The 460011-nt window shown below is 70.5% G+C and carries 424 protein-coding genes, 1 tRNA gene, 5 pseudogenes and 2 riboswitches (2 of these 432 running past the window's edge); of the genes and pseudogenes, 229 read left to right on the top strand and 201 right to left on the bottom strand.

Annotated elements, in window-relative coordinates; genetic code table 11:
• Window positions 1-493: the 5' portion of an ImmA/IrrE family metallo-endopeptidase gene (locus ND450_RS18615; protein ID WP_089919210.1), read on the bottom strand. 20 nt of this gene lie to the left of the window's left edge; the window shows 493 of its 513 coding nt (coding positions 1-493); the start codon lies at window positions 491-493; its stop codon lies off the left edge, out of view.
• A gap of 3 nt (window positions 494-496) precedes the next feature.
• Window positions 497-934, bottom strand: a complete 438-nt coding sequence (locus ND450_RS18610; RefSeq protein WP_089919208.1) for a helix-turn-helix domain-containing protein — start codon at window positions 932-934, stop codon at window positions 497-499.
• A gap of 146 nt (window positions 935-1080) precedes the next feature.
• Between ND450_RS18610 and ND450_RS18605 the strand changes: the two genes are divergently transcribed.
• Window positions 1081-1479, top strand: coding sequence for a hypothetical protein (locus tag ND450_RS18605; RefSeq protein ID WP_253327334.1), 399 nt, complete (start codon window positions 1081-1083; stop codon window positions 1477-1479).
• Here the strand turns inward: ND450_RS18605 and ND450_RS18600 are convergent.
• Window positions 1466-2707 (bottom strand): ThuA domain-containing protein, encoded by a 1242-nt coding sequence (locus ND450_RS18600; protein ID WP_253327333.1) that lies wholly within the window; start codon window positions 2705-2707, stop codon window positions 1466-1468. The two genes, ND450_RS18605 and ND450_RS18600, sit on opposite strands and share 14 nt — an antisense overlap.
• 83 nt (window positions 2708-2790) lie before the next feature.
• The gene (locus ND450_RS18595) at window positions 2791-3645 is read right to left on the bottom strand and encodes a lytic polysaccharide monooxygenase (RefSeq protein ID WP_253327332.1); all 855 of its coding nucleotides are present in this window, start codon (window positions 3643-3645) and stop codon (window positions 2791-2793) included.
• A gap of 67 nt (window positions 3646-3712) precedes the next feature.
• Between ND450_RS18595 and ilvA the strand changes: the two genes are divergently transcribed.
• A complete protein-coding gene (ilvA, locus tag ND450_RS18590; protein ID WP_089919204.1) occupies window positions 3713-4948 on the top strand; it encodes a threonine ammonia-lyase IlvA in 1236 nt (411 codons plus the stop codon).
• On the opposite strand, the gene ND450_RS18585 is transcribed toward ilvA, so the two are convergent.
• From ND450_RS18585 to ND450_RS18575, 3 genes are all read right to left on the bottom strand, one after another.
• The gene (locus tag ND450_RS18585; RefSeq protein WP_253327331.1) at window positions 4945-6180 is read right to left on the bottom strand and encodes a hypothetical protein; all 1236 of its coding nucleotides are present in this window, start codon (window positions 6178-6180) and stop codon (window positions 4945-4947) included. The genes ilvA and ND450_RS18585 overlap by 4 nt on opposite strands.
• 92 nt (window positions 6181-6272) lie before the next feature.
• A complete protein-coding gene (locus ND450_RS18580; protein WP_253327330.1) occupies window positions 6273-6917 on the bottom strand; it encodes a DUF4360 domain-containing protein in 645 nt (214 codons plus the stop codon).
• Window positions 6918-6979: 62 nt separating this feature from the next.
• Window positions 6980-7603 (bottom strand): DUF4360 domain-containing protein, encoded by a 624-nt coding sequence (locus tag ND450_RS18575; protein ID WP_253327329.1) that lies wholly within the window; start codon window positions 7601-7603, stop codon window positions 6980-6982.
• 295 nt (window positions 7604-7898) lie between these two features.
• Between ND450_RS18575 and ND450_RS18570 the strand changes: the two genes are divergently transcribed.
• Entirely contained in the window at window positions 7899-8144 is a 246-nt protein-coding gene (locus tag ND450_RS18570; RefSeq protein ID WP_089919660.1) for a mycoredoxin, read from the top strand.
• A gap of 104 nt (window positions 8145-8248) precedes the next feature.
• Window positions 8249-9217 (top strand): IS481 family transposase, encoded by a 969-nt coding sequence (locus tag ND450_RS18565; protein WP_253320933.1) that lies wholly within the window; start codon window positions 8249-8251, stop codon window positions 9215-9217.
• A gap of 10 nt (window positions 9218-9227) precedes the next feature.
• On the opposite strand, the gene ND450_RS18560 is transcribed toward ND450_RS18565, so the two are convergent.
• The 4 genes from ND450_RS18560 to ND450_RS18545 form a co-directional block, all read right to left on the bottom strand.
• On the bottom strand, window positions 9228-9710 hold the full coding sequence (locus tag ND450_RS18560; RefSeq protein ID WP_253327328.1) for a DinB family protein: 483 nt from the start codon (window positions 9708-9710) through the stop codon (window positions 9228-9230).
• A gap of 200 nt (window positions 9711-9910) precedes the next feature.
• Window positions 9911-10933: a glycoside hydrolase family 19 protein gene (locus ND450_RS18555; RefSeq protein ID WP_253327327.1), complete on the bottom strand. Its 1023-nt coding sequence runs from the start codon at window positions 10931-10933 to the stop codon at window positions 9911-9913.
• 153 nt (window positions 10934-11086) lie between these two features.
• A complete protein-coding gene (locus ND450_RS18550; protein ID WP_253327326.1) occupies window positions 11087-11776 on the bottom strand; it encodes a chitinase in 690 nt (229 codons plus the stop codon).
• Between the two features lie 119 nt (window positions 11777-11895).
• Window positions 11896-12279, bottom strand: coding sequence for a VOC family protein (locus ND450_RS18545; RefSeq protein WP_253327325.1), 384 nt, complete (start codon window positions 12277-12279; stop codon window positions 11896-11898).
• Window positions 12280-12419: 140 nt separating this feature from the next.
• Here ND450_RS18545 and ND450_RS18540 point away from each other — a divergent pair, with 140 nt between their 5' ends.
• Window positions 12420-15614 (top strand): GH92 family glycosyl hydrolase, encoded by a 3195-nt coding sequence (locus ND450_RS18540; protein WP_253327324.1) that lies wholly within the window; start codon window positions 12420-12422, stop codon window positions 15612-15614.
• Window positions 15615-15834: 220 nt separating this feature from the next.
• The gene (locus ND450_RS18535; RefSeq protein WP_253327323.1) at window positions 15835-16242 is read left to right on the top strand and encodes a hypothetical protein; all 408 of its coding nucleotides are present in this window, start codon (window positions 15835-15837) and stop codon (window positions 16240-16242) included.
• Here ND450_RS18535 and ND450_RS18530 read toward each other — a convergent pair.
• Window positions 16237-17145 carry an RluA family pseudouridine synthase gene (locus ND450_RS18530; RefSeq protein ID WP_253327322.1) on the bottom strand — a complete coding sequence of 303 codons (909 nt, stop codon included), beginning with the start codon at window positions 17143-17145 and terminating at the stop codon, window positions 16237-16239. The two genes, ND450_RS18535 and ND450_RS18530, sit on opposite strands and share 6 nt — an antisense overlap.
• Before the next feature lie 93 nt (window positions 17146-17238).
• Here ND450_RS18530 and ND450_RS18525 point away from each other — a divergent pair, with 93 nt between their 5' ends.
• On the top strand, window positions 17239-18102 hold the full coding sequence (locus tag ND450_RS18525) for a DMT family transporter (RefSeq protein WP_253327321.1): 864 nt from the start codon (window positions 17239-17241) through the stop codon (window positions 18100-18102).
• Here the strand turns inward: ND450_RS18525 and ND450_RS18520 are convergent.
• Complete coding sequence (locus tag ND450_RS18520; protein ID WP_256557534.1) at window positions 18005-18892, bottom strand: LysR family transcriptional regulator; 888 nt, start codon at window positions 18890-18892, stop codon at window positions 18005-18007. The two genes, ND450_RS18525 and ND450_RS18520, sit on opposite strands and share 98 nt — an antisense overlap.
• A gap of 80 nt (window positions 18893-18972) precedes the next feature.
• Here ND450_RS18520 and ND450_RS18515 point away from each other — a divergent pair, with 80 nt between their 5' ends.
• Window positions 18973-19575: a hypothetical protein gene (locus ND450_RS18515; RefSeq protein ID WP_089919179.1), complete on the top strand. Its 603-nt coding sequence runs from the start codon at window positions 18973-18975 to the stop codon at window positions 19573-19575.
• Complete coding sequence (locus tag ND450_RS18510; RefSeq protein ID WP_253327319.1) at window positions 19572-20243, top strand: fibronectin type III domain-containing protein; 672 nt, start codon at window positions 19572-19574, stop codon at window positions 20241-20243. The genes ND450_RS18515 and ND450_RS18510 overlap by 4 nt, the downstream gene beginning before the upstream one ends.
• A 179-nt stretch (window positions 20244-20422) precedes the next feature.
• On the opposite strand, the gene ND450_RS18505 is transcribed toward ND450_RS18510, so the two are convergent.
• Entirely contained in the window at window positions 20423-21067 is a 645-nt protein-coding gene (locus ND450_RS18505; RefSeq protein WP_253327318.1) for a hypothetical protein, read from the bottom strand.
• Window positions 21068-21254: 187 nt separating this feature from the next.
• On the opposite strand from ND450_RS18505, the gene ND450_RS18500 reads away from it, so the two are divergent.
• The 4 genes from ND450_RS18500 to ND450_RS18485 are packed head-to-tail and all read left to right on the top strand — an operon-like array spanning window position 21255 to window position 27686.
• Window positions 21255-23414: a hypothetical protein gene (locus ND450_RS18500; protein ID WP_253327317.1), complete on the top strand. Its 2160-nt coding sequence runs from the start codon at window positions 21255-21257 to the stop codon at window positions 23412-23414.
• A complete protein-coding gene (locus tag ND450_RS18495) occupies window positions 23411-24376 on the top strand; it encodes a MoxR family ATPase (protein ID WP_253327316.1) in 966 nt (321 codons plus the stop codon). The genes ND450_RS18500 and ND450_RS18495 overlap by 4 nt, the downstream gene beginning before the upstream one ends.
• Complete coding sequence (locus ND450_RS18490; protein ID WP_253327315.1) at window positions 24373-25479, top strand: DUF58 domain-containing protein; 1107 nt, start codon at window positions 24373-24375, stop codon at window positions 25477-25479. Before ND450_RS18495 ends, ND450_RS18490 begins: the two co-directional genes overlap by 4 nt.
• On the top strand, window positions 25476-27686 hold the full coding sequence (locus ND450_RS18485) for a transglutaminase domain-containing protein (protein ID WP_253327314.1): 2211 nt from the start codon (window positions 25476-25478) through the stop codon (window positions 27684-27686). Before ND450_RS18490 ends, ND450_RS18485 begins: the two co-directional genes overlap by 4 nt.
• Before the next feature lie 4 nt (window positions 27687-27690).
• On the opposite strand, the gene ND450_RS18480 is transcribed toward ND450_RS18485, so the two are convergent.
• The 3 genes from ND450_RS18480 to ND450_RS18470 form a co-directional block, all read right to left on the bottom strand.
• Window positions 27691-28182 (bottom strand): hypothetical protein, encoded by a 492-nt coding sequence (locus ND450_RS18480; protein ID WP_253327313.1) that lies wholly within the window; start codon window positions 28180-28182, stop codon window positions 27691-27693.
• A gap of 291 nt (window positions 28183-28473) precedes the next feature.
• Window positions 28474-30081, bottom strand: coding sequence for a serine/threonine-protein kinase (locus ND450_RS18475; RefSeq protein WP_253327312.1), 1608 nt, complete (start codon window positions 30079-30081; stop codon window positions 28474-28476).
• Window positions 30082-30151: 70 nt separating this feature from the next.
• Entirely contained in the window at window positions 30152-30745 is a 594-nt protein-coding gene (locus ND450_RS18470) for a DUF4230 domain-containing protein (protein WP_253327311.1), read from the bottom strand.
• A 128-nt stretch (window positions 30746-30873) separates the two neighbouring features.
• Between ND450_RS18470 and ND450_RS18465 the strand changes: the two genes are divergently transcribed.
• The 3 genes from ND450_RS18465 to ND450_RS18455 are packed head-to-tail and all read left to right on the top strand — an operon-like array spanning window position 30874 to window position 32663.
• Entirely contained in the window at window positions 30874-31779 is a 906-nt protein-coding gene (locus ND450_RS18465) for a proteasome assembly chaperone family protein (RefSeq protein ID WP_245786640.1), read from the top strand.
• A 9-nt stretch (window positions 31780-31788) separates the two neighbouring features.
• On the top strand, window positions 31789-32148 hold the full coding sequence (locus ND450_RS18460; protein WP_253327310.1) for an MmcQ/YjbR family DNA-binding protein: 360 nt from the start codon (window positions 31789-31791) through the stop codon (window positions 32146-32148).
• Window positions 32148-32663, top strand: a complete 516-nt coding sequence (locus ND450_RS18455) for a YciI family protein (protein ID WP_253327951.1) — start codon at window positions 32148-32150, stop codon at window positions 32661-32663. The genes ND450_RS18460 and ND450_RS18455 overlap by 1 nt, the downstream gene beginning before the upstream one ends.
• On the opposite strand, the gene ND450_RS18450 is transcribed toward ND450_RS18455, so the two are convergent.
• From ND450_RS18450 to ND450_RS18425, 6 genes are read right to left on the bottom strand one after another with little or no spacing between them, the layout of a single operon-like run.
• Window positions 32660-33853, bottom strand: a complete 1194-nt coding sequence (locus ND450_RS18450) for an MFS transporter (protein WP_253327309.1) — start codon at window positions 33851-33853, stop codon at window positions 32660-32662. The two genes, ND450_RS18455 and ND450_RS18450, sit on opposite strands and share 4 nt — an antisense overlap.
• The gene (locus tag ND450_RS18445; protein WP_253327308.1) at window positions 33850-34278 is read right to left on the bottom strand and encodes a MarR family winged helix-turn-helix transcriptional regulator; all 429 of its coding nucleotides are present in this window, start codon (window positions 34276-34278) and stop codon (window positions 33850-33852) included. The genes ND450_RS18450 and ND450_RS18445 overlap by 4 nt, the downstream gene beginning before the upstream one ends.
• Before the next feature lie 38 nt (window positions 34279-34316).
• On the bottom strand, window positions 34317-34772 hold the full coding sequence (locus ND450_RS18440; protein ID WP_253327307.1) for a dihydrofolate reductase: 456 nt from the start codon (window positions 34770-34772) through the stop codon (window positions 34317-34319).
• On the bottom strand, window positions 34769-35566 hold the full coding sequence (locus ND450_RS18435; protein WP_253327306.1) for a thymidylate synthase: 798 nt from the start codon (window positions 35564-35566) through the stop codon (window positions 34769-34771). The genes ND450_RS18440 and ND450_RS18435 overlap by 4 nt, the downstream gene beginning before the upstream one ends.
• Window positions 35567-35592: 26 nt before the next feature.
• Window positions 35593-36684: an acyl-CoA dehydrogenase family protein gene (locus ND450_RS18430; protein WP_253327305.1), complete on the bottom strand. Its 1092-nt coding sequence runs from the start codon at window positions 36682-36684 to the stop codon at window positions 35593-35595.
• Window positions 36685-36706: 22 nt separating this feature from the next.
• Window positions 36707-37144 (bottom strand): MarR family winged helix-turn-helix transcriptional regulator, encoded by a 438-nt coding sequence (locus ND450_RS18425; protein WP_089926123.1) that lies wholly within the window; start codon window positions 37142-37144, stop codon window positions 36707-36709.
• Window positions 37145-37227: 83 nt separating this feature from the next.
• Here ND450_RS18425 and ND450_RS18420 point away from each other — a divergent pair, with 83 nt between their 5' ends.
• Both ND450_RS18420 and ND450_RS18415 read left to right on the top strand, forming a co-directional pair.
• A complete protein-coding gene (locus ND450_RS18420; protein ID WP_253327304.1) occupies window positions 37228-37992 on the top strand; it encodes an SDR family NAD(P)-dependent oxidoreductase in 765 nt (254 codons plus the stop codon).
• A 51-nt stretch (window positions 37993-38043) separates the two neighbouring features.
• Window positions 38044-38829, top strand: coding sequence for an aldo/keto reductase (locus tag ND450_RS18415; RefSeq protein ID WP_089926427.1), 786 nt, complete (start codon window positions 38044-38046; stop codon window positions 38827-38829).
• A 110-nt stretch (window positions 38830-38939) separates the two neighbouring features.
• On the opposite strand, the gene ND450_RS18410 is transcribed toward ND450_RS18415, so the two are convergent.
• From ND450_RS18410 to ND450_RS18400, 3 genes are read right to left on the bottom strand one after another with little or no spacing between them, the layout of a single operon-like run.
• On the bottom strand, window positions 38940-40268 hold the full coding sequence (locus ND450_RS18410; RefSeq protein WP_253327303.1) for an ABC transporter permease: 1329 nt from the start codon (window positions 40266-40268) through the stop codon (window positions 38940-38942).
• Complete coding sequence (locus tag ND450_RS18405; protein WP_089926131.1) at window positions 40268-40978, bottom strand: ABC transporter ATP-binding protein; 711 nt, start codon at window positions 40976-40978, stop codon at window positions 40268-40270. Before ND450_RS18405 ends, ND450_RS18410 begins: the two co-directional genes overlap by 1 nt.
• Window positions 40978-41970 carry an efflux RND transporter periplasmic adaptor subunit gene (locus ND450_RS18400; protein ID WP_253327302.1) on the bottom strand — a complete coding sequence of 331 codons (993 nt, stop codon included), beginning with the start codon at window positions 41968-41970 and terminating at the stop codon, window positions 40978-40980. The genes ND450_RS18405 and ND450_RS18400 overlap by 1 nt, the downstream gene beginning before the upstream one ends.
• A gap of 140 nt (window positions 41971-42110) precedes the next feature.
• On the opposite strand from ND450_RS18400, the gene ND450_RS18395 reads away from it, so the two are divergent.
• The 5 genes from ND450_RS18395 (at window position 42111) to ND450_RS18375 (ending at window position 44648) form a co-directional block, all read left to right on the top strand.
• Complete coding sequence (locus ND450_RS18395) at window positions 42111-42905, top strand: SDR family oxidoreductase (RefSeq protein ID WP_253327301.1); 795 nt, start codon at window positions 42111-42113, stop codon at window positions 42903-42905.
• A gap of 16 nt (window positions 42906-42921) precedes the next feature.
• Entirely contained in the window at window positions 42922-43113 is a 192-nt protein-coding gene (locus ND450_RS18390) for a DUF2795 domain-containing protein (protein ID WP_253327300.1), read from the top strand.
• Complete coding sequence (locus tag ND450_RS18385) at window positions 43110-43586, top strand: DUF1360 domain-containing protein (protein WP_253327299.1); 477 nt, start codon at window positions 43110-43112, stop codon at window positions 43584-43586. Before ND450_RS18390 ends, ND450_RS18385 begins: the two co-directional genes overlap by 4 nt.
• Before the next feature lie 161 nt (window positions 43587-43747).
• Window positions 43748-44443: a HemK2/MTQ2 family protein methyltransferase gene (locus ND450_RS18380; protein WP_253327298.1), complete on the top strand. Its 696-nt coding sequence runs from the start codon at window positions 43748-43750 to the stop codon at window positions 44441-44443.
• Window positions 44433-44648, top strand: coding sequence for a CDGSH iron-sulfur domain-containing protein (locus ND450_RS18375; RefSeq protein ID WP_253327297.1), 216 nt, complete (start codon window positions 44433-44435; stop codon window positions 44646-44648). Before ND450_RS18380 ends, ND450_RS18375 begins: the two co-directional genes overlap by 11 nt.
• On the opposite strand, the gene ND450_RS18370 is transcribed toward ND450_RS18375, so the two are convergent.
• The 3 genes from ND450_RS18370 to ND450_RS18360 form a co-directional block, all read right to left on the bottom strand.
• Window positions 44597-47473 (bottom strand): LuxR family transcriptional regulator, encoded by a 2877-nt coding sequence (locus ND450_RS18370; RefSeq protein ID WP_253327296.1) that lies wholly within the window; start codon window positions 47471-47473, stop codon window positions 44597-44599. The two genes, ND450_RS18375 and ND450_RS18370, sit on opposite strands and share 52 nt — an antisense overlap.
• Window positions 47474-47542: 69 nt before the next feature.
• A complete protein-coding gene (locus ND450_RS18365; protein WP_253327295.1) occupies window positions 47543-47731 on the bottom strand; it encodes a hypothetical protein in 189 nt (62 codons plus the stop codon).
• Window positions 47728-50337 carry a type 2 lanthipeptide synthetase LanM family protein gene (locus ND450_RS18360; RefSeq protein WP_253327294.1) on the bottom strand — a complete coding sequence of 870 codons (2610 nt, stop codon included), beginning with the start codon at window positions 50335-50337 and terminating at the stop codon, window positions 47728-47730. Before ND450_RS18360 ends, ND450_RS18365 begins: the two co-directional genes overlap by 4 nt.
• A 196-nt stretch (window positions 50338-50533) precedes the next feature.
• Between ND450_RS18360 and ND450_RS18355 the strand changes: the two genes are divergently transcribed.
• Window positions 50534-51892, top strand: coding sequence for a helix-turn-helix domain-containing protein (locus tag ND450_RS18355; RefSeq protein WP_253327293.1), 1359 nt, complete (start codon window positions 50534-50536; stop codon window positions 51890-51892).
• Window positions 51893-51900: 8 nt separating this feature from the next.
• On the opposite strand, the gene ND450_RS18350 is transcribed toward ND450_RS18355, so the two are convergent.
• Window positions 51901-52482 (bottom strand): superoxide dismutase family protein, encoded by a 582-nt coding sequence (locus ND450_RS18350; protein WP_253327292.1) that lies wholly within the window; start codon window positions 52480-52482, stop codon window positions 51901-51903.
• A 13-nt stretch (window positions 52483-52495) separates the two neighbouring features.
• Window positions 52496-54883, bottom strand: coding sequence for a hypothetical protein (locus ND450_RS18345; protein ID WP_253327291.1), 2388 nt, complete (start codon window positions 54881-54883; stop codon window positions 52496-52498).
• A gap of 119 nt (window positions 54884-55002) precedes the next feature.
• Between ND450_RS18345 and ND450_RS18340 the strand changes: the two genes are divergently transcribed.
• Window positions 55003-56880, top strand: coding sequence for a S41 family peptidase (locus ND450_RS18340; protein WP_253327290.1), 1878 nt, complete (start codon window positions 55003-55005; stop codon window positions 56878-56880).
• A 54-nt stretch (window positions 56881-56934) separates the two neighbouring features.
• On the opposite strand, the gene ND450_RS18335 is transcribed toward ND450_RS18340, so the two are convergent.
• Window positions 56935-57507 (bottom strand): hypothetical protein, encoded by a 573-nt coding sequence (locus tag ND450_RS18335; protein WP_253327289.1) that lies wholly within the window; start codon window positions 57505-57507, stop codon window positions 56935-56937.
• A 74-nt stretch (window positions 57508-57581) separates the two neighbouring features.
• Complete coding sequence (locus tag ND450_RS18330) at window positions 57582-58508, bottom strand: LuxR C-terminal-related transcriptional regulator (RefSeq protein WP_143091907.1); 927 nt, start codon at window positions 58506-58508, stop codon at window positions 57582-57584.
• Between the two features lie 191 nt (window positions 58509-58699).
• Here ND450_RS18330 and ND450_RS18325 point away from each other — a divergent pair, with 191 nt between their 5' ends.
• Both ND450_RS18325 and ND450_RS18320 read left to right on the top strand, forming a co-directional pair.
• Window positions 58700-60487, top strand: coding sequence for a S8 family serine peptidase (locus tag ND450_RS18325; protein ID WP_253327950.1), 1788 nt, complete (start codon window positions 58700-58702; stop codon window positions 60485-60487).
• A 295-nt stretch (window positions 60488-60782) separates the two neighbouring features.
• A complete protein-coding gene (locus ND450_RS18320; RefSeq protein ID WP_253327288.1) occupies window positions 60783-61532 on the top strand; it encodes a PIG-L family deacetylase in 750 nt (249 codons plus the stop codon).
• Between the two features lie 53 nt (window positions 61533-61585).
• Here ND450_RS18320 and ND450_RS18315 read toward each other — a convergent pair whose 3' ends face one another.
• The 4 genes from ND450_RS18315 to ND450_RS18300 all read right to left on the bottom strand — a co-directional run bounded on the left by ND450_RS18315 (window position 61586) and on the right by ND450_RS18300 (window position 67560).
• The gene (locus ND450_RS18315; RefSeq protein ID WP_143091908.1) at window positions 61586-62185 is read right to left on the bottom strand and encodes an LPXTG cell wall anchor domain-containing protein; all 600 of its coding nucleotides are present in this window, start codon (window positions 62183-62185) and stop codon (window positions 61586-61588) included.
• Between the two features lie 131 nt (window positions 62186-62316).
• Window positions 62317-65187 (bottom strand): bifunctional RecB family nuclease/DEAD/DEAH box helicase, encoded by a 2871-nt coding sequence (locus ND450_RS18310; protein ID WP_253327287.1) that lies wholly within the window; start codon window positions 65185-65187, stop codon window positions 62317-62319.
• A 205-nt stretch (window positions 65188-65392) separates the two neighbouring features.
• On the bottom strand, window positions 65393-66019 hold the full coding sequence (locus ND450_RS18305) for a Ku protein (protein WP_253327286.1): 627 nt from the start codon (window positions 66017-66019) through the stop codon (window positions 65393-65395).
• Between the two features lie 155 nt (window positions 66020-66174).
• Window positions 66175-67560, bottom strand: a complete 1386-nt coding sequence (locus ND450_RS18300; protein WP_253327285.1) for an SDR family oxidoreductase — start codon at window positions 67558-67560, stop codon at window positions 66175-66177.
• Window positions 67561-67596: 36 nt separating this feature from the next.
• Here ND450_RS18300 and ND450_RS18295 point away from each other — a divergent pair, with 36 nt between their 5' ends.
• The 3 genes from ND450_RS18295 to ND450_RS18285 are packed head-to-tail and all read left to right on the top strand — an operon-like array spanning window position 67597 to window position 69962.
• A complete protein-coding gene (locus tag ND450_RS18295) occupies window positions 67597-68292 on the top strand; it encodes an HAD family hydrolase (RefSeq protein ID WP_253327284.1) in 696 nt (231 codons plus the stop codon).
• 54 nt (window positions 68293-68346) lie between these two features.
• Window positions 68347-69549, top strand: coding sequence for a DUF4231 domain-containing protein (locus ND450_RS18290; protein WP_253327283.1), 1203 nt, complete (start codon window positions 68347-68349; stop codon window positions 69547-69549).
• The gene (locus ND450_RS18285) at window positions 69546-69962 is read left to right on the top strand and encodes an SLATT domain-containing protein (protein ID WP_089926193.1); all 417 of its coding nucleotides are present in this window, start codon (window positions 69546-69548) and stop codon (window positions 69960-69962) included. The genes ND450_RS18290 and ND450_RS18285 overlap by 4 nt, the downstream gene beginning before the upstream one ends.
• Before the next feature lie 282 nt (window positions 69963-70244).
• Here ND450_RS18285 and ND450_RS18280 read toward each other — a convergent pair whose 3' ends face one another.
• The gene (locus ND450_RS18280; protein WP_253327282.1) at window positions 70245-70928 is read right to left on the bottom strand and encodes a DUF2306 domain-containing protein; all 684 of its coding nucleotides are present in this window, start codon (window positions 70926-70928) and stop codon (window positions 70245-70247) included.
• 90 nt (window positions 70929-71018) lie between these two features.
• Between ND450_RS18280 and ND450_RS18275 the strand changes: the two genes are divergently transcribed.
• The 11 genes from ND450_RS18275 (at window position 71019) to ND450_RS18225 (ending at window position 85427) form a co-directional block, all read left to right on the top strand.
• Complete coding sequence (locus tag ND450_RS18275) at window positions 71019-71234, top strand: RNA-binding S4 domain-containing protein (RefSeq protein WP_089926200.1); 216 nt, start codon at window positions 71019-71021, stop codon at window positions 71232-71234.
• Window positions 71235-71611: 377 nt separating this feature from the next.
• Complete coding sequence (locus ND450_RS18270) at window positions 71612-73105, top strand: sugar transferase (protein ID WP_253327281.1); 1494 nt, start codon at window positions 71612-71614, stop codon at window positions 73103-73105.
• A gap of 14 nt (window positions 73106-73119) precedes the next feature.
• The gene (locus tag ND450_RS18265) at window positions 73120-74145 is read left to right on the top strand and encodes a Gfo/Idh/MocA family protein (protein ID WP_245786643.1); all 1026 of its coding nucleotides are present in this window, start codon (window positions 73120-73122) and stop codon (window positions 74143-74145) included.
• Window positions 74142-75125 carry an NAD-dependent epimerase/dehydratase family protein gene (locus tag ND450_RS18260; RefSeq protein WP_253327280.1) on the top strand — a complete coding sequence of 328 codons (984 nt, stop codon included), beginning with the start codon at window positions 74142-74144 and terminating at the stop codon, window positions 75123-75125. Before ND450_RS18265 ends, ND450_RS18260 begins: the two co-directional genes overlap by 4 nt.
• Before the next feature lie 488 nt (window positions 75126-75613).
• Window positions 75614-76732 carry a DegT/DnrJ/EryC1/StrS aminotransferase family protein gene (locus ND450_RS18255; protein WP_253327279.1) on the top strand — a complete coding sequence of 373 codons (1119 nt, stop codon included), beginning with the start codon at window positions 75614-75616 and terminating at the stop codon, window positions 76730-76732.
• Entirely contained in the window at window positions 76729-77379 is a 651-nt protein-coding gene (locus tag ND450_RS18250; RefSeq protein ID WP_253327278.1) for a NeuD/PglB/VioB family sugar acetyltransferase, read from the top strand. The genes ND450_RS18255 and ND450_RS18250 overlap by 4 nt, the downstream gene beginning before the upstream one ends.
• Before the next feature lie 43 nt (window positions 77380-77422).
• Window positions 77423-78529, top strand: a complete 1107-nt coding sequence (locus ND450_RS18245; RefSeq protein WP_253327277.1) for a DegT/DnrJ/EryC1/StrS aminotransferase family protein — start codon at window positions 77423-77425, stop codon at window positions 78527-78529.
• Entirely contained in the window at window positions 78522-79073 is a 552-nt protein-coding gene (locus ND450_RS18240; protein ID WP_253327276.1) for an acyltransferase, read from the top strand. Before ND450_RS18245 ends, ND450_RS18240 begins: the two co-directional genes overlap by 8 nt.
• Before the next feature lie 217 nt (window positions 79074-79290).
• A complete protein-coding gene (locus ND450_RS18235; protein WP_253327275.1) occupies window positions 79291-83322 on the top strand; it encodes a DUF4082 domain-containing protein in 4032 nt (1343 codons plus the stop codon).
• 16 nt (window positions 83323-83338) lie between these two features.
• Complete coding sequence (locus tag ND450_RS18230; RefSeq protein WP_089926219.1) at window positions 83339-84385, top strand: glycosyltransferase family 2 protein; 1047 nt, start codon at window positions 83339-83341, stop codon at window positions 84383-84385.
• Entirely contained in the window at window positions 84372-85427 is a 1056-nt protein-coding gene (locus tag ND450_RS18225) for an acyltransferase (protein ID WP_253327274.1), read from the top strand. The genes ND450_RS18230 and ND450_RS18225 overlap by 14 nt, the downstream gene beginning before the upstream one ends.
• Here the strand turns inward: ND450_RS18225 and ND450_RS18220 are convergent.
• The 4 genes from ND450_RS18220 to ND450_RS18205 are packed head-to-tail and all read right to left on the bottom strand — an operon-like array spanning window position 85409 to window position 89716.
• Window positions 85409-86191: a glycosyltransferase family A protein gene (locus ND450_RS18220; RefSeq protein ID WP_253327273.1), complete on the bottom strand. Its 783-nt coding sequence runs from the start codon at window positions 86189-86191 to the stop codon at window positions 85409-85411. The genes ND450_RS18225 and ND450_RS18220 overlap by 19 nt on opposite strands.
• 2 nt (window positions 86192-86193) lie before the next feature.
• Window positions 86194-87609, bottom strand: a complete 1416-nt coding sequence (locus tag ND450_RS18215; protein WP_253327272.1) for a lipopolysaccharide biosynthesis protein — start codon at window positions 87607-87609, stop codon at window positions 86194-86196.
• Window positions 87606-88967: an O-antigen ligase gene (locus tag ND450_RS18210; protein WP_253327271.1), complete on the bottom strand. Its 1362-nt coding sequence runs from the start codon at window positions 88965-88967 to the stop codon at window positions 87606-87608. The genes ND450_RS18215 and ND450_RS18210 overlap by 4 nt, the downstream gene beginning before the upstream one ends.
• Window positions 88964-89716, bottom strand: a complete 753-nt coding sequence (locus ND450_RS18205; RefSeq protein WP_253327270.1) for a hypothetical protein — start codon at window positions 89714-89716, stop codon at window positions 88964-88966. The genes ND450_RS18210 and ND450_RS18205 overlap by 4 nt, the downstream gene beginning before the upstream one ends.
• Before the next feature lie 355 nt (window positions 89717-90071).
• On the opposite strand from ND450_RS18205, the gene ND450_RS18200 reads away from it, so the two are divergent.
• Complete coding sequence (locus ND450_RS18200; RefSeq protein ID WP_253327269.1) at window positions 90072-91217, top strand: right-handed parallel beta-helix repeat-containing protein; 1146 nt, start codon at window positions 90072-90074, stop codon at window positions 91215-91217.
• 94 nt (window positions 91218-91311) lie between these two features.
• Here ND450_RS18200 and ND450_RS18195 read toward each other — a convergent pair whose 3' ends face one another.
• The 4 genes from ND450_RS18195 to ND450_RS18180 are packed head-to-tail and all read right to left on the bottom strand — an operon-like array spanning window position 91312 to window position 97366.
• Window positions 91312-92256, bottom strand: coding sequence for a hypothetical protein (locus tag ND450_RS18195; RefSeq protein WP_253327268.1), 945 nt, complete (start codon window positions 92254-92256; stop codon window positions 91312-91314).
• On the bottom strand, window positions 92253-93458 hold the full coding sequence (locus ND450_RS18190; protein ID WP_371927773.1) for an MFS transporter: 1206 nt from the start codon (window positions 93456-93458) through the stop codon (window positions 92253-92255). The genes ND450_RS18195 and ND450_RS18190 overlap by 4 nt, the downstream gene beginning before the upstream one ends.
• Before the next feature lie 54 nt (window positions 93459-93512).
• Window positions 93513-95336: an asparagine synthase (glutamine-hydrolyzing) gene (gene asnB / locus ND450_RS18185; RefSeq protein ID WP_253327266.1), complete on the bottom strand. Its 1824-nt coding sequence runs from the start codon at window positions 95334-95336 to the stop codon at window positions 93513-93515.
• Window positions 95337-95338: 2 nt separating this feature from the next.
• Complete coding sequence (locus ND450_RS18180; protein WP_253327265.1) at window positions 95339-97366, bottom strand: glycosyltransferase; 2028 nt, start codon at window positions 97364-97366, stop codon at window positions 95339-95341.
• 128 nt (window positions 97367-97494) lie between these two features.
• On the opposite strand from ND450_RS18180, the gene ND450_RS18175 reads away from it, so the two are divergent.
• Together ND450_RS18175 and ND450_RS18170 are read left to right on the top strand one after the other, a co-directional pair.
• Entirely contained in the window at window positions 97495-98826 is a 1332-nt protein-coding gene (locus ND450_RS18175) for a glycosyltransferase family 4 protein (protein WP_253327264.1), read from the top strand.
• Window positions 98826-100121 (top strand): UDP-glucose/GDP-mannose dehydrogenase family protein, encoded by a 1296-nt coding sequence (locus ND450_RS18170; protein WP_253327263.1) that lies wholly within the window; start codon window positions 98826-98828, stop codon window positions 100119-100121. Before ND450_RS18175 ends, ND450_RS18170 begins: the two co-directional genes overlap by 1 nt.
• Window positions 100122-100211: 90 nt before the next feature.
• Here the strand turns inward: ND450_RS18170 and ND450_RS18165 are convergent, their stop codons facing one another.
• Window positions 100212-100940: a PIG-L deacetylase family protein gene (locus ND450_RS18165; RefSeq protein ID WP_253327262.1), complete on the bottom strand. Its 729-nt coding sequence runs from the start codon at window positions 100938-100940 to the stop codon at window positions 100212-100214.
• A gap of 35 nt (window positions 100941-100975) precedes the next feature.
• On the opposite strand from ND450_RS18165, the gene ND450_RS18160 reads away from it, so the two are divergent.
• The gene (locus tag ND450_RS18160; RefSeq protein ID WP_253327261.1) at window positions 100976-101431 is read left to right on the top strand and encodes a DUF4231 domain-containing protein; all 456 of its coding nucleotides are present in this window, start codon (window positions 100976-100978) and stop codon (window positions 101429-101431) included.
• Window positions 101432-101793: 362 nt separating this feature from the next.
• Here the strand turns inward: ND450_RS18160 and ND450_RS18155 are convergent, their stop codons facing one another.
• Together ND450_RS18155 and ND450_RS18150 are read right to left on the bottom strand one after the other, a co-directional pair.
• The gene (locus tag ND450_RS18155; protein WP_253327260.1) at window positions 101794-102561 is read right to left on the bottom strand and encodes an enoyl-CoA hydratase/isomerase family protein; all 768 of its coding nucleotides are present in this window, start codon (window positions 102559-102561) and stop codon (window positions 101794-101796) included.
• Between the two features lie 7 nt (window positions 102562-102568).
• The gene (locus ND450_RS18150; RefSeq protein ID WP_253327259.1) at window positions 102569-103525 is read right to left on the bottom strand and encodes a magnesium transporter CorA family protein; all 957 of its coding nucleotides are present in this window, start codon (window positions 103523-103525) and stop codon (window positions 102569-102571) included.
• 69 nt (window positions 103526-103594) lie between these two features.
• On the opposite strand from ND450_RS18150, the gene ND450_RS18145 reads away from it, so the two are divergent.
• Window positions 103595-104920 (top strand): serine/threonine-protein kinase, encoded by a 1326-nt coding sequence (locus ND450_RS18145; protein WP_245786647.1) that lies wholly within the window; start codon window positions 103595-103597, stop codon window positions 104918-104920.
• Here ND450_RS18145 and ND450_RS18140 read toward each other — a convergent pair.
• Both ND450_RS18140 and ND450_RS18135 read right to left on the bottom strand, forming a co-directional pair.
• Entirely contained in the window at window positions 104905-105771 is an 867-nt protein-coding gene (locus ND450_RS18140) for a hypothetical protein (RefSeq protein ID WP_253327258.1), read from the bottom strand. The two genes, ND450_RS18145 and ND450_RS18140, sit on opposite strands and share 16 nt — an antisense overlap.
• On the bottom strand, window positions 105764-106255 hold the full coding sequence (locus tag ND450_RS18135; RefSeq protein ID WP_089926266.1) for an RNA polymerase sigma factor: 492 nt from the start codon (window positions 106253-106255) through the stop codon (window positions 105764-105766). The genes ND450_RS18140 and ND450_RS18135 overlap by 8 nt, the downstream gene beginning before the upstream one ends.
• A 78-nt stretch (window positions 106256-106333) precedes the next feature.
• Here ND450_RS18135 and ND450_RS18130 point away from each other — a divergent pair, with 78 nt between their 5' ends.
• Window positions 106334-106759: a GNAT family N-acetyltransferase gene (locus ND450_RS18130; RefSeq protein ID WP_253327257.1), complete on the top strand. Its 426-nt coding sequence runs from the start codon at window positions 106334-106336 to the stop codon at window positions 106757-106759.
• 34 nt (window positions 106760-106793) lie between these two features.
• Window positions 106794-108086 (top strand): beta-propeller fold lactonase family protein, encoded by a 1293-nt coding sequence (locus ND450_RS18125; RefSeq protein WP_253327256.1) that lies wholly within the window; start codon window positions 106794-106796, stop codon window positions 108084-108086.
• Between the two features lie 10 nt (window positions 108087-108096).
• On the opposite strand, the gene ND450_RS18120 is transcribed toward ND450_RS18125, so the two are convergent.
• Window positions 108097-108285 carry an MbtH family protein gene (locus tag ND450_RS18120; RefSeq protein WP_253327255.1) on the bottom strand — a complete coding sequence of 63 codons (189 nt, stop codon included), beginning with the start codon at window positions 108283-108285 and terminating at the stop codon, window positions 108097-108099.
• A 112-nt stretch (window positions 108286-108397) separates the two neighbouring features.
• Between ND450_RS18120 and idi the strand changes: the two genes are divergently transcribed.
• On the top strand, window positions 108398-108973 hold the full coding sequence (gene idi / locus ND450_RS18115; protein ID WP_253327949.1) for an isopentenyl-diphosphate Delta-isomerase: 576 nt from the start codon (window positions 108398-108400) through the stop codon (window positions 108971-108973).
• Window positions 108974-109077: 104 nt separating this feature from the next.
• On the opposite strand, the gene ND450_RS18110 is transcribed toward idi, so the two are convergent.
• The 3 genes from ND450_RS18110 to ND450_RS18100 form a co-directional block, all read right to left on the bottom strand.
• On the bottom strand, window positions 109078-110064 hold the full coding sequence (locus ND450_RS18110; RefSeq protein WP_253327948.1) for a ribonucleotide-diphosphate reductase subunit beta: 987 nt from the start codon (window positions 110062-110064) through the stop codon (window positions 109078-109080).
• A gap of 53 nt (window positions 110065-110117) precedes the next feature.
• Entirely contained in the window at window positions 110118-112472 is a 2355-nt protein-coding gene (locus tag ND450_RS18105; RefSeq protein WP_253327254.1) for a ribonucleoside-diphosphate reductase subunit alpha, read from the bottom strand.
• A gap of 105 nt (window positions 112473-112577) precedes the next feature.
• A riboswitch (cobalamin riboswitch) is annotated at window positions 112578-112790 on the bottom strand.
• A 197-nt stretch (window positions 112791-112987) separates the two neighbouring features.
• Window positions 112988-113536, bottom strand: a complete 549-nt coding sequence (locus ND450_RS18100; RefSeq protein WP_253327947.1) for a LysE/ArgO family amino acid transporter — start codon at window positions 113534-113536, stop codon at window positions 112988-112990.
• Window positions 113537-113635: 99 nt separating this feature from the next.
• Here ND450_RS18100 and ND450_RS18095 point away from each other — a divergent pair, with 99 nt between their 5' ends.
• The 7 genes from ND450_RS18095 (at window position 113636) to ND450_RS18070 (ending at window position 117267) form a co-directional block, all read left to right on the top strand.
• On the top strand, window positions 113636-114493 hold the full coding sequence (locus ND450_RS18095) for a LysR family transcriptional regulator ArgP (protein WP_253327946.1): 858 nt from the start codon (window positions 113636-113638) through the stop codon (window positions 114491-114493).
• A 17-nt stretch (window positions 114494-114510) separates the two neighbouring features.
• A complete protein-coding gene (locus ND450_RS18090) occupies window positions 114511-115251 on the top strand; it encodes an SDR family NAD(P)-dependent oxidoreductase (RefSeq protein ID WP_253327253.1) in 741 nt (246 codons plus the stop codon).
• Window positions 115252-115309: 58 nt separating this feature from the next.
• Complete coding sequence (locus tag ND450_RS18085; RefSeq protein ID WP_253327252.1) at window positions 115310-116017, top strand: DUF998 domain-containing protein; 708 nt, start codon at window positions 115310-115312, stop codon at window positions 116015-116017.
• A complete protein-coding gene (locus tag ND450_RS18080; RefSeq protein ID WP_253327251.1) occupies window positions 115942-116352 on the top strand; it encodes a YbjN domain-containing protein in 411 nt (136 codons plus the stop codon). The genes ND450_RS18085 and ND450_RS18080 overlap by 76 nt, the downstream gene beginning before the upstream one ends.
• A complete protein-coding gene (locus ND450_RS18075) occupies window positions 116352-116771 on the top strand; it encodes a TIGR03086 family metal-binding protein (protein ID WP_371927728.1) in 420 nt (139 codons plus the stop codon). The genes ND450_RS18080 and ND450_RS18075 overlap by 1 nt, the downstream gene beginning before the upstream one ends.
• Window positions 116772-116774: 3 nt before the next feature.
• The gene (locus tag ND450_RS46070; RefSeq protein WP_371927727.1) at window positions 116775-116912 is read left to right on the top strand and encodes a hypothetical protein; all 138 of its coding nucleotides are present in this window, start codon (window positions 116775-116777) and stop codon (window positions 116910-116912) included.
• A gap of 88 nt (window positions 116913-117000) precedes the next feature.
• Window positions 117001-117267, top strand: a complete 267-nt coding sequence (locus ND450_RS18070; RefSeq protein ID WP_253327250.1) for a hypothetical protein — start codon at window positions 117001-117003, stop codon at window positions 117265-117267.
• On the opposite strand, the gene ND450_RS18065 is transcribed toward ND450_RS18070, so the two are convergent.
• From ND450_RS18065 to ND450_RS18050, 4 genes are read right to left on the bottom strand one after another with little or no spacing between them, the layout of a single operon-like run.
• A complete protein-coding gene (locus ND450_RS18065) occupies window positions 117260-117958 on the bottom strand; it encodes a class I SAM-dependent methyltransferase (RefSeq protein WP_253327249.1) in 699 nt (232 codons plus the stop codon). The genes ND450_RS18070 and ND450_RS18065 overlap by 8 nt on opposite strands.
• Window positions 117951-118619, bottom strand: coding sequence for an NAD-dependent protein deacetylase of SIR2 family (locus tag ND450_RS18060; RefSeq protein ID WP_253327248.1), 669 nt, complete (start codon window positions 118617-118619; stop codon window positions 117951-117953). Before ND450_RS18060 ends, ND450_RS18065 begins: the two co-directional genes overlap by 8 nt.
• Window positions 118619-120232, bottom strand: coding sequence for a hypothetical protein (locus ND450_RS18055; protein WP_253327247.1), 1614 nt, complete (start codon window positions 120230-120232; stop codon window positions 118619-118621). Before ND450_RS18055 ends, ND450_RS18060 begins: the two co-directional genes overlap by 1 nt.
• On the bottom strand, window positions 120229-121290 hold the full coding sequence (locus tag ND450_RS18050; protein ID WP_253327246.1) for an ATP-binding protein: 1062 nt from the start codon (window positions 121288-121290) through the stop codon (window positions 120229-120231). Before ND450_RS18050 ends, ND450_RS18055 begins: the two co-directional genes overlap by 4 nt.
• Window positions 121291-121440: 150 nt before the next feature.
• On the opposite strand from ND450_RS18050, the gene ND450_RS18045 reads away from it, so the two are divergent.
• The gene (locus tag ND450_RS18045; RefSeq protein WP_253327245.1) at window positions 121441-123129 is read left to right on the top strand and encodes a cellulase family glycosylhydrolase; all 1689 of its coding nucleotides are present in this window, start codon (window positions 121441-121443) and stop codon (window positions 123127-123129) included.
• 41 nt (window positions 123130-123170) lie between these two features.
• On the opposite strand, the gene ND450_RS18040 is transcribed toward ND450_RS18045, so the two are convergent.
• From ND450_RS18040 to ND450_RS18030, 3 genes are all read right to left on the bottom strand, one after another.
• Window positions 123171-124649: a glutamate--cysteine ligase gene (locus tag ND450_RS18040; RefSeq protein ID WP_253327244.1), complete on the bottom strand. Its 1479-nt coding sequence runs from the start codon at window positions 124647-124649 to the stop codon at window positions 123171-123173.
• 124 nt (window positions 124650-124773) lie between these two features.
• Window positions 124774-125415: a 4'-phosphopantetheinyl transferase gene (locus ND450_RS18035; RefSeq protein ID WP_253327243.1), complete on the bottom strand. Its 642-nt coding sequence runs from the start codon at window positions 125413-125415 to the stop codon at window positions 124774-124776.
• 3 nt (window positions 125416-125418) lie between these two features.
• A complete protein-coding gene (locus ND450_RS18030) occupies window positions 125419-126237 on the bottom strand; it encodes a metallophosphoesterase (RefSeq protein ID WP_253327242.1) in 819 nt (272 codons plus the stop codon).
• A 746-nt stretch (window positions 126238-126983) separates the two neighbouring features.
• Here ND450_RS18030 and ND450_RS18025 point away from each other — a divergent pair.
• A pseudogene (locus tag ND450_RS18025) lies at window positions 126984-127391 on the top strand (transposase); the annotation flags it as partial.
• Window positions 127392-127869: 478 nt separating this feature from the next.
• On the opposite strand, the gene ND450_RS18020 reads toward ND450_RS18025, so the two are convergent.
• The 5 genes from ND450_RS18020 to ND450_RS18000 all read right to left on the bottom strand — a co-directional run bounded on the left by ND450_RS18020 (window position 127870) and on the right by ND450_RS18000 (window position 132622).
• On the bottom strand, window positions 127870-129045 hold the full coding sequence (locus tag ND450_RS18020; protein WP_253327241.1) for a sensor histidine kinase: 1176 nt from the start codon (window positions 129043-129045) through the stop codon (window positions 127870-127872).
• A 14-nt stretch (window positions 129046-129059) separates the two neighbouring features.
• Window positions 129060-130799, bottom strand: a complete 1740-nt coding sequence (locus ND450_RS18015) for a cation acetate symporter (RefSeq protein ID WP_253327240.1) — start codon at window positions 130797-130799, stop codon at window positions 129060-129062.
• Window positions 130796-131197 (bottom strand): hypothetical protein, encoded by a 402-nt coding sequence (locus ND450_RS18010; protein WP_089926327.1) that lies wholly within the window; start codon window positions 131195-131197, stop codon window positions 130796-130798. The genes ND450_RS18015 and ND450_RS18010 overlap by 4 nt, the downstream gene beginning before the upstream one ends.
• The gene (locus ND450_RS18005; protein ID WP_253327239.1) at window positions 131194-132090 is read right to left on the bottom strand and encodes a LytTR family DNA-binding domain-containing protein; all 897 of its coding nucleotides are present in this window, start codon (window positions 132088-132090) and stop codon (window positions 131194-131196) included. The genes ND450_RS18010 and ND450_RS18005 overlap by 4 nt, the downstream gene beginning before the upstream one ends.
• Before the next feature lie 244 nt (window positions 132091-132334).
• A complete protein-coding gene (locus ND450_RS18000; protein WP_089926332.1) occupies window positions 132335-132622 on the bottom strand; it encodes a hypothetical protein in 288 nt (95 codons plus the stop codon).
• Window positions 132623-132953: 331 nt separating this feature from the next.
• Here ND450_RS18000 and ND450_RS17995 point away from each other — a divergent pair, with 331 nt between their 5' ends.
• Window positions 132954-138041: an NACHT domain-containing NTPase gene (locus ND450_RS17995; RefSeq protein ID WP_253327238.1), complete on the top strand. Its 5088-nt coding sequence runs from the start codon at window positions 132954-132956 to the stop codon at window positions 138039-138041.
• Here ND450_RS17995 and ND450_RS17990 read toward each other — a convergent pair.
• Complete coding sequence (locus ND450_RS17990) at window positions 138019-140505, bottom strand: RNA helicase (RefSeq protein WP_089926335.1); 2487 nt, start codon at window positions 140503-140505, stop codon at window positions 138019-138021. The two genes, ND450_RS17995 and ND450_RS17990, sit on opposite strands and share 23 nt — an antisense overlap.
• Before the next feature lie 10 nt (window positions 140506-140515).
• Entirely contained in the window at window positions 140516-141865 is a 1350-nt protein-coding gene (locus tag ND450_RS17985; protein ID WP_253327237.1) for a glutamine synthetase family protein, read from the bottom strand.
• A gap of 303 nt (window positions 141866-142168) precedes the next feature.
• On the opposite strand from ND450_RS17985, the gene ND450_RS17980 reads away from it, so the two are divergent.
• Window positions 142169-142744, top strand: coding sequence for a MarR family winged helix-turn-helix transcriptional regulator (locus ND450_RS17980; RefSeq protein WP_030474059.1), 576 nt, complete (start codon window positions 142169-142171; stop codon window positions 142742-142744).
• Between the two features lie 176 nt (window positions 142745-142920).
• Here ND450_RS17980 and ND450_RS17975 read toward each other — a convergent pair whose 3' ends face one another.
• Both ND450_RS17975 and ND450_RS17970 read right to left on the bottom strand, forming a co-directional pair.
• Window positions 142921-144270, bottom strand: coding sequence for an aminotransferase class V-fold PLP-dependent enzyme (locus ND450_RS17975; protein WP_253327236.1), 1350 nt, complete (start codon window positions 144268-144270; stop codon window positions 142921-142923).
• A gap of 51 nt (window positions 144271-144321) precedes the next feature.
• Window positions 144322-146448, bottom strand: a complete 2127-nt coding sequence (locus tag ND450_RS17970; RefSeq protein ID WP_253327235.1) for a glycoside hydrolase family 95-like protein — start codon at window positions 146446-146448, stop codon at window positions 144322-144324.
• 269 nt (window positions 146449-146717) lie between these two features.
• On the opposite strand from ND450_RS17970, the gene ND450_RS17965 reads away from it, so the two are divergent.
• The 4 genes and pseudogenes from ND450_RS17965 (at window position 146718) to ND450_RS17950 (ending at window position 149097) form a co-directional block, all read left to right on the top strand.
• A complete protein-coding gene (locus ND450_RS17965) occupies window positions 146718-147404 on the top strand; it encodes an energy-coupling factor ABC transporter permease (protein ID WP_253327234.1) in 687 nt (228 codons plus the stop codon).
• Window positions 147401-147685, top strand: a complete 285-nt coding sequence (locus ND450_RS17960; RefSeq protein ID WP_089926346.1) for a PDGLE domain-containing protein — start codon at window positions 147401-147403, stop codon at window positions 147683-147685. The genes ND450_RS17965 and ND450_RS17960 overlap by 4 nt, the downstream gene beginning before the upstream one ends.
• Window positions 147682-148320, top strand: a pseudogene (cbiQ, locus tag ND450_RS17955) (cobalt ECF transporter T component CbiQ); the annotation flags it as partial. The gene ND450_RS17960 and the pseudogene cbiQ, both read left to right, overlap by 4 nt.
• The gene (locus tag ND450_RS17950; RefSeq protein ID WP_253327945.1) at window positions 148309-149097 is read left to right on the top strand and encodes an energy-coupling factor ABC transporter ATP-binding protein; all 789 of its coding nucleotides are present in this window, start codon (window positions 148309-148311) and stop codon (window positions 149095-149097) included. The pseudogene cbiQ and the gene ND450_RS17950, both read left to right, overlap by 12 nt.
• Here ND450_RS17950 and ND450_RS17945 read toward each other — a convergent pair.
• Window positions 149082-149591, bottom strand: coding sequence for a TetR/AcrR family transcriptional regulator (locus tag ND450_RS17945; protein WP_245786654.1), 510 nt, complete (start codon window positions 149589-149591; stop codon window positions 149082-149084). The genes ND450_RS17950 and ND450_RS17945 overlap by 16 nt on opposite strands.
• Window positions 149592-149666: 75 nt before the next feature.
• Between ND450_RS17945 and ND450_RS17940 the strand changes: the two genes are divergently transcribed.
• Window positions 149667-150083, top strand: a complete 417-nt coding sequence (locus ND450_RS17940) for a nuclear transport factor 2 family protein (protein WP_253327233.1) — start codon at window positions 149667-149669, stop codon at window positions 150081-150083.
• Window positions 150083-150979 (top strand): phosphotransferase, encoded by an 897-nt coding sequence (locus ND450_RS17935; RefSeq protein WP_253327232.1) that lies wholly within the window; start codon window positions 150083-150085, stop codon window positions 150977-150979. The genes ND450_RS17940 and ND450_RS17935 overlap by 1 nt, the downstream gene beginning before the upstream one ends.
• A 45-nt stretch (window positions 150980-151024) precedes the next feature.
• Here ND450_RS17935 and ND450_RS17930 read toward each other — a convergent pair whose 3' ends face one another.
• Complete coding sequence (locus tag ND450_RS17930; RefSeq protein ID WP_253327231.1) at window positions 151025-151609, bottom strand: hypothetical protein; 585 nt, start codon at window positions 151607-151609, stop codon at window positions 151025-151027.
• Window positions 151610-151729: 120 nt separating this feature from the next.
• Between ND450_RS17930 and ND450_RS17925 the strand changes: the two genes are divergently transcribed.
• Window positions 151730-154435 (top strand): BTAD domain-containing putative transcriptional regulator, encoded by a 2706-nt coding sequence (locus ND450_RS17925; RefSeq protein WP_253327230.1) that lies wholly within the window; start codon window positions 151730-151732, stop codon window positions 154433-154435.
• Between the two features lie 2 nt (window positions 154436-154437).
• Here ND450_RS17925 and ND450_RS17920 read toward each other — a convergent pair whose 3' ends face one another.
• The gene (locus ND450_RS17920) at window positions 154438-155181 is read right to left on the bottom strand and encodes an RDD family protein (protein ID WP_253327229.1); all 744 of its coding nucleotides are present in this window, start codon (window positions 155179-155181) and stop codon (window positions 154438-154440) included.
• A gap of 19 nt (window positions 155182-155200) precedes the next feature.
• On the opposite strand from ND450_RS17920, the gene ND450_RS17915 reads away from it, so the two are divergent.
• The gene (locus ND450_RS17915; protein WP_253327228.1) at window positions 155201-156208 is read left to right on the top strand and encodes a stage II sporulation protein M; all 1008 of its coding nucleotides are present in this window, start codon (window positions 155201-155203) and stop codon (window positions 156206-156208) included.
• Here ND450_RS17915 and ND450_RS17910 read toward each other — a convergent pair.
• From ND450_RS17910 to ND450_RS17885, 6 genes are all read right to left on the bottom strand, one after another.
• Window positions 156205-157494 carry a DUF58 domain-containing protein gene (locus tag ND450_RS17910; RefSeq protein WP_253327227.1) on the bottom strand — a complete coding sequence of 430 codons (1290 nt, stop codon included), beginning with the start codon at window positions 157492-157494 and terminating at the stop codon, window positions 156205-156207. The two genes, ND450_RS17915 and ND450_RS17910, sit on opposite strands and share 4 nt — an antisense overlap.
• Window position 157495: 1 nt before the next feature.
• Window positions 157496-158458, bottom strand: coding sequence for a MoxR family ATPase (locus ND450_RS17905; RefSeq protein ID WP_253327226.1), 963 nt, complete (start codon window positions 158456-158458; stop codon window positions 157496-157498).
• Entirely contained in the window at window positions 158455-159486 is a 1032-nt protein-coding gene (locus ND450_RS17900) for a DUF4350 domain-containing protein (RefSeq protein ID WP_253327225.1), read from the bottom strand. The genes ND450_RS17905 and ND450_RS17900 overlap by 4 nt, the downstream gene beginning before the upstream one ends.
• Complete coding sequence (locus ND450_RS17895; RefSeq protein ID WP_253327224.1) at window positions 159483-160082, bottom strand: DUF4129 domain-containing protein; 600 nt, start codon at window positions 160080-160082, stop codon at window positions 159483-159485. The genes ND450_RS17900 and ND450_RS17895 overlap by 4 nt, the downstream gene beginning before the upstream one ends.
• Window positions 160069-161079: a YciC family protein gene (locus ND450_RS17890; RefSeq protein WP_253327223.1), complete on the bottom strand. Its 1011-nt coding sequence runs from the start codon at window positions 161077-161079 to the stop codon at window positions 160069-160071. The genes ND450_RS17895 and ND450_RS17890 overlap by 14 nt, the downstream gene beginning before the upstream one ends.
• Window positions 161080-161149: 70 nt before the next feature.
• The gene (locus tag ND450_RS17885) at window positions 161150-161728 is read right to left on the bottom strand and encodes a uridine kinase (RefSeq protein ID WP_245786655.1); all 579 of its coding nucleotides are present in this window, start codon (window positions 161726-161728) and stop codon (window positions 161150-161152) included.
• Window positions 161729-161765: 37 nt separating this feature from the next.
• On the opposite strand from ND450_RS17885, the gene ND450_RS17880 reads away from it, so the two are divergent.
• Entirely contained in the window at window positions 161766-163115 is a 1350-nt protein-coding gene (locus tag ND450_RS17880; RefSeq protein ID WP_253327222.1) for a replication-associated recombination protein A, read from the top strand.
• On the opposite strand, the gene ND450_RS17875 is transcribed toward ND450_RS17880, so the two are convergent.
• Window positions 163116-163523: a MarR family winged helix-turn-helix transcriptional regulator gene (locus ND450_RS17875; protein WP_253327221.1), complete on the bottom strand. Its 408-nt coding sequence runs from the start codon at window positions 163521-163523 to the stop codon at window positions 163116-163118.
• A 102-nt stretch (window positions 163524-163625) separates the two neighbouring features.
• On the opposite strand from ND450_RS17875, the gene ND450_RS17870 reads away from it, so the two are divergent.
• Together ND450_RS17870 and ND450_RS17865 are read left to right on the top strand one after the other, a co-directional pair.
• Window positions 163626-164534 carry an alpha/beta hydrolase gene (locus ND450_RS17870; protein ID WP_253327220.1) on the top strand — a complete coding sequence of 303 codons (909 nt, stop codon included), beginning with the start codon at window positions 163626-163628 and terminating at the stop codon, window positions 164532-164534.
• A gap of 20 nt (window positions 164535-164554) precedes the next feature.
• On the top strand, window positions 164555-165190 hold the full coding sequence (locus ND450_RS17865) for a maleylpyruvate isomerase N-terminal domain-containing protein (protein WP_253327219.1): 636 nt from the start codon (window positions 164555-164557) through the stop codon (window positions 165188-165190).
• 198 nt (window positions 165191-165388) lie between these two features.
• Here ND450_RS17865 and ND450_RS17860 read toward each other — a convergent pair whose 3' ends face one another.
• Window positions 165389-165967: a GNAT family N-acetyltransferase gene (locus ND450_RS17860; protein WP_253327218.1), complete on the bottom strand. Its 579-nt coding sequence runs from the start codon at window positions 165965-165967 to the stop codon at window positions 165389-165391.
• 134 nt (window positions 165968-166101) lie between these two features.
• On the opposite strand from ND450_RS17860, the gene ND450_RS17855 reads away from it, so the two are divergent.
• From ND450_RS17855 to ND450_RS17820, 8 genes are all read left to right on the top strand, one after another.
• Window positions 166102-166593: a DinB family protein gene (locus ND450_RS17855; protein ID WP_253327217.1), complete on the top strand. Its 492-nt coding sequence runs from the start codon at window positions 166102-166104 to the stop codon at window positions 166591-166593.
• Between the two features lie 93 nt (window positions 166594-166686).
• Window positions 166687-167079, top strand: coding sequence for a DUF948 domain-containing protein (locus ND450_RS17850; protein ID WP_089926401.1), 393 nt, complete (start codon window positions 166687-166689; stop codon window positions 167077-167079).
• Complete coding sequence (locus tag ND450_RS17845) at window positions 167076-167345, top strand: hypothetical protein (RefSeq protein ID WP_089926404.1); 270 nt, start codon at window positions 167076-167078, stop codon at window positions 167343-167345. Before ND450_RS17850 ends, ND450_RS17845 begins: the two co-directional genes overlap by 4 nt.
• A 58-nt stretch (window positions 167346-167403) precedes the next feature.
• Window positions 167404-170073 (top strand): alanine--tRNA ligase, encoded by a 2670-nt coding sequence (alaS, locus tag ND450_RS17840; protein ID WP_253327216.1) that lies wholly within the window; start codon window positions 167404-167406, stop codon window positions 170071-170073.
• Window positions 170060-170548, top strand: a complete 489-nt coding sequence (gene ruvX, locus ND450_RS17835; protein ID WP_253327215.1) for a Holliday junction resolvase RuvX — start codon at window positions 170060-170062, stop codon at window positions 170546-170548. Before alaS ends, ruvX begins: the two co-directional genes overlap by 14 nt.
• Window positions 170545-171777 (top strand): endolytic transglycosylase MltG, encoded by a 1233-nt coding sequence (gene mltG, locus ND450_RS17830; protein WP_253327214.1) that lies wholly within the window; start codon window positions 170545-170547, stop codon window positions 171775-171777. Before ruvX ends, mltG begins: the two co-directional genes overlap by 4 nt.
• On the top strand, window positions 171777-172592 hold the full coding sequence (locus tag ND450_RS17825) for a shikimate dehydrogenase (protein ID WP_253327213.1): 816 nt from the start codon (window positions 171777-171779) through the stop codon (window positions 172590-172592). Before mltG ends, ND450_RS17825 begins: the two co-directional genes overlap by 1 nt.
• 231 nt (window positions 172593-172823) lie before the next feature.
• Complete coding sequence (locus tag ND450_RS17820) at window positions 172824-173321, top strand: hypothetical protein (protein ID WP_253327212.1); 498 nt, start codon at window positions 172824-172826, stop codon at window positions 173319-173321.
• Between the two features lie 81 nt (window positions 173322-173402).
• Here the strand turns inward: ND450_RS17820 and ND450_RS17815 are convergent, their stop codons facing one another.
• From ND450_RS17815 to ND450_RS17800, 4 genes are all read right to left on the bottom strand, one after another.
• On the bottom strand, window positions 173403-174296 hold the full coding sequence (locus tag ND450_RS17815) for an IS982 family transposase (protein WP_253323008.1): 894 nt from the start codon (window positions 174294-174296) through the stop codon (window positions 173403-173405).
• A 62-nt stretch (window positions 174297-174358) separates the two neighbouring features.
• The gene (locus ND450_RS17810) at window positions 174359-174661 is read right to left on the bottom strand and encodes a hypothetical protein (protein ID WP_253327211.1); all 303 of its coding nucleotides are present in this window, start codon (window positions 174659-174661) and stop codon (window positions 174359-174361) included.
• A gap of 83 nt (window positions 174662-174744) precedes the next feature.
• Window positions 174745-176097 carry an ATP-binding protein gene (locus tag ND450_RS17805; protein WP_253327210.1) on the bottom strand — a complete coding sequence of 451 codons (1353 nt, stop codon included), beginning with the start codon at window positions 176095-176097 and terminating at the stop codon, window positions 174745-174747.
• A complete protein-coding gene (locus ND450_RS17800) occupies window positions 176094-176768 on the bottom strand; it encodes a response regulator transcription factor (RefSeq protein ID WP_253327209.1) in 675 nt (224 codons plus the stop codon). The genes ND450_RS17805 and ND450_RS17800 overlap by 4 nt, the downstream gene beginning before the upstream one ends.
• 57 nt (window positions 176769-176825) lie before the next feature.
• Here ND450_RS17800 and ND450_RS17795 point away from each other — a divergent pair.
• Window positions 176826-177362, top strand: a pseudogene (locus ND450_RS17795) (phosphatase PAP2 family protein); the annotation flags it as partial.
• 198 nt (window positions 177363-177560) lie between these two features.
• On the opposite strand, the gene ND450_RS17790 reads toward ND450_RS17795, so the two are convergent.
• From ND450_RS17790 to ND450_RS17780, 3 genes are read right to left on the bottom strand one after another with little or no spacing between them, the layout of a single operon-like run.
• The gene (locus tag ND450_RS17790; protein ID WP_159460507.1) at window positions 177561-177827 is read right to left on the bottom strand and encodes an HPr family phosphocarrier protein; all 267 of its coding nucleotides are present in this window, start codon (window positions 177825-177827) and stop codon (window positions 177561-177563) included.
• Between the two features lie 30 nt (window positions 177828-177857).
• Window positions 177858-179138 (bottom strand): PTS transporter subunit EIIC, encoded by a 1281-nt coding sequence (locus ND450_RS17785; protein WP_253327208.1) that lies wholly within the window; start codon window positions 179136-179138, stop codon window positions 177858-177860.
• The gene (locus tag ND450_RS17780) at window positions 179135-179890 is read right to left on the bottom strand and encodes a GntR family transcriptional regulator (protein ID WP_253327207.1); all 756 of its coding nucleotides are present in this window, start codon (window positions 179888-179890) and stop codon (window positions 179135-179137) included. Before ND450_RS17780 ends, ND450_RS17785 begins: the two co-directional genes overlap by 4 nt.
• A 111-nt stretch (window positions 179891-180001) precedes the next feature.
• Between ND450_RS17780 and ND450_RS17775 the strand changes: the two genes are divergently transcribed.
• The 7 genes and pseudogenes from ND450_RS17775 (at window position 180002) to aroQ (ending at window position 184499) form a co-directional block, all read left to right on the top strand.
• Window positions 180002-180238 carry a glucose PTS transporter subunit EIIB gene (locus ND450_RS17775; RefSeq protein WP_253327206.1) on the top strand — a complete coding sequence of 79 codons (237 nt, stop codon included), beginning with the start codon at window positions 180002-180004 and terminating at the stop codon, window positions 180236-180238.
• Window positions 180235-180690 (top strand): PTS glucose transporter subunit IIA, encoded by a 456-nt coding sequence (locus tag ND450_RS17770; protein WP_089912387.1) that lies wholly within the window; start codon window positions 180235-180237, stop codon window positions 180688-180690. Before ND450_RS17775 ends, ND450_RS17770 begins: the two co-directional genes overlap by 4 nt.
• Window positions 180691-180799: 109 nt before the next feature.
• Entirely contained in the window at window positions 180800-181252 is a 453-nt protein-coding gene (locus tag ND450_RS17765) for a prepilin peptidase (protein WP_253327205.1), read from the top strand.
• A 13-nt stretch (window positions 181253-181265) separates the two neighbouring features.
• Window positions 181266-182465, top strand: a complete 1200-nt coding sequence (gene aroC, locus ND450_RS17760) for a chorismate synthase (protein WP_253327204.1) — start codon at window positions 181266-181268, stop codon at window positions 182463-182465.
• A pseudogene (locus ND450_RS17755) lies at window positions 182462-182987 on the top strand (shikimate kinase); the annotation flags it as partial. The gene aroC and the pseudogene ND450_RS17755, both read left to right, overlap by 4 nt.
• A gap of 28 nt (window positions 182988-183015) precedes the next feature.
• Window positions 183016-184074, top strand: coding sequence for a 3-dehydroquinate synthase (gene aroB, locus ND450_RS17750; protein WP_371927772.1), 1059 nt, complete (start codon window positions 183016-183018; stop codon window positions 184072-184074).
• Window positions 184071-184499: a type II 3-dehydroquinate dehydratase gene (gene aroQ, locus ND450_RS17745; RefSeq protein WP_089912376.1), complete on the top strand. Its 429-nt coding sequence runs from the start codon at window positions 184071-184073 to the stop codon at window positions 184497-184499. The genes aroB and aroQ overlap by 4 nt, the downstream gene beginning before the upstream one ends.
• A 184-nt stretch (window positions 184500-184683) precedes the next feature.
• Here aroQ and ND450_RS17740 read toward each other — a convergent pair whose 3' ends face one another.
• Window positions 184684-185619, bottom strand: coding sequence for a hypothetical protein (locus ND450_RS17740; RefSeq protein ID WP_253327201.1), 936 nt, complete (start codon window positions 185617-185619; stop codon window positions 184684-184686).
• Window positions 185620-185688: 69 nt separating this feature from the next.
• Between ND450_RS17740 and ND450_RS17735 the strand changes: the two genes are divergently transcribed.
• Together ND450_RS17735 and ND450_RS17730 are read left to right on the top strand one after the other, a co-directional pair.
• Window positions 185689-186066 (top strand): VOC family protein, encoded by a 378-nt coding sequence (locus tag ND450_RS17735; RefSeq protein WP_253327200.1) that lies wholly within the window; start codon window positions 185689-185691, stop codon window positions 186064-186066.
• 19 nt (window positions 186067-186085) lie between these two features.
• Window positions 186086-186694 carry a hypothetical protein gene (locus tag ND450_RS17730; RefSeq protein WP_253327199.1) on the top strand — a complete coding sequence of 203 codons (609 nt, stop codon included), beginning with the start codon at window positions 186086-186088 and terminating at the stop codon, window positions 186692-186694.
• Here ND450_RS17730 and ND450_RS17725 read toward each other — a convergent pair.
• Window positions 186678-187088: a B-4DMT family transporter gene (locus ND450_RS17725; protein ID WP_253327198.1), complete on the bottom strand. Its 411-nt coding sequence runs from the start codon at window positions 187086-187088 to the stop codon at window positions 186678-186680. The two genes, ND450_RS17730 and ND450_RS17725, sit on opposite strands and share 17 nt — an antisense overlap.
• A 35-nt stretch (window positions 187089-187123) precedes the next feature.
• On the opposite strand from ND450_RS17725, the gene ND450_RS17720 reads away from it, so the two are divergent.
• The 3 genes from ND450_RS17720 to nusB are packed head-to-tail and all read left to right on the top strand — an operon-like array spanning window position 187124 to window position 189217.
• On the top strand, window positions 187124-188200 hold the full coding sequence (locus tag ND450_RS17720) for a Xaa-Pro peptidase family protein (protein WP_253327197.1): 1077 nt from the start codon (window positions 187124-187126) through the stop codon (window positions 188198-188200).
• Window positions 188201-188231: 31 nt separating this feature from the next.
• On the top strand, window positions 188232-188798 hold the full coding sequence (gene efp / locus ND450_RS17715; protein ID WP_253327196.1) for an elongation factor P: 567 nt from the start codon (window positions 188232-188234) through the stop codon (window positions 188796-188798).
• Entirely contained in the window at window positions 188798-189217 is a 420-nt protein-coding gene (gene nusB, locus ND450_RS17710) for a transcription antitermination factor NusB (RefSeq protein ID WP_253327195.1), read from the top strand. Before efp ends, nusB begins: the two co-directional genes overlap by 1 nt.
• Before the next feature lie 45 nt (window positions 189218-189262).
• On the opposite strand, the gene ND450_RS17705 is transcribed toward nusB, so the two are convergent.
• Together ND450_RS17705 and ND450_RS17700 are read right to left on the bottom strand one after the other, a co-directional pair.
• On the bottom strand, window positions 189263-189892 hold the full coding sequence (locus tag ND450_RS17705) for an HD domain-containing protein (RefSeq protein ID WP_253327194.1): 630 nt from the start codon (window positions 189890-189892) through the stop codon (window positions 189263-189265).
• Window positions 189893-189904: 12 nt separating this feature from the next.
• A complete protein-coding gene (locus ND450_RS17700; protein ID WP_253327193.1) occupies window positions 189905-190606 on the bottom strand; it encodes an SDR family oxidoreductase in 702 nt (233 codons plus the stop codon).
• An 88-nt stretch (window positions 190607-190694) separates the two neighbouring features.
• Here ND450_RS17700 and ND450_RS17695 point away from each other — a divergent pair, with 88 nt between their 5' ends.
• Entirely contained in the window at window positions 190695-191504 is an 810-nt protein-coding gene (locus tag ND450_RS17695; protein WP_256557532.1) for a sigma-70 family RNA polymerase sigma factor, read from the top strand.
• A 108-nt stretch (window positions 191505-191612) separates the two neighbouring features.
• On the opposite strand, the gene ND450_RS17690 is transcribed toward ND450_RS17695, so the two are convergent.
• Complete coding sequence (locus ND450_RS17690; RefSeq protein ID WP_030471611.1) at window positions 191613-192101, bottom strand: transcriptional regulator; 489 nt, start codon at window positions 192099-192101, stop codon at window positions 191613-191615.
• A 257-nt stretch (window positions 192102-192358) separates the two neighbouring features.
• Between ND450_RS17690 and pyrR the strand changes: the two genes are divergently transcribed.
• The 13 genes from pyrR (at window position 192359) to ND450_RS17625 (ending at window position 208198) form a co-directional block, all read left to right on the top strand.
• Window positions 192359-192931 carry a bifunctional pyr operon transcriptional regulator/uracil phosphoribosyltransferase PyrR gene (pyrR, locus tag ND450_RS17685; protein ID WP_089912344.1) on the top strand — a complete coding sequence of 191 codons (573 nt, stop codon included), beginning with the start codon at window positions 192359-192361 and terminating at the stop codon, window positions 192929-192931.
• Window positions 192928-193860, top strand: a complete 933-nt coding sequence (locus tag ND450_RS17680; protein WP_253327192.1) for an aspartate carbamoyltransferase catalytic subunit — start codon at window positions 192928-192930, stop codon at window positions 193858-193860. The genes pyrR and ND450_RS17680 overlap by 4 nt, the downstream gene beginning before the upstream one ends.
• Window positions 193857-195137, top strand: a complete 1281-nt coding sequence (locus ND450_RS17675; RefSeq protein ID WP_253327191.1) for a dihydroorotase — start codon at window positions 193857-193859, stop codon at window positions 195135-195137. The genes ND450_RS17680 and ND450_RS17675 overlap by 4 nt, the downstream gene beginning before the upstream one ends.
• Complete coding sequence (locus ND450_RS17670) at window positions 195134-195622, top strand: transporter (protein ID WP_253327190.1); 489 nt, start codon at window positions 195134-195136, stop codon at window positions 195620-195622. The genes ND450_RS17675 and ND450_RS17670 overlap by 4 nt, the downstream gene beginning before the upstream one ends.
• Window positions 195619-196731: a glutamine-hydrolyzing carbamoyl-phosphate synthase small subunit gene (gene carA / locus ND450_RS17665; protein WP_371927726.1), complete on the top strand. Its 1113-nt coding sequence runs from the start codon at window positions 195619-195621 to the stop codon at window positions 196729-196731. The genes ND450_RS17670 and carA overlap by 4 nt, the downstream gene beginning before the upstream one ends.
• Complete coding sequence (carB, locus tag ND450_RS17660) at window positions 196731-200033, top strand: carbamoyl-phosphate synthase large subunit (protein WP_253327189.1); 3303 nt, start codon at window positions 196731-196733, stop codon at window positions 200031-200033. Before carA ends, carB begins: the two co-directional genes overlap by 1 nt.
• A complete protein-coding gene (gene pyrF, locus ND450_RS17655) occupies window positions 200030-200842 on the top strand; it encodes an orotidine-5'-phosphate decarboxylase (RefSeq protein WP_253327188.1) in 813 nt (270 codons plus the stop codon). Before carB ends, pyrF begins: the two co-directional genes overlap by 4 nt.
• Before the next feature lie 296 nt (window positions 200843-201138).
• The gene (gene mihF / locus ND450_RS17650) at window positions 201139-201456 is read left to right on the top strand and encodes an integration host factor, actinobacterial type (RefSeq protein ID WP_030471603.1); all 318 of its coding nucleotides are present in this window, start codon (window positions 201139-201141) and stop codon (window positions 201454-201456) included.
• Complete coding sequence (gene gmk, locus ND450_RS17645; protein WP_253327187.1) at window positions 201453-202049, top strand: guanylate kinase; 597 nt, start codon at window positions 201453-201455, stop codon at window positions 202047-202049. The genes mihF and gmk overlap by 4 nt, the downstream gene beginning before the upstream one ends.
• Window positions 202050-202051: 2 nt before the next feature.
• The gene (rpoZ, locus tag ND450_RS17640; RefSeq protein WP_045313812.1) at window positions 202052-202330 is read left to right on the top strand and encodes a DNA-directed RNA polymerase subunit omega; all 279 of its coding nucleotides are present in this window, start codon (window positions 202052-202054) and stop codon (window positions 202328-202330) included.
• 402 nt (window positions 202331-202732) lie between these two features.
• Window positions 202733-203986, top strand: a complete 1254-nt coding sequence (gene coaBC / locus ND450_RS17635) for a bifunctional phosphopantothenoylcysteine decarboxylase/phosphopantothenate--cysteine ligase CoaBC (protein WP_253327186.1) — start codon at window positions 202733-202735, stop codon at window positions 203984-203986.
• Window positions 203987-204022: 36 nt separating this feature from the next.
• Window positions 204023-205225, top strand: coding sequence for a methionine adenosyltransferase (gene metK, locus ND450_RS17630; protein WP_177229638.1), 1203 nt, complete (start codon window positions 204023-204025; stop codon window positions 205223-205225).
• 84 nt (window positions 205226-205309) lie between these two features.
• Complete coding sequence (locus ND450_RS17625) at window positions 205310-208198, top strand: BTAD domain-containing putative transcriptional regulator (RefSeq protein ID WP_253327185.1); 2889 nt, start codon at window positions 205310-205312, stop codon at window positions 208196-208198.
• Here the strand turns inward: ND450_RS17625 and ND450_RS17620 are convergent.
• Entirely contained in the window at window positions 208185-208673 is a 489-nt protein-coding gene (locus tag ND450_RS17620; RefSeq protein ID WP_253327184.1) for a calcium-binding protein, read from the bottom strand. The genes ND450_RS17625 and ND450_RS17620 overlap by 14 nt on opposite strands.
• Before the next feature lie 141 nt (window positions 208674-208814).
• On the opposite strand from ND450_RS17620, the gene ND450_RS17615 reads away from it, so the two are divergent.
• Genes ND450_RS17615 through ND450_RS17605 form a run of 3 tightly spaced genes read left to right on the top strand, consistent with a single transcriptional unit; the run spans window position 208815 to window position 214344 of the window.
• Window positions 208815-210761, top strand: coding sequence for a phosphocholine-specific phospholipase C (locus ND450_RS17615; RefSeq protein WP_256557530.1), 1947 nt, complete (start codon window positions 208815-208817; stop codon window positions 210759-210761).
• Between the two features lie 10 nt (window positions 210762-210771).
• Window positions 210772-211974 (top strand): hypothetical protein, encoded by a 1203-nt coding sequence (locus ND450_RS17610; RefSeq protein ID WP_253327182.1) that lies wholly within the window; start codon window positions 210772-210774, stop codon window positions 211972-211974.
• Window positions 211975-212004: 30 nt separating this feature from the next.
• Window positions 212005-214344 carry a primosome assembly protein PriA gene (locus tag ND450_RS17605; RefSeq protein ID WP_253327181.1) on the top strand — a complete coding sequence of 780 codons (2340 nt, stop codon included), beginning with the start codon at window positions 212005-212007 and terminating at the stop codon, window positions 214342-214344.
• Here ND450_RS17605 and ND450_RS17600 read toward each other — a convergent pair whose 3' ends face one another.
• Entirely contained in the window at window positions 214345-214812 is a 468-nt protein-coding gene (locus tag ND450_RS17600) for a hypothetical protein (protein ID WP_253327180.1), read from the bottom strand.
• Between the two features lie 65 nt (window positions 214813-214877).
• Here ND450_RS17600 and ggt point away from each other — a divergent pair, with 65 nt between their 5' ends.
• Together ggt and ND450_RS17590 are read left to right on the top strand one after the other, a co-directional pair.
• Window positions 214878-216647, top strand: a complete 1770-nt coding sequence (gene ggt, locus ND450_RS17595) for a gamma-glutamyltransferase (RefSeq protein WP_253327179.1) — start codon at window positions 214878-214880, stop codon at window positions 216645-216647.
• Window positions 216648-216827: 180 nt separating this feature from the next.
• Window positions 216828-217037 carry a hypothetical protein gene (locus tag ND450_RS17590; RefSeq protein WP_253327178.1) on the top strand — a complete coding sequence of 70 codons (210 nt, stop codon included), beginning with the start codon at window positions 216828-216830 and terminating at the stop codon, window positions 217035-217037.
• Window positions 217038-217080: 43 nt separating this feature from the next.
• On the opposite strand, the gene ND450_RS17585 is transcribed toward ND450_RS17590, so the two are convergent.
• Window positions 217081-217599 (bottom strand): DinB family protein, encoded by a 519-nt coding sequence (locus ND450_RS17585; RefSeq protein WP_253327177.1) that lies wholly within the window; start codon window positions 217597-217599, stop codon window positions 217081-217083.
• A gap of 205 nt (window positions 217600-217804) precedes the next feature.
• On the opposite strand from ND450_RS17585, the gene ND450_RS17580 reads away from it, so the two are divergent.
• The 13 genes from ND450_RS17580 (at window position 217805) to ND450_RS17520 (ending at window position 226826) form a co-directional block, all read left to right on the top strand.
• Entirely contained in the window at window positions 217805-217954 is a 150-nt protein-coding gene (locus ND450_RS17580; protein WP_177229637.1) for a hypothetical protein, read from the top strand.
• A 46-nt stretch (window positions 217955-218000) separates the two neighbouring features.
• On the top strand, window positions 218001-218549 hold the full coding sequence (gene def, locus ND450_RS17575) for a peptide deformylase (protein WP_089912292.1): 549 nt from the start codon (window positions 218001-218003) through the stop codon (window positions 218547-218549).
• A gap of 2 nt (window positions 218550-218551) precedes the next feature.
• Window positions 218552-219478, top strand: a complete 927-nt coding sequence (fmt, locus tag ND450_RS17570; protein WP_253327176.1) for a methionyl-tRNA formyltransferase — start codon at window positions 218552-218554, stop codon at window positions 219476-219478.
• 143 nt (window positions 219479-219621) lie between these two features.
• Window positions 219622-219786, top strand: coding sequence for a hypothetical protein (locus tag ND450_RS17565; RefSeq protein WP_253327175.1), 165 nt, complete (start codon window positions 219622-219624; stop codon window positions 219784-219786).
• Window positions 219783-221234, top strand: a complete 1452-nt coding sequence (locus ND450_RS17560; protein WP_089912283.1) for an RsmB/NOP family class I SAM-dependent RNA methyltransferase — start codon at window positions 219783-219785, stop codon at window positions 221232-221234. The genes ND450_RS17565 and ND450_RS17560 overlap by 4 nt, the downstream gene beginning before the upstream one ends.
• Before the next feature lie 113 nt (window positions 221235-221347).
• Window positions 221348-221824, top strand: a complete 477-nt coding sequence (locus tag ND450_RS17555; protein WP_253327174.1) for a shikimate kinase — start codon at window positions 221348-221350, stop codon at window positions 221822-221824.
• A 10-nt stretch (window positions 221825-221834) separates the two neighbouring features.
• The gene (locus ND450_RS17550; protein WP_253327173.1) at window positions 221835-222332 is read left to right on the top strand and encodes a flavoprotein; all 498 of its coding nucleotides are present in this window, start codon (window positions 221835-221837) and stop codon (window positions 222330-222332) included.
• 26 nt (window positions 222333-222358) lie between these two features.
• Window positions 222359-223009, top strand: coding sequence for a ribulose-phosphate 3-epimerase (rpe, locus tag ND450_RS17545; RefSeq protein ID WP_253327943.1), 651 nt, complete (start codon window positions 222359-222361; stop codon window positions 223007-223009).
• Window positions 223010-223023: 14 nt separating this feature from the next.
• A complete protein-coding gene (gene ribD, locus ND450_RS17540; protein ID WP_253327942.1) occupies window positions 223024-224007 on the top strand; it encodes a bifunctional diaminohydroxyphosphoribosylaminopyrimidine deaminase/5-amino-6-(5-phosphoribosylamino)uracil reductase RibD in 984 nt (327 codons plus the stop codon).
• Window positions 224008-224015: 8 nt separating this feature from the next.
• Window positions 224016-224636, top strand: coding sequence for a riboflavin synthase (locus tag ND450_RS17535; RefSeq protein ID WP_253327172.1), 621 nt, complete (start codon window positions 224016-224018; stop codon window positions 224634-224636).
• Entirely contained in the window at window positions 224633-225895 is a 1263-nt protein-coding gene (locus ND450_RS17530; RefSeq protein ID WP_253327171.1) for a bifunctional 3,4-dihydroxy-2-butanone-4-phosphate synthase/GTP cyclohydrolase II, read from the top strand. Before ND450_RS17535 ends, ND450_RS17530 begins: the two co-directional genes overlap by 4 nt.
• Complete coding sequence (ribH, locus tag ND450_RS17525) at window positions 225892-226389, top strand: 6,7-dimethyl-8-ribityllumazine synthase (RefSeq protein WP_089912266.1); 498 nt, start codon at window positions 225892-225894, stop codon at window positions 226387-226389. The genes ND450_RS17530 and ribH overlap by 4 nt, the downstream gene beginning before the upstream one ends.
• Window positions 226386-226826, top strand: a complete 441-nt coding sequence (locus ND450_RS17520; protein ID WP_371927725.1) for a PH domain-containing protein — start codon at window positions 226386-226388, stop codon at window positions 226824-226826. Before ribH ends, ND450_RS17520 begins: the two co-directional genes overlap by 4 nt.
• Here the strand turns inward: ND450_RS17520 and ND450_RS17515 are convergent.
• A complete protein-coding gene (locus tag ND450_RS17515; protein ID WP_253327170.1) occupies window positions 226823-227248 on the bottom strand; it encodes a DUF1761 domain-containing protein in 426 nt (141 codons plus the stop codon). The genes ND450_RS17520 and ND450_RS17515 overlap by 4 nt on opposite strands.
• Before the next feature lie 120 nt (window positions 227249-227368).
• Window positions 227369-230185 (bottom strand): aconitate hydratase, encoded by a 2817-nt coding sequence (locus tag ND450_RS17510; protein ID WP_305885223.1) that lies wholly within the window; start codon window positions 230183-230185, stop codon window positions 227369-227371.
• Between the two features lie 203 nt (window positions 230186-230388).
• Here ND450_RS17510 and ND450_RS17505 point away from each other — a divergent pair, with 203 nt between their 5' ends.
• The 3 genes from ND450_RS17505 to ND450_RS17495 are packed head-to-tail and all read left to right on the top strand — an operon-like array spanning window position 230389 to window position 234448.
• The gene (locus ND450_RS17505) at window positions 230389-231099 is read left to right on the top strand and encodes an ATP-binding cassette domain-containing protein (RefSeq protein WP_253327168.1); all 711 of its coding nucleotides are present in this window, start codon (window positions 230389-230391) and stop codon (window positions 231097-231099) included.
• On the top strand, window positions 231096-231728 hold the full coding sequence (locus ND450_RS17500; RefSeq protein ID WP_253327167.1) for a hypothetical protein: 633 nt from the start codon (window positions 231096-231098) through the stop codon (window positions 231726-231728). The genes ND450_RS17505 and ND450_RS17500 overlap by 4 nt, the downstream gene beginning before the upstream one ends.
• Window positions 231728-234448 carry a BTAD domain-containing putative transcriptional regulator gene (locus ND450_RS17495; protein WP_253327166.1) on the top strand — a complete coding sequence of 907 codons (2721 nt, stop codon included), beginning with the start codon at window positions 231728-231730 and terminating at the stop codon, window positions 234446-234448. The genes ND450_RS17500 and ND450_RS17495 overlap by 1 nt, the downstream gene beginning before the upstream one ends.
• Here the strand turns inward: ND450_RS17495 and ND450_RS17490 are convergent.
• The 3 genes from ND450_RS17490 to ND450_RS17480 form a co-directional block, all read right to left on the bottom strand.
• On the bottom strand, window positions 234368-235669 hold the full coding sequence (locus ND450_RS17490) for an FAD-dependent monooxygenase (RefSeq protein ID WP_253327165.1): 1302 nt from the start codon (window positions 235667-235669) through the stop codon (window positions 234368-234370). The genes ND450_RS17495 and ND450_RS17490 overlap by 81 nt on opposite strands.
• Window positions 235670-235753: 84 nt before the next feature.
• Entirely contained in the window at window positions 235754-237271 is a 1518-nt protein-coding gene (locus ND450_RS17485) for a proline-rich domain-containing protein (RefSeq protein ID WP_253327164.1), read from the bottom strand.
• Window positions 237268-237720: a hypothetical protein gene (locus ND450_RS17480; RefSeq protein ID WP_253327163.1), complete on the bottom strand. Its 453-nt coding sequence runs from the start codon at window positions 237718-237720 to the stop codon at window positions 237268-237270. Before ND450_RS17480 ends, ND450_RS17485 begins: the two co-directional genes overlap by 4 nt.
• Window positions 237721-237737: 17 nt before the next feature.
• Between ND450_RS17480 and ND450_RS17475 the strand changes: the two genes are divergently transcribed.
• Together ND450_RS17475 and ND450_RS17470 are read left to right on the top strand one after the other, a co-directional pair.
• Complete coding sequence (locus ND450_RS17475; protein WP_253327162.1) at window positions 237738-238547, top strand: Sir2 family NAD-dependent protein deacetylase; 810 nt, start codon at window positions 237738-237740, stop codon at window positions 238545-238547.
• Window positions 238548-238556: 9 nt separating this feature from the next.
• Window positions 238557-240071, top strand: coding sequence for a class I adenylate-forming enzyme family protein (locus ND450_RS17470; RefSeq protein WP_253327161.1), 1515 nt, complete (start codon window positions 238557-238559; stop codon window positions 240069-240071).
• On the opposite strand, the gene ND450_RS17465 is transcribed toward ND450_RS17470, so the two are convergent.
• Window positions 240064-240633 (bottom strand): TetR/AcrR family transcriptional regulator, encoded by a 570-nt coding sequence (locus ND450_RS17465; protein WP_253327160.1) that lies wholly within the window; start codon window positions 240631-240633, stop codon window positions 240064-240066. The two genes, ND450_RS17470 and ND450_RS17465, sit on opposite strands and share 8 nt — an antisense overlap.
• A gap of 85 nt (window positions 240634-240718) precedes the next feature.
• On the opposite strand from ND450_RS17465, the gene ND450_RS17460 reads away from it, so the two are divergent.
• Entirely contained in the window at window positions 240719-241180 is a 462-nt protein-coding gene (locus ND450_RS17460; RefSeq protein ID WP_253327159.1) for a cupin domain-containing protein, read from the top strand.
• A gap of 162 nt (window positions 241181-241342) precedes the next feature.
• The gene (locus ND450_RS17455; protein ID WP_253327158.1) at window positions 241343-242656 is read left to right on the top strand and encodes an NlpC/P60 family protein; all 1314 of its coding nucleotides are present in this window, start codon (window positions 241343-241345) and stop codon (window positions 242654-242656) included.
• On the opposite strand, the pseudogene ND450_RS46065 reads toward ND450_RS17455, so the two are convergent.
• Window positions 242628-243087, bottom strand: a pseudogene (locus ND450_RS46065) (GNAT family N-acetyltransferase). The gene ND450_RS17455 and the pseudogene ND450_RS46065 overlap by 29 nt on opposite strands.
• A gap of 61 nt (window positions 243088-243148) precedes the next feature.
• Between ND450_RS46065 and ND450_RS17445 the strand changes: the two are divergent.
• The 3 genes from ND450_RS17445 to ND450_RS17435 are packed head-to-tail and all read left to right on the top strand — an operon-like array spanning window position 243149 to window position 244727.
• Window positions 243149-243703: a TetR/AcrR family transcriptional regulator gene (locus ND450_RS17445; RefSeq protein WP_253327156.1), complete on the top strand. Its 555-nt coding sequence runs from the start codon at window positions 243149-243151 to the stop codon at window positions 243701-243703.
• Complete coding sequence (locus ND450_RS17440) at window positions 243700-244341, top strand: NAD(P)H-binding protein (protein ID WP_253327155.1); 642 nt, start codon at window positions 243700-243702, stop codon at window positions 244339-244341. Before ND450_RS17445 ends, ND450_RS17440 begins: the two co-directional genes overlap by 4 nt.
• Window positions 244338-244727, top strand: a complete 390-nt coding sequence (locus ND450_RS17435; RefSeq protein WP_253327154.1) for a hypothetical protein — start codon at window positions 244338-244340, stop codon at window positions 244725-244727. The genes ND450_RS17440 and ND450_RS17435 overlap by 4 nt, the downstream gene beginning before the upstream one ends.
• On the opposite strand, the gene ND450_RS17430 is transcribed toward ND450_RS17435, so the two are convergent.
• The 3 genes from ND450_RS17430 to ND450_RS17420 all read right to left on the bottom strand — a co-directional run bounded on the left by ND450_RS17430 (window position 244714) and on the right by ND450_RS17420 (window position 246793).
• Complete coding sequence (locus ND450_RS17430) at window positions 244714-245271, bottom strand: cysteine hydrolase family protein (RefSeq protein ID WP_253327153.1); 558 nt, start codon at window positions 245269-245271, stop codon at window positions 244714-244716. The two genes, ND450_RS17435 and ND450_RS17430, sit on opposite strands and share 14 nt — an antisense overlap.
• Window positions 245272-245345: 74 nt before the next feature.
• On the bottom strand, window positions 245346-246248 hold the full coding sequence (locus tag ND450_RS17425; RefSeq protein WP_253327152.1) for a GlxA family transcriptional regulator: 903 nt from the start codon (window positions 246246-246248) through the stop codon (window positions 245346-245348).
• Window positions 246245-246793: a cysteine hydrolase family protein gene (locus ND450_RS17420; protein ID WP_253327151.1), complete on the bottom strand. Its 549-nt coding sequence runs from the start codon at window positions 246791-246793 to the stop codon at window positions 246245-246247. Before ND450_RS17420 ends, ND450_RS17425 begins: the two co-directional genes overlap by 4 nt.
• 90 nt (window positions 246794-246883) lie before the next feature.
• Here ND450_RS17420 and ND450_RS17415 point away from each other — a divergent pair, with 90 nt between their 5' ends.
• Window positions 246884-247777 carry a hypothetical protein gene (locus ND450_RS17415; RefSeq protein ID WP_253327150.1) on the top strand — a complete coding sequence of 298 codons (894 nt, stop codon included), beginning with the start codon at window positions 246884-246886 and terminating at the stop codon, window positions 247775-247777.
• Here the strand turns inward: ND450_RS17415 and ND450_RS17410 are convergent.
• Complete coding sequence (locus ND450_RS17410) at window positions 247774-248115, bottom strand: DUF2203 domain-containing protein (protein WP_253327149.1); 342 nt, start codon at window positions 248113-248115, stop codon at window positions 247774-247776. The genes ND450_RS17415 and ND450_RS17410 overlap by 4 nt on opposite strands.
• A 26-nt stretch (window positions 248116-248141) precedes the next feature.
• Here ND450_RS17410 and ND450_RS17405 point away from each other — a divergent pair, with 26 nt between their 5' ends.
• A complete protein-coding gene (locus ND450_RS17405; RefSeq protein ID WP_371927724.1) occupies window positions 248142-249014 on the top strand; it encodes an oxidoreductase in 873 nt (290 codons plus the stop codon).
• On the opposite strand, the gene ND450_RS17400 is transcribed toward ND450_RS17405, so the two are convergent.
• On the bottom strand, window positions 249001-249744 hold the full coding sequence (locus ND450_RS17400) for an ABC transporter permease (protein WP_253327148.1): 744 nt from the start codon (window positions 249742-249744) through the stop codon (window positions 249001-249003). The genes ND450_RS17405 and ND450_RS17400 overlap by 14 nt on opposite strands.
• The gene (locus ND450_RS17395; protein ID WP_253327147.1) at window positions 249741-250649 is read right to left on the bottom strand and encodes an ATP-binding cassette domain-containing protein; all 909 of its coding nucleotides are present in this window, start codon (window positions 250647-250649) and stop codon (window positions 249741-249743) included. Before ND450_RS17395 ends, ND450_RS17400 begins: the two co-directional genes overlap by 4 nt.
• Before the next feature lie 79 nt (window positions 250650-250728).
• On the opposite strand from ND450_RS17395, the gene ND450_RS17390 reads away from it, so the two are divergent.
• From ND450_RS17390 to ND450_RS17370, 5 genes are all read left to right on the top strand, one after another.
• Window positions 250729-251412 carry a TetR/AcrR family transcriptional regulator gene (locus ND450_RS17390; protein ID WP_253327146.1) on the top strand — a complete coding sequence of 228 codons (684 nt, stop codon included), beginning with the start codon at window positions 250729-250731 and terminating at the stop codon, window positions 251410-251412.
• Entirely contained in the window at window positions 251409-251939 is a 531-nt protein-coding gene (locus tag ND450_RS17385) for a molybdenum cofactor guanylyltransferase (protein WP_253327145.1), read from the top strand. Before ND450_RS17390 ends, ND450_RS17385 begins: the two co-directional genes overlap by 4 nt.
• A 62-nt stretch (window positions 251940-252001) precedes the next feature.
• Window positions 252002-253051 carry a MoxR family ATPase gene (locus ND450_RS17380; RefSeq protein WP_089912206.1) on the top strand — a complete coding sequence of 350 codons (1050 nt, stop codon included), beginning with the start codon at window positions 252002-252004 and terminating at the stop codon, window positions 253049-253051.
• A 59-nt stretch (window positions 253052-253110) separates the two neighbouring features.
• A complete protein-coding gene (locus ND450_RS17375; protein WP_253327940.1) occupies window positions 253111-253992 on the top strand; it encodes a DUF58 domain-containing protein in 882 nt (293 codons plus the stop codon).
• Window positions 253989-254954, top strand: coding sequence for a VWA domain-containing protein (locus tag ND450_RS17370; protein WP_089912200.1), 966 nt, complete (start codon window positions 253989-253991; stop codon window positions 254952-254954). Before ND450_RS17375 ends, ND450_RS17370 begins: the two co-directional genes overlap by 4 nt.
• On the opposite strand, the gene ND450_RS17365 is transcribed toward ND450_RS17370, so the two are convergent.
• Window positions 254939-255472: a dihydrofolate reductase family protein gene (locus ND450_RS17365; RefSeq protein WP_253327144.1), complete on the bottom strand. Its 534-nt coding sequence runs from the start codon at window positions 255470-255472 to the stop codon at window positions 254939-254941. The two genes, ND450_RS17370 and ND450_RS17365, sit on opposite strands and share 16 nt — an antisense overlap.
• 38 nt (window positions 255473-255510) lie before the next feature.
• On the opposite strand from ND450_RS17365, the gene ND450_RS17360 reads away from it, so the two are divergent.
• Entirely contained in the window at window positions 255511-256716 is a 1206-nt protein-coding gene (locus ND450_RS17360; protein WP_253327143.1) for a transposase, read from the top strand.
• A gap of 13 nt (window positions 256717-256729) precedes the next feature.
• On the opposite strand, the gene ND450_RS17355 is transcribed toward ND450_RS17360, so the two are convergent.
• From ND450_RS17355 to ND450_RS17345, 3 genes are read right to left on the bottom strand one after another with little or no spacing between them, the layout of a single operon-like run.
• Entirely contained in the window at window positions 256730-257593 is an 864-nt protein-coding gene (locus tag ND450_RS17355) for a TAXI family TRAP transporter solute-binding subunit (RefSeq protein WP_253327142.1), read from the bottom strand.
• Complete coding sequence (locus ND450_RS17350; RefSeq protein WP_253327141.1) at window positions 257590-258894, bottom strand: HAMP domain-containing sensor histidine kinase; 1305 nt, start codon at window positions 258892-258894, stop codon at window positions 257590-257592. The genes ND450_RS17355 and ND450_RS17350 overlap by 4 nt, the downstream gene beginning before the upstream one ends.
• The gene (locus ND450_RS17345; RefSeq protein WP_253327140.1) at window positions 258895-259554 is read right to left on the bottom strand and encodes a response regulator transcription factor; all 660 of its coding nucleotides are present in this window, start codon (window positions 259552-259554) and stop codon (window positions 258895-258897) included.
• Between the two features lie 116 nt (window positions 259555-259670).
• Here ND450_RS17345 and ND450_RS17340 point away from each other — a divergent pair, with 116 nt between their 5' ends.
• Window positions 259671-260963: an MFS transporter gene (locus ND450_RS17340; protein WP_253327139.1), complete on the top strand. Its 1293-nt coding sequence runs from the start codon at window positions 259671-259673 to the stop codon at window positions 260961-260963.
• Here ND450_RS17340 and ND450_RS17335 read toward each other — a convergent pair.
• A complete protein-coding gene (locus ND450_RS17335; RefSeq protein WP_253327138.1) occupies window positions 260943-263522 on the bottom strand; it encodes an FAD-binding and (Fe-S)-binding domain-containing protein in 2580 nt (859 codons plus the stop codon). The two genes, ND450_RS17340 and ND450_RS17335, sit on opposite strands and share 21 nt — an antisense overlap.
• A 108-nt stretch (window positions 263523-263630) precedes the next feature.
• Here ND450_RS17335 and fabG point away from each other — a divergent pair, with 108 nt between their 5' ends.
• The 3 genes from fabG to ND450_RS17320 are packed head-to-tail and all read left to right on the top strand — an operon-like array spanning window position 263631 to window position 266215.
• Window positions 263631-264335, top strand: a complete 705-nt coding sequence (gene fabG, locus ND450_RS17330; RefSeq protein WP_089912179.1) for a beta-ketoacyl-ACP reductase — start codon at window positions 263631-263633, stop codon at window positions 264333-264335.
• Between the two features lie 34 nt (window positions 264336-264369).
• The gene (gene fabI, locus ND450_RS17325; RefSeq protein WP_089912176.1) at window positions 264370-265137 is read left to right on the top strand and encodes an enoyl-ACP reductase FabI; all 768 of its coding nucleotides are present in this window, start codon (window positions 264370-264372) and stop codon (window positions 265135-265137) included.
• Between the two features lie 52 nt (window positions 265138-265189).
• Entirely contained in the window at window positions 265190-266215 is a 1026-nt protein-coding gene (locus tag ND450_RS17320; protein ID WP_253327137.1) for a ferrochelatase, read from the top strand.
• 1 nt (window position 266216) lies between these two features.
• On the opposite strand, the gene ND450_RS17315 is transcribed toward ND450_RS17320, so the two are convergent.
• Window positions 266217-266699, bottom strand: a complete 483-nt coding sequence (locus ND450_RS17315) for a MarR family winged helix-turn-helix transcriptional regulator (RefSeq protein WP_253327136.1) — start codon at window positions 266697-266699, stop codon at window positions 266217-266219.
• Window positions 266700-266798: 99 nt separating this feature from the next.
• On the opposite strand from ND450_RS17315, the gene ND450_RS17310 reads away from it, so the two are divergent.
• Together ND450_RS17310 and ND450_RS17305 are read left to right on the top strand one after the other, a co-directional pair.
• Window positions 266799-267362, top strand: a complete 564-nt coding sequence (locus ND450_RS17310) for an NADPH-dependent FMN reductase (protein WP_253327135.1) — start codon at window positions 266799-266801, stop codon at window positions 267360-267362.
• 1 nt (window position 267363) lies between these two features.
• Window positions 267364-268194: a catechol 1,2-dioxygenase gene (locus ND450_RS17305; protein WP_253327134.1), complete on the top strand. Its 831-nt coding sequence runs from the start codon at window positions 267364-267366 to the stop codon at window positions 268192-268194.
• On the opposite strand, the gene ND450_RS17300 is transcribed toward ND450_RS17305, so the two are convergent.
• From ND450_RS17300 to ND450_RS17285, 4 genes are all read right to left on the bottom strand, one after another.
• On the bottom strand, window positions 268182-269507 hold the full coding sequence (locus ND450_RS17300; protein ID WP_253327133.1) for an extracellular solute-binding protein: 1326 nt from the start codon (window positions 269505-269507) through the stop codon (window positions 268182-268184). The genes ND450_RS17305 and ND450_RS17300 overlap by 13 nt on opposite strands.
• Window positions 269504-271306 carry a VWA domain-containing protein gene (locus ND450_RS17295; protein WP_253327132.1) on the bottom strand — a complete coding sequence of 601 codons (1803 nt, stop codon included), beginning with the start codon at window positions 271304-271306 and terminating at the stop codon, window positions 269504-269506. Before ND450_RS17295 ends, ND450_RS17300 begins: the two co-directional genes overlap by 4 nt.
• A gap of 100 nt (window positions 271307-271406) precedes the next feature.
• Window positions 271407-272204 carry a hypothetical protein gene (locus ND450_RS17290; protein WP_089912166.1) on the bottom strand — a complete coding sequence of 266 codons (798 nt, stop codon included), beginning with the start codon at window positions 272202-272204 and terminating at the stop codon, window positions 271407-271409.
• 60 nt (window positions 272205-272264) lie between these two features.
• Entirely contained in the window at window positions 272265-272690 is a 426-nt protein-coding gene (locus tag ND450_RS17285) for a YcxB family protein (protein ID WP_089912163.1), read from the bottom strand.
• 206 nt (window positions 272691-272896) lie between these two features.
• Between ND450_RS17285 and ND450_RS17280 the strand changes: the two genes are divergently transcribed.
• Together ND450_RS17280 and ND450_RS17275 are read left to right on the top strand one after the other, a co-directional pair.
• Entirely contained in the window at window positions 272897-274237 is a 1341-nt protein-coding gene (locus tag ND450_RS17280) for a sigma 54-interacting transcriptional regulator (protein WP_253327939.1), read from the top strand.
• Window positions 274234-276162: a VWA domain-containing protein gene (locus ND450_RS17275; protein WP_253327131.1), complete on the top strand. Its 1929-nt coding sequence runs from the start codon at window positions 274234-274236 to the stop codon at window positions 276160-276162. The genes ND450_RS17280 and ND450_RS17275 overlap by 4 nt, the downstream gene beginning before the upstream one ends.
• A 10-nt stretch (window positions 276163-276172) precedes the next feature.
• Here the strand turns inward: ND450_RS17275 and ND450_RS17270 are convergent, their stop codons facing one another.
• Window positions 276173-276709, bottom strand: coding sequence for a DUF4240 domain-containing protein (locus ND450_RS17270; protein WP_253327130.1), 537 nt, complete (start codon window positions 276707-276709; stop codon window positions 276173-276175).
• Window positions 276710-276783: 74 nt separating this feature from the next.
• Here ND450_RS17270 and ND450_RS17265 point away from each other — a divergent pair, with 74 nt between their 5' ends.
• Window positions 276784-277596: a hypothetical protein gene (locus tag ND450_RS17265; protein WP_253327129.1), complete on the top strand. Its 813-nt coding sequence runs from the start codon at window positions 276784-276786 to the stop codon at window positions 277594-277596.
• Window positions 277597-277650: 54 nt separating this feature from the next.
• On the opposite strand, the gene ctaD is transcribed toward ND450_RS17265, so the two are convergent.
• The 5 genes from ctaD to ND450_RS17240 form a co-directional block, all read right to left on the bottom strand.
• On the bottom strand, window positions 277651-279417 hold the full coding sequence (gene ctaD, locus ND450_RS17260) for a cytochrome c oxidase subunit I (protein ID WP_253327128.1): 1767 nt from the start codon (window positions 279415-279417) through the stop codon (window positions 277651-277653).
• Between the two features lie 38 nt (window positions 279418-279455).
• Window positions 279456-280781 carry a triacylglycerol lipase gene (locus ND450_RS17255; protein ID WP_253327127.1) on the bottom strand — a complete coding sequence of 442 codons (1326 nt, stop codon included), beginning with the start codon at window positions 280779-280781 and terminating at the stop codon, window positions 279456-279458.
• Window positions 280782-284678: an ATP-binding protein gene (locus tag ND450_RS17250; protein ID WP_253327126.1), complete on the bottom strand. Its 3897-nt coding sequence runs from the start codon at window positions 284676-284678 to the stop codon at window positions 280782-280784.
• A gap of 132 nt (window positions 284679-284810) precedes the next feature.
• Window positions 284811-285638, bottom strand: coding sequence for a slipin family protein (locus ND450_RS17245; protein ID WP_253327125.1), 828 nt, complete (start codon window positions 285636-285638; stop codon window positions 284811-284813).
• Window positions 285639-285703: 65 nt separating this feature from the next.
• Complete coding sequence (locus ND450_RS17240) at window positions 285704-289858, bottom strand: glycoside hydrolase family 2 TIM barrel-domain containing protein (protein WP_253327124.1); 4155 nt, start codon at window positions 289856-289858, stop codon at window positions 285704-285706.
• A 236-nt stretch (window positions 289859-290094) separates the two neighbouring features.
• Here ND450_RS17240 and mshC point away from each other — a divergent pair, with 236 nt between their 5' ends.
• Both mshC and ND450_RS17230 read left to right on the top strand, forming a co-directional pair.
• Window positions 290095-291333 (top strand): cysteine--1-D-myo-inosityl 2-amino-2-deoxy-alpha-D-glucopyranoside ligase, encoded by a 1239-nt coding sequence (gene mshC, locus ND450_RS17235; RefSeq protein ID WP_253327123.1) that lies wholly within the window; start codon window positions 290095-290097, stop codon window positions 291331-291333.
• A 54-nt stretch (window positions 291334-291387) separates the two neighbouring features.
• Window positions 291388-291837, top strand: coding sequence for a hypothetical protein (locus ND450_RS17230; protein WP_253327122.1), 450 nt, complete (start codon window positions 291388-291390; stop codon window positions 291835-291837).
• A 58-nt stretch (window positions 291838-291895) separates the two neighbouring features.
• Here the strand turns inward: ND450_RS17230 and ND450_RS17225 are convergent, their stop codons facing one another.
• Window positions 291896-293695: a S8 family serine peptidase gene (locus ND450_RS17225; RefSeq protein WP_253327121.1), complete on the bottom strand. Its 1800-nt coding sequence runs from the start codon at window positions 293693-293695 to the stop codon at window positions 291896-291898.
• Between the two features lie 414 nt (window positions 293696-294109).
• Between ND450_RS17225 and ND450_RS17220 the strand changes: the two genes are divergently transcribed.
• The gene (locus ND450_RS17220) at window positions 294110-295210 is read left to right on the top strand and encodes a S1 family peptidase (RefSeq protein WP_253327120.1); all 1101 of its coding nucleotides are present in this window, start codon (window positions 294110-294112) and stop codon (window positions 295208-295210) included.
• On the opposite strand, the gene ND450_RS17215 is transcribed toward ND450_RS17220, so the two are convergent.
• Window positions 295197-295436: a hypothetical protein gene (locus tag ND450_RS17215; protein ID WP_253327119.1), complete on the bottom strand. Its 240-nt coding sequence runs from the start codon at window positions 295434-295436 to the stop codon at window positions 295197-295199. The genes ND450_RS17220 and ND450_RS17215 overlap by 14 nt on opposite strands.
• Window positions 295437-295556: 120 nt before the next feature.
• On the bottom strand, window positions 295557-296054 hold the full coding sequence (locus ND450_RS17210; RefSeq protein WP_253327118.1) for a GbsR/MarR family transcriptional regulator: 498 nt from the start codon (window positions 296052-296054) through the stop codon (window positions 295557-295559).
• A gap of 82 nt (window positions 296055-296136) precedes the next feature.
• On the opposite strand from ND450_RS17210, the gene ND450_RS17205 reads away from it, so the two are divergent.
• Window positions 296137-297024 carry an ABC transporter ATP-binding protein gene (locus ND450_RS17205; protein WP_253327117.1) on the top strand — a complete coding sequence of 296 codons (888 nt, stop codon included), beginning with the start codon at window positions 296137-296139 and terminating at the stop codon, window positions 297022-297024.
• Window positions 297021-298604, top strand: coding sequence for an ABC transporter permease (locus tag ND450_RS17200; protein WP_253327116.1), 1584 nt, complete (start codon window positions 297021-297023; stop codon window positions 298602-298604). Before ND450_RS17205 ends, ND450_RS17200 begins: the two co-directional genes overlap by 4 nt.
• Here ND450_RS17200 and ND450_RS17195 read toward each other — a convergent pair.
• The 3 genes from ND450_RS17195 to ND450_RS17185 all read right to left on the bottom strand — a co-directional run bounded on the left by ND450_RS17195 (window position 298534) and on the right by ND450_RS17185 (window position 301013).
• A complete protein-coding gene (locus ND450_RS17195; RefSeq protein ID WP_253327115.1) occupies window positions 298534-299694 on the bottom strand; it encodes an MFS transporter in 1161 nt (386 codons plus the stop codon). The two genes, ND450_RS17200 and ND450_RS17195, sit on opposite strands and share 71 nt — an antisense overlap.
• Window positions 299695-299767: 73 nt before the next feature.
• Window positions 299768-299974: a hypothetical protein gene (locus tag ND450_RS17190; RefSeq protein ID WP_253327114.1), complete on the bottom strand. Its 207-nt coding sequence runs from the start codon at window positions 299972-299974 to the stop codon at window positions 299768-299770.
• Between the two features lie 139 nt (window positions 299975-300113).
• Complete coding sequence (locus ND450_RS17185; protein ID WP_089912103.1) at window positions 300114-301013, bottom strand: PAC2 family protein; 900 nt, start codon at window positions 301011-301013, stop codon at window positions 300114-300116.
• Between the two features lie 213 nt (window positions 301014-301226).
• Between ND450_RS17185 and ND450_RS17180 the strand changes: the two genes are divergently transcribed.
• Window positions 301227-301883: an HAD family phosphatase gene (locus tag ND450_RS17180; RefSeq protein WP_253327113.1), complete on the top strand. Its 657-nt coding sequence runs from the start codon at window positions 301227-301229 to the stop codon at window positions 301881-301883.
• Here the strand turns inward: ND450_RS17180 and ND450_RS17175 are convergent.
• From ND450_RS17175 to ND450_RS17165, 3 genes are all read right to left on the bottom strand, one after another.
• On the bottom strand, window positions 301880-302629 hold the full coding sequence (locus ND450_RS17175) for a CbtA family protein (protein ID WP_253327112.1): 750 nt from the start codon (window positions 302627-302629) through the stop codon (window positions 301880-301882). The genes ND450_RS17180 and ND450_RS17175 overlap by 4 nt on opposite strands.
• Before the next feature lie 22 nt (window positions 302630-302651).
• Window positions 302652-302840, bottom strand: coding sequence for a CbtB-domain containing protein (locus ND450_RS17170; RefSeq protein ID WP_177229632.1), 189 nt, complete (start codon window positions 302838-302840; stop codon window positions 302652-302654).
• 53 nt (window positions 302841-302893) lie between these two features.
• A riboswitch (cobalamin riboswitch) is annotated at window positions 302894-303026 on the bottom strand.
• Window positions 303027-303096: 70 nt separating this feature from the next.
• A complete protein-coding gene (locus tag ND450_RS17165) occupies window positions 303097-303747 on the bottom strand; it encodes a (2Fe-2S)-binding protein (RefSeq protein WP_253327111.1) in 651 nt (216 codons plus the stop codon).
• A gap of 108 nt (window positions 303748-303855) precedes the next feature.
• Here ND450_RS17165 and ND450_RS17160 point away from each other — a divergent pair, with 108 nt between their 5' ends.
• The 3 genes from ND450_RS17160 to ND450_RS17150 are packed head-to-tail and all read left to right on the top strand — an operon-like array spanning window position 303856 to window position 305304.
• Window positions 303856-304119: a phosphoribosyl-ATP diphosphatase gene (locus ND450_RS17160; protein WP_089912086.1), complete on the top strand. Its 264-nt coding sequence runs from the start codon at window positions 303856-303858 to the stop codon at window positions 304117-304119.
• Window positions 304120-304135: 16 nt separating this feature from the next.
• The gene (gene hisG / locus ND450_RS17155) at window positions 304136-304996 is read left to right on the top strand and encodes an ATP phosphoribosyltransferase (protein WP_253327110.1); all 861 of its coding nucleotides are present in this window, start codon (window positions 304136-304138) and stop codon (window positions 304994-304996) included.
• The gene (locus ND450_RS17150) at window positions 304993-305304 is read left to right on the top strand and encodes an antibiotic biosynthesis monooxygenase (RefSeq protein WP_253327109.1); all 312 of its coding nucleotides are present in this window, start codon (window positions 304993-304995) and stop codon (window positions 305302-305304) included. Before hisG ends, ND450_RS17150 begins: the two co-directional genes overlap by 4 nt.
• On the opposite strand, the gene ND450_RS17145 is transcribed toward ND450_RS17150, so the two are convergent.
• From ND450_RS17145 to ND450_RS17135, 3 genes are all read right to left on the bottom strand, one after another.
• The gene (locus ND450_RS17145) at window positions 305238-305879 is read right to left on the bottom strand and encodes a phosphoribosyltransferase (protein WP_253327108.1); all 642 of its coding nucleotides are present in this window, start codon (window positions 305877-305879) and stop codon (window positions 305238-305240) included. The genes ND450_RS17150 and ND450_RS17145 overlap by 67 nt on opposite strands.
• 62 nt (window positions 305880-305941) lie before the next feature.
• Window positions 305942-306715, bottom strand: coding sequence for a thioesterase family protein (locus tag ND450_RS17140; RefSeq protein ID WP_371927771.1), 774 nt, complete (start codon window positions 306713-306715; stop codon window positions 305942-305944).
• The gene (locus tag ND450_RS17135; RefSeq protein WP_089912067.1) at window positions 306712-307587 is read right to left on the bottom strand and encodes a PD-(D/E)XK nuclease family protein; all 876 of its coding nucleotides are present in this window, start codon (window positions 307585-307587) and stop codon (window positions 306712-306714) included. Before ND450_RS17135 ends, ND450_RS17140 begins: the two co-directional genes overlap by 4 nt.
• Window positions 307588-307967: 380 nt before the next feature.
• Between ND450_RS17135 and ND450_RS17125 the strand changes: the two genes are divergently transcribed.
• Together ND450_RS17125 and ND450_RS17120 are read left to right on the top strand one after the other, a co-directional pair.
• Entirely contained in the window at window positions 307968-309086 is a 1119-nt protein-coding gene (locus ND450_RS17125; RefSeq protein WP_253327106.1) for a site-2 protease family protein, read from the top strand.
• 15 nt (window positions 309087-309101) lie between these two features.
• On the top strand, window positions 309102-309926 hold the full coding sequence (locus tag ND450_RS17120; protein ID WP_218159576.1) for a tRNA (adenine-N1)-methyltransferase: 825 nt from the start codon (window positions 309102-309104) through the stop codon (window positions 309924-309926).
• A gap of 470 nt (window positions 309927-310396) precedes the next feature.
• Here the strand turns inward: ND450_RS17120 and ND450_RS17115 are convergent, their stop codons facing one another.
• Together ND450_RS17115 and ND450_RS17110 are read right to left on the bottom strand one after the other, a co-directional pair.
• Entirely contained in the window at window positions 310397-311257 is an 861-nt protein-coding gene (locus ND450_RS17115) for a hypothetical protein (RefSeq protein ID WP_253327105.1), read from the bottom strand.
• A 39-nt stretch (window positions 311258-311296) separates the two neighbouring features.
• Window positions 311297-312151 (bottom strand): hypothetical protein, encoded by an 855-nt coding sequence (locus ND450_RS17110; RefSeq protein WP_253327104.1) that lies wholly within the window; start codon window positions 312149-312151, stop codon window positions 311297-311299.
• Between the two features lie 713 nt (window positions 312152-312864).
• On the opposite strand from ND450_RS17110, the gene arc reads away from it, so the two are divergent.
• Window positions 312865-314661 carry a proteasome ATPase gene (gene arc, locus ND450_RS17105; RefSeq protein ID WP_089912058.1) on the top strand — a complete coding sequence of 599 codons (1797 nt, stop codon included), beginning with the start codon at window positions 312865-312867 and terminating at the stop codon, window positions 314659-314661.
• A 254-nt stretch (window positions 314662-314915) separates the two neighbouring features.
• On the opposite strand, the gene ND450_RS17100 is transcribed toward arc, so the two are convergent.
• Together ND450_RS17100 and ND450_RS17095 are read right to left on the bottom strand one after the other, a co-directional pair.
• Window positions 314916-315545, bottom strand: a complete 630-nt coding sequence (locus tag ND450_RS17100; protein WP_253327103.1) for a response regulator transcription factor — start codon at window positions 315543-315545, stop codon at window positions 314916-314918.
• Window positions 315542-316609 carry a sensor histidine kinase gene (locus ND450_RS17095; protein ID WP_253327102.1) on the bottom strand — a complete coding sequence of 356 codons (1068 nt, stop codon included), beginning with the start codon at window positions 316607-316609 and terminating at the stop codon, window positions 315542-315544. Before ND450_RS17095 ends, ND450_RS17100 begins: the two co-directional genes overlap by 4 nt.
• A 111-nt stretch (window positions 316610-316720) precedes the next feature.
• On the opposite strand from ND450_RS17095, the gene ND450_RS17090 reads away from it, so the two are divergent.
• From ND450_RS17090 to ND450_RS17070, 5 genes are all read left to right on the top strand, one after another.
• Window positions 316721-317422 carry an ABC transporter ATP-binding protein gene (locus ND450_RS17090; protein WP_371927723.1) on the top strand — a complete coding sequence of 234 codons (702 nt, stop codon included), beginning with the start codon at window positions 316721-316723 and terminating at the stop codon, window positions 317420-317422.
• On the top strand, window positions 317419-318174 hold the full coding sequence (locus tag ND450_RS17085) for an ABC transporter permease (RefSeq protein WP_253327101.1): 756 nt from the start codon (window positions 317419-317421) through the stop codon (window positions 318172-318174). The genes ND450_RS17090 and ND450_RS17085 overlap by 4 nt, the downstream gene beginning before the upstream one ends.
• 98 nt (window positions 318175-318272) lie before the next feature.
• Window positions 318273-319328, top strand: coding sequence for a glycoside hydrolase family 5 protein (locus ND450_RS17080; protein ID WP_253327100.1), 1056 nt, complete (start codon window positions 318273-318275; stop codon window positions 319326-319328).
• A 74-nt stretch (window positions 319329-319402) separates the two neighbouring features.
• On the top strand, window positions 319403-320281 hold the full coding sequence (locus ND450_RS17075; protein ID WP_253327099.1) for an aldo/keto reductase: 879 nt from the start codon (window positions 319403-319405) through the stop codon (window positions 320279-320281).
• 15 nt (window positions 320282-320296) lie between these two features.
• Entirely contained in the window at window positions 320297-320632 is a 336-nt protein-coding gene (locus ND450_RS17070) for an antibiotic biosynthesis monooxygenase (protein WP_253327098.1), read from the top strand.
• Here ND450_RS17070 and ND450_RS17065 read toward each other — a convergent pair.
• Entirely contained in the window at window positions 320619-321107 is a 489-nt protein-coding gene (locus ND450_RS17065) for an NUDIX hydrolase (protein ID WP_253327097.1), read from the bottom strand. The two genes, ND450_RS17070 and ND450_RS17065, sit on opposite strands and share 14 nt — an antisense overlap.
• 107 nt (window positions 321108-321214) lie before the next feature.
• Here ND450_RS17065 and ND450_RS17060 point away from each other — a divergent pair, with 107 nt between their 5' ends.
• The 5 genes from ND450_RS17060 (at window position 321215) to prcA (ending at window position 327151) form a co-directional block, all read left to right on the top strand.
• The gene (locus ND450_RS17060; RefSeq protein WP_253327096.1) at window positions 321215-323605 is read left to right on the top strand and encodes an FtsX-like permease family protein; all 2391 of its coding nucleotides are present in this window, start codon (window positions 321215-321217) and stop codon (window positions 323603-323605) included.
• A gap of 72 nt (window positions 323606-323677) precedes the next feature.
• Window positions 323678-325171 (top strand): depupylase/deamidase Dop, encoded by a 1494-nt coding sequence (gene dop, locus ND450_RS17055; RefSeq protein WP_089912029.1) that lies wholly within the window; start codon window positions 323678-323680, stop codon window positions 325169-325171.
• A 79-nt stretch (window positions 325172-325250) separates the two neighbouring features.
• Window positions 325251-325445 carry a ubiquitin-like protein Pup gene (locus tag ND450_RS17050; RefSeq protein WP_030471529.1) on the top strand — a complete coding sequence of 65 codons (195 nt, stop codon included), beginning with the start codon at window positions 325251-325253 and terminating at the stop codon, window positions 325443-325445.
• A 49-nt stretch (window positions 325446-325494) separates the two neighbouring features.
• On the top strand, window positions 325495-326343 hold the full coding sequence (prcB, locus tag ND450_RS17045; RefSeq protein ID WP_253327095.1) for a proteasome subunit beta: 849 nt from the start codon (window positions 325495-325497) through the stop codon (window positions 326341-326343).
• A gap of 34 nt (window positions 326344-326377) precedes the next feature.
• Entirely contained in the window at window positions 326378-327151 is a 774-nt protein-coding gene (prcA, locus tag ND450_RS17040) for a proteasome subunit alpha (protein WP_089912023.1), read from the top strand.
• A gap of 335 nt (window positions 327152-327486) precedes the next feature.
• Here the strand turns inward: prcA and ND450_RS17035 are convergent, their stop codons facing one another.
• From ND450_RS17035 to ND450_RS17025, 3 genes are read right to left on the bottom strand one after another with little or no spacing between them, the layout of a single operon-like run.
• The gene (locus tag ND450_RS17035; RefSeq protein WP_253327094.1) at window positions 327487-328122 is read right to left on the bottom strand and encodes an alpha/beta fold hydrolase; all 636 of its coding nucleotides are present in this window, start codon (window positions 328120-328122) and stop codon (window positions 327487-327489) included.
• 45 nt (window positions 328123-328167) lie between these two features.
• The gene (locus ND450_RS17030; protein WP_253327093.1) at window positions 328168-328317 is read right to left on the bottom strand and encodes a hypothetical protein; all 150 of its coding nucleotides are present in this window, start codon (window positions 328315-328317) and stop codon (window positions 328168-328170) included.
• A complete protein-coding gene (locus ND450_RS17025) occupies window positions 328314-328859 on the bottom strand; it encodes a PadR family transcriptional regulator (RefSeq protein ID WP_253327092.1) in 546 nt (181 codons plus the stop codon). The genes ND450_RS17030 and ND450_RS17025 overlap by 4 nt, the downstream gene beginning before the upstream one ends.
• A gap of 149 nt (window positions 328860-329008) precedes the next feature.
• Between ND450_RS17025 and ND450_RS17020 the strand changes: the two genes are divergently transcribed.
• Window positions 329009-329602 carry a GNAT family N-acetyltransferase gene (locus tag ND450_RS17020; RefSeq protein WP_253327091.1) on the top strand — a complete coding sequence of 198 codons (594 nt, stop codon included), beginning with the start codon at window positions 329009-329011 and terminating at the stop codon, window positions 329600-329602.
• Here the strand turns inward: ND450_RS17020 and ND450_RS17015 are convergent.
• Window positions 329592-330200: a maleylpyruvate isomerase family mycothiol-dependent enzyme gene (locus ND450_RS17015; RefSeq protein ID WP_253327090.1), complete on the bottom strand. Its 609-nt coding sequence runs from the start codon at window positions 330198-330200 to the stop codon at window positions 329592-329594. The two genes, ND450_RS17020 and ND450_RS17015, sit on opposite strands and share 11 nt — an antisense overlap.
• Before the next feature lie 79 nt (window positions 330201-330279).
• On the opposite strand from ND450_RS17015, the gene ND450_RS17010 reads away from it, so the two are divergent.
• Both ND450_RS17010 and ND450_RS17005 read left to right on the top strand, forming a co-directional pair.
• Window positions 330280-330699, top strand: a complete 420-nt coding sequence (locus tag ND450_RS17010) for a MarR family winged helix-turn-helix transcriptional regulator (protein WP_253327089.1) — start codon at window positions 330280-330282, stop codon at window positions 330697-330699.
• An 80-nt stretch (window positions 330700-330779) separates the two neighbouring features.
• Complete coding sequence (locus ND450_RS17005) at window positions 330780-331532, top strand: aminoglycoside phosphotransferase family protein (RefSeq protein ID WP_253327088.1); 753 nt, start codon at window positions 330780-330782, stop codon at window positions 331530-331532.
• Here the strand turns inward: ND450_RS17005 and ND450_RS17000 are convergent.
• The 4 genes from ND450_RS17000 to ND450_RS16985 all read right to left on the bottom strand — a co-directional run bounded on the left by ND450_RS17000 (window position 331529) and on the right by ND450_RS16985 (window position 336771).
• On the bottom strand, window positions 331529-333049 hold the full coding sequence (locus ND450_RS17000) for a glycerol-3-phosphate dehydrogenase/oxidase (RefSeq protein WP_253327087.1): 1521 nt from the start codon (window positions 333047-333049) through the stop codon (window positions 331529-331531). The genes ND450_RS17005 and ND450_RS17000 overlap by 4 nt on opposite strands.
• The gene (glpK, locus tag ND450_RS16995; RefSeq protein ID WP_253327086.1) at window positions 333042-334511 is read right to left on the bottom strand and encodes a glycerol kinase GlpK; all 1470 of its coding nucleotides are present in this window, start codon (window positions 334509-334511) and stop codon (window positions 333042-333044) included. Before glpK ends, ND450_RS17000 begins: the two co-directional genes overlap by 8 nt.
• A 52-nt stretch (window positions 334512-334563) precedes the next feature.
• On the bottom strand, window positions 334564-335319 hold the full coding sequence (locus ND450_RS16990; protein WP_253327085.1) for an IclR family transcriptional regulator: 756 nt from the start codon (window positions 335317-335319) through the stop codon (window positions 334564-334566).
• Between the two features lie 87 nt (window positions 335320-335406).
• A complete protein-coding gene (locus ND450_RS16985) occupies window positions 335407-336771 on the bottom strand; it encodes a bifunctional phosphatase PAP2/diacylglycerol kinase family protein (protein WP_371927770.1) in 1365 nt (454 codons plus the stop codon).
• A gap of 116 nt (window positions 336772-336887) precedes the next feature.
• Here ND450_RS16985 and pafA point away from each other — a divergent pair, with 116 nt between their 5' ends.
• From pafA to ND450_RS16915, 14 genes are all read left to right on the top strand, one after another.
• Window positions 336888-338246: a Pup--protein ligase gene (gene pafA, locus ND450_RS16980; protein WP_253327083.1), complete on the top strand. Its 1359-nt coding sequence runs from the start codon at window positions 336888-336890 to the stop codon at window positions 338244-338246.
• Window positions 338247-338508: 262 nt separating this feature from the next.
• Window positions 338509-339504: an oxidoreductase gene (locus ND450_RS16975; RefSeq protein WP_253327082.1), complete on the top strand. Its 996-nt coding sequence runs from the start codon at window positions 338509-338511 to the stop codon at window positions 339502-339504.
• Entirely contained in the window at window positions 339504-340142 is a 639-nt protein-coding gene (locus ND450_RS16970; RefSeq protein WP_253327081.1) for a uridine kinase, read from the top strand. The genes ND450_RS16975 and ND450_RS16970 overlap by 1 nt, the downstream gene beginning before the upstream one ends.
• A gap of 64 nt (window positions 340143-340206) precedes the next feature.
• Window positions 340207-341052 carry an alpha/beta fold hydrolase gene (locus tag ND450_RS16965; protein ID WP_253327080.1) on the top strand — a complete coding sequence of 282 codons (846 nt, stop codon included), beginning with the start codon at window positions 340207-340209 and terminating at the stop codon, window positions 341050-341052.
• 61 nt (window positions 341053-341113) lie between these two features.
• A complete protein-coding gene (locus ND450_RS16960) occupies window positions 341114-342079 on the top strand; it encodes a YafY family protein (RefSeq protein WP_253327079.1) in 966 nt (321 codons plus the stop codon).
• Window positions 342076-343056, top strand: a complete 981-nt coding sequence (locus ND450_RS16955) for a YafY family protein (RefSeq protein ID WP_253327078.1) — start codon at window positions 342076-342078, stop codon at window positions 343054-343056. The genes ND450_RS16960 and ND450_RS16955 overlap by 4 nt, the downstream gene beginning before the upstream one ends.
• 9 nt (window positions 343057-343065) lie before the next feature.
• Window positions 343066-343338 (top strand): bacteriophage holin, encoded by a 273-nt coding sequence (locus tag ND450_RS16950; RefSeq protein ID WP_177229630.1) that lies wholly within the window; start codon window positions 343066-343068, stop codon window positions 343336-343338.
• Complete coding sequence (gene tatA, locus ND450_RS16945) at window positions 343331-343624, top strand: Sec-independent protein translocase subunit TatA (protein ID WP_089911979.1); 294 nt, start codon at window positions 343331-343333, stop codon at window positions 343622-343624. Before ND450_RS16950 ends, tatA begins: the two co-directional genes overlap by 8 nt.
• Before the next feature lie 113 nt (window positions 343625-343737).
• Entirely contained in the window at window positions 343738-344646 is a 909-nt protein-coding gene (tatC, locus tag ND450_RS16940) for a twin-arginine translocase subunit TatC (RefSeq protein WP_253327938.1), read from the top strand.
• The gene (locus ND450_RS16935; RefSeq protein ID WP_371927722.1) at window positions 344643-345503 is read left to right on the top strand and encodes a diacylglycerol kinase family protein; all 861 of its coding nucleotides are present in this window, start codon (window positions 344643-344645) and stop codon (window positions 345501-345503) included. The genes tatC and ND450_RS16935 overlap by 4 nt, the downstream gene beginning before the upstream one ends.
• A gap of 45 nt (window positions 345504-345548) precedes the next feature.
• The gene (gene htpG / locus ND450_RS16930) at window positions 345549-347390 is read left to right on the top strand and encodes a molecular chaperone HtpG (protein ID WP_253327077.1); all 1842 of its coding nucleotides are present in this window, start codon (window positions 345549-345551) and stop codon (window positions 347388-347390) included.
• Window positions 347391-347579: 189 nt separating this feature from the next.
• Window positions 347580-350321, top strand: a complete 2742-nt coding sequence (locus ND450_RS16925; protein ID WP_253327076.1) for an RNA helicase — start codon at window positions 347580-347582, stop codon at window positions 350319-350321.
• Window positions 350322-350417: 96 nt separating this feature from the next.
• Window positions 350418-351125: a DUF4333 domain-containing protein gene (locus ND450_RS16920; protein WP_253327075.1), complete on the top strand. Its 708-nt coding sequence runs from the start codon at window positions 350418-350420 to the stop codon at window positions 351123-351125.
• A gap of 202 nt (window positions 351126-351327) precedes the next feature.
• Window positions 351328-352497, top strand: a complete 1170-nt coding sequence (locus ND450_RS16915; RefSeq protein WP_253327074.1) for a GNAT family N-acetyltransferase — start codon at window positions 351328-351330, stop codon at window positions 352495-352497.
• Here ND450_RS16915 and ND450_RS16910 read toward each other — a convergent pair.
• The gene (locus ND450_RS16910; protein WP_253327073.1) at window positions 352494-353438 is read right to left on the bottom strand and encodes a 5'-3' exonuclease; all 945 of its coding nucleotides are present in this window, start codon (window positions 353436-353438) and stop codon (window positions 352494-352496) included. The genes ND450_RS16915 and ND450_RS16910 overlap by 4 nt on opposite strands.
• Window positions 353439-353542: 104 nt before the next feature.
• Between ND450_RS16910 and ND450_RS16905 the strand changes: the two genes are divergently transcribed.
• Window positions 353543-354664: a Xaa-Pro peptidase family protein gene (locus tag ND450_RS16905; protein ID WP_089911945.1), complete on the top strand. Its 1122-nt coding sequence runs from the start codon at window positions 353543-353545 to the stop codon at window positions 354662-354664.
• Window positions 354661-355107 (top strand): Lrp/AsnC family transcriptional regulator, encoded by a 447-nt coding sequence (locus ND450_RS16900; protein ID WP_253327072.1) that lies wholly within the window; start codon window positions 354661-354663, stop codon window positions 355105-355107. Before ND450_RS16905 ends, ND450_RS16900 begins: the two co-directional genes overlap by 4 nt.
• A 54-nt stretch (window positions 355108-355161) precedes the next feature.
• On the opposite strand, the gene ND450_RS16895 is transcribed toward ND450_RS16900, so the two are convergent.
• From ND450_RS16895 to ND450_RS16850, 10 genes are all read right to left on the bottom strand, one after another.
• Entirely contained in the window at window positions 355162-355779 is a 618-nt protein-coding gene (locus tag ND450_RS16895; protein WP_253327071.1) for an ATP-binding cassette domain-containing protein, read from the bottom strand.
• The gene (locus ND450_RS16890) at window positions 355755-356315 is read right to left on the bottom strand and encodes an ABC transporter ATP-binding protein (protein ID WP_253327070.1); all 561 of its coding nucleotides are present in this window, start codon (window positions 356313-356315) and stop codon (window positions 355755-355757) included. Before ND450_RS16890 ends, ND450_RS16895 begins: the two co-directional genes overlap by 25 nt.
• A gap of 35 nt (window positions 356316-356350) precedes the next feature.
• Entirely contained in the window at window positions 356351-358735 is a 2385-nt protein-coding gene (locus ND450_RS16885; RefSeq protein WP_253327069.1) for an ABC transporter permease, read from the bottom strand.
• Window positions 358736-358833: 98 nt separating this feature from the next.
• Window positions 358834-359472: a VOC family protein gene (locus ND450_RS16880; protein ID WP_253327068.1), complete on the bottom strand. Its 639-nt coding sequence runs from the start codon at window positions 359470-359472 to the stop codon at window positions 358834-358836.
• 34 nt (window positions 359473-359506) lie between these two features.
• The gene (locus tag ND450_RS16875) at window positions 359507-360499 is read right to left on the bottom strand and encodes a proline racemase family protein (protein WP_253327067.1); all 993 of its coding nucleotides are present in this window, start codon (window positions 360497-360499) and stop codon (window positions 359507-359509) included.
• The gene (locus ND450_RS16870) at window positions 360496-361389 is read right to left on the bottom strand and encodes a dihydrodipicolinate synthase family protein (protein WP_253327066.1); all 894 of its coding nucleotides are present in this window, start codon (window positions 361387-361389) and stop codon (window positions 360496-360498) included. The genes ND450_RS16875 and ND450_RS16870 overlap by 4 nt, the downstream gene beginning before the upstream one ends.
• The gene (locus tag ND450_RS16865) at window positions 361386-362621 is read right to left on the bottom strand and encodes an FAD/NAD(P)-binding oxidoreductase (RefSeq protein WP_256557526.1); all 1236 of its coding nucleotides are present in this window, start codon (window positions 362619-362621) and stop codon (window positions 361386-361388) included. Before ND450_RS16865 ends, ND450_RS16870 begins: the two co-directional genes overlap by 4 nt.
• Entirely contained in the window at window positions 362618-362800 is a 183-nt protein-coding gene (locus tag ND450_RS46060; RefSeq protein WP_371927721.1) for a 2Fe-2S iron-sulfur cluster-binding protein, read from the bottom strand. Before ND450_RS46060 ends, ND450_RS16865 begins: the two co-directional genes overlap by 4 nt.
• Window positions 362797-363876 (bottom strand): FAD-binding oxidoreductase, encoded by a 1080-nt coding sequence (locus tag ND450_RS16855; RefSeq protein ID WP_253327065.1) that lies wholly within the window; start codon window positions 363874-363876, stop codon window positions 362797-362799. The genes ND450_RS46060 and ND450_RS16855 overlap by 4 nt, the downstream gene beginning before the upstream one ends.
• A 27-nt stretch (window positions 363877-363903) precedes the next feature.
• Entirely contained in the window at window positions 363904-364449 is a 546-nt protein-coding gene (locus ND450_RS16850) for a helix-turn-helix domain-containing protein (RefSeq protein ID WP_253327064.1), read from the bottom strand.
• Between the two features lie 30 nt (window positions 364450-364479).
• Between ND450_RS16850 and ND450_RS16845 the strand changes: the two genes are divergently transcribed.
• The 3 genes from ND450_RS16845 to ND450_RS16835 are packed head-to-tail and all read left to right on the top strand — an operon-like array spanning window position 364480 to window position 366589.
• On the top strand, window positions 364480-364866 hold the full coding sequence (locus tag ND450_RS16845; RefSeq protein WP_253327063.1) for a hypothetical protein: 387 nt from the start codon (window positions 364480-364482) through the stop codon (window positions 364864-364866).
• Between the two features lie 19 nt (window positions 364867-364885).
• Complete coding sequence (locus tag ND450_RS16840; protein WP_253327062.1) at window positions 364886-365701, top strand: ankyrin repeat domain-containing protein; 816 nt, start codon at window positions 364886-364888, stop codon at window positions 365699-365701.
• A gap of 57 nt (window positions 365702-365758) precedes the next feature.
• Window positions 365759-366589, top strand: coding sequence for an oxygenase MpaB family protein (locus ND450_RS16835; RefSeq protein WP_253327061.1), 831 nt, complete (start codon window positions 365759-365761; stop codon window positions 366587-366589).
• Here the strand turns inward: ND450_RS16835 and ND450_RS16830 are convergent.
• The gene (locus ND450_RS16830; RefSeq protein ID WP_253327060.1) at window positions 366579-367343 is read right to left on the bottom strand and encodes an alpha/beta fold hydrolase; all 765 of its coding nucleotides are present in this window, start codon (window positions 367341-367343) and stop codon (window positions 366579-366581) included. The genes ND450_RS16835 and ND450_RS16830 overlap by 11 nt on opposite strands.
• Window positions 367344-367441: 98 nt before the next feature.
• On the opposite strand from ND450_RS16830, the gene ND450_RS16825 reads away from it, so the two are divergent.
• Window positions 367442-368935: a chitinase gene (locus ND450_RS16825; protein WP_253327059.1), complete on the top strand. Its 1494-nt coding sequence runs from the start codon at window positions 367442-367444 to the stop codon at window positions 368933-368935.
• Between the two features lie 40 nt (window positions 368936-368975).
• Here the strand turns inward: ND450_RS16825 and ND450_RS16820 are convergent, their stop codons facing one another.
• Window positions 368976-369617 carry a transcriptional regulator gene (locus ND450_RS16820; protein WP_253327058.1) on the bottom strand — a complete coding sequence of 214 codons (642 nt, stop codon included), beginning with the start codon at window positions 369615-369617 and terminating at the stop codon, window positions 368976-368978.
• Window positions 369618-369686: 69 nt separating this feature from the next.
• Between ND450_RS16820 and ND450_RS16815 the strand changes: the two genes are divergently transcribed.
• Window positions 369687-370013, top strand: coding sequence for a DUF6204 family protein (locus tag ND450_RS16815; RefSeq protein ID WP_253327057.1), 327 nt, complete (start codon window positions 369687-369689; stop codon window positions 370011-370013).
• Between the two features lie 176 nt (window positions 370014-370189).
• Here the strand turns inward: ND450_RS16815 and ND450_RS16810 are convergent, their stop codons facing one another.
• On the bottom strand, window positions 370190-372319 hold the full coding sequence (locus ND450_RS16810) for an RICIN domain-containing protein (RefSeq protein ID WP_253327056.1): 2130 nt from the start codon (window positions 372317-372319) through the stop codon (window positions 370190-370192).
• Window positions 372320-372414: 95 nt separating this feature from the next.
• Here ND450_RS16810 and ND450_RS16805 point away from each other — a divergent pair, with 95 nt between their 5' ends.
• Complete coding sequence (locus tag ND450_RS16805) at window positions 372415-372921, top strand: winged helix-turn-helix domain-containing protein (RefSeq protein ID WP_253327055.1); 507 nt, start codon at window positions 372415-372417, stop codon at window positions 372919-372921.
• On the top strand, window positions 372914-373483 hold the full coding sequence (locus ND450_RS16800; protein WP_253327054.1) for an SRPBCC domain-containing protein: 570 nt from the start codon (window positions 372914-372916) through the stop codon (window positions 373481-373483). The genes ND450_RS16805 and ND450_RS16800 overlap by 8 nt, the downstream gene beginning before the upstream one ends.
• Here the strand turns inward: ND450_RS16800 and ND450_RS16795 are convergent.
• Window positions 373456-374658 carry a D-arabinono-1,4-lactone oxidase gene (locus ND450_RS16795; RefSeq protein ID WP_089911894.1) on the bottom strand — a complete coding sequence of 401 codons (1203 nt, stop codon included), beginning with the start codon at window positions 374656-374658 and terminating at the stop codon, window positions 373456-373458. The two genes, ND450_RS16800 and ND450_RS16795, sit on opposite strands and share 28 nt — an antisense overlap.
• Before the next feature lie 138 nt (window positions 374659-374796).
• On the opposite strand from ND450_RS16795, the gene ND450_RS16790 reads away from it, so the two are divergent.
• Entirely contained in the window at window positions 374797-375732 is a 936-nt protein-coding gene (locus ND450_RS16790) for a methyltransferase (RefSeq protein ID WP_253327053.1), read from the top strand.
• On the opposite strand, the gene ND450_RS16785 is transcribed toward ND450_RS16790, so the two are convergent.
• Window positions 375722-376504 (bottom strand): siderophore-interacting protein, encoded by a 783-nt coding sequence (locus tag ND450_RS16785; RefSeq protein WP_253327052.1) that lies wholly within the window; start codon window positions 376502-376504, stop codon window positions 375722-375724. The genes ND450_RS16790 and ND450_RS16785 overlap by 11 nt on opposite strands.
• Window positions 376501-378759: an excinuclease ABC subunit UvrA gene (locus ND450_RS16780; protein ID WP_253327051.1), complete on the bottom strand. Its 2259-nt coding sequence runs from the start codon at window positions 378757-378759 to the stop codon at window positions 376501-376503. The genes ND450_RS16785 and ND450_RS16780 overlap by 4 nt, the downstream gene beginning before the upstream one ends.
• 94 nt (window positions 378760-378853) lie before the next feature.
• Here ND450_RS16780 and ND450_RS16775 point away from each other — a divergent pair, with 94 nt between their 5' ends.
• The 3 genes from ND450_RS16775 to ND450_RS16765 all read left to right on the top strand — a co-directional run bounded on the left by ND450_RS16775 (window position 378854) and on the right by ND450_RS16765 (window position 381965).
• On the top strand, window positions 378854-379627 hold the full coding sequence (locus ND450_RS16775; protein ID WP_253327050.1) for a TetR/AcrR family transcriptional regulator: 774 nt from the start codon (window positions 378854-378856) through the stop codon (window positions 379625-379627).
• Window positions 379628-379673: 46 nt separating this feature from the next.
• Window positions 379674-380036, top strand: a complete 363-nt coding sequence (locus ND450_RS16770; protein WP_253327049.1) for a hypothetical protein — start codon at window positions 379674-379676, stop codon at window positions 380034-380036.
• Window positions 380037-380417: 381 nt separating this feature from the next.
• Window positions 380418-381965 (top strand): PQQ-binding-like beta-propeller repeat protein, encoded by a 1548-nt coding sequence (locus ND450_RS16765; RefSeq protein ID WP_253327048.1) that lies wholly within the window; start codon window positions 380418-380420, stop codon window positions 381963-381965.
• Here ND450_RS16765 and ND450_RS16760 read toward each other — a convergent pair.
• Window positions 381948-384551, bottom strand: coding sequence for a BTAD domain-containing putative transcriptional regulator (locus tag ND450_RS16760; RefSeq protein ID WP_253327047.1), 2604 nt, complete (start codon window positions 384549-384551; stop codon window positions 381948-381950). The two genes, ND450_RS16765 and ND450_RS16760, sit on opposite strands and share 18 nt — an antisense overlap.
• Window positions 384552-384582: 31 nt before the next feature.
• Window positions 384583-385659 carry an epoxide hydrolase family protein gene (locus ND450_RS16755; protein ID WP_253327046.1) on the bottom strand — a complete coding sequence of 359 codons (1077 nt, stop codon included), beginning with the start codon at window positions 385657-385659 and terminating at the stop codon, window positions 384583-384585.
• Window positions 385660-385702: 43 nt separating this feature from the next.
• Here ND450_RS16755 and ND450_RS16750 point away from each other — a divergent pair, with 43 nt between their 5' ends.
• A complete protein-coding gene (locus ND450_RS16750; protein ID WP_089911871.1) occupies window positions 385703-386641 on the top strand; it encodes a YafY family protein in 939 nt (312 codons plus the stop codon).
• Window positions 386642-386840: 199 nt separating this feature from the next.
• The gene (locus tag ND450_RS16745; RefSeq protein WP_253327045.1) at window positions 386841-387356 is read left to right on the top strand and encodes a PP2C family serine/threonine-protein phosphatase; all 516 of its coding nucleotides are present in this window, start codon (window positions 386841-386843) and stop codon (window positions 387354-387356) included.
• Here ND450_RS16745 and ND450_RS16740 read toward each other — a convergent pair.
• Entirely contained in the window at window positions 387349-388116 is a 768-nt protein-coding gene (locus ND450_RS16740; RefSeq protein ID WP_371927720.1) for a Ku protein, read from the bottom strand. The two genes, ND450_RS16745 and ND450_RS16740, sit on opposite strands and share 8 nt — an antisense overlap.
• A gap of 95 nt (window positions 388117-388211) precedes the next feature.
• Here ND450_RS16740 and ND450_RS16735 point away from each other — a divergent pair, with 95 nt between their 5' ends.
• A complete protein-coding gene (locus ND450_RS16735; protein WP_253327044.1) occupies window positions 388212-388703 on the top strand; it encodes a metallophosphoesterase family protein in 492 nt (163 codons plus the stop codon).
• On the opposite strand, the gene ND450_RS16730 is transcribed toward ND450_RS16735, so the two are convergent.
• The 4 genes from ND450_RS16730 to ND450_RS16715 all read right to left on the bottom strand — a co-directional run bounded on the left by ND450_RS16730 (window position 388625) and on the right by ND450_RS16715 (window position 395591).
• Entirely contained in the window at window positions 388625-389386 is a 762-nt protein-coding gene (locus tag ND450_RS16730) for an esterase/lipase family protein (RefSeq protein WP_371927719.1), read from the bottom strand. The two genes, ND450_RS16735 and ND450_RS16730, sit on opposite strands and share 79 nt — an antisense overlap.
• Window positions 389387-389463: 77 nt before the next feature.
• Window positions 389464-392334, bottom strand: coding sequence for a discoidin domain-containing protein (locus tag ND450_RS16725; protein ID WP_253327042.1), 2871 nt, complete (start codon window positions 392332-392334; stop codon window positions 389464-389466).
• A complete protein-coding gene (locus ND450_RS16720; RefSeq protein ID WP_253327041.1) occupies window positions 392328-394877 on the bottom strand; it encodes a glycoside hydrolase family 97 catalytic domain-containing protein in 2550 nt (849 codons plus the stop codon). Before ND450_RS16720 ends, ND450_RS16725 begins: the two co-directional genes overlap by 7 nt.
• A gap of 99 nt (window positions 394878-394976) precedes the next feature.
• Entirely contained in the window at window positions 394977-395591 is a 615-nt protein-coding gene (locus ND450_RS16715; RefSeq protein WP_253327040.1) for a hypothetical protein, read from the bottom strand.
• Between the two features lie 19 nt (window positions 395592-395610).
• Between ND450_RS16715 and ND450_RS16710 the strand changes: the two genes are divergently transcribed.
• Complete coding sequence (locus ND450_RS16710; protein WP_253327039.1) at window positions 395611-395769, top strand: hypothetical protein; 159 nt, start codon at window positions 395611-395613, stop codon at window positions 395767-395769.
• A 47-nt stretch (window positions 395770-395816) separates the two neighbouring features.
• Here ND450_RS16710 and ND450_RS16705 read toward each other — a convergent pair whose 3' ends face one another.
• Complete coding sequence (locus tag ND450_RS16705; RefSeq protein ID WP_253327038.1) at window positions 395817-396491, bottom strand: response regulator transcription factor; 675 nt, start codon at window positions 396489-396491, stop codon at window positions 395817-395819.
• Window positions 396492-397661, bottom strand: coding sequence for a sensor histidine kinase (locus ND450_RS16700; protein WP_253327037.1), 1170 nt, complete (start codon window positions 397659-397661; stop codon window positions 396492-396494).
• 196 nt (window positions 397662-397857) lie between these two features.
• On the opposite strand from ND450_RS16700, the gene ND450_RS16695 reads away from it, so the two are divergent.
• From ND450_RS16695 to ND450_RS16670, 6 genes are all read left to right on the top strand, one after another.
• Entirely contained in the window at window positions 397858-399300 is a 1443-nt protein-coding gene (locus tag ND450_RS16695; RefSeq protein ID WP_253327036.1) for an alpha/beta hydrolase, read from the top strand.
• A complete protein-coding gene (locus tag ND450_RS16690) occupies window positions 399297-399944 on the top strand; it encodes a hypothetical protein (RefSeq protein WP_371927718.1) in 648 nt (215 codons plus the stop codon). The genes ND450_RS16695 and ND450_RS16690 overlap by 4 nt, the downstream gene beginning before the upstream one ends.
• Window positions 399945-400071: 127 nt before the next feature.
• Window positions 400072-401520 (top strand): MFS transporter, encoded by a 1449-nt coding sequence (locus ND450_RS16685; RefSeq protein ID WP_371927769.1) that lies wholly within the window; start codon window positions 400072-400074, stop codon window positions 401518-401520.
• A 3-nt stretch (window positions 401521-401523) separates the two neighbouring features.
• The gene (locus tag ND450_RS16680) at window positions 401524-402108 is read left to right on the top strand and encodes a TetR/AcrR family transcriptional regulator (RefSeq protein ID WP_253327034.1); all 585 of its coding nucleotides are present in this window, start codon (window positions 401524-401526) and stop codon (window positions 402106-402108) included.
• 107 nt (window positions 402109-402215) lie between these two features.
• Window positions 402216-403136 carry an ArsR family transcriptional regulator gene (locus ND450_RS16675; RefSeq protein ID WP_253327033.1) on the top strand — a complete coding sequence of 307 codons (921 nt, stop codon included), beginning with the start codon at window positions 402216-402218 and terminating at the stop codon, window positions 403134-403136.
• 10 nt (window positions 403137-403146) lie between these two features.
• Complete coding sequence (locus tag ND450_RS16670; RefSeq protein WP_253327032.1) at window positions 403147-404454, top strand: hypothetical protein; 1308 nt, start codon at window positions 403147-403149, stop codon at window positions 404452-404454.
• Between the two features lie 66 nt (window positions 404455-404520).
• Here the strand turns inward: ND450_RS16670 and ND450_RS16665 are convergent, their stop codons facing one another.
• The 8 genes from ND450_RS16665 to ND450_RS16625 all read right to left on the bottom strand — a co-directional run bounded on the left by ND450_RS16665 (window position 404521) and on the right by ND450_RS16625 (window position 423422).
• Window positions 404521-406326 (bottom strand): hypothetical protein, encoded by a 1806-nt coding sequence (locus tag ND450_RS16665; protein ID WP_253327031.1) that lies wholly within the window; start codon window positions 406324-406326, stop codon window positions 404521-404523.
• Window positions 406323-407429 (bottom strand): VWA domain-containing protein, encoded by a 1107-nt coding sequence (locus tag ND450_RS16660; protein ID WP_253327030.1) that lies wholly within the window; start codon window positions 407427-407429, stop codon window positions 406323-406325. Before ND450_RS16660 ends, ND450_RS16665 begins: the two co-directional genes overlap by 4 nt.
• Complete coding sequence (locus ND450_RS16655; RefSeq protein ID WP_253327029.1) at window positions 407426-409630, bottom strand: DUF5682 family protein; 2205 nt, start codon at window positions 409628-409630, stop codon at window positions 407426-407428. The genes ND450_RS16660 and ND450_RS16655 overlap by 4 nt, the downstream gene beginning before the upstream one ends.
• Window positions 409630-410700, bottom strand: a complete 1071-nt coding sequence (locus ND450_RS45865) for an AAA family ATPase (protein WP_305885222.1) — start codon at window positions 410698-410700, stop codon at window positions 409630-409632. Before ND450_RS45865 ends, ND450_RS16655 begins: the two co-directional genes overlap by 1 nt.
• Window positions 410697-414371: a DUF4132 domain-containing protein gene (locus ND450_RS16645; protein ID WP_253327028.1), complete on the bottom strand. Its 3675-nt coding sequence runs from the start codon at window positions 414369-414371 to the stop codon at window positions 410697-410699. Before ND450_RS16645 ends, ND450_RS45865 begins: the two co-directional genes overlap by 4 nt.
• An 82-nt stretch (window positions 414372-414453) precedes the next feature.
• A complete protein-coding gene (locus ND450_RS45735; protein ID WP_256557523.1) occupies window positions 414454-418191 on the bottom strand; it encodes a DUF4132 domain-containing protein in 3738 nt (1245 codons plus the stop codon).
• A gap of 73 nt (window positions 418192-418264) precedes the next feature.
• Entirely contained in the window at window positions 418265-421792 is a 3528-nt protein-coding gene (locus tag ND450_RS16630; RefSeq protein ID WP_253327027.1) for a DUF4132 domain-containing protein, read from the bottom strand.
• Window positions 421793-421880: 88 nt separating this feature from the next.
• Window positions 421881-423422, bottom strand: a complete 1542-nt coding sequence (locus ND450_RS16625) for a glycoside hydrolase family 13 protein (protein ID WP_253327933.1) — start codon at window positions 423420-423422, stop codon at window positions 421881-421883.
• Window positions 423423-423724: 302 nt separating this feature from the next.
• On the opposite strand from ND450_RS16625, the gene ND450_RS16620 reads away from it, so the two are divergent.
• Window positions 423725-423797 (top strand) — tRNA-Gln (locus ND450_RS16620).
• 108 nt (window positions 423798-423905) lie between these two features.
• Here ND450_RS16620 and ND450_RS16615 read toward each other — a convergent pair.
• The gene (locus tag ND450_RS16615) at window positions 423906-424637 is read right to left on the bottom strand and encodes an inositol monophosphatase family protein (protein WP_253327026.1); all 732 of its coding nucleotides are present in this window, start codon (window positions 424635-424637) and stop codon (window positions 423906-423908) included.
• 58 nt (window positions 424638-424695) lie between these two features.
• On the opposite strand from ND450_RS16615, the gene ND450_RS16610 reads away from it, so the two are divergent.
• Together ND450_RS16610 and ND450_RS16605 are read left to right on the top strand one after the other, a co-directional pair.
• Window positions 424696-425670, top strand: a complete 975-nt coding sequence (locus tag ND450_RS16610) for a DUF5937 family protein (protein ID WP_253327025.1) — start codon at window positions 424696-424698, stop codon at window positions 425668-425670.
• Window positions 425667-426407, top strand: a complete 741-nt coding sequence (locus ND450_RS16605; RefSeq protein WP_253327024.1) for a DUF1684 domain-containing protein — start codon at window positions 425667-425669, stop codon at window positions 426405-426407. The genes ND450_RS16610 and ND450_RS16605 overlap by 4 nt, the downstream gene beginning before the upstream one ends.
• Window positions 426408-426440: 33 nt before the next feature.
• On the opposite strand, the gene ND450_RS16600 is transcribed toward ND450_RS16605, so the two are convergent.
• The 3 genes from ND450_RS16600 to ND450_RS16590 form a co-directional block, all read right to left on the bottom strand.
• Window positions 426441-427139 carry an aminoglycoside 3'-phosphotransferase gene (locus ND450_RS16600; RefSeq protein WP_253327023.1) on the bottom strand — a complete coding sequence of 233 codons (699 nt, stop codon included), beginning with the start codon at window positions 427137-427139 and terminating at the stop codon, window positions 426441-426443.
• Window positions 427136-428017: a hypothetical protein gene (locus ND450_RS16595; protein ID WP_253327022.1), complete on the bottom strand. Its 882-nt coding sequence runs from the start codon at window positions 428015-428017 to the stop codon at window positions 427136-427138. Before ND450_RS16595 ends, ND450_RS16600 begins: the two co-directional genes overlap by 4 nt.
• A gap of 148 nt (window positions 428018-428165) precedes the next feature.
• Complete coding sequence (locus ND450_RS16590; protein WP_253327021.1) at window positions 428166-429182, bottom strand: LacI family DNA-binding transcriptional regulator; 1017 nt, start codon at window positions 429180-429182, stop codon at window positions 428166-428168.
• Between the two features lie 200 nt (window positions 429183-429382).
• Here ND450_RS16590 and ND450_RS16585 point away from each other — a divergent pair, with 200 nt between their 5' ends.
• Complete coding sequence (locus tag ND450_RS16585) at window positions 429383-432055, top strand: BTAD domain-containing putative transcriptional regulator (protein ID WP_253327020.1); 2673 nt, start codon at window positions 429383-429385, stop codon at window positions 432053-432055.
• On the opposite strand, the gene ND450_RS16580 is transcribed toward ND450_RS16585, so the two are convergent.
• The gene (locus ND450_RS16580; protein ID WP_253327019.1) at window positions 432041-432514 is read right to left on the bottom strand and encodes a hypothetical protein; all 474 of its coding nucleotides are present in this window, start codon (window positions 432512-432514) and stop codon (window positions 432041-432043) included. The two genes, ND450_RS16585 and ND450_RS16580, sit on opposite strands and share 15 nt — an antisense overlap.
• Before the next feature lie 47 nt (window positions 432515-432561).
• Entirely contained in the window at window positions 432562-434037 is a 1476-nt protein-coding gene (locus ND450_RS16575) for a sigma-70 family RNA polymerase sigma factor (RefSeq protein ID WP_253327018.1), read from the bottom strand.
• A 379-nt stretch (window positions 434038-434416) separates the two neighbouring features.
• Here ND450_RS16575 and ND450_RS16570 point away from each other — a divergent pair, with 379 nt between their 5' ends.
• Window positions 434417-434713, top strand: a complete 297-nt coding sequence (locus ND450_RS16570; protein ID WP_253327017.1) for a YiaA/YiaB family inner membrane protein — start codon at window positions 434417-434419, stop codon at window positions 434711-434713.
• 3 nt (window positions 434714-434716) lie between these two features.
• Here ND450_RS16570 and ND450_RS16565 read toward each other — a convergent pair whose 3' ends face one another.
• A complete protein-coding gene (locus ND450_RS16565) occupies window positions 434717-435931 on the bottom strand; it encodes a sensor histidine kinase KdpD (RefSeq protein ID WP_253327016.1) in 1215 nt (404 codons plus the stop codon).
• Window positions 435928-436614 carry a response regulator transcription factor gene (locus ND450_RS16560; protein WP_089911785.1) on the bottom strand — a complete coding sequence of 229 codons (687 nt, stop codon included), beginning with the start codon at window positions 436612-436614 and terminating at the stop codon, window positions 435928-435930. The genes ND450_RS16565 and ND450_RS16560 overlap by 4 nt, the downstream gene beginning before the upstream one ends.
• A gap of 133 nt (window positions 436615-436747) precedes the next feature.
• On the opposite strand from ND450_RS16560, the gene ND450_RS16555 reads away from it, so the two are divergent.
• From ND450_RS16555 to ND450_RS16540, 4 genes are read left to right on the top strand one after another with little or no spacing between them, the layout of a single operon-like run.
• Window positions 436748-437944: an ABC transporter ATP-binding protein gene (locus ND450_RS16555; protein WP_253327015.1), complete on the top strand. Its 1197-nt coding sequence runs from the start codon at window positions 436748-436750 to the stop codon at window positions 437942-437944.
• Window positions 437945-437954: 10 nt separating this feature from the next.
• Entirely contained in the window at window positions 437955-439235 is a 1281-nt protein-coding gene (locus tag ND450_RS16550) for an ABC transporter substrate-binding protein (protein WP_253327014.1), read from the top strand.
• A 29-nt stretch (window positions 439236-439264) separates the two neighbouring features.
• Window positions 439265-440542, top strand: a complete 1278-nt coding sequence (locus ND450_RS16545; protein WP_253327013.1) for an ABC transporter permease subunit — start codon at window positions 439265-439267, stop codon at window positions 440540-440542.
• Window positions 440539-441444, top strand: a complete 906-nt coding sequence (locus tag ND450_RS16540; protein WP_253327012.1) for a carbohydrate ABC transporter permease — start codon at window positions 440539-440541, stop codon at window positions 441442-441444. The genes ND450_RS16545 and ND450_RS16540 overlap by 4 nt, the downstream gene beginning before the upstream one ends.
• Here the strand turns inward: ND450_RS16540 and ND450_RS16535 are convergent.
• From ND450_RS16535 to ND450_RS16510, 6 genes are all read right to left on the bottom strand, one after another.
• Entirely contained in the window at window positions 441434-442189 is a 756-nt protein-coding gene (locus ND450_RS16535) for a DinB family protein (protein ID WP_253327011.1), read from the bottom strand. The two genes, ND450_RS16540 and ND450_RS16535, sit on opposite strands and share 11 nt — an antisense overlap.
• On the bottom strand, window positions 442186-443601 hold the full coding sequence (gene mycP / locus ND450_RS16530; protein WP_253327010.1) for a type VII secretion-associated serine protease mycosin: 1416 nt from the start codon (window positions 443599-443601) through the stop codon (window positions 442186-442188). Before mycP ends, ND450_RS16535 begins: the two co-directional genes overlap by 4 nt.
• 92 nt (window positions 443602-443693) lie before the next feature.
• Window positions 443694-444653, bottom strand: coding sequence for a PfkB family carbohydrate kinase (locus ND450_RS16525; RefSeq protein WP_253327009.1), 960 nt, complete (start codon window positions 444651-444653; stop codon window positions 443694-443696).
• The gene (locus ND450_RS16520) at window positions 444646-446022 is read right to left on the bottom strand and encodes a cytosine permease (RefSeq protein ID WP_253327008.1); all 1377 of its coding nucleotides are present in this window, start codon (window positions 446020-446022) and stop codon (window positions 444646-444648) included. The genes ND450_RS16525 and ND450_RS16520 overlap by 8 nt, the downstream gene beginning before the upstream one ends.
• A 38-nt stretch (window positions 446023-446060) precedes the next feature.
• Window positions 446061-447056, bottom strand: a complete 996-nt coding sequence (locus ND450_RS16515) for an ADP-ribosylglycohydrolase family protein (protein WP_253327007.1) — start codon at window positions 447054-447056, stop codon at window positions 446061-446063.
• Window positions 447057-447060: 4 nt separating this feature from the next.
• Complete coding sequence (locus ND450_RS16510; RefSeq protein ID WP_253327006.1) at window positions 447061-447795, bottom strand: GntR family transcriptional regulator; 735 nt, start codon at window positions 447793-447795, stop codon at window positions 447061-447063.
• Window positions 447796-447936: 141 nt separating this feature from the next.
• Here ND450_RS16510 and ND450_RS16505 point away from each other — a divergent pair, with 141 nt between their 5' ends.
• The gene (locus tag ND450_RS16505) at window positions 447937-450072 is read left to right on the top strand and encodes a bifunctional diguanylate cyclase/phosphodiesterase (protein ID WP_253327005.1); all 2136 of its coding nucleotides are present in this window, start codon (window positions 447937-447939) and stop codon (window positions 450070-450072) included.
• Between the two features lie 9 nt (window positions 450073-450081).
• Here ND450_RS16505 and ND450_RS16500 read toward each other — a convergent pair whose 3' ends face one another.
• On the bottom strand, window positions 450082-451077 hold the full coding sequence (locus ND450_RS16500; protein ID WP_253327004.1) for an ABC transporter substrate-binding protein: 996 nt from the start codon (window positions 451075-451077) through the stop codon (window positions 450082-450084).
• Between the two features lie 306 nt (window positions 451078-451383).
• Between ND450_RS16500 and ND450_RS16495 the strand changes: the two genes are divergently transcribed.
• Genes ND450_RS16495 through ND450_RS16470 form a run of 6 tightly spaced genes read left to right on the top strand, consistent with a single transcriptional unit; the run spans window position 451384 to window position 459072 of the window.
• Complete coding sequence (locus ND450_RS16495) at window positions 451384-453198, top strand: LamG-like jellyroll fold domain-containing protein (RefSeq protein WP_253327003.1); 1815 nt, start codon at window positions 451384-451386, stop codon at window positions 453196-453198.
• Window positions 453199-453247: 49 nt separating this feature from the next.
• Window positions 453248-453826 (top strand): TetR/AcrR family transcriptional regulator, encoded by a 579-nt coding sequence (locus ND450_RS16490; protein WP_253327002.1) that lies wholly within the window; start codon window positions 453248-453250, stop codon window positions 453824-453826.
• Between the two features lie 10 nt (window positions 453827-453836).
• Window positions 453837-456065 (top strand): molybdopterin-dependent oxidoreductase, encoded by a 2229-nt coding sequence (locus ND450_RS16485; protein ID WP_253327001.1) that lies wholly within the window; start codon window positions 453837-453839, stop codon window positions 456063-456065.
• Between the two features lie 16 nt (window positions 456066-456081).
• A complete protein-coding gene (locus ND450_RS16480) occupies window positions 456082-456810 on the top strand; it encodes a GntR family transcriptional regulator (RefSeq protein ID WP_253327000.1) in 729 nt (242 codons plus the stop codon).
• A gap of 58 nt (window positions 456811-456868) precedes the next feature.
• Window positions 456869-458308 carry an NCS1 family nucleobase:cation symporter-1 gene (locus tag ND450_RS16475; RefSeq protein WP_253326999.1) on the top strand — a complete coding sequence of 480 codons (1440 nt, stop codon included), beginning with the start codon at window positions 456869-456871 and terminating at the stop codon, window positions 458306-458308.
• Window positions 458305-459072, top strand: coding sequence for an aspartate/glutamate racemase family protein (locus tag ND450_RS16470; protein WP_253326998.1), 768 nt, complete (start codon window positions 458305-458307; stop codon window positions 459070-459072). The genes ND450_RS16475 and ND450_RS16470 overlap by 4 nt, the downstream gene beginning before the upstream one ends.
• 899 nt (window positions 459073-459971) lie before the next feature.
• On the opposite strand, the gene ND450_RS16465 is transcribed toward ND450_RS16470, so the two are convergent.
• On the bottom strand, window positions 459972-460011 hold the final stretch of the coding sequence (locus ND450_RS16465; RefSeq protein WP_253326997.1) for a dsDNA nuclease domain-containing protein. It continues 4202 nt past the right edge of the window; 40 of the gene's 4242 nt are visible here — the last part of the coding sequence; the start codon falls outside the window, past its right edge; its stop codon occupies window positions 459972-459974.

The raw sequence follows: 460011 nt of genomic DNA, 5'->3' as shown, positions 1-460011 counted from the left end.
CCGCGAGTGACGAGGACATGCGGCGCGCGGGGCCCTCCGAGGCCCGTGGCGCGACCTTGTCGAGCACCGACGCCCACTCGAGGATGATCGTCGCGACCGTCTCGGCCTCGCGCTCGTGCTCCGAGTCGTAGGAGGTGCGCCGCAGCGCCCGCCGCACCGCGTCCGGCTCGAGGTCCGGGTACAGGCCCGTGAGCAGGCCGTCGTCCTGCTCGTCGCTCGTGTGACCGGCCAGCAGGTGGCCGAGCTCGTGCAGGATGATGTGGTTCTGGTGCGCCTTCGACGTCTCCTGCTGGTACAGGATGTAGTCGGCCTTCGCGGTCGCGATCCACACGCCGTACGGGCCGGGCACCGGGATCGGGTGCGCGATCAGCCGGATCGGCTTGCCGCGCTGGTCACCGACCCGGCGGCAGAGCTCCGAGACGTCGAGCGGCGGCTGGATGTCCAGCTCGTTCAGCAGGCGGCGGCACCGCTTGCGCAAATCTCGTTCGGCCACGAGTCATCCTTCACCGCGCTCGGCCTGTTCCTGTCGGTAGACCACGTCGAGCAGTTCCATGACCAGGCGGCGGCGGTCCGGTGACAGCTCCCCCGCGCGCATCGCCATGAGCTGCGCGTCGCTGCCCGCGGCGATCTCGTTGAGGCGCGACTGCTCGTCCTGCAACGATTTCAGCTGCTCGTCGACGCGGTCGGTGACCTCGTCGTCGAAGAAGTAGCTCACGGGCACACCGAAGAAGCCTGCCAGGGCCTGCAGGTGCTTGAACGTCGGGTTGTCCTTTTTGCCCTTGCGCAGCTGCCAGATGTAGCTCTGGGAGATCGTCACGCCGGTCTCGGCGATCGCCGCGGCGACCTGTTCGTTGCTGAACTCGTGGCCGGAACGGGACGTGTACCTGGCGAAGAGGTGGTTGAGCCTGTCCGCCAGGGAGCGTTCCCCCGCCATCGCCTGATCCCCCCGGTTGCGCGGTGAGCGTCTCCACTCGTGGAAAGGGCCGAGCGGGTGAGTGGATTTTCACCAGTTGAAAGCCCTCCACTGGCCAACATAGACTCACGCCGTGCCTGTCTCAACTTCGCGGAGGACATCCGGACATGGCGCTTGCTGAACGACAGGACTCGTTCCACCGGTCGGTGATCGACGTCGTCTACAAGACCATGGACCAGCTCGCGCGGTCGGAATCGCCTCACGAGGCCTTCGAACTGCGCGAACAGCTCCGCGACGCCCTGCCGTGGTGGCGGGGGCTGCTGCGGATGCACGAGCCGGACGAGCGGCACCGGTGCAAGTCGTGCCGCACCTGGTACGGGCAGCACCGGGCGTGGCCCTGCCCGGTGTGGCGGGACGCGGTGCAGGCGTTGCACCAGCTCAACGACATGTACGGGTTCCTGGGCGCGCCGCACCAGAGCGAGCCGGTCCCGGGGGAGCGGGTGGTCGTGAGCGGTTCCGGCCGTCTGACCGGAACCGCTCGCGAACGCCCGGCTAACCGATCTTGAAACTCTGTGCCGCCGACCCGTTGCACGTCGCCTGGACCAGTTGCACGCCGTCGGAGTTCCCGGCGGGGGCGCTGAGGCACTTGCCCGAGTGCCGGGCGGTCAGCGTCGAGTAGCCGTCGGCGCCGGTCGTGACCCGCCACTGCTGGTTGGTGCCGCCGCCGAAGTCCCACAGGTGGATGCCGGCGTTGTCCGCGTTCGACACGTTGCTCACGTCGAGCACCTTGAGCGGGTCGTTGCGGTACTCGACGCGCGAGTAGCCGTCGGTGGTCGCCACCGCGCGGAAGTTCTGCGCCGTGGTGCCGTTGCACGTGTACTGCTGGATGACGGTGCCGTTGCTCACGCCCGCCGCGGCGGCGTCGACGCACTTGCCGTTGCCGCGGTTGACGACCGTCTTCCACTCACCCTGCGGCGGCGGGGTGCCGCCCCCGCCCAGCCACAGCAGGCTGTCGATGAGGAAGTTGTTCTGCGTCTGGCTCGCGAACGTGGACGACAGCGGCTTGTTGGCCGCGTAGTCCATGGCGTTGTGCCCGAAGTTCGCGTAGATCATCTTGTAGTTCTTGTTGGTCCACATGATCGGGTAGTAGCCGCTGCGCCACTGCTGGTTCGGGTCGGTGCCGAGCGGGAAGCTCGACGGGTCGACGCTCGCCAGGACCTGGACGTTCGGGTTCTGCCGCAGGTCGCGGTCCCAGCTGTACCACTCGCTGACCGCCGAGGTGAACTTCTCCGGCAGGCGCAGCGTCGAGGGGTGGGTGCGGGTCTCGACCTTCAGCACCGCGGTGGTCGGGCCCCACGTGTTGCTGACGAAGTTCCCCTTGGCCAGGAACGTGTTGTGGTACCACGACCACTCGTTCGCGTTCTGCGTGAACGCGCTGACGTGGAAGCCGAAGAACCCGCCCCCGGCCTCGACGTAGCGTTGGAACCCGGCGCGTGCGGCCGACCCGGTGGGCGCGTCGTCGAGGAACACCACGACCTGCGCCTGCGCCGGGGTCAGGTTGTTGAGCCGGTTCCAGTCCGTCGTGGACTCGTAGGTGAAGCCGTTCTCCTGGCCCGCGCGGGTCAGCCAGGGGTTCGCCTCCTTGACGAACGCGATGTGCGCCGCGTCCCAGGTGCCGTTGTAGAAGGCGAGCACCTTGAACGGCGCCGCTTGTGCCGTGACGGGTGCCGAGAAGGAGACCGGGACGAGGGTGGCGACGAGCAATGCCAGTGACGCCAACAGTTTTCGTGCCATCGGGTACACACCTTCGTGTAGCAGGGGTTGCGCGCCCGAAGATCACGATAGAGGTGGTATAGACCTGTTGGGGACCGGTACGTTCACAGAATTCTTCTGCGCCACAACAGGAACCCGCCGAGCACGGCGAGACCGCCCAGGGCCGCGACCACGGCTGCCATGCCGAACCTCGTCGCGTCGGAAGGAGGTTGTTCGGCACTCGACGCAACGGGAACCGGCCGGGGAACGCTCGACTTCGGCGCGGACGGCTTGGTGGAGGGCGTCGTGGTCGGGAGTGCGGTCGGTGGCGCGGTCTTCACCGGCGGTGCGGCGACGGGGGCGGGCTGGGCCTGCGGTGCGGGTTTCACGGCCGCCGCGATCTCGACGTCGGTGCACGAGTAGTAGGTGTCGGGCGTGTCCGTGTTCTGCCAGACCGTGTAGATCAGGTGGCGTCCGGTCCGGTCCTGCGGCAGCTGCACCTTGAACTGGTAGGAGCCGTTGACGAGCGGGGGCGACGGCACGCTCAGGAACTGGTCCAGGTCCGCCCACCGCAACGGCCTGTCCGGCGTGTAGCCGTCCCGCGTCACGTAGAACCGGAACGAGCCCTGGTGCGGGATCGTGGCCTTGTAGGTGAAGGCGGTGCTCTTGAGCTTCGTCACCGGCCAGGCGGCCGACGGCAGGTCCAGCCCGGCGTACGCCGGGAGTCCCGCGCTGCACAGCCTGCCGTCCGGGACCTTCGCGGCGTCCTGGCCGCGCACGTTCGCCAGCCGGATGTTGTCCCACTCCTTGGACGGCAACCCCGCCGCGATGGCGCCGCGGCAGGGCGAGGATGATGCTGTGGGTTGACCTGGCGAGCAGAGGAAAGCCCTGCTCGCGGGGTCAGTGGGCGCTCCGTGGGCGTGCGCGTGACCCGCGGACAGCACCATGAGCAGCGTCAGCACGCCCAGCAGACGGAACACGGCACCGCCCCCTTCCTTCTAGGGGTACGCGTGCCAGACCCGAGTCGTTCACGGAAGATGTACTGACATGTCCTTCGCTGATGAGGTGTCCGCCGCCGCAGCCCGGCTCGGCGGAGTCGCACGCACCACGCCGCTCGAGGTGAACCAGCGGTTGTCCGAGCGGACCGGCGCCCGCGTGTGGTTCAAGCGCGAGGACCTCCAGGTCGGCCGCTCCTACAAGCTGCGGGGCGCGTTCAACCTGCTCTGCCAGACCGAGTTCGCGTTCGGCGGCGCCGTCTGCGCGTCGGCGGGCAACCACGGCCAGGGCGTCGCCTACGCGTGCCGCCGCCTGGGCATCGAGGGCCGTGTGCACGTGCCGCGGACCACCCCGCGCCAGAAGCGCGACCGCATCTCCGCGCTCGGCCAGGGCATGGTCCAGCTGGTCGTCGACGGCGACACCTACGACGACGCGGCCGCCCTCGCGAAGGAGTACGCGGAGGCCACGGGCGCCACGCTCGTCCCGGCCTTCGACGACGCCCGCACGGTCGCGGGCCAGGGCACCGTGGGCCTCGAGATCGTGCAGCAGCTCGGCGGCGCCCCCGACGTGGTCGTCGTGCCCGTGGGCGGCGGCGGCCTGCTCTCCGGCGTCGGCACGTGGTTCAAGGAGCGCTTCCCACGCACCCGCATCATCGGCGTGGAGCCCGCGGGAGCGGCGAGCATGATCGCCGCGCTCCAGGCGGGCGGCCCGGTCACCCTGCCCGAGGTGGACTCGTTCGTCGACGGCGCCGCCGTCCGCCGTGCGGGCGAGGTCACGTTCCCGCTGGTGCGTGACAGCGGCGCGGAGCTGCTGACCGTGGCCGAGGGTGCGGTGTGCACGGAGATGCTGGAGCTGTACCAGATCGACGGCATCATCGCGGAGCCCGCCGGCGCCCTGGCCTCGGCCGCGCTGCTGGAGGAGATCTCCGTCGCCCCCGACTCGACCGTGGTGTGCCTGTTGTCCGGTGGCAACAACGACGTGTCCCGCTACGCCGAGATCGTCGAACGCTCGATGGTCCACCGCGGGTTGAAGCACTGGTTCCTGGTGGAGTTCCCGCAGGAGCCAGGCGCGCTGCGGCGGTTCCTCGACGACGTGCTGGGCAAGGACGACGACATCGTGCGGTTCGAGTACGTCAAGCGGGACAACCGGGAGACCGGGGCCGCGCTGGTGTGCATCGAGCTGGGGCGGCGCGAGGACTACGACCTGCTGTGGGGACGGATGAAGGAGTCGCCGCTGCGGATCCAGCCGGTGGAGCCGGGGTCCACGGCGTACCGGTTCCTGATCTAGGCGGTGTCGAGGCGGTGCAGCACCGCGCCGGTCGCGACGTCGATGATCTCGACCAGGTGGGGTGAGCGCTGCACCGCCACCCACGGCAGTCCGTGGTGGAAGAGGACCGGGCCGTCGAACTCGACGACGGTGTGCACGGTGTCCCGCGTCCGGGCTCGGACGACGGCGCCTTCGCGGGTGAGCAGCACCGGTCCGCCACCGGCCTTCGTCAGGTGCACCGCCTCCTCCTCGGGCGGTACGGGGATGAGCGTGTCCTCCCAGTCCGTGCCCGTCACCTCCCAGGCCGTGCCGCGGTCCCACGCGTAGCTGCTGCTCGTCCCGCGCAATCCGATCCCGGCGCCGTCGAGCTTGGTGTGGAAGGGAAATCTGTCGGGCTGGTGGAGTTTCGAGTTCGATGGTTCCAGCAGCACGTGCCCCGGTGACCAGCGCAGGTACCACCACTCGCCGGCGCGGCGGAAGTAGACGCCGACGTCCCAGAACTCAACGCAGTGCAGGTAGAGCGGCGACAGGTCGTGCTCGGCCACCTCGAAGTCGACCGGGGTGCGCAGTTTGACCAGGTGGGTGTCGCCGTCGCCGGTGACGTGCACGAAGAGCTCGCCGTCGACCTTGACCAGCGTGATCAGGGCGTCCAGGTGCGACTCGGACACGTAGGTGGCAGCCAGCACCGGGCCGGGCAGCCGGAACCAGGCGGTCGGGAGACCCAGCCGCCACAGCACGATCTCGTCCGGCGCGTTCCCGCGCGCGAGCAGGGACGGTCCGGCGGCGGGGAAGACGGGGGAGTTCAGCGCCGCCCCGCGTGCCCCGGCGTCCAGCAGTCGGCGGCACTCCTCTTCGGACGGAGGGTCGAACTCGAACCGCGCCTCGCCGACCGTGATGCGGACGGGTCCGTCCTGGCCGCCGACCACGGTCGCGGTGCGCTCGCGGGGCATCGTCTCGTCGTTGAGGAAGGTGAGGGCGGGAGGCGACTCCTCCCGGGACACCAGCCAGCCGTGGTCGGGCAGGTACCCGAAGGGGTTCGTGACCGGCACTGGGTGGACGGTTCCGCCCACCCGTTCCAGCGCGACGAGCACGGCCAGCCGCATCAGGTCCACCCGTGCCGACGAGTCCGGCCGGTCGTCGAGGAACACCGGGATGTGCGGGTAGCGCGGCTTCGGCACCACCGCGGCTATCGCGTCCACGGCCGCGTGGAACGCCGGTCCTTGGTCGACTCCGGACAGCGCGTGCAGCTTCATCGTCCCCCCAGACGGTCGTCAGGGGACGATCTTCCCAGAACGGGGGCGTGCCGGGCACCCCGTTCGCGGGATGCCCGGCACCTGGCGCGGTACTACGGCCTCGGGGGAGGGCAGACCTTCCAGGCGAAGTGGTACGTCGTCTCGATGGACCCGTCGGTCGAGTCCATCGCGATGAAGCTCGTGAGCTTCTTGTCCGACGTGCCCGCGGAGACCCGCAGCTCCGTGTTGATGTTGAAGTTCCGCTTCTCACCGCACGGGTGGTAGACGATGGCGGCCACGTCGGTCGTGTCCGTCGCCTGCCAGTCGTCGCTGAACGGGCCCTTGTAGTTGTGCTGCTTGTACTCCGTCTGCGACATGCCCTGGAAGTAGTAGTTCGCCTTCTCCAGGGCGGTGGCGCCGCGCTCCAGGTGCGCGAAGCCGCGGTAGTCGGTCGAGGAGATGCCGTAGGTGAAGCCGGACGGCACGTTGACGCGCAGGTTCAGCTGGCAGTTCTTGCGGAAGTCGGTGGGCAGGGCCTGGGGGCCGACCTGCGCCATGAACTCGCTGTAGGTGACGGTGAACGCCTTGTTGTCCGGGCTGACGGCGACGGCGGCCGTTCCCGCCCGGCAGCCGGAGCCGTTGATCGTCACGACGTCGATGGTGATGTGGTCCGGCGGAGGCGTGTCGCCGGGGGCGCCGCCGGGCGGGAAGACGATCGTCGACATCGCGAGCGCGGCCGCGGCCAGTGTGTTCAGCATGGGGCACCTTTCCGTCGGGGGTGTTCAACGAAATGAACGGGCGGCGGTGATCGGTGCCTTTCTCAGCAGCGCTTCCAGGAGAACTGGTACTTCGTGCTCACGCTGCTGTCGGTGGAATCCATCGTCATGAAGCTGTTCGCCTTCGACGCGGTTCCGGCGTTCACGCGGAGTTCGGTGTTGATGTTCAGGTGACGGACTTCTCCGCAGGGCGCGTAGACGATTTCCGCGACCTGCGCGCGGTCGGTCGCCTGCCAGTTGTCGCTCTTCGGGCCGGTGAACGTGTGGCTGCGGCTCGCGCCCTGCGACATGCCCTGGAAGTAGTAGTTGCCCTTCTCGGTGCCGGTGGCACCCTGCTGGAGGTTCGCGAACCCGCGGTAGTCGGCCTGGGCGATGCCGAACGTGAAGCCCTGCGGGTAGCTCACCCTGATGTTGAGCTGGCAGTTCTTGCGGAAGTCGGTGGGCGCCGAGCCCTGGCCGGCCTGCGCGAGGTACTGGCTGTAGGTCACCGTGAACGCCGTGCGGTCGTCCGCGGCCGCGACCGCCGCGGTCCCGGCGGGACAACCGGACCCGTTGACGGTGACGACGTCGATCGTCACGAAGTCGGGGACGTCGGGTGCTGCGTGGGCGGCCGGCGCGGTGAGCACCGCGGACAGCGCGAGGGCAGCAGCCGCCACTGTTTTGAGCATGGCCGGCCTTTCTCATCGGTACTGCGGTAGCGGCGGCGGATTTCAGACGATATCCGAAACCGTGCGTGGTGGCGGGCCTCCGATTGGGTGACTGAATTAGTAGGTGGTGAAAAGGGGAATGCGCGACGAAGTGCACGGCCGAAATCTTCGGGCGTGCGCGAACCATGCTCACCCGTGGTGGGAGGAATTGACCTGACGATTGTCTGACGATCGGGTCCGGCGCCGCGGGAAGAAGCGGGCGGCGCACGGCGTTGACCACGGTGACACCGTCCGACCCCGACGAGGAGTGCGCCTGATGGCTCCCGACCAGCTGACCGTCTACTCGACCTCGTGGTGCGGCTACTGCCGCATCCTGAAGAGCTCGCTCGACCGCGAAGGCATCGAGTACGTCGAGATCAACATCGAGGAGACGCCGGGTGCGGCCGACTTCGTGATGAGCGTGAACGGTGGCAACCGCACGGTGCCGACCGTCCACTTCCCGAACGGCGCGGCGCTCACCAACCCGTCGCTGGCGCAGGTGAAGGAACAGCTCGCGGCCTAGATGTACTTGGCCAACACGTTGGTGACGGTGTGTTGGCTTGATCATGGGTGAGGCCTCCGGTGCGGTGGTGATTGCGAAGTCAGTCACCACAGCCGGAGGCCTCGATGGCACACGCTAACGCCCGCCTGACTGTGCACGGACGCCTGGTCCTGGTTTCCAGGGTCGCCGCGGGCAGACCGGTCGCCCACGTGGCCAAAGAGCTCGGTGTGTCACGGCAGTGCGCGCACCGCTGGGTCCGCCGATTCCGTGACGAAGGCGCCGCCGGCCTGGCCGATCGGTCCAGCCGACCGCATCACATACCGTCGCGGACATCGGCTCGAACGGAGCAGCAGATCGTGACGGCACGCAGCGAGCTGCGGTGCGGACCGGCCCGGATCAGCGCCCGCACCGGCGTACCCGCTCGCACTGTGTCGCGGGTACTGGCCCGGTATGGCGTGCCGAGGCTGGCCGAGTGCGATCCGCTGACCGGGCAACGCATCCGCGCCAGCCGACACACCACCCGCCGCTACGAACACCCGCAGCCAGGTGACCTGATCCACCTCGACGTCAAAAAGATCGGCAAGATCCCGCCCGGAGGCGGCTGGCGCGCTCACGGCCGCGGCCTGCGTCCCGGCTCCCGCCGCGGCCTGGGCTACGACTACGTCCACGCCGCCATCGACGACCACTCCCGGCTCGCCTACGCCGAAGTCCTCGCCGACGAACGCGGCACCACCTGCGCCGGGTTCCTGCTCCGCGCCACAGCCTGGTTCGCCGAGCAAGGCATCCCACGTGTTCACCGAGTCCTGACCGATAACGCCAAGAACTATCTGATCTCCCGCGACTTCGCCGCCGCGATCGCGGCGATCGGCGCCCGCCACAAGACCATCAAGCCACATTGCCCCTGGCAGAACGGCAAAGTCGAGCGCCTCAACCGCACCCTGCAAACCGAGTGGGCCTACCGCGAAATCTTCCTGGACAACGACGCCCGCACCGCAGCGCTGGCGCCCTGGCTCAACCACTACAACACTGAACGCGGTCACCACGCACTCAACGGGCACCCACCCATCAGCCGCGTTCAGTCACCAACCTCATGACCAAGTACACCTAGAGCAGCGCCGTGGTCGACTGACCGTCGAGTGCTTCCCGGATGATGTCGGCGTGACCCGCGTGCTGCGCGGTCTCCCGCATCAGGTGCAGCACGATCCGCCGGACCGACATGGGCCGCGGGTCGGGATCCCAGGGAGCGCTGGGCAGCGGGACGAGCTTGTGCAACGAGGCGGTGCGCACGGCCTGATCGGTCGCGCGCGCCGCCTCGTCGTATGCGGTGAGCAGCGCCTCGAAGTCGTTGCCCGTCCAGACGTACTGGCTCTCGTCCAGCATTCCGGGCGGGGGCAGGGGCTGCTCGGTGATGATGTGCGTCCAGCCGCGCTCACCTTGGACGAGGTGGTTGAGCAACCCGCCCGAGGTGAGCTCGCTGACCGTCGTGCGCTTCACCGCGTCTGCCGCGGTGAGACCCCGCACCGTGATGCGGAAGGTCCCGCGCTGGTCGTTCAGTTCGTGCAGCAGTTCTTCGAGCTCTTCGGTCATGGGGTGAAGCCAGGACCGAAGTAGGACAGCTCGGGTCCTGGTGGTGTGGCGCAGGAGGTTGCCGGGGGGATTCGCGGTCAGACGGGTGGATCGTGGTGCCGCCCCCACGTCCTCGTACTGGTGGTACGGGGGCGTGGGGGCGGTGCCGCGAGGCGCCCTGCTGAGCGTGGATCACCTCGCCGACCTCCTGGGGCGCGCCACTAGCAGGACAGGTTTCCGCCCGGCGTCACACCGATGACCCCGGTGATCCGCTGGTAGTTCGAGACGCGGCTCTGGACCTGCGCCGGGTTGCGGCCGTCGCACTCCAGGGAACCGTTGATGCTGCGGATCGTCTGGCCGAATCCGGCGCTGTTGACCATCGCGTCGTGCGCGGTCATCGAGCCGGGGCCGCGCTGCGTCATCCAGTACCAGATCGCCGTCCGCCACGCGGTCGTGGAGTTCTGCGCCACCTGGTACGGGTTCTGCAGCAGGTTGAGGCCGAGGTAGTCGCCCGCGGCCTTGTAGTTGAAGTTCCACGACAGCTGGATCGGACCGCGGCCGTAGTAGGCGTAGGTGCCGGCCGGGCAGCCGTAGGGCTGGCTCTCGTCGCAGAGGTCGTTGTTCTTGTTGATCTCTTCGATGTAGACGAAGTTGCCGGTCTCGTGCGCGGTGTTCGCGAGGAACGCCGCGACTTCCTGCTTCTTCACCGTGTCGCTGCCGGACGTGCCGAACGCGGGGATGGTGCGTGCCGCGTCGACGAAGCCCTGGTAGGTGTAGAAGCTGTTGCGACCGGAGAACAAGCTGTTGAACTGGGACTCGCTGATGGGGAAGCCGGTGCCGGGGTTGCCGCCACCGCCGCAGTTGTGCGGCTCCCAGAACCACGTGGAGATCGTCGGGTCGTAACCGGGGTTGTCGTGCTCGGCGATGTAGTAGGAACCGTTGTAGCGCACGATGTTGCCGGTGTAGTACTGCCGTCCCGCGACCCAGTCGGTGGCGCTGGTGCAGGTGCCGCCGCCGCCACCTCCACCACCGTCGCAGCCCGTCGGTTCCCAGTACCAGGTGGAGACCGTCGGGCTGTAGCCCGGGTTGTCGTGCTCAGCGACGTAGTAGTTGCCTTCGAATCTCACGATCGACCCGGCGGTGTACCACTGTCCCTGAACCCAGTCCGTGAAGGTGCAGGCCTGCGCGGACACTTCAGCTTGCGAGGACGCGGTCGGTGCGATGACGGCCAGAGAAGCCGCCATCACACCCGCCGCGAGAGACGCCAAGATGCGTTTTTTCAGCAAGGTCACCCACTCCTGGAGTCTTGTTGCGTCCGAGGAATCAAGGATGTGAACAGTGCTGAGATTGGCATCAGTGGTCCAGACCAGTCAAGGGTCTAGACCTGTTCTGCTCCGTCAGCAGTACAGGTTCGAACCCTGTGCCACCTTGATGATCCCGGTGAACTGCTGGTACTTCGAGACGCGGCTCTGCACCGTGCCGGGGTTGCGGCCGTCGCACTCGAGGGATCCGTTGATGCTGCGGATCGTCTGGCCGAAGCCGCGCGAGTTGACCATCGCGTTGTGCGGCGTCATCGTGCCGGGGCCGCTCTGCGTCATCCAGTACCAGATCGCCGTCTTCCACGACGTCGTCGCGTTCGTGGCCACCTGGTCCGGGTTGCTCAGCAGGTTGAGGCCGAGGTAGTCGCCCGCGGCCTTGTAGTTGAAGTTCCACGACAACTGGATCGGGCCGCGGCCGTAGTAGGCCCTGGTGCCCGCGGGACAGCCGTAGGACTGGCTTTCGTCGCAGTAGTCGCCGCTCTGGTTGATTTCCCGGATGTGGACGAGTCCGCCGGTCTCGTGGGAGACGTTGGCGAGGAACGCCGCGAGCTCCTGCTTTTTCACCGTGTCGCTGCCCTGGTTCGCGAAGGAACCGAACGAGTTCATCGCGTTCTTCAGGCCGCTGTAGGTGTAGAAGCCGTTGCGGGACGGGAACATCTGGTTGAACTGCGCTTCGGTGACGATGAACGGCGCCGCCGTCGCCGGCTGAGCGAGCGTGAAGACGCCGATCAGCGCGACGATCAGGGCGGCGGCGCGTGTTCCGAACATGGGGACCAACTCCTCGGAGCATCTGCGCGCCCACTGTGTGTTACCGCTCTCACGGTGGCAGGCAGGATGCTCCGAGCACAAGAGGTGGTCTATACCTTTTAGATACGTGAACCGGTTCGTCAGGCTCCGGAGCCGTACGGGCGAGTGATGATCTCGAGGTTGTGGCCGTCGGGGTCCTGCCAGTAGACGCCGCGCCCGCCGTCGTTGCGGTTGATCTCGCCGGGCCTGCTGTGGAACGGGTCGGCCCAGTACTCGATCCGCTGCTCCTGGATGCGGCCGAAGATCTGGTCGAACTCGTCCTCGGTCACCAGGAACGCGTAGTGCTGCTCGGCGATCGGGCCGGAGACGGTCACGTAGTCGAGGGAGACGCCGTTCGCGACCTCCACGACGAGGAACGGGCCGAAGCGCACCGGCTCCGGCAGGCCGAGCAGGCCGGTGAGAAAGCGCGCGGAGCGCTCCTGGTCGGTCGAGTGGACGATGGTGTGGTTGAGCTGAACGGGCATGACACCTGCTTACCGCAGGAGGCTGGACGCGTGCTGGGGTCAGGTGGCCGCTGACAAAATGCGACAGGAATCAGCAACATCGCGCATCGCCCACGTCCGACGGGTGTCGATACGGCGACCGGCAGGCAATACTGCCCTTCATGCGGACACTGGTTGTAGTCGGGCTGTTACTAGGGTTAACAGTCCCTGCGCAAGCGGCTCAGGCGGACGAGGACCCCTCGTCCCTGGTGAACCCCTTCGTGGGGACGCAGAACTTCGGCAACACCTTCCCCGGCGCCTCGGTGCCGTTCGGGATGGTGCAGGTCAGCCCTGACACGGGTGGTCAGGGCGGATACGACTACAAGGCCACCTCCCTCTACGGCTTCTCGCAGACCCACCTGTCGGGCGTCGGGTGCGGCGTCATGGGCGAGCTGCCCGTCATGCCGACCGTCGGGGCCGTCGACAACGTTGACATCAACGGGTACAAGTCCGACTTCAGCCATTCGGACGAAGCCGCGCAGCCCGGCTACTACCGCGTCGGACTGTCCCGGTACGGGGTGAACGCCGAGCTGACGGCCACGCAGCGGACCGGCTGGCAGCGCTACACGTTCCCCTCGACGGGTGCGGCGAACGTCCTGTTCAACACCGGCCGCTCCAACCAGACCGTGCTCGACTCCGAGATCCACGTCGTCGGCGACCGGACCATCGAGGGCCGGGTGCGCAACGGCCGGTTCTGCGCGGGCAAGGACGAGCACACCGTGTACTTCACGGCCTCGTTCGACCGCCCGTTCGCGTCCTTCGGCGCGTGGCGCGGGAACACGCCCACGCCGGGTGTCCGTGACGCGGCCGGGACGGGCGGGAACGGCGCGTGGGTCACGTTCGACGCCTCCGCGGACCGGGACGTCGTGCTGAAGCTCGGCCTGTCGTACACGGGGATCGAGGGCGCGCGGAAGAACCTCGCGGCGGAGGCTCCTTCCTACGACTTCGACGGTGTCGTCGCGGGCGCGAAGGACGTCTGGAAGAAGCAGCTGGACGCCGTGAGGGTGTCTGGTGGGCCGCGTGATCGCCAGGTCGCGTTCTACACCGCGCTCTACCACTCGGTGCTGCACCCGAACCTCGCCGGTGACGTCGACGGCAAGTACACGGGCTTCGACGGGAAGGTGCGCACGGCGTCGGGTTACACGCCGTACCAGAACTTCTCGCTGTGGGACACCTACAGACCGCAGAACCAGCTCCTGCAGATCCTGGAGCCGAAGGTCGCCCGTGACGTCGCACTGTCCGTCGTGGCCAGCGGACGCGATGGCGGATGGTTGCCGCGCTGGGCGCTGGCGTCGTCCGAGACCAACATCATGACCGGTGACCCGGTCACCCCGTTCCTCGTCGAGGCCTGGTCCAAGGGACTGTTGAAGGGCTACGAGGAGGAGACGTACACCCTGTTGCGCGCCAACGCCACCTCGCTGCCTCCCGCCGAGTCGCCGTACAACGGCCGGTCCGGTGTGCAGTACTACAACGACCGCGGCTACATCCCGTCCGGCCTGGAGCTCGGCGAGGACTGCGCGCACAAGGGCGGTGACAACGACTGCGTGCACCCGGCGTCCGCGACCCTCGAGTACTCGGCCGCCGACGCCTCGCTCGCACTGATGGCCGAGGGCCTCGGCAAGAAGGCGGACGCGCGCCTGTTCTCCGACCGCGGCCAGTGGTACCGCAACCTGTGGGACTCCTCGATCGGCCAGTTCCGCCCGCGCACCACCGCCGGCACGTGGCTGTCGCCGTACAACCCGGTGGACGCCTCGCACCAGTTCCACGAGGGCGGCGCCTACCAGTACCAGTGGCTCGTGCCGCAGGACCCGGCCGGCCTGGTGTCGCTGATGGGCGGCAGGCGGGAGACGGAGAAGCGGCTCGACTCGTTCTTCGTCTACGACAAGCTGCTCGCCGACCCGGCCGGCACCGCGAAGCGCGACTGGATCACCGAGCCGTACGACTACTACGGCAAGCCGACCTACAACCCGAACAACGAACCCGACCTGCTCGCGCCGTACATGTACCTCTGGGCGGGCACGCCGTCGAAGACCGCGACGGTCGTGCGGGCGGCGATGACGTTGTTCACCACCGGTCCCGACGGCATGACGGGCAACGACGACCTGGGCACCATGTCCGCCTGGTACGTCTTCTCGTCGCTGGGCATCTACCCGACCTTCAACGGCGCGGACTTCCTCGCGCTGTCCTCGCCGCAGTTCGAGTCCGCGATCGTCCGAATCGGACAGCACGGCTCGCAGGGCGGAACGCTCACCGTCTCGGCGCGCGGTGTGTCCGACACCAACCGGTACATCAAGAGCGTGTCGTTCGGCGGCCGTGACGTCCGCAAGACCTGGCTGTCTTGGTCGTCGTTGCAGCGCGGCGGCAAGCTGACCCACGAGGTCTCGTCCAAGCCGTCGTCGTGGGGCACCGGGCGCGGGGACGAGCCGCCGTCGCTGAACAAGGGCAACGAGGACTCGCGCCGCGCGCTGTCGGCGTCGCTGCGCAACTCCGAGATCGTCGTGCCGACCGGGGACACCGCGACGTCGCTGACGCTGCAGCTGGACGTGCTGGCGCAGTCGCCGGGCGCCACCACGGTGCGTCCCGTCGTCACGGCTCCCTCGGGCTGGAAGGTGAGCGGTGCCAAGCCGTTCGCGATCGTGTCGCGGTCCCTGCCGACGCAGAAGACGGTACCGCTGACGCTCACGCTGCCCGCCGGGATCGCCGCCGGGTCGTACGAGGTCTCGGTGCAGGTCGAGTCGGTGGCGCTGAAGGCCGTCGTCGAGGTCAAACCGGCCGCGCTGTGCGCGTTCTCGACCTGCTCGGTGGACCTGGCGCCGGAGCTGAACCACGACGGCACCGCGACGGTCGCCGAGTCGGCGTCCGGCAACTTCGACGGCGGCGGCTGGAGCTACGACGCGGCCCTGCTGCCCGCCAAGGGACCCGTGACGTGGGGCGGCATCACCTACCAGGCGCCCGATCCCACGGGCACGGCGCCGAACTTCGTCGAGGCGCGCGGGCAGGGGCTCCTGCTCCCCGGCGGCCAGCACTCCTGGCTGCACGTCGTCGGTGCGTCGCACAACGGACCGGTGACGGCGGCCTTCACCGTCTGGTACACCGACGGCACCTCGGCCGAGGTCGCCGCCACGGTGCCGGACTGGGCCGGTGGCGGCTCGGCCGTGCTGGAGATGCCGCACCGCATCAAGGCGGGCCAGGGCGTGGACGGGCCGCCGGTCCGGCTGTTCGGCCAGTCGCTGCGGCTCGACGCCACCAAGACGGTCCGTTCGGTGACGTTGCCGGACGACCCGCGGGTGGAGCTGTACGCGATGACGCTCGCGTGAGGCGATCGGGGGTGCCCGTGCGCGGGCACCCCCGATGCTGGAGGCGTGGAGCGCCTCAGCAGCGGTGTGCGGTCGCGGGTGTGGGCGGACGGCGACCGGATCGTCGAGCAGGTGGTCGGGGACCCGGCGGCGTTCGAGCGCGAGATCACCGCGCTGGAGCTCGCCGAGCAACCGGTGTGGTGCCGCGGATCCTGGGCGGGGCCCTCGCCGGCGGTCGATCGTGAAACGGACGGCCGGGGTCGTCTACCTGCGCATAGGCTTCCCGACCTGCGCGACCGTCTCCGAGACGCCCCGCGAGCTGCGCGAAGCGGCCGAACGGGCCTGCTTCGAGGAACGCGGCTTCACGGCTCCGCTCGAAGACGCGTGCGTCCGCTGGTTCGTGCATGGCGACGCGCTGGTGCAGCGCGCGGAACGGGACGGCACCGACCACCTCGCCAGGGTCGTCGGCGAGGACTGGTTCTGGTACAGCACGACGGCACGTGGCCGGCTGGTGTTCCGGGCGCGCGTGGTGGCGACGTTCACCGAGACCCACCCGGACACGAGCGCGCTGGCCCGGCGGTTGCTCGACCGGATGAACCAGGTCTGGGAGCCGCAGCCGATCGACACCCGCCGCACCCACGTCTCATGACCAGGCGGAGAGTTCCAGCCTCGACGTGAACGACCTCTCGACCCCCGACACCGGGTCCACGAAGGACAGGTCGCGGGCCAGCAGCTGCAGCGGTGACGAGAAGTCGTCCAGCGGGCGTTCGTGCAGCACCGGGTAGAAGTCGTCGTTCACGATCGGCACCCCGAGCCCGGACATGTGCAGCCGCAGCTGGTGCGTGCGCCCTGTCAACGGCTTCAGCCGGTAGCGCCCCAGCCCGTCGCGATGCTCCACAAGGGACACGTGGGTCTCGGCGTTGGGCTCGCCCTCCACCTCGAACGCGGTGATGATGCCGCGCTCCTTGACGATCCGCGACCGCACCACGCGCGGCAGCTCCAGCGCCGGGTCGTACGGCGCGATCGCCTCGTACTCCTTGCGCACCACCCGGTCGCGGAACATCGTCTGGTACTTGCCGCGCAGCTCGCGGCGCACGACGAACAGCACCAGACCGGCCGTGACGCGGTCCAGGCGGTGCGCGGGGGAGAGGTCGGGCAGACCCAGCGAGTCGCGGAGCCTCACCAGCGCCGTCTGCATGATGTGCTGCCCGCGCGGGATCGTCGCGAGGAAGTGCGGCTTGTCGGCGACCACGATGTCGTCGTCCTGGTGCACGACCCCGACCTCGAACGGCACCGGCACCTCGACCGGCAGGTCGCGGTGGAACCAGATGTAGGAGTCGGGCACGAACGGCGAGTCGAGGCCCAACGGCCCGGAGACACCCCAGATCCGTTCCTCCGCCAGCATCTCGTCGATCCGTGCGGCGGCCACGCGCGGCAGTCGTTCGACCAGGTGGTCGCGCAACGACGACCAGGCGCCCTCGGAGGGTAGCTTGAGCCGCGCCGCGTCCAGGCCGGCGCGCTGCGGAAGAGGGGAGGAGGGTTTGCGTCTCATCGCACCGGTCAGTCTAAATCGTCGGGAAAACCGAACGACATCGCTCAGAAACATTCGCTGTACTGAACGGAGGACAGGACGAAGACTGGCGGCATGTCGGTCTTCCTCGTCCTCGGCTCGGTCATCTCACTGCAGTTCGGCGCGGCGTTCGCGAACCAGCTCTTCGGCCAGATCGGCGCGCCCGGCGCCACGGCGCTGAGGCTGGGCATCGCGGCGTTGATGCTGGCTGTGGTCGTGCGGCCGAAGTTCCGGCAGGAGACGCTCGTGCTCGGGATGACCATGGCCGGCATGAACGGCACGTTCTACCTCGCGCTCGACCGGATCCCGCTCGGCGTGGCCGTGACGATCGAGTTCCTCGGGCCGCTCGGCCTCGCGGCCGTGCTGAGCAGGAGGCCGCGGGACTTCGTGTGGGTCGGTCTGGCGCTCGTCGGCGTGGTCGTCCTGGGCGTGCGGGAGTACACCGGCGCGAGGCTCGACCTGGTCGGGGTGCTGCTCGCCTTGATCGCGGCCGCGTTCTGGGCCTGTTACGTGCTCGCGGGGCGGAAGGTCGCGACGGCCGGGCTCGGCACCGGTGGGCTGGCGGGCGCGAGCCTGATCGCGGCGGCGCTCACGTTGCCGTACGGGCTGTCGACGGCCGGCGCCGCGTTGTTCGAGCCCAGGATGCTGCTGCTCGGCACGCTGGTGGCGCTGCTCGCGTCCGCGATCCCGTACACCCTGGAGATCCGCGCCCTGAAGACCTTGCAGCCCAGCACGTTCGGCGTCGTGCTCGCGCTCGAACCCGCCGCGGCCGCGCTCGCCGGGGCGTTGCTGCTCGGCCAGCACCTGAGCCCGATCTCGCTGCTCGGCATGGCCCTGGTGATCACGGCCGGGGTCGGAGCGGCGCTACGGAAAGCGCCAGCGCCTCGCGAAACGCCCGCACGGCCGGATGCTGACCTCGTCCTGCCCGTGCCGCAGTGAACAGCAGCCGGGACTTCGGTTCCGGCAGCTCGTGCAGGTCGACGGTGATCTCGCGGTCGTACCAGACCAGGTCCGGCAGCAACGCGACCGCGAGACCCCGTTCCACGAACCGCAGCTTCACCAGCACGTCGGTCGAGGAGAAGCGCACGTCCGGCTCGAAACCGTTGTGGCGGCACCAGTTCACGTTGAAGATCCGCTGCGGGAAGCCTTCCGTCTCCATGATCCACGGGTAGGAGCCGATCTCGTCCACCGGCAGTCCACGCGGGACGGCCAGCCGGATCGGGTCCCGGGTCAGTTCCCGGTACTCCAGCCCGCTGAACCGCGCCTCCGGCTGGTCCGGCCACTCCTCCACGAAGACGAGGTCGAAGTCCCTGGCGTTCAACGCGGAAAGCGCTTCCGCCGGGTCGAGCACCTGGAACTCGATCCGCAGCGACGGGTGCTCGTCCCTCATGCGCGCGAACGTCGCCGGGATCAGCGCGAGCGCCGCGGTCTGGAACGTCGCCACCCGCAGCGTGCCGGTGATCTCGTGCAGCGAGGCGGCGACCTCGGACTCGGCCTGGTCGAGCCGGGTGAGGACCTCCTCGGTGTGCCGCACCAGGATCTCGGCCTGCGGGGTGAGCTTCACGCGCCGGCCGACCGGTTCCAGCAGGGGTACGCCGACCTCCGTCTCCAGCAACGACAGCTGTTGCGACACCGACGACGGGCTGTAGTTCAGCGCCTGCGCCACGGCGGCGAGGGTTCCCCTTCGGGAAAGTTCGCGAAGCAAACGCAGACGGTGGAGGTCGAACATCCGATCATTATCGGCTACGCTCCCGCTACCGCCCCCTGAGAAAACGTGCTGCCCTCAGCACGCTTTGAGGAGGTATCGGTATGTCCAAACGACTCCGCATCGCCGCGGGGATCGCGCTGGCAACCGGTCTGCTCGTGTCGGTCGCCCCGGCACAGGCCCAGGTCGAAACCGGTCCGTGGACCAGCTACTCACCGTCGTTCACCGTCCAGGAACGCGGCTGCGGCACGGTCAGCAACCTGACGTTCCAGCTCACCTGCTCCACCGCGAGCGGTGACCAGCGTGCCGAGCGGCGTTACGCCACTTACACCGGCGGCACGCGCCAGTTCGAGGGGAGCTTCCGGATCACGAGTCTCGGCGGCACCCGCGTCAGTCTCAAGCAGACGTTCCGGGAGGCCCCCAGCGCGGGACCGTTCTGGATGCTCGCCGTGGAGCGCGGCGGCCGTCTCTACGCCGTGCACGGGGGCGACACCATCGCCACCGGCGCGACCGTGGGCACCACCGTGCGCGTGAACACCGTGCACAACACGGCCACCGAACACCGCACGTACATCAACGGCTCGCGTGCGCACACCTACGCGAGTTCGGGTACGAGCTTCTACGACAAGTTCGGCGCGTATCGGACGTCCAGCGGCCAGGGCCCGGCCACTGTCGTGTGGAGCAACATCAAGTTCTGGCGCAAGTGATCGGGCGATTCGCCCTGGTGGGACTGCTGTTCCTGGCTGCCTGCGGCCAGGAACAGCGGGACCCCGTGCTGACGTCCGAGCTGACCTCGCCCGTCGACGTGACGCTGCACTGGCGTCCGGAGGCGGGGTCGGCCGGGCAGGTCGTCGAGTACGCGAACGCGGCGGACGGCGAGTACACGATCCTGGAGTTCGCCGGCCCGGCGAAGGACACCTTCCGGCACCCGGACCTGATCCCGGAAACCCGGTTCTACTACCGGGTCCGGCCGTTCACGGGCACCGCGTCGGCCGCGGTGGACGTCGCGCTGCCCCCTGGCGACGACGTGCCGGAGATCGAGGGGCCCGACTGGACCGCGCCGGTGAAGGCCGGCGGCGGGAAGACATCGGTGGCCTCACCCGAGGCGGCGGCGTCGGGTCTGCGGGCCGAGGTGAAGCACGCCAACGGCATCCTGTTCACCTGGCAGGACAGGGCGTCGGACGAGGACGGGTACCTCATCGAGGTGCGGCCCGCGGGCGCGGCGGACTACCGGGTCGCCGTGCAGCTCGACCCGGACACCACGGCGTACGGGGTGATCACACTCCCAGACGAGAAAACCGCGACCTATCGGGTGCGGGCGTTCCGGTTCGGCGCGCCGTCGAACCTGACGCACCAGACGACGGGAAAGGTCTGAGCGCCTGTCTCGCGCACCACGCGCTCGCGGCGAAAAGCATCGCCGCGAGCGCGTAGGGCCATGTCGTGCGTTCGGTGATCGCCAGCAGGACGTTGGTCGCGGACAGGAGTCCGAAAACGCCGCTGAGCAGCCACCAGGTGAGGTTGTCGTCGTGCGTGCGGGCCGTCATGGCGGCCGGGTTACCCGTTATCGAGCTCCCTCACACCTTCTTCTTCCTCTTTTTTCTCGCCGCGGCGGCGCATGAACCCGAACCCGGGGATGCCGAGGATCGCCTGGCGCATGTCGCTCGTGACCTCGAGCAGCTGGTGGACCTCCGGGCCGACCTTGTCCAGGGTCGCGAGGATCGGCAGGATGTCGCTGGTCAGGTGCTCCGTGAGCACCGGCAGCTCGTCGACCAGCTTGATCGCGGCCTCGACCTCGTGCGGCGACAGCTCGTCCACGAACCGCTTCGCGAGCGGCTGGGCCTGCTTCGCGATCGGTTCGTAGATGCCGATCAGCTCGTTGGCCGTGTCCGCGGTGTGGCCGGCCGTCGTGACCACCAGGCCCGCCCGTTCGGCGACGTCGCTCGCGCTCGCCGTGATCGCGCGGACCTCGACGACCGCCTTCTCGGCGTCCGACACGACGTTCGCCGTGCGGTCGACCAGTTCGTCGGCCCTGCGCACGACGCCGTCGACGGCGTCGATCGTGCCGTTCACCTTGCGGACGAGCTGCTCGACCTCGCCGATCAGGTCCAGCACGCGGCTCGGGACGGCCGCGACGGCCGCTGTCGTGTCGAGCGCGGTGTTGAGCGCCTGCTTGGCAAGTCCCATGCCGGGGATCTCCATGCGTCCACTCTGCCTTACGCGTTGGTCGGTTCGGGGTAACGCCATTCGGTTTTCAAAACTGTCAGACCTCCGGATTACCGTTTTCGATGTCTGCCAGTCGGTGGACCGGACGAACCGGGAACCGTGCGCCGTCCGAAGTTGTCAGAGCCGGGGGCTAGCATCCCCGGCGGGCGAGGGAGGGCGCGTTATGTCTTGGTGGCACCGGATCAGACGCATTGTCTCCGGTGGAGGGCGGGAGTCGGCGAGTTTCGTCGCGGCACTGCTGGGGGTGCTGGTGCTCGCGGGCGCCGCGCTCGGGCAGGGCATCTCCCGGACGTCGGTCGCGGTGTCGGACGGGCTCACCTGGCTCGGTGACGACCAGCGCGGCGAGGTCGTGCAGGTCAACCCGGTGTCGGGCAAGCCGCAGACGCGCCTGCAGATCAGCGGGCCCGACTCGCAGCTCGAGATCGCGCAGGAGGACGGCCGGCTGATCGTCCTCAACCGGCGCACCGGCGAGATCACCGTCATCGACCTGGCCACCCTGCTCGCGTCCGGCCGTCGCCAGGCGCCGCCCGGAGCCACGAGCAAGGTGCTGGTGGCGAACGGCCTGGTGTTCGTCGTCGACCGCGCCTCCGGCACCGTGCACACCGCGGACCCGTTGACGCTGGCCGACATCGGGCAGCCGTGGCAGGCGGGCCAGCCGCTCGCCGACGCCGTCGTGGACGAGCGGGGCGTGCTGTGGCTCGTGGACCACGGCGGCACGTTGAGGTCGCTCGACTGGTCCGACGACCAGGAGAAGTTCGAGGAGCGCTCGCAGCGGCAGGTCACCGGAGCCGGGCCGCGCACCGTCCTCGTGCCGCACGACCAGGGCGTCACGCTGATCGGTCTCGACGGCGGCGTCGTGGTGCGCGACGGCACGGGTGAGGACGTCGACTCGCTGACGGACCGCTCGGACGCCGAGGTGATCGCCGCGCAGACGTCGCCGCTCGGCCTGGTCCCCGCCTCCGTGCCGTCGTCCTCCGTCGTGGTGCTCGTCGTCGGCCGTGAGGTGCTGCGCGTCGACGTGGGCGCGATGGGCTGCCCGAATCCCGGCCGTCCCGCGGTGTTCCGCGACAAGGTCTACGTGCCCTGCAAGGGATCCGGCAAGGTCATCGTCCTCGACCGCGGCGGCAACCGCGGTGGCGACGACGTGCGCACGTCCGGCGGGGCCGACCCCGAGCTCGTGTTCGACGACGGCCGGCTGTTCGTGAACGTGCCGGGCTCGTCGACGGGCGTGCTGATCGACCCGGACGGCGCGACCCGCACGCTGACGATCCGCAGCCCCGAGCTCCCGGTGAAGGACCCGGACCGCTCGCCGCCGCCGTCCGTGCCGCCGCCTCCGCCGCCGAACCCGAACGAGCCGGTGAAGCCGCCGCGCAACCCGGGCAACGGCAACGGGAACAACAACCCGACGACGGAGACCTCGTCCCCGCCGACCACGTCCTCCGTGCCGCCGTCCACCGGTGGTGGCGCCGCTCCCGGCGCGCCCGCGGGGGTGAGCGTGCGGGAGAAGTCGCGTAGCTCGTCGGCGCTCGTCGTGACGGTGAGCTGGAACGCGGCCACGTCCGCCGAGCCGATCGTGGGCTACACGGTGTCGGGCTCCGGCTCGTTCTCCGGCGGTTCGGTGTCGGCGCAGACCGCAGGGACGTCGGCCGACCTGACGGTGCCGTGCACGGGATCGACGTTCTGCTCGGGCGGCCGCCTCGACGTGACGGTGCGCGGGTCGACGGCGACGACGGCCGGTGCCGCGGGCATGGCCGCGTTCACGGTGTCCGCGCCGAACACCCCGCCGCCTCCGCCTCCCGTGACGACCACGACGACGACCCCTCCGCCTCCGCCGCCACCCCCGCCCGTCACGACCACGACGACGACCCCTCCGCCGCCACCGCCTCCGCCGTCGCTGCCGACCGCGGGTGCCGCGGTGATCACCGGTGTCTCCGGCGGGCGGCAGCTGCCGAGGCGCACGGTGAGCATGGCGCCGCCCGCGGACTGGGCGAGCCACAACGGGCGCTGCGAGGTCGTGAACAGGACGCAGGGCTACTCGGTCGGCATCGCCTGCAACGCCACCACGGCGCAGATCGACGTGGAGGAGGGCAGCAACTCGATCGTCGTGCGCGCCTACGCCGCGTCCGGCGCCGGGCAGGTCGACTCGGCGGCCCGCAGCGTGATCTACACGAGTGACGGCTGCCTGCCGAACAAGCCGACCTGCATCCCCCAGCAGATCCCCGCCGGCGCGGGGACCGCGCCGATGGGCGCGGGCGGCCTGGGTCTGCTCGCGGTCGCGTTCCTGCTGCGCATCGGTGTTCGTCGTGGAGATGAGGAAAAGTGATCGACACCGGTGAGGTCTCCGCCTTCCGCGACCTGCACACCCGCCTGGGCGACGCGGTCGAGAGCGCGGTGCGCGGCAAGCGCGACGTGATCGACCTCGTGCTCGTGGCGATGTTCGCGGGCGGCCACGTGCTGCTGGAGGACGTGCCCGGCACGGGCAAGACGACGCTGGCGCGTGCCGTCGCGGGCGCGCTCGGCGGGGTGTCGCGGCGCGTGCAGTTCACGCCCGACCTGCTGCCGTCCGACGTCACGGGGACGTCGGTCTACGACCCGCAGACGGGCCAGATCCGGTTCCGGCCGGGCCCGGTGTTCGCGAACATCGTGCTGGCGGACGAGATCAACCGCGCGGCGGCCAAGACGCAGTCGGCGTTGCTGGAGGTCATGGAGGAGCGGACCGTCACGATCGACGGCATCGGGCACTCGGTGCCCGACCCGTTCCTCGTGGTGGCCACGCAGAACCCGATCGACCTCGACGGCACGTACCGGCTGCCCGAGGCGCAGCTCGACAGGTTCATGCTGCGCACGTCCATCGGCTACCCGTCGGTGGAGGACGAGCTGGACGTGCTGCGTCCGGGCAGCGGCGCGGGCCGGATCGCCGACGTGCGCACGGTGTCGTCGCCGCGCGAGGTCAGCTCGTTCAGCGGCCGCCTGGCGCTGCTGCACGTCGCCGACCCGATCCTGCAGTACATCTCGGCGCTGGGCACGGGCACGCGTTCCGACGAACGGCTGCGCCTGGGCACCTCGACCCGTGGCCTGCGCACGCTCGTGCGCTGCGCACAGGTGTACGCGGCGTCGAAGGGCCGGCATTTCGTGGTGCCGCAGGACGTCCAGGACATCGCCGACCCGGTGCTGGCCCACCGCCTCGTGCTGACGCGGGAGAGCGTCCTGTCGGGCGTGACGACGTCCGAGGTGCTGGCCGACGTGCTCTCGCGCGTGCCGGTGCCCAAGCCCGCGGCGCAATGAGACTCACCGTGCGCGGCACCGGCGTGGCGGTGCTGGGCCTGCTGATGCTCGGCGTCGGCCTGTGGTGGCGCTACGCGGGCATGGCGGCGTTCGGCCTGGCGCTGACCGCACTGGTCGTCGCCTCGATCGTCTCGGTGCTGGTGGCGTCACCGCTGTCCGTGTCCCGCACGGTCCGCCCGCGCACCGTGCCGCGCCTGGCGCGCTGCAACGGCCGCCTGGAACTCTCGTCCACGGGCCGCTGGCCCGTGGTGCTGGACGCCGTCGACATGGTGGCGGGCGCGCCCATGGCGGTCGACGTGCCACTGCTGGCACCGGCCGCGGTGGAGTCCGTCGACTACGCCATCCCGACCGAACGCCGGGGCGTGTTCGACGTGGGCCCGCTGACGTTGCGCCGCAAGGGCCTGGCGGGCCTCGCCCAGGCCCGCACCGTGCTGGGCGAGGTCGTCCAGGTGCGCGTGGTACCGCGAGTGCTCCCGGTCCGCGGCCTCCCGTCCGGAGCCCGCCGGGGCCAGGTGGGCGCCGACGAACGGGTGGAGCGGGGCGGCACGGACCTGGTGGGCCTGCGCGAGTACGTGCCGGGCGACGACCTGCGCCGCCTGCACTGGGCGACGTCGGCCCGCACCGGCACCCTGATGATCCGCGAGGACGCCGACCCGGCCCGCCCGCACCTGGCCGTGCTGCTGGACGACAGCGCCACCTCGTACGGGGACCCCCAAAGCTTCGAGGAGGCCGTGGAAGTGGCGGCGTCCCTCATCACCTCCGCCCTGGAGCAGGGCCACCCGGTGCGGCTGCTGACGTCGTCCGGCGGCACCGACATCGAGGAGCAGCAGGACTCGGCCCCGATCCTCGCGGCCCTGGCCGACCTCGAACTGCAGGACGTGGCCGGCCGCCCGACGGTGCCGGTGCGCGACCTCGACGTGGTGGCCGTGGTGAGCGGCACGACCGTGCCGGCGCTGGTGCTGGAGGCGGGCCGCGCGGCGTTCGGCACCGTGCTGGTGGTGGACGAGAAGCGGCCGGTGAGCGCGGCGGGCACCGTGCTGGTGCTGAGCGGTGAGCGGGCCGAGGACCTGATCGACTCGTGGAACGCGGTGGTGGCGCGATGAGCCGCGCGGACGGCGGGAACGGCACCGCGGGCCCGGCCGATGGCCGCGGCTCGGCTGGCGGTGCGGCGAACGCACCCACCGGCGAATCTGGCGCGGCGAACAGGCCTGCTGCCAGCCCCCACCGCCCGAGCGGCAGCGCGTCCCGCCGCGCACCCGGCAACACCGCGCCCGATCGCACGAGCGGTACCCGCTCCGTCACCGACTCCCTCCTCAAGTACGGCTGGGTCACCGCCCTCCTCCTCGTCGCCTCCCTCCAGCTGGCCCAGGCCTGGGACGGCGCCACCCTCTACTTCGGACTGGCCGCCCTCACCGGCTTCCTGGCCCTGCTGCTGAAGAAGCTCGTCCCGGCCGGCCTGGCCGCGCTCGGCGTCATGGTCGTCGCGATGGCCGGCGGCTTCTTCCTGGCCCGTGGCGCCTCCCCGAACCGCGACCCCGCCTGGGTGCTGCTCGACACCGTGCCGAGGCTGCTCACGGCGGCGCGCCCCGCACCCGCCACGCCCGAACTGCTCGTCCCCGGCCTGTTGCTGATCATCGGCATCTCCACGGGCGCGGTCCTGTCGGTGGCCCGGCGCGGCACGGCCCTGTTCGTGCCGGCGCTCGGGGCGGCGGTCCTGTACGTGTCGGCGGCGCTGCTCACCACGGGCCGCGCCGACCGGTACGGGCTGGTCGCGCTGACGCTGGTGGTGATCCTCGCGCTGGGCTGGCTGGTCCTCGACCGGCGCGGTCCCGTACTGCCGCCCGCGGTGCTCGCGACGGCCTTGGCGGCGCTGACGTTGCTCGCGTTCGTGCTGCCCACCAACGGGTTCGAGCCCCGCAAGCTCGTCACGCCGCCGGTGACCGACATCGCCATCTCGAACCCGCTGCCGCAGCTCGCCTCGTGGGCGGCGCAGGGGGAGGCGGAGCTGTTCCGGGTGCGCGGGCCCGAGGTGCCCCTGCGGCTGGTGACGCTGAGCCGGTACTCGGGAGCGTCGTGGGAGGCGGCCTCCACGTACGGGCCGCTCGGCGTGGTGGACGCGCCGGACCTGCCCACGGGCGGGAAGTTCCAGGACGCCAGTGTGGACCTGCGGATCACCGGGTTGCAGGGGGAGTGGCTGCCGGGGGTCGGGAGGCCGCAGGCGGTGTCGTTGAGCAACGCCATGGTGGATCCGGACACCGGGTCGCTGGTGGTGGCCGAGGGACTGAGGACCGGGCTGAGCTACACCGTCCGGGGTGTTCTCGAGACGCCGTCGGACACCGATCTCGTCGAGGCGCAGGTGCCGACGACGGCGACGAAGTACACGGCGTTGCCGCGGTTGCCGTTCACGTTGTCGGAGTACGCGCGGCAGGCGACGCAGAACGCGCGCACGCCGTACGAGAAGGCCGTTGCGCTGGAACAGGTCGTGCGGCTCAACCGCAGGCCGGACGCCGAGGCGCCGGTCGGGTCGTCGTACGCGCGGCTGGAGACGTTCCTGTTCGGGTCGCCCGGCGAGTCGGGTGCGGGAGCGGGGACGGCGGAGCAGTTCGCGTCGGCGTACGCGGTGCTCGCGCGGGCCGTCGGGTTGCCGACGCGGGTGGTCGTCGGGTTCCAGCCGGTGCCCGAGGAGAACGGCGAGCGGATCGTGCGGGCCGCGGACGCCACCGCGTGGCCCGAGGTGTACTTCAGCGGGTTCGGCTGGGTGGCGTTCGATCCCGTGTCGGGCAACGGAAGCGGGCCGAGCGCCGCGTCGAAGCGCGAGGTGCTGAACCGGCTCGCGTCGACCACCGCGAAGCCGACACCGACCTCGCTCGCGTCGGTGCCTCCGCTGGTGCAGCCGACGGCGGTCGACCCCGATGCTGTCGCCGCGCCCGAGGCCGCGAAGTCCTTCCCCTTCTGGGTGTTCACGCCGGTGCTGCTGCTCGTCGCGCTCTACGTGGCGCGCACGTCACGGCGTGTGAGGCTCCGGGCGGCGGGTCCGGTCGGGGCGTGGAACGAGGTGCTCGACTCGTTGCAGCTCGCAGGCCTCAAGCCGAAACCGAGCCGCACCGTGCCGGACGTCGCGCGCGAATGGGGCGAAGCGGGCGCACGGCTCGCGGTCGCGGTCGACCAGGCGGCGTTCGCGCCACGGCCCGTCCACGACGAGAACAGCTGGCGGCTCGCCCGGCAGGTGAAGAAAGCGGTGCGGCGCAAGGCTTCCTGGTGGCGCAGGATCGTGTGGCCGGTCGACCCGAGGCCGTTGTTCCGCCGCTGACGGATCAGCGGACCACCTGGGCCGGGATGCAGTTCTTGCCCGTGACCTTGAGCAGCGCCTCGCACAGCGAGGGAGCGATGTCCGACTGGAACGGCCCGAGCCACACGAACTGCGTGAACCTCGTGTCGTTGGGCACGATCGCGGAGCAGACGTCGTCGCGTCTGCTCAGGAACGCGGTCTGTCCGCGCAGCGCCGGGTTCACGCTCTCACGGTGCTGCACCCACATCGTCTCGTAGTCCAGCAACGTCTTGACGTCCTCCGCCCGCATCGCACCCTCCAGCGAGTGCAGCACGAGGACGGACGAGCCCGGATCGCACGGCATGTCCGAGTATTCGAGCTGAACGGGCTCAGCGGAGGGCGTGGGTGCGGCGCCGGTGTTCTCCGGGGACTCCGGCCGCAGTTCGCCGCCGATCAGCACGCCGATCCCGATGCCGATGACGAGTGGAATCGCCGCCAGCGCCACGACTGTGCGGCGCTTCCCTCCACGGGCGAACATCGGTGGGCCGGCATAACGAGCGCTTTGCACCGGGGGACCGTACGCCAATGCGTGCGGACGCAACAACACTGACCCGAAACGACCAGTCCGCGTGCCGGGAGCCCGTTCGCCGGGAGGCGGAACGCGACCTAGTGGTGTGGCGCAGAAGGTTGCCGGGGGAATTCGCGGTCAGACGGGTGGATCGTGGTGCCGCCCCCACGTCCTCGTACTGGTGGTACGGGGGCGTGGGGGCGGTGCCGCGAGGCGCCCTGCTGGGCGTGGATTACCTCGCCGACCTTCTGGGACGCGCCACTAGTTCTTGTTGGCGCACACCTTCGCGGAACCGCCGCGCTCGCCACCGGTGCCGATCGCCGCGATCTGGAAGCACCGGCGGTCGCCGCCACCGTCCTCGATGACGTACTTGGTGCCACCGCCGGTGACCGTGACCACCGCGTACGGTTTCTCGCCGGTCACGTCGACCACCACGAACTGCGCCTGCCCGTCGCTCGGGTCGGTCCACTCCAGCTCGATCGCCCTGCCCTTGTACTCGGCGCGCTTGAGCACCGGGACGAAGCGAGGATCGCTGTTCGGCGAAGGACCGGCGTCGGCCGAGTCGGACGTCGGCACGGGCGGTGCCGTTGTCGTCACAGGAGGTTGGGCCTGCCGGCCGTCGCCGCCGCGGTTGAGGAAGATGCCCGCGGCGAGCCCGCCCGTCACGGCGATCACGGCCAGCAACGCGAGCACCGCGCCGCGTTTGCTCTTGCGGACCGGCCCGGTCATCGGCTCAGCGGGAGGCAGGTCCACCGTCGGCAGCACGGCGACCGGGTGCGGCCGGGGCGGGGGCGGCGGCGGGACGAAGTCGTGGTGGCGGTAGGTGAGGTCCTCGAGGCGGCCCTGCCACGAGTCGTCGGGCTCGGCCTCCGGTTCGGGCTCGGGTTCCGGTTCCGGCCTGAACCCGCGCGGGCCGAAGCCCGGCGCCTCGGTCGGGCCCTCCGGGTAGAACTCCGGGCGCTCGCCCAGCATCGACGTCGCGTCGGGGTCCACAGAGGACAGTGCGGTGCCGGAGTTCGCGGCCATCAGCGCGTCCCGCAGCTCCAGCGCGGAGCCGAACCGCTCGGCGCGGTCCTTGCGCAGGCAGCGGTGGATCACCGCGACGAGCCACGCCGGCACGTCGAACCGGGTGAGCGCCCGCGGTTCGCCGGAGCTGACCCGGCCGACGTAGGACAGCAGCGTGTCCTCGTCCGGGTTGTCCGAGGCGAACGGGGGTTTGCCCTCCAGCAAGGTGAACAGCGTCGAGCCGAGCGACCAGATGTCGTCGGCGAACGACGGAGTGGCGCCCTCGATCATCTGCGGGGCGGCGTGCCGGTAGCTGACCATCTGCAGCGACGCGGAATGGCCCGCGTCGGCGCCGCGCGCGATGCCGAAATCGGCCAGCACGTACGAAGTCGGGAGGACCAGGACGTTCTGCGGCTTCACGTCCCGGTGCAGGATGCCCTGGCCGTGCGCGAACGCCAGCGCGTCCGCGACCGCGATGCCCGCGGCCACCACGTCCTGCACGGGCAACGGGCCCATGGCGCGCAACCTGTCGTGCAGCGAGCCCCGCTCGTAGAACTCCATGACGATGCTCGGGCGGCCGTCGGGCAGCGTGCCGGTGTCGAGCACCGTGACGATGTGGGGGTGCTGGCGGCCCAGTTCGACGGTGATCGCGAGCTCGCGGCGGAAGCGCGCCACCGTGGCCGGGTCCGTCACCTGGAGCACCTTGACCGCGACGTCACGGCCCAGGCCGTCCTGGCGGGCGCGGTAGATCGTGCCCTCGCCGCCCTGCGCGATCACGCGGAAGGCGCTGTAGCCGGGCAACGCGATCTCGGGCGCCTGCGCAGCGCCCTGCGCGGGTGCCCAGGCCATCAGATCGTCTTCCACCAACGGATCCTATCCCGGAGCGATGGGGTCACCGCTCGACGTTCGGAAGGATCGGGAGGAAGGGTTCGGCTCAGTCGCCCACGACTTTCACCTGGAATCCCAGCGCCTGCAGCATTCCGGTGAGCATCACTCGTGTGTTGTCCTCGGCGCGCTTGAGCAGTTCGGACTGCTTCGCGGCCTCCGCGAGCTTGGCCTCCGCCGCGACGTAGAACTTCTGCTGGTCGGGAGGGCCTGCCAGCGCCTGGAGGTCGTTGATCAGGCCGCGTTCCTGGCTGAAGACGTACGACCTGTCGTGGTGCAGGTTCGGCTTGTCCAGCTGGGGCTTCGGCACGCGCAGCTCGACGGTCTTGCCGTCCGGGGACACCACCAGGCCGTCGTCGGCGAGCGTCCCGAAGTCGACGAAGGCGTTGACCGACCCGGCCGCGACGAACAGCGTCCGCTCGCCCGCCAGGGCCGCCGGCACCCACTTCACGTCGTCCTCGATGTCGAGCACGACCTGGAACTCGCCCGCCGCGGCGTGGTACTGGCTCAGGTCCCGCACGGACTTGAGCATCGCGGGCTGGCTGCGGTCGATCGATTCACCGCCGAAGGGCCTGAATTGGCCGAAGACGAACACCGCCGCGCCGAGGAGAATGACGACGGCCGCGACCACAGTTCCACGCATCACCCAGCGCCTGTCCACCGCGTGGGAGTACCCGTGAGGTGATGCGCGCACACGGTCCGTATGGGCTAATCGACCCGTGCGGAATCAGTTCCGTGTCCTCGTGGTTGGCTTGGACGAGACGAGAGCTAGTGATCAGGAGGCGCGCGGTGGACCCGGAGAACCTGTACGAGGTGGACTCGGAGGTGCCGGACCTGACGGGTGCGGTGCTGCTGCACCACTTCGAGGGCTTCATGGACGCCGGCGCCGCGGGCCGCCTGCTCTCCGAACACCTGCTGGAGACGCTCGAGAGCCGTGTCGTGGCGCGGTTCGACATCGACGGCCTGATCGACTACCGCTCGCGCCGCCCGCTGATGACCTACGCGACCGACCACTGGGAGGACTACGCCGCTCCCGAACTGGTCGTGCACCTGCTCTGGGACAGCGCCGGGCACCCGTTCCTGCTGCTCACCGGCCCGGAGCCGGACCGCGGCTGGGAGGCGTTCATCCAGGCCGTGCGTTCGCTGATCGACCGCTGGGGCGTGCGTCTGACCGTGGGCTTCCACGGCATCCCGATGGGCGTGCCGCACACACGGCCGTTGAACGTCATCGGCCACGCCACGCGCCCCGAGCTGGTGAGCGAGTACCAGCCGTTCTTCAACCGCGTGCAGGTGCCGGGCAACGTGTCGGGCCTGCTCGAGTTCCGCCTGGGCCAGGCGGGCCACGACGCGATGGGCTTCGCCGCCCAGGTGCCGCACTACCTGGCGCAGTCCCAGTACCCGACGGCCGCCGTGACGCTGCTGGACGCCGTCGCCCGCGCCTCGGGCCTCGCCCTGCCCATCGGCTCGCTCGTCGAGGCCGCCCAGGCCGCCGACGCCGAGATCCACCGCCAGGTCGCGGAGTCGGACGAGGTCGCGCAGGTCGTCGAAGCGCTCGAGCGGCAGTACGACGCGTTCATCCAGACTGTCGGCACCACCGACATCCCCAGCGCGGACGAACTGGGCGCCGAGTTCGAACGGTTCCTCGCCGAGCAGCAGCGTCCGCCGGACCACCTGTAGGAGCTCGTGATGGCCACCTGGGACGACGTGCACCGGATCGCCACCTCCATGCCCGACGTCACGGAGCGGGTCCGGGAGGGCGTCGTCGACTGGCGGGTGAAGGACAAGCTGTTCGTCTGGGAACGGCCGCTGCGCAAGGTCGACCTCAAGGCGCTGGGCGCGGCGGCTCCTTCCGGACCGATCCTGGCCGCACGGGTGCCCGACCTGGGGGCCAAGGAGGCCCTGCTGGCCTCCGACCACTCCGTGTACTTCACGACGCCGCACTTCAACGGGTATCCGGCGATCCTGGTGCGGCTGGAGCACATCGAGGTGGGGGAGTTGGAGGAGCTGATCGTGGAGGCGTGGCACGCGCGGGCGCGGCGGCGCTGATGGAGTTCTTCACCTACCACCGGGACCGTCCCGGTTCGATGCCGTTGCGCCGCGCCATGCTCGAGGAGCACTGGTCCTACATGGACCGCTTCGAGCTGATCGCCCGCGGTCCGACGTTCGCGGGCGGCGTGCTCACCGGCAGCGTGCACGTCGTCGACGTACCGGACGCGGCGGCCGCGCGGGCGTTCGCGTTCGACGAACCCGTCTACCAGGCCGGTGGCTACCGGGACGTGCTGGTGCGCAGGTGGCGCAACGTGCTCGGGCGGACGATGTGGGACTTCACCGGCGGCAGGGCGGGGCACCTGGTGCTCGGGTTCTCCTCCGGCGAGCCCGCCGACCTCGTGCCCGCCCGGCCGGACGAGCTGATCGCGTACGGGCCGTTGCTGTCCGACGACGGCAGCGCCTGGCTGGGGACGGCGGCGCTGGTCGCGGCGGCCGACCCGGCGGCGGTGCTGACCGCGGATCGGTACGACGCCGTCGAGGTGCACGAGTGGGAGTTCGGCGGGCGCCGCTAGCGGGCCCGGGTCGCCTTCAGCGAGCGGTCGAACACGTTGACGAGCAGGAACGCGAGGCTCGTGACGACGAGGAAGACCGCCAGCTCGTGCAGGCCGCGGGTGTCGACGGTGTCACCGAACACGAGTCCCAGCACGACGGCCGACACGATGGCGCCGAGGTAGCCGAACGTGCGCAGCAGGCCCGCCGACGCGCCGACGGAGGCGGGATCGGCCTGCCGGTACACGGCGTTCTGCAGCGCCAGGCTGGTGAGGCCCTGGGGAACGCCGCTCAGCACCGTCACCGCCAGGAGCATCCACAGCGGACTCGACGTGCCCAGCGCGAGCAGCAGCGCGCAGACCACCAGCTGGCCGCTCGCCGCGACGATCAGCTTGCCGCGCAACGCTTCGCTGCGTCCGGTGAGCGCCGACACGGCGACGCCGACGCCGAACACCGGCAGGACGACCAGGCCCGCCTGGCCCGCGGTGAACCCGCGTTCCGCCTGCAGCCACTGGGTGAAGCCGAAGATGAAGCTGTACGACACGAGGTACGAGAGCACCGCGCGGACGTAGGTGATCACCAGGGGCCTGTTGAGGCCGCTGAGGTCGAACAACGGCCTGCGCTCGCGCATCTGCGGCTGTGAGCGGGGGAAGTAGCGCCACCCCAGCGCGAACGCGGCCAGGGCGAGCGGCACGTTGATCGCGAGCGTCGTGCGCCAGCCGCCGAAGTCGACCAGCAGGCCGCCGAGCGGCGGGCCGAGCACGGAGACGGTCTGGGTGGAGATCGCGAGGATCGTGAGGACGCCGCCGGGGCTGTCGTCGCCCGTGCGGTCGGCCTCGTCGCGCAGCAGGCGCATCGCCGCGGGGTAGCCGGCGCACGTGCCGAGGCCGAGCAATACGCGCGCCACGACGAGCACGGCCAGGTTCGGTGCGAAGGTGCCGAGCACACCGGCGATCCCGACGAGCGCGGTCGCCGGGAGGAACAGCCTGCGCGGCCCGTAGGTGTCGATCAGGCGGCCCGCCACGGGTTGCCCGATCGCGGTGGCCACGTACAGCGAGGTGATCAGCCACGCCGTCGCCGAGGGCGGTTCGCCGAACGACACCCCGATCGGCACCAGCGCGACCGACAGGATCGTCGTGTTGACCGGGTTCAGCACCGCCCCGGCGACCAGAGGTGTGATCAGGCGGCGGTCGAATCCGGTGGTGGCCGTCATTCGTCCACCACGCGCTCCAGCAACGTGAGCGCCTCGGCGATCACCTGCCGCTCGGACTCGGTGAACCGCTGCGCGATCAGCTCGGTCAGCCGCTCGTTGCGGGCCGCCCGCGCCCCCTGGGCGGCCGCACGGCCCTCGTCGGTGAGCGTGATCAGCTGACGCCGGCCGTCGCTCGGGTCCGCCGCGCGCCGGATGAGGCCCTGCTCGTGCAGCGAGATCAGGGTCTTGGCCATGGACTGCGGCTTCACGCGTTCGGCGCCCGCGAGCTGACTCGCGGTCGACGGCTCGTCCATCAGCAACAGCCTGGCCAGCGCGGACGCCTGCGGTGCGCTCAGCTCGTCGACCGACGACTCGTCCTGCAGCCTGCGGCGCAGCCGTCCGACGAGCACGCGCAGCCGTTGGAGGAGGGAGGCGGGGTCGGTCATGATAGACAGCCTAGGCTGAACAGCCTGGGCTGTCGATTTCAGTACGTGACGAACCGGTAGTGCAGGCCGCCGCTCGACTTCAGCCACTCCCCGGTGCCGACCGGCTCGCGGTCGATCGCCGGCGCGTACGTGTCGCCTTCGAACGGTTCGCGGATCTCGGTCACCTCGATCCTGTCGGCGAACGGCAGCGCCGCCGCGTACACCGCCGACCCGCCGATCACCCACACGTCCCCGGTGACGTCGGCCAGGGCCTTCTCGAGCGAGGAGAACGTCTCCACGCCCTCCTGCGGCGCGCGCGACAGCACGAGGTTGCGCCGGCCGGGCAACGGGCGGAAGCGCGGCGGCAGCGACTCCCAGGTGCGGCGTCCCATGAGGACGGCCGCGCCCGAGGTGATCTCCCGGAAGCGCTTCATGTCCTCGGGGAGGTGCCACGGGATGGCGTTGTCGCGGCCGATCACGCCGTTCGCGGCCTGCGCCCAGATCAGGCCGATCACACCGCCACCGGCGCCTTGATGCCGGGGTGCGGGTCGTAGCCCTCGATCGTGAAGTCCTCGTAGGCGTAGTCGAACAGGGAGGCGGCGGGAGCCATCTTCAGCTCGGGGAACTCGCGCGCGTCACGGCTGAGCTGCAGCTCGACCTGCTCGACGTGGTTGTCGTAGATGTGGCAGTCGCCGCCGGTCCAGATGAAGTCGCCGACGCCGAGACCGGTCTGCGCGGCGATCATGTGCGTCAGCAGCGCGTAGGAGGCGATGTTGAACGGCACGCCGAGGAACAGGTCCGCGCTGCGCTGGTAGAGCTGGCACGAGAGCTTGCCGTCGGCGACGTAGAACTGGAAGAAGGCGTGGCACGGCGGCAGCGCCATGTTCGCGATCTCGCCGACGTTCCACGCGGAGACGATGATCCGACGTGAGTCGGGGTTCGTCTTCAGCGTCTTCAGCACCTCGGCGATCTGGTCGACGTGCCCGCCGTCCGGGGTGGGCCACGAGCGCCACTGCACGCCGTAGACCGGGCCGAGTTCGCCCTCGGGGGAGGCCCACTCGTCCCAGATGGACACACCGTGGTCCTGCAACCACTTCACGTTGCTGTCGCCGCGCAGGAACCACAGCAGCTCGTACGCGATCGACTTGAAGTGGACCTTCTTCGTCGTGATCAGCGGGAAGCCGGCGGCGAGCGGGTAGCGCAGCTGGTGGCCGAAGATCGACCGCGTGCCGGTGCCGGTGCGGTCCTCCTTGCGCACGCCTTCTTTCAGGACGTGGCGGAGCAGGTCTTCGTACTGCGTGTCGGGCATGCCCCGCACACTACCCAGCTCCCGGATCAGAACCTCGACATGTCCGGGGCGAGTCCCAGCCGGAGCATCGAGTACGTCTCCAGCATCCGCCGCGACACGACGGTGTGCTGCGCGGCCACGTGCGCGTCCCGCAGGCAGCGCTGCAACGCCGACGACTCGAACACCGAGCTGCCGCCGCCCGCCGCGAACGCCTTCTGAGTCACGTCTGTCGCCTCGCCCGAGGCGAACGAGCAGGCCAGCCGCAGCCGTGCCTTCGCCGGGTCCGGGGTCGGCTCGCCGTTCACGGCGTGGTCCCAGGCCGTGCTCAACGCCTCGTGCAGGAACGCCGCCGCGGACGACAGCCGCGCCTCCGCCAGCGCGAGCTCGATCTGCACGCCGGTCTGCTCGGCGAGCCGGGACGTCGCGTACTGGGGCACCTTCTCGACGGCCAGCGCCTCGATCTCGTCGATCGCGCGGCGCGCCACGCCGAGGCACACGGACGCCACGCCGACGGCCAGGAAGCTGAAGTAGGGGAACACCGTGATCGGGCCCTCGATGCCGGGTGGGGTGCCGATCGGCCACACCGCGCGGCGGGCGGGCAGGAAGGCGTCCGAGACGGAGAACTCATGCGAGCTGGTGGCGCGCAGGCCTGCGGCGTGCCACGTGTCGTGGATCGTCACGTCCTCACGCGGATACACGGCCAGACGCGGGCCCACGGGCGTGATGGTGCCGCCTATGACCCACGAGCAGTACGCGACGGCGCTGCCCCAGCCCCAGCGCCCGGTGGCGCGGTAGCCGCCGTCGGCCTCCACGGCCTTGCCCAGCGGTGCGGCGGTGCCCGCGATCAACGCGCGCGGGTCGCCGAAGACCTCGTCGGCGGCGTCGGTGGGCAGGTACCAGGCCAGTGACGACGAGGAGGTGGTCGTCATCGCGGTCCAGCCGGTCGAGGCGTCCGCGCGCGCCAGTTCCTGCAGCTCGCGGCTCCACTCGGGCAGGCCGAGCTCGGCGCCGCCGTAGCGCTTCGGGGCGATCATGCGGTGCACGCCGTGGTCGACGAGCGCGGTCAGCACCGGTTCGGTGAGGGCGCGCTGCTGCTCGGCCAGCGGTGCCTCGGCGCGGATCAGGGCGTGGAGATCCATGTGCGCGATCTTGCTGGAACGGTCAGAGCTTGGCGAGCGCCTCAACGAGTGGCTTCAGCTCCGGGACGTCCCCGGCCTCGGCGAGCGACTCGGACAGCACCTCGTCGTGCGTGGGGCGGGCGAGCGCGAGCAGCTCGTGGCCCTTCTCGGTGACCTCGGTGTAGATGCCGCGCCGGTCGGTCGGGCAGAGGTAGCGCGCGAGCAGCCCGCGGTCCTCCAGGCGCGTGACCAGGCGCGTCGTGGCCGACTGGCTGAGGACCACGGCGTTGGAGAGCTGGTTCATCCGAAGGTGGAAGCCGTCCTGGCGGTTGAGGACGTCCAGAACGGTGTACTCGCTGACGGAAAGCTCGTGGGCCTTCTGCAGCGCTCGCTCCAGACGGTCCTCGATGCGCGCGTGCAACGCCGCGAGCGTGCGCCAGCCCTGTGCGCGCGCCTGGACGGCGTCGTCGTCCAGTGACATAGGTCAACCCTTCTCGAATAGACAGCGTGTGCAACTATTGCGTACGCTTGTAATCGTCTTCAACAAGTCTACCGGGGAGAGACATGGATCTGTCGGGACGCACGGCACTTGTGACGGGCTCCACCGCCGGCATCGGCTTCGCCACGGCGGAAGCGCTGCTCGAGGCGGGTGCCGCCGTCGTGATCACCGGCCGCACCGAGGAGCGCGTGGCCGAGGCGGTCGGCAAGCTCAGCGGCGGCGGTGACGTGCGCGGAGTCGCGACGGACCTCGCGACCGCCGAGGGAGCCGCCTCGCTGGTCGACCAGGTGCCGGACGTCGACGTGCTCGTCAACAACCTCGGCATCTACGGCGCGAAGCCGGTCTTCGAGGTCGACGACGCCGAGTGGCAGCGCTACTTCGACACCAACATCATGTCCGGCGTCCGGCTCGCCCGGCACTACACGCCCCGCATGGTCGGGCGCGGCTGGGGCCGGGTGATCTTCGTGAGCAGCGAGTCGTCCGTCTTCACGCCGACCGAGATGGTCCATTACGGCATGACGAAGACCGCCCAGCTGGCGTTGTCGCGCGGCATGGCGCAGGAGGTCAAGGGCACCGGCGTGACCGTGAACTCGGTGCTGCCCGGCCCGACCCTGACGCCCGGCGTCGAGGAGTTCATCCGCGACCGCGTCGGTGAGGGCGGCGAGGCCGAGTTCGTCCGCACCGAACGCCCCACGCTGCTGCTGGGCCGCCTGATCCGTCCCCACGAGGTCGCGAACCTCATCACCTACGTCGCGTCGGACCTGTCGTCCGCGACGACCGGAGCCGCGTTGCGCGTCGACGGCGGCACCGCACCGACGCTGATCCCGTAACGACCGTAAGGATTTCTCTTGAACACCGTGAAGCTCAACAACGGCGTTGTCATGCCCCAGCTCGGTTTCGGCGTCTGGCAGGTGCCCGACGCGGAGGCCACCCCGGCCGTCGCGGAGGCGCTGAAGGCCGGCTACCGCAGCATCGACACCGCCGCCGCCTACGGCAACGAGGCGGGCACCGGCGCGGCGATCGCGCAGTCCGGCGTGGCCCGTGACGAGGTCTTCGTCACCACCAAGCTGTGGAACGACGACCACGGCCACGACAACACGCTGCGCGCGTTCGACGCGTCGATGTCCAAGCTGGGCCTCGACGTGCTCGACCTGTACCTGATCCACTGGCCGACCCCGGCGCGCGACAACTACGTCGACACGTGGAAGGCGTTCGTGGAGCTGCAGAAGGAGGGCCGCGTCCGTGCGATCGGCGTCTCCAACTTCCAGCCCGCGCACCTCCAGCGGCTGATCGACGAGACCGGCGTGACGCCCGCGGTCAACCAGATCGAGCTGCACCCGTACTTCCAGCAGGCCGACCTGCGCGCGTTCCACGCCGAGCACGGCATCGTCACCGAGGCGTGGTCGCCGCTCGGCCAGGGCGGCGAGCTGCTCACCGACCCGGTGGTGCAGAAGATCGCGCTCGCGCACGGCAAGTCCGCGGCCCAGGTCGTGCTGCGCTGGCACCTGCAGCTCGGCAACGTCGTGATCCCGAAGTCCGTGACGCCGTCGCGGATCCGGGAGAACATCGACGTGTTCGACTTCGAGCTGCCGGACGCCGAGGTGGAGGCTCTGTCCACTCTGGACCGTGGCGGGCGCATCGGGCCGAACCCGGACGAGCTCAACTAGTCCCTCGGAGAACGCGAAACCCCGGCCCGCAGCACAGCGGTCCGGGGCTTCGCCGGCGACGAGCCGACAGCGCTGTGGCCGCCGAACCCCCGGTTCGGCGGCCACGGCACTCAGGCTCGCATGACTGTGGCGATCGGGATCCGCGCCGCCCGGATGGCCGGGATGAGACCACCCAGCACACCCGCGATCAACCCGGCGATCACGCCCGCGACCCCCGCCTCCCACGGGAAGGCGGTGCCCTGCAACGACGGGAAGCGGCTGCCGAACATCATCAGCGCCACCTGCAGCCCGGCCGCGCCCGCGCCGATCGCCAGCGCCGCCGTCAGCAGGCCCGTGAGCAGGGTCTCGGCGAGCACGATGCCGGCGAGCAGCATGCGGGACATGCCGACCGCACGGCGCAGGGCGAACTCCTCGACCCGTTCGCCGACCGTCGCGAGGCCGACGTTCAGGATTCCCGCGACGCCGATCAGCAGCACCAGGAACGCCATGCCGAGGAAGATCAGCCGCATGATGCGCAGCTCGGACTCCATGCGCTCCTTGGACTTCACGACCTGGAAGTGCATCTGGTCCTGCGGGATGCCGACGCCCGCGAGCTTCGCCTTCAGCAGCTGCTGGAGCTCGTCGGAGCCCGGCTGCAGGTAGAGCTCGAGGTTCGTGCCGCCGCCGCGCATCCGGTCGATCTCGGAGGTCTCGGCGGCCGCGGGCATCCACGTGCGCAGCTCGTCGAGGCGCATGTAGATGCGAGGCTGGAGGTAGCCGTCCTGCACGACGCCCGTGATCTGCGGCGACACGTGGTGGGTGGCGCCGTCGATCATCATCTCGCCGGGGACGCGGTACTGCCGCAGGCCCTTGGCGGCCTCCTCGTTCAGCACGATCCTCGGCGCGAGCGAGGGCGCGGTGTCGAACTCGAGCCAGCTGCCGGAGACCGGGCGGAACGGCTTGAACGGGCGGATGTCGCCGGTCAGCGCGACCATGCTGACCTCGATCGCCTGGCCGTCCGGCTTCTTCTCCTGCGCCTTCTGCTCGGTGCAGGTGCCGTTCGCGTCGCAGTAGACCTGCGGGCCGGAGTAGTCGCCGCCGCGGCCCGCGTACTCGAACGGCATGCCGCCCTCGTTGATCGGGCGCACGCCGGGCTCACCGATGATCGCCTTCGAGCCGATCATCGCGACCGCGTCCGTGCGGCCCTTCATCATGGCCTCGACGATGCCCGGCGCGCCCTTCTCACCGGGGACGTAGCCCGTGACCGTGCCGTCCTTGCCCGACTGGAGCTCGACGTCGGTGAGCATCGCGCGTTCGGCGATCTCGGCGCCCGCCTGCACGGCGACGACGGCGAGGACGCCGAGGAACAGCGACACCATCGAGAGGAACGTGCGCAGTTTTCGGGCGCGGATGCCCTGTCCGCCGATGACGAGGGCGGACCGGAACTTGCCGGAAAGCATCAGTTGAACCGCCCGTCGCGCAGCTCCAGCACGCGGCCCATCTTGCGCGCGTGGTCGTGGTCGTGCGTGACCAGCACGAGGCCGCAGCCCTGCCTGGTCGTGTTGAGCAGCACCTCGACGACGAGGTTGCCGGTCTCCGTGTCTAGCGCGCCCGTGGGCTCGTCCGCGAGGATGATCCGCGGCTGCCGCACGAGGGCGCGGGCGATGGCGACGCGTTGCTGCTCACCGCCGGAAAGCCTGGTGGGCTTGGACTTCGCGAGGTGCGCGATGCCGACCTGCTCCAGCGCGTCCATCACCTGTTGCCTGCGCTTGCGCCGCGCCGACCAGCCCTGGCCGTTGACGAGCGCCATCGCGACGTTCTGCGCCGCGGTGAGGTGCTTGAGCAGGAAGAAGCGCTGGAACACGAACCCGAACTCCGCGCTGCGCAACGCCGCCGCCCTGCGCTCGGGGAGCTTCGTGATGTCGTCGCCGTGCAGGAGGTACTGGCCCTCGTCGGCGCGGTCGAAGAGCCCGATCAGCGACAGCAGCGTCGACTTGCCGGAGCCGGAGCGGCCGAGGATCGCCACGCTCTGTCCCGCGTGGACGGTGAAGTCCACACCGGACAGGATCGTGCGCGGTTCCCCTTGCCCCTTCAGGACTTTCGTGATGCCGTTGAGCTGCAGCAGCGGCGCCTGCACCTGCACCGTCGGCTGGTCGAAGGTCTGGGTCATCACGGACCCGTCGGCTTCTGCTGCTGGCCGCCGCCCTGCTGCTGCCCCTCCGGCAGGTTGGGGCCGGGCACCGCGAGCTCCTCGTCGCCGGTGAGGCCCGACTTGACCTCGACGACCTTGCCGTCGGTCAGGCCCAGCACCACGTCGGTGGTGCGGCGCGAACCGTCGGGCTGGATGACGTCGACCTTGCCCTTGCCCTGCTGGCCCGCGACCGCCTCGACCGGGACGACCAGCGCCTGCGCCGCCTTGCCGGTGGTGACCTCGATCGACGCGGTGGCGCCGTTGATCATCTGCACGTCCGGGGGCGCGCTGCACACGATGCGCAGGCCCGTCGAGGAGCTCGGCTGCTGCTGTTGTTGCTGCTGGGGTTGCTGCTGCGGCTGGTCCTTCTTCTCGCCGTCCTTGTTGTCCTGCGTGACCGGCGGCTTCTCCGGGATCGTGCCCTGCGGCAGCGCGGCGATCGTGCCGAGCACCGTGCACGGGAACGGACCGGGACCGTTCTTGATCTGCGCCGTCACGTCGGTCAGCGCGCCGCTGATCTTGTACGCCTGCTGCCCGTCGATGTCGCCGACGAGCGCGTAGCCGACGTGCTTGGCCGACGCGATCGGCATGCCCGCCGTCACCGTCGCCTTGTCGTCGACGAGCCTGCCGCTGAACGTGGACCCCGCGGGCGCCTCGACGTAGTTCGGCGTCTGGTCCTTCCACACGGTCGCGACCCGGATGGGCTTGGTCGGCGTGCCGTTCGGCGCGGGCACGTCGAAGTACCGCACCTGGCCCGCGACCGGCGCGACGAGCCCGAACGTCGGGTTCATCTCGACCTTGCCCGCGATGCTGAGCTTGGTGGTCAGGTCCTGCCTGGTCGGCTTGACCTTGGTCATCGTCGTGCCGCGTGGCGCCAGCTCCGGGTTGGCCTGATCCGGACCTGACGGACTGCACGCAGCCACGCCCACCGTGACCAGCGCGCACAGCGGCGCGAGAAGAATTTTGCGCACGAATGTCCCCCATGTCGTTTCGACCAACCTACCGATAAGGACACCTGATGGGTCGCCGAGGTTGCATCGGTCTTTCGGCCGATGCGCATCGACCTGGTGGCCACGGGTATCCGGGGCGTCGACCCGGAGGGAGAACACCTGTGAATGCGCTTGCCGTGGTGACCGGTGCGTCCAGTGGAATAGGGTACGAACTCGCGAAAGTCCTCGCGGACAACGCCTTCGACGTCGTGGTCGTCGCGGAGGACGAACGGATCGACGACGCGGCCGCGCAACTGCGGTTGCGCAGCGGCGGGGTGCACGTGGAACCCGTGCGGGCGGACCTGCGCGGCTACGAGGGCGTGGAGTCCGTCGTGGCGCGCGTCCGTGCGATGGGGCGCCCGGTCGACGTGCTCGCGGTGAACGCGGGCGTGGGGGTCGGCGGCGACTTCGTGCGCGACACGTCGGTCGACGACAACCTGGAGATCGTGGACCTGAACGTCCGCTCGGCCGTGCACCTCTCGCACCGCCTGATCGGCGACATGGTGGACCGCAAGGAGGGCAAGGTGCTCTTCACGTCGTCCGTCGCCGCCACCGCGCCGGGCCCGTTCCACGCGGTCTACGCGGCCTCCAAGGCGTTCCTCGCGTCGTTCGCGCAGGGCCTGCGGGAAGAGCTGCGCGACACCGGGGTCAGCGTGACCACGCTGATGCCCGGCCCGACCGACACGGAGTTCTTCGACCGCGCCGGCATGCAGGACACCAAGGTCGCCACGGGCGACAAGGACGACCCCGCGCAGGTCGCCCAGCAGGGTTTCGACGCGCTGATGAAGGGCGACGACCACGTGGTCGCGGGATCGCTGAAGAACAAGGTGCAGGCGATCGCGGGCAAGGTCGCGCCGGACCCCGTCAAGGCGAAGATGACGCGGTCGATGACGGAACCGGGTTCGGCGGAGTCCTGACGGGTATTCGCGCCCCATGAGCGATCAGAACCCCATCGAGGTCCAGAAGTACCTGTCCGGTGTCGACTACCCGGTGACCAGGCGGCAACTGGTCGAGAAGGCCCGGGAGAACGGCGCGTCCGACGACATCGTGTCGGCGCTGGAGAAGCTGCCCGACCGCGAGTACAACGGTCCGAACGCCGTCAGTGCGGAGGTTTCGAAGGCGTGAGGAAGATCTGGAAGGCGTACGGCGAGGGCAGGCCGCTCCCAGGCTACCTGCTCGCCATCGGCAGCTACGCGGCCCTTGCCGGCGCCGTCTCGGTGGCAGGACGCCTCACGGGTGTCCGGTTGCCCGAACGGTTCTCGCTCGCGGACACCGCACTCGTGTCCGTGGCGACGCACAAAGCGAGCCGCCTGCTCACCAAGGAGGCGGTGACCAGCCCGATCAGGGCGCCGTTCACCCGGTACGAGGAACCGGCGGGGCACGCGGAGCTCAAGGAGTCCGTGCGCTCGGACCACCCGGCGCAGCACGCGATCGGCGAGCTGCTGACGTGCCCGTTCTGCGCCGGTGTGTGGATCGCCAGCGGCCTCTCCGCCGGGCTGGTGTTCGCGCCGCGGCTCACGCGGTTCGTGTCGACCGCGCTGACGGCCGTCGCCGCGTCGGACGTGCTGAACCTGGTGTACGACAAGCTGAAGTCATGACCCCCCGGCGGCCGCGCCTGCCGCGCCGGTAGGCCTGCGCGCGCAGGCCGCCGTCCGCACTCCACAGGGCGGAAGACGGTCGTCAGCACATCCTCGTGTACCCGTCGAAAACCCCTGAAAACACGGTGTTTCAAGGTCTTTTGGCGGGGGATTCCAACGCCGTGAGGCTGCTCAGAGCACCAGGCGTGTACACGCCCCAGCACGACACTGCGCTTCTGGTCGAAGCGCTGCACGCGGCGGCGATCGCGCCCGGTGGCCGTGTGCTCGACATCGGGACCGGCACGGGTGCGCTCGCCATCGCGGCGATCCGCGCCGGCGCCGCCGAGGTGACCGGGGTCGACGTCTCGAGGCGTGCCGTGTGGACGGCGCGCGTCAACGCCGCCCTGCAGAGGGTGCCGTTGCGGGTCCGGCTGGGCAACGCGCTCGACGTCGTGGCAGACGAGAGCTTCGACCTGGTGCTCTCGAACCCGCCGTACGTGCCCGCCGCGAGCACCTGTGCCGCCAAGGGACCGGCCAGGGCGTGGGACGCGGGGATCGACGGCCGCCAGCTGCTGGACCCGTTGTGCGCCAGGATCCACGACCTGCTGGTGCCCGGTGGCGTGCTGCTGATGGTCCATTCAGCACTGTGCGGAGTGGACACGACGCTGCAACGCCTGCGCGACTGCGGCCTGAAGGCGGCGGTCGTGCAACGGCGCTGGGTGCCGTTCGGCCCGGTCATGAACGGCCGGATCGGCTTCCTGGAACAGCACGGCCTGATCGAGCCGGGCCAGCGGCACGAGGAACTGGTGGTGATCCGAGGTGACCGGCCAGAACGCCCGCAGGGTGACGGTGGTGCCGAACGGGCCGATGCTCGTTGAGGGGCCCGTCGAGCTCGTCACCGACGACGGCGTGACGCACACGAGTGACCGGTTCGTGGTCGCGGTGTGCGCGTGCCGGCGCAGCAAACGCTTTCCCTTCTGCGACACCAGCCACCGCAAACGCGTGCGCGACGACCCGCCGGACGGAGCGGGTCAGCCGCCGAACTCCGCCGCGAAGGCGGAGAGCGACTCGCGGTCGGGCTGACCGGTCTTCGCGATGAGCGAGGCGACGTGCTTCTCCACCGTGCGCGGGGAGATGTGCAGACGCGTGCCGATCGCCTTGTTGCCCATGCGGTCGGCCAGCAGCACGAACACCTCGAACTCGCGCACCGTCACGCCCTGCCCGCGCAGCTGGCGCGGCACCTGGTCGGTACCGCTGCGCCGCTGCTGAACGGGAGCGCCCGCCTGCCGCAGCAGGCCCCGGCACGCCGACGCCACCGCCGGGATCGTGCGCTGGTGGAAGTACTCCTCGGCGGAGCGCAGCCACGCCACCGGGTCGCCCCACGACGCCGCGTCCCCGGCGACCAGCCGCAGACCGAGGTGGCGTGCCAGCGGGTACGGCTCCGCGGCCTCCTGCGCGCGCTGGAACGCCTGCAGGGCCTCGTCCCCGCGCCCGTCGCGGCCGAGCAGGACGGCATGCGCCAGCTCGGTGAACTGCCGGTTCCACCGCATGCCCGAGGCGGACGACGTGGTGAGCGCGCGGTGGTCCGCCCACCCGAAGCGGCCGTCGAGCACGCCGAGCAGCACCCGCATGCCGTGCGTGCCGGACAGGTGGAACGTGGTGGGGTTCTGCGACTCCAGGGCGAGCGCGCGGTCGAGCTCCGTCATCGCCAGGGTGCGGTTCTCCTCCAGCAACGCGCAGAACGCGCGGGCCAGCCCGAAGCACAGCGGGTACTCCTGCGCCCCGTTCTTCGCGACCGCCTCGAACTCCGTGATGGCGTCGTCGGTCGCGGCCCGGTTGCCCTGGTGCGCGGCCAGCGTCGCCTTGCTCATCAACAGGTACCGGGTCAGCGAGTGGAACCGCAGGCGCGTGGTGGTCTGCAGACACCGCTCGATCTGTTCGGCCGCCACGGCGTAGTCACCGGTCAGCACGGACTGCAGCGCGAGGATCGCGTCGACGTTGTGCGCCACCGCGATCGCGCCCGCCCGGGACGCCTCGGCGTGCGTGCGGTCGAGGGAGGTGGTGTCGCCGTGCTGCAACCAGTCGTTGCCCGCCAGGCGGACCAGCGCGTAGACGTGCTGGATCGGCATGTGGTGCGTGTCCGCGAGCGCGAGGGCCTTGCCGAAGCACGCGTTGGCCTCGTTGATGTCGTGCTCGCGCGCGATGATGCCGAGCAGCTGCCACGCCTCGCACGCCTCCACCGGCAGCTGCGCCCGGTCCGCCGCCTGGGCGGCGCGCCGGGCGAGGCCCTCCGCCGACGAGATCCGGTCGGGGCTCGGGATGTTCAGCGTCAGGTGGGCCAGGTTGACGTCGAGCGACGCGGTCAGCGCGTCGGGTGCGTCCGGTCCGAGCAACGTCCGCGCGATCCGCACCTGCTCGACGCCCTCGGTGAACCACCCCGCGGTGAAGGCGACGCGGGACAGTCGCGAGTGGAGCTTCGCGCGGCGTGGTCCGTCCAGGGCCTGGAGATCCGCGACGTCGAGCGCGAAGGCGCGTTCGAACTCGCCCGTCTCGGCGAGCGCGGGCAGCAGCGTGTCGAGGACGTCGGCGCGCAGGCCGGCCTCCCCGGTGAGCAGGCCCTGCGCGCGGTCGAGCAGCGTGACGGCCGACTCCGCGGCGCCGCCCGCGAGCGCGCGCCTGCCCGCCTCGGCGAAGAGGAGCCCCGCCTCGGTCTCGGCTCCCGCGTCCAGGCGCAGCTTCGCGACGAGCGGGCACCAGTCGCCGGGCAGTCCCGGATGCAGGTCCTCGATCGCGTCGGCGGTGCGCGCCGACAGGTCGACGCGTTCGGCCAGGGTCAGCTGCGCGAGCAACGCGTCCGCGGTGAGCGGGTGGCGGAACGCGTACCAGTCGGGCGCGGGCTCGTCCGGTGTCACGAGCTGCGCGGCCACGCCCGCGTGCAGGTGGCTCAGGAGCTCGCGGTCGTCGACGCCGGTCACCTTCTGCACCAGGGAGAGCGGGAACCGGTGGCCCAGCACCGCCGCGATGGACAGCACCTCGCGGCCCTGCGGCCCCAGCCTGTCCGTGCGGTGCGCGACGCTGCGCACGAACGCCGCCGGCACCGGGAGCTTGAGCTCTCCCAGCACCTGCCAGCCGTGCGCCCCGGCCACCAGCAGGCCGCCGCTCACCATGCCGTGCAGCAGTTCCTCGACCACGAAGGGGTTTCCGGCGCTGTCCGTCCACAGGCGATCGACGAGCTCCGGCGGGATGCGGTCGCTCTCCAGGCAGGCGGCCGTCATCTGGCCGACCTCGTCCTGCGACAGCCGGTGCAGCTCCACCAGCGCGCCGGACCCGCGTTGCACCATCCGGCGGACGAGCTCCAGCGCGTGGCCGGGTTCGCTGCGGATCGTCGCGAGCAGCAGGACCGGCTGGTCCTCCAGGTTGTCCGCCAGGTACTCCACGACCGCAAGCGTTTCCGCGTCCGCCTCGTGCAGGTCCTCGAGCACGAGCAGCACCGGGGTCTTGCGCGCGACGGAGGCGAGGAGCCTGAGCACCGCCTCCGCCAGCACCACGACCGACTCCGTGGTCGACCGGTGGTCGTGCCACTCCGGGATCAGCGTGCCCAGCACGGGTTTGTACGGCCCGAGCGCGGAGTCGTCCGGCGGATCACCGCGGAAGAGGCCCAGCAACGCCTCCGCGATCGGGCGGAACGGCACCATCGGGCCGATCGTCGTGCCGCGTCCCTTGAGCACCCGCATGCCCTCGTCGAACGCCGCGCCCGCCGCGTACCGGGCGAGCCTCGACTTGCCGATCCCCGCCTCACCGGTGAGGAAGACGGCGCCGCCGCGGGAGTCGCGCGTGCGGGAGAGCGCCCCGGTGATTGCCGTGACTTCCTGATCACGACCGATCACCTGGGACGCTCCTGTCTGCATGTCTGGACCCTAACGGGCCCGTACCGGTCTCGAAATCGACCGGCCAGACGTATTCGAGGTGAAAGTTTCCTAGACCACGCTCACGGTCGTGTCCGTGACGAGGGGGGTGATGGCCACGAACGCGCTCGTCGCCATGGTCAGGCCCATCAACGCACGCGCCCGCGCACCCGCCAGCGTCTTCGGCGCCAGTTCCATCTCGCCGATCGCGTGCTCGGCGGCGTCGGACCGGTCGGCCGCGCTGTGCAGGGACTCGTTCATCGGGTGCACTCCTCTTCGTCAGGTGATGCTTGCAGTAGCAGGACCGAGGGGATCGGGAACCCTTGGCGCAGCAGGCCGTGACCGATTCCGGACAGGCCGGTGAGCAGGCCGGGCGACGGCACGCCGCCCGGGGTGGCGCAGCGCGCGCCCTGTTCGTCGAGCGTTCCCAGCAACAGGGCCGTGCGCCGGTTCGCGGCGCTCGGGTGGTGCGCGGCCAATGCCTCGACGACGCCCAGTTCGCCGTGGCAGAGACTCATGTCCCGCAACGGTTCCCTGGAGGCGAGCAGACCGGCCAGGCGCTCGTCGTCCCTGGCGAGCGCCACACCGGCCAGTCCCGTGCACCACCCGGTGTCGGTGGGGTCGATCGCGTCGCTCTCCAGGGACGTTCGTGCGGCCACATCTGATAACTCGTCACGAACCGTTGCCGCGTAACGCCTCAGGGCCCATCCGATTCCCGCATCGCCACGGGCGAAACCATTCGAGGAACTGATGACTCCACGCAGAGTGGACGCGTAGTGATCGGCGAGCGCGAGGGATTCGGGAGTGCCCACGGCGAGCATCGCGGCCAGTGAGCCCGCGACGCCGTCCAGGACGGTGTGCGACGAATCCTCCCTCGGCATCAGCTGAACGGCCTGCGCGAGCAGCTTCGGGTCGAGGCCGAGCAACGGCGTGAGGCGCGCGAGGCCGTAGCAGATGCCACCCAGGCCGTGGATCCCGCCGCCGACCACCGAGACGAGCTCGGGCTGCTCGGCGAAGAGGTGCAGCAGGTCGGGCAACGGCCGCAGCGCGTCCCGCGCGAAGTCGACGTAGCGCGCGGCCCCGGTGAGCGCGCCCAGCTCGGCGAGGAACAGCGCCACGCCCGTGTAGCCGTTCGACAGGCCGGCGCCGAGCGGCTGCACCGTCCAGTGCCGGTCGTCGACCAGTTCGAGCCCGAGCCAGTTGACGCGGTCCTCCCCGGTGACCGCGTGCGCGAGGATCTGGTCGGCGATCCCGCAGGCGGCGACGAGCAGCCGCGCCGGGTCGGGGTCGACCGGCGCCACGTGCCCCTGCACCGCGGCGCCGCTGTGGTGCGACACCGGGCGCGGCCGCGACGCCAGCAGGGCCGTGATCACCCACTGCTGGTCGTGCCGGTCGACCTCGCTCATCGCGAGGATCTTGCGCGTGACGGCGTGCAGCCCGGGCTCCGGCAGCATCCCCGGCAGCCGGAGCCCGGACGCGGTCCACAGGTCGGTCGACCCCGGCCGGCACGTGAACAGCGGCACGTCCCCGCGCCACAGGTCGGACACCTCGAACGGCACCAGCCGGTCGAGCAGCGGGTCGTCCACCACCAGCACGCCGAACGCCAGGTCGCGGTCGAGCGCGTCGGCCAGCACGGACGGGTGCGTCGACTCGTCGAGCAGCCGCGCGTACTGCCGCGTCGCCCGCGCCACGAACCGCACTTCCTCGTCGGCGCACTCCCGGACGAGCCGCAGCAGCTCGTCGCGGTGCGCCACGATCGCGTCGTAGCCCGCGCGGAACCCGGCGAGCAGCGAGTCCTGGTAGTCGGCGGGCTCGGCGGGCGTGCCGTCGAGCAGCGGCCGGTTGCGCGCCCCCGACGACGTCCGCGGGCGCCTGACCAGCCGCATCCTGTCGGTGCCCGGGTCGGCCCAGTCGACCGAGTTCAACGGCGACAGCACGCCGTGGTCGCCGCCGACACCGGACACGTCCGCCACCCCGTTGTCACCGAGCAGCACGTGGGGGAGCAGGGCCGTGCGGTGCACCGACCGCACCAGCGCGGCCGCGGCGGGGTCGGCGTCGTTCACGAGCGTCGGGTGGAACAGCGTCTCGACGTCCACGAGAACCGGCTGGTCACCGCACGCGATGAGGTTCTCGTAGTGCATGTCGGTGCCGTCGACCGCGTAGAGCAGCGCCAGCAGCGCGCCGAGCCGCCGGTAGAACTCGGCGACCTGCGACACGTCCGCGCACGGCTCGTGGGTGACGTGCTCGATCCACCCGTAGCCGTCGCGGGGCAGCAGCCTCGGCGACCTGAAGTCGATCCTGGTCCGCTCGGACAGCCACCGGACCTGCTCCTGGAAGCGCACGTGCAGCCCGACCGGCCGCGGCCGGTAGACGAGCTTCGCGCCGGACTCGAAGGTCAGGACCGCCACGGTCCGCCCCTGCTGGTGCGCGTCGCCCTGCCCCGTCTCGATGGAGATCAGCGCGCCGGGGTCGTGGTCGTCGAAGATCGTGCGGACGATCTGGGCGCGGTCGCGGGTGAACCGCGACGACAGCTCGTGGTGAGTGGAAACGGCCTGCTCACAGGCCTGCGCGAGCAGCCGGGCGAGCACCGGGTAGCGGTTGAAGACGCTCGAGAGGTTCAGCGTCCGCGTGAACTCGGCGAACCGCTCCTCACTGGTCGCGCTCGTCAGCGTGCCGCGCACGGTGTGCAGCTCGAGCACGAGCGTCCGCGCCGCGATCTCCACCAACCGGCGCCCGAGCTGCTCGGCGAACGCCGCGTCGAACGGCGGCGCCACCTCGGTGCGCGAGGCGTCGATCAGCGGGCGCAGGGCGTGGGCGAAAGCTGCTGTCCAGCTCTCGCCGGTGCTGGTCTCGGCCGCGGAGGTCACCGGCACAACCTCGCACGCGCGACCGCCCCGCACATGGGGATCAACCCCCCAGATTTGCGAACGCCCCCGGCCACCGCTGCTCCCGAGCCCGCCCGCGGCCCGCCCGGGCCTGCTCGCGGCCGTGAATATGGGGGTCCGCCACCCATGTCCCGCCGCCCGATCACCCCGAGACTCGAAGTCCGAGGGAGGGAACGGGATGAGGGAGTTCGGAGAACTGCTGCGCACGCACCGCATCGGCGCGGGCCTCACCCAGCAACAGCTGGCTGACTTCGCGATGGTGAGCGTGCGGGCGATCCGGGACCTGGAGTGCGGCCGCACCCGCTCGCCACGTGCGGAAACGGTGCGCCTGCTCGCCGACGGCCTGCGGCTGGACGAGGGCAGCCGCGCCGACCTGCAGCAGGCAGGGGGGCGGTCGGCCGGTCGTGCGGCGGTGGCACCACCCGCGCCGGCCGGGCCCGGTGGGCTGATCGTGGGGCGGGAGGCGGAGGCGGCGGCTTTGGCGGCGTTGCTGACGGAGGCGCCGGGCGGTGCCGGCGGGCCGGGCCAGGCCGGGGTCGGGCCGGGGCAGGTGAGGGGTGCTGCCGAGCCGGGGGAGGCGCGGCATCGAGCCGGGAGCGCTGCCGGGCTGGGGAACGCCGTGCGGCACATCGCCGCACCAGGCGGCACCGTTGCGGACGTCATCGCGCTCGGCCGCGCCGACACCCTCGGCCGCGCCGACACCCTCGGCCGGGCCGACACCCTCGGCCGGGCCGACACTGTTGGTCGGGCCGACACCCTCGGCCGGGCCGCCACCCTCCGCGGGCCGCACGCCCCGACGCGCCTCATCACCATCACCGGGGTCAGCGGCGTCGGCAAGACGAGGCTCGCCCTCGAGGTCGCGGGCGACCTCCACTTCCGGCACGGCTGGTCCGTGCTGTGGCACCCGTCGCACGCCACCCCTGCCGTCGACGACGACCAGGACACCGTCCTCGTCACCGACCACCGCCCCGACCCGCATCTGCTGGACGCGCACCCGCGGCTGCGGGTGATCGTCACGGCGCTGGCGCCGACCGGGTTGCCCGGTGAGCACGTGTTCCCGCTGGGGGCGCTGGCCGACGACGCCGCGGTGCGGCTGTTGCTCACGCACGTGCACCGGGTGCGGCCCGCGTTCAAGCCCGAGCCCGCCAACCAGGCCGCGCTCGTGGGACTCGTGCACGCGCTGGACGGGTTGCCGTCGGCGCTGGAGTTCGCCGCGGGGTGGTTCATGGTCTACTCGCCGCAACACCTGCTCGAGCGGTTGCGGTCGCACCCCCTCGACCCGACGTCGGCGCACCTGCGCGACTCGCTGCGGCGCTCGCTGTCCACAATGGATGACGAGGCCCGCGCGCTGCTCGTCAGGATGGCGGAGGGACAGGAGGCCGGGCACGGCCGTGCGCTCCAGGAACTGCGCGTGCGCGGGCTCGTCCGGCGTGCCGGAGACCGGTACGAGGTGCTGAGTCTCGTGCGCGCTGCTGTGCTGGAGCCCGTGTCAGGGCCGCACCTGCACGGAAGCGTGGCCCTGACCTGGCCGGTCTGACAGCGCGGCTAGAAGGTGGCGGTCAGGCACGCCAGGCGGTCGCCCGCGGTGCCCGCCTTGCCGTGGTCCGTGCTGGTGTGCGCGGCGTGCACGACGACGGCGTTCGCCTCGCCCTTGCGGAACTCCCACGCCACGGTGGCCTCGGCCGACGCGGCGCCCTGCGCGTCGGTGGTGAAGTCCAGCCAAATCTCGTTCTCCGCGTTGGCGTAGCGGGGGTCGACGCTCGGAGACACCGGGTCCTTCGAGTTCTGGTAGTGCGGGCCCGAGTCGGCCGGCTTCGCGCCGCACGGCTTCGTGTGCACGTGCGAGCCGTACTTCGTGTCCGGCAGGAGACCGGACACCTTCAGCTCCACGGTCGTCCGTCCATCCGCGACGGTCGAACCGGTGGAAAGACGAGCTCCCACGGGGATTCGCGCCACGTCGTAGGTGATGCCGGCGGGCTGGTCACCCGACGCGGCGGGCGCGGCCACGGTCGTCTCGGCGATCGGCTTCACGGAAGGCGAGCCGGCCGGGCCGTCGGATGCCGAGCAGGCGGCCAGTCCCGCGGTCAGGAGCACGGCGCCCGTGAGGGCCGCCACAGTCGTGCGCATGTTTCTCCTCGTGTCAACTGCGTTCCAGGTTCCCATCCTCTCCACGTCCACGATCGGGTGACTGGTTCAGATCGATCGGGACGAGCTCCGCGAACGCCTTCCGGTAGGCCGCGCACCGGTGGTAGTCGCTGTGGGTCTCCACTGTGGACGCGCCCTCCAGGGTCTCGTCCGCGCGGCGGTCGGCGGAACCGCCCGTCCAGCTCCGCACCGGGAACCCGAGGTAGTCGGTCCGGCGCCACAGGTTCACCCAGTTCGCGCCCAGCAACGACGACAGCCCGCCCTCCTGCGGCTCGCCCGGCGGCCGCCACCAGGGGTCGAGGCTGAAGAACGTGCCCGCGCGCACCTGCGGGGTGCCGAGCACCGGCGGGCCGAGCAGCTCCGGGAAGATCCGCCCGAAGTAGGGCCGCAGCTGCACGCCGTACGTCAGCAGCCGCACGCGCCCCAGATCCTCCGGCGGCAACGCGTAGATCGCCGCCACGGCGAGCACCGCGCCGAGGCTGTGCGCCGAGAGCACCACGCGGTTCTCCGGCGACCGCGCCAGCCACGAGTGGGTGTGCTCGGCGAGTTCTGGCACCGCGCGCTCCGCGTAGCAGGGCGGCGCGAACGGGTGCGCCGCGCGCGGCAGGAAGCACATCAGGTCCCACACCAGCCCGAGCGGCCGGCGGTTGGTGAGCGTGCCGGCCCCGATGAACGCCCCGACCACAGCCACTCCCACGAGACCGATGACCCAGTTGCTCCCGTTCACCACCCACGTGATGTTCGACCACCGGGCCCACGCGGGTGACGCGAAAGAGAGGTAACACGTCAGCACGAGAGCGAGCACGCTGACCGTCGACAGCACGCCGACGACGTTCTCGGCGCGGTGGGCCACGGCGGCGAGGTGCCGCGCCCGCACCACCGACGACGTGCCCTCACCGTCGAAGGGTGACGGCTTCTTCCAGCGCGCCATGAAGAATCCGGCGTGCACCAACAAGAACACCAGCAGCAGGACCGCGACACAGGCGAAGGTCGCGCCGAACCACAGGTAGAACGACGACGCCCGCAGCCCCGCGCCGACCCAGCCGCGGAACGTCAGCACCAGCACGGTCGACAACGTCACCGACGCCGTCAGCGACAACCCGAGCAGCACACCGGGTCCCGCGCCGTGCCACGCCTGCCACCCGTCGCCCTTCCGCGGCCACGCCCTCCACAGGAAGGCGGCGCCCACCAGGACAACGCCGATCCACGCCCACGAGGACCAATGCCCCGCAACCATGAACGCGGCGAACAGCACCACGAACACGAGCGGGCCCTTCTTGTCGTTGCGCCGCCACGACCACGCCGCCAGCGTCGACCCGAGCAACGCCGCGGTGACGACCGGTGGTCCCCACTGCACGAGCAGCAGCGGGCCGTCGAACGCGGGTGCGAGGACGTAGATCCCGGCCAGGTGCGCCACCAGCACGAGTGCCGCCACGACCACCAGCCAGCGCGACCACGGACCGTTCCCGACCGACTGCGGCACGTCCGGTCCGTCCGCCGCCGTCACGACCACCCGCGCGATGACGACGGCGAGCACCGCGGCAGCGGCGACGGTGACGCCGAAGAAGAACGCCCGCGGCACCTGGACGCTCGTCACCAGCGCCACCACCGAGAACCCCGCCGCGAGGTGCAGCCGGGTGAGCCGGCCGACCCGCGAGTCGCCCTGCCACATCGACGACCGGCCGAGCATCACCCCGTCATGGCGTTCCGGCGTGCTCTGCGCCGCCTCGTACCTGCTGCGGGACAACGAGGTGAGCGCCACCAGACCGAGGAGCAGCAGCACCGGCACGACGGAGGCGACGAGCACCCGGACGTGCCGCGGCGGGTCCCCGAGCACGTCGAGGAACTCGGGGAGCCGCCGGCAGTTCGCCGCGGGCAGCGAGCACTGGACCGCGTAGACGTCGATCGCGACCTCGCACACGGCGAGCACCAGCAGCAACGTGAGCCCCAGCCCGAACAGGCGCGTGCTGGCCGCGCCGCGCCCGGAGTTCCACCACACCTTCTGCGGCTTGTCCGGCGACGCGTCGACGGGCAGTTTCCGGGACCAGTAGGCGACGTTCGCGAGCCCGAACGGCAGCAGCAGCGCCCATCCGATGCGGCCCAGCAGGTTCACGGCCCTGGACGGAACCCCGCTGCCGCCGATCCCCGGACTGCTGCGCGCCATCCCGCCCCACGAGTAGGCCTCGCGCCGCACGCCGGGCGGGGCCTGACCGGGGTGTCCCTGGGGCAGCGCGGCCACCCGGTCCGGTTTCGTCTCCCAGAAGCTGCCGAGCTTGTCAGAGCCGCTGAACCGCTCGACGTCGTCCGGTGACAGGGCCAGCATCGCGTGCGGGGGCGTGTTGTTCACCCCGTGGATGCGCAGTTCGAGGACACGTGGACTCATGGCGCGCCTCCCTCTACTCCAGTTGTCGTCCCGGGAACTGCTCCAGTTAGCGGCCGAACGGGTGAAAAAGGTGTATCCAGGTGCCCTCGGAAGCCTCTACTGAGCAAGGAGGCCCCACCATGACCGCAACCGCTCACCCGAACATCGCGAACTCCGTCGGACTCGCCGAGTTCCTCGCCACCGCGGGCACGCTCACCCTGGCGCAGCGCAAGCTCATCGTCGACCAGGCGTTGATCCTGCTGGAGCAGAACTACGCGCACCTGCCTCTGAAAGTCGCCATGCACGCCGTGAACCCCGTGCAGCGGCTCAGAGTTCTCAGAGCGAGACTCGAACGGCAGACCGACGCGACGGCCGAGGCCGAGTGGCAGTTCCACCGCGAGCTGTCGAGCACCTTCCACTCGGTGCGCGACCTGCACACGAACTACCTGCTGCCCGCGCCGTTCGCGGGCAAGATCGCCTTCTTGCCGTTCCAGCTGGAGCGCTGCTTCGCGCAGGACGGCACCGAGCAGTACCTCGTCGCCCGCACGGTCGCAGGTTTCACCGGCCTGGCGGTCGGCGCCGAGGTGACGCACTGGAACGGCACGCCGATCGCCCGTGCCGTCGCGCTGAACGGCGCGGTGTTCGCGGGCAGCAACACCGCCGCGAACCTCGCCCGCGGCCTCGAGTCGCTCACGTTGCGCCCCTTGGTGATCCAGCTCCCGCCCGACGAGGACTGGGTCGTCGTCAGCCACCGCACCGAGGCGGGTGCCGCCGAGGAGGTCCGCGTCGACTGGCAGGTGACCGAGAACCTGCCGCCGATGACGGACGTGGACTCGCTGTCACCGGCCGCCGCCGCACAGGGAGTCGACCTCGACTCGGACGAGAAGGCACGCGCCAAGAAGTTGTTGCACGCGCCCAAAGTCGTGCAGGCCGAGGCGGCCGGCGGCGCGGTCGCGATGGCCGCGCAGGACGTCGCGACGACGATGCCCGGCGTGTTCCGGGCGCGTCCCGTTACCACGCCGTCCGGCACGTTCGGGCACCTGCGGATCTTCACCTTCAGCGTCGACGACCCGGAGGCGTTCCTCGCCGAGTTCGTCCGGCTCGCGAACCTGTTGCCGCAGAACGGACTCATCGTCGACGTCCGCGACAACGGCGGCGGCCACATCTTCGCCTCGGAGTTCCTGCTGCAGACGATGACGCCGAAGCGGATCGCGCCGGAACCCGTGCAGTTCCTGAGCACGCCGCTCAACCTGAGGATCTGCCGCCGCCACGCGGAGGACCCGACCGGCCAGATCGACCTCGGCCCGTGGTTCCCGTCGCTCGACAGCTCGACCGAGACGGGCCAGGCGTTCTCCTGCTCGCACACCATCACGCCGGTCGACGGCGCGAACGCCGTGGGCCAGACCTACCACGGCCCGGTCGTGCTGATCACCGACGCGCGCTGCTACTCGGCCACGGACATCTTCGCCGCGGGCTGGGCCGACCACGAGCTGGGCCCGATCCTTGGCGTGGACGACAACACCGGCGCGGGTGGCGCGAACGTGTGGACGCACGGACTGCTGGCGACCCTGCTGAAGATCCCGGCGCCGGTGGACCCGGAGTCGCCGTACCGGCCGTTGCCCAACAAGGCGAACATGCGCGTGTCGATCCGCCGCACGTTGCGCGTCGGCAAGCTGGCGGGCACGCCCGTGGAGGACCTCGGCGTGCGCCCGACGCACCAGCACAAGGTCACGCGCGCGGATCTGTTGCAGGGCAACGTGGATCTGCTCGCACGGGCGGGGGAGCTCTTGAAGGAGCTGCCGGTGCGGCGGCTCGGGGTGGCGGTCGCGGGCACGACCGTCTCACTGGACACCGTGAACCTCGACCGGGTGGACGTCTACGTCGACGGCCGCCCGGCGACCTCGCTGGACGTGACCGACGGCGCGCACACCGCGACGTTGAACGCGACCGGGCGCGAGGTGCGCGTCGAGGGGTTCGCGGACGGGCAGCTGGTGGCCGCGCGCAAGGTCGCCAGTTGATCGGGCGGGCGCTTCCGGTGACTCCATGACCGGTTGCGCCCGCACCCTCACGTGCTAGCGCGTGAACGTGTACGCGCGGTCGGAGGCCACTGCCGCGAGCTGCGCCTCCGTACCCGCCGTCCAGCTCTGCGCCCAGACGACCTCACCGTTGCGGCGGAAGTTCCACGCGATCGTGATGCCGTGCTGGTCGTTCTTGGTGAAGACCGTGACGCCACCGCGGTGGTCGCTGACCTTGCCGGTGCACCTGTCCCGCTCACACAGCTGCTGCGGCGACTCCTGGAAGAACCCCGGCGCGTTGACCTGCATGAACACCGTGTTGCTCTGGCCCTGCACGGTGAAGCCGGTCCAGTTCGTCATGTACTGCATGTCGTCGAACAGACGGCCCTCCGCCTCACCACCCCAGTTGCCGGGCGAGACGTTCTCCGCGCCGCGGAAGACCTTCGGGAAGGTCTCCTGCTGACGAGCGGTGAACCCGGCGGCCTGCACCTCCAGCTCCGCCTTGGTCTTGTGGATCGGCGTGACGTCCTTCGGCGGCCACACGACGTCCGCGGACGCCGACGCCGTACCCGTGATACCGATGAGTGCCAGGCCCGTCAGGGCGGCCGCCATCACCTTGAGCATGCGCATTTTTTAATCCCCCTGGTGAGTACTTGCTTGCTGTGGGTAAGACGCCACAAGATCACCCTGGGGTTGCATGCCGCCTAGAGCCAACCTCGGCGCATCGCTTGAACACCGGCCTGGAACCGCGTCTGCGCCCCGCACCGGTCCATCAGCTGCCGCACCCGCCGCTGCACGGTCCGCGGCGCGAGCCCCAGCTGCCGCGCGATCGACTCGTCGGTCAGCCCGGCGGCCAGCAGCCCCAGCAGGTTCGGGTCGACGTCGGCCGCGGCCGCGTAGATGCCGCCGGGGCTGAACGGGATCCCCTTGTCCCAGTACAGCTCGAACGTCGACCGCAGCACGTCGAGCAACGCGGACGGGCGGATCAGCAGCACCTTGTCGACCACGTCGCCGTTGACGACGGGGAGCACGGCCGCGTGCGTGTCGATCACCGCGAGCTTGAACGGCAGCGTCGGCGTGACACGGGCGCGTTCGCCCGCCGCGACCAGTTCGATGATCTCCGTGACCCGGCCGGGGATGTCGACGGCCGAGCGGTCGTAGACGACGCGCCACTGCACGTCCCGTTCGCGCGTCTCGTCCTCGAGCGCGACGTGCTGGCCGAGCGGCGTCACGTACGGAGGCTGGTCGAGCACGCAGACCTCGTCGCGGGCGCCGCGGAGCAGGGCGTGCCACAGCTCGCGCACGGCGTCCACACCGGACACCACCTCGACGAACGCGTTGTCCGCCAGCTCCTCGCCGCGGTTGCGCAGGTAGAGCTCCATCAGCGGGCCGACGTCCGCGCGGGCCCGGCGGTTCTGCTCCTCGCGGGCCGCGATCAACGCCTCCACGGCCAGGTCGGGTGCGACGGCCTGCCACACGTCCCCGGGCAGGTGCCGGACCAGGCCGAACTCCCGCATCCGCTCCAGCAGCGAGGCGTTGACGCCGATTTCGTCCGTCGTGCGGCTTCCGCCCGTTACCAGGAGCTCGTAAACGGCGGTGAGCTCCGGTGCGACGCCCAAGTGTCCGAACACGGCCACATTGTGCGCCATTCAGCGCAACACCCGTGTCGTGAACACGACAGTGTCGGAAATCGGACTCCGCTAGACCTGTTTTCGCAGGTGTGACCCGACTTACGGTCCCTCCACCTCCGCAGCCGGTTCAGAACCCTGACGCCCTCAACGGCACGCGAAGGCCCTGCGTGGAAGGACCTCACGTGAACAAGATGCGACGCACGAGTGTGTGCGCCGCGGCAGTTTCCGCCGCCGTGCTCAGCGTTGTCGCCCCCTCGGCGACCGCTGCCCCCGCCCAGATCCAGTCCCAGCCGGACTCGACCCAGGTGAACCGTCCCTTCGAGCGGCTGATCGTCGGCTACAAGCCCGGCACCGCCGAGGCCTCGTCCGACACCGCTGCCTCGGACGACGCCCGCAAGAAGGGCAAGTCGCTGCACCGCCGCACGGCGAGTGGCGCTGTCGTCGTCGACCTCGGCTCCAAGACCACGAACGCCGACAGCACCATCCAGGCGTTCAAGAACGACCCGAAGGTCGCCTACGTCGAGCCGGACCTGCTGATGCAGCCGTTCGCCGACCCGAACGACACCGAGTACTCCAGGCAGTGGGACCTCTTCGAGGCCACCGCGGGCATGAACGTGCCCGGCGCCTGGTCCAGCACCACCGGCGCGGGCGTCACCGTCGCCGTGATCGACACCGGGTACGTCGCGCACAGCGACCTGGCGAGCAAGGTCGTCGCGGGGTACGACTTCGTTTCCGACTCGGCGCGCGCACGGGACAACAACGGCCGTGACTCGAACCCGGCCGACGAGGGTGACTGGGTCGCCCGCGGCGAGTGCGGCACCGACGCCAACGGCAACCCGGTCCCGGCCGCCGACCAGGGCTCGTCCTGGCACGGCACGCACGTCGCCGGCACCATCGCCGCGGCCACGAACAACAGCAAGGGCATCGCGGGCATCGCCTACGACGCGAAGATCCAGCCCCTGCGCGTTCTCGCCAAGTGCGGCGGCGCCACCTCGGACATCGCCGACGCGATCACCTGGGCGTCCGGCGGCACGGTGAGCGGCGTGCCCGCGAACCAGAACGTCGCCAAGGTCATCAACATGTCCCTGGGCGGCCAGTCCTCCTGCTCCACGACGTACCAGAACGCGATCAACGGCGCCATCAACCGCGGCACCACGGTCGTCGTCGCGGCGGGCAACTCGAACATGAACGTCGCGAACTTCACCCCGGCCAACTGCAACGGCGTCATCACCGTCGCGGCCTCCTCGCGTGAAGGCAACAAGGCGTTCTACTCGAACTTCGGCACCCGCATCGACATCGCGGCCCCCGGCGGCGAGACCCGCCGAGGCACCGACACCCCCGGCACCATCACCACGCCGGAGAACGGCATCTGGTCGACGCTGAACGCCGGCGCCACCACCCCCGGCGCCGAGAACTACAAGCCCTACCAGGGCACCTCGATGGCGGCCCCGCACATCGCGGGCCTCGCGGCACTGCTCGTCGCCAAGAAGCCGTCGCTCACCCCGGCCGAGGTCAAGGACCTGATCAAGACCAACGCCCGCACCTTCCCCGGCACCTGCTCGGGCGGCTGCGGCGCGGGCCTCGCGGACGCCACCAAGACCGTGAACGCCGTCGACACCACCCCGCCGCCCTCCGGCGGCCTGGAGAACACGACCGACGTGGCCATCCCGGACCGCGGCACCGCCGTCACGTCCTCCATCAACTCCACGGTGACGGGCAACGCCTCCGCCACCACCAAGGTAGGTGTGGACATCGTCCACACCTACCGCGGCGACCTGGTGATCGACCTGGTCGCGCCGGACGGCACCGCCTACCGGCTGAAGAACTCGTCCTCTTCGGACAGTGCCGACAACGTGGTGGCGACCTACACGGTCAACGCCTCGTCCGAGGTCGCGGCGGGCACGTGGAAGCTGCGGGTCCAGGACGTGTACTCCGGTGACACCGGGTACATCAACTCCTGGAACCTGACCCTGCGATAGCTCCACGAGTTCGCCGAGGGGCGGCGCCTCCCAGCCTGTACTGGGGGAGCGCCGCCCTTTCACGTGCGGGCCCAGCGACGCAACGGCGAGGCCGGGACACCTGCTGCCAACCGCAATGCCGTAGGCGAGGCGTCACCTCCGCCTGCCTGGGAGGCGGAGGTGACGCAACCCCGATCGCGATCGTCGCGCAGCGGCGATGACCCGCCCCGGCTCGTCAGGACCCGAGCAACCAGCCGGCACAATCCCGACCCGTGCAGGCGAACAACCCCACCCGCCCACGGGTAACGTCAAAACCATGGCCACACTGGTGACGTTCCACGCCCACCCCGACGACGAGTGCATCGTGACCGGCGGCGTGATGCGCAAGGCGTTCGAAGAGGGGCACCGGGTCGTGCTCGTCGTCGCGACGCGCGGCGAGGCCGGCGAGGTCCCGGACTTCCTCGACGAGGGCGAAGAACTCTGGCAGCGCCGCGTCGTCGAGACGCACGCGGCGGCCGACCTGCTGGGCGTGGCGCGCGTGGAGTTCCTGGGGTACCGCGATTCCGGGATGATGGGCGACGAGCTCAACGACCAGCCCGGCTCGTTCTGGACCGCGGACGTCGAGGAGGCGGCCCAGAAACTCGCGGCGATCCTCATCGACGAGGACGCGAAGGTGCTCACCACCTACGACAGCTTCGGCGGCTACGGCCACCCCGACCACATCCAGACGCACCGCGTGGGCATGCGCGCCGCGGAGATCGCGGGCACGCCGGCCGTCTACCAGGCGCTGGTGCGGGAGTCGGCGTTCCGCGAGGCGTTCCGGCGCGCGAACATCGAGGAACCGCCGCCGCTCGGTGAGGGCGCGGTGCCGGAGTCGGAGATCAACGTCGGTGTCGACGTCTCGAAGTACCTCGAGGTGAAGCGGCAGGCGATGCGGGCGCACGCCTCGCAGATCCCCGAGCAGTCGTTCTTCCTGTCGCTCGACGAACCCACGTTCGCGCACGCGTTCGCCACGGAGTGGTTCATCCGCGAGGGACACGAGCCCGCGACCGCTCTGGACCTCTAGACAGCAACGGGGGCGGTCCCGGTGGACCGCCCCCGTTCCGTCGTTCAGCTAGTTCACGCGCTGCGGCGGCGACGCAGGAACAGCAGGGTGCCGGCACCGGCACCGACGAGACCCACGCCCGAGAGCAGCAGCCACATCGGCGAGGCACCGGTCGCCGCGAGGGGCGGTTCCGGGGCGCTGCCGGCGGGAGCGGCCGGGGTGGACGACGGCGGGACCTCGGAGGACGAGGGCGTCTCCGGGGACGTCACGACCGGCTTGGTCGTGGTCGTCGTGGTGGTCGTCGTGGTCGTGGTCGGCGGGGTCTTCACGCACGCCGGGGTCTCGTGCGTCTTCTCGTAGTTGTACTTCGAGCCGTCCGAAGCGGTCACCTTGATGGTGAAGGTGTGCTTGACGGTGCCGTCGGCCTCGAACTTCTTCTCGCCCCAGTTCTGGCCGAACTTCTCGTCGGCCAGGACCTTGTCACCGTCCTTGATCAGCACGGTGTTCTTGTCGCCGCCCGCGTACTGGGTCAGCTTGACCTTCAGCACAGCCTTGTCCTTGACGCACTCCGCTGACGACACCGGGGTGTGCGCGCTGGCCGGGGTAGCCAGTGCCAGCGAAGCGAGGGCTGCGGTGGCCGTCACCGCGAGCGCGCCGAGAACTCTGCTTGCCATGGAAACTCCTGCTCTGCATTGGTGCGATGGCGGATCAAACAAGTGAAATGCCAAATCACCCGACCGGGTGAACCGCGCCACGCTAACAACTCAGAGCGTTCGAAAGGTCACTGTATGGCAACGCTACGGTGTCACCACGGGTAGATCCGCATGTTTTCTGTTAGCCCGATCGTGCCCGCGACCAACCGCATCTGTTCCACGCCCCGCACGTCGGCGTCCAGCAGTCGCGGCGAGCAGATCATCACGGCGAGCACCTGGGCGCGCGACAGGGCCACGTTCAATCTGTTGCGTGACAAAAGAAAGTCCAGGCCACGCGGCAGGTCCACGGTGGACGACGACGTCATGGACATGATGACGGCCGGTGCCTCCTGGCCCTGGAAGCGGTCCACCGTGCCCACTCGGGTCTCCCCGAACCCCGCCTCGGCGAGCCTGCGGCGGATCACCCGCACCTGCAGGTTGTACGGCGCGACGACCAGAACGTCCGCATCGGTCAGTTCGCGCGTTTTGCCGTTGTCCGTCCAGGTGCGACCCACGATCGCGCTCACCGTGTCGACCACGGCGTCGGCCTCCTCGACCGACGACGTGATGTTGTGCCGGTGGTCGACCTCGCGCAGGTAGATGCCGGGCTCGATCCCGGAGATCGACCGCAGGGCGGCCGAGGAGTGCGAATGGAGCAGCCCGGCGTAGGAGAGCTCCGACACGGGACGGCACACCGCCGGGTGCATCCGGCGCGTCTCCGCCAGGAAGTAGCCGAGGTGCGGCGGGATCACGTCCGCGTCGCCCAGCAGGTGGCCCAGCGCCGAGGCGTCCGAACCGGGCGGGTGCACGCCCTGCACCACCTGCGGCAGTTGCTGGGGATCGCCCAGCAGCACGAGGTTGCGCGCCGCCGTCCCCACCGCCACGGCGTCGGCCAGCGCGAACTGGCCCGCCTCGTCGATGATCATCACGTCGAACGGCTGCGCCTTGATCACCGCGTTGGAGAAGGTCCAGGCCGTGCCGCCGACCAGGTGGCCCTGTGGGTGCTCCTCACGCCACTGCGCCAGGGCGCCGTTGCTCTTCGGCTGGTCCCACGGCAGGCCCTCCTCGGGCTTCTTCTCCTTGGGGCGCTTGGCCATCGGGATGTCGGGGTCGACGCTCGACAGCACGTTCTCCACGGCCTTGTGCGACGTCGACGTCACCGCGACCGTCTTGCCCTGGTCGATCAGGTGCCGCACGAGCTTGGTCGCGAGGTACGTCTTGCCGGCGCCGGGCGGCCCCTGCACGGCGAGCGTGCCGCCGTCGAGCTGGTCGACGGCCTTGATCACGGCCTGCACCACGTCGGGGTGCTGCGGCAGCGGTTGCGCGGGCGGCGTGCGCAGCAGCAGGTCGATGCCGGGGTTGCGGGGGAGCAGCGGCAACAGGCCGACGGCCTGCTCGGCCAGTTCCGCGACGGCCTCGTCCTTCGGCGACGCGGGCACCGGGCTGCCCGGCAGCACCGCGATCGGCATCTCGCCGTGCTCGACCGCGTTGCTCTCGGTCAGCACCAGCTCGTACGGGTTGTCGTCCGCCACGACGGCGTTGCGCGTCATGTTGCCGGGGTAGAGCAGCCGGACCTGCTCCCCGGAACCGAACGGGTGCGGCCGCTCCGGGTCGATGCGCGCGTGCACCTGCCGCTTGTGCGTCCGGACCCGCCCGGCAGGCGGCACCCAGTCGTCCGCCCGCAACGTGATCGGCACCGCGCAGTTCGAGTCGGTCTCCAGGTCGGAGATCGGCGCCAGGGCCTGCCGGAAGAAGTCGCCCCACGCCGGACTGGCCTCACGCCGGTGATACCCGACCGTCGCCGCGAACAACGCGTGCCCCTCGGCCATCAACGGCTCGGTCAGCGCCGCCATCCGGCGGGCCCGCTCGGCGGCCTTCTCCAGCGCGGCCTCGTCGCGTTCCTCGCGCACGGCCGTCTCGATCTCGCGCTCGACCTTGATGCGGTGCAACAGGTCCCGGAGACCCCGCGTCGGGACCTCGTCGTCCAGCAACGGCTTCAGCGCGGGCAGCGTGTACTCCCTTGTGGACACCCGCAACACCCGCCGCGTCAACGCCCCCAGGTCGACGCACCGCCGCACGAGCTCGTCCACTTCGGACTCCAGCGTCGCCGACCGCGCGGCCCGTCCGGCGAGGTCGTGCGGCGCGAAGTGGTAGACGGTGCCGGCCGGTGTGCGCTCGACGAACTCCGCGAACGTGCCGGACCACCCCGGAGTGCGGAACGTGTCGCCGTCGACCTCCAGGAACACGTCGTCCTCGGCGGGCTCGGGCAGGTTCGCCAGCGCCTCGGGCGCCACGACCTCGTAGGTGGTGACGCCGGTGCGCTCCTGCTGCACCTGGAGCCGCGCCTGCGCGGTCAGCGCGGTGAACGAGGCCGGCGAGAGGGTGGCAGGCCGCTCCTCGGTCTCCGCAAGCGCGTCGATGGTGTCAATGCCGACCGAAACCAGCTTCCGCCTCTGGTCGGCCCGCAACCCCGCCACCAGCGAGAGGTCCCGTGCCTGCTCACGGCCGGAAGCGCAGTGACGGGCGAACCGGCAGCCGGTGCAGGCCGCGCGCACGTCACCCCACGAGCGGGCAGGCGCGGGGGAGGGCTTCGCGAGCCGGGTCCGCAGGCGGCCGAGCAGGGGCGTGAAGTCCGCGACGCGGAACGACGTGCGCCTGCCGTCGACGATCAGGTGGGCGCGCGCGGCATCCACTGACTCGGCGGCCGCCACCAGCGACAGCACGGCCAGCGGCGTTGCCTCGGGGACCACGTCGCACGGCTCGTAGCCGTCGGGCGTGCGCACGAGCGTCTGGGCCGAGCAGTGGAAGGCGCCGTCGAAGAACACGGCGTTCTCGACCAGGTCCGCGCCGGAGCGCATCCGTTCGGCCGTCCTCGCCGCCTGCCGGTGCAGCTCGGCGGGGTCGCCACGCCGCTCGTCGCGCGCCAGGTAGCTGCGGTGTTCGCATTCGAGCAGGTCGACGAGGTCGGATGGACTGGCGAGCATGGTCGGTGATGCTAGTCAGCCCCACCGACAACGGTGGGACCTCGCCCCCGGCGGCACGGGCGCGCGACCCGCGTTCATCCCCGACTCGCGGGTCGCGCGCCCGCTCCCACCTGGAGCGGGCACCCCAGGTCCTGTATCGAAGTCTGATCCGCGACAGCCGGGCCCTCGAGCGCACCTCTCATCGAACCAGACCTCGATACAGGACCTAGACGTTCGCCTCCACGAGGTGCAGCAACGCCTCGTGGTGCGTGTTCGGGTAGTCGCGCGGCTTGAACGGACGCGTCTGCGCCCGCACCAGCGCCGCCGCCGCGGCCAGTTCGCCGGTGCGCACCTCGGTGTCGCGGTGCAGGAACGCGAAGTGCGGTTCCCGCACCTCGTCCGGCCACAGCAGCGTGTGCAGCACCAGCACGCCCTGCTGCGGTCGCAGCGCCGCCAGCGTTTCCTTGCCGCGCAGGGCGAACTTGACGATCGCGGCGGTCTTGGTGCGCTCCAGGGTCTCGCGCAGCAGCACGTAGGACCGCACCGCCAGGTCGTCCGGCTCGACGTAGTAGCTGCGGTGCAGCGCCACCGGGTCGACGTCGGTCTGCGGCGCGAACTGCTGCACGTCGATGACACCGTCCTCCGGTGAGGGGAGGTCGCCGGGGTCGATCTGCACGATCCGGCCGTCGTCGAGCTCGTAGCCGCGGCCGATGTCCTCCGGTGTGAGTCTCAGCGAGCACTCACCGCACACCTGCTGGTGGCGCACGCGGCCGCTGTCCTCGCGGTGCACCAGGTGCACCTTGCCGCGATGCTCGGTGGCCGCCGAGACCAGCCGCACCGTCATGGTCGTCATCCCGAACCGAAGTGCTCCCCGCCACACAGTTCTCATGACAAATGAGTACTCGAACAGGTGTTCAACTACGCGTAAGTGCTGGTGGAAGGCCTCGTTCGGACGCGTCCGACAGGTATCTCGGACGCGTGTATCCGACGAAAGTCACCCCAACGGCCTCACCAGGCAGAGGGCGCGTAGTCCTTCAGGAAGCAGCCGTACAGGTCCTCGCCGGCCTCGCCGCGCACGATCGGGTCGTACACCCGCGCCGCGCCGTCGACCAGGTCCAGCGGGGCGTGGAAGCCCTCCTCGGCCAGCCGCATCTTCATCGGGTGCGGCCGCTCGTCGGTGATCCACCCGGTGTCGACCGCGGTCATCAGGATGCCGTCGGCCTGCAGCATCTCCTCGGCGCTGGTGCGCGTCAACATGTTCAGCGCTGCCTTCGCCATGTTCGTGTGCGGGTGCCCGGAACCCTTGTAGGCGCGGGAGAACTGCCCCTCCATCGCCGACACGTTCACCACGTACTTGCGGCGGTACGACGACTTGGCCATCGACGCGCGCAGCCGCGAGATCAGCAGGAACGGCGCCGTCGAGTTGCAGAGCTGCACCTCGAGCAGCTCCACCGGGTCGACCTCGTCGACGTTCTGGATCCACGAGTTCGTGGCCGCGGTGTCCGGCACCAGGCCGCCCGCGTCGATGTCCTTGGAACCGGCCATCAGCGCGAGCGTCGTCACCGAGTGCGCCTCGGGCACGGCCGTGCCGGGCAGCGCCAGCTGGCCGTGGCCGCCGAACGAGATCAGCTCGGGCCGCCGGGCGTCGCCGGTCAGGGCCTCGTGCTCGGCGTGGGCCAGCGGCGCGTAGGCCCCAGGAGACCGCCGCACGGTCTGGGCGGCGTTGTTGATGAGGACGTCGAGGGGCCCGCGGGAGGCCACCTCGTCGGCCAGCGCCAGCACCTGGGCGGGGTCGCGCAGGTCGATGCCGACGATCTTGAGGCGGTCGATCCACTCGGCGGCGTCGGGCATCGAGGCGAAGCGGCGGGCCGCGTCCTTCGGGAAGCGGGTGGTGATCGTGGTGTGCGCGCCGTCACGCAGCAGGCGCAGCGCGATGTACATGCCGATCTTGGCGCGGCCGCCGGTCAGCAGCGCGTTGCGGCCGGTCAGGTCGGTGCGGGCGTCGCGCTTGCTGTGGTTGAACGCGGCGCAGTCCGGGCAGAGGTTGTGGTAGAAGGCGTCCACCTCGACGAACCTCTTGCGGCACGTGTAGCAGGAACGTGCGCGCAGCAGCGTGCCCGCCGTGGCGCCGGCGGCGTTCGACACGAGCGGGAGGCCCTGGGTCTCGTCGTCGATGCGGTCGGGCGAGCCGGTGGCCGTGAGCGCCGTCACGGCCCGGTCGTTGGCCACGATGGCGGCCTTGCGCTCGGTTTTGCGGAACTTCTTCGCGGCCTTGAAGATCTTCGCTGTGGCCCGGCGGACGCGCACGGCGTCGTCGTGTTCCGCCGGCAGGTCCTCGACCTGGGCAAGCACGCGCAGGCAGACTTCCAGCTCTGCGGGGTCGATCGAGGTCATGAGCAGGCATTTTACGGGGTTGGGGGAGGTGGCCGGATGACCGGGCCCGAACTGCTGGTGCTGTGGGACATCGACGGCACGCTGATCTCGGCGCGCGGCTTCGGCGGGCTGATGTACCGCCACGCGTTCCAGGCGGCGTTCGGCAGGGAGCTGGAGGGGCCCGTCGACCTCGGCGGGCGCACCGAGCTCGACATCATCGAGGAGACGCTGCGGCAGCACGGCATCGAGCACACCGAGGAGTCCTCGCGGCTGCTGGCCGACGCGCTGGCGAGCTCCTTCGAGACGCGGCGCGGCGAGCTGCCCGGCCACGGCGAGGTGCTGCCCGGCGCGCTCGAGGCCCTGGAGCACTTCGCGGACGACCCGCGCGTGCACCAGGGCGTGCTGACCGCGAACCTCCAGAGCGTCGCGTTGATCAAGCTGGAGGAGTTCGGTCTCGCCCACCTCGTCGACTTCGAGGTCAGCGCGTTCGGCGACGACCACGTCGACCGGGCCGAGCTCGTGACGTTCGCCCGCGAACGCGCGCGGCACATCCGCCCGTTCGCCCACCACGAGGTCGTGCTGATCGGGGACACCCCGCACGACGTCCAGGCGGCGGCGAAGGCCGGGGTGCGGCTGGTCGCCGTGGCCACCGGCAGGAGTTCGAGGCAGGACCTCCACCGGGCCGGGGCCCAGATCGTGATCGACGACCTGAGCGACCTGAAAGAGCTGACCAGGGGTGTGTGGGCGACCTGAGACGGGTCTGAACGGCTCTGGCCTACCGTCGATCACGGCGTTATGGTGCGCGGCATGCCCACAGCAGGCGGCCCGACAGTCAAACGGCTGTCCCAGCCGGACGCCGACATCAAACCCAAGGCCCTCGGACTGCCCCGGGGCCGCACGGTGATCTCGGTCTTCGGCTCCACCCAAGACATCGAGACGGATCTCGCCGCGAAGTTGTTGCCGGTGCTCAGATCCGTGGTCGTGACCGCGGCGCGCAACGGCGCCGTGTTCGTCACCGAAGGCACCGACAGAGGCGTTGTCCACTTGCTGGGCATGGCTTTGCAGGCGTGCGAGCAGCGCTGGCCCGTCGTGATCGGAGTCGCGCCGAGCAGCAAGGTGCACGACCTCACCGAGACCTCCACCAACGGTCAGGTCCCGCTGGAACCCAACCACAGCGTCGCCGTCATCGTCCCCGGTTCGGAGTGGACGGACGCGACGCCGGTGCTGTTCCGCACGATCGACGCCGTGCGCCACAAGAAGCCCGTCGTCGCCCTCGTCGTCGGAGGTGAGAACGAGAAGGAGGTCGTCGACCACCTCAGCGGCGACAACCCGTTGCTGGTGCTCGCCGGCACGGGCGGTCTCGCCGACCGCATCGCGACGGGTGACCTCACCGGCGACCTCGCGGTCCTCGTGCGCAGCGGCAAGATCTTCATCATCCACGTGGACGAAGGCGCCGGCAAAGCCGTCACCGCGCTGGAACGGTTGCTGGGCAAGGAGAAGCCCGTCAAGCCGCCGAGAATCCTGCCCAAGGTCCGCTACCGGGCACCGGAGGCGCGGCCGCTCGTCGACCCCGGCTTCGTCGTGGCCTACCCGGCGCTCGCCGACGCCATCCACGACGCGAACCAGGTCGTCGCGCCGGCGTTCCAGGAGCTCGACGCGGAAGCCGACGTCGAGCAGAACCGCTACCGGCTCATGGCCGTGCTCGCGATCGCGGGCGGCCTGACGACGACGGTGTTCGCCGCGTTGCAGACGTGGCTCAAGGACACGCCGTGGCCCGGTGTGCTCGTCGTGGCGGGCGGCGCGTTCGCCGCGGCCGTCACGATCGTGGCCCGCAAGCGGGAGTCGCTCGACAAGTACCTCACCGCCCGGTCGCGCGCGGAACGCTTGAGGGCGCTGTACTTCGCGCACCTCGCCTCCGTCGCGCCGGCCACCGAGGAAGAACGCCAGGACAAGGTGGCGGACCTGGAAGCCGCCGTCAGCAACCGCAAGCACGAGGTGGTGCGGACATGAGCGACAAGCAGCGCCAGGCCCAGTTCGTGGAAGCCTATCTGCGGCACCGCTTCCAGGACCGGCTCGACCACTTCGAACGCTCCCGCAAGCGCTTCTCGCGCGCTCGCACGTGGACGGTCGCGCTCGCCGCGGCCTTCTTCATCGCCGCCGCGGCCGCGGCCGCCGTCGGGATGGCGGACGGGCCGCGCAGGGCCATGTGGGGTTTCGCCGCAACGACTTTGGCCGCGCTGGGCACCGCGATGTCGCTCTACGAGGCGACGTTCGGGTTCCGCCGCCTGGCGCGGGAAAGTGCGACCACTTCCGTTGCGCTGCAACGGCTCGCGGTCGACGGTCCCACGCCGGACGACGTGGACGACGAACGGCTCGTCGCATTCGTGACCGAAGTGGAGTCTGTGCTCAGGTACGGCCGGTGAACCCGGGAGAACAGCAAAAATCGTTTGCAGAGCGTAAGAAAAGAAAGCGCTCCCACGGTTTACACGCTGCGTGGGTGATCGATCACGGTAAGCACAAGTCCTGGTGTTTCCGTCACCCAGTTGCCATGATGACCACATCCCCCGATGCGGAAGCAGGCACGACATGACTTGGGCGCGTCCCGCGATCGCCGAGCCCGAAACCGGCACCTTCGCCGAGGCCAAGGCTCTGGAAAAGGAGCACAGCTCGATTCAGAACAGCAAGGCGGCACGCACCGTGGCCTGTCACGCCACGGACGCGCTCGACTGCGCCGACTTGCTCGAGATGCTGGGCCTCAGCGCCACGGAGGGCAAGGTCCGGGTGTAACCCCGCGACTGGATCCACCACTCGGCCACCAGCAGGTTCACCACGAACGACAGCCAGTTCGCGGTGGCGAAGACCAGCAGCCCGTCCCCCTCGGGCAGCAGGGCACCGAGTGCGAGCCCCCAGAGGCGACCCGTGATGGCGGCGCCGGTGAGTGCGAAACCGCGGATCATCCAGATGCGGTGTTCGCCGAACCGGCGCCGCCTCGCCGTTTTCAGGCCGTGCACGGCGCTGACGAACCAGAGCACCGACAGCACCGTCAGCGGTGCCGACGACGCCAGGCCGGCCAGCGACAGCTGCGCGCACACCACCCCCAGCACGGACGACGGCAGCACCGCCGCGAAGTAGACGCGGCCCATGATCCGGTGCACCCGCGGATGGCGTGCCCTCAGGCCCGGCCAGAACTGCGAGACACCCGCCAGGACGGCGACCGTTCCGGTGAAGATGTGCGCGACGAGAAGGCCGTAGTGCACCGGTCCGTGCAACGGCGGGCGCGACTGCGCCATGTCCAGGGTCACGTACGCGCTCGCGGCGAAGATCGTTATCGCGACGCAGACGAATCCCGACACCGCCAACCAGGCGGTGTACCCCCACGAAGTTTTCATACTTCAAGCGTGTCAACGAGTTCACTCGAACGCGCTGGGGTGCGCCCCCGAGCGAGCGGTGGGGCACACCCTACTGGGATGATGTGACTCATGCGGACGGTCGAGATCTCCGAAGAGCCGATCAGGCTAGGGCAGTTCCTCAAGCTGGCTCAGCTGGCCGAGGACGGTGGGCACGCGAAGGAGCTCATCGAGGACGGAGAAGTCCACGTCAACGGCGCTGTGGAGCTGCGGCGCGGGGCGCAGCTGCGGCACGGTGACGTGGTGGTCGTCAACAGTGACGAAGTGCGCATTTCTGTTCGGCCGTAGCGCATTACTCCGTTCAGCGGTAAGTACATGCACATTCGCAGACGATCAGTCTAGGGCCTGAAGACCTTTTCTGAGTCATCACCCTCGCGGCATAAGACACTTCTATGTCCCTTTTGGACATCAAGAAACGTCTTGTGTCGCCACGGTTTCCAGGTGGTGAGACGCGCGTCACGTCCGCTATGCGGGCTTCGGGGAAACTTTTTTCCAGGGTCTGTAACGCGGATGCCGGGACGCGCGAATCACCGGTTGCGAGCTCCGGCTGCCGAGCCCGAAAGCGGCAGATCAGAGGTTCGCGCCAGATCTGAGAATCAAGGTCCTCGGGGTGACCTGCGTACGTGCACGTCCGAAATCGCCGCTGAGCCGGGGAGATCAGAACGATGAGTGAGCAGGTCCGCGCTGCCCGTGATGTCGACGGGCCGCGCTCCACGCTCAATTCGCTGTCGGAACTCAGACAGACCCACCCACCCGTAGCACGCTGGGAAAGTCGCTACCGCTACGCCGTGATCACCGCCGACGTGCTGACCATTGCCCTGGTCGTCTTCGCCGTCGGTGCCGTCATGAGCATGCGGCACACCGCCTTCGGGCCGCTTTCCCTTGCATTGCTGGACGTACTCACAGTAGTCCTCGTCGTCGGCTCACTCGCCATCAACCGCGTGTGGCAGCCGGCGGTCCTCGGCCAGGGAGCCGAGGAGTTCCGAAGACTCGGCCGGGGTTTGTTCGGTGCCGTCGTGGCGCTCGGTCTGGGAGCGCTCGCCGTCGACATCCCCGGCGCCCGCCTGTGGATCTTCGTCGTCGTCCCCGCGATCGCCCTGGTCGCCTTCCCCATGCGCTACCTCCTGCGCCGCCCGCTGCACCGCGGCCGCAGTGAAGGGCGCTTCCTGCTCTCTGTCCTCGCCGCCGGCAACCTGGACACGGTCGAGGACCTCATCCACCGCACCAAGCGCGTCGCCCACCTGGGCTGGCGCGTGGACGCGATCTGCACGATCGACGGCCGCGGCCGCGCCGGCACCGACGTCGAGGGCGTTCCCGTCGTCGGCCAGCTGCGCGAGCTCGCCGAGCACGTCCGCCGCGGTGGCTACCGCATCGTCGCCGTCACACCCGACGCCTACTGGACACCTCGCCGTCTCCAGCAGCTCGCGTGGGCGCTCGAAGGCTCCGGCGCCGAGATGGTCGTGTCGCCCGGTCTCATGGACGTCGCCGGCCCGCGACTGCACATGAGCGCCGTGCTCGGCATGCCGCTGCTGCGCGTGAGCGAGCCGGCGCTGAGCGGGTTCCGCCGCCTGGTCAAGGAGGTCGTCGACCGCGTCGGAGCGTTCGCCCTCCTGATCGCGCTGGCACCGCTCATGTTCGCCGTCGCCGCGTTCGTCATGATCGACAGCCGCGGCCCCGTCTTCTACCGCCAGAAGCGGGTCGGCAAGACCGGCGTGCCGTTCACGATCATCAAGTTCCGCACCATGGTGACCAACGCCGACGCGTTGCGCGCCCGGCTCGCTGCCGTCGACGAGGGCAACGGCGTGCTGTTCAAGATGAAGAGGGACCCGCGCATCACCAAGGTCGGCACGTTCCTGCGCCGGTACTCGATCGACGAGCTGCCCCAGCTGTTCAACGTCCTCGCGGGCAGCATGTCGCTCGTCGGTCCCCGCCCGCCGCTACCGGAGGAGACCGCCAAGTACTCCTCGGACGTGCGGCGCCGCCTGCTCGTGAAGCCCGGCCTGACCGGCCTCTGGCAGGTGAGCGGGCGCAGCGACCTCTCGTGGGAGGAGTCGGTCCGCCTCGACCTGCGCTACGTGGAGGACTGGTCGCTCGCCCTCGACCTCGTGATCATGTGGAAGACCTTCCGCGCCGTCTTCGGCGGCCAGGGGGCCTACTGATGGAGAACCAAGACGTGATTGGCCTTGCCGTCATCGGCGCCGGGTACTGGGGGCCGAACCTCGTTCGCAACGCCCAGGCCACCCCGGCGCTGCACCTGCGCCACCTCTGCGACCTCGACGTGGAGAAGGCTCGGCGCGTGCTGGGTCAGTACTCCACGGTGCGCGCCACCGCTTCCCTCGACGAGGTCCTCGCCGACCCCGAGGTGCACGCCGTCGCCATCGCCACCCCCGCCGCCACGCACCTGCCCGTCGCGCTCGCGGCGCTGGAGGCCGGCAAGCACGTCCTCGTCGAGAAGCCGCTCGCGGCCAACTTCGAGGACGGCCTCAAGCTCGTCGAGACCGCGGAACAGCGCGGCCTCACGCTGATGCTGGACCACACCTTCGCGTACACGTCGTCCGTGCAGCACCTGCGCAAGATCATCCGCGGCGGCGAGCTCGGCGACATCCAGTACATCGACTCGGTGCGCATCAACCTCGGTCTGGTGCAGCCGGACGTCGACGTGCTGTGGGACCTCGCCCCGCACGACCTGTCGATCTTCGAGGCGATCCTGCCCGACGACGTCCACCCGGTGGAGGTCGCGGCGCACGGCTCGGACCCGATCGGCGCGGGCGTCGCGTGCGTCGGCCACCTCACGGTCCGGCTGTCCAACGGCGCGATCACCCACGTGCACGTGAACTGGCTGTCGCCCACGAAGATCCGCACCATGGTCATCGGCGGCTCGCAGCGCACGGTCGTGTGGGACGACAACAACCCGGCACAGCGACTGTCCATCTACGACCGCGGCGTCGACCGTTCCGTGGAGCAGCAGAAGATCTCCTACCGCACCGGCGACATGGTCGCGCCGGCGCTGGTGGAACGCGAGGCGCTGCGCACGATGATGGCGGAGTTCGCCGCGTCCATCACCGAGAAGCGGGCGCCGCTGACCGACGGCCGCGCGGGCCTGCGCGTGCTGGCGGTGCTGGAGGCGGCGTCGGAGTCGCTGCGCTCCGGCGGGCTTTTCGTTCCCGTACAACAAGTCGAAGGCAGGGTTTCAGCATGACGGCACAGCCGATCACCGGTCAGCGCGCGCTCGTGACGGGCGGCGCTGGAACCATCGGGTCGTCGGTCGTGGACCAGCTCGTCGAGGCCGGCGCCGCCGAGGTCGTCGTGCTGGACAACTTCGTGCGCGGCCGCCGCGAGAACCTGGCCTCCGCCCTGGAGTCCGGTGTCGTCCGCGTCGTCGAGGGCGACATCAACGACAAGGCCCTCGTGGGTTCGCTCATGGAGGGCGTGGACCTCGTCTTCCACCTCGCCGCCATCCGCATCACCCAGTGCGCGGAGGAACCGCGCCTCGCGCTGGAGTGCCTGGTCGACGGCACGTTCACGGTGATCGAAGCCGCCGCGGCGGCCGGGGTGAAGAAGGTCATCGCGTCGTCGTCGGCCTCGGTCTACGGCCTCGCGGAGTCGTTCCCCACCGACGAACGCCACCACCCGTACAACAACGACACCTTCTACGGCGCCGCCAAGGCGTTCAACGAGGGCATGCTGCGCAGCTTCAAGGCCATGTACGGCCTCGACTACGTGGCGCTGCGCTACTTCAACGTGTACGGACCGCGGATGGACGTCCACGGCCTGTACACCGAGGTGCTCATCCGCTGGATGGAGCGCATCGTCGACGGCAAGTCGCCGCTCATCTTCGGCGACGGCGCCCAGACGATGGACTTCGTGCACGTGCACGACATCGCACGCGCCAACATCCTCGCGGCCAAGGCGCCGGTCACGGACGCCGTATACAACATCGCGTCCTCCAAGGAGACCTCGCTCAAGGAGCTCGCCCTCGCGCTGCTCGCCGCGATGGACTCCGACCTGCCGCTGGAGCACGGCCCCGAGCGCAAGGTGAACGGCGTGACGCGCCGGCTCGCCGACATCAGCCTCGCGGCCCGCGAGCTCGGGTGGAAGCCCGAGATCGAGATGGACGGCGGGCTGCGCGACCTGGTCGCGTGGTGGCGCGCGGAGAAGGACGCCGCGCAGACCGCCTGAACGGCTCGGGGTCCGAGGTTATGGTGCCGCGGACCTGCCCGAATCGCGACGAAGCCGCGATGACGGGACCGCTGGACCCGCCTGACCGCAGTGAAACGGCGGTGACGGCGCCGCTTGGTCGCCTGACCGCAGCGAAACCGCGGCCAAGGCGCCGCTTGACCCGCCTCGACCGCACCGAACACGCGGCCAAGGCACCGCACGAACCGCATCACCCCGAAAGCCGCGGCGGCGGCGCCGGCCGACACCCCCAGGTCCTCCGGCGCCCCGCCGCACCCTCGCGTCCCGAACAGCGGTGCCGCCGTTCGGGAACCGATCGTCCCCACCGGTGGCGCCGATCTGACGCACCGTGACGAAGTCGCGGAAGTCGTTGCGCCCGTTGGGTTTTGTTTGGGTCGATACCTCAAGACGTGTAACGACAGGCGGTTTCGGCCCGACGTCCTATTAGGAATGCCGATGGCTCACGCCTCGTGGAAAAGGGAGTTCCGTCGATGATCCCGGTGATGCGTCCGCTGATGGGCGAGGAAGAGGCCCAGGCGGCGGCGGAGGCCGTGCGTTCGGGCTGGGTCGCGCAGGGGCCTCGGGTGCGGAGCTTCGAGGAGGCGTTCGCGGCGCGGGTCGGCGCCGGGCACGGTGTCGCCGTGTCGTCGTGCACCACCGCGTTGCACCTGGCGCTGCACCTGCTGGAGATCGGGCCCGGTGACGAGGTCGTCGTGCCGTCGTTCTCGTTCATCGCGACGGCCAACGCCGTGCGGTACTGCGGTGCCACACCGGTGTTCGCCGACGTGTCCGCGGAGACGGGCAACCTGACGGCCGAGACGGTGGCCGCGGTCGTCACGCCGAAGACGCGCGCTGTCGTTCTCGTGCACCAGGGTGGTGTGCCCGCGGACGTCGAGTCGTTCGCCCCGCTCGGGTTGCCGGTCGTCGAGGACGCCGCGTGCGCCGCCGGGTCGACCTACCGCGGTGCGCCCGTGGGACAGGGCGCGAACCTGGCCGCGTGGTCGTTCCACCCGCGCAAGCTGCTCACCACCGGTGAGGGCGGGATGCTCACGACCGATGACGCCGACGTGGCGGTGCGGGCGCGGCGGCTGCGCGAGCACGGGATGAGCGTCAGTGCGGCGGACCGCCACGCGGGGGGTGGCGTCGTGCTGGAGGAGTACCTCGAGACGGCGTTCAACTACCGCATGACCGACATCCAGGCCGCGGTCGGGCTGGTGCAGCTCGGGCGGCTGGACGCGATCATCGCGCGCCGGCGCGAGCTGGCCGCGCGGTACCACGAGCTGCTCGCCGGCATCCCCGGCCTGCGCGCCGTCCGGGACCCGTCCCACGGCACGACGAACTACCAGTCGTTCTGGGTGGAGCTGTCGCAGGACTGCCCGGTGGAGCGCAACGAGGTGCTGAACCGGCTGGCGGCCAAGGGCGTGTCCGCGCGGCGCGGGATCATGGCGTCGCACCTGGAGCCCGCGTACGCCGGTCACCCGCACGCGCCGCTGCCGGTGACCGAACGGCTGACGGGCCGCACGTTGATCCTCCCGCTCTTCCACGAGCTGACCGCGGCCGAGCAGGAGCAGGTCGTCGACGCGCTCGAACTGGCGTGTGACGCGCGATGACCCCTCTGCTGCTGATCGGTGCCGGTGGCCTCGCGCGTGAGGCACTGGCCACGATCGCCGCGGTGAACGAGGTCCGTCCGCAGTGGACCGTGCTCGGCCTGCTCGACGACGCACCCGGGAAGCACGGCGCGGTGGTCGACGGCGCCGAGGTGCTCGGACCGGTCGACCTCGTCCGCGAGCACCCCGACGCGCGGGTGCTGATCTGCACGGCGAGCCCGGCGCGCCGGGACAGCAGGGTGCGCATCGCGCAACGGCTCGGGTTCGACGACGAGCGCTACGCCACGCTCGTGCACCCGCAGGCGAGCGTCGCGGCCGGCGTGGAGCTCGGTGCGGGCACGATGCTGTTCGCCTGCGCGGTGATCACCGCGCCGCAACGGGTCGGGCGGTTCGTGCTCGCCATGCCGCACGTGCTGCTGACCCACGACGACGCAGTCGCGGACGGCGTGACGCTGGCCGGCCGGGCCGCGCTGGCCGGTGCCGTGCAGGTGGGGGAGAGCGCCTACATCGGGTCGGGCGCGCTGGTGCGGGAAGGCGTGACGATCGGCGCGGGAGCTCTGGTGGGCATGGGATCGGTCGTGCTGCGGGACGTCCCGGCCGGGGAGACCTGGGCCGGTGTGCCCGCGCGAGAACTGGGGGTGAGGGTGTGAGAACGCGCCCTGAGACGAGGAAGCGAACGAGAGGGCAGTCCCTGTGAACATCCCGTTGGTCGATCTCGGCCTCCAGCGCGACCGGATCGCCGCTGAGGTCGAGGAGGGTTTCGCCAGGGTGCTGGCGAAGACCGCGTTCATCGGCGGCCCGGACGTCACGGCGTTCGAGGAGGAGTTCGCCGCGTTCACCGGCACGGCGCACTGCGTCGGCGTCGCGAACGGCACGGACGCGCTGGAGCTCGCCCTGCGCGCCGCCGGCATCCGCGAGGGCGACCACGTCGCGTTGCCCGCCAACACCTTCGTCGCCACGGCCGAGGCCGCCGTGCGCGCGGGCGCGGTACCGGTACCGGTCGACGTCGATCCGGCGCACCTGCTGCTCGACCCCGCCGAGTTCGCGAAGGTCGCGCCGCGGTGCGAGGCCGTGCTCCCCGTGCACCTGTTCGGCCAGCTGGCGCCGATGGACGAGATCCGCGCGATCGCGGCCCAGCACGGTGTGAAGATCGTCGAGGACGCCGCGCAGTGCCAGGGCGCCACGCAGAACGGCACCTCCATGGGCGGCTTCGGCGTCGCCGCGGCCACGAGCTTCTACCCCGGCAAGAACCTCGGCGCGTTCGGGGACGCGGGCGCCGTCGTCACCGACGACCCGGAGGTCGCCCGCAGGCTCCGGCTGCTCGCCAACCACGGCAGCGACAAGAAGTACTCGCACCCCGAACTGGGCTTCAACTCCCGCCTCGACACGCTGCAGGCCGTCGTGCTGCGCGCGAAGCTCAAGCAGCTCAGCGGCTGGAACACCGAACGCGCCCTCGCCGCCGACACCTACGCCGAGCTGCTCGCCGACGTCGCCGAGGTCCGGCTGCCGGGCACCGCCGCCGGCAACGAGCACGTGTGGCACCTGTACGTGGTGCGCGTGCGCAACCGAGACGCGATCTTGAAGCACCTCAACGACAACGGCGTCGGCGCGGGCATCCACTACCCGACGCCGGTGCACCGCACGGGCGCGTTCGCGAAGTACGGCCGGCCGGAGGGCTACCCGGTGGCCGAGCTCGCGGCGGACGAGATCCTGTCCCTGCCCCTGTTCCCCGGTATCACCCACGAACAGCAGGCGCGCGTCGCCGCTGTGCTGAAGGAAGCGGTGGCGGCCCATGCCTAGCGTCCACCCCCTGGGGCTCAACGAGAGCGACTCGGTCGGCGAGGGCACGCGCATCTGGGCGTGGGCCCACGTGCTGCCCGGAGCCGTCGTCGGCAGGGACTGCAACATCTGCGACCACGCGTTCGTCGAGGGCGGCGTCGTCCTGGGCGACCGCGTCACGGTCAAGAACGCCGTGCTGCTCTTCGACGGCGTCTCGGTCGGTGACGACGTGTTCCTCGGCCCCAACGTCGTCTTCACCAACGACCTGAGGCCGCGCGCGCACATCAAGAAGGGCCCGGAGGCCCTCCTGACCACGCGCGTGGAGAACGGCGTCACGCTCGGTGCCGGTACGACCGTCGTGTGTGGAACGAAGATCGGCGCGCACGCGTTCGCCGCGGCCGGCGCGGTGATCACGAAGGACGTTCCGGCGCACGCGTTCGTCGCGGGCAACCCGGCCAAGGTCCGCGGCTGGGTCTGCGAGTGCGGCGAACGGCTGGCCGAGGACCTCACCTGCGTGTGCGGCAAGGCCTACCAGAAGTCCGGTGACGGGCTCGTGTCCGCCTGAGAGGAGCTCGTCCGTCCTCCGTGGACGGGTGCACTGACGGTGAACGGCATGTGACGCCAGGAAGTTGACGGCCTCTGTGGACGGCGGTTTTCATCGCTCGCCGGTTATGTCAAGAGCACTGACAGTGAAAAGTGTTGGTATACACCAAATTTCGTAACGTTGCGAGGTGTATGGCCGAATGTAAGACAAACGGCGTAGGGCCCTATGGAGGCACGTGATGGGCAGACCGGCGCACAGGATTCGTGTAGCCAAGAAGGTCTGGGGAAGCGCCCTTGTGGGCGCGCTGGCCGCGACATTCGTCGTGGGCCTTTCGGGCAGCGCCACGGCGGGCCCTTGTGATCCACCGAACAACGCGATCGTCTGCGAGAACTCGCTGGACGGCACACCGAAGGACGAGTGGTGGATCGAGTCTCCGTACGGCGACATCGAGGGATTCGCCACGGCGACGAGCGTGCAACCGGGGGAGCAGCTCAACTTCAAGATCAAAACCCCGAGCAACAACTACAAGGTCGAGATCCTGCGACTCGGCTACTACCGCAACGGTGAGGGCGCCCGGCGCATCACCACGCTGAACCCCATCGTCTCCCTGCCCCAGAGCCAGCCCTTCTGCGCCTACGACGGCAACGTCGGCCTCGTCGACTGCGGCAACTGGGCCGTGTCGGCGCGCTGGAACGTGCCGTCCACCCAGATCCCCGGGTTCTACATCGCGAACTTCATCCGCGAGGACGGAGAGGCGGGGGCGAGCCAGTACCCGTTCGTCGTGCGCAGCGACTCGTCGACGTCGGACATCGTCGTGCAGACCTCCGACCAGACGTGGCAGGCGTACAACAAGTACGGCGACCGCCCGAACGTCAACGAGTTCAACCTCTACGAGGGCGGCTTCAGCGGCTCCTCCGACGGCCGGGCGTACAAGGTCAGCTACAACCGCCCGTACCGCAACGGCGGCACCGCGAACTTCCTCAACGCCGAGTACCCGCTGGTGCGCTGGCTCGAGAAGAACGGGTACAACGTCTCCTACCTGTCCGGTGTGGACGTCACCCGCAACCCGGCTCTGGTGCGCAACCACAAGGTGTACGTGTCGTCGGGCCACGACGAGTACGTGAACGCCGCGCAGCGCACGGGCATCGAGCAGGCCCGCGCGGCCGGCGTCAACATGATGTTCATGTCGGGCAACGAGTGGTTCTGGAAGACCCGCTTCGAGAACAGCATCGACCCTTCGCACACCCCGTACCGGACCCTGGTCTGCTACAAGGAGACGAAGGTCGTCCCGCTGCAGAAGCTCGACCCGAGCTCCGAGTGGACCGGCACGTGGCGCGACGCACGGCTGTCGCCGCCCAGTGATGGCGGCCGGCCCGAGAACGCCATCACCGGCACGCTGTTCATGGTCAACGGCTACCGCGCGGACGCCATCCAGGTCCCGGCCGCCTACGGGAAGATGCGCTTCTGGCGCGACACCCCGCTCGCGACCGCGACCACCACGACGACGCTCCCCGTCGGCACGCTCGGCTACGAGTGGAACGTCGACCCGGACAACAACTACCGGCCGCCGGGCGCGGTGCCGCTGTCCGAGACGACCGTGACGGTCGACGACGGTCAGCTGCTGCTCGACAACGGCCACTTCTACGGCGGTGGCCCGGCCACCCACAAGATGGTGCTCTACCGCGACCAGACCAGCCGCGCGCTGGTGTGGGGCGCCGGTACCGTGCAGTGGTCGTGGGGCCTCGACGGCGACCACCTCTACCCGTACGGCGCGCCGACGACCACGCCGACCAGCCAGGCGATGCAGCAGGCGACGGTGAACGTGCTGGCGGACATGAACGTCCAGCCGCAGAACCTGCGCTCGCCGCTGACCCTCGCGACCCGCAGCACCGACACGACCGGACCGGTGGTGACCGTCACCAACCCGGCGGCGAACTCCACGGTTCCGGCCGGCACGCAGCACACGATCTCCGGCACCGCGGTCGACTCGGGTGGCGGCAAGGTCGGGGCGGTCGAGATCTCCCTCGACGGCGGCACGACCTGGCGCCGCGCCAACGGCACCTCGACGTGGACCTACCCGTGGACTCCGGCGAACCTCGGACCGGCCTCCATCAAGGTCCGCGCGTCCGACGACAACGCCAACCTCGGCGCGACCACCACGGTGAACCTCACCGTCGGCGCCCAGCAGTGCCCGTGCACCGTGTTCGGCAACCAGACACCGTCCACGGTGGACAGCGGTGACACGTCGGCGATCGAGCTCGGCATGAAGATCAAGACGTCGGTCAACGCGAACGTCACCGGCGTGCGGTTCTACAAGTCGTCCGCCAACACCGGCACCCACACCGGCTCCCTCTGGAACTCCTCCGGCCAGCGCCTCGCGACCGGAACGTTCAGCGGTGAGTCCGCGAGCGGCTGGCAGACGCTGAACTTCGCGCAGCCGGTGGGCATCAGGGCCGGCCAGACCTACATCGTGTCGTACTCGACGACGACCGGTCACTACGCCTTCACCGCCGGGTACTTCAACGGCAAGGGCGCGGGCGTCGTCCCGGTCACGGCCCCGTCCGCGGAGTCGTCCGGCGGCAACGGCGTGTTCCGCTACGGCGCCGGGTTCCCCGACTCGACGTTCAACGGCGGCAACTACTGGGTCGACGCGGTCGTCACCACCGACGGCGCGGACAACAACCCGCCGACGGTGACCTCGAGCAACCCGGCGGTCAACGGCACGGGCGCGTACACCGACCAGGACGTGGCGGTGACGTTCTCCGAACCGGTCGACCCGTCGAGCGTGACGTTCACGCTGACCCAGGGCTCCACCCAGGTGCCGGGTGCGGCGAGCACCAATGACAACATCGTGCGGTTCACGCCGACGAACCTGTTGCTGCCCAACACCTCCTACACCGCGACGATCAACGCCACGGACGGCTTCGGCAACGCGCTCGCGCAGCCGCGGACGTGGAACTTCACGACCGGTGCGGGACCGGCGCCGTGCCCCTGCACGGTGTTCGGGCAGGCGGTGCCGAACAACACCGACACCAACGACCCGAGCGACGTCGAGCTGGGCATGAAGTTCACCAGCTCCACCAACGCCGTCGTCACCGGTGTCCGCTACTACAAGTCGGCCGCCAACACGGGCACGCACACCGGCTCGCTCTACGCGGCCAACGGCACGCGCCTCGCCACCGGCACGTTCGTCAACGAGACGGCGACCGGCTGGCAGACGCTGACGTTCGCCCAGGGCGTGCAGATCCAGGCCGGCAAGACCTACGTCGTGTCGTACCGCACGCCGACGGGCCACTACGCGGCCGACGGCGGGTACTTCGCGAACAAGGGTGCCGGACGCGGTGTGGTGACCGCGCCGACCTCGGCGGCCGCCGGCGGCCAGGGCGTCTTCCAGTACGGCGGCGGGTTCCCGTCGAACTCCTACAACGACACCAACTACTGGGTCGACCCGGTCGTCGTGACCGACGGCGCGGACACCTCGCCGCCGACCGTGACGAACCGCGACCCGCAGGCGAACGCGACCGACGTGCCCACCGGCAACGGTGTGACGGCCACGTTCAACGAACCGGTCGACGCCGAGTCGGTCAGCCTCACGGTCAAGGTGACCGGTGGCGCCACCGTCGCGGGCACCACGCGCGTGACGCCGGACGGCAGGTCGGTGAGCTTCGCGCCGAACGCGGACCTCGCGGGCAACACGTCCTACACGGTCACGGTCTCCGCGACGGACCTGCAGGGCAACTCGATGCCGGCACCGCACACCTGGACGTTCACGACCGGAGCGGCGGGCGCCTGCCCGTGCACCCTGTTCCGCTCGGTGGACGCCCCGGCGGTGACCGCGATCGACTCGCCGGTGGAGCTCGGCACCAGGATCACGCCGTCCGCCAACGGGTCCATCACCGGTGTCCGGTTCTACAAGTCCGTGGGCGACACGGGCACGCACACCGGCACGCTGTGGTCGTCGACGGGCCAGGTGCTCGCCACGGGCACGTTCAGCAACGAGACCGGGAGCGGCTGGCAGACGCTGACGTTCTCCAGCCCGGTCGCGGTGACCGCGGGGACCACGTACGTGGTGTCGTTCCACACCTCCGCGGGCTACTACGGCTACACGACCGGCTACTTCAACGAGAACAGGACGAGGGGCCCGCTGACCGCACCCGCCCACACCGGCTCGGCGCCCAACGGCGTCTACCGGTACGGCTCGGGCGGGGTCGTGCCGGGTGACAGTGGTGGCGGCACCAACTACTGGGTCGACGCCGTGTTCGACAACTAGGGGAGGGTGAACGGCAGTGTCTTCGGTGGATGTGGTGATCCCGTGCTACAAGTACGGCTCGGTGTTGCCCGGCGCGGTCCGCAGCGTCCTGGACCAACCAGGGGTGGACGTGCGAGTGCTGGTGATCGACGACTGTTCCCGTGACGGGAGCGCCGACGTCGCCAGGGAGCTCGCCGCGGCGGACAGCCGGGTGACCGTCTGGGAGCACGAGACCAACAAGGGTCACATCGCCACCTACAACGAAGGCCTGCTGGGCTGGGCGTCCGCGGACTACTGCGCGTTGCTGTCCGCGGACGACGCCCTCACCCCCGGTGCGCTCAAGCGGGCGGCCGACCTGATGGACGCCCACCCCTCGGTGGGCTTCGTCTACGGCCGCCCGCTGCACTGGGACGGCAGCGACCCGTACCCGCACGCGCGGACCGAGTCGCAGGGCTGGATCGTCTACGAGGGCGAGAAGTGGCTGCGCCGCCGCTTCGAGCTCGGCGACGGGTGCATCACCTCGCCTGAAGTGGTGGTGCGCACCGAACTCCAGCAGAAGATCGGCGGTTACGACCCGGCGCTGCCGCACACCGGCGACATCGAGATGTGGATGCGGTTCGCGCTGCACGCCGACGTCGGCTACCTCCGCGGGGTCGACCAGGCCTTCTACCGCGTTCACGGCAACAACATGTCGGTGAACTACTACGCTGGGTCAGGTGTACGCGACTTGCAGCAACGCCTCGCCGCCTACGAGGCCTTGCTGGACCGGGCCGACGGCAGCAGGCGTGACGTGGCGTCGATGGAGCAGCGGGTGCGGCGGGTCCTCGCCAAGGACGCGCTGCGCCGGGCCGGCCGCGCCTACGACAAGGGCCGGGTCGACGCCGAACCGGTCGAGGAGCTCGTCGAGTTCGCCCGCAAGGCGTTCGACGGCGCCGACCGGCTGCCCGAGTGGCACACCCTCCGCCTCCGCCAACGCCTCGGGGTGCGCGCCTGCAGAGCGCTCAGCCCACTGGTGCTCACCGCGGCCGCTCGCCGGCTGCGGCAGACGTACCGGCTGAGGCAGTGGAAACGTGAGGGCATCTGACACTCGTCTGCCGTCGCTGACAGGGCTGCGCTTCGTCGCGGCCCTCGCGGTGTTCGGCTTCCACCTCAACGCCTTGGGGTTGTTCAGGGGCGGACCGGCCGAGAGCGCCATGGGCCTGCTGTTCGGGCCCGGCGCAATCGGCGTCAGCTTCTTCTTCGTGCTGTCCGGGTTCGTGCTGACGTGGTCGGCACGACCGGGGCAGGCGGCGACGTCGATCTGGCGCCGCCGGGCCGCGAAGATCTACCCGAATCACGTCGTCGCCTGGTTCGTCGCACTGCTCGGCCTCGTGGTGCTCGGTGCCCACGAGGTCTCCGCCGTGTCGGTCGTGCTGGGCGCATTGTTGTTGCAGGCGTGGGTTCCGGCGGAGAGCGTGTTCTTCGCCGTGAACACCCCGGCGTGGTCGCTCTCCTGCGAGGCGGCGTTCTACCTCGCGTTCCCGTTGCTGATCCGGTGGGTCACGCGCGTCACCAGGCCCTGGTGGATCGCGGGGGCACTGGCCGCGGCGGTGGCGCTGGTCCCCGTGGCGGCGATGCTGTTCCCGCCACCGGTCGAGTACTGGTTCGTCTACGTCTTCCCGGTGACCCGGGCGCTCGAGTTCGCGCTGGGCATGGTGATGGCGCGGATCGTCATGACCGGGCAGTGGATCGGGCTCAGGCCGCTGCCGGCGTCCGCGCTGGTCCTGGTGGCCTACTTCGGCTCCGCGCACGTGCCCGGCACGTTCGGGTTCGTCGCCGTGACGGTGGTGCCGCTGGCGTTGCTGATCGCGGCGGTCGCGGTGTCCGATGTGGACGGCACGCGGTCGCCGTGGCGGTCACGGCCGATGGTGTGGCTCGGTGAGGTGTCGTTCGCTTTCTACCTCGTGCACCACTTCGTGATCCGCACGGTCGCCGAAGGGCTCGACGAGCTGGGCGTGACGGGGATTCCCGCGGTCGTCCCCGCCGCGCTCATGTTCTCGGTGTCGCTGGTGCTGGCCTGGCTGCTGTTCCGGTTCGTCGAGAAACCCGCGTTCCGGCTGCTGACCCGTCAGTCCCAGGCGGTGTAGTAGCTGTCCTCGTTGACGAGGTAGCGCACGGTGGGCTGCGGCACGTGCTCGACCACGTGCCGCTTCGCCAGGCGGTGCACGAACTCCCAGTCCTCCTTGGGCAGGGTGGACTTGGTGCGCGGCAGCCTGCTGAAGACCACGTCGGGGGAGCGGCGCACCACGAGCGAGTTCGCGTCCACGTACGGCGTGCCGTCGCGGAACGAGACCCGGTCGAACTCCCGCGTGAGCACGTCGAGCACGGTGCCGTCGGCGCGGCGGCGTTCCACGGCCGTGTAGACGACGTCCGGGCCCTTTTCGAGGCCTGCCAACGCCAGCGCGAGGTGGTCTTCGCGCCACGTGTTGTCGTCGTCGAGGAAGGCGATGTACTTCGAGTCGGTCAGCCGGATGCCGACGTTGCGGACCAGGCCGAGCACGGCGGTGTTGCGCGACAGGCTGACGGCGTGCAGCCGCGGGTCCTCCGGGAGGGCCGGCAGCCCGGCGCCGTCGTCGACCACGACGACCACCTGGTCGGTGACGGTCTGCGCGAGCGCCGAGTTCACCGCGTCGACGAGCAGTTCGGGACGCTTGTAGGTGGGGATGACGGTCGCGACGAGCGCCTTGGGCCGCGTGGGACCGAGCCGGTACACCTCGTCGTCCTCGAACCGCCTCAGCTTGCGGACGTGCCTGCCGAGCACGACGGTGTTCTTGACCTCGTGCAACGGCCACAGCCCGAACGCGTCGCGCAGCGCCTTGCGCGCGGCGGCCGAGACCTTGGTGCGGTTCATGATCAGGATCTCCCGGGGAGCATCGCGCGCATCGGGTACACGACGGGCAGGTAGACGGCCAGTGCCACGAGCCCGCCGACGGCGAGCAGGGCGAACGATCCCTCGACGAACTCGTCCACGACGAACGAGGACAGCACGATCAGCACCCCGCCGATCGCGGGCCTGCGACACGCCTTCAGCGTCGAGCCGAGCTTGAGCCCCTTGCGGCGCAGCACGATCGTGAACGCCGGGATCATGACGAGCGCGGCGACGGCGAGCAGCGCGAGCGAGGCGCCGCGGATGCCGTCGAGGTGCGTGCCGATCAGCAACGTCGGCAGCATCGCGCCCAGCCACAACGCCTGCAGACCGAGCAGCTGGCGGTTGGAGTCGAACGCGACGAGCAGGTCGTAGCCGATGAACAGGGCGACCCGCAGCAGTCCCAGGATCGCGAGGATCTGCAACGCCTGCGCCGCACCCGTCCACTTCTCGCCGTAGACGAACGCGAGCATCGGCTCGGCGTAGCACGCGAGCACCACGCACACCGGGATCGTGGCCGCCATCAGCAACCCGGCCCCGCGCGCCAGCGAGTCCTCGAGCTTCTGCCGGTCGTCGAGCAACCGGGAGAACCCGGCGAGCGACACCCGCCGCGCCGCCTCGGAGAACACCTGCAGCGGCAGGCTCGACTGGTTGAACGCCATCAGGTACAGGCCGAGCGTGACCTCGTCGGTGAGCGCGCCGATCGCGATCTTGTCGACGTTCGTCACCGACAGCACCAGCAGACTCGCCCCGGCGAGCGGCAACCCGAACGCGATCAGCTCGCGCGCGATGACCCCGTCCCAGCCCGGCTTGATCTTCACCGGGCACAGCACCAGGTAGATCGTCACCGACACGACGTTGCCCGCGATCTGTCCGACGGCGAAGCTCATCGGACCGAAACCGTTGAGGGCCATCGTGATCGTGATGGACGTGGTGACCGAGAACGCGGCGAAATCGGTGAAGAACCGGCGGGCCTGCATGAACTCGCGGTTCAGGATGGCGGCGGGAACGACCGCGATGCCGTCGAGCACCACGGCCAGGCACAGCACCCGCAGCACCCCGACCGCGGACGGGCTGCCCATCGCCTCGCAGAACGCGGGCGCCGCGAAGAACGTGATGGCGTACAAGGCGGAACTGCTCGCCACCGCGATGGTCATCGCCGTCGGCGCGAACTCGCGGACGTCCCGTTCCCACCGCACCAGGGCGAGGCTGACGCCGAGTTCGTTGAAGGCCTGGAGCAACGTCATCGCGACGAGGGCGACGGCGAACACGCCGTAGTCCGCGGGGGAGAGGATGCGCGCGAGGGCGATGCCGGAGACCAGCACGCCGAGGCGCAGGACGACGTTGTTGAGCAGGCTCCACAACGCGCCCTTGCCGACCTTGCCGCCGATGGTGGTGGTCATGGCAGAACCAGCACCCCCCTCATACTTTTCTCTTCGCGCACGGCTCGGAGCAGAGCTCCGCTGGCGCCCATGAGCAGGAAGGCGAACCCGGTCGCGACCGAGAACGCCAGCAGGTCGAACGTCGCCGCCGACACGGCCGGGACGGAGAGCGAGGCGGCGAGGGTGACGCCGAGGTCGCGGACCTTCGGGTCGTCGGAGGTGATCCGCGCCCGCATGGCCGCGTACCCCGCCGCGAGGAACAGGAAGATGAGCGCGGCGAGCCCGACCATGCCCGCCATCACCATCGTGCCGAGGTACTGGTTGTCCAGGTAGCCGTACTTGGTCGGCAGGAACGTGCCCAGGCCGCGGCCGAGCCACAGGTGTTCCGAGATCTCCTGGCCCGCGCGGGTGATGCCCCGCTCGCGGCTGTCGATCGACGGGTCGACGCCGATGTTGGTGAACAACGCGATCAGCGTGCCGACGAGGCCGGGCACCAGGAACCGCAGTGCCACCACGAAACCGGCGACCGCGACGACGGCCTTCCAGCGGCGGCCCTTCGGCAGGTGCGGGATGAGGATCAGGCCGGCGAGCGAGAGGCCGAGGATCGCCGAGCGCGACAACGACTGCGTGGCGGCGACGCCGAGGATGGCGGTGCAGAACCACCAACGCCAGTGCTTGCCGCCGTAGTCCATGGCGCGGAACGAGTAGTGCAACGCCAGCGGCACGGCCATCGCGCACACCACACCGAACTCGATGGGGTGCTCGGCGGTGCCCGCGGGACGGCGGAAACCGGCCCGGTCGAGCACGAACGAGATCTCACCGGCGAGCTTCAGGCCGGGGAACATCAGGTACTGCGTGAGGTCGAACGCCAGCACGAACTGCAGGATGCCGACGATCGCCATGAACGTGGCGCCGCTGACGAGGAACTTCAGCACGCGGTCGATGCGCGCGAGGCCGCGGACGCCGTCGCACACCGCGATGCCGACGCACACGAACGCCATCATCGTGATGAACGTCCGGTCGGTCGCCTTCAGTTCGTCGTCGGGCAGCCAGCTGTACGTCGAGTAGCCGTACGTCGCCACCTGCGAGAGCGCGAAGAGGAACATCGACGTGCGCACGGCGCTGCGGCCCTTGGCCACCCCGAGCGTGTCGACCATCTGCGCGCAGAACCACAACACGCCCATGATCAGGCCGATGAGCATCGCCGGCGTGAGCGCGAGCGGCAGGCCCTTGAAGATGAGCCGTGCCGGGATGACCGTGAGCGACAGGGCGAAGAAGCAGCCGAGCGTCGCCCCGTCGACCCTGCCGTACCTGCGCGGTCCGTTCAGTTCCTGCGGCGGGAGCACGAGCCCCCGCGACGACAGGCGCACCTGTGTCACCGCGCAGGCTTGGACCCGGTCTTGGCCGGCTCCATCCGCATGGTGGGCTCGGACCAGTTCTTCTGCTCCGCGGGCGGCGTGCCGCCCGGCGTGGCGGCCTTGGTCTTGCGCTCCTCGGCCTCGCGCTTGCGCTTGCGGGCGAGCGACCAGCTCTCGATGCCGTAGGCGCCGGTCAGCATCGCGGCCAGGCCGAGCACCAGCGCGGCACCCATGGCGCGCAGCTTGCCGCCCCGCAGCGGTTCCGCCTCGGTGGGCGGCGCGACCGGTTCGACCAGGATGAACGTGCTCGGCGGTGCCTGCAGCGCGGTCTGCCGGTCGATCAGGTCCTTGTTGATCCGCTCCAGCGCGCGCTTGACGATGTCCGACGCGCCCTCCTTGGTCGTCGACTCGGCGACGACGTGGATGAACGGCGTGCCGATCTCCGGGCCGGTGACCTCGTAGGTGGAGTCCTTGCCGTCCACGCCGAGCTCGTCCTGCACGGACGGCGCCTTCATGTTCTGGATGAGGATCGCGGCGGTGACGCCGAGGCTCATGTCGAACGCGAGGAACGGGTTGGTCAGCCCTCGCTGCTTGGCCGCCTCACTGCTGGCGCCGGAGGCGGGGGTGGTGAGAACGACGGTTCCGGACGATTCCCAGCGCAGTGGCACGGCCGCGTAGGCCGCACCCGCCAGTCCCAACGAAACGACGAAGACCGGCACCGCGACATACCAGCGTCGCAGCAGCACCAGAATCGTCTTCCACAAATCCATCCGCGTCCCAACGGAGAAGTGACCCCAACTGATTAGGAGATCGACGTCCCGCCGGTCGCTGTTACAAGATGTGATCAACCTTCGGTCCGCTGTCTGGGATGCCAGCGAGACCGGCGGCGCACGACCCTGGTGTGCCTGTGGTGCCGGGGCTAGGATGCCGCGCCGGCGGTCGCGGTGCCGCGCCATTTCGTCACCGTGCGTCGCGACGGCATTCATGATTCTTATGTCGCTCCGTTCCAATTTCCGTGATCGTGTTGAGATCTGCGCGTGACTGTGTCTAGGGTGGCCGCCGTCCGACGGGCGGTCGCACGTCCACGGGCCATGGGGGACGAATAGTCCATTTCGAAAGGAACTCATGTCCGCACGACTGATCAGGTCGGCGAGCTCGGAGAGGTCAGCCCGGTTGTCGGCACGCAGGAGGCCGTACGCCGCGTCCATCGCACTTGCTGGCGTTCTCGCGTTCACCGCCGCCTGCGGTTCCGGCAAGGACGTCGCTCTGCCGACGTCAGCGCCGACGTCGGACCCGGCCACTCCCAGTAGCAGCACGTCTGAGTCCAGCGCCGCGCCGAGCAGCAGTTCGGTGGCGCCGACGACCACCACGACCGCCCCGCCGAAGGCGACGGGCGGAACGCCCAAGCCTCCCGCGCCGCCCGTCGGGGCACCGGGGGCGGGCGCCGTTCCCGCGCCCGGCTCCGTCGGTTTCCGCGGCGACGCCGCCGCGCTGAAGGTCATCGACGGCCCCGGCAACGCCCCGGCCGGCACGCAGTGGAACGCCGGTCAGCTCCAGGTGGTCGCGAACGACCTCGTTCTCGACGGTGTTTCCGTGAAGGGTGGAATCACCTTCCAAGGCGGCGGCACGCTCACCATCCGCAATTCCATCGTCGAGGGAAACCGCTCCAGCCAGTCCGCCGTGCTCGGACTGAAAGGTCACCTCGACATTTCCGACTCGACCCTGCGCTGGAAGGCGGGCGACACCCCTGGCAACACCTGGGGCAATGGCGCGGTCCACGGCGACTCGACCATGACGCTGCGCAGGAACGACATTTCCGGCACGCCGGACGGCATCCAGAACGGCCCCGGCCGCAGCCTCATCGAGCAGAACTGGATCCACGACCTCGCCCGGATCGGGACGTACCCGAACAACACGCACAACGACGGCATCCAGAGCTACGGCGGCCCCGACCTGATCATCCGCAACAACCGGATCGACATCGAGGGCCCGGACGGCGTCGCGTACGACGGCACGCACCAGAACGGCGCGGTGTTCGTGCAGCCCGGCGGCGGTGGCGCCTCCAACCTCCAGGTGGTCGGCAACTTCCTGGCGGGCGGCGGGTACATCATGCGGCTCGAGGGCCCGATCACCGGTGCCGTGGTGACCGACAACAAGTTCGGCCCGATCACCGGCGGCTGGGGCGAGGTCCTGGTCGAGAAGAACGTCGGCATCACCGCGTGGTCGAACAACGTGGCCGACTCGGGCAAGGCGGTCAACAAGCCGAGCTAGGTGGGCGCGGCTCGCGGTGTGCGCGCCGCACCGCCGACACCAGGGGCGTGGTTCGCGACGATGCGAACCACGCCCCTGTCTCACGTTTGTCCCGTCAACGCGGCGACGGCGACGACGCGGACTCCACCAGCACGCGGGGTTCACCCGTCCCGTCCGCCGCCGAGGCGTAGATGGCGGGCGCCTGCCCCTGCGGCACCTTCGCGTACGCCAGCGTCGTCCCGTCGAGCCACGCGGCCTGGTCGTCGAGGCCGTCGGTGCCGGGCAGCCGCGTCTCCTTGCCGCTGTCCAGTTCCAGCACGAAGAGCTGCCACGCCCCGAGCGTGCCGCCGCGCTTCTTGTACGCCACGCGCTTGCCGTCCGGGGACAGCGACGGGCACTCGGCGTTGGTGCGCATCGTGCGCACCTCCTGCGTCTTGACGTCACCCTTGACGAGCCACGTCTGCGTCCCCGATCCGAGAGTGGCGTAGAACGTCCTGTCGTCGTCGGCGAACGTCATGCCCCAGTAGTTGAAGTTCTCGTGGGCACGGGCCGTGTCGTCGAAGTAGGCCGTGAAGTGCTCGAGCGACTCCACCACCGTGCCGTCGGCCAGGTTCAGGTACCCGGTGCGGGTCGAGAAGCCGCCCGGCGCCAGGTACGAGTCACCGGTCACGAACACGGTCCACGACACGACCTTGCCGGAGTCCGACACGCGGGTGCGGCTCGGCACGCCGGGCAGCCCCACGGTCTTCAGCACCGTGCCCGCCGAGTCCAGCACCGCGAGCTCGTAGGTGGGGCCGGGACCGGCCAGGCGCAGGCACGAGGTCGTGCCCGCCGCGGTGTAGAACCGCTGGCACTTCAACGATCCGGTGGTGCGCGCGCCGTCGGGGGCGAGCTCGTCGACGGTGTTGCGCCCGTCACTCTGCTCGACGAACTTCAGGCCCGCGGTGGACGCGTTGCCGGACGAGGCGGAGCTCGGCTTGTTCAGCGTCCACACCACGTACGCGACACCGAACACGACGACGGCCGCGATGGCGATGACGCCCGTGAGCCGGCGGTTCACGGCTTCACCAGCACGCGGACGGCGACGAGCGAGGCGAGCAGGGCGACGAGTCCGATGAGGACGGACGTGCCGAAGCTGAGGAACGTGAGCATGAGACCGAACCCGACGGAGGAGAGCAACCGGGCCAGCGCCTGCCCGGTCTGGATCATGGACAGCCCGGACGCGCGCAGCTCCGGATCGATCATCGTCGCGCCGTGCGCCATCAGCACGCCGTCGGTGGCGGCGTAGAACAGGCCGTGCAGCAGGAGCACCGCCACGACCAGCGGCCACCCGGTGACCGGGCCCAGCAGCAGCGCGTAGGCGCCGAGCAGCAGCACGTGGCCGAGGTAGAAGATCCGCCAGCGGCCGATCCGGTCCGAGAGCGAGCCCAGGGGTGTCGCGGCCAGCAGGAAGATCAGCGCGGTGCCGACCGGCATGAGCGTGAGCCACATCGGGCTCAGCCCGGAGACCTTCTGCAGCACCACGAACACGAACGCGTCGGACATCGTGGCGAAGCCGAGCAGTGCCGCGGCGATCGTCGTGCGGCGGACCCCGGCCGTGCGCAGCAGCCCGAGCGACCGCTTGATCGACACCTGGCGCGTGGTCTCGGTCTTCGGCGGCTGGCGCACGAAGAACGCGAGCACGATCACGCCGAGCAGCGCGAAGCAGAAGCTGATGACGAACACCGGCTCCGGGTGCGTGGTGACCCACGCGAGCACCGCGAACGTCGCAAGTGGACCGAGCAGCGCGCCGATCGTGTCCATCGTGCGGTGCACGCCGAACGCCGCGCCGAGCGAGTCGGCCGGGGTGGCGAGCGAGATCATGGCGTCACGCGGCGCGGACCGGACGCCCTTGCCCGCGCGGTCGGCCGCGAGCACGGCGCCGATGCCGAACGTGGACGCGCCCACCGCCGGGAACACGAGCTTCGTGACGGCCGAGAGGCCGTACCCGGCGAGCGCGACGGACTTGTGGCGGTTGGCCTTGTCCGACACGTACCCGCCGACGAGCCGCAGCACGGCGGTCGCACCGGTGTAGATGCCGTCGAGCAGACCGAACTGCAGGTAGCTCATCTGGAGCGTGAAGAGCAGGTACACCGGCAGGAACGCGGTGACCATCTCGGAGGAGATGTCGGTCAGCAGGCTGACCGTGCCGAGCGCGAAGACCGTGCCCGGCAGCCTCTTGCGGAAGTCGGTCCCGGCGGGGCGGGAGGAGGCGACGTACACGAGATCACCCACCTGCCTGGGAAGCGAACGCGAAATCCCTGTTCATGTGCCGTCCTACCAGCTGAGCGTTTGGTGCCACACCTCGAGCGAGAGCAGCGTCCAGATGCGGGGCTGCTCGTTGCGGTCACCGGAGGAGTGGTCGTCGAGCAGTGCGCGGACGGCCGCGCGGTCGAAGGTCCTGCCCACGAACGAGGTGGGCCCGGTCAGCAGGTCGTAGGCCATGTCGCGCAGGCCGTCGCGGAACCACGCGTCGAGCGGCACCTTGAAGCCCGACTTCGGCCGGTCGACGATGTCGGCCGGCAGGTGCTGCCGCGCCACCTCCTTCACGACCCACTTGGTCGTGCCGCCGCGCACCTTCACGCTGCTGGGCAACGAGAACGCGAGCTCGGCCACGCGGTGGTCGAGGAACGGCGGCCGCAGCTCCAGCGAGGCGGCCATCGACATGCGGTCGCCGCGTTCGAGGAGGTTGTCCGCGAGCCAGGTGTGCGAGTCGGCGTAGAGCATGCGCCGCACCGCGTCCCCGCGCCCGTTCTCGTACGGCGCGAGCACCGACCTGGTCGCGGGCCCGCCGAGCAGCGCCGCCCGCTCGGACACCGTGAAAGGCGCGAACCAGCCGCGCATCCGTTCGGCGTAGGAGGGCTCGGCGAGGGCGCGCAGGGCGATGCCCAGCCGTGCCTTGGAAGCCGGCAACGCCTTCTCCAGGCGCTTCAACGCGAACGAGGGCGCGGCCCCGGCCAGCCGGGTCGGCAGTGCGAGGCGGTACTTCGGGTAGCCGCCGAAGAGCTCGTCGCTGCCCTCACCCGACAGCACGACCTTCACGTCCCTGCGGGCCAACTCGGCGAGGCGGAACACGGCCACGTCGGCGGGTTCGGACAGCGGCGCGTCGCGGTGCCAGGAGAGCTTCGCCCAGCTGTCGCGGAAGTCGTCGGCCGTGACGATGACGTTGTGGTGCCGGCTGCCGACGAGCTTCGCCACCTTCTCGGCGTGGTGGACCTCGTCCACGCGCGGGTCGCCGAAGCCCGCGGAGAACGTGTGCAGCTCCGCGTCACCTCGTTCGCGGGCCACCAGGGCCGTGATGAGCGAGGAGTCGACCCCGCCGGACAGGTAGGCGCCGACGGGCACGTCCGCGACCAGAGCGTCGCGCACGGAGGCCGTGAGGGCCTCGTCCACGAGCCGCACGGCCTCCTCGGGCGTGACCTTGCGGATCTCCGACTCGCGCGGCAGCTCCCAGTACGGCTCCGTGCGGACCCGTCCGTCCGCGGACACGACCAGGTGGTGGCCCTGCGGCACCTTCCGGACGCCCTGGACCAGCGTGTGGGGCGCGGGGACGGACCGGTGCGCCAGGTAGTCGTGCAGCGACTCCCGGTCGACCTCGGCCGCGCCGATCGCGGGCAGCAGCGCCTTGATCTCGGACGCGAACGCGAACATCTTCGCGTCGGCGTAGTAGTACAGCGGCAGGATGCCGAGGCGGTCGCGGAAGAGGTGCGTCTCGCCCGTCCTGGCGTCGTGGATCGCGTAGGCGAACTGGCCCCGCAGCTCGGTCACCGCAGAGGGCCCGTGCTGCTCGTACAGCGCCAGGAGCACCTCGGTGTCGCCGTTCGTGCGGAACGGGTAGGTGAGCCCGGAGCGCAGCTGCCGGTAGTTCAGGATCTCGCCGTTGAACGCGATCTGCGTGGTGCCGGACGCGCCCGCCATCGGCTGTGGCGACCCGGCCAGGTCGATGATCGACAGCCGGGTGTGCGCGAAGCCGATCGGCCCGTCCGCCCAGAACCCGCTGTCGTCGGGGCCGCGGTGGTGCAGCCGCTTCGCCATCTCGGCGAGCAGTTCGCGCGAGACGGGCGTGCCGTCGAACCGTCTGATGCCTGCGATGCCGCACATGGTCAGCGGCCCCCAGAAGTGGATTCAGCGATCTGCATGAGCTCACGGGCCCGGGAGTCCCACGACGCGGTCAGCACGGCCGCACGGCGTTCGGCCGGCGTCTTCAGCCCGCCGTCCTTGAGCGTGAGCCGGATCTGGTCGATGAAGTCGGCCTCGCCCTTGGCGATCCGGATGACGTCTCCGTACCGCTCCACCTCGGGGAAGTCCGTCGAGACGACGGCCAGGCCGAGGGCGAGGTACTCCTTCATCTTGATCGGGTTCGCGTGCTTGATCCAGTCGTTGTCGAGCCACGGCATCAGCGCCACGTCGAACCCGCTGCCGTAACCGGGGATCTGGTCGTAGGACCGGAAGTCCAGCCAGTGCACGTTCGGGTACTCGGCGTAGCGCTCCATCGAGCAGGTCGCGTCACCGATCAGCACGACGGACGCGTCGGGGAACTCCTGCGCGACCTTCTCGATCAGGTCGAAGTCGACGAGGTAGTCGTCGAGGCTGCCGAAGAACCCGATGCGCGGCCCGGTGATCGACGCGATGTCCGCCGGGAGTCCGGTGCGGCGGGTGAAGTGGTCGACGTCCACTCCGTGGTCGAGGAAGTGCGCACGGTCACCGGTCAGCCTCGACTCCTCCTCCTGGAGGGCGCGGCTGACGTAGAGCACGGTGTCCGAATTGGACAGCAGCTGGTCCTCCAGCGCGGCGATGGTGCCCTGGTCCGCCTCGGGGAACGCGGAGTGCCGGTCGGAGCGGTTGAAGATCAGGCCCTTGGTCCTCATCGGCTTCACGACGTCCCACGCCGTGGGAATCGTGGCGACCACCACGGGCGTGCCCATGCGGAGGAAGAAGCAGACCGCCTTCACCTGCGTGCGCACGAGCACCGAGTTCAGCCTGCGCAGCCACGGCCTGCCGTAGAACGGCAGGGGAGCGGGCGTCATCACGTAGAAGTTCGGCGTGTCCTCGATCGGGCGGCGCACGAGCTTCGCGACGCTCATCGCCTTGCGCAGGATCCGGCGCAGGAACTGCGTGCTCTTGCCGGGCGACGGCATCCGCAGGCCGATGCTGTTGACCAGCAACACCTTGCGGTGCTTCGCGACGCGGCGCAGCAGCTGGAAGTCCGAGTGCGCCCGGTTGTGGTACCACCAGTCCTGCGCGGAGAAGCACAGGTAGCTCGGCCCCGCGGGGCTCGTCTCCTCCGGCCAGCGGCCCATCCCGAACAGCCCCTTCAACGCGGTGCGGTGCTTCGGCGACCGCGCGCGAAGCCCTTCGTTCGCGACCATCGCGAGCCACATGAACAACGCCGCGAACCGGCCGTGCAGCTCGCGGTGCAGCCGGACCTTGTTCGCGGTGAGCATCGACCACAGCCGGGCGTTCGTGGACACCTCGCCGCCGATGTGGGTGATCGTCGCCCGCGGTTCGTACCAGACCCCGCCCGCCCGCATCATGTACTCGGTCTCCTCCGAATAGAGGAAGTACCGTTCGTCCAGAAGGCCGTGCTTCTCGATGGTCTCCCTGGTCACCAGCCACGCGCAGCCCGTGGCCCAGTCTGCGGCGTGCGCGCCCTGGTAGGCCTTCACGTCGGTGACCGTCTCGCCGAGGCCGATCGAGCCGGCCCGCCCACCGCCGAGGAACGCCTCCGCGAACGCACCGGCGACACGGGGCTTGCGGCGCAGCGACAGCGACAGCGCGCCCGACTCGTCCACCAGACGCGGCACGACGATCGGCTTGCCGGCAGCGCGGAGTGCCTCCACGGCTCCGGGGTGCAACCGGATGTCGGCGTTGAGCACGAGGACGTCGTGGCCCTCGGCGGCCTTGATGCCCAGGTTCACCCCGGCGGCGTAGCCACCGTTCACCGGGCTGCGCACGACGTCCACACCGGGGCGGGTGGCGGCCGCCACCGTGCCGTCGGTGGAGGCGTTGTCGACGACGATCACCTTCACGCCGTCCGGCACCGAGTCCAGGCATCCCGCGATGACCTGTTCGCTCTGGTAGGTGACGATGACCACCGCGACAGGTGACCGCTCCACAACCACTCCTCGCATCAGGGCTCCTGCGCGCTACATCGAGCGCTTCGCAACCTCCGTTACGAGAAACGCGGAAGGTGTGGCCGTTCCGCCCACGGGACACGCGCGTGTGTAACCGTTTCGGCCTCCCGAACGAGAACCAAGGCGTGACGTCATCGCCGCACGTGTTGATCATCGTGCAGAACCTCCCCGTGCCGCTGGACCGCCGGGTGTGGCTGGAATGCCGTGCCCTGACCAACGCCGGCTACGAGGTTTCGGTGATCTGCCCCAAGGGTCCGGGTGATCCCGCCTACCAACTGCTCGACGGAGTGCACCTCTACAAGTACGCTCCGCCGCCCCAGGCCGAGGGCGCGCTGGGCTATGCGTGGGAGTTCCTGTACTGCTGGGTGCGCACGGCGTTGCTGAGCGTGAAGGTCCGCGCCCGCAGGCGTTTCCACGTCATGCAGGCTTGCAACCCGCCGGACACCTACTGGGCGCTCGCGTTGCTGTGGCGGCTCGGTGGCGTGAAGTTCGTCTTCGACCACCACGACCTCAACCCCGAGGTGTTCCTGTCCCGCTTCGGTGAGCCGAAGGGGATCGCGGGCAAGGCGCAGTACCGGATCTTGAAGTGGTTGGAGCGCCGCACCTTCCGCACGGCCAACCGGGTGACGTCGACCAACACCTCTTACCAGAAGATCGCGTGGACGCGGGGTGACGTTCCGCCCGAGCACACCACCGTCGTGCGCTCCGGCCCGGACACGACCGTGATGCGGCCTGTCGAGGGCGTGGACGAACTGCGACGCGGCGGCAAACACTTGGTGGCGTATCTCGGAATCATGGGACCGCAGGACGGCGTCGACGGCGTCCTCGAAGTCGCACGGAGAGTTGTTTTCGACCGCGGCCGCACCGACGTCCGGTTCGCGCTGCTGGGCTTCGGCGACTGCCTCGAGGACCTGAAGAAGCAGGCCAGCGCCTGGGGGCTCGATCCGTACGTCGAGTTCACCGGGCGAGTCGGGCCCGAACAGATCACCCGTTACCTGTCGACCTCGTCGGTCGGACTGGGCCCGGATCCGTTGTCGCCTTTGAACGACGTGTCCACTATGAACAAGACCATGGAGTACATGGCCTACGCGCTGCCGGTCGTCACCTACCGGTTGCAGGAGACCGTGGTGTCCGCCGGCGAGTGCGCCGTGCTGGTCGAACCGGGTGACGTCGAGGGCTTCACGACGTCGCTGCTCGACCTGCTCGACGACGCGGAACGCCGCGCGCGCCTCGGCTTCGAGGGCAGGCGCCGGTGCGAGGCCGTGCTCGACTGGCGTCCCCAGGCGGAGAACTACGTGGCGGTGTTCGACGGGCTCACCGGTTTCGCCTCGCGCGGCCCGTTCCCCGGCGGCAGGCCCGAGCTCGGCCCGGGCACCGACCAGTGGGGCAACAAGATGATCGACGTGAGCGACGACGCCGTGCTCCGCGCGTTCGCCGTGACCCGAACGGGAGAATGATGTTCGTCAGAAGGATCGCTGTCGTCGGCACGGGCTACGTCGGTCTGACCACCGGTGCCTGCCTCGCGTCGCTGGGTCACCGCGTGGTGTGCGCGGACGTCGACGCCTCGAAGGTCGAGCGGCTCGCACGCGGCGAGGTCGACATCCTCGAACCCCGTCTTGCCGAACTGGTCGCCGAGGGTTTGGCCTCCGGTCGCCTCTCGTTCGTGCTGGGTGCCTCCGCCGCGGTGCCGGACGCCGAGGTCGTGTTCCTCTGCGTGCCCACGCCCATGGGCGTCGGCGGCATCGCGGACCTCCAGGCCGTCGAGTCCGTTGTGGACGAAACGCGCGACCTGCTGCCGTCCGGGTGCGTGATCGTCAACAAGTCGACCGTGCCCGTCGGCACCTCGCTGCGCACCGCCGAGCTGCTGCGCCGCGACGACGTCGCCGTCGTCTCGAACCCCGAGTTCCTCCGCGAGGGCTCGGCAGTGCACGACTTCCTGAACCCCGACCGCATCGTCGTCGGCTGCGACCAGCAGGACGCCGCCGAGCGCGTGGCCGCCCTGTACGCCCGTCTCGGCGCGCCGACGGTGCTGACCGACGCGGCCTCCGCCGAGATGGTCAAGTACGCGGCCAACTGCTTCCTCGCGATGAAGCTCTCGTACGTCAACGCGGTCGCGGAGCTGTGCGAGCGGCTCGGCGCGAACATCACCGACGTCACCGAGGGCATGGGCTACGACAAGCGCATCGGCCAGGCCTTCCTCAACCCCGGTCCCGGCTGGGGCGGTTCGTGCCTGCCGAAGGACACGCATGCGATGCTCCAGGTCGCGGACGCCGCCGACTTCGAGTTCCGCCTGCTGCGCGCCACGATCGACACCAACGAGCGCCAGCGCCAGCGGATGGTCGAGAAGGTCCGCCTCGCCGTCACCGGCAAGCGCGGCGGCTCGCTGTCGCACGTGCGCCTCGGCCTGCTGGGCCTGACGTTCAAGGCGGGCACCGACGACCTGCGCGACTCGCCGGCCCTGGCCGTCGCGGCACTGCTGAAGCAGGCGGGCGCGGAGCTCGTCGGCTACGACCCCGCCCTGACCGGCGGCAGCGACCTCGGCGCGGTGTCCGTTGTGGACGACCCGTACGTCGCCGCCAAGGACGTGGACGCCCTGGTGGTGCTGACCGAGTGGCCGGAGTTCCGCTCGCTCGACTGGCCGCGCCTGGCCGAGACCGTCCGGCAGCCCGTCGTCGTCGACACCCGCAACCTGCTGGACCCGGACGTGCTGCGCCGCGCCGGTTTGACCTGCACCTCGCTGGGCCGCCGTTAGTCCTTTTCAGACAGACCGGTTACCAGGTCGGTCTCCGGCGGCGGGCGCTCGTGGGTGTCCAGGTAGCGTGAGAAGCGCTCCCGGACGCCCTCACCACCGCGGCAGGTCCGGCCCGTGGTGCGTGATGCCGGCGAACAGGTCGGTCTCGGGCAGCCGGGCGTTCGTGGTGTCGAACGCCCGGATGTACGACTCGGCCGCGAACCTCTGCTGCGCCGTCAGCTTCCCGATGAGCGACTGGCTTTCGTAGCAGTGCAACGCCTTGCGCTTGAGGTCGGCGACGTGCGACGTGTCGACCCTGGTGGTCGCCAGGCTGTCGTGCGACTCCAGGTAGAGCTTCGCCGGGATCCCCGTCTCCTTCACCGCGTGGTGCGCGACCCTGGCGGCGTGCACGTGGTCGCGGTGCTGGTGCGGGTTGTGGTGGTTGTGCGTGACGACGACCTGCGGCCGGAAGTGCTCCAGCAGCGCGGACAGCCGGCCCGCGGCCGTCTCGACGGGAATGGAGCAGAACGCGCCGGGCGGCACCTCACCCGTCTCGCCGGAGTCGTGGTACCCCAACAGTTCCAGGTCCGTGATCCCGAGCACGTCGCACGCGGCGTTGAGCTGCGCCCGCCTGCGCGAGGCGACCGCCTGCGGGTGGTGGTTCGGGTCGCCGGGCTTCGCACCACCGGGCATGTCCCCGAGCTCGCCACCGGTACACGTGACGAGGACGATCCGAACGCCCTGGCGGGCGTAGTGGGCCAGGATTCCGCCGGTCGACCGCGACTCGTCGTCGGGGTGGGCGTGGACGGCCAGCAAGGTTCTCGGTCCATCGAACTGCACGCGGGGGAACGTACCCCGAAACTATTGTCTTGCCGGTGACCGACTTGCCGTCCGGCTTGAAGCCGTTGGAACTCGCACAACACCTCCAGGGACAGATCGCGCGAGGGCACGCCTACGCCCGCTCGCGCAAGCAGCGGTTCAGGTGGAAGTCCGTAACCGTCCGACTGACCACTTTGGTGCTTTCGGCGGTGTCGACGATCATCCTCGGCCTGCAGAACCTCGACCCCTGGACGGGGACGGCGTTCGCGTTGGTGGCGGTCGTCACCGTGGTGTCCGCTTTGGAGCCGTTCTTCGCCTGGCGGTCGTTGTGGGTGTTGATGGAGGAGGCCAGTTACCGGTTCCACCGGCTGGAGGACGAGTTGGGGTACTACGTCGCGTCCACTCCGGCCGATCAGGTGGAGGTCGAGCGGGTTCGGGAGATGTTCGAGCGGTACCAGGAGATTTGGGATTCGTTGAGTTCGCGGTGGCTTCGGTTCCGGGAGAACGGATAGGGCGTGCGGCGCGGGTGGTGGGTCGGTTCGAGTGGGTTGGCGCCGGTCCCAGCGGGAGGGGCACCTGGCGTGCGAGCGGGGCGCGTTGCGCGGGTGGTCGCGTTGGGTCGTGTCAAGCCCCGATCGCCGTCGGGGTCGAGTCATCACCGCTGATCGGAGCCCATGGAGGTAGGGACGCCCCGGCTTCATCAGCGCCGTGGCGGCAGGGTGCCCCGGCTTCGTCGTCGGCCTGAGCCCGTACGAGAGGGCCTGTGCCTTGCACCGCTCACCGTGCGCTGGTCCTGGCCTGCCGCCCGGCACCTGCTCGCCGCCTGCCTGCCGACCTGCCGCCGCCGACCTGCCGCCGCTCCTGCCCACCCCGCTCAGCGGCCCGTGAAGGTCGCCCGCCCAGGCCCGTCCGTCAGGAAGCTGTGCACGGCCCGAGGCAGGTCCTCGGTCTCGTACAGCCCCGACGCGATGGTCGTCACGTGCGCGTCGGCCTCCGCCACCCCGCCGTGCTCGTAGTGCGCGAGCACCTCCTTGGTGGCGGCGTGCGCGCGCGTCGGGCCCACGGCCAAACCCAAGGCGAACTCCTCGGCGGCCAGTGCGAAGCCGTCGTCCGGGAACACGCGGTTCACGACGTTCCAGCGCTCCAGGGTCGCGGCGTCGTAGAGGTCGCCGGTCATGACGAACTCCTTCGCCCTTGCCACGCCCGCGCGGGCGGCCAGGCGTTGGGTGCCGCCCATGGTCGGGGTGAGGCCCACGACCTTCTCCACCAGGCCGAAGCGGGCCGACGACGAGGCGACCAGGAGGTCGCAGGCCACCGCCAGCTCGAAGGCCCAGGTCAGGCACAGGGCGTGCGCGGCGAAGACGGTCGGCATCGGCAGTGCGGCGAGGCGCTGGGGGAGCAGCAGCATGCGGTCGAAGAGCTGCTGGGCCTCCTCGCGGTACTCCTGGGAGGCGAACAGGGAGACGTCGACTCCGCCCGACACCACCTTGCCCGTGGCGTTGACCAGCAGTGCGCGTGCGTCGCCCAGGTCGTCCAGGGCCTCGTGGAACTCGGCGTCGAGGTCCAGGGAGTACAGGTTGAGCGGGGGTGCGTCGATCGTGATGATCGCGAGCTCGTCACGGCGGGTCAGGTGGATCTTCACAGGGTGCTCACAACCAATCGCGGCGCTTGAACATCACGTACAGGAAGTAGGAGAGGCCGAAGATACCCAGCGTGGAGACCCAGAAGCCCCACCTCTGCTCGAAGCCCGGGTAGGGGACGTTCATGCCGTAGTAGCCCGAGATGGCGGTCGGGACGGCGATGATCGCGGCCCAGCTCGTGACCTTCTTCATGATCGAGTTGAGGCGGTTGCCCTGGACGGCGACCTCGGCCTCGCGGAGGTTCGTGACCAGCTCGCGCATCGACTCCGTCAGTTCGGCGATGAAGAGCGTGTGGTCCTTCACGTCCAGGTAGTACGGCATCATCACGTCGTCCACCAGCTCGTGCTCGCGGTGCAGCAGCGAGCCGAGGACCTCGCGCATCGGCAGCGCGACGCGCCGCAGCTGGACCAGGGCGCGGCGGAGCTGCAGGGCCTTGCGGCCCACGTGCGGCTTCTCGTCGTAGATGCGGTCCTCGAGGGCCTCGATGTCGTCGTCGAGCTGCTGGGCGGCGGCGTAGTGGCCGTCCACGACGTCGTCGAGCAGGCCGTGCAGCAGGAAGCCGATGCCCGACGACGCGAGCGTGGGCGCGCTGTCCCACCGCCGCAGCACGCCCGCCAGGTCGTAGTCCTCGCTCTCGCGCACCGTCACGAGCGCGTTGCGCGCCACGAAGACGTCGACCTCGCACGTCCTGATCTCGTGCTGCTCGTACCGGACGGCGTAGACGGAGAGGAACAGGTGGGTGGGGTAGCGGTCGACCTTCGGGCGCTGCCGCTCGGAGAACGCGTCCTCGATCGCGAGCTCGTGCAGCCCCAGTTCGTCGCGCAGCAGACCTATCTCGTCCTCCGACGGCGCGCACAGGTCGAACCACACGATCGCGGACTGATCTTGGAGGTGCCGCGAGACGTCGGTGACCGGGAAGTCCGAGCTGACGAGCTCGCCGTTGCGGTACAACCTTGTCCGGCCCATGGGTGACAAGCGTACGTAGATCTACTCAGATGTGAGGTTTCGGCCCGAGTTCCCGCTACCCTCGATCCGGTGAAGGTGGACCAACCACAGCGCATCGGTGACTACCTGCTCCTGGGCAGGCTTGGTCGTGGCGCCATGGGAACGGTCTACCTGGGACAAGGCAGCGACGGGCGCCAGGTGGCGGTCAAGGTCGCCCGCGCCGAGCTCGCCGACGACCCGCGCTTCCGCGAGCGGTTCCGCCGTGAGGTCCAGATGGCCCGTGCGGTCGGCAGCGCCGGCACGGCGGCGGTCGTGGACGCCGACACGCGGGCGGCCCGGCCGTGGATGGCGACGGAGTACGTGCCCGGCCCGACGCTGCAGGAGGCCATCGAACGGCACGGACCGTTGCCCGAGCACCATTTGAGACGCCTCGCCGAGGGTCTGGCCGAGGCGCTCACCGCGATCCACCGCGCCGGGCTCGTCCACCGCGACCTCAAGCCGTCCAACGTGCTGCTGGGCGCCGACGGCCCGCGCGTCATCGACTTCGGCATCTCCCGCGCGATGGAGCACACCGCGCTGACGGAGACCGGCATGGTCTTCGGCACGCCCGGCTTCCTCTCGCCCGAGCAGATCACCGGCCAGGAGGTCGCGTCGCCGTCCGACGTGTTCGCCCTGGGCGCCGTGCTGGTCTACGCGGCGACGGGCAAGGGGCCGTTCGGCGAGGGCCCGACGGCCACGTTGCTCTACAAGGCCGCCCACGGCGAGCCGGACATCGACGGCGTGCCCAAGGCGCTGCGGCCGCTCGTGCAGAAGTGCATGCACCGCGACCCGGCCAAGCGCCCGGAGCCGGCCGAGGTGACACGCCTGCTCTCGCAGGTCGTCACGCCGAAGCCGCCGACCACCAAGATGCCCGCGCCCATGACGCCCGCCGCCGCGACGTTCTCGACGTCGCGGTTCGTGCCGATGGCGTGGGGCGTGCTGAACCTGGCCGTGGCCCTGCTCGCCGCCGCGATCGCCGACCCGGCCGCCCAGGCCAACGGCGCCACGCAGCTGCTCGCGCTGGCCGCGTTCTGCGTGCTCGTCGTGCGTGCCGTGCGGTACTTCAGCGCGGCCGCCCGCCGTCGGGTCGTCATCGAGATCAGTCGCGAGGGCATCGCCACCACGCGCAACGGCAAGTTCCACCAGTACTGGTGGTACGAGCTCGCACGGGTGCGCGTCGTGCCGCACAAGAAACGGCCGTGGGTCGTCGTCTGGCTGAAGGACCCGGCGCCGCGCCGCTTCTTCGGCGCGCACCACGGCGGTGTGCGCGTCTTCCCGATCGCCCACGAGCGCACCAGGAGGCGGCGCGAGCGCGACGTCGCCGAGCTGCGCGCCGCCCTGGCCTGGTACCTGCCGAGGTCCTACGACGGCCGCTGATCGGTCCACTCGTAGGTCACCGAGATGGACAGCAGCGAGGTCCCCGCGGGCAGTGCGCCGCCGGCGAAGACCTGCCGTTCCTCGTACCCGGTGACCTCACCCGTCGCCGGGTCGAGGGTGAAGGAGGCCTTGCCGCCCTCCGCGGACACCGTGCCGTCGTTGTAGCGCACCCCGTCGACGGCGGCGAGCTGGCGGTACAGAACCGCCTTCTTGTCCTTGGCGGTGAACGGCGAGAGCAACGCGGAGGACGCGGAACCCAGCGTCTCCCGCAGCTCCTGGCTCAGCGGGTTGAGCAGGCTCGTCTCGTAGCACGGGGTCGTCGGGCAGACCGTGTCCCACATCTGCGGGCCCGTGTACACGCGGCTGGGCGTGAAGCCGGGAGTCTCCGGGACGCCGGTGACCGCGCGCGTGCGGCCGGTCGCCCTGCGCTGGATCTTCACCTGCTGCCCGTCCGCCGTCGGCAGCCAGACCTCGGCGACGAACTCCGCCTGCATGGCGGTGGTGGCGCCCTTGTCGTTGGCGGTGAACGTCAGCCAGGTCTCGTACCGGATGTGCCTGTACTTGCCGCGCGGCTGCGACCGCTCCAGCAGCATTGCCGCCTCGGCGAGCGAGGTGGCCGGCGCGGTGGGCATCTCGGCGACGTCCGGGGTGAACCGCTCCGGGCGCACGAACACCACGAGCCCCGTGATCAGCACGACCGCCACGACCGCCGCGGCGATGCCGATCCAGCGGCGCGAGCGCGACGGGGGCTTCTCGGCGAACAGCTGCTCGCGCAACCGGGCCAGCCGCACGTCGTCGCCGCCGCGCACCGGGTACAGCTCGGCGAGGTCGTCGTCCAGCACGTCACGCATGTTCCACTTCCTTCAGCTTCGCGCGCAGCCGGTGCAGACGGGACCGGGCGGTTCCGGGATTGAGGTCGAGGGCTTCCGCCGCCTGCTGCACGGTCAGCCCGGCGAGCGACACGAGCAGCACCAGGTCGCGGTCGGCCTCGGGCATCCTGGCCAGCTCGCGCGCGATCCGGCGCAGGTGCGAGCGGGAGTCGATCCGGGTGACCACCGTGTGCTCCAGCGACTCGGCGACACCGAGGTCGACGCCGTACCGCTCGGCGGTCCGCAGCAGGCGCGTCTCGCGTTTGGCGTGGCCGCGCAACAGGTTCGTCGCGATGCCGTAGAGCCAGCCGACGACGCTGCCCTTCTCCGGGTCGTAGCCCTCCTTCCCGCGCATGGCGGCGAGGAAGGTCTCGCTGACGAGGTCGTCGGCCACGTCGACGCCCACCCGCCGCGCCAGGTATCTGTGCAACGGGTGGGCGTGCTCGTCGAACAGCTCCGCGAACATCACGCCCCCAGTTGGCTTCCCGCCGTGCCGGTGTTGCAGTGACCTGAATCACAGTGGACCGGCTCCGATGATGGTCGCATGACCACCTGGACCGTGAGGGTCGCCGACGTCGGCGGTTCGCCGCTCACCCGCGAGTACAACGCCGAGATGATCAGCCGCTACCGGGGCCGGCCGGCGAGCGACGCGGAGATCGACGCGTATGAACGCGACGAGCAGGACCACGACGTGCCGGTGTTCCTCGTGCTGTCCCTCGACGGCGCCGATGTCGGCTGCCTGGGGATGCGGGTCCTGTCCGGCGACGTCGGTGAGCTGACCCGGATGTTCGTGCGCGAGCCGTTCCGCGGCCGGCTCGACACGCGCAGGGACCTGGTCGAGGCAAGGGGTTTGTACGCCAAGCACGGCTTCGCCGAGATCGAGCGCTACAACGACGCCGAGTACGCCGACCACTGGTTCGAGAAGCGGCTGAAAAGGCTAACGCCCGCTCCTCCTCCCGCGATGTCCTGAGAAGGTCGGGATGACTCGCCAGGAGGCATCGAACATGCGGTTACGTCCACTGGTGATGGCGGCTGCCGTCACCACGGCACTGGTGGTGAGCCCGGCCCAGGCGGTGCCCGCCGGCCGGGTTCTGGGATACGTCGCCAACAACGGCGGCGGGGTGTCGGTGATCGACACGGCCACGAACGCGGTGTCCACGACGATCGCCGACGGCGACGGCAACTCGCCGTACATGGCGGCGGTCGCGTTCGACGGGACCCGCGGCTACGTGACGAGCTCCCTGCAGAACACGCTGCTGGTGATCGACACGCCGACCAACACGGTCGACAAGGCGGTTCCCGTCGGCAACCGCCCGGCGGGCGTCGCGGTCGCCCCCGGTGGCGGCTTCGTCTACGTCACCAACTACCTCGGCGGCACGGTGTCCGTGGTCGACACCGCCACGCTCACCGTCACCGCGACGGTCGCGGTCGGCGAGAACCCGGACGGCGTCGTCGTCACCAAGGACGGCTCGGCCGTCTACGTCACGCACGACGTCACCGGGGCGGGCAAGGTCTCGGTCATCGACACGACGTCCAACACCGTCGCCACCACGATCGACGTCGGCAGCGCGGCCACCGCCATCGCGGCGTCGTCGGACGGCACGCGGATGTACGTGGTCAACAAGCTCTCGAACAGCGTCTCCGCCATCGACGTCGCCTCGCGCGCCGTCGTCGGCAGCGCGTCCGTCGGCATCACGCCGCACGGCATCGCGCTGACGCCGGACGGCACTCGCGCGTACGTGACGAACAGCCAGTCCGACACGGTGTCCGTCGTGGACCTCACGACGCTCACCGAACTGCAGCAGATCGGCGTCGGCGACCGCCCGATCAGCGTGGCCGTCACGCCGGACGGCGCGAGCGCGTACGTCACGAACTTCGACAGCAACACCGTGTCGGTCATCAGCACGGCGTCGAACTCGGTCACCACGAGCGTCGCCGTCGGCCAGCGCCCGGTGGGCATCGCGATCAACTTCGTGCCGCCCGCCGCGTCGAAGCTCGTGGCCGGCACCGCCCAGCTGCAGCTGCGGCTCCTCGGCTTCACGGTCCGCGGCGTCAACGCCACGCTGACCGACAAGCACACCGGGGCGCCGGTCGCCGGTCAGCAGGTCGTCTTCCGCACGGTGAAGGGCAACCCGCTCTGCACCGCGACGACCAACGCGTCCGGCAAGGCCACCTGCGACGCCCAGGTGCCGCTGCTCGTCGGCGTGTCCACGCTGCTGCAGGGCTTCACGGCCTCGTACGCGGGCAACAACGAGCACGGCGGCGCCTCGTCCCACGGGTACATCCGCCTGCTGTAGTGCTGTAGGGCTATGCGGCCAACGGCTGGTCGGCCCGGAGCGCGTCCAGGTGGTCCGCACAGGACTGCCTGGACGCGACTCCGTGCACGACCAGCCAGCCCGCGGGCACCTGCAGCACCGCCGGCCAGATCGAGTACTGGCCCGACGGGCTGACCAGCACCAGGAACATGGTGTGAGCCTGAGCGATCGGGGAAGTCATGCCCCCAGGGTGACCTCCGCCACCTGGGGCGCGGCTGGTCCCGCGCTCGAGCCCTCACCCGGACGCCCGGTTCCCGATCTTGGACCGCGTGTGATTACGTGGTGGCGTGACTGTGGAACAGGTGGTCCTCCTGGCCGAGGACGGTTCGGCCATCGGCGTCGAGGACAAGGCAGTGGTGCACCACGCGGACACCCCGCTGCACCTGGCGTTTTCCAGCTACGTGTTCGACTCGGCGGGCAACACCGTGCTCACCCGCCGCGCCCTGCACAAGAAGACCTTCCCCGGCCTGTGGACCAACACCTGCTGCGGCCACCCGGCGCCCGGCGAGGACATGGCGCAGGCCGTGCTGCGGCGCCTGTGGGACGAGCTCGGCATGAAGTGCTCCGCCCCCGAACTGCTGCTGCCCGCCTTCCGCTACCGCGCGGTCCAGGACGGGATCGTCGAGAACGAGATGTGCCCGGTGTTCCGGGTGGTCTGCGAGGACGACCCCGTGCCGAACCCGGACGAGGTCGACTCGACCGAGCGCGTCCCGTGGGCCGAGTTCGCGGCGTCCGTGCTGGACGGCACGCGCGAGATCTCACCGTGGTCCCGGCTCCAGGTCGCCGAGCTCGTGCGGCTCGGGCCCGATCCGCTGGCGTGGCCTGTCGCGGACCGGGCCGGGCTGCCGGAGGCCGTCCGGCTGGCGTGAGAGCCGGCGGACGCGGGTCGCGGAACCGGAAGCCGTCTTGCCGAGGCGTCCGACGTGCTTCGCGGCGGCGACCGGACGGCACGCAGCCGTCCGGTCGCCCCGCCTCACCACTCCAGTGAGCCGCCGTTCTGGTACTCGATGACGCGGGTCTCGAAGAAGTTCTTCTCCTTCTTGAGGTCCATCATCTCCGACATCCACGGGAACGGGTTCTCCGTCTGCTCCCACACCGGCTCCAGGCCGAGCTGCGCGCACCGGCGGTTCGTGATGAACCGCATGTACTGCTCGCACAGGTCGGCGTTGAGCCCCAGGATGCCGTTCGGCATCGTGTCGCGTCCGTAAGCGATCTCCAGCTCGCAGCCTTCCGCGAGCATGGTCCGCACCTCCTTCTGGAACACGTCGTTCCACAGGTGCGGGTTCTCGATCTTGATCTGGTTGATCGCGTCGATGCCGAAGTTCAGGTGGATCGACTCGTCGCGCAGGATGTACTGGTACTGCTCGGCGATGCCGACCATCTTGTTGCGCCGGCCGAGCGACAGGATCTGCGCGAACCCGGTGTAGAACCACATGCCCTCGAACACCACGTAGAACGCGACGAGGTCCTTGAGGAACGCCTGGTCCTTCTCCGGCGTGCCGGTGCGGAACTCCGGGTCCTCCAGGTGCTGCGTGAACTGCAGCGCCCACGCCGCCTTGTCCGTGATGGACGGGATCTCCCGGTACATGTTGAACAGCTCGCCGTCGTCGAGGCCGAGCGACTCGCAGATGTACTGGAACGTGTGCGTGTGCACGGCCTCCTCGAAGGCCTGCCGCAGCAGGTACTGGCGGCACTCGGGGTTCGTCAGGTGCCGGTAGACCGCGAGCACGATGTTGTTGGCCACCAACGACTCCGACGTGGCGAAGAAGCCGAGGTTGCGCTTGATCATCAGGCGCTCGTCGTCGGTCAGCCCGTCCTTCGACTTCCACAGGCCGATGTCGGCCTGCATGGACACCTCGGTCGGCATCCACGCGTTGTTGCAGCCCGCCAGGTACTTCTCCCACGCCCAGTGGTACTTGAGCGGCAGCAGCTGGTTGACGTCGGCGCGGCAGTTGATCATCGCCTTGTCGTCGACGGAGACGCGGGCGGCGCCCGCCTCGATCAGGTTCTCGGTCACTGGCAGGCCTCGCAGTCGGGGTCGGTGATGGAGCAGTTGGGGTCCACTGCCACGGGAGAGACGGCGTTGAGCTTGCCGTCGGTGCCCTGCAACGTGGACTTCTCCACGTGCGTGGCGCTCTGCGTGCGCAGGTAGTACGTGGTCTTCAGCCCGCGCACCCACGCCAGCTGGTACAGCTCGTCGAGCTTGCGGCCGCTCGGCGCGGCCAGGTACAGGTTCAGCGACTGCGCCTGGTCGATCCACTTCTGACGACGCGAGCCCGCCTCGATCAGCCACGAGCTGTCGACCTCGAACGCCGTGGCGTACAACGCCTTCAGGTACGGCGGCACCCGGTCGATCGCGCCGAGGCCGCCGTCGTGCAGCTTGAGGTCCGAGATCATCTGCTCGTCCCACAGCCCGCGCTGCTTGAGAGCCCGCACCAGGTCCGGGTTGATCACGGTGAAGTCGCCGGACATGTTCGACTTCACGTACAGGTTGCGGTAGAGCGGCTCGATCGACTGGTTCACGCCGGTGATGTTCGCGATGGTCGCGGTCGGCGCGATCGCCATGACGTTCGAGTTCCGCATGCCCCTGCGGGCCTTCTCGCGCACCGGAGCCCAGTCCATCGTGGACTCGCGGTTCTGCTCCAGCTCACCCTCGCCGCGCGTGGCGGCCAGGATCTCGACCGAGTCGATCGGCAGGATCCCCCTGCTCCACAACGATCCCTCGAACGACCGGTACGCGCCGCGCTCCTGGGCGAGATCGGCGGACGCGTCGATGGCGTAGTAGCTGATCTCCTCCATGCTGCGGTCGGCGAACTCGACGGCCTCCTTCGACGCCATCGGCGTGCCGAGCGTGAACAGCGCGTCCTGGAAGCCCATCAGTCCCAGGCCGACCGGCCGGTGCTTCAGGTTGGAGTTCTTCGCTTCCGGGATCGTGTAGTAGTTCACGTCGATCACGTTGTCGAGCATCCGCACCGCCGTGCGCACGGTCTTCTCGAGCCGCGCGTGGTCGATGCCTTGGGCCGTCACGTGCTGCGCGAGGTTGACGCTGCCGAGGTTGCACACCGCGACCTCGTCGATCGTCGTGTTCAGGGTGATCTCGGTGCACAGGTTCGACGAGTGCACCACACCGTTGTGCTGCTGCGGCGACCGCAGGTTGCACGGGTCCTTGAACGTGATCCACGGGTGGCCGGTCTCGAACAGCATCGTGAGCATGCGCCGCCACAGGTCCACGGCCGGCAGCCGGCGGAAGACCTTGATCTCGCCGTTGTCGGCCTTGGCCTCGTAGGCGCGGTACTTCTCGGCGAACTCGTCACCGAACGCGTCGTGCAGGTCCGGCACCTCGTCCGGGGAGAACAGCGTCCACCGGCCGTTCGCGCGGACGCGGCGCAGGAACTCGTCCGGCACCCAGTTCGCGGTGTTCATGTCGTGGGTGCGGCGGCGTTCGTCGCCGGTGTTCTTGCGCAGGTCGAGGAACTCCTCGACGTCGATGTGCCAGGTCTCGAGGTACGCGCAGACCGCGCCCTTGCGACGCCCGCCCTGGTTGACGGCGACCGCGGTGTCGTTGGCGACCTTGAGGAACGGCACGACGCCCTGCGACTTGCCGTTGGTCCCCTTGATGTGCGCGCCGATCCCGCGCACCGGCGTCCAGTCGTTCCCCAGCCCACCGGCGAACTTCGACAGCAGCGCGTTGTTGCTGATGCCGTGGAAGATCGCGGCCAGGTCGTCGTCGACGGTGGTGAGGAAGCACGACGACAGCTGCGGGCGCGTGGTCCCGGAGTTGAACAGCGTCGGGGTCGAGCACATGAAGTCGAACGACGACAGCAGCTCGTAGAACTCGATGGCGCGGGCGTCGCGGTCGTCCTCCTCCAGGGCGAGGCCCATGGCGACGCGCATGAAGAACGCCTGGGGGAGCTCGTAACGGCGGCCGTCGTGGTGCAGGAAGTAGCGGTCGTACAGGGTCTGCATGCCCAGGAACTGGAAGTCCAGGTCTCGCGAGGCCCGCAGGGCGGCACCGAGACGAACCAGGTCGAAGCCGGCCAGGCGCGGGTCGAGCTGGCCGAACCCGATGCCGTCGCGGACGAACGACTCGAAGTACGCGGGGTAGCGCTCGGTCATCTCCGCGTGCGACAGCGGGACCCCGCAGGCCTCGGCGCGCAGCTTGTCCAGCAGCAGGCGGGCGCTGACGTAGGAGTAGTCCGGGTCGAGTTCGACCATCGTGCGGGCGGCCATGATCGGCGCGAGTGCCAGCTCGGTGTCGGTGATGCCGTGGTAGAGGTTCCGCTTGGTCTCGGCCAGGACCGCCTCGGCCGACGCGTTGGGCAGGTCGGCGCAGGCTTCGTTGATGACCACTGAAAGGCGGTCGGGCACGCTCTCTCCTCGCGAGCAGGCCCGGGGAAAAGCGCATGCGCACGCCAGTGGACACCACTGGTGCACACAGCCGCCCTCCCTCGGGGCACCGTGTCGTGCGCGCAGGCTTGCGCGCACACCAGTGGCAGGTCTTCGGACTCGTGGGCGCACCGCTGACGCCTACCGGCCGTCGCTTCCCAGGTCGTGCGACCCAGTGCTTCGTTGACGGCTTTCGTTCCCACTCACCGCTGCGGGGCAGTCCCGGGTTCTCACCGGGTTCCCTCTTGCCTCACCGGCCCGGTTGAGCCGAGTCGGTGAACCACCAGCGCGGCAGATACTACATGTGGTGGTGGGGTCTGGATCACCACCCAACATGCGCGTGTCGTGGGTTAGGGTCATCAACGTGGGTGATCTTCGGCCGCGGGTCGTCATCGGTGCTCTGGTCAGCGCGGGGCTCGCTTCGACGTCCCTTTTCGTCGGGCCGGCGGCGCCCGCGGCGAGTGCCGGACTGGCCGTCGCGGCGGTGCTGGTGATGATCACGACCCGGCGATCAGGGCCACCCCGAGAGTGATCATCACGGCGGCGATGAGGCCGTCGAGGACGCGCCACGCGCGGGGCTTCGCGAACAGCGGGCCGAGCAGGCGGGCGCCGAAGCCGAGCGCGACGAACCAGGTGATGCTCGCGGTCACCGCGCCGGCGCCGAAGAGCCACCGGCCGGCCGCGATCGAGCCGAGCAGGAGCAGCGTGTCGAGGTAGACGTGCGGGTTGAGCCACGTCAGCGCCAGCGCGGTCAGCACGGGCCGGCTGCTGGTCCCGGTACCGGCGTCCAGCGCCGACGGGTGCAACGCCCTGCGCGCGGCCAGGAACCCGTAGCCCAGCAGGAAAAGACCGCCGACGACCGCGGCCACGGTGATCGCCGCGGGGAACCTCTCCACCACGGCACCGAACCCGGCGATACCCACCGCGACGAGGATCGCGTCGGAGAGGGCGCAGACCGCGACGACCCGGACCACGGCCTCACGGCGAATCCCCTGGCGCAGAACGAAAGCGTTCTGCGCGCCGATCGCGACGATCAGGGTCGTCATGGTGCCGAAGCCGAGCAGCAGGTCAGTCACAGTCCTCACGGTATTGACGCCGTCTTGATGAGACCAGCTAAAGATTCTTACGTATCATTAGCGTTCGTGATGGACCTGGATCTGGTGCGCACGCTGCTCGCGGTCGTCGACGCGGGCACGTTCGACGCGGCTGCCGCCGCGCTGCACGTCACTCCTTCCGCTGTCTCGCAACGCATCAAGGCGCTGGAGCAACGCACCGGGCGGGTTCTGCTCGTCCGCGCCCGCCCGGTGCGGCTGACGCCGTCCGGCGAGGTGCTGGTCCGCTACGGTCGGCAACTGCTCGCCCTCGACCAGGACCTGGACGCGGCGCTGGGACAGGACGCGGTCGTGCGGGTGCCGATCGCCGTGAACGCCGACTCGCTCGCCACGTGGTTCCTGCCCGCCCTGCAACGGGTTCCGCCGGACCTCAGGATCTCGTTCGACCTGCACCGCGAGGACCAGGACCACACGACGGCGTTGCTGCGCCAGGGACTGGTGATGGCGGCGGTCACGTCGTCCCGCGAACCGGTGGCGGGCTGCTCGGTCACCAAGCTCGGCGAGATCCGTTACGCGGCAATGGCTTCGAGGGAGTTCATCGACCGGCACGAGGACGGCCCGCTGAAGTCGTGGCTGCCGCACGCGCCGGTCGTCGTGTTCGACCGCAACGACGACCTGCAGGACCGGTTCGCGCGCACGCTGACCCGCGGCCGGGGCGCGTCCGAGCACCGCCACTACGTGCCGTCGTCCGAGGTCTACGTGCGGGCGATCGTGGCGGGACTCGGCTGGGGGATGGTGCCGCCGCAGCAACTCCAGGAGGGGCTGGTCGACCTGGCACCGGGCCGGACCATCTCCGTGCCGCTGTACTGGCAGCAGTGGAAGCTCGACTCGCCGGCGCTGACCGCGGTGGCCGGGGCGGTGGCGGCGGAGGCGCGCGAGGCACTGCGGTAGCGGTTAGCCTGCCCCGCATGACCGGCGAACCGATGAACCTCGACGGGAAGATCGCAGTCATCTACGGCGCGGGCACGATCGGCGGTGCCATCGCGAAGGCGTTCCGCGACGCGGGCGCCGAGGTGCACCTGGCCGCGCGCACCGAGGCGTCGCTCAAGGCCAAGGCCGAGCAACTCGGCGTCAGGTACGCCGTGGTCGACGCGCTGGACGAGCGGAGCGTGGACGAGCACGCCGCCGGGTTCGAGCGGATCGACATCTCCGTGAACGTCATCTCCGACAACGACGTGCAGGGCACGCCGCTGCACGAGATGAGCGTCGACGACTACCTGAGCCCGGTCGTCACGAACGTGCGCTCGAAGTTCCTCACCGCCCGCGCCGCCGCCCGGCACATGATCCGGCAGGGGGACGGCGTGATCCTGTTCTTCGGCGGCACGAGCGACGGTCAGGTGCACCGGCGCTGGAACCTCGGCGGCCTGGTGACGGCGTTCGACTCGGTCGAGGCGATGCGCCGCCAGCTCGCGGCGGAGCTCGGCCCGCACGGCGTCCGGACGGTGACCCTGCAGACCGGTGGCGTCCCCGAGTCGATCCCGGGCGAGTTCCGCGACCAGGTCGAACCCGACATCGTCGGCCAGACGGCGCTGGGCAGGGCCGCGACGCTCGACGACGTGGGCAGGGCCGCGGTGTTCGCGGCCTCGGACTGGGGCCGCACGGTCACGGGAGCGCAGGTCAACATCACGTGCGGCGCGATCCTGAGCTGAACCTGTCGGGTTGCTGAACCCAGGAACCCGGCGCGCCGGCCGGGGCGTTGTCCGTTATGTGCTGATACCTCGACTCGCCGCCACCGGCGGATCCCTCGCCGTCGTCGTGACGGTCGCCATGGTCGGCCTGCTCGACCTGACCGTGGGGCCGCTGCGCCGCACGATCAGCGAGTACGCGCTGGGCGACTACCGCCCGGTGTTCGACGTGGCCGTGGTGCTGCTGGCGGTCGGCTCGCTCGCGATCCTCGGCGTGCTGGTCCACAAGGGCGTGGCGAAGTGGCGGTCCACCGGCGCGATCGCGCTGGTCCTCTGGTCGGTCGGCCTGTTCCTCGTGGTGGCGTTCCCCAAGACCAACTGGGCGATGGGCACCAACGAGGTCAGCGGCAGCATCCACCGGTTCGGCAGCATGGTCGCGTTCGTCAGCCTGCCGATCGCGATCATCGCGCTCGCCCGGCCGTGGGTGAGGGACCACGTGTGGGGGCGACACGCCAGGTGGACGATGGCATCCGGTTTGTTGAGCGTTGTCGCATTCATGCCGCTGCTCTACGCCATTGCGCTGAGCGCCGTCTCGGACGTGCGGTGGTGGCGCGTGTTCCCGTTGGGGTACATCGAGAGGATCTTGCTCGTCGCCGAGGTCGGCGCCGTGCTCGTCGTCGGGCTGTGGGCCATCGCGGCCAGTAGGGTTGCGCCATGGCGAGTTGGGGAGACCTCGCGGATTACGTCCGCGCCGAGTACGACGTCATCCACGACGAGGACGAGGAGCTGAGGATCCTCTTCACCTTCGGGGACGTGGAGGAGGACGAGGACGACCGCACGCAGGTCGTGATCATCGTCCGGGAAGTGCTCGACAAGGTGCACGAGTGGGTGCAGATCGCCTCCCCGTGCGGCCTGGCGTCGCAGGTGAACCTGCACGACGTCCTGGCGGAGGTCGGCAACTCCACCGTCGCCTGCGGTCTCGCGATCATGGGGGAGCACGTGGTGGTCCGGCACTCGCTGCCGTTGAAGGACCTCGACATCCACGAGTTCACCGACCCGCTGCAGCTGCTCGCCGGCACCGCGGACACGCTGGAGGAGCAGTTCTGGGGAGGCGACGGCTACTGATGTTCGACCTGACCCCCGCCGCCGGCCGGCTGGCCGACGTGGTGCGCGCCGTGGGCGACGACGACCTGGACGCGCCGACCCCGTGCCCGGACTACACGGTCGGCGACCTGCTCGACCACGTCCACGGCCTGGCGGTCGCGTTCACGATGGCGGCGCGCAAGACCCCGCTGGAGGGCACGGCGTCCGGCGACGCGTCCCGGCTGCCGGACGACTTCCGCGAGTCGATCCCGGCGAGGCTGGACGAGCTCGCGCGGGCCTGGCGCGCTCACGAGGCGTGGGAGGGGATGACCCGCGCGGGCGGCGTCGACCTGCCGGGGGAGGTCGCGGCGGCCGTGGCGCTGGACGAGATCGTCCTGCACGGCTGGGACCTCGCGAAGGCGACCGGGCAGCCGTTCGAGGTCGAGGAAGGCCTGCTCTAGGTCGTGCACGGCTTCGTGTCGTCGATCGGGCCGGACGACCGCGACGGCTCGCTCTTCGGCGCGGCGGTCGAGGTCGGCTCGAACGCTCCGCTGTTCGACCGTGTCCTGGGACTCAGTGGGCGGAATCCCCGGTGGGCCTAGGTTAGGCTCCCCTAATGTGAGAGCGATTACGGTGCAGGTTCGGGCAGGGCTGGGTGTGGGACGCCTCGCCGCCGCCATGGAGTCCCTGGTGGAACTGCATCCCGAGCTGTGTCGTTCCGGCTTCGCGCACCACGAGGTGAGTGATCCCGTCGCCGCCACCCCCGCTGCCCTCGCGGAGGCGGAGGCGGGACTCGACCTGCAGGCCGGTGTGCTGATGCACGTCGTGTGGCTCGACGCCGGGCCTGAGCACTCCGGCCGGATGGTGCTGGTGCTGCACGACATCGTGGCCGACCGCCTGCCGCGCGTCCTGCCGTGGCTCGTGCAGGCGTGGAAGCAGCCCGCGCTGGTCAGCTGACCTTCCGCGCCACGAACACGTTCTCGAGTCCTGGCCGGTCCGGCGCGTCGCGCACCTCCACGACCTCGAACCCGCACGCCACCAGGCTCTCCTCGATCTCGGCGCGCGAGCGGAACCGCAGCGTCGAGTCCGAGGCGACCTCCGTGCCGTCCGGGAAGCGGTAGGTGTGGCGGAACGACACGAACGGCAGGTCGACGCCGAGCAGCTCACGCCGTTCCTCGACGCCGTCCACCACCCGGTGCGCGGTCGTGGCCCAGCCCTCCCACGCCTTCGCCTCCGGCCGCCGTGACTCGAACACCAGGTGCCCGCCGGGACCCAACGCGCCGTGCACGCCGCGCAGCGTCGCCTCCCAGTCGTCGCCGAGGAACACCTGCGCCACGTTCGCGGTCATCGTCGCGAGATCGACCTGGAGCGGAGGCAGGGTGGTCGCGTCGCCGTGGATCCACCTGACCCGGGAATCCTTGTCCCGCGCGAGGTCCAGCGACGCGAGCGCCGGGTCGACGCCGACGACCGCGAGTCCCGCGTCGGCCAGCACCGCGGCGAAGCACCCCGTGCCGCAGCCGACGTCCAGCACGCTCGCCGCACCGAGTTCGGCGGCGATCGCCAGGTAGTGGTCCAGGTCGTCGCGCGGCCCGTCGAACGCGTCGTAGAGCCGTGCGAGCCGGGGATCGGCGAAGATCGCGTCAGGCACGCCACATCCCCGGTCCGACGACGAACGGCATCAGCAACTCGATCACCTCTCGGTCAGGGCGCCCGTGCAGTTCCTCTTCCGCGACGCGCCGCGCGATGCCGGCCAGGAAGTCGGCCACCTGCACGCGGGCGTCGAACTGCGAGTCGGCCAGCACCAGGCTCTCCAGCCGTGGTGCGAGTTCCTTGAGCTGCCGGATCCGCCCGTCGGTGAGCGACAGCTGCTGGTCGTGCACGATCGACACCGGCCCGCCCCACTGGGCGACGGCCCGCAGGATCGCCGGGAACAACGGGTCCAGGGCGCCGCGCGGGCCGCGGACGCGCAGGAGGTCGTTGTACAGCTCCAACGGCCCGGTCACCGAGCCGAACTCCGCCCGCACCCGTGAGGCCAGGAACCGCCGCTTGTCCACGAGCTGCACGCGGGCGCGCCCGGCGAGCGGGCCGTCCGGGCCGAGGAACCACAGCAGCGCCCACCGGTTCTTCGTCCGCAGCAGGTGGTTCGCCTTGTACTCCTGCGCCGGTGACTTGATCATGTCCCGCAACGACTCCACGCACGCCGCCGCGTCGGAGTGGGAGAACCGCACGGCCGCGTGCGCGAAGACCGCGGTGACCCCGCCGACGAGCTTCTCGCCCTCGGACCCCGACTCGTCGCAGGCGATCTCCATCAGGACATCCGGAAGACCGGGCCGCGGGCGCGGAACGGCAGGTGGGCCCCCGCCGGGATCAGGAACGCGTGCTCGCGCCGGATCCGCAGCACGTCGCACCCGCCGTCGGTGATCACCAGGATCGGCCCGCCCGCGGGGAAGTCCGGGGCGCGTTCGAGCAGGTCGATGCCGGGCTGCAGCACCGTGCCGCCGCGCCCGCGCACCGCCACCCGGCCCGCGATGTCCTCGACGGGCACGTATCCGGCGTCATATGCCATCGCGTCACAGAAAACCACGCGAGCGGCGGGCACGTCACGTGCCGCGGCGTAGGAGGCGATCGCGCCGAGAGCCTTGCCCAGCAACCGCGGGTCCATCGAGCCGGACGTGTCGAGCACGACGCCGAACGTCGGCCGCGCCTCCAGTGCCTCGGGTCGCAGCCAGCCGGGCCGCGGGATGTCCGGAGTGGACGCTTGGCGGCGTGACGCCCGTGCATAGCTGCGCCGCTTCTCCGCGGCCGGGACGAACTCCTCGAACCACCGCGCCAGCTGGGCGTCCCACGACAGCGGCGGGTGTTCCAGCGCGCGGATCTCCTCGACCAGTCCCGCGGGCAGCAGTCCGCGCGCGGACGTGTGGTAGCTCAGTCCCGTCAGCAACGCACGCCGGTAGAAGTCGTCGAGGTCGGCGAAGTCGGCCGGTCCGCGCAACGGTTCGCCGAGCAGGTCGCCCTGCCGGTTCCCGCGCAGTGTCAGCAACTTCCGGTACCGCCGCAGGTCCGTCGTGATCCGGTCGTAGACGGACTCCGCCGACAGGCCGCGCAGTTCGGGATCGTGCAGCGCCCCGGACGGCGCCGACCCGACGCCCATCTCGACCAGCCAGCCGTTCACCACGAAGTCCGCGGCGACGTTCCACAGGTACGGGTCCCGCCCGCCGGTCCGGTCGCCGTGGCGCAGCGCCGCGTGCAGCATCTCGTGCGCCAGCACGAACCGCCACTCCGGTTTCGTCAAGCCCGCCAACGGGTTCACGTAGATCTCGGCCGACGCGGCGGACACCGCGGCGATCGAGATGTCCCAGCCGCGCGCCAGTTCCGCGTCCGCCACCACGGTCATCGTCGACGCCAGTGCGCCCAGCAGCGGGTAGTTCGACACGAACCAGCCCAGCGCCAGCTCCCACTCGGTCTTCACCGGCCGGGAGTCGGACAGCGAGGACCGCGCGCCGCCCGCCACGTCGATCGCGGCCACGGCGGCGTTGGACAGCCCGGCGGCGAACCGGTTCGCCCACTTCCCGGGGTCCTTCGACTCCTCACCGCGGACACATCGGCCGGGCTCCCACGAGCCGGGCCGCCTGCCGAACTTGAGCGCGGGCTGGAAGTCCAGCACGTCGTCACAGGAGAACGTGCTGAAACCCAGGTGCAGCAGGCAGTGCGCGAACACCCACGCCCACTCGTCCTCGGTCGCCCTCCGCGTCGGGTGGGCGAACAGCAGGCCGTCGAGCGAGATGTCCGCCCACGGGTGGTCGGACTGCCGGCGCACGTAGGTGCTCAGGGCGGCGAACAGCGGATGCGCGTCGATCCGCCGGTCCGCCGCCTCGAACGCCAGCGCGGCGGGGTCCGCGACACCCTTGCGGCGCCTGCTCATGCGCGTGCCGCGACCAGCCGGGGCAGGTCGCGGGTGACCTCGACGAGGAACCACGCGGGCAGCACGGGGTTGCCGTCGTCGTCGGCCGCGATCACCATCTGCGCGATCTCGAGCGACAGTTCGGCCAGCTCCAGCAGCAGCGCCTTGCCCCGGTGCGCGAGCCGCTTGCCCGCCGCGGACGCGTGCGCCTTGTCGTGCGGCAGCTCCTTCACCAGCCGCGCGCGGAACGCCTCGCCCAGGAAGTACAGCAGGTCGCGGTCCTGGGGCGCCGAAGGCCAGCGCGTGTCCCCGCGCAGCACGGCCTCCAGCCCGTAGGCGTTGCGCACGGTCTTCACGTACGCCTTGAACATCGACGCGTGGTTCGCGGTGACCGTGCCGAACGCGAGCACGCCGAGGAGGTCCTCGGAGATGTCCTCGCCGAACGAGTGCAGCGCGTCGGACAGCATGTGCCAGCCGCGCGGCGTGGAGAACGTCTCCTCGACCTTCGGCGCCGCGCTCCACAGGTGGTCGGGGCGCTGGGTCAGGTACTCCAGCACCCACGGGTGGATGTCGTTGCGGCGCGCCCAGGCGAGCCAGTCGCGCGCGGACGCGGTGAGGTGCACGTGGATCATGCGGTTCACGAGTGCGGACGCCATCGGGCGCGCCAGGGCGTTGTCGACCGCCCGGTTGCCGGCGCCGATCACGATCGAGCCCTTCGGCAGTTCGTAGGAGCCGATGCGCCGGTCGAGGATCAGCGAGTAGAACGCCTTCTGCACCTCGGGGGAGCTCGCGTTCAGCTCGTCGAGGAACAGGCAGTACGGGTCGTGCCGCGCGATGGACTCGGGCGGGGCGAACCGGGACCGGCCGCCGACCAGTTCCGGAACTCCGATGAGGTCCTCGGGCGCCAGCTGGGTGCCCAGCAGCGTCACGCACTCCAGGCCCAGCTCGGTGGCGAACCGGCGGACGAGCGAGGACTTGCCGATACCCGGTGCTCCCCAGAGGAAGACCGGCCGGACGACGGCGACGTGCAGCAGCACCTCCGGGAGCTGTGCTGGTGTCACGGTGACTGTGGATCGCATCAGGTGGTCGAGGATGCCTCATCACCCTTGTCCCGGTCGCCCGAATTTGTTGACAGGAGCAGAGGTCCGGTGCTGTGATGCCAACGTTAGGAAACCTTCTTAACTAAATCGCCGCCGCGCCCTGCTGTTCCCCTCACACAGGAGGCACCTGTGGCCAGATCCCTGTTGCTGGTAGTCCCAGCAGCGTTGGCGCTCACCGTCGTCCCGGCCGTCGCGGTCGCGGCCCCGGTCCAGTACCAGGCCGAGAGCGCGACCATCTCGAACGGCCTCGTCGAGTCGAACCACGCGGGCTTCACCGGCAGTGGTTTCGTCAACTACGACAACGAGGTCGGCAGCTCCGTCGAGTTCACCGTGAACGCGGCCGCCGCCGGACCGGCGAACCTCACCTTCCGGTTCGCCAACGGCCAGACGGCCGACCGCCCGATGGACATCTCGGTGAACGGCTCGGTGGTCGCGAGCCGGCTGTCGTTCCCGAGCACCGGCGCGTGGACGTCGTGGACCACCAAGTCCACCTCGATCACGCTCAGGGCCGGTACCAACAAGATCAAGACGGTCGCGACCACGTCGAACGGCGGCCCGAACCTGGACCGCGTCGACGTCGACGCGCAGGGCGGCGGCACGCCGGACACCGTGGCGCCTTCGATCCCTGCAAGCCTGCGCTCCACCGGCACCACGGCGACGTCGATCTCGTTGGCGTGGAACGCGTCCACCGACAACGTGGGCGTGACGGACTACGTGCTGTCCAACGGGCAGACGGCGACCGGCACCACGCACACCGTCTCCGGCCTCACGCCGGACACCGCCTACACCTTCACCGTGCAGGCGCGGGACGCGGCGGGCAACCTGTCCGGCGCGTCGAACTCGATCTCCGTGCGCACCCGGCCGGGCACGCCCGGCGGCACCCGGCCGCACGACGTCAACGGCCTGCTGCGGGTGTGCGGCGTGCAGCTCTGCAACCAGTACGGCAAGCCGATCCAGTTGCGCGGCATGAGCACGCACGGCATCCAGTGGTACCACCAGTGCTCCAAGTCCCAGTGGTGGGACGCCCTGGTGAACGACTGGAACGCGGACTTCATCCGCGTCGCCATGTACATCCAGGAGGACGGCTACGAGACCGACCCCCGCAGGTTCACCGACCTGATGCACGGCTACATCGAGGAGGCCACGCGCCGCGGCATCTACGTCCTCGTGGACTGGCACCAGCTCTCACCCGGTGACCCGAACTACAACCTGGCGCGCGCCAAGACGTTCTTCACCGAGATCGCCCAGCGCCACAAGGACAAGACCAACATCATCTACGACATCGCCAACGAGCCCAACGGCACGTCGTGGTCGCGGGTCAAGTCCTACGCCGAGCAGATGATCCCGGTCATCCGGAACATCGACCCGGACAGCCTCATCGTCTCGGGCACGAACGGCTGGTCGACGTTCGGCCACTCCGACGGCGACAGCCCGTCCGAGGTGCTGAACAACCGGGTCAACGCGACCAACTTCATGTACTCGTTCCACTTCTACGCCCAGGCCCACCGCGACGAGTACCTGAGCGTGCTGGACCAGGTGTCGAGCCAGGTCCCCGTGTTCGTGACCGAGTTCGGCACGCAGGCCGCGTCCGGTGGCGGCTCGAACGACTTCACCATGTCGCAGAAATACGTCGACCTGATGGCCCGCAAGAAGATCTCGTGGGCCAACTGGAACTTCTCCGACGACGGCCTGACCGGTGCCGTGTTCAAGACCGGGACGTGCTCCGGCACCACGTTCGCGGGCACCGGTGTGCTGAAGCCCGCCGGTGTCTGGGTGCGCGAGCGGATCCGCACGCCGGACAACTTCCCGACGAGCTGAACCGAGGGGCGTGGCCGTCTTCCGGCGGCCACGCCCCGCTCCTACGTCAACGGCCAGCTGTGCACGGGTTCGTTGGCGTGCATCAGGTCCACATAGGTCCGGAGCATCGTGCGCAGCGCGTCGGCCCGGTCCAGATGGCTGTGGTCGTAGTGCCGGTGGAACTCCCGCGCCTGCCAGGTGGCGCCGTTCACGCCGCTCAGGCAGCGCTGCTCGATGACGCCCAGTAAACGATCGCGCTCCGCCGAGTCGACGCCCCACCGGATCAGGCCCTCGTGGGCGAGGGGGAGGAGCCTGCGCAGCACCAGTTCCACGACCGGCACCGTGCCGACGCCCGGCCAGTACATCTGCGCGTCCATGCCGTTGCGCGAGGCCGCGTTGAAGTTCTCCTCGGCCGCCTGGAAGCTCATCTGGGACCACAGTGGACGTTCGTCCTCGGCCAGTGCCCGCACCAGCCCGAAGTACAGGGCGGCGTTGGCGAGCGTGTCCACGACGGTCGGCCCGGCGGGCAGCACGCGGTTCTCCACGCGCAGGTGCGGGCGGTCGCGGACGACGTCGTAGACCGGCCGGTTCCAGCGGTAGATGGTGCCGTTGTGCAGCTTCAGCTCGTTCAACGACGGGGTGTCGCCCTTGTCGAGCACCGCCAGCGGGTCCTCGTCGTCGGTGATCGGCAGCAGCGCCGGGAAGTAGCGGACGTTCTCCTCGAACAGGTCGAAGATCGAGTTGATCCACCGCTCGCCGAACCACACGCGCGGCCGCACGCCCTGCGCCTTGAGCTCGTCGCCGCGGGTGTCGGTGGCCTGCTGGAACAGCGCGATGCGCGTCTCCCGCCACAGCTCCTTGCCCAGGAAGAACGGCGAGTTCGCGCCCACCGCCACCTGCACGCCCGCGATGGCCTGGGCGGCGTTCCAGTAGGCCGGGAACTGCTCGGGGCTCACCTGCAGGTGCAGCTGCGTGCTCGTGCAGGCGGCCTCGGGGACGATCGAGCTGGACGTGAGGTGCAGCCGCTCGACGCCGTCGATGGCGATCTGCAGGTCCTCGCCGCGCGCCGCCAGCACCTGCTCGTTGAGCAACGCGTAGCGCGGGTTGCTCGACAGCAGGTCGGGCGAGATGTCCTTGCTGCGCAAGGTCGGCAGGATGCCGTTGATGACCATGTGCGCGCCGACCGAGCGGGCCTTCTGCTCGGCGTCGTTCAGGCTGCGGCGGACCGTCTCCTCGAAGGCCGTGATGCCGCCGCCCGCGAGCCGGCGCGGGGCCACGTTGATCTCGATGTTCCACTGGCCGAGCTCGGTCACGAAGTCCGGGTCGTCGATGACCTGCAGCGCCTCGTGGTTCTTCATCGCCGGATCGGCGTTCTCGTCGATCAGGTTGATCTCGATCTCGAGACCGGTCATCGGCCTCTCGAAGTCGAAGCGCGCCTCACGCAGCATCCGCGCGAACACGTCGAGGCACCGGCGCACCTTGGTGCGGTACCGCGTTCGGTCCTCGCGCGTGAACTCGTGCTTCGCGACGTCCTCGCCCATTGGTGGCCTCCCGGCGGTCGAGGGTTCACCCCACCATCGTGCACCATGGTTGATCAATCCGACACTCGTGTGTCGTGTTCCGGGACGAGCGGACGGCGCGTGGCCGCGTTTCAGCCGGTCCCGCTCACACCGCGGGCACGGCGATCGACGTCACCAGGATGTCGCCCTGCACCAGCCAGCGGCCCTCGAACCCGGCGATCGGGCTGTCGGGCAGCAGGATGCGCGAGTGGAACGTGCCGTCGGCGCCGAGGGTGATGTCCGCGTCCTCGAACCCGAGCCAGCGCTTCGTGACCGGGAACCACGCCTTGTAGGTCGACTCCTTGGCGCTGAACAGCAACCGGTCCCAGCAGATCTTCGGGTCGGCGGCCTGCAGGCCCGCCATCCGGTCGAGCTCTGCCTGGACCGCGATCGCGCCCAGCACGCCGTCCGGCGCGGGCTGGTGCGGTTCGGCGTCGATGCCGATCGTCTCGAAGTCCGACGCCCTGGCCAGTGCGGCCGCGCGGTAGCCCTTGCAGTGCGTGAGGCTGCCGACGACGTTCGGCGGCCACAGCGGCTCGCGCTTCGGGCCCGGCAGGATCGGGGCGGGCTCGACGTCCAGGCGCCGCATGGCCTCGCGGGCGCACGCGCGGACCGTGCCGAACTCCGAGCGGCGCTTCTGGACGGCGTTGCTGATCTGCGCCTCCTCCTCGGGGAAGAGCTCGACCGGTTCGTCGTCGTCGTACCGCTCCACCGCCGCGATCGGGTGGGGCAGGAGTTGTTCCAGCATGGTCTACGACTCCCGCAGCACGTCGTGCAGCTTCACCTGGGTGGTGCCGCGTGGTTTCCACTCGCGCGGGTAGCCGAGCGAGACCTCGTCGAAGCGCACGCCGTCGTGGTGCGTCGTGCGGGGGATGTGCAGGTGGCCGTAGACCATCTCCACGGCGTTGAACCGCGTGTGCCAGTCGGCGGTGAGAGTCGTGCCGCACCAGAGCGCGAACTCGGGGTAGCGCAGCACGAACGTGGGGTCGCGGACGAGCGGGTAGTGGTTGATCAGCACGGTCGGGCCGGTGATCTGCGCGAGCCGCTGCTCCGTCTCGCGCACGCGTGCCTCGCACCACGCCTGCCGGGACGGGTACGGGTCGGGGTGCAGGAAGTACTCGTCCGTGCACACGACGCCCGCCTGGTGCGCGATGGCGAGAGCCGACTCCACGTCCGTGGCACCTGTCGGCCGGAAGGAGTAGTCGTACCCGAGGAAGAGGGGACAGACGGTGACCGGACCGTTCGGCCCCGGGAACGTGACGTACGGGTCCTCGGGAGTGATCACGTCGAGGCTGCGGCACAGCTCCACGAGCTGCTTGTAGCGCACCTCGCCGCGCGACTGGTTGGCGTCGTCCTTGGTGGTCCAGAGCTCGTGGTTGCCCGGCGACCAGATCACCTTCGCGAACCGCGGGCGGAGCTTGGTGAGCGTCCATTCGATGGAGTCGAACTTCTCCGCGACGTCCCCGGCGATGATCAGCCAGTCGGCCGGGTCGGGAGCGGTGATCGCGTCCACGGCGTCGCGGTTGTCCTGGTAGGAGACGTGCAGGTCGCTGGTGGCCAAGAGCTTCACGCACCGACGGTATCCCCGGAGTCAACGGAACGCGATCACCCCCTCCCGGTGATCGCGCTCTCACTCGATCGTGAGAGCGGTACCACGACCGGTTATCCGTTCGTCGCAGACAGTGCACCACTCGTCTCAACAGGATGAGCCGCGCATCGCCACGGCACGTCCGCTCATCGCCTTTAGGGGCCTGCGCACTTACCTCGTCTGTAACCGGCTTCTTACTGTGAGCGCTGTCACCAGACGGAAAAGTCCTGGCGGAGGACCACACCATGACCGACTCGCAGTTCGCTCGCACCCCGGACCCGCGCCTCGCGCGCCAGGTCCCGCCCCGTCAGGCGCCCGCCCACCCCACGCGGCAGGCCCCGATCGGACAGGCGGGTGCGGCCCAGGTCGGCTCGCGCCAGGCCGCGGCGGGCCGCCAGGCGGTGCCCGCACGTCAGCAGGCGGTCCCCGGACGCCCGGTCACGGGCCAGGTCCCGGCCCGCGCCGGCCAGCTCGCGCCGCGCCAGACCCCGCCGCCCCGCTACGGCCAGCCGGTGGACCCGCGCCTAGCCGCGAACCCGTCGTTCCGCCGCACCGTGGGCGCCGAGATCGCCCGCCACGCCCAGCAGCAGCAGGCCTACGCCGTCCCGCAACGCCGCACCACGGCCGAGGACACCGCCCTCGCCACCCTGCTCCGCTCCCGCCAGCGCGCCGAGTCCGCCCGCCAGGACCCGAGGCCCGCCGACGTGACGCCGCGAGCCGAGTCGTGGATGCGCACCTCCGCCTGGCCCGACACGAGCGTGGACTCGGGCCGCGGCGACGTCATCGAACAGCTCTCCGCCCGCCTCGTGTCCGCGAACCTGTGGTCCGTCGTCGAACCGCTCATCCCGCCGGCCAAGGTGCGCAGGCAGGGCGGAGGCCGCGGCCGCGTCTCGAACCGCGCCGTGTTCACCGCGATCGTGTTCGTGCTGTCGTCCGGGTGCGCCTGGCGGCACCTGCCGGCCTCGTTCGGGGTGACCGTGCCGACGGTGCACCGGCGGTTCCAGGAGTGGACCGACCTGGGCCTGTGGGTCCGGCTGCGGCGCGCGGTGGCCGAAGGGGCCTGCGGTGCCGAGGAGATCGAGTGGATCCGGGCCGTGCTGGACGCGGCTGACCGGCGGGCGGCCAAGGCGGCCAGCTGACGCGCCGGGTTTCGGCTTCGCCGGAGTCATCCTGAAGAAGGGTGGCTCCGGCGTTTTGTTTGCTTGTTTTGTGGGTCGGTTGTGCGGGCTCGTGCCGGTTCCAGCGGAGGGGTCACCTAGTGCGGTCGTGTCACCTTTTGCCGGTGGCCGCGTTGGGTCTTGTCGAGCCGGGTTGTTTCATCGCCGCTTCGCGACGATTGCGATTGGGGCTTGACTTCGGGGCCCTTGCGAGGCCTTTCCCGGCCTGGAAAAGGCCGGTCTGTGAAGCCCGGCCGAGTGGTCAAGTTCAAGGCCTCGCACCCAAAGTCAAGCCCCAATCGCCGTCGGGGTTGAGTCACCACCGCTTGCCCGGGCAGGCGAGGTAGGGACGCCTCGGCTTCGCCATTGCGCCGGGTGGCAGGTGCGCTCGACCATGCCATCGCCTTCTGGTGCGGAAGAGCGCCTCGGCCTCCCTACCGCGCTCGACCGCCTGCCCTCACATGTCGCTGATCCCCGCGTGGTACTTCGGCACCCGCACGGTGATCTTCGTGCCCAGCCCGCACGCCGTCTCGACGACCAGGCCGTACTCGTCCCCGTACACGCGCCGCAGCCGCTCGTCGATGTTGCCCAGGCCGATGCCCGCCGACTCGTCCACCTGACCGGCGAGGGTGCGGCGGAGTTTTTCGGGGTCCATGCCGATGCCGTCGTCCTCGATGGTGATGTGCGCTTCGGCGCCGCCGTCGTTGGCGTAGATCTGGATGTGGCCCGGCTCGACCTTGCCCTCCATGCCGTGGCGCACGGCGTTCTCGACGAGGGGTTGCAGGCACAGGAACGGGACGGTCACCGGCAGCACCTCTGGCGCGACCTGCAGCGTCACCTTCAGGCGTTCGCCGAAGCGGGCTCGTTCCAGGGCCAGGTACTGGTCGATGGAGCGGAGCTCCTCGGCGAGGGTGGTGAAGTCGCCGTGGCGGCGGAAGGAGTAGCGGGTGAAGTCCGCGAAGTCGAGGAGCAGGGTGCGGGCGCGTTCCGGGTTGGTGCGGACGTAGGAGGCGATGGCGGAGAGCGAGTTGTAGATGAAGTGCGGGGAGATCTGGGCTCGCAGGGCGCGCACCTCGGCTTCGACCAGGCGGGTGCGGGAGCGGTCGAGTTCTGCCAGTTCCAGTTGGCCCGCCGCCCAGCGGGCCACCTGGTTCGTGGCTCTGACCAGGCCCGCGGAGGCCTCGCGGGAGTAGGCGGCGAGGGTGCCCACGACCCTGCCCTCGACGGTCAGCGGGGCCACGACCGCGCAGTTGATCGGGCAGTTGGGTTCGTTGCAGCCTATGTCGAACGCCTGGGTGCGGCCGGTCAGGAACACGTCCTCGGCCTGGGCCATGGCGTCGGCCGCGTGGTGGTCGGAGACGCCCTCCCAGGCGACCACCTCGGTCTCGTCGGTCAGCGCCAGCGCCGGGGTGTCGAGCAGGGTGCGCAGGTGGCGCGCCGACTTCTTGGCCGCGTCCGGGACCAGGCCCGCGCGCAGCGGCGGTGCGGCCGACCAGGCCATGTGCAGGGTTTCGTAGGTCACGCGCTGGGCCTCGGTGGAGAGTTGCTGCTTGTTGCGCGTGCCTCGCCACAGGACGAGGACGGCCGCGCCGCCGACGACCAGGATCGCGGCCGCGGTGAGGAAGTCCTGCATCAGCGCGTCACCTTCTAGCTCCGGTCGTCCGAGGAGGAGCCGGAGCCGTCCAGCCCGAGGTTCTCGGGCGCGTGGAGCTTGACCATCGTGCGCTGCACCCCCGCCGGCACGTGCCGTTGGGTGAGCAGCGAGACCACGTACATCACCGCGAAGCCGAGCGGGACCGTCCACGCGGCGGGGCGGGAGAGCAGGATCTCGTACCAGGCGTCACCGGTGTCGGCGAACATCGTGACGAGACCCGCGGTCAGGGCCGGGACACCGCCCGCGAGCATGCCGGCGATCGCGCCGACCGTCGTGATGCGGCTCGACCAGATCCCCAGCATCAGCAACGGGCACAACGAGGACGCGGCCACGGCGAACGCGAGGCCGACCATGTCCGCGACCGGCATCCCGGTCGACACGAACGTCATCGCGAGCGGCACCAGGCCCGCCAGCACCGTGGAGAACCGGAAGCCGCGCACACCGCCCAGCCGCAGCACGTCCTGCGAGAGCACGCCCGCGAGCGACACCACCAGACCCGACGACGTGGACAGGAACGCCGCGAAGGCGCCGCCCGCCACCAGGGCGCCGAGCAGCTCACCGCCGACGCCGTCGATCATCCGCGTCGGCAGCACCAGCACCACGGCGTCGGTCTGGCCGGTCATCAGCAGTTCGGGGGTGTAGACGCGGCCGAGAGCGCCGTAGATCGGCGGCATCAGGTAGAAGAAGGCCAGCAGCCCGAGCACGATCAACGTCGTGCGGCGCGCGGCGGTGCCGTTCGGGTTGGTGTAGAAGCGCACGATCACGTGCGGCAGGCCCATGGTGCCCAGGAACGTCGCGATGATGAGCGAATACGCCCCGTACAACGGGAAGTCCGCGCCGCTCGACATCGGCAGCGACCACATCTCGTTGGTGTTGTGCGCCATTGTGGACAGATGCGGGACCGGGGCGTCCTTCGGGAACGTGAGCTCCGCGCCCTGCGCGATGCGGTGGTAGCCCTCGCCCAGCACCAGTCCCGTGTCGCCGACCCGCACGCCGTCGACCGAGCCGGTTCCCTTGACCAGCACGGCTTTCTCGACGTGGATCGTCGTCTGGCGCTGGAACGAGACGTCGGTGTCCTGCCGGAACACCGGGAACTCGGGCTTGGTCAGCGATTCGGCGCCGTTCACCTGCCACACGATCACCAGGAACACGATCGGCACGGTGATCGCGGTGAGCTTGAGCCAGTACTGGAACGCCTGCACGAACGTGATCGACCGCATGCCGCCCGACATCACGTTCGCCGTCACGACCGCCGTGACGATCAGCGCGCCCACCCAGTCCGGCGCGCCCGTCACCGTGTTCAGCGTCAGGCCGGCGCCTTCCAGCTGGGGCAACAGGTACAGCCAGCCGATCGCCAGCGCCAGGATCGACGCGACCACGCGCACACCCCGCGAGCGGAAGCGCGCCTCGGCGAAGTCCGGCAGCGTGTAGGCGCCGGACCGGCGCAGAGGCGCCGCGACCATCGTCAGCAGCACCAGGTACCCGGCGGTGTAGCCGACCGGGAACCACAGCATGTCCGGCCCGTAGGCGAAGATCAGCCCGGCGATGCCGACGAACGACGCCGCCGACAGGTACTCGCCGCCGATCGCGGACGCGTTCCACCACGGCGAGACCGTGCGCGAGGCGACGTAGAAGTCGGAGGTGGTGCGGGAGACGCGCAGACCGTAGGCGCCGACGAGGATCGTGCCCAGTACGACGACCACCACCGCCACGATGGCATACCCACTCGTCATGGACGTTCGACCAGCTCCGCGAACTCGCGTTCACTGCGCTCCGCCTGCCGCACGTAGAACCAGCCCGCCAGCAGCAGCATCGGGCACGTCGCCACGCACAGCAGGAACCACGGCAGCCCGAGCCCGAGGACCCGGAACTTGCCGAGGTCGGGCTCGATCGCGAACAGCAGCGGCAGCAGGCCGAGCGCGCCGCACGCCACCAGGCACACCGACAGGCCCAGGCGCCGCTGCGCCCGGATCAGCGTGCGCATGTAGACGGCGCCGAGCTCGCTCTGCTCGTTGATCTCGCGCGTGCCCGAGTACGGGCGCCGTGCGCGGGGTGCCCGCGTGCGCGGGCTCGTCACCACCACGCGCTGGGTCGGTCTGGGGTCCGGCCTGGGAGGTGGTGGCGTGGTCACGACCCGAGCCCGTTCCTCGGTTGCGTGCCCCCGGTGACGGGCGCGGGCCGGGCGCGGCGCACGAGCAGTTGCCGCAGGTGACGGGCGTGCCGGCGGCTGACCGGCAGCACCGCGCCGCCGATCGTGACGCTCAGGTGCCCCTCCTCCAGGCGCAGCTCGTCGATGTGGCCGAGCGACACCAGGTGGCTGCGGTGGATGCGCACGAAACCGGCGCTGCGCCAGCGTTCCTCGAGGCCGTTCAACGCGGCGCGGACCAGGCCGCTGCCGGTCGCGGTGTGCAGGCGGGCGTAGTCGCCGTGCGCCTCCACGTACCGGATGTCGGCGAGGCGGATGAACCGCGTGACGCCGCCGAGCTCGACGGGGATGACCTCGTCACCCATCTCCGGCGGCGTGGACTTCGCGGGCTGCTGCGCGGGCGCCGGGGCGGACGGTTCGGTGGCGGTCTTCGAGTCCCAGACCTCGTGCACGATGCGGTGCACGGACTCCGCCAGCCGCTCCTGCCGCACGGGCTTGAGCAGGTAGTCGAGCGCCTTGAGCTCGAACGCCTCCACGGCCGGCTGCTGGTGCGCCGTCACGAACACGACGGGCGGCGGCTGCGCGAACCGCGACAGCACGCGGGCGAGGTCGAGACCGTCGAGCCCGGGCATGCGGATGTCGAGGAACACCGCGTCCAACGGCTGCCCGGCGTCCATCGCGCGGTGCAGCACCCGCAGCGCCTTGGTGGCGTCGGTGACCGCTTCCACGTGGGCGATGCGCGGATCGGAGCGCAACAGGTACGTGAGGTCTTCCAGCGCCGGTGCCTCGTCGTCGACGGCGAGCACCCGCAGCGAGCGCTCGAGGCTGCCACGTCGATCCGGCCCCTCGCAGATGGGGCAGGGCAGACCTGAGGTCATTCGAGATCGAGTCCAAACTGTGTGCGGCCGATCCTCACGTGGCGCGATTGGACCACGCTCGGTCATCGCGCGCCGGGTGAGCCGAGGGCGTCGGATACGCGATCATGCCCTCTCACGGAGGGTGACTTCTCGCGGGGGTCCGGTCGCAGGGCGTGTGCACGGCAGCATCCCCTCCCACCCCGTGAACCCGATTGGCCGCATCATCCGACAGGTGGGGGAGGAGCGGAAACCCTCCGATCGGGTGTCAGGAGTGTCTGACCGCCCGGGGTTGCGCGGCCAAGGCGTCACCGAGCGTGATCTCCAGCTCGATGAACGACTCCTCGGCACGACGGGCGGCCACGCTCACGGAGGCGGCGGCGGCCGGGCCGACGAGTCTGCGGGTGGGCGCGCGGAGCGCCTGGATCGCCTCCGACCACTGGTTCGAGAGCTTGGCGAGACCGCTCAGCGTGTCCACGAGCTCCTCGGTGTTGTCCGGCGGCGACGCGACGATCTCCGCCAGCCGGTCGCGCAAGGCGTCCAGTGCCGGGTCCACTTCACTCCTCCAGACGGGGCCGTGCCAGGAATTTCTGCCACTGCGGCATCACCATATCCCGGCCGTGGTGTCCCAGTGCAATGATGTTGCCCCCAACGGCTCCATGTGATCAATCGATTGCACTGTCGTCTCATATGGTTCGTCTCAACTGGCATGTCCTCATTGCCGCCGGAATGCGTCCTGTTTCGACGTTCGGATCGAATATGCGCGCTCCGCGCGGGTGAATTCGCCGGCCCCCGCGGACAGGACATGAAATCGGCCACGCGCGAGCCCGTGACAGGTACCGTTGCCAGACCTTCGAAGCCGAACGAGTGCTGCGGGAGGTCCGGGCATGACCTCGGAGCGGGCGGGCGACGCCACCAACATCGCGCGGGTGGGCGAAGCGGCCAACGTCGTTCAGGTGGGCCAGGTCCACGGCGACCTGCACGTCGGCGGCGAGACCCGCCGCGCCGCCCCGGTCGAGATCGACTCGCTGATGCGGGCCCAGGTGCTGATGGCCGAGCAGCTGCCATATCAACTGCGTGGCGCGCGAACGCCGTCGCTGTCCACCGTCTACGTGCGGCAGGACCTCGGCACCGGCGGTGACGAGCTGACCTCCGGCGACGCCCGGCCGCGGCCGATGGTCGACGGCCACGGCCAGCTCGTCGAGGTGTCCACCACCCCGCGCGTGCGGACGTCGGTGCGGCCACCGTCGCGCACGGTGCGCGAGGCGCTGGAGTCCGACGACCACCTCGTCATCACCGGGGGCCCCGGCCAGGGCAAGTCCACCCTCACCCTGAGGCTCGCCGCCGACCTCGCGCGCGGCTGGTCGGGCGGCGGCGCGGAGCAGACGACCGAACGCGTGGTGCCGCTGCGCCTGACCGCGAGAGAGCTGGCCGCACGCCTGGACGCCCCGTTCGCCGAGGCACTCGCCGCGAGCGTGCGCGCCGAGTACAACCTGCGGCTCAGGTACGCGATCGACCCGTCGCACTTCGAGGACCGCGTCTCCGGCTGCCGCTGGCTGCTCCTCGTCGACGGCCTGGACGAGGTCACCTCACCCTCCGACCGCGACGACCTGGTGCACGCGCTCGCCGGCTGGGCGGCCTCCGGCGACGTCTACCGCATCGTCCTGACCACACGCCCGATCGAGGGCGGTGTCCTGGCCCCGCTGCAACGCATCGGTGCCGTGCGCTACGAGCTGCAGCCGTTCGACGAGGAGGCGCTGCGCACGTTCGCGGAGAGCTGGTTCTCCGACGACGGCGACGCCGCCGCGAACTTCCTGCGCCAGATCCGCAAGGCCTACCTCGACGAGCTCGTGCGCGTACCCCTGCTGGCCACCATCGCGGCGATCATCTTCGAGCAACGGCGAGCGCATCCGTTGCCGGACAACCAGTACGAGCTCTACGAGGCGTACCTCCGATACCTGCGCACGGGCCACCAACGCCACCCGAGCCCGCTCGACGCGCACCGCGAGCCCCTGTTCGAACACCTCGGCCTGGTCCGCGTGGACGCCGACACCTCGCTCCTGGACGCCGCCCGCGCGTGGGCGACGCGGCACGTCCCCGGCGACTGGCAGGACGACCTCGTCCGCTTCCTGACGGCGGTGGGCCCCTTCACCCTGCGCGCCGACGACGTCCAGTTCCTGCACCACAGCTTCGCCGACCACCTGGCCGCCACGGCGAAGGCCCGCAGCCTCCCCGCCACCTTCTCCGCGGAGCACAACGACTTCGCCCACCTCCTGCACGCGGCGCGCCCGCGAGAACACGGCCGCCACGCCCGCCGCGTCCTGCTCCACTACGGCCGCCTGCACCCGCCCCAGGCCGACGAACTCCTCCGCACCCTCGACGCCGGCGACTCCGAACAACACCTCCTGGCCGCCCGCCTGCTGGCAGGCCACCTCCCCGCCTCCCCGGGCGTGACCGAGGCCTTCCTCACCACCGCCCGCGCCTGGGCCATGACCACGCACTACAACGCCTACGACATCCTCGCGGGCGCCAGCCGCGCCACCCACCACCCCGGCCTGCCCGACTGGCTGGCCGACCTCATGAACGACCCGCGTGCGCCCTGGACGAGCCGGGCCGAGGCGGCGGCCGCGCTGGCCACCCGGTTGCGGGGCCGCCACGAACAGGCCGCGCTCGCCTTGCTGCACACGGTGGTCAGTGACCTCGAAGGCCACGCGGGGAACAGGCTGGTCGCGGCCGAGGCCCTGTCGGACTGCGGGGAGGACCAGCGGGCAGCGGCGGAGCAGGCCTTGCGCGGGATCCTCGCCGATCCCCTGACAACAGCACGCGAACACCGCGACGCCGCACTCGTCCTGGCGTCTCTGGGAGGTAGCGCCAGGGTTCACGCCACCGCCGTCTTGGTGGCCACGCTGAACGATCCCGAATGCCCACCGGAACGGTTGATCGAAGCGGCCGACGCACTCACGCAGATCACCGCGGAACACGCGGACCTTTGCGGGGATGTCCTCGTGAACATGCTGCGGATCACCTGGACGATCTACGGCAGGGAACCTCTCCGAATCGCCGCCGAAACGCTCGCCTCACTCGGACCTGGGCACGCCGCCGCGGGTATCCACGCCCTCATCGATCGAGTCACCGACCTCAGGTTGTACCGGTCGGAGAGAGCCGCCGCGGCCTGGGCTCTGACGAGGATCAGGCCGTCCCACCGGGCACTGGCGATGAGGCATCTCGAGACCATGTCGCAGGAAGCCGATGTCCGGCCCTACCAGCTGTGGCAGATCGGCGAGATGATGGCGAAGTGCGGCGGGGAGTGCAGGGAGCAGGCCGCAGATCTTCTGCGCCGGACGTCTGACAGCGCCGCCACTCCTCTCAACGCGCTCCTCTGGACGGCACGGAACCTGTGCAGGATCGGCCCCGACCACGAGCCGGAGGCGGTCGGCCACCTGACGCGGCTCAGCAAGGCGACCGGCCAGCACGCCTCGGTGGTCTGGGAACGCGAACGGGCGCTGGGCGTGCTCGCGGCGTTGGGAGGGGCCCGTCGTGTCGACGCGGCAGCCGAACTGTGGGCGACCGTCGTGGACAGCTCGGTCGACCTGAGGCGGCGCGACCTGGCCGCTTACGAGCTCATCGAGCTCGGACCCGAGTTTCACGCGGAGCTGATTCCTCATCTTCGCGACATGGCGGTGCAGCGGTTCCACCTGGAAGTGGGGATCTCGGCTTGGCAGAGCCTCGCCAGACTGGACACCGGCTTCCGTGCGGAAGCAGCCAAAGCACAAATGCGGCCGATTGTGACCTCGGAGGAGGACGATCGTTGGCCTCCCGGTGGGTTGTGGTTCAACAGAATGGTCCTCGACGACCGCGAGGCCGCGTCGGGCGCACTGCTCCGGCTGCTCGAGAACGATGACAGGGACGAACAGTGGCGTGGCTGCGCCGCGCGCCTTCTCGTGATGTTCGGACACACCTTTCACCGCGCTGTGGTGCGCGTGCTCATCGGCCTCATCAGGTCGGAATCGTTACCCCGGGTGTACCTGGATGAATGGTTGCGGGAGTTCGCGGATCTGGCGGAGGTGTTCCGCAGGGAGATCGCCGAGGCACTGCGCGACGTTGCGCTGTCGGAGGACAGCTCAACTGCGGTGGTGGTGAACACCGTTGAGGGGATCCAGGCGCTGGGTCACCTGGACGGACCAGAGCTCGCCGCGGTGCTGCGACCGATCGTGTTCGACCGGATCGCCGACATCGGCGACCGCTTCAGGGCAGCTGTCCTGCTGGCACACCTGCAGCCGGAACACGCCGACGCCGCGGCCGACACCCTGCTCCAGGACTTCCGGGAGAGTCGGAACTGGTGGCGAATCGATCTGTGCAGCCTCGTGGCGCTCGGAGCTGATCCGGTTCCGAAGCTGCGGGCACTCGCCACCGACGTAAATGCTCCGGTCCGGCACCGGCTGCGTGTTGTGAGCGCGCTGGACACGCTGAACCGGAACGAGGTGCCGGAGTCCCTCCTCCAGGGATTCGCCCATGACATGTGGCTGGAGCACGGGATTCGTTCAGATGCGCTGGAGGTCCTGGCTTTGCATGATGACAGGGAAATCTCCGGGGTTGTGCGCCTTCACGAGCGCATACGCGACGATCGAACACAAGCGACGGCCGAACGCTGTGAATCGGCGTACCGCGCGCATGAACTGGACCTGACCACCACCTCCGCGGCTTTGACCCTGTGGCGCGACGTCGCCACGAATCCGGAACGCACCTCTGCGGAAAAGGTGTCAGCGGTACGGTTTCTGAAGCGCATGACCTACTCGATCACAGCGGCCACGGATTTCCTGGCGAGGTCCATCATCCAGGACCCGGCGTGTGGCGACGCCGAGGTGAAACTCGCGCTCGAGTGCCAGGAACGCAAGAGCAGACTGAGCCGGCAGCGGCAGGTGCTCGCGGACCGCTCCATCGCGGTGGAGCACCGGCTGCCGACTCTCGACCGCCGGTTCTACCTGCCACTGCGGCCCGAGACGGAAGCCATGGTGCGCGATGTGCTCGCCGCGCCCGAAAGCACCCACCGCGACCGCGTCGCGGCCGCCGCCGGTCTCGCCGTGCTGTCCTCGCGCTTCGTCGGTGAAGCCGCCGACCTGCTGAGCGGCCTGGGGTGGAAGGGCCAGGAGGAACTGGCCAAGCTCGGCCCCCGCTGGAGCGCGCAGGTCCGCGCCGCCGCCAGGGCCGTCGCCGACGACGAGACCCAACCGTGGCGCGAGCGGTGGAAGGCTTCGCGGTTCGACTGGACCGTGGAAGGGCGTTCAGCCGAGCAGCGGATGGAACGGGCCGAGGCGAGAAGCGAGATCGGCACCCTGCGGAAGCTGCTGGCGGATCCGAGGCCTGCGGTCCGCTGGCGTGCGGCGAAGCGGCTGCGGGAGTACGACTTCGCCGACCGGGTGGCCGCCGCGGCGGTGCTGGAGGCGATCGGCGGAAGCCCCGCGACCAGGGCCGCACTGCGGTGGCGGGCGGGGGTGGAGCTGACCCGGTTCGGGGAGATGGGACGCGAACGGGGAGTCGCGGTGCTCCACCTCGTCATGGGCGACGAAGAGCTGCCGGTGACTGCGAGAGCCGAGGCCGCGACCGTCGTGGGCAAGATCAGGCCCGACCTGCGCGCCGAGGTCGTGAGGTTCCTGCGGAGTCTCCGAACCCACGACGAACTGCGACGGATCAGGCTGCATCAGCTGTTGGGCGTGTTCGAGCCGGAGGACGGCGCACGGGCACTCCAAGCCATGACCGGGGCAGGCCCGCCGCTCGTGCGGATCAGGGCCGCCGAGGCCATGCTCGGCCTGAGGCGCGATTACCGCGAACGGGCTGCGGTCACCGCGCGAGACGTGATGCAGGACGACGGCGCGCCGTGGCACGTGCGCCGCAGAGCCGCCCGCGATCTCGCGCGGTGGAGCGACCTCGCGCTGGAGGAGGCCCGGGCCTGGCTCAGAGCCTGCCGACGTCCGTGATCGTCACGACGGCCTCGCCCAGTTCGTCGGACGCGGCCAGGTCGACCTCGGCGTTGAAGCCCCAGTCCTTGTCGCCGGCCGGGTCCTCGAAGATCTGGCGGCAGACCCAGCGCTCGCGCTCGACGTTGATGATCAGGAACGCCGGGCCGCGCGCGTTCGGGCCCGCGCCGATGTCCGAGTGCTCCTCGAAGTACGGCTCCAGCGCGTCCATCCACTCCTTGGCGGTCCAGCCCGACTCGTGGTCGAGCTCGCCGAGGGAGTACCAGTCGCGCTTGGCGGCCAGTTCGACGCGGCGGAACAGGGCGTTGCGGACCAGGACGCGGAACGCGCGGACGTTGCGGGTGACCGCGGGCGGGAGGTCGACGCGGACCTCCTCGACCGGTGCGTCGGGGTTGGTGAGCTTCTCCCACTCGTCGATCAGCGACGAGTCGACCTGGCGGACGAGCTCGCCGAGCCACGAGATCAGGTCCTGCAGCTCCTCGGTCTTCGCCTCGTCGGGCACCGTCTGCGACAGCGCCTTGTAGGCGTCGGCCAGGTACCGCAGCACCAGGCCCTCGGAGCGCGCCAGACCGTAGAACGACACGTACTCCGTGAACGTCATCGCGCGCTCGTACATGTCGCGCACGACGGCCTTGGGGGACAGGTGGTAGTCGCCGACCCACGGGTGGCCGCGGCGGTAGGTGAAGAAGGCGGCTTCCAGCAGTTCGTTCAGCGGCTTCGGGTACGTGACCTCGTCCAGCAGCTCCATGCGCTGGTCGTACTCGATGCCGTCGGCCTTCATCGCGCCGATCGCCTCGCCGCGCGCCTTGTGCTCCTGCGCGCCCAGGATCTGCCTCGGGTCGTCCAGGATGGACTCGATCACCGACAGCACGTCCAGCTCGTAGCCCGGCGCCTCGCGGTCGAGCAGTTCGATCGCGGCCAGCGCGAACGGCGACAGCGGCTGGTTCAGCGCGAAGTTGAACTGCAGGTCCATCGTGAGGCGGAAGTCGTCGCCGTCGCGTTCCACGACACCCGCGGCGACCAGCGCCTTGTACATCGCCAAAGCGCGCTTGATGTGCCTGAGCTGCTTCGGGCGGTCCTCGTGGTTGTCCTCCAGCAGGTGCCGCATGGCCTGGAACGCGCCACCGGCGGGCCGGCCGATCACGTTCAGCAGCATCGCGTGCGAAACCTGGAACGACGAGGTCAGAGGCTCGGGCTCGGCGCCGACGAGCCGTTCGAACGTCGACTCGCTCCACGACACGAACCCGTCCGGGGCCTTCTTGCGGACGACCTTGCGGCGCTTCTTCGGGTCGTCGCCCGCCTTCGCGAGCGCCTTGATGTTCTCGACCTCGTGCTCGGGCGCCTGCACGACGACCGTGCCGACGGTGTCGTAGCCCGCGCGGCCCGCCCGCCCGGCGATCTGGTGGAACTCACGGGCCTTCAAGATCCGCGTGCGCGTGCCGTCGTACTTCGAGAGAGCCGTGAACACGACCGTGCGGATCGGCACGTTGATGCCGACGCCGAGGGTGTCCGTGCCGCAGATGACCTTGAGCAGACCGGCCTGCGCGAGCTGCTCGACCAGGCGGCGGTACTTCGGCAGCATGCCGGCGTGGTGCACGCCGATGCCGTGCCGGACCAGCCGCGACAGCGTCTTGCCGAACCCCGAGGAGAAACGGAAGTTGCCGATCGTGGAGGCGATCTCCTCCTTCTCGGCCTTGGTGGCGACGTTGACGCTCATCAGCGACTGCGCGCGCTCCAGGGCCGCGGCCTGCGTGAAGTGCACGACGTAGATCGGCGCTTCACGGCCGTGCAGCAGGTCTTCGATCGTCTCGTGCAACGGCGTGGTGACGTACTGGAAGTTCAGCGGCACCGGGCGCTGCGCCGAGCGGACCACGGCCGTCGGGCGGCCGGTGCGCCGCGTGAGGTCCTTCTCGAAGAACGAGACGTCGCCGAGCGTCGCCGACATCAGCAGGAACTGGGCCTGCGGCAGCTCGACGATCGGCACCTGCCAGGCCCAGCCGCGGTCGGGCTCGCTGTAGAAGTGGAACTCGTCCATCACGACCTGGCCGACGTCGGCCGCGGCGCCGTCGCGCAGCGCGATGTTCGCGAGGATTTCGGCGGTGCAGCAGATGATGGGCGCCTGGTCGTTGACCGAGGCGTCGCCGGTCATCATGCCGACGTTCTCCGGCCCGAAGACCTCGCACAGCGCGAAGAACTTCTCCGAGACCAGCGCCTTGATCGGCGCCGTGTAGAAGCTGCGCTGGTTGCCCGCCATCGCGACGAGGTGCGCGCCGATGGCCACCAGGCTCTTGCCCGACCCCGTGGGCGTGCTGAGGATGACGTTGGCCCCCGAGACGAGCTCGATGACCGCTTCCTCCTGCGCCGGGTACAGCGCCAGGCCGCGCTCGGTCGCCCAGTGGGAGAAGGCGTCGAACAGTTCGTCTTCGTCGGCGATCGAGGTGAGCCGGTCCGTGAGTGCAGTCATCGCAGGTGAACTATAGGTGGTACGCGTATTCGGTGAACTCCCAGTCGGTCACGAACCGCTGGAACCGGGCCACCTCCTCCCACTTGAAGTCCACATAGGACCGCACGAAGTCCTTGCCCAGCACGTCGACCATCGACGTGTCCTCCTCCAGGTAGGCGAGGGCGTCGGGCAGCGTGGCGGGCAGCGTCGGGGCCTTGGACGGGTCGTAGCCGTACCCGGCGGACGGCCGCGGCGGCTCGATCTGGTCGCGAATGCCCAGGTAGGTGGCGGCGATGAGGCCCGCGATGCCGAGGTACGGGTTCGCGCTCGCGTCGCCGAGCCGCAGCTCGAGCCGCGTGGTCTCGCCGCGTTCGGCCGGCACCCGCAGCATCGCGCTGCGGTTGTCGAGGCCCCAGTCGATCAGCCACGGCGCGAGCGAGTCGGGCCCGAACCGCTTGTAGGAGTTGACCGTGGGGTTGAGCAGCGCGGCGAGCGCGGGCGCGTGCTTGAGGATGCCGCCGATCGCCCAGCGCGCCTCGTCCGACAGCCCGCTCGACGTGCCCGCCGCCTGGAACGCGTTGCGGCCGTCCTTCTCGTGGCACGAGAGGTGCAGGTGGAACCCGCTGCCGCCGCCGTCGTTGAACGGCTTGGCCATGAACGTCGCGAGCCGGCCTTCCCGCCTCGCGAGCTCCTTGACGCTCGTCTTGAACCGGAACGCGCGGTCGGCCGCGTCCATCGCCGGCGAGTGGACGAGGTTGATCTCGAACTGGCCACCGGCGTACTCGTGGTTGCCGCCGGTCGTCTGCAGGCCCGCGCTGCTGAGCGTGCGAAGAGTTCTCAGCAGATGACCGTCGGAATCACCGCGGCGCCCCGTCGCGTAGACGTTGCCGGGCTCGTCGCAGTACGGACGCCACCCGTTCGGGCGATCTTCGTCGGGTTCGCAGAGAAAATATTCCAGCTCGGGACCGATCACGGGGGAGAGCCCCGTGGTGTCGAATATCTCCAGCGCCCTTCGGAGCACCTGGCGCGGCGATTCGTCCACGGGTCTTTCGTCCGCGGGGCTCACCGCGTCGCCGATGCACCACGCCACGCCCGGTTCCCACGGGATCGGGAGCAGCGTGTCGAGGTCGGGGACCACGATGACGTCGGGCAGCCCGGCGTCCAGCACACCCCCGTTCTCGGTGGTCTTGCCGCCCGGGGTCGTGCTGTAGACGGCACGGCAGAACGACAGCCCGCGCTGGGTAACCGCAGGTAGGTGCTCTACCAGGACGTCACGGCCCCGGTCGGTGCCGAGCAGGTCGGGGAAGACGACGCGCACCACGTCGATCCCGTCCTCGCCGAGTCTTGCCGCGAGTTCCCGTGTCACCTGTTCACCGGCCACGTCGAACTACCTTTCCGGCACTGTGTGTCGCTGACGCGGAGGGGATAACGTCGAGGGGCAAACGCTATCGACCCGTCCGTGGAGCGAAGACCGTCATTGGTCCCAGTCGGGGTGCTCCACACTCATCGTCCACCACCGGGCAACAGTCCGTAACTGGACGGGTGACGACCGTCACGAGATCATGCACGATGTGGGATCGTGATCAAAGAGGTTGCGGATCGACTCGCACCACATCACAGACATAGTTCGGAACCGCAAGTATTGTGCCGGGAACACCTGAGCTCGAGCACGGGAGACTTTGAGTTGTCTGGTCACCACACGATTGCCGAGACCGAGAAAGCCGTCCAGGCCAAGCTCGGTGCGGTGCCGCTGCATCGCGAGCAGATGGCGGCGGTGTCGAACATCCACCGCGCCGCCACCGCGATCCGCCAGCACCTCGAGAACTCGGTGCTGCGCACCAGCGATCTGACCTGGACCGGCTTCGTCGTGCTCTGGGTCGTGTGGATCTGGGGCGAGATGGAGACGCGCTACGTGGCCGAGGAGGCCGGGATCTCCAAGGGCACCCTGACCGGCGTCGCCAAGACGCTGCAGTCGCGGGGCCTGCTGGAGCGCCTCGGGCACCCGACCGACGGGCGGCTGGCCGTGCTGCGACTCACCCCCGAGGGTGAAGAGCTGATGGCCGACCTCTTCCCCAAGTTCAACGAGGAAGAGGTCTTCGTCTCCGACCCGCTGGAGTCGTCCGAGGCCCAGTCGCTGGCCGAGATGCTGCGCCGGATGGTCACGCACCTGGAGGCCAACGGGGAGCAGCGCCGGCTGGACCTGCGCGGGGACACGCCGTTGCCGCCGCGCCGGTCGGGACGCCGGGCCAAGCACGGCTGACGGCTGCGCTCGTTGTGGGCGACTCACCGGGGGTGAGTCGCCCAATTTGACGTTCGGTCGGGGTCTGGGTGGGCAGAGGGTAGTTCGCTGACCAGTGCGTTCGGGTCGGGTTCCCGCGCTTCAGCGGGCAGGGACAGCTCACCTGCTGCCCCTGCCCGTGACCGGCTCGGCGCCGCTCAGAGCAGGCTCAACACCCGCGCGTGCAGCGTGTCCAGGTAGTCCTCGGACTCCGGCTTCATGAGAACGCTCCGCAGCACCCGAGCCCCGTCCGCGTCCGCCGCCACCCCGGGATGCCGAGCCGCGAACGCGTCCTTCGACGCCCGTGCCACGCTCAGGAAGACCGGGTCGACGGGGGCGTTCATGCCGGTGTCCATCACACGGTGCGAGGCCGCGTCCACGGCCGAGAGGGTCAGCGGGTCGGTGCGCGGGAAGTACGTGACGATGTCCAGCTCGGGCTCCTGGTAGAGCTCCAGCGCCTCCGATTCGCGGATCATCGACGCCCACCGCACGGCTGCCCGGCGTCCGGCCGCCAGGACCTCGCCCAGGCCGTCGCGCGTGAGGGGCAGCAGCCGCAACGTCAGCCACAACCCCGCCGCCGCGGCGCCAGCCCGGGAGCATTCCAGGCTGATCTCGCCCAGGTGCATCTCGTCGGACGTGAAGTACGTGTAGGGGGAGTCGTGCAGGTAGAAGCGGCCCACGGAGGCGTCTCGGAACAGGACCGCGCCGCAGCCGTACGGCTGTAGGCCGTGCTTGTGCGGGTCCACCACCACGGAGTCGCATGAGGCGATGGCATGCCACGGCTCGGGGGCCAGGTCGGTGCCCGCCAGCAGCGTGAAGAAGCCGCCGTACGCGCCGTCCACGTGCACCCGTGCGTCGTAGCGGCGTGCTACGTCCAGCACGAGGTGCACCGGTTCGATGGCGCCCAAAGCGGTGGTTCCCGGGGTGACCACGACCGTGCCGACCTTGCCGGTGCGGAGGAGCTCTTCGAGCGCGTCCAGGTCCATGCGGCCGAGGCCGTCCACGGCGACAGGGAAACCCTCGATGCCCAGGACGCCGCACATGCGTGAGTGGGTGTAGTGCGCCTCGGAGGAGTAGGCGACGCCACGGCCTGGGTGCAGCGAACGGGCTACGAACAGCGCCTCCAGGTTCGCGATCGTGCCGCTGGAGGTGAGGTGGCCGAGGTGCTGGTCGCCGTAGCCGAACATCCTCGCCAGGTCCGAGACGACCTCGCGTTCCATGGCGGCGGTGGCGGGGCCGCCGTCGAGGGCGTGGTTGTTCGGGTTGATCAGCATCGCGGACAGGTAGCCGACGACGGCCGCCGGGTGCGGCGGCTTGAGCATCTGGCCCGCGTAGCGCGGGTGGAAGAACGGGTAGTTGTCGCGGAGGCGGTCCTGGAGCTCGGCCAGCGCCGAGCCGAAGAGGGCCGGGTCGACCTGCAGGGACGAGTGGGGTGTGAAGGTGCCGTAGTCGGCCGTCCACTTCTCGTGGTTGGCCAGCGCCTCGTTGAGCCAGTGCTGAAGATCCACCGCGCACACCCCACTCGTTCCCACGCACGTCCTGATGTTCGAATTTGGACGTTACGGCAGACCCCAGCGCGGTGACGAGCCGTTGGCTTTCACATCACGTGCTGAGACGTCGGGGCGTGTGCCGCGGCGGGAGACGACGGCGCTCTGACCTCGGCGAAGCGGGATTTCGACGGCAGAGCCACGAATTCTGTGGTCGAGCCGGCGCCCCCACGTGTCGCGGACGTCGATGTCGCCCGTGATTCCGTGCTCCAGCAACAAAGGCGAGCCCGCCTCGGAACGCACCTTCACCCAGTCGGTGCGGCCGCCGGAGCGCGAAGCGTCCACAAGGAACGCTCCTTGCGTGCGCAACGACGAGATGGAGGCATCGGCCCAAGTGGACGAAACCGACGGGAAGACGCGCACGACGCCGTTGTGCGACTGGACCATCATCTCCAGCACGGCCTGCGCGGACATCAGCGGCGACTCGATGGCGAGGTTGCCGCCCTCGCGGTAGAAGGTGTTCTCGGTCAGCACGGCGTTGGAGCCGACCTGGTTGCGGTCGAGGAAGTAGCGCAGGAACGCGAGCGCCTCCTCCGGACGGCCCATCGCCGACGCCATCGCGGACGCGGCACCGTAGCTGTAGCCCGCCCACGCCCCGCGCCGCGAGACCCAGTGGTCGAAGGTCTTGTCGATCAGGGCGCGGTGCTCCGGCATGTCGTACGTCAGCTCGCGCAACGGGTAGAACCACAGCATGTGCGAGAAGTGGCGGTGCGAGTCGTTCAGGGCGACGTCACGACCGATCAGCACGCCGTCCGGGCCCTGTGCGTACGGCACGAGCCGTTGAGCGATGTCACGCCAACGCGGGTTCTCCTCGACGGAGAGCAGCGTGCGCACGCCCCAGCGGATCAGCGAGAGGTCGTACGTCGTGTCCGTGGCGTTCGCGTACTCCGGTGAGCGCGTCTCGGGCAGATGCAGCTTTCCGTCCGTTCCCTCGACGAGGAACCGAGCGTAGTAGTTGACGGCCTTAGTAAGGATGGGGAACAGGACGTCCTTCAAAATCCGGCGGTCCATCGTGTGCCGGTAGCCCAGCCACACGTTGTGGCAGGCCCACAGAAGATTGCCCGTATGGTCGTTCGGCGCGACGCCCGGAACGCCGCAGTAGCGCGGTCCCGACCGCAGCGTGCGGTCACCGGGGTGGCAGATGGCGTACGAGTTCCCGTCGCGGTAGGCGGGGTTCACGTTGAGTTCGAGGTTGTGCTCGAACCGCTTCAACGTCGTCGTCACCGCGTCCAGCTCGTGGTGGTTCGAGCCGTTGACCAGCGGATACGAGATCTGGACGTTCAGGTTCCACCACACGGCCGTCCAGCTGTTGCCCTGCTCGGGGAACCACGGGCCCCACTCGGAGATCACCGGGGCGTCGGCCCTCGTCGCCGCCGCCATCTTGTAGAGCTGCAACCAGTAGAAGCGCTGCACCAGCTTGTCCGGCACCGAGACCAGCGACTTCGCGTAGTAGGCGTTCCACCAGCGACGATGCTGCAACACCAGCACCTCGAACGGGATCGCGTGCGCCTGGCGCACCTCGCGGATCGCGTCAGACGTGTGCGTGTCCGCAGGGTGTGTGTACGCCACGTGCGCTGCGAACCGGTCGTCACGGGTCTGCCAGGCCGTGGTGTAGCCACCGCCCGCGAGCAGCGGTTGTGCGGCGTAGGAGACACCGTTCGCGGTGCCCAGGGTCGGCGCCGGGTTGGCCGTGTAGTCGGCGGGCCTGCGGATCTGACGGGTCGTCGACGACTCCAGCGGCTGGAAACCCCAGGTCACGTCCCCGTTCACGAACGCGAGGAACGTGCTGCGCGAGTTGTGCACGAGCATCCTGAACGACGCACTGCCCTGAGTCGTCGTCACCGAGCCCGTGAGCTCGGCGTTCCACAGGTCGAGCGTCCAGTCGACGGCCGTGATCGCGCCGGCGAACCGCAGGGTCAGGTACCCGATCGGCAGCCGGGACAGGCCGATCGCCGCCTCCCAGTGGTCGCGCTGGTCCTGCACCTCGGAGTGGCTGAGCATCAGCTTCAGTTCGTCGGCGGTACGGCCCGCGTACACCTGGACGCCGAGGAAGCCGTTGGCGAGAAAGGGACTATCGCCCCAATTCGCCGGAAGTCGCCGCCATTCCACGCGAGCGTCCCCGACCACGTCCCGATGCACGCTGTGACCCGATGTCTCGGGTGCGGCGACGGCGGTGCCCACCCCGAGCGCGGAGACCCCCACGGCTGCGCCCGTCCCGTACAAAAAGGTTCTACGCGACAACTCTGTCACTGATCGTCCCTCCGTGCCGTGGCGGCGGCGGAACGGATTCAACCGCAGAAGTCATCCGATGACTAGCGGCGTACTTGAGCGTTGACAGAGATGTGTGAGCCAAATGTTGTTGCACAACCCTGGCCACAGCGGGGGAATGGCAATTAGCGTCTCAGCTCATGTCACCTGTTGCCATGCACATGAGCGACGGTCTGCTGAACGCGCCGGTGTCGATCGTCTTCCTCGTCGTCGCGGCCGTGGGCGTCGGCTTCGCGTTGGTCAAGGCCAGTGCGGACCTCGACGACCGCACGGCGCCGATGGCGGGCCTGGTGGCCACGTTCATCTTCGCCGTCCAGATGATCAACTTCCCGATCCTGCCCGGCGCCTCCGGCCACCTGCTCGGCGGCGCGCTCGCGGCGATCCTGGTCGGCCCGTGGGTCGGCGCGCTGTGCGTGACGATCGTCCTCGTGGTGCAGGCGCTGCTGTTCGCGGACGGCGGCCTCACGGCGCTGGGCGCGAACGTCACGAACATGGCGCTGATCGGCACCGCGGCCGGGTTCGTCGTCGCCGTCGCCCTGCGCAGGTTCGCCGAGAAGGGCAAGGGCGGTCTCGCGGCCGTCGCGTTCATCTCGGCGTTCGTCAACACGCTGCTCGCCGCCACCGGCTTCATCGTCGAGTACGCCATCGGCGGCGCGGGCGGCGTGGAGATCGGCAAGGTCGCGCTGCTGATGTGGGGCCTGCACGCGCTGATCGGCATCGGTGAGGGCCTGATCACCGCCGTCACGGTCACGTCGGTCGCGTCGATCCGGCCCGACCTCGTCCACCTGCTGAAGGGCAGCCGCAAGCCGCTGGAGGTGCGGTCGTGAAGAAGTTCTTCATCGGGTTCGCGTTCGTGTCGCTGCTGATCGCGGGGGTGCTGTCGTACTTCGCGTCGGGTGACCCGGACGGCCTCGACAAGACCGTCGAGGACACCGGGATCGCCGAGCACGCGCAGGAGCACCCGTTCTCCGGCAGCACGTTCGCCGACTACGCGCTCGGTGGTGACGACAAGTTCACCGGTCTCGCGGGCGTCCTCGGCGTGGTCGTGGTGCTGGCGCTGTCGTTCGGCCTCTTCTGGGTGCTGCGCAAGAAGTCCGACGCGCGGTGAGCGGCGCCCACGACGTCCTGCACCACGCCGGCGACTCGCCGGTGCACCGCCTCGCGCCCCACGTGAAGATCCTCGTGGCGTTCGGGGCGGTGCTGGGCGTCGTGGCGACCCCGCGCACGTGGTTCCCGCTGTTCGGCGTCTACCTGCTGGTGGTCGTCGCGGTGTGGTTCGTGGCGCGGGTCCCCGTGCTGTGGTTCGTGAAGCGCGCGGTGATCGAGACGCCGTTCGTCGTGCTCGCGTTCCTGCTACCGGTCTTCGGCACGGACCCGCGCACCGAGTTCCTCGGCTTCTCCGTGTCGGTCGAGGGCTCGCTCGCGGGCTGGAACATCCTCGCGAAGGGGACCCTGGGCGTCCTGATCAGCCTCACGCTGGCGGCCACGACGGCACCGGGGGACCTGCTGCGCGGCCTGCAGGTGCTGAAGGTGCCGGCGCCGCTGATCATGATCGCCACGCTGATGCTCCGCTACGGCGAGGTCGTCGTGGGCGAGGCGAAGCGCATGCGCGTCGCCCGCATCTCCCGTGGTGACGACCCGCGGTTCCTGTGGCAGGCGGGCGCGGTGGCGCGGTCGGTCGGCACGTTGTTCATCCGGTCCTACGAACGCGGAGAGAGGGTGCACCTCGCGATGGTGTCGCGCGGCTGGACGGGCAGGCCGGGAGGCTCGGCGACGATCGTGCCCGAGACCGCGGCGGCGCCCGCGCTGGAGGTCTCGAAGCTCGCCTTCGCCTACCCGGACGGGCACCAGGCGCTGTTCGGCGTCGACCTGCGCGTCGAGCACGGCGAACGCGTCGCGGTGCTCGGCCCCAACGGTGCCGGCAAGACCACGTTCGCGTTGCACCTCAACGGTGTCCTCTCCGGCGGCTCCGGGTCGATCTCGGTCGCCGGGCTGGAGGTCCGCAAGCAGAACCTCCGCGAGATCCGCCGCCGCGTCGGCCTCGTCTTCCAGGACCCCGACGACCAGCTGTTCTGCCCCACGGTCTTCGAGGACGTGGCGTTCGGGCCGCGCAACTTCGGCCTGTCCGATGTGGACGCGCGCGTGGCGAAGGCGTTGGGAGCGGTGGGGATGGAGTCGGTCGCGGACCGCTCGCCGTTGCACCTCTCGGGTGGTCAACGCCGCCGCGTCGCCCTGGCGTCGGTGCTGGCCTGCTCGCCGGAGGTCCTCGTGCTGGACGAGCCGTCCGCGAACCTCGAACCGGTGGCCCGCCGAGAGCTCGCCGAGCTGCTGCTCTCGCTGGCCCCCACCATGCTCATGGTCACGCACGACCTGCCGTTCGCGCTGCAGATCTGCCCCCGCAGCGTGCTGATCGACGACGGCGTGGTCGTGGCGGACGGCCCGACCCGCGAGATCCTCGCCGACACCGAACTCCTCGCCCGCCACCGCCTCGAACTGCCCTACGGCTACCGGCTCGACTGAAGGCCTTTCAGCACGATCTCCAGCAGCACCGCGGGATTCGCCCCTTCCTGCATGCTCTGCATGAGCCCCTTCATCAACGCGATCAGGTCCACGGCCGTGATGTCCGCACGCACCGCCCCGGCCGCCTGGGCGTCGGCGAGCAGGGAGCCGATCGCCGCCTGCATGGACTTGCGCAGCTCGGTCGGCACGGTGATCGCGTCGGACAGGTCGCGCTTCACCGCGGCCTCGTCCGCCATCCGGCCGAGGAACGCGAACAACGCCGCTCCCGGATCGTCCGACGGCTCACCCGCCGTCGCGATCATCGCCGCGACCCGCTCCTCGGTCACGGCCTGGAACAGCGCCTGCTTCGTCGGGAAGTGGCGGTAGACCGTGCCGGGCCCGACCCCCGCGCGGGTCGCGATCTCGTCCAGCGGCACCTCGAAGCCCTGCTCCGCGAACAACTCCCTGGCCGCTTCCAGCACCTTCGCGCGATTGCGCGCCGCGTCCGCCCTCACCGTTGCCAACCGGGGCGTGCGTTCCGTATCGTCCTAACCGGGGTCACCGTTCCGATTCTACGTTGGGGGCACGACATGACACGCACACCCGAACAGATCGTCGACCACGTCCGCCGCATGGTGGCGGGCGAGCAGACGCACGGCCAGTTCGCCGACCTCTTTTCCGAGGACGGCGTGATGGCCTACCGCTTCCCGACGCACCACCAACCGGCGGAGATCCAGGGCCGCGAGGAGATCCGCGCCTACTTCGGCAAGGTCCGCGGCGCCTCCGTCCGGGACAGGATCGAGGTGCAGAGCGTCGAAGCGCAGTGCTGGCGCACCAACGACCCGGCCGTCGCCGTAGCCGAGATCACCCACCGCGGCTGGTCGAAGGTCAAGCAGGACTACTACACGTTCACCGCCGTCGCGATCATCCACTTGCGCGACGGCGAGATCGTCCGTTACGACGACTACATGAACCCGTTGCTGCTCACCGAGTTGCTGGGAGTCTGATGGACCTGTCCGCCTGGTGCTCCGCCGAACTGGGGAGCGCGGTGGCCGAGGTGTTCTACGAGCGCGTCTCGCTCTCCTCGGTCTTCGGCGTGCGCCTGGCGGACGGGCGCGAGGTCTACGTCAAGGCCCGTGAGGACGACGGTCGCGCTGCCCCCTGCCTGGCGGCGCAGGCGTCGCTCGCGGCGCGAGGATTTCCCTGTCCTCGCCCTTTGACGGCTGTTGTGGTCGTGGACGGGCTGGCGGTGCACGCCGAGGAGGCGCTGCCCGGCGGTTCGATGCTCCTGGGCAACTCTCCTGCGGTGGCGGTCCGGTACGCGGAGGTGTTCGCGTGGTCCATGGCGTTGCTGGAGGACGTCGCCGTGCCACCACCGGTGCCCGCTCCGCGTTGGGCCCGTTGGGACCACACGGATCCGGGGCTGTGGCCGGCCATCGACTTCCTCGACGCGCGGGACCAGGGTGTGGTGCCGCCGTTCGTCGTCTCAGCCGCTCGCCGCGTGCGCAAGCGGTTGCTGGCCACCTCGCTGCCGTGCGTGCTCGGCCACGCCGACTTCGAGGCGCAGAACCTGCGGTGGCAGGGCGACGTGCTGGCCGTGCACGACTGGGACAGCCTGGCGTGGCAACCGGAAGCCGCTCTCGTGGGAGCGGCCTCCGGCGCGTTCGCCAACGCCTCGCCACCGAGCCTGGTGCCTGTGGAGAGCTCGGCGGCGTTCATCGAGGCCTATCAGCGGGTTCGCGGGCGTGCCTTCTCCGTGGAGGAGAGGGAGGTCGCGTGGGCTGCGAGCCTGTGGACCGCCTTGCACAACGCACGGTGGGAGGTGCTGCACGGCGATCCGACGCCGTCAGGTGACGCTGTGCGCGACCAAGGGACCGAACGCCTCCGGCTCGCGGGCGCGTGAACGTCGGGGTGCGCCCCCTCCCGGCGCACCCCGGCGCTGTCGGCGTCAGGTGACGACGATGTGCACGAACGCGTTCACGGAGTTCTTGCACTGATCACCGGTGCCGTTGTCGTGCGAGTAGTACCCGTTGTCGCTGTAGTTGTCGTCCTGGTAGCCCAGCACCAGCTTGACGGGGCCCCTGCCGGGCACCACCAGCGGCCGGCCGACCACGTCCAGCAGCCGGTCGAGGGTGCCCGTCGCGCCGGGAATGGTGATCAGACCGTGGTAAAGCCCGTTGTCGGACGCCGGGTCGACGTACCGCTTCCAGGTTGCGCCGTGCCCGCCGGTCTGCACGCAACCACCCCCGCTGACGAGGACGTGGTCGCCGGGCAGGAATGAGAAGTTGTAGGTGAACTCCTTCTGGTTCACGATCGGTTCGCTGACGTCGCAGACGATCGGCAGCGTCGTGCCGAAGCAGCCGTCGCTCAGGTGGTCGTCCTGCGCCAGGAACGCGGGAACCCTGCTGACGTTGCGGTTGGCGGTGCTCGCGGTCTGGTCGACGGCGGCCGAGGCCGTGCCCCACGCCGCCAGCGCCAGCGCGCCGGCCACCAGCGGTACGACGAGCCGCCTGAAGATGTTTCTCCTGATCATGATCGATCCCCTCTCACGGTGTGTTGCGAACACTGGCGCCGAGGGTGGGGGACCTGGGCTTCACCGGCGCGTAATGATCGTGGAATTGCCTGCTCGGAAGCGCTATGCAGGAAGGGGGTGATGGCGGTGGAGCTTCGGGTCCTGGGCGATGTGGAGGCGTGGCGCGAGGACCGGCGGATCGAGCTGGGGCACGCGCGGCATCGGTGTGTGTTCGCGGTGCTGGTGGTCGAAGCCAATCGTGTGGTGACGGTGGAGCAGTTGCTGGACCGCGTGTGGGCGGACCGGTTGCCGCACAGGGCACGGCGGGTGGCGAGCACCTACGTGTCACGGTTGCGGCGGGTGTTGGCGGGCGACGTCGCGATCGTGCGGCGGGGCGGTGGATACGTCCTCGAGGTCGATCCGGAACTGGTGGACCTGCACCGGTTCCGCCGGCTCGTGGAGCAGGCCCGCGGGCTGCCGGGCGCGCGGGCGCTGGCCTTGCTGGTGGAGGCGGCGGGCCTGTGGCGGGGTGAGGCGTTCGAGGGGCTGGACACGTGGTGGCTCGCCACGCTCCGCGAAGGCCTGGCCCGGGAACGGTTCTCCGCCGACCTCGACCGCGTGGACCTGGCGCTCGCGCAAGGCAGGCATCAGGCCCTGTGCGCCGAACTGGCCGAGCGGTCGGAGGCGTACCCGGTGGACGAGCGGGTCGCCGGGCAGCTGATGCTCGCCCTGTATCGCAGCGGTCGTCAGGCCGAGGCGCTCCTGCGGTTCGAGAGCATCCGCGCGCGCCTGGCCGACGAGGTGGGTACCGATCCCGGTCCGGAGCTGACCGGCCTGCACCGGCGGATCCTGACCGCGGACCCCGCTCTCGTCTGCGGCGTCACACCGGACGTGCCCAGGCAACTGCCGGCGCCACCAGCGCTCACGGGCCGCGAGACCGAACTGGCGCTGCTGGACGAGACGCCCGGTACGGTGTTGATCTCGGCGATCGGCGGGGTCGGCGGGATCGGCAAGACGTGGCTCGCGCTGGCGTGGTCGCACCGCAACCTGGACCGGTTCCCCGACGGGCAGCTGTTCGTGGACCTGCGCGGGTTCAGCCCCGCGGCGGAGCCGATGCCCCCGGCACCTGCGGTGCGCGGGTTCCTCGACGCACTGGGAGTCGAGCCCGACCGGATCCCGCCGGGCCTGGACGCCCAGGCTGCGCTGTACCGGAGCCTGGTCGCCGACCGGCGGATGTTGATCGTCCTGGACAACGCGGCCACCGCCGAGCAGGTGGTTCCGCTGCTGCCTGGCAGCCCGGCCTGCACGGTGCTCGTCACGAGCCGCACCAGGCTGGCGTCCCTGATCGACCGGCACGGCGCCCGCCACCTGACCCTGGACGTCCTCACCCGGCAGGAGGCCCGCGCCCTGCTGGCCGCGCGCGTCGGGGCCGCCGATCCCGGCACCGTCGACGAGCTGGCCGAGTTGTGCGGGGACCACCCGCTCGCTCTGGCGATCGCCGCCCGCGACGCCGGCACCCGCCCGCTGGCCGAGGTCGCCGCCGAACTGCGGGAGCTTGGACTGCGGATGTTCGACCACGCCACCGATCCCGCGGCGAGCCTGCCCACCGTGCTGTCGTGGTCCCTGCGCCGACTCACCGGCGAACACCGCACCACGTTCGCGCTGCTGGGCATCGCGCCCGGCCCCGACATCACCCTGCCCGCCGTGGCCGCCCTCATCGGTACGACCGCCGCCCGCGCACGCACAGCGTCGTCGGCGCTGGAGGAGGCGTCCCTGCTGAGCCGCCGTCCGGGCGGCCGGTACACGATGCACGACCTGGTTCGCGCCTACGCCGCCACCACCGCCCACGACCTGCCCGGCGACGTGCGGGAGGCGGCCCTGGTGCGGGTGGTGGACTTCTACCTGCACACCACCCACGCTGCCGACTGCGTGCTCAACCCCGCGCGCCCGCCCCTGGGACTCGACCCGCCCGCACCCGGCGTGCGCCCACATCCTCTGCCGGACGTCACGGCGGCGATGGCATGGCTGGAGGCCGAGCACACCACCCTGCTGGCCGTCCAGCGGGCCGCGGCCGCCTCCGGCCGCCATCAGGTCGTCTGGCACCTCGCCTGGGCCCAGGAGACCTTCAACTACCGGCGGGGGTACGTGCGTGACGCGCGCACAACGTGGCGGGCCGCGCTGGACGCAGCCACGCAGCTTCCCGACCCCGCCGCTCGCAGCCGCGCCCACCGGTTCCTCGGCTTCGCCTGCAGCCGGTCGGGTCTGCACGAGGAAGCCACCGCAAACCTGGAACAGGCGCTCGAGTTGTCCCTGCGCCACGGCGACGACGTCGAACAGGCGCACACCCACCGGGTGCTCGCGATCGCCTGGGAACGACGTGGAGACGAGGGGCGCGCCCTGAAGCACGCCCAGCACGCCCTCGACCTGTACCAGGACCTCGACCAGCCGGCGTGGAAGGCCGACGCGCTCAACGCCGTGGGCTGGTACGCCGCCCGCCTGGGCGATGTCGACACCGCCCGCGAACACTGCCAAGCAGCCCTCGTGCTGCATCGACGCCACCACAACCCCGACGGTGAGGCGGACACCCTGGACAGCCTCGGGTTCATCGCCCACCGCACCGGTGACCACCGTCAGGCCCTCGTCCACTACCACCAGGCCCTCACCCTGTACCGCACCCACGTGGACGCCTACATGGTCGCGGACACCCTCGACAGCCTCGGACATCCCCACGCCGCGCTCGGACAGCACGAATCGGCACGCGCGGCATGGCGGGAGGCGCTGCGGCTGTACCGGGAGCAGGGGCGTGACCACGACGCCGAGCGGGTGCGACGACAGCTCGGCGAATGAGGTCAGATCGGCTGGGAGCCGGCCGCGCGCCGCCGTCGTTCGGCCAGCACCGCCGACAGGTACGCGTGCGGACCCGTGTACTCGGACCGGGGCGACCTCACAGCGACCCCCACGTCGTCCGACAGCCGAGACCCCAGGTCCCACCGGGCCGCCTCGGACAGCTCCTGGTACCGGCTCAGGTACTGCCGCACCGCCAGCACCAGCTCCTCCGGCAGCTGCGACAGGTCGAGGCCGGACGCCCACTCGGCGAGCTGCGGCGGCATCGTGGCGAGCTCCACCTCGCGCTTCGGCACGCGCGTGTGGATCACGACGGTGCCCGCCAGGTAGTCGCCGACCCGCTTGCCCCGCGGCGAGAACAGGGAGACGAACAGGGCGATGGCGCCCGCCAGGCCGAGGACCCAGAAGTCGACGATGAAGCCGCCGAGCGCGCGCACCAGGGCGTGGCGGAAGCGGATCGCGCCGCCGTCGTCACGCACCACCCGCAGGCCCATGACGAGCTTGCCCAGCGAACGGCCTCGCGTCGCCGTCTCGACGGCGGTCGGGTAGCCGATCATGACGACGATCAGGATCGAGATCGCGAGCGCCGACTGCAGCGCGCCGTCGATGTCGACCGGTGCGAGCACGAACACCAGCACCAGCAGGCCGAACTGCACGGCCACGTCGAACGCGAACGCGACCGCCCTGCTGGCGAGCTGTGCGACGCGCAGGTCCAGAACTACCGCTTCACCCGTGACTAGGTCCCCCACGCGGATAGTGTGACCCATCGTGGATCTGGACGTGTTCATCGAGCGCCACCGCGAGTCGTGGCAGCGGCTCGAGGCGCTGGTCAAGCGGTCCGGCCGGCTGAGCGGCGCCGAGGCCGACGAGCTGATCGAGCTCTACCAGCGGGTGACGACGCACCTGTCGGTCGTGCGCAGCCAGACCCCGGACCCGGCCACGGTCGAACGGCTGTCGTCGCTCGTCGCGCGGGCGCGGTCGGTGCTCACGGGCACGCACGTGCCGGCCTGGCGCACCTTCACGCGGTTCTTCACGCACCGGCTGCCCGCCGCGATCTACCTCGGCTGGCGCTGGTGGGTGCCGGCCGGGCTCGCGTTCTACCTGGTCACCGGCCTCGTCGCGGCCTGGATCGCCACCAACCCCGACGTGCAGGCGTCCATCGCCGCGCCGGAGGAACTGCGCGAGATGACCAGGGCCGGCGGCGGGTACGAGTCCTACTACTCCAGCGATCCGGCCGGGTCGTTCGCGGCGAAGGTGTGGACGAACAACGCCTGGGTCGCCGCCGCGTGCCTGTTGCTCGGCGTGCTGTTCGCGATCCCGCCGATCTACCTGCTCTTCACCAACGCCCTGAACGTCGCCGTCGGCATCGGGCTGATGTTCGGCGCGGGGCGTGGAGGGCTGTTCCTCGGACTGTTGGCGCCGCACGGGTTGTTGGAGCTCACGGCCGTGTTCGTCGCGGCGGGCATTGGCATGCGGCTGGGCTGGCAGGTGATCGACCCCGGCAAGCGCACGCGGGCCCAGGCGCTCGCGGCCGAAGGGCGGTCGGTCGTCGCGGTGGCGCTCGGACTGGTCGTGGTGCTGCTCGTGTCCGGTGTGCTGGAGGGGTTCGTGACGCCGTCCGGCCTGCCCACGTGGGCGCGCGTCGGCATCGGCGTGGTGGCCGAGGTCCTGTTCCTGCTCTACGTCTTCGTGATCGGGCGGCGGGCCGCGCAGCAGGGCGAGACGGGTGACGTGGACGCGAGCGAACGTGAGGACGTCGCGCCCGTCTCCGTCTAGAGCTTGCCCGCGGCCTTCAACGAGAGATAGCGGTCCGCGAGAGCGCGCGGCAGCTCGTCGGGCAGTGCGTCCACGACGTCGACACCGTGCCGTGCGAGCAACGCCGTGAGACGGCGCCGTTCGGCCAGTGTGCGTTCTGCGGCGGCGGCCGAGTAGACGGCCTCCAGGTCACCCCGTCCGGCCGCCATCGCGTGCACGGCCGGGTCCGCCACCGAGGCGATCAGCAGGTGGTGCCGGGACGCCAACGCCGGCAGCAGCGGCAGGAGGCCGTGCTCGATCGACGGCTCCAGCGACGTCAGCACCACCACCAGGGAACGGCGGCCGGACCGGCGCAGGACCTCGGCGACGGCCGCGCGGGCGTCGAACTCGACCAGTTCGGCCTCCAGCGGCGCCATCGCCTGCACCAGCGCGGGCAGCGCGGCTCGCGGCACGGAGGCGCGCACCTTGGTGCTGAACGCCAGGAAGTCGACCTGGTCGCGGGCCTGCGAAGCCAAGGCGGACAACAACAGCGCGGCGTCCATCGACGTGTCGAGGCGCGGCAGGCCACCCAGCGCGCCCTCCACGCGGGCCGCCGAGGTCCGGGCCGTGTCGACGACGATCGTCACCTGCCGGTCCCGTTCCGGCCGCCAGGTCCGCACCACGACGTCCGACGACCGGGCCGACGCACGCCAGTCGATCGACCGCACGTCGTCACCGATGACGTACGCGCGCAGCGAGTCGAACTCCGTGCCCGCGCCACGGATCAACGACGCGCGGCGGCCGTCCAGTTCGCGCAGCCGTTCCAGCAGAGGGGGAAGGTGACGCCTGCTGTGGAACGGCGGCAACGCGCGCACGGTCCACGGCACGACGTGCGAGCCCTGCCGTGCGGCAATGCCCAACGGGCCGTGGGAACGCACGGTCACACGGTCTGCCGTGCGATCGCCACGACGTACTGGCCGTAGCTCGAACGACAGCACACGCGAGCCGCCAGCGGGCACGTCGACCGCAACCCGGTCGTTCACCACACCGGCCGAAGGCGCCCATCCGTCCCGGAGAACGCCACGCAGCCGACGTCCGGGATTGTGCACGGTCAGCTGCACCGCACAAGGCTCTCCCGTCCGCACGGAAGTCGCCCCACCGCGCGAAAACGTCAACGGCCGGACAGGAGCCGCCAACCCCAAGTCGACGGCCACACACGCGAGCAGCACCGCGAACACGACGAGAATCCCTTGCCACGACGGCAAGAGCAGTCCGACGACGAGGACGCCGACGAGCGCGAGCAGCCCCGCGCGACCCGTGAGCGCCACGTCAGCGCGGCACCTGAACGGAGCCGAGCACGCCGTCCAGCACGCCGTCCGCCGTCACGCCCTCCAGTTCGGCCTCCGGACGCAGCTCCAGCCGGTGCCGCAACGCGGGCCGTGCGAGCGACTTCACGTCGTCCGGCGTCACGTAGTCACGGCCCGAGAGCCACGCCCACGCGCGTGCGGCAGCCAGCAAAGCCGTTGCGCCACGCGGAGAAACGCCCAGACGCACAGCAGGGGACTGGCGAGTCGCACGGCACACGTCGACGACGTACGCGATGACCTCAGGAGCCACGGTCAACGCGCGCACGGCGGCCGCACCGGCATCGAGGTGTTCAGCCCCCGCGACCGCGGACAACCCGGAGAGGTCACGCGGGTCGAACCCGGACGCGTGCCGGGTCAGGACGTCGATCTCGTGCTCCCGCGCCGGAACCGGCATCGTCACCTTCAGCAGGAACCGGTCGAGCTGCGCCTCGGGCAACGGGTAGGTGCCCTCGTACTCCACCGGGTTCTGCGTCGCCACGACGATGAACGGCGACGGCAGCGGCCGGGTCTTGCCGTCCGCGGAGACCTGCCGTTCCTCCATCGCCTCCAGCAACGCGGCCTGCGTCTTCGGCGGCGTCCGGTTGATCTCGTCGGCCAGCAGCAGGTTCGTGAAGACCGGGCCCTCGCGGAACGAGAACGCCGCGTTGTGCGAGTCGTAGACCAGCGACCCCGTCAGGTCGCCGGGCATCAGGTCCGGCGTGAACTGCACGCGCGTCGTCGACAGGTCCAACGCGCGCGCAAGAGCACGCACGAGCAACGTCTTCGCGACGCCCGGAACACCCTCCAAGAGCACGTGTCCCTTGCACAGCAACGCGAGGATCAGCGACGTCACGGCGGCATCGTTGCCCACCACGGCCTTGCCGATCTCCGCGCGCAACGCCACCAGCGCCGTGCGGGCTTCCTCGGTGGTGACCACTGCCGTCATCCCTTGCGCACCTCGTTCTCCACAGCGTCCAGTTCAGCGGCCAGCGCGACCAGCCCCCGGTCGTCCACCGGCCCGTCGTCGTACAGCAGCGCCCGCACCGAAGTGGCGGAACGCGAGGTCCGGCGGGCGATCTCCTCCGACGGGTCGTCGCCCGGAGGCACCCCCAGCAGCGGCGCCAGCCGGTCCCGGGTCGCCTGCCGCAGCACCGCGGCGGCGTGCGAGGCCGCGTGCGACCGGCGGTACAGCCGGGCCCTGCCCTCCACGGTCTCGGCGGCGCGCACGACGACCGGGAGCGGTTCGGGCACCACGCGGCCGAGCCTGCGCGCCCGCCACAGCGCGATCACCACGGCCGCGATCCCGAGTTGCAGCGCGGCGAACTTCCAGCCGTCCGGGATCAGGTCCGTCAGCGACTTCTGCTGCGCCCTGTCCGCCGCCGACGGCACGTACCAGACCAGCCGTTCGTGCTGGCCCAGCAACGACAACGCGAGCGCCGCGTTGCCCTCGGAGTCGATGTCGCGGTTGGTGAAGATGCCGCCGTACCCGAGCGTCGTGACGCTGCCGGTGCGCACCAAAGTCGAGTCGTAGCAACGCTGTTCGCCCTCGTAGACGAACCCGCCCATGGTCGCCGCGCCGGCCCTGTCGGCCAGCGGGCAGCCCGGCTGACGGGTCTCGGGCTCCACCCGCGCCACCCCCGTGGCGGGCGCGAGGAGCACCGTCGCGGCGGCCCGGCGGCTCAGGTCCGCGAGGCGCTCCGGTTCGATCAGGTTCGGCTGCGGCACGAACAGCGTCGCGCCCTCCACGGAGAACGCGTCGTCCGTGAGCTCGACGCGCACGCCGTTCTGCTCCAGCAGGTCGGCGAGCGCGTGGCTGCCCTCCGGCCGGAACGAGCGGGGGTCGAGCGCGCCGCCCTCACCGCTGCCGCGCAGCAACGTGATCACGATCGCCGCGAAGAGGACCACCACGCCGATCAGCAGCGGGCCGCGCGCGGCCGTCCAGATCCGCCGGGCGTCGGGGGAGACCGCCGTCATCCGCGCACCTTGCCGTCCACGGACACCAGCTGCCGGTACCCCTCCGCCGTCGCGGGCCTGCCGCCGTACCAGACGTCGTCGAACTGCACCGCCGCTCCGCGCAGGTCGTCGGCGAGCACCGGAAGCGCCCGCCCGGCCTCGAAGGCCACCTCGTCCACGGTGCGCCCGGCCCGCGCGTCGAGCACGCCGCGGTGCTCCAGTTCGCGCACCACCGCGCGGAAGCGTTCGCGCACGGCCTCGGCGAAGTCGCCCGCCGCCGCGGCCTTCTCGGCGGCTGCGCGGTGTTCCGCCGCGGTCATGACGGTGGTGCCGAACACCTTGTCGCCCGAGCGCAGCGCACGGCCCGTGCGTCCGACACGGAGCCTGAAGATGATGACGATCAGCACCACGACGGCCACGACGACCGTCACAGCGGTGATGCCGCTCATGCCACCCGCCCCGGCGAAGAGTTCGCCGAGGCGGGTGAGCACCCAGTCGATGGCGCGTTCCAGCGGGTTCGGGTCGTCGGAGACGTACGCCGGGTCGCTGAGCTCCCGGACGGCCGCCTCCCTCGCCTCGTCGCGGCCGAGATCTACCGGTACGTCAGAGACCGCCATGCCCTGCGGCCCGCTGGAGTTCGATGTCCATGCCCTCGGAGCGCATCCGGCGGTCGACGTAGACCAGCACGGTCACCGCGGAGCTGAACGGCAGCGTGATCGTCGAGGCGATGATCGCGCCGATCGTCGACAGGACCAGCGAACCGATGCTCAGCGCCGCCGTCGGGTCGGCCGAGAATCCGGTCGTCGCCGCGCCCAGCAGGCCGAACGGGAGGCTGATGATCCAGCTGATCACCCAGCCGATCACGACGGTGAGCAGCAGGATGCCGAACGTCCGCCACCAGGCGCCGTCCACGAGCTTCTTCGAGCGGCCGAACGCGGCCGTGACACCGCAGCGCTCCAGCACCAGCGCGGGCGTGACCAGGGCGAACAGCACCCACAGCCAGACGCCGGGCACGATGCAGAGGACGAAGCCGATGGTGATCACGAGACCGGAGAGCAGCGTCGCGCCGAGCAACGGCAGCAGCCGCGGCTTGAACTCCTCCCACGCCTGCTGGAACGTCACCGGCTTGCCCAGCACGGCGTGACCCACGATGACCGTGATGAAGCCCGACAGGAACACCGTGCCGATGAGCAGCAGCAGGATGCTCAGGAACGCGCCGGTGAAGATGCCGACCAACGTGTCCGTGAGCTGGTCGATCGCCTGTTCCTGCGTCACCGTGTTCGGGTCGAGCGTCGCGACCGCGGTGAGGTCGTCGAGGAACGGCAGCTGCGCCAGCAGGCCGACGATCTGCGTGATCGCGGCGACCACGGCGGCCGCGCCGATGATCAGCTTCGGGTAGCGGCGCATCGTCGTGATGGCGCCGTCGACGATCTCCCCGACCGCGAGCGGGCGCAGCGGGATCACACCGGGCTTGATCGTCGGCTGCGCTCCGGGCGGCGGCGGGGCGTTGTAGCCGTACTGCGGCCCCGGCTGCTGGCCGTACTGCGGCTGGCCGGGCTGCTGCGGCTGGTTCTGGGGCTGGTCGGGTGACGACCAGCCGGGCGTTTCGGACATCTCGGCTACCCCCGGTCGTGGTGTGAGCGGCATCTTGCCAGATCAGCCCCACCGCCACCGGGCAACACGATCACGAAACGAGCTCGGTCCGCGCCTTGGCCGGTGTCGTGCGCCGCATGCCCGCGCTGACGCACCTCCTGACCACCTGCGGCTGCTCGCGCATGAGCCGCAGACCGCGCCGGACGAGCGTCGGCACCGGCTTGCGGGCCTCGGCCACGTCCCGGGCGAACCGGCGCACGAACGTCACGGGCGGACTGGGCGCGAGCACGATCGCGTCCCGCAGCACCCCGGCCTCCCGCGCGCCCTGGACCAGCAGGTCCGCGAACAGGCCCTCCGCGATGAACGCGGGCGCGTCGCCGAGCTCGATCACCTGCGTGCCGACCGCGCGGTCCTCGCTGATCGAGTAGACCGGCGCCTCGACCCGTCCGGTGTTCGAGAGCTCGATGATCGCCTGCAACGCCTTGTCCGCGTTCCACGAACCGATGTCGTCCCAGTCGGCCCTGCCGTGCTCGTCGCGGGGCAGCAGCGGGTCGTCGCCGTCGCGGTAGAAGTCGTCCAGGCGGAGCACGGGCCAGCCGAGGTGGGCGGCGAGAGTCGACTTGCCGGAGCCGGAGGGTCCGGCGAGCAGCACGGCACGGGGGATGGGCACGGAACGCGATCCTCCCACATGACCTAGGCTCGAACGCATGAGCGAAGGTCTGTTCGACGAGGGCCTGTTCGGCGCCACCGAGGAGGAGAAGGCCGAACGGATCGCGGCCAACGCGCCGCTGGCCGTGCGGATGCGTCCGGCCACGCTGGACGAGGTCGTCGGCCAGGACCACCTGCTCGGACCGGGTGCGCCGCTGCGGCGGCTGGTCGAGGGCGCCACGCCGGCGTCCGTGATGCTCTACGGGCCTCCCGGCACCGGCAAGACGACCCTCGCGACGCTGGTGTCGAAGGCGACCGGCCGCCGGTTCGTGGCCTTGAGCGCGCTGTCGGCGGGCGTCAAGGAGGTGCGCGCGGTCATCGACGAGGCCCGGCGCCGCCTGGTCCGGTCCGGCGAGTCGACCGTGCTGTTCATCGACGAGGTGCACCGCTTCTCCAAGACGCAGCAGGACGCGCTGCTGGGTGCGGTCGAGGACCGGATCGTGCTGCTCGTGGCGGCGACCACGGAGAACCCGTTCTTCAGCGTCGTGTCGCCGTTGCTGTCGCGCTCTCTCGTGTTGCAGCTCAAGTCGTTGACCGACGACGGCGTGCGGTCGGTGATCCAGCGCGCGGTGTCCGACGAACGCGGTCTCGGCGGGTCCGTGACGCTCGAACCCGACGCCGAGGACCACCTGATCCGCCTGGCGGGCGGGGACGCGCGCCGGTCGTTGACGGCGCTCGAAGCCGCGGCCGACTCGGCGCTGGCCTCGAACGGCGGTGTCATCACGCTTCCGCTGCTGGAGTCCACCGTGGACAAGGCGGCGGTGCGCTACGACCGCGACGGCGACCAGCACTACGACGTGACGTCGGCGTTCATCAAGTCGATCCGCGGCTCGGACGTCGACGCGGCCCTGCACTACCTCGCCCGGATGATCGAGGCGGGCGAGGACCCGCGGTTCATCGCGCGGCGGCTCGTCATCCACGCCAGCGAGGACGTCGGCATGGCCGACCCGACGGCGCTGCAGACGTGCGTGGCGGCGGCTCAGGCCGTGCAGCTCATCGGGTTGCCCGAGTGCGCGCTGAACCTCGCGCAGGCCACCATCCACCTCGCCACGGCGCCGAAGTCGAACGCCGTCACCACCGCGATCTACGCGGCGATCGAGGACGTCCGCAAGGGCGCCATCGGTTCCGTGCCCGCCCATCTGCGCGACGGCCACTACGCGGGCGCGGCGAAGCTCGGCAACGCGCAGGGCTACCGCTACCCGCACGACGTGCCGGAGGGCGTGCTCACGCAGCAGTACGCGCCGGACGACCTGGTGGGCCGCGACTACTACGAGCCGACCGGGCGCGGCAACGAGCGCGCCGTCGCGGAACGGCTGCCACGCCTGCGCAGGGTGATCCGGGGCGAGTGATCAGGCGAGCAGCTCGCGCAGGATCCGCTCCAGTTCGGTGCGGTCGCGCGGGGCGATCTTCGCCAGCCTGCGGTCGAACTCCGCCGAGAGCGCCGTGAGAGCACGGGTCCGCGCGTCCGCGCCCTCGGCGGTGAGCACGAGGCGGTGGCGCCGCAGGTCCGCGTCGTCGATCTCGCGCCGCATGAACCCCTTCGCGACGAGGTTGCGCACGTAGACCGTCATGCTCGCCTTGGGGATCACCAGCTTGGCGGCGAGCTCGGCCGGGTAGGGCGAGGCCGGTGCCTCGGCGAGCACGAAGAACTCCTTCGGGTCCAGGCCGAGCGCGGTCAGCTCCGCCGTGCAGGCGTCCAGCACGACGGTCAGCAGACGGTGGTTCAGCGTCCACAGCTCAGCGGCGTCGACGGGCATGGGTCCCTCCCGAAGTGGTACAGTTCGGAACTAGTTCAGTTACGTACTTTTGGTGTTGTTGAACTTGGCTATGTCCGAACGATACGGGAGGAGGGTCGCCCTGTGCTCCGCCACCTGACGATCCCGCGCGGGCCGATCGAGCTCGCGGCAGACCTGCACGTGCCCGACGACGAGTCCGCGCCGCCGCGGGCGGTCGTGCTCTCCACCCCCGGCAGCAGCGTCAAGGAGCAGATCGGCGCGAACTACGCGTCGCGCCTCGCCGCCAGGGGGATCACGGCCCTCGTCTTCGACCCCTCCCACCAGGGCCGCAGCGGGGGCGAACCGCGTGACCTCGAAGACCCGTACCGCCGCGGCGAGGACATCTCGTACGCGATCGACGCGCTGAGCACCCTTCCCGGCGTCGACCCGGAACGCATCGGTGTCCTCGGCATCTGCGCCGGCGGCGGTTACGCCGTGCACACCGCCCGCACCGACCACCGCATCAAGGCCGTCGGCACCGTCGTCCCCGGCGACATGGGCGCGTCGTTCCGCGGGTTCCAGCCGGACGGCCCGGTGGCCGCGCTCGACGCCATGGCGGCGGCGCGCACCGAGGAGAACCGCACCGGTGAGCTGACCCGCCTGAACTGGCTGCCCGACACGCTGTCCGACGCGGAGGCCGCGGGGCTGACCGACCTCGACACCACCCAGGCGATCACCTTCTACCGCACCGACCGCGGCCGCAGCGAGCACTCGACGAACCGCCGCCTGGCGCGCGGTGACGCGCTGCTGCTCGGCTACGACCCGTTCCACCTGGTCGACCCGCTCCTCACCCAGCCGCTGCAGGTGGTCCTGGCCGGCCGCCGTGGCAACACCGGCAGCTACGAGGCGGGAATGCGGCTGTGGGAGGCGGCACCGAACCCCGCCGACCTCATGGTCGTCGAGGGTGCGGGGCACTACGAGATGTACGACGTGCCCGAGTACGTGGACGCCGCGGTGGACCGGCTCGCCGCTTTCTACTCCGAGCACCTGTAGAGCCGCGTAGCTTCGGCGTGGTGACGATCAGAGAAGACTTCCTGACCACCGCTCACACAGCCCTCGGCCTCCTGCGCCACGAGCAGGTCGCAGCGAAGTGGGACCAGCCGAGCGCCCTGCCGGAGTTCGGGGTCAGCGGCCTCGCCGGCCACCTCGCCTACCAGGCGCTGCCGCTCCCGTCGATGATCCAGGCGGCTCCGGGTGACGAGCCGGTCGTTCCGCTGATGGAGCACTACGAGCGGGCCAAGTGGACGGATCTCGACCTCGACTCGGAGTTCCACACCCGCATCCGCGCGGGCGGCGAGAAGCTGGCCTCCGGAGGCCACGGCGACCTGTGCGAACGGTTCGAGCAGGCGCTGCTGGAGCTCGAGAAGTCGTTGCCCGGCCTGGAGAACCGCGGGGTGCGCATGCCGCACTGGGGACCGTGGGCGGTGGCGCTGGACGAGTACCTGGTGAGCCGGCTGATGGAGTTCGTCGTGCACTCCGACGACCTCGCGGTGAGCGTCGGCGTCGAGACGCCCGAGTTCCCGCGCCGCGTCCACGAGACCGTCCTCGACCTGCTGACCCGCATGGCGCTCAACCGACGCAGCGGGATCGACCTGGTGCGCGCGCTCAGCCGCAAGGAACGCGCACCGCGGGACATCACCGCTTTCTAGCGGTGTGGCGCAGAAGGTTGCCGGGGGAATTCGCGGTCAGACGGGTGCATCGTGGTGCCGCCCCCACGCTCTCGTACTGGTTGTACGGGGGCGTGGGGGCGGTGCCGCGAGGCGCCCTGCTGAGCGTGGATCACCTCGCCGACCTTCTGGGGCACACCACTAGCGCCCCGGTGCGTCGCGTTCCCTCCGGTCTGCGGCTCAGCGCCTGCACACCATCAGCAGCGCGACCTTGCCGGGCAGCACGACCTCGTCCGCCGCCACGAATCCGCCCGCCTCGAACGACCGAATCGCACGGGTGTTGCGGACGTCCGGCTCCAGCACGATCCGCGTGCAGTGCGGGTCGGCCTCGAACAGCGCGTCGGTGAGCCGGGGGAGCAGCGCCCGCACGAGCCCGCGGTCGGTCATCGCGAGGTCGCCGACCGCGAGGTTCAGGCCCAGGTCGTGCGGCCGCGCCTGGTAGCAGCCGCCGACGGCGTGCCTGGCCGCGCGGTAGACCTCGGCGTAGATCACCGGGCGGCCGTGCCAGCTGATCAGCAACGGCCGCACGTCGTCGCCGTCGAGCTGCGTCCGCAGCTCGGTCTCCCAGCGGGGCAGCGTCCAGGCCTGGCGCCAGAACGCGGCGACGTGCGGCGCGGAGTTCCACCGATGGACGAGGTGCAGGTCATAGCCGTCCGAACGCGCCACGCGGGCGTCCCACGGCATCGACAGCTCCGGGACCGGAGGCGGGCCCGCGGTGATCTGCGGCCGGTAGGAGTCCAGGTGCGACACCGGCTTCACGAGGCCTCCTGGGCGGATCAAGTTAGGGTTGCCTTACTCCACGCCTCAGGGCTGCCGCTGTCAAGCCCTGTGTGACGGGTATTTCACAGGCGGTGACGGCCGCGCGTCAATGAGCAGTCCCGTAGGTTCTCGTCATGCAGGAGACGCAGCGCGAACCCGTGCCCAGGGTCGACACCGGTGAACTCGCCGTCGCGCACGAGTTCCTCAAGTTCCAGCGGCACTGCGTGCTCAAGAAGACCGAGGGCCTCACCGACGAGCAGCTGCGCCGCGTGCTCGTCCCCAGCGGCACCTCGATCCTGGGGCTGGTCCAGCACCTCGCCGAGGTCGAGCGCGGGTGGTTCGCCCACCATCTCGCGGGAGGTCCCAAACCGGACGGCGACCTGGACATGGCCGTCGCGCCCGGACGGTCCGCGGCCGACGTGATCGCGGACTACCGGGCGGCGGCCGAGGACAGCGACCGGGCGATCGAGGCCGCGGGTGGTCCGGAGGCGCTGCTGGCGGTGCCGATCGACGGCGTGCGCATGACGCTGCGCTGGCTGCTCGCGCACATGAACACCGAGACCGCCCGGCACGCGGGGCACGCCGACGTCCTGCGCGAGCAGATCGACGGCACCACAGGTCGTTGAAGATCAACAAAACAGGCCGCCCACGTGGATGTCGGACCCACCCGGTAATCTCACCCGCAACCAAGCCCGAACGCCTGTTCACCAGGAGGATCTGTGTCGCCAGGGTGGCTCGCCGCCGGTGCCTTCGTGCTGCTCGTGCTGCTGCTGGCGATTCCGGCGTTCAAGGCCGCGCGCTTCTTCGACGAAGCGACGATCGCCATGCGCAAGGCCCACGAGAACACGGACCCGTTGTTCACCGAGGCCAACACGACGCTCACGCACGTCAACACGCAGCTCGAGCGCGTCGACGGCATCACCGCCAACGCGCGTGCCGTCACGGGCAACGTCTCCGCGCTCACCAGCCTGTTCACCGCCACGCTCGGCGGGCCGCTGGTCAAGGCCGCCGCGCTGTCCTACGGCGTGAGCAAGGCCGTCAAGGCCCGCCGCAAGGCCGCCGAGCAGCCGAACAAGCACGCCAAGCGCCGCCCGAAGCGGGGTGCGCGATGAGCCGCCTGTTCTGGTTCGGCCTGGGTGCCGCGGCCGGCCTCTTCGTCGCGAAGAAGGCCGCCGAGGTGACAAAGCAGGCGACTCCCGCCGGCATCGGCGCTAACGTGGGTGAAGGCCTGCGCGAACTCGCCGGCGCCATCGGTTCCTTCGGGGCCGAGGTGCGGCAGGGGATGGCCGAACGGGAACAGGAGTTGCAGGACACCGTGGAGCGTCAGACGGGATTCACGCCGGGGCGTCGAGCGCCCAGGGCGAACGGGAAGCACTGACCGTTCGCCTCGTGAGCGTGCCCTGACAACTCCCCAGCAACACACTTAGGAACTTCCCGTGCAGACCCACGAGATCATCAAGCGCTTCCGCGAGCACTTCGAGAACGCCGGGCACAAGTACATCCCCAGCGCCTCCCTGCTGCTCGACGACCCGAACCTGCTGTTCGTCAACGCCGGCATGGTGCCGTTCAAGCCGTACTTCCTCGGCGAGGCCCCGCCGCCCGCCCCGCGGATGACGAGCATCCAGAAGTGCGTGCGCACGCCCGACATCGACGAGGTCGGCAAGACGACGCGCCACCTCACGTTCTTCCAGATGGCCGGCAACTTCTCGCTCGGCGACTACTTCAAGGAAGACGCCATCCGCCTGGCCTGGGAGCTGATCACCAAGTCCCAGGACGAGGGCGGCTACGGCTTCGACCCCGAGCGCATCTGGGTCACCGTCTACGAGACCGACGACAAGGCCATCGAGCTGTGGCAGAAGGTCGCCGGCATGCCGCTCGAGCGCATCCAGCGCCGCGGCATCGAGGACAACTTCTGGTCGATGGGCGTCCCCGGCCCGTGCGGCCCGTGCTCGGAGATCTACTACGACCGCGGCCCCGCCTACGGCAAGGAGGGCGGCCCGGTCGTCGACGAGGACAGGTACCTCGAGATCTGGAACCTCGTCTTCATGCAGAACATCCGCGGCGAGGGCGGTGCCAAGAAGGACTACCCGGTCATCGGTGAGCTGCCGTCGAAGAACATCGACACCGGCATGGGCGTCGAGCGCGTCGCCTACCTCCTGCAGGGCGTCGACAACGTCTACGAGACCGACCTGGTCCGCGCCGTCATCAACAAGGCCGAGGAGCTCTCCGGCCGCAAGTACGGCGCCAACGAGACCGACGACGTCCGCTTCCGCGTCATCGCCGACCACGCCCGCAGCGGTGTGCTGCTCGTCGGCGACGGCGTCACGCCCGGCAACGAGGCCCGCGGCTACGTGCTGCGCCGCCTGCTGCGCCGCATCATCCGCAGCTCGCGCCTGCTCGGCGTCACCGAGCCGGTGCTGCAGACGTTCGCCGAGGTCGTCCGCGACTCGATGGGCGAGGCCTACCCCGAGCTGGTCAGCGGCTTCGCCCGCATCCAGCAGGTGCTCAAGGCCGAGGAGGACACGTTCCTGCGCACGCTCGACGCCGGTTCGCGGATCTTCGAGAACGCCGCCGGCGAGGTGAAGGCCGACGGCCGCGCCACGCTGCCCGGTGACAAGGCCTTCCAGCTGCACGACACGTACGGCTTCCCGATCGACCTCACGCTGGAGATGGCCTCCGAGGCCGGCCTGTCCGTCGACGAGGACGGCTTCCGCAAGCTGATGGCCGAGCAGCGCGCCCGCGCCAAGGCCGACGCCGCCGGCAAGAAGACCGGCCACGGCGACCAGTCGGTCTACCGCGAGCTGCTCGAGCAGGGCCCGACCGAGTTCACCGGCTACACCGAGCTCGCCTCCGAGGCCACGCTGCGCGGCATCGTGCTGAACGGCCAGCGGGTGAAGTCGGCTCGCGAGGGCGACATCGTCGAGGTCGTCCTCGACCGCACGCCGCTCTACGCCGAGTCCGGTGGCCAGGAGTCCGACGCCGGCACGATCGTCACCGGCAACGCCGAGCTGGAAGTGCTCGACGTGCAGAAGGTCGCCCGCAAGCTGTGGGTGCACCAGGTGCGCGTGAAGTCCGGCGAGGTGGCCGAGGGCGAGCACGTCGAGGCCCGCGTCGACCCGGAGTGGCGCGTCGGCGCCCGCCAGGGCCACTCGGGCACGCACGTCGTGCACGCCGCCCTGCGCCAGGTGCTCGGCCCGTCGGCCCTGCAGAGCGGTTCGTACAACAAGCCCGGCTACCTGCGCCTCGACTTCGCCTGGACCGGTGGCCTGTCCGCCGAGGCCAAGAGCGAGATCGAAGAGGTCTCGAACCTCGCCGTGCGCAAGGACCTGCCGGTCGCCGTCGTCTACACCGACATGCAGGGTGCCCAGGACATGGGCGCTGTCGCCCTGTTCGGCGAGACCTACGACGAGACGGTGCGCGTCGTCGAGATCGGCGGCCCCTGGTCGCGCGAGCTCTGCGGTGGCACGCACGTCGAGCACTCGTCGCAGATCGGCCCGATCACCCTGCTGGGTGAGTCGTCGGTCGGGTCCGGCGTGCGCCGCCTGGAGGCCTACGTCGGCATCGAGGCCATGCGGTTCCTGGCCAAGGAACGCGCCATCGTGCAGAACCTCTCCGACATGCTCAAGGTCGGCTCCGACGGCCTGCCCGAGCGGATCGAGTCGCTGGTCGAGCGCCTGAAGTCCGCCGAGAAGGAGCTCGAGAAGGTCCGCGCCGCCCAGCTGCTCGGCAACGCCGGTTCGCTGGCCGACAAGGCCCTCGACATCCGCGGCCTGTCGCTGGTGGCCCTGGGCCTCGAGGGCGTGTCGGGCAACGACCTGCGCACCCTCGGCGGCGAGGTCCGCAACCGCCTGGGCACCAAGCCCGGCGTCGTGGCCCTGTTCTCGGTCGACGGCGACAAGGTCAGCTTCGTGGTGGCCACCACGGCCGCCGCCCGCGACCTGGGCCTGGCCGCCGGCAAGCTCGTCCCGGTGTTCGGCCCGGCCATCGCCGCCCGCGGTGGCGGCAAGCCGGACCTCGCCCAGGGCGGCGGTACGAACCCGGCCGGTGTCGAGGAGGCCATCACGGTCCTCACCAACGAACTGGACAAGGTGCTTGAGCAGCGCTGATGTCGCCGGTGTCGACGATCCGGGCCTCGGACGGAGGCTCGGCGTCGACGTCGGATCGGTGCGAGTGGGAATTTCTCTCAGCGATCCGGGTGCTTTTCTGGCGACTCCGCTGGTTACCCTCCAGCGTGACGAGAAGCGGGGCTCGGACCTCACCGAGCTCGTACGTCTCGTCGCCGAGCATGACGTCGTGGAGGTCGTGGTCGGCTTACCGAAGACACTGGCAGGCAGGCACGGTCCGGCCGCGGAATCGGCGGCCGCGTACGCTGCGGCCTTGGCCGAACGCATCGCCCCCGTGCCGGTGCGGCTCAGCGACGAACGACTGACGACGGTCGTGGTGAGCCGGGTGCTGGCACAGCGCGGTGTGAAGGGCAAGAAGCAGCGTGCCGTGGTCGACCAGGCTGCCGCTGTCGAGATCCTGCAATCTTGGCTGGACGCACGGGCACGGTTTGTGTCCGCCCGAAAGGACGAGGCGTGAGCGGCGACGATCTCGGGTTGTTCACCGACCCCGAAGTTGATGAGCGACGCCCGGTCAGAAAGCGCGACCGCGAGCGGGACAACGCCAGGGCCAGGGCGAAGAAGCGCAAGAAGACGGTGCTGTGGCTCGTCGTCGCGCTGGTCCTCTCCGTGGGCCTGGGTGGCGCGTACTACGGCTACAAGGAGCTGCGCGGCATCGGGTCGTTCGACGACTACGCGGGCAGCGGCGAGGCCGACGCCATCGTCGAGGTCCAGGACGGCGACGTGGTCAGCAAGATCGCGGCGACCCTGTACGACAACGGCGTCATCGCCTCCGCGCGCGCCTTCACCGAGGCCAGCAAGACCGACGCCCGCGTGACGTCGATCCAGCCCGGCTTCTACCTGATGAAGACGAAGATGTCGGGCCAGGAGGCCGTGGCCCGCATGATCGACCCGAAGACGCGCGTCCCCGCCGTCCAGGTCGTCGGCGGCCTCAAGCTCACCGACATCAAGGTGGGCGACAAGACCGTCAAGGGCATCTACTCCCTGCTGGCCGACGCGAGCTGCACGGAGAAGGACGGCGAGAAGAAGTGCCTGACCGGCGACGAGATCAAGGCCGCCGCCGAGCAGACCGACCCGGTCGCCCTCGGCGTGCCGGAGTGGGCGCTCGCGGACGTGAAGGCCGCTGAGCCGCAGTTCCGCCTCGAAGGCCTGATCATGCGCGGCGTCTACCAGGTCAAGCCGGGTGTGAGCGCGGTCGAGCTGATCCGCAGCGTCATCGTGTCCTCCGCGCAGAAGCTGCAGGGCGCCGGCATTCCCGGCGGCACGGTGAACACGGGCTTCCGCCCGTACCAGATCCTCGTCATCGCGTCGCTGATCGAGAAGGAAGCGATCGAGCCGGACTTCAGCAAGGTCTCCCAGGTGATCTACAACCGCCTGAAGCTCCTGCCGCAGGCGATGCCGCTGCAGTTCGACTCGACCATCAACTACAAGAACAACCAGCCCCACATCCGCACGTCCGACGAGGACCGCCTGGCTGACCAGCCGTACAACACCTACAAGAACAGGGGACTGACGCCGACCCCGATCGGATCGCCGTCGCAGCAGGCCATCGCCGCCGCGATGAAGCCCGAGGGCGGCGACATCCTGTACTTCGTGAAGTGCGACAAGAACGGCAACTCCTGCTTCGCGAAGACGTTCGAGGAGCACGACGCGAACGACAAGAAGGCCCAGCGGGAGGGCGTCTACTAGTGGTGCGCAAGGCGGCGGTGATCGGTTCGCCGATCGAGCACTCCCTTTCTCCCGTGCTGCACAACGCCGCGTACGCCGCGCTGGGCCTCGACTGGGAGTACACCCGGCTGGAGTGCTCCGAGGCGGACGTGCCCGCGCTGGTGTCGTCGCTCGGCCCGGAGTGGGCGGGCCTGTCGTGCACGATGCCGACGAAACGCGCCGCGCTGGCGTTCGCGTCCTTCGTGACCCCGAGGGCCGCTGCCGTCGGTGCGGCGAACACGCTGGTGCGCAAGGGTTCCGAGTGGCACGCCGACTGCACCGATGTGGACGGCGTGGTGGGAGCGTTGCGGGAGAAGGGTTTCTCCGGCGGCACCCACGGCCTGGTGGTCGGCGCGGGTGGGACGGCGACGGCCGCGCTGGCCGGGTTCGCCGCACTGGGCATCTCGTCGGCCTCCCTGGTGGTGCGCGATCCTTCGCGTGCGGCGGAGGCCGTGGAGACCGCGTCCCGCGTCGGCATCACCGTCGAGGTCCTCGCACTGTCCTCTGTAGACCTCGGCGTGCTGGCCGGAGCATCGGACGTGGTCGTGTCGACGGTGCCCGCCGAGGCCACCGCGCCGCTCGCGGCCGACCTGGCCAAGGCGCCGTACGTGCTGGACGTGATCTACCACCCCTGGCCCACGCCGGTCGCCGAGGCGGTCGAGGCCTCGGGGACGAGGCTCGCCACGGGCCTGGACATGTTGCTGCACCAGGCTTTCGGACAGGTGGAGCAGTTCACCGGCCTTCCCGCGCCGCGGGAAGTCATGCGGAAAGCGTTGTCCGCGGTAACTTTCGGCTAGATCACCGGCTGCACGATACCACCGGGCACCACGCGTGTGATTGTCTTCGCGTGGCTTGTTTGACTGCGGACGATGTGCCACTCGGCCGGAGTCAGCGCATGCCGGTGTTCTTGCGGGGCACCGGTGGGTGGGGCGCACGGGTGTGCCTGCCGGGTGGCTCCGCTTGGGCGCGTGGGTCTTCCGGTCCGGCACCACGGCCGCCAGTGCGCCCCACCTCCCTATGATGGCCCCGTGGAGATCCCCGGGCTCGGCACCCTGACCGCGGACGAGTACGGCAGCCTGGTGAGCGCGCCAGTCCCGGTGCCCGTGCTGGGCGGCATCACGCTCCCGTTCCACGTGGACGGTTACGCGGACGACCCGGCACAGCAGGACTTCCACGCCGCGGTCCGCGCTTTCCTCGCACTGGACCGCACAGCGCTGGAGGCGGCGGCGGACGGCGTCTTCGACTACTACCGGCACATGGGCGAGGTCTTCGGCGACGAGCTGGACGACTTCCCCCGCATCGCCGGGCCCGCCGACGTCTGGGACCACGTCACGTTCGCGCGGCACCAGGTCACGGTGAGCCGCGACGGTGGCGGTGAGCCGGTCTACGTCTCCGTCGAGGCCGAGTGCGGGTGGGAAGAGGAACACGGACTGCAGGTCGTGTTCCGCGACGGCGCGCGCATCACGAAGGTGGGCCCGTACGACGGCCACCTCACGAACGACACAGACGTCCTTTACGAACGCTAGGCCGTCTCCGGGGCCCTCGCCCGCCACTGCCGCCCGACGAGACTCCCGGGACACGGCCTAGACGAGTAATGCGTAAGTCGGTTAGTGGTCGTAGGCGGTCAGGGATCGGGTGATGGGCTGGCCGGTGGCGCGGTTGTGCCAGATGGCAGCGATCAGGGCCAGGATGCGTTGGGCGACACGGACTCCGACTCCCTCGATGGTGCGTCCGCCATGTTGTTCGAGGTTGAGCTGGCCTTTGAGTGTGTCGTTGACCGACTCGATGAGTTGCCGGATGGACTTGAGCAGATGTTCGCCGGGATGCGGTGCGTGGTTGCGGTAGGACGGCCTGATCAACCGGACATGGCGGTCTGCCAGGAACCGATCGAGTTCCCGGGAGACGTAGCCTTTGTCGGCGATGATCAGCAGGGCAGGTCGGGTGGCGAGCAGCTGGGGTTCGTGATCGCAGATCGCCATGAGCACCTGCCGCTCGTCGATCTTCGGGTCGGCCAGCGCCCAGGTGACGGGAAGTCCGGCGGGTGTGCAGATCAGGTGCAGGCGCAGGCCCCAGAACCAGCGGGAGTGGGAGCGGCAGTAGCCGTATTTGGCCCAGCCGGCCAGTTCCGAGCGTTTCGCGGTTGGCCGGGAGCGGCCGCATTCGACCGGGGTGGAGTCCACGATCCAGGTGGTGTCGGTCCACAGGTCGGTGTCGGCGGCCAGCCAGCGTGCCACTTGCTTGATCAGCGGTAACGCGGCGCGGAGGCGGCGGTTGTAGCCGGGCTGGCCGGGCAGGTAGGGGAACGCGCCGGGCATGCGGGCGGGCAGGAATCGCAGCCAGCGGGCTTCGGAGGTGAACCCGAGCAGGGCTTGGGCCACGGCGAGGGTGACCAGTTCGGCGTCGGTGAGTTTCGGCGGTCTTCCGATGCGGGTCCTGCCCGCGAGCCGGTCGTCGATCTTGACGTAGAGTGCGGTGAGAAGGGTGTTCAGATCGGTCGTCACAAACTGATCTTGGACACCCTTCGTCCGTCTTCGGCTACCGCCTCGACTTACGCATTACTCGTCTAGGGGCACATCCCGTCCGGCACCGGCGCCACCCCGGCCACCGTCGCGCGGCTCGCCAGCGCCGTGCAGTACACCTGGAACACGCCCCACTTCGAGTTCGGCGGCTTCACGTCCTCGGGCATCACGATCACGTCCAGCACGGCCACGGCCTTCCCCGTCGTGGCGGGCAGTTCGGTGCTCAGCCCCAGCTTCTTCTCCTCGTCGGTGAGTCCGGCGAGCAACGAGTTCATCGCGGTCGTGATGTCGACGCTGCCGGTGTGCTCGCGGGTGCGGCGCACCAGACCGTCCCCCTGGGCGGACACGAGGAAGACCGTCAGCGAGTGCGTCGAGACCGTCGGCGCCTCGGCTCCGGTGAGGACGGGCGTCGGCCGGATGCCGCACGCCGTCAGGGTGACGAGGGCAAGCGCAAGGTGAAGACCGCGCCGCCCGAGGGCGCGTTGGCCGCCTCGATGGTGCCGCCGTGCAGGCGTGCGTTCTCCCATGCGATCGCCAATCCCAGTCCGCTGCCCTCGGAACGGGAGCGGGCCGTGTCTGCCTTGTAGAAGCGGTCGAAGATGTGGGGGAGGGCCTCGGGGGAGATGCCCGGGCCGTGGTCGGCCACCTCGATGACGCCCGGCCGCACGGTCACGCGGACCGGGACGCCGCCGTGCTTGAGGGCGTTGCCGACGAGGTTGGCGACGATGACGTCGAGCCGGCGGCGGTCCACGCGGGCCACCACGCCCTCCGGCAGCGACGCCTCGACGGACCCGCTCCAGCCGCGCGCGGCCAGCGTGTCGCGGACGGCGGTGCCGATGTCCCAGTCGTCCAGTTCGAGGAGGTTGCGGCCCTCGTCGAAGCGCGAGATCTCCATCAGGTCGTTGACCAGGCGGGTGAGCTTGCGGGTCTCGGCCGAGACCAGGCGCGCGGCGACGGCCGTGTCGGGCGGCAGCGTGTCGGCGTCCTCGTCCAGCACGGCGGTCACGGCGTTCATCGCCGTCAGCGGGGTGCGCAGCTCGTGGGACACGTCGGCCACGAACCGGCGGGAGGCGGCCTGGGAGGCCTCCAGCTGCTCGGCCGCGCGGTTGAACGTGCGGGCGAGGTCCGCGAGCTCGTCGGAGCCGCGTTCGTCGACACGGGTGTCCAGGCGGCCGGAACCGAGGGCGCGGGCGGCGGCACCGAGGCGGCGGACCGGGCGCAGCACACCGCGGGCGGTGAAGAGCGCGAGCCCGAGGGCCAGGGGCAGCACGAGGCTGACGCCCACCCAGGCCGCGGTCGAGAAGCTGTCGATGGCCGTCTGTGGGCCCTTCAGGTACTGCAGGGCCCACACCTCGACGCCCGTGGGAGAACCGTCCGGGCGCAGCAGCGGGATGCCGACGACCACGTACGGGTCGGTCAGGTCGGTGCGGCGCTGCCAGAGCGTCGTCCTGCTCGTCTTGAGCATCTCGCGCATCTCGGCGGGGACGAACGACGGGTCGGGCCCGTTGCGGGACCTCATGCCCTCGTACAGCACGACCGCCGAGCCGCGCAGGTACGTGGCGAAGTCGTCGAGGTCCTGCTGAGCCGGCGGCACCGTGACCCGGGTCGCGTACTCGCGGACGTCCGCCACCAGCGGGTTCATGAACCCGTCCTGCGCGTCCTCCAGCAGCAACGTGCGCGCCGTCGCGTAGGAGGCGCCCGCCGCCCCGACCGCGCCCAGCACCGTCAGCAGCAGGAACGCCGCCATCAGCCGGGGACGCAGGCCGCGCAGCAACGATCTCATCGCGGGCCGAAGCGGTACCCGAAGCCGCGCACCGTGTGGATGTGACCGGGGTCGGAGGGCACGTCCTCGATCTTCGCGCGCAGCCGCTGCACGCACGCGTCGACGAGCCGGGAGTCGCCGAGGTAGTCGTGCTCCCAGACGGCTTCCAGGATCTGCTGGCGGGTCAGCACGCGGCCGGGCGTGCGGGACAGCTCGAGCAGCAGCTTCAGCTCGGTCGGGGTCAGCGCGACCTTCACGTCGTTCTTGAGCACCTGCAGTCCTGCCCGATCGATCACCAGCGAGCCGTGGCGTTCGACGCTCGACGGCTCGGCGACCGTGCGCCGCAGCACGGCGCGGATGCGGGCCTCCAGCACCCTGGGTTCGACGGGTTTGACCACGTAGTCGTCCGCGCCCGCCTCCAGGCCCGCGACCACGTCGAAGTCGTCGCCGCGCGCGGTGAGCATGATGATCGGCACCTCGGCGTGCGCGCGCATCCGGCGGCACGTCTCGAAACCGTCGATGCCCGGCAGCATGATGTCGAGGACCACGATGTCGGGACGGGACTCGCGGAGCCTCTCGACGCCCTCCTCGCCCGTTCCCGCCGCCCGGACCTCGTGGCCCTGGCGGCGCAACGCCAGCCCGAGTCCTTCCCGCACCGAGGGGTCGTCTTCCACCAGCAGGACCGTCGCCACGAGATCCATTATCTGCGGGAGACGGCGTCACCGCGCGATCTGTAGCGGAACCATGACATGGCGTGGACGTTCCCGTTGAGCGGCGCACGGAGTCTCGAACGCATGGCCGGAAGCTCGCTGGGATTCCTCTTCACGTACTTCGCGCTGGTGTGGACGTCGTTCGGGCAGAAGGCGGAGAACACCGCGTTGCCCGAGCTGTCACTGCAACGCTCGTGGGCGTCCAACGTGGACATGGCGATTCTTGTCGCAGCCGTCCTCGTGGTCCTCTTCGCGCGCAAGAAGTCCCTACGGCCGTTGCTGCTGCTCGGCGGTTCGGTGCTGGGCGCGCAGGTGCTGAAGCTCCACGTGCTGGTGCGGCCGCCGCTGGACGACGACGCGGTGCTGGTGCACAACAGCTTCCCGAGCGGGCACACGACCGCGGCGGTGGCGTCGGTGATCGCGGTGACGATGGCCGTTCCGAAGCGGTTCGCGCTGCTCGTGGCGATTCCGGGGGCGGTCGGCGCGGGGGCGGTCGCGGCGGAGACGGTGTCGCTCGGCTGGCACCGGTTCAGCGACACGCTCGGCGCGGCGCTGCTGGTCTCGACGCTCGCGTTCCTGCTGCTGCGCAAGTGGACCGCGGGGCTGATCGCACCGCCCCTGCTGGCCGTGGGCGGTGTCTGGCTGGTGGTGAACACCCCGCAGGTCACGCCGTCGACTCTCGCCGGCGTCGTGACCGCGGGGGTGGTGCTGCACTTCGGGTGGGCGATGAGCGGTCCCGGCCTTCGGGGCGACCGGGACCGCTCACAGCCCGACTCACTCGTCGTGATCGGTGGCGATCAGTTCGGCGATGGCGTCGAGAGCGGCATCCGCTCCGTCCCCGTCGGCGCTGAGCACCACCTCGTCACCATGCATAGCGCCCAGGGTCATCAGACCCAGGACACTCGCCGCGTCAACGGCTTCGCCGCCGTCCTTGGCGATGCTGACCGTCACCGGCTGGTCGGCGGCGGCCTTCGCCAGCAGTGCGGCAGGCCGGGCGTGCAGTCCGACCTTGCTGGCCACGGTGACCCGTCGCTCGGCCATGATGGTTCCTCCCGGTAGAGCTGGTTGTGCTTACTGCTTGTCGTTGCGGGTGCGAGTCTCGCGCACCGCGGTGTCACCCGTGCTGCCGACGACGCTCTCGTCGGCCTCGGGGGACTCGTCGTCCTCGCGTCCCGGAGTCTTCAGGTTCCACTTGGTGATGACGAAGCGGAACAGGAAGTAGTAGATCACCGCGTAGATCAGGCCGAGGATGATGAGCAGCCACGGCTTCTGCGCGATGTTCCAGTTGAGGACGAAGTCGATCGCACCGGCGGAGAACGAGAAGCCGTCGTGCGCGCCCAGGGCGTTCGAGATCGCGAGCGACGTACCGGTCAGCACCGCGTGGATCAGGTACAGCGGCCACGCCACGAACATGAACGCGAACTCGAGCGGCTCCGTCACACCGGTGATGAACGCGGTGAGGGCGGCGGAGCCCATGATGCCGCCGATGATCTTCTTCTGGCTCGGCTTCGCGGTGTGCACGATCGCCAGGGCGGCGGCGGGCAGCGCGAACATGAAGATCGGGAAGAAGCCGGTCTGGAACGTGCCGGCGGTCGGGTCGCCCGCGAGGAAGCGCGGGATGTCACCGGTCTTGTCGTTGAACTCGCCGAACTGGAACCACACGACGTTGTTGACGATGTGGTGCAGACCCAGCGGGATCAGCAGGCGGTTGACGACACCGTAGATGAAGGCACCGATGACCGTGCTGCCCGTGACCCACTCGCCGATCGCGGTCAGGCCCGCGTCGAACCACGGGTAGACCAGGCCGAGCAGGACGCCGACGATCACCATCACACCGGCGACGATGATCGGCACGAACCGGCGGCCACCGAAGAAGGCCAGGTACGGGGGCAGCTTGATGCGGTGGTACTTCTGCCACAGCAGCGCCGAGAGGATACCGACGACGATACCGCCGAGCACCCCGTAGTTGATCACCTCGGGCTTGGCGGCCGGGTCGGTCGGCTGGTCGAGGACCAGCGGCGACATCGCCTTGAAGACGTTCGTCAGCACGACGTAGCCGACGACGCCGGCGAGCGCCGTCGAACCGTCGCCGCGCCGTGCGAAACCGACGGCGATGCCGACGGCGAACAGCAGGGCGAGGTTGCTGAACAGCGCGTCACCAGCCGCACCGATCACCGAGGCGACGGCGTTCCAGCCGAGACCGTCCTTGCCCAGCAGGTCGTCCTGACCGAAGCGGAGCAGCAGGCCTGCCGCGGGCAGCACGGCGATCGGCAGCATGAGGCTGCGACCGAAGCGCTGCAACGTGGCGAGGCCCTTGATCTCACGACCACCGGTTGCGGCGTCCGTGCTCATCGGGTTCCTCCCTTGGCGGAGTTGGGTCCGGTACCCGGGACGGTCCGGTCCAGTTGCATGGTCACCTGGTAGAGATCGCCCCGGTACCAGGAGGTCACGTCTTCGCAGGGCCGCCCCTCGGAACTGGCGACCCTCCTGAACACGAGGAGCGGGCTGCCCCTGCGGACGTCGAGCGCCTTCGCGGTCTCCGCGTCGGCGGTCTCGGCCCACACGGTCTGCCGCGCGTGGTCGAGCTGGATCCCGTACCGGGTCGCGATGATCTCGTAGATCGATCCGGTCAGGTCACATCGGTCGAGCTCGGGAAGCATGTGCGGGCTGTACCAGCCGGCCTCCAGCGCCAGCGGGGCGCCGTCGGCCTTGCGCAACCGCACCACGCGGTACGCGTACTCGTCCGGGTCGAGGCCCAGCGAGGCCTTCGACCCGGCCGGCGCCTGGCCGCAGCTGATCACCTCGGTGCTGGGTTCGACCCCGCGCGCCTTCATGTCCGAGGTGAACGAGGCCAGGAAGAGCTGCAGGTCGTAGCGCCGCTTGGCGGTGAACGTCCCACGCCCCTTCGCCCGCGTGAGCAGGCCTTCTGCCACCAGTTGGCCGACTGCGGCCCGCACGGTGATGCGAGAGACTCCGTACCGCTCTGCCAGATCGCGCTCGGACGGAATCGGTGAGCCGGGAGCGAGTTCCTGTTCGGCCAGCCGTCGCAGGATCTCGCGCAACTGCGCGTGCTTGGGCTTGGGCCCCTCCACGATCTCGTTCACTCGCTCACCTCCTCGCTAGTGGTACTTTCCGGTCTAGACCAGTTGGTGCGGGAGAATGCTCCGCGCACCGAGCGGGTGTCAACCGCTGTTACGGGAACGAGAGGTACGAACGTGGCTGACGAGAAGGCTCAGAAGATCCTCGAGGCGCTGGGCGGCGCGGACAACATCGTCGAGATCGAGCCCTGCATCACCCGCCTGCGGTGTGAGCTCAACGACGGGTCCGTCGTCGACGAGAAGGCCCTGAAGAGCTTGGGAGCGCACGGGGTCATGCGTTCCGGCAACGTCGTCCAGGTCGTCGTCGGACCGGAGGCGGACACCATCGCGTCGGACATCGAGGACCTGCTGTGAGCGTCCGCGTCGGCAGCCCCGTGGCCGGTCGGGCCGTCGCGCTCGCCGCGGTTCCGGACCCGGTCTTCTCCCAGGCGATGGTCGGCCCCGGTGTGGCCGTCGAGCCCGTCCGGTCGAAGTCCGACGTGGTGTCTCCGCTCGACGGCACCGTCGTGACGCTGCACCCGCACGCGTTCGTGGTCGCCAACGGTGAAGGGGCGGCCGTCCTGGTCCACCTCGGCATCGACACCGTGAAGCGCAAGGGCGAGGGCTTCGAGCTGCACGTCGTCAAGGGCGAGCAGGTCCAGGCCGGTCAGAAGATCGTGACGTGGGACCCGGCCGAGGTCGAGGCGGCCGGGTTCGCGCCGATCTGCCCGGTGATCGCGCTCGACGCGTCGGCGGACGCGCTGGGGGACCTGGCGCAGGACGTGGACGTGGCGGCGAACGACGCCCTGTTCGACTGGTCCCGCTGAACCGCAGGTCAGGGCGTTCTTCCGGCCCTGTGTGACGCCTTGTCGTGAACGGTCCGTTCACGACGGGGCGGGATTTGTACTTCGACGTGCCGAGCAGGACCGTGGTGCCATGACCACGGTCCTGCTCGCGTCTGCGCTGGGTTCGCTGTGGACGGTCGCCGCCGTCCTGGACGCACCGCCCTCGTCGTACCTGCTGGCCTGGTTCGGCATCGTGCTCGCGGTGATCGACCTGCGGCACCACCGGTTGCCGGACGCGCTGACCCTCCCGTTGGGCGCTCTGCTGCTGCTCCTGCGGTTCCACGGGCTGGGAGCGGCGGTGCTCACGGCGCTCGTCTTCGGTGGCGCGCATCTCCTCGTGCGGTGGCTGCGGCCCGCGTTCATGGGCGGCGGGGACGTGAAGCTCGCGTTCGGACTCGGCGCGGCGCTCCCGCTGCCGGCCCTGTTACCGGCGGCGATCCTGTCGAGTGCCGTGACGCTGGCCGTGGCCGCGCTCCGGCGCCGGCGCGCGGTGCCCCACGGACCGGGCCTGCTGGCCGCCACCTGGGCGTTGACGACGTTGTGAAAGGATTGTGAACGTGCTGCGCTGGATCACCGCTGGAGAGTCACACGGCCCCGCCCTCGTCGCCGTCCTGGAGGGCATGCCCGCCGGGGTGGAGGTGACCACCGAGGACCTCGTCGCCCAACTCGGGCGCCGCCGGCTCGGGTTCGGTCGCTCGCCCCGCATGGGCTTCGAGCAGGACGAGGTCGAGATCCTCGGCGGTGTGCGCCACGGCAGGACCCAGGGCGGTCCGGTCGCGGTCACGATCGGCAACTCCGAGTGGCCCAAGTGGCAGACGGTCATGTCGCCGGACCCGGTCGACCCGAGCCTGCTCAAGCCGACCGGCCGCAACGAGGCCCTCACGCGTCCGCGGCCCGGTCACGCCGACCTGCCGGGCATGCAGAAGTTCGGCTTCGACGAGGCCCGCCCGGTGCTGGAGCGCGCCTCCGCCCGCGAGACGGCGGCCCGCACTGCGCTGGGCACGGTCGCGCGGCAGTTCCTGCAGCAGTTGCTCGGCGTGCAGGTCCTGAGCCACGTGGTGTCCATCGGCAAGGCCCGGACGCCCGAGGACGCGGCTCTGCCGACGCCCGACGACCTGGCCGCGATCGACGAGTCGCCGGTGCGCTGCTTCGACTCCCGCGGCACCGACGCGATGGTCGCCGAGGTCGAGGCCGTCAAGGAGGCCGGTGACACCGTCGGCGGCGTGATCGAGGTGCTCGCGTACGGGCTCCCGCCGGGCCTCGGTTCCCACGTGCACTGGGACCGCCGCCTCGACGCGCGCCTGGCCGCCGCGTTGATGGGCGTGCAGGCGATGAAGGGCGTCGAGATCGGCGACGGCTTCACCTCCGCCGAGCGCTGGGGTTCGCAGGCGCACGACGAGATCGACCGCGGTAGCGGCCCGGTCGGCGTGACGCGCCGTTCGAACCGCGCGGGTGGCCTCGAGGGCGGCATCACCAACGGCGAGATCCTGCGCGCCCGCGTGGCGATGAAGCCCATCTCGACCGTCCCGCGCGCACTGTCCACCGTGGACGTCCGCACCGGCGAGCCCGCCGTCGCGATCCACCAGCGCTCGGACGTCTGCGCCGTGCCGCGCGCCGGTGTCGTGCTGGAGTCCGTGGTGGCGCTGGTGCTGGCCGAGGCCGCGCTGGAGAAGTTCGGCGGCGACTCGCTCGACGAGACGCGCCGCAACGCCCACGCGTACCTCAAGGCGCTGGAAGCCCGCTGGGAGGGCATGTGAGCCCGCGCTACGTCGTGGTCGGCCCGCCCGGCGCGGGCAAGACCACCGTCAGCGAGCTGCTGGCGGCCCGGCTGGGCGTGCCGTTCCGCGATGTCGACGCCGACATCGTGCAGCTGGCCGGAAAGCCGATCTCCGACATCTTCACCGACGACGGCGAGCCCGTTTTCCGCGCCATGGAAGAGGAAGCGGTCGCCAAGGCGCTCGTCGAGCACGAGGGCGTGCTGGCGCTGGGCGGGGGAGCGGTGCTGTCCGCCACGACCCGCGAACGCCTGCGGGAGCACACCGTCGTGTTCCTGAACGTGGGCATGGCCGAGGGCGTGCGCCGCACCGGCCTGGCGGCCAACCGCCCGCTGCTCACCGGCGTGAACCCGCGCGCCACGTTCAAGGCGCTGCTGGACGCGCGCCTGCCGCTGTACCGCGAGGTCGCGACGGTCGAGGTCCTGACGGACGCGCTCGATCCGGAGCAGGTGACCGACGCGGTGATCAAGGGAGTTGGGGAATGACCGAGCCGCTGACCGTCGAGGTCAACGCCGAGAAGCCGTACCTCGTCGTGATCGGCCGGGGTCTGCTGGGCGAGATCGTCGGGCACCTCGAGGGCACGGCCAAGGTCGCGATCGTGCACCAGCCGACCCTGGCCGCCACGGCCGGGGTGCTGGTCGACGAGCTGAAGGCGACGGGGATCGACGCGCACCGCGTCGAGGTGCCCGACGCCGAGGACGGCAAGGACCTGGCCGTCGCCGGCTTCTGCTGGGACGTGCTCGGCAAGATCGGCCTGTCCCGCTCCGACGTCGTGGTCGGCCTCGGCGGCGGCGCCGTCACGGACCTCGCCGGCTTCGTCGCCTCCACCTGGATGCGCGGCGTGCGCCTGGTCAACATCCCGACCACCCTGCTCGGCATGGTCGACGCCGCGGTCGGCGGCAAGACCGGCATCAACACCGACGCGGGCAAGAACCTGGTCGGCACGTTCTACGAGCCCGAGGTCGTCTTCGTCGACCTCGCGACGCTGGAGACGTTGCCGCGCAACGAGCTCGTCGCGGGCTCGGCCGAGATCGTCAAGGGCGGCTTCATCGCCGACCCGGTCATCCTCGACCTGATCGAGGCCGACCCCCAGGCCGCGCTGGACCCGACCGGCGACGTGCTGGCCGAACTGGTCCGCCGCAAGATTCAGATCAAGGCGGACGTCGTCTCGAACGACCTGCGCGAGTCGTCCCTGCGCGAGATCCTGAACTACGGCCACACCCTCGGCCACGCGATCGAGCGCCGTGAGCGCTACCGCTGGCGCCACGGCGCCGCCATCAGCGTTGGCCTCGTCTTCGCCGCCGAACTGGCCCGCCTGGCAGGCCGCCTGGACGACGAGACCGCGGACCGCCACAAGCGCGTCCTCGAACTGCTCGGCCTGCCGACCACCTACGACCCGGACGGCCTCCCGCAACTGCTGGAAGGCATGAAGGGCGACAAGAAGAACAAAGCGGGCGTGCTCCGCTTCGTGGTCCTCGACGGCCTCGCCAAGCCGGGCCGCCTCGAAGGCCCGGACCCGGCCCTGATCGCCGCCGCCTACTCGGCCGTCGCCGCCGAGCCCAGGACCACGGGCGGAACGGTGCTGCTGTGAAGGTCCTGATCCTGAACGGCCCGAACCTCGACCGCCTCGGCACCCGCGAGCCGGACGTCTACGGCCGCACCACCTACGCCGACCTCGTCGAGATGTGCGAGGCCGAGGGCCGCGACCTGGGCTTCGAGGTGGAGGTCCGCCAGACCGCCCACGAGGGCGAGATGGTGGGGTGGCTGCACGAGGCCGCCGACGCCTCGACCCCGGTGGTCCTGAACGGCGCGGCCTGGACGCACTACTCCATCGCCGTCCGCGACGCCTGCTCCCAGCTCACCGCGCCCCTGGTCGAGGTGCACATCTCGAACATCCACCAGCGCGAGGAGTTCCGGCACCACAGCGTCATCTCGGCGGTGGCGAGCGGCGTGATCGTGGGTCTGGGCGTGGAGGGCTACCTGCTGGCCCTGCGCTGGCTGTCGCTCAAGAAGTAGGGCCGGCCCCGGCGAGACGAGCGCACGCCGGGCGCCGGGTCGTCCAGCCGTGGACTCGTCGGCCGCGAGCAGGACTGCCCGCGCCGCCGGTCCTGCGGGCCCGCCGGTGTCCGTCCGCGCGATCTGGCCGACGTGCCGTTCGCGACCCGCACCGCGTCCGGCACGACGCCGCTCATGCAGACCCTCACGGCCCGTGCCTGATCTCCAGCACCTCGGTGCGGTACAGGGTCGCCGTGTAGCTCCCGCTCAACGTGTACTGCCGCGCCGCGCCGCTCTGCCCGTCGACGGGCCACGCCGTGATCGAGTAGTTCCCGGTGACCCGGACGAGCCCGAACTCGCTGTCCGTCGCGATGTCCGGCAGGACGAGAGGGTCGCTGCTGATCCGCCAGTTCACGGCCTCGATCCGCGGTGTGTCGGCGGCGCGGGGGCAGTTGGTGGGCATCGGTGACCGGGTGGACGCCGCGCAGAGTTCGAAGCGGTTCTTCACCGCGTACTTCACGGCCTCCTCGGTGACCGGGTAGTCCGGTTTGACGATCTTGCCGCCGTGCGGGTCGGGCAGCATCGTCACGTCCCCGAGCGTCGTCTCCGCGCCGGTGCCGCGCCACCGCACCTCGACGGTGAAGCGCACCTCGTCCAGGCCGTAGCCGACGCTGTCGTCGCCGACGTAGTTGATCGTCATGACCGCGGTGCCGGTGACGTAGGCCCGCTTGCCGCGCCAGGTCACGCGCATGCCGTCGGTCGGGTGGCCGATGATCGCCCACTTCACCCCGTGCGTTCTCGGAGCGGTGCTGCGCTGTGGGCAGTTCACGGGGATCGTGACGCGCACCAGGGTGCACTGCCTCAGCTTCCCGCCGGCCAGCTCCTTGATCTTCTTCTCGTCGGCTCCGATCGGCCGGACGACCGCGGCGTCGGGGAACGTGCCGTCGGCGAGGGCGTTCGCGGTGTACTGCTCGCCCGCGGTGACCAGGAGCAGCACGAGCACCCGTGCCGTCACCGCCTTCGCCAGGGCGGCCCGGTCGCGGCGGGCGGGAGCGGGGTGGAGCACGATGTCGCCGTTGACCTCGTGCACCTGCAGTACCGTGCCGCCGTCGTTGACCGCACCGGACACGTGGTTGCACATGTATTCGGTTTCGGCAGGGATCGGACACCGATCAACTGCCAAATCACGGACACCGAGGGGAGTCGGCGAATGCTTCACCACATCGAGCTGTGGGTCCCGGATCTCACCAGGGCCGAAGCCACCCTCGGCTGGGTCTTCACCGAACTGGGCTGGACCGAGCACCAGCGCTGGAGCGACGGCGTCAGCTGGAAGCTGCACGAGACCTACGTCGTGGCCGAGCGCTCCCCGGCCGTGACCGGCCCGCACGACCGCATGAGGGCGGGCCTGAACCACCTGGCCCTGCACGCCGGCACCAAGGAGAACGTCGACCGCCTCACCCGGGAATCCGAGGCACACGGCTGGAAGCTCATGTTCGCGGACCGGCATCCTCACGCCGGAGGACCGGACCACTACGCGGCGTTCCTGGAGAACGAGGACGGGTTCGAAATCGAGCTCGTCGCAGGCTGACCGTGTAAAGATTCCGATCGTGCCGAGACCCTTCATCGCCGCGTTGGCCCTGCTCCTGGCCGGGTGCGCGGCGGCCGCGCCGGAGCCCGCGCCCGTCGGCGCCGAGACGACGGCCGGTGCGGAGCCGCTGTCCGATCAGGACCTGCAGGCGCGGTGGTGGACGTGGGCGGCGTCGAGTCCGGAGAACCGCAACCCCGTCGTCGACGACACCGGCCAGTGGTGCGCGGAGAACCAGCCGCGGGACGTGTGGTTCTTCGCCGGCACGTTCGGCGGGACCGTCGACCGCAGGTGCGAGGTGCCGGCCGGTCGCCCGCTCGCCGGTCCGGCGCTCAACCTCGCCTCCACGTCCGATGCCTGCGCGCGGTTCATGGAGGACGCGAAGGGCTCGGTCGCGCTGGACGGGCGGCTGGTCGAGCTGCGCCGGATCGCGCCGGTCGCGATCGCCTACCAGGCGGCGCGGGGCAACGTCGTGGGGCAGCGCGAGGGACGCGTGACGGGGCAGGGGTGCGGGTTGTGGGCGTGGATCCCGCCGCTCACGCCGGGCGAGCACGAGCTGGTGGTCGACGGGGAGTCGGGCTCCTTCCGCACCTCGGCGCGCTACCTGCTGACCGTCAGGGCTGCTGACTAGCCGCGTTCTTCTTCGCGAGGAACGAGCCCAGCAGCATGCCGAGGCCGGCGGGCGCGAGGACGAGCAGCGCCGTGAACGCCGCCCCGCCCGTCAGCGCCACCCACAGCGCCTCCTGCCCGGTCTGGTCGACCAGCAACGCCGACCCGATCACTCCCAGCGCGCCCGCGAACGGACCCGCGACCAGCGACGCGACGAACCACTGCATGCCGCGGCCGTCCAGGTCGCGCAGCGCGTCGACGGCGCCCCAGAGCACCGCCGCGACGACGAGCAGCACGAGCGCGATCGGCCGGACCGACGTGGCCTCGGGGCTGCGCACGCCCACGGCCGCCACTCCGGTCTGCACGGCTCCGTGCAGGAGCCCCATCCACAACGCACGGACGAACCAAGCAGCCATGCGGACAGCTTAGGACTGGCCGTACGCTGCGAGGCATGTCGTCGTACGCCGCACGCCGAACCGCCCTGCGCCGGGAGCTCCAGGCCGCGAACCTGGACGCGCTGCTCGTGACGAACCTGCTCAACGTCCGGTACCTCACGGGCTTCACCGGGTCCAACGCCGCCGTGCTGGTGGACGCGAACGGCGACGACACCACGGTGTTCTGCACCGACGGCCGCTACCTCACGCAGTCGGCGAAGCAGGTGCCGGACCTGGAGCGGCTCATCGACCGGCCGTGCGACACCGCGCTCGCCCGGCGGGCCAAGGGCAGGCTCGGGTTCGAGAGCCACCACGTCACGGTCGACGGCCGCGACGGGCTGACCGCGGCCGCCGGCAAGGCCGAACTGGTCAAGGCGGGCGGCCTGGTCGAGAAGCTGCGGCTGGTCAAGGACGAGGTCGAGATCGAGGCGCTGCGCATGGCGTGCGCGGCGGCCGACCGCGCGCTGGCGGCGCTGATCGGGCACGGCGGCCTTCGCGCGGGCCGGACCGAGCGCGAGGTCGCGCGCGAGCTGGAGAACCGCATGCTCGACCACGGCGCCGCGGGCCCGTCGTTCTCCTCGATCGTGGCGTTCGGCGCGAACTCGGCCGTGCCGCACCACTCGCCGACGGACGCCGTCCTGCACACCGGCGACTTCATCAAGCTCGACTTCGGCGCGCTCGTCGACGGCTACCACTCCGACATGACCCGCACGCTCGTCCTCGGCAAGCCCGCGGACTGGCAGCGCGACCTGTACGACCTGGTCGCGCGGTCGCAGGCAGCGGGACGCAACGCCCTCGAGCCGGGCGTGGAGGTGAGCGCCGTCGACCACGCGTCACGCGAGGTGATCGAGAAGGCGGGGCACGGCGACGAGTTCCTGCACGGCCTCGGCCACGGCGTCGGGCTGGAGATCCACGAGGCACCGGCGTTGTCCAAGGCGGGGGCCGGTACACTTTCGGCCGGTATGGCGGTCACCGTCGAGCCCGGCGTCTACTTGTCGGGGCGGGGCGGGGTCCGCATCGAGGACACCCTCGTGGTCCGCGACAGCGGGCCGGAGCTCCTCACCCTGACCACGAAAGAACTCGTGGTCGTCTGACACCCCCGTCCTACACAGGAGAAATCCCACCGTGGCCACCACGAACGACCTGAAGAACGGCCTGGTGCTGAACCTCGACGGCCAGCTCTGGACCGTCACCGCGTTCCAGCACGTCAAGCCCGGCAAGGGTGGCGCCTTCGTGCGCACGACCCTCAAGCACGTGCTGACCGGGAAGGTCGTCGACAAGACCTTCAACGCGGGCACCAAGGTCGAGACCGCCACCGTGGACAAGCGCGGCATGTCGTTCCTCTACAAGGACGGCGCCGACTTCATCTTCATGGACGGCGACACCTACGACCAGATCCCGGTCCCGGCGGAGACCGTTGGCGACGCCGCCAACTTCATGCTGGAGAACCAGGAGGCCGTCGTGGCCGTCCACGAGGGCGTGCCGCTGTTCGTCGAGCTCCCGACGTCGGTCGAGCTCGTCATCCAGCACACCGACCCGGGCCTGCAGGGCGACCGCTCCACCGGCGGCACCAAGCCCGCGACCCTGGAGACCGGCGCCGAGATCCAGGTCCCGCTGTTCGTCACGACCGGCGAGAAGATCAAGGTCGACACCCGCGACGGCCGCTACCTCGGCCGCATCAGCGACAAGTAATGGGCGCTCGGAGCAAGGCCCGCAAGCGCGCGGTCGACTTCCTCTACGAAGCCGACCTGCTGGGCACCGACCCGGTGACGCTGCTGGCCGGTCGCGTCGGTTCGCCCGACGTCCCGCCGGTGAACGACTACACCGTCTCGCTGGTCGAGGGCGTCACCGCGAACCGCTCGCGCATCGACGACCTCATCTCGGAGCACGCCGAGGGCTGGACCCTGCAGCGCATGCCGGCGGTCGACCGGGCGGTCCTGCGCATCGGCCTGTACGAGCTGCTGTGGGCCGCCGACGTGCCGGACGCCGTCGCGATCGACGAGGCCGTGGAACTCGCCAAGGGCCTCTCGACGGACGACTCGCCGCGGTTCGTGAACGGCGTGCTCGGCCGCATCGCGGTGATCGCGGACCAGTTGCGCGCCGTTCTGTAGACACTCCCCGCAGGGCGTCATCGGTGGTGACGCCCTGCGGGTTCGTCAGCTCCGGGCCCAGCCGCGCCGCTCGCCCTCGTCGATGAGCTGCAACGCGGCCTCCCAGAGCTTCCCGGAGCCCTCGCCGATCACGGCCTTGCGCGCCCGCACGTCGTCCGCGGTCACACCGGGCGTCCGCCAGGTCCCGCCCTTGGCCATCCAGTTGAGCAGCAGCGGTTGCAGCCGGTCCATGGCCTTGGCGAACCGCGCCTCGGGCGTCACGCGCGCCTCGAACTCGTCCCACAACGCCCGCATCTCGCGCCCCGCGTCCTCGGGCAGGATGCCGAACAACCGGTCGGCCGCCGCCTCCTCGCGTTCCTGCTGACTCGCGGCGAGCTCGGTGTCGTAGATGGGCGTGTCACCCGCGTAGATCTCGATGAGGTCGTGCACCACCACGAGCTTCATGGTGTGGCCGACGTCGATCGGCTCGTCGGCGTACTCGGCGAGCGTCATGACCATCAGCGCGAGGTGCCACGAGTGCTCCGCGTCGTTCTCGCGCCTGTCGGCCGCCGCGAGAGGGGACGCGCGCAGCACGGTCTTGAGCTGGTCGACCTCGATCAGGAACGTGAGGTGGTCGCGCAGCCGGGAGTCCACACCGGACGGCAGCGGGTTCTGATCAGCGAGAAGGTCCGTCACGTTGCCAGGATGCTACCGGGCGGCGAGGAACTCCTCCCAGGTGCGGGCGCCCCGGTCGCCGTCCAGGCTCAGGTTGAGCCCGGCCCGGTAGGCCTTCCCGGCCCTGCCCGGCAACGGCATCGGCACCGTGAGCCGGCGCTTGCCCTCGGCGGTCAGGTAGTCCCGCACGAGGTCGCGGAGGTCGAACTCCGCGGGCCCGGCGAGGTCGGTCACGCGACCGGCGGGCCGTCCCAGCGCCAGTTCGGCCAGTCGCACGGCCACGTCCCGGGCGTCGACCGGCTGCAGCCGCATCCCCGGCACCGGCACGACCGGCAGCTTCGCGAGGCCGCGCACCATCGTGAGCGCCAGGTCGTGGAACTGGGCGGCGCGCAGGATCGTGAACCCGATGCCCGACGCCTCGACCGCCTGCTCGGCGGCGAGCTTGGTGCGCAACCACGCGAGCGGAACGGTGTCGGCGCCGATCACCGAGATGTGCACGAAGTGCCGCACGCCCCGGCAGGCCGCGAGCAGGTTGCGGGTCGCGACGTCGTCCCCCTTCCGCCCACCTGCGAGGTGCACGACCACGTCCGCCTCGATCGGGGGGACGTCTCCGAGCAGGTCGCAGGCGATGTCACCGTGGCGGCTCAGCACCGTCACCTCCGCACCGGCCTCGCGCAGCAGCGGAACGACGTGCCGGCCGAGAGTGCCGGTCCCACCCGTGACGACGATCTTCATGATTACCCTCCGGTCGAGTCCGTTGCCCACCCGACCCGGCAGCGGGCGGGAACGTGACAGGGTGTGGGCCAGGCCACAGGGGGAAGTCGTGATCGCGCAGTTCGAGCAGGAGCGCACGCGTTTGCGCGCCATCGCCCACCGCATGCTGGGCTCGTTCGCCGAGGCGGACGACGCGTTGCAGGACGCCTGGCTCCGGGTCGAGCGCGCCGACCCGGGCGAGATCGACAACCCGGCCGCCTGGCTCACCACCGTGGTCGGCCGGGTGTGCCTGAACATGCTGCGCGACCGGCGCGAGCACGCGTTCGAGATGCCCGACCCCGTGATCGACGTCAGCGAGGAACCCGAGCACAGGGCCGTCGCGAACGACGAGGTCGGGCTCGCGATGCTGATCGTGCTCGACTCGCTCAAGCCCGACGAGCGGCTGGCGTTCGTGCTGCACGACCTGTTCGCGGTGCCGTTCGACGACATCGCGCCGTTGATCGACAAGACGCCGGCCGCGACCCGTCAGCTGGCGTCGCGGGCCCGCAGGCGTGTGCAGGACAAGCCTCGGCCCGACGTCGGCCTGCCGCAGCAGCGCGAGGTGGTGCGGGCGTTCCTCCGCGCGTCACGCGAGGGCGACCTGGAGGGCCTGGTCTCGGTGCTGCACCCGGACGTGGTGCTGCGCGCGGGCGCCCTCGAGGTCCTCGGCGGCCGGAACGTCGCGGGGCGCGCCGGCCTCTTCCGGACGTTCGCGGCCAGGGCGACCGAGCAGTTCGCCGTCGTCGGCAACGAGATCGGCTTCATCGCGCGGGTGGACGGCGTGCCGTTCTCGATCATGGCGTTCACCGTGCGCGACGGCCGGATCGTCGCGATCCACGTGATCCAGGACCGGCGACAACTGGCCGCGCTCGTGCCGTGAGCAGGACCGCTGCTGCCGACGGGACGCCCCTGAAAACGCACGTGGCTCCCTCGGCGTCCTCAGGGCGACAAGCAGGACGTCGGGGGAGCCACGAACGGCGTGTGGAGCTCAGTCTTCCTTCGCGGGACGGGCCTCGGGAGGCAGCACACCCCAGTCGATGAGCTGCTCGGTGAGCTCGCCCGGCGTCATGTCGTAGATGATCGCGAGCGAACGCAGGTCCTCGGTGCGGATGGAGAGGACCTTGCCGTTGTAGTCACCGCGCTGCGACTGGATGGTCGCGGCGTAGCGGGCCAGTGGGCCGACCTTCTCGACCGGCAGCTGCTGCAGCCGTTCGAGGTTGATCACGATCTTGGTGGCCGGCTCGGCACCCGACGGCACGCGGCCCTCGGGCAGGAGCTCGGCGACGGGAACCCCGTAGAAGTCGGCCAGCTCGGCCAGCTTCTGCACGGTCACCGCGCGGTCACCGCGCTCGTACGAGCCGACGACCACGGCCTTCCAGCGACCGCCGGACTTCTGCTCGACGCCGTGCAGGGACAGGCCCTGCTGCTGGCGGATAGCGCGGAGCTTGGCCCCCAGCGCCTTGGCGTAGTCGCCCATGTGGCGGTTCTCCGTTCATTCGCCCCGTCAGCAGTACGGGCGTGCTGCGGGGAGGCTTAGATCGATACGCAGAGTAATGATTACTCGCCGTGGTCGACAGGTCAAGCTGATCTCAAGGAGAGACGCGCGCCACGCCTGGCCTACCACTCGGATGGTTGACCGTCCGCAGGTGATACGGTGCAGGTCAGCCTAGTTGCAGCTAGGTGTCCGACGTCCTTTAAGGACCCGTCCAGTGAGGCGGGGAAGGAGGTCCAGCCGTGGCGTCACGTCAACGTGGCGCGACGGATCCGGCCGGGGATCGCGAGATTCTCTCGGCCGGTGACGTCGCGCGCACTGTCGCCCGAATGGCCCATCAGATCATCGAGAAGACCGCTCTCGATGCACCCAGCGCACCCGACGTCGTCTTGATGGGTATTCCCAGCCGGGGAGCCCCCCTCGCACGGCGCCTTGCCGCTAAGATCGCCGAATTTTCCGGCCGGACGGTGCACGAGGGCACGCTCGACATCACCCTCTACCGCGACGACCTGCGCAGAGGCCCCACGCGGCCGCTGGAGGCGACGAAGCTGCCCGAGGGCGGCATCGACGACAAGCTGGTCGTGCTCGTGGACGACGTGCTGTTCTCCGGCCGCACGATCCGCTCCGCCCTCGACGCGCTGCGCGACCACGGCCGCCCCCGTGCCGTCCAGCTCGCCGTGCTGGTCGACCGCGGCCACCGCGAGCTGCCGATCCGCGCGGACTACGTGGGCAAGAACCTGCCGACGTCGAAGACCGAGGACGTAGTGGTGATGCTCGAGGAGTTCGACGGCCGCGACGGAGTGGTGCTGAAGTGAAGCACCTGCTCTCCACCGACGGCCTCGACCGCGACCAGGCGATCGCGATCCTCGACACCGCGGACCGGCTGAAGCAGGCGCTGCTCGGCCGCGAGGTCCGCAAGCTGCCGACGCTGCGCGGCCGCACGGTGATCACGATGTTCTACGAGAACAGCACCCGCACGCGGGTGTCGTTCGAGATCGCCGGCAAGTGGATGTCCGCGGACGTGATCAACGTCAGCAGCTCCGGTTCCAGCGTCAGCAAGGGCGAGAGCCTGCGGGACACCGCGCTGACGTTGCAGGCCGCGGGTGCCGACTGCGTGATCGTGCGCCACCCGGCGTCCGGCGCGGCCCACCGGCTCGCGGGCTGGCTCAAGCACACGAACACGTCCGTCGTGAACGCGGGCGACGGCATGCACGAGCACCCCACGCAGGCGTTGCTCGACGCCGCCACGCTCCGCGACCGCCTGGGCAGCCTCGACGGCCGCCGCGTCGCGATCGTCGGTGACGTCCTGCACAGCCGCGTCGCCCGGTCGAACGTGCACCTGCTGACGACGCTCGGTGCCGAGGTCACGCTGGTCGCCCCGCCGACCCTGCTGCCCACCGGCGTCGAGAACTGGCCGGTCACCGTCTCGCACGAGATCGACTCCGAGCTCGCCTCGCAGGACGCGGTGATGTTGCTGCGCGTGCAGGCCGAGCGGATGACCGGCGGGTTCTTCCCGAGCTCGCGCGAGTACTCGATCGCCTACGGCCTCAACGAGCGGCGCCTGAAGCTGCTGCCCGAGCACGCCGTCGTGCTGCACCCCGGCCCGATGCTGCGCGGCATGGAGATCGCCTCCGTCGTCGCCGACAGCCCGCAGGCCGCCATCACCGAGCAGGTCCGCAACGGTGTCCACGTGCGCATGGCCGTGCTGTACCACTTGCTCGCCCACGAGGAGGAAAACGCGTGAAACCCTTGCTTCTCAAGGGAGTCAGGCCCTACGGCGAGGGGGAACCGATCGACCTGCTGATCCGCGACGGCGTGATCGCAGAAGGATCGGACGAGAACGCCGAGATCATCGAAGGCAACGGCGCGGTCCTGCTGCCGGGCTTCGTCGACCTGCACACCCACCTGCGCGAACCCGGCCGCGAGGACACGGAGACCATCGAGACCGGCTCGAAGGCCGCCGCGCTCGGTGGTTACACCGCCGTGTTCGCCATGGCCAACACGGACCCGGTCGCCGACAACGCCGTCATCGTCGAGCACGTCGCCCGCCGCGGTCAGGAGGTCGGCCTCGTCGACGTCCACCCGGTCGGCGCCGTCACCGTCGGCCTCAAGGGCGAGAAGCTCGCCGAACTCGGCACGATGGCCAAGTCCAAGGCGAACGTCCGCGTGTTCTCCGACGACGGCCACTGCGTGCACGACCCGCTGATCATGCGCCGTGCGCTCGAGTACTCGAAGTCGCTGAACGCCGTGATCGCCCAGCACGCCGAGGAGCCGAGGCTCACCGTCGGCGCCCAGGCGCACGAGGGCGAGAACGCCTCCAGGCTCGGCCTGCAGGGCTGGCCCGCGGCCGCCGAGGAGTCGATCGTGGCTCGCGACTGCATCCTCGCGAAGCAGGTCGACGCGAAGCTGCACGTCTGCCACGTCAGCACCACCGGCACGGCGGACGTCCTGAAGTGGGCGAAGGCGCGCGGCACCAAGGTGTCCGCCGAGGTGACGCCCCACCACCTGATCCTGACCGACGACCGGCTGAGCACGTACGACCCGGTCAACAAGGTCAACCCGCCACTGCGCACGCAGGCGGACGTGGACGCGCTGCGCCAGGCGCTGGCCGACGGCACGATCGACTGCGTCGCCACGGACCACGCCCCGCACGCGGTCCAGGACAAGGACTGCGAGTGGTCGGCGGCCCGTCCGGGCATGCTCGGCCTGCAGACCGCGCTCGGCATCGTCGTCGAGACGATGGTGAAGACCGGCCTGCTGGACTGGCGCGGTGTCGCGCGGGTCATGAGCGAGAAGCCCGCCGAGATCGCCGGGCTGACCGACCAGGGCCGCCCGATCGCCGTCGGCGAGCCCGCGAACCTCGTGCTGGTCGACCCGGACGCGTCCTGGACGGTCACCGGCGCCGAGCTCGCGAGCATCGCCGGCAACACCCCGTTCGAGGGCATGGAACTGCCCGCGGCGGTGACGGCCACCATCTTGCGTGGCCGGGTGACCGCGGTGGCGGGGAGGATTGCGGAATGACCCGGATCCTCCTGTCTCTGGCGGTCTTCGTCTTCTTCGCCCTGTGCGTCTACGGCATGTGGCACGGCTGGAAGCGGCGCCAGCGCGCGCAGGCCGGCCTGCCCGCGTTCCCGTCGACACCGGAGAAGCTCGGCGCGCCGCGCCTGGAGACCACGGGCGTCTACATCGGAACGACGAACGCGGGCAACTGGCAGGACCGCGTCCAGGTCGGCGACATCGGCCACCGCGCCGAGGCCACGCTGAGCCTGGTGCCGGAGGGCATCGCGATCGAGCGGACCGGCGCCTCGCCGTTGTTCATCCCCGTCGGCTCCATCCGGGACGCGCGCACGGACCGGGGCCTCGCCGGGAAGGTCATGTTCAGCGAAGAAGGCTTGTTGGTGGTGCAGTGGGAAAACGATGGCCACCTGTTCGACACTGGTTTTCGCGGTGACGACAAGGACGTTTACGACGAATGGGTAGCAGCTCTCGTGGGAGGCAAGGCGTGACGAACGCGGCATTGGTGCTGGAAGACGGACGTGTCTTCCGCGGTGAGGCGTACGGAGCGACCGGCGTCTCGCTCGGCGAGGTCGTGTTCTCCACGGCCATGACCGGGTACCAGGAGACCCTGACCGACCCGTCCTACCACCGCCAGATCGTGGTGCAGACCGCGCCGCAGATCGGCAACACCGGCTGGAACGACGAGGACGACGAGTCGTCCAAGATCTGGGTGGCGGGCTACGTCGTCCGCGACCCCGCGCGCACGCCGTCGAACTGGCGCTCCAAGCGGGGCCTCGACGAGGAGCTCGCGAACCAGGGCGTCGTCGGCATCGCGGGTCTCGACACCCGCACCCTGACCCGCCACATCCGCGAGCAGGGCGCGATGCGCGCCGGTGTGTTCTCCGGCTCGGACCTCACCGACGACGCGTCGATGGTCGAGCAGGTCAAGGCGTCGGCGCAGATGGTCGGCGCGAACCTCGCGGTCGACGTCACGACGGACAAGCCGTACGTCGTCGAGGCCATCGGCGAGAAGAAGTTCACCGTCGCGGCCTTGGACCTGGGCATCAAGTCGAACACCCCGCGGATGATGGCGGCGCGCGGCATCGAGGTGCACGTCCTGCCGCTCACCAGCACGTTCGAGGACATCCTGAAGGTCAGCCCGGACGGCCTGTTCCTGTCGAACGGCCCGGGCGACCCGGCCACGCAGGACCACGCCATCGCCCTGACGCGCGAGGCTCTCGGCCGCAAGCTGCCGTTGTTCGGCATCTGCTTCGGCAACCAGATCCTGGGCCGCGCGGTCGGCCGCGGGACGTACAAGATGCGCTACGGCCACCGCGGCATCAACATCCCGGTCATCGACGTGACGACCGGCAAGGTCGCCATCACCTCGCAGAACCACGGGTTCGCGCTCGAGGGCACGCCGGGTGAGGAGTTCTCCTCCGAGTTCGGCCGCGCCGTGCTGTCGCACTACTGCCCCAACGACGGCACCGTCGAGGGCGTCCGGCTGCTCGACGCGCCGGCGTTCTCCGTGCAGTACCACCCCGAGGCCGCGGCCGGACCGCACGACGCCGCGCCCCTGTTCGACGACTTCGTGACCATGATGAATGAGGCCCGCTGATGCCGAAGAGGACTGATCTCAAGCACATCCTGGTCATCGGCTCCGGCCCGATCGTCATCGGTCAGGCGTGCGAGTTCGACTACTCCGGCACCCAGGCGTGCCGGGTGCTGCGGGAGGAGGGCATCAGGGTCAGCCTGGTGAACTCCAACCCGGCGACGATCATGACCGACCCCGAGTTCGCCGACGCCACCTACATCGAGCCGATCACGGCCGAGTTCGTGGAGAAGGTCATCGCGCAGGAGCGCCCGGACGCGATCCTGGCGACCCTCGGCGGCCAGACGGCGCTCAACACGGCCATCGCGCTGCACGAGCGCGGCGTGCTGGAGAAGTACGACGTCGAGCTGATCGGCGCGAACGTCGACGCCATCCAGCGCGGTGAGGACCGGCAGATCTTCAAGGACCTGGTCCGCGGGATCGGCTCGGACGTCCCGCGTTCCGCGGTGTGCAAGACGATGGACGAGGTGCGGTCCACCGTCGCCGAGCTGGGTCTGCCCGTCGTCATCCGGCCGTCGTTCACCATGGGCGGCCTGGGTTCCGGCATGGCGCACACCCCGGAGGAGCTGGAGCGCCTCGCGGCCATCGGCCTGGAGGAGTCCCCGGTCACCGAGGTGCTGATCGAGGAGAGCGTGCTCGGGTGGAAGGAGTACGAGCTCGAGCTGATGCGCGACCGCAACGACAACGTCGTCGTCATCTGCTCGATCGAGAACATCGACCCGATGGGCGTGCACACCGGTGACTCGGTCACGGTCGCGCCGGCGATGACGCTGACCGACCGCGAGTACCAGCACATGCGCGACGTCGGCATCCAGGTCATCCGCGAGGTCGGCGTCGACACCGGTGGCTGCAACATCCAGTTCGCGATCCACCCGGACAACGGCCGCATGGTCGTCATCGAGATGAACCCGCGCGTGTCGCGGTCGTCGGCTCTTGCTTCGAAGGCAACGGGTTTCCCGATCGCCAAGATCGCCGCGAAGCTCGCCATCGGCTACACGCTCGACGAGATCACCAACGACATCACGGGGGAGACCCCGGCGTCGTTCGAGCCGACGCTCGACTACGTCGTCGTGAAGGCGCCGCGGTTCGCCTTCGAGAAGTTCCCCGGTGCCGACCCCACGCTGACGACCACGATGAAGTCGGTCGGCGAGGCCATGTCGATCGGCCGGAACTTCGTGGAGGCGCTGGGCAAGGCGCTGCGTTCGCTGGAAACGAAATCGGTCGGTTTCTGGACCCAGCCGGACCCGGAGGGCACTACTCTGGAGTCCGTCCTGGAGCAGTTGAAGCGCGGCCACGACGGCCGCATCTACACGGTCGAGCGTGCTCTTCGACTCGGTGCGTCCATTGAGGACGTGTACGAGGCGTCGAAGATCGACCCGTGGTTCATCGAGCAGATCGCCTGGCTCGGCACGTTGCGCACGGAGCTCCTGGAGGCTCCCGTGCTCGACGAGTCGTTGCTGCGCAAGGCGAAGCGCGCCGGGTTGTCCGACCGGCAGATCTCCGTGCTGCGGCCGGAGCTCGCGGGTGAGGACGGCGTGCGCACGCTGCGGCACCGCCTGGGCGTGCGTCCGGTCTACAAGACGGTCGACACGTGCGCGGCGGAGTTCAAGTCCGAGACGCCGTACCACTACTCCGCGTACGAGCTCGACCCGAACGCCGAGACTGAGGTCGCGGAGCAGCGGGAGAAGCCGAAGGTGCTGATTCTGGGCTCCGGCCCGAACCGCATCGGCCAGGGCATCGAGTTCGACTACTCGTGCGTGCACGCGGCCATGGCGCTGCGGCAGGCCGGGTACGAGACCGTCATGGTCAACTGCAACCCGGAGACGGTGTCGACCGACTACGACACCTCCGACCGCCTGTACTTCGAGCCGCTGACGTTCGAGGACGTGCTGGAGGTCGTGCACTCCGAACAGCGCTCCGGCGAGGTCGCCGGCGTGATCGTGCAGCTGGGCGGCCAGACGCCGCTGGGCCTCGCGCAGCGCCTGTCCGACGCCGGCGTGCCGGTCGTGGGCACGACGCCCGAGGCGATCCACCTCGCCGAGGACCGCGGCCAGTTCGGCAAGGTGCTGACCGAGGCCGGGCTGCCCGCGCCGAAGTTCGGCACGGCCACGTCGTTCGACGAGGCGAAGGAGATCGCGGACGAGATCGGCTACCCGGTCCTCGTGCGCCCCTCCTACGTGCTCGGCGGACGCGGCATGGAGATCGTGTACGACGAGGAGTCGCTGTCGGGCTACATCGCCCGCGCGACCGAGGTGACGCCCGAGCACCCGGTGCTGGTCGACCGGTTCCTCGACGACGCCATCGAGATCGACGTCGACGCGCTGTGCGACGGCGACGAGGTGTTCATCGGCGGCGTCATGGAGCACATCGAGGAAGCCGGCGTGCACTCCGGTGACTCCTCCTGCGCGCTGCCGCCGATCACGCTCGGCGCGTCGGACATCGAGAACGTCCGCCGCTCCACCGAGGCCATCGCGCGCGGCATCGGCGTGAAGGGGCTCCTGAACGTCCAGTACGCGCTCAAGGACGACGTTCTGTACGTCCTGGAGGCAAACCCGCGTGCGTCGCGCACGGTGCCGTTCGTGTCCAAGGCGACGGCCGTGTCGATGGCCAAGGCCGCCTCGCGCGTGATGCTCGGCGCCACGATCGCGGAACTGCGCGAGGAGGGCGTCCTGCCGGCCACCGGTGACGGTGCCCGGCTGCCCGAGCACGCGCCGGTCGCGGTCAAGGAGGCGGTCATGCAGTTCCACCGCTTCCGCACGCCCGAGGGCCACGGCGTGGATTCGTTGCTGGGCCCGGAGATGAAGTCCACCGGCGAGGTCATGGGCATCGACTCGTCGTTCGGCAAGGCGTTCGCCAAGTCGCAGACGGCCTCGTACGGCTCGCTGCCCACCAAGGGCAAGGTGTTCGTGTCGTTCGCGAACCGCGACAAGCGCGCGATGATCTTCCCGGTCAAGCGCCTCGCGGACCTCGGGTTCCAGATCCTCGCGACGGCCGGCACCGCGGAGGTGTTGAAGCGCAACGGGATCGCGTGCACCGAGGTGCGCAAGCACTTCGAGGGCGAGGGCAACGTCGTCGACATGATCCTCAACGGCGAGATCGACATGATCTTCAACACGCCGTACGGCAACAGCGGTCCCCGTGTGGACGGTTACGAGATCCGCACCGCCGCCGTCGCCAAGGACATCCCGTGCGTCACCACGATCCAGGGCGCCGCCGCGGCCGTGCACGGCATCGAGGCGCTCATCCGGGGTGACATCGGCGTGCAGCCGCTGCAGGCCCTCCAGGCGATGCTGCGAGGTGACGCGTGACGTTCGGGGAGAAGCTGGAGAAGGCCGCCGAGGCGCACGGACCCCTGTGCGTCGGGATCGACCCCCATCCGAGCCTGCTGGAGGCCTGGGGCCTCTCGCCGACCGCGGAGGGCCTCGAACGGTTCGCCCTGACGGCCGTGGAGGCGTTCGGCGGCCAGGTGGCGATGGTGAAGCCGCAGGCGGCGTTCTTCGAGGCCTACGGGTCTCGTGGCGTCGCCGTGCTGGAGCGGGTGATCGCGGAGCTGCGCGACTCGGGCACGCTCGTGCTCGTGGACGCCAAGCGCGGCGACATCGGCTCGACCATGGCCGCCTACGCGCAGGCGTACCTGGGCGACGGCTCGCCGCTGGCCGGTGACGCCGTGACGGTGTCGCCGTACCTCGGCTTCGGATCGCTGCAGCCCGCGCTCGACACGGCGCGGGCGACCGGCCGGGGCGTGTTCGTGCTCGCCCTCACCTCGAACCCGGAGGGTGCCCAGGTCCAGCGGGCCGTTGCTCCGGACGGGCGAACCACGGCTCAGACGATCATCGATTTCGCCTCCGCTCGGAATTCAGGCATTTCCCCGTGCGGCGATGTCGGTCTCGTCGTGGGTGCCACGATCGGGGAAACGGATGTAGACCTCTCGGGGTTCAACGGACCGATCCTGGCGCCCGGTTTCGGCGCTCAGGGCGGCTCCACGGCTGATCTAAAACGGCTCTTCGGCCCCGACATGCGCAACGTCTTTCCGACTTCTTCACGAGATGTTCTCAAGCACGGGCCGGACGTGTCTTCGCTGGTCAGCGCCGTGCGGAGGGTCCAGGAGAGCCTCTGAGGAGGGGCGCGCCACGACTTTTGGGGTGTGGCGCGCTCACCTGGGGAAACATGTGTTGGTAGGGTCCACGCCACCGGCTGCCCCGCTGGTCACCGGCCTCATAGCACACGTAACGTGTGGGATGAGTCGCCGGAGGGCGGTGATCAGGCCGCCGGAGGGTGTTGGTACTACTACCACCCGCCGCATCACTCATGACCGCTGAAGATTTACCTGACTGGGTCACGTTGTCCCCAGGCAATTGCGGTCGGTACGGTCGCGGCACCGATCCGAAAAGAATCCACACCACGGAGGAAATCGTGGCTCTTCCCCAGCTTACCGAGGAGCAGCGAGCCGCAGCGCTGGAGAAGGCTGCTGCCGCTCGTCGCGCTCGGGCTGAGCTCAAGGAGCGCCTCAAGCGCGGCGGCACGACCCTGACGGACGTGCTCAAGGCCGCCGAGAGCGACGAGGTCCTGGGCAAGATGAAGGTGTCCGCGCTGCTCGAGGCCCTCCCGGGCGTCGGCAAGGTTCGCGCGCAGCAGATCATGGAGCGCCTCGAGATCGCTCCCAGCCGTCGCCTGCGCGGTCTCGGTGACCGCCAGCGCAAGGCCCTGCTCTCCGAGTTCAGCGGAGAGTGATTGGCACCGAGGCGGGGGCGGGCTCTGCCCGTCCCCGCCTCACCGTCTTGTCCGGGCCGTCCGGCGTTGGCAAGTCCAGCGTCCTGACGGAGCTGCGCAGGCAGCAACCCGATGTGTACTTCTCCGTCTCGGTGACCACCAGGAAACCGAGGCCGGGCGAGGTCGACGGGGTGCACTACCACTTCGTGGACCACGTGAAGTTCCAGCAGATGGTGGACGCGGGCGAGTTCCTCGAACACGCCGACTTCGCCGGAAACCGCTACGGAACCCCCCGCAGGCCCGTCGAGGAAGCGCTGGCCTCAGGCCGCCCCGCCCTGCTCGAGATCGAACTGCAGGGCGCGCGGCAGGTCCGCGTGGCCATGCCGGAAGCCCAGCTGGTCATGCTGGCGCCCCCGTCTTGGGAGCACCTGGTCGACCGGCTGACCGGCAGGGGCACCGAACACCCGGACGTCGTCGCACGCCGGCTCGAGATCGCCCGCGAGGAGCTGGCGGCCGAGAAGGAGTTCGACGAGGTCGTCGTGAACGCCGACGTGCAGTCGGCCGCGGCCGACTTGCTATCCTTGATGGTCGGACCACGAATTTCAGGAGTCTGAAAGTGATCACCCACACCGAGCTCGGTCATCTGACCGGTTCCCCGGAGGGCATCACCAACCCGCCGATCGACGACCTGCTTGAGCAGGTGAGCTCGAAGTACGCGTTGGTGATCTACGCCGCGAAGCGTGCCCGCCAGATCAACGACTACTACGCGCAGCTCGGCGAGGGCCTGCTCGAGTACGTCGGCCCGCTCGTCGAGCCGGGCCCGCGTGAGAAGCCCCTCTCGATCGCGCTCCGCGAGATCCACGCGGGTCTCCTGGAGCACACCGAGGGCGAGTGACGTTCGAAGACGCTGGGTGAAGTGTGCCTGCGGACAGCGCAGGCCACGGCGCCTCCGAAGTGTCTTGTGGGGGCCCAGCCCCCACGCCCCGGCCGGAGGGCTTCGCCCCCGGACCCCCGGGCAGGCGGTCCGTCTGACGGGTTCTCGAACCCTCGAGCGGTCCTTCCTCGTCTGACGTGGGCTATGCGGTCACACTGGCTCAGGCTCGCGGCCACAGCTCCACCTGCGCCGGACCAGCGGGCCGCCAGGGCCCGTACCTCGGCCTGGGCCAGGGGCAACCCCGGTCCACGCCAGCGGCCCGCAGCACCACCGCACCACCGGGGACCCCGGTTCCCGGACCCCAGCGGGGTTCCTCCTCGCGGAGGCGTGACCCTGGCCGGTCGTTCCTCTCGAGGAGAGTCCTTGAACCCCGCCGCATCCGACGCCGATGCCCCCGCCAAGCCCAAGATCGTCCTGGGCGTCGGTGGGGGCATCGCCGCGTACAAGGCCTGTGAGGTCCTGCGCCGCCTGACCGAGTCCGGTCACTCGGTGCGGGTCATCCCCACCGAGGGCGCGCTCAAGTTCGTGGGCGCCGCCACCTTCGAGGCGCTGTCCGGCCAGGTCGTGTCCGCCGACCCGTTCGACGACGTGCACGAGGTGCCGCACGTCAAGCTCGGGCAGAACGCGGACCTGGTCGTGGTGGCCCCGGCGACGGCGAACCTGATCGCCAAGGCCGCCCACGGCCTCGCCGACGACCTGCTGACGAACACGCTGCTGACCGCGCGCTGCCCGGTCCTGCTGGTGCCCGCCATGCACACCGAGATGTGGGAGCACCCGGCCACCCAGCACAACGTGCGACTGCTGCGCAGCCGCGGTGTCACCGTCGCCGAACCGGCGTCCGGCCGGCTGACGGGCAAGGACACCGGCAAGGGCCGCCTGCCGGACCCGGCCGAGATCGTCGAGCTGGCGCGGCTCCTGCTCGTGCAGCCGGACGCGCTGCGGCGGACCCTCGAAGGTGTGCACGTCGCGATCTCCGCGGGCGGCACGCGCGAACCGCTCGACCCGGTGCGGTTCATCGGCAACCGGTCGTCCGGGAAGCAGGGTTATGCACTCGCCCGGGTGGCGGCACAGCGCGGTGCGCGTGTGACTTTGGTAGCGGGAAACACGGCGGATCTCGCCACTCCGGCGGGCGTGGACCTCGTGAAGGTCGGCTCGGCGGTGGAGCTGCGCGACGCCATGCACAAGGTCGCGGCGGACGCGGACGTGGTCGTGATGGCCGCCGCGGTGGCCGACTTCCGGCCGCTGTCGCTCACCGGTCACAAGATCAAGAAGACCGACGGCGACCCCGACCCGATCGCGCTCACCAAGAACCCCGACATCCTCGTGGAGCTCGTTTCCGCACGTCGCAGTGGCCAGCTGATCGTCGGGTTCGCCGCGGAGACCGGGGACGAGACGACGTCGGTGCTCGACTACGGTCGGGCGAAGCTGCGGCGCAAGGGGTGCGACCTCCTCGTGCTCAACGCGGTCGGTGACGGCAAGGCGTTCGAGCAGGAGGACAACGCCGGCTGGCTGTTGTCCCCGGACGGCGCCGAGACGCCTATACCGCACGGCCCGAAAACTCAAGTGGCGTCCGCTGTGTGGGACTCGGTTACCGCTCGCTTGACTCAGCCTCAGTAGTATTTCCTCAGTCCAACCCGCAACGAAGGAGTGTCCGTGAGCCAGCACAGCAGCAGGCTGTTCACGAGTGAGTCGGTGACCGAGGGACACCCGGACAAGATCTGTGACGCGATCAGCGACTCGATCCTGGACGCGTTGCTCGCCAAGGACCCGCGCTCCCGTGTCGCCGTGGAGACGCTGGTGACCACGGGTCAGGTCCACGTCGCGGGTGAGGTCACGACCGAGGCCTACGCCGACATCCCCACGATCGTCCGCGAGAAGATCCTGGAGATCGGGTACGACTCGTCCGCGAAGGGCTTCGACGGCCACTCGTGCGGCGTGAACGTGGCGATCGGCGCGCAGTCCCCGGACATCGCGCAGGGTGTCGACACGGCGTTCGAGAACCGCGTCGAGGGCGCGGACGACGAGATCGACAAGCAGGGCGCCGGCGACCAGGGCCTGATGTTCGGCTACGCGTGCACCGACACGCCCGAGCTCATGCCGCTGCCGATCGCGCTGGCCCACCGCCTGTCGCGCCGCCTGACCGCGGTCCGCAAGGACGGCACCGTGCCGTACCTGCGCCCGGACGGCAAGACCCAGGTCACCATCGAGTACGCGGGCGACCAGCCCGTGCGCCTCGACACGGTCGTCATCTCCACGCAGCACGCCGACGGCATCGACCTCGAGAAGCTCCTCGGCGTCGACCTCCGCGAGCACGTCGTGGCGCCCGAGATCAACGAGCTCGGCCTCGACACCACGAACGTCCGCCTGCTGACGAACCCGACCGGCCGCTTCGTCATCGGCGGCCCGATGGGCGACGCGGGCCTCACCGGCCGCAAGATCATCGTCGACACCTACGGCGGCATGGCCCGTCACGGTGGCGGCGCGTTCTCCGGCAAGGACCCGTCGAAGGTCGACCGCTCGGCCGCGTACGCCATGCGCTGGGTCGCGAAGAACACCGTCGCGGCGGGCCTCGCCACCCGCGTCGAGGTCCAGGTCGCCTACGCCATCGGCAAGGCCGCCCCCGTCGGCCTCTTCGTCGAGACCTTCGGCACCGAGACCGTCGACCCGCAGAAGATCCAGCAGGCCATCACCGAGGTGTTCGACCTCCGGCCCGCCGCGATCATCCGCGACCTCGACCTGCTCCGCCCGATCTACGGCCCGACGGCCGCGTACGGCCACTTCGGCCGTACCGACGTCGACCTGCCGTGGGAGTCGACGGACCGCGCGGAGGCCCTGCGCAACGCCGCCGGCGCCTGATCCAGCACGCACCAACGGCCCGTTTCCCTTCCGGGGAGGCGGGCCGTTGGCGTATTTCGGGCCGTGCGGAGGTCTCCGCTCTGCGTGGGGGACAACACGACAGGCCTGCGCGCGGTGCCGCGCCCGCTCGACGTCGAGCTGCCGCGCCTGCGTCTCGTCGACCGCCTCCGCGCGCGGTGGTGCCGCCCGATCACCCTCGTCACGGCCGGAGCGGGCTTCGGCAAGACCACCGCACTGGCCCAGGCGGTCCGCGCGAACCTGCTCGAACCGCGGGGCGTCGACGCCTGGGTGACGTGCGGTCCCGGCCACGAGGACGCCGCCAGGCTGGCCGCGGCGATCCTGGACGCCCTGGGCGTAGGCCCCGGCCCCGAGCCCGGTGCTCGGGAGGTTCTGCTGGCGCTGCGACGCACGGCACCGCTCGACGTCTGCCTGCTGCTCGACGACGTGCACGAGGTCCCGGACGGGTCGCCGGGCGCGCACCTGCTCGAAGCCGTCGTGCGCGCTCTGCCGGGCACCGCGCACCTCGTGCTGTCGGGTCGCACCACGCCCGCTCTTCCGTTGGCGCGCAGGCAGGCGGCCGGGGAGGTTTCCGTGGTCGCGACGGCCGACCTCGCCTTCACCGGTGCCGAGACCGCCGCGCTGGCGAGGAGCTTCGGTCGCGAACCCGCCGGGGACCTCCACGGCTGGCCCGCGCTCGTCAGGCTGTCCCTCACGGCCGGACGTGCCGCCTCGTGGCGTTACGCCGCCGAGGAGGTGCTGAGCCGCCTGCCACAACCGCTGCACGGCGCGTTGGCGGCGTTGGTGGCTCTCGGGACCGCGACCGCCGAGGAGATCAGTGCGGTGGCCGCGACCAACGCCGAGATGGAACACCTCGCCCGTGAGGTGCCATTGGTCGACATGCTCGACGACGGCCGGTACCGAGCCCACGACCTGTGGACGAGCCTCGTGCCCACCCATCACCTGCGGGACAAGGCCGTCGAGGTGCTGGTCGCGCGGGGAGACCTCGCCGCGGCCGGGCGGGTGGCGTGCGAGGCGCGGGACTGGCCCCTTCTGGCGCGCCTGGCGGTCGAACTGGTGCGCACGACACTGTCGGTGCTGCCCAGCGCGACGGCACGGCGGTGGCTCGACGCGGTGCCCGCCGGACACCGCCGAGATCCGGCGTTCCTGTTGCTCAGGGCCGCGGTCGTGCACGCCGACGACTTCACCGACCCGTCCCTCGACGACCTGGTCGACCAGGCCTGCGCGGCCCTGCTCGGTGCCGGTGACCACGACGGGGCCGCCGTGGCGCTCGGCCAGGCCGTGATCACCGCGCACTCCAGGGGAGATCTGGTCAGGCTGGCGCAGGTCGCCCAGCGTGCGCAGGGGCTCGAGGCCACCACCCCGGTCCTGAAGGTGCTCAGGCACAGCGCCGCCGCGGTGGTGGCCGAGCTGGCCGGTGATCCGGAGACGGCGCTGACCCACCTCGCCCAGGCGCCGACGACCGAGGTGCCGAAGGCGTTCGCCGTGTCCACGACGAGGTTCCACGTCCACTGCCTGGCGATGTGCGGACGCGGACAGGAGGCCGCCGAGCTGGCCGAACGCATGCTGGACGACGACCTGGCGCGCCGCCACGCCGCCGCGGCACGCTGGTTCGACGGCCAAGCCGTCGAGTTTCTCGGTGACGATGCCGACAGCACGGCACGTGGCGAGTTCGTGGCGCGTGCACTGCACACGGTCATCGCCGCGTCGTTCGGTGAGACCACGGCCGAACTCCCCGCCGAGCAGGACAACCCCCGGGACGCGGTGCTGGCGTGCGCGTCGCACGCGGCGGTCGCCGTCACGCGGGGCGAGGAGGACCTGGCCCGCGACTTCTACCAGCGGCACCTGGTCCGGTGGCCGTTGGAGATCGAGGTCGCCGAACGGCACCTGCGGCGGTTCCTCACGCTCGGCTACGTGCTCAACGAGGAGCTGCGGAAGCGTTGGGACGACACGGACCTCGGTCCGTCACACCGCAGGGCTCGGGCGGCCGGACGCGCGTTTCTCCAAGCACGGCAAGGAGATCTCCACGCCGACCTCGACGAGGAGCACGCCCTCTGCTTCCTGCCGCTGCCGTGGTCGGTGGAACTCGCTGCCCGGCTCGCGGCGGTGGGGAGGACGAAGCTGGGCACCTGGCTCGCCGATCGCGTCGGACCGGCGGTGCACCGCCGGTTCCGCGCGCTCACGCGTGATCCGGAGCTCGCCGTGGGCGCCACCAGACTGCTCGCCACCGTGCCCTCGCCGCCGGACCACCCGATCGGCGTCGAGGTGATCGGGCCGATGCGGGTGACCAGGAACGGCCTCGTCACCGAAGCGCCCGAACTGCGCCGCGTCCGCGTCCGGCAGCTGCTGGGATTGCTGGTGCTGCGGCCCGTCGTCACCCGCGAGCAGGCGGTGGACCTGCTGTGGCCCGGCCTGGACCCCGCCGGGGCCGCCCGGAACCTGCGGGTGACGATGACCCACCTCCGCCGGTTGCTGGAACCGGGTCGCGCCGGCGGTGAGGCCAGCTACTGCCTGCGCAGCGACGGCGACAGCATCAGGCTGGTCCGCGGCGGGCTGCTGACCGCGGACCTGTGGGCGTTCGAGGAGGCCGGTGACGACCTGGACGCGGCGGTGGCGTTGTGGCGGGGTGATCCGCTGCCGGACCTGGCGGAGGTGTGCGAGCCGGAGATCGCCCGGATCAGGCAGCGGTACGTGCGCACCCTGCTGGCACTGGGCGAACTCCGGCTCGTCACGGGAGATCCGGCGGAGGCACATCACCTCGCCGATCGCGCGCTGGAGCTCGAACCGTTCGAACCGCGCGGGCACCGGCTGGCGCTCGCGGCCGCGGTGCGCGCACGGAATCCACAAAGGACGCTGGAGACCCGTGCGCGCGTGCTGGACTCGTTGCGGCAGCTCGGGGTCAGACCCGATCCCGCCACCGAGATCCTGCTGCGGCAGACGGTCACACGCAGCTGACCGGGTTCTCCGTGGACGGCGGGCAGTAGTCGAACCCGGCCTCGCCGTCGCCGTCGTCGTCCGGTCCCAGGTCGCCGGACAGCAGGTCCATCCCGTCGCCGCCGAACAGGTCGTCGTCGCCGGGCTCGCCGTAGACGGTGTCGTGGTCGCCGCCGCCCTGGACGAAGTCCTCGCCCCAGCCGGCGCAGATCAGGTCGTTGCCCTGACCGCCGTAGATGACGTCGTCGGCGCCGAGGCCGATGATGACGTCCGCGCCGGTGAGCCCGTAGATGACGTCCGGCCCGTTGCTGCCGAGGATCACGTCCGGTCCCGCGGTGCCGAAGATGACACCGGAGTCGATGATCGTGGGCACGGCGTTGTAGCACGCCGCCTGCCCAGGTCTGTTCTGGAACTCCGGCGGCACCTCATCGGCTGACGCGACACCTGCGGTGCACAGGCCGATGGCGAGCGCTGCAGCAGCGATGCGCAGTCTCATGGTTGCTTCCCCTCTTCCGTGTCTTGCCAACGGGCAGAAGAGTCGCAACCGGGCGTTGCCCGAACGCTAACCACGGGCCGGCGGCCGTTGTTCATACGAGCGTCGGTTCCCAGCCATGTGCTGCGACTACAAACTGCAGTCATGTCGCTCTCTCGTCGTGGGTTCATGGCTGCCGTCGCCGCAGCCGGTGCGGGCACGCTGCTGCCGCCGTCGGTGTACGCCGCGTTGGCCCGTGAGCCTCGTGCGGGAGGCTTGCGCGCGATCAAGCACGTCGTGCTGTTGATGCAGGAGAACCGTTCGTTCGACCATTACTACGGCACACTCCGTGGCGTGCGTGGGTTCTCCGACCGCAACGCGCTGAAGGGTGTGTTCGACCAGTCGGGCGTGCTGCCGTTCCCGGTGCGTGAGGCGGCGTCGGGGCGTGACATCCAGTACATCGGTGACCTGGACCACAGCTGGAACGGCGGGCACGCGGCGTTGCGCGGCGGGTGGAACGACAACTGGGTGCCGGCGAAGACCGCGGCGACGATGGCGTTCTACACGCGGCAGGACATCCCGTTCCACCACGAGCTCGCGGACACCTTCACGCTGTGCGACGCCTACCACTGCTCGGTGCCGTCCTCGACGTCGCCGAACCGGAACTACTGGGTGTCCGGGTACACGGGTTTCGAGCCCTCCGGCGGCCGTGCGACCGGCAACGCCGCCTACAGCGAGGACACCCACGCCGGCTACACGTGGAAGACGTACCCGGAACGCCTTGAGGCAGCGGGGAAGTCGTGGCGGGTCTACCAGGAGTGGGACAACTTCCAGGACAACAATCTGGAGTTCTTCTTGCGGTTCAAGGAGATCGCGCGCAAGGTGCTGCCGGCGGGGTTCAAGTCGCTCGACAAGCTGTACGGCACCGGCGACCCGGCGTTGATCGGCTCGCTCGACCTCTCGAAGCTCACCGCCGCCGAGAAGTCGCTGTACTCGCGGGGACTGCACCGCGTGAAGCCGGGCGGGCTGGGGGAGGAGTTCCGCGCGGACGTCACCGCCGGACGGTTGCCGGCCGTGTCGTACCTGGTCCCGTCCTCTGTGGACTCCGAACATCCCGGCGCGTCGTCGCCCGCCGCGTCCGCCTCGATCACCTACCAGGTGCTGGACGCGCTGGCGTCGAACCAGGAGGTGTGGGAGTCGACGGTCCTGTTCATCACCTATGACGAGAACGACGGCTTCTTCGACCACGTGCCACCGCCTCGCCCGCCGTTGTCCGTGACCGACGAGTACGTGGGCGACCGGCCGTTGGGTCTCGGCGCGCGCGTGCCGATGACCGTCGTCTCGCCGTGGTCCGTCGGCGGTTACGTGAACTCGCAGGTGTTCGACCACACGTCGATGACGCGGTTCCTCGAGACGTGGACCGGCGTCCGTTCGGAGGAGATCTCCGCGTGGCGCCGGACCGTGGCCGGTGACCTGACGTCGACGTTCGACTTCGAGCGGCGCCGGACGTGGCCCGAGGTCGGCGAGCCCGCCGCGGTGCCGCCCGCGACGCCGCGCTGGCGTCCCGCGCCCCCGTCCGAGCAGAAGATGCCGGAGCAGGAGCCCGGACGGCGGCGTGCGCGCCCCCTTCCGTACCAGCCGGACGCGTCGTTGCGCGGCTCGACGTTGGAGATGTCGAACTCCGGATCGGCGTCCGCGCACTTCGCGCTGTACCCGTACTCGGGCCAGTTCGCGCTGCCGCAGCACTTCGACGTCTCCTCGGCGGAGTCCGTCGAGATCGCGGGGGACCACGACCTCGTCTTGCTGGGCCCCAACGGTTTCCGCCGTGAGTTCGCCGGGACGTCCTCAGACCGTGCGCGCGTCTCGTCGTCGGTGCGCGGATACAGCCGTGTGCTGACGTTGACGTTCGAGAACAGCGGATCGACGCGTCTGACGTTCGTGCTGGAGCGGCGTCGTTACGTCGTGAGGCCAGGACATCGGCACGTGATCCCGTGGCTGACCGTCATGAACTCCGGCTGGTACGACCTGACGGTGACGGTGGAGGAGGAGCCGAAGTTCCGCCGCCGTCTGTGCGGGCACATCGAGAACGGCCGCGAGTCGATCTCAGGCTAACGTCTGCCCCGTGGAGATCACGGGGGATGAGATCCGGAAGCGGATGGTCGAGCACGAGTCGCTGGACCCCAGCGGCCTGGTGCTGACCGGCGCGACCATCACGGGTCAGCTCGACCTGTCCGACGTCGTCGCGAAGAAACCGTTGGTGCTGCGCGACTGCACCACCGCACGGCCGGTGCTGCTGAGCAGGGCGCAGTTCTCGCTGCTGGACCTGCGGGGACTCGTCGCGCCGTCCGTCGAGGCCCGCGGTCTGGCCGTGGACCACCACCTGCGGCTGAGCGGCGCCCGGCTCGGCGCGGAGGAGTCGGTCGACGCGCTGCACATGCGCATCGGCGGCAGCGTCTACCTGGACGAGGGCTTCCACGCCGAGGGCGGCGTGACGCTGAGCGGATCGCGGATCGCCGGCGTGCTGATGTGCGGCGGCGGGCGCTTCGAGGCCGGCCTGACCCTCGTCGACCTGCAGGTCGGCGACGGCATCTTCCTGAACGAGGGCTGCGACGTCTCCGGCGGCGGCAGGCACGCGGCGGTGCGCCTGCGCGGCACCCGGATCGACGGGCAGATCATCCTCCGCCAGGGCCGCTTCTCGTCCGGCGTCGCGCTCGACCTGCGCCACGTGCGCGTGGGCAAGGACCTGCTCATGCCGTTCGCGGGCATCGACGGCGACGTGCAGCTCGAAGGCCTCACCTACGAGGGCCTGCCGCGCGACGCCACTGTGGACGAATGGCTGTCGTTGCTCTCGACGCGCACCCTCCGCTACTCCGCCCAGCCGTGGGCACAGCTCGCCCAGGCGCACCAGGCCGCGGGCCACGAGCGCGACGTGCGGCGCATCCGCGTTGCCCAGCAACGTGATCTGCGTCGCCGCGGCCGGCTCTCCCGCTGGGGACGCGTCTGGCACCTGGTCCGCGGCGTGACCGTGGGCCACGGCTACCGCCCAGGTCTCGCGCTCGTGTGGCTGGCCGGCGTGCTCACCGTGTCGGTGGGGCTCGTGCTGACCTCCGGTGCCGTCCGGTGTTCGGTCGTGGAGCAGGTCGGCTACGCCCTCAACGTCGCGACGCCGCTGGTGAAGGTCGACGCCGCTCGTTGCACCGTCGACACGGCCGCGCCCACAGGCCAGTTCGTCCTGGGCGCGACGTGGCTGCTGCAGATCCTGGCCTGGGCGTTCGCGACCCTGTTCGTGGCGGGCTTCACCGGTTTGGTGAGGCGCAACGCGTGACTGTCGGGGCTGTCTGATACACCAGGAGGCATGAGCGCGAAGACCGGAGCGAGAAAAGGTGAGCGGGTCCCCGCGGAGTCGCTGCCGGTCGCCCGGATCGTGGTCGACGTCCCCCTGGCCCACCTGGACCGCCCGTTCGACTACGCGGTTCCGTCCGAACTGGACGACACCGCCGTCCCGGGCTGCCGCGTGCGGGTGCGCTTCGCGGGCCAGCTGGTCGACGGTTACCTCCTGGAGCGCGCCGAGAAGTCGGAGTACGGCAAGAAACTCGCCTTCATCGAGAAGGTCGTCTCCCCGGAACCGGTGCTGGCACCGGAGATCGCCGCCCTGGCCCGCGCGATCGCCGACAGGTACGCGGGCGGCATGATCGACGTGCTGCGCCTGGCCATCCCGCCCCGCCACGCACGGGCGGAGGCGGCGGCGTCCCCGGAACCACCCCCGCTCCCGCAAGTCCCGGCGTGGGTGGCGAAAACGGCCGCCCTCGATGTCGCTGCCGAGCCTGACCCCGCCCCTGGCGCCGAGCCTTCTCCCACCTCCGGCGCCGTCCCCGCCACCCCTCACCCCGCGACCCCGCCATCCACTCCCGGCGACGCCGCACCCGCCACCCTGGTTTCAGACACTCCGGGCCTCGCCGCCACTCCGGGCCTCCCAGCCGCCGACGACCCAGCCGCCGACGTCCCAGCCGCCGACGTCCCAGCCGCCGACGTCCCAGCCGCCGACGTCCCAGCCGGCGACCCGGTCCCCCTACCCGCAGCCGCCCTCCCCGTGACCCCCCTTACCGCGCCTCCCCGCTCACACCTGCCCCCCGTCCCCGCCGACGCCTGGTCCCGCTACCCCCGCGGCCCCAAGTACCTCGAAGCCCTCCGCGAGGGCCGCCCCGCCCACGCCGTCTGGCAGGCCCTGCCCTCCGAGGACTGGCCCGCCCGCCTGGCCGAGGCCGCCGCCGCGGTCGCGTCGTCCGGGCGCGGTGTCGCCATCGTCGTGCCCGACCACCGCGACCTGGCCCGCGTCGCCGAGGCGTGCGGCAGGCTCATCGAAGGCGTCGTGACCCTGTCGGCCGATCTCGGGCCGTCGGAGCGCTACAAGCGCTGGCTGGCCGTGCGGCGGGGGGTGGCGCGGGTGGTGGTCGGCACGCGCGCCACGGCGTTCGCGCCGGTCCGGGACCCCGGGCTGCTCGTCGTGTGGGACGACGGGGACGACCTGCACGTCGAGCAGCGGTCGCCGTATCCGAACGTGCGTGACGTGCTGGTGCAACGCGCGCACATGACGGGTGCCGCGTTGCTCATCGGTGGGTTCGCGCGCACTGCCGAGGCGCAGCTGCTGGTCGAGACCGGGTGGGCGCACGAGATCGTCGCGTCGCGGGAGACGCTGAGGTCCGTGGCGCCGCGGGTGGTGTCGGTGGGCGACAACGAGTGGCAGGACGTCAAGGACCCGGCCGCGCGCACCGCCCGGTTGCCGTCCATCGCGTTCGACGCCGCCCGGTTCGCCCTCGCCGACTCGCCGGTGCTCATCCAGGTGCCGCGGCGCGGGTACGTGCCGTCGCTCGCGTGTGGTCAGTGTCGCGGGCCCGCGCGGTGCCGCCGGTGTGCGGGGCCGCTGGCCTTGCCGGGGGGGACCGAGGACGGGCTGCCGAAGCCCGCGTACTGCCGGTGGTGCGCCGCCACGGAGGCCGCGTTCCGGTGTCCCACGTGCGGGTCGCGCAAGCTGCGCGGGCAGATCATCGGGGCGCGCCGCACGGCCGAGGAGCTCGGGCGGGCGTTTCCCGGGCATCCGGTGCGGACCAGCGGCGCGGACGAGGTGCTGACGAAGGTGCCGGGCAAGCCCGCGCTCGTGGTCGCCACGCCGGGCGCCGAACCCGTGGCCGAGGGCGGTTACGGGGCGGTGCTGCTGCTCGACGGGTGGGCGTTGCTGGGCCGGGCCGACCTGAGGGCCTCCGAGGAGGCGCTGCGGCGGTGGATGACGGCCGCGGGGCTGGTGCGGCCGGGCAACGGGCGCGTGGTCGTGATCGCGGACTCCGGCCTGACGCCGGTGCAGGCGCTCGTCCGCTGGGATCCGGTGTGGCACGCCGCCACCGAACTCGCCGCGCGCACCGAGCTCGGGTTCCCGCCGGCGGTCAGGATGGCGACCGTCGACGGCACCCCGGACGCGGTGAACGCCATGCTCGACGAGCTCCGGCTGCCGCCCACCGGCGAGATCCTCGGGCCGGTGCCGCTGGGCGACGACGAGACGAAGGAACGCGCCCTGGTGCGGGTCGCGCGCGCCGAAGGCCGTCAGCTGGCCGCCGTGCTGGCCGAGGCGCAGGCCGTGCGGACGGCGCGCAAGGAGCAGGAGCTGGTGCGGATCAAGCTCGACCCGCTGGAGGTCCTGTAGTCAGTTCTCGAAGTGGGAGCGCAGGCCGGCGACGTTCTCGCGGATGTCCTCGTCGGTGAGCTTCTCGTACTCGAGGTACTCGCTCATGTAGGTCATGAGCTCGTTGCGCTCGGCGTGCTCCTCGTTCGCGATGACGTGCGCCGTCGTGCCCGCGATGCCCGCCGGGAAGAGCAGGAAGCCGTCGAGGCCCGCCATGGTGTCGAAGGAGGCGTTCTTGGCCTCCCACAGCGTCCAGACGTCGTCCTCGCGCCCGCACTCGGCGAGCAGCAGGGCGGCGAGCACCAACGCCTCGCGCACGCCCCAGCCCTCCTGGTGCGCGGCGGTCTCCTCGGCGAGGAGGTGGCGCAGCAGGTCGGCGTCGCCCTCGCGGCGTTCGCGCAGCAGGAGGTGCAGCGCCTCCTCGCGGTCGGCCTCGTCGAGCGGGGTGTTCGTGAAATCGGTTCGCAACTGGTCAAGATCGATCGACACGCCCGCACCTTAGGCCTTCCTCAAGGGGTGTTGCCATCCGGTCACAACGGAGTAGAAGTTTCCGCATGTTGCGAACGGTCGCCGCGTTGACACTCTCCGTCGTGATGGTCGCTCCTGCTCCGGCAGGCGCGGCGGAACCACCGCCCCGCGTTCCCGAACAGGTGGGCTGGGGAGGCGCCGTCTCGAGCGTCGACCCCGACGCGTCCCAGATCGGCATCGACGTGCTCCGCCGCGGTGGCAACGCCGTCGACGCCGCCGTCGCCACCGCCGCCGCGCTCGGCGTGACCGACCCGTTCAGCGCGGGCATCGGCGGCGGCGGGTTCTTCGTCCACTACGACGCCCGCACCGGTCGCGTGTCCACTTTGGACGGCCGGGAGACCGCGCCGCGTTCCGCGACCGACCAGCTCTTCGTGGAGAACGGCCAGCCGATCCCGTTCGCCGAGGCCATGACCAGCGGCAAGTCCGTCGGCGTCCCCGGCACGCCCAAGACGTGGCAGCAGGCGTTGCGCAAGTGGGGCACGCTCAACCTGCGTGAGGCCATGGCGCCCGCGGAAGCGTTGGCACGGCGCGGTTTCGTCGTCGACCAGACGTTCAACACGCAGATCACGAACAACGCCGCCCGCTTCGCCGACTTCACCTCGACCCGCGACCTCTACCTGCCCGGCGGCCAGCCGCCCGCGGTCGGCAGCACGTTCCGCAACCCGCAGCTCGCCGACACCTACCGCGAGCTCGCCCGCACCGAACTCGCGTCGCTCTACGGCGGCGCGGTCGGCCGCGACCTCGTCGACGCGGTCCGCAAGCCCCCGGTCGTGCCCGGCTCCACCCGCAACGTCCGCGCCGGCGACCTGCAGCTCTCCGACCTCACCCGCTACCAGGTCGAACGCCGCGATCCGACGCACACCCGCTACCGCGGTCTCGACGTCTACGGCATGGCGGCGCCGTCGTCCGGCGGCACGACCGTCGGCGAGGCGCTCAACATCCTCGAGTCGACCGACCTCTCGAAGGCCTCCGACGTCGAGTACCTGCACCGCTTCATCGAGTCGACCAAGCTCGCCTTCGCCGACCGCCTGCGCTGGGTCGGCGACCCGGCCTTCTCCCGCGTGCCGACCGAGGGGCTGCTGTCGCAGAAGTTCGCCGACAGCCGCGCGTGCCTGATCAAGCCCGACGCCGTGCTGCCCGCACCGCAGCCCGCCGCCGACCCGCGCGACCCGAAGGCCTGCGAGGCCACCGCCGGGACCTCGGCGCAGCGCGAGGACGCCGAACGCACCACGCATCTCACCACCGCCGACCGCTGGGGCAACGTCGTCGCCTACACCCTCACCATCGAGGCGGAGGGCGGCAGCGGCATCGTCGTGCCGAACCGCGGCTTCCTGCTCAACAACGAACTCACCGACTTCGAGTTCGTCGCCCCGAACCCGGCCGTCCCGCACCCGAACCTCCCCGGCCCCGGCAAGCGCCCGCGCTCGTCCATGGCCCCGACGATCGTCCTCGACCACGGCAAGGTCGTGCTCGCCGTCGGCTCACCGGGCGGCGCCACCATCCTCACCACGGTCACCCAGATCCTCACCGGGCGCCTGGACCGCAAGCTGTCCCTGCTCGACGCCGTCGCCGCCCCGCGCGCCTCGCAGCGCAACGCCGCCACCACCCCGGCCGAAGCGGCGTTCATCGCCGCCACGACCACCGCGGGCCTGCAGGCCATCGGACACAGGTTCAGCCAGAACGCCGAAATCGGCGCCGCCACGGCCGTCGAACGCACCAAGGACGGCCGCTGGCGCGCGGTCGCCGAGCCGACGCGCCGCGGAGGTGGTGCTGCCCGCGTGGTGAAGGTGGGCTGAGCCACCGAACCCGAGAGCGAGGAAAGGACGGGCGCCTGGCGACCGTCCTTTCCTCATTCCGTCGCCGTTTCGACCGGCGATGGAGTTCGGGTCGAACGCCGCGTTCTCGCCTGGACGAACTCGTAACGAAGCGCGACAGCGGCTCGATCCCCACTGCGGGCGGCGCAGTCGGCTCGTGAAGTGAGGCTCGCAATGGCGTGGAACATGCTCGAGATGACGGACGGCAGCAAGTACCGCGTTCTCGTCGATTTCCCCGAGCTCGTCCGGCAGGTTGACGACGCCCTGAAGGCGGGTGGCCTGATCACCCTCCCGATGGGGATCGAGAAGCCCGGGAACCCGGTCACCCTCAACCCCCGGCACATCGTCCGCGTGATCGACGGCATGCACTGAGCACCGATCCGGGAGCGGCGACGTCCGGCGGCCCTGTGAGCGGCTAGTTGTTCGTGCGGCCGTCGATGCGTTCGCGGATGAGGTCGGCGTGCCCGTTGTGCTGCGCGTACTCCTCGATCAGGTGGACGTAGAGCCAGCGCACCGACATCTCGCCCCACCGCGCGTGCACGAAGGTGTCGTCGAGATCGCGCGTGGCGGCCGCCGCGCGGGCCTGCGCCATCTCGGCGACGAGGTCGGCGTACTCGGTCTCGGCGCGGGCCGGGTCCAGGTCCTCGAAGGCGCCGTCCTGGGTGCCCGGCGCGCTGTACCGCGGCTTGACGTCCTGACCCGCCAGGCGGACGCGGAACCACATCCGCTCCACGTCGGCGAGGTGGCGGATCAGGCCCAGCAGGGTGAGGTTCGACGGCGGCGCGGAGGCCTCGGCCAGCTGCTCGCCGGTGAGCCCCGCGCAGTTCTGCAGGAAGGTGGCCCGGTGGCGGTCGAGCCACGCTTCCAGCATCGGGCGTTCCGGCCCGAGGAACGGTTCGTCGGTGATGTCGACTTCGGGTGCCGTCCAGGTCATGGACCCATGATCACTCGAACCCGCCTCCGGCACCTCACTCGGCCGGGTGTGCCGATCCTCCCGGATCGGTCGCATCAGCCTCTTGACCTGGAGGTTGTCCACCTTCCGGCCGAGTGGGGCACCCGATCTTCCTACCTCGGGCTGATGACGTCTCGATACCGCGAGACGATGTGTGCTGACCTGCGCGAACGGCACAGTGGACGCCATGACGACGACTACCGCCTCCAGCGCCCCGGTTGCCCACTTCGACCTCCACGCGCTGCTGCGTCCCGTGCTGACCGCGCTGCGCTTCACCGGCCACTTCGTCGTGGCGCTGGTGGGCGTGATCTTCCTCGGCAGCGCGTCGGAGCACTGACCGCGCTCCTCGTAGACTGGCTCCCAGTCCACACGAGGAGCACTGCGTGACCGTCCAACCCATCCGCCTGTTCGGCGACCCCGTGCTGCGCACCGCGGCCACCGAGGTCGTCGACTTCGACAAGGAACTGCGCACCCTGGTCAAGGACCTGTGGGACACGATGCAGAACGCGGGCGGAGCGGGCCTCGCCGCGCCCCAGCTCGGTGTCGGACTGCGGGTGTTCACCTACCACTGCGACGGTTTCGCCGGCCACCTCGTCAACCCGACGTGGGACGTCGTCGGCGAGGAGATGCAGGACGGCTCCGAGGGTTGCCTCTCCATCCCCGGTATGTCGTGGGACTGCAAGCGCCACCTGCACGTCGTGGCCAAGGGCTGGAACATGCACGGTGAGCCCGTCGAGGTCGAGGGCACCGAGACGCTGGCCCGCTGCATCCAGCACGAGTCGGACCACCTCGACGGCGTGATGTTCCTCGACCGTCTCGACGCCGAGACCCGCAAGAAGGCCATGCGGGAAATCCGGCAGGCCGAGTGGTTCGACGGTACGGTGCCCACCTTGAAGCAGAGCCCGCACCCACTCTTCGGCAGGTCCAGCTGACCATGCGACTCGTGTTCGCCGGTACGCCCGAGGTCGCACTGCCCTCGCTGCGCGCCTTCATCGACTCCTCCCGCCACGACGTCGTCGCCGTGGTCACCCGCCCCGACGCACCCTCCGGCCGCGGCCGCAGGCTCGAGCGCTCCCCGGTCGGCGCGCTCGCCGACGAGCACGGCATCGAGGTCCTCACGCCCGCCAAGGCGGGAGACCCCGAGTTCCTGGAGCGCCTGCGCGCGCTGGAACCCGACCTCTGCCCGGTCGTCGCCTACGGCAACCTGCTCCCGCAGCGCACCCTCGACGTCCCGAAGCACGGCTGGGTCAACCTCCACTTCTCCGTGCTGCCCGCGTGGCGCGGCGCCGCGCCGGTGCAGGCCTCCGTGCGCAACGGTGACGACATCACGGGCGCCTCGACGTTCCGCATCGTCAAGGAGCTCGACGCGGGCCCGGTGTTCGGCGTGGTGACCGAGAAGGTGCGCGAGCGCGACACCTCCGGCGACCTGCTGACCCGGCTGTCCGTCTCGGGCGCCGACCTGCTGCTGTCCACTGTGGACGGAATCGAGGACGGCACCCTGCGCGCCGTCGAGCAGCCCGCCGACGGCGTCACCTACGCCGCCAAGATCACCGTCGAGGACGCGCGCCTCGACTTCACCGCCCCCGCGACGGCCGTCGACCGCCTGGCGCGCGCCGTGACGCCGGAACCCGGCGCCTGGGCCGAGTTCCGCGGCGAGCGCCTCAAGCTCGGCCCCGTGACGCCCGTGGCCGACGTGACGCTGCCGGCGGGCGAGGTGCTCGTCGAGCGCAAGCGCGTGCTCGTCGGCACCGCGACCACCGCGGTGGCCCTCGGGGAGGTCCAGGCGCAGGGCAAGAAGCGCATGGCCGCCACCGACTGGGCGCGCGGCACGCGGATCGAAGCAGGGGAGCGCATCGCATGACGGGCGTCTGCCTGAGGCCTGCGGGCGTTGCCCACGGGCGGGGCGTGGACGCCACGCGTGGTGGTCGTCGAGGGCTGCGGTGTGACGTGGTGCGTGGGTGGCGGCGCGCGGATGTGTTGCGCGTTGTCCGAGAGTCGCAGGACGTGATCGTGGTGCGTGGTGGCCGCAAGCGTCAGGACGCGGCCGTGGCGAGCGAGTGCTGGGGCATGGACGTGCGGTGCGTCGCGCGTGAGCGGCACGACAGGAAGGCGGCGCGCGTGACCCGTGGCGCCGCAGGGGAGCCCGAGACAGTGGAGTACACCGCATGACCAACCACTCGCGAGGCGCCTCCAAGCCGTCCCGTCCGAGCAGGCCGCACCCGCCGCGCCGGCGCACCGGGCCCTCCAGGCCACCCGTGGAGGACCCGGCCCGCCTTGCCGCGCTGGAGACCCTGCGCGCCGTGCGGCAGCGTGACGCGTACGCGAACCTGGTGTTGCCGCAGATGCTCCGCGAACGTCGCATCACTGGCCGTGATGCGGCGCTGGCCACCGAACTGACCTACGGCGCGGCGCGAGCCCAAGGGCTGCTCGACGCCGTCATCGAGGCGTGCTCGGACCGGCCGCTGTCCGAAGTGGACGGCTCGGCGCTCGACGCGTTGCGGCTGGGGGCGTATCAGCTGCTGCGCACCCGGATTCCGTCCCACGCCGCGGTCGCCTCGACCGTCGACCTCGTGCGGGCCGAGCTCGGGTCCGGCATCGCCGGCTTCGTGAACGCCGTCCTGCGCCGGGTGGCGGAGCAGGACGAGGCCGCCTGGGTCGACGAGCTGGCTCCCGACCCGGACACCGATCCGATCGGCAACCTGGCCTTCACCCACGCCCACCCGCGCTGGATCGCGCAGGCGTTCGCGGAGGCCCTCGGCAGCCGCGAGGAGCCGTTGAAGCTGGCCCTCGAGGCCGACGACGCCCGCCCGGCCGTGCACCTGGTCGCACGGCCCGGCGAGGTGAGCTCCGACGAGCTCGCGGCCATCACCGGCGGTGACGTGGCGCCGTACTCGCCGTACGGCGTGCACCTGGAGGCGGGTGCGGGCGACCCGGGCGATCTCGAGCCCGTCCGGGAGCGCCTCGCCAACGTCCAGGACGAGGGCAGCCAGCTGTGTGCGTTGGCCCTGACGCGTGCGCCGCTCCTGGGCGGTGACGACGGGGGTACCGATGACCGCTGGCTGGACCTCTGCGCCGGCCCGGGCGGCAAGGCCGCCCTGCTGGCCGCACTGGTCGGCCTCGAAGGCGGCGAGCTGATCGCCGTCGAGAAGGCGCCCCACCGCGCCGAGCTCGTGCGCAAGATCACCTCCGGCCTGCCGGTCACCGTGGAGGTGGCCGACGGCCGCGAGACCGACTTCCTGGAAGGGGCGTTCGACCGCGTGCTGGTCGACGCGCCCTGCACCGGTCTCGGTGCCCTGCGCAGGCGCCCGGAGGCGCGGTGGAGGCGCCAGCCCGCCGACGTCGGCACGCTCACGAAGCTGCAGCGGGAGCTGCTCACCGAGGCGTTGCGACTGGTGCGTCCTGGCGGCGTCGTGGCTTATGTCGTGTGTTCACCTCATCTCTCGGAGACCGTGGGGGTGGTGACGGACGTCGCGCGGCGGACGGGAGCCGAACTGCTGGACACGCGGGAGTTCTTCCCGGGAGTTCCGGACCTCGGGGAAGGCCCGCACGTCCAGCTCTGGCCCCACCTGCACGGCACCGACGCGATGTTCTGCGCGGTGCTGCGACGCCCTGTGTGAGCGCTCGGGAAGGACGCTAGCGACGGGGTCTGACAGCGAAGGGCCCCGTCGGCCCGCAGAGGGCCGCAACGGCTCCGGAGTTCACTGGTTCGGGTGACGGCAGGGGGTGTGCGATGGCTGTCGTCCTGGTGACCGGCATGTCCGGCGCGGGGAAGTCGACCGCACTGGAAGCGCTGGCACAGCGGGGATATCGCACCGTGGACACCGACTACGGCGACTGGATCGACCGCACCGGCGAACCGCGGTGGCGCGAGGACCTGGTCGACGCCCTGATCGCCGGGCACGAACGGTCGGGAGAGCCGCTGTTCCTCGCCGGCACGGTGGTCAACCAGGCGGGGTTCCGCGCCAGGTTCGACGAGGTCGTGCTGCTCAGCGCACCGATCGCCACCCTCCTCGACCGCGTCGCCACCAGGACGACCAACCCGTTCGGCGGCACGGAGGAGGACCGCGAACGGATCATCGCGGACACCCGCGAGGTCGAGCCGTTGCTGCGCGCGTCGGCCACCGTCGAGATCGACACCCGCCTGCCCCCGGACGTCGTCGCGGACCGCCTGGCGGCACTCGCCGGACCTCCACCACGACCTGCCTAGGATCGTCCACATGACACGTGGGCTGCTCGGACTGGTCGCAAGCGGCTGCGGCGGCGTCGAAAGCTGGTTCCGCACCGAACTCGCGCAACCGGCCAGGGACAGGGGCTGGCAGCTCGCCATCACCTTCACGCCGGCCGTGGCCCCGTGGTTCGAGGAGGCGGGGGAGTTGGTGAAGCTCCAAGCCCTCACCGACCTCCCGATCCGCTGGGAGCCGAGGATGCCGGGCCAGCCCAAGCCCTACCGGACGCCCGACGCGTTCATCTTCGCCCCCGCCAGCGCGAATTCCGTGGCCAAGCTGGCCCTGGGCATCGGCGACAACCAGGCCCTGACCGCGCTGAACGAGGCGATGGGCGTCGAGGGCTGCAAGGTCGTCGTCCTGCCCCAGGCCAACGCGGACAAGCGCCGTCACCCGATGTGGGAGACGCACGTCACGACGCTCGCCGAGGCGGGTGTCGTGGTGGTCTCAGACGAGCCTCCCGGCAGGCTGCTCGACCTGCTGGACACCTAGACTTCACCCTTGTGGTCCACACGCCGATGATCGCCCCCAGCATCCTGTCCGCCGACTTCGCGCGCCTCGCCGACGAGCTCGCCGCGGTGCCCACGTCGGACTGGATCCACGTCGACGTCATGGACAACCACTTCGTGCCGAACCTGACGCTCGGCCTGCCGGTGGTGAAGTCGCTGCTGAAGGTGACCGACATCCCGATCGACTGCCACCTGATGATCGAGGACCCGGACCGCTGGGCCATCGGCTACGCGGAGGCGGGCGCGTACAACGTCACCGTGCACGTCGAGGCGGCGAACGACCCGGTCGCGCTGGCCAAGAACCTGAGGGCGGCGGGCAGCAAGGCCGGCCTGAGCATCAAGCCCGGCACCCCGCTGGAGCCGTACGTCGAGGTCCTCAAGCACTACGACACGCTGCTGGTGATGTCGGTGGAGCCCGGCTTCGGCGGCCAGAGCTTCATGGCGGACGTGCTGGACAAGGTCCGCCAGGCCCGCCACCTCGTCGACACCGGGCACCTCAAGCTGCTGGTGGAGATCGACGGCGGCATCAACGCCGACACGATCGAACAGGCCGCGCAGGCCGGGGTGGACTGCTTCGTCGCGGGCTCCGCCGTGTACGACGCCTCCGACCCCGGCAAGGCCGTCGAAGCGCTGCGCGCCCAGGCAGCCGGGGCGAGGTGACTCCCGAGGACGCGATGGCGCTCGCCATCGCGGAGAGCGAACGGGTGCGGGGCACCACCAGCCCCAACCCGCCGGTCGGCTGCGTGATCCTGGACGAGAACGGCGAGGCGGTCGGTTTCGGCGGCACCCAGCCCGTCGGTGGTCCGCACGCCGAGGTCATGGCTCTCAAAGAAGCGGGCACGAAAGCACAGGGCGGCACGGCCGTGGTCACCCTTGAGCCGTGCGCGCACTACGGCCGCACACCGCCGTGCGCAGAAGCGCTCGTCGAGGCGGGCATCAAGCACGTCATCCACGCCGTCAGCGACCCCAACCCGAGGGCGTCGGGCGGCGCCGAACTGCTCGAACGAGCTGGAATCACGGTCGAGAGCGGTCTCCTCGCGCAAGAAGTCAGCAGGGGCTCTCTCAGGGCGTGGCTGCACTACGCGCGCACGGGCCGTCCGCACGTCACGTGGAAGTACGCGGCCTCACTGGACGGACGCATCGCCGCGCAGGACGGCACCAGCAGGTGGATCAGCTCAGAGGTCTCCCGCGAGGAGGTCCACGCGCTGCGCGCGAAGCTCGACGCGATCGTCGTCGGCACGAACACGGTCCGGCTGGACGACCCGGCGCTGACCGCCAGGGACGCCGCAGGAATGCCGCTGGCCCGCCAGCCGTTGCCGGTGGTCGTGGGCATGAGCGACCTGCCGGTTGGAGCGAAGCTCCAGCACACCGCGCTACACCTTCGCACGCACGAACCGGACGTCGTGCTGGGCGCTCTCGCGGAGCAGGGGGTGGTCGACGTGCTGCTGGAAGGCGGTCCGACGCTCGCCGGTGCGTTCTGGCGGGCGGGCAGGGTCGACCGCGTGCTCGCCTACGTGGCGCCCGTGCTGCTCGGGGCAGGTCCCGCGGCGGTGCTGGACGCGGGCGTGTCGACCATCACGGACGCTGTCCGGTTGACCGTGGAAGAGTTCACCATGAGCGGGCCGGACTTGCGGATCAGCGCGGTTCCGCAAACTTAGGAGGAGCGGTGTTCACCGGGATCGTCGAGGAACTCGGCCACGTCGTAGCGACGGAGGACCTGCCGGACGCGGCGCGGATCCGCATCGCGGGTCCGATCGTGACCAGCGACGCCAAGCACGGCGACTCCATCGCGGTGAACGGCGTCTGCCTCACCGTCGTGGACGTCGAGGACGGCGCGTTCACCGCCGACGTGATGCGCGAGACCCTCAACCGCAGCAGCCTCGCGAAGCTCGCCGAGGGCGACCGGGTCAACCTGGAGCGCGCGGCCGCCGTCGGCCAGCGCCTCGGTGGCCACATCGTGCAGGGCCACGTCGACGGCACGGGCTCGATCCTCGCGCGGGAGAAGGCCGAGCACTGGGAGATGGTCCACATCGGACTCCCGCCCAGCCTCGCCCGCTACGTCGTGGAGAAGGGCTCCATCACGGTCGACGGGGTCTCGCTGACGGTCGTGACCGTCTCCGAGGACCAGTTCACCGTGAGCCTGATCCCGACCACCCTCGAACTCACCACGCTCGGGCACCGCCTGCCCGGCGACCTGGTGAACCTGGAGGTCGACGTGCTCGCGAAGTACGTCGAACGACTGGCGATCCCGCACCTGCGGGCCATCGCGGGCGAGGAGGCCCAGTGAGCACCGACTTCGCTGAGATCGAGCGCGCGATCAAGGACATCGCCGCCGGTCGTCCCGTGGTCGTTGTGGACGACGAGGACCGCGAGAACGAGGGCGACCTGATCTTCGCCGCCGAGAAGGCGACGCCCGAGCTGATCGCGTTCATGGTCCGCTACACGTCCGGGTACATCTGCGTGCCGCTGACCGAGGCCGACTGCGAGCGCCTCGACCTGCCGCCGATGTTCCACACGAACCAGGACGCGCGCGGCACCGCGTACACCGTGACGGTCGACGCGCGCGAGGGCGTCAGCACCGGCATCTCGGCCGCGGACCGCGCCCGCACCATCCGGTTGCTCGCCGACCCGACCGCGAAGGCCAGCGACTTCAACCGCCCCGGCCACGTGGTGCCGCTGCGCGCCAAGGCCGGTGGCGTGCTGCGTCGTCCCGGGCACACCGAGGCCGCCGTCGACCTGTCGCGCCTGGCCGGGCTCTCACCCGCCGGCGTGCTCTGCGAGATCGTGTCGCAGAAGGACGAGGGCGACATGGCCCGCCGCGACGAGCTGGAGGTCTTCGCGGCCGACCACGACCTCGCCCTGATCACGATCGCCGACCTCATCGCGTACCGCCGCCGGGTCGAGACCCAGGTCGAACGCGCCGCCGAGGCCCGCATCCCGACCGCGCACGGCGTGTTCACCGCGTTCGGCTACGACAGCCTGCTCGACGGCATCGAGCACGTCGCGATGGTCTACGGCGACATCGGCGACGGCGAGGACGTGCTGGTGCGCGTGCACTCCGAGTGCCTCACCGGTGACGTGCTCGGCTCCCTGCGCTGCGACTGCGGCCCGCAGCTCGACGCGGCGCTGGAAGCCGTTGCGGCACAGGGACGCGGCGTTGTGCTGTACATGCGCGGTCACGAGGGCCGCGGCATCGGCCTGATGCACAAGCTGCAGGCCTACCAGCTGCAGGACGAGGGCGCCGACACCGTGGACGCGAACCTCGTGCAGGGCCTGCCCGCCGACGCGCGCGACTACGGCACGGGCGCGCAGATCCTCGTGGACCTCGGCATCAAGTCCATGCGGCTGCTGACGAACAACCCGGCCAAGCGCGTCGGCCTGGAGGCCGGATACGGTCTGCGTGTGCTCGACCGGGTGCCGCTGCCGATCTCCCCGAACCCGGAGAACCTGCGGTACCTGCGCACCAAGCGCGACCGGATGGGCCACGAACTGAACCAGCTGGAGCAGTACGAGGCGGTTGTTTCCGCTACGGAGGACCAGGAATGAGCGGCGAGGGCCGTCCTGAGCAGACGAAGCTCGACGGCAAGGGCCTGAGCGTCGCCATCGCGGCGACGCGCTGGCACACCAAGATCACCGACCAGCTCGTCGAGCGCGCCCTCAAGGCCGCCGAGGACGCGGGCTGCGTCGACACGACGGTCGTGCGCGTGGCGGGAGCGATCGAGCTTCCCGTCGTGGTGCAGGAACTCGCGCGTCACCACGACGCGGTGGTCGCGCTGGGCGTGGTCATCCGCGGCGGCACCCCGCACTTCGAGTACGTGTGCGACTCGGTGACCGACGGGCTCACGCGCGTCGCGCTCGACGAGTCCACGCCCGTCGGCAACGGCGTGCTGACGACGAACACCGAGGAGCAGGCGCTGGCCCGTGCCGGCCTGCCGGACTCGGTGGAGGACAAGGGGTACGAGGCGACCGTCGCCGCGATCGACACGGCGCTGGTGCTGCGCGGCCTGCGCCAGCCCTGGACCGAGCGAGGTTTCGAATGATGACCGCGGAGCGGATCGTCCTGCGTCCCAAGAAGATCCGCCGAGTCGCGTGGGCGTGCGCGGTCGGTCTCGTCGCCGTCTTCACGGTCGTCGGCGTGCTGCTGGGCGACACCCCGACCGGCGTGATCTTCCGGACCTCCGACCAGGTCGCCATGATCTTCCTCGGCTTCCTGCTGGCGGGCGGTGTGCTGCTGCTGACCCGTCCGCGCGTCACCGCCGACGCGTCGGGCGTCGACGTGCGCAACGTCGTGACGTCACACCACTACGACTGGAACGACGTGCTGTCGGTCAGCTTCCCGGACGGCGCCGCGTGGGCCCGCCTGGAGCTCCCGGACGACGAATACGTCTCGATCATGGCGGTGCAGGCGACGGACCGCGAGTACGCCGTGTCGTCCGTGCGCGCGTTGCGTGAACTGCACAAGGCAGCGCGGATCTAGTTCCACTGACCGAGGATCGCGCCCGCGAGCGTGAGTCCGACGATGTGGTAGCCCGCCCCGATGGCCGCGAAGGTGATCGGGGCGGGCTTCGTCATGTCGTAGGCACCCGTGACGAACCGGACGGGCAACGCGATGCCGATGCCGACGACGAGCCCGAGCAGCAGGCCTTCCATGATGGTGTCGGTGTCCGACGCGCGACCGACCATCGCCGTCGTGAGAGTGATGACGAAGCACGTCAGCAGCGGGATCGCGTAGACGGCCGCGCCCGGTCTCTCCGGTGGGCTCAGGTCCTGGCCGGACGAGCGCTGGTAGGCCCTGCCGAAGGCGTACTCCGCGTACCACACCATGCCCAGCGCGAAGTACGCGATCGTGGCGACGACGACGGCCGGCCAGTTCAGGTCGCCGAGCACGCTGAGGTTCATGGGATCTCCGCAATGATCAGGGTGACTTGGCATCGCGAAGCGCACGGCCGCCGTTACGAACCCATAGACGGCGAAAGGGCCGCCCACCAATGGGTGAGCGGCCCCTCCAGCGGTCCCTGACTAGCTGCGGACCATCTTGCGCAGCACGTACTGCATGATGCCGCCGTTGCGGTAGTAGTCGGCCTCTCCGGGCGTGTCGATGCGGACGACCGCGTCGAACTCGACCTTCGCGCCGTCGGCCTTCGTGGCGGTCACGTGCACCGTCGACGGCGTGGTGCCGTTGTTCAGCTCCGTGAGGCCGGCGAAGTCGAACGTCTCGGTGCCGTCCAGCCCCAGGGACGCGGCGTTCTCGCCGGCCGGGAACTGCAGCGGCACGACGCCCATGCCGATCAGGTTCGAGCGGTGGATGCGCTCGTAGGACTCGGCGATGACGGCGCGGACGCCGAGCAGCGAGGTGCCCTTGGCGGCCCAGTCGCGCGACGAGCCGGAGCCGTACTCCTTGCCCGCCAGCACGACGAGCGGGACGCCGGCCTCCGCGTAGGCGACCGACGCGTCGTAGATCGTCGTCTGCGGGGCGTCGGCCTCCAGGAAGTTGCGGGTGAAGCCGCCCTGGACGTCGTCGAGCAGGAGGTTGCGCAGGCGGATGTTCGCGAACGTGCCGCGGATCATCACCTCGTGGTTGCCGCGGCGGGAGCCGTAGGAGTTGAAGTCCTTGCGCTCCACGCCGTGCTCGGTCAGGTACTTGCCCGCGGGCGAGTCGGCCTTGATCGAACCGGCGGGGGAGATGTGGTCCGTGGTGACCGAGTCGCCCAGCAGCGCGAGGACGCGAGCGCCCGCGATGTCGGTGACCGGCTTCGGCTCCATCTCCATGCCCTCGAAGTACGGGGGCTTGCGCACGTAGGTGGACTCGCTGTCCCACTCGAACGTGTTGCCGGTCGGCGTGGGCAGCGACTGCCAGCGCTCGTCACCGGAGAACACGTTCGTGTAGCCCTTGGTGAAGCCCTCCGCGGAGATCGAGGTCGAGATGACCTCGGCGATCTCGGCCGGCGACGGCCAGATCTCCGACAGGTAGACGGGCTTGCCCTCGGTGTCCGTGCCGAGCGGCTCGGTGGTGATGTCCTTGTCCATCGAACCGGCCAGCGCGTACGCCACGACGAGCGGCGGCGACGCGAGGTAGTTCATCTTGATGTCCGGATTGATCCGGCCCTCGAAGTTGCGGTTGCCGGACAGCACCGAGACGACCGCGAGGTCGCCTTCCTGCACGCCCGCCGAGATCTCCTCCTGCAGCGGGCCCGAGTTGCCGATGCAGGTGGTGCAGCCGTAGCCGACCAGGTGGAAGCCGAGCTTCTCCAGGTACGGCATGAGGCCGGCGCGCTCGTAGTAGTCCATGACGACCTTCGAGCCCGGCGCCAGGGTCGTCTTGACCCACGGCTTGCGCTCGAGACCGCGCTCGACGGCCTTCTTCGCGAGAAGGGCCGCGCCGAGCATCACGGACGGGTTCGAGGTGTTGGTGCACGACGTGATCGCGGCGATCGCCACGGCGCCGTGGTCCAGCTCGAACTCGTTGCCGTCGAGCGAGACCTTGACCGGGTTCGACACGCGGCCGGTCGCGCCCTCGGCGGCGGACTGGAACACCTTCGGCTTGCCCGAGCCGTTCTCGCCCTCGTGGACGGCGACCGGGTCGCTGGCCGGGAACGTCTCGTCGACGGCCTCGTCCACGCCTGACAGCTCGGGGGAGTCGGTGTGCGCGACGTAGGCGCCCAGGGCCTGGCGGAACGCCTCCTTGGCGGAGGTCAGCTCGATGCGGTCCTGCGGGCGCTTCGGGCCGGCGATGGACGGGACGACCGTCGCCAGGTCGAGCTCCAGCGTCTCCGAGTACACGGCCTCGCGGGACGGGTCGTGCCAGAGGCCCTGCTCCTTGGCGTAGGCCTCGACGAGCGCGATCTGCTCCTCGGACCGGCCGGTGAGGCGCAGGTAGTCGATGGTCTCGCCGTCGATCGGGAAGATGCCGACCGTGGAGCCGAACTCCGGCGACATGTTGCCGATGGTGGCGCGGTTGGCGAGCGGCACGGCGCCGACGCCCTCGCCGTAGAACTCGACGAACTTGCCGACGACGCCCTGCTTGCGCAGCATCTCGGTGATCGTGAGCACGAGGTCGGTCGCGGTGGCGCCGGGGGGCAGCTCACCGGAGAGCTTGAAGCCGACGACCCGCGGGATCAGCATGGAGACCGGCTGGCCGAGCATCGCGGCCTCGGCCTCGATGCCGCCGACGCCCCAGCCCAGCACGCCGATGCCGTTGACCATCGTGGTGTGCGAGTCGGTGCCGACCAGCGTGTCCGGGTACGCCTGGCCGTTGCGGACCATGACGACGCGCGCCAGGTGCTCGATGTTGACCTGATGCACGATGCCGGTGCCGGGCGGGACGACCTTGAACTCGTCGAACGCCGTCTGGCCCCAGCGCAGGAACTGGTAGCGCTCGCGGTTGCGCTCGTACTCCAGGTCGACGTTCAGCTCGAACGCGTCCGGGCGGCCGAAGACGTCGGCGATGACCGAGTGGTCGATCACGAGCTCGGCGGGGGCGAGCGGGTTCACCTTCGCGGCGTCGCCGCCGAGCTGGGTGACGGCCTCGCGCATGGTGGCGAGGTCGACGACGCAGGGGACGCCGGTGAAGTCCTGCATCACGACGCGGGCCGGCGTGAACTGGATCTCGGTGCTCGGCTCGGCGGCCGGGTCCCAGTTGGCGAGAGCGCGCACGTGGTCGGCGGTGATGTTCGCGCCGTCCTCGGTCCGCAGCAGGTTCTCCAGCAGGATCTTCAGGCTGAACGGCAGACGCTCGGCGCCCTCCACGGCGCTCAGCCGGAACACCTCGTACGAGGCGTCGCCGACGTTGAGCGTGCCGCGGGCGCCGAAGCTGTCCTTGCTAGCTGGTGCAGTCACGTGCAACTCCATCTGGTGACAGCGCGGTGGTCGGTTCGGGATGGGGAAGAGTCTTCCTCACTGGGTCGACGGCTGCCCCTCGACCCCAAACAGTACGCTTGTCCTGTAAGCCGGTTCAACCCAGGTTGCCCTAAGTCACCGTCACGACGACGGGGAACGTCGAAGCGGCAGGACGCGACGTTCAGGGTGGCTATCTTGGCGTGGTGCTCCTCGACCAGGTTTCGAAGCGGTACGGGCGTGGGCCCTGGGTGCTGCGCGACCTCACGCTGGAGGTCTCCGGCCTGACCGTGCTGACCGGCGCGAACGGCACCGGCAAGTCCACGTTGCTCAAGATCGCCGCGGGCGTGCTGAGGCCGACGTCCGGCCGCGTCGAGCGGCCTGCGTCGGTGGGCTATGTGCCGGAGCGCTTCCCATCGGACGTGAAGATGTCCGCCTCGTCGTACCTCGCGCACATGGGGCGGGTGCGGCGTGCCGGGGCGAACGACGTGCTGGAACGGCTGGGGTTCGTCGGCTCGATGACGGCGCCGATGTCGGAGCTGTCCAAGGGCAACGCGCAGAAGGTCGCGCTGGCGCAGGCCTTCCTCGCCACCGACGTGCTGGTGCTCGACGAGCCGTGGACCGGGCTCGACCCCGGGGCCGCGGAGCAGCTCGTGGCGTTGCTGGAGGGGCGGACGGCGCTGGTGTCCGACCACGAGGGACACCTCGCGTCGGCCACGCGCGTCGACCTCGCCGGTGGGCACGTGACGATCGATCTCAGCCGGGTGGCGGCCGTGGACGTGCTGGAAGCGCTGGAAGGGGTGCGGTCCGTGCAGACGCGTGGGTCGTCGGTGCGCGTGGTGGTGGCGCCGGACCGCAGCGACCAGGTGCTCGCCGAGGCGTTGCGGCTCGGGTGCTCGGTGCGGAGCGTGCGATGACCTCCCTCGTCCGGTACCTCGCGGCCGATGTCCTTCGCGGGCAACGGTATTTGGCGCCCCTGCTGGTGTTCCTCGGCGGCATGGGGATGTTGTTCTCCTCGGACGCCGGGCAGCCGCTGGAGGCGTACTCGGGCTCGTCGGCGTTGCTGTACCCGATCTCGGCCTGGGTGGCCGTGGTGGTGGCGACGTCCGAGGACGTGGTGCGGCGCGAGATCACGGTCGTGTCCGCCGGTGGGTGGTCGCGCGTCCTGACCGCCTCGGCGCTGGTCGCGGTGCTGTTCTCGCTGGTGCTGGCGGTGTTGGCGTCGGTGTGGCCGGTGGTGACGAACCCGCACCCGTACACGGCGAGCGAATTATTTGTCGGACTCGCCGCGCATACTGGGTGTGCGTTGCTCGGCGTCGGTGTGGGCCTGCTGTTCGCCCGTCCCGTTCTCGACTCCGTCGGGCGCACCGTCCTGGCGGTGTTCTCGGTGGTGGTGCTGACGTACCCGCTCGGCCGGGGCACCCCGCTCGGGTGGGTGCTCGACGCCCTGGGCCACAACAGGGTGTCGCTGTCCCTGCTGGGGGCGGTGGCGGCAGGAGCCGTGCTCGTCGCGGGCGCGGTGGTGGCCGGGGTGCGGCGGGCCTGATGCGGGTCGACGTGCTCGGGCCGCTGCGGGTCGTGGCCGCGGACGGCGCACCGGTCGAGGTGCGCGGCAAGCGCCTGCGCTGGCTGCTGATCCGGCTGGCGGTGGAACCTGGAGCCGTCGTCGCGCCGGAGCGGCTGATCGCCGACCTGTGGCCGGACGAGCCGCCGGTCGACGGTGCCGCGGCTTTGCAGTCGCTCGTGTCGCGGCTGCGGCGGGTGCTCGGTGCTGCGGTGATCTCGTCGCACGCGTCGGGCTACCGGCTGGAGGCCTCGACCGACGTCGAGGAGTTCGCGCGCACCCGCGACGCGGCCCTGTGGCGCGGGGCGGCGTTCGAGGACGCGCCCTTCGCGGTGGACGAGGCCGTGCGGCTGGCGTTGCTGCGCGACGACCTGGCGGGGCTGGAGGCGCTGGCGGCCGCGCACCCGTTGCGCGAGGACGTCCAGGCCCGGCTGATGCTGGCGCTCAACGCCGCCGGACGGCGGTCGGACGCGCTGGCGGTGTTCGCGCGCGTGCGTTCGGCCCTGGCCGACGAGCTGGGCGTGGACCCCGGTGAGGCGCTGGCGGCCGCCCACCTGGCGGTGCTGCGCGACCGCGTCGCGCGTGGCAACCTGCCGGCCGCGGTCGGGTCGTTCGTCGGGCGTGACGGCGACCTGGCGGTGCTGGCGGAGCTGGTGCGGGACAACCGGTTGGTGACGCTGACCGGCTTCGGAGGCGTGGGCAAGACACGTCTCGCGCTGACGCACGCCTCGACCCTGCCGCAGGCGTGGTTCGTCGAGCTGGACTCGGCGGCCGACCCGCTCGCGGCGCTGGACACCGCCCTGGGACCCAACCCGTTGGCGGCGCCCGTGTTCTCCCGCCTCGGGGCGTCGCTGGTGGTGCTCGACAACTGCGAGCACGTGGTGGACGCGGCCGCCGCGTTGTGCGTCCGGCTGCTGGCCGAGGCGCCGGACGCGCGCGTGCTGGCGACGTCACGTGAGCCGCTGGGGATCCCCGGCGAGGTCGTGCACGCGGTGGCGCCGCTCGACCTCGACCACGCCGTGCGGTTGTTCTCGGCGCGCGTCGGATCGGTGTTCGACGCCGACGTCGTGCGGCGGGTTTGTGCTGCCCTGGACGGGATCCCGCTGGCGCTGGAGCTCGCGGCGGCACGGGCGCGCTCGTTGTCGGCGGCGCAGCTGGAGTCGCGTGTGGACAGTCGGCTGCGCCTGCTGGACCGCGGCGCGCGGACCGGGCCGGTGCGGCACCGCACGTTGCGGGCGGTGATCGACTGGAGCTGGGAGCTGCTCGACGACGCCGAGCGCGCGCTGCTGGCGCGGCTGGCGGTGTTCGTGGGCGGGGCGACCGCCGAGGCGGTGCACGAGGTGTGCGGTGCCGGAGACCTGTGGGACACCGAGGACCTGCTGGCCGCGCTCGTCGAGAAGTCCCTCGTCGTGCGCGCGGGCGAGCGGTACCGGTTGCTGGAGACCGTGCGCGAGTACGCGTTGGAGCAGAACGCCGCCGACCCCGCGCGGCATGCCGCCTACTACGTGGCACTGGCGGAGCGGCACGAGCCGTTGCTGAGAGGGGCGGGGCAGCTGGAGGCGTTGAAGGTCTTCGACGTCGAGCGCGCCAACCTGGACGCGGCGATGGCGTGGGCGGTGCGCGACGACCTCGGCACGGCACGGCGGATGATGGCGGCCCGGGCCTGGCACTGGCTGGTGATGACCAAGCGGTTCGAGGAGATCCACCGCTGGGCGCTGCAGATCCCCGGCGACCCGCTGTCGGAGGCGGTGGCCGCGTTCGGCACGGCGGACGTCATCACCGCGTCGCGGCGGTTGTGGGAGGAGGACCTGCCGACGGCCGTGTGCGCGTTGATGCTCACCACCGGTCACGTGTGGGGTGACGCCGACCTGGGGGAGCGGCTCGAGGCGCTGGCCGAGCGGATGGAGCGGTCGCCCGACGGGTGGACGCGGGCGTTCTCGGCGCTGGTGCGCGGGCTGGTGGCCGGGGAGTTCAGCGACGGCGCGGCACCGCGGGCCGAGGCGCAGTACCGGCTCGCGCTCGACGGGTTCCGGGCCGCGGGTGACCGGTGGGCCGTCGTGTTCTGCCTGTCGTGCCTGGTCATGGTGCTGATCAACCGCGGCGCGTTCGCCGAGGGGTTCCAGGCGGTGTCGGAGGCGCGGCAGGTCGCGGCGGAGCTGGGCGAGCCCGAGTCGATGCTCGTGCCGATGTCGGTGCTGGTGCAGGCGGCGCGGCTGAAGATCCGGACCGGCGACCTCGCCGGGGCCAGGGACGATCTCGCGCGGGTGCCGTGGTCGCCGTCCGACCTGGACCGGGGGCGGATCGCGCAGGCGCACGGCGAGATCGCCTACTGGAGCGGTGACTTCGAGGACGCCGTGCGGCTCTACCGGCAGGCGCTCGACGCCACGGCGGACTCGCAGGCGAGCCAGTTCCGGGCGAACGTCCACGCGGGGCTCGGGCTGGCGCTCACGCGGCTCGGTCACCTCGACGCGGCGGGGGAGGAGCACGGGAAGGCCCGCGAGGCCATCAGCAGGAGCGCGGACGGGCCTGCCCGCGCGACGGTGCTCGAGTGGTATGCGGACTGGCTGCTCGCCCAGGGCGATCCCGGCAGCGCGGGCAACGCCCTGGACGAGGCGGAACGGCTACGCGGCGGTCCGAGCGGCGACCCGGCGGTGGTGCAGCTGCGTCACCGGGTTCGCGCCGAAGTAGGCGTCGATCGCTGACCGGCCGATCGCGGCGACGTACCCGTCCGGGCGCACGAGCACCGGGCCGTCCGGGAGGTCCAGCGTCACGAAGTCGGGTCCGCGCAGCAGGTCGAAGATCCGGCCCTGCTCGGTGACACCGTCCGGCATCCGGTCGCCCGCCTGCAGCCCCTCGCCCTCGGTGGTCCGGTACGACAGCGACAGCTGCAGGGTCTCGTCGTCGCGCTTCTGGAACGGGTTGCCGGACATCATGAGCTCGGTCGTCATGCCGAGCAGCCACTGGGCGACGGGCTTGCGCTCGGACTCGTAGGTGTCGAGCAGCGTCTCCATGCCGAGCTTCCACCCCAGGTTGTAGGCGTCCTGGATGCCGGTGTTCATGCCCTGCGCGCCGGCGGGGGAGTGCACGTGCGCGGCGTCGCCCGCGAGGAACACCCTGCCGACGCGGAACCTGTCCACCATCCGGATGTTGGTGCGGTACAACGACGTCCACGTCGCGTCGTGCACGACAACGTCGTCCAGGCCGGTGCGTTCGCGGACGATCTCCCGGTACAGCGCGAGCGACGGCTCGCCGTCACCGCTCGCCTGGAACTGGAAGAGGTCGGTGTCCGGCAACGGGCACAGGGCGAGCCACCGGTCGGCACGGCCGCCCCACTGGTGCCAGTGGTCGCGGTCCAGGCCGGAGATCCGCAGGTCGCCCACGAGCATCCGCATGTCCTCGTGCGTCTCCCCGATGAACGGGACACCGAGTTGCTTGCGCACGAACGACTTCCCGCCGTCGCACCCGACGAGATACCGGGCGCGCACGGTCTCCGTGCCGACGACGGCCGTCACGCCCGACTCGTCCTGTGTGAACGAGGTCAGCGGCATCCCGTACTCGACGGGCTGGGGCAGCGCGTCCCGCAGGACCTGCTCGACCCGGAACTGGGCGATGAGCAGGGTGGCCGCGTACGGGCGTTCCTCGGTGGGGTGGCGGCCCTCGTGCACGTTCCACTCGCGCAGCACCTCGCGGCCGTTGTAGGCGCGCATCGTCATGTGGAACCGGCCGGCCGCCAGCACGGGCTCGATCACGCCCAGGTCGTGGAAGACCTCCATGCTGCGCGGCTGCAGGCCCTTGCCGCGGGAGCCCGCGAACGGCGCGGGCGCGGCGTCGACGACGCGGAACGGGACGCCGCGGCGGGCGAGGTCGAGGGCGAGGGTGAGTCCGGTCGGGCCGGCGCCGATGATCAGAACCTGTGTGTCCATGACGGCAACACTCGGCCCACGAACTGCCACGGCCCTGTCACCGCGCTGTTGCGGGTGACAGGGCCGTGACGGACCTGCGGGAACTTACTTCTTGAGGAGCTCGATCAGCGCGTCGACGTCCTTCGGCTCGAAGCCGCGGAACAGCGAGAGCGCGAGCTCGTAGTAGGAGCGGACCGGGCTGACGTACCACTTGCCGTCGACCTCGGTGGACACCACGCCGACACCGGTCTTCATGACCGACGACGCCACCCGGCCGATGATCTCGATCGCCTCGGTGGGGATGTTCTTGCCGCCCTGCTGCTTGACCAGTTGCGTGATCTCGTCGGCGCACAGCTTCTGGTTGCCCTGGCCGGGCACCTCGGCCGAGTAGCAGTCACCCTCGCGGGTGATCGTCACGGTCTCGCCCTCGGCGGTGATCGAGAGCTTCTTGACCGTGACCTGCTTGCCGCCGGCGACGTCCTTGACGTCGGTCTCCAGCGCGTTCAGCTTGGCGCCGGTCGGCTTGGTCGTGCCGGCCTCCTTCACCAGCAGCGGGCCGAGGTCCTGCAGCACGCCGGCCTCGTCGGGCGGCAGCAGCGCGATGACCTTCTCCAGGTCGGCGTCGAGCGCGGCGTTCACCATCTGCTTCGCCGCGTCCTCGGCCGAGCTCGCGCCCTGCGCCGGGATGCCCTGCGACGGCCACTTCTGCTTCTCCTCCTCCAGGACCGCGTTGGCGATCGTGTAGAAGGCGCTCGGGTACCACTTGTCGCCGACCTTGATCGACGCGATGCCGATCGGCGTGCCGCGCTTCTTCACCTCGGCGGTGATGTCGACGGTCTCGGACTTCGAGGTCGTGGTCTTGAACTCGGTGCCGAGCGCGTCCACGAGCTTGTCGGTCAGCGGGATCTTCGACGCGTCCGAGGTGATCGTGATCTTGCCCTCGACCAGCTTGTTGATGGTGAGGTGGTCGTTGATCTTCTCGGCGGCGGCCTCGTCGAACTTGATGTTCTCGCTCTTGAACTCGACGCCGGTCAGCTTGTTCGGGTCGGCGTCGGGCTTGAGGATCTCGAGGCGCTTCATCTCCTTCGTCATCGACTCCATGTAGTCCTTCGACAACGCGGCCTCCGCCGGTGCCAAGGACGCCATGATGCCGACGACGTCACCACTGCCGAGCTGCTCGATGAGGTTCTTGGCCGCGACCTGCGGCGTGTCCTGACCCGCGTTCGCCGCCGGGTCGGACTTCTGCAGGGCGAAGAACGTGACACCGCCACCGATCAGCAGCAGCACCGCGACGACGGCCGTGACGACCAGACCGGTGCGCTTCTTCTTCGGCGGCTCGCCGCCCATCGGCGCGTAGCCGTACGGCTGCTGCTCGAAGCCCTGCTGCGGGAAACCCTGCTGGGGAAAGCCCTGCGGGCCCGTCTGCGGGAAACCCTGCTGCGGGAAGCCCTGCGGTCCGGTCTGCGGGTATCCGCCCTGCTGGAGGTAGCCGCCCTGCTGGGGCTGCTGCGGGTAGCCACCCGGCTGCTGCGGCTGCTGCGGGTAGCCGCCCTGCTGGGGCTGCTGCCCGTACGGGTTGTTCTGCGGCTGCCACTGGCCACCGCCACCACCTGGGTAGCTCACGGGTTCCCTCCTGAGGTTCTCACTGCGCTGCGCCTGGTAGAGGTGAGCACCGTGATCGCCCCCACGATCGTCAGTACGGCACCGGCAAGTGTCGTGGCCGGTCCAGCTGTGCTGATTCCGACCAATGAATCCTTGCTATCCCCTTGGACTGTGGCTAGTAGGGCCACGGTTCCACTGATCGTGCCAAAGAGGAGGCCGATGCATGAGGCGAACCGTGGAAAACGGACCACGTAGAGAGCAATCGCCACCATGGCCAGCGGCGTTAGCCCCACCCAGACGGACGTGACGACGGTCCCCGCCACCCCGTCCAACCCGGCGAAACCACGCAGGGAGAGCACTTCGTAACTGTCCCTCGTGGTCGATCCGGACTTCAGCCAGGGCAGGAAGGTCCCGGCGATGGTGGTGACCAAGCCCACTGCCGCGATCGCGGCTCCCACAGCGCTGCGCACCCGGATAGTGTGAACCGATGGCCTCCCAGGCGTGCACAGCGGCACGCGCGCTGGTCGCGTCCGCCCACCGGATCACGGTGCTGACCGGCGCCGGGGTCTCCACGGACTCGGGCATCCCGGACTACCGCGACCCCGACGGGCCGTGGACGCGGGACGCGGACGCCGGACGCGGCTCGTCGCTGGAGGTCTACGCCTCCGATCCCGTGGCGCGCAGGCTTTCCTGGCATACGAAACTGACCAGTCCCGTGTGGACCGCCCAGCCGAACGCCGCGCACAGGGCGCTGGTGGAACTGGAACGGTCCGGGCGGTTGCGCACCGTGATCACGCAGAACATCGACGGCCTGCACCAGAAGGCGGGCTCCGACCCGCACCGCGTGCTGGAGGTCCACGGCACGCTGCACACGACCGTGTGCCTCGGCTGCGGCGCCACCGGCCCGATGAGGGACGCGCTCAAGCGCGTGGCCGAGGGCGAGGAGGACCCGGACTGCCTGCGCTGCCGGGGGATCCTCAAGTCCGCCACGATCTCGTTCGGGCAGCACCTCGACGCCGAGGTGCTGCGCCGCGCCCGCCTCGCCGCCCTGGACTGCGACGTGCTGCTGGTGGCGGGAACGTCGCTGTCGGTGCAGCCCGCCGCGGGCCTCGTGCCGCTGGCCGCCCGAGCGGGTGCCGAGGTCATCATCTGCAACGCCGAACCGACGCCGTACGACGACGTGGCGGCCGTTGTGCTGCACGAACCCGTCGGTGACGTGCTCCCCGACCTCAGCTCCGTTCCTCCATCCGGGGGAGGGACGTTCTCGTCCTGGGGAGATCCGAGCACCTGGTCGTAGTGTCGGTCCATGCGCGTACCGCTGATCACCACGGACTTCCTGGACCGGGCGTCGTTCGCGTTCGCGGCGACCACGGCGACGATCGACGAGCCGGACCAGCCCGCGAAGCCGGTCACGACGACGACGTACGCGGAGATGGCCACCCGCGTGCGCGCGTGGCAGGCGGGGTTCGACGCGCTGGGCGTCGGTGAGGGCGAACGGGTCGCCGTCGTCAGCCACAACTCCGCGCGGATGCTCGAGCTGCTGCACGCGCTGCCCGGCAGCGGACGGGTCTGCGTGCCGGTGAACTTCCGCCTGCGCCCCGACGAGGTGAAGTACATCGTCGAGCACAGCGGCGCGTCGGCGTTGTTCGTCGACCCGGAGCTGCAACTGGACGACGTCGTGGCGCGCCACCGGTTCACGCTCGGCGAGGAGTCGGAGTCGCTGCTTCGGTTCGATGTGGAGCCACGGCCGTGGAGCGCGCCCTCGGAGGACGCGACCGCGACCATCAACTACACGTCCGGGACGACGGCGCGGCCCAAGGGCGTGCAGCTGACGCACCGCAACATCTGGCTCAACGCCGTCACGTTCGCCATGCACACGCGTGCGTGGGAGGGCGACGTTTACATGCACGTGCTGCCGATGTTTCACTGCAACGGCTGGGGGATGCCGTTCGGGCTCACGGGCCTCGGCGTGCCCCAGGTGGTGCTGCGCAAGGTGGACGGTGCCGAGATCCTGCGCCGTGTGCGCGACCACGGCGTCACGCTCATGTGCGGCGCACCGGCCGTGTGGAACGCGGTGCTGGACGCCGCGCAGACGTGGGACGGCGAGATCCCCGGCCGTGACCGCGTGCGGATCGTGTGCGCGGGCGCGCCGCCTCCGTCGCGCACGATCCAGCGCGTCACCGAGGAGCTCGGCTGGGAGTTCCTGCAGATCTACGGCCTGACCGAGACGGCGCCGCTGCTCACCTTCAACCGCGCCCAGCCGGGGCCGGAGGGCGAGGAGAAGGCCAAGCTGCAGTCACGGGCGGGCGCGCCGGCGCTGGGCGCCCGGCTGAAGATCTCCGACACGGGCGAGGTGCTCGCGCGCTCGAACGTGGTCATGGAGGGCTACTGGGACAACCCGGAGTCCACGGCGGACGCCCTCGGGGACGGCTGGTTCCACACCGGCGACGGCGGCCACTTCGACGACCAGGGCTACCTGACGATCTCGGACCGCAAGAAGGACGTGATCATCACCGGAGGCGAGAACGTCTCGTCCATCGAGGTCGAGGACTGCCTGTTCTCGCACCCGGCCGTCGCCGAGGTCGCGGTGATCGGAGTGCCCCACGAGAAGTGGGGTGAAACGATCAAGGCGCTCGTCGTGCTCTCCGGCGAGGCGACCGAGGCCGAGCTGATCGCGCACTGCAAGGAGAAGCTCGCCGGGTACAAGGCGCCGACGTCGATCGAGTTCCGCGACTCGATCCCGCGCACGGCGACCGGCAAGATCCAGAAGTTCAAGCTGCGCGAGCCGTACTGGGCGGGCCGGGACCGGGGCGTCAACTGACCCCGACGGTCGTGCGCAGGGCGCGCACCGCCTCAGGCAGGAGATCGCGCAACGTCCGGGTTTCGCCCGGCCGTGTCCACCGCTGGAACGCCGCCTGCTGCGCGAGCATGGCGGCGCCGGCGGCGAGGAACGCCGTCGCGGGATCGCAGCCGCGCGCGGTGAGCGCGGCCGCGATGGACTCGGTGAGCACGGCGTGCTTGCCGAGCTCGCGCTCCTGCAACTCGCGGTTGGCCGCGATCACGGCATAACGGCGCACCACGACGGCACGGCGGCTCTCGAGCAACTTCTCGGCGACGACCTCCAACGCGCGCATGACGGCGTCCAGCGGCTCCAGGGCGTGGTCGGCGGCCTCGATCTCGCCGACGACCTCCTGCTGGAGCTTCGAGCTCATCTCGAACAGCACCTCCCGCTTGTCCGGGAAGTGGTTGAAGAACGTGCGCTGGGTGAGTTCTGCCCGCTGGGCGATCTCGGCGACGGTCGTGCGCTCGAAACCCTGCTCGTCGAACAGGTCCAGAGCGGCGGCCTGCAGGCGCTCGACTGCGTCCGGTTTCCATCGCGGCATGCCGGAGAGCCTACTGATTGCACGATGTGCAGTCACCGGTCTAGGGTGATTGCACAAGCTGAAATCACAATCAGGAGGTCCCGTCGTGGCCGCTGTGTCGATCGTCCGCCCCGGTGAGGGCGAGCTCATCTCCCACGGACCGTCGTCGATCCGGATCCTCGAGGACGGCGGCAACACCGCTCATCGCCTGGGATTCGCCGAACTGGTCATCCCCCCGCACACCCCCGGTCCTCCCCAGCACCGGCACGCGCAGCACGACGAAGGCTTCTACGTCCTGTCGGGCACCGTGCGGTTCACCGTGGGGCAGGACGAGCACGACGCCGAAGCCGGCACGTGGGTCCTGGTCCCGCCGGGCGCACCGCACACCTTCGCCAACCGCGGTGACGACCCGGTGGTCATGCTGAACACCTTCACGCCGGACCTGTACGTGCAGTACTTCCGCGACCTCAAGGCCATGGTCGAGTCCGGTCAGCCGATGAACCGCGAGACCATGACGCCGATCTGGGAGAAGTACGCCACCGAGCCGTCCACCGACTTCGCGCCGTAGACGCGGTCCGGCGTTCGTCCATACCGGCGACACGCCAGCACTCCGATCGTCCCAAAAGGACCACCGACCGTGTTCCACTGTGACACGTGTGGTTGACGGTGCGTGAGTTCCAGATGCGCCGGATGAGTCTGATTGGTCTAATTCGGTCGGAGGTGATGCCCCGTGTTGACACGACTCTGCGCCGTGGTGGTGTTGATGACGGCCGTCCTCACGGGGACGGCCGCCGCCGTGCCGCCGCCTCCGCCGAACCCCAGTGACGCGGAGATCTCGGCGTCCCGCGCCGAAGCGGACGCGAAGGCGGCCCGCGTCGGCGAGCTGACCGGCAGGCTCACGCAGGCCGAGTCGCGCCTGCAGGAGTTGGTGGACGAGGTCTCGTACAAGCGCGAGCTCGCGAACAAGTCCCGCGTCGACCTGGAGACCGCGATCTCCGAGGCCGAGGCCGCCCGCAGGGACGCCGCGAACGCGCGGGTCGAGGCCGACGCGGCCACCGCCGCCGTCGAGAAGAGCCGCAAGGAGCTGGACGACTTCGCCGCCGCCTCCTACGCACAGGGCACCACCGTCGGGTCGTTCTCCGCCTACATCGGCGCCAAGTCGCCGGAGGACCTGCTGGCTCGCGCCCAGATGCTGGAGGCGGTGTCGGCGTCCAGCCTGAACCGGCTCGAGCAGGTCACCCGCGACCAGGGCACCGCCGCGAACCTCGACGCCGCCGCCCGTGCCGCGCTGAAGAAGGCCGAGGAGAAGCAGGCCGCCGCGGACGAGGCCAAGAAGGTCGCCGAGCAGGCCCAGCAGGCCGCCGTGGAGGCGCACTCGGCGCAGGCCGCGGCGACCGAGGCGCTGCAGTCCGACAAGGACGCCGTCGAACGCGAGCTGGCCGCGGCCCGCAGCGCGGTCGGCGGGCTCGAGGCCCAGCGCCAGCAGTACGACCAGTGGACCGAGGCCAAGAGGCGCGAGGACGAGGAGAACGCCCGTCGTGCCGCCGCCGCGGCCGCTGCCGCCGCGGCTCCCAAGCCGCAGGCCCAGGCACCCCGCCCGGTCGCGTCGGCGCCCGCGCCGTCCGGCAACCGCGTGCAGACCGTGATCAACCGGGCGCTGGCCCAGCGCGGTGTCATCTACGCCTGGGGTGGCGGCAACTACAACGGCCCGACCTACGGCGTGCGCGACGGTGGCGTGGCCGACTCGTTCGGCGACTACCGCAAGATCGGCTTCGACTGCTCGGGCCTGATGATGTACGCCTTCGCCGGTGCCGGCGTGTACCTGCCGCACTACAGCGGCTACCAGTACAACTCCGGCCGCAAGGTGCCGCTGTCGCAGATGGCCCCCGGCGACATGATCTTCTGGGGACCGGGCGGTGGCACGCACGTGGCGCTGTACCTGGGCGGCGGGATGATGGTGGAAGCGCCGCATTCCGGTGCTGTGGTGCGGATTTCGCCTGTGCGGTACGGCGGCATCATGCCGTACGTGACGCGGATGCTGTGAGCTCTCCGAGGTCGCGTGCCCAGAGCTGGCCGGTCACGTCGTGGCCGAACCCGTGCTGGGGCGTCTCCTCGACGAGCTCGAACCCGTGCGCCTCGTAGATCTTCCGGGCTGACGCGAGGCCGGCGACCGTCCACAGCACCATGCGTGCGTAGCCGGCCTTCCGCGCGAACTCGACGCACGTGCTGACGAGCTCGTTGCCCGCACCGTGCGTCCGGGTGCACGAGCAGCACGCGCAGCTTCGCGGTCGTGTCGTCCTCACGGACGCAGAGCACGCATCCGACGCGTTGGCCGTCGAGGTCGGCGATCCACGCACCCTCTCTCGCGGGATCGTGCTCGGTCGCGAAATCGCCGACGATCTTGGCGACCAGCGCCTCGAACGAGGTGTCCCAGCCGAACTCGGACGCGTAGAGCTCGCCGTGCGCCTGGACCACCCAGCCCAGTTCACCGGGCAGGCCGAGGGGTCGGATCCCATGCCGTCCTCCACTGACACGAGTGTTTCAGCAATGCGAGAACAGCGCCATGCCGTCCGCCCGCGAGACCGAGTTCCTCGAAGCCGCCTACCGGTACGTGCTCACCCACGGCCTGGCCGACGTGTCGCTGAGGCCGCTGGCAGCGGCCATCGGTTCGAGCACGCGTGTGCTGCTCTACCTGTTCGGCAGCAAGGAAGGCCTGGTCAGGGCATTGCCGGCGCGGGCGCGTGCCGACGAACTGGCGTTGCTCGCCGACATCGGCACCGGGTCCGGCGTGGTGGCGCGGCTGTGTGACTGGCTGTCGGCGCATCGGCCGTTGCTGACGTTGTGGCTGGAGGCCTACGCACGCTCTCTTGTGAAGCCGGACGGGCCGTGGGCGGGCTTCGCGCGCGCGACCGTGGAGGACTGGCTGGAGGTGCTGAAAGCCGGTCAGCCCGAGGAGGTGCGCGAGACCGCTGCCGGGCTGGTGTCGCGCACGCGGGAGCTCGCGGTGCTGCGGGGCGCGTTGCTCGACCTGCTCGCGACCGGGGACGGCGAGCGCGTCACCGCGGCGCTGAGGGCTAGTTTGGCGCCGTGAAGATCGTGATTTTCGGTGCGTCCGGAATGGTGGGCCAGGGGGCGTTGCGCGAGGCACTGCTCGACGCCGAGGTGGACTCGGTGGTGACGGTGGGGCGTTCTCCGTCGGCCGCGACCGACCCGAAGCTGCGGCACGTGGTGCACGCCGACTTCGGTGACCTGTCGCCGATCGCGGCGGACCTGGCCGACGCCGACGCGTGCTTCTACTGCATGGGCGTGACGTCCGCGGGTCTCACCGAGGCCGAGTACACGCCCGTGACGCACGACTACGCACTTGAGGCGGCACGGATCGTCGGCGGCACCTATGTGTACGTGTCGGGTGAGGGTGCTGACGCGGACAGCAAGACGATGTGGGCGCGGGTCAAGGGACGCACGGAGAACGAGCTGCTGGCGCTCGACCGGCCGGTGTTCGTGGTGCGGCCCGGTTTCATCCAGCCGCTGCACGGGATCACGTCGCGCACCCGCATCTACCGCTACCTCTACTCGTGGTCCTCCTGGCTCTTCCCGGTGCTGCGCCGGGTGGCGCCGAAGATGGTCACGACCACCGAACTGCTCGGCCGTGCGATGGTGGCGCTGGCCAAGGGCGCGCACGCCGACCGGGTGCTGCGCAGCGACGAGATCAACCGGGTGGCGGGATGACGCTCGACGAGGCGATCCGCGCCTACCAGGACGAAGGCTACGAGGTCACGCACGTCGTCGAGTCCGTGTGCGGTGGGTGCGGCGGGAAGTCGTTCACGGTGCAGATGACCGAGGACCAGGCCGTGCGCCGGACGTGTCTCGCGTGCGGCCTCGGGGAGTTCATCGGCGACTCCGACGAGCACTGGGACGAAGACGACGCGGAGGAGTGCGAGTGCACGTGCGGCGGCGAGGACTTCGCCGCCGCGCTCGGGTCGTCGTGCCTGCCGGACGGTGAGGTGCGCTGGCTGACCGTCGGGCTGCGGTGCCTGGAGTGCGGGCTGGCCGGCGTGTACGAGGACTGGAAGATCGACTACCTGCCGAGCAGGCACCTCGTCACGCGGGCTTGAAGGCGTCCTCGGTCTTCACGACGCCCGCGGTGCGGCCCGGCGCCGTGTGGTTCTCCCAGTACAGGTTCGTGTGCGCGATGACCTTGTCCGGCGTGGGAGCGCCCCACTCCGACAGGTCCTCGGTGGTGTGCGCGTCGCTCACGAGCCGGGCGTCGTAGCCGCGCGCGATGGCGCCGTGCAGGGTCGAGCGGATGCACTCGTCGGTCTGCGCGCCGGACACGACGAGGCTGCCGATCCCCTTGCCCGCCAGCACTTCCTCGAGGTCGGTCGCCTCGAACGAGTCGGCGTAGGTCTTGTGCACCACCGGTTCCCCGTCGGCGAGCTTGAGCTCTGGCACGAACTGCCAGCCGTCGGACTCCTTCGGCATGTGCTCGGGGTTGCTGTGCTGCACCCAGACGACGTCGACGCCGGCCGCGCGCGCCTTGTCGACGAGGGTGGCGACGTTGGCGACGACCTCGTCGCGGTTGTGGGCGTGGTTCACCACGCCGTTCTGCACGTCGATCACGAGCAACGCGGTGTTGGGGCGGTTCGCCAGAGTGGTCACCCGGCCCAGCTTAGGCCGCTCGCGGTGACGTGCAAGGGTGTTCCGTCGACTGTGGACGGCCGCACGCGTGCGGCTCAGCGCGAACGCAGCCGGCGCAGCATGCGGGCGTCCTCGAAGCCGACGGTGCGGGCGGCGGACTCGACCGTGGCGCCTTGACCGATCAGGTGTTCGGCCCGTTCGACGCGCAGCGCCTGCTGGTACTTCAACGGCGTCATGCCCGTCGCACGGCCGAACAACCGCGTCACGGTCCGTTCGCTGCAACCGGCGTGCACGGCGAGTTCGGCCAGTGAGAGGCGGTCGGTGAGACGTGACTCGATCACGTCCTGAATGCGGTGCACCGTCTCGTTGATGTGCGAGCGGTGCCGCAGCAGCACACTCGACTGCTGGTCGTCGCCGTTCCGACGCGCGTAGACGACCATCGTGCGTGCGATCGCGGCGGCGACAGCGGGGCCATGGCGCACGGCGACGAGGTGCAACGCGAGGTCGATGCCGCTCGCGATGCCAGCGGACGTCACCACCCTGTTGTCCTCCACGAACAAGACGTCGTGCACGACCTGTGCGGCGGGGTAGCGTCGTTCGAGCTCCTCCTGCAACTCGTGGTGCGTGGTGCATCGGCGTCCGTCGAGCAATCCGGCTCGTCCCAACGCATCCGCGCCCGCACACACACTCGCGACCGTGCCACCGTTGTCGTGATGTGCGCGCAGCCAGGCCAACGCGCGGTCGCTCAGGTGGCCGGTGCCCACGATCTTCGGCGACCGCCATCCCGGCACGAACACGAGATCGTCGACATCGAGAGAGGGCAGGTCCGTCGACGCGCCCAGCGGCACGCCCTGATGACTGCGCACGGTCTCGGTGTCGCCCACGTACGCCAGCGCGTACCCGCCCACGAGGTCGGCCGCGCTGGAGAACACCTGCGCCGGCCCCGCGAGGTCGAGCAGGTGCACTCCCGGTACGAGCAGGAAGACGACTCTGGTCACGATCCGGTCAGCGTAGCGACATCCGAGATCCGCGCGAAGCGACCGGCCAGCACGTACTCCGTCCGCTCGATGACCTCCTCGACACCGAGCACCTTCCCGGTGCGCCAGTGCGGCAACGGCGTGGTGGCGGTCGCGTCGGTCACGAAGGTCATGTCGAACCCGAGGTCCGACCCGACCCGCGTGGTCGTCTCGCAGCACTGTTCGGTGCGGATGCCGCTGATCAGCAGCTCCCGCACACCGCGCTGGGTGAGCGTCTGCTGCAGGTTCGTGGTGGTGAACGCGTTGTGCGCGGTCTTGGTCAGCACGGGCTCGTCGTCGAGCGGCTTGAGGCCGTCCATCAGCCGCACGTGCCCGAGCGCGGGGTCGAACACGTCGCCGGAGCCGGGCTCGGAGTGCAGGACCCACACCACCAGGTCACCGGCGTCGCGGGTCAGGTCGACGAGCTGGTTCACCTTGCCGACCACGTCGGGGTCGGACACCTCGGCCCAGTTCGGCCGCTGCCGGAACGACTCCTGCACGTCGATCACGATCAATGCTCGCTTCATGCCTCCAGCCTCGTGGGCCGCACCCCGGCGGAACAGGCACGGCCCGGCCGACGAACGGACGGATCCGGTCACCGTGCGAAGATCACGGACATGCGCATCCTGGCGGGCGATCCCGCGGACCCGGACCTGGGCGCGGAGGTCACCCTCGGAGAAGGCCGCCTGGGTGGCGCGGCGGTGCCGTTCCTGCGGATCACCTCCGGCGAGCACCGCAAGATCCTCGTGGGCGAGGCGCGCACGGACGGGGACCGCGTCGAGGTCGTGATCCGGGCGGCGTGGAGCGACGAGCAGGGCTGGCGCCAGAGCACCTGGTCCCCCGAGGACCTGACCGGAACCCTCGCCGAGCCCGCCCACCGGATCGAGGAGCGCGAGAAGGCGCTCACGATCGCCAAGGCCCTCGCGGAGGGGTCCAGGAACACCGTCGCGGACCTGCGCGGCCTGCGGTACGAGATGGAACGCCAGATCGCCGACCTGCTGGCACAGCGCAAGAACACCGCCCTGCGCATGCTCATGGCGCAGCTCGTCGAGCTGTCGATGGCGGTCAGCCGCGCGCGGGACGTGGCCCAGGAGGCCGTGCGCGAGGGGCGGTTCACGACGGTGGTCATGCGGCACTGCGAGGCCATGGACGCCGGGCTCGGCGACGAGGTCACGCGGCTGCAGGCGTTGCTCAGCAGCGTCTCCACGTTCGCCGTCGCGCAGGAAGGCGAGGCGCAGCAACGGTTCAACACGCTCGCCGCCGCGGCCGCCGCCGGACTCGGCCTGCCCGCGCTGATCCTGTCGCTCTACGGCGCGGACGACTACCTGCCGTTCACGTGGGACAAGGCGTGGCGCGCCCTCACGCCGATCGCGGGCGTGCTGACGGTGGCCGCGGGGATCATCCTGCTCCGCATGCCCGGCCGGACCACCGCGAGGCGGTACCTGGTGGCGTTCGGGCTGATCGCGGGGCTCGTGAGCGTGCTGCTGATCGCCGGTTTCCTGGCTCCCTAAAGAGGCCGGCGGCCCGCGAAGCCCAGATCGGTCCGGTGGTACCAGGAGAGCTCGCGGTCACCTTCGAGCCAGCACAGCAGCACCGGCACACCGTCGATCTCCGACGGGAAGTCCACGAGCAGCGGCGCGAAGCCCTTCAGCTCCGCCCCGGTCTGCTGCACGGACTCCATCAGCTCGTCCAGCCGGGCCTGCGCGGCCTTGAACTCCGGCAGCCCGCCGAGCGACGAGCGGCCGACGGCCAGTTCGGCGGCGTCGGCGCGCAGGCGCACGATCTCGTCCAGCGCGGGCAGCAGCCGCGCGAGTTCGGTCCGGGCCTCGTCGAGCGTGAACAGTCCCACGACGACAGGCTGGCACAGTGGACGGAGTGACGTGGCGACTGGGTGACCTCACCGTGCGGCGGATCGGGTTCGGCGCCATGCGGCTGCCCCAGCGGGGCACGGCGTTCGACCGCGGTGCCGAACCGCGTGACCGCGCGCAGGCGATCGCGGTGTTGCGCGAGGCCGTCGAGCTCGGGGTGAACCACGTCGACACGGCCGCCTTCTACTTCTCCGCCACCCGGTCGGCGAACGAGCTGATCAACAGCGCGCTCGCGCCGTACCCGGACGACCTGGTGATCGTCACGAAGGTCGGTCCGAGCCGCACGCCGCAGGGGGAGTGGCTGCCGCTCGCGACGCCGGAGCAGCTGCGGGGCCAGGTCGAGGAGAACCTGCGCCAGCTCGGCCGCGACCACCTCGACGTCGTCAACCTGCGGGTGAGCGGGCTGGACGACGTCAGCGCGCACTTCGGGGCGCTGGCAGAACTCCAGCGGGCCGGGCTGGTGCGGCACCTCGGCCTGTCCAACGTCCGGCCGCACCACCTGGACCAGGCACAGCGGATCGCCGAGGTCGTGTGCGTGCAGAACTCCTACGGGCTCGGGCACCACCCGGAGCAGGACGACTTCCTCGGCGTCTGCGGCGAACGCGGCATCGCGTTCGTGCCGTTCTTCGCGCTCGCCGGCGCGAACCGGGAGGCCGGCACGTCGGTGCGGGACGACGAGGTCACCGGGATCGCGCACGCCCGTGGCGCCTCACCCGCGCAGATCCGCCTGGCGTGGACGCTGGCGCGCGGCCCGCACGTGCTGGTCATCCCCGGCACGGGCGATCCGGGACACCTGCGGCAGAACGTCGAGGCGGGCGACATCCGGCTCACCCCCGAGGAGCTGACCCGCCTCGACGCCGCGCACCTCAACGACGGCTGATCCGGCCGAACAACCAGGTGGCCCAGCCGAACGCGACCACCAGCAGCCCGCCCGACCACGCCAGGGCGAGCCACCCCGACGTGACGGCCTGGTCGTTCAGCAGGGCCCGCACGGTCTCGATGACCGGCGTGATGGGCTGGTGCTCGCTGATCACCCGCAGGAACGCGGGCATCGTCGCCACCGGCACGAACGCGCTGCTCAGGTACGGGATGAACAACATGAAGAACCCGAGGAGGCTCGCCGACTCGACGGACTTGGCGATCACGCCGATGCCCGCGGCGAGCCACGACAGCGCGAACACGTAGAGCGCCAGCAGGCCCATCGCCAGGACCCAGGAACCCGGCGACGCCGTAGGCCGGAAGCCCATCAGCATCGCGACCAGCACGACGGCGGTCGTCGCGAGGGCGTTGCGGGCGAGCGAGGCGACGACGTGACCGGTCAGCACCGCGAACCCGCTGATCGGCATCGAGCGGAACCGGTCGACCACGCCCTTCTTCATGTCGTCGGCCACGGACATCGCGGTGGACGTGGCGCCGTAACCGGTGCACAGCACGAGGATTCCGGGCACGACGTAGTTCACGTAGGAGTCGACCGCGCTGATGGCGCCGCCGAAGACGTACACGAACAACGACATCATCATCACCGGCAGGACGATCGCCATGACCACGGAGTCGAGGTTGCGGCGGCTCAGGCGGATGCTCCGGCCCACCATCGTCAGCGAAGCGGTCATGCGGCTGCCCTCGTCAGGGCCTCGAAGACGTCGTCCAGGGTCGGGCGGTGCGCGGACACCCGCACCACGTCCACGTGTGCCGTGCGGAGGTCGTCCAGCACGCGGTGCAGGTGCACGGCGCTGCCGTCGGACGGCAGGCTCAGTTCTGCCCCGCCGACCAGCCCGCCGACGACGGCCGCGGCGCGCACCGCGTCCTGCGCGCTCGCCAGCACCAGGTCGAGGCGGGTGCCGCCGACCGAGTTCTTCAACGCGTCCGCGGTGCCGTCCGCGACGACGCCTCCGCGGTGCAGCATGAGGATCCGGTCGGCCAGGCGGTCGGCCTCCTCCAGGTACTGGGTCGTGAGGAAGATCGTCACGCCGTCGCGCACCAGGTCGCCGATCGCGTCCCACATCGTCGTGCGGCTGACCGGGTCGAGGCCCGTGGTCGGCTCGTCCAGGAACAGCAACCGCGGCCGGGCGACCAGGCTCATCGCCAGATCGAGGCGCCGCCGCATGCCGCCGGAGTAGGTGCGCACCCGCCGGTCCGCCGCCTCGGTGAGGTCGAACCGCTCCAGCAGGTCGAGGGCCCGCGAGCGAGCCGCCGGCCTGGTGGATCCGCGCAGGCGGCCGATCATGACCAGGTTCTCGCGCCCGGTCTGCTCCTCGTCCACCGCCGCGTACTGCCCGGTCAGGCTGATCACGCCGCGCACGGCGGCCGCCTCCCGCACCACGTCGAACCCGCACACCCGTGCCACCCCGCCGCCGGGCCTGGTCAGCGTGCTCAGGATGCGGATCGTGGTGGTCTTGCCCGCGCCGTTCGGCCCGAGCAACGCGAGCACGGACCCCTCCGCGACCTCCAGGTCCAGGCCGTTCAGCACGGTCTTCGCCCCGTAGCTCTTCGTCAGACCCTCTGTCTCGACGATCATCGAACCCCCTTTTTTATGCGTATCTCATACGCAAAACCCAAATTAGCGTATGGCATACGCATCTGTTTGACTAGGGGGCATGAAAAGGGGGCGCAAACCGACGATCGACGCCGCCGACATCACTCGGGCCGCCATCGCGATCGCGGACGCCGAGGGACTCACCGCCGTGTCAATGGCGCGCGTCGCCCAGGAGATGGGCAACGCGACGATGGCCCTCTACCGCCACGTGAAGAGCAAGGACGAACTGCTCGCGCTGATGGCCGACGCCGCGTTCGAGGACCCGCCCGCGCTCCCGGACGGCGGGTGGCGCGACAAGTTCGAGGTCTGGGCGAAGGCGCTGCTCGCGGGCATCCGCAGGCGCCCCTGGTTCATGCAGATCCCCCTGGGCGGCCCGCCGAGCGGCCCGCGGAGCCTCGCCTGGTTCGACAGCGCGCTCGGTGCCCTCGACGACACACCGCTCGAGCCGGCGGAGAAGGTCGGCGTGGTGATGAGCCTGATGACGTTCGTGCACGGCGAGGCGTGGCTGAGCGTCGCGCTGACGCAGGGGTTCGAGAACGACCCGGCCCAGTTCAGCCGCCAGTACGCGCAGCGGCTGCGCGAGACCGTCGACCCGCGCAGGATGCCCGCGCTCGCGAAGATCGTCGCGTCGGGCGTGTTCGACGTGGACAACCTCGTCGACGCCGACGACATGGCCGCGGAGTTCGACTTCGGCCTGCACCTGTTCCTCGAAGGCGTCGCCGCGCACCTCGGGAGCCGGGCATGACCTATGCGGTGATCGTCCTGACCGGCGGCAAGGGGGAACGGCTCGGCGGCGTCGACAAGGCCGCACTGTCCTATCGGGACTCGACTCTGCTCGACCACGTGCTGTCCGTTGTGGACGACGCGGCGCGGAAGGTCGTCGTCGGGCCGGAGAAGGACCTCCCCGGCGTGGTGTGGGCGCGCGAGGACCCGCCGGGAGGCGGGCCGCTCGCCGGACTGGCCGCGGGGCTCGCGAAGGTCACCGAGGACTGGGTCGTGGTGCTCGCCGTCGACCAGCCCGGGCTCACGAAGGACACGATCGCGCGGCTGCGGGCGACCGGCCGCAACGCCGTGCTGAAGGACGACCGAGTGCAGTGGCTGATCGGGTTCTGGAACGCCGCCCAGCTGCGCGACGCGCTACCCGATGATCCGCGGAACCTGCCCCTGCGCAAGACTCTGCTGCAGCTCGACCCCGTCGAAGTGTCCGCTTTGCCCGGTGAGGCGCAGGACGTCGACACGCCCGCCGACCTGGACACCCTTCACAGCGGTTGAACAGCGGAGGGGGAAGACTGTTCCACGATCGGTAAAACCCTGTTCTGCATGGAGGCCCGCACGTGACCGAGCCCGCCGCCGAGGCAACGCCGAACGCATCGGCGCCCGTCACCCCGGCTCGTGACGCCCAGCTGCTCGAACGCACCGTGTTCGAGGTGAAGCGGGTGATCGTCGGCCAGGACCGGCTCGTCGAGCGGATGCTCGTGGGTCTGCTGGCCAAGGGCCACCTGCTGCTCGAAGGCGTGCCGGGTGTCGCGAAGACGCTCGCCGTCGAGACGTTCGCCCGCGTGGTCGGCGGCTCGTTCAGCCGCGTGCAGTTCACCCCCGACCTGGTGCCCGCCGACATCCTCGGCACCCGCATCTACCGCCAGTCGAGCGAGGCGTTCGACGTCGAGCTCGGCCCCGTCGTCGCGAACTTCGTGCTCGCCGACGAGATCAACCGCGCGCCCGCCAAGGTGCAGTCGGCGATGCTGGAGGTCATGGCCGAGCGGCACGTGTCCATCGGCGGCAGGACCTTCCCGATGCCGAACCCGTTCCTCGTGCTGGCGACGCAGAACCCGATCGAGAACGAGGGCGTGTACCCGCTGCCCGAGGCGCAGCGCGACCGGTTCCTGTTCAAGATCCAGGTCGAGTACCCGACCGCCGAGGAAGAGCGCGAGATCGTCTACCGCATGGGCGTCGAGGCGCCCACGCCGAACCAGGTCCTCTCGCCCGAGGAACTGGTGCGCCTGCAGGGCGTGGCGTCGCGCGTCTTCGTCCACCACGCACTCGTCGACTACGTGGTGCGCCTGGTGATCGCGACCCGCGCGCCGGCCGAGCACGGCCTCACCGACGTCGCCGGCTGGGTCGCCTACGGCGCCTCGCCGCGTGCGTCGCTCGGCATCATCGCCGCCGCGCGCGGCCTCGCGCTGGTCCGCGGCCGTGACTACGTGCTGCCGCAGGACGTCGTGGACGTCGTGCCCGACGTGCTGCGCCACCGCCTGGTGCTCTCGTACGACGCGCTGGCCGACGGCGTGCCGATCGACCACATCATCACCCGCGTGCTGCAGATCGTGCCGTTGCCGCAGGTGTCGGCCCGTCCGCAGCAGCCGGTTCCGGCTGGTAGGCAGTGAGCCGCGAGAAGGCCGAGGAGCGCCCTTCGTGGGCGCCGCCCGTGCTGCGCGGCGTCCGCATGGAGGCCGCGCTGCGCATGCTCGAGCTCGACGTCCGGCGCCGCCTGGACGGCCTGCTGCAGGGCAACCACCTCGGTCTCGTGCCGGGACCGGGCACCGAGCCGGGCGAGGCGCGCACCTACCAGCCCGGTGACGACGTGCGCCGGATGGACTGGGCGGTCACGGCGCGCACGACGATCCCGCACATCCGCGAGACGGTCGCCGACCGCGAGCTGGAGACGTGGGTCGCCATCGACCTGTCGCCGTCGCTCGACTTCGGCACCGCCGCCTGCGAGAAGCGCGACCTGGCCATCGCCGCGACGGCCGCGGTCGCGCACCTGACGCGCGGCGGCGGCAACCGCATCGGCGCCGCCGTGTCCACGGGCGCGGAGAACGTCCGCATCCCGGCCCGCGGCGGCCTCGCGCACGCGCGCGGCATGATCCGCAAGATCGCCGAGATCGACCGTGCGCCCGAGGGCACGCGCGGAGACCTGGCGGCGTTGCTCGAACAACTGCGCCGCCCGCCGCGCCGGCGCGGCCTGATCGTGGTGATCTCCGACTTCCTCGGTGGCATGGAGTGGCAGCGGCCGCTGCGCGCGCTGTCCGCCCGCCACGACATCGTGGCGATCGAGGTCGTCGACCCGCGTGACGTCGACCTGCCCGAGGTGGGCACCGTCGTGCTGTCCGACCCGGAGAGCGGGCGGCAGCGCGAGGTGACCGCGTCCGCGTTGCTGCGCAAGGAGTTCAACGCCGCGGCCGCCGAACACCGGGCCGAGGTGGCGGCGGGGCTGCGCCGCGCCGGCGCCGGGCACCTGGTGCTGCGCACCGACTCGGACTGGATCGCGGACACGGTTCGTTTCGTGGTGGCGCGCAAGCGCCGCTGGTCCGGGGGTGTCGCATGAGCTTCTCGAACTTCGTCGCCCCGTGGTGGTTCCTGCTGCTCGTGGCCGTCGTGGCGCTCGCCGCCGCGTACGTGTTCGTGCAGCGGGTGCGGCGCAAGCGCGTGCTGCGGTTCACGAACCTGGAGCTGCTGGAGAAGGTCGCGCCCAAGCGGGAACGCTGGTCGCGGCACGTCCCGGCGGCGTTCCTGCTCGCGGCACTGGCGCTGCTGACGGTGGCGCTGGCCGGCCCGACGGCCGAGCAGCGCGTCCCGCGCAACCGGGCGACCGTGATGCTGGTGGTCGACGTGTCGCTGTCGATGAAGGCCACCGACGTCAAGCCCTCCCGCCTCGAAGCCGCGCAGGTGGCCGCCAAGTCGTTCGCCGAGGGCCTCACCCCGGGCATCAACCTGGGCCTGATCTCGTTCGCCGGCTCGGCCACCGTGCTGGTCGCGCCGACGACGGACCGCACCGCCGTCAGCCAGTCGATCGACGGGCTCAAGCTCGCCCAGTCGACCGCGACCGGTGACGCGCTCGTGGCCGCGATGGCGTCGATCGACTCGTTCGGCAAGGTCGTCGGAGGCGCCGAGGGCCCACCGCCCGCCCGCATCGTGCTGATGACGGACGGCAAGGAGACCGTCGGCACCCGCAAGGCGTTCGACGCGGCCGAGGACGCGAAGAAGGCCGGCATCCCGATCTCCACGATCTCGTTCGGCACCGAGGACGGCGTGGTCGACATCGAGGGCCGGCAACAGTCCGTGCCCGTCGACGACGACTCGATGAAGGAGATCGCGAAGATCTCCGGCGGAGAGTTCTTCAAGGCCGCCTCGGCCGAGGAACTCCGTCGTGTGTACGACACGCTCGGCGAGCAGATCGGGTACGAGAAGAAGCAGGCGGACGCGTCGAAGCCGTGGCTGCTGCTCGGCACGCTGACGGCGATGTTCGCGGCCGCCGCCGCTCTGCTGCTCGGTCAGCGCCTACCGTAGATCAGCTCCACCACCCCGTTGCCGAACGCCCTGGTGCTCTTGAGCGCCAGGGCGTTCGGCTTGTGGAAGAACGGCGTGCCCGCCCCGATGGCGACCGGGTTGAGGTAGAGGCGGACCTCGTCGACGAGGTCGTGCTCGAAGAACGTCTGCAGCAACTCGTTGCCGCCGACCATGACGTCGCCCCGCAGTCGTCTGATCTCGTCGGGGTCGACCTCGGTGCGCGTCTCGGTGTTCCAGTCGGTGAACCGCTTCGTGCGCGAGTAGACGATCTTGCGGGCGTCGCGCCAGATCGGGGCGAAGTCGCGCATCGCCTGCGGCCACTCGGGGTGGTCCTCGGCGTGCGGCCACGCGCCGAGCATCAGCTCGTGGTTGCGGCGGCCGTTCACGAACGTGGCGAACTTCGCGAGCTCGGCGTTGATGTGGCCGTGCAGCTCGTCGCTCATGTGGTGCCAGTCGATGTCGTGGTCCGGGCCCTCGAAGAACCCGTCCAGCGAGACCGACGCCATCGTGCTGATCATGGGGTTCCTCGATCGTGTTCGGTGGCTAGGGTTGTGGTGTGGCCGGTCACGTGAAGCGGGCGTTCAAGTACCGCTTCTACCCAACCGCAGTGCAGGCGGCAGAACTCTCGCGGACATTCGGTTGTGTTCGCAAGGTTTACAACCTTGCGTTGCAGGCCCGCTCGGATGCGTGGAGTCAGCATCGGGAACGACTCGGCTACTGTGCGACTTCCGCGATGCTCACCGCCTGGAAGCAGACAGATGAACTCGCGTTCCTCGGCGAAGTCTCCTGCGCTCCGCTGCAGCAGACATTGAGGCATCTGCAGATCGCGTTCTCCAACTTCTGGGACAAGCGCTCTGCCTATCCGCGATTCAAGTCGAAGAAGCGGTCGCGTGCGTCGGCCGAGTACACGCGTTCGGCTTTCCGCTGGCGGGATGGTCGCCTCACGCTGGCGAAGATGTCCGAACCATTGGACATCCGCTGGTCGCGGCCGCTGCCGGATGGCGTGTCGCTCTCGACGGCCACCGTGTCGCGCGACTCGGCCGGACGTTGGTTCATCTCGCTGTTCTGTGAGGATCCTCGGGTAAGGCCGCTTCCACCCAGCAACTCGGTGGTGGGCATCGACGTGGGTATCAACCATCTGCTGGTGTTGTCCAACGGAGAGAAGATCCCCAATCCGCAGCACGAGCGACGCGACAGGCTGGTGCTGGCCAGAGCTCAGCGGTGCCTTTCTCGCAAGCAACCTGGCGGCAGCAACCGGGTCAAGGCGCGCCTTCGCGTTGCGAGGATCCACGCTCGGATCAGTGATCGGCGGTCCGACCATCTGCACAAGATCACCACTCGGCTCGTGCGTGAGAACCAAACGCTCGTGATCGAGGACTTGGCCGTGTCCAACATGGTTCGCAACCAGAACCTGGCTCGTGCCATCAGCGACGCGGGCTGGCGACAGTTCCGGCAGCTGCTGGAGTACAAGGCAGCGTGGTACGGGCGGGACCTGGTCGTGTTGGATCGGTGGTTTCCTTCCTCCAAGCGGTGTTCTGCCTGCGGTGTGATCGCCGCGACGATGCCGTTGCACGTGCGTGAGTGGGGCTGCGGTTGTGGAGCCAGGCATGACCGCGATGTGAACGCGGCACGCAACATCTTGGCCGCCGGGCTGGCGGTGACGGTCTGTGGAGCAGGCGTAAGACCTCAACGGAGCACTCCGGGCGGGCTGTCCGCGACGAAGCAGAAAACGCCGGAGCGTGAGCTCCGGATTCCCTCGTGAACGGAGGGAGAAGTCAACCGTGGAGCCTCCGGTATTCCGCCGCCGCACCGGGGTGCAACGGCACCTTGCCCGTGTCGATCAGGCTCCGCACGTCGAGGTACTGGGTGCCGAGCGCCTGCTCCGGCACCAGTTCCGCCGCCCGGCCCACGAGCAGCCGCACCACCGCGCCCGCGTACTCGGCGCGGAGGTCCGGCCGGCACACGATGAGGTTCGGCGTGCCGATCGTGGGGACGTCGACGGGGGAGCCGTAGACGCCCATGCGGACGTCCACGCGTTCGTAGACCTTGCCGTAGTCCTGCCGCAGCCTCGGCAGGAAACCGTCCAGCGGGAGGAGTCTGATGCCGCTCGCCCGGTCGAGCTCCGGGGTCGGCACGCCGCCGGACCACAGCAGGGCGGCGATCTCGCCCGCTTTCAGGGCGTCCACGGCGTTGCGCAGCGGGTAGTGCTGCTCCTGGACGCCGAGTGCGAGCCTGCTGCCCTGCAGCGCGGCGCCGGAGCCGTCGGCGCCCAGGGACACCGGTCTGCCGACGAGGTCCGCCGCTGTCGTGTAGGGCGAGTCCTTCAGGACCACGAGTTGCAAGTAGTTCTCGTAGACGCGGCCCAGCGCGACCAGGCCGGGTTCCATGTGGGCGCTGTCGCTGAGGGAGAGACCGATGTCCGCGGTGCCCTCGCGGAGGTGCTTGAGGTTGTCGGCGCTGCCGCCTGTTTCGACCGGGGTGATGGTCAGCGGGCTCGGGGCCAGGCGGGAGAGGAGGGCGGCGAAGTCGTTGTAGAAGCCGCCGGGTTCGCCGCCCGCGATGCGGATGGTTCCGGAGGGCTCGCTGGTGCCGCACGCGGTGAGGGCCAGGGCGCCGAGGAGGAACGTTCTGCGTCTCACAGCAGCGGCTCCTTCGGCAGTTCGACCGTCGCGACCAGGCCGCCGTCGGTGTGCAGGGTCAGTTCTCCGTCGTGCGCGGTGACGATCCTCTCGGCGATCGCCAGTCCGAGGCCCGTTCCGCGCCGCGAGTCGTCGCCGCGCCAGAACCGTTCGGTGGCGTGCTTGATGTCCTTTTTGGACAGACCTGGTCCGTTGTCCCGCACGGTCAGGGTGGCGCGGTCGCAGATCACCTCGACGTGGGTGGCGCCGTACCTGATGGCGTTGTCCAGCAGCACGTCCAGCACCTGTGCCAGGTCCGACACCGCGCACTGCACGAGACCGGGTGCGCGGTCGTCGACGGTGATCGTGACGCCCTCGGCCTGAGCCGCCGCCCGCCACGCGTCGACGCGGTCGTGCGCCACGACCTGCAGGTCGGCGAGTTCCGGTTCGACACCGCCCGCGGCACGTTCGGTGGCGGTGCTCTCGGCCGAGGCCAGCGCCAGGAGCCCGTCGAGCAGCGACTCCAGGCGTTCGACCTCGGTCAGCAGCGAGCCGTTGGACGGCAGCATGTCGACCCGCAGCCGCAGCGCCGCCATGGGGTTGCGCAGCTGGTGCGAGGCGTCGGCGATCAGTCGTCGTTGCTGGTCGGCGGCCTCGGCGACGGCGTCGGACATGCGGTTGAACGACTCCGACAACGCGCGCAGCTCGGCCGGTCCGGCGGTGTCGGCGACGTGCGTGCGCCGCTGCCCCTCCGCGACCGCCCGCACACCCCGGTCGAGTTCTTTGAGCGGCCTGAGCAGCCACCGCGACACGACGAGCGCGAGCAGCACGCACGCGCACGCCGCCAGCAACGCCCCGGCCAGCACGATCGCCCACCGCCGCGCCACGTCGAGCGCGGCGACCCGAGTGGAGGCCCTGAGCACCACCGCTCCCGCGACCTTCGTGCCGATGCCGACAGGCCGCGCGAACAGGACGTCACCACCGCTCCACGGCAGCACGGTCGGCACCTGCTTCGCGGGCTGGTTGCGCAGCGCGGCGTCGATCTGCGCGGACACGTCGTCCGCCGTCATGCCCGACTCGACGATCGGCGTGCCGGCCGCGTCGACGACCACGATCTCCTCGCCGTATACCTCGGCGTACCGCTCGGCCTCGGACGCCACGACGTCGCTGGGCAGCGTCGCGAACCGGTCGAGGTCGGCGGTCCGGCTGATCACGAACTGCTGGGTGCGCTCCGAGGCCGTGCTCATCAGCAACGGGAACGCGAACGCCGTGACGGCCGAGAGCGAGAACAGCAGCAACACCAACAGAAGCCGTTGCCGCATCTATTCACCGAGCCGGTAGCCGAAACCGCGGATCGTGTGCAGCAGCCCCGGCCGGTCCAGCTTGGCGCGCAACTGCGTGAGGTGCACGTCGAGCGTCCGCGACACCGCCACGAACGCGTTGCCCCACACCTCGTCCATCAACTGCTGCCGGCTCACCGCGGTGCCGGGCCGCTTCGCGAGCACCGCCAGCACGTCGAACTCCTTGGTGGTCAACGAGATCTGCCTGCCGCCGACCAGCACCTGACGGCTCTGCAGGTCGATCTCCACATCGGACACCCGGACCACGTCACCGGGCTCCTGCCGGCGCGCCGCACTGCGCCGGGCCACCGCGTCGATGCGGGCGAGGAGCTCGGCCAGCCGCACCGGCTTCACCAGGTAGTCGTCCGCACCGAGCCTGAGGCCCCTGACGACCGTCCGCTCGTCACCGCGCGCCGTCAGCACGAGCACGGGCACCGGGTCGATCTTGCGGAGCTTGCGCAACACCTCCAGTCCGTCCTGGTCGGGCAGGCCGAGGTCGAGCAGCACCACGTCGGCGTCGCGGTGGGCGATCAGCGCGTCGGCGCCCCTGCGCACGCGGGAGGGCCGGTGCCCGTTCGCCCGCAGTGCCTCCACCAGGGCGTTCGCGACACCGTCGTCGTCTTCGACCAACAGCACCCGCATGCGAGCAGTATCGGTCATGACGGTCGTTTCCGGGGCGTTCCGAGGCGCTTAAGCGACTGTAAAGATGCCCGGGCCCGAGTTGTGACCGGTCCGGAGCCGTCGGAATGGTGTCCGGCATGACAGTGGTTCAGGAGAAGAGCAGCGAACGCCGTGTGGTGGCGAACGTGCTGCGCGGGTCGGTCGGCAACCTCATCGAGTGGTACGACTGGTACGCCTACACGGCGTTCAGCATCTACTTCGCGGCCGCGTTCTTCCCCAAGGGCGACCAGACCGCGCAGCTGCTCAACACCGCCGCCGTGTTCGCCGTCGGCTTCCTCATGCGGCCGCTGGGTGGCTGGCTGCTCGGCCGGTACGCCGACCGGCGCGGGCGCAGGGCCGCGCTGACGTTGTCCGTCACGCTGATGGCCGCGGGTTCGCTGATCATCGCGCTGACGCCGTCGTACGCGTCGATCGGGGTGGCGGCGCCGGTCCTGCTGGTGCTGGCGCGGTTGCTCCAGGGCCTGTCGGTCGGGGGTGAGTACGCGACTTCTGCCACCTATCTGTCCGAAGTGGCCTCTCCCGCTCGCCGCGGGTTCTACTCCAGCTTCCAGTACGTGACGCTGACGGCGGGTCAGCTGGTGGCATTGGGTGTGCAGATCGTGTTGCAGCAGTTCCTGTCCAAGGCCGAGATGACGGAGTGGGGCTGGCGGGTCGCGTTCGTCATCGGGGCGACCGGGGCGATCGTCGTCATGTGGTTGCGGCGCGGGATGGACGAGTCGTCGAACTTCGAGAAGCAGAAGGGGAGCGGCGAGCAGAACGGCACCATCAGGGCGTTGCTGAAGCACCCCAGGGAGTGCCTGACCGTGGTGGGGCTGACGCTCGGCGGCACGGTCGCGTTCTACACGTTCACGACGTACCTGCAGAAGTTCATGGTGAACACGAGCCACATCGACGCGGCCACGGTGAGCTGGATCAACTTCGCCGCGCTGCTGGTGTTCGTGGTGTTGCAACCGCTTGCGGGCGCGCTGTCCGACCGGATCGGGCGGCGGCCGTTGCTGCTCGGGTTCGGGGTGCTGGGCACGCTGGCGACGGTGCCGCTGCTCTCGGCGCTCGCGACGACGTCCGAGGCGGTGCCGGCGTTCCTGCTGATGCTCGGCGGCCTGGTGATCGTGACCGGGTACACGTCGATCAACGCGATCGTGAAGGCCGAGCTGTTCCCGACCACCATCCGCGCGCTGGGGGTGGGGCTGCCGTACGCGCTGACCGTGGCGATCTTCGGCGGCACGGCCGAGTACGTGGCGCTGTGGTTCAAGCAGGCCGGGATGGAGTCGGTGTTCTTCTACTACGTCGCCGGCTGCGTGCTGATCTCCTTGCTGGTCTACGGGTTCATGCGGGAGACGTCGAAGGACTCAGTCCTCGACCGCGATTAGCGCGGCGAGCGCGCTGGCCAGGTGCACGGGCCTGCGGTCGGTGGTGTGGCGGATCTGCGTGCGGCAGCTGAAGCCGTCCGCGATCACCAGCGCGTCCTCGTTGGCGCGCAACGCCGGCAGCAGGTCCTGTTCGGCGCACGCGATCGAGACGTCGTAGTGGCCTCGCTCGAACCCGAAGTTCCCGGCGAGGCCGCAGCACCCCTCGACCACCGTCGGCTTCAGGCCCGCCTTCGCCATCGCGGCCTTGTCGGGCTCGAAACCGAGCTCGGCGTACTGGTGGCAGTGCGTCTGGACGACGGCTTCCCGTGCGCCCTCCAGGGCCGGGAGCTTCGGGGCGACGTGCTCGGCGAACGTCCGGGTGGCCTTCGCCAGCGCCTGCACCGCCGGGTCGTCCGAGAGTTTCGGGGCCTCCGCGCGCAGGAACGCGGTGCAGCTCGGTTCCAGACCGATCACCGGGACGCCCCGGCTCGTCCACGGGAGCAACGCCCGCGCCGTGCCTTCGACCACCCGGCGGGCCTTGCCCAACTGGCCCGTCGAGTGCCACGTCAGTCCACAGCAGACGTTCGCGGACGGCACTTCGACGCGGTTTCCCAGGTGTGCCAGGACGTTCGCGGCGTCGAGGCCGACGCCCGGCTCGAAGTGGTTCGTGAACGTGTCGGGGAACAGCAGCACCGGGTCGCCGTTCCCGAGCGGGTGCAGCTGGCGGACCAGGCGGGTCGTCTGCGTCGGCAGCTCGCGTTCCGGGGTGATGCCGGCGAACCGGCCGAGCTTTGCCGTGAACCTGTTGACCAGCCCGTACTTCAGCCACGTCGGCAGCCAGCCCATGACGTAGTGCGAACGCGGGCGCACCCGTCGTTTGTAGTGCTCGTGCAGGAACTCCGCTTTGTAGCTCGCCATGTCGACGTCGACGGGGCAGTCGCGCTTGCAGCCCTTGCACCCCAGGCACAGGTCCAGCGCCTCGGCCACCTCGGGCGAGCGCCAGCCGCCCTTGACCACGTCGCCGTTGAGCATCTCGAACAACAGGTGCGCGCGGCCTCGCGTGGAGTGCTTCTCCTCGCGCGTGACGCGGTAGCTCGGGCACATCACGCCGCCGTGCGTGTTCAGGCACTTGCCGACGCCGATGCACCGGCGCGTGTCGCTCGCGAACTCCGCGCGGGTCGGGATCTTCGGCGGCGCGACGAGGACCCGCAGGTCGTCGTCGAGCTTCAGCGGCTCGACGATCCGGCCGGGGTTGAGCAGGTTCTGCGGGTCGAAGGCGTGCTTGAACTCCCGGAACGCCTGGATCGCCTCGGGCGGGTACATCCGGCTGAGCAGCTCGGACCGCGCCTGGCCGTCGCCGTGCTCGCCCGACAGGCTGCCGCCGTGGCTCACGACCAGATCGGCGGCGTCCTGCAGGAACTCGCGGTAGCCGCTCGCCAGGTCGAAGTCGATGCGGACGTGGATGCAGCCCTCGCCGTAGTGGCCGTAGGTGATGCCACGGCGTCCATAGCGGGTCAGCAACTGGTCGAACTCCCGCAGATAGGTGCCGAGGCGCTCCGGCGGGACCGCCGCGTCCTCCCAGCCCGACCAGGCCTCGCTGCCGTCGGCCATGCGGGTGGCCAGACCGGCGCCGTCCTCGCGGATCCGCCACAGCGCCCGCTGGTGCGCGGGGTCGTGGATGACCAGGGAGTTCTTCGTGAGCCGGGCGACGCGTTCGGGGTGGTCCTCGACCTCGACGAAGAGCCAGCTGCGGCCTTCGGGCAGGTCGGGACGGGTCTTCACGCTGTGCACCAGCGACTCGTTCAGGCCCTCGATCGCGAGCGCGTCCTCGATCTGGGTGACCTGGTCGGCGGCCTCGTAGGTGTCCGCGAAGCCGAGCACGACGAGGATCCGGCGCTCCGGCCTGCGCACGAGCTCCAGTTCGGCGCCCAGCAGGACCACGCAGGTGCCCTCGGTGCCGACCAGCTGCTGCGTCAGCGTCGGGGCGTCCAGCGCGTACCCGCTGACCCGGCGGCCGAGCCGCGGGAACCACGCCGGGTCGTGCGAGGGGAGCGCCAGCGGCGGGGGACTCGTGGTGTCGAACGTGCGGCCGTCGACGGTCAGGACCTGGAGGTTCGCGACGTTCTCGCTGGTCTTGCCCCACTTCACCGAGTGCGCGCCGCACGCGTTGTTGCCGATCATCCCGCCGATGGTGCAGCGCGAGTGCGTCGACGGGTCCGGCCCGAACAGGTACGGGCCGGCCGCCGCGTTGATCTTGTCGAGCACCGCGCCCGGTTGCGCGAACGCCCGGTCGCCGGAGATCTCGAACGCGGTCAGGTACCGGCTGAAGTCGATCACCAGGCCGGTGCCGCACGCGTTGCCGGCGATGGAGGTCCCCGCGCCGCGGCTGGTGATCGGCACGCGGTGTTCCGCGGCCAGGCCGACGGCCGCGACCACGGCGTCCGTCGTACGTGGACGGACGACCACCCGCGGCACGTGGCGGTAGTTCGACGCGTCCGCCGAGTACAGGGCCCGGCTCGCCGGGTCGTCCAGCACGTCACCGTCCACGTGACGCCGGAGCTGATCGAGAAACGCCCGCATCACCCGATCATGCCTGGCTGGGTGTGACTTGCCTCCGCCGATGCCGGTCTACCTGCCGGTAGCCGATAGCCTCACCCGGTCAACCAGCAGCGATTCTCAGGAGAGCTAGTGAGTCGGTCCGTTCTGGTCACCGGAGGCAACCGCGGCATCGGCCTCGCCATCGCGCAGGCGTTCGCGGCGCAGGGCGACAAGGTCGCGGTGACGCACCGCGGGTCCGGCGCTCCCGAAGGCCTGCTCGGCGTGAAGTGCGACGTGACGAACTCGGAGGAGATCGACGCCGCCTTCGCCGAGGTCGAGGCCGCGCACGGCCCCGTCGAGGTGCTGGTCTGCAACGCCGGGATCACGCAGGACACGCTGCTGCTGCGCATGAGCGAGGAGCAGTTCACGCAGGTCGTCGACGCGAACCTGACCGGCGCGTTCCGGTTCGCCCAGCGCGCCTCCCGCGGCATGCTGCGCAAGAAGTTCGGCCGCATCGTCTTCATCTCCTCGGTCGTCGGCCTCACCGGCGGCGCGGGCCAGGTCAACTACGCGGCGTCCAAGGCGGGCATGGTCGGCATGGCGCGCTCGATCGCGCTGGAGCTGGGCTCGCGCAACATCACCGCGAACGTCGTCACGCCGGGCTTCATCACCACGGACATGACCGCCGAGCTGCCCGAGGCCGTCCGCGACGCCGCGCTCAAGCAGATCCCGGCGGCCCGCTACGGCGCGGCGGAGGAGATCGCGCGCGCCGTCACGTTCCTCGCGGCGAACGAGTCGGGCTACATCAACGGTGCCGTGCTGCCGGTCGACGGCGGCCTCGGCATGGGCCACTGAACGTTTTCCCCGTACTGCGAAAGGGTTGGATCAAGTGACCGGACTGCTCGAAGGCAAGCGACTGCTGATCACCGGTGTGATCACCGACGCGTCGATCGCCTTCCACGTCGCACGCGTCGCCCAGGAGCAGGGCGCCGAGGTCGTGCTGACCGGGTTCGGCCGGATGAGCCTCGTGCAGCGCATCGCCCAGCGCCTGCCCAAGCCCGCGCCCGTCGTGGAGCTCGACGTGCAGAACCAGGAGCACCTCGACACGCTCGCCGACCGGGTGCGTGAGCACGTCGACGGCCTCGACGGCGTCGTGCACGCCATCGGCTTCGCCCCGCAGAGCTGCCTCGGCGCGCCGTTCATGGACGCGCCGTGGGAGGACGTCTCCGTGGCGATGCACGTCTCGGCGTACTCGTACAAGGCGCTCGTGCAGGCCGTCCGCCCGTTGCTGTCGCACGGCTCGTCGGTCGTCGGCCTCGACTTCGACGCCCGCCAGGCGTGGCCCGCCTACAACTGGATGGGCGCGGCGAAGGCGGCGTTCGAGTCGATCAACCGCTACATGGCGCGCGACCTCGGCCCGGACGGCATCCGCGTGAACCTCATCTCCGCCGGCCCGGTGCGCACCATGGCCGCGAAGTCCATCCCGGGCTTCGGCGAGCTGGAGAAGATGTGGGGCGAGAAGGCGCCGCTGTCGTGGGACGTCGACGACCCGACGCCCGTCGCGAAGTCCGTGTGCGGCCTGCTGTCCGACTGGTTCCCGGCCACCACCGGCTCGATGGTGTTCGTCGACGGCGGCGTGCACTTCCTGGGTCTCTGAGGTCACACGCGTTCGTCATGTGAGGCGATCGGGCGTCTGATTGGATGGAGTGGTGAGTTTCGATGCGCTGCTCTGGCTGTCGTTCGGCGGCCCAGAAGGTCCTGAGGACGTCCGTCCCTTCCTGGAGAACGTGGTTCGCGGACGTGGCGTGCCGCCGGAGCGGCTGGACGAGGTCGAGGCCCACTACCAGCACTTCGGCGGCGTGTCGCCGATCAACCGCCTGAACCTGGAAGCCATCGAGGCCGTCAAGGCCCGTGGTTTCGAACTGCCGATCTACTTCGGCAACCGCAACTGGCACCCGATGGTCGAGGACACCGTCGCCCAGATGAAGGCCGACGGCGTGCAGCGCGCGCTGGTGTTCCCGACGAGTGCGTACGGCGGCTACTCCGCCTGCCGCCAGTACGACGAGGACATCGTGCGGGCCCTGCAGGCCGTGCCCGGTGGCCCCGAACTGGTGAAGCTGCGCCAGTTCTTCGACCACCCGCTCTTCATCTCCTCCTTCGCCGACGCGGTCCGCACGGCGGCGGCGTCCCTGAGCGGCCCGTACCGGATCGTGTTCACCGCGCACTCGGTGCCGGTGTCCGCCGACAAGGCCGCCGGTCCGCCTTCCGAAGGCGGCTACCGCTACTCGCGCCAGGTCGTCGAGGCCTCGCGTCTCGTGGCCGCCGAACTCGGGGTGACCGAGTACGACGTGGTGTGGCAGTCGCGGTCCGGCCCGCCGCAGATCCCGTGGCTGGAACCGGACGTCGTCGACCACATCGACGCCTTGCACGCCAAGGGTGTCACCGGTGTGGTGATCTGCCCGATCGGGTTCGTGTCCGACCACCTCGAGGTGGTGTGGGACCTCGACACCGAGGCCCGCGAGCGCGCCGCCGAGCTGGGCATGGAGTTCGCCCGCGCGGCCACCCCGAACGGTGACCCGCGGTTCGCCGAGCTCGTGACCGAACTGGTGGCGGAGCACACGTCCGGTGCGCCCGTGCGCAAGCTGTCGTCGTTCACGTCGGCGGGCTGCACGGTGAACGGTGCGCCTTGTGCGCCGTTGTGCTGCGAGCCGGCCAAGAGGCCCGCCCGCACCTGAGTCACCGGCGGTCGATGCGGGCGAGCACCGTGTCGGAGATCCGGCGCAGCGCCCGCAGGTCGTCCGGCGAGAGGCCGTCGACGACCAGGTCCAGCACGCGGGCCACGTGCGCGGGCGCCGCTTTCTCGAGGTGCGCCTGACCCGCGTCGGTCAGCACCGCGAGGGTGTAGCGCCCGTTCGCGGGATCGGGCTCGCGGTGGAGGAACCCGCGCTTCTCCAGCCGCCCGACCATGTGCGAGAGCCGGGACAGCTCCGTGTTCGCGAGGTCCGCGAGCGCGCTCATCCGGATCCGCCGGTCGGGCTGCTCGGACAGGTGTGCCAGCACGTGGTACTCGATGAAGCTGAGCGCCGAGTCCTGCTGCAGCTGTGACTCCAGCGCGGCGGGTAGTCGCTGCACGAGCCTCATGAACCCGCGCCACACCGCCAGCTGGTCGTCGGTGAGCCACCGCGGCTCGGCCACGTCGGACTGTTCTCGGGCGGACATGCACGCAGTCTAGGTCCGGCGACCTTCACTTGAAAATTCAAGTCAGAGTCGCTAGTTTGACTTGAAGATTCAAGTCAACGACCCCGTGGAGACCACGCCATGAGCGACCTCAAGATCGCGATCATCCTCGGCAGCACCCGTCCCGGCCGCAATGGCGCCGCCGTCGCGGACTGGGTGCTGACCAGGGCGAAGGAGCGCACCGGAGCCGCCTACGAGCTCGTCGACCTGCTCGACCACCCGCTGCCGCACCTCGACGAGGCCGTGCCGGCGAGCGCGGGCAGGTACGCCGGTGAGCACACGAAGGCGTGGGCCGCCCGGATCAGCGAGTTCGACGGCTTCGTCTTCGTGACGCCGGAGTACAACCACTCCACCTCCGGAGTGCTGAAGAACGCGATCGACTTCCTCTACGCCGAGTGGAACAACAAGGCCGCGGGCTTCGTCTCGTACGGCTCCCTCGGCGGTGCGCGCGCCATCGAGCACCTGCGTGCGATCGCGAGCGAACTGCAGATCGCGCACGTCCGGCAGCAGTTGTCGTTCTCGTTGCAGACCGACTTCGAGAACTTCTCGGTGTTCACGCCCTCGCCGAGGCACGACAGCGCCGCCGACGTGCTGTTCGACCAGCTCGAGTCGTGGGCAGGAGCCCTGAAGACGGTCCGGCGCTGACATGAGCGGATCACCGAGCCGGGTGCGGGTCGTGTTCGGCGACCTGCGCCGCGCGGTCGACGACGTCCTCCTGCGGCACCAGGTCACGCGCGAGGAGATGCTGGCCGCCCTGGCGTGGTTGCAGGCAGCCGCCGACGCGGGGGAGTTGGCCCTGTTGCGCGTCTTCTTCTACAAGACCGTCCTCAAAGGAACGGTCGGTGCGCCCTATGCCCACCCCGAGAAGGACGGCGCGAGTCACTGGGACATGGAGGGCTCCGCCTACCGGCCCGGCGCACCCGTGCTGGCCAGTCCCGCGGTGTTGCCCATGCGCCCGGACGAGCCGGGTGAACCACTGGTCGTCTCCGGCACCGTGCGCACCACGACGGGGGAACCGCTTCCCGGTGCGGCACTGGAGATCTGGCAGATCGACGCGAACAACGTCTACTCCGGCATCGACACCAGCGACTTCCTGCCGCTGAACATCCCGAACGACTCCAGCGGGGTTCCCGAGCACAACCTCCGCGCCACGGTCGTCGCCGACGCCGACGGGCGCTACGAGTTCCGCACGGTCATGCCCGGCGTGGAGACCCTGGGACTGGACGAGACCGGCCCGCTCGGCGGTCTGCTCGACGCCCTGCGGTCCGAGGGGAAGCGGCCCCTGCACATCCACGCCACCGTCACCGCGGACGGCTGCCTGCCGCTGACGACGCAGATCTACTTCGACGGCGACCCGCTGGTCGACAGCGCGGTCGAAGGAGCGATTCCCGCCGGTGCCGTCAGAACCACCACGCTGCACGACGACCTTCGCAGGCTCACCCACGACTTCGTGCTGCGCCCGGATCAGCGGCCCTGAAGCGCGTTGGTGAGCGACTCCTCGGCGTTGTCCGGTAAGGCGCCGTCGTGGTCGAGCGCGTAGCGGATGACCGTGCGGAACTCGTCGCTGAAGCGCGAGTAGTGCGGGGTGACCGGGCGCAGCCGGGCGTCCTCGATCGCGTCCAGCAGGGTGCTGGAGTACGGGTGTTCGGTGGCGACCCGGCTGTCCTGGTAGACGATGCCGCGGGTGGCGGCGAGCCCTCCTCGTTCGAAGAGGAGCTGCTGGCTGCGCGGGCCGGTCAGGAACTCGATGAGGGCCTGGGCGGCGCGCGGTTTGGTGGACTTCGCGGAGATCGCGAGGTTCTGGCCGCCGAGGACGCTCGGCCCGGTCAGCCCGGTGACGCCGAAGTCGATGCGGGGACGGCCCGCCGACTCGCCCTGGTTGCCCTGCAGGACGCGGTGGGCGACCGGCCAGTTGCGCATGTAGGCGATCTTGCCGTCGCGGAACGCCTGGGTGGTGAGCGCTTCGGTCTGGGAGCGGGACTCGGGCAGCACCACGGGTTTCTCGCCCTTGAGGCCGTCGGCGAGCCAGCGCAGGGCGCGGCGGGTCCGTTCGGAGTCGATCACGACCTCGCCGTTCTCGTCGACCACGTCGCCCTTCTCCGCCCAGATCAGTTCCAGGGCGTTGACGGTGAGGCCCTCGTAGTCGGCGAGCTGGCCCGCGTACCCGGCGGCGAGGCGGGCGTCCTGCCCGGCCCGCAGTGCTCGGGTGGCGGTGGTGGTGATGTCGTCCAGATCGAGCGGGTCCTCCTTCACCAGGTCCTTGCGGTAGAACAGGAGGCCCGCGTCCGTGTTGAACGGCAGCGCCCACAGCACGCCCTGGTAGCGGCAGCTCTCCAGCGGACGGCGCAGGAAGCCGCTCGTGTCCACACCGGACAGCGGGCGCAGGTGGCCGGACTGGGCGAACTCGGCGGTCCAGGTGACGTCGAGGTTGAAGACGTCGACGTTGTCGGCCTTCTCCCGGGCCCGCGCGACCATCTCGCTGCGCTGGCCGTCCGCCTCGTCCGGCAGTTCGACGATCTCGGCCTGCTGGTCCGGGTGCTCTGCGTTCCACTGGTTGATCAACGCGCGCCGCTGGCCGCCGTCGCTCTGGTCGCGGCCGCTGAGCACCACGAGCTTGCCCTTCTCCCACTCGGTCGACTCGCGGAACAGGGGCTGCACGCCGTTCGTGAACAGGATCGTCAGCACGATCCCCACCGCCACGCCCATCGCGAGCCACGAGCGGTTCGCCCACACGACACCCGGCGGGCCGAGTCTGGGCAGGGCCGCCCAGGTGCGCCGCAGCCACCTCATCCGGAACCTCCCCACACCCGGCGGAACAGTTCCGCCAGGTCGTCCCCGAGCGTGTCCGTCGTCGAGTCGCGGCACTCGCCGCCCGACGCGTCCGTGATCGTGGTCAGCGCGTGCGTCGCGCAGCTCGCGTCGCCGACGGCGATCACGAACACCCGGACCCCCTTGCGCCGCACCGCGTCCACGACGTCCTGCCGGGTCTGCGGGCTCGTCGTGTCCTCGCCGTCGGTCAGCGCGATCACCGCGCTCACGTGGTCCGCGTCGCCGGCGCCGACCCGGTCGAGGCTGTCGAGGACGGCCTGGTGCAGCGGCGTGCCCCCGGCCGGCGTGACGGTGCTGAGCGCGGCGGCCGCGGCCTCCTTGTCCCGCCGGCCGAGGGGTACGAGCTGCCGGACCTCGGTGTCGCGGAACACCGACAGGCCGTAGGTGTCCTCGGGACCCATCTGCGTGAGGGCCTTGCCGACACCGTTGACCGCGACGGCGAACCTCGTCTCCCCGGTCGGCGACAGCTCGGCCATCGACCCGGACGCGTCGAGGGTGAGCCAGACGCGGCCGTCCCTCTTGGCCTGCTCGTAGTTCTTCTCGAACTCGGCCTGCGCCGCGTCGTCCGGCGCCGCCTCCTCGCGGTCGAGCGCGAGGCCCGCGCGCACCCCGAACTCCTCGCGGAACTCCGCTCCCGCGGCCTGCCCGGCGGGACGGAGCCCGGTGGCGTTGAGCGCCGCCCGGCCCTCCTGGGTGCCGAGCCACGCCCGGAACGCCTTCGCGGGCTCGCGGGCGGCGTGGTTGCGCACGTCCTGGGCCTCCCACTCGACGAGGTTCAGCGGGTAGTCGGCGCGGTAGGTGTCCGACGGGTACAGAGCGGTGAGGCACGGCTTCTGCGCGCAGGCGGTCTTGTTGTGCCGCAACAACACCTGCTCGGTCGTGATCATCGCCGCGCCTGGCCGCGGCCGGTCCGCCTCCTCGACGCCGCGTTCCACGACGGCGGGGTCGAGCGTCTCGTACAACGCCGCCGTGGCGAGCCCGCCGGCCGCCGTCAGCAGCGGATTCGGCCTGCCGACCGGGGTGCCGGTGCGACCGACCTTCGTCAGCAGCTCACCCCACGTCTCCGGGGTGCTCGAGACGACGTCCTTCGCGATCCGCGGGGGCACCCCGAGCACGACGGGGGAGAACGCCACCGACTCGCCCGGCTCGACGCGCACCGCCGAACCGACGCCTCTCGTGCGGCGCACCACCTCGTTCGCCTCCGCGGTCGAGTCGGGCAGCCACACGTCCGGGTGCGGCCCGATCTCCCGCAGCTCCTTCGCCGACCACGAGGACCGCAACGCGATCGCGCCCTGGTCGCCCGGTGCCGAGAACACGTACAGCCGAGCCGTGCGGCACCCGTGGTTCTCCGCCGCCGTGTGCAGCTCGAACCTCCGCGCCACCTCGCTGATCGCGGGCTCGGCGTCCTGCGACGTCAGCACCCGCACCTCCGTCGGCTGGGGACAGCCGAGGACCAGCACCCGCCCGTACGCGACGAGCGGCGGGCCCGCGAACGCCACCAGCACCGCCGCGGCGGCGAGCACGGCCGTGAACACGACCCAGCGCAACCGGATGCGCTTGGCCAGCTGGTTCAGCCGCTCGATCGCGGACGCCGACAGCACCAGCAGACCCGCGCCGAGGCCGTAGAGCACCCACGACTGCCACGTCGTGAGCGCGCCCGTGGCCGTCTCGGACAGCAGGTGCCCGGCGACCGCGGCCAGCATGAGGGCGCCCGCGTACCGGGGTGCTGTGCTCGACCGGCGCTGGTCGACGTCCTCCATCCGGCGTCCTCCCCACCAGGCACCCTAGGCGGGAGCACCGGCAGTTCTGGGGGAGTTGGCCGGTCAGGAGGGGTCAGCGGGGGAGAACCACTCGTTCGGGTCAGTGACGACCGGCGCCGCTGTCCGCCAGCACGCGCACGGCCTCGTCGACCGCCGCGCACCGTGCGCGACGCACGGCCTGGGCCACCGGGCGCAGCGCCTCCGTGCGGGCCGTCATCGCCGACGCCGACAACGCGCCACCGGGCGAGTCCGCACTGGCCACCGACACGATCGCGGCGACCTCGGCGGCCCGCTGCAGCACGCGCAGCGCCCTGGGCGGCATCGCGTCGGGCCACGGCAGCGTGGAGTTCTCCGCCGCGAGGTCGGCGATCTCCTTGCGCACGTTCGGCCGGTGCTTGGCCACGTCCAGCGCGGCCAGTGCCGCCGTCGCCTCGCGCAGCGCGGTGCCCAGCCCGGCCTCGGCCTCGCCGATCGGGATGTGCTCCAGGCCGTTGGACGACGGCAGGTCGAACACCGTCCAGCGCATCACGCCGTCGGCCACGATCTTCGGCACGAGCCCGATGTGCACGGACGGGACCACGAGCGCCTCGCCGGAACGCAGCGCGCACGTCGCGAGGGTGCCCTTGCCTCCCAGCCCTCGCACGTCGCCCGGTACGGGCAGGACCAGCCGCGCCGAGGTCGCGCCCGCGCGCCGCAGGGCGGCCAGCAGCAGGGCGGGACCCACGGGGGCCTCGTCGGGACCGGGGAGGTCGAGAGCCGTGGCGGTGCCGTCGTCGTCGGCCACCACCTCGTGCTGCTCGGCCCACGTGTGCAGGGCGTCGAGGACGTCGTCGGCGGCGGCCAGGCCGTGCAGCCATCCCGACGTCCACACGACCAGCGTGGCACTTGCACAGGACACCCGACGAGATTACGTGGCCCGGCCCCGCGAGCCCCACCCGGTGTGCCCGATCCGAGACACCTACTTCGCCGGACCGATGTTGTTCTCGAGCAGCGAACGGAACGACGTCAGGTCCTCATCGGACGCGAAGGCCCGGTGCGGCACGGACAGCGACGCCGCGCCCTCGTCCAGCGTCTCCAGGACGAAGCCCTGCCGCGTCTCGGTCCAGCCCGGCAGCTCCTGCCAGACGATCTCCTCGCGCACCGCGGCGCCCACGGCCATCCGGAACGACTGGGCGTCGGCGCTGCCGACCACCGTCCGGCTGATCATCTCGTCGGACGAGAACCGCCACCACACCGCTACCGGCTCCATCAGGCCGATGACCAGCGCGCACACCAGCCCGAAGATCCCCACGAAGACCGGGCCGCCGAGGACGAACAGCTGCACGAGCGAGATCGCCGCGAACGCGAGCGCGAACCAAGGCGCCCATCGGAACATCGGCACCATCGCGCGCAGGCTGGCACGCCAGTCGGCGGGTGAAGGGGCCCATCTGAAATCAACGCTGTCACTCATGTCGCCCCGCATTCTGGCGCACGCGGTGCGCCCGCGCCTGGAGTTGCTCCACGTCGACGGGTCCGGATTCGGTGCGTAGCGTCGTCGGGGTGACCCAGAACCTGGCCCGCACGGCGGGCGAACTGCGCGCCGCCGGGCACATGCCGCGCGGCGTCAAGACCGAGATCAGGGAGAACCTCCTCGCGGCCCTGCGCGACGGACGCAACCCGTGGCCCGGCATCGTCGGTTTCGACCGCACGGTGCTCCCGCAGCTCGAACGCGCGCTGCTGGCGGGCCACGACGTCGTCCTGCTCGGGGAGAGAGGGCAGGGCAAGACCCGCCTGCTGCGCACGCTGATCTCGTTGCTCGACGAGTGGACGCCCGTGATCGAGGGCTCCGAGCTGGGCGAACACCCGCTCGACCCGATCACGCCCGAGTCGAGGCGCCGTGCCGCCGAACTCGGTGACGACCTCCCCGTGGTGTGGCGGCACCGCGACGAGCGCTACGCCGAGAAGCTCGCGACCCCCGACACGTCCGTCGGCGACCTGGTCGGCGACGTCGACCCGGTCAAGGTCGCCGAGGGGCGTTCGCTCGGCGACCCGGAGACGATCCACTACGGCATGCTCCCGCGCGCACACCGCGGCATCATCGCCATCAACGAGCTCCCCGACCTGGCCGAACGCATCCAGGTGTCGCTGCTCAACGTCATGGAGGAGCGCGACATCCAGGTCCGCGGCTACACGCTGCGGCTGCCGCTCGACGTGCTGCTCGTGGCGACCGCGAACCCCGAGGACTACACGAACCGCGGCCGCATCATCACGCCTTTGAAGGACCGCTTCGGCGCCGAGGTGCGCACGCACTACCCGCTGGAGGTCGACGCCGAGGTCGACATGGTCCGCCAGGAGGCCGAGCTCGTCGCCGAGGTGGGCGACCACCTGCTGGAGATCATCGCCCGGTTCGTGCGCCACCTGCGCGAGTCGTCGTCGATCGACCAGCGCTCCGGCGTGTCGGCCCGCTTCGCGATCGCGGCGGCGGAGACCGTCGCGGCGTCGGCCCTGCGCCGGTCCGCGCTGATCGGCGAGAGCCCGGCCATCGCGCGCCCGGTCGACCTCGAGTCGGTGCCGGACGTGCTGCGCGGCAAGCTCGAGTTCGAGGCGGGGGAGGAGGGCCGCGAGGAGGAGGTGCTGGTCCACCTGCTGCGCCGCTCGATCGCCGACACGGCCCGCGCGCGCCTGGCCGGGCTGAACCTCCGCGCGCTCGCCGAGGTCGTCTCCGACGGCCACCCCGTGGCGACCGGCGACCGGGTGCACGCGGGCGACCTGCTGGCGGCGTTGCCGGAGCTCCCGATCCTGCACGAGGTGGCGGCCCGGCTGGGCGCGGGCCCGAAGGACCCCGTCGGCCGCATCGCCTCCGCCGTCGAACTGGCCCTGGAGTCGCTCTACCTGACCCGCCACCTGTCGAAGGACAACTCCTCCGACGACGACCGATCGGTGTACGGATGAGATACCGCTACGGACGCTGGGGCGGCGGCGCCGACCCGCTGGCGCCCCCGGTGGACCTCCGCGCGGCCGTGGACGAGCTCGGCCGCGAGATCATGGAGGGCGCCTCACCGCAGTCCGCCCTGCGCGAACTGCTGCGCCGCGGCGTCGACGGCACCCGCGGCCTCGACGACCTGACCTCACGCCTGTGGCAGCGCCGCGCGTCGATCCAGCGCCGGCACCGCCTGGACGGCACGCTGACCGAGGTCCGGCAGCTGCTCGACAAGGCGCTGGAGGCCGAACGCCGCGCGTTGTTCCCGGACCCGTCCGACGACGCGCGCTTCCGCGAGGCCCAGCTCGACGCCCTCCCGCAGGGCACCGCCGCGGCCGTGCAGGAGCTGTCGAACTACGACTGGCGTTCCGAGGAGGCCCGCGAGGCGTTCCAGCAGATCCGCGACCTGCTCGGCCGCGAACTGCTGGACCAGCGCTTCCAGGGCATGAAGGACGCGCTGTCCAACGTGGACTCCCGCGACGTCGAGCGCATCCAGCGGATGCTGCGCGACCTGAACACGTTGCTGGAAGCGCACGCCTCCGGCTCCCCGGACACGCCGCGCATGTTCGACGACTTCATGCGCAGGCACGGCGACTTCTTCCCCGAGAAGCCCCGCAACGTCGACGAGCTCATCGACGCGCTCGCCGCCCGCTCGGCCGCGGCGCAACGCATGATGAACTCGATGACCGACGCCCAGCGCGCCGAGCTCTCCGCGCTGTCGCAGCAGGCCTTCGGCGGCATCGGCTCACAGCTGTCCGCGCTGGACTCGTTGCTGCAACGGCTGCGCCCCGGCGAGGACTGGACGTCGTCCGCGCGCTTCCGCGGCCAGGACCCGCTCGGCCTCGGCGAGGGCGCGCAGGCGATGGCGGACCTCGCCGAGCTCGACGCCCTGGCCGAGCAGCTCTCCCAGTCGTATCCGGGCGCCCGCCTGGAGGACATCGACCTGGAGGCGCTCGAACGCCAGCTGGGCGAGTCGGCCTCGGTCGACGCCCGCCGGCTGGCGGAGCTCGAGAAGGCGCTGCGGTCGCAGAACATCGTGGAACGCGCCCCCGACGGCTCGCTGCGGCTCACGCCCAAGGCGCTGCGCCGCCTGGGAGAAACGGCGCTGCGCGGTGTCGTCGACCAGCTCCGCTCGGCGCAGGGCTCGCGCGAGACCTCGTCCGCAGGCGCCGCCGGAGAGCTGATCGGCTCGACGCGGCCGTGGCAGTTCGGCGACACCGAGCCCTGGGACGTGCCGCGCACCCTGCGCAACTCCGTGCTGCGCTCGGGCTCGATGTCCCTGGACGTGGTCGACCTCGAGGTGTCCGAGACCGAACACCGGACGCGTGCCGCTGTGGCGTTGTGCGTGGACACCTCCTGGTCGATGGTGCAGGACGGACGCTGGGTGCCGATGAAGCGCACGGCCCTGGCGTTGCACCACCTCGTGCGCACCCGTTTCCGCACGGACGCGCTGCAGTTGGTGACGTTCGGGCGTTATGCCGAGGCCGTGGACATCGGTCAGCTGACGGCGTTGGAAGGGGTGTGGGAGCAGGGGACCAACCTGCACCACGCGTTGCTGCTCGCCGGGCGGCACGTGCGGCGGCATCCCGACGCGCAGCCCGTGGTGCTGGTGGTGACCGACGGTGAGCCGACGGCGCACCTGGAGCCCGACGGGGACGCGGAGTTCCACTACCCGCCGCTGCCGCGGACGTTGACCAAGACGTTGAACGAGGTGGACGGGCTGGCCCGGCTCGGGGCGACGATCTCGGTGTTCAAGCTGGGGGACGACCCCCGGCTGGCCGCTTTCGTCGACATCGTGGCCCGGCGGGGTGGTGGCCGGGTCGTCTCGGCGGACGAGGAAGGACTCGGGGCCGCTGTGGTGAGCGACTACCTCAGGTCGCGGCGCCGGAGGCGGTGACGGCAGGACCTCAGAGGTCGTGGAGCGCGGCCAGCCCGGGCAGGCGGGCCGCGAGTTCGGCGCTGTCGTCGAAGTCGAAGTCCCAGTCCGGGTCGAGCTCCGGGTAGCGGATCCGGAACGCGTCCTGCGGCAACTGCATGCCCGTCGCCTTGATGTGCGCGTTCCAGGCGATGGACAGGGCGTCCTCGCACTCGAACTCGTCGCCGGAGTCGGCGGCCGCCACCACCGCCGGTAAGCCCGCCAGCGAGTCGGGGTCGGCCAGGGCGGCCGTGTAGACCTCCTCGCCCTGGGTCACGAGCCAGCCGCGGAAGTAGTCGAAGCCGTCGTCAGAGCAGCCGCCGTTGAGGATGTACGCCGCCGCCCACAGCGGGTTCCGGTACGAGGCGGTCAGCAGCTCCCACAGGGTCTGCTGGGCCGCGACGATCTCGGCGGGCGGGCGCTCGGCCAGCAACGTGGTGGCCGCGGCGGCCACGGCGTGACCGTCGGACGGGTCGGGGACGCTCGCCCGGGCGGCGGCGATGAGCTTCCAGAAGGTGTTCGGGTCCACGTCGAGAAGCGTGGCAGAGGGGTCTGACAATTTCGGCGCCTGACTTACGAGCCGCGACGTTCTAGGTTGTAGGCATGATCAGGACTCTCTTCCGCTCGCTCGAGGCCGTGCACGGAATGATCTACTTCGCCCCCGAGGCGGACTCCCGGTACGCGAGCGCGGGGCTCGACCGGCCAGGTGGGTACTTCGCGTCCCGCGCCGCGGCGATGGGCGCGGTCGGGGCCGAGGTCGTGATCGCGACGTTCTACAACTTCAACCCCGAGATCGTGCGGGCGCGCATCCCGCAGGCGTGGGAGAAGGTCACGCCGCAGCGCATGCTGGAGCTGCGCTGGGAGGCGGCGGACGAGGCCCTCCGCAAGGTGCTGCCCGACGACCTCAAGGAGATCACCGAGCTCGCGAAGCGGGCGGCCGAGCGGTCCAAGGACATGCCGCAGGGCCGCACGCTGTTCGCCGCGCACGCGAGCCTGCCGTGGCCGGACGACACGCTGCTGCAGCTGTTCCACGCCCAGACGCTGCTGCGCGAGTTCCGCGGCGACGGCCACCTCGCGGCCCTGCTGAGGCACAACATCTCCGGCATCGAGGCGTTGGTGCTGCACGTCGCGACGGGCGACTACCCGGCCGACGCGTTGCGCAAGACCCGTGCGTGGTCGCGGGAGCAGTGGGACGCCACGGTCGAGGACCTGCAGCACCGCGGACTCGTCGGCGAGGACCAGCTCCTCACCGACAAGGGCCGTGAGCTGCGCAACGGCATCGAGGACGACACGGACCGCATGGCCGCGCCGGCCTACGACGTCCTGAGCGACCAGGAGAAGCAGCGGTTCGTGGAACTGGCCGCGCCGCTGAGCAAGGCCGTCGTGGAAGGCGGCCTGCTCCCCGGCCGCCGCTGAGCGGGGTCGTCGGCGCTGAGCGGGCCGTGGTCTCGAGGACGGCCCGCGAGGCCCTCAGTCCTCGTCGGTCCCGTCCCGGTGCGTCGACGCGAGCGCCTTCTCGGTGATCTCGTCCTTGCCCGCCCGGTGCTTGCCGGGATGGGTCAGCGAGAAGTGCGCCTCGTCCCGCATCCGCTCGACCATGTGCGGGTAGTGCAGCTCGAACGCCGGCCGCTCCGAGCGGATGCGCGGCAGCTCCTTGAAGTTGTGCCGCGGCGGCGGTGACGTCGTCGCCCACTCCAGGGAGTTGCCGTAGCCCCACGGGTCGTCGTGCGGGGCCGGGTCGCCGTAGCGGTAGGACCGGAAGACGTTCCACACGAACGGCAGCACGGACGCGCCGAGCAGGAACGAGCCGATCGTCGAGAACGTGTTGAGGAACGTGAAGCCGTCCGACGGCAGGTAGTCGGCGTAGCGGCGCGGCATGCCCTCGTTGCCCAGCCAGTGCTGCACCAGGAACGTGCCGTGGAACCCGAAGAACGTCGTCCAGAAGTGCAGCTTGCCCAGCGGCTCGTCGAGCATCCGGCCGGTCATCTTCGGGAACCAGAAGTAGATGCCCGCGTAGGTGGCGAACACGATCGTGCCGAACAGCACGTAGTGGAAGTGCGCCACCACGAAGTACGTGTCGGACACGTGGAAGTCGAGCGCCGGCGAGGCGAGCAAGATGCCCGTCAGGCCGCCGAAGAGGAACGTCACGAGGAAGCCGATCGAGAACAGCATCGGCGTCTCGAACGTGATCTGCCCCTTCCACATCGTGCCGATCCAGTTGAAGAACTTGATGCCCGTCGGCACCGCGATGAGGAACGTCATCAGCGCGAAGAACGGCAGCAGCACCGCACCCGTCGCGTACATGTGGTGCGCCCACACGGCCACGGACAGCATGGCGATCGCGAGAGTGGCGAACACCAGCCCCTTGTAGCCGAACAACGGTTTGCGGCTGAACACGGGGAAGATCTCCGTCACGATCCCGAAGAACGGCAACGCGACGATGTAGACCTCGGGGTGGCCGAAGAACCAGAACAGGTGCTGCCACAGGATCACGCCGCCGTTGGCCGGGTCGAACACGTGCGCCCCGAGGTGCCGGTCCGCCGCCAGGCCCATCAACGCGGCCGTGAGGATCGGGAACGCCAGCAGGATCAGCACGGACGTCACCAGGATGTTCCAGGTGAAGATCGGCATCCGGAACATCGTCATGCCCGGCGCCCGCAGGCACACGACCGTCGTCGTCATGTTGACCGCGCCGAGGATCGTGCCGAGGCCGGACACCGCCAGGCCCATGATCCACATGTCCGCGCCGACGCCCGGCGAGTGCACCGCCGACGACAGCGGCGTGTAGGCGAACCAGCCGAAGTCCGCCGCGCCGCCCGGCGTGAGGAACCCGGCGACCACGATGATGCCGCCGAACAGGTACAGCCAGTACGAGAAGGCGTTCAGGCGCGGGAACGCGACGTCCGGCGAACCGATCTGCAGGGGCAGGACGAAGTTCGCGAAGCCGAACAGGATGGGCGTCGCGTACAGCAGCAGCATGATCGTGCCGTGCATGGTGAACAGCTGGTTGTACTGCTCGTTCGACAGGAACTGCAGCCCCGGCCGCGCCAGCTCGCCGCGCATCAGCAGCGCCATCACGCCGCCGATCAGGAAGAACGCGAACGACGTCGTCAGGTACATGATCCCGATCTGCTTGGGATCCGTCGTCCTGAACAACGACAGGAAGTACGAGCCCTTCGGCCGGGCGCGCGCAGCCCCGGGGTGGGGCACCACGGGCGTTGGCTTGATCGTGGTCATCGTGCCTCCTCCGTGCCAGAGGTGAATCGTCCTCCCGGTCAGACCGGGGGGCAATCCGCGACGAGCACCGCGCTGGTCACCGGGACCACCGGAGCGCCTACCGAAATGCCGCTGACCTGCACGTAGTAAGCGCCGGGGGCCAAATCGCCGAATCTCAACGCCATCTTCTCGGAGATCGCCGGACTGCGCGATTCGACCTGTTTGCCGTTCTCGTCGAGCACCGCCACCTTCACCGCCCGCGGAGCCGTGTCCTTCAGCTCGACGGTGACCTCCAGGTCCTCCCCGACGAGCACGAGGTCGGGCACGACGACCTGGGGCTCGGTCACCGTCACGTTGCGCGGCACGATGGCCTTCGCGGTCAGGAACGACTCGACGGCGTCCAACACGGCGGCGTTGTCCTGCAACGACGTGTGCTGCTCCGTCACGCGGTGCAGCGTGTTCGACGACAACGCGAGCCCACGCCGTGCGGCACCGACCATCGGCACGGTCGCATCGCCGTACAGCTCTTCGCCCTCATATGTCCGATAACAGGTGACTTTGCCGTCAGAGATGCGCGCCGTGGTGGCCGTGGGCTGCTTACCGCCGAGGATCGCGTACGTCTGATCGGCGAACGAGTCGGTCAACGCGCTGTGGAACGCCATCGCGTCCGTGACCATCTTCGTGTCGAGTTCGGGCAACGAGACCTCAGTGGTCTTGAGGAGCCCGCCGGGCGACTCGATGCACGCGAACTCGGGCAGCAGCTGGTGCAGCGACGGCATCGACCGCGCGAACTCCGTCAGGTCGACCGCCAGCGGCCCGAGCCCCTTGCGCACGCCGTTGACCAGCTGGTCCAGCGCGGCGGTGGCCCCGCGGTAGGGCGTGCCCATGGTGATCAGCTTGTCGGTCCGCTCGGCCATCCCGCACTGCTCGACGCACCACCGCGCGACCAGCCCGCCCATCGAGTGGCACACGAAGCTGACCTTGGCGTCCGGCCCGATCCGGTCCAGCGCCTCGTCCACCCGCCGGGCCAGCAACGCGCCGTTGTAGCGGTTCGACAGCCGCCAGTCGTAGGCGAAGAGCATCAGGTTGCCCTTCTCCACGGTGTAGCCCAGGGAGTTCATCCGGCGCGTGACCCGGTCGTAGCCCTTCAACGGCGTCCAGATGCCCGGGACGACGTGCAGGTCCGACATCAGCGCGACGGGCTCGACGCCGTCCTGCGGGTGCTCGTCGCCGATGCCGTCCGGGAGCTTCAACCGCTTCAGGCTCCGCCCCAGCGTCAGCACGGCGCGCAACGCGGCCCTGCCGGACACCTCCCAGACCACGCCGTCCGCGTTGCGCAGCGTGCTGCCGAGGATGCCGGGCAGGACCACCACGAGATCAGTCATCTAGGACTCCTCGGCGAGCTTGCGGATGAGGGGCAGCAACGCGAAGTTCGCGGGCACCAGGTAGGTGAGCTCGTGGATCCACGCCATGCGCTGGCCCGCCGAAGGCAACGCCAGACGCTCGTCACCGGCCCGAGCGCGCGCGACCGCCTTGTACAACGCCGCCAGCGCGTGCGGCTCCAACGCCGTCACGGCCTGCGTAAGTGCTTGCGGTGAAGCGCCATTGGCGAGCCCGCGCAGGATCTCCGTTGTCCGCGCTGGGTCTTCCACGGCGTTGAGCACGAGGTCGAGCACGTCGGCGTCCTCGTCCGCCAGCAGCAGCAACGCGTGCACCGGCCTGTTGTCGCGCACGTTCTTGAGGACTTCCTTGTCCAGCAACTCGTCGCGCCGGGTGGCGAGCAGCTCGCGACGGCGTGCGGGCGTGGCGTCCACGAACTCGTCCGCGAGACTCGCGAGCAGCCACGGCCGGTACGCGAGCGCGACGCCCTGTTGCTGGGCGGTGGTCCGGCGGGACTGGATGACCTGCGCCTCGATCAGGCTCGTGCCGTACAACGCCTCCGACACGGCCACGTCCGCGTCCGTCGACAGCAGCTCCGGGTGCCGCACCAGGATGTCGCGCTCCTCCGCGTACGACCGCGCGAACACCCAGGTGCGCGCGGTCCGCAGCAACACCCGGTCGACCGACAGCCAGTCCGGCGTGGTGTCCCACGGCCACGGGCCGGAGTCGTAGTGGCGGCGCGCGATGTCGTGCACGTCGTGGATCGCCTGCCGCGACTGGCCGACGTGGGTGAGCGCCTGGCACAGCCACCTCGCCGCCGCCGGATCCCCGGCCTTCGTGGCCGCCGCCCGCAGCATCAGCAACGTGGCGAGCTGGGGGCCGTTGAACCGCGCGGTCACCCTCTCCCAGGTCTCCTCGACGATCTCGGGCTGCTCCAGTCCCGCGCAGATCGTGTCGAGCGTGAACAACGCCGCCGCCAGCGTCGACAGCCGGTCCGCGTTCTCCGGCAGCAGGGAGACCTCGACGGCCCGCAGACCGGTCGCGAGGGCCTCGCGGGGCTTGTCGGCGTCGCGCTGGCGGCGCATCAGGTTGTGCAACGCCTGGCCGTGCACGGGCAGCCCGTCGGCGAGGTCGGCGGCCTGCCTCGCGGCGTTCAGGGCGGCCTCCGTGCGGTGGACCATGCTGTACGCGACGCTCAGGCTCAGCGCCGCGTCCGCCAGCTGCGGCCGGAACGCGGCGTGCCGGCCGAGCGTGCCGCTGATGTCCGCGGCCTGCTGGGTGGTGCTCGCGGCGTCGGACAGCCTGCTCAGCGCCAGGTAGTCGCGGCTCAGCTCGACCAGGGCGCTGACCAGGTCCGCGAGGAACACCGGGTTCGTCTGCGCCAGCGCGTAGTACAGCTCGACGGCCTGCTTGGACCGTTGCATGGCCTCATAGCGCAGGCCGGAATCGCTGCACCGCGCGGCAAGGCACGTCATCGCGCGCGCAAGCGGTGCATCGGTGTCGACGGCAGCAACAGCGTCACGAGCCGTGGACAGCGCCTCCTGCCTGCGGCCCAGCATCGCGTAGACCTCGCTCAGGTCCACCAACGCGCCACTGAGGTGCGACGCGTACGTCGGGTTGTCACCGCCGTGCGTCGACGTCTTCGCGATGCGTTGCGCGAGCCGTTTGTGCGTAAGGCTTTCCGCCGTCGTCGGAGTCGACGCCACGAGCTCGCGGTAGCGCACGGCGGCCTCTTCCGCGGGCGCCACGGCCTGCTGCAGGCGTCCGGCGTCGCGGAACCGCCGGCCCAGCTTGTTCAGCACGAAAGCCAGGTCCGCCAGGTACATGCGCAACTTCGGCACCAGCGCGCGGAAGTGCTCGGCGGCCTCCTCGAGCGGTGCGATGGCCTCGTCGCCACGACCCCAGTGCATCAGCTCGTTCGCCGCCGTCGTGGCCGCGAGTGCGATGTCCGGCAACAACATCCGGTTCATCACCGCGAGAGCGCGCAATCCGTCCAACGCCCGTGTGCCCGCGTGGCCGCAATGCCGCCACGCGTACTTCCACAGGTAGCCGGGCACGTTCGGCGGCACGCCCGCCTCCATGCGCTGCCGGTACAACTCGATGAGCGCGCACGCCACCTTCTCCGCGCCCGGCGCGAACACCTCGTCCCGGCTCGGTGCGAACGGCGGCCGCAGGTGGTCCGCGAACGTCTGGTGCGTGAGCTTGAAGACCGCCGTGCCTTCCTCACCGTCCTGCACGATGTGACGGCCCAGTTCGGTGAGCACGGCCGTGATGTCCTCACGGCTGAACGTCTCACCGGACAACGCCTCGGCGACCGCGCGCCACTCCTCCTCGGGGAATCCCGCGCCGTAGCTCCACGTCAGTGCCGTCAGCAACGCACGCGCCGAGGGCACCTTCGCGAGCTCGCGATCGAACGCCGCGTCCAACGACAGCTTGAGGTCGGCCCCGCCGTCCGCCAGGACCTGGTCGGTGATCATCCAGGCGGTCAGGAACGGCAGCTTCGCCAGTTCATCCACAGTGGACGGCTTGGCGTTCGCTCCCAGGCGTGCCAGGACGTACTCGCGGACGTCGGACTCGCTGTCGGCGTCGTCGAGGTCGAGCACCTCGACCGGCGACAGCTCGGTCAGCAGGGGAGCACCGCCCGCGACCCGGTGCGCCTGCCGGGTCGACACGATCACGACGGCGTGGGCCGCGAGCTTGGTCAGCAGCGAGGTGGCGATCGAGAACGACTCACCGCGCGCCTCGTCGAGGCCGTCGACCACCAGCACCGGGGGTTCGTCGAGGGCGCTGACCACGCCCACCAGCTCGGCCGCACCCCGCCGAGGTCCCTCGGGCGCGGGGACCAGGCCCGCGCCGACGAGCTGCCGGCTGAGCAGGTCGGCGACGCGGTCGGCGTCCATCGCGCGGGCGTGCACGGCCGCGTCGACGGAACCCGGACCGGGGTCGGCGTGCCGGAACGACGGCCCGGCGGTCAGCAGCAGGTCGCGCTCGGCCGGGTTGGACAGGCTGACGACCCGCCCGACCACCGCGGACTTGCCGGTACCCGGCGACCCGGTCACCACCCGCAGCCCGGCCACCCCGGACCGCACCCAGCTCACGACCTTGTCGACCTGAGCGGTCCGTCCGGTGAACCACGACCGGTTGTCCGCGGAGTCACCACCCCGTGCCGCGAGCAGAAGGTGCTTCACGACCGTGTTCGCGGCATAGAGGGGGTTCGGCAGCATCGGCTGTGCGGACCCGTACTGCATGAAGCGCGGCCGTTGAACGTCGCTGTCCCATGCGTTCAACAGCGCCGTGCCGACCGCCCCACCGTCGACGAAGGCGATGCGATCGCTCCACCGCCGTGCGTCCTCATCGGCCGTGGGGCCAGCACGCAGCAGCTTGCGCAACTTCCCGCCGAACAGCCCGTCACGGGCCGTCTCGACGCTCGAACACGACACCAGCACACCCGCCCAGTGCACCTGCCCCGCCAGCAACTCCTCCTGGACGGCGGCGACCGTGCGGACCGCCTCGTCGAGCTGGGCGCCCGAGTAGCAGGCGTCGACGATGATGAGCACCTGGTGCGCACCGGAGGCGGCGCACCACAGCGCGAACTCGTGCAGCATGATGCCGTCGACCGTGCCGTCATTGTCCCTGGCCAGCAGCCGCAGGTTGCCCGCGACGGGGATGGCGTGACCGCTCCACAACGCCACCAGCGCGCCACCGTCCTGCGGGTGCTGGCGCAGCGCCTTCATGTGCGCGCGGACGTCGGCCTCGGCCGGGTCGGCCAGGGGCTCGCCGTCGTAGCCCTTGAGCAGGGCGCGCAGCTCCCGCACGTCGCTCACGGCGTGCTGCAGCGGCTGCACCAGCTCGTAGGAGCCGACGCCGATGCCGACGAACCTGTCCCTGGCCCTCTCCGTCATGCGTCACTACCCCCTGATCGGAGGTCGCTCCTGGGCCGGGGGTGTTACTCGGGGTAACTCACACGGCGTAGCCGGGGGCGGTGGACCGCTGGTGGGACTCGTTCCCCGGCGACGCAGGCGGGCCGCGACGCCTCACGCCGGTTCCTTCGGCTCCTCAGTCAACTCGGGCGGCGCCACCGGCCCTTCCGCCTTCACGGGCGACTCGACGTTGGTGTTCTTCTCCAGGAACCTCAGCAGCTCCACCGGGAACGGCAGCACCAGCGTCGAGTTCTTCTCCGCCGCCACCTCCACGATCGTCTGCAGCAGCCGCAGCTGCAGAGCACCGGGAGTCGACTCCATGGTCCCGGCGGCCTCGGAGAGCTTCTTGGACGCCTGCAGCTCGCCGTCCGCGGTGATGATGCGCGCGCGGCGTTCGCGTTCGGCCTCGGCCTGGCGCGACATCGAACGCTTCATGCTCTCCGGCAGGGCCACGTCCTTGATCTCGACGCGGTCTATGTCGATGCCCCACTCGAGGGCCGGGGTGTCGATCATCAGTTCCAGGCCCTGGTTGAGGCGCTCGCGGTTGGACAGCAGGTCGTCGAGCTCGCTCTTGCCGATGATGGACCGCAGCGACGTCTGCGCCACCTGCAACATCGCGAACCGGTAGTCCTCGACGTTGATGATGGCCTTCGCCGCGTCCTGCACCTTGAAGTACACGACGGCGTCGACGCGCACGGTGACGTTGTCGCGCGTGATGCCGTCCTGGGCCGGCACGGGCAGGGTGACGATCTGGAGGTTGACCTTCCGCAGTTGGTCGACCCCCGGTACGAGCATCGTCAGCCCCGGCCCGCGCACGCCCTGTTGCAGCTTGCCGAACCGGAACACCAGTCCCTGTTCGAACTGTTTGATCACTCTGGCGCTCATGGCGAGGCCGAGGCCTCCGAGCGCGACCAGCCCGCCGAGGATTTCGAAGAAGACCATGAGACCCCGCCTTTCAGCGGCGAACGCCCTTGATCTCCAACGGTACGCCTGGGGTCCGACAGTTTTCAGCAGTGCAGGACCGGTGCGGCCCAGTCGGCGTGGTCGTGGGCGTTCCCGTCACCCCCGTCCGTCACCCGGAACGTCAGCACCGTTGCTCCACCCGTGTCGACGGAGATCGGGACGGCTGCGCTCTGTCCTGTCAGCACAGGGCTTCGGTACACCGATCGGTTGTCGCCGAGGACTTCGAACCGGACGGTGCCGGCGCCGTTCGTCTCGTCGTCGAGACCGATGGTGGCGGTCAGGAGACCGCACCTGCCGCCGGTGTAGACCTGGAACTCCGAGTCGGCGTGCACGCCTACGCCCCGGTCGAACCGGGCGCCGCGGATGCTCATCGTGGTGCCGTCGCCCGCCTGCTGCTCGCCGTTGCTGCGGTCGCGCTCGACCGGGCCCCAGCCGTTGCGCTCGCCGAGGAACTCCAGTGCGGACACCTGCGTCTCGCCCTGCGGTGGTCGCGGGGTGGCGGTGAAGTCGTGCGTCAGGGTCGACGTCCCCTTGCCGGTGGTGATCTCCGCGAAGACCGGGCGGGTGCCGGTGTCGCCGCCGTCGCGCCTGATCGTCACCGTCGCGGAGCCGCTCGACAGGTCCGCGGTGAGCGGGGTGACCGACCAGCCGTCCGGCGCGGTGACCCTGGCCGTGGTCGTGCCGGGACAGGGCTTCGTGACGACCAGGTCGGCCTGGACCTGCTCACCGGGTTCGAGCGTGGTGTCCGTGGCGCGCAGTTCGGCGGTGGGGGCGCAGTCGACCTGACGGCCGAGTTTGCCGGTTGCCGCCTCCACGGGCGTGAGCGGGCGCAGCAGCACGGAGTACGCGTACTCGTTGCCCGCTTCCACCTGGTACTGCGGCAACGGCTCGTGGAACGTCTCGCTCACGCCCGTGACGCGGTGTGCCGCGTGCAGGGTCGTCCAGCCGTCGTTCTTCTTGAGTGCGAACGGGTACGCGGCGCGGTCGAGGTCGTCGTACCGCGACACGCGCACGTCCAGATCACCCGCCACGAGAAGGCCCGCGCGGCCGTTGGAGAGCGTCGCCCAGCGCGTGTCCGCGTGGTTGCCGAAGTCCTGCGGCTTGTAGTAGTCGTTGAACTGCTCGTCCACTGTGGACTGGTAGACGCCGACCGGGTTGCCGGACCTGCGGTCGTCGTAGTTCTCGCCCGGCCCGCGGCCGTACCAGGTGAACTTGTCGTAGGTGTCCGGAACCTCGAGGGTGAAGCCGATGCCGGGCAGGTAGCTCAGGTCCCGCATGCGGTCCTTCGCGGCGACCCGGTGCCCGATGGTGATCTCGCCGGCGCCGGTGACGCGGTAGGTGAACGTCTGGGCGAACGACGCGTCCCGCACCGCCTGGGCGGTCGACCGCACCGTCACGAGAGTGTCGGTGCCCTGTGAGACAGTGATGTCGACTGGTGATGTCTTCAGGCGGTCGAGGCCGCTGCGGTACCAGGACGAGTCCTCGCTCATGAACTCGTTCGACAGCGGCGCGCGCCACGCGTCGAGCTCCGGGCCGGAGTGGAGCAGCTCGGTACCCCGCACGCGCATCGACGTGAGGGTGCCGGTCTTCTTGCTGAGCACGTACCGGAAGTCCCTGCCGGACAGCACGACCTCGGAGTCGTTCTGCGTGGTGGTGAGCTCGCCGGGCCTGCCGGGCGTGTGCAGGCCGGTGATCTGCGTGCCGCCGAGCGGGAACTGCGCGATGCCCACGTCGGTGCCGCGCCGATCCGTCGCGCGCACGGTCAGCCAGCGTTCGGTCTCGGCCCGGAAGTCCGGCAACGTCGTCGTGCCCGCCTGGAGCCTGCCGCGGTGCTGGGCGATGGTGCGGCCGTTGTCCTGGACCTCCCAGCGCAGTTCGAGGTCGTCGGTGCCGGTGAACTGGCGTTCGCTGACGACGGTGAGCTCGTTGCCCGCGAACGAGAACCGGATGGGGGAGTGGACGGCCATCAGCTCGGTGGTCTCCGGCTGCGGCCTGCGGTCGGCCCACACCACGCCGTCGACACCGCCGGTGCCGGCGCCGTAGGACTCCTTGCGGCCCTTGTCCTCCAGCTTCTCGAAGTCGAGCGCCAGCACGGCGGTCGTCTTCGGGTCGGCCGCGAGTTCGGTCTCGGTCAGGGCGCGGTGGTAGATCCGGACCTGGTCGACGCTGCCGTGCGCCATGCGCGTGCCCACGTTCTCCTGCATGGTCTCGGCGTTGCGGCCGATGTTGACGGGCCAGTGCGACCAGTCGATCGTGCCGCTGTAGTCGGCCGTGGAGACCTCACGGCCGTCGATCAGCAAGCGAAGCTTCGCGCCGTCGAACGTGCCGGTGACGCGGTGCCAGTTGCCGTAGAAGTCCTCCGGGACGGTCGCACGGACCGTGCGCCAGGTGCCGCTGTGCACGAAGAACTCCAGCGTCGTGGCGTTGGACATCTTCAGCGCGTACTGGTGGTCGCCCTTGGAGATGACCGTGAAGTCGCCTGTCCACGTGTCGGGCTTGACCCAGGCGTCGAGCGTCAGGCCGTTGGTGACCTCGTCGAGCTTGCGGTCGCGGTAGACCTCGACGAAGTCGTCGAGTCCGCTGAGCTGCAACGCTTTGCCGTGCGGTCCGTCCACCTGGGACGGTTTGCCGGACAGGTAGCTCAGGATGCCGTTGGCGTCGTCGGGCGTCGTGTAGAGCGGCAGGGCGATGTTCTGCTCGGCCCAGTCCCAGATGAAGCCGCCCTGCACCTGCGGGTAGGCGCGCACGACGTCCCAGAACTCCTTGAAGTTGCCGAGGCTGTTGCCCATCGCGTGCGCGTACTCGCCCATGATGATCGGCTTGGTCGTGGTCTTCGCCTTGGCTTCGAGGCTCGCGGGCGACGGGTAGCGCGGCCCGGCCACGTCCGCGAAGGGCGCGTCGCCGTCCGGCACGTTCGGCTGGTGGTAGAGCGGGCGGGTGTCGTTCTTCTTCGCGTACTCGGCCATCGTGTGGTGGGCCTTGCCGAGGCCCGCCTCGTTGCCCGTGTCCCACATGACCACGCTCGGGTGGTTCTTGTCGCGCTGCATCATCGCGACGAACCTGTCCTGGAACGCGTCCTGCCACTCGGGGCGTTCGGCCAGGCAGTTGGACGGGCAGCCGTCGTGGTGGTGGGTCTCGATGTCGACCTCGTCGGCGATCATCAGGCCGTTGCGGTCCGCGAGCTCGTAGAAGTACGGGTCGCTCGGGTAGTGCGAGGTGCGCACGGCGTTGATGTTGAACCGTTTCATCAGCTGGACGTCTTTTTCCTGGTCGGCGCGGGTGACGTAGCGGCTGCCGTGCACCGAGGTCTCGGCCCGGTTCGTGCCGCGGAACAGGACGCGCCGGCCGTTGATCTTGAACTGCCGGTCGATGATCTCGATCTTGCGGAACCCGACGGGCTGCTTGCCCGTCTGGACGACCCGGCCGTCCTTGAGCAGCTCGACGCGCAGTTCGTAGACGTTCGGCGTCTCGTCGGTCCACTTCAGCGGGTCGACGACCTTGCCGTCCCTGATGGGGACCTCACGGCCCTTCGGGTCGAAGAGTCTGGTGCGGACGGTGTGGCCGTCCTGCGGTCCGCCGATCTCGACGTCCGCGGAGATCGTCGCGTCGCGGTACTCGGCGTCGAGGTCGGTCTTGATCGTGACGTCCTGCAGGAACGTCTTCGGCGTCGAGTAGAGCCAGACCTCGCGGAAGATGCCGGAGAACCGCCACTGGTCGTAGTCCTCCAGGTGGGAGCCGGAGCCCCAGCGGTGGACCTGGAGCCTCAGCGTGTTGCGGCCGGGCTTGAGCTTGCTGGTGAGGTCCCACTCGGCCGGCGTGTAGCCGCCCTGGTCGTAGCCGACGTACGCGCCGTTGAGCCACACGAAGTACCCGCTGGTCACGCCCTCGAACCGGACCAGCGTGCGGTCCCAGCCCGCGGGCAGGTCGAACGTCTTCTCGTAGACGCCGGTCGGGTTGACGTCGTGCGGGATCCCGGGCGGGTCGTCCGGGTACATCTCGGTGGGGATGTTGCGGAACATCGGGTGGTCGAGGAAGTCGGTCTGCCACGTGTGGGGGACCTGGACCGTGCGCCAGCCGTCGGAGGTCTCCCTCACGTCCTGCGGCCGGTCGAACATCCGCAGGCGCCACTCGCCGTTGAGGCTGAGCCTGCGGTCAGGCTTCAGATCCGGGTGCGGGGGCTCCTGGTTCTCGGCTGTCATTCTGGGGTTCTCCAGATACGCCAAGGCGTCCAGGGGTTCGGCCTGTGCTGTGGCCGGGGACAGTGAGAGCGCTACCACCGTGGCTACGACGACACGAAGCATGCCTCCCGAAGCTAGGGGCGTGCCGGTCACGGCGTCAACGGATGTCCGGCCTTTCTGTCCGAACGAACCGCGCGTGGTCGTCCCAACACCCGGAAATCACGCTCTGTTCGGCGGCACGCGTTAATGTCGGACGCATGCAGACCTGGTCATCCATTCCTGTGCCGCGGGTCCCCGGGGACCCCCGCCCGCTGCGGCTGTTCGACACGGCTACGGGCGAGGTGCGCCCCACGGCTCCAGGAGACACCGCCAGGTTGTACGTCTGCGGGATCACGCCGTACGACGCGACTCACCTCGGCCACGCCGCCACCTACTTGGCGTTCGACCTCGTGCACCGCGTGTGGCTCGACAACGGGCACAACGTGCACTACGTCCAGAACGTCACCGACGTCGACGACCCGCTGCTGGAGCGGGCCGAGCGCGACAAGGACGACTGGGTGGTCCTCGCCATGCGCGAGACGGCCCTGTTCCGCGAGGACATGGAGGCCCTGCGCGTCCTGCCGCCGCAGGACTACGTGGGCATCGTCGAGGCGATCCCGGAGATCGTCGAGGTCGTCGCCAAGCTCGTCGCCGACGGCCACGCCTACCGGGTCGACGACGCCGAGTACCCGGACGTCTACTTCGAGTACAACGCCACCGGGCGGTTCGGCTACGAGTCGAACTACTCGGAGGAGACGATGCTGAAGCTGTTCGCCGAACGAGGCGGCGACCCGGACCGCCCCGGCAAGAAGCATCCGCTCGACGCACTCCTGTGGCGCGTGAAGCGCCCCGGCGAGCCCTCCTGGCCGTCCGAACTCGGTGAGGGCCGTCCCGGCTGGCACATCGAGTGCAGCGCCATCGCCCACAACCGCCTCGGCACCGGCTTCGACGTGCAGGGCGGCGGCTCCGACCTGATCTACCCGCACCACGAGTACTCCGCGGCGCACGCCGAGGCCCAGACGGGCCAGCACCCGTTCGCACGGCACTACGTGCACGCGGGCATGATCGGCCTCGACGGCGAGAAGATGTCGAAGTCGCGCGGCAACCTGGTCTTCGTCTCGAAGCTGCGCGCCGAGAAGGTGGACCCGAACGCCATCCGCCTCGCGCTGCTCGCCGGCCACTACCGCACCGACCGCCCGTGGTCCCAGGACCTGCTCGACGAGGCCCTGGCCCGCCTGGCCAAGTGGCGCCGCGCGGCGGACCTGGACTCGGGTCCGTCCGCTGTGGACACCGTGACGCGGTTGCGCGACCACCTGGGCAACGACCTCGACACGCCGCGTGCGTTGGCGGCCGTTGACGCCTGGGCCGACGAGGCGTTGGCGCACGGCGGGTCGGATCGGCACGGGCCTTCGCAGGTTCGTACTGCGGTGGACGCGCTTCTGGGCGTGGAGCTGTAACTGGCTGAGGGCGCGCGCTGCCGTGCGGTGGCGCGCGCCCGCCACACTGTGCCCGTGACGGAGGCATGGCAGGGGCTGCGGTACGAGCGCGGGCCGGACGGCGAGGACCTGAACGAGGCCGCCCGAGGCGAGGTGCTGGCGGCCGGGAGCACGGCCGGGGACCTGCCGTTGCTGCGGTTCCTGGTCGAGCAGGAAGCCCTCTGCCGCGCCCACTCCCAGGGCCTCGGAGAGCAGGCGGCGCTGGCCGGGTTCCTGCTGGCCGAGCACCGGCGGCCCGAGGACGTCTGGCGGCACTTCGCGCTCAAGCGCGCCAACTTCGACGCCGGCTGCATGTACGACGTGGAGCACCTCTGCGCGGCGGGCGTTCAGGTCACCGTCGAGTACGTGCGCGCGAGCGACCACCCGGATCGTGAGGCCGTGCTGGAGCTGCTGGACGTGGACCTCGACGAGGACGACCTGTGGCAGTGGTTCGAGCACCGGCGTGAGTGGTTCCGGGAGCCCTGAACGGGGAACCGCCCCCGAGGCGGAAGCACCGGGGGCGGTTCGTTCAGCGCGAAGACGATCAGACGTCGAGCGTCCAGCTGTTCAACGTGCCGGTGTCCAGGAACGCCGCGTCGCGCACGCGCAGCGTCCAGGTGCCGTTGGCGGCCTCACCCGAGAGGTTGCGGGTGTAGGTCTCGTTGATGTTGTCGGCCGAGCCGCCGGTGCGGTTGTGCAGGTTGTAGACCGAACCGTCCGGTGCGACCAGGTCGACCACGAGGTCGCCCTTGTAGGTGTGGGTGATGGCGACCGCGATCGTGGCGGTGGCCGACGCGTTGCCCGCGCAGCCGGAGACGACGATCGTGCTGGTCACGGTGGAGAGGTCACCGATGGCGACGGGGGTCGAGTTGGTCTTGGCGTCACAGCTGCCGCCGACCGCGTTGACCACCCACGAGAACGTGGCCGAGCCGGTCTTGCCGGCCGCGTCGGTCACGGTCGCGGTGACGGTCGAGGTGCCCGCGGTGGTCGGGGTGCCGGAGATGGCGCCCGACGAGCTCGCCGAGAGGCCGGCCGGCAGGCCCGAGACGGACCACGTGTACGGCGCGGTGCCGCCGGAGGCCGCGAGCTGCAGCGACGCCGCGGTGCCGACCGTGGAGGTCTGCGTGCCGGGGTTGGTCACCGAGGGGTTGCCGGGCTGGGGGTCGCCGCCGAAGAGCGTGTAGAGCAGCTTGTTCGGCGAGCCCGATCCCGGGCTGGTGATCTTGTTCGGGGTGGAGGCCGCGCTCAGGCCGGACCAGACGGCGGCCGGGCTGTCGGTCGGGTGCGTGGCGAGCCACAGGGCAGCCGCGCCCGCGACGTGCGGGGTGGCCATCGACGTGCCCGAGATGTTGTTCGTGGCGGTGTCGTTGGTGTTCCACGCCGACACGATGTTCGAGCCCGGGGCGAAGATGTCCGTGCAGGTGCCGTAGTTCGAGAACGACGAACGCGCGTCGGTGTTCGTCGAGGAGTTGACCGTGATGGCCTCGGTGACGCGTGCGGGCGAGGTGCTGCAGGCGTCGGTGTTCGAGTTGCCGGACGCGATCGCGTAGGTCACGCCGGACGCGATGGAACGGCGCACGGCCGCGTCCAGGGTGGCGTCCGCGCCACCGCCGAGCGACATGTTGGCGACGGCCGGCTTGACCGCGTTCGCCGTCACCCAGTCGATGCCGCCGACGACACCGGCGGTGGTGCCGGAACCGGAGCAGTTCAGCACCTTGACGGCGACGACCTTCGCGGCCTTCGCGAGGCCGTACTGCGAGCCCGCGATGGTGCCGGCGACGTGCGTGCCGTGACCGTTGCAGTCGCTGTTGTTGCCGTCACCGGAGGTGTTGGTGCCCCACGTCGCACGGCCGCCGAACGTGGTGTGCGTGGTGCGCACACCGGTGTCGATGACGTACGCCGTCACGTTGGACGCCGTGGTGTCGTACTGGTAGCTGTTGCTCAGCGGGAGGTCGCGCTGGTCGACGCGGTCCTGGCCCCACGACGGCGGGTTCTGCTGGACGTCGAGCGCGTGCACCTCGGCGTCCTGCTGGACGAACGCGACCTTCGGGTCCGCGGCGAGCCTGGCGGCCTGCTTGGCCGTCATCTTCACCGAGAAGCCGTTGAGCGCGTGCTGCCAGACCTGACCGACCTGGCCGCCGTACTTGCTCGCCAGGCCCGGCGCGGCGGCCCTCGACGCCGTGTCGGCCTTCAGCGAGACGATGTAGCTGTCCTTCACGACGTCGGCGCGGTCGGCGCCGAGAATCGTCCCCACGTTTTCTTGAGCGGAAGCGGCTGGAACCACAGCGGCGGCCAGACACACGGCGGCAGCGGCTGTGAGTCCCGCACCCAAGACTCTTCGCATGGCAGGGTTTCTCCCTCGTGCAGGGAACAGGGTGTCCAGCACGCTAGACCTAAACCGCAGGTCAGAGGGATACGCCAGCGAGTGCGAACTGTTGACAGATTTGACGTTTCGTGTCAAGGCGAATGGTCGCTCTGCGTCACGGAAATAGGCCGGGAGAACGAATTTGCATTCCCTATATCAACCCGGGCGCCGCGAGGTCCACCCCTCGATCGACCCTACCGTCCGGTAAGCACGCCGAAGTAGCGTCGCCCAGACGGAGGAACGAACTGATCGGGCAGTTCGACCGCCTGGGGACGCCTGTCATCCGGTGTCGTGCGAGCTGTGTTGCAGCACAGCTGATCTCCTCATCGCGGTTGCCCGGTCCGGCGTTACACCGGCCCTGCAGAAAAAACCGAAGATCAAGGAGAAGTGCCTATGAAGCGCATGGCTGTCGCGGCTGTGGCTGTTCTGACGGGTGCACTCGCGGCCACGGCATCCCCTGCCGCCGTCGCCGCACCGCAACCGTCGGCCGACCTGCTCGCCGCGATGCAGCGCGACCTCGGACTGGACGCCCAGCAGGCGGCGGAGAGGCTGCGCCAGGAGAGCGCGGCCGCGGTCCTGCAGCGTGTCGTGGAGGGGTACGCGGGCGAGAGCTACGGCGGCGCGTGGTTCGACGCGTCCTCCGGCAAGCTCGTCGTGGGCGTGACCGACACGGCCAAGACCGACCGGCTCCGCAAGCTCGGCGCGGAGCCCCGCACGGTCGCGCACAAGGCCTCTGACCTGGACGCGGCCAAGGCGAAGCTGGACGCGTCCCAGGCCCCGGCCGAGGTCACCGGCTGGTACGTGGACACGAAGGCGAACGCGGTGACGATCACCGTCAAGCGCGGCCAGACCGGTGCGGCGCAGTCGCTGGTGGAGAAGGCGGGCGCTGTCGCGAAGGTCGTCGAGACCGACGAGGCGCCGCGGCTGTTCAAGGACACCCGCGGCGGCGACGCCTACTACATCAACAACGCCGGACGCTGCTCCGTCGGCTTCGCGGTCGACGGCGGGTTCGTCTCCGCCGGCCACTGCGGGTCGCCCGGCGACACGGTGACCGGTGTCGACAAGACGGCGATGGGCGAGTTCGAGAAGTCGTCCTTCCCGGGCAACGACTACTCGTTCGTGCGCACCAACTCGTCGTGGACCTCCACGCCGAAGGTCAACCACTACGGCGGTTCCGACGTGATCGTCTCCGGTCACACCGAGTCCGCCGTGGGCGCCTCGATCTGCCGTTCCGGCTCGACCACGGGCTGGCACTGCGGCGAGGTCCAGGCGAAGAGCCAGACCGTGAACTACCAGGAGGGCTCGGTCAGCGGCCTCACGCGCACGAACGTGTGCGCGGAGCCCGGTGACTCGGGTGGCTCGTGGGTCAGCGGCACGCAGGCGCAGGGCGTCACCTCGGGTGGCTCCGGCGACTGCACCAGCGGCGGCACGACCTACTACCAGCCGGTCAACGAGATCCTCGAGGCCTACGGCCTGACCCTCACGACGGGCTGATCCACCTGGCCCGATAGGTCGTGACCAGGGTGCCCGGCGCGTTCGCGTGCCGGGCACCCGGCACGAGTTCGGTGCGCAGGGGCACGAAGTACCTCTCCAGCGCGAGCCGCAGGAGCTCCTCGTTGTCGGGGTCGGCCTCGCGCGCCAGGATCAGCACGCCGTTCGGCTGCAGTGCGCTGTGGAGCTGTGGTGCGGTTTCGCGGACGTACACGTGAAGAAACGACATGGGCATTCCCGGGGCTGAGTCGCGAAGAGGACGTGCGAAGGAGGGCGAACGCCGGTCCGGCGTCGCCCTCATGCCCTCAAGTCACGCGAGATGGCAGCCCACTGGGCAAGATCGTAGGGACTAGCCCTGACGCTCTTCCAGCCACTTTTCGCGGTGCGCGCGCCACCGGTCCAGCAACGAGCCCAGCTCGCCGTGCACGAACCGGAAGAACTCGCGCGTCTCGTCCAGCCGGGCTCCCGCCGCGGAGTCCGAGCCGAGCGCGTCGACGCCCTCGCCGAGCACCTCGTCGATCATGCCGAGCATCTGGTCCTTGCGGAACGTCGTCTCGTACCAGACGTTGTCGCGCATCCGGAACACGTCACGGCGTGATCCGGGCTCACGCTCCCGGCTGACGATCTGCACGGTCGTGAGGTAGCGCACCGCGCCCGACACCGCCGCCGGGGAGATCTGCAGCAGCTCGGCGATCTCGGCCGCGGTGAGCCGCCCGGAGTCCGTCGTCAGCAGCGCCGCGAGGATGCGAGCCGGCATGCGGGGCACGCCGGTGTCCGCCAGGATCCCGCCGAACCGCTCGACGAACTGGCTCACCGCCTGCGTGTCACGCTCCGTAGTACTCGTCACGGCGGCATCATCCCTTTCGTCAGCCGATCGGGCAAAATTTACACGCTTCACGAAGTTGTGAAAGAAGCGTAGCTTACCGCCCATGACATCTGCGATATCCGTGTCGGGCCTGGTGAAGACCTTCGGCCCGACGCGTGCACTGGACGACCTGAACCTGGACGTCCAGACCGGCGAGGTGCACGGCTTCCTCGGGCCGAACGGCTCCGGCAAGTCGACGACGATCCGGATCCTCCTCGGCCTGCTGCGTGCCGACTCCGGCACCGCGCGGCTGCTCGGCGGCGACCCGTGGAAGGACACCGCGGCTCTGCACCGCCGGCTCGCCTACGTCCCCGGCGACGTGAACCTCTGGCCCAACCTGACCGGTGGCGAGGTCATCGACCTGCTCGGACGGCTCCGCGGCGGCGTGAACAAGGCCCGCCGCGCGGAGCTCCTGGAGCGCTTCGAGCTCGACCCGCGCAAGAAGGGCCGCACCTACTCCAAGGGCAACCGGCAGAAGGTCGCGCTGGTCGCGGCCCTGTCGAGCGACGTCGAGCTGCTGATCCTCGACGAGCCGACGTCGGGTCTCGACCCGTTGATGGAGGCCGTCTTCCAGGACTGCATCAACGACGAACGCGAGCGCGGCCGCACCGTGCTGCTGTCGAGCCACATCCTCGCCGAGGTCGAGGCCCTGTGCGACCGGGTGAGCATCATCCGGGGCGGCCACGTCGTCGAGACCGGCACGCTCGCCGACCTGCGGCACCTCACCCGCACCTCGATCTCCGCCGAGCTCGCGGCCCCGCCGAACGGGCTCGCGTCCCTGGCCGGCGTGCACGACCTCGTGGCCGAGGGCAACCGGGTCAAGTTCGAGGTCGACTCGGACCAGCTCGACCCGGTCCTCAAGCAGCTCGTGGCCACGGGCGTGCGCACGCTGACCTCGCAGCCGCCCACGCTGGAGGAGCTGTTCCTGCGCCACTACGAGGACGCGAAATGATCGGCACGCTGCACCTCGTCCGGCTCGCCCTGCGCCGCGACCGGATCCTGCTGCCCGTCTGGGTCCTGTTCCTGGTCGGCGTCACGTACTCCACGACGACGGCCCTCGAGGAGCTGTACAGCGGCGCCGAGGCACGCGCGCAGCTCGGCGTCACCGCGAACGCCAACTCCGCCTTCCTCGCGATGCTCGGGCCGCTGCACGACTGGTCGTCGCTCGGTGGTCTGGTGGTGTGGCGCTGGGGCGTCTTCTCCGGCCTGTTCATCGCGATCATGGCCATGCTCGTCGTCACGCGGCACACGCGCGCAGAAGAAGAGGCCGGTCGCACGGAACTCATCAGCGCGGGCGTCGTCGGACGGCACGCGCCACTCGCCGCCGCCGTGGTGGTCGCGGGTGGCACGAGCCTGCTGATCGGGCTCCTGCAGGCGGTGGCGCTGATCGGCAAGGACCTGGACGCGGCGGGCTCGTTCGCGTTCGGACTGTCCACGGCGAGCGTCGGGCTGGTGTTCACCGGCGTCAGCGCGTTCACCGCGCAGCTCTCGGAGAACTCGCGCGTGTCCAACGCGATCGCGGGCGGGTTCCTGGGCGTGATCTACCTGCTGCGCGCGGCCGGCGACGCGGCGGGGGAGTCCGGTCCGCAGTGGCTGACCTGGTTCTCGCCGATCGGCTGGACCGAGCACGTGAGGTCGTTCGGCGACAACAGGTTCTGGGTGCTGCTGCTCCCGCTCGCCGCGTTCGTGCTCCTCGTCGGCGTGTCCGCGTACGTCGTGACGCGCCGGGACGTCGGCCTCGGGTTGCTGGCGACCCGCCTCGGCCCTCCCGAGGGCACGACCGGCACCGCGTTCGGCCTGGCGTGGCGGCTGCAGAAGGGCTCGTTGATCGGCTGGTCCGTCGCCCTGTTCGCGGTGGGCGTGATCTACGGCAGCGTCGCCCAGGCCGTGGGGCAGATGGTGGAGGACAACCCCGCGCTCGGGCAGATCGTGCAGACGATCGGCGGCGCCGACGCGATGGTGGACGCGTTCTTCGCGACCGTCACGCAGCTGCTGGGCCTGATCTCGTCCATCTACCTGGTGCAGGCGGTGCTGCGGCTGCGGTCGGAGGAGACCTCGCTCCGCGCGGAGCCGATTCTCGCGACGCCGGTCTCGCGGTGGGCCTGGGTCGCGTCGCACGCGGTGTTCGCGCTGGTGGGAGGCGCGGTCGTGCTGGCCTCGGCCGGTCTGGGCCTGGGACTGGTGTACGGGCTGCAGGTCGACGACGTCGGCACGGTGCTGCCCGAGATGCTCGGCGCGGCACTGGTCCAGCTCCCCGCCGCCTGGGTGGTCGCGGGCGTGGCGCTGCTGCTGTTCGGGGCGTTCCCCCAGTTCACGGGCGTGAGCTGGGCGGTGGTGTCGGTGTCGCTGGTGCTCACGCTGCTCGGCCCGGCGCTGCGGCTCGACCAGTGGGTCATCGACCTCTCGCCGTTCACGCACGTCCCGAAGTACCCGGACATCACCTTCGGGCCGCTCGCGTGGCTCACCGGGGTGGCGGTGGTGCTGCTGGTCGCGGGATTCGCCGGCTTCCGGCGCCGCGACCTGACAACGTGACGATCGCGGGGATGGTGACCAGCAGGCCCGCCGGGACGAGGAACCCCAGCAGCGGGTGGGACTGGTAGAGAGGGACGAACGCCAGCGGGGCGGCCGCGGCACCCATGAAGCGCAGCGACTGCACGACGCTGACGCTGCCGCCCCTGTTGGCGCTCTCGCTCTGCAGCACCAGCGCGTTGATGCTCACCAGCACGCCTTGGGCGGCAGCTCCGGTGAGGGCCCAGGCGAGGACGACCAGGGCCGTGAAGGGCGTCGTGCCGACCGCCGCGACGAGACCCGCGCCGAGCGTCGCGGCGACGGTGATGGTCGTCCGCGCGCCGAACCGGTCGATCGCCTTGCCGATGTACCGCGCGGTCAGGAAGCCGACGACGCCGAAGCCCGTGAGCAGCACACCGCGCTGGCCCGCGCCGAGCCCGAAGACGTCGTCGAGCCGGAACGCCACGAGGAACGACAACCCGCCCAGGCACGCCCAGCCGATGAACCCGACGAGCGCCGGCCAGAGCGTGCTCGGCACGAACGCGCTGCGCAGGCTCGCGTCCCGTTCCGGTTCGGCGTCGGTCTGCGGCACGCCCAGCACCGCGAGCCCGACGGCCACCACGGCGATCACGACGAACGCGAGCCGCCAGTCGATCTCGGCGGTGAGCCCGCCGACGAGCGGCGCGGAGGTCTGTCCGGCCGCCTGCATGGACCCGAACAGCCCGAGTGCGCGCCCGAGCTTCTCCTTCGGCGTCGACGCGGCGATCACCGCCAGCAGCACCGGTGTGGTGAACGAGTTCGCCGCGCCCTGCAGCGCGCGGGAGGTCAGCAGCACCTCGAACGTCCAGGAGGACGCGGCCAGGGCGGACGTGACGGCGTAGGCGATGTACGCGATCCGGACAGTCCGTTGTGGACCCCAGCGCTGCGCGAGCGTGCCGGAAGCCAGCATCAGCACCGCGAACGGCACGAGGTAGTAGGTGAGCGTGGACGCCGCCGAGCCCGCGGACCGGCCGAAGCTCTCACCGATCTCCGGCAGGATCGACGTGGTGATGGCGCCGCCGAACGGCCCGATCAAGGCGCCCGCGTACAGCCCGGCGCGTGCCAACCGTCCCACCCGACACCTCCGCCGCCCACCCTAGGCGGACGAGCGGCGGAGATCCCCGAAAAGTGGTTAGTGTCGCTAAGTTTTAGCCGCGGATCTTGCCGGCGACCGCCCTCGTCGTGTCCTGCACGCCGTAGAGGTTGTCCTGGAACGACTCCCTGAAGTCGTTCATGGCCGTGTGAGGGCCGTTCTCCCCGACGGAGTCGACGGAGGAGATGGGAGCTGCACTGGCGGGAGACACGGCCAACAGCACGCCGCCGCCCGCAGCGAGACCGACAGCGATCTTGCGCACGAGAGACACGGTGGTTCCTGTCTGGAGATGGATCTTGCTACCCATTCCTCGGCGCCGGGAAACCTCGGCTCGATCACTCGGAAGCGTGAAAAAGCCGTCCCGGCCCAAATGACCGGAACGGCTTCTGACCTGCGTCGAGCTAGCGAGGACCGGCGGACGGCCAGCCCGGCCCACGACCGCGGCGGCGCAGGTAGCGCTCGAACTCCGCGGCGATGTCGTCGCCGGACGCCTCGGTGATCTGCATGGCCGCGTCCCCGCGCTCCTCGAGGGCCCGGACGTAGTTGCGCACGTCCTCGTCCTCGTCGGCCATCTCGGAGACCGTGCGCTCCCACTCCTCGGCCTGCTCCGGCAGCGCGCCGAGCGGCACCTCGATGTCGAGGACCTCCTCCACGCGGTGCAGCAGGGCCAGCGTGGCCTTGGGGGAGGGCGGCTGCGACACGTAGTGCGGGACGGCGGCCCAGAACGAGATCGCCGGGATGCCCGCCTGCACGCACGCGTCCTGGAACACGCCGACGATGCCGGTCGGGCCCTCGTACTTCGAGTGCTCCAGGCCGAACCTCTCGGCGGCGTCCGGGTCGTAGGCCGTGCCGGTGACCGGGACCGGGCGGGTGTGGGGCGTGTCCATCAGCAGCGCGCCCAGCGTCACGACGGTCGTCACCCCGAGGGCGTCGATGTGGCCCAGCAGTTCGGCGGCGAACTTGCGCCACCGCATGTTCGGCTCGATGCCGTGCACGAGGATCACGTCCACGTCCGAACCGGGAGGCCGGCACACCGACAGCCGCGTCGTCGGCCAGTCGACCCTGCGCGTGACGCCGTCGACCATGCGGACGGTCGGGCGCGTCACCTGGAAGTCGTAGTAGTCGTCCGGGTCGATCTCGGCGAGCGGGGTGGCGTCCCAGGTGAGTTGGAGGTGCTCGATCGCGGTGCTCGCGGCGTCGCCCGCGTCGTTCCAGCCTTCGAAGGCGCAGACCATGATCGGACTCGTGAGCGGAACGCGCGGGTTCGAGGGGGTCGGGGATTCCTGGGACGGATCGTTCACGGCGCCAGACTACGGCCTCCCCCGGTCAACTCATCGTAGGCTTGGCCCATGCGTGATCACGAAGCGCCGACCTCGCGGAAAGCGCTGGTGAGCGGCGTTGTCGCAGCCGTCCGGCGCGACCACGTATCGTGAGTGGGGCCCTCGGGCGGCACCGTCGCCGCCGGAACACCACCGACGCCTTCGTGGCGCACCACCCGGAGGCGGAGTACTTCGATGTCTGACTTGCAGGCCGTGCTGTGGGACATGGACGGCACGCTGCTCGACTCCGAGAAGCTGTGGGACATCCCGCTCTACGAGTACGCGGAGAAGCTCGGCGGCGTGCTGACCGTCGAGACCCGCGAGCGCATGGTCGGCAGCAACGTGCCCACCACGATGCGCCTGCTGTTCGGTGACGTCGGCATCGAGCCCACCGAGGCCGACATGGCCGACGGAGCCGCGTGGATCCTGCGCCGCACCGAGGAGGTCTTCCGCGCCGGCCTGCCGTGGCGTCCGGGTGCCCAGGAGGCGTTGCGCGCGGTGCGTTCCTCCGGCGTGCCGATGGCGTTGGTGACGTCCACCGAGCGCGGGCTGACCGAGGTCGCGCTGGACACGATCGGCCGGGACCTGTTCGACGTCACCGTGTGCGGCGACGAGGTGGACGGGCTGAACAAGCCGCTGCCCGAGCCTTACCTGAAGGCGGCGCGGCTGCTGGGCGTGGACGCCTCGCGGTGTGTCGCGGTCGAGGACTCGCCGACCGGTGTCGCGGCCGCGGTGGCCGCCGGGTGCACCGTGCTCGTCGTGCCCTGCGACGTCGAGGTGCCGGTGGGGGAGCGGCGGATCTTCCGCGACTCCCTCACCGGCGTCGACCTCGACGTGCTGCGCGCGCTCTAAAGCGCGGCGGCGGGCGTCTTCGCCTTGCGCGTGGCCGGGTCCACCAGCAGGCCGAACACCACGCCGATGCCGACGTAGAGCGTGGCCAGCTGGGCGAGCGAGCTGAGGCGGAACTGCCACAGCACGGTCACCGGCATGTCCGCCGGGATCGTGTCCGGCGGTGCGGGGAACGCCAGCAGCACCACCGCCGTGGCCGCGGCCACGGCGAGCAGCACGGCCGTGGCGCGCACCGGCTGCGACTGCGCGCGCAGCTGTTCGGCGAGCAGGCTCGCACCCCACACGATCACCAGGCCCGCGACCACCACGCCCAGGTACAGCGCGGTGCGGTGGTTCACCGTCTCCGGGTCGCCCACCGCGGGCGGGTTGGCCGGGTACTTCAGCCACGGCAGCAGCGCCACGGCACCGAACACCGCGGCACCGAACGTGGCGCTGCGGGTGAACGGCGTGCTGCCGGAGAACCAGCGCTTCGACAGCGCGTAGGCCGTGGCGAACACCAGGCCGACCGCGATGCCGACGATCACCACGCCGAGCATGCCGCCGACGACCTGGGCGCCGCGGCTGACCAGCTCGTCCTCGCCGCCGTGGGTGTGGCCGGCCTCTTCACCGGCGGGTGCGCGAGCTTCCTCGACCGCGAGCGCCGCTCGGATCGGGATCTCGGTCACCAGGAGCTGCACCAGCGCGGACGCGACACCGGCGATGCCGCCGGCCGCGATCCCGCACAGTGCGATGGACTTGTACGTCGTCATCTGCTTGATCAGCGGTGCCGGATCAGTGGCAGGGGACGCCGAGGGCGTGGCGGCCGTCGTGGAAGAACTCGTGCAGCAACTCGGATCCCGCGCCGAGCGCGAGGCCGTTCTCCTGCAGGACCAGGTAGGTGACGATCAGGCCGAGCAGTGAGACGGCGAAGGCCCATTTGGGCACGCGGACGGCGGACAGGCTTGCTGCGGGGCTCGTCATGACGGGCTCCTCCATACCTCGTGGAAGGTCAACTCTCCTTGCGGCGCCGCAGCCGGTCTCCTGACTCCCGGATCAACGCTGCCCCCGCGTCTTCCCAGTCCCGGCGGGGACCAGTGACGTGCTCGGCGGGGATCGCTTCCCGGTCACAGTGGCGAGGACCGCGCCGGATTTCCACCGGCTTCCCGTCACTGCGGCGCGTGCACCGTAAGTTGATCGGCCCGTTAAGCACAACCGGCCATAAGAGTTGTTGCGTTCCTCACTTCACGAGTGGGCAGTCGCCGCACTTCCCACCTGCGGCGACGCGGTAGTACAGGCAACAGCTCCTGCGCCGGAAACCGAGCTCGCCGGGAAAGCTCAGAAATTCCCCCGCCTGTTCGAACGGCGGCGCGCTCATGAGCAGTTCGCCCCGTTCTTCCGCTTCTTCCGCCGTGAGCATGCGTGCGCGCACAACCATTTTCAGTGCCCCCGCGATGTTGGACATCGCGTTGCCCCACAACAATCCGGTCGCCACCGGGGCGACCGCCTGGACGGCTTCCACCACGGGCGCGAGCGCCTCGGCGGCCGGCGGGCCCAGCCGCGGCTCGTCGATCCGGACGCTCAGGCCGTTCGCGGGATCGTGTCGCCACCACAGGTTCTCGGGGCGGACGTCGACGGGCAGGTTCGCGGCCGTCAGCGGGCTGAGCAGCCGTGCCGTGTAGCTCAGGAAGAACAGGCTCGCCGCGACACGGGGTTCGTCGGTTCTGTACCGGATCGCGATGGCGTCGATCGTGGTCTTGAGCGCCGGGCCCTCCAGCAGTGCCGTTCCCGGCAGCCAGGACTCGTTCGGACGGCCCACGTCGAGCGCGAAGAACGGGTTGATTCCGCGCACCCGGCGCAGCGCGTGCAGGACCTCCGCGAATTCGGACACGGGAATTCACGCTACCGGGTGTCCATGCAGGACAGATCACGTCCACCGCCTGGGACAGATGAGACCGCGGTGTGGACGGGGGTCGCCGGGATGGGAGGATGTGGAGCCGTGAAGACCTTCGATTCCCTGTTCGCTGAACTGACCGAACGAGCCGCCACCAAGCCGGAAGGTTCCGGCACCGTCGCCGCGCTCGAGGCCGGGGTCCATGCGCAGGGCAAGAAGGTCCTGGAGGAGGCGGGCGAGGTCTGGATCGCCGCCGAGTACGAGTCCGACGAGAAGCTCTCCGAAGAGATCTCGCAGCTGCTCTACCGCCTCCAGGTGCTCATGCTGGGCCGTGGGCTCACCCTCGAAGACGTGTACAAGTACCTCTGACGGAAAAGACCTCCACATGCTGCGCGTAGCAGTCCCGAACAAGGGCGCGCTCGCCGAACGCGCCTCCGCCATGCTCACCGAGGCCGGTTACCGGCAGCGGCACGAGCCCCGCGACCTCACCGTGCTCGACAACAACAACGAGGTCGAGTTCTTCTTCCTGCGCCCCAAGGACATCGCGATCTACGTGGCGTCCGGTGACCTGGACCTCGGCATCACCGGCCGCGACCTGGCCGCCGACTCGGGCGCCGACGACAACGGCTCCTCCGTCGAGGAGCTGCTGGCACTGGGCTTCGGCTCGTCGACCTTCCGCTACGCGGGCCCCCGCGGCACCGACTGGAAGGTCGAGGACCTGGAGGGCAAGCGCCTCGCCACGGCGTACCCCAAGCTCGTCGGCCGCGACCTCAAGGCCCGCGGCATCACCGCGAAGGTGATCCGCCTCGACGGCGCCGTCGAGATCTCGATCCAGCTGGGCGTGGCCGACCTGATCGCCGACGTGGTGGGCTCCGGCCGCACCCTGCGCCAGCACGACCTGGTGCCGTTCGGCGAGCCGATCTGCGAGTCGGAGGCGGTCCTCATCCACCGCAACGGCTCGGAGCTCACGGCGGCCAAGAAGCAGCTCACCGCCCGTCTGCAGGGTGTCGTGTTCGCGCAGCAGTACCTGATGCTCGACTACGACTGCCCGCGCTCGATCCTCGACGAGGCCATCGCCCTCACCCCGGGCCTGGAGTCGCCGACGGTCGCGCCGCTCGCCAACGCCGACTGGGCGGCCGTGCGGGCGATGGTGTCGCGCAAGGAGGCGAACAAGGTGATGGACGAGCTGGCCGCCATCGGCGCCAAGGCCGTGCTGGCCTCGGACATCCGGTTCTGCCGCCTGTGATCACGGAGCACGCCCTGCTCGACGTCCTGCCGGGCTCCGAGCAGGACTTCGAGTGGGCGTTCGGCGAGGCGCGGGAGCTGATCTCCGCCTCGCCGGGCTTCCGCGGCCTGGAACTGCTGCGGTGCCTGGAAACGCCCTCGCGCTACCTGCTGCTCGTGCGCTGGGACTCGGTCGAGGCGCACGAGGTCGGATTCCGGCAGGGGCCGTCCTACGAGCGGTGGTCGTCGTTGCTGCACCGCTTCTACTCGCCGTTCCCGGTGGTCTCCCACTTCGAGAGCGCGCTGAGCACCTCGTCGTCCGTGGTCTGATCGAAGCTCTCGTACCAGCGGCTCACGGACTGGAAGTGCTTCGGCGTCAGGACGGCGATCACCGGGGTGCTGAACGTCCTGAGCGACTCCCGGGCGGCCACGGGCACGGCCAGCGTGACGCTCTTCGGTGCGCGCTGGGCGATCCAGAGCAGTGCCGCTCGGGCGGTGACGCCGGTCGCCAGGCCGTCGTCCACGAGGATGACGTCGCGGTTCTCGACGGTGAGCGGCTTGGCGCCGCGGTAGAGGAGCGTGCGCCGCTGTGCCTCTTTGCGCTCTTCGTCGCAGGTGCGGCCCAGTTGTTCCTCGGTGAGGTTCAGCGCTCGGAGTGCCCTCGGGTCGTAGATCGGCTCGCTGTCGGCCGTCACCGCTCCCACGCCGTACTCGGGGTGCCCTGGCGCGCCGATCTTGCGCGCGACGACGACGTCGAGTTCGGCTTCGAGGCGGCTCGCCACCTCCCGCGCGACCGGGACACCGCCTCGGGGCAGGCCCAGGACCAGCGGGTCGTGCCAGGGGAGACCGGCGAGTCGCGCTGCCAGGGCGCGGCCCGCTTCCTGCCGGTTCGCGAACCTCTTCACAGTCCCGTTGACGCTACGCGCCTGCCGTCGGGGGAGGCGAGCGGCAGGACGAGTGGTGCTCGTCAGCGCTCGCGCACGAACAACGCCTGCGCCGTCGTGCCCACCGGCCCCTCCGCGTCGTGCACGACGCTGGTCGCGACCCCGACCCCGTCCGGCCCGATGGTCGTCCGCGCGTCCATGCCCACCCACTCGCCGACGGGCCGGCGGTGCAGGTGGACCGTCAGGTCCGTGTTGATGGCGTACCACTTGCGGATGTCCACACGGGACGAGACGCCGCTGGCCGAGTCGACGACGGAGAAGAGGCGTTCCTCCGGCGTGGGCTCGGAACCCTCGACGACGGCCACCTTCGGGCGGGCCCAGACCTGGGCGTCGCCCGGCGTGAAGATGCCGCCCGACAGGGAGAGCCACTCGACGGCGGCCAGGTAGCCGCCGCCCCAGTGGTCCGGTATCTCCATGGGGACAGCCGTGTCCGGCGGTGCCATCGCCGGGACCTCGCCGCCTGCCACCGCCGTGGTGTCCGCACCGACGATGCGCCACGCACGGGCCGTCAGGACCGCACGGCCCTCGTGGGCGAGCGTTGCCGCCAGCAACTCGACGGAACGGCCGGACCGTTCGACCGACGTGGACACCGTCAGGTCGGCCACCGGGACCGGGCCGAGGACCTCGAACGTGACGCGGGCCAGTGCCGACGACGGGTTGCCCAGACCCAGCAGGGCACGCACCAGCAGCGCGGAGGGCGGGCCCAGGTGCTGGCTGTCCGGGCCCCACGGGCCGACGGTGTGCTCGGTGGAGCGGAACGCGTCGCCGCCCAGAGGCAGGTAGAAGGCCGGCATCAGTCGCGGTCCTGGAGGGTCTCGGTGTCGTCGGGCTCGGGCCAGCCGGGGTAGGGCGGCGGCGTGCCGTCGAACGCGGGGCAGAAGGCCTTGTGGTCGCAGTAGTCGCACAGGCGGCTGGGGTTCGGGCGGAAGTCGCCGGTCGGGGCCGCGCGCATGATGGCCTGCCAGATCGCGTCGAGCGTGCGCTCGAAGCGGGCCAGCTCGCCCTCGTCCGGCGTGTAGGCGAGGGCCTGGCGGTCGGCCAGGTACATCAGGCGCAGCTGGCGGGGGACGACGCCGCGCAGCTTCCACAGCACCAGCGCGTAGAACTTCATCTGGAACAACGCCTTCGCCTCGCCGATCTCGCGGGGGGCGGCGCCGGTCTTGTAGTCGACCACGCGGATCTCACCCGTCGGGGCGACGTCCACGCGGTCGATGTAACCGCGCAGCAGCACGCCGGAGGGCAGCTCGGACTCGACGAGCAGCTCGCGCGACTCCGGCTCCAGGCGCCGCGGGTCCTCCAGGCCGAAGTAGCCGTCGAGCAGCTTCGTGGCGGACCTCAGCCACTCCGCCTCCTCCTCGCTGCCCTCGGCCTCGAAGAGCGTGGCGAACTCCGGGCGTTCGGCCTTCACTCGCTCCCAGGCCGGCGTGATCATCGAACGGGCGCGGTCGGGCACGCGCTCGGCGGCGGGCAGCGCGAACAGGTCTTCGAGCACCGCATGCACCACCGTGCCGCGGACCTGCGCCTTCGTCGGCCTTTCCGGCAGCCGGTCGACCGCGCGGAACCGGTAGAGCAGCGGGCACTGCTTGAAGTCCCCTGCCCGGGAAGGCGACAGCGCGGGCCTGCGCAACGTGGTGCTCATGGTTCGCACCCTAGGACAGGGGTCTGACATTCCTGCGCGGGGCGGCGGGTGGCGGCGGGGGGAGGGGGAGTGGGGACGGGGGAGTGCGAGAAGTGGCGCGGAGGAGGGCAGGCGCCGAGGGGCGCGTTGGTGCGCGGAGTGGCGCGGAGGAGGGCAGGTGTGCGGAGAGGCGCGGGGCAGGTGAGGGCCGCTGGGGCGAGGTGGGGGTGGGAGGCAGGGGCGCGCGCCGGGCGGCAGGTGCGTGGTGCGGGTGGAGGGGCGTGTGCCGGGAGCACCGGTGTGGCCGGGCAGGCGCGTGCGGTTGGGACGGGCGCCCCGTCACCGCCCCGGCGAAGCTCGGCGAAGCCGGGCAGGCCCGCTCCACCGGCCACCGAACCGCGAGATCACACCCACCGCTCTACAGTGCTCCCGTGGCCGCGCGGACCAGTGATCGAGTGGGCGGCCTGCTGCTGTTCCGGGTGGCGGGCATCCCGGTGTTGCTCGCGCCGTCGTGGTGGATCGGCTCGGCGATCGTGGTGGCCTTCTACGCGCCGTTCGTCGACGACCTCGCTCCCGGTACGCCGCCCGGTGTCGGGTTGCTGATGGCGGTGCTGCTCGCCGTCTTCCTCGGTGTGTCCGTGCTCGCGCACGAGTTGGGGCACTGCGTCGCGGCGCTGCGGCTGGGGTTGCCGGTCAGGCGACTGCACCTGTTCCTGCTCGGCGGGTCCACCGAGATCATGCGCACGCCCGGCAAGCCCGGCCACGAAGGTGCGGTCGCGGGGGCCGGGCCCCTCGTGTCGATCGTGCTGGCGGCGGTCTTCGGTGTCGGCGCGACCGTCATGGAGCAGCACGGCGTGGTGTGGGTGCTGGTGTTCCAGCTCGCCGCCGCCAACGCCGCTGTCGCGATCTTCAACCTGCTGCCCGGGTTGCCGTTGGACGGCGGGCGGATCGTGCGGGCCGGCGTGTGGGCCGTTACCGGGCAACGGGCCACGGGTACGCGTGTTGCCGTGGTCGGTGGCATTGCCGTGGCCATCGCGTTGGTGGTGTGGGCGCTGTACGGCGTTGTTGACGGGGCGCAGGACCGTTGGTTGCGGTTCGGCGTGTGCGTGCTCACGGCGTGGGGCGTCGTCGCTGGTGCGAGGAGTGAGCTTGCCGGGGAACGCCGCCGTACGTGGCCTGCCGGTGTGACGCTGGACGACCTCATCCTGCCCGTGCTCCAGCTGCCCGCGGAGAGTCCCGTCGCGGACGCGCTGAGCACGTCGGCCGGCCGGGGTGTGGTGCTGGTGCGGGCGGACGGGGTGGCGGCCGGGCTGCTCGACGCGGAACTGGCGCGCAAGCTCGCCGCCGCCAGCCCCTTCGCGCCCGCCGAGCAGGCCGCGGAGCCGATCCGGCCGGAGACCGTGCTGTTCGCCGGGGAGCCCGGCGAGGAGATCGTGAAGCAGGTCCAGGAGACCGCCGCGTGGCAGTTCCTCGTCGTGGACATGGAGGGCCGCCCGGCCGGTGTGCTGCGCAGGGAGGACCTGCGTGCGGCCATTGAGAAGGGCGTTTGACACCATTGCGCGGTGATTAGCGCAAGTGGACCGTTCCAGCCGGGTGACCGGGTACAGCTGACCGACCCCAAGGGGCGGCACTACACGGTCGTCCTCGAACCCGGCAAGGAGTACCACACCCACCGCGGCGCCATCCCGCACGACCTGCTGCTCGGGCAGCCGGAGGGGTCCGTGGTGCAGTCGGTCGGCGGCACGAACTTCCTGGCGCTGCGCCCGCTGCTGCCGGACTACGTGCTGTCGATGCCGCGCGGCGCGCAGGTCATCTACCCCAAGGACGCCGCGCAGATCTGCATGTACGGCGACATCTTCCCGGGCGCGCGCGTGCTGGAGGCGGGCGCCGGCTCCGGCGCGTTGTCGTGCTCGCTGCTGCGCGCGGTGGGCGAGAAGGGCAGCGTCCAGTCCTACGAGGTGCGCGAGGACCACGCGGTCCACGCCATCCGCAACGTCGAGACGTTCTTCGGCGAGCGCCCCGGCAACTGGTCGATCACCGTCGACGACGTCAAGAACCACCAGGGCGAGGTCGACCGGGTCATCCTCGACATGCTCTCGCCGTGGGAGGTCCTGCCCACGATCGCGGAGAACCTCATCCCCGGCGGCGTCCTGGTCGTCTACGTCGCGACCACCACGCAGTTGTCCGTGGTCACGGAGGCGTTGCGCGAGCAGACGTGCTGGACCGAGCCGCACGCGTGGGAGACGCTCGTCCGCCCGTGGCACGTCGTCGGTCTCGCCGTGCGCCCGGAGCACCGGATGATCGCGCACACCGCGTTCCTGCTGACCGCGCGGAAGCTCGCACCCGGCGTGACGGCTCCCAAGCCGCAGCGCCGTCCCAGCAAGGGCTGAGCGATGTCCGCTTCTGGACAAAACGATCGTTCGGCTCCGGATGTCCGCCCCAAACGTGGTCCAATCGTGCTTCACAGCCGACCTACGATTCCTGGGGGATCGCTTTGCGGAAAATTACTGTGGCAGTGGTTGCCGCCCTCTCTCTGGCGGCGGTCCTCGCCCCAACGGCCAGTGCTAACGCGGCCGCGGCCGGGTGCTCGGCGGCCTTCGAGCCGTACCACCCGAATCTCCTGAGGGGGTGGGGGCGTTCTGAGTGCGACGGGGGTATTCAACGCCTGCAGCTCATCTGTGTTTCCAACGCCACGCAGATGCACTACACCGTCTACGGGAGCTGGGTCGGTGCTAACCAGCCGTCCGACGCTTTCTGCACCAACTACCTGGACTTTGCGGTTGCTGCCAGCGCATCCGGCTTATAACGCATGAGCGAAAAGGCCGTCGCACTCGCGGGTGCGACGGCCTTTCCCGTCAGATCAGTTGGCCTCGATCTTGTCGATGCCGCAGACCGTCCACTTGCTGCCTTCCTTCGACAGCTTGTAGATGATGCTGCCGGACGTGACCTTGCCGGGGTTGGCCGGATCAGCGAGCCCGGTGAGCTTCTGCCGGAACGTGCCGGTGCTCCCCGACGTTCTGACCTCCGAGACCGTGGCGGTGACGCTCGGGTTCGCCGCGGCCGTCTGGGCCTTCAGCTTCGGGAACTCCGCCGTGCACACCAGGTCCTTGATGTCGTTCGGGTCGCTGGTGCCCGCGCGGACGCCCTTCAGGACCCGGTCGGTGAACTCCTCCGCGACGTCCTTCGCCGCGCTGTCCCCGCCGCTCGACGAGCTCTTCGACGACGGCGCGGTCGGCTTCGTGCCGCCGTCCGAGTCGCCGGAGTCCGAGCTCGTGGACGTCGGCGCGGCGGTGGTGCTGTTCGAGTCGCCGCCGGAGAGCAGGACCGCGGCCGTGACGCCACCGCCGACGAGCACCAGCACGCCGACGACGACGCCGATGATCACGCCGGTGTTGCTCTTCTTGGGCGGGGGACCGCCGAACCCGCCGGGCTGGCCGTACGGACCGGGCTGCTGGCCGTAGGGGCCGGGTTGGCCGTACGGGCCCTGCTGGGGGAAGCCGCCGCTCTGTGGTCCCGGCGGGCCGTACGGGCCCTGTCGCTGGAAGCCGCCGCTGGGCGGCGGACCCTGCTGGCCGAACGGGTCCTGTTGCGGCTGGCCGTACCCAGGAGGCGGCTGCTGATGATAGCCCGGCTGCCGGCCGGGTTCGGGCTGCTGGCCGTAGCCGGGTTGCTGCGGCGGCTGCTGCCCGTAGGGCCCCGGCTGCTGTGGCGGGTAGGTCATGGAACTCCCCCGAACGAAAAGAACGAAACGGCCGGCGACCTAGCGGGTCGTCGGGGTCTTGTAATCCTTGGTCAACATGCAGACCTTCCAGTCGCCCGAGATCTTCTTGAACTTGAGGTCTGTGTCGACGGTCTGTGTCTGGCCGCCGTACTCGCCGGTGGCGGAGTAGGTCACGGTCGCCTCGTCGCCGGAGATCTTCGAGTTCTTGTAGATCAGCTTCGGCACAGGGAGCTTCTTCGCCTCCTCCGCGAGCTTCCTCTGCTCCGGGGTCAGCGTCTTCTCCAGTTCGGCGGCCTCGTCGAGCATCTCCTTGCAGGCCATCGACTTGGCTTTGCTCTCGTTCTTCGAGGCCGCCGCGGCCGCGTAGTCCTCGGCGACCTTCTTGAGGTCGGCCTCGTCGTCACCGCTGTCGCTCGAACCGGACTCCGACGCCGAACTGCTGGAACTGCTGCTGGAGCTGTTCCCGGAGAGCAGGACCGCCGCTGTGATGCCACCGCCGACGAGCACCAGCACGCCGACGACGACACCGATGATCAGGCCGGTGTTGCTCTTCTTCGGGGGCGGGGGGCCGCCGAACCCGCCGGGCTGGCCGTAGGGCTGCTGCCCGTAGGGGCCGGGCTGACCGTACGGCTGCTGACCGTACTGACCGGGCTGCTGGCCGTACTGGCCCTGCTGCTGGAAGCCGCCGCTGGGCGGGCCCTGCTGGCCGAACGGGTCCTGCTGCGGCTGGCCGTACTGGCCGGGCTGCTGGCCGTATCCGGGAGGCGGCGGCTGCTGCCCGTAGCCGGGCTGCGGCTGGCCCTGACCCGGCTGCTGCGGCGGCTGCTGCCCGTACGGCCCGCCGGGCGGCGGTTGCTGCCCGTAGGGGCCTGGCTGCTGCGGCGGGTAGGTCATCGAAACTCCCCCGATGCGGATGAGGTGATCTTTCGCTGGACATTGTCGTACGTCGCCCTGTGACTCGCGGGCGAATGGTGCCTATCGACACGCACGAGTGGTTATGCACACGCCCTGAGTGGTGATCCGGGCGTGCGAAGGCCGTGTCTGATAACGATTGTGGCAACTCCACCGGGAATCGAGTGCGATGCACTGCGCTGTCGGTGTGGTGAGCCGGTCGCGCCGGGGGAACCACCCGGTTGGCCGCACGCCCTCCGGTCGCACTGGAGGCCCTCTCGGGCACGGCCTCGGACGGGCACGAACGGAGTGGGTTGCGGTGCGTGACCACCGAACGGATCAACCGCTGGTCCACCTGGTGGGACGACGGCGGATCGCCGCCCGTCGCCGGGGCGCGAGCCGCACCAGGCGTGCACGTGATCACCCGAGGGTGGTCGCGGAGCGTGGGGGCCGGGTGCCCGCACAGGTGCTCCCATGACCCTCTTCTCGGACTTGTCGCAGGTCGTCTGGCGTGTCGTGGTGCGAAACGCCGGTGGTGGTGTCTGGGACGCACCGTAGCGGGTAGGCGGGCCAACCGGGCACCGAGATGGAGCAGTCGAGCACTTCTGGAGGCAGTCCCGTTGCGTCACACGAGCGAAGATGATGTTGTGAGTACCCCATTTTGTCGGTGATCGCCGGTACCGTAATCGGTACGAACACGGGAGGAGGGTGCCGACATGCAGCACGGTCATCCCGGCAGCCAACCCGATGAGGGTGGCGAGCTGAACCAGGGCAACAATTCTGCTGAGCTGACTGCGCAGATCAGGTTCCTCGAGGACGAGATCGCGTCGTTGCGTCGCAAGCTGACCGAGTCCCCGCGGCACACGCGGTTGCTCGAGCAGCGTCTGGCTGAGGCGACAGAGCGCGTCAGCCAGCTGACCGAGCGAAACACGAAGCTCATAGACACCCTCCGCGAAGCACGAAGCCAGTTGCTCGCGCTGCGTGAGGAAGTCGACCGGCTGGCGCAACCGCCCAGCGGGTACGGCGTCTTCATGGCGCGGTACGACGACGGGACCGTGGACGTCTTCACCTCGGGTCGCAGGATGCGGGTGGCCGTGTCCCCCGCGGTCGAGCCGGAGAAGATCGCCTACGGCCAGTCGGTGCGCCTCAACGAGGCGCTGACGGTCGTCGAGGCCGGCGGGTTCGAGCGTTCCGGCGAGGTCTGCGCGTTGCGGGAGGTGCTCACCGACGACGGTGAGGACACGATCGCGCGTGCGCTGGTCGTCGGCCACGCGGACGAGGAGAGGGTGGTCTGGCTCGCCCAGCCGCTGCTCGACTCGCCGCTGAAGCCGGGCGACTCGCTGCTGGTCGACTCGAAGGCGGGTTTCGCCTACGAGCGGGTCCCCAAGGCCGAGGTCGAGGACCTCGTGCTCGAGGAGGTCCCGGACATCGACTACAACGACATCGGTGGCCTCTCCCGGCAGATCGAGCAGATCCGCGACGCCGTGGAGCTGCCGTTCCTGCACGCCGACCTCTTCCGCGAGTACGAGCTGCGCCCGCCCAAGGGCGTGCTGCTCTACGGCCCTCCCGGCTGCGGCAAGACGCTCATCGCCAAGGCGGTGGCGAACTCGCTGGCCAAGAAGGTGCGGGAGATCCGCGGCGAGACCGACAAGCAGGCGAAGTCGTACTTCCTCAACATCAAGGGCCCCGAGCTCCTCAACAAGTTCGTCGGTGAGACCGAGCGGCACATCCGCCTGATCTTCCAGCGGGCTCGTGAGAAGGCGTCCGACGGCACCCCCGTGATCGTGTTCTTCGACGAGATGGACTCGATCTTCCGCACCCGTGGTTCGGGTGTGTCGTCCGACGTCGAGACGACGATCGTGCCCCAGCTCCTCGCCGAGATCGACGGCGTCGAGGGCCTGGAGAACGTCATCGTCATCGGCGCCTCCAACCGCGAGGACATGATCGACCCGGCGATCCTCCGCCCGGGCCGGCTCGACGTGAAGATCAAGATCGAGCGGCCCGACGCCGAGGGCGCGAAGGACATCTTCAACAAGTACCTGACTCCGAACCTCCCGCTGCACGCCGACGACCTCGCCGAGTTCGGCGGGGACCCGAAGGCCTGCATCGAGGGCATGGTGCAGCACACCGTGGAGCGCATGTACGAGGAGTCCGAGGACAACCGGTTCCTGGAGGTCACCTACGCCAACGGTGACAAGGAGGTCCTGTACTTCCGGGACTTCAACTCCGGCGCCATGATCCAGAACATCGTCGACAGGGCCAAGAAGGCGGCGATCAAGTCGCTGCTCGACACCAAGCAGCCCGGGCTCTCCGTCCGGCACCTGCAGGCGGCCATCCTCGACGAGTTCGCCGAGAACGAGGACCTGCCGAACACGACGAACCCCGACGACTGGGCTCGCATCTCGGGCAAGAAGGGCGAGCGGATCGTCTACATCCGCACGCTCGTCACCGGGAAGAACCAGGACACGGGCCGCGCGATCGACACGGCCACGAACACCGGCACGTACCTGTAGGACAGCTCGAAACCGAACCGCCCCGGTCGCTTCTTGCGGCCGGGGCGGTTCGGCGTTCTGGACTCCCGTCCAGGGGGCGGTCATGTGAATCGTTCGGTACGTGCTGGCACGTCGCGGTCCTCGAGTTCGTGCCGTCGAGCGGACGAGCCGAGCCGCGCGGCGACGTTCTCGTGTGCCGCATCTCCGGAAGTGATCAGCTCCGTGCGGATCCGGGCCTGCGACGCCAACGGCCGCCTCCTGCGCGACGCCGAGATCTAGCGGACCAGTCCCGACTCGTAGGCCGCGATCACCAGCTGCGCCCGGTCCCGCGCGTGCAGCTTCGCCAGCAGGTTCCCGATGTGCGTCTTCACCGTGCCGGTGCTGACGTGCAGCTCGGCCATGATCTCCGCGTTGGACAGGCCGCGCGCGATCAGCAGCAGGACCTCCTTCTCCCGTTCGGTCAGGCGGTCCAGCCCGCGCACCGCGGGCGACGCCGGCCGCCGGACGAACTCGGCGATCAGGCGGCGCGTGACCGTCGGCGACAGCAGCGACTCGCCGGACGCCACCACGCGGATCGCGGCCAGCAGGTCGGCGGGCGGCGTGTCCTTCAGCAGGAAGCCCGAGGCGCCTGCCCGCAACGCGCCGAAGACGTACTCGTCGAGGTCGAACGTGGTCAGCACGAGCACGCGCGGCCCGTCCAGCAGGCGCGTGGCCTCGATGCCGTCCATCTCCGGCATGCGGATGTCCATCAGCACGACGTCGGGCCTCAGGGAGGAAGCCAGCGCCACGGCCTGGGCACCCGTGCCGGCCTCTCCCACGACGGTCAGGTCCGGTTCGTGGTCGACCAGCAGCCGGAAGCTGGCGCGCAGCAACGCCTGGTCGTCGACGATCAGCACGCTCGTCATCGGACCGGCAGCTCCGCGACCACCCGGAAACCGCCGCCGTCGCCGGGGCCGGCGCTGAACGTGCCGCCGTACACCGCCACGCGTTCGCGCATGCCGATCAACCCGTGTCCCACTCCCAGCTCCCTCACCCCGGGGCCGTCGTCCGCCACCTCGACGCGGACTGCCTCCGGTGCCACGTCCACCAGGACCGTGCACGACGCGGGGGCGGCGTGCTTCACGACGTTCGTCAGCGCCTCCTGCACGATCCGGTACGCGGAGAGCCCGATCCCCTCCGGTACGGCGGTGTCGCCGCGCACCTCCAGCGCCACGCGCACGCCCGCCAGCGACGCGCGGTCGGCCAGGTCGGCGAGCCCGCCGAGGCCGGGGGAGGGGGTGAGGTCGGCGTCGGAGCGCAGCACGCCCAGGAGCCCTCGCATCTCCGTCAGGGCCGCACGGCTCGTGTCCGAGATGACCTGCAACGCCTCGTAGGCGTGTTCGGGTGAGCGCACGTGTGCGGCGTTGCCCGCCTGCACGGCGATCAGCGACAGGTTGTGCGCCACCACGTCGTGCAGTTCGCGCGCGATGCGCAGGCGTTCGTCGGACAGGGCCTGCTCGCCCTGCTGCGCCCTCTCCCGTTCGAAGTAGGAACGCCGCATCCGGGTCGTGTACCCGATGATCCAGACGGCGCTCATCGCGGCGAGGACGACGAGCACGTTCTCGGGTTCACCGCCGGAGACACCCGCGATCACGACCACGGCGAACGCGAGGGCGGTGAGCGACCACGTCCGCGAGCGGTCGACGGCCACGGTGTAGAGCGCGAAGCACACGGCACCGACCGGGGCTCCCAGTGCCTCCGCCGGCAGCACCTGGCCGACCACCACCGCGGCCGTGGCGACCGTGCTGACCACCAGGGCGGTCACGGGCCGGATCCGGCGGACCGCGACCGGCAGCGCGACGAGGAGGGTGCCGGGGACGACGAGCCACCACGACCTGTCCTGGTGCTCCACCATGGCGTAGCCGACGAGCACGCCGATCACCGCCGCGGCGGTGACGTCGACCAGGTAGAGGTGCAGTCGTGCGATCACGTCGACGACGTTAACGAGCGTGCGGCCGAACCGCCTCGGACCACGGTCCGATTCCCGGGATCGGAGCAGGGGCCGATCCCTCCGGCGGCGCGGCGGCCGACTCTCTTCCGCATGATCGAGGTGCGGAACCTGACGAAGAGATACGGGGACACGACGGCGGTCCGGGACCTGTCGTTCACCGTCCACCCCGGACTGGTGACGGGCTTCCTCGGCCCGAACGGCGCCGGCAAGTCCACGACGATGAGGATGGTCCTCGGCCTGGACCGGCCCACCGGCGGTGAGGCGCTGGTCGGCGGCAAGCGGTACGCGGACCTCGACCGGCCGTTGCGGCACGTCGGTGCGTTGCTCGACCCCGCGGCCGTGCACCACGGCCGCAAGGCGCTCGACCACCTGCTCTGGATCGCCGCGAGCAACGGGATCGGGCGGGCGCGTGCGGTCGAACTGCTGGAGCAGGTCGGTCTGGGAGGCGTGCGGCACAAGCGGATCAGGGCGTTGTCGCTCGGCATGAAGCAACGGCTGGGCGTCGCGGCGGCGCTGCTGGGCGACCCCGGGGTGCTGATGTTCGACGAGCCGGTGAACGGACTCGACCCCGAGGGCGTGCGGTGGATCCGCGACCTCATGCGCGCGCTGGCGAAGGAGGGGCGCACGGTCTTCGTCTCGAGCCACCTGATGAGCGAGATGGCGCTGACCGCCGACCACGTGGTGATCGTCGCAAGAGGACAGTTGGTGAAGGAGACGCCGATGGAGGCGTTGACGCGGCACGGTTCTCTCGAGGACGCCTACCTCGAACTCACCTCCGGGAGGGGACTGTGAAGAACGCGCTCGCCGCGGAGTGGCTGAAGCTCCGGACCGTCCGCGCGTCGTGGGGCGTGGTGGCGGCGATCGGCTCGATGGTGGCCGCGGGCGCGTTGCTGTCGTGGCTGATCGTCCAGGACTACGACTCGTCGCCCGCCGCCGAACAGGCGAAGTTCGCCTCCGCCGATTCCAGCGTGGTGATCACGCCGGTCGTGCAGTTCCTCGTCGCGGCACTCGGCGCGCTGGTCGCGACCTCCGATCCGAGGCTCACGGCGCTGATCGCCGTGCCGGACCGGAAGCGCTTGCTGGCGGCCAAAACCGTGCTCGTCGCCGTGACGTCGGTGGTGCTCGGCGCGCTTGCGCTGGCGCTGAGCATCGGCACGAGCAGGCTGAACATGGGGGACCGGCCACCGCCCATCGCGCCGTGGGACGGCATCGGTGACGTGCTGCCGTGGGCGGGCGCGGCCGTGCTGTCGATCCTGGTGACAGGTCTGACCGGGCTCGGGCTGGGGCTCGCGGTGAGGTCGACGGCCGTGACGATCGTGGTGGTGGGCGTGCTGCTGTGGGGTCTGCCCGCCATCACGCCGATGCTGCCCGAGCCGTGGAACGTCGACGCGTCGGCGGTGATGGTGCCCTACCTGGTGTGGGAGGTGGCCGGCGTGGTGGAGGACCCGCCCCTCGCGCCTCTGGCGGCGGCCGGCGTTTTGGCGATGTACGTACTGGTGACTCTGGGTACCGGAACTGTGACTCTTCTGCGACGAGACGCTTGACTCCCTCTTGGGGCGGACCTATGGTCATCTATACCTTTAATCGGTAAGGAAACTTACCTAACCAAATCCGCCGCCGGAAGTCCGAGAGGAGACGCTGTATGTCCTGGCAGAAGTCTGTGGTGGCGCTCGCCGCGGCAGTCGTGCTCCCCCTGACCGGTGTGATGGCAGGCAGTTCGGTCGCTGCCGCACCGGCGGGCGACGTCTCCGCCGCCGCGCTGCCGCCGGGCTCGCCCGCGGCGGTCAACGGCCAGCTCAAGGTGTGCGGCGTCAAGCTGTGCAACAAGAACGGCAAGCAGATCCAGCTGCGCGGCATGAGCACGCACGGCATCCAGTGGTACTCCCAGTGCGTCAAGACCGCGTCGCTCGACGCGCTCGCCAACGACTGGAAGGCGGACATCCTCCGCATCTCGATGTACATCCAGGAGGGCGGCTACGAGTCGAACCCCCGGAAGTTCACCGACATGGTGCACGGCTACATCGAGGAGGCCACGAAGCGCGGCCTCTACGCGCTCGTCGACTGGCACCAGCTCTCGCCGGGCGACCCGAACCACAACACCGCGCGCGCCAAGACGTTCTTCAAGGAGATCGCGCAGCGGCACAAGGACAAGACGAACATCATCTACGACATCGCCAACGAGCCGAACGGCGTCACGTGGTCGCGGGTGAAGTCCTACGCGGAGGCCGTCATCCCGACGATCCGCGCGGAGGACCCGGACAGCCTCGTGCTCGTCGGCACGCACGGCTGGTCGACGTTCGGCCTGTCCGACGGCCGTGACATCAACGAGGTCAGCCGCAACAAGGTCAACGCCTCGAACCTGATGTACACGTTCCACTTCTACGCCAAGGACCACCGCGACTCGTACCTCAACGCGTTGCGCACGGTCTCGAGCCAGGTGCCGGTCTTCGTCACCGAGTTCGGGTCGCAGGAGGCCTCCGGTGACGGTCCCAACGACTTCACCATGGCGAACAAGTTCATCTCGTTCATGAAGGAGGCCAAGATCTCCTGGACGAACTGGAACTTCTCCGACGACCACCGCACGGGCGCGGTGTTCAACAGCGGCACCTGCTCCGGCGGCAACTTCGCCGGTGAGGGCGTGCTGAAGGAGGCCGGCAAGTGGGTGCGCAACCACATCCGCACGGCTGACGACTTCTGATCCCTCTGGTGTGACCGACCCCGGCGGGTCACGTGAGCGGCGGTCCTGCGGGGCCGCCGTTTACCGTTGTCGGCATGGCTCAACTCGCGCTCGGCCTCGCCTCTCTCGGTCGGCCTCACTACATCAACCTCGGCCGTGAGGGCGCACTGCCGGCCGTGCGCGACGTCGAGTCCATGCGCGCGCAGTGCCACCGGGTGCTCGACACGGCCTACGAGCTGGGCATCCGGTGGGTAGACGCGGCCCGGTCGTACGGGCTGTCGGAGGACTTCCTGTCGTCGTGGCTGACCGGTCACGACGACGTGACGGTCTCCAGCAAGTGGGGGTACGCCTACACCGCGGACTGGCGGCCCGACGCCGAGGTGCACGAGGTCAAGGAGCACTCGCTCGCGCGGTTCACGCAGCAGTGGCAAGAGACCCGTGCGTTGCTGCCGCAGGTCTCGCTCTACCAGGTGCATTCGCTGACGGCCGACAGCCCGTTGTTCACCGACCGGGCCCTGCTGGACGCGATGGTGGGGATCGGTGTGCCGCTGGGGTTCTCGACGTCCGGGCCGCGTCAGGCCGACGCCATCCGCAAGGCGCTGGACCTCGGTGTCTTCAGCTCGGTGCAGTCCACCTGGAACCTGCTGGAGACGTCGGCGGGGGAGGCGTTGCGGGAGGCGCACGACGCCGGGTTGCGGGTGATCGTCAAGGAGGGTGTCGCCAACGGGCGGCTCGTCGTCGACCCGCCGCAAGCGGTTGCGGCACAGGCGGAAGCGCTCGGTGTCGGCCCGGACGCGGTCGCGCTGGCGGCGGTCGTGGCGCAGCCGTGGGTGGACGTGGTGCTGTCCGGCGCGGCGAGTCCGGCGCAGCTGAGGTCCAATGTGGAGGCCCTCCGGATCGACGTCGACCTGCCCGACCTCGCCGAACCCGCCGAGCGGTACTGGAAAACCCGTTCCGGTCTCCGCTGGGACTAGCCTACGGTGACGCCTGTGAGCGACGCACCCCTCCCGGCTTTCGAACCCCCTTACTACGCGGCGATCTTCACGACCGTGCGGACCCAGGACCAGGACGGCTACGCCGAGACCAACGCGCGCATGGAGGAGTTGGTGCGGGACGTCCCCGGCTACCTCGGGATGGACCACGCGCAGAACCCCGGCGGGCTCGGCATCACCGTCGGCTACTTCCGCGACGCCGAGGCCCTGAAGCAGTGGCGCACCAACGCCGAGCACCGGGCGGCGCAACAGCGCGGGCGGGATGACTGGTACGACAGCTACACGCTGCACATCGCGAAGGTCGAGCGCAGCCACGGGTTCAAGCGCGCCTGAGCCACTCCCGGCCGATCGCCCTGCCGTCCGGCACGAGCGGCCAGTCCGGGTCCTCGATCTTCGCGCGCACCTCGTCCGCCGCCATCCACCCGCCCCAGGCGACCTCCTCGGGCTGGTGGGTGAACGGGCCGTCGCTGCGCGTCTCGTAGACCCACGCGTGGTAGCGCGTCAGTTCGTCGACGTAGGTCGTCTTGAACAACGGCGTCAGCGGGCTCTCGACGCCGAGCTCCTCGCGCAGTTCGCGGGCGGCGGTCTCGTCCGGGGTCTCGCCGGCGTCGATCACGCCACCCGCCGAGAAGTCGTACAGGCCGGGGAAGATGTCCTTGGTGTCGGTGCGCCGGTGCACGTAGATCCGTTCGCCGTCGGTCGAGAAGACGACCGTCAGCACGCAGCCGTGCCAGAGGTTCTCGGCGCGCATCCGTTCGCGCGTCACCTCGCCGATGGCGTTCGCGTCCTCGTCGTAGAGGGTGATCATCCCGGTGTCCTCCTGTGGTCGTACGCGAGCTTGCTACCCCAGTCCGACGCCCGCTGATCGCCTTCCTTCCTACCTTCGGGACCGTCAGACGTCACCGAGGAGGATCCGTGTCCACTTCCCTGCGGCTCGGCGTCGCCGAGTTCCGCGCCCGGCCGGGCCGCGCGCTGCTGCCCGGCGTCGCGCTCGTCGTCGGCGTGGCCTGCCTGCTGGCCGCCCTGGTGCTGAGCGACGCGCTCACCAGGTCGGTCGACGAGGGCGCGCCCCTCACCCCGTCCTCCGTGAGCCACGTGGTGGACATCAAGCCCGCGGAGTACGGAACGGCCGAGGCGGACCGCCCGGTGCTCGACGCCGCGGTGCTGGCCAGGCTCTCCTCCGTCGCCAGGGCCGTGCCGGTGCAGGTGGCGCAGGCCGACCTGCTCGACGCCGGCGGCCGTGCCGGGGAGCACCGCGCCGAGGTGCACGTCCAGCAGCCGGACCTGGTGCGCTGGCCGCTCGCCGAGGGGAAGGCACCGGCCTCGGACGGTGAGGTCGCCGTCGACAAGATCACCGCGTACGAACGCGGGCTGAAGCCAGGTGACCGGGTGCGGCTCGCCGCCGCCGACGGCAAGCCGGTCGAGGTGACCGTCAGCGGTGTCATGAAGAAGGGCGGGCTCGACGCGCGGCCGGTCCTGGTCGCCGGACCGAATCTCGCGAAGAAGCTCGACCCCCAGCCGTTCACCAAGGAGATCTGGGTGCTCGGCGGCAGCCGCGACGCCGTCACAGCCGCCGCAGGAGCGTCGTACGCCGTGTGGGACCCGGCGCCGGACGCGGACAGCATCGGCAACGAGCTGACGTTCATCCTGCTGCCGTTCAGCGTGCTCGCGCTGGCCACGGCGGTGTTCGTCGCGGCGGCCACGTTCCGGGCCGTCTACGCGCAACGGCAGCGGCAGACGGCGTTGCTGCGGTGCATCGGTGCCCAGCGCGGGCCGTTGGTGCGCAGGAGCCTGTTCGAGGCTTTCGTGACGGGCGCGCTGGCCGGTGTCGCGGGCGCGTTGCTCGGCGGGCCGACGGCGTGGCTGCTGGCCAGGACGTTCGACGTCACCGGCATCTCCGCGCTGTTCGGCGCGGTGCAGCTGAGCCCGGAACTGCTGCCGTCGCTCGGGTACGTGGTCCTCGGAGTCGTCGTCGCCGCGGTGTTGAGCGTCATCGCCGCCGTGCGCCCTGCTCTGAACGCCGCGCGTGTATCGCCTCTTGCCGCTCTGCGTGACGCGGACAGCGAGGTAACGCCTCGTTCCGTGCGTCGCCTTCGGCTCGTGTTCGGCGTGCTGTTCACCGGTGGCGCCGCGCTGCTCGCCATGGCCGCGATCGCCGCCAAGGGCACGTCCGCCGCCCCTCTCGCCGTGACGTTCTCCGCGATCGCCGCGGTGACCGGCCTGTTCTGGATCCTCGGGCCGGTCACGGTCCCGTTGATCGCGCGGCTGTTCGGCAGGATCGGGGGGACGCAGTGGAAGCTCGCGGGCGCCGAGGTGCGCAGGATGCCGCAGCGGTCGGCCTCGGTGGCGCTGCCGTTGCTGCTGGCGAGCTCGATGGTGACCTTCTTCCTGGTCGTGCTCGGGGGCGCCGAGGAACTGACGTTCCAGTACGCCAACGAAGAGCGCCCGGACGCGACCGTGGTGGACGCGGGGGACCGGCCGCTGCCGGAGATCCCCGCGCAGCCGGGCGTGGCGGCCTCGGTGGTGCTGCACGGGACGGGGGACGGCGCCGCGAGCGTCGACCCCGACCAGTTCAGGACGTGGCTCAAGGCGCAGAACGTGACCGGTGCCGAGCAGCTCACCGCCGGGACCGCCATCGTGCCCCCGCACTGGGAGGACCGGGCGTTCGTCGAGGCCGGTGGCGTGCAGTACAAGGTGGTCGGCACCGTTCCCGGCAGCATCACGGGCTACACGCCGATCGTCGCCGGCCCCACGTCGGGACCGGCCGCGAAGGTGCTCGTCGCGTTGCAGCCGGGTGTCGACCCGGCCCAGTTCCGGTCCTCGCTGCAGGCCGCGCTGCCGAACAACCCCACCGTGATCGTGCGGACCGACGCGGACGAACGCGCCGAGGCCGCCCGGTACATGCACCTCGGCACCGTGCTGATGATGGTGCTGCTCGGACTGTCCGTGGCGGTGGCCGTGACCGGTATCGGCACCGCGCTGACCATCTCCGTCCAGGAGCGCCGCAAGGAGCTCGCCCTCCGGCGCGCCTTGGGCGTCACTCGAGGCGGACTGCAGGGCGGGGTCGTCGCCGAAGCGGTCATGCTGGCCCTCGTCGGGGTCGTCGGGGGAGGCGTGCTCGGGTTCGCCTACGCGGAGGTCGCGTTCCTGTCGATCGGCCTCCCGCTGACGCTGCCCGGGCCCAGGGTGGTGTTGCCGCTGGTCACGGGCGCGGTGATCGTCGTGCTGCTCGCCGTCGTGGCCGCGTTCGGGCCTTCTCGCGGCGCTTCGAGGATCCGGCCTGCAGCCGGATTGGCGTCCGGGTGAATAGGGTGAGGGGAGCTTCACCGTGAAGCTCCCCTCACGCTGTTGTCGGGGTCAGGTCATAAGGTGTTGCGTATGCGGCGGATCATGGGAACCGAAGTCGAGTACGGCATCTCAGTGCCGGGCGACGCGACCGCGAACCCGGTGCTCACTTCGACACAGGTGGTTCTCGCGTACGCGGCGGCGGCGGACATACCGCGGGCCCGGCGGGCGCGCTGGGACTACGAGGTGGAGTCGCCGTTGCGCGACGCCCGCGGGTTCGACCTGGGCTCGCCCGGCGGCCACCCCGCCGACTCCGACGTCGAGGACCTGGGCGCGGCCAACGTCATCCTCACCAACGGCGCGCGGCTCTACGTCGACCACGCGCACCCCGAGTACTCGGCTCCCGAGGTCACCAACGCGCGCGACGCGGTGATCTGGGACAAGGCGGGGGAGCGGGTGATGGAGGAGGCCGCGATCAAGGCCGCCTCCGTGCCGGGCCAGCCCCGCCTGCAGCTGTACAAGAACAATGTCGACGGCAAGGGCGCGTCGTACGGCACGCACGAGAACTACCTGATGCAGCGGTCCACGCCGTTCACGTCCGTGATCGCCGGCTTGACGCCGTTCTTCGTGTCGCGCCAGGTCGTGACCGGTTCGGGGCGCGTCGGCATCGGGCAGTCCGGCGAGGAGGCGGGCTACCAGCTCTCCCAGCGCGCCGACTACATCGAGGTCGAGGTCGGCCTCGAGACGACGTTGAAGCGCGGCATCATCAACACGCGCGACGAGCCGCACGCGGACGCGGACAAGTACCGCCGCCTGCACGTCATCATCGGCGACGCGAACCTGGCCGAGTACTCCACGTACCTCAAGGTCGGCACCACGTCCCTGGTGCTCGACATGATCGAGGCCGGGCAGCGGTTCGACGACCTGCGCATGGTCGACCCGGTGCGCGCGGTGCACCAGATCAGCCACGACCCGACCCTCAAGACCAAGGTCGAGATGACCGGCGGGCGCAAGTTCACCGGCCTCGACGTGCAGTTCGCCTACCACGAGCGCGCGACCGCGTTCGTCGAGAAGGAGGGCGTCGGCGACCGCGACGTCCTGCGGATCTGGGGCGAGGTGCTCGACGCGCTCGCGCGCGACCCGGCGGAGTGCGCCGACCGGCTCGACTGGGTCGCGAAGCTGCGGCTGCTCGAGGGCTACCGGCAGCGCGACGGCCTGGAGTGGGGCGCGGCCCGGCTCAACCTGGTCGACCTGCAGTACTCCGACGTGCGCCTCGACAAGGGTCTCTACAACCGCCTGGTGGCGCGCGGCTCGATGAAGCGCCTCGTGAGCGAGGAAGAGGTCCGCGCGGCCATCACCACGCCGCCCGAGGACACGCGTGCGTACTTCCGCGGCCGGTGCCTGGAGCGCTACCCGACCTCCGTCGCGGCCGCCTCGTGGGATTCGGTGATCTTCGACCTCGGTCGGGAATCGCTCGTGCGGATTCCGACGCTCGAACCCCTCCGGGGCACGAAAGCCCACGTCGGAGCGCTGCTGGAGGCCTCCGACACCGCCGAGCAGCTGGTGGACGCGCTGACCCGCGGGTGATCGTCTACCCGAGTGGCTCAGGGTTTTTGTCGGTGCCGCTGGGTAGTGTTCTTGTCAGGCGAGTCAGTGGGAGGCCGAGATGTCCCAGGAACAGAAGCAGCGCCAGGGCGGTGGCGACGGCGACGACGGTGCGGACGACGCCGCCGGAGCAGGTCAGGAACGCCGCGAGAAGCTCGGCGAGGACGTGGACGCGATCCTCGACGAGATCGACGACGTGCTCGAGGAGAACGCGGAGGACTTCGTCCGCGCATACGTGCAGAAGGGTGGTCAGTAGGCCTTCGGGGGCCTGCGGACCACCTCGGGGACGGGAGAACAACCAACACATGGACAACAGCTCGACCGGGCGTTACCCGGCCGCGGCGCTGCCCGCTGCGTACCTCACGCCGGGCTCGTCGTCGTTCACGGACTTCCTGCGGGCCCAGGCACCCGACATGCTGCCTGGTGCCCGGAAGCTCCCGGAGGGGACCGTCCAGGCCCCGCACGGGACGACGATCGTCGCCGCCACCTACAAGGGTGGTGTCGTGATCGCCGGTGACCGGCGCGCGACGATGGGCAACGTGATCGCCCAGCGCGACATGAAGAAGGTCTTCGTCACCGACGACCACTCGGCCGTCGGCATCGCGGGCACGGCCGGCATCGCGATCGAGATCGTGCGCCTGTACACGGTGGAGCTGCGCCACTACGAGAAGATCGAGGGCGTGCCGCTGTCGCTGGACGGCAAGGCGAACCGCCTCTCGGCGATGATCAGGGGCAACCTCGACGCGGCCATGGCAGGCCTCGCCGTGGTGCCCCTGTTCGCCGGGTACGACACCTCGGCGGCGGATCCCGAGCGCGCGGGCCGCATCGTGTCCTACGACGTCACCGGTGGCCGCTACGAGGAGTCGCAGGGTTACCAGGCCGTCGGCTCCGGCTCGCTGTTCGCGAAGTCGGCGCTGAAGAAGCTCTACGACCCGGACGCCGACGCGGACGCCGCGATCCGTTCGGTCATCGAGGCGCTGTACGACGCGGCCGACGACGACTCGGCCACGGGCGGCCCGGACCCGGTCCGCCGCCTCTACCCGGTAGTGGTCACGATCAACGGCGCCGACGGCGCGGTTGAGGTGCCGGAACTCCAGGTCGCCACGGTCGCCGACGCGGTCGTCGAAGGCCGCAGGTCCCGCCCCGCAGGCTGAGTCCCCCACAGGTTCGACGTCAGGAGCACCACCCATGACGATGCCGCTGTACGCATCGGCAGAGCAGGTGATGCGCGACCGCTCGGAGTACGCCCGCAAGGGCATCGCCAGGGGTCGCAGCGTCATCGTGCTGAAGTACGCGGACGGCATTCTGTTCGTCGCGGAAAACCCCTCCAGCACCCTGCACAAGGTCTCGGAGATCTACGACCGCATCGGCTTCGCCGCCGTCGGCCGCTACAGCGAGTTCGAGAACCTGCGCCAGGCAGGGATCCGGTTCGCTGACGTCCGCGGCTACCAGAACGACCCCCGGGACGTCACCTCGAGGTCGTTGGCGAACGTCTACGCCACCACGCTGGGCACCTACTTCACCGAACAGATCAAGCCGTTCGAGGTGGAGATCGCGGTGGCCGAGGTCGGGGACTCGTCCGCGGCCGACACGCTGTACCGGTTGACCTACGACGGGTCGATCGTCGACGAGCCCCAGTACATCGTGATGGGCGGCACCGTGGACGCCGCCAACACGGCGTTGAAGGAGGCCTTCGCCGACGGATTGTCGTTGGCCGAGGCCGTTCCGGTGGCGGTGAAGGCCTTGTCGGCCGGGTCGCCGTCCACTGGGAACGGGTCCGCTGAGTTGCTTCCGGCTGCCAAGTTGGAGGTTGCTGTTCTGGAGCGGGCACGGCCTCGGCGGGCTTTCCGGCGGATCGCCGGGGCTGCGCTCGATGCTTTGATGCCTGCTCCTGTCAAGGACGGGAAGGCTGTTGAGGATGTGGAACTGCCTGCTGAGGACTCGGAGGGTGAGTCCAAGTAGGGCGGTTGGGTTGGCGGGGCCCCTGGCTTGTGGCTGGGGGCCTTTTGCTTTGTTTTGGGGTGGCTGCGAGCGCTATTGCGGGTGGTTGGGGTTGCGGGCTCCCTGGTCGCCTTGCGTGCTTCCCCTGGGGCTCTGCCCCCAGACCCCGGCAATCTGATCAGCGGGTAGCGCCGTGGGCAGGCTGATGGCACGCCTGTTGCTTAGAGCAGCAAGAGCTATGGCGCGACTCGTGATGGGACCCCACCGCCGGTTCCTCTTTGCTGAAGACGGCTCACCTGCGGCATCGCACCGATCGCACGGCTCGCCTTCGGCATCGCGGCTGGCGTGTTGTTGTGTCAGCGTGCGCAGGCGGTCAGCAGGGTTGCGAGCTCGTTCGGTTTGCTCAGGGAGGCGCAGTGTCCCGCCGCCAGCTCCACCGGCTTGATGTCGCCCAGCCGGTCTGCGATCACCCTCCGCATGAAGGCCGGTGTGAAGAAGCGGTCCTCTGTGCACAGGATGAAGTGCGTTGGCACGTCCGGCATCTTGGTGAGAGGCCAGGGCTTGGCCATCGGGGTCTCGGCCATGCCTCGTTCCCGTTTCCGCGCCTCTGCTGCCAGGGCTGGTGGGACGTCGTGGAAGAACGCGTCCTCCAGGCCCGGGTCCTCGTAGCCCGTGTTGGCCCACCAGTCGCCTGGTGCCTCGCCTGGGGCCGGGATCATGGCCGAGACCAGGACCAGTGCTGAGGCGTTGAGGCGTTCTGCGGCCAGTGGGGCCACGAAACCGCCGAAGGAGTGGCCTACTACGACCACGTCCTCTGTGGACGGGAGGGCCTCGATCAGTGTTGTGGCCCAGTCCGTCAGGTCTTTCGACTCGTCTTCGATCGGGAGGTCCGGCGCTACTGCGGTGTGGCCCTTGGCCTGCAAGGCGTGTGCTACCAGGTGCCACGACCAGCCGACGTCGCCCCCTCCGTGCGCTATGGCGAAGGTGGTCATGGTGGCAGGCTAACCGCGAGCTGCTGTCGAGGCCGCCGCAGAGGTTCAGCAGCGTCGATTTGCCGGAGCGGACGCGCCCATCACGGCGACGAGTTCGCCGAATGCGACGGTGAGGTAGATGCCGTTGAGAGCGTTGACCGCCGTGTCGCCGGCGTCGTGGGCGCGGTGCACGTCCTGCAACTCGAGTGCGGTCATCTCGGCACCTCGACGTCCGCGGTGTCGGGCGCGGGCCGGGGGTCGTCGCGCAGCAGGCTCGCCTCGCAGTGGTCGAGCCAGCGCAGCTCGGCCTCGGCCTGGAAGATCATCGCGTCGACCACGAGCAGCCACGGCAGTTCGCCCGGCTGGGTCTTGAGCCTCGTGTACTCCTGCACCGTGCGCATCGTGGCCGTGCGCTGGGTCATCACGACCTTGGCGACGTCGACGCCCGGCGTGGTGATCGCCAGGGCGAGCTTGATCGCCACCTCGTCGCGCGGCCGGTCACCGCGCTGCACGGGCGTGGCGAACCACTTCCTCAGCTCGTCGCGGCCGCCCGCGGTGATCTCGTAGGGGCGCTGGCCCTCGTTCTCGGGCAGCGCGGCGACCAGGTCGTCGCGTTCGAGGCGCGACAACGTCGTGTAGACCTGCCCGATGTTCAACGGCCACGTGCCGCCGGTGGCCGAGTCGAACGCCACCCGCAGCTGGTAGCCGTACATGGGCCCGCGCTCCAGCAGCGCGAGCAGACCGTGTTTGACCGACACGCATACCGAGTATGCATACTGAGTATGTCCCTGGCAAACGGTGACGGCGAAAGTCGCGTGCGAGCCTGCCTCACATCCGGAACTCTGGTGGGTGCCAGGTGGACGAGGCGAGGGGCTTGACCGGCGCCGCGCCTGGGAGAACGGGAAGGTTGAGCTTGCTGGGGGCGTGGGAGAGACCCGAGGTTCGCCGGGGGCCTGGACGGCAGGAGGTCCGCGACTACGAGCAGGCCGACGAGGTGTCGTGGCTGCGCTGCCGGGTGCTCGGGTTGCTGGGAACGACCTGCTACGACGACGTCTGGCCGGCCAAGCGCCGCGCCGACCTGGAGTTGGTGGCGGTCGACGGTGAGGTGGTCGGCGTCCTGGACGTGTCGGTGCCGGGGCCGGACGCGACGATCGAGACGGTCGTCGTGCACCCCGACCTCCAGGGGCAGGGCGTCGCGACGGCGTTGCTGGCCGAGGCCGTGCAGCGGCTCGAGCGGTTCGGTGTGCGCAGGGTCGACGCGTGGACCAGCGAGGACGTGCCGGCGCTGAAGTGGTTCGGGCGCAACGGGTTCGTCGAGGACGGCCGGTACCTGCGGGTGTACGCCTCGCCGGCGGAGGTGGGCACGGTGCTGAGCGCGAAGCTCGGGCTGGAGCCCGTCGGGGCGGTGTTGTGCGCCCGGATCGAGCGGGAGGCCGAGTTGCGGCAGCGGTTCGAGCGGGTGCACGTGTGCCGGAGGGTGGTGCGCGACCTCAGACCGTGATGCCCGTCAGGCGCGGGATCGTCGCGGTGCGGCCCGCGAGCAGCATGACCAGGGCCTCGATCGGGCCGCTGATCTCGGCGCCCTCGCCCACCGACCAGTCCGCGTCGGTGGCGGTCAGGCGGTGCCCGGCCAGCCTGCGGCGCGCGTGGAACGGGAAGCCCATGCGCCACAGGTCGTCGGCCACGACGACGGCGGCGTCGGTCGGCATGTGGCGTTCGACGCCGAGAGGCAGGGCGATGTCCTGTGCGTGGACCAGGGTGTCGAGCAGTGCGTTCTTGAGCGTCTGGCCCGGCGCGAGCCTGTGGAGGCCGACAGCGCCGCGCAGCTCTGAAACGAGTTCGGCCGTCGGTCTGCGGGCCTCGTCGCGCGCGGTCTGGTCGACCAGGCGGTTGAAGCTGCCGCGGGCTCTGACGAACGCCTTGAACGCTCCGCCCACGCTGATCCGGTGGGCGAGCGACAGGTGGGCCGCGACCTCGCGCACCGTCCAGCCCTCGCAGAGCGACGGGTAGGTCCACTCGACCTCGGTGAGGCCGGCGAGCAGGTCGGCGGTCGCCGCGCGTTCGGAGTCGATCGTTTGCCACACCTGGGTGTCGTCCATGGCGAACCTCTTCTTGATTTAGTTCGATGGACTGACTACTTTAATCAGAGAGGCTGACCAAAGACAAGGGGAGTTCCGGGTGAACATCGGTCTGCTGCTCTTCATCCCGAACCGGGACGTGGAGAACCGCGTCCTGGCCGCGGTCAACGCCGCGGGCTTCGAGGTGACCCAGGCGCAGGCGCGGGTGCTGATGCGCGTCGACCCGGACGGGACGCGGCTCACCGTGCTGGCGGAGTCGGCCCAGGTGACCAAGCAGACCGCCGGGTTCCTCGTGGACCAGCTGGAGAAGGCGGGCTACGTGGAACGGGTGCCCGACCCGGCGGACGGCAGGGCGCGGCTCGTGAAGGTCACCGAGAAGGCGAAGGAGGCCGTGCCCGTGGCGAACGCGGAGCTGGCCAGGATCGAGGCGGAATGGGAAGAGCACATCGGCAAGCGCCGCATGACCCAGCTGCGCGAGGCGCTCGAGATGCTGGGCGAGATCACGGATCCCTACCGCTGACCCGCGTCGCGCCGATCGCGTTCCGGCCGGTCGCCGCGACCACCGCGGCGCTCTACCGGGTCGTGTCGGCGGACGGGTCGGTGTTCGTCAAGGTCCTGCGCCGGCCGCGGATCCCGGCCGCTCTGGCGGACGTGGTCGGCGACTTCCCGTGGCGGGACGAGGCGGAGTTCCTGCTGTCGGACTTCGCTCTGCCACCGGGGATGCGCCGCCCGCGCGTGCTGCGCGTCGACGACCTCGGCGACCGTGTGGGGTTGTGGCTGGAGGACGTGCGCTGCGCCGCGGTGGAGTGGGACCTGCCGAGGTTCCGCCGGGCCGCGCTGGCGCTCGGCCGCTGGGCGGGGCGCCGGTTCGGCGACGCGCCGGGACGGGCGTTGCGCGTGCTGTACGAGGCGAGGCTCGTCCGCGAGGCGTTCCTGCGGCCGGACTGCTCGCCGCTCGCCGCGAGGATCCCCGAGATCCTGGCACGGCTGGAGGCGCTGCCGCAGGCGACCGGGCACAACGACGCGTGCCCGCAGAACCTGCTGGTGCCGCGGGACGATCCCGAGTCGTTCGTGGTGATCGACGTCGGCTGGCAGTGCCCGAACCCGGTGGGCGCCGACCTCGGCCAGTTGCTCGTCGGGCTCGCCCAGGCCGGGCGGATGGCGGTCGCGGACCTGCCACCCGTGCGGGAGGCGGTGATCGACGCCTACCTGGAGGGCCTGCGGCTCGAGAACCGCGCTGTGTCACGGGAAGAGGTCGTGCTGGGGTGCGACGGGGCGCTGGCGGTGCGCAGCGCGTTCCACTCGGCACCCGAACTGGCCGAGTACCTCGTGGAACGCGCCATGGCCCTCTAGGACGCGAGCAGTTCCGACACCCTGCTGCGCACCTCGGGGGAGTCGAGGCCGCGCACCATCACGGTCGTGCGGCGGCGCAGCACGTCGTCCACTTCGGACGCCCACTCGGTGCGGCGGGCGTGCTCGACCTGCGCCCAGATGTCCGGGCCGTCCGGGTGGACGCGCTCCAGCAGCGCCGGGTTCTCCAGGCCGAGGGCGACGACCTCGTGCGAGGTGGTGCCGTAGTGCGTGGCGAGGTGGCGGACCACGTCGTCGGGCAGCGCGTCGTAGGCGTGGCCCAGCACGGATCCCACGGTGTCGGGCAGGGCCGAGCCGGGCAGCGCGACTCCGTCGAGCGGGCCGTCGAAGGTGCGGCCGAGCTCGGAGTTCACGCGGGCCAGGACGGTGGCGCCGATCTTGCGGAACGTCGTCCACTTGCCGCCGGCCACGCTGATCATGCCGCCGGAGCCCGCGGTGATCACCGTCTCGCGCTTGGCGTGCGAGGTGTCGCCGGGGCCGCCGGGCAGGACCCGCAGGCCCGCGAACGTGTAGGCGATCCGCGAACGGTCCAGTCCGGACACCGCGGTGCCCGCCTCGCCGAGGATCTGGTCGACGTCGGCGTCGGTGCAGGCGACCGCCGCCGGGTCGCCCTCGTAGGCCTCGTCGGTGGTGCCGAGCAGGAGGTGGCCCTCCCACGGGATCGCGAACGACACGCGCACGTCATCGACCGGGATCGTCAGCGCGGCCTTCCACTCCGAGGTCTGCCGGAGCACCAGGTGCGAGCCCTTGGACAGGCGGATCGACGGGTCGGCGGCCGGATCCTCCATGCGCCGCAGCACGTCCAGCCACGGACCGGTCGCGTTCACGACGACCTTCGCGTCCACCCCGAACTCGCCGAGCGCGTCGCGCAGGTCCACACCGGACACACGGGAACCGGTCCTGCGCAGGCCCACGACCGAGATGTGGTTGAGCAGCACGGCCCCGGCCTCGGCGGCGGCGCGGGCGGCGGTGATCGCCACGCGGCTGTCGTTCATCTGGTGGTCGTAGTACATCGCGGCACCGCGCAGACCGTCGGCGCGCAGGTCAGGCACCCACTCCGCAGCCCTGCGCGCCGACAGGACCTTGCCCGCGCCGTCGCCGAAGCCCGACAGCGCGGAGTACAGCGTGACGCCCGCACCGAGCACGAACCGGCTGTGCGGGCCTCCCTTGTAGACGGGGACGAGGAACGGCAGCGGGCGCACCAGGTGCGGGGCCAGGCGGTCGCCCAGCGCGCGGCGTTCCTTGTGGTTCTCGTGCACCATCGGCACGGCCGACGGGCCCATCGCCAGGTAGCGCAGGCCGCCGTGCACGAGCTTCGAGGACGCGGACGACGTGGCGCCCGCGAAGTCGCCGCTCTCGACCAGGGCGACCCGCAGGCCGGAGCGGGCCGCGGCCCACGTGGTCGCGATGCCCAGGATGCCGCCGCCGACCACGACGACGTCGAACTTGCCGTGCTGGAGCTCTTCGCGAGCCCTGTCCCTCTGTGAAAGCTCAGTCATCGTCCTCGTCCATCCACCCGACGGTCCGCTCGACCGCCTTCTTCCACTTCCGGTAGCCCTTGTCGCGGGCGGCCGGTTCCATCGACGGCTCCCACTCGGCCGCCTTGTGCCAGTTGGCCTTCAGCTCGTCGGTGGAGCTCCAGTAGCCCACCGCGAGACCGGCCGCGTACGCCGCGCCGAGGCACGTCGTCTCGGCCACGATCGGGCGCACCACCGGTACGTCCAGCACGTCCGACAGGAACTGCATGAGCAGGTTGTTCGCCGTCATGCCGCCGTCGACGCGCAACGTCGTGAGGTCGACACCGCTGTCGGCGTTCATCGCGTCCACGACCTCACGCGTCTGCCACGCCGATGCCTCCAGAACGGCGCGTGCGAGGTGCCCGCGCGAGATGTAGCCCGTCAGACCCGCGATCACGCCACGGGCGTCACTGCGCCAGTGCGGTGCGAACAGTCCGGAGAACGCGGGCACGAAGTACGCACCGCCGTTGTCGTCCACGGTCCGTGCGAGCGTCTCGATCTCCGCGGCCGACGAGATCAGCCCGACCTTGTCGCGGAACCACTGCACCAGCGCGCCCGTCACCGCGACCGCGCCTTCCAGCGCGTACGCGGCGGGTTCGTCGCCGATCTGGTACCCGACGGTCGTGAGCAGGCCGTTCTGCGACCGCACCGGCTTGCTCCCGGTGTTGATCAGCAGGAATGCGCCCGTGCCGTAGGTGCACTTGCCCTCGCCGGGCTCGAAGCAGGTCTGGCCGAACAGCGCGGCCTGCTGGTCGCCGAGCGCCGACGCGACGGGCACGTCCTCGTAGGTGCCGTACACCTCGGAGGAGGAGCGGATCTCGGGCAGCATCCGGCGGGGAACGTCCATCGCTTCGACCAGCTCCTGGTCCCAGTCCAGGGTCTCCAGGTTCATCAGCATGGTCCGCGACGCGTTGGTGACGTCCGTGACGTGGCGGCCGGTCAGGTTCCAGATCAGCCAGGTGTCCATGGTGCCGAACAGGACCTCGCCGGCCTCGGCCCGCGCGCGCAGCCCCTCGACGTTGTCGAGCAGCCAGCGCAGCTTCGGACCGGAGAAGTAGGTCGCGAGCGGCAGGCCCGAGCGTTCGCGGAACCTGTCCTGGTCGCCCAGCCGCTTGATCAACGCGTCCGTGCGCGTGTCCTGCCAGACGATCGCGTTGTGCACGGGCTCGCCGGTCTGACGGTCCCACACGACCGTGGTCTCGCGTTGGTTCGTGATGCCGAACGCCGCTATGTCGCCGAACGAGAGAGAAGCGTGGGCAAGGGCGTCGCGCACGACGGCCTGCACGTTCGTCCAGATCTCGGTCGCGTCGTGCTCCACCCACCCCGGCTTCGGGAAGATCTGGCGGTGCTCGCGCTGAGCGACCGACACGATCCCGCCGGACTGGTCGAACACGATGCACCGGGACGACGTCGTGCCCTGGTCGATCGCCGCGATGTAAGCCACGTGCACACTCCCTTGTGCGAACCATTCGACAATGTCGAACGATCCCACACTACTACCAGGAGAGCCCGCCGAGCTCGCGGGAGACGCTGCGAGCTGCCTCACGTACGTAGGAGACGAGTTCGAGGCGGGGAGGCTGGTCCGGCGAGTCGCACAACCGCTCGACCGGTCCGGAGATGCCGATGGCGCCCACCGCCACGCCCCGCCGGTCGCGGATCGGGGCGGCGACCGAGGCCTCGCCCTCGACGAGTTCGTGCAGGTCGTAGGCCCAGTCGCGGTCGCGGACCTCGTTCATCGCGAGGGAGAGCTGGTCGGGGTTGAGGGTGTGCCGGGTGAAGGCCTGCAGCTCGCCGTCGGGCCACTCGCCGAACGCGACCAGAGCCTTGCCCAGCGCCGTCGCGTGCCACGGCAGCAACGCCCCGGTGTCGAGGGTCTGCCGGCTGTTGTCCGGCCGGAACACGTGATGCACGACGAGCACGTGCTTGCCGTGCATCACCCCGATGCGCACCGCCTCGCGCGCACGCATTGCCAACGTGTCCGACCAGTTCAGCGCCTTGGCGCGCAGCTCGTTGCCGTCGAGGTAGGACGTGCCGATCTGGAACAGGGCGGCGCCCAGGCGGTACTTGCCGCCCTCGACCTCCTGCTCGACGAACCCGACCTCCTGCAGGGTGCGCAGGATGCCGTGGACCGTCGGTTTCGCCAGGTCCAGGGCGCGCGCAATTTCGCCGACGCTCAGTTGGTGCGCGCCGCCGTGGGCGAGGAGTTTGAGGACCTCCGCCGCGCGCTGGATGGACTGGATGGGGCCGGGCACGCACCCCACTCTAGCTGCGATCGTTCGACAATGTCGAACAGGAGTGGGCGGGGTGACCGCCCACCTACGAGTCGACGCCCGCCGCCCCTACGGCCGGTAGATCCCGAGCGCCGCCGCCCGCGACCGGAACCTGAAGTGGTTGGCCCGCTCGCGCACCTCCCCGTCCGTCGCGATCGAGATGGGCGCCCCGTGCACCTCGACGTTCAGCGAGGCCACCTCGAAGTGCTTGTACATGCGCGAGTGCTCCAGCGCCCCGAGCAGTGCCCCCAGGAAGAACCTGGTCCGCGAGTACTTGCGGTCCGCCCGGACGAAACGCACGTCGAGCAGGCCGTCGTCGAGCCGCGGGCGCATGGTCGGCGCGAAGCCCTTCGGGCGGTACGGGCCGTTGCCCACGAACAGCATCCAGACCAGGTGCTTGTCGCCGTCGATGGTCATGTGCAGCGGCTTGGCGCGCTGCAGGACGCGGAACATCGCGATCGCCGCGGCGGGCCACTTGCCCCAGCGCTTCTCGAGCTTCTCGCGGATCCGCACCATGTCGGGGTAGCCGCCGAGGGAGGCCGTGTTGACGAACCACTGGTCGTTGACCTGCGCCAGGTCGACCCGCACGCCCACGCCGTCGGCCACCGCCTGGGCCGTGTCGTGCAGGCCGGTGATGCCCACGTCGCGCGCGAAGTGGTTCAGCGTGCCGGACGGGACGAGCACCATCGGCAGGTCGCGCTCGGCGGCGATGGCGGCCACGGCGGCCACCGTGCCGTCACCGCCGGCGACGCCCAGTGCCTTCGCGTCCGGCAGGTCGTCGAGTTGCTCGACCGACACGACCTGCGCCTTCGGCCACTCCTCGGTGATCTGCGGCGTCGGGTCGGGGCCGAAGCCGGAGAACGGGTTGACCACGACGACCAGGCCGTCGCCGTCCTGCAGGGACGTCAGGTCGGCGTGTTCGTAGGCCGACGCGGGCTCGTTCATCCCGAGCGGCCACCACCGTCGCGTCAGGAACGCGGCGCCGACACCTACCGCCGCGCCGGCCGCGACATCCGACGGCCAATGAACGCCCGTGTGCACGCGTGAATAAGCCACGGCGGCGGCGATCGGGGCCACCACAACGCCTGCTTTGGGCGATTCCATGGCCACGGCCGTGGCGAAAGCGGCCGCTGACGCGGAGTGACCGGACGGGAATGACGACGACGTCGGGCGTTTCGACAGGCGGCGGTCCAGGCCGATCAGATCGGCGGCGGGTCTGCGGCGCGGGAAAAGTGACTTCCCGACCAGGTTCGCGCTGGCAGAAGCCCCTGCGATGGCCGCGAGGCCCCGCAACGCGCCACGCCGGAACGGCCCTTTGCCCGTTGCCAGAATCGCCGCTATGACGAACCACAGCACGCTGTGGTTCGCGGCTTTCGAAAGCCTCTTCAAACCCCTGTCGAGCCTGCTCGGAGGCAGTCCGGCGGAGGAGCTCATGAGCTTCTTGTCGAGAGCGCTGACCCGTTTCCACACCCCTCCGACACTAAACCGCAACCGGCGTGCCGCCCGAACGGATCACCCTGCTCCGCCTGAGAGTCGCCTACTGTTGAGGGATGCAGCGGCGGATCTTCGGCATTGAGACAGAATTCGGGGTGACCTGCACCTTCCACGGGCAGCGTCGTCTGTCCCCGGACGAGGTCGCGCGGTACTTGTTCCGCCGGGTCGTCTCCTGGGGGCGTTCTTCCAACGTCTTCCTGCGCAACGGCTCCCGGCTCTACCTGGACGTCGGCTCTCACCCGGAGTACGCCACGGCCGAGTGCGACGACCTGGCCCAGCTCGTCACGCACGACAAGGCGGGCGAGCGGATCCTCGAGGACCTGCTCGTCGACGCCGAGCGCAGGCTCGCCGACGAGGGCATCGGCGGCGACATCTTCCTGTTCAAGAACAACACCGACTCGGCGGGCAACTCCTACGGCTGCCACGAGAACTACCTGGTCGCACGCGCCGGCGAGTTCTCGCGCATCGCGGACGTGCTGCTGCCGTTCCTCGTCACCCGCCAGCTGATCTGCGGCGCCGGCAAGGTGCTGCAGACCCCGCGCGGCGCCGTGTACTGCCTCTCGCAGCGCGCCGAGCACATCTGGGAGGGCGTGTCGTCGGCGACGACCAGGTCCCGCCCGATCATCAACACCCGCGACGAGCCGCACGCCGACGCCGAGCGCTACCGGCGCCTGCACGTCATCGTCGGCGACTCGAACATGTCCGAGGTCACGACGCTGCTGAAGGTCGGCAGCGCGAACCTGGTGCTCGAGATGATCGAGCAGGGCGTCCAGTTCCGGGACTTCTCGCTGGACAACCCGATCCGCGCGATCCGCGAGATCTCCCACGACCTGACGGGCCGCCGCACGGTGCGCCTCGCGGGCGGCAAGGAGGCCTCCGCGCTCGACATCCAGCGCGAGTACTTCGAGAAGGCCGTCGAGCACTGCGCCAAGCGCTCGCCCGACCCCATGGCCGACCGCGTCCTCGAACTGTGGGGCCGCACGCTCGACGCCGTCGAGTCGCAGGACCTCACCAAGATCGACCGCGAGATCGACTGGGCCATCAAGAACCGCCTGATGGAGCGGTACATGGCCAAGCACAACATGGACCTGTCGAACCCGCGCATCGCCCAGCTCGACCTCGCCTACCACGACATCCGCCGCGGCCGGGGCATCTTCGACCTGCTGCAGCGCAAGGGCCAGGTCGAGCGGGTGACCGACGACGGCGAGATCGAGGCCGCCAAGGACACCCCGCCGCAGACCACGCGGGCCAAGCTGCGCGGTGACTTCATCGCCGCCGCGCAGGCCGCCGGTCGCGACTTCACGGTCGACTGGGTGCACCTGAAGCTGAACGACCAGGCGCAGCGCACGGTGCTGTGCAAGGACCCGTTCCGGGCGGTCGACGAGCGCGTGGAACGCCTCATCGCCTCGCTCTAACACGAACGACGAGGGGCGCGCTCCGGCCCGGAGCGCGCCTCTCGTGGCGTTTCCAGCGTGAGGTCGTGGATGCTGAGGTGCGGCAGTGAGGGAGTGACGGCGGAAGCGGATGGGGATTGCGCCGTGAGCAGGCGGCAGGGGAGCAGGTGAGGCCGGCACGGCCTTCGCGCACGCCCGCACCAACGGCGCACCTCGAAGCGCCGCGCCCCACCCGCCGTTCGGGGCTAGGAAGCCGCTCACCCCGTGCACGAGAGTGGCCCGCATGAGGATCATCGCGGCGGCACTCGCCGCTCTCCTGGTTCTTCCCGGCGTCGCCTCGGCCGACACCTACTGGGACCTGAAACCGACGGGCACGGACGCCCGCCTCCGCGGCCTGTCCGCCGTCAGCGCCCAGGTCGCGTGGGTCAGCGGCTCGAAGGGCACCGTGCTGCGCACCACGAACGGCGGCCGGACCTGGGACTCCGTCGCCCCGCCCGGCACCGAGGCCCTCGACTTCCGCGATATCGAGGCCTTCGACGCGCGCAACGCCGTGGCGCTGTCGATCGGCGAGGGCGAGGCGTCGCGGATCTACCGCACGTCCGACGGCGGCCGGAGCTGGCAGGAGGAGTTCCGCAACACCGACCCGAAGGCGTTCTACGACTGCGTGGCGTTCTTCGACCGGTTCCGCGGCCTCGCGCTCAGCGACCCGGTCGACGGGAGGTTCCGGGTGCTCCGCACGTGGGACGGTGGTCGGTCGTGGCACGTCGACGACCCCAAGGGCATGCCGGAGGCGCAGTCGGGCGAGTTCGCGTTCGCGGCGTCCGGGCAGTGCGTGACGACCAGCGGCAACCACGCGTGGATCGCGACCGGCGGCGGCGCGAAGGCACGGGTGCTGGAGTCGCGGGACGGCGGGCGGTCGTGGAAGGCCTCCGAGGTGCCGTTGCCGTCCGGGGAGGCCGCCGGGGTGTTCGCGGTGGCGTTCAAGACGCCGTGGCGCGGGGTGGCGATCGGGGGCGACTACCTGAAGCCGACCGATCCGACGCCGGCGTTCGCGACCAACGACGGCCGTGGCTGGAAGGCCGCGTCGCAGGCGCCCGTCGGGTACCGGTCCGGCATCGCCTACCGGGGGGACGGGCTGGTCGCCGTCGGTCCGTCCGGGACGGACGTCCGCAAGGGCGAGAAGTGGGAGGTCGCGGACACCGGCAGCTTCGACACCGTGGACTGCGCGGGTCACACCTGCCGGGCCGCGGGCGAGAAGGGCCGCGTCGGGCGCACCTGATGCGACTGCACCCCGGCGAGGCGGAACCGGCGGCGTGGCGGGTCGTGGACCTGGACGACGTCGTGGCGGGACTGCGTGCGGAGGCGCCCAGGCTGACCGGGCGTCCCCTCGTCGTCGCGGTCGACGGGCGCGGTGGCGCCGGGAAGTCCACTCTCGCCGGACGGCTGCGGGCGCTCGTTTTGCGGTCCGCGGTCGTGCACACCGACGACATCGCCTGGCACCACGCGTACTTCGACTGGGGCGCGCTGATCGCCGAGAACGTCCTGCAGACCCTGCACCGCGGCGAAGCGGTGGCGTTCCGGCCGCCGGCGTGGGCCGAGCACGGCAGACCCGGCGAGATCCGGGTGCCCGCCGGCCTGGACGTCGTGTGGGTCGAGGGCACGGGCATCCTCCGCGAGGAGCTCGCGCCGTGGCTCGACGCCTCGATCTGGGTGCAGGGCGATCTCGACGAGCAGCAGCGCCGCCTGTCCGCACGCGACGGTGACTCCGACGAGCAACGGCGGCACGTCGCCGCGTGGCTGGCGGAAGAAATCCCTTTCCTGCTCCGGGAACGGCCGTGGGCGCGGGCGACCGTCGTCGTGGCAGGTACGACGGGTGTCCGCCACGATCCGGAGCGTGAAATCGTCGTCGGGGTGTAACACCCGCGCAGCCCGCAGCGAAATGGGACGTGTCGGCAGCGCTCCACAGGGGTAGCCGAAGGGTGTGTTCGAGGGTTTCTCGTTGCGTTGCAGGGACGTTGGCGAGGCCGTGTTACGGGTGAGGACCGGTGGTGCAGGGCCACCGGTCCTTCTCCTTCACGGCCACCCTCGGACCCACACCACATGGCACCGCGTCGCGCCGTTGCTCGCGACCGACCACACGGTCGTGTGCCCCGATCTCCGCGGTTACGGCGAATCCAGCAAACCCGGTGACTACTCGAAACGCGCGATGGCGCGTGATTTCGTCGAGCTCATGCGGCAGCTGGGCCACGAGGAGTTCGCCGTGGCCGGGCACGACCGCGGGGCCGCCGCGGCGATCCGGCTGGCGCTCGACCACCCCGATCGCGTCACGCACCTCGCCGTCCTCGACGGACTGCCGATCGGCGCCCACCTGAGCAGGGCCGACGCCCGGTTCGCGCAGAGCTGGTACCACTGGTTCTTCCTCGCGCGGCAGGACCTCGCCGCCGCGATGATCAACGAGAACCCCGACCTCTGGTACGGCGGCCGCTACCACGACACCCCGCTCGCGATGGGCGTCGAGAACTGGGCCGACTTCCAGCGGGCGATCCACGACCCCGAGACCGTGCACGCGATGTGCGGCGACTACCGCGCCGGCCTGGAGGTCGACCGCGTCCACGACGACGAGGACTTCGCCGCCGGACGCCGGATCACGTGCCCGGTGCTCGCGCTGTGGTCGGCCAAGGACGACCTCGGCGAACTGTACGGAGACCTCGGTGAGATCTGGGCCGAATGGGCCGATGACGTGCGGATTCGGTCCCTCGACTGCGGGCACCACATGGCCGAGGAGGCACCCGTCGAACTGGTCCGGGAGCTGCGGACCCTGTTCTGAACGGACCGTTGACGACAGGTGGTGATGAGGTTTCGGCGCGCGCACGCGTTAGGGTCTGTGCGTGGCCATCGCACGCGCCGAACGCCTCGTCAACCTGGTGTTGTGCCTGCTGTCGACCCGTCAGTACCTGACAGCGGAGCGCATCCGCGCCATCGTCCCCGGCTATCACGAAGCGCCGACGGACGAGGCGTTCTTCCGCATGTTCGAACGCGACAAGTCCGAGCTGCGGGACCTCGGCGTGCCGCTCGAGACCGGCCGGCAGTCGAACGCCGAGGGCGCGGAGGACGGGTACCGGATCGCGCGCCGCGACTACGAGCTCGGCGACATCGACCTCGAACCCGACGAGGCCGCCGCGGTGGCGCTCGCCGCCCGGCTGTGGGACTCGCCGCAGCTCACGGGCGCCGTGCACGGCGCGCTGATCAAGCTGCGGGCCGCCGGGGTCGACGTCGACCAGGACACGCCCGCGGCCGTCGAGCCGAAGGTGCGGGCCAACGAACCCGCGTTCCCGCCGCTGCTGCAGGCCGTGCAGGCCGGTCAGGTCGTGTCGTTCGACTACCGCAAGCCGCCGCCCGGCGGCCAGAAGGAGCGCACGGTCGAGCCGTGGGGCGTGGTCGCGTGGCGCGGCAAGTGGTACCTCGTCGGCTGGGACCGCGAACGCAACGACACGCGCTGCTTCCGGCTCTCGCGCGTCGTGGGCGCCGTACGGACCGTCGGCAAGCCCGGCGCGTTCACCGTCCCCGAGGGCACGGACCTGATGAGCCTCATCGCGCGCACGCAGGCCGATCCGCACCACACGGCACCGGCCAGGATCTGGGTGGCGAAGGACCGGGCGCAGGGGGTGCGGCGGCACGCGAAGGTCGTCGAGGAACGCGACGGCGGCGACGTCGTCGAGATCGACCTGAAGTTCCCCGACTCGGCGGCCAAGTGGCTCGCCGGGTTCGGGCCCGACGTCGTGGTGCTGGAACCCGAGGTCCTGGCCAAGTCGGTCCGCGACCGCCTGCAGGGCGCACTGGAAGGAGCGCGGTGACCGCGTCGAACGAACGGCTGCCGCGCCTGCTCGCACTCGTGCCGTACCTGCTCAACCGGCCCGCCATCACCGTCAAGGAGGCCGCGGCCGACTTCGGCATCACGCCGAAGCAGCTGCGCAAGGACCTCGAGCTGCTGTGGATGTGCGGCTTGCCCGGCTACGGGCCGGGCGACCTGATCGACCTGTCGTTCGAGGGCGAGACGATCACGGTCTCGTTCGACGCGGGCCTCGACCGGCCGCTGCGCCTCACCGCGGCCGAGGCGGCGTCGCTGCTGGTCGCGCTGCGGGCGCTGGCCGACACACCCGGTGTCGTGGACACGGACGCCGTGCAGCGCGCGCTCGCCAAGATCGAGGCGGCGGTCGGCAAGGCCCAGCCCGCGGGCATGGTCGTCGGGCTCGGCGCGTTCGAACGCGGGGAGACCGCCGAGGTCCGCGCCGCCGTACAGGACGCGGTGAAGCGCGAACGGGCCGTGCGCATCCGCTACTACTCGCAGTCGCACGACGCGATGAGTGATCGAGTGGTCGACCCGATGCGCCTGCTGCTCGTCGAAGGGCGCGGCTACCTCGAAGGATGGTGCCGGTCGGCCCTCGGCGTGCGGTTGTTCCGGCTCGACCGGATCGACGACGTGCAGGTGCTGGACGAGCCGTCGGCGCCCCCGCCGCACGCTCAGCCGACCGATACGTCGGAGGGGTTGTTCCACCCGAGGGACGACCAGAAGATCGCGGTCCTCCTGCTCGAACCGGACGCGCACTGGGTCGCCGAGTACTACCCGGTCGACCACGCCGCGGAGCTCTCGGACGGCCGCACGCGTGTCCTCATGCGCTACGACGACCCGTCGTGGATGGTCCGCCTGCTCCTCGGGCTGGGCGGCGACGTGCACGTAGAGCAGCCGGCGGAGCTCGCGGACGAGGTGGTCCGCCAGGCCCGCGAGGCGTTGCGGCGGGCAGATCACCTGCTGTCCACCCAAGACGTATAACGTGTGGGTGTGCCGTCCACACCGACCCTGGCGCTGATCGCGCTCGGCCTCGTCGCGCTCGTCGTGATCGCGGTCCGAGTCCTCCGATCCTTGCGTCGATTCGCCTCTGCCCGCACCCTGGTGGGGGACAGGTTCGGAGACGGCGTGGGCCTGCTCAAGGCGCGATCCGCGGCGCTGAAGGTGGCCTTCGCCGGACGACGGTCGAAGGAACAGGCCCGGACCAGGGCGAACCCCGCGTACGATCGTCGTCGCGGGGGAGACAGGAGGACCACCAATGCCTAACCTCGGACCCACCGAGCTGATCATCATCGCCGTGGTGATCATCCTGCTGTTCGGTGCGAAGAAGCTTCCCGACATGGCCCGCTCGCTGGGCAAGTCGGCCAAGATCTTCAAGGCTGAGACGAAGGGCCTCCGCGACTCCGACCCGGACGACGCGCCGGTCCAGCAGCAGCCCGTGCAGCAGCCGGTCCAGCAGCTGCCCCCGGCCCAGCCGCAGGCGCAGCCGCAGCAGCCCCAGGTCGCTCCTCCGATCGAGCAGACCACGCAGAACAAGGCCACCGGCAACTGACCTCCCGGTCTCACTGACTCGTAAGGACGGTCGACGCGGTGGCAAGTCCGTTCCGGTGGTTCGCTGAACGCCGGGAACGCGGCAGGCGCCGTCGGGGCAACGCCGACGGCACGATGTCGCTCAAAGAGCACCTCTACGAGCTGAGGTACCGGCTCGGTCTCGCGATGCTGGTCATCGCCGTGGGTGCGATCTTCGGCTTCATCTGGTTCCAGGTGCGGCTCGGCCCGATCCCGTCGCTGGGCGACATCCTGACGGGGCCGTACTGCCAGCCGGACCTCGCGCCGTACCGGGCCGACATCACCAAGGACGGCCGCTGCGCGCTGCTGCAGACCGAGCCGTTCGAGATCTTCCTGGTGCAGCTGCAGGTCGGCACGGCGGCCGGCGCGGTGCTGCTGAGCCCGCTCTGGCTGTACCAGATCTGGGCGTTCATCACGCCCGGCCTCTACCAGAAGGAACGCAAGTTCGCGCGCGTCTTCGTGGGCGCCGGCGCGCTGCTGTTCGTGGCGGGCGCGGTGCTCGCGTACCTGGTGGTGCCCGAGGGCCTGAAGGTGCTGCTCGGCTTCGGCAGCGGCAACTGGACCACGGCGCTCACGGGTAGCAAGTACATCAACTTCGTCATCACGATGTTGTTCATCTTCGGCGTGAGCTTCCTGATCCCGCTGGTCGTGGTGATGCTCAACCGCGCGGGCGTGCTGTCCTACGAGCGGCTGGCCAAGTGGCGGCGCGGCCTCACGATGGGCCTGTTCGTGTTCGCCGCGGTCGCGACGCCGGGCACCGACCCGATCTCGATGGTCGTGCTGGCCCTCGCGCTGGTGCTGCTGTTCGAGATGGCGATCCAGATCTCCCGCGTCCACGACAAGCGCAAGGCCAGGCTCCGGTCCGCCGAGGGCTGGGACCAGCTCGACGACAACGAGGCGGCGCCGTTCCACTACGTCGCCTCCGACGCCGAGGGCAACGACCCCGGTGAGAAGGCCGTCGCCGCGGAGCCCGCCAAGCGCGTGAACTACGACGACGCCACGTGACGCGGGCAGCGCTACTGGTCGTTCCCGCGTCGGGGAAGGGGCGGGCGGCCCGCATGGCCGGGTCGACCGCCGCCGCGCTGCGGCCGCACGTGTCGTCGTTGACGCAGCTGGTCGCCCACGACGCCGAGGGCACGCTGGCGATGGCCCGCGAGGCCGTCGCGTCCGGTGTCGACCTGCTGGTCGTGCTCGGCGGTGACGGAGCCGCCCACCTGGGCATCCAGGCGGTCGCGGGCACGCCGACGGCGCTCGGCATCGTCCCCGCGGGCACCGGCAACGACCTGGCGGCGGCCATCGGCTCGCGGTCGGTCGAGGACGTCGTGCACGGCACCCGCAAGACCCTCGACCTCGGCCGGCTGTCGACGGGGCAGTGGTTCGCGACGGTGCTGTGCGCCGGGTTCGACTCCGCGGTGAACGAGCGGGCGAACGCGATGCGCTGGCCAGCCGGTCCGCGCCGCTACGACCTCGCGATCGTGGCCGAGCTCGCGTCGCTCAAGTCGGCGCCGCTGGTCGTGACGACGGAGACCGGGAGGTTCTCGCTGGACGCCACGCTGGTGGCGATCGGCAACACGCCGAACTACGGCGGCGGCATTCCGGTGTGCCCCGAGGCGGACGCCCACGACGGGCTGTTCGACGTGACGGTCGTGGAGCGCGCCAGCCGCACCATGCTGATGCGGATGCTGCCCACGTTGCGCACGGGCACGCACACCGACCATCCGGCCGTGCGGACGTTCCGAGCGCGTGAGGTCACCCTGGCCGGTGGTAACGGTTGGATCGCTTACGCCGACGGTGAACGGCAGGAGGCCCTGCCCGTGACGGTTCGGACGGTTCCGGACTCCCTCACGGTCGTGGGTCGCTAAATTGTAGGGCTGTTCGGTTCGTTTTCGGTTCTTCGGTAGGGATTCATGGAGACGCTGGAGTTTCAGTCCGAGGCGCGTCAGCTGCTGCAGCTGATGATCCACTCGATCTACTCGAACAAGGACACGTTCCTGCGCGAGCTGGTCTCGAACGCCTCCGACGCGCTCGACAAGCTGCGGCTGGAGTCGTTCCGCGACAAGGACATGAAGGTCGACGTGGACGACCTGCACGTCGTGATCGAGTCCGACCCCGCCGAGCGCACGCTCACGGTGCGGGACAACGGCATCGGCATGACCCGCGAGGACGTCGTGCGCCTCATCGGCACCATCGCGAAGTCCGGCACCGCGGAGTTCCTGAAGCAGCTCAAGGAACAACAGTCGTCGAGCTCGGACCTGATCGGCCAGTTCGGCATCGGCTTCTACTCGTCGTTCATGGTGGCGGACAAGGTCACCCTCGTGACGAAGTACCCCCACGCCGAGAAGGGCGTGCGCTGGGAGTCCACGGGCGAGGCCACGTACACGATCGACGACGTGGACGACGCGCCCCAGGGCACCTCGGTCACGTTGCACCTCAAGCCGTCCGACGACGAGGACCGGCTGCCGGACTACACCGAGCCGGCGAAGATCAAGGAGATCGTCAAGCGCTACTCGGACTTCATCACCTGGCCGGTGCGCCTGGGCGGCGAGGAGATCAACTCCCGCAAGGCCCTGTGGGCGCGCCCGGCCTCCGAGGTGACGGAGGAGGAGTACGCCGAGTTCTACCGGCACATCAGCCACGACTGGAACGCGCCGCTCGAGACCATCCGCATGCAGGCGGAGGGCACGTTCGAGTACCAGGCCCTGCTGTTCCTGCCCGCGCAGGCGCCGATGGACCTGTTCATGCGCGACGGCAAGCGCGGCGTGCAGCTCTACGTGAAGCGCGTCTTCATCATGGACGACTGCGCCGAGCTCATGCCCGAGTACCTGCGCTTCGTGAAGGGCGTCGTCGACGCGGCGGACCTCTCGCTGAACGTCTCGCGCGAGATCCTGCAGCAGGACCGCCACATCCAGCTGATGCGCCGCCGTCTGGTGAAGAAGGTCCTGTCCTCCATCAAGTCGCTGCAGTCCTCGCGTCCCGACGACTACGCGAAGCTGTGGGGCGAGGTCGGCGCGGCGCTGAAGGAGGGCCTGCTCTCCGACGCGGACAACCGCGACGCGATCCTGGAGGTCTGCTCCTTCGCCTCGACGCACTCGGAGGAGTCGCTCACGACCCTCGCCGAGTACGTCTCGCGCATGAAGGAGGGCCAGGAGCACATCTACTTCATGACCGGCGACTCGCGCGTCGCCGTCGAGAAGTCGCCGCACCTGGAGGCGTTGCGCGCCAAGGGCTTCGAGGTCCTGGTGCTCACCGACACGATCGACGAGATGTGGGTCGACTCCGTTCCCGCGTTCGACGGCAGGACGTTCCAGTCCGTCGCCAAGGGCCAGGTCGACCTCGAGACCGACGAGGAGAAGTCGGCCAACGAGGCCAAGGCCGCGGAGTTCTCCGACCTGCTCACGTGGATGAAGGAGCAGCTGGAGGACACCGTCAAGGAGGTCCGCCTCTCGTCGCGCCTGACGACCTCGCCGGCGTGCGTCGTCGGTGACTCCTACGACATCACTCCGACCCTGGAGAAGATGTACAAGGCCATGGGCCAGGAGCTGCCGAAGATCAAGCGGATCCTGGAGCTCAACCCGTCGCACCCGCTGGTCGAGGGCCTGCACCAGGCGTTCGCGGCGGGCGAACGGGAGTCGCTCGCCGACACGGCGGAGCTCGTCCACGGGCTGGCACTGCTGGCGGAGGGCGGCGAGCTGGCGGACCCGTCGCGGTTCGTGAAGCTGGTCGCGGACCGGGTGCAGCGCACGTTCTGACGCAGGTGGGGCGCGGTGGGTGCGGGATCGGACGCACCCGCCGCGCCACCTGGGCTCCCGCGCCGTACTTTCTCCTCGGCAACGCCCTGATCAGGCCTTTTGGCCGACAGTCGACTCGATAGCTTCAGTGCAACCTGAAGTTAATCAATGTCGGCGGCGATTGTCGGTGTGATGTGAAAGCCTGGAGGGGTGTCAAGTGCTTCGCGGTCCCCGGCCGAGGCCTACGCCCACTCCCGGCGCAACGCCCAGCGGCCCAAGCTGACCGACTTCCTGTCCGTGATCTCGTTCGAGCTGGACCCGTTCCAGCGCCAGGCCTGCGAGGCCCTGGAGGACGGTCACGGAGTGCTCGTCTGCGCCCCCACCGGTGCCGGCAAGACGGTGGTGGGCGAGTTCGCCGTGCACCTCGCGCTGACCGAGGGCCGCAAGTGCTTCTACACGACGCCGATCAAGGCGTTGAGCAACCAGAAGTTCGCCGACCTCACCGCGCGGTACGGGGCGGAGAACATCGGCCTGCTGACCGGCGACACGAGCGTGAACGGCGGTGCGCCGGTCGTGGTCATGACGACCGAGGTGCTGCGGAACATGCTGTACTCGGGTTCGTCCACTCTGGACGGACTGGCGTACGTGGTGATGGACGAGGTGCACTACCTCGCCGACCGGTTCCGCGGGCCCGTGTGGGAGGAGGTCATCCTGCACCTGCCCGAGCACGTGCAGGTGGTCGGCCTCTCCGCGACGGTCAGCAACGCCGAGGAGTTCGGCGAGTGGCTGGTCGCGGTCCGCGGCGACACGACCGTGGTCGTCGACGAGCACCGGCCCGTGCCGCTGTGGCAGCACATGCTGGTGGGCAACCAGATGCTCGACCTGTTCGAGGGCGACGAGACGCACGCGCGGATCAACTCGCAGGTGCTGCGCAAGACCGAGGAGCTGGCGCGCTACCACGTGCCGTTCAGCCGGGGGCGCAACCGCAACGCGAACAACGCGAGGGCCGGGCGCAACAGCGGGTTCAAGCCGCCGTCGCGCACCGACATGATCCAGCGGCTCGACAACGCGTCGCTGCTGCCCGCGATCGTGTTCGTGTTCAGCCGCGCCGGGTGTGACGCGGCGGTCGCGCAGACGGCGCGCGCCGGGCTGCGGCTCAACTCGCCGGAGGAGACCGAGGAGGTCCGCCAGATCATCGACGAGAAGACCCGCGACCTGCCCGAGTCCGACCTCGGCGTGCTGGGCTTCTGGGAGTGGCGGGAAGCGCTGGAGCGGGGCATCGCGTCGCACCACGCCGGGCTGCTGCCCGCGTTCAAGGAGACGGTCGAGGAGCTGTTCGTCCGAGGGCTGGTCAAGGTCGTGTTCGCGACCGAGACGCTCGCGCTCGGCATCAACATGCCCGCGCGCACGGTCGTGCTCGAGAAGCTCGTGAAGTACAACGGCGAGGCGCACGTCGACCTCACGCCGGGTGAGTACACGCAGCTCACGGGCCGCGCCGGGCGTCGTGGCATCGACGTCGAGGGGCACGCGGTCGTCGTCTGGCAGCCCGGGATCGACCCGAAGGCGGTCGGCGGGCTCGCGTCCACGCGCACGTACCCGCTGCGCTCGTCGTTCCGGCCCGGCTACAACATGGCCGTGAACCTCGTGTCCCAGCTCGGGGCCGAGTCCGCGCGCGAGATCCTGGAGCAGTCGTTCGCGCAGTTCCAGGCGGACCGCTCGGTGGTCGGCCTCGCGCGCCGCATCGAGCGCAACAAGGAGGCGCTCGAGGGCTACTCCGAGTCGATGACGTGCCACCTGGGCGACTTCACCGAGTACGCCTCGCTGCGCCGCCGCATCGGCGACCGGGAGAAGCAGCTCGCGAAGCAGAACACGAACTCGCGCCGCATCGAGACGGCCAAGTCGCTCGAACGGCTGCGCAAGGGCGACGTGATCGCGGTGCCGTCCGGGCGCCGCAGCGGTCTCGCCGTCGTCGTCGACCCCGGCCTCGAGCCGATGGGGGAGGCCAAGCCGCTGGTCGTCACGGAGGACCGCTGGTCGGGCCGCCTCACGTCGGCCGACTTCCCGTCGCCGGTCGAGGTGCTCGGGCACATCCGGCTGCCCAAGCAGGTCGACGTGCGCTCGCCCCGGTCGCGGCGCGACCTCGCGTCCACGATCCGCAACACGGGCATCAGCCTGCCGTCGCGGGGCCGCAGGCAGACCACCGCGGCCGACGACCCGGAGCTCGCGACGCTGCGCCGGGCCCTGCGCTCGCACCCGTGCCACGGCTGCGACCAGCGCGAGGACCACGCCCGCTGGGGAGAGCGCTACCACCGGCTGCTGGCGGAGAACCAGCAGCTGGAGCGCAAGGTCGCGGCGACGACGCACTCGCTGGCGCGCCAGTTCGACCGCATCCGCGCGCTGCTGCGCGAGCGCGGCTACCTGAGCGAGTCCGAGGAGGTCACCGCCGACGGCAAGCGCCTGACCAGGCTCTACAGCGAGTCGGACCTGCTCGCCGCCGAGTGCATCCGGGGCGGCGTCTGGAAGGGCCTCAAGCCGGAAGAGCTGGCCGCCGTCGTCTCGTCGCTCGTCTACGAGGCTCGGCGCGACGGTCCCGTCGAGGCACGCCTGCCGCAGGGCCCGGTGGCCGACGCGATGCTCAAGACCGTGCGGCTGTGGGCGGAGATCGAGGACGACGAGCGCCGCCACAAGCTGGAGCGCATCACCCGCCAGCCGGATCCGGGCTTCGCCTGGCCGGTGTACCGGTGGGCGCGCGGCGAATCGCTCGAGAAGGTCCTCAGCGCCGCCGAGGCCGGGGGCAACGAACTCGGCGCGGGCGACTTCGTGCGCTGGTGCCGGCAGGTGATCGACCTTTTGGACCAGATCCGTGAGGTGGTCGGCCGACAGGACGCCGTCGGTTCGGCCGCGGCCAAGGCCGTCGACGCGCTGCGGCGCGGAGTTGTGGCGATGATGTGACATGGGCCTGACGAAGGTTTTGCGAGTCGGAGTAAAGACTGACGTCAACGGTGTGATTGGATTTCGCCGCAACGTCGTACACACGGAGGTCGACAGATGAGCAGCCCGTACGGACCGTCCGGAGGGAACGATCCGCAGCAGCCCTGGGGCCAGCAGCCGCAACCGCCGCAGCAGCCCTATGGAGGCGGTTTCCCTCCCGGCACGCCGTCCGGCGGCTTCCCGGCCCAGCAGCCGGGGCAGAACCCGTACGGCCCGCCGCAGCCCCAGCCGGGCCAGCAGCAGCCGTACCCGGGTTTCGACCCCTCGCAGCAGCAGACGCAGCAGTACGGCGTGCCCGGCCAGCAGCCGCAGTCGAACCCGTACGGCACTCCTGCCCAGGACCCGTACAGCCAGCAGACCCAGCAGTACGGCATGCCGGGCCAGCAGCAGCCCAACCCGTACGGGCAGCAGCCGGGCTACGGCCCGCCGATGCCGCCGAAGAAGAAGTCCAGCGCCGCCATCTGGGTGGCCGCGGTGGTCGTCGTCCTGCTCGTCGGCGGCGTGCTGTTCACCGGGTTCGTGTCGCCGGCGTTCTTCAAGAAGAAGATCTTCGACAACACGGCCGTCCAGAACGGCGTCGTCCAGATCCTGAAGGACGAGTACAAGATCTCCGACGTCGGCGCCGCGACCTGCTCCGGTGAGAACGAGGTCAAGCCCAACACCTCGTTCGAGTGCAAGGTGCAGGTCGGCGGCAAGGACAAGAAGGTCAAGATCGTCGTCAAGACCGAGGACGGCGAGTACGAGGTCGGCCAGCCGACCGGCTGATCCTCCTCCGCTTTCCGCGCTGACCTCCCCCGAGGACGACCTCGGGGGAGGTTTCGTGTTCGTCCGCCACTTTTCGCGACGCGTGGCCCGAGGGAGCCGTCCGACCGGCTCGCGCGTCTCGGGGATCTCGCACCCCGCCTGGTTCCGGCGCCGTGAGGAAACTGACGTGCGTTCGCCGCCGCCCTGAGCGACGATCGCGGGCGTGACGGAGATCCGCGTTCTCAGCGACGAAGCGCAGTATCGCGCCCACAACACGCTCTTCCGGCGTGCGATGCACTGGGGTCCGCCCACCGACGAGCAGTGGGCGGTGACGCTGCCCTCCTACGAGCCCGGCCGGGTGCTGGCGGCGTTCGAGGGTGACGAGATGGTCGGCACGACCCAGACTTTCGGCGGCAGGATGCGGGTGCCCGGCGGTGCCGTGGTGCCGCACTCGGCCGTGTCACGAGTAGGCGTGCGTGCGGACTACACGCGCCGTGGCGTGCTGAGCGCCCTGATGCGCGAGCAACTCTCCACGACCCCCGACCCCGTCGCGACGCTGCGCGCGTCCGAGGGCCGCATCTACGGCCGGTTCGGCTACGGGCTCGCCGGCCGCGTGCGGTTCCTGCGGGTCGACGCCAAGAGGGCCGTGATCCCGGGGTCGCCGGTGGGCCGGGTGCGCATGGTGGACCCGGACGTCGCCGACAAGCTGCTGCCCGAGCTGCACGACGCGTTCGGCCTCGGCCGCCCCGGCGAGATCTCGCGCTGGCCCGGCTGGTGGGCGAGGGCGCGGGACCGCAAGACCAGCGCCGAGAACCTCGTGACCGTCGTCCACAGTGGACCCGATGGTGACGACGGTTTCCTCTGCTACAAGGTCTCCGAGGACAAGGACTTCCGGCACCACCTGGAGGTCGAGGACTTCGTGTGGGCGAACGACGACGCGTGGCGCGACCTCTGGATCTACCTCACCCGCCTCGACCTGGTCGACACGATCGAGGTGGACGCGGCACTCGACGACCCGCTGAACTGGCTCTTCGAGGACCCGCGCGTCGTGCACACGAAGGACGTGTACGACCAGGTGTGGCTGCGGCTCGTGGACGTGCCGCGCATGCTGGCCGCCCGCACCTACGGCGGCGCCGAATCAGTCGTGATCGAGGTGCACGACAAGCTGCTGCCCGCCAACGAAGGCCGCTACCGGATCTCGCCCGACGGCGCCGGACGCACCGACGACCAGGCCGACATCACGATCCCGGTGGACCTGCTCGGGGCGGTGTACCTCGGCGACACGAAGTTCTCGGACCTCGCCGCCACCAAGCGCATCGAAGGCGCGCGGTTCGACGTGGCCGACGCGTTGTTCGCCGGCCCCGTCGCCCCGCTCTGCTCGACGTTCTTCTAGGGACGCCGCTCCATCGCGTTCACCAGGCGCGGCACCGAGCTGCCGAGACCCCAGCGCTGCGTGAGCTCGCGCAGGCGCTCGGGGTCGGCGGGCACGCGCGGCACGTCGTCGGAGCGGTCCAGCACGACGGGGGCGTCCAGTGCGGTGCGGACGACCACCGGTGCCACCGCCAGGTACTCCTCGGCCGCGATGAGCGCGTTGCGGGCCTTGGTGGTGAGCTTGCGGTCCATCGGGTCCGTCACGGCCTTCAGGACGGCGTCCAGGGAGCCGAACTCGGTGATGAGCTTCGCGGCGGTCTTCTCGCCGATGCCCGCCACGCCCGGCAGGCCGTCGGAGGGGTCACCGCGCAGCACGGACATGTCGGCGTACGCCGAACCCGCGTTCTCGACGGGCAGCGCGTACTTGGCGGCCAGTTCCTCGGGGCCGAGGACCTCCGCCTTGTTCCAGCCGCGGCCCACGTAGACGACGTGCACGGGCGTGGGCTCGAACCGCACGACCTGGAACATGTCGCGGTCGCCCGTGACCACCTCGACCGGGGACCTGGTCTCGCGGTGGGCGAGGGCGCCGATCACGTCGTCGGCCTCGTAGCCCGCGGCCTCGCCGGTGCAGATGCCGGCGGCGTCGAGCACGTCGAGGATGATCGGGATCTGCGGCGTCAGCGTGTCCGGGACCTCCTCGGAGCCGTCGGCCGCGTCCTCGGCGACCCGGTGCGCCTTGTAGGACGGCAGCGCCTTCACGCGGAACTCGGGGCGCCAGTCGGCGTCGAGGCAGGCCACCAGGCGGGCCGCGCCGCGTTCGGTGATGACGCGGGCGATCGTGTCGACGAACCCGCGCACGGCGTTGACCGGCGTGCCGTCGGGCGCGGTCATCGAGTCCGGCAGCGCGTAGTACGACCGGAAGTAGAGGCTCGCGGAGTCGAGCAGCACCAGGGGAGAGCTCACGAACGGACAAGCTACTAGGGCGTGGGCCGCTCGTGCCCGCCAGGCGCGCCGGGGGTGGCGAACGCGCGCGGCGGGCGGAGCGGGCAACGCACTAGGCTTCGACCATGGCAACGATCACCGGGCCCATCGACGTGTCCGCGCTGCGTGCGCGACTCGACCGCGCTTCCGCCGCCGCCGAGCAGGCGGGCGTCGACGCCCTCCTCATCTCGCCCGGCTCGGACCTGCGGTACCTGATCGGTGCCGGTGGCGACTCGTTCGAGCGCCTCACCTGCCTCGCGCTGCCCGTGGGTGGCACGCCGACGCTGGTCGTGCCGAAGCTGGAGCAGCCGGGTTACGCGGCCATCCCGACCGACGAACTGGGCGTCGAGGTCGTCACGTGGGTCGACGGCGAGGACCCGTACGCGCTGGTCAAGGCCGCGCTCAAGGGCAACCGCACGGCTGTGGCCGACATGATGCCCGCCCTGCACACCATCAAGCTCGGCCACGCGATCGGTGGCGAGCAGTCGCTGGCCGGGCCGATCATCCGCGAGCTGCGCATGCGCAAGGACGCCGCCGAGATCGACGCCCTGCGCAAGGCCGGCCAGGCCATCGACCGCGTGCACGCGCGCATGGGCGAGTTCCTGCGCGTAGGCCGCACCGAGCGCGAGGTGGCGCGCGACATCGCCGCCGCGATCGTCGAGGAGGGCCACACCGTCGCCGACTTCGTGATCGTCGGCTCCGGCCCGAACGGCGCGTCCCCGCACCACCGCGACTCCGACCGCGTGGTGCAGGCGGGTGAGGTCGTCGTCATCGACATCGGCGGCCCGGTCGCCGAGGGCTACAACTCCGACTCGACCCGCACCTACGTGATGGGCGAGCCCACTTACGACGACGTCCGGGAGACCTACGCGGTCCTCCAGGCGGCGCAGAAGGCGGCTGTCGAAGCCGTCAAGCCGGGCGTGACCTGCGAGGAGATCGACAACGTCGCCCGCACCGTGATCGCGGACGCGGGCTTCGGCGAGTTCTTCGTCCACCGCACCGGCCACGGCATCGGTCTGGACGTGCACGAGGAGCCCTACATCGTCAGCGGCAACTCCCTGCCGCTCGAGGCGGGCATGGCCTTCAGCGTGGAGCCCGGCATCTACCTGCCCGGCCGCTGGGGCGCGCGCATCGAGGACATCGTGGTCGCCACCCCGGACGGCGTCGAGTCCTTCAACAACCGACCTCACGACCTGGTGGTGCTTTGACCCTCGAGCAGATCGACAGAGCGATACTGAAGGAACTCGCCTCGGACGGCCGGTGCAGCTTCACCGACCTGGCCGAGCGCGTGGGCCTGTCCGTCTCGGCCGTGCACCAACGCGTGAAGCGCCTCGAACAGCGCGGCATCGTGAAGGGCTACGCGGCCCGCCTGGACGGCGCGGAGATCGGCCTGCCGATGTCCGCGTTCATCTCGCTGTTCCCGATCAACCCGTCCGAGCCGGACGACTACCCGAAGCGCCTCGAACACCTCCCGGAGATCGAGGCCTGCTACTCGGTGGCGGGCGACGCCTCGTACGTCCTGCGCGTGCGCGTCGGCTCGCCCGTGGCGCTGGAGGAGCTCCTCCAGAAGATCCGGGAGTCCGCGAACGTGTCGACCCGCACGACCGTGGTGCTCTCGACGCCGTACGAGGACCGCCCGCCCGCGGTCTGACAGTCGCGCCGGGACGGGCGAGCTGTGACGGGCGAGGAGCACACCTCGCCCGTGTCAGCGAACCTGTCCGTCGGCCAGGACCAGCACCCGGTCGGCCACCTCGTGCACGGCGTCGTGGTGCGTGGCGATCAGCACCGCGGCCCCTTCGTCCGCCACCCGCCGCAGCAACCCGACCGCGGCCACCGCGCTGACGGCGTCCAGGTGCGCGGTCGGCTCGTCGGCGAGCAACGCGGCGGGCCCGGCCACCACGGCGCGGGCCAGCGCGGCCCGTTGCTGCTGCCCGAACGACACCTCGCCCGGATACCGGCCGCCCAGCCCGGCGATCCCCAGCTCCGCCAGCAGTTCCGAGACCCCGGCGACCTCGCGCCCGGCCAGCCGCAACGGCAGGGCCACGTTCTCCTCCAGCGTCAACTCGGACGCCAGACCCAGCGACTGCGGCAGAACGGCGCACGCCGACCACGAGGCCTGCCCCGGCAGCACCGACCCGCTGTCCGGGAGGTCGAAGCCGCACAACAGCGACAGCAGCGCGGTCTTGCCGGACCCGGACGGCCCGCTCAGCGTCACCAGCTCACCGGCGGCGACGGCGAGGTCCACCCCGCGCAGCACGGAGACCCCGCCGAACGCCCGGTGCACCCCGTCCGCGCGGATCACGACGCGGCCAGCGGGATGCACAGGTCCGCGAGCGACACCAGTCGCGGGTCGTGCGACGCCACGACGGCCGGCACCGGCAGCGATCCCAGCGTCTCCAGCACGAGGTCGGCCGACCGCACGTCGAGCTGCGAGGTCGGTTCGTCCGCCACGACGACGGAAGCGCCACGCGCCAGCGCGCACCCGAACGCCAGCCGCTGTTGCTGCCCGCCGGAGAGGGCGCCGATCCGCCAGGTCGCGGACCCGCCGAGCCCGAGCCGGTCGAGCAGCGAGAAGTCGTCGGCACCGGCCGCGCGGAGGTTCTCGCCGACGGTCAGGTGCGCGATCAGGTTGTCGGCCGGGTTCTGGAACACCACGGCGATCTCCCTGCGCCGCAACGTGCGCAGCTCCGACCACGACAGCGACGACGTCGGCACGTCGCGAATGAACACCTCGCCGGCGGACGGCCGTTCGACCAGCGAGAGCACCCGCAGCAGCGTCGACTTGCCCGAGCCGGACGGCCCGGACAGGACGGTGAGGCCGGGGGCGATCGACAGCGACACGTCCGTGACGGCGCGCACGGAACCGTAGGACACCCCGACGCCACAAGCGCGGATCACCTGAGCAGTTCTCCCATCCGCGCGGTGCGCACACCGCGCAAAGCCAGCCAGGCCGCCACGACCACCACGAGGGCGCCGCAGGTGACCATCGAACCGAGCAACGGCACCAGGTCCGGCAGCGCCGGAGCCGGGTTCAGCCAGGGCGCGGGGTCGAGGCGCGGCACGGCCGCCCCCGCGCTCACGAACGACGCGACCGAGCCGATCCCCAGTGCCAGCAACGCCAGCGCGCCCACTTCCAGCAGGTGGCTCGACCACAGCACGGACGGGCGCATGCCCATGCGGGTCGACAGGGCGCCCGAGACGGCGTTCTGGCGGCGGCGGACCTCGACGGCCAGCAGCAGCGCCACGGCGGCGACCACGGCCAGCACGACACCGATCGCCGCCACGAAGCCGAAGGTCCACTCGACGGTCAGGAACGGCAGGCCGTCCAGCACGCGGGCGCGGTCGGCGACGTTCGTGTAGTGGATGCCCTCGGCCTGCAGGGCGGAAGTCAAGGCGGACAGGGGAAGCGACGACCACAGGTGCCACGAGCCGACCTGCTCGACGGCCGGCACCGACTCGCGGTTCAGCACGTACCCGCGCGTGCCGAGCTTCGGGAACGACGGCAGTGACGCCACGGGCTTGAGCAGCGGCAGTCCGGGCACCTGGATCTCCTGGTCCGGCGACCGGCCGATGCGCACGGCGGGCGCGACCTCGCCGTCCCGCCGCAGACCGGACAGCAGCGACCGCACCTCGTCGGCGTCGTCGAGGACGGCCGCGTCGGTGAACGTCGCGGGGTCCACGACCAGCGCACCCGTGCTCATGCCGACGAGCGTTGTGGTGCCCTGCAACGAAGACGGCAACGGGATCCGGCCGAGAGCGACGTCCTGCGACACCTGCACCGTGCTGTTGGCGCCGACGAACACGCCCGACTTCGAGTCCAGCGCCGACTGCTGCGCGCCCGCCACCGCGCTGCCGACGGCGATCGTGCCGACCGCCAGCACACCCACGAGCAGCACCCCCGTCACGGGACCGGCGGCCGCGGCGAGGCGGCGCAGGGCCAGCTGCGCGGCCGGGACCTGCCACCACTGCACGCGGTGCGACCACCCGAGCGACCAGCGCAGCAGCCGGGTCGCGAGCAACGCCGCCGTCAGCACCACCAGCAGCGGGAACGCCAGCGCGGCCACGTCCACGCGCGGGAGCGTCCCGGCCTTCAGCGCGGTGCCCAGCCCGTTGTGGGACAGGCGGATCCACGCCACCACGGCCAGTCCGGCGACGATCACCTCCCACGGCACCCACGCGAGGCGCCGCGTCCGCGCCTGCTTCTGGAACGTCCGGTGCACCCGCCAGGACGCCACCAGCACCGTCACCGCCAGGCTCAGCACCACCACGGCCAGCACGAAACCGAGCGCCAGCCACAACGTTCCAGGGGCCAGCACGACCCCCGGTGCGTACAGCGGCAGCAGCAGCCGCGCGGCCACCAGGCCCAGCAGACCTCCCAGGACCAGCGGCAACCCCAGTTCCAGCACGCCGCGGAAGCCGAGCGCCAGCGGACTCGCCCCGCGCACCCACAGCAGCCGCAGTTCGGAGTGCCGGCGCTGCGCCCACTGCACGGTCACGGTGCCCACGCCCGCGAGCCCGACCAGCACGCTGATGACGACCAGCGGCAGCAGCGCGGACGAGACGTTGCGCTCCGAGGTCCGCGCCGCGGCGATGGCGCCGGTCAGCAGGTCCGTCCGCGTCAACGGCAGCCCGAGCGCCGCCAGCCGCGCGTTCCCGCCGTCCCGCAGCGCCTCCGCCTCGCCGAGCGTCGCCGGGGGCTCGGCGAGGAACCGCAGCGACACCGTGGCGCCGGTGGAGAACTCCTCGGGCAGCGCGGAGAGGTCCGAGGGGGAGGCCACCCAGATCACCGACGTGCTGGCGCCGTCGCCGCCCAGGGGGTTCGGCACCACGGTCTTAGCCTCGGAGCACCACCACCCGGACACGGGCTGCGCGAGGTCGGCGTAGATCGCGCTCACGACCAGCGGCGACCCGGTGAGCCGATCGCCCACCCGCACCTTCGCGGCGGTCGCGATCGTCTGCGGCACCCACAGCCCGGTGCCGCCGCCCTGCACGACGGTCAGGTGCGCCGCCGCGTCCGGCCGGTAGCCGAACCGGCCCCAGGTCGCGAGTCCGCCGAAGTCGGGCCTGCCGATCCGCGTGTACGCGCCGCCCACGTCGCCGCGCGCGGCCATCGAGACGGCCGTCGGCAGCGGGAGCCCGTCCCCGTCCAGCGACGGGTGCACGGACTGGGGGCACATGCGGCTCTGCTGGTAGGCGAGCGCGGCACTGCCCGCGGCGGAGGAGTGCAGTGCGGCCGCGGCCACGACGAAGCCCAGCAGCAACGTCGTCGCGATGCTCACCAGTAACGTGAGCGGACTCGACAGCGCTGCCCCGGGCGCGGCTCTCCACGGCAACTGCACCAGCGCACGCTAACCGGCGTGCCCGGATTTCGGGAGCTTTATGAGGTAACGGAACACATGACGCCGAACCTCGCCCCGAACGGGTCCACGAGGACCGCGATCCGGCCCACGCCGTCGAGATCGTGCGGCGCGAGGAGCACCGGCGCCGAGGCGGCGGCCCGGTCGACGTCGGTCACCTCGAAGTACGGCAGCCAGAACGCCTGCGCGTCCGCGACGATCGCACCGAACAGCCCGCCCTCGCCCGTGCCGGTGGGCCGCAGGAACTGGCCGGGCGCACCCGGGATCAGCTGGATCTCCCACTCGAAGAGCGAGCGGTAGAACGACGCCGACGCGCTCGGGGCGGGGGAGTGCAGCTCGAGCCACGTGAGCGAGCCCGGCACCGACACCGCGCCGAGCCCGGCAGGCCCGTGCCACACCCCGAACTCCACACCGTGCGGATCGGTCAGCAGCACCTCGGGACCGCTGCCCGCGAAGTGGACGGTCCACGAGCTCGACTGCGACGTCACGTGCCCGGCGACCGTCCGGCCGGCGTGGGTGAACACGCCGGTACCGGGCGTGTCGAGCGGCTGGTACTCCCAGCCGAGCACACCGCTGTAGAACTCCGCGGCCTTGGCCTCGTCCGAGGTGCCCAGGCCGATCCAGGCCGGGGCACCCGGCACGTACTCAGTGGTGATCATCGGGCCCACCTCCGACGGAGAGCTACCCAGGTGGCTACAGGACGAACCCCTCCGGGAACGGGTCGGTCTCGTCCAGGAGGTACTGGCCCATGCCCGTGATCCACGCGCGGCCGGCCACCGTCGGCACCACGGCGGTGCGGTCGCCGAGCGGGACCTCCTCCAGCAGGCGGCCGATGAACCGCGTGCCGATGAACGACTCGTTCACGTAGTCCTCGCCGAGGCCGAGCTCACCGCGGGCGTGCAGCTGGGCCATCCGCGCGCACGTGCCCGTGCCGCACGGAGACCGGTCGAACCAGCCGGGGTGGATCGCCATCGCGTTGCGCGAGTGGGCGCCGTCCTGGCCGGGCGCGGTGAACTGGACGTGCTTGCAGCCGCCTATCGCCGCGTCCACCGGGTGCACCGGGCGGTTCACCGCGTTGATCGTGTCCATGATGGACAGCCCGGCCCGCAGGATCCTGTCCTTCTCCGCGCGGTCGAACGGGATCCCGAGGTCTGCGAGCGGCACGATCGCGTAGAAGTTGCCGCCGTAGGCCATGTCGTAGCGGACCTCGCCGAGTCCGGGCACGGTGACCGACGCGTCCAGCTCGTGCGCGTACGCCGGGACGTTGCGGATCGTCACGAGCTTCGTGCGGGTGTCGTAGTCGGCGAGCACGAGCCCGGCCGGGGTGTCCAGCCGGACCGTCGTGACGGGTTCGGTGACCTCGACCATGCCGGTCTCGACCAGCACCGTGGCGACGCCCATCGTGCCGTGCCCGCACATCGGCAGCAGGCCCGAGACCTCGATGAACAGCACGCCCCAGTCCGCGTCCTGGCGGGTCGGCGGCTGCAGGATCGCGCCGCTCATCGCCGCGTGGCCGCGCGGCTCGTTCACCAGGAACCTGCGGACGTGGTCGTGGTTCTTGATGAAGTTGAGCCGCTTCTCGGCCATGGTATCGCCGGGGATCACCCCGACCCCGCCCGTGATGACGCGCGTCGGCATGCCCTCGGTGTGGGAGTCGACCGCGCTGAAGTACTTGGCGAACCTCATGACGTGGCCAGCTTCATGTCGGCGTCGACCTGCGCGAGCTGCTCGGCGCTCAACGGTCCGCGCGGGGGACGGCACGGGCCCCCGTAGCGTCCGACGTAGTCCATGGAGCGCTTGATGGCCTGCACGAACTCGGTGCGCGAGTCCCACCGGAACGCCGGCACGAGCTTCGCGTAGAGCGTCCGGGCTTCGTCGAGCTTGCCTGCCAGAGCGAGGTCGAAGAGCTCGACGCTCTCCGCCGGGAACACGTTGGGGTAGCCCGCGAACCAGCCCGTCGCGCCCATCAGCAGGCTCTCCAGCACGACGTCGTCCGCACCCGCCACGACCGTGAGGTGCGGGGCCGCGGCCCTGATCTCCAGCACCCGCCGCACGTCGCCGGAGAACTCCTTGACCGCCACGACGTTCTCGATCTGGCCGAGCTCGGCGAGCAGGTCCGGCGTGAGGTCGACCTTGGTGTCGATCGGGTTGTTGTAGACCATGATCGGCAGCCCGGCCTTCGCGACCTCGCGGAAGTGGTGCACGACCTCGCCGCGGTTGGCCCGGTACATCGTGGGCGGCAGGCACAGCACGCCGTCCGCCCCGTCCTCGGCCGCCACCTCGGCCCAGTGCCGCGCCTGGTGCGCGCCCACGCCGTGCACGCCGATGACCGCGATGCCCTTGCCCTTCACGGCCGCGATGGCGGTCCGCGCGACCTCACGGCGTTCCGCGTCGGTCAGCGACGAGTACTCGCCCAGCGACCCGTTGGGCCCGACGCCGCGGCAGCCGTTCTCGACGACCCACCGGCAGTGCTCGGCGAACTTGTCGAGGTCGGGCCTGAGGCCTGCCGGTGCCGACGGGTCCTCGGCGTACGGGAGTGCGGTGGCGACGATGACGCCGTCGAGACGTTCGGTCATGGCTGCTCCTCGGGGAGTTCGGCGAGTTCGCCCAGGGGGATCGGGACCGCGATCACGCGGCGCTGGCCGTCGAACGGGACACCGGTCAGCTCGGCGGCGTTGCGGGCGCAGATCCGGCCCTGGCACCGTCCCATCGCGACACGGCTGGTGAGCTTGAGTTCGCGCATGGTGCTCGCGCTCGTCAGGTCTTCGAGCCGGACCTTCTCGCACCGGCACACCGTGGTGTCCGGCCGCAGCCACGACCGCCAGCCGGGCTCGACGGCGTGCGCCCTGGCCAGCGCCTGCCCGAAGAGCCGGCCCCTCCTGACCGCTTCCAGCGCTGTCGCGGGCGGTTGCCGGCGCGCCGCGGCCGCTCCGGCGACGACTCCCTCGGCCTCGGCCAGGTCCGCGCCACCGATACCGGTGACCTCGCCCGCGGCGTAGACGTTCTCGACCGAGGTGCGCTGGTGGTCGTCGACGACGTAGAAGCCGTCGGTGCGCGCCGCGTCCGGCAGGAGGTCGGCGCGGGGCAGGAAGCCGTAGCCGACGCAGACCAGGTCCGCGTGCACCGTGCGGTGGCTGACCGGACGCCACTGGCTGTCGAGCTTCGCGACCGTCACGCGGTCGCCGTGCTTGGCGACGACGGCGGTGCGGGTCTCCAGGCGGGGGAGGACCTTGCGGTAGGTCGCGAGCTCGCGGATCTTGTGGCGGTTGGCGTTGATCGCCTTGGCCTCGCGCAGCCAGCGGGTGGGGGAGGAGGCTTCGTAGACGCCGACGAGGGTGGCGCCGAGGTCCTGCAGTGCGGTGGCGACCGGGAGCAGGAACGGGCCGGTGCCGGTGACGACGACCCGTTCGGCGAGGGTGACGCCCTGCTTGGCGAGGGCCTGGGCGGCGCCCGCGGTGATGACGCCGGGGCCGTCCCAGCCGGGGAAGGGCAGCGGGCGGTCGTAGGCGCCGGTCGCGACGACCAGCGAGTCGAAGGTGAGGACGCGCGGGATCGGCGGGGTGGAGGTGCCGCTGTCGCCCTGCCCCGCCCCGGTCGTCCGGAGGTGCAGCGTGCCGCCCTCCACCATCCACACCTCGGTGTTCTTCCAGTGCGCCACCCCGGGGTGCGAGAACCGCGCCCGCCCGCGCAGGTACTGCCCGCCCGCGTCCGGCTCGGAGTCGACCATCACGACCTCGGCCCCGGCGTCCGCCGCGGTCCGGGCGGCGGCCATCCCGGCGGGGCCCGCGCCCACCACCACGACCCTCATGGCGTCGTCCTGATCACGTCGCCGTCGCGCAGGGGGTGGCGGCACGCGCGGACCTCGGGCACGCCGTTGATCTCCGCGACGCACCCGAAGCACACGCCGATGCCGCAGAAGTACCTGCCCGGCAACAACTCCGCCACATGCGCGACGTCGCGCCGGTGGCCGTTGAACGTCACCTTCACACCATCACCTCGGGCCGGTCGACGCGGAACGGGTACGGGTCGACCAGGGGTGTCGCACCCGTGAGCAGGTCGGCGAGCAGCGCTCCGGTGGCCGGGGCCAGACCGACGCCCGCTCCCTCGTGGCCGGTGGCGTGCCACAGGCCCGGGGTGCGCGGGTCCTCGCCGATGATCGGCAGGTGGTCCGGGGCGTACGGGCGGAAGCCGCCGTACGCGCGCATCACCGGGACGTCCGCCAGCATCGGGAACATCGCGATCGCCCGCTGTGCCAGCGCTTTCAGCACGCGGCTCTCGATGGCCTCGTCGAAGCCCTTGCGCTGGCGGCTCGACCCGATCAGCACGGTGCCCGCCTGCGTCGACTCGACCACGCCCGACGTCTGGAGGTCGGCGTCGCCGCTCGCGACCGCGCCGACGTAGTCCGCGTCGTAGACCTTGTGCCGGATCCTGCCGGGGATCGGGGTGGTCACGAGCACCACGCCGCGGCGGGGGAGCACGTTGACGCCGAAGTGGCGCGCCCACGGGCCGGTGGCGTTGACGACCGCGCCGCAGCTGATCACGCCGCCGGACGTGGTGACGCTGCGTCCGTCTGTTGTGGACACCTCGGCGCGGCGGACCTCGATGCCGCGCAACAGGGTTCGGGTTGCCTTGACCGGGTTGAGCTGGGCGTCCTGGAGGTAGTGGACGGCGGCGGTGATCTCCGGGTTGAGGTGCGGCTCGTGGGTGAGCGCGTCCGCCGGGCCGATCTCGCAGGCGTCGACGCCCGCCGTGCGCTGGGCGGCGGCGAAGGCCCGCAGCGGTGCCACGGCCTCGGGGGTGGTGGCGACGACCAGGCCGCCCTTCTCCTCCCACTCGGCGTCGTGCGCCAGTTCCGGCCAGAGCGCGCGGCTCGCCAGGGCGAGGCCGAGCTCCGGGCCGGGCTCCTTGTCGCTCACGAGCACGTTGCCCTCACCGGCCGAGCTGGTGCCCGACGCCGGTCCGTGGCGGTCGACGACGACGACCTCGAGGCCGCGCGCCCTCAGCGCCTGGGCGCACGCGGCCCCGATGATGCCCGCGCCCAAGACCACGACGTCCGGGTTCATCGCCACCTCCGTTCATTAGAATGAACGTTAGTGCTTCGGATACTCGAGCACCAGTACCGAGCTGACCTCATCGCCGAGCGTCTCGTAGAGGTGCGGCGCCGAGCCGGGGAAGCACACGTAGTCGCCCGGTCCGAGTTCGTAGGGCTCATCCGCGGGGCCCACGCGCAGCGAGCCGCTGGTGACCAGCACGTGCTCCCTGCCGGGGTGACCTTCGCTGGTCTGGACGGCTCCCGGCCGCACCCGCTGGTCGTAGATCTCCAGCACGGTGTCGCCGATGTCCATCCGGCGCATCAGCCGCAGGTCGACGGCGGCGCTGCTGAGCACCTCGACGTCGCGGGCCCGCACCAGCACCACGTCCGGCGGCGTCCGCTCGGTGACGAGCTCCGACACCGGCACGTCCAGAGCGTTCGACAAACTGAACACCGTCTCGATCGTCGGGTTGCCCGTGCCGCTCTCCAGCTGGGACAGCGTGCCCTTGGCGATGGACGACCGCCGCGCGAGCTCCGACAGCGACAGCCCGCGCTGCTCGCGAAACGCCCTGATGTTGGCGCCAAGCACCTGACCCGCACTCATAGCCACCGATCGTTGCATAGGCTTGCACCCATGACTGCGTACACGGAGGCGGAGGGGCAGACCCTCCGCACAGCCGTTTTCGGTGCCATGGTGCTGGTGTCCACTGCGGACCCCGGCTCGGTCGACGAGGAGAGCCACGCCGGCATCAGGGCCATCACCCTGCTCTCGGACGACCTGCGCGCCGTCGTCTCCGCCGCCCCGCCCTCGCTGCCGCAGGGCTCGACGTCCGATGTGGAGTCCGGCGTCCTCGCCGCGCTGCGCGACTCCGTGGCGATCATCAACGCCCACGAGCCGCGCGACGTCGCGATCTTCCGGGCCGCCGTGACGGAGATGTGCCGCTCGGTCGCCGGCGCGGACGGCGAGGTGGCCGCCGCGGAACGCACGATGGTCACCAAGGTCGTCGAGGCCCTCGGCTGATCACCGCTAGCCTCCAGGCATGGGGGAACACACGCTCGAAGAGCTGCACTGGGCCGCGGAGTTCAAGTCGCCGGAAGAGGTCGCGGCGCTGATCGCCGAGGTCACCGACGTCGACGCGCTGGACGAGGAGCGCACGGCGTTGTGGCGCGCGGTGCACGCGGGCCGACCTGACAACGTCGAGGTCCTGCTCGCCGCGGGCGCGGACCCGGCGCGGCAGATGATGTACGGCTGGTCGCCGGCCAGGCTGAGTCTCGCCACCGAACACCCGTTGCCGACCGACGAGGTCCTCACACCAGAGGAACGCGCCGTCATCGCGGAACGCGACCGGCTCGTGGCGGCACTCGGTGGCCTGCCCCGCGACGACGGTCACAGCCTGGCCTGCGTCGCGGGTGTGGACGCGGAGACGGCCGTGCGCAGGCTGGAGGCGGAACCCGTCGAGGTGACCGAGCAGGTCTGGACGTGGGACGCGGACCAGGCCGTGGTCGGCGTGACGACCGTTCCCGGCGGTTGCGTGGTGATGCAGCCCAAGGGCTTTGCGGCCACACATGTGCTCGAACGGCTCTCGGTGGGCACCGTCGGGTTCGACATGTACGCGAACCCCAAGGGCGGCAACCACGGGGCGATCTGCCGCGACGGCGAGTACGAGGCCGGGGACCTGCAAACCGGCGGCGGTGTCGACGCGGAGGACACGGCGGCGGACGTGCTGCTGGCGCACCTCTACCAGGGCGAACCGGTGGCGTACTGCCTGGCGTTCGCGGGTCTGCGGCCGACGGACGCCCGCGCGTTCACCGCACCCGACCTGTGGGTGCGTCTCCCCGGCCACCTGACCGCCTGAACGCCGCCCTGCCGCGACGGGCTGCCGTTCTCAGCGACCGCACCGCATCATGGAGTGATGCTGGAGGCACTGAGGCGGCAGCTGAGCGAGGGGCTCTTCGAGAAGGTCGCGGGCCCGGAGCGGGAGAGACACGCCTACCGGATCCACGAGTCGCCCGGCCCTCGCCTGTTCGCCGAGGACCGGCCGATCCGGCACGTCCACGCTGATCACGCCATGTTCATCGGCGGGCTGCGGGCGTTGCTGCTGCAGTCGTTGCACCCGTTGGCGATGGCGGCGGTGGCGCAGCACTCGGACTACCTGAGCGATCCGTGGGGCCGTTTGCAGCGCACGAGCCTGTTCCTCGCCGTCACCACGTACGGGACGGCCGACGACGCGTACGAGGCCATCGCACGGCTCGCACGCATCCACACGCACATCCACGGCATAGCGCCAGACGGGCGGCGGTACCGGGCCGACGACCCGCACCTGCTGGCGTGGGTGCACGTGGCCGAGGTCGACAGCTTCCTGCGGTGCCACCAGCGCTACGGCGAGAAGCCGCTCGACGACTACGACGGGTACGTCGCCGACATGGCCGTCATCGCCGACGCCATGGGCATCCCGGACCCGCCGCGCACGACCGCGGAGCTCGACGCGACGCTGCAGTCCTACCGGGCTGAGCTGAAGGGGACGGCCGAGGCGCGGGAGGCCGCGCGGTTCCTGCTGGTCAAGGCCCCCTTGCCGGTGCTGGCGCGCGGTCCGTACGCGGTGCTGAGCGCCACGGCGGTCGGCACGTTGCCGGTGTGGGCGCGGATGCCGTTGCGGCTGCCCTACCTGCCCATCTCGGAGGCCACCGGTGTGCGGTTCGCCGGCCACGCGTTGATGCGCGGCCTCCGGTGGGTCACGGGCTGAGGAAGTCCACGACCAGAGGGGACGCCTCGGCGCGGAACTCCTCGAAGTAGCCGTGTCGTGCGCCCTCGATGAGGTGCATCTGTGCGCCCGGGATGCGTGAGGTGATCAGCGGCGCGTTGGCCGTGGGGTTGAAGATGTCGTCCGTGCCGTGCACCACGAGGGTGGGCGCCGTGATGGACGGCAGCACGTCCCACGCGTCGTGCTCGCCGCTCGCGAAGAGGTGTCGCTTGCGCGCGTAGGGCGGCATTTGCGGGTCGCCGAGCGTGTTGTACGGGCCGTTGTAGGCCGGCGTGTACATGAGCGCTTCCAACGCCCTGCGCGCCTTCATCGCGTCGACCTGCGCGAGCGACTTGCGGACCTCGGCGCTGCGCTCGATCCCGTGCGGCCCGCCGGGGGAGGTGCAGCCCAGCACCAGCCGGTCGACGTGCTCGGCATGTGAGGCGGCGATCCACTGCGCGATGCGGCCGCCCATCGACGTGCCGTAGACGTGGGCCCGGTCGATCCCCGCGTCGGCCAGGACCGCGACGCAGTCCTCAGCGAACATCCGGGTGCTGTACGGGACGTCCGGCTTCTCGCTGGAACCGGTGCCGCGGTGGTCGGTGGTGATCGTCGTGAAGTGCGCGGAGAAGTCCGGGCGGACCTGTGACCACCAGCGCGACGAGTTCGCCTGGCCCGCGATGAGCAGCAGCGGGGGACCCGAGCCCTCGACCGAGTAGAAGAGCCTGGTTCCGTCAGCGGCACGAGCGTGGGGCACGGCGGGAAGTCTAGAACCTTGACTTCGCGATAGATGGTCTAGTCCAATTCGGGGTAGGACCCCTGCCGGCCGCCAACGCGTGAGGGATGGAGCAGCCCATGCTGTTGTTCGCTCGAATATCCGCGGTGGCCGCACTGGTGCTCGGCACCGTGATCGTGAGCCTCGCCCCTGCCAGCGCCGCCGGAGTCACGGCGACGTTCTCCAAGCAGTCCTGGAGCACCGGCTACACCGCGACGGTCACGATCAAGAACGAGACCAGCGCGGCGATCAGCTCCTGGAAGCTCGAGTTCGACTACCCGGCCTCGACGAGCGTCGGTGCCTACTGGGACTCGCTGCTCACCAAGAGCGGCAACCACAACACGTTCGTCAACCGGGAGTACAACGGCTCGATCGCGCCCGGCGCCAGCGTGTCGTTCGGCTTCAACGCAGCCGGCACCGCCGACCCGGCGAACTGCACGATCAACGGCGCCGCGTGCACCGGTGGCACCGGACCGACGACCAGTTCGACGACGAGCACGACGACCACGACCACCACTACGACGACGACCACCACCACGACCGGTCAGCCGCCCACGGGGCAGTTGCCGCGCAAGGTGCTCGTCGGCTACCTGCACGCGAGCTTCGCCAACGGCTCGGGCTACATCCGCATGAAGGACGTGCCGGACGAGTGGGACGTCATCAACCTGTCGTTCGCCGAGCCGACCAGTGCGACGAGCGGTGAGCTGCGGTTCACCCAGTGCCCGGTCGCGGAGTGCCCGAACGTCGAGTCCGAGGCCGAGTTCATCGCCGGCATCCGCGCCCAGCAGCAGAAGGGCAAGAAGGTCAACATCTCCATCGGCGGCCAGAACGGCCAGGTCCGGCTGGAGACGACGGCCGCGCGCGACGCGTTCGTGCGCTCGGCGTCGGCGATCATCGACAAGTACGGCCTGAACGGCCTCGACGTCGACTTCGAGGGCCACTCCCTGTCGCTCAACGCCGGGGACACCGACTTCAAGAACCCGACCACGCCCGTGGTCGTGAACCTGATCTCGGCGTTGCGTTCGCTGAAGGCCCGCTACGGAGCCGGCTTCGTGCTGACGATGGCGCCGGAGACGTTCTTCGTGCAGGTCGGCTACCAGTTCTACGGCGGCGCGGGCGGTGGCGACTCGCGCACCGGCGCGTACCTGCCGGTGATCGAGGCCATGCGCAACGACCTGACGTTGCTGCACGTGCAGGACTACAACTCCGGACCCGTGATGGGCCTGGACAACCAGTACCACAACATGGGTGGCGCGGACTTCCACGTGGCCATGACCGACATGCTGCTCGCCGGCTTCCCGGTGCGCGGTGACGCGTCGAAGTTCTTCGCACCGCTGAAGCAGGAACAGGTCGCGTTCGGCCTGCCCGCCGCGATGTACGCGGGCAACGGGTTCACGTCGGTCGCGGACGTGCAGATCGCGCTCGACTGCCTGACCAAGGGCACGCGGTGCGGCAGCTACAAGCCGCGCGGCGTCTACCCGAACCTGCGCGGGCTCATGACGTGGTCGATCAACTGGGACAAGTACAACAACTACGAGTTCTCCAAGGCGCACCGGGCCTACCTGCCGCGGTAGCCGGAGGGGCGGCACCTTCGCGGTGCCGCCCCTTGTCTTTTCAGGCCAGCGTGGACCAGAACTGCAGTTCGTACGCCTGCAGCAGGCGGCCGTAGCGCCACGCGTGCTTCGGCTGCCAGCCGCTGTCGAGCGCGGCCTGGACGGCGGCCAGTGCCTGCTCTTCCAGCTGCGGCGCGGGCGTGGCGAAGAAGTCGACGAACGCGCACGCCTCGTCGCTGAAGCCGTAGTGCTCACGCAGACCCTTGGCCATGCGCGCGCAGTAACCGCCCCACGCGGTGAAGTTCGCCAGGATCGCGAGGATCACGTCCGTCGGCTCGCCGTTGAGCGCCATCCACGCCTGGTACGCCGGGTAGGCCTGGGCACCGGGGAACGGTTCGTAGTTCTCGAAGTCCTTGGCGGACATGCCCGCCGCCTCGGCCAGCGGCCGGAGCATGGGGTGGACGAGCTCCTCGCCGCCGGCCAGCAGGGTGAAGAAGGCGCGGGCGTTCGGTTCTTCCGCCTTCGCCGCCAGTGTCAGGAATGTTCGCCAGTCCGACGAGACGATGTGGTTCTCCTCCGCGGCGAACGTGGCGATCACGGCGCGCGGGGCCTGTCCGGTTTCGATCAGCTTGACCACGAGGTTGTCGTGGTCACCGGGGTGCAGCTCCGTCCGGATGCGCGTGACCAGCTCTTTTGCGTTCATGGTCGAGATTGTTTCGCATGCGGGAAATCGTTCGCCAGAGTTGCGGGGGATCGGGGAGCATCTTCGCTCGTGGCTGAACACACCTATCGAGTACTCGTTCGCGGGCGCTTCGCCGAGTTGACCGATGAGCAGCGCGTGGCGTTGAAGGAGCGGCTGGAGGGGTTCGACTTCCTGCGGGACGCCGGGTTCAGCGAGGACGGGGCGTTGACGTACGACGAGAAGCTCGACTTCTTCAGCTACCGGGTGATCCTGACTGCGGAGGAGAAGGCCGATGAGGCCGGGTTGCGGCGGGCCTCTGCTGCGTTGGACGCGTTGGGGGTCGACTTTCGCGGGTTGAAGGCGAAGGTCACCGACATGGACGAGATGAAGGTCAACCGGCCGAAGCGGCTGGGCTGACGCCGGTCGGCCTGGTGGCCGGCGCCGGTTCCAGCGGAGTTGGTCGCCTTGTGACGGCGGGCGCGGTCGGTACCGCGTGCGTGGTCGCCTTGCGGTGGCGGACGGAGAAGCGTCCCCCGCCCCAGGCCTCCGAGGGCCGGAGCGGGGGACGTTGTCCCGCAAGCGTCAGAACGTCATCACGGGTAGTTCGCCAGGTACGCCTCGGTCGACCCGGCCGTCGCCGTGCCGCCCGAGTTGTTGATGATCCGCTGGATGGTTCCCTTGCCGCCCAACGACACGGTCACCATGCTGTGGAACTTCACGCCCGGGGTGTTCGGCACCTCGAACGCCCGGTCGGCCACCACGGACGGGTTCGCGTTCATGAACGCGTAGCTGCCCAGGCCCCACGCCTCGTGGGTCGTGACGTTGTTCGAGACCTTGTAGGCCGCGTAGCCGCGCGTCGAGCCGTTCATCCAGGCTGCCTGGTTCGGGACTTCGTACGGCATTTCGTTCTGGTAGAAGTACGTCCGGCCGCCCTGGCCGTTCCAGATGGTCTGGTACTTCTGGTAGTGCTCGACGAAGAGGCCGTACATCGTCACGTTGTCGCCGTTGACGATGAGGCCGGTGTCCGCCGTGTTGACGTCCCAGCCGACGCCGTAGGAGTGGTCTCCTCGCCAGAGCCAGAGGTGGTCGCCGATCACGTTGTGGCTGTTGACGACCAGCGAGGTGGTGGCCCTGCCCACGGCCGAGCCGCCGATGCGGACGTACACGTCGTGCAGCGACGTCGGGTTGGCCGCGTGGTTGGCGTTGCTGCCCGGCGCGCCGATTTGGGCGAGGAGCGGGGAGTTGGTCGGGGCCGCGTCGATGAGCAGGCCCGCGATCTTCACACCGTCCACATCGGCCACGTCCAGTGCCATGTTCCCGTTGGTGGGCATGACCGTGGCGAGGCCGAGGCCCATGACGACCGTGTCGGGACGCGTCACGCGGATCGGTTCCGTCACCTGGTGGATGCCCGGGGTGAGGAGCAGGTGCTTGCCCGCGGCCAGTTGCGCGTTCATCGTGGCCGCTGAGGTGCCCGGCTTCGCGATGTAGAACTGCGACAGCGGGATGTTCGTGCCCTGCTGGTTGCCGGCGGCCCAGGTGGTGCCGCTGGTGTTGGAGCGCAGCGACGGGACGAAGACGTTGTAGTTGCCCGCGTTGTCCACGTTCAGGAACGGCTTCTCGCGGACCACCGGGGTCTGCGCGACGTTCGTGTACGGGGGTTCGGGGAACGACGTCTGCGGGGCGTTGCGGGCGCCCACGAAGACCATGTTCCAGTTCTCGCCCGTCCAGGAGCCCCACTCGGTGTTGCGCGACAGCCACTGCTGCTGCGAGCCGGAGCGGACCTGGCCCGTGACCACGGAGTCCGCGAGGAAGCCTCCGCTGGACCAGCCGTTGTCGTCGAGCTGCATGTTGCCGTAGGTCTTGGTGCGGCGCATCGCGGACGCCTGCGAGACGGCCCACGTGTTCGTGCCCGACGGGGGACGGATCGCGAGGTTCTCGGCGCCGCGCCAGAAGTTGTGCGTCGCGTTGCCCTGGAACCAGTCCGCCTCGACGTGCACCTGGCCGTTGATCGTCACGCCGTCCGGCAGCAGGCCGAGGCCGAGGACCTGGGTGAAGAAGCCGATGTTGACGTCGACGTTGTAGTTGCCGGGCTTGAACATGATCGCGTACCGGCGGGCGTCGTACTGGCCCGTCTCCTGCTGCCGGAAGACGTCGTTCAGCCGCGCCTGGATGGTGGCGGCGGGCATCGACGGGTCGAAGACGAGGACGTTCGGGCCGAAGTCCGGCTGGCCCGGCTGCTGCGTGCCGCCGGTGAGGCGGAAGAGCTGTGCGTTGGTCCCGTTGCAGGTGTACTGGACCAGCTGCACGTCGCCCGTGGACGCACCGGGCACGTCGAGGCACTTGCCGCTGTGGCGGCTCACGAACCGGTAGGTGTCGGTGCCCACCTGTTCGGGGCGCCACTGCTGGTTGTTCGCGGAGAAGTTCTGCCACAGGTGGATCGCGGCGTTGTCCGCGGCGGACACGTTCGAGACGTCCCAGACCTGGCCCTCGCCGACGGTGAAGTAGCCGTCGCTCGTGGGCGTGAACTTCCAGGTCTGGCCCGAGCATCCTTGTTGGCGGAGCTGTGCGCCGTTGGCCGTTCCCAGCGACTCCACGCACTTTCCGCTGCCGACGTTCGTCACTTGATAAGCGGTTCCGGGCACCACGTCGGCCTGGGCCGCGACCGTCCACACAGGAACGATCGCCGCTGCTGCCAACGCTGCCACCAGCAGGGGGGTTCTCACGGTCACAGGGTGGGGCGGTTTGTTGCAACCGTCAACGAACCTAACTGTTTCCGGTCCCGTTCCGGTATTGACAAATGAATTTGTCAAATGAGAGCGTGCTGGGCGTGGAGCTGTCGCCGTTGCGCCTGTCGCTGCTGGAGCTGCTGAAGTCGCCCGCCTCGGCGACGCAGCTCGCGGCGGCTCTCGGCCTGCCCCGCCAGCGCGTCAACTACCACGTCCGTGCCCTGGAGCAGGCAGGACTCGTCGAGCTGGTCGAGCAGCGGCAGCGGCGCGGGTGCGTCGAACGCGTGCTGCGCGCGAAGCCCGGCCGGGAGATCGCCGCTGGCGTCCAAGATCAGTTCGCGGCCACGCACCTCGTGTCGGTCGCGGAGGACACGGCCCGCGAGGTCGAGCGGATGTCCGGTGCCGCGGCGGAGGCGGGAAAGCGCTTGCTCACGTTCACGGTGGAGGCGACGGTCCGCTTCGGCGCGCCCGGTGCCGTCCACGAGTTCACCAGCGACCTGGCCGAAGCGGTGCGGCAGATCGCGTTGAAGTACGACACCGAGTCTGGCCGCCCGTACCGGGTGGTCGCGATGGGACACCCCGGGGTGGCAGATGGGTGACGAAGGCGTCCGGATCGAGATCACCGTGGCCGCACCGGTCGACGAGGTGTGGCAGTCGTTCCGGGACAGGGAGAAGCTGCGGCACTGGCACGGCTGGGACATCCCGGAGCTCGACGCCGAGATCGACCAGATCTACTTCGAGAACGCCGAGGAGGACGGCACCACGCTCGTCGTCCAAGGCCACGACACGTTCGCGCTCACGCCCGTGCCCGAGGGGACGAAGGTCGTGCTGACCCGCGCGCCCAAGGGCACCTCACCCGAGTGGGACGACTACTACGACGACATCACCGAGGGCTGGATCACCTTCCTGCACCAGCTCAAGTTCGCCCACGAGTTCCACCCCGGCGAGAAGCGCCGCACGCTGTTCTGGCCCTCCGAGGTCGACCTCGGGGTGGACGGCGAGCCGTTCTTCGAGTCGGCGAACCAGCGCGGTGTCGTGGTCGAGGAGTTCGGTCCCGGTCTCGTGGTCACGAGCGAGAAGATGACCGTGGTGACGACCTACGGGTTCTCCGACGACGAGCTGGAGGCGCTGCGTCAGAAGGGGCCCGCCGAGCCGAAGTAGCGGGTCAGGAACTCGTTGCGGAAGACGCCTTTCGGGTCGTGCTCGCGCAGCAGGGCCCCGAAGGCGTCCCACTGCGGGTAGCGGGCCGCGAGCAGCGCCGGCGGCACGGTGAAGAGCTTGCCCCAGTGCGGCCGCGGCGCGATGGCCTCCTCCAGGCGCGGCAGCAGGTCCAGCACGGCCGGGGTGTTCGGCACCCAGGTGAAGTGGATCGCGAGGCTGTCGCGGTCGTAGGCGGGGCTGAGCCACTGCGGTTCGCCGTTGATCGTGCGGATCTCGCAGGCCTGCACCAGCGGTGAGATCACCGTCGACATCTCGGCCAGCGCGCGCAACGCCGTCACCGCGCGGGTGCGGGGCACGAAGTACTCGGTCTGCAGCTCCTCGCCCACGGACGGGGTGAACTCGGCGCGGAAGTGCGGCAGGCGCTCGTGCCACGGTCCGGGCACGCCGCCCTGCAGCGTGCAGCGGGAGGCGGGCTGACCGGGCACGGGGTGCGCGGGCTCGGACGCGGGACGGCCGGGGAAGGCGAACTCCTCGTCGCCCACGCGGTGCTTCGCCCAGATCGTCGCGCCGCCCTGCCAGTCGACGAACGCGCTCACGCTGTACGCCCCGTCGAAGATCTGCTCCAGCTTCACGAGCAACGTCGTCCAGGCGACGTCCTCGTAGACCGTCTGCGCGACCTGGAACGACGGCACCACGTCCAGCGTCACGGTCGTGACGACGCCCAGCCCGCCCATCGACACGACCGCGCCGGGGGAGGTCAGCTCGACGACCGACCCGTCCCCGCGCAGCACCTCGACGGACCGCACGGCACCCGCCAGCGACCGCTTCCCGGAGCCGTGGGTGGCCGTGGTGACCGCGCCGGCCACCGTGATGTGCGGCAGCGACGGCAGCGTGTGCAGGGCGAGCCCGGCGGCTTCGAGGCGCACGGACAGGTCCGCGAGGGTCATGCCCGCGCTGACCCGGACCGTCTGGCCGGACACCTCGAAGACCTCGGGCATCGCCGCCAGCGACACCAGCGTGCCGGTCGTGTCGGCGATCGGGCTGAACGAGTGCCCCGAGCCGACGACGTGCACGGCCGAGGAACCGCGCACGACCGCCCGCAGGTCGTCGGCGGAGGCCGGGGTGACGGCCTGGGCCGCGGTGAACGTGACGTTGCCCGCCCAGTTGGTGCTCATACGGACACGGTAAGCGCCGACGCCAGTGATCGTCGTATGGTAGTTCTCCTGACTATTGCTTCAGTGTTGACCAAAATCAGCTTGCCCGCGGTGGCAGGGTTGGTGTGCGTGGACACCGATGTGCGAAAGCTTCGACAAATGTCCGGGCTGGTCACGCCGATGGCGCTGCGCGTCGCGGTGACGTTGGGGCTGCCGGACCGCCTGCGTGAAGAGCCCGCCACCGCCCGCGAACTCGCGCCCGAGCTGGGGGTCGACCCGCTCGCCCTCGACCTGCTCCTGGCCCACCTGACGACCCTCGGCGTGACCGAACGAACAGACGCCGGCCACCGCACGACGCCGTTCGGTGCGCACCTCTGCGTGAACGCGGACAACAACCTGAACAACGCGCTGGACCAGAACTCCGCCGCCGGGCGCGCCGACCTGGCGTTCGTCGACCTGCTGCACAGCGTCCGCACCGGGGAACCGGCCTACCCGGTGCGCTACGGCCAGGGGTTCTGGGAGGACCTGACCGAGCAGCCGCGCCTGCGCGCCACGTTCGACGCGCAGATGACCGACCGCCAGCGGGACTGGGTGCCGCAGGTCGTCAGGAACTACGACTGGGCCCGGTTCGGCACTCTCGTCGACGTCGGTGGCGGGCACGGCAGCCTGCTCGCCGCGATCCTGAAGGCCAACCCCGGGATGCGCGGCCACCTGGTCGACCTGGAGGAGACGGCGGCGGGCGCGCGGGCGGTGCTCGCCCTGTACGAGCTCGGCGATCGTGTCGAGGTGACCGCGGGCAGCTTCTTCGACCCGCTGCCGGCCGGTGACGCCTGCCTGCTGTTCGACGTCCTGCACGACTGGGACGACCAGGACGCGCTGCGGATCCTGGGGCGCTGCGCGGACGCGTGCGACCGGGTGCTGGTCGTGGAATCCCTCGGCGGGAGCACGGAGTTCGACCTCGTCATGCTCGTGCACTTCGGCGGGCGGGACCGGGGGCTGCACGACTTCGAACGGCTGGCGTCGGTGCACGGACTCCGGCTGGAGTCCGTGCACCGGCTGACCGACGGCCGCAGCCTGCTGGAGTTCACTCGCTGAGCGCGGCGATCCGTTCCTGGGCCTCGGCCAGGTCGTCGGCGGTGGGAGCGTCGTCCTGGGTGAGGGTCCGCCGCCAGTAGCCGGCGAACTCGATGTCCTCCTTGGACACTCCCAGGCCGACGAAGTGCCTGCGCAGCGCGCGGACCGCGGAGGCCTCGCCGCCGAGCCACACCCACGTGGACGGCTCGATCTCGGCTTCGGTGACCACCGCGACGAGGTCCTCCCCGGCACTGCGGTGGATCCACCGCACGCCCGGGATGTCCTGTTCCTCGTGCGGGTCCGCGACCTCGACGAACACCAGCCGTCGCTGGTGGGGCGGCAGGAGTTCGAGCAGCGAGGCGATCGCGGGCAGCGCAGTCTCGTCGCCCGCGAACACCAGCAGGTCCGCGGTGCCGAGCGGGCGCGCGTAGTCGGGGGAGGGGCCGAACCTCCCGAGGACGTCGCCTTCCCTGGCGCGTGCGGCCCAGCTCGACGCGGGGCCGTTGTCGCCGTGCAGCACGAAGTCGACCGTCAGCACGCCGTCGGCCAGCGACCGGACGGTGAAGCTGCGCATCCACGACCGTTCGTCCTCGGGGATGGCCGTGTACGCCTGGTACCAGGTGCCGACGTCGGCGGCGTCCGAGACGTGCGCGGACCGGCCCGGCCTGGGGAAGAGCAGCTTGAGCTGCTGGTCCGGCCAGGTGCCGATCTCGTCGAGGCCGGGACCGGTGAACGTCACGCGGGTCATGCGCGGGGTGAGGGGTTCGACGGAGGTCACCGTCAGCAGGCTCACGACAGGTACTCCTTCAGGTGCCGGGCGGTCAGGGTGTCCGAAGTGGACACGAGGTCGCCGGGGGTGCCGGAGAAGACGACCCGGCCGCCGTCGTGGCCCGCTCCCGGACCCATGTCGACGATCCAGTCGGCGTGCGCCATCACGGCGAGGTGGTGCTCGATCACGATGACCGTGTTGCCGGCGTCGATCAGCTGGTCCAGCAGGCCGAGCAACTGGTCGACGTCGGCGAGGTGCAGGCCGGACGTGGGTTCGTCGAGCACGTAGGTGGAGGCCTTCTCCGCCATGTGGATGGCGAGCTTCAGCCGTTGCCGCTCGCCACCGGACAACGTGGTGAGCGGCTGGCCGAGCGAGAGGTACGACAGGCCGACGTCGTGCAGGCGGCTGAGCACCGCGTGGGCCTGGCCGGACGGGAAGAAGTCGCGGGCGTCGGCGACGGACATGCCGAGCACCTCGCTGATGTTCCTGCCCCGCAACGTGTAGCGCAGCACCTCGGGCGTGAAGCGCTTGCCCTCGCACTTCTCGCACACCGTGGCGACACCGGCCATCATCGCGAGGTCGGTGTAGACGAGGCCGATGCCCTTGCAGTTCTCGCAGGCGCCCTCGGAGTTCGCGCTGAACAACGCGGCTTTCACGCCGTTGGCCTTGGCGAACGCGGTGCGGATCGAGTCGAGCAGGCCGGTGTAGGTGGCGGGGTTGGACCGGCGCGAGCCGCGGATCGGCGACTGGTCGACCGTCACGACGTCATTGCGGCCGCGCAACGAGCCGTGGACCAGCGACGACTTGCCGGAGCCCGCGACGCCGGTGACGACGGTCAGCACGCCGAGCGGCAGGTCGACCGAGACGTCCTTGAGGTTGTTCGTGCGGGCACCGCTGATCGGCAGGAAGCCGGTGGGGGAGCGGAACTCCGGCCGCAGCTTGGCCCGGTGGTCGAGGTGGCGGCCGGTCAGCGTGCCGGACGCGCGCAGGCCCGCCACGTCACCGGAGTAGCAGAGGTGCCCGCCGTGCACGCCCGCGCCGGGGCCGAGGTCGACGACGTGGTCGGCGATCTCGATGGTCTCCGGCTTGTGCTCGACGACGAGGACGGTGTTGCCCTTGTCCCGCAGGCGGAGCAGGAGGTCGTTCATCCGCTGGATGTCGTGCGGGTGCAGACCGACGGTCGGTTCGTCGAACACGTAGGTGATGTCGGTGAGCGAGGAACCCAGGTGCCGCACCATCTTCACGCGCTGCGACTCGCCGCCGGACAGCGTGGCGGACTCGCGGTCGAGCGACAGGTAGCCGAGACCGATCTCCACCAGCGAGTCCAGCGTGCCCCGCAGCGTCGCCAGCAGCGGTGCGACGGACGGGTCGTCGATCGAGTGCACGAACCGCGCGAGGTCGCTGATCTGCATGGCGCAGCAGTCGGCGATGTTCACGCCGCGGATCCTGGAGGCGAGCGCGGCCTGGTTGATGCGGGCGCCCTCGCACTCCCCGCAGGTGGTGAACGTGACGGCGCGGTCCACGAACGCGCGGACGTGCGGCTGCATCGACTCGCGGTCCTTGGAGAGGACCGTGCGCTGCAGCTTGGTGATCAGGCCGTCGTAGGTGATGTTGCTGCCGCCGATGGTGAGTTTCGTCGTCGGCTTGTGGAGGAAGTCGTGCAGTTGCTCGTCGGTGAACGTGCTGATCGGCTGGTCGGCGGGGTAGAGGCCCGAGTTCGCGAGGACCTGCCAGTACCAGCTGCCGACGGCGTAGTTCGGGGCGTCGATCGCGCCGTCGTTCAACGACTTCGACCTGTCGACGATGGCGTCCACGTCGATGGTCGTGACCTTGCCCAGGCCCTCGCAGGCCGGGCACATGCCCTCGGGCAGGTTGAAGCTGAACGCGCCGGACGTGCCGACGTGCGGCTCGCCCAAGCGGCTGAACACGATCCGCAGCATCGTGTGCGCGTCGGTGGCGGTGCCGACGGTGGAGCGCGAGTTCGCGCCCATGCGCTCCTGGTCGACGATGATCGCCGCGCTCAGGTTGTGCAGCGCGTCCACGTCCGGGCGGCCGATCGACGGCATGAACGACTGCAGGAACGCGGTGTAGGTCTCGTTGATCATGCGCTGGGACTCGGCCGCGATCGTGCCGAAGACCAGCGAGGACTTGCCGGAGCCGGACACGCCGGTGAAGACGGTCAGGCGGCGCTTGGGGACGTCGAGCGACACGTCCGCGAGGTTGTTCTCCCTCGCCCCGCGGACCTGGATCCAGTCATGGCTGTCAGCGACAGCGTTCACGCTGCTTCCCCCACTGAGTTGATTTCAGTACTGATTCTTTATGCCGTAAAGTACGGGTTGGCAAGGTTACTTTACGGTGTAAGGAGTCGCAACCGTGGTCGTCTACGCAGGTCAGGGCGATCCACGTCGCTCCATCGAACTGCTCTGGCGCGCGTCGGCCGCCGAGAAGCGGCCCGGCCCGAAGCCGGGGCTGAGCGTGGACGCGATCGTCGACGCCGCCATCGAGGTCGCCGACGAGCAGGGCATGGCGTTCTCGATGCGCGCGGTGGGGGAGCGGCTCGGGCGCACGGCCATGGCGCTCTACACGTACGTGCCGGGCAAGAACGAGCTGGTCGACCTGATGTACGACCGCGCGATGGCCGAGGTGCCGACGTCCTACGACCTGGCCGAGGGGTGGCGGCCCGCCGTCACGCGCTGGGCGCACGACATGTGGGAGTGCTACGGCCGCCACCCGTGGGTGCTGCAGGTGTCGCAGGCGCGTCCGGTGCTCGGCCCGCACGAGTTCGCGGTGACCGAGGCGCTGGCCGCGATCCTCGTCTCGACCGGCCTGCCCGGCCGCCGGCTGCGCGGGATCGTCGGCGCCATCAACTACTTCGTGCGCGGCGCCGCCCAGACCGTTGCCGAGGCCCGTGCGGCGGGCGGTGCGACCGGGGAGGCCGACGAGGAGTGGTGGTACGCGCGGTCCGCCGTGCTGGTCGAGGTCGAGCCGGACCTCGAGAAGAAGTTCCCCATGCTGCACGTCCTGGAGAACGATCGGGAGCCGATCGACCCGGAGCTGCCGTACCTGGAGAACGACGCCGTGGAGAACTTCCGCGGCGGGTTGAAGGTCCTCCTCGACGGTGTCGAGGGCGCTGTAGCAAAACCGTGACATGGTCCGGACGTTCACCGCACATGGGCTCGGTGGGATCGTGCCCATGGCAATCGGCAGAGTCCTCGTGGCGGTGGCGTGCGCCCTGATGCTGACGGCGCCGAGCACGGCGGCCGCCCCCTCGCAGGACCGCCCCGGCCGGGCGACCATGACGATGGCCTACGAGGTCGGGGACCTCGCCGCCGTCGTGCACGCGCCCCGCACCCTCGTCGACGTCGGGCCATTGGTGTTCGGCAACGACCTCACCGCACCACTGCTGGCGGAAAGGGGTGCCATCGTGGTGGTCGTGCACGACCGGTGGTCGGTCGACCGGCACCGTGAGCTGTGGCGTGCGCTGGACGAGCGCAGCGGGCCGCTGGCGGAGCGGTTCGCCGGGTTCGCCGGCCACTTCACCGTGGCGCGACCGTGACAGGTCCCCCACGAGGCCGGCACGTGCCGGTCGGAAGGGCCGCGGCCGCCGTCGTCCTCGCGATGGCGCTGGCCGCGCCGACCACCTCCGGCGTCCGGAACGTCGAGCACTCACTCGGTGACAGGGCATCGCAGGTGCCTGCTCTCGTGTCGCACCAGATGGTCCCGTCGCGGCTCTCGAGCTCACCTCGGTCGTGCAAGCGCCGCACAGCGGGGACGACCACCTCGCCGAGGAAGTGGCGCGGCAGGGTCCGGTGGTCGTGCCGGCCACGACCACTTCGTCGTGCCGCATCAACCGATCGGTTAGGCCGACAAGAGACTTTGGGCGGACGCGTCCCCCTTCCGCCACTGCCACGCTGGGTGGCGGAAGGGGGAGAATTCCATGCTCAAGACCACCGCGCTGCTCACGGCAGCGCTGACAGTGCTGACCGCAGGACCCGCCACCGCGCACGCGAACGGTGACTGGTCCGGCTGGGCGAAGGACCTCGCCGGGTCGCGGCACCAGGCCGCGGAATGGCGGATCAACGCGGGCAACGCCTCGAAGCTGAAGCTGAAGTGGGCGTTCGCCTACCCCAAGGGCGACTACAACGGCGTCCGCAGCCAGCCGGCCGTCGTGGGGGACACCGTCTACTTCGGGGGTCCCGACGGGAAGTTCTACGCCCGTGACGCGCGCACCGGCCGGGCCAGGTGGGAGTTCGCGCTCCCGCAGGGAAACCGGTACGCGTTCAACTCCGACGGCCCGGTCGTGGCCGACGGCAAGGTGTTCTTCGGCGACAGCGCGAGCAGGTTCTTCGCGCTCGACCAGCGCACCGGGCGCCAGAAGTGGCAGGTGCAGCTCGACACCGGCATCGCGTCGATGACCACCAGCTCGCCGATCGTCCACAACGGACTGGTGTACGTCGGCACGTCCAGCGCCGAGAACGTGCTGCCGAACACGCACGACTGCTGCACGTTCCGCGGCCACGTCGACGCGTTCGACGTCGACACCGGAGCGTTGGTGTGGCGCCACTACACGGTGCCGGAACCGGTCCAGGTGGGCACGTGGCCCAACGGCGCCAAGCGTTTCGAGCCGTCCGGCGTCGGCGTGTGGAGCTCGCCGGTGATCGACCGCAGGACCGGCACGCTCTACGTCGGCACGGGCCAGAACTACACGGGCAAGGGCGGTGAGTTCGACTCGCTGCTCGCACTGGACGCCCGCACCGGCGCGGTGAGGTGGACCAACCAGGTCACCGACGCCGACACGTGGCGCGACGCGTGCAACCAGCCCGACGCCGAGGGCTACTGCCCGGGCCTCAAGGACGGCACCAACCTCGACTACGACATCGGCGCCACGCCGAACCTGTTCAGCGTGAACGGCAGGCAGCTCGTCGGTGTGGGGCAGAAGTCCGGTGTGTACCACGTGTTCGACGCCTCGACGGGGCAGGTCGTGTGGCGTCGTCAGCTCGGTGTGCCGCTGCCCAGCGGGGGCATCTCGGGCATCCAGTGGGGGTCGAGCTACGACGGCAAGCGGCTCTACATCGCGACCTACTACGCCGATCCCGGCAAGCTGTTCGCGGTGGATCCCGCCACCGGCACCGTGTTGTGGGAGACGCCGGCACCCGCCGACGGCTGTTCGACGGGCGGTGCGGCGGGCCAGCCCGGTTGTTACCAGGCGCACGGCCTGCCGGTGTCCAGCTCACCCGGTGTGGTGTGGCTCGGGGCGCTCGACGGCAAGTTCCGGGCGTACGACGCCAGGACGGGCCGGATCATCTGGACCTACGACACCATCCAGGACGTGCGCGGTGTCAACGGGCTGACCGGTCGTGGTGGAGTGCTGGCCGGTCCCGGTGCGGGAGCGGTGATCTCGGACGGCATGGTGTACGTGCAGTCGGGCTACAACTCGGCGTTCCAGAACCCGCACGGCCACGTGCTCCTAGCGTTCGGCCTCTAGTTTCGCGCGCACGCGGTCGGTCGGAAGTCCCGCCCGCGTGCGCAGTTCCACTGCCTTCTGCCAGGCCTGACGAGCCTGCTCGGCGGCACCCGCGGCAGCGTGGGCGTCGCCGAGCTGTTCGTGCGCACCGGCTTCGAGCGGCAGGTCGCCCGCCCGCCGGAACATCTCGGAGGAGCGGGTGAACGCCTCGGCCGCCTTCGCGTGGTCGCCCAGCCCGAGGTGGCCGGTGCCGAGGTTGTCCCACGCCTCGGCCTGGCCGACCAGGTGGTCCATCGCCCGCCACATCCGCATCGCGCGTTCCGCGTACTCGACGGCCTGCGCGTACTCGCCCCGTTTCCCGTGGCCCCAGGCCAGTCCGGTCAACGCGTTGGCCTGCCCGTGCTCGTCGCCGCACTCCTCGAACAACGCGAGCCCGCGCCGCGTGTGCTCCAGCGCCTCGCCGATCCGGTCGTCCGGGCACAGCATCGCGATGTTGAGCAGCACCTCGGCCCGGCCCGCCGGGTCGCCCTCGTACAGCTCGAACGCCCGGCGCAGCGCCGCGGCCGACTCGTCCGGCCTGCCCGCGCGGCTCAGGCTGCGGCCGAGGTTGATCAGCGTGCGCCCGAACGCGTCGGTGTCGCCGAGCCGTTCCACCGCGGCGGCCGCGAGTTGTTGCGACGTCAGGAGATCGCGGTAGCGGGCCTGGCGGTCGAGCGCGTCGGCGAGGCACCAGCCCATGAGCCACGTCTGCACCGGCGTGCCGCGGGGCAGGGCCGCCATCAGCGTCGGGTGCTCGGTCATGAGCCACGCCAGCGCTTCCTCCTGCGTGCCGAACCGCCCGACCACGACCCCCGGCGCCGGGTCCGGGGTCGTCGGGCGGTGGCGGTGCGGCGTGTAGACGACACCGGCCTCCACGCCCGTCAGCGCGAGGTGGTCGAGCAACCGGTGCAGCGCCTCGTCCCGTTCGCCGTCCTGGGCCAGTTCCGCCGCGTAGTCGCGCAGCAGGTCGTGGCAGGTGAAGCGGCCCGGCTCGGGTTCGTCGACCAGGTTCGCCCTGGCCAGTTCCCCCAGCAGTGCGCGAGCCTGGCCGACGTCGAGCCCGGCCAGGGAGGCGGCACCGGCGAGGCCGATGTCCGGGCCCGGCATCAGGCCGAGCAACCGGAAGAGCCGCAGCGCCGCCGGGCTCAACGCCTTGCAGGAGTGGGAGAACACCGAGCGCAGGTCGGCGGTGACGTCATCGTCGTCGGCGAACGCGTCGAGGTCGGCCAGTTCGTCCGCCAGCGCCGCCAGGGGGAACTCCGGCTGCGTCGCCGCCCGCGCCCCGGCCACCGCGAGGGCCAGCGGGAGCCGGGCGCAGCGGCGGACCACGGTGTCGACCGCGTCCGGTTCGGCCCGCGCGCGCTCGTGCCCGATGCGGGCGGCCAGGAGTTCGCGGGCGTCGTCGGGCGGCAGCAGTCCCAGCGGCACCGCGTGGGCGTGCGCGGGTTTCAGCGCCGTGCGGCTCGTGATCACCACGTGCGTGCCGGGCGTGCGCGGCAGCAACGGTTCGATCTGGTCGGTGTCCGTCGCGTTGTCCAGCAACATGAGGACCCGCTTGTCCGCCAACGCGTCCCGCAGCAACGCCGACTGCCCCGCGAGGTCGTGCGGCACCTGGGCGCGCGGCACGTCGAGGGCCGCCAGGAACCTCAGCACCGCGTCGCCGGGGCTCACCGCCGCGCCGCTCGGGCCGAACCCGTGCAGGTTCACGTACAGCTGGCCGTCGGGGAACCGTTCCGCCGCGCGGTGCGCCCAGTGCACGGCGAGCGAGGTCTTGCCGACGCCCCCGGTGCCGGTGATCACCACGACCCCGGTCGGCGCCTGGTCGAGTTCCGCGAGCTCCAGCGCCCTGCCGGTGAACGGCTTGGGCGCCGCGGGCAACTGGCGCGGTGCCGAGGCGGCCTGCAGGCGCCGGTGCAGGGCCGTGAGGTGCCGGGACGGTTCGGCGCCCAGCTCCTCGGCGAGCCGGGCGCGCACGACCTCGAAGTGCCGCAAAGCTTCCGCCGTGCGCCCGCTGCCGTGCAACGCCTCGATCAGCTGGGCGGCGACCCGTTCGTCCAGCGGCCGTTCGGCTGCCAGCGCCCGCAGTTCGGGCACCAGCGCCGTGTGCTCGCCCCCGGCCAGCCGCGCGTCGACGTGGCCGAGCCGGGCGGCGAGCAGCTCGACCGCGAAGTCCACGCGCCTCTGCCGCGCCCAAGGCGTGTCCAGAGTGGACAGCAGCTCGTCCTGCGCCAGTTCCAGCGCTTCCGCCGTCCTCCCGGTGCGCACCAGGTGCCGGAACAGGTGCAGGTCGATCTCCAGCGGGTCGACCCGCACCACGTACCCGCCGCCGTCGCGTTCGATCAGGCCCGGCAACGTCTGCCGCAACCGCGTCAGCCACGTCTGGATCATCGCGCGGGCCCGCGGCGGGGGCGCGTCGCCGAGCACCCGTTCGACCAGTTCCTCCGCGCTCACCACCTGGCCCGCGTCGGCGAGCAGCACACCCAGCAGGGCGCCCGGCCGGGTGGGACCGAAGTCGGTCGTGCGGTCGCCCGCCCGTGCCGAGACCCCGCCGAAGACCGTGAAGCGCACGGTGATCACCGTAGTCGCTCCCGCGGTGGCCTCACAAAAGAAAAGCGTCTCGCAGTTCCTGGACCATCAGCTCCGGCACCTCCAGCGCCGCGAAGTGGCCTCCCCGCGGCATCTCCGTCCACCGCGCGATGGTGTGGTTGCGCTCGGCCATCCGCCGGATCGGCACGCCCACGTCGTGCGGGAACACCGCCACCGACGTCGGTGTGGCGGAGCGCGGCTCCAGCTCGCCCCACGTCTCGTCGCCCTCCTGGTAGTAGCGCGCCGACGAACCCGCCGTCCTGGTGAACCAGAAGAGCGAGGCGTTCGTCAGCAGCGCGTCGAGGGGTACCCCGATCTCCGGGTCGCTCCACGTGTGGAACGCCCACTCGATCCACTCCAGCTGCGCGACCGGCGAGTCCGTGAGCGCGTGCGCGACCGACTGCGGCCGCGTGCCCTGCATCGCCACGTAACCGAACTGCTCGAACTCGTACCGGTAAGCCTTTTCCACCGACCGCCGCTCGGCCTCGACGCCCAGGTCGGCCGTCTCCCCGGTGACGCCGGCGGAGAAGATCTGGTTGAGGTGGACGGCCCTCACCTCGTCGCGCAGGCCGAGCTCACGGGTGAGCTTGGCGCCGTAGTCGAAGCCGTGCGCGACATAGCGGCGGTAGCCGAGGCGTGTCATCAGCTCGGCGACCATCTCGGCGACGCGCGCGATGGTCCACCCGAGCTCCTGCGTGGGGCCGGGGAGGCCGAAGCCCGGCACCGACGGGACCACGAGGTGGAAGTCGCGGCTGAGCGGCTCGATCATCTGCTCGAACGCGAAGCACGTCGTCGGCCAGCCGTGGGTGAGCAGCAGCGGTTCGGCGTTCCTGTTCGGGCTGGTGACGTGCAGGAAGTGCAGTTCCCGGCCGTGGATCTCCGTGGTGAACTGCGGGATCTTGTTCAGCTGTCGTTCCTTCTCGCGCCAGTCGAAGTCGCGCCAGCGCCGCACGAGCTCCTTCAGACGCGGCTGGGGCGTGCCCTGGGCCCAGTCCGCGCCCTCGGGATCGTTCGGCCAGCGGGTCTGGTCGAGGCGGCGGTGCAGGTCGTCGAGGTCGGCCTGCGGGATGTTGATCTCGAACGGCTTCATGCCCGGGACGCTATTCGGGCTGTAGGACAGTTATGGTCCTACAGTGTCCTCGGCTCGTTTGCTCAAGTTGCTCGGCCTGTTGCAGTCGCGTCGTGAGTGGTCCGGCGCGGAACTCGCGGAACGGTTGGGAGTCACCACACGCACGGTCCGCCGTGACGTCGACCGGCTTCGCACGCTCGATTACCCGGTGCACGCGTCGATGGGCACGTCTGGTGGTGGGTACCGGCTCGGGTCGGGCGCGCAGCTTCCGCCGTTGCTGCTGGACGACGACGAGGCGGTGGCCGTGGCCGTGGGGCTGCGCACCGCCAGTGGAATCGAGAACATCGGTGAGACCGCCGTGCGCGCGTTGCTGAAGGTCGAGCAGGTGCTGCCTTCCGCTCTCCGGCACCGGGTCGCCGCGGTGGAGTTCGCGACGGTGCCGCACACGTCGTCCGGTCCTGTCCTGGACGCGGAGGTGCTGACGGCGGTCGGCACGGCCTGCCGCGACCGGCAGCGGCTCCGGTTCGGCTACGTCGGGCACGCGGGGGAGGAGTCCCTGCGCGAGGTCGAGCCGCACCGGCTCGTGACGTGGGGCCGGCGGTGGTACCTGGTCGCCTGGGACGTGCGCCGGGAGGACTGGCGGACATTTCGACTCGACCGGATGAGCGTGCGGACCCCGTTCGGCGCGCGCTTCACACCGCGTGAGATCCCGGGCGGCGACGCGGGGGCGTTCGTGGCGGCACGGGTGGCCGATCGGTGGCCCGTGCAGGGTGTCGTGCGACTGAGCGTGCCCGCTTCCGACGCCCTGGACTGGCAGAGCTATGGCGAGGTCTCGGCTGTGGACGAAAACTCGTGCCACGTGCGGGTCGGAGGCGAGACGATGGACGACGTGGTGTTCATGCTCGCGAGCATCACGGTCGAGTTCGAGGTCGTCTCCCCGCCGGAGCTGTCCGCGGCCCTGCTCCAGGCGGCGGAGCGGTTTCGCCGGGCGGCGAAGTTCTAGAGAACTTCTCAGGGTCCTGACAGCAGACTCCTAGCCGCAGGAGGCTCACTGGAGGTCAGGGAGGTCCGCCATGCTGATCGAGCACACCATGCCACTGGGCACCGCGCTCACCGTGACCCACGCGTCGGACCGTGGACCACGCACGCACAATGCAGACGCATATGCCGTAGGCCGCCGCACCTTTGTGTTAGCCGACGGCGTGGGCGACACCGCTGCCGCCGCCGACGCCGCCTGGGCCGCGGCCCGCGCCGCCGCGCTGCTGGTCGACCCGGTCGCCGCCGTCCTGGCGGCCAGGGACGCACTGCAGGTGCACTCCGGCGACGCCGTGATCGTGGTCGCGGTCGCCCGCCCCGGCGGCGGCTTCGACGTGGCGTGGGCGGGCGATGCGCGCGCGTACGCGTCCGACGGCTCAGACCTCGTGCAACTCACCACCGACCACACGGTCGCCGAGTACCTCCGCTCGCGCGGGATCGTCGCCCAGCCGCGCATGGAGCACGTCGTCACGAACACGGTGCGCCTCGCGACTGTCGAGACCATCGGCCGTGCGTCCACGCGTGCCGGTTGCGTTGCCCTCGTGTCAGACGGCGTCTACGGCCCGTTGGGACGCGACGGCATCGAGGCGATCATGTCCGGCCACGCCACAGCGCAGCGTTTGGTGCGTGCGGCCATGTACGCGCACGGCACCGACAACGCGACGGCCCTCGTGGTCAGCTGACCTTCTTGCCCTTGCCGCGCTTCTTCTTGCTCGCCTCGACGCTGCGCTGCAGGGCCTCCATGAGGTCCACGACCCCGGTCGCCTCCGCGGGCTCCTCCTCGACCTTGACCTCGCCACCCTTCTGCTTGGCCTTGATCAACTCGTTCACGCGCTCGGTGTAGGTGTCGCGGTAGTCCTTCGGCCGCCAGTCGTCGGCCATCGACTCGACCAGCGACACCGCCATGTCGAGCTCCTTGCCGCGCGGCGCCCGACCCTCCGGGGTGACGTCCAGCACGTCCTGGGGCGTGCGGATCTCGTCGGCGAAGAACAGCGTGTGCACGGCGAGGACGCCCTTGTCCTCGGTGAGCGCGGTCAGGTACTGCTTGCCGCGCATGACGAACAGGGCGATGCCGGCCCGGTTCGTCTTCTTCATCGCCTGGGCGAGCAGGAGGTACGGGCGGGAGAACTCGGGCTTCCTCGGCCCCAGCCAGTACGTCTTCTGGAAGTGCACCGGATCGATCTCACCGATGTCGACGAACGCCTCGATGTCGAGTGTGCGGCTGCGGCCCGGTGCGATCTCGTCCAGCTCCTCGGGCTCCACGATCACGTACTCGCCGTTGTCGACCTCATGACCCTTGACGATCTTGTCGTAGGGGACCTCACGACCGGTGCGCTCGTTGACGCGCTTGTAGCGGATGCGGTCGGAGGTGCCGCGCTGGAACTGGTTGAAGTGCACGGTGTGGTCCTCGGTGGCGCTGTAGAGCTCCACCGGGATGGTCACCAGACCGAAACTGATCGAACCGCTCCAGATCGCCCTCGCCATGCAGGGCACGTACCCCGTTCGGCGCAACCGCAAACGGCGGGTACGGTCGCGGCGTGAGAGTCGTCGTGCTGTCCGACACGCACGCGCCGCGGTTCTGGAAGCGGTGCCCACCGGCCGTGGCCGAGCACCTGCGGTCGGCGGACCTGATCCTGCACGGCGGAGACGTCTGCGTGGCGCCCGTGCTGGACGAACTGGCGCAGTACGCGCCCATCATCGCCGTCTGCGGCAACAACGACGGGCCCGACGTGGTCGCGTGGGGCGCACCGGAGGTCGTGGAGTCCGAGATCGATGGGCTGCCGTTCGCGATGATCCACGACAGCGGCCAGAAGACCGGTCGCATGACGAGGATGCGCCGCCGGTTCCCGGACGCGCGGCTGATCGTGTTCGGGCACTCGCACATCCCGTGGGACGAGCAGGAGGACGGGGTGCGGGTGTTCAACCCCGGCTCGCCCACCGACAAGCGCCGTCAGCCGCAGGGCACGCTCGGGTTGCTCGACGTGGCCGACGGCGAGTTGCTCGACGCGCGCATCGTGCCCGTCACCTGAGCCCACTCCGCGAGCCTGGGTCCCAGCAGTTCGTAGACCCGCGGGTCGAAGCCCATGCCCGTGTGCGAGCTGTGCACCTCGACGCACTCGGCGCTCGGGTCCTGGCACAGCTGCCACGGCACGACGCCGTCCGAGCGCGAGAAGAACGAGATCGCGGGCATCCGCAGCGGCTGGGTGAGGTCCTTGACGTGCTCGTCGTAACAGGGGCCGCGCAGGCAGTCGGCGTCGAGCAGGCCCGGCACGCCCGCGGCGGCGAGACGGGTGAGGAAGTGGGCCACGCGCATGACGTTCGGGTGCGCGCCCATCGGGTCGAGCACGGGACTGCCCAGCATCACCAGGCCGCACACCAGGTCGGGGCGCCGGGCGGCGGCGAGACGGGCAACGCCGCCGCCACGGCTCTGGCCGAGCAGCACCACCGGACGACCGGTGCGCTCGGCGAGTTCTGCGGTGTTGCGCAGGAGCTTCGCCAGCAGGTCACCCGTGCAGCCCACCGTGAACCCGACTCCGGCGCTGGCCGTCGTGAAGCCGCGTGCGCGCAGCCACCGGGCGGCCGGCAGCAGGCTCACGTCACCCGCCCCGAAGCCGGGCGCGAGGACCACACCGAGGCCCCTGCCCAGGCCGGGATCGGCGTTCCGCCACACCGGGTGCCGCAGCAACCGCGGTACGCACCACAGCGCACTCACGCTGCTTTCCCGTGCGGCCGAACGCACTCCGTCGAACATGCCCTCGGGTTGCCGGGCGTTCTCCGGTTAAACCCGCGTCAGGTCACCACCACGCTCCGGAGCGAGGCGTGCCCCGGCCGCCACCCGGTCGACACCGCCACGTACCGGCCGGTCGGCGTGGAACCGTAGGTCCTGCCGTCCACGCTGTAGGCGACGGTGTGCGGCGGTGGCCGACCGGGAGTCCACTTGAGACTCACATCGGTGATGTCGTGCGCGGCACCGAGGTCGACGACCATGCGGCCGTCGTGACCCGGTGTCCACGCGGTGCGCGGGGAGCCGTCCACCGCGGCGGCCGGGTCGCTCATACCGGGTGGCAGGACGGAGTTCGGGAACGTGACGCGGCCCAGCGCGAGGTCGTCGATCGGGAACGGCGTGGCCTGCGGCATGGTCACCGTTCGTTCGGCCCCGCCCAGCACGACGGGGAGCGACCGGCCGTCGCGGTGGGTCAGCACGAACGCGGCCGGACCGCCGCGGAAGGTGACGCGCTGCGCGTTGTGGACAACGGCGGTGATGCCCGGCGGGATGCCCTTCGCGGTGAACCACGGTGCTTCGACGCGGGCGGTCGCGGCGAGCAGGGACAGCGCGTACTCGGTGCCGTCACGGGTGGTGACCTGAGTGCCCCGGTACAGACGGCTCCCGCGCAGCCTGACGGTTCCGGTGACGTCGTCGGCGGACAGGTTGAACAGGCTCAGGAACCCGTCCGCGGTGCTCGCCCGGACGTGGGGAGGGCAGTCCGGTGCCGGTTCCGCCGCGATCCCGCGCAGGTCGGCCCGCACGTACCCCTCGACGAGCCCGGCCGGCACGGTGATCGTGTCGCCCTGCACGGTGAACGGCTCGGTGGACCGCGCGACGAACCCCGCGCGGCCGTCGACGTCGAGCCAGCCCGGCGTGCTGAGGTCCGGACGCGGGTAGGTGGCCGCCGTCGTCCACGTGGTGCCGTCCGCCGAGGTCTCGATCCGGTAGGCGCCCGCAGCCGCGGTCTCCCAGCGCAGACGCACGCGCTGCACGGTCGTGGCGGTGCCGAGGTCGACGGCGATCCAGCTGTCCGCGCGGCCGCGTTCGGCACGGGCGACCGCCCAGCGCGTGGCCGGATCACCGTCCGTGGCCTTGCCCGGCTCGTAGCCGGGGTCGAACGACGACGCCGTGGTCGCCGCGGGCTTCGTCCCGGTCCCGAAGTCGAACAGCGAGTACCCGTACGTCGCATGCGGCGTGACACCGACCATGCGGACGTGCCGGGCCGTCGTCGCGGGGAACGTGATCTCGTCGACCCGGAAGCCTTCGCGCGCCTGGACCGTGACGCGGCCGGCCGATCCCGTGTACGTGCGGGATCCCGTGAGTCCGGGCATCCCGGTCATCGCGAGGTTGTGCACGTCGACCCGGCCGGGGCGGGGGAGCGCGCACACGACCGTGCCGGTGGGCAGGGTGGCGGTGCCGGCGAACCCGTCCGCGAACCGCAGCAGGCTCGCCGTGGCGTCGAAACCGTCCCGGACCTGCTGGTAGGCCACGGTGTTGCGGCCGATCACGGGAAGCGGCGGCACCAGCATCGGGGTCGAGCCGCTGATCTTGAACAACCAGTCGTCGTGCGCGGGCTGCCACGCGAGCTTCGTGAAGCCCGGCTTCGTCACCGTGCCCGCCCAGGCGGCCGCGGACTGGTGGGTGAGCAGGCCCGGGTCGGCGCCGTGGTCGATCGTGATCGCGGCACGGCTGAAGAACTCCTGCTCCGGCACGGGTGTCGCGGGCGGGCGCAGCTCGTGCAGCAGGTAGCTGATCGCCAGTTCCGCGCGGGCCTCCGGCTCGTACTTGGCCTCACCGGAGAACTTCGCGAGCCGGTGGACCGGCGGATGCGCCTGGTAGGCGAGCAGCCGGGACGCGAGCGCGGCCTCGGCCCTGGCGGCCATCGGGTCCTGCAGGACGGTGGAGCGGAAGGCCAGCGGGATGACGTCACGGCCGTAGAGGTGCTCGCGGTCGTTGACCATCGGCATCAACGGCTCGCCGGCGTCGCTCATCGTGGCGAGGATGGTGCGCCACAACAGCTCGCCGTTCGGCTGCTGGGTGAGCACCTCGGGCAGCGGCCGTCCGGCGAGCAGGAAGTGCACGGCGTTGCGGCCGGAGGTGCGCCAGAGTTCCTCCTGGTAGTGCGGGCCGAACGAGCCGTGGTTCTCGACGATGAACGTGTCGTGCAGGTTCGTGGCCGTGTTGGCCGAGATCGGCACGCCGTCCACAGTGGAGGGATTGGCGAGGTCGGCGGCGGGCAGGCCCGCCTCGTTGCGGCTCCAGCGGCCGAACGCCTCGCGCCAGCCCGGTCCGTCGCCGTGCCAGGCCAGTCCGGGCGCGAGGGCCTGGGCGTAGACGCCCATCTCCTCCAGCTTGGTGTCACCGCGGTGGCCGCCGGTGAGCCCGTTCGGGGTCCAGCTGCCCGAGCGCGGGTCGTTCGCCGTGCCGAGGGACGTCGTGTACTCGGCCTGGCCGCGCGCGATCGCCTCGACGTTCGCGCGGGTCCGCGCGTCCAGGCCGGGCCAGAGCAGGCGGGCGGCGAGCACGAAGTAGGACTGGAACGTGGTGTCCCAGAACAACGTCTTGCCCCACTCCGTGCCGCCCGCCAGCACGTTGCTCGCCGCGAAGTGCTTGATCGTGGCGAGGGTGTGCTCCTTCAGCTCGTCCTTCTCGACTCCTGCGAGGGACGCGTCGTAGCTGCCTCTCGTGAGGAGGACGGCGTTGCCGAGCACGACCGCGAAGCCGAAGTCCGTGCGCCGGTACCGACCGGCTGTCGCGTCGTACTGCGTCTCGGCCCACTTCGTGTGCCTGAGCAGCACCTCGTAGTAGGTGTCCTTCAGTTGTGCCACCGAGACTTTCGGAGCGAGGGCGAGCACACCGGTGGCGGCCAGGAACGTCCTGCGGTTGATCAGCATGTCAGCGCGGCCTCCGCCCAGTCGGCGTGGTCGAAGTTGCGGCCGTCGCCGCCGTCGGTGACGCGGAGGCTGAGCATCCGGACGTTCGCGACGTCGACGTCGATCGGTACCGCCGCGCCCTTGGCCCGGACGACACCGCTGTCGTACAACGGTTTTTCGTCACCGAACACCTGGAACACGACCGAGCCCGTCTCGGTGGTCTCGTCGTCGAGGCCGATCTTCGCGCTGAACCGTTCGCAGCCCCTGCCGAGGTAGACCGAGATCTCGGACGGCGCGTGCGTGCCGAGGCCCTTGGCGTAGGCGGTGCCGCCGATGGACAGCGCCTGGCCGTCACCGCCGGTGTTCTCGCCGTTGGACCTGTCCCGCTCGACCGGGCCCCAGCCGTTGGTCTCGCTCATGAACGGCAGGTCGCTGACCTGGGCGCCGTTCGACGGCGTGGGCGGGGGCACGAACGCCTTGACCGCCTGCTCGACGTGCACATCACCGAAGGTGGCGACGACCGGCACGTCCACCGGGCCGACCCTTCCGCCCGCGGTGAGCCGCCAGCGGCCGTTGATCGACTCACCCGGCGCGAGCCTGGCACGGGTGATCGCCGGACCCGTGGCGGACCAGCCCTCGGGTGCGGTCGCCGTCAGCCGGACGTCGCGGATCTCCCTGTCGCCGTTGGTGAACGTGCCGGTGACCTCGATGCTCGAACCCGCCGGGGTGTCGGTCGTCCCGGCCGGCGTGACGGTCAGCGTGGTCTTCGGGACCTGGCGGACCGGCTGGTCGCACGTCTGCAGACCCGGCCGGTAGCGGCAGATCAGGGTGGCGAAACCGCCGTTGCGCCCGGCCGGCACCGCGAGGGTGTCGGTGTTGCGCAGCACCTGCCGGTCGCGGACGACGTCAGCCCTGGTGGCGGGGTCGCGGACGGTCTCGACCAGCCACTGCCCGCCGCCGAGGAAGCCCAGCGGTGCCTGGAGAGTGCGCTCCTGGGTCGCGATGCCACCGACGAACCACCGGTCGCCGTTGCGGCGCGCGACCACGGCGTGCGAGTCGGGGTCGCCGTCGAGCAGCCGGGTCTCGTCCCAGACCGTCGGGAGCTGGTTCAGGTAGCGCAACGCCTGCGGATGCCGTTCGTAGGCCTCGGGTTTGTCGGCGAAGTGCGTCCAGCCCGACTCGTACACGACCGGCAGCGCGACCTCGTGCGCGATCGACGCCTCCTTCGTACCGACCTCGAGCGACACGGGCGTGTAGTCCATCGAGCCGGCGACGTTGCGGGTGAAGAACTGCACGGGGTTGTTGGCGGCGGGCGGGTAGTTCTCGGCGCCGCGCACCGCTTCCATCGTGAGCACGTGCGGCCAGGTGCGCGCGAGGCCGTGCGGGATGGTGGAACCGTGGAAGTTGACCATCAGCTTCAGGTCGGCCGTCTTCTGCAACACCGCGTCGTACCAGCGGTAGCGGTCCTGCGAGTCGGACTCCATGAAGTCGAGCTTCACGCCTTTGGCGCCCCACTGCTTGACCCTGGGCAGCACGGTGTCGCGCTCCTGCTGCGTGTCGAGGTCGGTCCAGTGCATCCACAGCAGGATCTCCACGCCCTGCGCGCGGGCGTACCGGATGAGCTCGGGCACCCAGGCGGCGCTCCAGCCCTCGTCGACCAGCGAGTACTGCCAGCCGTTGCGGGCGGCGAAGTCGACGTACTGCTTCTGCCGCGCGAAGTCGCTCGGACTCGAGTGCTCGCTCAGCCACGACCACGCGACCTTGCCGGGCCTGATCCAGCTCGTGTCGGTGAATCTCGCCGGGCTCGCCAGGTCGTCCACGAGCGTGGAGGTGCTGACGGTGGCGAGGTCACCGACGATCGCGGTGCGCCACGGCGTCGTACCGGTCGACGCCACCTCCGGGTCGGCGAGGACGACCCGGAAACCGTCGCCTTCCCGGCGCAACCGGCTGCCCGCGTACCGGCCGTCCACATCGGACTCGGTGAGCAGCGCGAAGTCCTGGCCCGTCTGGAAGAGCGACGGGTAGCCGAAGTCGCCGGTGGCCTCCCCGGCGGTCGTGCGCACGCGGTTGGCCTCGTACCAGGCGTTGTAGGGCAGCAGCCACGCCTTCGCGTCGGCGGGGACGCGGAAGGTGGACGCCTCGCCGGTGACGGTCGCGGGTCCGGGCAGCACGTACCGGTAGGCGACGCCGTCCGCCGAGACGCGCACGACCAGGTCGAAGGTGCCCGAGGCGGTGCGGAACCCGAACCTGGCCTCGGTCAGGCGGGCCGAGCGCTGCAGCCGCTTGCCCGTCGTCATCGTGTAGCGCTCGGTGACAACGCGGTCAGCGCGTCCGGTGAACTGCAGGTCTTCGGTGAGGTCCGCGGTGCTCGTCGTGAGGCCGACGGCGGCGGGGTGGAGCACCGTTCTGCCTTGGCGGTGGACGGCGAGTGTGAGGTTTCCGCTGCTCAGGGCCAGTTCCGCGGTGACCTGGCCTGGACCTCGGACGGTCCAGGCGGCCGGAGCGGCGACGGCGGGCGCGGCGGGCAACAGCAGGGCGAGCACGAGGACGAGCAGTCGTGACATCGTTGTCAGCTCCCGGGGTGAGACCGCTTCCATCGTGTGGAGGCGGTCCGCGCCCGGTCAAGTGGCTGATAGTTATCAGTCCTCTTGCGGACAGGCTTTTCACATGACGACGATCTCGATCTCCTTGCCGAGCTTCGCGCCGCCGAGCAGGTCCAGGTCGTCACCGCTCCAGAAGCGGCCAGGGTCGTACCAGTTGGGCCGGCGTTTCGGCAGCAGCCCCATCTCCTCGTACGTGACGGCGACGATCTCCGCGCAGAACGCGCTCTCGATCGTCGCGTCGGACCTGCCGCCCACCGGAACCCGGCCGCGGATCCACCGCGAGGCGAGCTTGGCCGTCGAGGGGAACGGCGTGCCGTCGAGCCGCGCCACCGTGCGCAGCGCAGCGTCCTCCATCTCGCGCGTCACCTCGAAGTCGAGCTGCCGCAACCACGCCCGCTGCCCGTACTTGTCGTGCCACGTCACCACGGCGTCGCGCAGGTCGTGCAGCTGCGCACCGCGCTGGTGCGTGCCGCTCCACATGTCCTTGAGGGACTTGCCGAGCTCGGCGTGCCACATCAGCGGCGGCAGGTCGTCGATGACGACCGCCATGCCGACGTGGTTCACGGGACTGTTCGTCATGGCCTGGATCGCCCGGTCGGCGGGGCTGCGCCCGCGGAACACCCACACGTCACCGGTGCGGGTCATCTCGACGGCTTGGTCCAGGGAGGTCGGCATGGCCCCGTACCCTATGCGCATGAAGCTCTGGAAGCTGCTCGGCATCGCCGCTTTCGCGGGTGTCGCGGCGAGCGGCGTGGTCGCCGCCCGCAACCAGCGCCGCCGCGCCGCCTACACGCCGGACGAGATCAGGGAGCGGTTGCACGCACGGGTGGCCGAGGCTTCGCGCCCGGAATGAGCAGGTAGGCCGCGCGTGGCGGCCTGAGGAGCGGGACCGCCGAGGCCTCAGTCCTCCGCGTCGCGGACCACGAGCGCGATCTGCACCCGGTTCTCGACCGCCAGCTTGGCGAACAGGCTGCCGGTGTGCGCCTTCACCGTCGCGACGCTGATGTGCAGCCGTTCGGCGATCTCCGGGTTGCTCAGCCCGTCCGCGATGGCCCGCGCGGTGTCGAGCTCGCGTTCGGTCAATGTGGACAGTCTCGTCCGCGCGGCCTCGCGGCTCCCGCGGCGTGAGGCGGACGACCGCGGCCCGGTGGCGGCGGCGATCACCCGTGCCGTGGCGGCCGGGGACAGCACCGGGTTGCCCTCGGCGACCGTGCGCACCGCGTCCACGATGCGCGCGGGTGGGGTGTCCTTGAAGACGAAGCCGAGTGCTCCGGCTTCCAGGGCGCCGAGCACCAGGTCGTCGGAGTCGAAGGTGGTCAGCATCAGGACCTTGGGCGGTGACGGGCGCGCGAGCAGTTCCCTGGTGGCGCTGATGCCGTCGCGGCCGGGCATGCGCACGTCCATCAGCACCACGTCCGGGCGTTGCTGGTCGACCACGGCGAGCGCGGACTCGCCGTCGGCGGCCTCCGCGACCACGGTCAGGTCCGGCTCACCGTCGAGGAGCAGCCGCAGTGCCATCCGCACCAGCTGGTCGTCGTCGACGACGACCACCCGCGTCGGTTCGCGCTCGTCCACTCAACCTCTTCCCGTCCGGTGCGGCCAGGGTAGCCGCGCGGCGAGCAGGTAGCCGCCGCCGGGCGCCGGGTGGTGGTCCAGCGTTCCTCCGGCGAGGGTGACGCGTTCGGTGAGTCCCGGCAGCCCGAATCCGGAGGACGGCGGCCGGGGTCCGGGCTCGGTGGCGGCGGAGTTGCGGACGCTCACGCGCAGTTCGTCGCCGGCCGTTCCCTCCACGGTGACCCGCACTTCGGCTCCAGGGGAGTGTTTGGCGGCGTTGGTCAGTCCTTCTTGGACGACGCGGTAGCCGGTTCGCCCGATGAGCTCGGGCGGTTGGCCGGTCACGTCGTTCACCAGCGTGACCTCGAGCCCGGAGGCGCGGGAGTCGGCGATCAGGCCGGGCAGGCGGTCGAGCGAGGGCTGGGGTGGTTCCGGGCGGTCCGGATCGCCGTGCAGCACACCGAGGACGTCGCGCAGTTCTTCCAGTGCGAGCTGGGACCCGTCGGCGATCCCGCGGACCAGCAGGCGGGTGTCCTCGGCCGTCAGGTCGGCGCGGTGGTCCAGCACGCCGGCCTGCATGGCCACCAGGGAGATCCGGTGCGCCAGCACGTCGTGCATCTCCCGGGCGATCCGGGTCCGCTCCTGGGCGCGGGCCTGCGCGGCTCGCGCGTGCTGTTCCCGTTCCGCGCTTTCCGCTCGTTCCCGCAGGGAACGCGCTTCGGCCCGCCCGGCCCCGACGGCCACGCCGATGGCCACCGCGGTCCCCGAGCACAGCAGGGGAAAGGTGAGCTCGAGCCACATCGAGACCGGTGCGACGTCGATCGGGTAGATGCCCCCGAGCACCTGCGATGCGCTCACGAAGGCTAGGACGACCACACCGATCTCGACCGGGCGGCGCCGGGTGGAGAGCGAGCACAGGGCCAGCAGCGCCGCGCCGGCGGCCAGCGTCGACGCGCTGGAAGCGACCGTGACCACCAGGGCCACCGCGAGCGGGAAGCGCTGCCGCCACAGCAGCAGGACCAGACAGGCGAGCGCGACCAGCGGATCACCGGTGACCAGCCAGGAACACGTGTCCGCGGCGCACCCCGGCGGCACGAGCACCGCGGTGGCGAACCAGAAGGGGACTCCCAGCAGCGCGGCCACCACCAGCCGCCACGCGTGCCCCCACCACCTCGCCGGATCCGTTCTCACCCGGTCATTGTCGCGAAGGGCCGGGGTCGTCGCAGGAGCCCCAGGTCCAGTCCACTCCCCGACCTGGGTCGTACCGGTGCACTCGACCTGGGGCCAATGCGGTCGAGCCGCCGGACCGATGTGGTCGCGGTGCGGAATGGACAGAGTGGGTCCCAGCCGGGCACGTACCCGCACGCTTCGACTGGAGGACAACACGATGCGCAGGACCTTGCCGGTCGCCCTCGCCGTGACCGCCCTGCTGACCACCGCCGTTCCCGCCGGCTCCGCGGCGGCGCAGGCCCTGGCGTGGGGCCCGTGCCCCGAGGGAGTCGCCGCACCGCGGCTCGAGTGCTCGACCCTTGAAGTGCCGCTGGACCACCGCGATCCCGGTGGCGAGCTGATCGAGATCGCGATCTCCCGGCTGGCCGCCGAGAACCCGGCCCAGCGGCGCGGTGTGCTGCTGACCAACCCAGGTGGGCCCGGCGGTGGAGGACTCGGGTACCCCGCTCTGCTCGCCGGTTCCGGCCTGCCCCGAGAGGTGCTGGACTCCTACGACGTCATCGGGTTCGACCCGCGTGGCGTCGGCCGCAGCACACCGGTGACCTGCGAGCTGACCCCGCAGCAGCAGGCACGAGGTGCTTTCGCGTCCTACGCGCACACCTCGGCCGACGTCGTCCGCGAAGCCGGCTACGCGCGTTCCATCGCCGAGCAGTGCGCCACCTCGCCGACGGCGAAGATGCTGCCGCACACCACCACCGCGAACACCGCCCGCGACATGGACCTGATCCGGAAGGCGTTGGGGGAGAGGAAGATCTCCTTCCTCGGCGCCTCCTACGGCACCTACCTCGGCGCCGTGTACGCGACGATGTTCCCCGACCGCGGCGATCGGATCGTGCTCGACAGCAACCTGGGGCCCGGCGGGTACGACGTCACGGCCATGCGCAGGTTCGCCCAGGGGCTGGAGGACCGGTTCCCGGACTTCGCCGCCTACGCCGCGGCGCACCCCGAGCACGGCCTCGGCACGACCCCGGACCAGGTGACCGCCAAGTACTTCGACCTGGCGAAGCGGCTCGACGCCCGGCCGGTCCAGGGCGTGGACGGACTGACCTTCCGCGGGATCACCTTCGAGTACCTCTACAGCGACGCCGCCCTGTCCGCGCTGGCCAAGACCTGGCAGGCGATCGACACGAACCAGCCGGTGCCCTTGCTGCCGGCGACCGACCGCGACAACTCCATGTCCGCCCGCCTGCACGTGATCTGCGGTGACTCGCGGTGGCCGGACTCGATCCGGGACTACCAGCGCGCGGTCGCCGCCGACCGGGTGAAGTACCCGATGCTGGGCGCGGTCACGGCCAACATCGGCCCGTGCGCGTTCTGGCCGGACCGGCGCACCGAGCCGCCGGTGCGCATCGGGGACCGGGGTCCGTCGAACGTGCTGCTGCTGCAGAACGAACGCGACCCGGGCACGCCGTTGTCCGGCGCGCGGGACCTGCGCCGGGCGCTCGGGAAGCGGGCCACCCTGGTGACCGCCGACGCGGGCGGCCACGGCCTCTACCCGTGGGGCGGCAACCAGTGCGCCAAAGACGCGGCGACGAAGTTCCTGACCACCGGGCAACGCCCGTCCCAGGACCTCGCCTGTGCCGCGGAACCGGGCCGGTGACCGTCGTGTTCGAGGAGATGCGCGAACGCCGGGCCGCCCGGCGCGTCAAACCCGGCGACGGGCACCCGCTGCCGCGGTTCCGCTGGTGGCAGCTGTTCGGCCGCTCGCTGTTCTACCTCGACCTGACCGACGCCGTCTACGCGGTCGACGTCCGGCACAACCGCACCGACGCCGAGGGGTACACCAACGCCGACCTGTACGTCGACGGCAGGCGCCACGCCCGGTCCCGGCTCCCGGCCGCGTTCCCCGTCCCGGGCGGCAAGATCGAGGTGAAGGTGAGCGCGTTCGGGCTCAAGCGGTGCCACTACGTCACCGCCGGAGGGACCGAGCAGCGGCTCCGGCCGGACCGCTTCTCGGCAGAGGGCCGCAGGGAACACCTGGACCGCGTCCACCCGGCGCTCAGCCGCGGGATCAGCGTCGTCTCGACGACCGTGCTCCTCGTCTCGCTTGCGTTCCTGGTCCTGCAGCTGCTCGAGAAGCTGACCCGGCCCGCACCGATCGCGGCGCACATCGGCACCTTCGTGTCACCGGTGAACCTGCCGGTGTGGCTCAACATCACGTTGGGCGTGGCGGCCGCGCTGGCGAGCACGGAACGGGCGTGGAGGCTGCGCTTCAACTGGCTGCTCGACGGCGGGGCCGGCTAGCTCTGCTCTTATTAAACCGTCCAGCCGGTACAATAACTGGGTGACCCCTGGTGAGGCCCTCGCGGCGACGAAGCCGTCCACGCCGTATCGGCGCAGGTGGGCGGCGTTGGTGGTGCTGGTCGGCTCGATGCTGCTGCTGGCCGTCGACGGCACGGTGCTGTACCTGGCCGTGCCGTCGCTGACCGCGGACCTGGCGCCGAGCTCGACGCAGGTCCTGTGGATCGGCGACGTCTACGCGCTGGCGCTGGCGGGCCTGCTGGTGACCACGGGCACGCTCGCCGACCGGCTCGGGCGCAAGCGCGTGCTGCTGGCGGGCACCGCGGCGTTCGGCGCGGCGTCGGCGCTGGCGGCGTTCGCGCCGAACGCGGAGATGCTGATCGCGGCACGGCTGCTGCTCGGTGTGGCCGGGGCGACGATCATGCCGTCCACGCTGTCGATCATCCGCACCATGTTCCCCGACCAGCGTGAACGCACCAGGGCGATCGCGATCTGGTCCGCCGCCTCGGCCGGCGGGATGGCGCTGGGCCCGCTGGTCGGCGGGCTGCTGCTGGAGCACTTCTGGTGGGGCTCGGCGTTCCTGATCAACGTGCCGGTGGTGCTGGTGTTCCTGGTGGCGGGCGCGGTCCTGCTGCCGGAGTCGCGCAACCCGCGACCCGGCCGGTTCGACCTGCTGTCCGCCGCGATGTCGATGACGGCCGTCGTGCCGCTGGTCTACGCGGTCAAGCACGCCATCGGCGCCGGCGTGGACCTCAGGTCGGTGCTCGCCGCGGTGGTGGGGGTGACGGCGGGTGTGCTGTTCGTCCGCCGTCAGCGCCGACTGGAGACGCCGCTGATCGACGTGGAACTGTTCGCCAACAAGGCGTTCAGCGGGGCGGTGCTGGCCAACTTCGTCGCGATCTTCGCGCTGATGGGCGTGTTGTTCTTCTTCTCGCAGTACCTGCAGCTCGTGCGCGGCCTGCGCCCGCTGGCCGCCGGACTGGTCGAGCTGCCCACGACCGTCGCGTCCGTCCTGGCCGTCGCCGTGATCGGGCTGCTCGTGGCACGCCTGGGCACCGGTCGTGCCGTGGCGGTGGGGTTGCTGCTCGCCGCGCTGGGCCTGGTGCTCGTCGCCGTCGCCGAGAACGCCGATCACGTCCTGTGGCTGGCGGCGGCCCTGCTCCCGCTGGGACTGGGCATCGGCGTGGCGATGACGCTCACCACCGACGCCGTGGTCTCCGCGGTGCCGTCCGAACGCGCCGGCGCCGCCTCGGCCATCTCGGAGACGGCCTTCGAGCTCGGCGGTGCGCTCGGCATCGCGCTGCTCGGCTCGACGGTGACCCTGGTCTACCGGGCGTCGCTGGACCTGCCCGCCGACCTGCCCGGTCCCGCCCGCGCCGCCGTGCAGGACTCCCTGGCCACCGCGGTCAACACCACCGGCTCCGGTGTCGTCGCGGCGGCGCGGGAGGCGTTCACGACCGCCATGCAGGTCACGTCCGTCGCCGCCGCCGCGATCACCGTGATCGCCGCCCTCATCGCCTGGTACACGATCCCCTCCGGTAGGAAGGGCGGCACCACCACGACCCCGACCGAGGAGTAGTCCATGCCGCGTGTAGCCGGGCGCACCCCCGAGGACACCCGCCGCGCGCTGCTGGACGCCGCCGGCGCGTGCATCCGCGCCCGCGGCACCTCCGCCACGCTCGACCACATCGCCAGGGACGCGGGCGTGTCCAAGGGCGGTCTCCTGCACCACTTCGCCACCAAGGACGACCTGGTGCGGGCCCTGGCCCAGGACCTGTTCGACCGGTTCCGCGCCGACGTCGTCGCCGCCGTGGACCCCGACGACACCGCGCCGGGGCGTCTCACCCGCGCCTACATCCGGGTGAGCGCGGCGTTCTCCCGCGACCCCGGCATGTTCCGCGACCTCGTCCCCCTGCTCAGCCACCTGGCGACCATCCCGGAGATCACCGACCTCGCCCGCGAGGACACCCTGCGCTGGCACGACGACCTCGCCGACGACGGCCTCCCGCCCCACGTCACCGCGCTGATCACGGCCGCGGCCGACGGCATCAGCGCCGTGCCCACCTGGCACCACCACCCGGACCGGCAGCCGCTCACCGACCTGGAAGCCCTCCTGGTCGGCCTCACCACACCCGGACCCGCCTGGGACCACCTCGCCCCGCGGTAGCCGCTCGCCCGGGGTTGTCCACCGATCGTTGTCAATCCGTGCGACCCCGACACCGGACAACGAAGTCTGCGTACCTTCGGAAGTGATGGCACTCCGGGGGGAAGCACATGCCAATCGTGATGTCCGAACCCGCGCCCGAAGGACGCGGCCTGACCATTCTCTTCGAGCTGGAAGACCTGGCGCGCACGCGTTTCGCGGCGGCTCCGCTGCCGATGTACGAGCTGGTCTTCACCGTGCACGGCGGCAAGTGGGACCGCCTGCTGCTGCCGCGGATCCGCCCGCTCGCCGAACTGGTCAGGCCCGGCCGCTTCATCCCCGACTTCTTCAACTCCGCGCGGCCCGACTTCGAGGACGCCGTCCGCCAGGTGCTCGAGGTGCCGTCCGCGCGGGTGCGCGACCAGATCGCGAGCATGCTCGGCACGACGTCGCCGTGGCTGCGGTCGTTCGCGGCCGGCACCCCGGCCTCCCGAGTTGATCTGCGCGAGGCGCTGCGCGCCGGCTTCCGCGACCTGCTCGGCCCGAACTGGTCGCCGACGCGCCAGGCGTTCGACGCGGAGGTGCGGCTGCGGTCGTCCCAGGTGGCGACGCGCGGCCTGGGCGACCTGCTCGGCAAGCTGCACCCCTCGATCTCGTGGACCTCACCCGCCCTGCACGTCGAACTGGGCTGGGACACCGAGGTCTCGTTGCGCGGCACCGGAATGCTCCTCGTGCCGGTGCTCAACGGCCTGACCCGTCCCGCCGTGTCGATGTTCGCCGAACCGCAGCCGCTGCTCTTCTACCCGGTCACCGCGCCCCAGCCCGGCGGCGCCAGCCTCGAACTTGCCCTCGGCCGCACCAGGACGCTGGTGCTGCGCGCCCTCACGTCCGAACGCACCACCACCGAACTCGCCAAGCACGTGGGCATCAGCCTGCCCACGGCGTCACAACACGCGACCGCCCTGCGCACAGCGGGCTTCGTCTCGACCCACCGCAACGGCAGGTCGGTCCGCCACCGCCTGACCCGGCGCGGCTGGGAACTGCTCAACTAGGGAGGCCCGCATGACCGCACCGCCGCGGTACCGCACCGACCCGAGCCCCTCCGCGCTGGCCGCCCGCCTGCGCGCCCTGCGCACCGCCGGCGTCCCCGTCGCCTGCCACGTCTACGCCGGACTGTCCGCCCCTTCCGCCTCGTCGGCGTTGCACGCCCGCATCACCCACGCGATGGCGGCGGCGTTCGTGACAGGTGCCGACGTCCCGCGCTTCGAGCCACCACCCTCCGCCCACCTGCGCCTGCTCACCGCCGCGAGCCGGGGCCGCCTCGACGTGGGCGGACCCGACATGACGACGTTCCCCGTCGACCTGGCGTCCGAACTCTGGTGGCGGGTCCACGAACGCGCCTTGGGCGCCGCCGACCGCCGAGCCGCCTGCGACCTGTTGCTGCGCCTGGGATATCCCCACCGCGCGGCCGCCGCGATCGGCCTGACCGTGATCGACCCGCGCAAGCACGTGCTCTCCCCGGACCTGGCCCTCGAACAACTCGCCGTCCTCCGCTGCCACCTCCCGTCCTCCGCCGTGGAGGCGATGGCGCTGCGCGGCGCGAGGTCCGGCTTGCCGGCTTCCACACGCCGCGACCTGGCGCTGTTCGTGGTCTTCCGCGCCGCTGCGCGCGGTGTCGACTCGACCTCCCTGCAGGCCGCCGCCGCACTGGCCGTGAAGGCCTCTTCGGAGTTGCCGCAGAACGGCTTCGCGGGGTTGTTGCACCGGGCGCGCCTGCACCGGGCGATCGCCGCGGTGCCGTTCGTGCGCCGCGACATCACCGAGGCGCACCGGCTTCTGGGACGCGCACTGGAGTCGTTGAGCGCGATCACGCCTGCCACCGAGATGGACCGGCTCGCCTGGGCGGACGAGGCCTATGCCCTGCACTGCCTCCTGGTGCGGACGCACCTGGCCGTGGGGCTCGGGCAGCGCGCTTCGGGGTACGTCGCCGAGTTGGTCCAGCTCAGTCCTGGTGATGACAGGACATGGGCGTTGCAGGGTGACGTGCTGGCCGCGTGCGGGTCGTTGGAGGAGGCGGTGGAGGCTTACGGGCGGGGTGTCGCGCTCGGTGGGTGGGGTGCGGCGCGGGCGGCCTACCTGCGGGGGTTCGTGTTGGAGCGGCTGGGGCGCGTGGGGGAGGCCGCGGAGGACTACGTGCTGTCGCAGCGGATCGACCCGACCTCGTCGGTGGTGGCGGGGCGGGGCGATCCCGCTCCGGCGGTGCAGGGGCAGGTGCAGCCGATGGCGGTGCAGCCGCCCGCGGGGCAGCCGCGCCCGGTGCGGCCGCGCCCGGCGGCGCGGGGGCGGGCGCCGCAGCCTCTGGCACGCTGACGCTTCCCCCACACCTCAGCACACTCCCGCGCCCTGCACGCTCACGCACCCGCCCCCAGCACGTCCTCAGCGCGCGTCGGCCGTCACCAGGAGCCTCAGGTGCGCGGCCAGCCACGTCGCCGCCGCCGGGCCGTCGGCGAACGCCGTCACCTGAGCCGCCGCCGTGCGCAGGCCCGCGGTGTGCAGGTGCGTGCCCACCTCCCGCACGCGGGCCAGCAGGCTGTCCGTCAGGTGGTCGAGGCCCCGGTGGGCGGCCTCGGCCAGCACCGTCAGGGCGCTGTCCACCGTCGCGCTCAGCGGGTCGGCCTGCGTCGTGCCCGGCATCAGCGGTTGGGGTGTCGTGTCCGTCGCCATGTCCGGCACGACGACGCCCGCGGCGGTGTGGACCGCGAGCGGGTCGACGACGAGCGCGCCCCGGTGGCGGCGGATGCTGCCGGTGATCGTCGTCGGATTGGCCCGCAGTGCCGCTGTCAGCGCGTCGAGGGACTGCGGGGCGACGGCTCGGTGGGTGGCTTCCAGCAGGCACGTTGTGCCGGTGGGGGCGTGGAGGGTCGCGGTGAGGCGTTGTGCGGCCGGGTCGTAGGCGAGGTCGGTCACCTCGGCCACGCGGAGCACGCGGACCAGTTCCGCCTCCACCCTCGCGCGGACCTGGCGTGGGGGCAGGCCGGCCAGGTGGGCGGCGGCCGCGTCGTAGTCGGTGACGACCAGGGCCTGCGGCAGGTGGTCCCAGGCCGTGCCCACCGGGGTGAGCGACGTCTTGGCGACCCTGCTCGTCTTCAGGGTGACGGCCCGGCTCGCGCTGCGGGTCGCCGATTCGGAAACGACGTTCGACGCCGCCAGGCGGTGGCCGGTGCGCAGGGGGGTGTCTCGCTGCACCAGGACCACGTCGCCCGAGGCGAAGTAGACGTCCACCGCGTTCTCCGCGCGCAGGCGGGCGCCCAGTGCAGTGAGCCTGACCCGCTTCAGGGGTGTTTCTGCGGGCTCGTCGGGGCCGAGGACCTCGGCGCGCGGGCCCGTGGCCGTGGTGCGGGCGTGCAGTTCGGTGAGGAGGGCGGCGAACCGCTCCGCCTCGTAGTCCGCGCTGCGGCCGCGGTACGCGGAGAGTTGCGCGAGCAGGTCGGTGATCACGGCTGCGGGCCAGTGCAGGCGTTGCGCGGTCAGGTCGCGGTGCAGGCGCTGCCAGGCGACGTCGAGCACCTCGCTCGCGTTCGTGGTGCCGTCGAGCAGGAGTTGGTCGAGCAGATCGGTGACGGCGGTCAGATCCGTTGCGGTGGTGGGAGAACCGCCGACGTCGACCGTGTCGGTGCCCTGGGCGTCGGCCTCGCGGAACGCCCACACGGCGAGCGCCGTCGCCTCGTCCTTGTTGACGGCGTCGGTGTGGACGTAGGACAGGTCGCCGGGCACGAGGAACGTGACCGTGCAGGTCGGCAGTTCCGCCTGCGCCGTCTGGTCCTGCGCGGTCGGGCGGCGGAGCTTGGCGCGGTAGCCGGCCTGGAACGCCCTGCGGGCGCGGCGCAGCGTGCGTTCGCCCATCAACGCCACCAGGTCGTCGTCCGTGACGGTGCCCGGCGACCACAGCTCGGCGGGGGCGCTCGCCTCCTGGGTGCGTTGGTAGGCCAGCACCACGGCGATGCGGTGCCGGCACACGCCCGTCGCGCCACAACTGCACCGCGCCGCCTCGAGCGCCGTGCCCGGTGGCAGCGTCGTCGTGGTGCCGTCCGGGAACTTGCCCTGGACGGCACCGGCCGGATCGGTGTCGAGCGACGGGACGACGCCCGCGTCGAGCTCCTTGACGGCACGTTTCACCAGACCGCGGTTGGCCAGCGCGGCGAGCGCGTCCGGGGTGAGTGCCAGCAGGTCGGGTCTGGTCACCTGAGTTTCTCCGCAACGAATTCCGCGAGCTGGCCCGGGGTCATGGCACCGACGTGGGCGCCGACGTTCGCGAGGCGCTGGCCCAAAGCCCTGTCGTAGTCCGGGTTCGCCTCGTCGTCGAGCGCCGCGAGGCACAGCACGTGGGTGCCCTGCTCACACAGGCCCTTGACCGTGCGGACCAGGCGCTCCTCGCTGCCGCCCTCGTAGAAGTCGCTGATGATCGCCACGATCGACCGGCGCGGGCTGTCCACGAGCTCGGCGCCGTACGCCACGGCCCTGGCGATGTCCGTGCCGCCACCGAGCTGCACCTTCATCAGCAGCTCGACCGGGTCCGTCACGTCCGAGGTCAGGTCGACCACGTTGGTGTCGAACGCGACGAGGTGCGTCCGCAGCCCCGGCAGACCCCACAGGCAGGCCGCCGTGACGGCCGAGTGGATCACCGAGCTGGTCATCGACCCCGACTGGTCCACCAGCAGGACCACCTGCCACTGCTCGAGGTGCCGTTGGGAGCGGGAGACGAACTTCGGGTGCTCGATCGCGAGCTTGCGCTCCTCGGGTTGGTAACGCTGGAGGTTCGCCCTGATCGTGGAGCGGAAGTCGAAGTTGCGGGAGTTCTTGTGGATGCTCGGCCGCCGCGACTTCGTGCCGCTGAACGCCGTGCGCACCTCCGTCTTCAGCTTCTCCATCAACTGCCTCACGACCGCTTCGACGATCTTGCGCGCCATCGCGAGCACGGCCGGGTTCATCAGGTGCTTGGTCCGCAGCACCGCGCGCAGCAGTGCCGGGTTCGGCTCGATCCGTTGCAGCACCTCGGGATCGGTGACGATGTCCGTGATCTCGTAGCGCTCGACGGCGTCGCGTTCCAGCCGTTCGATCGTCTCCCTCGGGAAGAGGGTGTGGACCTCGTCCAGCCAGTCGACGGTCTGCAGCACCGAGTCCTCGTTGCCGCCGGTCTTGCGCACACCGCGTTCGGCCAGCTCCGGGTCACGTCCGTAGAGCCACTCCAGCGCCGCGTCCCTCCGGGCCGCGTCGCTCTGCAGGCCTCCGGTGCAGCGCGATGCCGGTTCACCGAGGATGAGCCGCCAGCGTTCCAGGTCCGTCATGCCAGGCCGCCCTTCACCAGCAACGCGTCCACGCGCTTCTCGATCGCCATCGCCTCCGCCACGGACACCGGGTCGGCGGTGAGCCGGGTGACGTTCTTCGCCGCGCCGCCCTCGACACCGCGGTGGGCGAGCACGGTGGCCGCGATCGTTTCCCTTTCCCTGGGCGGGAAGTAGCTGAACGCGAGCCGCAACGCGGGCAGCGCCACCAGGAACTCGTCGGAGTCCATCGCGCTGACCAGCTCGTCCAGCACGCCCACGAGGTCCGGGCTCGCCAGCACCTCCTCCCGCGCCACCGCGAACAACCCGGCGAGCCAGTCGCCGAGCGCCTCGATGGTGCGGACCTTGCGCACGTCCGGCTGGGAACCCAGTGCCCAGGCGAGCCCGAGCGCCGCGCCGCGCAGGTCCGGTGGGGCCTGCACGTCGTTGCTCACCCTCGTCGCCACGCCCGTGACGTCCGCGACGTCCAATGACAGCGCGGACTTCGCGTGCAGCACCGCGTCCCTGGTCGCCGCCATCGCCTTGAGCCGGTTCGGATCGGCCGGAGCCGGACCGCCGTGCAGACCCTCGACGAGCCACAGCACCCGCGCCGTGCCCGCGTCGATCACCGAGCCGAGCAGCGGGTCCTTCCTCGTGCCGAACAACCTGTCGTGCCGCCACAGCCCGAGCACGCCGCTCAGGACGGTGCCCAGCGCCGCCAGGTCGCCTGTCGCCTTCACGCCCTCGTTGAGCGACTTCTTGACCCTGCCGGACAGCGCCGAGATCCCGCACAGGACCGCGTCGAACAGGATCCCGCCCAGTTCGTCGAGCTGGGCGTGCCGGGACCGACGTTCCAGGGCCACCCCGGCCGCTTCCTCCAGCGTGGCGCCGTTCTCGGCGGCCTCGATCAACGCCGCGAGCCGCTCCTCGACCGGCCGGAGCGTCCACTGCTCGTCCAGGCGCGGCTGGGCACCTCCGGACGGGCCGCTCGTGCGCTCGAAGCCGGGGATCCGCAGCACCCGCAGGCGGTGCAGCACCCTGCTGCGCTCCAGCGCCCGCGGGTCGGTGAGGTCGAGCGAGACCTTGCCCTCCTGATCGAGGCCGTGTGTCCGCAACAGTTCCAGCACGGCGTTGACCAGCGGCGGTGCCGGAGTGCCGGGGTGCAGCCTGCCGACCTTGCCGCCCCGCAACGCCCCGAGCATCTCGACCAGGGCCGGGTGCGCGCCGGGCTGCAGCGTGCCGCGCCGCGTCCACGGCGGCGGCTGCGTCAGGTCCTCGGAGATCAACGCGCTGGTCAGCCCGTCGAGCACGTCCGTGCGCGCCAGGTTCTCGTGACCGCGCAACCGGGCCAGCGCCCCGGCCTGGGTGTGCGCGGCGATGAGGTCGGCCGTCGACACCGGCTGCTGCCGCCTGCGCAGCCGCGTGGCCACCGACTCGACCAGCCAGTCGGCCGCGCGCTGCGGCCCGTTCTCCCAGACCTGCTGGTAGTAGCCGGGTGACGGCATGCCCGACTGGTAGCCGGTGAACGCGTCCAGCCGCGCGTGCGAATACGGCACGAGATAGCTCGCACCCCGTTCGCGTTCCGGCACCTCCGGCCACTCCGTGCCGCCGTCGAGCTTGCCCTTGAGCGCGGCGGTGTGGAAGCCACCGGTGATCACGACGACGGGCCTGTCACCCGCGTCGGCCACCGCCGCCCTCACCCAGCGCGCCATGTACTCCTCGCGCGCCGAGTCGCCCTCGTCCGCGGTCGCCGTGCCGCGCAGCAGGTCGAAGTACTCGGCCATGCCCACCGGGTCGGTCTCGCACTCGAAGAGGTGGTCCCACAGCACGTCGACGTTGTCGACCGAGAACTCCGTGCACAGCCGGTCGACGACCTCGGTGTAGCGCAGCTCCGCGTCCGCGTACCGGTTGCTCACGTCCCGGAACGCCTCGTGCCACGCGGGCAGGTCGATGAACCTGACCTCGGCACCGACGCGCCGCGCCTCGATGATCGCCACCCACTCCGGCGAGTAGTCGCAGAACGGCGACCACGACGCGTGCTGGTCGGAGTAGCTGAACAGCGCGATGGGCAGCTCGTGCCCGAGCAGCAGCTCGTCGATGCGCTCGTTGAAGTCGGCGGGACCCTCGACGAGCACGTACGCGGGCTGCTGCTCCTCGATCGTGGCGGCGACCAGCCGGGCACAGGCGGGGCTGTGGTGGCGGACGCCGACGAACACGGCCCCCATCAGCCGGGCAGCAGGTGACGGGCGCGGTGCAGCTCCTGCCACTGCTTGCCCTTGCGCCGCGCCGCGTGCTGCTCCAGGTACCGCCGCAGCCGCGCCAGGTCCTCCGCGTTGTCCTTCGCCGCCGTGCCCGCCAGGCACTCCACGACGTCCGCGGCCGAACCGACCTCACCGCGCAGGAACCAGCCCCGCAGCCCGACGGCGTGCGCGACCGACACCGCCTCCGCCGTGCTCATCACCGTGGTGAGCCTGTCGGTGCCCTCGCGCAGGTCGCGGAACGTGCGCACGAGCACTTCCAGCACGTCCCGCCGCGGCGCGAGCTCGACACCGGACTTCTCCAGCAGCTTCGCGGCCTCCTGCTCGACCAGCGCGAGTTCGGTGTCGAAGTCCGCGATGGGGAAGACCGTCTCGAAGTTGAAGCGGCGCTTGAGCGCGGCGCTCATCTCGTTGACGCCCCTGTCCCGCGTGTTCGCCGTGGCGATCACGTTGAAGCCGTCCTGCGCGAACACCATGCCGTCCGGGCCGTTCAGCTCACCGATCGCCATCACGCGGTCGGACAGCATCGACAGCATGCAGTCCTGGACCTCCAGCGGGCAGCGGGTGATCTCCTCGAACCGCACGACCTTGCCCTCGGCCATGCCGCGCAGCATCGGCGCCGGCACCAGCGAGCGCGGCGACGGGCCCTCCGCGACCAGCAGCGCGTAGTTCCACGAGTACTTGATCTGGTCCTCGGTCGTGGCCGCGCCGCCCTGGATCGTCAGCGTCGACTCGCCGCACACCGCCGCCGCGATCAGTTCGGACAGCAGCGACTTCGCCGTGCCGGGCTCCCCGACGAGCATCAGGCCGCGGCTCGTCGCGAGCGTCACCAGCGCCCTGTCCACGAGGGACGGGTCGCCCACGAACTTCCTGGTGATGCCCGTCTTCTCGTCGCCCACCACGAACTTCCGCGCGGCGGCGAGGCTCAGCGCCCAGCCCGGCGGTCTGGGGGCCGTGTCGGTGTCGCGCAGGCGGGCGAGCTCGTCGGCGAAGCGGACCTCGGCGGGAGGGCGCTGCATCGTCTGTGTGCTGGTCATGACCGGAGGGACTCCAGTTCGGTGAAGAGCTCGGAGAGCGTGATCGGGTCGATGGGGTGGCTGCCGGGCGCGTCCTTCGGAGCGGACCACGTGCCGTGACCGTTGGGGGAGAACCACATGTCGCTGAAACCGACCTCGGGGAAGACGTCCATCGCGCCCACCGCGATGCCGGGTTCGAGCGAGGCGACGAGCGCGCCACCACCGGGGAACGGCCGGGTGATCCAGCACTCGACGCCCGCGTCCTGCGGGGCGCCGCGCACCCAGCCCTTCTTGGTCAGGCCGAGGATCTTGCCGATCGGGTACGGGGTGGCGCAGAACTTCTTCAGCTGGGGCAGCAGGTCCTCGTCGGACTCCAGCAGGTGGTACGGGCGGCCGGTCTGCGGGAACGGCTGGAGGATCTCGTAGTCGGCGAAGATCTCGCCCCACGCCGACGCCTCGGCCTTCAGGTCGACCGCGTGCGCCACGCGCACGACCGCGTTCTCCGGCAGCGTGAACTCGTCGTCGTCCACGTTCGCCAGCGTGCGGTCCTCGGCCAGGCGGAAGGACGTGCCCTCGTCGGTGATCCACACCAGCCGGCGGACCAGGTGCCACAGCAGCGGGTGGTCGACGAGCACCGTCAGGAACTCCTCGGCGCTCCACGTGCGCTGGTCGACCATGGCGCGTTCGAGGCGCTGGATCTGGTCGGCCGCGATGGTGCGGACGTCCTTCTTCAGCGCGGTGAACCGCTTGTGCTCCAGCGGTGCCTTGTCCTGGTCGTCCTTCGCGCCGGGCTTGGGGAGGTCCTTGCGGCGCTTGCCGTCCGGGTCGAGCACGAACGGCTTGAGCTGCTCGTCGAAGCCCACGGTGAACTGCCGCTGGCCGTAGTCGATGACCAGCGTCGCGGCGTCGTCCAGCCCGAGGCGCGGGACCAGCCGGTCCGACAGCTGGTCGCGGGACAGGCCGAGCTCCGCCGCGATCTGGGCGACCTTCTCCTGGGCCCTGGTCTTGAGGCCCTTGAACGGCACCTTCTCCGCGATGCTGTTGAGGTGCGACAGCGCGACCTCGCTGCCGATCTCGGCGAGGACGTCGAGCCCGCTGACCGCCCGCGCGTGCTGGCTCTCGCCCGGCCACCTGCGGATCAGCGGGGACAGCGCGCGGACCGTCGAGTCGTCGCCGAACCAGCCGAGCGCGCTCAGCGCCCAGCTCTCCTTCGACGGCGAGCCCGCCTGCTCCCACGCCTGGAACACGGCCCACGCGAACGCCGCCAGCGAATCGCGGTCGAGGGTCTCGCGCACGATCGGCAGGCCCGCGTAGAGCTCACCGGGCTTGGACAGCGCCGCCGTCATGAGCAGGTTGCCCGCGGCCTCGGGCGGCAGCGCGTGCCTGCGGTCGGCCAGCAACACCTGCGGCAACAGCCGCGTGTCGGCCCACTCGCCGATCACCGGCAGCTTCGCGGGCAGCACGTCGACCGGGTCGACCGACAGCACCACGTCGATCGCCGCCTCGGCACCGCACTCCCTGGCGACGGAAGCCACGTCGACACCGAGGTTGTTGTGCAGGTACCGCAACGCCGTCTCGGCGTTGCGCCGGGGGATGCCCGCCTTGCCCGACGCCGCGGGGACGAGCAGGCGCGCGGCCTGCTCGCGGTGCCGGCCCATCCAGTCCAGAGCCCAGCGCCGCGCCTGCTTGGTGCGGGAGAACCAGTCGGCCATCTGCGCGGCCACCTCGGGCGTGGCGAACGGCAGCAGCACCATCCCCGTCCCCGCGGGCGACGACTGGACGTGCCGCGCGAGCGCCGGTGCGGCGTCGAGGCCGAAGCGGGCCGCCAGGTTCTTGCCCCACTCCTCGACCCCGTAGCTGTAGTTCGGCTTCCAGTCCGCCAGCAGGTGCCGCACCTCGTCGTCGGGCGCGAGCAGGAACAGGTCGTTGTCGTAGTAGCCGATCGTGCCGGCCAGGTACTCCCCGAGGAGCTTGCGCCAGTCGTGGTGGTCTTGCCGCCACTCCGCGCCACACCCGAGCCACTCGTCGCGCTCACCCGGATGCCAGACCATCGTCGGCTCCGGCGACGGCAGGTCCGCCAGCACCACGGGCTTCACCGGCTTCCTGCGGTGCAGCCACGGCGGTTCGACCAGCAACACGGGCAGCTGGTCCGCGCTCGCCTCCGGCAGCACGGCCGGACCGGACTCGGAGATCAGCTCGGCGACCTCGTCCGGCACCGCCAGTTCGGGGTGCGACAGCAGGTGCGCCTGGAGCAGCTTGAGCGCCTCGGCACTGGACGCCGCCCGGTGCGCCAGCAGCCGCGCCGCCCGCTTCGGGAACGCCGCCATCGCCGACAGCACGGCCGGCCGCACGTACTTCGCGTCGAGCCGGTCCAGCATGATCGTGAACGCCTCGTCGGTCGGCAACGCGGCGAGCACCTTCAACGCCCGCTTGCGCCCCTCCGCGCTCTGGTAGTAGACGTCGCCGTCGAGTTCCACCGCGAGCAACGGCGCGACGCCCGGCCCCAGCACGTACACGGCCGTGTACATCAGGAACGCGTAGTTCGTGAGCGACAGATCCGCCTTCTCGAAGTCTTCCTTCGTGCGGGCAATGCTCGGCAGCATCCACCACCGGCTCGGCGTGTACTGCTGCTTGCAGAGCCAGGCGAACCAGTCGGCCCGCTCCGGCAGCAGGTACGCCCGCAGCTCCTTCTCGGTCTTCGACCCCGTGAGCTCCTCCAGCGCGGCCTCGGCCCGGGCGCGTTCCTCGGCGGACGCTGTGGCGATCGCGTAGCGGACGGCCGTGAGCATCTGGCCCTGCGGTTCGGTGTGCGACGTCTGGAAGCGGCCGCGGTCGTACTGCAGGCAGATGTTGGTCCACCTGCCGCGCTTGTCGTTCCACTGCTCGGAGAACGTGACGCCCATGAGCTCGACCGTGGCCGTCGTGGCGAACGCGAGGCCGTGGTCGGCGATCCAGGCGTGCACGGCGGGCACACCGGGCTTGGTGATGGCCGCGAGCGCCGCCGCGCCCAGCGTGTTCGGCTTGCCTGCCAGGTGCTCGCGGGCCGCGTCGACCAGGTCCTCGTTCGAGCCCTTGACCGAGAGGGCGCGTTCGATGGTTTCGGCCTGCTCGGTGATGAGGTGGCGTGCCCGGTCGGCCTTGGCGGAGTCGAGCGTGAACTCGGGGGCCGGGGTGAAGCCGCGCTGGCGGACGACGTCGCGCAGCCACGCCTTGGGCATGACCCAGGTGTCCTCGTCGAGGACGGGGGCCGGGGTGTCGGGGGTGGTGGCTGCGGGGGCGGTCGTGCCGGGAGCGGTGGCGGGGCGGGTGCCCACGGGCGGTGCCGCCGAGGGCTGCTGCACGATGGTGGAAGGCTCGTTGGTGGCTGGTGCCACCGTGAGCTGTGGCGCGGCGCTGGTGGCTGACGTCGCTGAGGGCTGCGCCGCGTTGGTGGTCGACGCTGAGGTCTGCGCCGCGCCGGTGGTCGTCGACGCTAAAGGCTGTGCCGCGCCCTCCGGTCTGTAGCCCTTCTTCTCCTTCTCCGCCACCAGCTTCGCGACGTGCGCCTCGGCTGCCTCGGCGGAGGCCAGCTCCTTGGTCTGGGTCTGGCCGGCGGTGCCCAGCCGTCCGAACCGGACGGTCACCGCGGCGCCGTCCTGCCCGATCTCCCAGAACTTCGCGGAGCCGTCCGCGACGAGTTCCCACCTGCGCACTGCTTTACCTCCTGGGGCCACACAAGGGAGTTGATGTCCACGGACGTTACTCAGGGGGTCTGACAATTTCTGAGAGGTGCTGCTACTGGTGCAGTGACTCCAGTTCGGACAGGACCTCCGAGGCCGTGATGGCGTCGGTGGTGAGGGTGCCGGAGGCGTTGCGCTGGGAGGACCAGTAGCCGTGGCCGTCGGGGGAGAACCAGAGCTCGGTGAACTTGAGCTCCGGGAAGACGTCGATGGCGCCCACCGCGATGCCGGGGTCGAGCGAGGCGACGAGGGCACCGCCGGACGGCAGCGGGCGGGTGATCCAGCACTCCACGCCGCCGTCCTGGGGTTCGCCGCGGATCCAGCCCTTCTTGGTGAGGCTGAGGATCTTGCCGACGGGGTGGTCGACGTCGCAGTACTTCTTCAGCTGGGGCAGCAGGTCCTCGTTCTGGGACACCAGGTGCAGGGGGCGGCCGAGCTGCGGGAAGGGCTGGAGGATCTCGTAGTCGGCGAAGACCTCGCCCCAGGCTTCGAGCTCGTCCCGGAGGTCGACCGGGTGCGCGACGCGGACGGTGGCGTCCTCGGGGAGCGTGAACCCGTCGTCGCCGGAGTCGGCGAGCGTGCGGTCTTCCGCGAGGCGGAAGGAGAGGCCTTCGTTCGTGATCCACACCAGGCGGCGGACGATGTGCCAGAGCAGCGGGTGGCCGGCCAGGACCGTGTGGAACTCGGCCGCGGTCCAGGTGCGCTGGTCGACCATGGCGCGTTCCAGGCGGTGGATCTGGTCCGACGCCACGGCGCGGACGTCCTTCTTCAAGGCGGCGAAACGCTTCTGCTCCAGCGGTGCCTTGTCCTGGTCGTCCTTCGCGCCGGGCTTGGGGAGGTCCTTGCGCCGCTTGCCGTCCGGGTCGAGGACGTAGGGCTTGAGCTGTTCGTCGAAGCCGACGGTGAACTGGCGCGGGCCGTAGTCGATGACGAGGCTCGCGGCGTCGTCGAGGCCGAGGCGCGGCACCAGCCGGTCGGCCAGCTGGTCGCGGGACAGGCCCAGTTCCTCGGCGATCTGGGCGACCTTCTCCTGGGCCTTCGTCTTGAGGCCCTTGAACTTCACCTTTTCAGCGATGCTGTTGAGGTGGGACAGGGCGACCTCGGTGCCGATGTCGGCGAGCACGTCGAGGCCTGTCACCGCCCTCGCGTGCTGGCTCTCGCCCGGCCAGACCCGGATCAACGGCGACAGCGCGCGGACCGTCGAGTCGTCGCCGAGCCAGCCGAGGGCGCTGAGCGCCCAGCCCTCCTTCGACGGCGCGCCGATCTCCTGCCAGCGCTGGAAGACCGCCCACGCGAACTCGGCCAGGGAGTCCGCGTCGAGCGCGTCGCGGGCGATCGGAAGCCCGGCGTAGACGTCGCCCGGCTTGGACAGCGCGGCCGTCATCAGCAGGTTCCGCGCGGCCTCCGGGGACAGCGCCTGCCCGCGGTCGCGCAGCAGGACCTGGGGCAGCAGCCGGGTGTCCGCCCACTCGCCGATCACGGGCAGCTTGGCGGGCAGCACGTCGACCGGGTCGACGGCCAGGAACGACTCCAGGGCTTCGGCCGCGGCCTGAGTCGGCGCGACGGCCACCACGTCCACTCCCAGGGAGTGCAGGTGGCGGAGCGCGGTCTCGGCGTTGCGGCGCTCGGCACCGGGCTTGCCCAGGGCGGCGGGCACGAGCAGCCGTGCGGCGGTGTCCCGGTGCCGGGCCAGCCAGGCCATCGCCGTCTTGCGGACCTGCTTGAGCCGCACGAGCCAGTCGGCCATCAGCGTGGCCACCTCGGGCGTCGCGAACGGCAGGACGACCACCGCGGCCGCCGACGTCCGCTCCACGATGCGCAGCAGCGGGGGCAACGTGTCGAAGCCGAACTTCGCGGCCAGCCGCTTGCCCGCCGACTCGGCACTCCAGCCGAGCCGCGGCTCCCAGTCGGCCAGCAGATGCCGGACCTCCTCCTCGGGCGCGCCGATCAGCAGGTCCGCCATCCGGTAGCCGATCCGGCCGGCCTTGAACTCCGCCAGCCAGTGCTCCCAGGTCTTGTAGGCGTGGGTGTCCCAGTGGCCGTCCTCCAGCCACGCCTCGCGCTCACCCGGCAGCCACACGAGCGACGGGCCCGGCACCGGCAGATCCGGCACCACCACGGGCTTCACCGGCTTCTTGCGGTGGATCCACGGCGGCGACGCCAGCACCGCCGGCAAGGCCTCCGCCGGCGCCTCCGGCACGGCTTCGGACTCGACGTCGACGAACCCCTCGGGCGCCTCGAGGTGCGGGTACGTCTTCAGGTGCACGCTGAGCAGCTGGCGGAGAGCGGCGTTGCGACTAGAGCGTTCGCCGAGGAGCCGGGCCGCGCGCGCCGGGAACGCCGCCATCATGGACAACACGGTCGGCCGCACGTACTTCTCGTCGATCCGGTCGAGCGCGATCGTGAACGCCTCGTCGGTGGGCAGCGCCGCGAGCACTTTCAGCACCGCCTTGCGGCGATCGGCGAGCTGGTGCTTGTGGTCGAGCGCCGCGGCGAGCAACGGCGCGATGGCGGGGCCGAGCACGTAGAGCGCGGTGTGCAGGATGGTGCTGCTGTTGGTCACCCTGGTCTGCGCCAGCTCGAACTCCTCGAGCGTGCTCGCGCTGCACGGGACGACCCACCAGCGGCTGGTCGAGTGCGGCGCGGCGCAGGCGTCCCGGAACCAGTCGGCGCGCTCCGGCATCAGGAAGGTGCGCACCATCTGCGCGTTGGGTTCGTCCAGCTCGCCCAGCTTTTCGAGGAACGCCGCCGCCTTGGCCCGCTCGGTGTCGTCCGCGGTGGCGAGCGCGTAGCGGACGGACCTGAGCATCTTGCCCTCGACGTTGTCGAAGGTGAGGCGGAGGTGGCCGCCGCGGGTCGCCAGGCGCTCGTTGCCGTACTCGCGCTGCTGCGGGAGCCACTCGGGTGCGGAGGCCAGCATGGTGAACTCGACCGCGGCCTCCGTCGCGAAGGCCACGCCGTGGTCGGCGATCCAGGCGTGCACCGACTGCTCGCCGCAGCCGATGATGGCCGCCACCGCCGCCGCGCCCGTGGGGTTCGGGCGGCCGGCGAGGTGGTCGCGCGTCGCCTCGACCAGGTCGCGGTCGGAGGCCGGTTCGGACAGGACCCGCTCGACGGTGGTGGTTTGCTGCTTGCCTGCTCGGCGGCGGGCTTCTTCGGCGAGGGTGGGGTCTACCGCGAATTCCGGCGCGGGGTGGAAGCCGCGTTGGCGGACCACGTCGCGGAGCCACGCCTTGGGCATGGTCCAGGTGTCTTCGTCGGTGGGGGTGGGCTGTTGGGGGGAGGAGGGGGTGGAGTCGGCGGTGGGGACGGGGGTTGAGGCAGCAGCGAGGCTGGCGGTGGGGACGGGGGTTGAGGCGGGGGTGGAGGTCGCAGCGGGGTTGGTGGCGGCGTTGGGAGCTGAGCGGCTGGAGGCGGGGCGGGTGGCCGAGCTGGCGGCGGTGGTGAGGTCGGTGGCCGAGCTGCCGGCGGTGGCTGCCCGGTCGTCGGCCAGTCCGGTGGTGGTCGCGGCAGCGGTCGGTGCGGCGATCGCCTGGGTGGTGCCGGCGGCAGGCTGCTCGGAGGTGGCTTGCGCCGCAGCCGGTGTCGTCGTCACGGCGCGGTAGCCCTTCTTCTCCTTCTCGGCCACCAGCTTCGCGACGTGTGCTGCGGCTGCCTCGGCGGTGGCCAGCTCCTTGGTCTGGGTTTGGCCGTGCGTGTTCAGCCGTCCGAAGCGGACGGTGACGGCGGTGCCGTCCTGGCCGATCTCCCAGAACTTCGCCGCGCTGCCCGAGACGAGCTCCCACCTGCGCACTTGCTGCTCCCTGCTGATCCGTTGGTGTCGCCGAGCCGGTCTGACGCCGGCCGGGGGCCGGCCGTTCCCGGTGTCAGGCGTGGAGTGACTCGAGTTCGGAGAGGAGTTCCGAGGCGGTGATGGCGTCCACTTCGAAGGTGGTCGGCGTGCCGTTCCCGGGTGGGGACCAGGCGCCGGCGCCGTCCGGGTCGAACCAGAGCGCGCTGAACCGCATCTCCGGCTCCATGTCGACCATTCCGACGATGATGCCGGGGTCGAGCGCGGCGACCAGGGCGCCGCCGGAGGGCAGTGGGCGGGTCATCCACGGCTCCACGCCGTTGTCCTGAGGCTGGCAGCGGGCCCAGCCGTGCTTGGTGAGGCCGAGGACCTTGCCGACCGGCACGTCCCTGTTGAGGTACTTCGCGAGCTGGGGGAGGGTGTCGCCCGGTGCGAAGGCGTGGGTGGGGCGGCCCAGCTGCGGGAAGGGCTGGAGGATCTCGTAGTCCGCGAACACCTCGCCCCAGGCCGGGAGGGTGTCCGCGAGGTCGATCGGGTGGGCCACGCGGATGACGGCGTTCCCGGGCAGGGTCACCTCGTCGTCGGAGGCGTCCGCGAGGGTGCGGTCTTCTGCCAGGCGGAAGGTCAGGCCGGTGTCGGTGATCCACACCAGGCGGCGGACCAGGTGCCACAGCAGGGGGTGGGCGGCCAGGACCGCGTGGAACTCCGCCGTGGTCCAGGTGCGCTGGTCGACCATCGAGCGTTCCAGGCGGTGGATCTGGTCTGAGGCGATGGCGCGGACGTCCTTCTTCAGCGTCGCGAACCGCTTGTGCTCCGCCGGGGCGAGTTCCTGGTCGTCGCGGGCACCTGGTTTCGGCAGATCCTTGCGGCGCTTGCCTTCCGCGTCGAGGACGTACGGCTTGAGCTGTTCGTCGAAGCCGACCGTGAACTGGCGCGGGCCGTAGTCGATGACGAGGCTGGCGGCCTCGTCGAGGTCCAGGCGGGGGACGAGGCGGTCGGACAGCTGGTCGCGGCTCAGGCCCAGCGCGGCGGCGATGTCGGTCACCTTCTCCTGCGCCTTCGCCTTCAGGCCCTTGAACTTCACCCTCTCCGCGATGCTGTTCAGGTTCATCAGCGCGACCTCGCTGCCGATCTGGGCGAGCACGTCGAGGCCCGCCACGGCGCGGGCGTGCTGGCTCTCGCCCGGCCAGGCGCGGATCAGCGGGGCGAGGCGGCGCGCCGTCTCGTCGTCACCGAACCAGGCCAGCGCGGTGAGGACCCAGCCGTCCCTGGACGGGGCGCCGGCGTCCTGCCAGAGGCCGAAGAGGGCCCAGGCGAACTCGGCCAGCGACGTGCGGTCGCACGCCTCGACGGCGAGCGGCAGGCCGGGATAGACGGCGTCCTGTTTGGACAGCGCGACCGTCGTCAGAAGGCTCTTCGCGGCGTCCGCGGGCAACGCGCCGGCGCCGTTGGCCAGCAGCACCTGGGGCAGCAGCCTGAGATCGGCCCAGCCGCCGATCGCAGGCAACTTCGCGGGCAGGACGTCGAGCGGGTCGACCTCGATCAGCGTGCGGATCGCCGCTCCCGCCTCGGGAGCGGGGGCGAGGGCGATGACGTCGACACCGATCTCCAGGTGGAGGTGGCGCAGGGCGAACTCGGCGTTGCGGCGCGCGGTGCCCGCCGCACCCAGCGCGACCGGCAGCAGGAGGCGGGCGGCGGCCTCGCGGTGACGGGCCAGCCAGGAGAGCGCGAACGCGCGCGCGGTCTTCAGGCGCACGAACCAGTCCGCCATCAGCGCGGCCACCTCGGGCGTGGCGTAGGGGAGCAGCACGACGCCGGACACGTGCGGGTTGCTCGCCGCCAGCCGCAGCATCGCCGGGAGCGCGTCGATGCCGAACCGCGCCGCGATCCGCTTGCCCCAGCTTTCGCTGTTCCACGTGTCGTTCGGCGTCCAGACGGCGAGCAACGGCCGGGCGATCTCCTCCGGGCCGGCCTCGAACAGCCTGTGGTCGTAGCGGGAGCCCTTGCCGGTGCGGATCGCCTCCGCCATCGACTCCCAGTCGCCGGTCTGCCGCGACCACCAGCCCGTGACCGCCGACCACTCCTCACGCTCACCCGGCGACCACGTGAGATGGGCCTCGGGAACCGGAAGACCTTGCAGCACAACCGGCTTCGCCTGCGGGCGGCGGCGCGTCCACGGCGGTTCAGCCAGGATCGGCGGAAGAGCCTCGACCGGCGCTTCGGGGATCACCTCGACCAGTGCGGTGAGCTCGTCCGCGACGGGCAGGCCGGGGTGTTCGACGAGGTGGGCGCGCAGCAGGTTGCGGACGTCCGCGTCGTTCGCCGCGCGAGGCGTCATCAGGCGCAACGCACGAGCGGGGAACGCCTCCATCGCGGCCGCCAGCGCGGGCCGGACGTACCGCTCCTGCAGGCGGTTGAGCAGCATCAGGAACGCCTCGTCGGTCGGCAGGGCCGCCAGCACGTCGAGCGCCAGCCTGCGGTGCTCCCCGCCCCACTCGGCCTTCGCGCGCAGTTCGGCCTCGAGCACGGGCGCGAGGGAGGGGCCGAGCAGGTGCAGCGCCGTGTACACGGCGGTCTCCGACCAGATCAGGTGGCCGTACTTCAGCCGGCTCAGGTGGTCGGGGGTGCTCGCCGAGCTGTGCACCATCCAGTACGAGCTCGACGACTGGTTCGCCTCCTCGAACCAGTCGTGGCGCGTCGGGACGAGGAACGCCCGCGCGACCTGGCCGAACCAGTTCGTGCCGATCTTCTCCAGCTCCGTGACGGTCGCGTCGTAGGTCGCCTCGTCGGCCACCGCCAGCGCGGTGCGGATGTCGATCAGCACGCGGCTCTCGGCGCTGTGTTCCGGGCTGTGGCGTGGCAGGTTGATCAGCAGCCGGCCGCGGCTGTCGTAGATCGTCGCGTGGTGGATGGCCGCCGTGGCGGCGAACGGGAGGCCGAAGTCCTCGATCCACCAATGGACCGGGGACGTGCCGTGCTCCACGCCGAGCAGTTTCACGAGCGTCGCGGCGCCCAGCGGGTCGGGGCGGCCTTCGACGTGGTGGCGCAGTGCTCGCAGGAGTTCGGGGTCGTGGTCCGGTGAGGTGAGTGCCTCGGAGATCTTCGCGGTGCCGGCGGCGATGTGGTCGCGGAACTTCCGCGCCACCGCCTGGTCGGGTGTGAAGGCGGGCAGGGGCTGTGCGTCGCGCCGGGGCATCGCCTGGGCGAGCCAGTCGGCGGGCATCACCCAGGTGGCCTCGTGGAGGGGAGGCGGTTCGGTGGGAGACGTGGTCGGGGAGGGCGCTTCGGTGGCGGATCCGTCGGCAGGAGGTGTCTCGGCGGAGAGTGCGGCGGGCGAGGCGTCGAAGGCAGGTGTGGCCTGCGAACCACCTGCGGGCTGCGCGGCCTCGGCGGCCGTCGTGACGCTGCGGTAGCCCTTCTTCTCCTTCTCCGCCACGAGCTTCGCGACGTGCGCCTGCGCGGCGGCCTCGGACGGCAGCTCCTTGGTCTGGGTCTGCCCGGCCGCGCCCAGCCGTCCGAAGCGGACGGTCACCGCGGCGCTGCTCCGGGTGATCTCCCAGAACTTGGCCGAGTTGCCGGAGACGAGCTCCCACCTGCCTGTCACGAAACCCCCTGAGTCCGACCTGGAGCTGATGTCCAAGGACGGTACCCAGGGGGTCTGACAGTTTTAGTCGATCACGTGAAATCGCTGGTCACGGCTTCCACCACAGCGCGGTGTCGGGTGGCAGGAGCAGCAGTCCGTCGCGGACCCCGTAGTAGGACGAGGCGAGCAGGACGGAGCCCGGGTCGGGCAGTTCGACGACCGCTTCGGACAGGTTCACGGCGCAGGCGATGCCGTCGCGTTCGAACCACAGCACGTCGGCAGGGCCGTCGATCCACGTGACGGTCGTGCCGAGGGCCGGGTTCTCGCGGCGTGTGCGCAAAGCGTTGCGGTAGAACGACAGCATCGAGTCCTGGTCGCCCGCTTGCGTCTCGACGCTGAGCTTCGCCCAGTCGGCGGGCTGCGGCAGCCACGAGCCACCGGTGCCGAAGCCCAGAGACGGGCCGGAAGCCTTCCAGGGCAACGGAACACGGCAGCCGTCGCGGCCTCGTTCGGTGTGGCCCGAGCGCTCCCACATCGGGTCCTGCAGCACCTCGTCGGGCAGGTCCAGCACCTCGGGCAGGCCGAGCTCCTCGCCCTGGTACAGGTACACCGAGCCCGGCAGCGCGAGCATCAACGCCAGTGCTGCGCGCGCACGGCGCACACCGGTCTCGCCGCCGCCGTAACGCGTCACGTGCCGTTGCACGTCGTGGTTCGACAGCACCCAGGTCGTAGGCGCGCCAACGGGTTCGACCGCGGCCAGCGACGAGTCGATGACCGAGCGCAACGCGTCGAAGTTCCACTCCGCTGTCAGGTAGTGGAAGTTGAACGCCTGGTGCATCTCGTCGGGACGCAGGTACATGGCCGTCCGTTCGGCGGAAGGCGTCCATGCCTCCGCCACGAGCACACGGTCGCCCTCGTACGAGTCGATGACCTCACGCCACTCGCGGTGTATGTCGTGCACACCGTCCTGGTCGAAGAACGGCAACGGCTCCGTGCCCAGCAGCTTGAGCTGGTCGGCGTGCCCGATGTCGGGCAGACCCGGCGCCTTGACCATGCCGTGCGCCACGTCGACGCGGAAGCCGTCGACGCCGAGGTCCAGCCAGAACCGCAGCACGTCGCGGAACTCCGCGCGCACCTCCGGCAGCTCCCAGTTGAGGTCCGGCTGCTCCGGCGCGAACAGGTGCAGGTACCAGGACCCGTCGGCCACCCGCGTCCACGCCGGTCCGCCGAAGACCGACTCCCAGTCGTTCGGCGGCTGGTCGCCGACGCCCTCGCGGAACACGTACCGCTCGCGGTTGCGGCCGGCCAGCGCCTCCCGGAACCACGCGTGCTGGTCGGAGCTGTGGTTCGGCACGATGTCGACGATCACCCGGATACCGAGCGTGTGCGCGTCGTCCACCAACGCGCGCACGTCGTCCAACCCGCCGAACTGCGGGTCGACGGCGCGGTAGTCCGCCACGTCGTAGCCGCCGTCGGCCATCGGCGACGCGTAGAACGGCGTGATCCAGACCGCGTCCACGCCGAGGTCGCGCAGGTAGGGCAGGCGTGAGCGGATGCCGGGCAGGTCGCCGACGCCGTCGCCGTTCGAGTCGGCGAAGCTGCGCACGTAGACCTGGTAGATGACGGCGTGGCGCCACCAGTCCTGGGACATGTCCATGCCTTCCGGGTGAGGTGTGTCAGCGGTCCAGGAAAGACGTTGCAAAAGTTTTCCGCAAGTCGGCTTGAGGATTCCTGGAGGAATCGAATCAAGTCTGCAAACTTTTGCGATCACCGAAAATGCGTTGCAAGCCCGCCACGCCGTCCGTCAGAGTGGTTCTCGACGAACCGGAGGAAGGGAGCCAGCCGTGATGCAACACATGCGCCATCAGCACGTCTGGTGCTCCTCGGCATGAGCTGACCCTCATGTCCCGGGGAGCCGTCCCGTCGCACACCGCGACGAGGCGGCTTTTTTGATGCCCGTTGGTCCAACTGGCACGGACACCGCGCTCTGAACGCGGAGATCGAGGTTCGAACCCTCGACGGGCAGCCGTGACCGAAGCCGAAGCAGTCGAGGCACCAGGTCGTGGTCCTGGTCGAAGCCGGTGCGAGTCCGGTCGGTCACTCCAGCGCGCGGGATCCGGCGATCACCCAGGCCTCATGAGCCCGGGGTGCCTGGTTCGACACCAGGACGCGCGACCAGCAGGGAGAGGAAGGCGTCGTGCAGGACACCGTTGGTGGCCAGCACGACGTCGTCCTCGACCACCGTCACACGGCCGCCCGCCTCCTCCACGAGCACCGGCAGACACGCCAGGTCGAACTCGTCGAGGCCCGCGCCCGCCGCGATCACCGCGTCCACCCGGCCGGTGATCAGGTCCAGCACGGACGTCGCCCCGTCCACGACGGCGCAGTGCTCCAGAACGGGTTTCCTCCTGCCGTGCAAGCACACGCGCGCACCTTCGACTACGTCCGTTGAGGACACACGAGCGACTTCTTCCTCTCCAGCCTGAAAAACGCGGCAGCCGATGCCCCGCCCGGCCGCCATCGTGATGTCCAGCGACGGCATGACGGACACGGCCAGCGCCTTCTCCAAGGCCAGGTCCACCGAGTACGTCGGCCGTCCGGCCACGAAGTCGGCGGTGCCGCTGATCGGGTCGACCAGCCACCGGCGACCGGAGGTTCCCCGGTGTTCGGCGCGTTCCTCACCCACGACGCCGTCGTCGGGCACCGCCTCCGCGAGCAGGCGGCGCACCAGGTCCTCGACCTCGAGATCGGTCGACGTGACCGGGCTGCCGTCCTCCTTCAGCCACACGTCGGGAGTGCCCGCGGAGAGCACCAGTTCGGCTGCCCGGCGGGCGATCCGCAACGCCAGGCACATGTCGGTCCACATGGTCGCGAAGCTTCGCGCCAGGTGTCCGCCGGGCGTAACTGATGTAGCGTTGTACTACATGATCGAGTTCGTGCTCGGTGAGTCCGACCTGGTGGACGTGCGGTTCGCCGTGTCGCCCCTGAACGAACTGACGCTCAGCCTGCGCGTGCTGAAGAACCCGGCCAAGTACCCGCTGCACCTGCCGTGGGCGCGCGGAATCCGCGATGTCGACGCCGAGGTCCTGCTGGCGCTGTCGACCGAACGCGGCTGGACGCCGGACTTCCTGAGCCCCCGCCCGACCACGCCGTTCACGAGGATCGAGGACGAGTTCGCGGCGTTGCGCGAGACCTCCACCCGCGCCATGCGGCGTGACTTCCGAGCGCTGTTCGGAGGCGTGCCGGACGCGCTGCGCGACCGCCACAGGGTGCTCGGCGCGCTGGAGTCCTACTGGCACACGGCTCTGTCCGGGCAGTGGGAACGGATGCGCGCGGTGCTCGAGACCGACATCGCCCACCGCGGCCGCGCGATGGCCCAGCACGGCCTCGCGGTGATGCTCTCGGGGATCTCCGAACGGATCACCTTCACGAGCCCCGTGGTCCAGGTCCGCATCGCGGGGGCGCCGCCGCGGCGGGTCGAGGCCGGCGGACACGGGCTCACGCTCGTGCCCAGCGTGTTCGCGCGACGCACGGCCGTGCCCGTCGACCCAGGCGCACCGCCGTTGCTGATCTACTCCGCCCGTGGCGCCGGAACGGTGTGGGAGACCGGACGCTGCCGAGGGCCGGAGGCGCTCGCCGGTGTCCTCGGCCAGGTGCGGGCGGACCTGCTGGCCGAGCTGGCACAACCGCGGTCGTCCACCGACATCGCACGACGCACGGGCGTCACGACCTCGGCGGTGAACCAGCACCTGCGTGCGTTGCGTGACGCCGGACTTCTGGCCTCGCAACGCCACGGCCGAAGCGTCGTCTACGCGCGCACAGAACTCGGCGACGCTCTCGTTTCCCACAACGTGGAACGGGGAAGCGCGGCCGCCGAGCCGTTGTTCGCAAGGACATGAGCTTCGCTGAGGACTGGCAGACCTGGAAGACGGAGCGCGAGACGAACCTGGCCGACCCGTACGGGTGGCTGGCGCTGGTCTCGCTCGACTGGCTCGAGACGGCCCCACGCACCTATGAGGGCCTACCGGGCGAGTGGTGGCAAGACAACGACGCGGCCTACTGGCGCAACGACGGCGAGACCAAGCGGTTCGAGCTCGTGCAGAGCGGCGGCGGTGAACGTGTCGTGGCGGGCGACGTGGAGATCGAGGTCGCCCGGCGCGGCGGCTACCTGATCCGCGTGCACGACCCGAAGGCGCCCGTGTTGCAGGACTTCAAGGGCGTTCCGGCGTACGACCCGCAGGAGACTTGGGTGCTGGAGGGCGAATACGAGCCGTTCGACGCACCCGTCCCCACGACGGTCGGTGCGGTGGTCGAAGGGCTTAGCCACGTGTACGAGGCACCGGGCCGTGTGCGGTTCAAGTTCAACGGCACCGAGCACGCGCTGACGGCGTTCAACGGGCGCAACGGCGGGCTGAGCATCCTGTTCACCGACGAGACCAGCGGCGTCACGACCTACGCGGCCAACCGGCAGATCGCCGCCACCCCGCACGACGGCAAGGTCGTGCTCGACTTCAACCGCGCGACGAACCTGCCGTGCGCCTTCACCGACTTCGCCACGTGCCCGCTGCCGCCCGCGGGCAACCACCTGGCGTTCGCCGTGGAGGCGGGGGAGAAGACGCCGTACGAGCGGGGGTAGGGGCGTGTGTCGAGGTCCGGTTCGGTACGGGCCCTAGAAGAACTCGTCGAGCAGCCTATACCAGGCGAGCGCCGACGGGCGGGGGGTGAGGCCGTAGGCGCGGTCGAAAGCGTCTACGGCTTCCCCGCTCAGTTCGCGGTGCACCAGCGCCAGGTCGCGGTGCCGGTCGGACACGCCGAGCCGCGCCACGTCGATCAGCACGGTCGAGCCGTCGGGGCGCAGCAGCACGTTCGACGGGCAGAAGTCCCCGTGCGCCACCACCAGGTCCTCGGTCGCGGGCGCGGTGGCGACCAGTCGCTCCAGCAACTCCTGCGGCGTGGCACCGAGGTTGTCGTCGTCGAAGTCGTCCGGGTCCACGAGACCGGCTTCGACGTTGTGCCGCGCCTGCTCGACGACGACCGCGACCCTGGCGTCGTGAGGGCACGAGGTGACCGGCACCGAGTGCAACGCCCGCAGCACCTCACCCATGACGGTTCCCGCGAGCACGGGGTCGGCCTTGGCCAGCGAGGGTGCGCCGACGTCGGCCAGCACCAGCCAGCCGTCGGCGAACACCTGGACCTCCGGCACCTCGAAGTGCTCACCCAGCCACAGCAACCGGGCGTGCTCCTCGGCGCCCGAGCGCTTCACGTAGCGGGAACCGACGTGCCACACGTCGCCGGACAGGCCCTCGTGGTCGTCGGACCACCCGGTCACCGGGCCGGCAGCGCGCAGCACGTCCTCGGGAATCCTCATTCGCAGGCCGTGCCGTCCTTGTCGCTGTCGAGCCCGTAGATGTCCGTGCCGATGACGCGGATGGGGCCGGCCACGTACGCGGGCCCGTTGCCGGAACCGCCCGCGCAGTCCACGTCCGAGGCGATCGGCACGCAACCACTGTAGTTCGGATCGCACTGCGGCTGGGGCTTCGGGGCGGGCTGCGGTTGCGGCTGGGGCTGGGGGTTCGGCTGCGGCTGGGGTTGGGGTTGCGGCTTGGGCTGCGCGACGGCCGCGGGCGCAGTGGTGGTGGTCGTAGTCGTTGTCGTGGGGGAAGTGGTCGTCGTCGTGGTGCTGGTCGGTGGTGCCACGGTCGTGGTCGTTGTCGTCGTAGGAGCAGCGGTGGTGGTGGAAAGCCCCGCCGCCTTGTTCCCGTCGACCGCCGAGCCGATGATGCCGACGACGAAGAAGAACCCGAGCAGGGCCGCGGCGCTGATCGCCACCGGCGCCACCCACGACTTGCGCGCCGGCATGACGGGCACGACCGCACCACGGGGGATCTCGCGCGGCATCCGCAGGAAGATCTGCAGCAGCCCGTTGCTCCCGCGCTGGACGAACGCCGTGCACCCGGTCGCCCCGCCGCCGGACTCCACGTGCATCAGCACGGGCGCATACCGTTGCGACATCAGGAAAGTCAGCTCGCCGACGCGGTACCCGTCGAGCCGCACCTCGATGCCGCGGTGGCCCCGGTACTTGCCGGAGGCGATCGCGCACCACGTCAGGTTCACGGCGACGTGGCGCGTCACGCCGTCCGGAACCGCGTAGCGCGACAGCACGTCCTGGTGGTGCTGCTCGCCGGTGACGGTCACCGTCACCTCGCCGGGGACCATCACGAGACCGGCCGCCGAGTTCTCGATCACTGTCGCAACTCCCTCGGGTGAGTGCTTACGCGCTCACCATCGAGAAGTCGTACGAGGTGTTACCGGCAGTGCCTCGAGGCTGTGCCGAACGAGTGAAAACCCAGGGCGGTCCGTCACGGATGGGGGAGGCTCACCGATGAAGGTCTTTTCAGGCGCTGGAGCGCAGGACGAGCGACGTGGGCAGCAGCAGCGACGGCGGCAGCCCCGCCTCGCCCGCCAGTTCCGCGAGCAGCCGCCACGTCATCGTGCGCCCGAGCTCCTCGACGTCCTGCCGGATCGTCGTGAGCGGCGGCGTGGCGGTCGAGGCGAACACCGAGTCGTCGAACCCCACCACGGCGACGTCCTCGGGCACCCGGCGGCCTTGTGCGTGCAGCACCTGCAACGCGCCGAGCGCCATGATGTCCGCGGCGACGAACACCGCGTCGAGGTCGGGGGCCTTGCGCAGCAACGACTCCATGGCCCGCGCGCCGCTCTCCGGCGTGAAGTCGCCGTGGGCCACCAGGGTCGCGGGGAGCTTTGCCTCGCCGAGGCCCCGCTTGAAGCCGCTCAGCCTGTCGGCGCCCACGGCCATGTCCTTGGGGCCCGCCACGGTCGCGATGCGCTTGCGGCCCAGGGACGCCAGGTGCCGCGCGGCCTCCAGGGCGCCGGTGAAGTTGTCGGCGTCCACGAACGGGACCGTGGCGCCGAGGGGACGGCCGCCGGAGACCACCGGCAGGCCGAGGTTCGCGAGCATCGGCACCAGCGGGTCCTCGCCGTGCAGGCTCACCAGCAGCGCGCCGTCGACGTGGCCGCTGCTCAGGTACGCCACCAGGTCGTCGGTGTCGGAGGGCTGGCTCATCATCAGCAGCAGCTGCATGTGGCGGCCGGCGAGCTCGGAGTGGACGCCTCGCAGGACGCCCGCGAAGAACGGGTCGGACAGCACGCGGCCGGTCGGCTCCGAGACCACCAGGGCGATGGCGTTGGCCCGGTTGCCGGCGAGTGCGCGCGCGGCCTGGTTGGGGGAGTACCCCAGCTCGGCGATGGCGGCGTGCACGGCCTCCCGGGCCTTCGCACTGACGTACTGCTCGTCGTTGATGACGCGCGAGACGGTCGACTTCGACACCCCGGCGACCCGCGCGACCTCTTCGATCCGGGGGCCGGGACGTCGCTTCGCCGTCTCGGTCATGCGGTCATCCTAGGCTGCCTGGCCGGACCACGATCTGCTCAGGGCCATCTTCGTTCCCCCTCTTCACAGCGGCGTGAGCCGAGTTTCCAAGATCGTCCGCACAAATTCCGCACAGCACCCCCGAGTTCTGGCACCATGCCCCCCGAGGAGGGTCAGTGCGGTATCGGCTTCTTGGGCCGCTGCAGATCTGGCGTGGGGGCGTGGAACTGCGGCTGGGCGGGCCCCGGCAAAGGGCACTGCTGGCAGCGTTGGCACTGCACGCCAACGAGACGGTCAGTTTTGAACATCTGAGCGAGGCGGTGTGGGAATCTCCACCCGCTGCTCCCGAATCGAACATCCGGACCTACGTCGCCGCCCTGCGCAAGCTCGTGCTGGACGACCTCGTCACCGTTCCCGGCGGCTACCGGCTCGTGGTGCCGGGCGACGAGGTGGACGTCGCGGTCTTCGAGCGGCTCTGCGAGGCGGGCGACGAAGCGCTGAAGCAGGGTGATCACCGGGAGGCGGTCGCGCGGTACGGCGAGGCGCTGCGGTTGTGGCGCGGCCCGGCGCTCGACGGCCTCACCGTGGGGCCGCGGCTCGAAGCCGAGCTCACGCTGCTGCAGGAACGGCGGCTCACCGTCGCCGAGCAGCACGCGCGGCTGTCGATCGAGCTGGGCCAGGGCGAGCGGCTGATCGCCGAACTGAGGCGGCTGACCAAGCAGTTCCCGCTGCGCGAACAGCTCTGGCTCCAGCTCATGCACGCGCTGCAACGGGCGAACCGGCCCGCCGAGGCGTTGCAGGCGTTCGAGGACGTGCGGGTGCTGCTCGCCGACGAACTGGGCACCGATCCGGGCGGGGAACTGCGGGACCTGCACGCGCGGCTGCTGCGCGGGGACGAGCCGCGGCCCGCCCTGAACACGCTCCCGCGCGACGTCGCCGACTTCACCGGCCGCGCGGCCGAGATCGAACGGCTGACCAGGGCCGTCACCGGGAAGTCGGCGGTCGTGATCTCCGCGATCGACGGCATGCCGGGCGTCGGCAAGACGACGCTCGCCGTGCACTTGGCGCACCGTCTGGAGTATCCGGACGGTCAGCTGTTCATCGACCTGCACGCGCACACTGCGGGCCGTGCGCCCGTCGAACCGACAGACGCGCTCGACGTGCTGTTGCGCGCGCTCGGGCTGGAAGAGATCCCGGTCAGCCTGGACGAACGGGCCGCCATGTGGCGTGCGGAGCTCTCGCGCAGACGGTTGCTCGTCGTGCTCGACAACGCCGTGAGCGCCGACCAGGTCCGTCCGCTGCTGCCGGGCGTGCCGGGCTCGTTGGTGCTGGTCACGTCCCGTGCGCGGCTGGTCGAGCTGGAGGGCACGTCGACGCTCACGCTGGACGTGCTGTCCGAGGCGGAGGCGTTGCAGCTGTTCGCGACGATCGTCGGCGACGAACGCGGCACCGACGACGCGGCCCGCGAGGTCGTCGAGCTGTGCGGACGGCTGCCGCTGGCCGTGCGCCTGGCCGCCGGACGGCTCCGCAGCCGTCCCACCTGGACCACCGCCCACCTCGCGACGCGGCTGCGCGAGGGACGATTATCCGAGCTGGACGCGGTCTTCGCGTTGTCGTTCGGCCAGCTCCCCGCCGCTCACCAGCGGCTCTTCGGCCTGCTGGGCCTGCACCACGGCACGGACTTCGACGTCGACCAGGCCGCGGCGCTGGGCGAGCTCGACCTGCTGGAGTGCGACGGGATGCTCGAGGACCTCGTCGACGTGCACCTGCTGGAGGCGACGACGCTCGGCCGCTACCGGATGCACGACCTGCTGCGGCAGTACGCGCAGTCCAAGGTGGACGGCACCCGCGCGCCGCTGACGAGGCTGCTCGACCACTTCCTGGACACGGCGAACCAGGCGACGCGGCTGATGTCGCCCGCCGCGCGCAAGTACGAGGTCGACATCACCTACCGGCCGGCCTCGCGGCTGGTGCTGCGCGACTACGACCACGCGGTCGAGTGGTTGGAGACCGAACGCCAGACGCTCGTCGCCGCCGTGGCGTTGTCTCTCGACGGTGGCTGGCGCACACACACGTGGCAGCTCGCACGCGCGTTGACGTTCTTCTGCATGGTGCGCGGCCACACGCGTGACTGGGCCACGATCAACGAACTGGCGCTGGAGGCCGCGAAGGACGAGCCGGTCGCGCTCGCGATCACCACGAAGAACTACGCGATGGTGTTCTGGCAGACCGCGCAGTACCCGAAGGCGATCCACTACAACGAACGTGCCATCGAGATGCTCCGCGAGCTGGGCGACCTGCAGGGCGTGGCGGGCACGCTGAACAACCTGTCGCTGGTCTACCGCACCCTCGAACGCCACGCCGAGGCCGCTGAGCTGCTGGAACAGGCCATCACGGTGGCGCGGCAGCTCGGTGACCGGCACCTCGAGTCGCAGGCGATGAGCAACGTCAGCAACATCTACAGCGCGCTCGGCCGCTACGACGAGGCGTTGCAGGCGTGCACGGCGGCACTCGAGTTGATGCGCGAGATGGGCAGCCGCCGCGACGAGGCGGACACCCGGAGCGCGCTCGGCATGATCCTGCACGCCATGGGCCGGCACGACGAGGCGTTGGAAGCGCTGGAGTCGGCTCTCCAGGCCGTGCGCGCGATCGGTGACGTCACGACGGAAACGGTGGTGCTGAACTACCTCGGCGAGGTGCTGACCGCCGCGGGACGTCCGGACGAGGCCATCGCGCCGTTGCGCGAGGCGCTGGAACTGGCCGAACGGATCGACGACAGGCGTGAGGCGGCGAACGCGCACAAACACCTCGCCCACGCCGTCAGCGACCCGGCCGAGGCCGCCCGGCACCAGCGGGAGGCGGACGAGAGGTTCGCGGCGCTAGGCACCGCCTGACCGCGGGCCCGGCCTCCCGCCGGGCAGCACCGCGCCGCGCGGCAGTCCGTCCCGCAGCAACGGCAGCAGCCGCGGGTGCTTGCTCATGAGCACCGCGGCCGTTCCGTTGCGCTGCTGGGTCCTGCGGCAGAAGTGCGGCGAGAGCGGCACCCCGAGGTACGCCTCGGCACGGGGTCCGTAGAGGACCGCGCCGCCGAGCCCGCACCACGCCGCCGCGACCGCCTGCCCGCCGCTCCACACGTACCCCTCGACGTACACCGCGCCGTGGTTCCGGCCCACCTCGCTGAAGGCGTCGCTGAACGTCACCTGCGGCTGCAGCCGGGTCGCCGGGCCGGCCGACCACCAGGTGCCGAGGTCGAGCACCAGGCCCTCCACGCTCGCGTGCGCCCACTCCGAGTCGTCGACGAGCGTGCGGAACGGCAGTTCCAGCCCGGTCAGCGCCTCGGTGAGCTCCTCCACCCGCCCATGGTGCGGCGTGAGGACCGATCCCGCTGTCCGAAGTGGACTCAGCCCTGCGCCTGGACGATGGTGATCGGGATGCTGACCTCGACCGGTCCCGCCACCCCGGTGATGACCCCGTCACCCGCCTTGTTGCCCGCCTGCAGCCGGGCGCGGAAGGTGATCGTCTGGCCGGGGGCGAGCGTCTGGCCGCCCTCGCACGTGACGACGCCCTTGCCGGCCGGGCAGGCGATGAGGCCCACCGAGGTCTTGCCCGCCCCGACCGTCTTGATCTTGTCGGGCATGGTCAGCGTCAGCGTCGGCACCGTCGTGGGCGCGTCGCCGTTGTTGGTGATGCTGACGTTCATCTCGTTGGCCGGGCCGTCGGTGGTCATGGTGATCCCGCTGGGCGCCGACCCCGACAGCTCGGCCTCGCCCGCGGGGACGACGGTGTTGTTCGTGGTCGTCGCGGGCCGGTTCGCGCCGGTGGTGCCCTGCGCGGCCGTTCCCGCCGAGGTGCCCTTCGTCGGCGTGGCGCCCGCACTCGGCGTCGTGCCCGACTCGCTCGTCGCGGCGTCCGCCGAGACGCTCGTGCTGGTCGGGGCAGCGCCGACGACCGTGGTGACGGGTCCGTTGCCCGAGCTGACGACGACGCCCGAGGCCACCACGACGACCGCCGCGGCCGAGGCGGCCACGCCCAGCCACGAGGCCGCGCTGAGGGTGACGACGGCGCCCTTGGTCGCGGTCGCCGCCGCGGCCAGGTAGCCGGCGGTGCCCGTGCCCAGGACGATGGGGGCGACGAGACCGCGCAGCGCGCCGTTCACGTCGGAGAGCTCGCTGGCGAGCTTGCGGCACTCGGCGCAGGTGTCCATGTGCTCGTCGATGTGGACGGCGTCGCGTCCCTTGAGGCCGCCGCGCGTCCAGGCGCCGAGCTTCGTCACAGTCGGGCGGCAGGTCTCCGCCGGTTCCTGGTTGACGTGTGCCTGCAAGAACGCCTTGCGCAGGCCCTCGCGCGCACGGAACGCCATCGCGGAGACGCCGTTCGGGGTCAGGCCGAGCAGCGGTGCGATCTCGCCCGGTGACTGGCCCTCGATCGCGGTGTGCCACAGGACGGTCCGCCACCGCTCGGGCAGCGTCGCGAACGCCGTCGCCGCCAGCGTCTGGTCCAGGTCCTCGACTGCCTTGTCGCGGAACGGCACGCTGGTCGCCTTGGCGGCGCCGGGAACCTCCTCGACGTCACCGGCCAGCTCGACCCGCTTCTCCTTGCGGGTGCGGTCGTACGCCGCGTGCCGCACCGCCGTCAGCAGGTACGGCCGGAACGACGCGCCCGGACCGCCGCCGGCGCGCAGTGCCGCGAGGACCTTCGCGAACGCCTCCGACACCAGGTCGTCGGCGTCCGACGACGACGAGGACAGCTGCAAGGCCAGCATGTTCGCCGAGCGCACGTGACGTTCGTAGAGCTTGCCGTACTCCTCGACCCTGCCGTCTCTGACGGCATCGATGAGGTCGGCATCCGACGGCGGTCGTCCACGCTGCCCGATCAAAGAAAGCCGCCTTAACGTGATGCCCTGTACTGATACGCGGACCCTATCGACATGACTCAAGGTGAACAATCCACGCATACGAACTCGATGTAATAAAAGAGGTTTTGGTCCGGCGCAAGTCGCGGCGAACTCGGGCCGGAAGGCCCTGGCGCTCGCGTCTCCTTGGCCTGGTGGACATCCGGCTCTGCGCCGAAAGCACCAACCGGCGATGAGCCGGCGGCACGCACGCGGCGTTTCGTCGTGACCAGAAATGTGTCCAGTCGGAATTCGTTCCCGGTCGACGGGGAGAACGCTCCACAATGGACCTTTTTGGCGCCGAACAGCAGAACTGAGTAGCCGTACTCATGACAGCGGGGGGATGACCCACGACTCTCGGACCATGACGTCCTCCGCGCCCACGCACACCCCGACGACCGCGGCCTTCTACGTGCAGGCGGTCCTGTCGTTCGGGCTCTCGCTGACCGCCGTCACCATCGGAGTCGTGTTCCTGCCCGTCGACGGGTGGGTGCGCGCGTTCCTGAGCATCGCGATGCTCTACACCGTCACCTCGGCGTTCACCCTCGCCAAGGTGCTCAGGGACCGGCAGGAGGACGCCTACATCCACAGCCGGGTTGACAGAGCCCGGCTCGACAAGCTGCTGACCGACCACGACCCGTTCAAGATCGACGCGGCCTGATCCTCAGGGGTGACCGCGCCACAGCCGCCACGCGCGGGGGCTCGCCGGCTCGTGGTGGCTGTTGGCCTCGGAGAACCGCAACCGCACGCGGGCGCCGCCGAGCCGTCCGCGCTCGAGGTGGATCGTGCCCCCGGTCGCCTCCGCGGCCGCACGCGCGATGTCGAGACCCAGCCCCGTCGACCCGCCCCCGCTGCTGCCCCGGTGCAACGCCGAGGACGGATCGGCGACCCCGGTGCCGCCGTCCTCGACGACGAGCGTCACCCACCCGGCGTGCCGGACCACCGACACCCCGACCGGCGCGGCGGGAGGCGTGTGCCGGAAGACGTTCTCCAGCAACGTGTCCACCACGGCACCCAGCGCGTCCGGCGCCAGCAGCACCCAGCACGGCTCGCCCACGTCGATCTCGCACACGCGGCCCTGGTCGGCCGCGTGCGCGGACCAGAACGCCATCCGCGACTCCACGACCGCCGCCACGTCGCACTTGCCGGCCGTGTCGCCCTCGACCGGGTGCAGCGACTGGATGATCCGGTCGACGTCGTGGCCCAGCGTGCTGACGGCGCTGCGGATCCGGTCGGCGACGGGGCCGGGGCCGATCGCGTCGGCGTCGAGCCGCAGGGCCGCGAGCGGTGTCCGCAGCCGGTGCGACACGTCCGCGATCATCTCCCGTTCCTTCGCCAGCAACTGCGACGTCCGCGAGGAGGCCTCGTCGATCGACTCGGCGAGCGCCTCCAGTTCGCGGGGACCGCGCAGCCGCACCCGCCGCCCGACCGACGTGGTCAGATCGCGCAGGGCCGCGAGCACCGGCGTGAAAGGCCTGTGCCCCAGCCACACCGCCACTCCCACCGCCACGAGCGCGATCCCGGACACCAGCAGGACCGGGAGGAGCGGGAACGGCACGGACGCGGGCACCACCGACACCACGGACCCGCCGGCGGAAGCCACGCGCGGGCCACCGCCGGCACCGAGCCGCGTGCCGTCCTCCAGCACCACGGACAACCGCCCCTCGGCACCGGCGGTGGTCCGGGCGATCGTGCCGCGGACCGCGTCGGGGTCCGAGGACACCGCGAGCACACCGGCGACCACCGCCGCGTCCCGCCGATCGGCCTGGGCGGCCGTCGAGACCGCGTGCGAGTGGAGCAGAAACCCGGCGGTGGCCACGAGAACCACGGCGACCAGCCCGGTGGCGAGCAGCAGAGCGCGGGTGATGACCGCCCTCATCCGGGCGCCGCCAGCTTGAACCCGACTCCCCGGACCGTGTGCAGGTAACGGGGGTGGGCCGCCGTCTCACCGAGCTTGCGCCGCAACCACGACGCGTGGACGTCGATCGTCTTGTCGTCGCCGACGTACGGGTTGCCCCACACGGCCTGGATCAGCTCGCGGCGCGAGATCACCCGCCCCGGCCGTTGCGCGAGGTAGGCGAGCATGTCGAACTCCCGCCTGCTCAGCGCGAGAGCGGACTCGCCGAGCGACGCCAGGCGCTGGGCGAGGTCGATGCGGAGATCGCCCAGCGCGAGCAGGTCGGCGGACGCGGTCGTACCGGTGCCCGTGCGGCGCAGCAGGGCGTTGATCCGCGCGGCCAGGTGCTCGGCCGAGAACGGTTTGACGATGTAGTCGTCCGCGCCCGCGTTCAGCGTGCTCACGACCGAGCTCTCGGCTCCCCGCGCCGTCGCCACGATGACCGGGACGTTGCTCACGCCGCGCAGCATGCGCAGGGCGGCGACGCCGTCGAGGTCCGGCAGTCCCAGGTCGAGGATCACCAGGTCGAGCTCCGACGTGCCGGCTTCGCGCAACGCGGCCACGGCGGTGCCGACGGCCTGCACGACGTGCCCGAGGTCGGTCAGCGCGTGCACGAGCGCCGCCTGGACCACCGGGTCGTCCTCGACCACCAGCACCTTCGACATACACGCAGGGTAAGCAGCGAACCCGCCGATGGGGAGAGGGGGCGGGAGCTTATCTCGATCGTGCTACGTCCTTAAATCTCCCTTAGGGCTGCCGCCTCTACGGTCTGCAGTCACACCGAACCGGGGAGTGGGCGTGGCAGAAGTCGTTCTGACGGGGCTGGGCAAGGCCTACGGTGACGGCACCCGTGCCGTCACCGACCTCAACCTGGAGATCCGCGACGGCGAGTTCCTGGTGCTCGTGGGCCCGTCGGGCTGCGGCAAGACGACGGCGCTGCGCATGATCGCCGGGCTCGAGCAGATCACCGAGGGCACGATCCACATCGGTGAGAAGGTCGTGAACGACGTGCCGTCGCGCGATCGCGATGTTGCGATGGTGTTCCAGTCGTACGCGCTCTACCCGCACCTGAACGTGTACGACAACATCGCGTTCGGCCTCACGCTGCGCAAGCTCCCCAAGTCCGAGATCGACCACCGCGTGCGCGAGGTCGCCGAGGTCCTCGAACTGACCGAGCACCTCGATCGCAAGCCCCGCAACCTCTCCGGCGGGCAACGGCAGCGCGTCGCCATGGGCCGGGCGATCGTGCGGGCCCCGCAGGCGTTCCTGATGGACGAGCCGCTGTCCAACCTGGACGCGAAGCTGCGCGTGCAGATGCGGGCGCAGATCGCGCGGATCCAGCGCGAGATCGGCGTGACGACCGTGTACGTCACGCACGACCAGACCGAGGCCATGACGCTCGGCGACCGCGTGGCCGTCATGCGCCGCGGGGTGCTCCAGCAGGTGGGTCCTCCCCAGGAGCTCTACGACCGGCCCGTCAACCTGTTCGTCGCGGGCTTCATCGGCTCGCCGGGCATGAACCTCGTGTCCGCGAAGCTCGACCGGGACGGCGACGACCGGTTCTGGGTCTCGCTCGGCTCCGACGCGTTGCTGCTGCCGGAGTCCGTGCTGCGCCAACGCCCGAAGCTCGAGCAGTACGTCGGCGGTGACGTCGTGGTCGGCATCCGCCCGGAGGACATGGAGGACACCGCCCTGGCCGACGCGCAGGAGGGCGAGATCCTGCACTCCGTCGCCGATCTCGTCGAAGCGATGGGGTCCGACGTGCTCGTGCACTTCCCCGTCGACGTCCCGCCCGTCGTCACCGACGACACCCGCGAACTCGCCAGGGACGCGGGCACCGACGACCTGCCCGGCACCGGCGGCAAGGGGACCGTCCTCGTCGGACGGTTCAGCCCGCGCACCCGCATCTACGAAGGACAACCCGTCGCCGCCAGGGTGGACACCTCCCGGCTGCACTTCTTCGACCCGGCCACCGGGTCCTCGATCTGGAAGTAGGAGAGCTTCAATGGGGAAGCAATGGATCGCGCTGCTCGCACTCACCGCCGCCGCGTGCTCCGGAGGTGCCGCGGGAACCGGGACTTCTGAGGACCTCAAGGGTCAGACCGTCGAGGTCGTCGGACCGTGGACCGGCGACGAGCAGAAGGCCTTCGAGCAGGTGCTGAAGGTGTTCACCGACAAGACGGGCGCCGAGGTCAGGTACACACCCGCCGGGGACGAGCTGCCGACGGTCGTGCAGACCAGGATCTCGGGCGGCACACCACCGAACGTCGCCCTGATCGCGCAACCCGGTCTCGTCGCCCAGTTCGCGAAGGCGGGCGCGCTGAAGCCGGTGGGCGCCGACGTCGAGAAGGCCGTCACCGACCACAACGCGGCCGTGTGGAAGCAGCTCGGCAGCGTCGACGGCAAGCTCTACGGCTTCACCTTCAAGACGGCCAACAAGTCCGCGTTCTGGTACAGCGAGAAGGCCTTCCAGCAGGTCGGCGCGACGCCGCCCGCGACGTGGGACGACCTGATCAAGGTCAGCAAGGCGATCTCCGAGACGGGTCTCGCGCCGGTGTCGGTCGGCGGTGCGGACGGCTGGACGCTCACCGACTGGTTCGAGAACGTCTACCTGCGCACCGCGGGCCCGGAGAACTACGACAAGCTCGCGAAGCACGAGATCCCGTGGACCGACCCGACCGTGCGCAAGGCGTTGGAGGAGCTGGCGAAGCTCTGGGGCGACCCGACCCTGATCGCGCCCGGCGCGCTGCAGACGGAGTTCCCGAAGTCCGTCATCACCGTCTTCGGCGAGCCCTCCGGTGCCGCGATGGTGTTCGAGGCGGACTTCGTCGCGAGCATCATCACGACCAACACGAAGGCGAAGGTCGGCCAGGACGCCAAGTTCTTCCCGTTCCCGTCGGTCTCGGGCAGCAAGGACGCCGTCGTCGCCGGCGGTGACATGGCCGTGCAGTTCAAGGACGACAAGGCGACCACCGAGCTGATGAAGTACCTGGCCTCGCCGGAGTCCGGCAAGGTGTGGGCCGAGCTCGGCGGGTTCCTCTCGCCCAACAAGGACATCCCGGAGAGCTCGTACCCGGACGCCGTGACGCAGGACCTCGCGCGGCGGATCGTCGACGCCGGGGACAACGTCCGGTTCGACATGTCCGACCTCGCACCGGCCGCGTTCGGTGGCACGAAGGGCGCGGGGGAGTGGAAGGACCTGCAGGACTTCCTGGCCGACCCGAAGAACGTCGACGGCATCATGGCGCGCCTGGAAGCGAACGCGGCGAAGGCCTACGGCGCATGACGCCCAGAAGGCGGAGTTTCAGTCCGAACGTGGACGCCGCGCCGGGGCGCTCGCCCCGGCAGGCGATCCCGTTCCTGCTCCCCGCACTGGTGGTGCTCGCGGCGCTGGTGCTGTACCCGCTGGTGTACTCGCTGATCCGCAGCTTCTTCGACGCCTCGGGTGACGAGTTCGTCGGCCTGGGCAACTACGTCGAGACGTTCACCGACCCGCGCACGCTGATCGCCTTCCGCAACAACGTGATCTGGGTGGTGGTCGCGCCTGCGGCCGTCACCGGCATCGGCCTGATCCTCGCCGTGCTGACCGAACGCGTCAGGTGGGCGACGGCGTTCCGGCTCGTGCTGTTCATGCCCATGGCGATCTCGTTGTTCGCCTCCGGCATCATCTTCCGGCTCGTGTACGAGGAGGCGCCGAACCAGGGCGTCGTGAACGCGGTCGCGGTGGGCGTGCACGACGTCTTCAGCCCGGCCTCGCAGTACCCCGGTGCGCGGCCGCGGGACGGTTACGCCGCAACGGAAGCGGGCTTCACCGCGATCCGGCCGTCGCGGGCGGGCGACACGATCTCGTTGCCGCTCATCGGGTATCCACCGCAGGACGTGCCGCCGCAGGCGCTGCCGGCCTCCCCGCCGACCGCCGGCACGGGGGAGCTGCGCGGGGTGCTGTGGCTCGACGTGTCGATCGGCGGCAGGGCGGGCACCGTCGACCCGACCGAGCGCGGCCTGCCGGGCGTGGCCGTGGAAGCGGTGCGGGACGGGCAGGTCGTCGCCCGCACCACGACCGGTGACGACGGCAGGTTCACCTTCCCGGACCTCGGCGCCGGTGACGTCACCGTGCGGCTGCCTCCCGAGAACTTCGCGCTGCCGTTCCGCGGCCTGACGTGGCTCGGGCCGTCGTTCATCACCCCGGTGATCATCTCGTCGTGGATCTGGATCATGACCGGGTTCGCGATCACGTTCATCGCCGCGGGGCTGTCGGCGATCCCGCGTGACGCGCTGGAGGCCGCGCGGGTCGACGGCGCGACGGAGTGGCAGGTGTTCAAACGCGTCACCATCCCGCTGCTCTCCCCGGTGCTGCTGGTGGTGTTCGTGACCCTCGTGATCAACGTGCTGAAGATCTTCGAGCTGGTGTTCGTCATCGCGCCGGGCTCGGTGCAGTCCGAGGCCAACGTGCTGGCCCTGCAGATGTGGCAGGTGTCCTTCGGCACGGGCGGCGACCAGGGAGCGGGCAGCGCGCTCGCGGTGATCCTGTTCCTGCTGGTGGCGCCCGCGATGCTGTTCAACATCCGCCGATTCCGACGGGAGCGGTCGTGACTGCTGTGGCGGACGAGGTCCGCATCGACGTGCCGGTCTCGGGAACACCGAAGCGGGGCTTCCTGACGCGGCTGGTGTCGAGGCTCGGCAACGGGGTCGTGCAGGTCGTGCTCGCCCTGGTGGCCGTCTTCTGGCTCGTTCCGGTGTTCGGCCTGCTGATCGCGTCGTTGCGCGACGAGTCGGCCAACACCGCGAGCGGCTGGTGGACCGTGTTCACCAAGCCCGCCGAGCTGACGCTGGCCAACTACACCGACCTGGTGGCGAACCAGGCGGTGTGGCAGTCGTTCCTCAACACCTTCTACATCGCCGTGCCCGCAACGGTTCTGGTCGTCGTGATGGCGTCGCTGGCCTCGTACGCCCTGGCGTGGATCGAGTTCCCGGGCCGCGAGACGCTGACGGTCGTCGTGGTGGGGCTGCTCGTCATGCCGATCCAGGTGGCGCTGATCCCGGTGGCGAAGCTGTTCGGCGCGCTAGGCCTGTTCGGCACGATCACCGGCGTGGTGCTGTTCCACGTCGCGTTCGGCCTGCCGTTCGCCATCTTCCTGCTGCGCAACTTCTTCACCGGCATCCCGCGCGACCTGATCGAGGCCGCGCGGATGGACGGCGCCACGGAGTGGGTGATCTTCAAGCGCGTCATCCTGCCGGTGGCGAAGCCGGCGATCGCGTCGCTGACGATCTTCCAGTTCCTGTGGGTGTGGAACGACCTGCTGGTGGCGCTGGTGTTCGCGGACCAGGACTCGGCGCCGATCACGGTGGCGCTGCGGGCGCAGTTGCGGCAGTTCGGCACCAACATCGACATGTTGTCGACCGGCGCGTTCCTGTCGATGGTCGTGCCGTTGGCGGTGTTCCTGGTGTTCCAGAGGTACTTCGTGCAGGGGGTGCTGGCCGGGTCTACGAAGTAGAGCCGCGGGTGATGGTGTCGAGGTCGCGCGTGGCGTAGCGCAGGTGCTCCCACTCCTCCTCGAGGATGGTGTGCAGGCACGACAGCGTGGTCTCGGGGTGCTCCGGACCCCACGGATTCGCCCGCACCACGGCGAGGTCGGCCGGTGTCGCGGTCGCCAGGAAGTCGCGGACCATCGCCGTCCGGTCTGCCCTGGCCGCCAGCACGTCGGCGTAGGGCGGGACGCCGGAGACGAAGACGGACAGGTCGTGGCCGTCGGTCTCGTACTCGGCGTTCGGCATCCCGAGCGGGTGGTAGGGCTTCTCCCGGCCGAGGACCGCTTTGCCGAGCCAGGTGTCGGTCGCCATGACGAGGTGGCGGACGGTCTGGGCGAACGACCACTCGCCGTCCACCGAGACGTCCTGGGTGCCCGGTGGCAGCGCCGCGACCCGCTCGACCGCCGCGGCCCAGGCGGTCTCCGCCTTCGCCCACGCCGCGCGCAGCCCGTCCGGGTCCTGCGCGCGGCGCTCGGAGCGGCCGGGGAAGCGCCGGTCCAGTTCGGCGTCGACGAACGGTGTGACGTCGACACCGTTGACCAGCAACGTGTTCCTGCCGTCGAGCAGCCACGGCGCGTCGATGTCCGTGCCGCCGACCTCGACCGCGCGCAGCACCACGCCGGAGAAGTCCGCTCGGGTGAACCGGGCACCACGCAGGCTCACGTCGGTGAAGGTGGCGCCCCGCAGGTCGTCGGGGTGGCTGAAGTTCATCCGCCGAGCTTCGCACGCCGTCGCCGCTCGATCGAGTTGAGGACGAGCAGCGTCAGCATCAGCAGCCCGAAACCGATGCCGACGCCGCTCAGGGCCACGACCACCGGTGGCCAGTCGCGGCCCGGTGGCGGGGTGACGGTCGTGAGGATCTCCCTTTGCCTGGGGCTCGGGAAACCGGCGGACTCGGCGGGCAGCACCGCTGTCAGCGCGGCCACCGGGTTCACCATGCCGAAGCCGACCCGGTGGTCCCTTCCGGACACGTTGCCGGGGTGCAGCGCGGTGGCCTTGAGCCGGTCCATCACCTGGCGCGCCTTGAGGTCCGGGAACCGCTCGCGCACCAGCGCGGTGATGCCCGAGACGTAGGGGGCCGCGAAACTCGTCCCCTGGATCTTCTGCTCACCGTCGGCCTTCACGTTCGAGTTCGTCAGGCCGGTGCCCTTGGGGTCGACGGAGATGATCTCCTCGCCCGGCGCGGCGATGCTGACCCACGGGCCCCAGACGCTGAAGCCCGACACCTCGCCGGAGCGCGCCATCGACGCCACCGACAGCACGTCGTCGGCGAACCACGCGGGTGACGAGATCGAACTGACCCTCGCCGGGTCGATGTTGTTGTTCTGCAGTGGACAGCCGGCCTTGGGGTCGAGGTTGCCCGCCGCCGTCACGACCACGGCGTTCTTGACGTCGACCGCGTACCGGATCGCGGCCTGCAGCGCCCGGTCGTCCGCGCTGAAGTCCTGGGGGGTGCCGCAGTTCGTCAGGGAGATGTTGATGACCCCGGCGCCCTGGTCCGCGGCGCGCACGATCGCCTGCGCCAGCGTCGAGACCTTGCCGGCGGAGGTCCGCTTCTCCCTGGTGGCGTCGCCCTTGAACTCGAAGCGATCGCTGGTCTGGCGGATCGCGAGGATCGTCGCCCCCGGTGCCGCGCCGACGAAGTCGCCCTCGGTCCTCGCCGCCGCCGCGACGCCCGCCACCTCGGTGCCGTGGCCGTCGCAGTCGTCCGCGCCGTTCTTGGTCCCGCTGACGTACTCACCGGCCGGAACGACGCGGCCGCCGAAGCGCGGGTTGCGCGGGTCGACACCCGTGTCGATGATCGCGATCTTGACGCCCTTGCCGGTCGCGAACCGGTGCGCCTGCTCGAGGTTCAGGTGGACCTGGCCCCACGGCATCTGCTCGATCAGCTCGTTCTTGGTGTCGGACGTGACGCAGCCCTTGCCGGTCGGCTCGTACGGCACGTCCGGCCCGCCCGTGTCCCTCGGCGGCGGGGTGCCGGGCGGCAGCGCCGGCGGCACCGAGTTCGGCTGGACCGCGGACGACGGCTGTGCGGAAGCCGCCGGAAGTGTGCCTGTCAGCAACAAAAGCGCCGTGGTCGCCGTTGCCGTGGCACGGCGGAACCCCGTGGTATCGATCTTCACCTGTGACCCCCCGGTCCACCCCCACCGACCCCCGATCGGTGTTGACGAGAGTCCACCACAGGAGGCCCGCAGGCCGCAAAAACCGGGGCGCCTCAACCTGAAGCGGGCTTCAGGTGGTCGGCGTCGCGCAGGAACGCGTCGAGTTCGGCGGTCGTCGGAGCGGTGGCCGGACCGGACCTCGTGACGGCGACCGCGGCGGCGGCGTTGGCCCGCCGCACCGCCGCGATCGGGGGCGAACCGGCGGCCAGGGCCGAGGCCAGCACCCCGGCGTGCGCGTCACCGGCGCCGTTGGTGTCGACCGCGTGCACCGGGAAACCGGGCACCCGCACCGGTTCCGGGCCGATCGGCGCTCCCGCGAGCAGGCAGCCCGACGCGCCGTCGCGCACCACGGCGAACCCACCGGCGCGGATGCGCGGGACGAGGGCGGCCGCGGCGGCGGCGAGGTCCGCGACGCCGGTCATGATCGTCGCTTCCCGCGCGTTGGCCGTGAGCACGTCGGTGCGGGCGAGCACCGCGCCGAGCAGCACGGGGTCGAGGTCACCGACCAGCGGCGACGGGTCGGTGATCACCCTGGTGCCGGCGGGCAGGCCGGGCAGCCAGCCGGACAGCGCCGCCGCGTTGACCGGGTGGGCGAGGCTGTAGCCGGAGACGTGGACCAGGTCGAGCCCGGTGACGTGCACGCGGTCCAGGTCGTCGCGGGTCAGCCTGCCCTCGGCGCCGACGGTCGTCACGAACGTGCGCTCGGCGGTCGCGTCGACCAGGGCGACGCAGTAGCCGCTGTCGACGTCTTCCAGTCCTGTTTGGACGATCTCGGCGCCGCTCGCGGCCAGTGCGGCACGGACGATGTCCCCCATCGGGCCGGTGCCGTACTGCCCGGCGAACACGACGGGCAGGCCGGTGCGCAGGGCGGCGACGAGGGTGTTGAGGCCGCCGCCCGCGACCATCCGCGAACTCGTGGCGATGACGTCGCCGCCCGGTTCCGGGATGCGGTCGACGGTCATCACGACGTCGACGATCACGTTGCCGGTCGAGATCAGCCGCGCGTCAGTCACGGGCACCGCCCAGGGCGAAGTAGCCCGCCGCCGCGACGACGAACGTGACGATCCAGCCGATCGAGCTGAACCCGTTGGCGAGCAACACATAACCCACGACGAGGGCGACGGCCCAGGCCCCGGTCGCACGCCACTCCACACCGCCGCGGTACCAGTAGGCGCCGCTCCGGGTCATGTCGAGCAGGCCCGCCGGGTCGTAGTGGCGGCGCCTGACCATGTCGACCAGGAAGACACCGAGCCACGCGGTGATCGGGATGGCCAGCAGGGAGATGAAGCTGATGAACGGGCCGTAGAAGTTCTCGGCCACCAGCATGAAGTAGATCGCGCCGAGGAACGTGACGGTCACGTCCAACGCGACCGCGTACACCCGCGGCACCCGCACGCCCAGCGTCAGCGTGGTGAGCCCGGCCGAGTAGACCGACAGGTGGTTCGACAGCAGCAGTCCGCCGAACGCGGCGATCAGGTACGGCACGGCCATCCACGACGGCAGCAGCTCGCGGATCGCGGCGACCGGGTCCGACGCGGACGCGAGCGAGTCGTCGCCCGCCGTGAGCAGCGCGCCGAGGCCGATCAGCAGCACCAGCGGGATACCGGCGCCGGCCGCACTCGCGCTGATCAGGCGGCCCGCCCGCACGCTCGTCCTCTGGTACCGGGCCATGTCGGCCCCCGCGTTGGCCCAGCCGATGCCCGTGCCGCCCGCGATCACGCCGATGCCCGCCAGCACGGCGGTGAGCGGGCCCGCGGGCATCGCCGCGACGGCGCTCCAGTCCACAGTGGCCACGAGCACGACGCCGACGACCACGTTCAGGGCGCCGAAGATCCACGTCGCCCACTTCTGGATGACCAGGATCGCCGCGTGACCGAGCCCGGACACCAGCAGCGTGCACAGCTCGAAGACCCCGATCGCGACGATCGTGAGCACCGGCACCGACTTCGCGCCGGTCGCCGTGCCGAACGCGATGGTGAACAGCGACAGCAGCACGAACGCGCCGGTGGTGGTGTTGACCGTCTCCCAGCCGAGCCGCGACGCCAGGGCGACCAGCGTGGGCCCGGCGTTGCCGCGGGTACCGAAGACCGCGCGCGACAACGTCATGCTCGGTGCCCCGCCGCGCCGCCCGGCCACCGACACGACGCCGACCACCGCGAACGAGCCCGCCGCGCCGACAGCGGCGACGACCAGCGCCTGCCAGACGTTGAGGAACTGGAACGCGACCAGCGTGGCGCCGAGCGGCAGGCCGAGGATGGAGATGTTGGCCGCGAACCACACCCAGAACAGCTGCAGGGGGTTGCCGTTGCGGTCGGCGGCGGGCACGGGCTCGATGCCGCGCTGCTCGACGGCGCTCAGCGCGCCGCGGGTGGTGGTGGACATGACGGTCTCCAGACGACGGTGACGGAAACGCTTCGGCTCTACGGCCTTCCTCGGAGGTCGAGCAGCTTGCTGACGAGCGGGGCGAGGTCGAGGTCGTTGACCTGCTCGACGGTGGCGACCGCGGCGGCGGGCCACGCCGAACCGCCGTGGGTCGCGCCGAGGACCGCGCCCGCCATGGCGGCGATGGTGTCGGTGTCCCCACCGAGACCCGCCGCCTGGCAGAGCGCGTCCCACGGGTCGTCGGCCAGCGCTGCCAGGGCGAGCGCGGCGACCACGGACTCCTGGGCCGCCACGGACGTGCCGACGACGTCGATCAACGCCGTCTGCCGCTCCGCGGCCCCGAGGGACGCGAGGTGGGGGAGTGCCCAGCGCAGGCGGGCCGCGATCGAGCCACCGGCCACCCAGTACCCGCGCCGCCCGCCCTCGTCAGCCGCGGCGACGGCGACCTCGACGGCCTCGGGCAGGGTCGCGCCGCCCACACCCGCGCTCACCGCGGCACCGACGGCGGCCGCCGCGGCGATGCCGATGCCCGTGTTGTGCGTGGGCGCGCTGGTGCGCGCGACAACGTCCACAAAGGACGTCAAGTCGGCCGCGTCCACGGCTATTCCGACCGGGGTGATGCGCATGGCGGCGCCGTTCGTGGCACCCGTCCTGCCCGCCTCGCCGGCCGGGACGCCCTCCTCCAGCCGGGCCAGCGCCGCCTTCGTGGACGGGCCGAGCAGGTCGAGCGACCCGCGCTCGCGCATCCGGTCCTCCCAGGCCAGCAACCGCCGCGCCAGCACGACCGGGTCGACGGTGCCGCCGCCCTCGACCAGCAGTTCGGCGAGCAGCACGGCCTGCTCGGTGTCGTCGGTGATCGACCCTGCGGCCATGCCGGCGGCGATGCGCTGCCGCGGCCCGGCATCGGCGAGCCCGGTGATCGGCCCGTGGTCGGCGAGGATCTCGGCGCGGGACATCGACTGCGTGGGCATGCCCAGCGCGTCCCCCAGTGCCAGTCCGCGGAAGGCGGCCAGCGCGCGGTCGTGGAGGTCCACCGGCTCAGCCCCCGAAGCTCACGTGCAGGCGGAAGCGGGCGGGGTCGAGCCAGCTGACGACCTTCTCGACGAAGCCGCCGTCCGCGTCCCGCGCGATGCGGGTCGTGTGCAGGAACATCTCGCCCGGCTCCCGCCCGAGCAGCCGCGCGTCCTGCTCGCCGAGGGCCGCGACCGCGATCCACTGGTCCCCGCGCGCCGGCACCAGCCCGGCGGCCGCCATCGTCTCGGCCAGCGAGTCGTCGGTGAGCCCGTCCTCGGGAACGCGTGCGACCGCGCCGACCGCGGGCACCCGGCTGCGTTCCAGCGACACGGCGGTGCCGTCGTCGGTGAGCCGGCGGATCCGGTCCAGCGCCAGGAACTCCATGGAGCCCGCGCCCACGGTGGCCGCCAGGTCGGGGTCGACCACGCGCTCCATCCGGACGACCTCGGCGCGGGTGTGGATGCCCGTCATCGCGAGCGCGAGACCCCAGCTCGGCGACTCGTCCAACTGCCGGCCGTCGAAGGTGACGAACGACCCGACCCCGGTCTGCGTCTCGATCAGGTTGTCCCTGGCGAGGCCCTCCAGCGCGCCGCGGATGGTGCTGCGGCTGACGGAGAACCGCCGCGCCAGCTCGTTCTCGCCCGGAAGCAGGGATCCGGCCGGGTGCTCACCCGATCTGATCGCCTCCCGCAGCCGGTCGGCGACCTCCTGCCGCTTGAGCGACGATCGGACGCGAGCGGCACCGGCCTCGTTGGTCATACAGCGAACGTACCTGTCTGGTACCTGTACGGTCAACGGCTCGTTCGTGGCCCAGGTACCCGATCGGCGGCTGTACCGTGACCGGTTTTCGGCAGATAGTGCATTCTTTGTTGAGCTGGACAGCCGATTCACCTCGAATCCATGGGGGCAACAGGTGTGGCGGGTTCGCACGGGTCCGGTGCGATGGCGACCGGGCTGGTGAACGAGTCGGGAAGTCGTGCGCCCCGCGATCCGTTGCGCGCAGTTCGATTGCTCACCAATGTGTTCGCGTGGCTGGGCGGCGCCGCGTTGGTGGGCAATCTGCTCGTGGCCGGGAACGGGATCGCCCGTGTCGTCCTGGCCGCGGTGGTCCTGCTCGTGCTGGGCTCGTGGTGGGTGCGGCCGCGGTACGACGGCTGGGCGGTCGCGGTCGTCGAAGGGGTCGCCACGGCCGGTGCGGTGCTCGTTCTCCCCGCCGCGCAGCCGGTGCTCGCGTTCCTGTTCGGCGCGACGACGCGGCGCGCGTTGCACGCAGGTCCGTGGCGGTACCCGGTGAAGTCGCTCGTGGGCCTGGGCGGCTACGCGGGAGGGTTCGGCCTGTCCCTGTCGCGGCTCGACCGCGTCGACCCCGACGTGGTGATGGCCGCGGTGATGCCGTTGCTGGGCCTGGTGATCGGGACCTTCGCGCTGCACGAGACGGTCCGCGCGGTCAGGGCGGAGCAGACCGCGCGCCGGACCGTCGGGGCGTTGCTGGAGGCGACCCCGGTGGGGCTGGCGCTGCTCGACGAGAACGGAACTCCGCGGCTGCACAACGCCCGCGCCCGCGAGATGTTCGGCTGGGGCGACGACGCCGGGACCGTGGTGTGCCCGCACGGAGTCGGCATCGTAAGCTGCCGCGACGGGTGCGCCGAGAACGCCGTCGAGGTGGAGCCGCGCGACGGTCTGGTGCTCTCCGTCCACACCGGTCCGGTCGAACAGGACACCGGGCCCGACCACGCGGTCGTCGCCGCCGTGGACGTGAGCGCACGTCGGCAGTGGGAAGCGGCGTTGCGCGACAAGGCGGAACGCGACGAGCTGACCGGGCTGGCCAGCCGGGCGCACTTCCTGCACCTCGTGCGGGAGGCCATGGGCGCCGAGACCGTCGTCGGACTTCTGGTCGTGGACCTGGACAGGTTCAAGGACGTCAACGACGCCGACGGTCACGAAGTGGGCGATCGGTACCTCCAGGCCGCGGCCGCCCGCGTGCGTTCCGCCCTGCCTCCCAAGGCCGTCGCGGGCCGTCTCGGCGGTGACGAGTTCGCCGTGCTCGCTCCCGGCTTCGACGTGCGGGACACCGTGCGGCTCGCGAAGTCCGTGCTGCAGAGCCTGAACGGCGCCGCGGAACCGTTCGCGGCGAGCGTCGGCGCCGCCGTGTCGCAGGCCGGTGCGGACGCGGCCGGCCTGCTCCGGGACGCCGACACCGCGATGTACGTCGCGAAGCGGGACGGCGGCAACCGGGTGCGCCGGTTCCGGCGGGAGATGGGGGAGCAGGCGCTCGCCCGGCAACGAGACAAGGTGGACCTGCGCACCGCCATCGACGGCGGCGAGCTCGTCGTGCACTACCAGCCGATCGTCGACCTCGCGACGAGCGCGGTCACGAGCGCCGAGGCGCTGGTCCGGTGGCAGCGTCCCGGCAGGGGCCTGCTCGGCCCCGACGCGTTCATCGGACTGGCCGAGGAGACCGGCCTCATCGTGCCGCTCGGTGAGAAGGTCCTCGAGGCCGCGTGCGGCCAGGCCGTGCGCTGGAACGGCGAGGGGCGGTCCCTCGGCGTGACGGTGAACGTCTCCACGCGCGAACTCGCGACCCCCGGCTTCCTGCCGCGGCTGGACCGGGTGATCACCACCGCGGGACTGGCGCCGAACCGGTTGACCGTCGAGGTGACCGAGAGCGTCTGGGCCGACGAACCGGCGATGCGGAGCCTGGTGGCCGTGCGCGAGGCGGGGATCCGCGTGGCGCTCGACGACTTCGGCACCGGCTACTCCTCGCTGAGCTACCTGCAGCGCTACCCGTTCGACGTCGTGAAGATCGACCGCTCGTTCACCGGGGCCCTCGGCCGCAACGGCCGCACCGAGGGCGTGATCCGGTGCATCATCGCCCTGGCCGAGGTGCTGGGCGCGAAGACGGTCGCCGAGGGGATCGAGACGCCGGAGCAGGCGGACTGGCTGCGGGACGCCGGGTGCTCGTACGCGCAGGGCTACCTCTTCGGGAGGCCGGCGGACGCGGCCGAGTGGAAGGCGGCCGCGTCCACCGGCTGGTGACCGCGCCCGTCACCTGCCCCGGAACAGCATCGGCTCGACGTCGAGGTCGGTCTGCAGCAGCCCGTACGTGCGCATCAGGGTGGCCACCCGCTGCAGTCGCGTGGCGTCGAGCGAGGTGGGGAACTGGCCGAGGTTCACGAGCTTGGCGGTGTCCCGGTCCACACCGGCGTACTGCGGCAGGAGCTCCTGGACGGTGGCGCGGTCCGAAGCGTCCTGCTGTCCCCTGGCCATCGCGCGCTGGAACGCCGCGACCGTGTTCGGGTTCTCCTGGACGAACTTGCCGGTCGTGCCGTACCCGGCGATGGGAATGGCGGAGGTGGGGCCCGAGGCCGCGTCGAGGATCGCGATCTGGCCGGAGTTGCGCTGCGCCCTGGTGATGAACGGTTCGCTCATGAACCCGGCGTCGACGACGTTCCGCTCGATCGCCGCCTCCATGTCGGGCATGGGCATTTCCTTGAGCGTGATCTTCTTCGGATCGATGTTGTTGGCTTCGAGCACCGCTTTCGTGGTCAGCTCGGAGATGTTGTTGAACGTGTTGATCGCAATCGTCTTGCCGACCAGATCCGTCATCGACCTGATGGTCCCGCTCCCCTTCACGAGGATCAGGAACATTCCGGGCTTCGCCTGGTAGCCGTCGGAGATCAGTTTGATGCCGCCGACGTTCTTCGCGGTCTCCTTGGACTGCGCGGCCATGAACGAGACCCAGTTGCCGAAGGTGATGTCGAGACTGCCCTGGACCAGTCCGGGGATCGCGGCGGCGCCACCCTGGACGACGACCGTCTCGACCTCGAGCCCCTCCTCCTTGAAGTACCCGTTCCTCATCGCGATGTGCAGGGGCGCCACGTCGACGACCGGCAGCACGCCCACCTTGATGAAGATCTTCTCGGCCGCGGGGGGCTGGGAGGTCGCGGCCGGTTGCCCGCCGCCGAGCGCACCGCAACCGGACGCCGCCGCGAGCACGGCGGCAGCGGACAGGAGAACTGCGATCCGGCGCCTACCAGACATGTGACTTTCTCCCGTGAAATGGAATAGGTGCTCTGTTCGGATATTCGGGCACGGCGAAACGGCGCACTGACCTTCGCCATTCGACGATGTGGTCACCGCGAGATCAGGTAATCGTTTCTCCTTTTGCGGGCCATCCTTGCACGAACGTCAAGGTGGTCGATTCGTGTGAATTGGGCGGGCGTTTCTTCCGTTCGACGGAACGTCTCTTGTCGTGTCTTCGGCCGCTCTGGTACCCGCTCCAAGACTTCAGGCGCAGTGCAGCGGTTGTTCAACGTCCAGCCCGCTTGGAATCGGCAGGCTGACGACATGACTGAGAACGCCACTCCCGCGCTGGGCCGCCGCACGGTGTTGCAGGCCGCTTTCGCGGCACCGGCCGTGGCCGCGCTGGCCGGAGCACCTGTCGCGCAGGCCGCGCCCGCCGCGGACGACTCGCGGTTCACCATCGCCGTGCTGCCCGACACGCAGTACCTCCTCGACGAGGGCGGCTCGGATCCCGAACCCGTGCGGGAGGCGTTGCGGTCGCTCGCGAAACGGCGCCGCGAGGCGAACATCGTCTTCATGGCGCACCTTGGTGACGTCACCGAGCACGGCACCGAACGCGAGATGCGGCTCGCCGACTCGGTCTTCGACTCCATCGGTAATCAGGTGCCGTACAGCGTGCTGGCCGGCAACCACGACGTGTCCGGCGACGACCAGCGCGGCCCCACGCCGTACTCGCGGGTGTTCGGCCCTGAGCGGTTCCAGCGGATGAAGACGTTCGGCGGCTTCGCGCCCGGCAATTACAACAGCTTCCACGTCATCACCGCGGGCGGCCGGCGGTGGCTGCTGCTGGCGCTGGACTGGCGCGTGTCGGACAAGGGAATCCAGTGGGCGCAGGAGGTTCTCGACGAACACCGCACCCTGCCCACCGTTCTCACCACCCACGACCTCGTCGGCGGCTCGCCGGAGGCCGCCTTGTCCGAGCACGGGAAACGCATGTGGGACAACCTGATCCGCCGCAACGACCAGATCTTCCTGACGCTCAACGGCCACTACTGGCCGTCGGGCCGGGTCACGCTCACCAACGACGCCGGCAACCCGGTGCACCTGCACATCACGAACTACCAGGAGCGCTACTACGGCGGCGCGGGCATGGTCCGCTTCTACTCGTTCGACCTGGCGCGCAACGTGATCGACGTCGAGACCTTCTCGCCGTGGCTGCTGACCCGCCGCGACACGCTCCCGGAGGCCGAGACGGCCGAGCTCAGCGGTGAGCTCGACAGGTTCACCGTCGAGATCGACTTCCGGCGGCGCTTCGCCGGGTTCGCCCCGCCCGCGCTGCCCGCGTCCCGCCCCGCGCGCGCCGTGCTGGTCCGCGGCACCGCCGCGTACTGGCGGTTCGACCGGGAGGGCCTTCCCTCCGCCGCGGCCGGTCCCGTGGCGCCCGGTGTCGTCGCCCGCGACCTGACCGGCAACGGCAACGACCTCACGGTCGAGCACCTGCACGCGAGCGCGCCGGACGTCCTGACGTGGTCCACCGACCACCACGACACCCAGCCCGCCCACGCGAGCCTCACCTTCGCGGGCGGCAAGGCCCCCGACCGGGGCGCGGTCCTGCGCACCGCCGGCAACGCCCCGCTCAACAGCCAGAAGTTCGAGTCCGGCTACACCATCGAGACGTTCCTGAAGCTCCCCAGCCCGTTCACCGGTGACCACGCCTTCATGGGCGTGCTGAGCTGGGAGGGCCGCGCGGGCGACGCCGGCAAGCACAGCGGCTGGTCCGACGACGAACCGACGTGCAGCCTCAACGTCTCCGGCGAGCGCTTCCTGCAGTTCGTCGTCTACCCGGTCCCGGTCGACGCCGACCCCACCTCCTGGAGCCACGCCATCCCGGTCGGCCGCTGGACCCACGTCGCGATCGTCAACGACGGCCGTCGTACCACCACGTACGTCGACGGCGCCAAGATCGCCCGCAACGCGGCCGGGGAGTCCCGCGGCATCACCACCCAGGGCAGGCCGTTCGTCCTCGGCGCCACCCAGTTCGCCCTGCGCTACGGCCAGGGCTTCTACGGCTCCCTCGGCGACACCCGGATCGTGGCCAGGGCGCTGCGCCCTTCGGAGTTCCTCACCGCGCGGGGCTGACAGCGCACTATGGTCTCTGCCATAGTGCAGATCCGAGTGAGGAGGTGCGGTGGTCGAGCAGGGCAGGCGGGGTACCAAGCAGCGGATGCTGGACAGCGCTGTGCTGCTGCTGCGCGAACGCGGCGCCGCCGGGGTCACGGTCGACGCCGTGCTGGCCCACAGCGGTGCGCCGCGGGGATCCGTCTACCACCACTTCCCCGGCGGCCGGAACGAGATGGTGCTCGGCGCCGTCCGCCTGGCGGGCGACTACATCTCCGCGATGGTCGCCGAGGCGGCGGCCGAGGGGGACGTGCGCCTGATGGTCGAGCGCCTCGTCGCCTTCTGGAAGCGGTCGCTGACCAAGACCGGCTACCGGGCGGGATGTCCCGCCGCGGCGATGGCGATGGACGGCCGTGACGTCGTCCCCGACGCCGCCGACGTGGTGCGGGAGATCTTCGCCCGGTGGCAGGACGGGATCGCGAACGCGTTGTCCGCCCACGGCTTCGAGGCGCCTCGCGCGCAGCGGCTGGCCACGCTGGTCGTGTCCGCGGTCGAAGGGGCGATCATCCTCTGCCGCGCGCACCGCGACCTCGGGCCGCTCGACGACGTCCTCGCGGAGATCACACCCTTGCTGGAGCGACCGAACTAGGGAGCCGACCGTGTGGAAACCCAGCGCCTGCATCCTCTGCGAGTGCAACTGCGGGATCGAGGTCCTCGTCGGCGAGGACGGCCGGTCGTTCGACAAGATCCGCGGGGACAAGCTCCACCCGGCGTCGGCCGGCTACACCTGCAACAAGGCGCTTCGGCTCGGCCTGCACCAGAACGGCGACACCGGCCGGATCACGCATCCGTTGCGCCGCAAGGCGGACGGGACGTTCGAGGAGATCGGCTGGGACACCGCGATCAGCGAGATCGCGGCCCGGCTCGGAGAGGTCCGCGACGCGTTCGGCGGCGAGACGATCTTCTACTACGGCGGCGGCGGTCAGGGCAACCACCTCGGCGGCGCGTACTCGCCCGCCACGCTCGCGGCGTTCGGCGCCAAGTACCGGTCCTCGGCCCTCGCTCAGGAGAAGACCGGTGAGTTCTGGGTCAGCGCCCGCCTGCTCGGCAACATGACCCGCGCCGACTTCGAGCACTGCGAGGTCGCGCTGTTCGTCGGCAAGAACCCCTACCAGTCGCACGGTTTCCCGCGCGCCAGGTCCGTGCTGAAGGAGATCGCGAAGGACCCCGCGCGGTCGATGGTCGTGATCGACCCGGTGCGGACCGAGACCGCCGAGCTCGCCGACTTCCACCTCCAGGTGCGGCCCGGCACCGACCTCTACCTGCTGACCGCGCTGGCCGCCGTGCTGGTGCAGGAGGACCTGGTCGCCGCGGACTGGCTCGCCGAGCACGCGGACGGCCTCGACGCCGTGACCGCCGTGCTCCGGCAGGTGCCGGTGGGCGAGTACTGCGCCGTCGCCGACGTGGAGGAGTCGCTGGTGCGGGCGGTCGCCGGTCGGATCGCCGCCGCGGACTCGGTCGCGGTGTTCGAGGACCTGGGCGTCCAGATGAACCGCGACTCCACGCTGGTGAGCTACGTCGAGAAGCTCGTCTGGCTGCTCACCGGCAACTTCGGCAAGAAGGGCACCCAGTACGTGCCCTCCAGCCTCGTGCCGCTCGGCCGCGACCGCGGGCACGCGACCGGTGAGGGCCCGCGCAGCCCCGTCGCCGGCGCACCGATCATCAGCGGCCTGGTGCCGTGCAACGTGATCGCCGAGGAGATCCTCACCGACCACCCGGCCCGCTACCGGGCGATGCTGGTCGAGAGCGCGAACCCGGCCCACTCGCTGGCCGACTCGGCGCGGATGCGGGAGGCGCTCGCCGCGCTGGAGCTCGTGGTCGTCATCGACGTCGCGATGACCGAGACCGCGCGCCTGGCCGACTACGTGCTGCCCGCGCCGACGCAGTTCGAGAAGTTCGAGGCCACGTTCTTCAACTTCGACTTCCCGCGCAACGTCTTCCACCTGCGGCACCCGGTCGTGCCCGCACCGGAGGGCGTCCTGCCGGAACCGGAGATCCACGCGAGGCTGGTCGAGGCGTCCGGCGCGCTCACCGAGGCCGACTACGCCCCGTTGCGCGCGGCGGCCGCCGCCGGACGCACCGAGTTCGCGCAGGCGTTCCTGGGAGCGCTGGCGGATCCGGTGAAGAGGCGGCTCGCGTCCGTCCTGCTGTACCGCACGCTCGGCCCGACGCTGCCGCACGACGCCTCGGCGGCCGCGGTGCTGTGGATGGCCGCGCACGAGTGCGCCCGCAAGAACCCCGCCGGGGTCGAGAAGGCCGGCTACGGAACCGGTCTGCAGGCGGGGGAGAAGCTCTTCGAAGCCATCGTCGAGGGCTCGCACGGCGTGCACATCACCGACGACGAGTACGGCGAGTCCTGGCAGCGGGTACGGGGCGGCCGGGTCAACCTGGACGTGCCGGAACTGCTGGCCGCGGTGGCCGCGCTGGGCGACAGGCCCGCGCCGGCCGCGGACCCGGAGTGGCCGTTCGTGCTCTCCGCCGGCGAACGCCGCGCCTTCACCGCCAACACGATCATGCGCGACCCGACCTGGCGGCGGCGCGACCAGGAGGGCCGCCTGCGCATGAGCGTCGCGGACGCGACGAGGCTCGGCGTCACGACCGGTGACCTGGTCAGGATCACCACCCGCCGCGGCAGCGCGGAGGTGTCCGTGGACACGACCGACACCATGCGCTCCGGCCACGTCTCGCTGCCCAACGGCTTCGGGCTCACGGTGCGGGAGCGCACGGGCGTCGCGCCCAACGAGCTCACCGCCGCCGAGGACCGCGACGAGTGGGCGGGCACCCCGTGGCACAAGCACGTGCCGGCCAGGCTCGACCCGCTCGGATGAGGTCTACCGTGTCCGGATGAGTCGGGCTCCGAGGAGACGGTCGGTCGTGGTGGCGAAGCTCGAGGCCGACCGCGGTGGCAGTGCGCAGGCGGCCATCCTCGCCGAGCTGCGGCGGTGCCTGCTCGACGGCGTGCCGCCGGGCAGCGCCATTCCCGTCGACGAGGTGGCGGCGGTGTTCGGGGTGAGCCGGATCCCGGTGCGGGAGGCGCTCAAGACGTTGATCGGCGAGGGCCTGGTCGAGCACCGGCCCAACTTCGGTTACACGGTCGCGAAGCTGACCCCCGAGGAGCTGCACGAGCTGTACGTCGTGCGGGGTGTGCTCGAATCCGCCGCGCTGGGGGCGGCGGTCTCCCGTGCGCGCCTCGAGCACGACGAACAGGCCCGCGCCGCGCACACCGCGCTGGCCGACGCGCAGGCCGCCGGTGACGTGCGGGCGTACCACCGGGAGAGCCGCCGGTTCCACCTCGCGCTGGTCCGGCCGAGCGGCATGAAGCGGCTGCTCGACATGTTCGAGTCTGCCTGGAACCTCACCGAACCGTTGCAGCCCATGGCACACGTGCCTGACGAGGAACGCAGGGCGCTGCACGCCGACCACGAGGGCATGCTGGCCGCGTTCGTGGCACGCGACGCCGTCGCTCTGGTCGAGGCCGCCCGCGTCCACCACGAACGGCTGCGCTCGTCGCTGGCGGCCGTGCCGAGGGACACCGGCCTGTTCGCGGACGGGGAAGATATACGTTTCCCGTAGCAGCCGGGAAACAACTCCTCCCTACGGTGGCGACACCCCACCAGGCAGGAGTGCGGAGATGACAGCGACAGCGACGACCACGGAGAGCAAGCCCGCCTACGACCCCAGGCTGACCAACGCCGATCTGGCCCCGTTGAAGAAGCAGACCTGGGGCTCCTACAACATCTTCGCGTTCTGGATGTCGGACGTGCACAGCGTCGGCGGGTACGTCACCGCGGGCAGCCTCTTCCTGCTGGGCCTGAGCGGCTGGCAGGTCCTGGTGTCCCTGCTGGTGGGCATCGGGATCGTGTACTTCTTCTGCAACCTCGTCGCGAAGCCCAGCCAGCAGACCGGCGTGCCGTACCCGGTGATCTGCCGCAGCGTGTTCGGCGTCCTCGGCGCGAACGTGCCCGCCGTCATCCGCGGCCTGATCGCGGTGGCCTGGTACGGCATCCAGACCTACCTGGCGTCTGCGGCCCTGGACGTGGTGCTGCTCAAGCTCTTCCCGTCGTTGCTGCCGTACGCGGACGTGCAGCAGCACGGCTTCTTGGGGCTGTCGGCGCTCGGCTGGGCGTCGTTCACGGCGCTGTGGTTGTTGCAGGCGGCCGTGTTCTGGACGGGCATGGAGACGATCCGGCGGTTCATCGACTTCTGCGGACCCGCCGTCTACGTGGTGATGTTCCTGCTCGCGGGTTACCTGATCGCCCGGGCCGGCTGGGGTGCGATCGACTTCAACCTCGGCGACGTGAAGCACACGGGCTGGGCCTCGTTGCCCGTCATGTTCGGCGCCATCGCCCTGGTCGTCTCGTACTTCTCCGGCCCGATGCTGAACTTCGGCGACTTCTCCCGCTACGGCAAGTCGTTCGCGGCCGTCAAGCGCGGCAACCTGCTGGGCCTGCCGGTCAACTTCCTCGTGTTCGCGGTGCTGGTCGTCGTCACCGCCTCGCTGACCGTGCCGGTCTTCGGCGAGCTGCTGACCGATCCGGTCGCGACGGTCGCGCGCATCGACAGCACGTTCGCGATCGTGCTGGGAGCGCTGACGTTCAGCATAGCCACGATCGGCATCAACATCGTCGCGAACTTCATCTCGCCCGCGTTCGACTTCTCCAACGTCAACCCGCGCCGCATCAGCTGGCGCGCGGGCGGAATGATCGCCGCCGTCGGCTCCGTGCTGATCACGCCGTGGAACCTCTACCACAACCCGGCCGTCATCCACTACACGCTGGAGACGCTGGGCGCGTTCATCGGCCCGCTGTTCGGCGTCCTGATCGCCGGGCACTACGTCGTGGCGCGGCAACGGGTCGACGTCGACGACCTGTTCACCATGTCCAGCAGCGGGAAGTACTGGTACCGCAACGGGTACAACCCGAAGGCGATCGTCTCGACGGTGGTGGCCTCCCTCGTGGCGATGGTCCCGGTCCTGGTCCCCGCGCTGTCGGCCGCCGCTCCCTACAGCTGGTTCGTCGGCATGGCACTCGGCTTCGTGCTGTTCTCCCTGCTGTCCAAGGGAAACCGGTGAAGATCCACGTCGTCAACCCCAACACCAGCACGGCCATGACCGAGGCCATCGGCCGCGCCGCGTCCGCGATCGCCGGCCCGGGGGTCCAGGTGCGGACCACGTGCCCGTCGATGGGACCGGCGTCGATCGAGAGCCACTACGACGAGGCGCTCAGCGTGCCGGGCCTGCTGTCCGAGATCGCGTCCTCCGAGGCCGACGGCCACGTGATCGCCTGCTTCGGCGATCCGGGCCTGGAGGCCGCCCGCGAACTGGCGGACGGGCCCGTGATCGGCATCGCGGAGGCGGCGATGCGCACCGCGGCCTTGGTGGGACGGGGGTTCAGCGTCGTCACGACGCTGGACCGCACCCGAGGCCGGGCCTGGGACCTCGCCCACCGCTACGGCATGGCGGGGTTCTGCCGGGGCGTGTCGGCCTGCGACGTGCCGGTGCTGGAGGTGGAGGCCGCGGTGGACGCCGTGGTCGCCGCGTGCCGGGCAGCGGTGGCGGCGGACGGGTCGGACGTGGTCGTGCTCGGGTGCGCCGGCATGACGTCGCAGCGCGCGGAGATCGAGCGACGGGTCGGCGTGCCCGTCGTGGACGGTGTGCAGGCGGCGGTGCTGCAGGTGGAGTCGTTGGTGCGCATGGGTTTGCGGACGAGCGCGGCGGGGGAGTTCGCGGCGCCGCCACCGAAGCCCTACGCCGGGTTGTTGGAGGCGTTCGGTGCATCACCGGCCCGACATGGCGCTAGCTATGCAGCCTTCGGTGTCGCCGAACCCGCTGATTAAGAGTCCTCGGGTGTGCTTCGGCGCTGGTGTTGCGTGATGTCGGCGAATGTTATTTCTGCGTATTAGGTGCGAGATGCGCAGGCCGCTCGTGTCGTAATGTGCCGTCCTGGATCGTCAGAGGTCAGGGATCTCGGGCTCCACTCGGGCGCAGCTTCAGGACCGAGAACAGGTAGTTGCGAGCCAGCTTCAGAACCGATATCGATCCACTTAGGCGCCGTACGTGTTCTCTCATGCCGATGAGCGGACATCTCCGAGCGGTGCAGTCGGCCGCCTCGAACCGGGGGTGGTGCCCGGCCGCTCGGAACAGTGTGCTGGCGTCGTGCGGTCAGTGTGCAGTGCTGAGACAACTCAGCTGTCCTCTGTCGCATCTAAGTTTCAGCGCACGGCGTTGGTCGTGTGGTGATCGGGACCCGGCACCCGCTCGCAGTCGGTGAGGGTCGCCTCGTACAGCGGGATCGCCCAGCCCAGATCACCGCCGACCGGTAGGCGTAGGCCAGGTTGTTCCGCGAGGACAGCGTGTCCGGGTGGTCGGCAACCTGGCCAAGACTTATGAACAGCACGCACGCCACTCTGCGACAGGGCAGAACGCCGACGTCGTGGACTTCCGGGCTAACTGCGGTGAGCGCCGTTTCGGAGCGCGAGATCAAACCTGTCTTCTGCGGCTCGGCAGCGCTAGGAACATGCGCTCTGCCTCACAACACCACGCCGCGCCAGTCGACCTACGAGCCGACGGCGCGGGTCGCTGCGCGTGAAGGTGGACGGCTCCTAGGACTAGGTCGTAACCACCGAAGAGGTGGTGTTGCAGCAGGTTGCGGTCCCGGGAACGGATTGGGATACCGGAACGCAGTGGGTATTAGTCGGCCTGGCAATTCCGCGGTGCAGTCGTTCCGGCACCGATATCAAGGCGAGTGCCATGCGAACGCGTAGTCGCCGCGGGCA

It is taken from the genome of Lentzea sp. HUAS12, from assembly GCF_024125735.1.
GTDB classification, from domain to species: domain Bacteria; phylum Actinomycetota; class Actinomycetes; order Mycobacteriales; family Pseudonocardiaceae; genus Lentzea; species Lentzea albida.
The sequence above is the reverse complement of the archived record's forward strand: the minus strand, read 5'-3'. Positions and strand labels throughout refer to the sequence as shown.

Bases quoted from the DNA above. Each gene is read 5' to 3' on its own strand.
- ND450_RS18610 (WP_089919208.1), bottom strand. From the start codon at position 934: ATGGCGGGGGAACGCTCCCTGGCGGACAGGCTCAACCACCTCTTCGCC.
- ND450_RS18605 (WP_253327334.1), top strand. From the start codon at position 1,081: ATGGCGCTTGCTGAACGACAGGACTCGTTCCACCGGTCGGTGATCGAC.
- ND450_RS18600 (WP_253327333.1), bottom strand. From the start codon at position 2,707: ATGGCACGAAAACTGTTGGCGTCACTGGCATTGCTCGTCGCCACCCTC.
- ilvA (WP_089919204.1), top strand. From the start codon at position 3,713: ATGTCCTTCGCTGATGAGGTGTCCGCCGCCGCAGCCCGGCTCGGCGGA.
- ND450_RS18585 (WP_253327331.1), bottom strand. From the start codon at position 6,180: ATGAAGCTGCACGCGCTGTCCGGAGTCGACCAAGGACCGGCGTTCCAC.
- ND450_RS18580 (WP_253327330.1), bottom strand. From the start codon at position 6,917: ATGCTGAACACACTGGCCGCGGCCGCGCTCGCGATGTCGACGATCGTC.
- ND450_RS18575 (WP_253327329.1), bottom strand. From the start codon at position 7,603: ATGCTCAAAACAGTGGCGGCTGCTGCCCTCGCGCTGTCCGCGGTGCTC.
- ND450_RS18570 (WP_089919660.1), top strand. From the start codon at position 7,899: ATGGCTCCCGACCAGCTGACCGTCTACTCGACCTCGTGGTGCGGCTAC.
- ND450_RS18565 (WP_253320933.1), top strand. From the start codon at position 8,249: ATGGCACACGCTAACGCCCGCCTGACTGTGCACGGACGCCTGGTCCTG.
- ND450_RS18560 (WP_253327328.1), bottom strand. From the start codon at position 9,710: ATGACCGAAGAGCTCGAAGAACTGCTGCACGAACTGAACGACCAGCGC.
- ND450_RS18555 (WP_253327327.1), bottom strand. From the start codon at position 10,933: ATGGCGGCTTCTCTGGCCGTCATCGCACCGACCGCGTCCTCGCAAGCT.
- ND450_RS18550 (WP_253327326.1), bottom strand. From the start codon at position 11,776: ATGTTCGGAACACGCGCCGCCGCCCTGATCGTCGCGCTGATCGGCGTC.
- ND450_RS18545 (WP_253327325.1), bottom strand. From the start codon at position 12,279: ATGCCCGTTCAGCTCAACCACACCATCGTCCACTCGACCGACCAGGAG.
- ND450_RS18540 (WP_253327324.1), top strand. From the start codon at position 12,420: ATGCGGACACTGGTTGTAGTCGGGCTGTTACTAGGGTTAACAGTCCCT.
- ND450_RS18530 (WP_253327322.1), bottom strand. From the start codon at position 17,145: ATGAGACGCAAACCCTCCTCCCCTCTTCCGCAGCGCGCCGGCCTGGAC.
- ND450_RS18525 (WP_253327321.1), top strand. From the start codon at position 17,239: ATGTCGGTCTTCCTCGTCCTCGGCTCGGTCATCTCACTGCAGTTCGGC.
- ND450_RS18520 (WP_256557534.1), bottom strand. From the start codon at position 18,892: ATGTTCGACCTCCACCGTCTGCGTTTGCTTCGCGAACTTTCCCGAAGG.
- ND450_RS18515 (WP_089919179.1), top strand. From the start codon at position 18,973: ATGTCCAAACGACTCCGCATCGCCGCGGGGATCGCGCTGGCAACCGGT.
- ND450_RS18505 (WP_253327318.1), bottom strand. From the start codon at position 21,067: ATGGAGATCCCCGGCATGGGACTTGCCAAGCAGGCGCTCAACACCGCG.
- ND450_RS18500 (WP_253327317.1), top strand. From the start codon at position 21,255: ATGTCTTGGTGGCACCGGATCAGACGCATTGTCTCCGGTGGAGGGCGG.
- ND450_RS18490 (WP_253327315.1), top strand. From the start codon at position 24,373: ATGAGACTCACCGTGCGCGGCACCGGCGTGGCGGTGCTGGGCCTGCTG.
- ND450_RS18485 (WP_253327314.1), top strand. From the start codon at position 25,476: ATGAGCCGCGCGGACGGCGGGAACGGCACCGCGGGCCCGGCCGATGGC.
- ND450_RS18480 (WP_253327313.1), bottom strand. From the start codon at position 28,182: ATGTTCGCCCGTGGAGGGAAGCGCCGCACAGTCGTGGCGCTGGCGGCG.
- ND450_RS18470 (WP_253327311.1), bottom strand. From the start codon at position 30,745: ATGCGTGGAACTGTGGTCGCGGCCGTCGTCATTCTCCTCGGCGCGGCG.
- ND450_RS18460 (WP_253327310.1), top strand. From the start codon at position 31,789: ATGGCCACCTGGGACGACGTGCACCGGATCGCCACCTCCATGCCCGAC.
- ND450_RS18455 (WP_253327951.1), top strand. From the start codon at position 32,148: ATGGAGTTCTTCACCTACCACCGGGACCGTCCCGGTTCGATGCCGTTG.
- ND450_RS18450 (WP_253327309.1), bottom strand. From the start codon at position 33,853: ATGACGGCCACCACCGGATTCGACCGCCGCCTGATCACACCTCTGGTC.
- ND450_RS18445 (WP_253327308.1), bottom strand. From the start codon at position 34,278: ATGACCGACCCCGCCTCCCTCCTCCAACGGCTGCGCGTGCTCGTCGGA.
- ND450_RS18435 (WP_253327306.1), bottom strand. From the start codon at position 35,566: ATGCCCGACACGCAGTACGAAGACCTGCTCCGCCACGTCCTGAAAGAA.
- ND450_RS18430 (WP_253327305.1), bottom strand. From the start codon at position 36,684: ATGGATCTCCACGCCCTGATCCGCGCCGAGGCACCGCTGGCCGAGCAG.
- ND450_RS18425 (WP_089926123.1), bottom strand. From the start codon at position 37,144: ATGTCACTGGACGACGACGCCGTCCAGGCGCGCGCACAGGGCTGGCGC.
- ND450_RS18420 (WP_253327304.1), top strand. From the start codon at position 37,228: ATGGATCTGTCGGGACGCACGGCACTTGTGACGGGCTCCACCGCCGGC.
- ND450_RS18415 (WP_089926427.1), top strand. From the start codon at position 38,044: ATGCCCCAGCTCGGTTTCGGCGTCTGGCAGGTGCCCGACGCGGAGGCC.
- ND450_RS18410 (WP_253327303.1), bottom strand. From the start codon at position 40,268: ATGCTTTCCGGCAAGTTCCGGTCCGCCCTCGTCATCGGCGGACAGGGC.
- ND450_RS18405 (WP_089926131.1), bottom strand. From the start codon at position 40,978: ATGACCCAGACCTTCGACCAGCCGACGGTGCAGGTGCAGGCGCCGCTG.
- ND450_RS18390 (WP_253327300.1), top strand. From the start codon at position 42,922: ATGAGCGATCAGAACCCCATCGAGGTCCAGAAGTACCTGTCCGGTGTC.
- ND450_RS18375 (WP_253327297.1), top strand. From the start codon at position 44,433: ATGCTCGTTGAGGGGCCCGTCGAGCTCGTCACCGACGACGGCGTGACG.
- ND450_RS18370 (WP_253327296.1), bottom strand. From the start codon at position 47,473: ATGCAGACAGGAGCGTCCCAGGTGATCGGTCGTGATCAGGAAGTCACG.
- ND450_RS18365 (WP_253327295.1), bottom strand. From the start codon at position 47,731: ATGAACGAGTCCCTGCACAGCGCGGCCGACCGGTCCGACGCCGCCGAG.
- ND450_RS18355 (WP_253327293.1), top strand. From the start codon at position 50,534: ATGAGGGAGTTCGGAGAACTGCTGCGCACGCACCGCATCGGCGCGGGC.
- ND450_RS18350 (WP_253327292.1), bottom strand. From the start codon at position 52,482: ATGCGCACGACTGTGGCGGCCCTCACGGGCGCCGTGCTCCTGACCGCG.
- ND450_RS18345 (WP_253327291.1), bottom strand. From the start codon at position 54,883: ATGAGTCCACGTGTCCTCGAACTGCGCATCCACGGGGTGAACAACACG.
- ND450_RS18340 (WP_253327290.1), top strand. From the start codon at position 55,003: ATGACCGCAACCGCTCACCCGAACATCGCGAACTCCGTCGGACTCGCC.
- ND450_RS18335 (WP_253327289.1), bottom strand. From the start codon at position 57,507: ATGCGCATGCTCAAGGTGATGGCGGCCGCCCTGACGGGCCTGGCACTC.
- ND450_RS18325 (WP_253327950.1), top strand. From the start codon at position 58,700: ATGCGACGCACGAGTGTGTGCGCCGCGGCAGTTTCCGCCGCCGTGCTC.
- ND450_RS18320 (WP_253327288.1), top strand. From the start codon at position 60,783: ATGGCCACACTGGTGACGTTCCACGCCCACCCCGACGACGAGTGCATC.
- ND450_RS18315 (WP_143091908.1), bottom strand. From the start codon at position 62,185: ATGGCAAGCAGAGTTCTCGGCGCGCTCGCGGTGACGGCCACCGCAGCC.
- ND450_RS18310 (WP_253327287.1), bottom strand. From the start codon at position 65,187: ATGCTCGCCAGTCCATCCGACCTCGTCGACCTGCTCGAATGCGAACAC.
- ND450_RS18305 (WP_253327286.1), bottom strand. From the start codon at position 66,019: ATGACGACCATGACGGTGCGGCTGGTCTCGGCGGCCACCGAGCATCGC.
- ND450_RS18300 (WP_253327285.1), bottom strand. From the start codon at position 67,560: ATGACCTCGATCGACCCCGCAGAGCTGGAAGTCTGCCTGCGCGTGCTT.
- ND450_RS18295 (WP_253327284.1), top strand. From the start codon at position 67,597: ATGACCGGGCCCGAACTGCTGGTGCTGTGGGACATCGACGGCACGCTG.
- ND450_RS18290 (WP_253327283.1), top strand. From the start codon at position 68,347: ATGCCCACAGCAGGCGGCCCGACAGTCAAACGGCTGTCCCAGCCGGAC.
- ND450_RS18285 (WP_089926193.1), top strand. From the start codon at position 69,546: ATGAGCGACAAGCAGCGCCAGGCCCAGTTCGTGGAAGCCTATCTGCGG.
- ND450_RS18280 (WP_253327282.1), bottom strand. From the start codon at position 70,928: ATGAAAACTTCGTGGGGGTACACCGCCTGGTTGGCGGTGTCGGGATTC.
- ND450_RS18275 (WP_089926200.1), top strand. From the start codon at position 71,019: ATGCGGACGGTCGAGATCTCCGAAGAGCCGATCAGGCTAGGGCAGTTC.
- ND450_RS18270 (WP_253327281.1), top strand. From the start codon at position 71,612: ATGAGTGAGCAGGTCCGCGCTGCCCGTGATGTCGACGGGCCGCGCTCC.
- ND450_RS18260 (WP_253327280.1), top strand. From the start codon at position 74,142: ATGACGGCACAGCCGATCACCGGTCAGCGCGCGCTCGTGACGGGCGGC.
- ND450_RS18255 (WP_253327279.1), top strand. From the start codon at position 75,614: ATGATCCCGGTGATGCGTCCGCTGATGGGCGAGGAAGAGGCCCAGGCG.
- ND450_RS18250 (WP_253327278.1), top strand. From the start codon at position 76,729: ATGACCCCTCTGCTGCTGATCGGTGCCGGTGGCCTCGCGCGTGAGGCA.
- ND450_RS18240 (WP_253327276.1), top strand. From the start codon at position 78,522: ATGCCTAGCGTCCACCCCCTGGGGCTCAACGAGAGCGACTCGGTCGGC.
- ND450_RS18235 (WP_253327275.1), top strand. From the start codon at position 79,291: ATGGGCAGACCGGCGCACAGGATTCGTGTAGCCAAGAAGGTCTGGGGA.
- ND450_RS18220 (WP_253327273.1), bottom strand. From the start codon at position 86,191: ATGAACCGCACCAAGGTCTCGGCCGCCGCGCGCAAGGCGCTGCGCGAC.
- ND450_RS18215 (WP_253327272.1), bottom strand. From the start codon at position 87,609: ATGACCACCACCATCGGCGGCAAGGTCGGCAAGGGCGCGTTGTGGAGC.
- ND450_RS18205 (WP_253327270.1), bottom strand. From the start codon at position 89,716: ATGGATTTGTGGAAGACGATTCTGGTGCTGCTGCGACGCTGGTATGTC.
- ND450_RS18200 (WP_253327269.1), top strand. From the start codon at position 90,072: ATGTCCGCACGACTGATCAGGTCGGCGAGCTCGGAGAGGTCAGCCCGG.
- asnB (WP_253327266.1), bottom strand. From the start codon at position 95,336: ATGTGCGGCATCGCAGGCATCAGACGGTTCGACGGCACGCCCGTCTCG.
- ND450_RS18180 (WP_253327265.1), bottom strand. From the start codon at position 97,366: ATGCGAGGAGTGGTTGTGGAGCGGTCACCTGTCGCGGTGGTCATCGTC.
- ND450_RS18170 (WP_253327263.1), top strand. From the start codon at position 98,826: ATGTTCGTCAGAAGGATCGCTGTCGTCGGCACGGGCTACGTCGGTCTG.
- ND450_RS18150 (WP_253327259.1), bottom strand. From the start codon at position 103,525: ATGGGCCGGACAAGGTTGTACCGCAACGGCGAGCTCGTCAGCTCGGAC.
- ND450_RS18140 (WP_253327258.1), bottom strand. From the start codon at position 105,771: ATGCGTGACGTGCTGGACGACGACCTCGCCGAGCTGTACCCGGTGCGC.
- ND450_RS18135 (WP_089926266.1), bottom strand. From the start codon at position 106,255: ATGTTCGCGGAGCTGTTCGACGAGCACGCCCACCCGTTGCACAGATAC.
- ND450_RS18130 (WP_253327257.1), top strand. From the start codon at position 106,334: ATGACCACCTGGACCGTGAGGGTCGCCGACGTCGGCGGTTCGCCGCTC.
- ND450_RS18125 (WP_253327256.1), top strand. From the start codon at position 106,794: ATGCGGTTACGTCCACTGGTGATGGCGGCTGCCGTCACCACGGCACTG.
- ND450_RS18120 (WP_253327255.1), bottom strand. From the start codon at position 108,285: ATGACTTCCCCGATCGCTCAGGCTCACACCATGTTCCTGGTGCTGGTC.
- ND450_RS18110 (WP_253327948.1), bottom strand. From the start codon at position 110,064: ATGATCAACTGCCGCGCCGACGTCAACCAGCTGCTGCCGCTCAAGTAC.
- ND450_RS18100 (WP_253327947.1), bottom strand. From the start codon at position 113,536: ATGACGACCCTGATCGTCGCGATCGGCGCGCAGAACGCTTTCGTTCTG.
- ND450_RS18095 (WP_253327946.1), top strand. From the start codon at position 113,636: ATGGACCTGGATCTGGTGCGCACGCTGCTCGCGGTCGTCGACGCGGGC.
- ND450_RS18090 (WP_253327253.1), top strand. From the start codon at position 114,511: ATGACCGGCGAACCGATGAACCTCGACGGGAAGATCGCAGTCATCTAC.
- ND450_RS18080 (WP_253327251.1), top strand. From the start codon at position 115,942: ATGGCGAGTTGGGGAGACCTCGCGGATTACGTCCGCGCCGAGTACGAC.
- ND450_RS18075 (WP_371927728.1), top strand. From the start codon at position 116,352: ATGTTCGACCTGACCCCCGCCGCCGGCCGGCTGGCCGACGTGGTGCGC.
- ND450_RS18060 (WP_253327248.1), bottom strand. From the start codon at position 118,619: ATGGAGATCGCCTGCGACGAGTCGGGGTCCGAGGGCGAGAAGCTCGTC.
- ND450_RS18055 (WP_253327247.1), bottom strand. From the start codon at position 120,232: ATGAGCAGGCGCCGCAAGGGTGTCGCGGACCCCGCCGCGCTGGCGTTC.
- ND450_RS18050 (WP_253327246.1), bottom strand. From the start codon at position 121,290: ATGCGATCCACAGTCACCGTGACACCAGCACAGCTCCCGGAGGTGCTG.
- ND450_RS18040 (WP_253327244.1), bottom strand. From the start codon at position 124,649: ATGGGCGAGGACGTCGCGAAGCACGAGTTCACGCGCGAGGACCGAACG.
- ND450_RS18035 (WP_253327243.1), bottom strand. From the start codon at position 125,415: ATGCTGGAACAACTCCTGCCCCACCCGATCGCGGCGGTGGAGCGGTAC.
- ND450_RS18020 (WP_253327241.1), bottom strand. From the start codon at position 129,045: ATGCAGGACTTCCTCACCGCGGCCGCGATCCTGGTCGTCGGCGGCGCG.
- ND450_RS18015 (WP_253327240.1), bottom strand. From the start codon at position 130,799: ATGACGAGTGGGTATGCCATCGTGGCGGTGGTGGTCGTCGTACTGGGC.
- ND450_RS18005 (WP_253327239.1), bottom strand. From the start codon at position 132,090: ATGACCTCAGGTCTGCCCTGCCCCATCTGCGAGGGGCCGGATCGACGT.
- ND450_RS17995 (WP_253327238.1), top strand. From the start codon at position 132,954: ATGACCTCGGAGCGGGCGGGCGACGCCACCAACATCGCGCGGGTGGGC.
- ND450_RS17990 (WP_089926335.1), bottom strand. From the start codon at position 140,505: ATGACTGCACTCACGGACCGGCTCACCTCGATCGCCGACGAAGACGAA.
- ND450_RS17965 (WP_253327234.1), top strand. From the start codon at position 146,718: ATGTCACCTGTTGCCATGCACATGAGCGACGGTCTGCTGAACGCGCCG.
- ND450_RS17950 (WP_253327945.1), top strand. From the start codon at position 148,309: ATGGTGTCGCGCGGCTGGACGGGCAGGCCGGGAGGCTCGGCGACGATC.
- ND450_RS17940 (WP_253327233.1), top strand. From the start codon at position 149,667: ATGACACGCACACCCGAACAGATCGTCGACCACGTCCGCCGCATGGTG.
- ND450_RS17935 (WP_253327232.1), top strand. From the start codon at position 150,083: ATGGACCTGTCCGCCTGGTGCTCCGCCGAACTGGGGAGCGCGGTGGCC.
- ND450_RS17930 (WP_253327231.1), bottom strand. From the start codon at position 151,609: ATGATCAGGAGAAACATCTTCAGGCGGCTCGTCGTACCGCTGGTGGCC.
- ND450_RS17925 (WP_253327230.1), top strand. From the start codon at position 151,730: ATGGCGGTGGAGCTTCGGGTCCTGGGCGATGTGGAGGCGTGGCGCGAG.
- ND450_RS17905 (WP_253327226.1), bottom strand. From the start codon at position 158,458: ATGACGGCAGTGGTCACCACCGAGGAAGCCCGCACGGCGCTGGTGGCG.
- ND450_RS17900 (WP_253327225.1), bottom strand. From the start codon at position 159,486: ATGACGGCGGTCTCCCCCGACGCCCGGCGGATCTGGACGGCCGCGCGC.
- ND450_RS17895 (WP_253327224.1), bottom strand. From the start codon at position 160,082: ATGGCGGTCTCTGACGTACCGGTAGATCTCGGCCGCGACGAGGCGAGG.
- ND450_RS17890 (WP_253327223.1), bottom strand. From the start codon at position 161,079: ATGTCCGAAACGCCCGGCTGGTCGTCACCCGACCAGCCCCAGAACCAG.
- ND450_RS17880 (WP_253327222.1), top strand. From the start codon at position 161,766: ATGAGCGAAGGTCTGTTCGACGAGGGCCTGTTCGGCGCCACCGAGGAG.
- ND450_RS17875 (WP_253327221.1), bottom strand. From the start codon at position 163,523: ATGCCCGTCGACGCCGCTGAGCTGTGGACGCTGAACCACCGTCTGCTG.
- ND450_RS17855 (WP_253327217.1), top strand. From the start codon at position 166,102: ATGCAGGAGACGCAGCGCGAACCCGTGCCCAGGGTCGACACCGGTGAA.
- ND450_RS17845 (WP_089926404.1), top strand. From the start codon at position 167,076: ATGAGCCGCCTGTTCTGGTTCGGCCTGGGTGCCGCGGCCGGCCTCTTC.
- ND450_RS17805 (WP_253327210.1), bottom strand. From the start codon at position 176,097: ATGAGATCGTTGCTGCGCGGCCTGCGTCCCCGGCTGATGGCGGCGTTC.
- ND450_RS17790 (WP_159460507.1), bottom strand. From the start codon at position 177,827: ATGGCCGAGCGACGGGTCACCGTGGCCAGCAAGGTCGGACTGCACGCC.
- ND450_RS17785 (WP_253327208.1), bottom strand. From the start codon at position 179,138: ATGAGCACGGACGCCGCAACCGGTGGTCGTGAGATCAAGGGCCTCGCC.
- ND450_RS17765 (WP_253327205.1), top strand. From the start codon at position 180,800: ATGACCACGGTCCTGCTCGCGTCTGCGCTGGGTTCGCTGTGGACGGTC.
- ND450_RS17740 (WP_253327201.1), bottom strand. From the start codon at position 185,619: ATGTGCAACCACGTGTCCGGTGCGGTCAACGACGGCGGCACGGTACTG.
- ND450_RS17735 (WP_253327200.1), top strand. From the start codon at position 185,689: ATGCTTCACCACATCGAGCTGTGGGTCCCGGATCTCACCAGGGCCGAA.
- ND450_RS17725 (WP_253327198.1), bottom strand. From the start codon at position 187,088: ATGGCTGCTTGGTTCGTCCGTGCGTTGTGGATGGGGCTCCTGCACGGA.
- ND450_RS17720 (WP_253327197.1), top strand. From the start codon at position 187,124: ATGTCGTCGTACGCCGCACGCCGAACCGCCCTGCGCCGGGAGCTCCAG.
- nusB (WP_253327195.1), top strand. From the start codon at position 188,798: ATGGGCGCTCGGAGCAAGGCCCGCAAGCGCGCGGTCGACTTCCTCTAC.
- ND450_RS17700 (WP_253327193.1), bottom strand. From the start codon at position 190,606: ATGAAGATCGTCGTCACGGGTGGGACCGGCACTCTCGGCCGGCACGTC.
- ND450_RS17690 (WP_030471611.1), bottom strand. From the start codon at position 192,101: ATGGGCGACTACGCCAAGGCGCTGGGGGCCAAGCTCCGCGCTATCCGC.
- ND450_RS17670 (WP_253327190.1), top strand. From the start codon at position 195,134: ATGACCCGGATCCTCCTGTCTCTGGCGGTCTTCGTCTTCTTCGCCCTG.
- carB (WP_253327189.1), top strand. From the start codon at position 196,731: ATGCCGAAGAGGACTGATCTCAAGCACATCCTGGTCATCGGCTCCGGC.
- ND450_RS17620 (WP_253327184.1), bottom strand. From the start codon at position 208,673: ATGAGACTGCGCATCGCTGCTGCAGCGCTCGCCATCGGCCTGTGCACC.
- ND450_RS17615 (WP_256557530.1), top strand. From the start codon at position 208,815: ATGTCGCTCTCTCGTCGTGGGTTCATGGCTGCCGTCGCCGCAGCCGGT.
- ND450_RS17605 (WP_253327181.1), top strand. From the start codon at position 212,005: ATGAGCGCGAAGACCGGAGCGAGAAAAGGTGAGCGGGTCCCCGCGGAG.
- ggt (WP_253327179.1), top strand. From the start codon at position 214,878: ATGTTGCGAACGGTCGCCGCGTTGACACTCTCCGTCGTGATGGTCGCT.
- ND450_RS17585 (WP_253327177.1), bottom strand. From the start codon at position 217,599: ATGACCTGGACGGCACCCGAAGTCGACATCACCGACGAACCGTTCCTC.
- ND450_RS17580 (WP_177229637.1), top strand. From the start codon at position 217,805: ATGACGACGACTACCGCCTCCAGCGCCCCGGTTGCCCACTTCGACCTC.
- fmt (WP_253327176.1), top strand. From the start codon at position 218,552: ATGCGACTCGTGTTCGCCGGTACGCCCGAGGTCGCACTGCCCTCGCTG.
- ND450_RS17560 (WP_089912283.1), top strand. From the start codon at position 219,783: ATGACCAACCACTCGCGAGGCGCCTCCAAGCCGTCCCGTCCGAGCAGG.
- ND450_RS17555 (WP_253327174.1), top strand. From the start codon at position 221,348: ATGGCTGTCGTCCTGGTGACCGGCATGTCCGGCGCGGGGAAGTCGACC.
- ND450_RS17550 (WP_253327173.1), top strand. From the start codon at position 221,835: ATGACACGTGGGCTGCTCGGACTGGTCGCAAGCGGCTGCGGCGGCGTC.
- rpe (WP_253327943.1), top strand. From the start codon at position 222,359: ATGATCGCCCCCAGCATCCTGTCCGCCGACTTCGCGCGCCTCGCCGAC.
- ribD (WP_253327942.1), top strand. From the start codon at position 223,024: ATGGCGCTCGCCATCGCGGAGAGCGAACGGGTGCGGGGCACCACCAGC.
- ribH (WP_089912266.1), top strand. From the start codon at position 225,892: ATGAGCGGCGAGGGCCGTCCTGAGCAGACGAAGCTCGACGGCAAGGGC.
- ND450_RS17520 (WP_371927725.1), top strand. From the start codon at position 226,386: ATGATGACCGCGGAGCGGATCGTCCTGCGTCCCAAGAAGATCCGCCGA.
- ND450_RS17515 (WP_253327170.1), bottom strand. From the start codon at position 227,248: ATGAACCTCAGCGTGCTCGGCGACCTGAACTGGCCGGCCGTCGTCGTC.
- ND450_RS17500 (WP_253327167.1), top strand. From the start codon at position 231,096: ATGACCTCCCTCGTCCGGTACCTCGCGGCCGATGTCCTTCGCGGGCAA.
- ND450_RS17495 (WP_253327166.1), top strand. From the start codon at position 231,728: ATGCGGGTCGACGTGCTCGGGCCGCTGCGGGTCGTGGCCGCGGACGGC.
- ND450_RS17490 (WP_253327165.1), bottom strand. From the start codon at position 235,669: ATGGACACACAGGTTCTGATCATCGGCGCCGGCCCGACCGGACTCACC.
- ND450_RS17475 (WP_253327162.1), top strand. From the start codon at position 237,738: ATGGCCTCCCAGGCGTGCACAGCGGCACGCGCGCTGGTCGCGTCCGCC.
- ND450_RS17470 (WP_253327161.1), top strand. From the start codon at position 238,557: ATGCGCGTACCGCTGATCACCACGGACTTCCTGGACCGGGCGTCGTTC.
- ND450_RS17465 (WP_253327160.1), bottom strand. From the start codon at position 240,633: ATGCCGCGATGGAAACCGGACGCAGTCGAGCGCCTGCAGGCCGCCGCT.
- ND450_RS17435 (WP_253327154.1), top strand. From the start codon at position 244,338: ATGACGCTCGACGAGGCGATCCGCGCCTACCAGGACGAAGGCTACGAG.
- ND450_RS17420 (WP_253327151.1), bottom strand. From the start codon at position 246,793: ATGAAGCGAGCATTGATCGTGATCGACGTGCAGGAGTCGTTCCGGCAG.
- ND450_RS17415 (WP_253327150.1), top strand. From the start codon at position 246,884: ATGCGCATCCTGGCGGGCGATCCCGCGGACCCGGACCTGGGCGCGGAG.
- ND450_RS17400 (WP_253327148.1), bottom strand. From the start codon at position 249,744: ATGACCGCTTCGCTGACGATGGTGGGCCGGAGCATCCGCCTGAGCCGC.
- ND450_RS17395 (WP_253327147.1), bottom strand. From the start codon at position 250,649: ATGATCGTCGAGACAGAGGGTCTGACGAAGAGCTACGGGGCGAAGACC.
- ND450_RS17390 (WP_253327146.1), top strand. From the start codon at position 250,729: ATGAAAAGGGGGCGCAAACCGACGATCGACGCCGCCGACATCACTCGG.
- ND450_RS17385 (WP_253327145.1), top strand. From the start codon at position 251,409: ATGACCTATGCGGTGATCGTCCTGACCGGCGGCAAGGGGGAACGGCTC.
- ND450_RS17375 (WP_253327940.1), top strand. From the start codon at position 253,111: ATGGAGGCCGCGCTGCGCATGCTCGAGCTCGACGTCCGGCGCCGCCTG.
- ND450_RS17370 (WP_089912200.1), top strand. From the start codon at position 253,989: ATGAGCTTCTCGAACTTCGTCGCCCCGTGGTGGTTCCTGCTGCTCGTG.
- ND450_RS17365 (WP_253327144.1), bottom strand. From the start codon at position 255,472: ATGATCAGCACGATGGCGTCGGTCTCGCTGGACGGGTTCTTCGAGGGC.
- ND450_RS17350 (WP_253327141.1), bottom strand. From the start codon at position 258,894: ATGCGGCAACGGCTTCTGTTGGTGTTGCTGCTGTTCTCGCTCTCGGCC.
- ND450_RS17345 (WP_253327140.1), bottom strand. From the start codon at position 259,554: ATGCGGGTGCTGTTGGTCGAAGACGACGACGGTGTCGCGAACGCCCTG.
- ND450_RS17340 (WP_253327139.1), top strand. From the start codon at position 259,671: ATGACAGTGGTTCAGGAGAAGAGCAGCGAACGCCGTGTGGTGGCGAAC.
- ND450_RS17335 (WP_253327138.1), bottom strand. From the start codon at position 263,522: ATGCGGGCGTTTCTCGATCAGCTCCGGCGTCACGTGGACGGTGACGTG.
- ND450_RS17315 (WP_253327136.1), bottom strand. From the start codon at position 266,699: ATGTCCGCCCGAGAACAGTCCGACGTGGCCGAGCCGCGGTGGCTCACC.
- ND450_RS17310 (WP_253327135.1), top strand. From the start codon at position 266,799: ATGAGCGACCTCAAGATCGCGATCATCCTCGGCAGCACCCGTCCCGGC.
- ND450_RS17305 (WP_253327134.1), top strand. From the start codon at position 267,364: ATGAGCGGATCACCGAGCCGGGTGCGGGTCGTGTTCGGCGACCTGCGC.
- ND450_RS17300 (WP_253327133.1), bottom strand. From the start codon at position 269,507: ATGAGGTGGCTGCGGCGCACCTGGGCGGCCCTGCCCAGACTCGGCCCG.
- ND450_RS17295 (WP_253327132.1), bottom strand. From the start codon at position 271,306: ATGGAGGACGTCGACCAGCGCCGGTCGAGCACAGCACCCCGGTACGCG.
- ND450_RS17285 (WP_089912163.1), bottom strand. From the start codon at position 272,690: ATGGTGCCGATGTTCCGATGGGCGCCTTGGTTCGCGCTCGCGTTCGCG.
- ND450_RS17280 (WP_253327939.1), top strand. From the start codon at position 272,897: ATGCCGCGCGGCGTCAAGACCGAGATCAGGGAGAACCTCCTCGCGGCC.
- ND450_RS17275 (WP_253327131.1), top strand. From the start codon at position 274,234: ATGAGATACCGCTACGGACGCTGGGGCGGCGGCGCCGACCCGCTGGCG.
- ND450_RS17265 (WP_253327129.1), top strand. From the start codon at position 276,784: ATGATCAGGACTCTCTTCCGCTCGCTCGAGGCCGTGCACGGAATGATC.
- ctaD (WP_253327128.1), bottom strand. From the start codon at position 279,417: ATGACCACGATCAAGCCAACGCCCGTGGTGCCCCACCCCGGGGCTGCG.
- ND450_RS17255 (WP_253327127.1), bottom strand. From the start codon at position 280,781: ATGACTGATCTCGTGGTGGTCCTGCCCGGCATCCTCGGCAGCACGCTG.
- ND450_RS17250 (WP_253327126.1), bottom strand. From the start codon at position 284,678: ATGACGGAGAGGGCCAGGGACAGGTTCGTCGGCATCGGCGTCGGCTCC.
- ND450_RS17245 (WP_253327125.1), bottom strand. From the start codon at position 285,638: ATGGTCTTCTTCGAAATCCTCGGCGGGCTGGTCGCGCTCGGAGGCCTC.
- ND450_RS17240 (WP_253327124.1), bottom strand. From the start codon at position 289,858: ATGACAGCCGAGAACCAGGAGCCCCCGCACCCGGATCTGAAGCCTGAC.
- mshC (WP_253327123.1), top strand. From the start codon at position 290,095: ATGCAGACCTGGTCATCCATTCCTGTGCCGCGGGTCCCCGGGGACCCC.
- ND450_RS17225 (WP_253327121.1), bottom strand. From the start codon at position 293,695: ATGCGAAGAGTCTTGGGTGCGGGACTCACAGCCGCTGCCGCCGTGTGT.
- ND450_RS17220 (WP_253327120.1), top strand. From the start codon at position 294,110: ATGAAGCGCATGGCTGTCGCGGCTGTGGCTGTTCTGACGGGTGCACTC.
- ND450_RS17215 (WP_253327119.1), bottom strand. From the start codon at position 295,436: ATGTCGTTTCTTCACGTGTACGTCCGCGAAACCGCACCACAGCTCCAC.
- ND450_RS17205 (WP_253327117.1), top strand. From the start codon at position 296,137: ATGACATCTGCGATATCCGTGTCGGGCCTGGTGAAGACCTTCGGCCCG.
- ND450_RS17200 (WP_253327116.1), top strand. From the start codon at position 297,021: ATGATCGGCACGCTGCACCTCGTCCGGCTCGCCCTGCGCCGCGACCGG.
- ND450_RS17180 (WP_253327113.1), top strand. From the start codon at position 301,227: ATGTCTGACTTGCAGGCCGTGCTGTGGGACATGGACGGCACGCTGCTC.
- ND450_RS17175 (WP_253327112.1), bottom strand. From the start codon at position 302,629: ATGACGACGTACAAGTCCATCGCACTGTGCGGGATCGCGGCCGGCGGC.
- ND450_RS17170 (WP_177229632.1), bottom strand. From the start codon at position 302,840: ATGACGAGCCCCGCAGCAAGCCTGTCCGCCGTCCGCGTGCCCAAATGG.
- hisG (WP_253327110.1), top strand. From the start codon at position 304,136: ATGCTGCGCGTAGCAGTCCCGAACAAGGGCGCGCTCGCCGAACGCGCC.
- ND450_RS17135 (WP_089912067.1), bottom strand. From the start codon at position 307,587: ATGTCAGACCCCTGTCCTAGGGTGCGAACCATGAGCACCACGTTGCGC.
- ND450_RS17115 (WP_253327105.1), bottom strand. From the start codon at position 311,257: ATGACCTACCCGCCACAGCAGCCGGGGCCCTACGGGCAGCAGCCGCCG.
- ND450_RS17110 (WP_253327104.1), bottom strand. From the start codon at position 312,151: ATGACCTACCCGCCGCAGCAGCCAGGCCCCTACGGGCAGCAACCGCCG.
- arc (WP_089912058.1), top strand. From the start codon at position 312,865: ATGCAGCACGGTCATCCCGGCAGCCAACCCGATGAGGGTGGCGAGCTG.
- ND450_RS17100 (WP_253327103.1), bottom strand. From the start codon at position 315,545: ATGACGAGCGTGCTGATCGTCGACGACCAGGCGTTGCTGCGCGCCAGC.
- ND450_RS17090 (WP_371927723.1), top strand. From the start codon at position 316,721: ATGATCGAGGTGCGGAACCTGACGAAGAGATACGGGGACACGACGGCG.
- ND450_RS17080 (WP_253327100.1), top strand. From the start codon at position 318,273: ATGTCCTGGCAGAAGTCTGTGGTGGCGCTCGCCGCGGCAGTCGTGCTC.
- ND450_RS17075 (WP_253327099.1), top strand. From the start codon at position 319,403: ATGGCTCAACTCGCGCTCGGCCTCGCCTCTCTCGGTCGGCCTCACTAC.
- ND450_RS17065 (WP_253327097.1), bottom strand. From the start codon at position 321,107: ATGATCACCCTCTACGACGAGGACGCGAACGCCATCGGCGAGGTGACG.
- dop (WP_089912029.1), top strand. From the start codon at position 323,678: ATGCGGCGGATCATGGGAACCGAAGTCGAGTACGGCATCTCAGTGCCG.
- ND450_RS17050 (WP_030471529.1), top strand. From the start codon at position 325,251: ATGTCCCAGGAACAGAAGCAGCGCCAGGGCGGTGGCGACGGCGACGAC.
- prcB (WP_253327095.1), top strand. From the start codon at position 325,495: ATGGACAACAGCTCGACCGGGCGTTACCCGGCCGCGGCGCTGCCCGCT.
- prcA (WP_089912023.1), top strand. From the start codon at position 326,378: ATGACGATGCCGCTGTACGCATCGGCAGAGCAGGTGATGCGCGACCGC.
- ND450_RS17035 (WP_253327094.1), bottom strand. From the start codon at position 328,122: ATGACCACCTTCGCCATAGCGCACGGAGGGGGCGACGTCGGCTGGTCG.
- ND450_RS17030 (WP_253327093.1), bottom strand. From the start codon at position 328,317: ATGACCGCACTCGAGTTGCAGGACGTGCACCGCGCCCACGACGCCGGC.
- ND450_RS17015 (WP_253327090.1), bottom strand. From the start codon at position 330,200: ATGGACGACACCCAGGTGTGGCAAACGATCGACTCCGAACGCGCGGCG.
- ND450_RS17000 (WP_253327087.1), bottom strand. From the start codon at position 333,049: ATGACTGAGCTTTCACAGAGGGACAGGGCTCGCGAAGAGCTCCAGCAC.
- ND450_RS16985 (WP_371927770.1), bottom strand. From the start codon at position 336,771: ATGAGCTCCTCCGCCGGACTGCCTCCGAGCAGGCTCGACAGGGGTTTG.
- pafA (WP_253327083.1), top strand. From the start codon at position 336,888: ATGCAGCGGCGGATCTTCGGCATTGAGACAGAATTCGGGGTGACCTGC.
- ND450_RS16975 (WP_253327082.1), top strand. From the start codon at position 338,509: ATGAGGATCATCGCGGCGGCACTCGCCGCTCTCCTGGTTCTTCCCGGC.
- ND450_RS16970 (WP_253327081.1), top strand. From the start codon at position 339,504: ATGCGACTGCACCCCGGCGAGGCGGAACCGGCGGCGTGGCGGGTCGTG.
- tatA (WP_089911979.1), top strand. From the start codon at position 343,331: ATGCCTAACCTCGGACCCACCGAGCTGATCATCATCGCCGTGGTGATC.
- tatC (WP_253327938.1), top strand. From the start codon at position 343,738: ATGTCGCTCAAAGAGCACCTCTACGAGCTGAGGTACCGGCTCGGTCTC.
- htpG (WP_253327077.1), top strand. From the start codon at position 345,549: ATGGAGACGCTGGAGTTTCAGTCCGAGGCGCGTCAGCTGCTGCAGCTG.
- ND450_RS16920 (WP_253327075.1), top strand. From the start codon at position 350,418: ATGAGCAGCCCGTACGGACCGTCCGGAGGGAACGATCCGCAGCAGCCC.
- ND450_RS16905 (WP_089911945.1), top strand. From the start codon at position 353,543: ATGGCAACGATCACCGGGCCCATCGACGTGTCCGCGCTGCGTGCGCGA.
- ND450_RS16880 (WP_253327068.1), bottom strand. From the start codon at position 359,472: ATGATCACCACTGAGTACGTGCCGGGTGCCCCGGCCTGGATCGGCCTG.
- ND450_RS16875 (WP_253327067.1), bottom strand. From the start codon at position 360,499: ATGAGGTTCGCCAAGTACTTCAGCGCGGTCGACTCCCACACCGAGGGC.
- ND450_RS16870 (WP_253327066.1), bottom strand. From the start codon at position 361,389: ATGACCGAACGTCTCGACGGCGTCATCGTCGCCACCGCACTCCCGTAC.
- ND450_RS16865 (WP_256557526.1), bottom strand. From the start codon at position 362,621: ATGAGGGTCGTGGTGGTGGGCGCGGGCCCCGCCGGGATGGCCGCCGCC.
- ND450_RS16855 (WP_253327065.1), bottom strand. From the start codon at position 363,876: ATGAACCCGGACGTCGTGGTCTTGGGCGCGGGCATCATCGGGGCCGCG.
- ND450_RS16850 (WP_253327064.1), bottom strand. From the start codon at position 364,449: ATGAGTGCGGGTCAGGTGCTTGGCGCCAACATCAGGGCGTTTCGCGAG.
- ND450_RS16845 (WP_253327063.1), top strand. From the start codon at position 364,480: ATGACTGCGTACACGGAGGCGGAGGGGCAGACCCTCCGCACAGCCGTT.
- ND450_RS16840 (WP_253327062.1), top strand. From the start codon at position 364,886: ATGGGGGAACACACGCTCGAAGAGCTGCACTGGGCCGCGGAGTTCAAG.
- ND450_RS16835 (WP_253327061.1), top strand. From the start codon at position 365,759: ATGCTGGAGGCACTGAGGCGGCAGCTGAGCGAGGGGCTCTTCGAGAAG.
- ND450_RS16825 (WP_253327059.1), top strand. From the start codon at position 367,442: ATGCTGTTGTTCGCTCGAATATCCGCGGTGGCCGCACTGGTGCTCGGC.
- ND450_RS16820 (WP_253327058.1), bottom strand. From the start codon at position 369,617: ATGAACGCAAAAGAGCTGGTCACGCGCATCCGGACGGAGCTGCACCCC.
- ND450_RS16800 (WP_253327054.1), top strand. From the start codon at position 372,914: ATGGGTGACGAAGGCGTCCGGATCGAGATCACCGTGGCCGCACCGGTC.
- ND450_RS16795 (WP_089911894.1), bottom strand. From the start codon at position 374,658: ATGAGCACCAACTGGGCGGGCAACGTCACGTTCACCGCGGCCCAGGCC.
- ND450_RS16790 (WP_253327053.1), top strand. From the start codon at position 374,797: ATGTCCGGGCTGGTCACGCCGATGGCGCTGCGCGTCGCGGTGACGTTG.
- ND450_RS16770 (WP_253327049.1), top strand. From the start codon at position 379,674: ATGGCAATCGGCAGAGTCCTCGTGGCGGTGGCGTGCGCCCTGATGCTG.
- ND450_RS16765 (WP_253327048.1), top strand. From the start codon at position 380,418: ATGCTCAAGACCACCGCGCTGCTCACGGCAGCGCTGACAGTGCTGACC.
- ND450_RS16755 (WP_253327046.1), bottom strand. From the start codon at position 385,659: ATGAAGCCGTTCGAGATCAACATCCCGCAGGCCGACCTCGACGACCTG.
- ND450_RS16725 (WP_253327042.1), bottom strand. From the start codon at position 392,334: ATGCTGATCAACCGCAGGACGTTCCTGGCCGCCACCGGTGTGCTCGCC.
- ND450_RS16720 (WP_253327041.1), bottom strand. From the start codon at position 394,877: ATGTCACGACTGCTCGTCCTCGTGCTCGCCCTGCTGTTGCCCGCCGCG.
- ND450_RS16715 (WP_253327040.1), bottom strand. From the start codon at position 395,591: ATGCCGACCTCCCTGGACCAAGCCGTCGAGATGACCCGCACCGGTGAC.
- ND450_RS16710 (WP_253327039.1), top strand. From the start codon at position 395,611: ATGAAGCTCTGGAAGCTGCTCGGCATCGCCGCTTTCGCGGGTGTCGCG.
- ND450_RS16695 (WP_253327036.1), top strand. From the start codon at position 397,858: ATGCGCAGGACCTTGCCGGTCGCCCTCGCCGTGACCGCCCTGCTGACC.
- ND450_RS16685 (WP_371927769.1), top strand. From the start codon at position 400,072: ATGCTGCTGCTGGCCGTCGACGGCACGGTGCTGTACCTGGCCGTGCCG.
- ND450_RS16680 (WP_253327034.1), top strand. From the start codon at position 401,524: ATGCCGCGTGTAGCCGGGCGCACCCCCGAGGACACCCGCCGCGCGCTG.
- ND450_RS16675 (WP_253327033.1), top strand. From the start codon at position 402,216: ATGCCAATCGTGATGTCCGAACCCGCGCCCGAAGGACGCGGCCTGACC.
- ND450_RS16670 (WP_253327032.1), top strand. From the start codon at position 403,147: ATGACCGCACCGCCGCGGTACCGCACCGACCCGAGCCCCTCCGCGCTG.
- ND450_RS16660 (WP_253327030.1), bottom strand. From the start codon at position 407,429: ATGACGGACCTGGAACGCTGGCGGCTCATCCTCGGTGAACCGGCATCG.
- ND450_RS16655 (WP_253327029.1), bottom strand. From the start codon at position 409,630: ATGGGGGCCGTGTTCGTCGGCGTCCGCCACCACAGCCCCGCCTGTGCC.
- ND450_RS45865 (WP_305885222.1), bottom strand. From the start codon at position 410,700: ATGACCAGCACACAGACGATGCAGCGCCCTCCCGCCGAGGTCCGCTTC.
- ND450_RS16625 (WP_253327933.1), bottom strand. From the start codon at position 423,422: ATGTCCCAGGACTGGTGGCGCCACGCCGTCATCTACCAGGTCTACGTG.
- ND450_RS16615 (WP_253327026.1), bottom strand. From the start codon at position 424,637: ATGTGGACCGACATGTGCCTGGCGTTGCGGATCGCCCGCCGGGCAGCC.
- ND450_RS16610 (WP_253327025.1), top strand. From the start codon at position 424,696: ATGATCGAGTTCGTGCTCGGTGAGTCCGACCTGGTGGACGTGCGGTTC.
- ND450_RS16605 (WP_253327024.1), top strand. From the start codon at position 425,667: ATGAGCTTCGCTGAGGACTGGCAGACCTGGAAGACGGAGCGCGAGACG.
- ND450_RS16600 (WP_253327023.1), bottom strand. From the start codon at position 427,139: ATGAGGATTCCCGAGGACGTGCTGCGCGCTGCCGGCCCGGTGACCGGG.
- ND450_RS16590 (WP_253327021.1), bottom strand. From the start codon at position 429,182: ATGACCGAGACGGCGAAGCGACGTCCCGGCCCCCGGATCGAAGAGGTC.
- ND450_RS16570 (WP_253327017.1), top strand. From the start codon at position 434,417: ATGACGTCCTCCGCGCCCACGCACACCCCGACGACCGCGGCCTTCTAC.
- ND450_RS16565 (WP_253327016.1), bottom strand. From the start codon at position 435,931: ATGAGGGCGGTCATCACCCGCGCTCTGCTGCTCGCCACCGGGCTGGTC.
- ND450_RS16560 (WP_089911785.1), bottom strand. From the start codon at position 436,614: ATGTCGAAGGTGCTGGTGGTCGAGGACGACCCGGTGGTCCAGGCGGCG.
- ND450_RS16550 (WP_253327014.1), top strand. From the start codon at position 437,955: ATGGGGAAGCAATGGATCGCGCTGCTCGCACTCACCGCCGCCGCGTGC.
- ND450_RS16535 (WP_253327011.1), bottom strand. From the start codon at position 442,189: ATGAACTTCAGCCACCCCGACGACCTGCGGGGCGCCACCTTCACCGAC.
- ND450_RS16520 (WP_253327008.1), bottom strand. From the start codon at position 446,022: ATGTCCACCACCACCCGCGGCGCGCTGAGCGCCGTCGAGCAGCGCGGC.
- ND450_RS16510 (WP_253327006.1), bottom strand. From the start codon at position 447,795: ATGACCAACGAGGCCGGTGCCGCTCGCGTCCGATCGTCGCTCAAGCGG.
- ND450_RS16505 (WP_253327005.1), top strand. From the start codon at position 447,937: ATGGGGGCAACAGGTGTGGCGGGTTCGCACGGGTCCGGTGCGATGGCG.
- ND450_RS16500 (WP_253327004.1), bottom strand. From the start codon at position 451,077: ATGTCTGGTAGGCGCCGGATCGCAGTTCTCCTGTCCGCTGCCGCCGTG.
- ND450_RS16495 (WP_253327003.1), top strand. From the start codon at position 451,384: ATGACTGAGAACGCCACTCCCGCGCTGGGCCGCCGCACGGTGTTGCAG.
- ND450_RS16480 (WP_253327000.1), top strand. From the start codon at position 456,082: ATGAGTCGGGCTCCGAGGAGACGGTCGGTCGTGGTGGCGAAGCTCGAG.
- ND450_RS16475 (WP_253326999.1), top strand. From the start codon at position 456,869: ATGACAGCGACAGCGACGACCACGGAGAGCAAGCCCGCCTACGACCCC.